Origin of the sequence: Geobacillus sp. FSL K6-3411 (assembly GCF_037965715.1) — a bacterium.
GTDB lineage: Bacteria > Bacillota > Bacilli > Bacillales > Anoxybacillaceae > Geobacillus > Geobacillus thermodenitrificans.
Genome location: NZ_CP150187.1, coordinates 32,501 through 493,873 on the forward strand (window position 1 = coordinate 32,501; position 461,373 = coordinate 493,873).

Below are 461,373 nucleotides of genomic sequence, written 5' to 3' on the forward strand. Positions count from 1 at the left end.
TTAGAAGCAGCCACCATTTAAAGAGTGCGTAATAGCTCACTGGTCGAGTGACTCTGCGCCGAAAATGTACCGGGGCTAAACGTGCCGCCGAAGCTGCGGGATGACCGTTGGTCATCGGTAGGGGAGCGTTCTAAGGGCATCGAAGCCAGACCGGAAGGACTGGTGGAGCGCTTAGAAGTGAGAATGCCGGTATGAGTAGCGAAAACAGAGGTGAGAATCCTCTGCGCCGAAAGCCTAAGGGTTCCTGAGGAAGGTTCGTCCGCTCAGGGTTAGTCGGGACCTAAGCCGAGGCCGAAAGGCGTAGGTGATGGACAACAGGTTGAGATTCCTGTACCACCTCCTTCCCGTTTGAGCGATGGGGGGACGCAGGAGGATAGGGTGAGCAGGCGGCTGGAAGAGCCTGTCCAAGCAGTAAGGCTGGCCAGTAGGCAAATCCGCTGGCCGTAAAGGCTGAGCTGTGATGGCGACGGATTTGATCCGGAAGTCCCTGATTCCACACTGCCAAGAAAAGCCTCTAGCGAGGGAAGAGGTGCCCGTACCGCAAACCGACACAGGTAGGCGAGGAGAGAATCCTAAGGCGCGCGGGAGAACTCTCGTTAAGGAACTCGGCAAAATGACCCCGTAACTTCGGGAGAAGGGGTGCTCTTTGGGGTGATGAGCCCCGAAGAGCCGCAGTGAAAAGGCCCAAGCGACTGTTTATCAAAAACACAGGTCTCTGCGAAGCCGAAAGGCGAAGTATAGGGGCTGACACCTGCCCGGTGCTGGAAGGTTAAGGGGAGCGCTTAGCGCAAGCGAAGGTGCGAACCGAAGCCCCAGTAAACGGCGGCCGTAACTATAACGGTCCTAAGGTAGCGAAATTCCTTGTCGGGTAAGTTCCGACCCGCACGAAAGGTGTAACGACTTGGGCACTGTCTCAACGAGAGACCCGGTGAAATTATACTACCTGTGAAGATGCAGGTTACCCGCGACAGGACGGAAAGACCCCGTGGAGCTTTACTGCAGCCTGATATGGAATTTTGGTATCGCTTGTACAGGATAGGTGGGAGCCAGGGAAGCCGGAGCGCCAGCTTCGGTGGAGGCGTCGGTGGGATACCACCCTGGCGGTATTGAAATTCTAACCCGCACCCCTTATCGGGGTGGGAGACAGTGTCAGGTGGGCAGTTTGACTGGGGCGGTCGCCTCCCAAAAGGTAACGGAGGCGCCCAAAGGTTCCCTCAGAATGGTTGGAAATCATTCGGAGAGTGCAAAGGCACAAGGGAGCTTGACTGCGAGACGGACAGGTCGAGCAGGGACGAAAGTCGGGCTTAGTGATCCGGTGGTTCCGCATGGAAGGGCCATCGCTCAACGGATAAAAGCTACCCCGGGGATAACAGGCTGATCTCCCCCAAGAGTCCACATCGACGGGGAGGTTTGGCACCTCGATGTCGGCTCATCGCATCCTGGGGCTGTAGTCGGTCCCAAGGGTTGGGCTGTTCGCCCATTAAAGCGGTACGCGAGCTGGGTTCAGAACGTCGTGAGACAGTTCGGTCCCTATCCGTCGTGGGCGTAGGAAATTTGAGAGGAGCTGTCCTTAGTACGAGAGGACCGGGATGGACGCACCGCTGGTGTACCAGTTGTCCCGCCAGGGGCACCGCTGGGTAGCTATGTGCGGAAGGGATAAGCGCTGAAAGCATCTAAGCGTGAAGCCCCCCTCAAGATGAGATTTCCCATCGCGTTAGGCGAGTAAGATCCCTCGAAGATGACGAGGTTGATAGGTCCGAGGTGGAAGCGTGGCGACACGTGGAGCTGACGGATACTAATCGATCGAGGGCTTAACCTAGAAAAGCGGAGGCCGCCCGCCTATCGGCGAGACGCGCTGGAGGGCCTGCGAGGAGGCTGTCGCCGCCACAGCAGGACCGAAGCGTCGCGAGCCGATGGCGGCCGGAGCTAGACAGTACGACAAGCGGAGGCTTCTTCCCCAAAAACGGTTATCTAGTTTTGAGGGAATGATCCCACAACTTCATATTGCCTAGTGGTGATAGCGGAGAGGAAACACCCGTTCCCATCCCGAACACGGAAGTTAAGCTCTCCAGCGCCGATGGTAGTTGGGGCCAGCGCCCCTGCAAGAGTAGGTCGCTGCTAGGCTACGAGAAAGCAGCTAATCATGTTTCATGCACGATTAGCTGCTTTTATTTTTTGCCATTTTTTCAAGTTTCTGCTTGGCAAGTGCCCTGAGACACGTTCAATCTTTCCATCTACTAGTATAGAATGTTATCAATACGGGAAACATAGAGGATGGGAGGTGGAGAACGTGAGGGTATCGGTGATCGACAAAAATAAACGCGAAAAAGTGTGCATTGTTTGTGAACAAGAAAAAGCGGAAGGTATTTTTCTTTTTGGCCATTTTCTTTGCGTAGATTGCCATCAGGCGATCGTACAAACGAATACAGATGATCCGAATTATGCATTTTATGTGCAGCAGTTACGGAAAATGATGACATCCAAAATTTATTCGTAAAGGCCTGGATCAGGCCTGTTTTTATTTGGCCTGCCTTGTGCCGAAACGGTCGTAGGTGCCTTGTACGCGTTTCTTTTCGAGACGGTTCGTGTTAATATTATTTTGTTGTTTCCCGTTACATATCTAATGGTTTCCCGTTTTTATTCAGATATCTGTCGTGTTTCTTATGTATGCAAAAGAGCAACAAGGAAAGAGGATTACAATGAATCAAGCGAAAACCCCGTTATATGACGCGTTAACGCGCCATTGGGCACGCCGTCCAGTTTCGTTCCATGTGCCGGGCCATAAATATGGGGCCATATTTCCGAAACGGGCGGAGGATGTATTTTCGTCATTATTGGCGTTGGATGTGACGGAGATTTCGGGACTTGACGATTTGCACCATCCGGAATCAGTCATTGCTGAGGCACAAGCATTGGCAGCTGAACTTTATGGTGCTGAGGAAACGTTTTTCCTTGTAAACGGATCGACGTCCGGAAATTTGGCAATGATTGCTGCCGTATGTGATGAAAAGAAGCGAAAAGTCATTGTACAGCGAAACTGCCATAAATCTGTGATGCATGCACTGCAGTTAATGGGAGCAACCCCTGTTCTTCTTTCCCCTGAGTTTGACAGTGATATGCGTGTTGCTTCGCACGTTTGCATGGAGACTGTCAAAGAGGCGCTTGCCCTTCATCGAGACGCTGCCGCCCTCGTATTGACGAATCCGAATTATTATGGCATGTCAATTGATTTAACGGAAATCGTCCGTCTAGCTCACGACCATGGGATCCCCGTGTTAGTCGATGAAGCGCATGGTGCCCATTTTGTTGTTGGTCCTCCGTTTCCGAAGTCAGCGCTTGCCTGCGGTGCCGATATGGTCGTGCAGTCGGCTCATAAAACGCTGCCGGCAATGACGATGGGGGCATTTTTACATGTGAACAGTGGGCGTATCGATGTAGAGCGGTTGAAATATTTTTTGCAGCTGTTTCAATCGAGCAGCCCGTCGTACCCGATTATGGCGTCGCTTGATTTAGCTCGCAGCTATGTTGCTAAGCTTATGGAAGATGGTGTGGAGGCGATTGTGGAGAAAATTGAAGAGTTCAAGACGGCGTTGAATGATATTGCTGGGGTGACGGTTGTTTCTTCCCGACATCCTGATGTGCAAATCGATCCGCTAAAAGTGACGGTGCAAACGCGCAGTTCGCTGACAGGGTATGAACTACAGCATCGGCTTGAACGCGAAGGGGTGTTTGCGGAACTGGCCGATCCGTTGAACGTTCTACTCGTTTGTCCACTTGCTGCGAACGGACAGCTTATAGAGACAGTGGACAAAATGAAACGGGCGTGGTGCGGGTTGCCGACTGGTCAGGTACCGCTGTTTGGCTCTTTCCCGTTGTTACGCTCGCCGTTGTCAGTATTAGTTCCGTATGATGAGCTGCGTGATGTACGGAAAAAAGTGGTCGCTTTAGAGGAGGCAGAAGGGTATGTGGCGGCGGAAACGGTTATTCCATATCCACCTGGGGTGCCGCTTATGTGGATTGGGGAACGGATCGACCGCAGCCATATTGAACAAATTCGCCAATTCCTCCACCATCAGGCGCATATCCAAGGCGGAAGCCGGCTCAGGGATGGGTTGCTTGTCGTATACGAACTTTGATGATGGAAAGGATGCTACGGGCAATGAACGGGTATTTTTTTTCGTTTGAAGGGCCGGAAGGGGCCGGAAAAACAACGATGATTGGCAAGCTTGAGTCATTTTTGCGCGAGCGAGGCTTTGACGTAATGGTAACGAGGGAGCCTGGTGGAGTGCGCATCGCCGAGGCGATTCGCGCACTCATTTTAAATCGCGAGTATACGGAAATGGATGGACGAACGGAAGCACTTTTGTATGCAGCGGCGAGGCGACAGCATTTGCTTGAGAAAATTGTTCCGGCGCTTGAGGCTGGTCGCGTTGTGCTGTGTGACCGATTTGTTGACAGCTCACTCGCCTACCAAGGATTTGCTCGCGGGCTTGGTGTTGAAGAGGTATGGAAAATTAACGAGTTTGCCATTGACGGATATATGCCGTCGTTGACGGTTTATTTTGATATTGATCCGCAAATCGGGCTCGAACGGATTCGGCAAAACCGGGAACGGGAAGTGAACCGGCTTGATCTTGAAACATTGTCTTTCCATGATAAGGTAAGGGAAGGATATCGGAAGTTGGCGAAGCGGTTTGCTGAACGGATCGTTGTTATTGATGCAAGCCGACCACTCGATGATGTGTTTTCCGAGACGGTGGCGACGGTGCTCTCCCGCCTTGAAGGATCAAAGCGTCATTTCCATGAATCCAATCGTGATGATTCATGCTGGACATGATAGAATAGAAAATAAGAAATGAGAAAGAGTGATGGCGATGCAATGGGAACAGCTAGCAAAACGCCAGCCAGTAGTGGCGAAAATGCTGCAAAGCGGCCTTGAAAAAGGGCGGATTTCCCATGCGTACTTGTTTGAGGGACAGCGGGGGACGGGAAAAAAGGCAGCCAGTTTGTTGTTGGCAAAAAGCTTATTTTGTCTATCCCCGTCAGGAATTGCCCCGTGCTTGGAATGCCGCAACTGCCGACGCATTGAATCCGGTAACCATCCGGACGTTCGGGTAATCAGCCCGGATGGCGGATCGATTAAGAAAGAACAAATCGAATGGTTGCAACAGGAGTTCACGAAAACGGCAGTGGAGTCCGACAAAAAAATGTATATTGTCGAACACGCCGATCAAATGACGACAAGCGCTGCTAACAGCCTTCTAAAATTTTTAGAGGAACCGCATCCGGGAACGGTGGCGGTGTTGTTGACCGAGCAATACCATCGATTGTTAGAAACGGTCATTTCCCGCTGTCAAGTACTTTCCTTCCGGCCGCTGCCGCCGGCAGAACTCGCCGATCAGCTCGTTAAAGAGCGTGTGCCGCTGACGTTGGCGTTGCTCGCCGCTCACTTAACAAATAGCTACGACGAGGCGTTGGCGCTCAGCCAAGATCGTTGGTTTGCCGAGGCACGAACATTAGTGCTACAATTATATGAGATGCTTGGCAAGCCAGAGTTGCAGCTTCTGTTTTTTATCCACGACCGTTTACTTTCGCATTTTCCGGAAAAGCATCAGCTCAACCTCGGGCTTGATTTGCTTTTATATATATACCGCGATTTGTTGCACATTCAAGCTGGACGGAAGGATAGCGCATTATACCGGGATGAGCTTGACCGCCTGCAGCGTTGGGCGCTTTCTTGCCCACAGCGACGGGTTTTAGATGGCATGGAGGCGATTTTACAGGCAAAAGCACGTTTAAATATGACGAATATGAGCACGGCGCTGCTGATGGAGCAGTTGGCTCTTCAATTAAAGCGGTAAAGGAGGGAGAACCGTTGTATACTGTAGTCGGCGTCCGCTTTAAAAAGGCGGGAAAAATTTATTATTTTGACCCAGGCGATTTTGTCATTCCTGCCGGTGAGTTTGTCATTGTCGAGACGGCGCGTGGCATTGAATACGGAAAAGTAGTCATCGCCAATAAACAAGTTGATGAAAACGATATCGTGCTGCCGCTCAAAAAAGTAATCCGAGTGGCGAACGAAAAAGATAAATGGGTCGTTGAAGAAAATAAAAAAGCGGCGCGCGAGGCGTATGACATTTGCTTGCGTAAGGTGGAAGAGCACGGACTCGAGATGAAGCTCGTTGATGTAGAATATACGTTTGACCGCAATAAAGTGATCTTTTACTTTACCGCCGACGGGCGTGTCGATTTCCGTGAGCTCGTCAAGGACTTGGCATCGATTTTCCGCACACGTATCGAGCTGCGGCAAATCGGGGTGCGCGATGAAGCGAAAATGCTCGGCGGTATCGGCCCGTGCGGTCGGATGCTTTGCTGCTCGACGTTTCTTGGCGATTTTGAACCAGTGTCGATCAAAATGGCGAAAGATCAGAATTTATCGCTGAATCCGACGAAAATTTCCGGGTTGTGTGGACGGTTGATGTGCTGCTTGAAATATGAGAGTGAAGAGTATGAAACGGCGAAAGAGCAGCTCCCCGATTTAGGAGAGTATGTTGAGACACCTTATGGCTTTGGTAAAGTCGTCGGTTTGAACATTTTAGAGCGGGTGTTGCAAATCGAATTGCCAGAGCACGGCCGGGTCGTTGAATATACGCTTGATGAGTTGATGAAGGACGGAACGTTATCGATTCGTGTCGCAGATTAATTTGGGGTGGGGCCATGTGGAAAAGGTAGATAAAAAAGAAGTATTTCAATCAGTGGCAAACATGGAAGAGCATCTGAGCCATTTTTACCGCGAGCTTGTGCAGCTGAAACAGCGTGTATCCGAGCTGCTAGAGGAAAACCACCAGCTGCAAATCGAAAACGCTCATCTGCGCCGGCGGCTTGAGCAGCTGGCGGAAGCGTGGGAAGAAGAAAAACGAAAAGAGACGAAGCATGGCAAAAAGCCGGTCGACATCGGCGAAGGATATGACAATTTAGCTCGCCTTTATCAAGAAGGGTTTCATATTTGCCACGTCCACTACGGAAGTGTACGCACGGAAGGCGATTGTTTGTTTTGCTTATCGTTCTTAAACAAAAAATAAAGATAGTGCAACCCTTTCCGCTTCGGAAAGGTTATTTTTTTCAATGGAGGATCGTGTGTGATGGTGGAATTGTACGGGGATGAACGACTTGATTATTTGTTCAATGAGGAGCTCCGCATCATTCAGAGCCCATCTGTGTTTTCCTTTTCCCTTGATGCGGTGCTGCTCGCCCATTTTGCCTATTTGCCCATTCAAAAAGGGCAAATCGTCGATTTATGCACGGGCAATGGGGTGATCCCATTGTTGCTGAGCCAACGGACAAAAGGAACGATTATCGGTATTGAAATTCAGGAACGACTTTGCGACATGGCGAGGCGAAGCATACAATATAACGGACTAGAAGAACAAATTGAGATTATACACGGCGATATTAAAGAGGCGCCGCAGCAAATCGGTTACAGCCGATACGATGTCGTTACGTGCAATCCTCCGTATTTTCCAACTGCCGGCCAGGATGAGCTGAGCAAAAATGAGCACTTGGCCATCGCCCGCCACGAAATTTATTGTACATTAGAAGATGCTGTTCGCGTCAGCAGCCAATTGTTGAAGCAAGGAGGAAAGGCGGCGTTCGTTCACCGGCCGGGGCGGCTGCTTGATATTGTAATGCTTATGCGCCAATACCGGCTTGAGCCGAAACGGCTCCGTTTTGTCTATCCAAAAGCAGGAAAAGAGGCAAATATGATTTTAATTGAAGGAATGAAAGATGCCAGTCCAGATTTAAAAGTGTTGCCTCCGCTTGTCGTTTATGATGAGAACAACGAATATACAGAAGAAATGAAGCGCATCTTATATGGGATTATTTCACCGTAAAAGGGGCGGAACACGAATGCTTTGGCAACAAAAAAGCTTTGTCGAACAAATGGGGCAAGGAACGCTGTATATCGTGCCAACGCCGATTGGCAACTTGGAAGATATGACGTTCCGTGCGGTACGAACATTGCGGGAAGCAGATGTGATCGCCGCGGAAGACACAAGGCAGACGAAAAAACTGTTGTCTCATTTCGACATTCATACGCCGCTTGTTAGTTATCATGAACATAATAAATATGCCAGCGGTCGGCAGCTTGTCGAATGGCTGAAGGAAGGGAAAAACGTAGCGTTAGTGAGTGACGCGGGTATGCCGGGCATTTCCGACCCCGGATATGAACTTATTGTCGCCGCGTTGGCGGAACGGTGCCGCGTCGTTCCCCTCCCTGGGGCGAACGCAGCGTTAACGGCGCTTGTCGCCTCTGGGCTACCGACCGGCCGCTTTTTGTTCGTCGGTTTTTTGGAACGAGCGAAAAAAGAGAAGCGGGAACAGTTGTTGTCGTTAAAAACAGCAGCAGAGACGTTGGTTTTTTATGAGGCTCCTCACCGCTTAAAAGAAACGTTGGCGGCTATGTACGATGTGTTCGGCGAGCGGCGTGTTGCTCTTTGTCGAGAATTGACCAAACGGTTTGAGGAATTCATCCGCGGCGATTTAAGCGAGGCCATCGCTTGGGCGGAGACAACTGACATTCGCGGTGAGTTTTGTATTGTTGTTGAAGGGGCACAGAACGGAAGTGAACCTGAGCGGGAGGAAGAAACGTGGTGGCAGTCGCTTTCACTGGTTGAACATGTCGATTATTATGTTAGTGAACATGGTCTTTCCGTAAAGGAAGCAGTGAAACAGGCAGCTGGTGATCGAAAAATGTCGAAACGCGACGTCTATCAACAGTACCATCGGCAGAAAGAGAAAAAAGAGTTTCTCTGAGAAACCAGAGAAACTCTTTTTTTATTCGCTGTCCGTTGAGTCTTGTAAGTGCTGACGGATCTCCTGAAGCAAAATTTCTGCTCCTTCGCGGCTTAAAATGATTTTACCGCCGGCTAATTTAAAGTTGTCGTCCGAAACTTCGCCTGTGACAACGCAGGTCATGTTCGGTTTATATTTTTTCAAAATGATGCGGTCGTCGTCGACATAAATCTCTAATGCATCTTTTTCATTAATATCTAACGTACGGCGCAACTCAATCGGGATGACGACGCGGCCCAGCTCATCGACTTTACGTACAATCCCTGTCGATTTCATCGTCTTTTCTCCTCTCCGAAATAATTTTTGCGTTTATTCGTCAATATTCGACAAATTTCCTACACCCTAATCATATCAGTGTTTCCATTAAGCGTCAATCCTTTAATATGTAAAATTTTAAAAAAATGTATGTTGTTATTTCAAAAAAAAACTTGCCAATGGATAAAAGGAAAAATGAATGATTTGGGTCGTTGAAAATCTATCCTTGTATAATAAATTCGCGACTCATTTCAAAAATAAGGTCGTATTTTTGGCCATTTGGGTATATTTTTTCCACTGAGGAGAAATAGATGTTTTTGTGGAATGAAAAAATTATGTAAAATAGAAGTAACACCGCTCCCGTCGCCAGATCGGGGGTTTTTGTGCTTAACAGTACGAGGGAGGGCCTAACTGATGGAGAAAAAGACGTTTTATTTGACGACGCCGATTTATTATCCGAGCGACAAATTGCACATCGGCCATGCTTATACAACAGTGGCGGGGGATACGCTAGCGCGCTATAAACGGATGCGCGGTTACGATGTTATGTATTTGACGGGAACCGATGAGCACGGGCAAAAAATTCAACGCAAGGCGGAGGAAAAAGGAGTAACGCCGCAGCAATATGTCGATGAGATCGTCGCTGGCATTCAGGAGCTATGGAAAAAGCTCGACATTTCTTATGACGATTTCATCCGTACAACGCAGGAGCGGCATAAAAAAGTAGTCGAAAAGATTTTCGCGCGTCTTGTCGAACAAGGGGATATTTATTTAGGTGAATATGAAGGATGGTATTGCACGCCATGCGAATCGTTTTACACTGAGCGGCAGCTTGTCGACGGCAACTGCCCGGACTGTGGTCGTCCGGTTGAAAAAGTGAAAGAGCAGTCGTACTTTTTCCGAATGAGCAAATACGTCGACCGTTTGCTTCAATATTATGAGGAAAATCCAGATTTCATCCAGCCGGAATCGCGGAAAAACGAAATGATTAACAATTTTATTAAGCCGGGGCTTGAAGATTTAGCTGTGTCGCGGACGACGTTTGACTGGGGCATTAAAGTGCCGGGCGATCCGAAACATGTCATTTACGTCTGGATTGACGCGCTTGCCAACTATATTACAGCGCTCGGTTACGGCACGGACAATGATGAAAAGTTCCGCAAATATTGGCCGGCCGATGTCCATTTAGTCGGCAAGGAAATCATCCGCTTTCATACGATTTATTGGCCGATTATGCTCATGGCGCTTGACTTGCCGCTGCCGAAAAAAGTATTCGGTCATGGCTGGCTGCTCATGAAAGACGGGAAAATGTCGAAATCGAAAGGCAATGTCGTTGACCCGGTGACGTTGATCGATCGATACGGACTCGATGCGCTTCGTTATTATTTACTCAGGGAAGTGCCGTTCGGTTCTGACGGCGTATTCACGCCGGAAGGATTTATTGAGCGCATCAACTACGATTTAGCCAATGACCTAGGCAATTTATTGAATCGTACAGTAGCGATGATTAAGAAATATTTTGATGGGGTGATTCCGCCGTACCGCGGTCCGAAAACGCCGTTTGACGAAGAGCTGGTACAAACGGCGCGTGAGGTGGTCCGTCAGTATGAGGAAGCGATGGAACGGATGGAGTTTTCCGTTGCCCTTGCTTCGGTTTGGCAACTGATTGGCCGGACGAACAAATACATTGATGAGACGCAGCCATGGGTATTGGCCAAAGATGAAAGCAAACGGGAAGAGCTTGCTTCTGTCATGACCCACCTAGCCGAGTCGCTCCGCCATACGGCAGTGCTGTTGCAGCCGTTTTTGACACGCACGCCAGAGCGCATTTTTGCCCAGCTCGGCATTGCCGACCGTTCATTAAAAGAGTGGGATAGCTTGTACGAGTTCGGGCTCATTCCGGAAGGAACAAACGTGCAAAAAGGAGAACCACTGTTCCCGCGCCTTGATATTGAAGCGGAAGTCGAGTACATTAAGGCGCATATGCAAGGCGGCAAGCCGGCGGTGGAACCCGTTAAAGAGGAGAAGCAAGCGGCTGAGACGGCCGAAATCTCAATTGATGAGTTTGCCAAAGTTGACTTGCGCGTTGCTGAAGTCGTGCATGCTGAACGGATGAAAAACGCCAATAAGCTGTTGAAGCTCCAACTTGATCTTGGCGGCGAGAAACGGCAAGTCATCTCTGGTATCGCTGAATTTTACAAACCAGAGGAACTCATCGGCAAAAAGGTCATTTGCGTCGCCAATTTAAAACCGGCCAAACTGCGCGGTGAGTGGTCGGAAGGAATGATTTTGGCCGGCGGTAACGGCGGAGAGTTTTCACTGGCGACCGTCGATCAACATGTGCCAAACGGAACAAAAATTAAATAACATAATCGCTTAATCGGCGAGGGGGTGTCGACCTTGACACCTCCTTGTCGTTATTTTGTAATGTAAATGTTAATGAACTGTGATATACGTAATCAATTTCTATGCTACACTTATCAACAAGGTGGAAAAGAGGGTAGTTGTATGCTTTTTGATACGCACGCGCATTTGAATGCGGTCCAATATGAAGAAGATTTAGAACAAGTCATTGAGCGCGCCCGTGCTGAAGGGGTTTCGTATATTGTTGTTGTCGGATTTGACCGCCTGACGATTGACCGGGCGATTGAGCTGGCTGAGCGGTATCCATTTATTTACGCAGCGGTTGGCTGGCATCCGGTCGATGCGATTGACATGACCGATGACGACCTACAGATGATTGAGCAGCTCGCCTCCCATCCGAAAGTGGTGGCACTTGGCGAGATGGGGCTTGATTACCATTGGGATAAATCACCAAAAGATGTCCAACAAGATGTATTTCGCCGGCAAATTGCCCTAGCAAAAAAAGTAAAGCTTCCAATCATCATTCATAATCGTGAGGCAACGGCGGATATTTTAAAAATTTTACAAGAAGAAAACGCCGCCGAAGTAGGCGGCATTATGCATTGTTTTAGTGGTAGTGTCGAAGTAGCGAGACAATGTATCGAAATGAATTTTCTCATTTCCCTTGGTGGTCCGGTCACGTTTAAAAATGCGAAAAAGCCGAAGGAAGTGGCAAAGGAAATTCCGCTCAGCCATTTATTGATTGAGACTGATTGTCCGTATCTAACGCCTCACCCTTTCCGCGGAAAACGAAACGAGCCGAGCTATGTCAAATATGTTGCCGAGGCGATCGCGGAGATTAAAAACGTTTCTTTTGACGAAGTGGCGAAAACAACGATGGAAAATGCCAAAAGATTGTTCGCCATCGACCGCTAAAATTAGGCATCAAATGATGGGGAGGCTTGTCGAAAGAACAGAGGAGACGAAAAAGTTCTACAAATTTAGCCAATATGGGCCAATCAGATATCGACAAGTCTTCCTTCCTTTTTCACTGAATTTTCTGCATAAAAGAGTGTGCTCGTGCGTACACGTTAGAGGGAGAGGGGAATCTCGGAGGAAAAGGAGGCGTTTCATTTCATGGCACCAAACGGTAGGAAATGGTTAGACTTATGGAGGAAAAACGTGACCGCTACGGCGAGTGGATTTCTTGCTATCTCCGCGACAACAGGGGTCGCTGGGTATGAGATGGCGAAAGACGATGTGACGTTAACCGCCAATGGGAAAAAACAAGAAATTCGTACTCATGCGGAGAATGTAAAGGAGTTGCTTGAAGAGCAAGGCATTCGGCCGCGCAAGGAAGATTACGTATATCCGTCTTTAAATACACCGATTACTGATGATCTGCATATCATTTGGGAAGCAAGCAAAGAAGTGACATTGACGGTAAATGGGAAAGCGAAAAAAGTGTGGACGACAGCTGACACAGTTGAGGAACTGCTCCGTTCGCAACACGTGGCGGTCGGGCCGTACGATAAAGTGACGCCAACACTTTCGGCGAAAATCAAAAAAGGCATGGACATTGGTGTTGAAAAAGCATTTCCTGTCCGCGTCAATGTTGGTGGTAAACAGCAACAGGCATGGACAACTTCGACTACGGTCGCTGACTTTTTGAAGCAGCAAGGAATTGAGCTGGGCGAACTCGATCGAATTGAGCCTTCCTTGCAAGAAAAGGTCAAAGAACAAATGACGATTCACATCACTCGGGTAAAAAAAGTCACCGATGTAGTGGAAGAGCCTGTTGACTTTGCTGTGATGACGAAACAGGATAGTTCGCTACCAAAAGGAGAGCGACGCGTGATTGAGCCTGGAGAAAAAGGAAAAATTGAAAAAACGTATGAAGTAACGTTTGAAAACGGCAAAGAAGTGGCGCGGAAATTGATTGCGACAAAAACGGTGAAAGAAAGTAAAGCGCGCATTGTCGCCATCGGCACAAAAACGGTGGAACCACCTAAACCATCCGCCATTGGCACAAAAACTAAGAGATCCGACCAGCCATCTTCGCGCGGATCTAATCAAGCTGCGAAGACATTTTATGTTACTGCCACTGCCTATACGGCCTATTGCAAAGGCTGTTCAGGCGTAACGAGAACAGGCGTTAACTTGCGTCAAAATCCTTCCACTAAAGTCATTGCTGTCGACCCATCCATCATCCCCCTTGGGTCGAAGGTATATGTGGAAGGATACGGATATGCCATTGCCGCTGACACCGGCTCAGGCATTAAAGGATACGAAATTGATGTATTTTTCCCGGAAGAGTCAGATGCGATGCGTTGGGGAAGAAAGCGCGTCAAAATACGGGTATTGCCATAGAAATGCACTCGAAGAACAGAGCGGAGGGTTTTTTCCCTCTGCTTTTTTCGTTATAATGACATTGTGTCGAGACAATGCGCACTTCACCACTTCTGTCTAATTAGACGTTATAATCGGAAAAAAGTTTCAACAGAATTGAAAAAAATAAAAGGGAAATGGAGCAATAGCGGTGAAGGTTCATCGTACTATTTATTTTACCGGAAAGGAGGCATTGCAGAAATAGGAAAAAACTCTTATTCCGCCATATTTCTGCAATGATGTGATGAAAATTAAGGAAGTCATTGTCGTGGAAGGAAAAGATGATACAGCGGCGATCCGACGTGCCGTTGATGCCGATACAATCGAAACCAATGGAGCCGCAGTAGGGATGGATGTCATTGAACGAATTAAGCTGGCAAAAGAACGGCGCGGCGTGATTATTTTTACCGATCCAGATTTCCCTGGTGAAAAGATTCGCAGGACGATTGCCGAGCAGGTGCCGGGATGCAAACATGCATTTTTGTCGCGCGAAGCGGCAAAAGCGAAAAACGGCAAAGGCGTTGGGGTCGAGCATGCCTCTCCCGATGAAATTCGCCAAGCGTTCGCCAACGTATATGAAGAGGTGGCGGATTGGCAAGAAGAAATTACATTTGCCGAGTTGATCGAGGCCGGATTAGTCGGTGGAGAGATGGCGCGTCGTCGACGGTTGCGCCTTGGGGAGGAGCTGAAAATCGGCTATGCCAACGGCCGACAGTTTCATAAGCGGCTAAAAGTGTTCCGTATTTCTCGAGATGCCTTTTATGCGGCGTTGGCACAAGTGATGCAGGAGGAGGCAGGCGATGCATAAAGATATTGCGACACCGGGGCGGACGAAAGAAATTTTGGCACGGTACGGCTTTTCGTTTAAAAAGAGCCTCGGACAAAACTTTTTAATCGATACGAATATTTTACGAAAAATTGTTGACGCTGCTGGCATTTCCGGCGACACCGGAGCGATTGAAATCGGGCCTGGCATTGGGGCGCTGACCGAACAGTTGGCGCGGCGGGCCAAAAAAGTGGTCGCCTTTGAAATCGACAGCCGGTTGCTGCCGATTTTGGCTGATACGTTATCAGCTTATGATAATGTGCGCATTATCCATCAAGATGTGTTAAAAGCCGATTTGCATGCGGTGATTGCCGAAGAGTTTGCTGAGGTGAGTGATCGGATGGTCGTGGCGAATTTGCCGTATTACGTGACGACGCCAATCATCATGAAACTGCTCACCGAGAGGCTGCCGATCCGCGGTATGGTCGTTATGATGCAAAAAGAAGTAGCTGACCGCCTTGCAGCCAAGCCGGGAACGAAAGATTACGGCTCGCTGACGATCGCTGTGCAATATTATACAGAGGCGGAAGTCGTCATGACGGTGCCGCGCACTGTATTTATGCCACAGCCGAACGTCGACTCCGCTGTCATCCGATTGACGAAACGATCCCATCCTCCTGTGGCTGTGGAGGACGAAGAGGTGTTTTTTCAAGTGGTGCGGGCAAGCTTTGCTCAGCGTCGCAAAACGCTGTTGAATAACTTGCTGAACAATTTGCCGGATGGAAAGGAGAAAAAAGAACAAATTGAACGGGCGCTCGATGCTGTAGGCATTGATCCGCGCCGTCGTGGGGAAACGCTCGATATGGCTGAATTCGCTTCGTTAAGCAACGCGCTGATGCCGCTTTTCCGCGTCTATATAAATTGAAATAAAGGTTTTCTCCCGTTCCACGGCGAATAAATACAAAGAGAAAATAGGGGAACGGAGAGAAAATATGATGCCAAATCACAAAGACGAGATCGAAAAGTTGTCCACTGCCATGAAAGAAGCAAAAAGTAAACGAGCATATGAACGCTACCAAGCGATTTATCTTCATTTGCAGGGATATACCAAAGGAGAAATCGCAACGATTATTGGTCGATCCAAGAAAACTATTTATAACTATATTCATGCCTACGCCCAGCGCGGTCTTGATGGACTGGAGATGAAATACTCACCTGGCGCCCCACGTCGATTGACCCCTGAGCAGGAAAAAGAGCTGGCTTTGATCATTGAACATCAGCTCCCCGTAGATGTGGGATTCGAAGCAAAATATAATTGGACGCTTGCGATAATCGCTGAACTCATTCAACAAAAGTGGGGGCCAACATACACGCTTCGCGGAACAAGTGACATTCTGCATCGGTTAGGGCTAAGCTATACGAAACCGACCTATACACTAGCCAATGCCGATGAAGAGAAACAAAAAGAATTCGTCGAAATCACCTTCCCTGAAGTAAAAAAAAACTGGTAGATGGGAACATCGCCCATGTCCTCTTTCAAGATGAGTCGATGATTCGTGATTACCAAGCGATTCAAAAAACATGGTTTGTCAAAGGAAAACAACGAATCATTCCGACGTTTGGAAAACATCAAGGGCTGAAGCTGATTGGCACGTTGAACTACGAAACAGGGGAAGTGTTTTGCATCGAAGAAGAATGCTATGACGCGGAAACATTTCTTCGATTTCTTCAACTTGTGTTAGAACGCTATCCCACAGGCAAAATAGTGATGATTTTAGATAACGCTCGAATTCACCATGCCAAACTCATTCAGCCATTTTTAAAAGAACACGAAGATCGGTTAGAGCTCGTCTTTTTGCCACCATACAGTCCGCAATTGAACTTGATTGAAGGGCTATGGAAATGGCTGAAATCAGACGTGATTTACAACGTGTTCTATTCGAGTGTGCAAGAAATTAGAAAGAATGTCCAAGCCTTTATTCAGCGAATCAACCAGAAACCAGAACAAACGATCGATCGTTTGTGTGTTCAGTTGTAAATCTTTAATTCAACTTATATAGACCGCCGTTAAAGGAAAGTGAGACGTCTATCACCTATTGTCCGCGTATGCATATCGTATGGATGACAACGATTATACAATGGAGTGAGTGGTGATGGACGTCAAAATCGGCGATATTGTCGCCCGCAAGTCTTACCAATGTGACTTATTGTTCCGTGTCATTGACATTAAAGAAAGAGACGGAGAGCGAGAGGCGATTTTACATGGAGAAGATGTGCGGCTTGTCGCAGACGCTCCGTGCAGTGATTTAGTCATCATCGATGAGCAGGAGCGGCAAGAACGGAAAAAGCGGGAAATCGAGCTGATCGAACAGGCATACCGGTTGTTTCGACAGGACTACCAGACGATTAAGCAAAAAGTGGAGTATCGAGCGACCGGCGGATATCGAGTAGAGAAAGATTTTTTTCAAATTCCGGGACGCGTCCTTCATTTGGACGGCGACCCGGTATATTTGCGCAAATGCTTGGATTTATATGAACGGATTGGGGTGCCAGTGCACGGCGTTTACTGTGAGGAAAGTGAGATGCCAGAGAAAGTTGGCTCTTTGATCGAACAGTTTCGACCGGATATTTTAGTCATTACCGGCCACGATTCGTATTCAAAATCGAAAGGAAAAGTACACGATTTAAAAGCATACCGCCACTCGCGCCATTTCGTTCAAACGGTGAAAGAAGCGCGCAAAAAAGTGCCGCATCTAGACCAGCTCATCGTTTTCGCCGGTGCTTGCCAATCACATTTCGAGTCGTTGATCCGTGCTGGAGCCAATTTTGCTAGTTCACCTGCGCGGGTTAACATTCATGCTCTTGATCCGGTCTATATTGTTTCGCGCCTCAGCTTCACTCCATTCACGGAAACGGCCGATGTGTGGGATGTGCTTCGCAACACGTTGACCGGAGAAAAGGGATTGGGTGGGGTGGAAACGAAAGGAGTGCTTCGCACCGGAATGCCGTTTCGCCTTATTGAGGAGGAAAGAGGGGGGAACCGCCGCAATTAATGGGCGGTTTTTTTAATGCCTTTCACCGCATTTTTTTACAAAAAAGTGCCATGAAGTACATAAAAAGAAGGATATTGTAGAAAAATAATTATTGACAGAAACAAAAACACGCTGATATAATCATTATTTTTTGACTTTCAATTCCGTTTTTGTTATAATCGTAAGCAGTGAGGTGGATGACGAATGCCAAAAACTTTATCCGATATTAAAAAGACATTGGACTCTAATATCGGGAGACGTTTAACGTTACGAGCCAACGGCGGACGCAGAAAAATGATTGAGCGTTGCGGCATTTTGGCGGAGACTTACCCATCGGTATTTGTCATTGAGCTGGATCAAAAGGAAAACTCATTTGAACGTGTATCGTTTAGTTATGCTGACGTGTTGACAGAAACCGTAAAGCTGACGTTTTGGGATGATGAGCAAGCAGGGGGGCAGTAGACATCAATTGTTTGCTGCTTTTTGTTTTGTTATTAAAGAAAGACGGGGGTTGCTTGCTTATCAGAAAGGTGCGCTAAAAGGTTTGCGAGGAGACGCAGATTAAGCGGTGCTTAGTTTTGCATGGAGTATAATCCATGGATTGTCATTGTAGCAAGATTGAAGTATTACCTGCTGATAACGGCGAAGCGAAACAATAATAGGCAGACATAAAGCCGCCTTCGTTATTTCATACTAAAACTGCCGCAGCCGCCTTTCATCCTTAGCAAGTGAAGCTGGTCGGTTTCTTGCGCTGGCGGGTTGCAAAACGTTTCGTGCCATGACGCCAATGAACATCGAAAGGGGTTGCTGACATTGGGTCGACGCCGCGGAGTTATGTCGCAGCGTTTGAAAGAAGAGCTAGCAAAAGAGCTAGGCTTTTACGATGTCGTGCAGCGTGAAGGATGGGGAGCTATCCGAGCGAAAGATGCAGGAAACATGGTAAGGTTGGCGATTGAACGGGCAGAACGGCAACTGGCCGGGAAAACGGAATAGCGGAGTTGGCGCGTTGCGGCGAGGGTGTCCCAAGCAGGGGACGCCCTTTTTACATATATCGTTTGGCGACGGCATCGAGACATGGTAATATGGTAAAATGGATTGACAGGAGAAAGCCGGATATGGCACGTGTAAAAATCATCAAAACAGAAAAGCGAATGAATATGTCGAATCATTTGTCCGCCGGCATATCGAGACAGTTTGTTTATGAATGTGCGTGGAAGTGGGTGAAGAATCGTGAGGTTGTCGGTAAAAGCGCCAGCAAAAATTAACTTGTCGCTCGATGTTCTTTATAAGCGTCCCGACGGCTACCATGAAGTGAAAATGGTGATGACAACGATCGATTTGGCTGATCGTATTGAGCTGATTCCTTTGCCCGGGGAGGATGCGATTCGCGTTGTGTCGCAAAATCGTTTCGTGCCGGACGATTCCCGCAATTTGGCGTACCAAGCGGCGCAACTTCTTAAAGAGACGTTTTCGATTCGCGAAGGGGTGGCGATTTCGATTACGAAGCATATTCCGGTGGCTGCTGGCTTAGCAGGAGGAAGCAGCGATGCGGCAGCGACGCTGCGCGGGCTCAATAAGCTTTGGAAACTCGGGTTAAGCGTCCATGAACTCGCTGAGCTTGGCGCGCAAATCGGCTCAGATGTCGCTTTTTGCGTTTATGGCGGAACGGCCGTGGCGACTGGACGCGGAGAGATCATCACCCCGATCTCATCGCCGCCACCGTGTTGGGTCGTGTTGGCCAAGCCCCCGATTGGCGTATCGACGGCAGAAGTGTACCGAAACTTGCAGCTTGAGCATGTTAACCATCCGGATGTCGATGCGATGGTGGGGGCGATCGAGCAGCAAGATTATGCAGCGATTTGTCGGTCAGTTGGCAATGTCCTTGAGGAAGTGACACTAAAAAAATATCCGGAAGTCGCACATATTAAAGAGCAAATGAGGCGGTTTGGCGCCGACGCGGTATTGATGAGTGGCAGCGGACCGACAGTGTTTGGGCTAATTGAGCACGATTCAAGAATGCAGCGCGTATACAACGGACTGCGTGGCTTTTGCGATCAAGTGTTTGCTGTAAGGTTGTTAGGGGAGCGACACTCCCTTGATTAAACACGTACATTTTTGGTAAGATAAATTTAAATATTCGGTTTTAGGAGGTCGGCTATGAAGCTAAGGCGAAGCGGCCGTTTAGTCGATATGACACACTATCTTCTTGAACGGCCACATCATCTCATTCCGCTTACTTTTTTTGCCGAGCGGTATGAATCGGCCAAATCGTCAATCAGCGAAGATTTAACGATTATTAAGCAGACGTTTGAACAGCAAGGGATTGGAACAGTTCGGACGTTGCCCGGCGCAGCCGGCGGCGTGCAATACATTCCGAAAATGACCGCCGAGGAAGCCGAGGAAGTTGTCTCCTATTTGTGTGAACAGTTGTCGCGGCCAGACCGGCTTCTTCCTGGCGGATATTTGTATATGACGGACATTCTTGGCGACCCCCGTATTATGAATAAAATTGGTCGTCTTTATGCGTCCATTTTCGCTGACCGTCCAGTGGATGTCGTGATGACGATCGCTACGAATGGGATTCCACTTGCGTATGCTATCGCCAATTTTTTGCACGTGCCGGTTGTGATCGTCCGTCACGACAATAAAGTGACGGAAGGACCGATGGTAAGCATCAATTATGTATCGGGTTCGTCTAGGCGCATCCAAACGATGGTCCTGTCCAAGCGCAGTTTGGCCGAAGGATCAAACGTGCTGATCGTCGACGATTTCATGAAAGCAGGTGGCACGGTCAACGGAATGGTCAGTTTGCTGCAAGAATTTAACGGCAATGTCTCTGGCATCGGTGTGCTCGTCGAGTCTGAAGAGGCAAAAGAGCGGTTAGTTGACGAATACATTTCACTTGTAAAGCTATCAGCTGTTGACATAAAAGAAAAACGAATCGCGGTCAAGGAAGGAAATTACAAAGCGTTTGTTTAGGTAGCGTGTTGCTTGTTATAATGAGGAAAATTGAGGAAGGAGGATTTTACTAATGAGAAAAGTGGAAACAAAAAATGCGCCACAAGCCATTGGTCCTTATTCACAAGGAATTATTGTCAATAACATGTTTTACAGCTCAGGGCAAATTCCGCTCACTCCGGAAGGGGAATTGGTAAAAGGTGACATTCAAGCGCAGACGCATCAAGTGTTCCAGAATTTAAAAGCGGTATTGGAAGCAGCTGGCGCTTCGCTCGAAACGGTCGTAAAAACAACGGTATTTATAAAAAATATGGATGATTTTGCGGCCATGAATGAAGTATACAGCCAATACTTCCCAAACCATAAACCGGCGCGCTCATGCGTGGAAGTGGCTCGATTGCCGAAAGATGTCCTTGTCGAAATTGAAGTCGTTGCTCTTGTACCGTAACAGTCAATCTCCTCCTTTTCCCTACCTGAAGTTTATAAAAAATTTTTTGAAAAAAGAAGGAAATGACTCGAGGACGTGGAATTAATTACATCGAGTCTCATATAGGGAAAAGGTGGTGAGCATAATGGAAGTGACAGACGTAAGATTACGCCGCGTCAATACCGAAGGACGGATGAAAGCGATCGCCTCCATTACGTTGGACAACGAATTTGTCGTCCATGACATCCGTGTCATTGACGGGAATAACGGACTGTTTGTTGCGATGCCGAGCAAGCGCACACCAGACGGGGAGTTCCGCGATATCGCCCATCCGATCAATTCCGCTACGCGCGGAAAAATCCAAGAGGCGATCTTAGCTGAATACCACCGCCTCGGGAAGTTGGAAGAAGAACTTGAAGAAGCTGGCGCTTCGTAAACATATTGAAGAGAGCTTAGGCAAAATTGGCCAAGCTCTCTATTTTTTTGGCAAATGCATTGTTTCCTTGAAATGAGCAGCCAATTCATATATATTCAATTATGGATAAAAGGGTAATTGGGGGCCTTTCACATGGTAAAGCGATATGCAGTCATTTTGGCGGCCGGACAAGGAACGAGGATGAAATCCAAGTTGTATAAGGTACTTCATCCCGTTTGCGGCAAGCCAATGGTTCAGCACGTAGTGGACCAAGTGTCCAAGCTTGGGGTAGAAAAAACGATTGCAGTAGTGGGATTTGGGGCGGAGCAAGTGAAAGAACAGCTCGGCGCCCAGTGTGAATACGCCTTGCAAGAAAAGCAGCTCGGGACAGCACACGCGGTAATGCAGGCCGCGCCTCATTTGCAAAACCTTGAAGGGATCACCATCGTGGTCTGTGGTGATACACCGCTCATCACCGCTGAGACGATGGAAGCGCTCCTCGAGCACCATATGACCGCTGGGGCGAAGGCGACCGTATTGACGGCCATCGCTGACGATCCGACCGGATATGGCCGCATTGTTCGCAACAGTGATGGCCATGTTGAAAAAATTGTTGAGCATAAAGATGCGAATGAACAAGAGCGGGAAATCCGCGAGATTAACACGGGAACGTATTGCTTCGATAATCGAATGTTGTTTCAAGCGCTTACAAAAGTAACAAACAATAATGCCCAAGGCGAATATTATTTAACCGATGTGATCGAAATTATAAAAGCGGATGGTGGCATTGTCTCCGCTTATCAGGCACCGTCGTTTGACGAAACGATCGGTATCAATGACCGCATCGCCCTTGCTGAGGCGGAACGGATTATGCGCGATCGCATTTGCCGCCAACATATGAAAAACGGGGTGACGATCATCGACCCGGCTTGCACTTATATTTCAGCTGAAGCGACGATCGGGCGCGATACGGTCATTTATCCTGGTACGGTCATCGAGGGAGAGACAGTGATCGGCGAAGATTGTACGATCGGGCCCCATTCAGAAATTAAAAACTGTCACATCGGCCACCGCACATCTATTCGCCACTCGGTCGCCCATGACAGCGAGATCGGCGACGATGTGACGATCGGTCCGTTCGCCCATATTCGTCCGCTGTCGAAAATTGACGATGAGGTACGAATCGGCAACTTTGTCGAGGTGAAAAAATCGACATTCGGTAAAGGAAGCAAAGCTTCGCATTTAAGCTATATTGGGGATGCAGAAGTCGGAGCCGATGTCAACCTTGGCTGTGGATCGATTACGGTCAATTACGATGGTGTGCATAAGTATCGGACGAAAATTGAAGACGGTGCATTTATTGGCTGCAACTCCAACTTGATTGCGCCGGTCACGATCGGCCAAGGCGCTTACGTCGCCGCTGGATCGACGGTCACCGATAATGTTCCCGGCCGTGCGCTCGCTATTGGTCGCGCTCGACAAGTGAACAAAGAAAATTATGTGGATCGCCTGCGAGGCAAGAAAAAATCTTAATGGAGGTTTATCATGTCTGAATGCCAACACCAATTAAAGTTGTTCGCCCTGAACTCGAACATGAAGCTAGCGAAACAAATTGCTGAAACCATGGGGATCGAGCTTGGCAAGTGTTCAGTATCCCGTTTTAGCGATGGAGAAATTCAAATTAACATCGAAGAAAGCATCCGCGGCGACGATGTATTTGTCATCCAATCGACAAGCGTCCCGGTCAATGAGCATTTAATGGAACTGCTCATTATGATCGATGCATTAAAACGTGCTTCAGCGCGCACGATCAATATCGTAATGCCATACTACGGTTATGCGCGACAAGACCGGAAAGCGCGCTCGCGCGAGCCGATTACAGCGAAACTCGTGGCCAACTTGCTGGAAACAGCCGGGGCATCGCGCGTCATTACGCTCGATTTGCATGCCCCGCAAATCCAAGGGTTTTTCGATATCCCGATCGATCATTTAATGGGTGTTCCGATTTTAGCGGATTACTTTAAAAGCAAACAGTTGGATGATGTCGTCATCGTTTCCCCGGACCATGGCGGTGTGACGCGGGCACGCAAGTTGGCTGATCGTCTGAAGGCACCGCTCGCTATTATTGACAAACGCCGGCCGCGGCCAAACGCTGTTGAAGTAATGAACATCATCGGTCAAGTGAAAGGAAAGACGGCCATTTTGATTGATGACATTATCGATACAGCTGGGACGATTACGCTGGGGGCGAACGCCCTTGTCGAAAACGGGGCGAAAGAAGTGTACGCATGCTGTACTCACCCGGTGTTGTCCGGTCCGGCGATTGAGCGTATTCAAAATTCCAAAATTAAGGAGCTTGTCGTCACCAATTCGATTGCCTTGCCAGAAGAGAAGAAAATTGATAAAATTGTAGAGCTGTCGGTGGCGCCGCTCATTGCTGAAGCGATTACGCGCGTGTATGAAATGCAATCCGTCAGCGTCCTGTTCGACTAAACACAAAGCATGTTTAACCCTTCTTGTTTTAGGATAAAGTAGACAATAGATTCTAATTCAGGAAGGTGAAGAAACATGGCGATTGTGTTGGGAGCGAAAGAACGCAAGGACAAAAAACATTCAACATTGCGGCGTATTCGTTCGCAAGGAGGCATTCCGGCGGTATTGTACGGCAAAAAGGTCGATAATAAAATGATTTCCATCAGCGCCGCTGATCTTGAGAAGGCGCTACGCGAGGGTGGACGTCACAGCTTAGTGACGCTGAAAGTCGACGGGGAAGATTACTCGGTTCTATTGCGTGAAGTGCAGCGTGATCCATTGCGTGGCGAGCTTCTTCACGCTGACTTTCAAGCGGTCGATATGTCGACGGAAGTCGATGTTGACGTGGAAGTCCGCTTAGTGGGCGAAGCGCCTGGAGTAAAAGATGGCGGCGTGTTGCAGCAAAACTTGCACGAATTATCGATCCGCGTTTTGCCGGCAAACATTCCGCCTGCGATTGAAGTGGACATCTCCGGTTTGCAAGTCGGCGATGTCATCACAGTCGGCGACGTGCAAACAGGCGGAACATTTGAAATCAATCATGAACCTTCCGAAGTCATCGCGACGATCTTGCCGCCGCAACAGGAAGAAGAAATCCATAGCGGTGAGCAGCAAGAGCCGGGACAGCCTGAGGCTGAAGAAGGAAGAGAAACGACGCCAGAAGGATGATAGACGTAACCGTTTCGGTTACGTCTTTTGTAGTATCATGTACAGAGAGGAGCACGGCCATTGAAGCTGTTTGTCGGGCTCGGAAACCCGGGCAAGGAGTATGAACAAACGCGCCATAACATCGGTTTTTTCGTCATTGATGAGTTGGCTAAACGTTGGAACGTTTCGTTGAAAACCGCTAAATTCCGTGGCTTGTTCGGAACGGCTTCCGTTTTCGGCGAAAAAGTGGCATTATGCAAACCTTTAACATATATGAATTTATCAGGGGAATGTGTTTGCCCGCTCATCGACTTCTACGATATTGCCGTCGACGATGTTATTATTATATACGATGACCTCGATCTCCCGCCGGGGAAAATCCGCCTTCGTCTAAAAGGAGGCTCCGGTGGTCATAATGGTGTCAAGTCGATCATTCACCATCTTGGCACGGAGCAGTTTAAGCGCATTCGCATCGGCATCGGTCGGCCAACAAATGGGCAACCAGTTGCTGATTACGTACTTAGCCGTTTTACGGAAGAAGAAAAGCCAGCGGTAATGGAAGCTGTTTTGCGGGCTGCCGATGCGTGTGAACAGGCAGTGACGACACCGTTTATCCAAGTGATGAATGACTTTAACGAGTGAATATTTTCCTCTGAACTGGTACACAATGTGAGTACGGAAGGCGCGAGGCATTGACTTCGCCTGCCTTGCGGACGGAACAGTCCAGTGAGGAGGTTTGCTCGGATGGCATTGCACTACTATTGCCGTCATTGTGGCGCAAAAGTTGGCACGATTGACCACGTATCCATATATAGTGAAAAACTAGGATTCCATCATTTGACTGAAGAGGAACGACTTGACATGATTTCGTACGAGCCGAACGGTGACATTCATGTAAAAACGATTTGTGAAGATTGCCAAGAGGCGTTGGTGCGAAATCCGGAATGGCATCAATATGAAAAATTTATTCACTAGGCGCAGCTTTGGGCGACCAAAGCGTTTTTGCATTTTCGCCAAATGGCTAAAAGGGGAAGAAACTAATGTTGGAAGGAGGGGGGATAGAGGTGCTTTCTCTGCATCGCTATTTAGCTGAAAATCAGGATGTTCGCACGATCATTGAAGGAATCCATGCCCGCCTGAAAGAACAGCTTGTCGCCGGGCTGTCAGGGTCGGCTCGGTCTGTTTTTATTTCCACCCTTTATAAGGAGACAGGGCGGCCGATGTTAGTGGTGGCCCATAACTTGTTTCAGGCGCAAAAAATATATGACGATCTCGTTTCGTTGTTGGGGTCGGATGATGTGTTTCTTTATTCGGTCAACGAAGTCATCGCCGCTGAAATGGCGGTCGCCAGTCCGGAGTTGAAGGCACAACGTCTCGAAATTATGAATCATTGGGCGCAAGAAGGAAAAGGGGTTGTTGTCTGTCCAGTCGCCGGCTTGCGGCGATTGCTGCCGCCGCTGTCGCTTTGGAAGCATTACTTGTTTACGTTCTCGGTTGGACAAGAGCTCGATTTGGAACGCTATAAGCAGCTGTTTGTCGAAATGGGATACAAGCGGGTCGCCACCGTTTCTGCTCCCGGGGAGTTCAGCATCCGTGGCGGCATCGTTGACATTTATCCGCTAACGGCTGAGCTTCCGTATCGTATTGAGCTGTTTGATACAGAAATTGAATCGATTCGAACGTTCACCCCTGATGACCAGCGTTCACACGAGCAGGTGGACCGCGTCATGATCGGGCCGGCCGACGAAATTATTCTTAATGAGGAGGCACGGCAGCGAGGAATCGAACGAATCGAAGCCGGGCTTGCAGCTAGTTTGGAAAACATCAAAGATGATGCTGCCAAGCAGCGGATGTACGAGCATATCCACGCTGAATTGGAACAGCTGCGCGAGGGACAGGAAATCGAACAACAATATAAATATATGTCTCTTTTTTATGAAAAGGCTGCGAGTTTACTAGATTATTTGCCAGAAGATGGCGTGCTGCTGATGGATGAAATGAGCCGGTTGCAGGAGGCGGCTGAGCGACTTGATCGCGAAGAAGCGGAATGGTATACAAGCTTACTCGACGGCGGAAAAATGATCCATGATGTGCCGATTTCGCACTCATTTTCTGAATTGTTGCAAAAGAGTCGATTCCAACGGGTGTACTTGTCCTTATTTTTACGTCATGCACCTCATACTCATCCGCAAAATGTCGTCAATATTACATGTAAGCAAATGCAAAACTTTCATGGGCAAATGGCTCTTCTTCAGTCTGAGATCGAGCGATGGAAAAAGGCGAACTATGCGGTCGTCTTTTTGGCGCCTGATGCCGAGCGGGTGAAAAAGTTGCAGTCGCTGCTTGAAGATTACGAGATCGATGCGCTGCCGCTGCCGTACGAAGCGGCGCTGTTGCACGGCAAATGTCAGCTCCTTCAAGGCGATTTAAATACAGGGTTTGAGCTGCCACTGCAAAAACTGGCGGTCATCACCGAGGAAGAACTGTTCAAAAAGCGGGCCAAACGCCCAGTGCGCCGACAAAAGTTGTCGAATGCCGAGCGGATCAAAAGCTATGCCGAACTGCAAGTCGGCGACTATGTTGTCCATGTCAACCACGGTATCGGAAAATATTTAGGCATCGAGACGTTAGAAATCAACGGAGTGCATAAAGACTATATTCATATCCAATATCAAGGCGGCGATACGCTTTACGTCCCGGTTGATCAAATGGACCAAGTGCAAAAGTACGTCGGTTCGGAAGGAAAAGAGCCGAAAATTTATAAGCTCGGCGGTACAGAATGGAAAAAAGTCAAAAAGAAAGTGGAGTCTTCTGTCCAAGACATTGCGGAAGATTTAATCAAGTTATATGCCGAGCGCGAGGCAAGCAAAGGATATGCATTTTCCCAGGATACAGAAATGCAACGCGAATTTGAAGCGGCGTTTCCGTACCAAGAGACGGAAGACCAGCTTCGTTCGATCGAGGAAATTAAGCGTGATATGGAAAGCGAAAAGCCGATGGACCGCCTCCTTTGTGGCGACGTCGGTTACGGGAAAACGGAAGTGGCGCTGCGAGCGGCATTTAAAGCGATTATGGACGGCAAACAAGTGGCCTTCCTTGTGCCGACGACGATTTTAGCCCAGCAACATTATGAAACGGTGCGTGAGCGGTTCCAAGGATTTCCGATTAACGTCGGGTTGTTAAACCGGTTTCGGACGAGAAAACAGCAGGCGGAGACGATCAAAGGGTTAAAAGACGGCACAATCGACATGGTGATCGGTACGCACCGGCTGTTGTCGAAGGACGTGAAGTTTAAAGATTTAGGCTTGCTCATTATTGACGAGGAGCAGCGGTTTGGCGTGGCGCATAAAGAAAAAATTAAGCAGCTGAAGGCGAATATCGACGTGCTTACATTAACAGCAACGCCGATCCCGCGCACGCTCCATATGTCGATGATCGGTGTACGCGATTTGTCGATCATCGAGACGCCGCCGGAAAACCGCTTTCCGGTACAGACGTATGTAATGGAATATACACCAGAGCTTGTTAAAGAGGCGATTGAGCGCGAGCTCGCCCGTGATGGGCAAGTATTTTTCCTTTATAACCATATCGAAGATATCGACTTGAGAGCAGAAGAAATCGCCCAGCTTGTCCCGGAAGCGCGCGTGACGTTTGCGCACGGGCGAATGTCGGAAGCTGAGCTCGAATCGACGATTTTAGCCTTTTTGGAAGGGCAATATGACGTGTTGGTGACAACGACGATTATTGAGACAGGCGTCGATATTCCGAACGTCAATACGCTCATCGTGTATGACGCCGACCGGATGGGGCTGTCGCAGCTGTACCAGCTGCGTGGGCGCGTCGGCCGCTCGAACCGCGTCGCTTATGCATATTTCACGTACCGAAAAGACAAGGTGTTGAATGAAACGGCAGAAAAACGGTTGCAAGCTATTAAAGAGTTCACCGAGCTTGGTTCCGGGTTTAAAATCGCCATGCGCGATTTGTCAATCCGCGGTGCCGGCAACATTCTCGGCGCGGAACAGCACGGCTTTATCGATTCTGTCGGATTTGATTTATACTCACAAATGCTGAAAGAGGCAATTGAAAAACGGCGTGGCCTTAAACAGGAAGAGGAGCGCCCGGACGTTGTGATCGACGTAGAAGTCGATGCCTATATTCCGGATACGTACATTTCCGATGGATTACAAAAAATTGAAATGTACAAGCGGTTTAAAGCTGTCGAGACACTCGAGGACGTTGAGATGCTACGTGAGGAGATGGCGGATCGTTTTGGCGATTATCCGGACGAGGTGGCTTATTTGTTTCAAATTGCGGAAATTAAAGCGTTGGCGAAGCAGCTCGGCGTTGAATCAATTAAGCAGCATAAGCAACAAATCGATCTTTTATTTACCGAGCAGGCGTCGAAAACAGTGGAAATCCAGCGCTTATCTGGCATTGGCCGCCAGTATGGCCGCCTGTTTGGATTCGGCATGGATGGGGCGAAGCTGAAAATCGTTCTTTATATTAAACAAATGAAGCCACACGAATGGCTGATGATTTTGTATGAGACGTTAAAGCAGCTGTTCGGGGTGGAAAACGAAAAATCAGTGATCGCATGACCAGGACAAAAAAGTCGAGTTTTGTTTTGCATGTTTATGTTTCTGCTGATGTGGCGATAATGAATGATGGACAATTTTATCTAAAATGGGCAAAATCACTTTCATCGCGTATAGAAAGTGGATTGTGAAGGATACTAATGACAACAATGGTGAATTCCCCATCACAAAAGGGTTCATCGGAGTATCCTTCAAATCCTAGATGAAAGTGAGGGTATACAAAGCATGAAAGCAACCGGTATTGTTCGTCGAATTGATGACTTGGGAAGGGTTGTCATTCCGAAGGAAATTCGGAGAACGTTACGCATCCGCGAAGGAGATCCGCTCGAAATATTTGTTGATCGCGATGGAGAGGTCATTTTGAAAAAATATTCGCCGATCAGTGAGTTGGGTGACTTTGCTAAAGAGTATGCTGAGGCACTGTTTGACAGCCTCGGGCAGCCCGTGCTCATTTGTGACCGCGACGTATTTATCGCTGTCGCCGGTGTTTCGAAAAAAGAGTATATGAACAAAAGCGTCAGCCCGCTAGTGGAAAAAGCGATGGAAGAGCGCACTTCTGTCCTCCATACGGAAGAAGGAGAGGTAGAGCTAGTAGACGGGATGACGGAGACGTTGAAGTCGTATACGATCGGTCCGATTGTCGCCAACGGCGATCCGATCGGGGCGGTCATCATTTTATCACGCGAGAAGACGCTTGGTGAAGTGGAGCATAAAGCGGTTGAAACTGCGGCCAGCTTTTTAGCCCGACAAATGGAACAATAAGCGAAACAAGAAGGCAGCTTACGAAGCTGCCTTTTTTCCGTCTGCTAGCCGTTTGAGGAAGTCGTGGCTTCAGGTAAGCCATCGTCTTTGTCTAGCAGCCCCATGTTGCGCTATAATATCGAGCGTAGCCATGGCAATGGAACCATTGGCGGCTTTCTCGGTCGCTGGCGAATGTCCCCAGCCTGGCTATCCGTCGGCAAACGCCATGAAGGCGGGAGGAAAAGCGATATGGGGAACGTATGGAAAGGCGCAGCTGTATTGACGGTTGCTGCTTTGCTGACGAAGCTGTTAAGCGCGTTGTACCGTATCCCGTATCAAAATATGGTCGGGGATGTCGGTTTTTATATTTACCAACAAGTGTATCCGATTTACGGCATTGTTGTAGCGATGTCACTAGCGGGCTACCCGGTCGCTATCTCGAAGCTCATCGCTAAGAGGTTCGTGGAAGGAGATGCGGCGGGAGCAGCCGCCGTTAGGCGCATCGCGCTGCTGTTGTTAAGCGCGCTCGGTGTTATGCTGTTTGCTGGTTTGTATGCAGGGGCCGAAACGGTGGCGTCATGGATGGGGGACGGTCGGCTTGAACCGCTGTTGCGGTTGCTTTCATTTTCATTTTTGTTTTTTCCGTTGATCGCTGTGCTGCGTGGTTATTTCCAAGGCCAGCATGACATGATGCCGACTGCGGTGTCTCAAGTTGGTGAACAGTTCGTGCGGGTGACAGCGATTTTAGGGCTGTCATATTGGGCGATGCGGCGTGGTGCAGATGTTTATTCCTGCGGCATGGCAGCGATTGCAGGGACACTCGGCGGTATGGCGGCGGCGCTTCTTATTTTGCTCTTTTATTCCGCTAAGCGCAGACGAAAAAAAACGGCCGGCCGCACGCCCACGGCTTCGTTCTTACATGTAGGCCGACATTTATTGACAGTTGGAACGATCGTTTGTTTGACAAATATGGCATTGACGCTTATTCCACTCGTGGATTCGTTTTTGTTTGTCCCACTTCTTCATGAAACAGGAGCAAGCCTAGATGAGGTGAAATGGTTAAAAGGGGTGTATGATCGCGGGCAACCGCTCATCCAGCTTGGCACAGTTGTCGGCACATCGCTTTCATTGGCGCTTGTCCCATTTATCTCTAGCGCCCAACGCAGCCAAGGAGCCATTTTCACGCAAGGTCTGTTGCCATTTCGATTTGCTGCCGTCATCGGTGTTGGCGCTTCTTTAGGGCTCATTTGCCTGATTCGGCCGATCAATACGATGTTGTTTGAAAATGATCGTGGCTCACTCGTTCTCGCTGTCTTGTCCGCTTCTGTCTTTTTTACAACGATGGCACTGACTTCGTCCGCCATGTTGCAAGGAATGGGAAAAGAGTGGGCGGCCGCTGCCGGTGTAGCGGTGGCCGTAGCGGGAAAAATGGCGCTCATGCATTGGCTTGTGCCGCCGTTTGGCGTCCTTGGCGCGGCCTTAGCGACGACGGGGGCTTATGCGCTCATGGCTTGCTTTTTATATGTATGCTTGCGGCGTGAATGCCAACTGACCAACATCCAAAAGTATGCCTATCCAATCGTGAAGGCTGGCGTCGCGATGGTTGTCGTGCTGCAGTTGTATATGTGGCTTATGGATGCTGCCGCCGGCGGACGCTTATGGGCAACCGCTGAGGCGCTTGGAGGCGTCGCCGTCGGTGCGATCGTCTATATCGTATGCATTGTCAAAGGGAACGTTTTCTCCGAGGAGGAATTGTCCGCTCTCCCGTTGGCTAATAAATTTCGTCTACTATCAGGAAGCAGGTGATCGGCGATGAATACGATTTATATTTTCGGACTTGGCGCTGGGGATTTCGAACAGCTGCCGGTCGGTGTATACCGAAAGCTCAAGCGGGCGCATCCGCTCTTTTTGCGGACGAAAGAACATCCGGCCGTGAAGGGGCTTGAGGAAGAAGGAATCACGTTTACGTCATTTGACGATGTTTATGAAAAGCACGAGCAGTTTGCCGATGTGTATGCGGAAATTGTTTCTATTCTTGTCGAACAAGTAAAGCACGGCGACGTGTTTTATGCCGTTCCTGGTCATCCGCTTGTTGCTGAACAAACGGTGCAGCTTCTTTTAGAGGAGGAGCGACGCGGCGTTTGCCGGGTGATGATTGAAGGCGGCCAAAGCTTTTTCGATGCACTGTTTGCTGCGCTGCGCATCGACCCGATCGAAGGGTTTCAGCTGTTGGATGCGACTTCCTTTCAAGGAGACGAGTGGTCGCCTTCGCTGCATACGGTTTTTTGTCAAGTGTATGATTCGTTTGTCGCCTCGAACGTGAAGCTTTCCCTTATGGAACAGCTTCCTGACGACTACCTGGTCTATATTGTTACCGCGGCAGGAACGAAGGCCGAACAAGTAAAGCAAGTGCCGCTCTATGAACTTGATCGTCAGACTGTGCTCGACAACTTGACGAGTGTCTATGTGCCACCGGTCAAGGATGAGCCGCTGCTTTACCATCGGTTTGAGACGTTGCGCCGCGTCATTGCGACGCTGAGGGGGCCGAATGGCTGTCCGTGGGACCGGAAGCAGACACATGCATCGCTGAAGCGGTATTTGCTTGAAGAGGCGTATGAATTGCTTGAAGCGATCGATGAGAACGACGATGACCATATGGTTGAAGAATTGGGCGATGTGTTGTTGCAAGTGATGCTGCACGCCCAAATCGGCGCTGACGACGGCCTATTTTCGATCGACGATGTCATCCGCACGTTGACAGCGAAAATGATTCGTCGCCATCCGCACGTGTTTGGGAATGTAACGGCCGATACAGCCGAACAAGTGGTCGTGAACTGGGAAAAAATTAAGAAAGAGGAAAAAGGCGATGAACAGCCGGAATCGCTCCTCGCTGACATTCCGAAGAGCTTGCCAGGGACGATGCGGGCGTACGAACTGCAAAAAAAGGCAGCTAAAGTTGGGTTTGATTGGAATGATGTGGAACCCATATGGCAAAAAGTTGAGGAAGAAATGGCCGAGTTTCGAGCGGAAACGTCTAGCGGCCGTCGCGCGGAGCTTGTCAGTGAATTTGGCGATGTAATGTTTGCGCTCATCAACCTTGCCCGGTATTATGGCATTCAGCCAGAAGAAGCGCTGCAAAGGGCGAACGACAAATTCACCCGCCGCTTCGCCTACATTGAGGAACAAGTACGAAAAAGCGGTCGGCCGATCACCTCGTTTTCACTCGCCGAGCTCGATCGATTTTGGGAAGAAGCAAAAGAAAACGGACGGTAAGGGGGATCATCATGCGTCTTGACAAATTTTTAAAAGTATCCCGGCTCATTAAACGCCGCACATTGGCGAAAGAAGTTGCTGATCAAGGCCGAGTGTGGATCAACGGCCATGTTGCCAAAGCAAGTTCAAACGTGAAAATTGGTGATGAACTGACGATTCAGTTTGGGCAAAAACGGGTAACAGTAAAAGTAGCTGATTTAAAAGAAACGACAAAAAAAGAAGAAGCGACGGGGTTGTATGAGCTGATTCGTGAAGAACGGATCGCATCTGCGTCCGAACAAGACGGCGTCTAATTTGTCCCGCGGGCTTGTTCTAAACCATCCCCCGCTGACATACATATGGTACAAACAGCGGATACGAAAAAAGCGGTGGGCTCTGCCGCCTTTCATTCTAAATCGAAATGCGGGGGATGAACATGAATCGGCACGATGAATTTAGCGGGAATATGAACAAAGGACCGGTTCAAGAACACGACGTGATCATGCGCGGCCGACGTCTTCTTGACATTACTGGGGTAAAACAAGTCGAGAGCTTTGACAATGAGGAGTTTTTGCTTGAGACGGTCATGGGTTTTTTAGCGATTCGAGGGCAAAACTTGCAAATGAAAAACTTAGATGTCGATAAAGGTGTCGTCTCGATTAAAGGGCGCATTTTTGATCTCGTTTATTTAGACGACCATCAGGAGAAGGCTAAAGGATTCTTTAGCAAGTTGTTCAAATGAGCATCACAACACAGCTTCTCACCATGCTGACGATGATCGGCATGGGAGGCTGGCTTGGCATGGCGCTTGATACGTACAACCGATTTTTAAAACGGGACGAACGGGCGCACTGGCTCGTCTTTGTGAATGATGTGTTATTTTGGGCAGTGCAGGCGCTTCTTGTTTTTTATGTATTGTTGCTCGTCAATGATGGCGAGCTTCGCTTTTATCTTTTTTTGGCGCTTTTATGCGGCTATGCCGCTTATCAAAGTTTGCTCCGTTCGTTGTACGTTCGGGTGCTCGAGTGGATCATTTGGTTGGCGGTGCGGATCGGACAGGCGTTCGCCCAGCTGTTCCGCCATATGGTGATCCGTCCCCTCGTCCTCCTTGGACAAATGACGTTAGCGTTGCTTTTGTTTGCTTGCCGGCTTGTTATGTGGACGGTCCAGTTTCTATTGCTTGTCGTTTGGAAAACTGTTCTTTTCTTGCTTGCTCCGCTGCGCTGGATAGGTATAGCCGTTTGGCGACGAGTGCCGCCGCATCGTCGAGCTTGGGTGGAAAATTTTTTTCATCGTTTAAAAGGATTTGCTGGACAAATCAAGAATACAAAAGACAAAATAGGCATATGGTTTGCGAAATGGCGGAAATAAAAGAGGTGCAAATACATGAACGTGCCCCGGAAACCGAATGTGACGAAACTGCAGTCTAGTTACGTATCAGAACAAGAAGAAAAAAAGCGGAAGGCGTCAAGAAGGCGGCGGGTTGTGGCTGTTCGTTTGGCCTTTTGGGCTTCACTGTTTATGGTGCTCGCCTCTGTTCTCATTTACACGTTGCATCTGCAGGTGAAGGCGATCGATGCAAAAACAGCGGAAAAACAAGAGCTAAAAGACCAGCTTGCGGAGCTCGAACAGCAGGAAAAGCAACTGAAAGAGGAAATGAAAAAGCTGCATGACGATGATTACATTGCTGAACTGGCACGAAAAAAATATTATTTATCGAAAGATGGGGAAATTATTTTTGTCTTGCCAGAAGAGTGATATTTTAACTGCGGATGCCCGTACAATACGGGCATCCGTCATATTGACACGTATTTTTTTCATTCGCTATAATGAAAGCAATACCATCTTTAAAGCGTTTTAAGGAGGAGCACTTTTTTTATGTCGATTGAAGTAGGCAGCAAGTTACAAGGCAAAGTCACAGGCATTACGAAATTCGGGGCGTTTGTAGAGCTGCCGGAAGGTGTGACAGGACTGGTTCATATTAGCGAAGTAGCCGATAACTATGTCAAGGACATCAACGATCATTTGAAAGTTGGCGACATGGTGTATGTGAAGGTGATCAACGTCGGCCAAGATGGAAAAATCGGTCTATCCATTCGCAAGGCAAAAGATACGCCTTCTTCGCAGCGGCCTCGCCACCGAGCACACGACCGCTCTGCAGCTGACAGTTTAGAGCAAAAAATTAGTCGTTTCCTCAAAGAGAGTGAAGATCGACTGGCGTCGTTGCGCCGTCATACGGAATCGAAGCGGGGAGGGCGTGGAGCGAGACGCGGGTAACTTGCTGCTGAATACATGTAGGAAAGATGATGAATAGGGAGACAACAAGCATCCATGATCATGGATGCTTCTTTGTTTCTAAGGTAAAAAATGAAGGGGATATTTTCCTTATATATTTTTTCGTTTTATATGTTGACAATATCCAATTCCTCTATTATGATATTAAATGTTGTCACACGGCGGTGTAGCTCAGCTGGCTAGAGCGTACGGTTCATACCCGTGAGGTCGGGGGTTCGATCCCCTCCACCGCCACTAAAACAGAATATGGCCCGTTGGTCAAGTGGTTAAGACACCGCCCTTTCACGGCGGTAACACGGGTTCGAATCCCGTACGGGTCATCGCAAACGAGCATGCGTCATCAAGCGACATGCTCGTTTTTTCTTTTTGTCTGCTTCTGTCGGAACGGGTATACTGTCGGCGCATCATCGAAGAAAACGTCGAACGATTTTTTATTTTGCTCCGTTGTTTTGACAAATTTCAGATAATTTTAACTATATAATAGGGGGTAATAGAAAGCAAAGGAGAGGATCGGGAATGGAAAGAGTAGAAAGAGGAACGGTGCGTCGCATTTCAGAAGTACGGATTAATGAAACGCAAGCAACCTTGTCGCGCTGGATGCGCCATGTGAAGTTGCGACTTGGCCATCTGTTCGTTCATCAAGGCTTTTTGCTTCTCCTTGTCGGCTTTTTGTTGGGACGGGCGTTAATTTTGGCGAAATTGACCCCGTTTGCGCTGCCGTTTTTTGTCTCTGTCTACATGTTGCGTCGTGACAAGGCAGCTTTCGCTTTAGTTTCACTGCTGGCCGGCGCTGTGACGCTGTCGTTTGATACGGTGTTGTTTGTCGGTGCTTCCATTTTTGGTTTCCTCTTTATTTATAGCTGGGTGCGGAAAGTGATTAGTGAATCATTAAAACTTGTGCCGTTCGTCGTTTTCGCTGTATCGTTGGCGACAAAATGGCTCATTTCTTATTACTGGCTTGGGGAACGGACGGCATACGGAGTGGCTATGGCGGTTGTAGAAGCCGGGTTGTCACTCGTGCTGACATTGATTTTTATGCAAAGCATTCCGCTGTTGACGGTACAGAAACATAAACATGCGCTGCGGGCGGAAGAAATGATTTCATTGATTATTTTGCTGGCGTCGATGCTGACTGGGATGATCGGCTGGTCGGCGTACGGCTTATCGCTTGAACATGTCATGTCGCGCTATCTCGTTTTATTATTTGCATTTGTAGCTGGGGCAGCGACTGGTTCGACCGTCGGGGTCGTCACTGGGCTCGTTCTGAGCTTAGCGAACGTCGGTAACTTGTCTGAAATGAGCTTGCTTGCTTTTGCCGGCCTGCTTGGCGGCCTGCTGAAAGAAGGAAAAAAGATTGGGGTCGCGTTCGGACTCATTGTCGCAACGCTGTTGATGGGCTTATACGGGGAAGGGAAAGCCGAACTCATGCCGACGCTGCTTGAATCAAGCATCGCTATCATGCTGTTTTTATGTACAGCCCATTCGCTGACAGAGAAGATTGCCAAACATATTCCTGGCACGGCTGAATATATCAACGAACAACAGCAATACGTTCGCAAAATCCGTGATGTAACGGCACAGCGCGTTTCGCAGTTTTCGAACGTCTTTCAAGCGCTGGCGGAAAGCTTTTCGCCTGGACCGCTGTCGGATTCTGATGAATACCATGAACGGGAGGTTGATTATTTTCTTGGTGATATTACAGAAAAGACGTGCCAAACGTGCTTTAAGAAAGCGCAATGCTGGGTAGCCAACTTTAGTACAACATATGCGTATATGAAACAAATGATGCATGAGGCGGACGAAAAAACGTTGGCACAAAACCATCAGTTGTTACGCGAATGGGAGCGGTATTGCGTCAAAGCAGGCAAAGTGGTTGACACGATTGAAAAAGAGATGGTGATTTATCAGGCGAACCGTAAGCTCAAACGGCAAGTTTACGAAAGCCGGAAGCTTGTTGCCGAGCAATTGTTGGGTGTTTCGCAAGTCATGGACGATTTTGCGAAGGAGATTCAAAAAGAGCGAGAAAACCATTATTTGCAAGAGGAACAAATCTACCATGCCCTGCAAGAGTTTGGCATCGAAATCGGGCATGTCGATATTTACAGTTTAGAAAAAGGAAATATCGATATTGAAATGAGCATTCCTTACTGCGAGGGGCGTGGTGAGTGCGAAAAACTGATCGCGCCGATGCTGTCGGACATTTTAGGGGAGACGATTGTCGTCAAGCGCGAGGAATGTGCTGCCTATCCAAATGGCTATTGCCGGGTTGCCTTCGGTTCGACAAAAGCGTTTGTCGTCGAGACAGGCGTGGCGTTTGCTGCTAAAGGAGGCGGGCTCATTTCTGGTGACAGCTATGCAACGATTGAACTTGGCACCGGTAAATACGCTGTCGCCATTAGCGACGGCATGGGCAACGGGGAACGAGCGCATTACGAGAGCCACGAGACGTTACATTTGCTGCAAAAAATCTTGCAGACAGGAATGGATGAATCGATCGCCATTAAATCGATCAATTCCATTTTGGCGCTGCGGACGACAGAAGATATGTACGCGACGCTTGATTTGGCGATCATTGATTTGCAAAACGCGGCGACGAAGTTTTTAAAAATCGGGTCGATGCCAAGCTTTATTAAACGCGGCGATAAAGTGATGAAAGTAGAGGCGAGCAATTTGCCAATGGGGATTATTAAAGAAGTCGAATTCGATGTGGTCAGTGAACAGCTGAAATCCGGCGACTTGCTCATTATGATGAGCGACGGTGTGTTTGAAGGGCCAATGAATGTGGAGAACCATGATTTGTGGATGAAACGGAAAATCCAAGAACTGAAAACGACCGATCCACAAGAAGTCGCCGATGTGATCATGGAGGAAGTGATCCGGCAGTGCGGTGGAGAGATTGAAGATGATATGACCGTTGTTGTCGCCAAAGTGCGGCACAACACGCCAAAATGGGCGACGATTCCGGCATATATGTATATGAAAAAGGCGCAGTAGTACGCGTATAAAAACGTTCTCCCGCGGCGATGATGGTAATACATTCCGCTGAGGAGGGGAACGAAGATGCGAAAGGGAACGTTGCGGCAGATTTTGCTCATTACCGACGGCTGCTCCAACCATGGCGAGGATCCAGCCGCCATGGCGGCATTGGCGAGGGAACAGGGCATTACAGTGAACGTGATTGGTGTATTGGACCAAGACACGATCGATGAAAATGGGCAGCGAGAAATTGAAGCGATTGCGGCCGCTGGCGGCGGGATGAGCCAGGTCGTATATGCGAGGCAGCTGTCGCAAACGGTGCAGATGGTGACGCGCCAAGCGATGACCCAGACGTTGCAAGGGCTGGTCAACCGGGAATTGAAACAAATATTTGGTTCGGACGTTTCGCTCGAAGACTTGCCTCCGGACAAGCGCGGTCAAGTGATGGAAGTCGTCGATGAACTTGGAGAAACGGCTGCGCTCGACGTGCTTATTTTAATCGATACGAGCGGGAGCATGAAGACGAAATTGCCGACGGTCAAAGAGGCGCTCGTCGATTTATCGCTTAGTTTAAATGCACGCATGGGTGAGAACCGTTTTTCCGTCTTCATCTTTCCAGGAAAGCGGCAACATGCCGAGAAAATGATTGACTGGACGCCGAGGATTGAGGAGCTGTCCACCATCTTTCCGAAATTGGCGTCAGGCGGGCTGACACCAACAGGACCGGCGCTGCGCGAAGCGATCGCCCATTTCGACCGCAAACGGTCACTAAGGAGCTGGATTGGTAATGGCGATGAGCCATACATTGAAGAATCGTCTTTGTAATCTTCCGCCTGGCACGGTTGTTACCGGCAAATGGCACGGCCGTTCATACCGGCTTTTGCGGCGGCTCGGCAGTGGGGCAAACGGCGTCGTCTACTTGGCAGAAAGCGGCTGCAACCGCGTCGCTGTCAAACTGAGCGATGATTATGCGTCGTTGGCCTCGGAAATGAATATATTACGTCGTTTTTCTAAGGTCCAGGGGGGCGCCCTCGGACCTTCTTTGCTGGAGGCCGACGACTGGCGGAGCCCGCTTGTGCAGGAGACGATCCCTTTTTATGTGATGGAGTATATTGAGGGGGAAAACTTCACTACCTTTGTCCGCCGCCGCGGGAAAGAGTGGGCGCCGGTGTTGCTTGTGCAGTTGTTGTCGGTGCTCGAGCGGCTGCATGAGGAGGGGTGGGTATTTGGCGACTTAAAACCGGATAATTTAATCGTCACCGGGCCGCCGCCATCTGTCCGGTTGTTGGATGTTGGGGGAACGACGCTGCAAGGAAGGGCGGTCAAAGAGTTTACAGAGCTGTACGACCGCGGCTATTGGGGGCTTGGGTCGCGCAAAGCTGAGCCGTCGTATGACTTGTTTTCAGCAGCGATGGTGATGATTGCATCCTGTTATTCGGGACATCTCGAGAAAAAGGGCGACGGGCGATCACAACTTTTCAGGATCATCGAAGCCGACCGCTTTTTAGCCCAATATAAGCACGTTTTGCAAAAAGCGCTCGACGGCCGGTATGCAAAGGCCGCCGACATGCGTCGTGACTTATTAGCGGCTTCTTCCCGCCGGTTAGCGGTGAAAGATGAAACAAAGATAGTGTCGTCGAACCGCCGGTCGGGGCGGCGGGCGAAAAAGCGCCGCAAAGTGGGGGCTATTGCTGAGACAGTGTTGATTGCTGTCCTGTTGCTTGGTGCATACGGTTTTTATATATACTGGCAACTAACGATGTAATTTATGGTACAATAGCTATCGATGAGGCTAAAAGAGAGCAAAGAGGTTTTTTCGAATGGTTGATAAAGTGCGCGCCTTTATTGACAGGCATAGGTTGCTTACGGAAGGAGCGACGGTCATTGTCGGCGTTTCCGGAGGCCCGGATTCACTTGCTCTTTTGCATCTTTTATCTTCGCTTCGGGATGAGTGGAAGCTTCAGCTCGTGGCGGCTCATGTCGACCATATGTTTCGCGGGCGGGAATCAGAAGAAGAGATGGAATTTGTGAAACATTTTTGTGCCGAGCACCGTATTTTATGTGAAGCGGTGCAAATCGATGTTCCAGCTTTTCAGCGGCGCACAGGTCTCGGCGCTCAGGAGGCGGCTCGAAATTGCCGGTATCACTTTTTTGCCGAGCTGGTGAAAAAGTATCAAGCGCAATATGTCGCTTTAGGCCATCATGGTGATGACCAGGTCGAGACGATTTTAATGCGACTTGTGCGCGGTAGCACAAGCAAAGGGTATGCTGGCATTCCTGTCAAGCGTCCGTTTCATGGCAGTTATCTCATTCGCCCGTTTTTGGCTGTCAGCCGGGCGGAAATCGAGGACTACTGCAAAAAAGAGGAGCTAACTCCGCGCCGAGATCCAAGCAATGAGAAAGACGATTATACACGCAATCGATTTCGCCATCATATTGTCCCGCTATTAAAACAGGAAAATCCGCGCTTGCATGAACGATTTCAACAATATAGTGAAATGATGGCAGAAGATGAGCAATTTTTAGAGGAATTAGCCACGGACGCGCTGAATAAAGTAATGGAAAAACAAAATAGCGATGTTGTATTGCGCATTGCCCCGTTTTTGGCGTTGCCGAGACCGCTGCAGCGTCGGGTGTTGCAGCTGTTGCTTCTCCGCCTTTACGGAGGCATTCCGCCGGTGTTGACTTCTGTGCATATCGGCCATATACTGATGCTTTGTGAGCGCGCCCATCCTTCTGGAATGCTCGATTTGCCAAAAGGGTTGAAAGTGATTCGTTCGTATGACCGCTGTTTGTTTACGTTTGGCTTGCAACATTGCGCTCAAAGCTATTGGCTAGAGCTGCCGGTTCCGGCGCTATTGCCTCTCCCAAACGGTTACGTAATCATAAGTGAATTTGGGGAACACTATCCAAGAAAGCAGTTAGGAAATGACTCGTTCGTGGTTGACCCCGCTACGGTTTCTCTTCCGCTTCATGTACGGACGCGCCGCACTGGTGACCGGATGGTGCTGAAGGGGACGGGAGGAACGAAAAAAATTAAGGAGATTTTTATTGAGGCGAAAATTCCACGGATGGAAAGGGACTGTTGGCCGATTGTAGAAGATGCCGACGGCCGCATCCTTTGGGTGCCTGGACTGAAAAAATCGGCTTTTGAAGCCGGAGAGCATGGGCAAACTCGCTATATTTTACTGCACTATCAGGCGATGAACAGCTAGGAGGAAAAAAGATGGGGATGAAAGACGATATCCAAAAAGTGCTAATCACCGAGGAAGAAATTCAGGCAAAAGTAAAAGAGCTAGGTGCTATATTGACGAAGGAGTATGACGGCCGTTTTCCGCTCGCCGTCGGCGTTCTCAAAGGCGCGATGCCGTTTATGGCCGATTTGTTGAAACATATTGATACATATTTGGAAATGGATTTTATGGATGTTTCGAGTTATGGGAATGCGACGATTTCATCTGGGGAAGTAAAAATTATCAAAGATTTAAATACATCCGTTGAAGGTCGCGACATTTTGATCATTGAAGATATTATTGACAGCGGGCTGACGCTCAGCTATCTGGTCGATTTATTCCGTTACCGGAAGGCGAATTCAATTAAAATCGTCACCCTCCTTGACAAGCCGTCTGGACGTAAAGCCGATATTCAAGCGGACTACGCCGGATTTACCGTCCCGGATGAGTTCGTCGTTGGTTATGGTCTCGATTATGCGGAAAAATATCGCAACCTCCCGTTTATCGGTGTCTTAAAGCCAGAAGTGTACCAAAAATAAGACCGTTGCTGTGCGGCGGCCGAATTGTTTGTATTTAGGCAAATTTCTATGCTAGTATTGAGTATAGTGTGTTTCATATGGGAGGAGGCAAGAAATGAACCGGATTTTCCGTAACACCATCTTTTATTTGCTGATTTTTCTCGTCGTGATCGGCGTCGTCAGCTTTTTTAACGGTACGAATCAGCGGACCGAGCCGATGACGTACGATGCGTTTATCACTCATTTGGAAAACGGGGAAGTCAAGTCGTTTTCCATTAAGCCGGAGCGCGGCGTATATGAAATTCGAGGCCAACTGAAAACATATAATGAAGGGCAATATTTTTCCACCTATGTGATAAACAGCGACAAAGTGCTTGATCGCATCGATGCGGCGGCGGCACGGGCGCGGGTGGAAGTGATGCCAGCGGATGAAACGAGCGGATGGGTTACGTTTTTCACATCCATTATTCCGTTTGTCATTATTTTTATTTTGTTTTTCTTCTTGTTGAACCAAGCGCAAGGCGGCGGCAGCCGAGTAATGAATTTCGGCAAAAGCCGGGCGCGGCTGTATACGGATGACAAGCGGAAAGTCCGTTTCCGTGATGTGGCTGGGGCGGACGAGGAAAAAGAAGAGCTCGTGGAAATTGTTGAATTTTTAAAAGACCCGCGCAAATTCGCTGAACTTGGTGCCCGCATTCCAAAAGGGGTGCTGCTTGTCGGACCGCCAGGTACAGGGAAAACACTGTTGGCGCGCGCGGTCGCAGGGGAAGCAGGCGTGCCGTTTTTCTCGATCAGCGGGTCGGATTTTGTGGAAATGTTCGTCGGGGTCGGTGCATCGCGCGTGCGCGACTTGTTTGAAACAGCGAAAAAAAATGCACCGTGCATCATTTTTATCGATGAAATTGACGCTGTCGGACGCCAGCGCGGAGCCGGTCTTGGCGGCGGCCACGATGAGCGTGAGCAGACGCTCAACCAGCTGCTTGTCGAAATGGACGGTTTTAACGGGAATGAAGGGATCATTATTATTGCAGCGACGAACCGTCCGGACATTTTAGACCCAGCGCTCTTGCGCCCGGGTCGCTTCGACCGGCAAATCACTGTCGATCGCCCAGATGTCAAAGGACGCGAAGCAGTATTACGCGTGCATGCCCGCAATAAGCCGCTCGATGAATCGGTTGACTTGAAGACGATCGCCATGCGGACACCGGGATTCTCCGGTGCTGATTTGGAAAACTTGTTGAACGAAGCGGCGCTTGTGGCAGCGCGTCGGAACAAAAAGAAAATCGATATGGACGATATCGACGAAGCAACCGATCGCGTCATTGCCGGACCGGCGAAAAAAAGCCGTGTTATTTCGGAAAAAGAGCGGCGCATTGTTGCATTCCATGAGGCCGGACATACGGTCATCGGCATGGTGCTTGCCGACGCGGAAATGGTGCATAAAGTAACAATCGTCCCGCGTGGCCAAGCTGGTGGTTATGCGGTGATGCTGCCGAAAGAAGACCGTTACTTTATGACAAAAGAGGAACTGATGGATAAAATTACAGGGTTGCTCGGCGGGCGCGTCGCTGAGGAAATTGTGTTCAATGAAGTAAGCACAGGGGCTCATAACGATTTTCAACGGGCGACAAACATTGCACGCCGGATGGTGACGGAATTCGGGATGAGCGAAAAACTTGGTCCGCTTCAATTTGGCCAACCGAGCGGGCAAGTGTTTTTAGGTCGCGACTTGCATAACGAACAAAACTATAGCGATAAAATCGCTTATGAAATTGACTTAGAGATTCAACGCATCATTAAAGAGTGCTATGACAAGGCGAAACAGCTTTTAACGCAGCATCGGGACAAATTGGATTTAATTGCTACGACACTTTTGGAAGTTGAGACACTCGATGCTGAACAAATTAAGCATTTGTTCGAGCACGGTACGCTGCCGCCGGACCGCAATGGACGCAATGACACCGGTAAAGGCGACGACGATGTGAAAGTGAACATTCAGAAGAAAGAGTAACAGTTGGGGCTGAACGAAAAGGACATCTTTCTTCAAGGGAGATACAACCTATTGCTTGTGAAAGTGCTCGATGTGTATATATGGTGATCACAAAGGATGTCTTACAATTTTGGGGACATCCTCTTTTTTTGCTATTGACCGGAGTGAGGCCGCCGTTTTTTCCCCCGCAAGAAAACAAGGTATGATATGATAAAGAAAGGAATTTATTGAGGAAAAGTGGGGAATGAGGCCATGATTTTTGTGTTGGACGTTGGCAATACAAATACCGTGCTAGGGGTTTATGACGGTGATGAATTAAAATACCATTGGCGCATTGAGACAAGCCGGGCGAAAACGGAAGACGAGTACGGCATGACAATTAAAGCGCTTTTGAATCATGTCGGCTTACAGTTTTCCGATATTCGTGGCATGATTATTTCTTCTGTGGTGCCGCCGATTATGTTTGCCCTTGAACGCATGTGTTTAAAATATTTCCATATTAAGCCGCTCATTGTCGGGCCGGGCATTAAAACGGGGCTTGACATTAAATATGAAAATCCGCGTGAAGTCGGCGCTGACCGGATTGTCAATGCGGTTGCCGGCATTCACTTATACGGCAGCCCACTGATCATTGTCGATTTCGGGACAGCGACGACGTATTGTTATATTAATGAACATAAACAATATATGGGGGGAGCTATCGCCCCAGGCATCATGATTTCGACAGAGGCGTTGTTCGCAAGGGCGGCGAAATTGCCTCGCATTGAAATTGCCCGCCCAGACGATATCGTTGGTAAAAATACGGTCAGCGCCATGCAAGCTGGCATTTTATACGGTTATGTTGGACAAGTGGAAGGCATCGTTTCGCGAATGAAGGCGAAAAGCAAAGTTCCACCGAAAGTGATCGCGACTGGTGGCCTTGCACCGCTCATTGCCAGTGAGTCGAGTGTCATCGATGTCGTCGATCCGTTTTTAACGTTGACTGGGCTGAAACTGTTGTATGAGAAAAATACGGAGAAAAAAGGATGAAAGGCTTGATGAACATGGGAGATTACTTAGTGAAAGCGCTCGCTTATGATGGACAAGTGAGAGCGTATGCCACAAGAACGACAGAAACAGTTGCAGAAGCACAGCGACGCCACCAAACGTGGCCGACCGCGTCCGCAGCGCTTGGCCGGGCGCTGACGGCGGGTGTCATGATGGGGGCGATGCTCAAAGGTGAAGAAACGTTGACGATTAAAATTGATGGCGGTGGGCCGATCGGCGTTATTTTAGTCGATAGCAACGCTAAAGGGGAAGTACGTGGGTATGTGACAAACCCCCATGTCCATTTTGAGTTGAACGAGCATGGGAAGCTTGATGTTGCTCGGGCTGTCGGCAAAAACGGGATGCTCACCGTAGTGAAAGACCTCGGGTTGCGCGACTTTTTCACCGGACAAGTGCCGCTCATCTCTGGAGAGCTTGGCGATGACTTTACGTATTATTTTGCCTCATCCGAGCAAATTCCATCGTCCGTCGGTGTCGGTGTGCTCGTCAACCCCGACTATACGATTCGGGCAGCTGGAGGGTTTATCATTCAGATCATGCCCGGAACGAAAGAAGCAACGATTGCGCGCATTGAAGAACGGCTGAAACAAATTCCTCCCGTTTCGCGCATGATTGAAAACGGGCTCAGTCCAGAACAAATGTTAGAACAAATTTTAGGGGATGGAGATGTCCGCGTGCTTGAGACAATGCCGGTTACATTCGTTTGCCGCTGTTCGCGCGAGCGGATCGCCGATGCCCTCGTCAGTCTAGGGCCGGAGGAAATTCAGGATATTATCGATAATGAAGGACAGGCGGAAGCTTCGTGCCACTTCTGCAACGAAACATACCATTTCGCGAAAGAAGAGTTGGAGCAGCTCAAGCAACTCGCCGAAAAAAGATGAAAACATTAAAATGATTGACAATTACGTCAATAACTGATACATTGGAAACAAATTCGATAAAAATAATCGGGATTAGGGGTGGAACCATGGCACGCACAGTCAACTCTGTAACGGAACTGATCGGCGATACACCGGCAGTGAAGTTGAACCGCATCGTCGACGAAGACAGCGCTGATGTTTACGTGAAGCTCGAGTTTATGAACCCAGGCAGCAGCGTCAAAGACCGGATTGCATTAGCAATGATTGAGGCAGCGGAAAAGGCCGGAAGACTGAAACCGGGCGATACAATCGTTGAGCCGACGAGCGGTAACACGGGAATCGGATTAGCGATGGTCGCAGCAGCGAAAGGATATAAAGCAGTATTGGTTATGCCGGATACGATGAGTTTAGAGCGCCGCAACTTGTTGCGGGCGTACGGTGCAGAGTTAGTACTCACGCCAGGTGCTCAAGGGATGCGTGGGGCAATCCAAAAAGCTGAAGAACTCGCTCGCGAGCACGGCTACTTTATGCCGCAGCAGTTCAAAAATGAAGCAAACCCAGAAATCCACCGTTTGACGACCGGGAAAGAAATTGTTGAGCAAATGGGCGACCAGCTCGATGCGTTTGTTGCTGGAATCGGTACGGGCGGAACGATTACGGGCGCTGGTAAAGTATTGCGTGAAGCATATCCGAACATTAAAATTTACGCCGTTGAGCCGGCTGATTCACCGGTCTTGTCCGGCGGTAAACCAGGTCCGCATAAAATCCAAGGAATCGGCGCTGGGTTTGTTCCAGATATTTTGGATACAAGCATTTATGACGGCGTCATTACGGTAACAACGGAAGAAGCGTTTGCGGCTGCCCGCCGCGCGGCTCGCGAGGAAGGCATTCTTGGCGGCATTTCGTCTGGTGCTGCTATTCATGCGGCGTTGAAAGTAGCAAAAGAACTCGGTAAAGGAAAAAAAGTGCTGGCTGTGATCCCGAGCAATGGGGAACGTTATTTGAGCACGCCGCTTTACCAATTCGAAAACTAAGCAACATTTTTCGACAGGGGCAACCCTGTCGAATTTTTTATGGTAGTGGGTGATATGAATGACTAATCATTGTACAATAAGAATAACTATGAACATCATGAGGAGTTGACCGAGATGGAACAACGGCGCAGGCGGCTGAAACGGACAATCGATTATAGCGGCCGGGATTGGTTCCGCCAGTACGAACAGCTGGCATACGGTCGACCGCACCACGTGCTGCTTGAGAGCGGTCAAGGGGGAAGATATAGCATCATCGGCCTCAACCCAAGCGGGATCATCCGGGCGACTGAGCAGCGGTTATCTATCATCTATCGTGGGAAAGAAACGACGCTGGACGGGCCACCGCTCGAGTTGCTGCAACAATGGTTTTCGCACTTTTTAATGCCGGATGAGGACGAGCCACTGCCGTGTCAAGGTGGACTGATCGGCTACATCAGCTATGACAGCGTCCGTTACATCGAACGGCTTCCGGAGCTTGCTCATGACGATTTGCAGCTGCCGTTTATGTATTTTTGGCTGTTTGATGATGTGGCGATTTACGACCATCAAGAACAGCAGCTCCACTTGATCGTCCATGCCAGCGATGGGGAGGAACAGGCTGCTTTTCGAAGATTGGATATGTATGAGCAAATGTGGCTTGAGGAGCAGAGTGAATCACCCCGATGGTCAACTGCTGGCTCGGCCGCCGCTCCGTCTGTGTCCATGACGAAACAGCAGTTTATCGAGGCGGTTCAGCGCGTGAAGCAGTACATTGCCCAAGGTGACGTGTTCCAAGTCAACTTGTCGGTGCGCCAATCACAGCCGCTCTTAGCTCATCCATTTGCCGTCTACAAGCAGTTGCGTACCATTAATCCGTCGCCGTATATGGGGTATTTGCATACCCCACAATTTCAAGTTGTGAGCGGTTCGCCAGAGTTGCTTGTCCGTAAACGTGGACAGCGTCTCGAAACACGGCCGATTGCCGGTACCCGGTCACGTGGCCGGACGAAAACGGAAGATGAACAAATTGCACAAAAATTGCTCGCGAGCGAAAAGGAGCGAGCCGAGCATGCCATGCTCGTCGATCTTGAACGAAACGATCTCGGCCGCGTCTGTGCATATGGGACGGTTCATGTCGACGAATGGATGACAGTCGAACGATATTCGCACGTCATGCATATTGTGTCGCATGTTTCCGGAACAATCGCGCCAGAATACGATGCGTTTGCCGTCATTCGCGCCATGTTTCCAGGAGGGACGATTACGGGGGCCCCGAAAGTGCGGACGATGGAAATTATCGAAGAACTCGAACCGGTCCGCCGCGGCTTGTATACCGGGTCGATCGGCTGGATCGATTTTCAAGGCAACATGGAGCTGAACATCGCCATTCGGACGATGGTTGTCAAAGATGGAATAGCGCATGTACAAGCAGGGGCAGGTATTGTCATTGATTCCAACCCGGAGCATGAATACAAAGAATGTTTGAAAAAAGCGGCGGCCCTTTGGAGAGCAAAAGAGCTGAGTGAAGCAGAGACATTATTTTCGAGCATGAGGTGAGAATGATGATCGTCATGATTGATAATTATGATTCCTTTACGTACAATTTAGTGCAATATTTAGGTGTTCTAGGTGAGGAGCTGCTTGTCAAGCGCAATGATGAAATTACCGTTTCCGAGATTGAACGGCTCGCTCCGGATTTTATTATGATTTCCCCAGGTCCATGCACGCCGAATGAAGCGGGTGTCAGCTTGGAAGCCATCACTTACTTTGCTGGCAAAATCCCGATTTTTGGCGTCTGCCTCGGCCATCAGTCGATCGCCCAAGCGTTTGGCGGCCGTGTCATCCGTGCTTCAAGGCTGATGCACGGGAAAACATCGTCCGTTTACCATGACGGAGAAACGATTTTCCAAGGGGTGCCGAGCCCGTTTACGGCGACTCGTTACCACTCTCTCATTGTTGACAAAGAAACACTTCCCGATTGTTTTACTGTTTCCGCTTGGACGGACGAAGACGAAGTGATGGCCATCCGCCATAAGACATTGCCAATCGAAGGGGTGCAGTTCCACCCCGAGTCGATTATGACAAGTCACGGAATGCAACTGCTGAAAAACTTTATTGACACATACAAAAAGGCGTGATGGACCATATGTACGTATATGTCAACGGCAAAATCGTTCCGCGTGAAGAAGCGCAACTTTCGGCATTTGATCACGGTTTTTTGTATGGGCTTGGATTGTTTGAAACGTTTCGTACGTATGATGGCCATCCGTTTTTGCTTGATGACCATTTAGCACGGCTGAACTGCGGGCTGTCCGAACTCCACATCGCTAGGCAGTTCGGCCGCGCTGAGGCGGTCGACATCATCGAGCGGTTGCTCAGGGCAAATGAACTGCGAGACGCTTATGTGCGTTTCAATGTGTCCGCCGGTGTTGGTGATCTCGGCTTGTCGACGGAACAGTACTTACGTCCCACCATCATCGTCTACATGAAGCCGCTGCCGCCAGCGGCTCCTCAAGAGGGGAAAGAAGGGGTCATTTTAACAACAACGCGGAACAGCCCAGAGGGCGACCAACGATTAAAATCGCACCATTATTTAAACAATATGATTGGGAAATGGGAGCTTGGCAACCGTCCCCATGCAGAAGGAATCTTTCTCAATCGTGAAGGTGCGGTGGCGGAAGGCATTGTCTCCAATATTTTTTGGATAAAAGGCGGTGTCGTCTATACTCCAGCGCCGTCTGTCGGCATATTAAACGGCATCACGAGGCAATTCGTGATCGCGTTGCTTAATGAGTTGCATATCCCGATTGAAGAAGGAGTTTATCCGCTTTCTGATTTGTACGAAGCCGACGAAGTGTTTATCACCAATTCACTGCAGGAAATTGTGCCGCTTCACCGCATCGGCCATCGCGTTTATCTTGGACAAAACGGCCCGGTGACCTGTGCGCTGCAACGCCATTACCGCCGCTTTACGGACACGTTATGGACGAGGAATGAATTGTCAGAAAGGATGAATCGATGATGATAACAATGACGCGTTCGCGTGTGCTTCAATGCCGCGGGCATGAGTTGGATTTAGGCAAAAAAACATTGATCATGGGTATTGTCAACGTCACACCGGATTCATTTTCTGACGGCGGACGATTTTACGATGTAGAAAAAGCCGTTGAGCATGCGAAGCGGCTTGTGGCCGAGGGAGCGGACATCATTGACATCGGCGGCGAGTCGACACGTCCGGGAGCGGAACAGGTTCTGCTCGATGAAGAATTACGGCGCGTCATTCCAGCGGTAAGAGCGATTGCCAGTGAGGTGAATGTGCCGATTTCCATTGATACATATAAAGCGGAGGTGGCACGCCAAGCCATCGAAGCCGGGGCACATATCATTAACGATGTTTGGGGAGCCAAAGCTGATCCGGATATGGCACATGTTGCTGCTTCGTACGGAGTGCCAATTATTTTAATGCACAATCGACACGATATGGCATACCGCGACCTTATTTCCGATATGATCGTCGACCTAGAGGAGAGCATCTGCATTGTCAAACAAGCCGGAGTGAAAGATGAAAATATTATTTTAGATCCAGGTATCGGGTTTGCCAAAACGTTCGAGCATAATTTGGAGGTGATGCGGCGTCTTGATGAGTTTGCTGCCCTTGGCTATCCGCTGTTGCTTGGAACGTCGCGCAAACGGTTTATCGGCCATGTGCTTGACGTGCCAGTTGAAGAGCGTGTCGAAGGAACGGGAGCTACTGTTTGTCTTGGTATCGTGAAAGGGGCGAATATCGTCCGCGTTCACGATGTATTGCCGATCGCCCGCATGGCGAAAATGATGGATGCGATGCTTGGGAAAGGGGAGAGCGGCCATCGATAAAATCTATGTGCGAGAGATGGAGTTTTATGGCTATCATGGAGTGCTTCCCGAAGAAAATGTCCTCGGTCAGAAGTTCGTGATTGATGTGACGATGGAGCTTGATTTGCGGCCAGCTGGGCGGAGTGATTGTCTTGAGCATACGATCAACTATGCGGATGTGTACGAGCGTTGTCGGGCGATTGTTGAGGAGCGGACATTTGCTTTGATCGAGGCAGTGGCTGAGGCGATCGCCGATGATCTGCTTGCCGCTTTTCCTGCCATTCAGCGTTGTACCGTGAGGGTGACGAAGCCAAATCCACCAATCCGCGGACATTATAAGCATGTCGCCGTTGAAATTGTTAGGGGGCGTTAAATGGAAAACATTGTATATATTTCCTTAGGTTCTAACTTAGGGGATCGTGTCTATTATTTACGTTCGGCCATTGAAGCACTTGATCGCTACGAGGGAATTTCTGTAAAGTCGAGTTCGTCCATCTATGAAACGGATCCGGTTGGTTACGTCCATCAAGACAAGTTTTTAAACATGGTAGTCGAGGTGGCGACGACGTTGTCACCATTTTCCTTGTTGAACGTGACGCAACAAATTGAACAAGAATTTGGGAGAAAAAGGGAAATTCGCTGGGGGCCGCGTACGTTAGACCTTGACATTTTGCTGTATAATCATGAAAATATTGAAACAGAGCAACTAGTCATTCCGCATCCGCGTATGGCGGAGCGGGCGTTTGTTCTTATCCCGTTGCTCGAAATCAATTCCCATTTAACAATACCGAACATTTTCGAGCCGTTAACAGACATCGTTGATCGACTACCTGACAAAGAAGGAGTTCGCGTATGGAAGCAGAAAGATGGGGAAGACGTATTCGCGCTTTTCGAAAGCTAAAAGGATATACACAAGAAAGGCTGGCTAAGGAGCTCGGCGTTTCCGTCTCAATCCTTGGTGAAATCGAACGGGGGAATCGGATGCCGTCCGATTCGCTCGTCGAGCAAATCGCCGAGCTGTTAAATATATCGGTCGAAGAACTGACGCCGCCGAAAATCGAATCAAACCAGTAGAAAGGAGGCGTTTTTATGTTTCGCATTGGCGATGTTGAGATTAAAAATCGTGTCGTGCTTGCCCCCATGGCAGGCGTGTGCAACTCGGCGTTCCGCTTGACTGTCAAAGAATTCGGCGCCGGGCTTGTGTGCGCAGAGATGGTGAGCGATAAAGGAATCGTATACAACAATGAAAAGACGTTAAATATGTTATATATCGATGAGCGGGAAAAGCCGCTCAGCCTGCAAATTTTCGGGGGCGAAAAGGAAACGCTTGTCAAAGCAGCAAAATTTGTCGATAAAAATACGAATGCGGATATTATCGACATTAACATGGGCTGTCCGGTTCCAAAAGTTACGAATTGCGACGCGGGAGCGAAATGGCTTCTTGATCCGAATAAAATTTATGACGTGGTTGCCTCCATTGTCGACGCCGTTGAAAAACCGGTTACGGTCAAAATGCGAATCGGCTGGGACGAACATCATATTTACGCTGTTGAAAACGCGCAAGCAGTTGAGCGCGCTGGTGGCAAAGCCGTCGCCGTCCATGGGCGGACAAGAGTACAAATGTACGAAGGAAAAGCGGATTGGAACATTATTAAACAAGTGAAAGAAGCGGTCAACATCCCAGTCATCGGCAACGGCGATGTCAAAACACCACAAGACGCCAAGCGGATGCTTGAAGAAACCGGGGTGGACGGTGTCATGATCGGACGGGCGGCGCTCGGTAACCCGTGGATGATTTATCGCACCGTGCACTATTTAGAAACAGGGGAGCTTATCCCTGAACCAACGCCGACAGAGAAAATCGATGTGTGCCTGTTGCATTTAGACCGTTTAATTGCGCTTAAAGGTGAGTATATTGCTGTCAAAGAAATGCGCAAACACGCCGCTTGGTATTTAAAAGGCATTCGCGGTGCAGCGAAAATCCGCAACGCCATCAACGAGTGTGAGACACGGGACGAACTAGCCGCATTGCTGCTGAAAGTCGCACAGGATGCAGAGAATCAGGCGGCAGCGAACGCCCGGGCCGTATAGGAGCGGAATTTGATGAAGCGGATGACTGCCAGCACGCGCTGGCAGTATTTTTCGTAAAAAATCATTAAATGGAGTGAATGAAGGATGAGCCATGAAGAATTGAACGACCAATTGCGTGTCCGCCGGGAAAAGTTAAAAAAAATCGAAGAGCTAGGTGTCGACCCGTTTGGCAAACGGTTCGAGCGCACGCATAAAGCAGAAGAGCTGTTTAAACTGTACGGCGATTTGTCCAAAGAAGAACTTGAAGATCAGCAAATTGAAGTCGCTGTCGCCGGCCGCATTATGACGAAACGCGGTAAAGGAAAAGCAGGATTTGCTCACATTCAAGACGTCACAGGGCAAATTCAAATTTATGTCCGCCAAGACGATGTCGGTGAACAGCAATATGAGCTGTTTAAAATCTCTGACCTTGGTGATATCGTCGGTGTGCGCGGCACTATGTTCAAAACAAAAGTCGGCGAGCTTTCCATCAAAGTGTCATCATATGAATTTTTAACAAAAGCATTGCGTCCATTGCCGGAAAAATACCATGGTTTAAAGGACGTCGAACAACGTTACCGCCAACGTTATCTCGACTTAACTATGAATCCGCAAAGTAAGCAGACGTTTATCACCCGTAGTCTCATTATTCAATCGATGCGGCGTTATCTCGACAGCCAAGGTTATTTGGAAGTCGAAACACCGATGATGCACGCCATAGCAGGTGGTGCGGCTGCACGTCCGTTTATTACGCACCATAATGCCCTTGATATGACACTTTATATGCGAATCGCCATCGAACTCCATTTAAAACGGCTCATCGTCGGCGGTTTGGAAAAAGTGTATGAAATCGGACGCGTCTTCCGGAATGAGGGGATTTCCACCCGTCACAATCCGGAGTTTACGATGCTTGAACTGTACGAGGCATATGCCGACTTCCGTGACATCATGAAATTGACAGAAAACTTAATTGCTCACATTGCCACGGAAGTGCTTGGCACGACGAAAATTCAATACGGCGAACATACCGTCGATTTAACGCCTGAATGGCGGCGACTTCATATGGTCGATGCGATTAAAGAATACGTCGGCGTTGATTTCTGGCGACACATGGACGACGAGGAAGCGCGGGCGTTGGCGAAAGAACATGGGGTCGAAATCGCCCCGCACATGACGTTTGGTCATATCGTCAATGAATTTTTTGAACAAAAAGTCGAGTCGCAACTCATCCAACCGACGTTCATTTATGGCCACCCTGTCGAAATTTCGCCGTTAGCTAAGAAAAACCCGGACGATCCACGCTTTACCGATCGATTTGAGCTATTTATCGTTGGACGTGAACATGCGAACGCGTTTACGGAACTAAACGATCCGATCGACCAGCGCCAACGTTTCGAAGCACAGTTGAAAGAACGTGAACAAGGGAACGATGAAGCGCACGAAATGGACGAAGATTTCCTCGAAGCGCTCGAGTACGGTATGCCTCCAACAGGCGGACTCGGCATCGGCGTTGACCGTCTAGTCATGCTCTTGACTAACTCTCCGTCCATTCGGGATGTGTTACTCTTCCCGCAAATGCGTCATAAATAAAAAATATTGTCCCCTGTGTGAAAATGCACAGGGGACGATTTGTTTTTTAAAAAACTATTGACTTTTAACATATAAACAATATAAAATGAAAATCGTCGCTTTGATAAAACAAAAACAGTAAAGCGAGTTGACAAATATTATTCAACGTGCTATATTAAGATGGTACGTCGGAACGATGACGAAAGTTGTCGAAGATAAAGAGTTATTGACAAACGAAGAAATTTGATTATAATATAACTTGTCTATTGGATAATTGCCTAGTGATGATAGCGGAGAGGAAACACCCGTTCCCATCCCGAACACGGAAGTTAAGCTCTCCAGCGCCGATGGTAGTTGGGGCCAGCGCCCCTGCAAGAGTAGGTCGTTGCTAGGCAATACCGTGGAGGATTAGCTCAGCTGGGAGAGCACTTGCCTTACAAGCAAGGGGTCGGCGGTTCGATCCCGTCATCCTCCACCATTTAATCTATTATGAACTATTAGCTCAGTAACAAGGGTTGTATCTTTGAATTCATTCCGAATTGTCTCAATGCTCTAGACACCTTTGAACGTGCTAGTAGAGGAAGAGACATCATCTAATATGAGTGTATGACAAACTCATGAGCCATTAGCTCAGTAGGTAGAGCATCTGACTTTTAATCAGAGGGTCGGAGGTTCGAGTCCTCCATGGCTCACCATAATTGATTTGCGGGTGTGGCGGAATTGGCAGACGCGCTAGATTCAGGGTCTAGTGCCCTTTATGGGCGTGGGGGTTCAAGTCCCTTCACCCGCATTGTTACCCGAGCGGAAGTAGTTCAGTGGTAGAACACCACCTTGCCAAGGTGGGGGTCGCGGGTTCGAGTCCCGTCTTCCGCTCCATTTATTTGCCTATTAGCCGGGGTGGCGGAATTGGCAGACGCACAGGACTTAAAATCCTGGGGTAGGTAACTACCGTGCCGGTTCGAGTCCGGCCCTCGGCACTTGCGCTCGTAGCTCAATTGGATAGAGCATCTGACTACGGATCAGAAGGTTAGGGGTTCGAATCCTCTCGAGCGCGTTGACGGGAAGTAGCTCAGCTTGGTAGAGCACATGGTTTGGGACCATGGGGTCGCAGGTTCAAATCCTGTCTTCCCGATTGTGGACATATGGGGCCTTAGCTCAGCTGGGAGAGCGCCTGCTTTGCACGCAGGAGGTCATCGGTTCGATCCCGATAGGCTCCATCCTCGTTCCTTGAAAACTGAACGAAACGAAGCGCAAGCCAATCAACTTTCTTTTGGAGAGTTTGATCCTGGCTCAGGACGAACGCTGGCGGCGTGCCTAATACATGCAAGTCGAGCGGACCGAACGAGAGCTTGCTCTTGTTTGGTCAGCGGCGGACGGGTGAGTAACACGTGGGCAACCTGCCCGCAAGACCGGGATAACTCCGGGAAACCGGAGCTAATACCGGATAACACCAAAGACCGCATGGTCTTTGGTTGAAAGGCGGCTTCGGCTGCCACTTGCGGATGGGCCCGCGGCGCATTAGCTAGTTGGTGAGGTAACGGCTCACCAAGGCGACGATGCGTAGCCGGCCTGAGAGGGTGACCGGCCACACTGGGACTGAGACACGGCCCAGACTCCTACGGGAGGCAGCAGTAGGGAATCTTCCGCAATGGACGAAAGTCTGACGGAGCGACGCCGCGTGAGCGAAGAAGGCCTTCGGGTCGTAAAGCTCTGTTGTGAGGGACGAAGGAGCGCCGTTTGAATAAGGCGGCGCGGTGACGGTACCTCACGAGAAAGCCCCGGCTAACTACGTGCCAGCAGCCGCGGTAATACGTAGGGGGCGAGCGTTGTCCGGAATTATTGGGCGTAAAGCGCGCGCAGGCGGTCCTTTAAGTCTGATGTGAAAGCCCACGGCTCAACCGTGGAGGGTCATTGGAAACTGGGGGACTTGAGTGCAGGAGAGGAGAGCGGAATTCCACGTGTAGCGGTGAAATGCGTAGAGATGTGGAGGAACACCAGTGGCGAAGGCGGCTCTCTGGCCTGTAACTGACGCTGAGGCGCGAAAGCGTGGGGAGCAAACAGGATTAGATACCCTGGTAGTCCACGCCGTAAACGATGAGTGCTAAGTGTTAGAGGGGTCACACCCTTTAGTGCTGTAGCTAACGCGATAAGCACTCCGCCTGGGGAGTACGGCCGCAAGGCTGAAACTCAAAGGAATTGACGGGGGCCCGCACAAGCGGTGGAGCATGTGGTTTAATTCGAAGCAACGCGAAGAACCTTACCAGGTCTTGACATCCCCTGACAACCCAAGAGATTGGGCGTTCCCCCTTCGGGGGGACAGGGTGACAGGTGGTGCATGGTTGTCGTCAGCTCGTGTCGTGAGATGTTGGGTTAAGTCCCGCAACGAGCGCAACCCTTGCCTCTAGTTGCCAGCATTCAGTTGGGCACTCTAGAGGGACTGCCGGCTAAAAGTCGGAGGAAGGTGGGGATGACGTCAAATCATCATGCCCCTTATGACCTGGGCTACACACGTGCTACAATGGGCGGTACAAAGGGCTGCGAACCCGCGAGGGGGAGCGAATCCCAAAAAGCCGCTCTCAGTTCGGATTGCAGGCTGCAACTCGCCTGCATGAAGCCGGAATCGCTAGTAATCGCGGATCAGCATGCCGCGGTGAATACGTTCCCGGGCCTTGTACACACCGCCCGTCACACCACGAGAGCTTGCAACACCCGAAGTCGGTGAGGTAACCCTTACGGGAGCCAGCCGCCGAAGGTGGGGCAAGTGATTGGGGTGAAGTCGTAACAAGGTAGCCGTACCGGAAGGTGCGGCTGGATCACCTCCTTTCTAAGGACGAAAAGCGGAAGCGCCGCGGTCGGCTCTCGAAGCCAAATGTTCTTCACCCGTAGGGGTGCTTGCACCCCCGAGGGGGAAGGTTATTTGGCAGAAGAGAGCCAGGCGCTGGAGCTAGACATCACGAAAAGCGGAGGCCGTTAATGGCCAATCATTAACAAATCGCGCTTTTGTTTCGTTCAGTTTTGAAGGAATGAGAATTCCTTCAAATCGTTCCTTGAAAACTAGATAACCGGAAAAGCTGAGGTGCCGCGGTCAGTTCTCGAAGCCAAATGTTCTTCACCCGCAGGGGTGCTTGCACCCCAAGGGGGAAGGTTATTTGGCGGAAGAGAGCTAGGCGCCGAAGCTAGACAATAAGGAAGAAGCCGAAACGCGCTGTAGGTTAAGCTAGAAAGGGCGCACGGTGGATGCCTTGGCACTAGGAGCCGATGAAGGACGGGGCAAACGCCGAAACGCTTCGGGGAGCTGTAAGCAAGCGTTGATCCGGAGATGTCCGAATGGGGAAACCCCCTGCCCGTAATGGGGCAGGATCCATGCCTGAATCCATAGGGCATGGAGGGCACACCCGGGGAACTGAAACATCTTAGTACCCGGAGGAGAAGAAAGCAAATGCGATTCCCTGAGTAGCGGCGAGCGAAACGGGAACAGCCCAAACCAAGAGGCGTGCCTCTTGGGGTTGTAGGACCGCTCAGATGGGAGTGAGAAAGGAACGGGGTAGACGAACCGGTCTGGAACGGCCGGCCAGAGAAGGTGACAGCCCTGTAGTCGAAACTTCGTTCCCTCCCGAGCGGCTCCTGAGTACGGCGGGACACGGGAAATCCCGTCGGAAGCAGGGAGGACCATCTCCCAAGGCTAAATACTCCCTAGTGACCGATAGTGAACCAGTACCGTGAGGGAAAGGTGAAAAGCACCCCGGAAGGGGAGTGAAAGAGAACCTGAAACCGTGTGCCTACAAGTAGTCAGAGCCCGTTCATGGGTGATGGCGTGCCTTTTGTAGAATGAACCGGCGAGTGACGATGGCGTGCGAGGTTAAGCCGAAGAGGCGGAGCCGCAGCGAAAGCGAGTCTGAATAGGGCGTTTGAGTACGTCGTCGTCGACCCGAAACCAGGTGATCTACCCATGTCCAGGGTGAAGGCCGGGTAACACCGGCTGGAGGCCCGAACCCACGTACGTTGAAAAGTGCGGGGATGAGGTGTGGGTAGGGGTGAAATGCCAATCGAACTTGGAGATAGCTGGTTCTCCCCGAAATAGCTTTAGGGCTAGCCTCAAGGTGAGAGTCTTGGAGGTAGAGCACTGATTGGGCTAGGGGCCCTCATCGGGTTACCGAACCCAGTCAAACTCCGAATGCCAATGACTTATCCTTGGGAGTCAGACTACGAGTGATAAGATCCGTGGTCAAGAGGGAAACAGCCCAGATCGCCAGCTAAGGCCCCCAAGTGCACGTTCAGTGGAAAAGGATGTGGAGTTGCGAAGACAACCAGGATGTTGGCTTAGAAGCAGCCACCATTTAAAGAGTGCGTAATAGCTCACTGGTCGAGTGACTCTGCGCCGAAAATGTACCGGGGCTAAACGTGCCGCCGAAGCTGCGGGATGACCGTTGGTCATCGGTAGGGGAGCGTTCTAAGGGCATCGAAGCCAGACCGGAAGGACTGGTGGAGCGCTTAGAAGTGAGAATGCCGGTATGAGTAGCGAAAACAGAGGTGAGAATCCTCTGCGCCGAAAGCCTAAGGGTTCCTGAGGAAGGTTCGTCCGCTCAGGGTTAGTCGGGACCTAAGCCGAGGCCGAAAGGCGTAGGTGATGGACAACAGGTTGAGATTCCTGTACCACCTCCTTCCCGTTTGAGCGATGGGGGGACGCAGGAGGATAGGGTGAGCAGGCGGCTGGAAGAGCCTGTCCAAGCAGTAAGGCTGGCCAGTAGGCAAATCCGCTGGCCGTAAAGGCTGAGCTGTGATGGCGACGGATTTGATCCGGAAGTCCCTGATTCCACACTGCCAAGAAAAGCCTCTAGCGAGGGAAGAGGTGCCCGTACCGCAAACCGACACAGGTAGGCGAGGAGAGAATCCTAAGGCGCGCGGGAGAACTCTCGTTAAGGAACTCGGCAAAATGACCCCGTAACTTCGGGAGAAGGGGTGCTCTTTGGGGTGATGAGCCCCGAAGAGCCGCAGTGAAAAGGCCCAAGCGACTGTTTATCAAAAACACAGGTCTCTGCGAAGCCGAAAGGCGAAGTATAGGGGCTGACACCTGCCCGGTGCTGGAAGGTTAAGGGGAGCGCTTAGCGCAAGCGAAGGTGCGAACCGAAGCCCCAGTAAACGGCGGCCGTAACTATAACGGTCCTAAGGTAGCGAAATTCCTTGTCGGGTAAGTTCCGACCCGCACGAAAGGTGTAACGACTTGGGCACTGTCTCAACGAGAGACCCGGTGAAATTATACTACCTGTGAAGATGCAGGTTACCCGCGACAGGACGGAAAGACCCCGTGGAGCTTTACTGCAGCCTGATATGGAATTTTGGTATCGCTTGTACAGGATAGGTGGGAGCCAGGGAAGCCGGAGCGCCAGCTTCGGTGGAGGCGTCGGTGGGATACCACCCTGGCGGTATTGAAATTCTAACCCGCACCCCTTATCGGGGTGGGAGACAGTGTCAGGTGGGCAGTTTGACTGGGGCGGTCGCCTCCCAAAAGGTAACGGAGGCGCCCAAAGGTTCCCTCAGAATGGTTGGAAATCATTCGGAGAGTGCAAAGGCACAAGGGAGCTTGACTGCGAGACGGACAGGTCGAGCAGGGACGAAAGTCGGGCTTAGTGATCCGGTGGTTCCGCATGGAAGGGCCATCGCTCAACGGATAAAAGCTACCCCGGGGATAACAGGCTGATCTCCCCCAAGAGTCCACATCGACGGGGAGGTTTGGCACCTCGATGTCGGCTCATCGCATCCTGGGGCTGTAGTCGGTCCCAAGGGTTGGGCTGTTCGCCCATTAAAGCGGTACGCGAGCTGGGTTCAGAACGTCGTGAGACAGTTCGGTCCCTATCCGTCGTGGGCGTAGGAAATTTGAGAGGAGCTGTCCTTAGTACGAGAGGACCGGGATGGACGCACCGCTGGTGTACCAGTTGTCCCGCCAGGGGCACCGCTGGGTAGCTATGTGCGGAAGGGATAAGCGCTGAAAGCATCTAAGCGTGAAGCCCCCCTCAAGATGAGATTTCCCATCGCGTTAGGCGAGTAAGATCCCTCGAAGATGACGAGGTCGATAGGTCCGAGGTGGAAGCGTGGCGACACGTGGAGCTGACGGATACTAATCGATCGAGGGCTTAACCTAGAAAAGTGGCGGCCGGAGCTAGACAGTACGAAAAGCGGAGGCTTCTTCCCACTAAACGGTTATCTAGTTTTGAGGGAATGATCCCACAACTTCATATTGCCTAGTGGTGATAGCGGAGAGGAAACACCCGTTCCCATCCCGAACACGGAAGTTAAGCTCTCCAGCGCCGATGGTAGTTGGGGCCAGCGCCCCTGCAAGAGTAGGTCGCTGCTAGGCCAAACAAAAAGCACGTCTTTTTCATTAGGAAAAAAGGCGTGCTTTTTCGTTTATCAGCTGCCTGATGTTTCGTCAGCCAAAAAAACGGATATTCTATAGTTAGTTTGACTTCTCCGGTAACTCTTGCAATTTTTCGTAATACATTATATAGTAAAAACAAGGTCAAATATAGTCAAAGTCAACAAGAAGGCGATGATGCCGGTTTCTCCCTATAGGTCTTCTAGTACAAGATGGCAGCTGGTTTCATCGCTAAGCAGGTTGATTGTGAGGAAGGTGGGAGGTAGAGTGCCAAACATTTCCGACATTATTGAGCAATATTTAAAGCAAGTACTCAATATGAGCGACCAAGATATCGTTGAAATTAAACGGAGCGAGATTGCGAATAAATTTCAATGTGTCCCATCGCAAATTAACTATGTCATTAATACGAGGTTTACTCTTGAGAGAGGGTATATCGTCGAGAGTAAGCGCGGTGGCGGCGGGTATATCCGCATTATGAAAGTGAAGACGAAAAGTGAGGCTCATCTTATTGACCAACTGCTTGAGCTCGTTGGCCATCGCATTAGCCAATCGAATGCTGAAGATGTAGTAAAACGTCTTGTTGAAGAAAAGGTAATTTCGGAGCGGGAAGCGAAAATAATGTTAAGCGTGATGGATCGCTCTGTCTTATACATTGGCTTGCCTGAGCGTGATGAATTGCGGGCGCGCATGTTAAAGGCGATGTTGACGTCGCTGAAGTATAAGTAGGGGAGGGGGAAGCGTTGATTTGCCAAGAATGCAAGCAGCGACCAGCAACGATGCACTTTACGAAAATTGTCAACGGTGAAAAAACGGAATTCCATCTTTGTGAACAATGCTCCAAAGAGCATGGCCACATGTTTATGCTCTACGGTAATGATGACTTTTCGCTCAATAACTTGTTAGCAGGACTGCTCAATTTTCAAGCTCCAATGAAAGAGATGACGGCCAATGCGTTTCCAAATCCCGATTTGCTTCAATGTGAGACATGCAAAATGACGTATCATCAGTTCACGCAAATCGGACGATTCGGCTGCGCTGACTGTTACCGGACGTTTGCCCGCTACTTGCCGCCGATTTTGAAACGGCTTCATAGCGGAAATAACGCCCATTCAGGGAAAATTCCGAAGCGGAAAGGCGGCGTTCTCCATTTACGCAAGCAACTTGCTGTGCTGAAGCAAAAGCTCCAAGAGCTAGTCGCCCGTGAGGAATTTGAACGGGCAGCCGAAGTGCGCGACCAAATCCGCTCTTTAGAGGATGAACTTCGCCAACGCGGAGAGGGGGATATGTAGCGGTATGTCGTTTGAGAAGTTTTTCAATACGGCGGTCAGCGCTTGGATGAGCCAAGAAGGACCCGATTCGGACATTGTTTTGAGCAGTCGCATCCGGTTAGCTCGCAATATTGTTGATTTCCGCTTTCCAACGCTGTTTAGCAGCGAGGAGGCAATGCAAATCGTTGCTCTGTTTGAGCGGACGTTTGCCTACCGTTCATACGGGGGGGCAGGCCGTTTTGAGCTGTTGAAAATGTCGGAGCTTCAACCGATTGAAAAACGGGTATTAGTAGAAAAGCACTTAATTAGCCCACATTTGGCGGAAGACTCTCCATTTGGTGCCTGTCTGCTCTCAGAAAATGAGGAAATTAGCATTATGATCAATGAAGAGGATCATATCCGCATCCAATGCTTATTTCCAGGGCTGCAGCTTGCTGAGGCGCTTGAGGCGGCGAGCGAATTGGACGACTGGATTGAAGGACATGTCAACTATGCTTTCGATGAGCGGCTTGGTTACTTAACAAGTTGCCCTACAAATGTTGGGACAGGACTTCGGGCGTCTGTGATGATGCATCTTCCGGCGCTCGTATTGACTCAACAGATCAACCGCATTATCCCTGCCATCAATCAGCTCGGGCTTGTCGTCCGTGGGACATACGGGGAAGGAAGCGAGGCGTTGGGTAATATTTTCCAGATTTCTAACCAGCTCACGCTTGGAAAGTCGGAGGAGGACATTATCGCTGATTTGCATACGATCGTCCAACAGCTGATTGCCCAAGAAAGAGCGGCCCGTCAGGCATTAGTGAAAACTTTGGGCATACAATTAGAAGACAAGGTGTTCCGCTCATACGGCATATTGGCTAACTGCCGCGTCATCGAGTCGAAAGAAGCGGCGCAATGTTTGTCAGATGTGCGTTTAGGGATCGATTTAGGATATATCAAAAACGTCTCGCGCAACATCTTAAATGAGCTAATGATTTTGACGCAGCCAGGTTTTTTACAGCAATATGCTGGTGGGGCACTCCGCCCCGAGGAACGGGATGTCCGCCGGGCGGCATTAATTCGGGAACGCTTAAAGATGGAAGAACGAAGAAAGATGGAGGGTGATGAACGATGATGTTCGGCAGATTTACGGAACGGGCGCAAAAGGTATTGGCGTTGGCACAGGAAGAAGCCATTCGCCTTGGCCATAACAATATTGGCACAGAGCACATTTTGCTCGGGTTGATCCGCGAAGGAGAAGGAATCGCCGCTAAAGCGCTTATGGCGCTTGGCCTTGGTCCAGATAAAATTCAGAAAGAAGTGGAATCGCTCATTGGCCGCGGGAACGAGGTATCACATACGATTCACTACACACCGCGGGCGAAGAAAGTGATCGAGCTGTCAATGGATGAAGCGCGGAAGCTCGGTCATTCGTACGTCGGCACGGAACATATTTTGCTTGGATTGATCCGCGAGGGCGAAGGAGTGGCCGCCCGCGTGTTAAACAACTTAGGGGTGAGCTTGAACAAGGCGCGCCAACAAGTATTGCAGCTGCTCGGCAGCAATGAATCAGTATCGGGCCATGGTGGTGGAGGTGCCTCGCATGTAAACACGCCGACGCTTGACAGCCTCGCCCGTGATTTAACGGCGATCGCCCGTGAAGGGCGGCTTGATCCGGTCATTGGCCGGAGCAAAGAAATCCAGCGCGTTATTGAAGTGTTGAGCCGACGGACGAAAAACAACCCGGTGCTGATCGGTGAACCGGGTGTCGGGAAAACAGCGATCGCCGAAGGATTGGCTCAACAAATTGTCAATAACGAGGTGCCGGAAACGTTGCGCGACAAGCGGGTCATGACGCTCGATATGGGTACAGTTGTGGCCGGGACGAAATACCGTGGCGAGTTTGAGGATCGGTTGAAAAAAGTGATGGATGAGATTCGCCAAGCAGGCAACATCATTTTGTTCATCGATGAGCTCCATACGCTAATCGGCGCTGGCGGAGCCGAAGGAGCGATCGATGCATCGAACATTTTAAAACCAGCGTTGGCACGTGGCGAACTGCAATGCATTGGAGCGACGACGCTTGATGAGTATCGGAAATATATCGAGAAAGATGCCGCGCTTGAGCGCCGTTTCCAGCCGATTCATGTCGATGAGCCAACTGTGGAAGAATCGATCCAAATTTTAAAAGGGCTGCGCGACCGTTATGAAGCGCACCATCGCGTCTCGATTTCCGATGAGGCGATCGTGCAGGCGGTCAAACTGTCGGACCGTTACATTACCGACCGTTTTCTGCCGGATAAAGCGATCGACTTAATTGATGAAGCTTGCTCAAAAGTGCGCCTCCGCTCGTTCACGGCGCCGCCGAAACTGAAAGAGCTGGAGCAAAAGCTCGAGGAAGTGCGGAAAGAAAAAGACGCGGCCGTACAAAGCCAAGAGTTTGAAAAAGCAGCCTCGTTGCGTGATATGGAACAACGGTTGCGCGAAGAGCTCGAGGAAACAAAACGGGCATGGAAAGAAAAGCAAGGTCAAGAAAATTCTGAGGTGACAGTTGAAGATATTGCTGCAGTTGTCTCAAGTTGGACCGGCATTCCGGTATCGAAACTCGCTGAGACGGAAACGGAGCGGTTGCTCAAGCTTGAAGAAATTTTGCATGCGCGCGTTGTCGGCCAAGACGAGGCGGTCAAAGCGGTTGCAAAAGCCGTGCGCCGTGCCCGGGCCGGTTTGAAAGACCCGAAACGCCCGATCGGTTCGTTTATTTTCCTCGGTCCGACAGGTGTCGGGAAAACAGAATTGGCCCGTGCATTGGCAGAAGCCATGTTTGGCGATGAAGACGCCCTGATCCGCATCGATATGTCCGAGTATATGGAAAAACACTCGACATCGCGGCTCATCGGTTCGCCGCCAGGGTATGTCGGCTACGAAGAAGGCGGCCAGCTGACAGAAAAAGTGCGTCGCAAGCCGTACTCGGTCGTTCTGTTGGATGAAATGGAAAAAGCGCACCCAGACGTATTTAACATTTTGCTGCAAGTATTAGAAGACGGGCGGTTGACTGACTCGAAAGGGCGGACAGTCGACTTCCGCAATACGATTATCATTATGACGTCCAATGTTGGTGCTGATGCGCTGAAACGGAACAAGTACGTCGGCTTTAATATTCAAGATGGGAACCAACAATATAAGGACATGAAAAGCAAAGTGATGGATGAACTGAAAAAAGCGTTCCGTCCGGAGTTTTTGAACCGGATCGACGAAATCATCGTCTTCCATTCACTTGAAAAAGACCATCTGAAACAAATTGTCCGCTTGATGGCTGATACGCTTGTGAAGCGGCTGAAGGAACAAGATATCGATCTTGAACTGACTGAAGCAGCGATTGAGAAAATTGCTGCCGAAGGGTTTGATCTGGAATACGGTGCCCGTCCGCTGCGCCGCGCCTTGCAAAAACATATTGAAGACCGTTTGTCCGAAGAATTATTAAAAGGCACGATCGCCAAAGGTCAAAAAGTTGCTGTCGATGTGAAAGATGGAGAATTTGTCGTGTTGTCGAAACAGGCGGTCGTGTAAAGGAAAAAGGTATGCGGCAGCTTGCTGCCCATACCTTATTTTATATGGAACATGTTGCAGAAAGGGTTAGACGGATGGCGAAAAAGAAAACAAAATTTGTTTGCCAAGAATGCGGGTATGAATCAGCGAAATGGCTCGGTCGTTGCCCGGGCTGCCAAACGTGGAACTCGTTCGTTGAAGAAATCGAGCGGACAAAACCGGCTGTGCGCGGGGCGTTTCTTCATTCGGAACCATCGGGGCCAGCCAAACCAATTCCGATTACGGCTGTTACGGCAGCACAAGAGCCACGCATTGAAACGAAAAGTGTGGAGCTCAATCGGGTGCTTGGCGGAGGAATCGTCAAAGGATCGCTCGTCTTAATCGGCGGTGATCCGGGTATTGGCAAATCGACGTTATTGCTGCAGACATCGGCACAGCTCGCTGCGGCCGGACATACGGTATTGTATATATCCGGTGAAGAGTCGGTGAAGCAAGTGAAGCTGCGCGCTGGGCGTCTTCACGCTGAGTCTCATCAACTGTATGTGTTAGCAGAGGCGGATTTGGAATACATTGTAACAGCAATTGAAACGATTCAGCCTGCTTGTGTGATTGTCGATTCCATTCAGACGATGTACCGAACGGATATTACATCGGCGCCGGGCAGTGTTGCCCAAGTGCGCGAGTGCACCGCTGAGCTAATGAAAATCGCCAAGACGAAAGGCATTGCCATTTTCATTGTTGGCCATGTGACCAAAGAAGGGGCGATCGCCGGGCCGCGCCTGCTTGAGCATATGGTTGATACCGTTCTTTATTTTGAAGGGGAGCGGCATCATACGTACCGCATTTTGCGGGCGGTGAAAAACCGCTTCGGTTCAACGAATGAAATCGGTATTTTTGAAATGCGTGACATCGGGCTGCGCGAAGTAGAAAATCCGTCGGAAGTGTTTTTGGAAGAACGGTCGCGCGGGGCGGCCGGCTCGACAGTTGTCGCGGCAATGGAGGGGACGCGTCCGGTGCTTGTTGAAATTCAGGCGCTCGTTTCGCCAACGAGTTTCGGCAACCCGCGACGGATGGCGACCGGCCTTGATCATAATCGCGTATCGCTGTTAATGGCTGTGCTCGAAAAGCGGGTCGGGCTCCTGTTGCAAAACCAGGATGCTTACTTGAAAGTGGCAGGTGGAGTAAAGCTTGATGAACCGGCAATCGATTTGGCGGTCGCCGTCAGCATTGCCTCGAGCTTCCGCGACCGGCCGACAAATCCAGCCGATGTCATTATCGGCGAAGTCGGCTTGACCGGGGAAGTGCGCCGCGTTTCCCGCATTGAACAGCGCGTGCAAGAAGCCGTCAAATTAGGCTTTTCACGGGTCATTGTACCAAAAAACAATTTGACTGGTTGGCAGCCGCCTGCAGGCGTCAATGTGATCGGTGTTTCGCATGTGGCCGAGGCGCTTGAGCATACGATGTTATAAACGATGTGAAAGGATCGAACCTTTTTGTCTTGCAGACGTAAAACATATAGTGAGAACCGAAGTGAATCGGGCGCTATACCGACACCCACCGCTTATGATTACAAGTAGATGTCAAATGTTCAAAAATGGTTAAAAATTGCTTTCCAATTGGTTTCAAACATTGGAAATTGTTTATAATGTTAGATAGGGAGGTGAAGATGAGCCGATGGTCAAACGTATTGTACAACTATTTTTTCTTGCGGTGGGCGGAACGTTGGGAGCCATGTTTTTGCCCGATTTGCTTGAGCTGTTGAATGTAAGCGGCGTGTCGCTTGTCAATAATTCATACACGCTGGCGGTGTTAGGCGCAGTGGTTTTCTTTTTGCTGACGTTTTGGCTTGTCGATTATGTCGTCGATATGATCCGTTGGGCTGAGGAAACGTTGGTCAAGGCGCCGGTCGCTGATGTGTTATTTGGCAGCCTTGGGCTGATTTTTGGTCTTATTATCGCATTTTTAGTCGTTATGCCGTTGCAGTCGTTTCACATTCAAGTGTTGAATACAGTGTTACCGATTTTTTTAACTGTGCTGCTTGGCTATTTAGGATTTCGCGTTGGTTTAAAGAAACGGAATGAGCTGATGAACTTATTTTCTCTTTCCAATCGAATGACGAAGAAAAAAGGTGGAGAAGTCGAAAACGAAGCGTCTAAAGGCGGAGCAGTGAAAATTTTAGACACAAGCGTCATCATTGATGGGCGGATTGCGGACATCTGCCAAACCGGATTTCTTGAAGGACCGCTTGTCATTCCCCGCTTTGTGCTAGAGGAGCTCCAGCATATCGCTGATTCTTCCGACGTACTGAAGCGAAACCGCGGTCGCCGTGGCTTAGATATTTTAAACCGCATCCAAAAAGAGATGGCGATGAAGGTGGAAATTCACGAAGCGGATTTCAGTGATGTGCAGGAAGTCGATAGCAAGCTCGTTAAACTGGCGAAACAGCTTCAAGGAGTTGTCGTTACGAACGATTTTAATTTAAACAAAGTGTGTGAACTGCAAAATGTGCGCGTCCTCAATATTAACGACTTAGCAAACGCTGTTAAACCGGTCGTGCTGCCGGGTGAAGAGCTGAATGTGCACGTCATCAAAGACGGGAAAGAGCATAACCAGGGTGTCGCCTATTTGGACGATGGGACGATGATCGTCGTCGAAGATGGCAAAGAATATATCGGCAAACGGGTTGACGTCTTGGTCACGAGCGTGTTACAAACATCTGCGGGGAGAATGATTTTTGCCAAACTAAAACTGCTGCAAAAGGCGCTGTAAAAAGAACAGGGGAAACGTCTAATGAATTACGAAGCGATCGTATTAGCGGCCGGACAAGGAAAACGGATGAACGCCGGCATGAACAAGCAATTTATTGAACTTGGCGGCGAGCCGCTCATTGTCCGAACGCTGAAAGTGTTCGATGGTGATGAGCGATGCAACGGCATTGTGCTTGTCGTCAATCCAACTGAGCGAGGCCAGTTCGAACAACTTTTCGAGCGCTACCGCATTCGAAAAGTAGTGGCATTCGCCGATGGTGGACAGGAGCGGCAGCATAGTGTTTATAACGGGCTGCAGGCGCTGAGGAGTGGGGAGATTGTCCTCATTCACGACGGTGCCCGCCCGTTTGTGCGTATCGGGCATTTGCATGAGCTGGCGGATGCCGCTGTTCAATATGGGGCGGCTATTCCAGCAGTGAGGGTAAAAGACACGATCAAAAAAGTGGACGGTTTGTTTGTCGAACAGACGATTGATCGTTCCAGCTTGTGGGCGGTGCAAACGCCACAAGCTTTTCGTCTGTCTTTGATCATGGAAGCGCATGAAGAGGCGAAAAAAGCCGGTTACCTCGGCACAGATGATGCCAGCCTTGTTGAGCGGCTCGGCAGGCCGGTGAAAATCTTAGAAGGGGACTACCGCAATATTAAGCTGACAACTCCGGAGGACCTTTTATTTGCTGAGGCGATTTTAGCAAGCCGCATCGCAGAGTAGATGGGGGTGAAGAGATGTTTCGCATTGGACAAGGGTTTGACGTCCATCAATTCGTTGAAGGGCGTCCGCTCATCATTGGGGGCGTACATATTCCGTATGAGAAAGGGCTGCTTGGCCATTCCGATGCCGATGTGCTGCTTCACGCGGTAGCGGATGCATGCCTTGGAGCGATTGGCGCTGGCGATATTGGCCGGCATTTTCCGGATACGGATCCGCGCTATAAAGACGCTGATTCAGCCGAGTTGCTTGCTCACGTATGGTCGCTCGTCCGGCAAGAAGGGTATGTGTTAGTGAACGCAGACTGCACCATTATCGCACAAAAGCCGAAGATGGCGCCGTACATTGAGGAGATGAAGACGGTGATCGCCCGGTTGCTCGAAGTCGAACGTTCGCAAGTCAATGTGAAGGCGACAACGACAGAAAAGCTTGGGTTCACTGGGCGCGAAGAAGGCATTGCTGCTCAAGTGGTTGTGTTGCTGCAAAAGAGCGAGGCATAATGTTTGGCTTTGTTATGATCGCTTGAGAAGCAGCGGTACAACGGGAAGCATTTCGTTCTCCGTTTTTTTGCTGGGGGACGTTTACGTGTTGTGCGGAAGAGTCCGGTGTCAGCGGCATGGTGCCGTTAAGGTGAGCCTTCCGTTTTGAACTTTGCCACGATAAACGGTACAATAATAGCACAAGCTTTGATGGAATTGGAGGTTTGGACGATGGCAAAAAACGTGCGCGTGCGCTATGCGCCGAGCCCGACTGGCCATTTGCATATCGGTGGGGCACGGACAGCGCTGTTTAACTATTTGTTTGCCCGCCATTACGGCGGAAAAATGATCGTCCGCATCGAAGATACGGATATTGAACGGAACGTTGAAGGCGGCGAAGAGTCGCAGCTTGAAAACTTAAAATGGCTTGGCATCGATTATGACGAATCGATTGATAAGGACGGCGGATATGGGCCGTATCGTCAGACGGAACGGCTCGATATCTATCGGAAGTATGTGAACGAGCTGCTTGAACAAGGGCATGCGTATAAATGTTTTTGTACACCGGAAGAGCTCGAGCGGGAACGTGAGGAGCAACGGGCGGCAGGTATTGCTGCTCCGCAATACAGCGGCAAATGCCGCCATTTAACGCCGGAGCAAGTTGCCGAGCTTGAAGCACAAGGAAAACCGTATACGATCCGCTTGAAAGTGCCGGAAGGGAAAACGTATGAAGTAGATGATTTAGTGCGCGGTAAAGTGACGTTTGAATCGAAAGACATCGGCGATTGGGTCATTGTGAAGGCGAACGGTATTCCGACGTACAACTTTGCCGTTGTCATTGATGACCATTTGATGGAAATCAGCCATGTGTTCCGCGGTGAGGAGCATTTATCCAACACGCCGAAACAGCTAATGGTGTACGAATATTTCGGTTGGGAGCCACCGCAATTCGCCCATATGACATTGATTGTCAACGAGCAGCGGAAAAAGCTATCCAAGCGCGATGAATCGATTATCCAGTTCGTGTCGCAATATAAAGAGCTCGGCTATTTGCCGGAGGCGATGTTCAACTTTTTCGCCCTTCTTGGCTGGTCGCCGGAAGGAGAAGAAGAAATTTTTACGAAGGACGAGCTCATCCGCATTTTTGATGTCGCCCGGCTGTCGAAATCGCCGTCGATGTTTGATACGAAAAAGCTGACATGGATGAACAACCAATATATCAAAAAGCTGGATCTCGACAGGCTTGTCGAGCTGGCGTTGCCGCATTTAGTGAAAGCCGGACGCCTGCCGGCAGATATGAGTGATGAGCAGCGGCAATGGGCACGCGATTTGATTGCCTTGTACCAAGAGCAAATGAGCTACGGTGCGGAGATCGTTTCGCTGTCCGAGCTGTTCTTTAAAGAAGAAGTCGAATACGAAGACGAAGCCCGCCAAGTGCTCGCCGAAGAACAAGTACCGGATGTGCTCTCCGCCTTTTTGGCGAATGTGCGTGAGCTTGAGCCGTTTACGGCGGATGAGATTAAAGCAGCGATCAAAGCAGTGCAAAAATCGACAGGGCAAAAAGGCAAGAAGCTGTTTATGCCGATTCGCGCCGCAGTGACTGGGCAAACACACGGACCGGAACTGCCGTTTGCCATCCAACTGCTTGGCAAACAAAAGGTGATTGAACGGCTCGAACGGGCACTGCATGAAAAATTTTAATCAGTCTTTTATGCACGTTTGTTTTGTAGCTGTGGTATAATAATAAAAAGTTTTTGGCTGAACAAGTACACATCATGACAAAGCGTTGACGAGGAGAAGTAGGAGACATCGGCATTCCAGAGAGAACCGCCTTGGCTGGGAGCGGTTTATGCCCGGTGTTGTCTGAAATGCGCCTCGGAGTCTCCTTTCGAACCGGAACAGAGACGTTCTGCAGTAGAGGGGAGCGGAGTATCTCCGTTATCAGACTCAAAGTGAGCGAAACAGCGCATCCGTTTCGCTAAACAGAGTGGAACCGCGCCAAAAGCGTCTCTGTGTCTTCGGCACAGAGACGCTTTTTATTCATCTATATTGACAATAGAATGGAGGGAGGATGCTATGTTTAAAACATTAAAAGAAGACATCGAAGTGATTTTCGATCAAGATCCGGCAGCAAGAAGCTATTTGGAAGTCATTTTAACGTATTCCGGCTTGCATGCCATCTGGGCACACCGGATCGCCCATGCGCTTTACAAACGGAAATTTTTCTTTCTTGCCCGTTTGATTTCGCAAATTAGCCGCTTTTTCACTGGCATTGAAATACATCCAGGCGCAAAAATCGGCCGCCGCTTTTTCATCGATCATGGCATGGGAGTGGTGATTGGTGAGACGTGCGAAATTGGCGACAACGTCACCGTCTATCAAGGGGTTACATTAGGCGGGACGGGGAAAGAAAAAGGGAAACGCCATCCGACGATTAAAGACAACTGTTTGATCGCTGCCGGGGCGAAAGTGCTCGGTTCGATTACAATTGGGGAAAATTCCAAAATTGGCGCTGGGTCGGTTGTGTTAAAAGATGTGCCGCCCAACTCAACGGTTGTCGGCATCCCTGGCCGTGTTGTGGTGCGCGACGGGGTAAAAGTGAAAAAAGATTTAAATCATACCGATTTGCCGGACCCGATCGCGGACCGATTCCGGGAGCTTGAGGCTGAAATCGCCCGGCTGCAAAGCGAGCTTGAGGCATTGAAACAACATGAAAGGAAGAGCGAATATGAGCAGTATCCGACTTTATAATACGTTGACGCGAAAAAAGGAAACGTTTGAGCCGCTCGAACCGAACAAAGTGAAAATGTATGTATGTGGCCCGACGGTCTATAATTATATTCATATCGGCAATGCTCGCGCCGCTATCGTCTTTGATACGATCCGCCGTTATTTAGAGTTCCGCGGTTATGATGTGACGTATGTATCCAACTTTACTGATGTCGACGACAAGCTAATCAGGGCGGCCCGCGAGCTTGGTGAGAGCGTGCCGGCGATCGCCGAGCGGTTTATTGAGGCGTATTTTGAGGACATTGAGGCGCTCGGCTGCAAAAAAGCAGATATCCATCCGCGCGTGACGGAAAATATCGAAACGATTATCGAATTCATTCAAGCGCTCATTGACAAAGGCTATGCGTACGAAGTCGATGGTGACGTATACTATCGGACGCGCAAGTTTGATGGCTACGGCAAATTGTCGCATCAGTCGATCGATGAGCTACAAGCGGGGGCGCGCATCGAAGTTGGGGAAAAGAAAGATGATCCACTCGATTTTGCTCTTTGGAAAGCAGCGAAAGAAGGAGAGATTTCTTGGGACAGCCCATGGGGGAAAGGGCGGCCCGGTTGGCATATCGAATGTTCAGCGATGGCGCGCAAATATTTAGGAGATACGATCGACATTCATGCTGGCGGCCAAGACTTAACGTTTCCACACCATGAAAACGAAATTGCCCAATCGGAAGCACTGACCGGCAAACCGTTTGCGAAATATTGGCTGCACAATGGGTATTTAAATATTAACAATGAAAAAATGTCCAAGTCGCTTGGCAACTTTGTACTTGTTCACGATATCATCCGGCAGATTGACCCACAAGTGTTGCGTTTCTTTATGCTGTCGGTGCACTATCGCCACCCGATCAACTATAGCGAGGAGCTGCTTGAGAGCGCTCGGCGTGGTCTCGAACGCTTGAGGACAGCATACGGTAATTTGCAGCACCGGCTTGGGGCGAGCACGAACTTAACCGATAACGACGGCGAGTGGCTTTCGCGCCTCGCGGATATCCGCGCCTCGTTCATTCGTGAAATGGACGATGATTTCAACACAGCAAACGGCATTGCGGTCTTGTTCGAGCTCGCCAAACAAGCGAACTTGTATTTGCAGGAGAAAACGACATCCGAGAATGTCATTCACGCGTTTTTGCGCGAATTTGAGCAGCTGATGGATGTACTCGGCCTTACTTTGAAACAAGAGGAGTTGCTTGACGAAGAAATTGAGGCGCTGATCCGCCAGCGCAATGAAGCGCGGAAAAATCGTGACTTTGCCTTAGCCGACCGCATCCGCGACGAGTTGAAAGCAAAAAATATCATTTTGGAAGATACGCCGCAAGGGACGAGATGGAAACGGGGATCGTAAACGATGGCACAGTTTGAAATCATCCATGATGTGAAACAATTAAATGGCTTGGCGCTCGCCTATATTGGCGACGCCGTTTACGAGGTGTATGTGCGCCGCCATTTGCTTGCGACTGGTAACGTTCGGCCGCATGAGCTGCATCGGCGGGCGATCCGCTATGTGTCGGCGCGGGCGCAGGCGAAAGTCATTTTAGCTTTGCTTGATGAAGACGCGCTGACCGATGAGGAGAAAGCCATCGTCCGCCGCGGCCGCAATGCCAAATCTGGCACGACTCCGAAAAACACGGATGTTCAGACGTATCGGCATAGTACAGCGTTTGAAGCGTTAATCGGGTACCATTTTTTAAGGAATGATGAGAAGCGAGTCGATGAGCTGATCGGCCGTTCATTTGCCATTATTGAAAGGGAAGAAAGGGCGTTGGAATGATGGAGTACATTATCGGCAGAAATCCGGTTATTGAAGCGCTCAAATCCGGGCGCGACATCAATAAAATTTGGATCGCCGAAGGGGCACATCGTCACGCCGTCGAGCCCGTCCTCGACTGGGCGAAGCGGCGGGGGGTGATCGTCCAATATGTCCCGAAGCGCAAGCTCGACCAAATGGCTGAAGGGGCGCACCAAGGAGTTATCGCCCAAGTGGCGGCGTACCGCTACTATGAGGTGGATGACTTATTCGCCCGCGCCGCTGAACGCGGCGAGGCGCCGTTTTTCCTCGTGTTGGACGAGCTTGAGGATCCACATAATTTAGGGGCCATCATGCGTACAGCCGATGCGGTCGGGGCTCATGGTGTCATCATCCCGAAGCGGCGTTCAGTCGGGCTGACGCCAACGGTCGCAAAGGCGTCAACTGGAGCGATTGAGCACATTCCGGTTGCGCGTGTGACGAACTTGGCACGGACGATCGACGAGTTGAAGGAGCGGGGAGTTTGGGTGGCCGGAACCGACGCAGCTGCCAAAGATGATTACCGTTCACTTGACGGTACGATGCCGTTGGCGCTTGTGATTGGCAGTGAGGGCAAAGGCATTAGCCGTTTAGTGCTCGAAAAGTGTGATTTTTTATTCCGGCTGCCGATGCGCGGTCATGTCACCTCGCTCAACGCTTCCGTTGCCGCCAGCCTACTTATGTATGAGGTGTACCGGAAGCGGTATCCATTAGGGGAATAGCTGATGAACATTTTGATTGTTGACGGCTATAACATCATTGGGGCATGGCCGGTGCTGCGCCAGTTAAAAGAAGAGGGCGATCTAGCTGCAGCAAGGGATTTGCTGATTGATAAAATGGCTGATTACAAAGGGTTTACTGGGGATCATGTCATGATCGTGTTTGACGCCCATCTCGTGCCAGGGAATGAGAAAAAATATAAAAATTACGATGTTGACGTTATTTTTACAAAGGAAAATGAGACGGCCGATGAACGGATTGAACGGTTGGCAAAAACGTTAATGAACGCGCGCACAAAGGTATATGTAGCGACATCTGATTATACTGAGCAATGGACAGTGTTTAGCCAAGGTGCCCTGCGCAAATCGGCACGCGAACTGCTGTACGAAATCGAGGCGGTTGAGCGGGATATTTCCAAAAAACTGAAGGAGATCAAGCAGCACACCCCCATCTCGAAAATGCCGCTCAATGATCGAGTTGCCGAAATTTTTGAAAAATGGAGAAGAGGGCAAAAATGAGCGGTTGACGCTGTAAAAATTTGTACTGTATAATAAATATTAGCGATTGATGCGGTCGGGGGGATCAGCGTGGGGGAATGCTTCAGAGTAGACAATGTCAGAGACTACCAAAAGTTGGATGATGAACAACTTGTCGCACTCGTTCATCAAGGGGATGGGGAAGCGCTTGATTTTTTAATTCACAAATACCAAAACTTTGTGCGCGCCAAAGCCCGCTCGTATTTTTTAGTCGGAGCCGATCGGGAAGATATTGTGCAGGAAGGGATGATCGGGCTGTATAAGGCAGTCCGCGATTTTAAAGGGGACAAGCTCTCCTCATTTAAAGCGTTTGCAGAGCTTTGTATCACAAGGCAAATGATCACCGCTATTAAAACAGCGACCCGCCAAAAACATATCCCGCTCAACTCTTACGTTTCTTTAGACAAGCCCATTTACGATGACGAATCAGACCGGACGCTCATGGATGTGTTGTCCGGTACACAAGCGACGGATCCGGAAGAATTGATTGTCAACCGCGAGGAAGTCGACGATATTGAGCTGAAGATGGCGGAGCTGCTAAGCGATCTAGAGCGGAAAGTGCTTGCCTTATATTTAGATGGGCGCTCGTACCAAGAAATTTCGGAAGAGTTGAACCGCCATGTCAAATCGATCGACAACGCTTTGCAACGTGTGAAGCGGAAGCTCGAGAAATATTTGGAATATCGGGAGATTAGCTTATAAGCAGCGTACCATCCTGAGGCAAAGGAAGACCAAAAGATAGCATTGACAGCAGAAACATGGGTATGATAAATTTTTATGGACATCCTGCGGAAACGGTGAAATGTTTATGCGCCAAAAAGTAACCCTGGCTTGCGAGCAGTGCGGAAGCCGAAATTATACAACGACAAAACAGATGGGCCGCCTCGGTGAGCGCCTGACGGCCAACAAATTTTGCTCAGTATGCAACAAACATACCGTCCATCGCGAAACGAAATGAGCGGTGGCGACAGTTTTGAGCAATCGTGGAGGTACGAGTGATGCAGCGAGTAACCAACTTTTTTAAAGAGGTCGTACGCGAACTGAAAAAGGTAAGTTGGCCAAACCGGAAGGAGTTAGTCAACTATACGGCGGTTGTGTTGGCCACGGTGGCGTTTTTCACCGTCTTTTTTGCCGTTATCGATCTCGGAATTTCACAGTTAATTCGCCTTGTGTTTGAATAAGAGGGCGAATGATATGCTATAATGAAAGATAATCGTAAGAGTATGGAACCCGGCAACGGGTTTTTGTTTTGCATAAAAAATGAAAACCGCCCTAGGGAGGCTCGCTGATGGAGAAAAACTGGTATGTCGTCCATACATATTCAGGATACGAAAATAAAGTGAAAGCGAACTTGGAAAAACGTGTTGAATCAATGGGGATGCAAGATAAAATTTTCCGTGTTGTCGTCCCCGAGGAGACGGAGACGGACATTAAGAATGGAAAGCGGAAAACGACGAAAAAGAAAGTGTTCCCTGGTTATGTGCTTGTTGAAATGGTCATGACCGACGATTCATGGTACGTTGTGCGCAACACACCGGGCGTTACCGGGTTTGTCGGTTCAAGTGGAGCAGGTTCGAAACCGACACCGCTCATGGAAGAAGAAGTAAAACTGATTTTAAAACGGATGGGCATGCCGCTCGCTGAGGTGGATGTCGACTACGAGGTGAACGAGACCGTCCGGATTAAAGAAGGGCCATTTGCGAATTTCACTGGAAAAGTTGAAGCGATTGACCCTGATAAACAGAAAGTAAAACTGCTTGTCGACATGTTCGGACGCGAAACGCGGGTGGAGCTGGAGTTTTCACAAATAGAAAAAATCTAATGGCAAAGAACTTGCAATCACTATTGAAAAGTGATAATATTTTAAAGTCAGTATGTCTTGGGTCTTAGACAAGGCATACAGCGATGAACTTATACCCGCTGTATAAGGGAGCAAACGTGCTTTATGCGCTGATCCTCTCGATGGAAACGGGAGATATGGAGACGGCTCGTTAGACTGGAGCCGAATGAGTGGGAGGGGCAATCCCTATTACCACATCACGGACTTAAGGAGGTGTGTCTCGTGGCGAAAAAAGTAATCAAGATCGTCAAACTGCAAATTCCTGCAGGAAAAGCGAATCCGGCGCCGCCAGTAGGTCCTGCGCTAGGTCAAGCCGGTGTTAATATTATGGCGTTTTGTAAAGAGTTTAATGCCCGTACCGCTGACCAAGCAGGGTTGATCATTCCGGTTGAAATTACGGTTTTTGAAGACCGTTCATTTACATTCATCACCAAAACGCCGCCAGCCGCTGTATTGCTGAAAAAAGCGGCCGGCATTGAATCGGGCTCCGGCGAACCGAACCGCAATAAAGTGGCGACGATCAAACGCGACAAAGTGCGTGAGATCGCTGAGCTGAAAATGCCGGATTTGAATGCAGCGAGCATTGAAGCAGCCATGCGCATGGTTGAAGGTACGGCTCGCAGCATGGGCATCGTGATTGAAGACTAAGGCCAGCGTGTTGTCCGGGGAGGTTGCGTATTCCGCAACCTCTCTCTCCATGGGCAAAAAAAGCGTTTGCTATTTGTTGGGTTAAGGATAGACCGCCTCAGCAGGCGGCTTTTCGCTGAATGGTGTACCTTCGAAAGAGACGAAGGTTGTTTCGTCGTGGGAGGTTTTTTCCGTTAAAACCACAATCAAGGAGGATTTTGACATGCCGAAAAGAGGGAAAAAGTACTTAGAAGCGTTGAAGCTCGTTGACCGCTTCAAAGCATACCCGGTTGCCGAAGCGATCGAGCTTGTGAAAAAAACGAACGTCGCTAAATTTGACGCGACGGTTGAAGTTGCGTTTCGTTTAGGTGTTGACCCGAAAAAAGCGGATCAACAAATTCGCGGTGCTGTCGTTCTGCCGCACGGTACAGGGAAAGTGGCACGCGTGTTAGTGTTCGCGAAAGGGGAAAAAGCGAAAGAAGCAGAAGCAGCTGGCGCTGACTATGTCGGCGATACGGAATATATCAACAAAATCCAACAAGGTTGGTTTGACTTCGATGTTGTTGTGGCCACGCCGGACATGATGGGTGAAGTCGGTAAACTTGGCCGCATTTTAGGACCGAAAGGGTTAATGCCAAACCCGAAAACTGGTACGGTTACATTTGATGTGACGAAAGCCGTGCAAGAAATCAAAGCCGGTAAAGTAGAATACCGCGTTGATAAAGCTGGTAACATTCATGTGCCGATCGGCAAAGTCTCGTTTGACAACGAAAAACTAGCTGAAAACTTCGCAACGATTTACGAAGCGATTTTGAAAGCAAAACCGGCAGCAGCTAAAGGGACGTATGTCAAAAACGTAACGATTACGTCGACAATGGGTCCTGGCATTAAAGTTGACCCGACGACCGTAGCGGTTGCACAATAAACGGTTGACTTTTGTCGCTTAGTCTGATAGAATGCCATTTGGTTGAACAAACGAATATCATTTGTACCGTAGACAGTAGGTGCCTTTTCGGGCTTAATTTCCTACCGAGGTATGTGGACGATAGACAGCGCGCCATCGATCGCGGCGCGTTGAACGATACCTCCATGTCTACGTGGCATGGGGGTTTTTCATTGAACTACCGAACGGTATAAGTGGTATTCCGCTATTTTCTTTGCAGGAGGTGCAGGACGTGTCGAGCGCGATTGAACTGAAAAAACAAGTGGTCGCTGAGATCGCGGATAAATTCCGTGCCAGCAAGGCGACTGTCATCGTCGATTACCGCGGCTTGAACGTGGCGGAAATGACCGAGCTGCGCAAACAGTTGCGCGAAGCAGGTATTGAGTTCAAAGTGTACAAAAACACGATGACCCGCCGGGCGCTCGCGGAAATCGGCCTGGAAGGATTGGATGAGGTGTTTACCGGCCCGAACGCCATTGCGTTCAGCAATGAAGATGTTGTAGCGCCGGCGAAAATTTTAAGCGAATTTGCGAAAACGCATGAGGCGTTGGAAATCAAAGGTGGCGTTATTGAAGGAAGCGTCGCTAGCAAAGAAGAAATCGACGCCTTGGCGAAACTTCCATCCCGCGAAGGGTTGCTCTCGATGTTGCTTAGCGTTCTTCAAGCCCCGATCCGCAACTTTGCGCTTGCGGTTAAAGCGGTGGCCGACAAACAAGAGGAACAAGGCGCGTAATGGCGCATATCGATGTGCATAACGAATATTAACACAAGGAGGAAACGATGATGACGAAAGAACAAATCATTGAAGCAGTGAAAAATATGACGGTATTGGAATTAAATGAATTAGTAAAAGCTATTGAAGAAGAATTCGGCGTAACGGCTGCAGCTCCGGTTGTTGTTGCTGGCGGTGCGGCAGCTGGCGGTGAAGCAGCAGCTGAGAAAACAGAATTCGATGTTATCCTTGCTGATGCTGGTGCGCAAAAAATTAAAGTTATCAAAGTTGTTCGTGAAATCACTGGCCTCGGCTTGAAAGAAGCAAAAGACTTAGTTGACAACACGCCGAAACCGCTCAAAGAAGCTGTTTCGAAAGAAGAAGCTGAAGAAATTAAAGCAAAACTTGAAGAAGTTGGCGCGAAAGTTGAAGTGAAGTAATCGTGTCGCTATAAAAAAGGGGCTGACCCAGGCAAGGGGCGGCCTCTTTTTTGTTACACTATATATCGGGGGCTAATGCAGCTTATCAACAGAGGAGGGATGATTGTGAGCGAACATTATTACTCAGCTAACCCGACGTCTGAGCGAAATCCCCAAACGTGGACGTTTACTTTGCGCGGACATGAATTCCGCTTTACGACCGACAGTGGGGTCTTTTCAAAGCGCGAGGTTGATTTCGGTACGCGTTTACTGATTGAAACGTTTCAAGAACCGGACGTTGCCGGTGATTTGTTAGATGTCGGTTGCGGGTACGGCCCGATCGGCCTCGCTTTAGCCAAATCGTTTCCCGATCGGCGCGTCCAGATGATCGATGTCAATGAACGGGCGTTAGAGCTAGCGGAAGAAAACAAGCAAGCAAACGGTATCCATAATGCCATCATTTATAAAAGCGACTTGTTTTCAGAAGTTGGGGAACAGCGATTTGCGGCAGTGATCACCAATCCGCCGATTCGGGCTGGCAAGCGGGTCGTCCATGCGATCTTTGAGCAAAGCCGAGCGCACCTAGTTGATAATGGAGAGCTGTGGGTTGTCATTCGAAAGAAGCAAGGTGCCCCATCCGCACTGCAAAAGCTGAAAGAATGGTTTGTGGCTGTTGAGGTTGTTGCGAAGAAAAAAGGATATTATATCATAAAGACGAAAAAATGTTGACACCGTTTTTTTATTGTGGTAACATTATAGAATGCTAAATATGCACATTTCCTGTGTAAAGGGGATGACGTATAATTTTGGACGCAATGGAAAAAATGATAAAATCAATAAATAGCTAAACATATGGTTTTCTACTGGATAGAAACCATTTTCTTTTTTTCGCCATCTAACATCTGGTTTCCTCGCGCCGGGAGCATGTTGAATCCCCTTAACGAAACGGTGGTGCCACAGCCAAGCCGTTTCCATCCGGACGGCGGGGGGCCGGCCGCATGCATGCCTAGCGCTGTGCCTCGGAAGACGGAGCGGCCATAATGCCTTGGCGGCATATCTCGCCAAGCGAGATGGATGGGCACGATGTTCCGCTTCCGGTTTTCACTAATGTCTACATTTGAGGGGTGAATCACTCTTGACAGGCCGACTAGTTCAATATGGGCGACACCGCCAAAGAAGAAGTTATGCACGCATTAGCGAAGTGCTGGAATTGCCGAACTTAATTGAAATTCAAACGTCCTCCTATCAATGGTTTCTCGATGAAGGGCTGCGGGAAATGTTCAAAGAAATTTCCCCGATCGAAGATTTTTCTGGCAATCTTTCTCTTGAATTTATCGACTATAGCTTAGGGGAGCCGAAATACTCGGTTGAAGAGGCAAAAGAACGCGATGTTACATATGCAGCACCGCTTCGCGTGAAAGTCCGCCTCATCAATAAAGAGACGGGCGAAGTGAAAGAACAAGACGTGTTTATGGGCGATTTCCCACTGATGACGGAAACCGGCACGTTTATCATCAACGGAGCGGAACGCGTCATCGTCTCTCAGCTCGTTCGCTCGCCAAGCGTCTATTATAGTGATAAAGTCGATAAAAATGGGAAACGCGGCTATTCGGCAACAGTGATTCCGAACCGCGGCGCATGGCTTGAATATGAAACCGATGCGAAAGACGTCGTTTACGTTCGTATCGACCGCACCCGTAAACTTCCTGTTACGGTGCTTCTTCGTGCGCTCGGGTTCAGCTCCGATCAAGAAATCATCGACTTGCTTGGTGATAACGAATATTTGCGCAATACGCTCGAAAAAGATAATACCGACAGCACGGAAAAAGCGTTGATCGAAATTTATGAGCGTCTCCGCCCGGGTGAACCACCGACGCTAGAGAATGCGAAAAGCTTGCTCGCGTCACGCTTTTTTGACCCGAAACGCTACGATCTAGCTAGCGTAGGACGCTATAAAATCAACAAAAAACTTCATATTAAAAACCGTTTGTTTAACCAGCGGTTGGCGGAAACGATTGCTGATCCGGAAACAGGAGAAATCATCGCCGAAGCTGGAACGATGATCGACCGCCGGACGCTGAACCGTCTGTTGCCTTATTTAGAAAAAGGTGCCGGGTTGCAGACGTACCGGCCGACTGAAGGGGTAGCCGACGGACAAATTTCAGTGCAAACGGTAAAAATCTATGCGCCAAATGACCCAGACAATGAAAAAGTCATCAACATTATCGGCAATGGTTTTATTGCTGAGGATGTGAAACATATTACACCGGCGGATATTATTGCGTCGATCAGCTATTTCTTTAACTTGCTTCACGGTGTTGGCGATACGGATGATATCGACCATTTGGGTAATCGTCGCCTTCGTTCGGTCGGCGAACTGTTGCAAAACCAATTCCGTATCGGTTTGTCGCGCATGGAACGCGTCGTGCGCGAGCGCATGTCAATCCAAGATGCGAACACGATTACACCGCAGCAACTGATCAACATTCGCCCGGTGATTGCGGCGGTTAAAGAGTTTTTCGGCAGCTCACAGCTGTCACAGTTTATGGATCAAACGAACCCATTGGCTGAGTTGACGCATAAACGCCGTCTTTCTGCGCTTGGTCCTGGCGGATTGACGCGGGAGCGCGCCGGATTTGAAGTGCGTGACGTTCACTATTCTCACTATGGACGGATGTGTCCGATCGAGACGCCAGAAGGTCCGAACATCGGGTTGATTAACTCACTGTCTACCTACGCGAAAGTAAACAAATTCGGCTTTATTGAAACACCATACCGACGCGTCGATCCGGAGACAGGGAAAGTTACGGATCAAATTGATTATTTAACGGCCGACGAGGAAGACAACTATGTCGTGGCGCAAGCGAACGTGCCGCTTGCGGAAGATGGAACGTTCCTTGAGGAAAACGTCATCGCTCGTTTCCGCGGTGAAAACATTGTCGTCAAACGCGAGCGCGTCGACTATATGGACGTTTCGCCAAAGCAAGTTGTTTCTGCAGCAACGGCATGTATTCCGTTTTTGGAAAACGACGACTCGAACCGCGCCTTGATGGGGGCGAACATGCAGCGTCAAGCGGTACCGCTGTTGCAGCCAGAGGCGCCGATCGTCGGTACTGGAATGGAGTACGTCTCAGCGAAAGATTCGGGAGCAGCGATCATCTGCAAGCATCGCGGCATCGTTGAGCGCGTTGAGGCAAAAGAAATTTGGGTGCGTCGGCTCATTGAAGTAGACGGCAAAGAAGTCAAGGGAGATTTAGATAAATACCGCTTGCTCAAATTCGTTCGTTCGAACCAAGGTACATGCTACAATCAGCGTCCGATTGTGAAAAAAGGCGACATCGTCGAAAAAGGGGAAATTTTAGCTGACGGTCCATCCATGGACAAAGGCGAGCTGGCACTCGGCCGCAACGTGCTTGTCGCCTTTATGACATGGGATGGCTACAACTACGAAGACGCGATCATTATGAGCGAACGGCTCGTCAAAGAAGACGTATATACGTCGATCCATATTGAGGAATATGAGGCGGAATCGCGCGACACGAAGCTTGGTCCGGAAGAAATTACGCGCGACATCCCGAACGTGGGCGAGGACGCGTTGAAAAACTTGGATGAGCGCGGCATTGTCCGCATTGGGGCGGAAGTAAAAGACGGCGACTTGCTCGTTGGTAAAGTGACGCCAAAAGGAATGACTGAGTTGACGGCCGAGGAGCGGCTGTTGCACGCGATTTTCGGTGAAAAAGCGCGCGAGGTGCGCGACACATCGCTGCGTGTCCCGCACGGTGGCGGCGGCATTGTCCTCGATGTGAAAGTATTCAATCGCGAAGATGGTGACGAGCTCCCGCCAGGTGTCAACCAGCTTGTCCGTGTCTACATTGTGCAAAAACGGAAAATTTCCGAAGGTGACAAAATGGCGGGTCGTCACGGGAACAAAGGGGTTATTTCCCGTATTCTTCCGGAAGAAGATATGCCGTTCCTGCCAGACGGCACGCCGATCGATATCATGTTAAACCCGCTCGGCGTTCCGTCGCGGATGAACATCGGGCAAGTGTTTGAGCTGCATCTTGGTATGGCAGCCAAAAAGCTCGGTTTGCATATTGCTTCCCCGGTCTTTGACGGAGCCACGGAGGAAGATGTGTGGAACATTCTCGAAGAGGCTGGCATGGCTCGCGATGCAAAAACCGTGCTCTATGACGGTCGGACAGGGGAACCGTTTGACAACCGCGTGTCGGTCGGAATCATGTATATGATTAAGCTTGCCCACATGGTTGATGACAAGCTTCACGCCCGTTCAACTGGCCCGTATTCGCTCGTCACCCAGCAGCCGCTTGGCGGTAAGGCGCAATTTGGCGGTCAGCGCTTTGGTGAGATGGAAGTATGGGCGCTTGAGGCATATGGGGCGGCATATACGCTGCAAGAAATTTTGACCGTCAAGTCCGACGATGTCGTTGGCCGTGTCAAAACGTACGAGGCGATCGTCAAAGGGGAAAACATTCCAGAACCGGGTGTACCGGAGTCGTTTAAAGTATTGATTAAAGAACTCCAAAGCTTGGGTATGGACGTTACGATTTTGACGAGCGATGAACAAGAAATCAACATGGAAAACTTTGATGATGACGACGACCATGCGCCGGATGCCATCATGGTAGACGTTAAGCCGGTCGAATCGGAAGAAGCTGACGAAGAAAAAAATGCGGTAACGAAAGAGTAACCGACAATGACGGCTAGGCGGGGAGCGTTCCCCGCCATAGGCCGTTAAAGCGAACGGATGACGAACAAGCCACGGAGTAAAACCGACGGATCAAAGAGGGAGGTATACCCCTTGCTAGATGTCAATAAGTTTGAGTACATGAAAATCGGGCTCGCTTCCCCGGAGAAAATTCGTTCCTGGTCGTACGGTGAGGTTAAAAAACCAGAAACGATCAACTATCGGACGTTAAAGCCGGAAAAAGACGGACTATTTTGCGAGCGCATTTTCGGCCCGACGAAAGACTGGGAGTGCCATTGCGGCAAATATAAGCGCGTCCGCTACAAAGGGGTTGTTTGTGACCGTTGCGGCGTCGAAGTGACGCGTTCCAAAGTCCGCCGTGAACGGATGGGCCATATCGAGCTCGCCGCTCCGGTTTCGCACATTTGGTATTTTAAAGGCATCCCGAGCCGGATGGGTCTTGTGCTTGATATGTCGCCGCGGGCGCTTGAGGAAGTTATTTACTTTGCTTCTTACGTCGTCACCGACCCAGGTGATACGCCGCTGGAGAAAAAACAGCTGTTGTCGGAAAAAGAATACCGCGCCTATCGCGAGAAATATGGTCAATCGTTCCAAGCATCAATGGGGGCTGAGGCGATTAAAAAGCTGCTCCAAGACATTGACTTGGATAAAGAAGTGGCCACACTGAAAGAAGAGCTGAAAACAGCGCAAGGGCAACGGCGCGCCCGCATTATTAAACGACTTGAGGTGCTTGAGTCATTCCGCAGCTCCGGGAATGATCCAGCTTGGATGGTGCTTGATGTGCTGCCGGTCATTCCGCCGGAACTCCGCCCGATGGTTCAGCTCGATGGCGGACGGTTTGCGACATCGGACTTAAACGATTTATACCGCCGTGTCATCAACCGCAACAACCGGTTGAAACGGTTGCTTGACCTTGGCGCACCGAACATCATCGTGCAAAACGAGAAGCGGATGTTGCAAGAGGCAGTCGATGCTTTGATCGACAACGGCCGCCGCGGCCGCCCAGTAACTGGGCCGGGGAACCGCCCGTTAAAGTCGCTTTCCCATATGCTGAAAGGAAAGCAAGGGCGCTTCCGGCAAAACTTGCTCGGTAAACGGGTCGACTACTCTGGTCGTTCGGTTATTGTAGTCGGTCCAAACTTAAAAATGTATCAATGCGGACTGCCGAAAGAAATGGCGCTCGAGCTGTTTAAGCCGTTCGTCATGAAAGAACTCGTTGAGCGGGGCTTGGCGCACAACATTAAAAGCGCGAAGCGGAAAATTGAGCGCGTGCATCCGGAAGTATGGGATGTGCTTGAAGATGTCATTAAAGAACATCCGGTGCTGTTAAACCGTGCTCCGACGCTTCACCGCCTCGGTATTCAGGCGTTTGAGCCGACGCTTGTCGAGGGGCGTGCGATCCGTCTTCATCCGCTCGTTTGTACGGCGTACAACGCGGACTTTGACGGCGACCAAATGGCGGTGCACGTGCCGCTGTCCGCTGAAGCACAAGCTGAAGCGCGTTTGTTGATGCTGGCGGCGCAAAACATTTTGAACCCGAAAGATGGAAAACCGGTCGTTACGCCTTCGCAGGACATGGTTTTAGGAAACTATTACTTGACGATGGAACGCGAAGGGGCAATCGGCGAGGGCATGGTATTCAAGGATACGGACGAAGCGCTGCTTGCTTATCATAACGGCTATGTCCATCTCCATTCACGCATCGCTATCCATGCCGGCTCGCTGAAAAACGAAACGTTTACTCCGGAACAAAACAACAAGCTGTTGCTGACGACGGTTGGAAAACTCATTTTCAATGAAATTTTGCCGAAGTCGTTCCCGTACATTAACGAGCCGACGACGGAAAATATCGAAGGGCGGACGCCGGATAAGTACTTCTTGGATAAAGGGGTCGACGTGCGCGAAGAGATCCGCAAGCGCGAACTCGTGCCGCCGTTTAAGAAAAAAGTGCTTGGGCAAATTATCGCCGAAGTATTTAAGCGGTTCAAAATTACCGAAACATCAAAGATGCTCGACCGCATGAAAGATCTCGGTTTCCAATACTCAACGAAAGCCGGTATTACGATTGGTGTTTCCGATATCGTCGTTCTGCCGGAAAAACAAGAAATTTTGGATGAAGCTCAAGCGAAAGTCGACACCGTGTTGAAACAGTTCCGCCGCGGATTGATTACCGACGAAGAACGGTATGAGCGCGTCATCTCTGTTTGGAGTGCGGCGAAAGATAAAATTCAAGATCGGTTGATGAAATCGCTCGATAAGCGCAACCCGATCTTTATGATGAGCGATTCCGGGGCGCGCGGTAACGCCTCGAACTTTACGCAGCTCGCAGGGATGCGCGGTTTAATGGCTAACCCGGCCGGCCGGATTATCGAGCTGCCGATCAAATCGTCGTTCCGTGAAGGCTTAACGGTATTGGAGTACTTTATCTCGACGCACGGCGCGCGCAAAGGGTTGGCGGATACGGCGTTGAAAACGGCCGACTCAGGTTATCTCACGAGACGTCTTGTTGACGTGGCGCAAGATGTCATCGTCCGTGAAGAAGATTGCGGCACGGATCGCGGCATTTTGGCGCGGGCGTTAACGGACGGCACGGAAGTTGTCGTCAAGCTTGAAGAGCGTCTTGTCGGCCGCTATGCGCACAAGACGGTGCACCATCCGGAAACGGGTGAAGTGATCGTCCGCAAAGATGAGATGATCACAGAAGATATCGCCAATGAGATCATCAAGGCTGGCATTACCGAAGTATGGATTCGTTCTGTCTTTGCTTGCAACACGCGCCATGGTGTGTGCAAAAAATGTTACGGCCGCAACATGGCGACAGGTATGGATGTTGAAGTTGGCGAGGCGGTCGGCATCATCGCTGCCCAATCAATCGGTGAGCCGGGTACGCAGTTGACGATGCGGACGTTCCATACGGGCGGTGTTGCTGGGGACGATATCACTCAAGGTTTGCCTCGGGTACAAGAGCTGTTTGAAGCGCGCAACCCGAAAGGGCAAGCCGTCATCTCGGAAATTGACGGCACGGTCGTTGCGATTAATGAAACGCGCGACAATCAATATGAAATCGTCGTGCAAAGCGAAGTGGAGACACGCTCTTATGTGGCTCCGTACAATGCACGCCTGAAAGTCGAAGAAGGGCAACACGTTGAACGCGGCCAAGAGCTGACGGAAGGTTCGGTCGACCCGAAACAGTTGTTGCGCGTGCGTGATATTACGTCTGTCCAAGAATACTTGCTCCGTGAAGTGCAAAAAGTGTACCGGATGCAAGGGGTTGAAATTAGCGATAAGCACATTGAAGTCATGGTGCGACAAATGCTGCGCAAAGTGCGCGTTATCGATGCCGGCGATACAGATGTGTTGCCAGGCACGCTTTTGGACGTTCATCAGTTCACGGATGTCAACGCTCAAGCTATTCGGGAAGGAAAGCGGCCAGCAACAGCCCGCCCGGTGCTGCTCGGTATTACGAAAGCGTCGCTTGAAACGGATTCGTTCTTGTCGGCCGCTTCGTTCCAAGAAACGACGCGCGTCTTGACCGATGCAGCGATCAAAGGAAAACGGGATGAGCTGCTCGGCTTGAAAGAAAACGTCATTATCGGCAAACTTGTCCCGGCGGGAACAGGCATGGCCCGCTACCGCAACGTAAAACCTGCCGTCAAGAAGGAAACGGCTAGTGATACCGTTCCATCTAATTAAAAAGTAACGGGGATGGCCGGCTAAGGTGCCCTTGGCCGGCTCTTCCTTGATGAAAAAATTCAGTTGACAACGAACAGAGAAAGTGGTAGTCTAATAAAGGTGTTCCAACAACCTGGTACTTTGGAGGATATGTTACATGTCTTATGAAAAAGTATTACAGGCTGGGAAAATCGTCATTGGAACCAAACAAACGATAAGGGCTTTAAAGGAAGGAAAGGCAGCGGAAGTGATCGTGGCAGAAGATGCCGATTTGCCGATTATCGAAAAAGTGATGGCAGCAGCCAATGAGGCGAACGTGCCGATCACGAAAGTCGATTCGATGAAAAAACTCGGCAAGGCATGTAAAATCCAAGTCGGTGCAGCTGCGGTAGCGATCCTCCGTTGATTGCTTTACCTTTAAAACCTTTGTTTGCATAAACGATGAACCACCTGGATATGTGGGCTTAAACGATATGTGTGAAAGGAGGATTTTTTCATGCCTACAATTAACCAACTGGTCCGTAAAGGGCGCCAGAAAAAAGTATTTAAGTCAAAATCCCCTGCATTGAACAAAGGGTACAACAGCTTCAAAAAAGAACAAACGAACGTGTCGTCTCCACAAAAACGCGGCGTATGTACGCGTGTCGGCACGATGACGCCGAAAAAACCGAACTCGGCGCTTCGGAAATATGCCCGTGTCCGCCTGACGAACGGGATTGAAGTGACGGCTTACATCCCGGGAATCGGCCATAACTTGCAAGAACACAGCGTCGTGCTCATCCGTGGCGGACGTGTTAAAGACTTGCCAGGGGTACGCTACCATATCGTTCGTGGTGCATTGGATACAGCGGGCGTAGCAAACCGGATGCAAGGTCGTTCGAAATACGGCGCGAAAAAGCCAAAAGCAGCGAAAAAATAATGAAGTGAAGAGAATTTTTTCCTGAAAGGAGGAAAAACTATGCCACGTAGAGGCCCAGTTGCTAAACGTGACGTATTGCCAGATCCGATTTACAACTCGAAACTTGTCACCCGTTTGATCAATAAAATCATGATCGACGGAAAAAAATCGAAAGCACAAAAAATTCTTTACACTGCGTTTGATATTATCCGTGAACGCACGGGTAAAGATCCAATGGAAGTGTTCGAACAAGCGTTGAAAAACGTTATGCCAGTGTTGGAAGTACGCGCTCGCCGCGTTGGTGGGGCGAACTACCAAGTTCCGGTCGAAGTTCGTCCGGATCGTCGCGTTTCCCTCGGATTGCGCTGGCTCGTGCAATATTCCCGTCTCCGCGGTGAAAAAACGATGGAAGAACGCTTGGCGAACGAGATTATGGATGCAGCCAACAACACGGGTGCAGCAGTGAAAAAACGCGAAGATACGCATAAAATGGCTGAAGCGAACAAAGCGTTTGCTCATTACCGCTGGTAAGGAGCGCTGCTCAAAGGAAATAGGTGAGAAGGCACGCGTGATGTTGCCTGTTCACCTATCTTCCTGTATATTGTGGCCCTTTCAGCTGCATGCATCTAGCTTCTCTTAATCAATTCAAAGAGAGTTGCGCCATAGATGGCGTCGCCATCTACTTATATTTTATATTGTAAGGAAGGAGAAAATAACCACTATGGCAAGAGAGTTCTCCTTAGAAAACACTCGTAACATAGGGATCATGGCGCACATTGACGCCGGAAAAACGACGACGACGGAACGAATCCTGTTCTACACAGGCCGCGTTCATAAAATCGGGGAAACGCATGAAGGCTCAGCTACGATGGACTGGATGGAACAAGAGCAAGAGCGCGGGATTACGATTACGTCGGCGGCGACAACGGCGCAATGGAAAGGCCATCGCATCAACATCATCGACACGCCAGGGCACGTCGACTTCACGGTTGAGGTTGAACGTTCGTTGCGCGTGTTGGACGGAGCCATTACGGTTCTTGACGCCCAATCTGGTGTAGAACCGCAAACGGAAACAGTTTGGCGTCAAGCGACTACATATGGTGTTCCGCGGATTGTATTCGTCAACAAAATGGACAAAATCGGTGCGGACTTCTTGTATGCGGTAAAAACGCTCCATGACCGCTTACAAGCGAATGCCTACCCGGTGCAGTTGCCGATCGGCGCTGAAGACCAATTCACCGGCATTATTGACCTCGTGGAAATGTGTGCATACCATTACCACGACGACCTTGGCAAAAACATCGAACGCATCGAAATTCCGGAAGACTACCGCGATTTAGCGGAAGAATATCATGGCAAGCTCATTGAGGCCGTTGCGGAACTCGATGAAGAGCTGATGATGAAATATTTAGAAGGAGAAGAAATTACGAAAGAAGAGCTGAAAGCCGCAATCCGTAAGGCGACGATCAACGTTGAATTCTATCCAGTCTTCTGCGGTTCAGCTTTTAAAAACAAAGGTGTTCAGCTGCTTCTTGACGGGGTTGTCGACTACTTGCCGTCTCCGTTAGATATCCCGGCGATTCGCGGTATCATTCCGGATACGGAAGAAGAAGTGGCTCGCGAAGCACGCGATGACGCTCCGTTCTCCGCGTTGGCATTCAAAATTATGACTGACCCGTACGTTGGGAAGTTGACGTTCTTCCGCGTCTACTCCGGAACGCTTGATTCCGGTTCTTACGTCATGAACTCAACGAAACGGAAACGTGAACGGATCGGTCGCTTGCTGCAAATGCATGCGAACCACCGTCAAGAAATTTCGACAGTCTATGCCGGTGATATTGCGGCAGCAGTAGGTTTAAAAGAAACAACGACCGGCGATACTCTATGTGATGAGAAAAATCTTGTCATCTTAGAGTCGATGCAATTCCCAGAGCCGGTTATCTCGGTGGCGATCGAACCGAAATCGAAAGCCGACCAAGATAAGATGGGTCAAGCATTGCAAAAACTGCAAGAGGAAGACCCGACATTCCGTGCGCATACCGATCCGGAAACAGGACAAACGATCATTTCCGGGATGGGCGAGCTGCACTTGGACATTATCGTCGACCGGATGCGTCGCGAATTCAAAGTCGAGGCGAACGTTGGTGCACCGCAAGTTGCTTACCGTGAAACGTTCCGTCAATCGGCTCAAGTCGAAGGAAAATTTATTCGCCAGTCCGGTGGTCGTGGTCAGTACGGTCACGTTTGGATCGAATTCACACCGAACGAACGCGGTAAAGGCTTTGAATTTGAAAATGCGATCGTCGGTGGGGTTGTTCCGAAAGAGTACGTGCCGGCTGTTCAAGCTGGATTGGAAGAAGCGATGCAAAACGGTGTCTTAGCTGGCTACCCGGTTGTTGACATCAAAGCGAAACTGTTTGATGGATCGTACCATGATGTCGACTCGAGTGAGATGGCGTTCAAAATTGCTGCTTCGATGGCGTTGAAAAACGCGGCAGCGAAGTGTGAACCGGTTCTGCTTGAACCGATCATGAAAGTAGAAGTCGTCATCCCTGAAGAATACCTCGGCGACATTATGGGTGACATCACATCCCGCCGCGGTCGCGTCGAAGGGATGGAAGCGCGCGGAAACGCCCAAGTTGTTCGTGCAATGGTGCCGCTGGCCGAAATGTTCGGTTATGCAACATCGCTCCGTTCGAACACGCAAGGGCGTGGAACGTTCTCGATGGTATTTGACCATTACGAAGAAGTTCCGAAAAACATCGCCGATGAAATTATCAAAAAAAATAAAGGCGAATAATTGATTTCTCTTGCTAGTTTCGCTATAAATACTTATGTAAGACTTGGGAACATCTTGTTCCCAAGCATCCTATAATTACTTAACTATATCAATCCATATTTTATTTAAGGAGGATCTTTCTCATGGCTAAAGCGAAATTTGAGCGTACGAAACCGCACGTCAACATTGGCACGATCGGCCACGTTGACCATGGGAAAACGACGTTGACAGCTGCGATCACGACAGTTCTTGCGAAACAAGGTAAAGCAGAAGCGAGAGCGTACGACCAAATCGACGCTGCTCCGGAAGAGCGTGAACGCGGAATCACGATTTCGACGGCTCACGTTGAGTATGAAACAGAAAACCGTCACTATGCGCACGTTGACTGCCCGGGCCACGCTGACTACGTGAAAAACATGATCACGGGCGCGGCGCAAATGGACGGCGCGATCCTTGTTGTATCGGCTGCTGACGGTCCGATGCCGCAAACTCGCGAACACATTCTTCTTTCCCGCCAAGTCGGTGTTCCGTACATCGTTGTTTTCTTGAACAAATGCGACATGGTGGACGACGAAGAATTGCTTGAACTCGTTGAAATGGAAGTTCGCGATCTTCTTTCTGAATATGACTTCCCGGGCGACGAAGTGCCGGTTATCAAAGGTTCGGCATTAAAAGCGCTCGAAGGCGATGCACAATGGGAAGAAAAAATCGTTGAACTGATGAACGCGGTTGACGAGTACATCCCAACTCCGCAACGTGAAGTAGACAAACCGTTCATGATGCCGGTTGAGGACGTCTTCTCGATCACGGGTCGTGGTACGGTTGCAACGGGCCGTGTTGAGCGCGGTACGTTAAAAGTTGGTGACCCGGTTGAAATCATCGGTCTTTCGGACGAGCCGAAATCGACGACTGTTACGGGTGTAGAAATGTTCCGTAAGCTTCTCGACCAAGCAGAAGCTGGTGACAACATCGGTGCGCTTCTCCGCGGTGTATCGCGTGACGAAGTTGAGCGCGGTCAAGTATTGGCGAAACCGGGCTCGATCACGCCACACACGAAATTTAAAGCACAAGTTTACGTTCTGACGAAAGAAGAAGGCGGACGCCATACTCCGTTCTTCTCGAACTACCGTCCGCAATTCTACTTCCGTACAACGGACGTAACGGGCATCATCACGCTTCCAGAAGGCGTTGAAATGGTTATGCCTGGCGACAACGTTGAAATGACGGTTGAACTGATCGCTCCGATCGCGATCGAAGAAGGTACGAAATTCTCGATCCGTGAAGGCGGCCGCACGGTTGGTGCTGGTTCCGTATCGGAAATCATTGAGTAATCAATGAAAAAAGGATGTCCAGTTGATGGACATCCTTTTTCTTTTAGCTAGACATTTCGTTTTATTAGAAGTCTAAGAAATTCTTAATCCGTGAAGGTGCTGGTGAGCGTTCCGGATCGGAAGTGGTACCGAACAGCAACGGCTTCATCATGCCGTTGCTATTCTTTTGGCGGTGGGCTTTCCCAACTTCATCGTCTAGGCATTGTGTTGAAAACGAGGCAGTGGCTATGTATAATGAAGAAGTGTGGGAAAAGCGAAGAAATGACTTGCAATCTCGCTTACATACAGGTATAATATCAAATGTTGGTCTTTGACTGCGATGAAGCGGAAGGTTGCTGACACACCCGGCTGCTTTGCCACAGCCCTGTGCAGGAAATTTCCGTGGAGAAGTCTATTTTCAAAATAGGCGAAGAAGGAGGGAAACCAAATGGCAAAAGAAAAAATTCGCATTCGTTTAAAAGCTTATGATCATCGAATTTTAGACCAATCGGCGGAGAAAATCGTCGAAACCGCAAAACGTTCTGGGGCAAAGGTATCGGGTCCGATCCCGCTGCCGACGGAAAGAACGGTTTATACGATTTTGCGTGCCGTTCACAAGTACAAAGACTCCCGTGAACAATTTGAAATGCGGACACATAAACGTTTGATCGACATCATTAATCCGACTCCGCAAACAGTTGATTCGTTGATGCGGTTAGATTTGCCGTCGGGCGTTGATATTGAAATTAAACTTTAATCTAGTCGATTAGGAGGTGTGACAAATGACGAAAGGAATCTTAGGAAGAAAAATCGGTATGACGCAAGTATTTGCGGAAAACGGCGATTTGATTCCGGTAACCGTCATCGAAGCGACGCCAAACGTCGTGCTGCAAAAGAAAACGATCGAAAACGACGGTTACGAAGCGATTCAATTAGGATTTGAAGACTTGAGCACAAAGCGAGCCAACAAACCGCAAATCGGCCATGCTGCCAAAGCAAACACGGCACCTAAGCGCTTCATTCGTGAAATCCGCGGTGCTAACGTGAATGAGTATGAAGTTGGCCAAGAAGTAAAAGTTGACATTTTCAGCGAAGGCGACATTGTTGATGTTACAGGCATTTCCAAAGGGAAAGGCTTCCAAGGGGTCATTAAACGTCACGGCCAATCGCGCGGACCAATGGCTCACGGTTCCCGTTACCATCGTCGTCCAGGTTCGATGGGGGCGATCGCACCGAACCGCGTATTTAAAACGAAAAACTTGCCAGGCCGCATGGGCGGTGAACGCGTTACGATCCAAAACTTGAAGATTGTGAAAGTCGACCCAGAACGCAACTTGCTGCTCATTAAAGGCAACGTACCGGGTCCGAGAAAAGGATTAGTTATCGTGAAAAGCGCCGTTAAAGCGAAGGCGAAGTAACATCTGGCCAAGAAAGGAGGAACTACGTAATGCCAAAAGTAGCATTATATAACCAAAACGGACAGACGATCGGAGAAATCGAATTAAACGATGCCGTTTTTGGTATTGAACCGAATAAACACGTATTGTTCGAAGCAGTTATTATGCAACGCGCCTCGATGCGCCAAGGAACGCATAAAACGAAAAATCGTGCTGAAGTGAGCGGCGGCGGCCGCAAACCATGGCGTCAAAAAGGGACTGGACGTGCTCGCCAAGGTTCGATTCGTTCTCCACAATGGCGGGGCGGTGGTACGGTCTTTGGTCCGGTTCCGCGTAGTTACAGCTACAAATTGCCGAAAAAAGTCCGCCGTTTAGCGATCAAATCTGCATTGTCGTCGAAAGTGCTCGAAAACGACATCGTTGTATTAGATCAACTGTCGCTTGAGGCACCGAAAACGAAAGAAATGGTGAAAATTTTAAATAACCTCGCGGTTGACCGGAAGGCACTCATTGTAACCGACGAGTTGAACGAAAACGTCTATTTGTCGGCGCGCAACATCCCGGGCGTCAAAGTTGTTGCTGCCAACGGCATCAATGTGCTTGACGTGTTAAACCATGACAAGCTCGTCATTACGAAGGCGGCCGTGGAGAAAGTAGAGGAGGTGCTTGCATAATGAAAGACCCTCGCGACATTATTAAGCGCCCCATCATCACGGAAAACACGATGAACTTGGTCGGGCAACGGAAATATACGTTTGAAGTTGACGTCAAAGCGAACAAAACGGAAGTGAAAGACGCCGTTGAGAAAATCTTTGGTGTCAAAGTCGAAAAAGTCAACATTATGAACTATAAAGGGAAATTCAAACGCGTTGGCCGTTACAGCGGCTACACGAATCGTCGCCGCAAAGCGATCGTAACGCTGACGCCGGACAGCAAAGAAATCGAACTGTTTGAAGTGTAATATTAACGAAGAAGGAGGGACATTCCGATGGCGATTAAAAAGTATAAACCGACATCGAACGGCCGTCGCGGTATGACGGTGCTTGATTTCTCGGAAATTACGACAGATCAGCCGGAAAAATCGCTGCTTGCCCCGTTAAAGAAAAAAGCGGGCCGCAACAACCAAGGGAAAATTACGGTTCGCCATCAAGGCGGTGGCCATAAGCGCCAATACCGGATTATCGATTTTAAACGTGACAAAGACGGAATTCCAGGACGCGTTGCTACGATCGAATACGATCCGAACCGCTCTGCCAACATCGCGCTCATTAACTATGCAGACGGTGAGAAACGTTATATTCTCGCGCCGAAAAACTTAAAAGTTGGCATGGAAATCATGTCAGGTCCGAACGCGGACATTAAAGTCGGTAACGCACTTCCGCTTGAAAACATCCCGGTCGGTACACTCGTTCACAACATTGAGCTGAAACCAGGCCGTGGCGGTCAATTAGTGCGTGCAGCTGGTACATCGGCGCAAGTGCTCGGGAAAGAAGGCAAATATGTCATCATCCGCTTAGCTTCCGGTGAAGTGCGTATGATTTTGGGTAAATGCCGTGCCACAGTCGGTGAAGTTGGCAACGAGCAACATGAACTTGTCAACATCGGGAAAGCAGGACGCGCTCGCTGGTTAGGCATCCGTCCGACAGTTCGCGGTTCGGTTATGAACCCGGTTGATCACCCGCACGGTGGTGGTGAAGGTAAAGCACCAATCGGACGTAAGTCGCCGATGACGCCATGGGGCAAACCGACGCTCGGATACAAAACGCGCAAAAAGAAAAACAAATCGGATAAATTCATCATCCGTCGCCGCAAGAAGTAATGAACGAGCGCAATTAAGAAGGGAGGTTCACTTATGGGTCGCAGCTTGAAAAAAGGTCCATTTTGCGATGAACATTTGATGAAAAAAATCGAGAAGCTCAATGAAACTGGGCAAAAACAAGTGATCAAAACATGGTCTCGTCGTTCGACGATCTTCCCGCAATTTATCGGCCATACGATCGCCGTATATGACGGTCGTAAACATGTGCCAGTATACATTACAGAGGACATGGTCGGGCATAAACTTGGTGAATTTGCGCCGACGCGCACGTTCCGCGGCCATGCCGGTGACGACAAGAAAACAAAACGGTAATGAGAGGAGGTTCTGAATATGCAAGCTAAAGCTGTTGCGAGAACTGTTCGCATCGCTCCTCGTAAAGCACGCTTAGTCATTGATTTGATCCGCGGGAAAAAAGTCGGCGAAGCGTTCGCTATTTTGCGTCACACGCCAAAAGCCGCTTCCCCGATCATTGAGAAAGTATTGAAATCGGCTGTTGCCAACGCTGAACATAACTATGACATGGATATCAACAACTTGGTTGTTTCTCAAGCGTACGTAAACGAAGGCCCGACGTTGAAACGTTTCCGTCCGCGCGCGAGAGGACAGGCAAGCGCCATTAATAAGCGCACAAGCCATATTACAATCGTCGTTTCAGAAAAGAAGGAGGGATAATCCGTGGGTCAAAAGGTCAACCCGATCGGTCTGCGCATCGGCATCATTCGTGACTGGGAATCGAGATGGTATGCGGAAAAAGACTATGCAGATCTGTTGCACGAGGACTTAAAAGTCCGCGAATACATTAACAAACGCCTGCAAGACGCGGCCGTCTCCCGTGTGGAGATTGAACGTGCAGCCAACCGCGTCAATGTAACGATCCATACGGCCAAACCAGGTATGGTCATCGGGAAAGGCGGCTCGGAAGTTGAAGCGCTCCGCAAAGCGCTCGCGCAATTGACCGGCAAACGTGTCCACATTAATATCGTTGAAATTAAAAAGCCGGATTTGGATGCAAAACTTGTTGCCGAAAATATCGCTCGCCAATTGGAAAACCGCGTTTCGTTCCGCCGGGCGCAAAAACAAGCCATTCAACGGGCAATGCGCGCTGGTGCGAAAGGGATTAAAACGATGGTTTCCGGTCGTTTAGGCGGTGCCGATATCGCTCGTTCGGAACATTACAGCGAGGGGACGGTTCCACTCCATACGTTGCGCGCTGACATCGACTATGCAACGGCAGAAGCGGATACAACGTACGGAAAAATCGGCGTAAAAGTATGGATTTATCGTGGGGAAGTCCTTCCGACAAAGAAAAAAGCTGAGGAAGGAGGAAAATAATCATGTTAATGCCAAAACGCGTCAAATATCGCCGTGAACATCGCGGACGGATGAAAGGTCGCGCAAAAGGCGGTACGGAAGTTCATTTCGGTGAATTCGGTTTGCAAGCCTTAGAATCGGCTTGGATCACAAACCGACAAATCGAGGCAGCCCGCCGTGCGATGACTCGTTACATGAAACGTGGCGGGAAAGTATGGATTCGCATTTTCCCATCCAAACCGTATACAGCTAAGCCGCTTGAAGTGCGGATGGGTTCCGGTAAAGGGGCGCCGGAAGGATGGGTTGCTGTTGTTAAACCGGGCAAAGTAATGTTTGAAGTGGCGGGTGTTTCCGAGGAAGTAGCACGTGAAGCATTGCGTTTGGCTTCTCACAAACTTCCGATCAAATGCAAATTCGTAAAACGTGAAGAAACTGGTGGTGAAGCGTAATGAAAGCGAAAGAAATCCGTGATTTGACCACTGCCGAAATCGAGCAAAAAATTAAATCGTTGAAGGAAGAATTATTCAACCTTCGCTTCCAGCTGGCAACTGGCCAACTGGAAAACACAGCGCGCATCCGCCAAGTGCGCAAAGACATTGCCCGTATGAAAACGATCATTCGCGAACGCGAGCTCGCTGCCAATAAATAATGTTTGAGAGGAGGTTTGCGGAATGAGCGAACGCAATCAACGCAAAGTGTACGTTGGACGGGTTGTATCTGACAAAATGGACAAAACGATTACCGTTTTAGTTGAAACGTACAAAAAACACCCGTTATACGGCAAACGCGTGAAGTACTCGAAAAAATATAAAGCACACGATGAACATAACATTGCTAAAGTCGGCGACATCGTAAAAATTATGGAAACTCGCCCGCTGTCGGCAACGAAACGCTTCCGTTTAGTAGAAGTCGTCGAAAAGGCTGTTATTCTGTAATCGTTCTTCACTTAGTTCGGGGAGATAATTCCGAAAGGAGGTTTCGTCGATGATTCAACAAGAATCTCGCTTAAAAGTAGCTGATAACTCTGGCGCACGCGAAGTGCTTGTCATTAAAGTGCTCGGAGGTTCGGGCCGCCGCTACGCGAACATCGGCGATGTCGTTGTAGCTACGGTTAAAGATGCGACGCCAGGTGGCGTTGTTAAAAAAGGTCAAGTCGTTAAAGCGGTTGTCGTTCGCACGAAACGCGGGGTACGCCGTTCGGATGGTTCGTACATCCGTTTTGACGAAAACGCCTGCGTCATCATTCGTGATGACAAAAGCCCGCGCGGTACGCGTATTTTTGGACCGGTTGCCCGCGAATTGCGCGATAAAGACTTCATGAAAATCATTTCTTTAGCTCCGGAAGTTATTTAATGGAACGGAATAGCGTTTCAAGGAGGTGCGAATCCGATGCATGTAAAAAAAGGTGACAAAGTGCAAGTAATCTCCGGCAAAGACAAAGGCAAACAAGGCGTCATCCTGGCGGCATTTCCAAAGAAAAACCGCGTCATTGTGGAAGGCGTCAATATCGTGAAAAAGCATGCGAAACCGTCGCAAGCGAACCCGCAAGGCGGCATTATTGAAAAAGAAGCGCCAATCCACGTTTCCAAAGTGATGCCGTTGGATCCGAAAACAGGTACGCCGACGCGCGTTGGCTACAAAGTTGTCGACGGCAAAAAAGTGCGCTATGCGAAAAAATCCGGAGAGATTTTGGATAAATAACCGTGACGCAGGAAGGGAGGTACTTTTATGAACCGCCTAAAAGAGAAATATACCAAAGAAGTCGTGCCTGCTCTCATGAGCAAGTTCAACTATAAATCGATCATGCAAGTTCCGAAAATCGAAAAGATCGTCATTAATATGGGTGTCGGCGATGCGGTGCAAAACCCGAAAGCATTAGACAGCGCTGTAGAAGAGCTGACATTGATCGCTGGCCAACGCCCGGTTGTGACACGCGCGAAAAAATCGATCGCTGGTTTCCGCCTTCGTCAAGGAATGCCGATCGGTGCGAAAGTCACGTTGCGTGGTGAACGGATGTATGAATTCCTTGATAAATTGATTTCGGTCTCGCTTCCGCGCGTACGCGACTTCCGCGGCGTATCGAAAAAAGCGTTCGACGGACGCGGTAACTATACGCTCGGTATTAAAGAACAACTCATTTTCCCAGAGATCGACTACGATAAAGTCAATAAAGTGCGCGGCATGGATATCGTGATCGTCACGACGGCCAACACGGATGAAGAAGCGCGTGAATTGTTAACGTTGCTCGGCATGCCATTCCAAAAATAATGATCCCATAACGCAAGGGAGGCGAAATCGTGGCTAAAAAATCGATGATCGCGAAACAAAAACGGACGCCGAAGTTTAAAGTGAGAGCGTACACCCGCTGCGAGCGCTGCGGCCGCCCGCATTCGGTTTACCGCAAATTTAAACTTTGCCGTATTTGTTTCCGTGAACTCGCATATAAAGGTCAACTTCCAGGCATTAAAAAAGCCAGCTGGTAATAAACCCATTGATTGGGAAGGAGGTAAAACAAAATGGTGATGACAGATCCAATTGCTGATATGCTAACTCGCATCCGCAATGCGAACATGGTACGTCACGAAAAACTCGAAGTCCCGGCTTCGAAAATCAAGCGGGAAATCGCCGAGATTTTGAAGCGTGAAGGGTTTATTCGTGATGTGGAATATATCGAAGACAACAAACAAGGTATTCTCCGCATTTTCTTGAAATACGGTCCGAACAACGAACGCGTCATTACCGGGCTGAAACGCATCAGCAAACCAGGGTTGCGCGTATATGTTAAGGCTCATGAAGTGCCGCGCGTCTTAAACGGCTTAGGGATCGCCATTCTCTCGACGTCGCAAGGCATCTTAACAGACAAAGAAGCACGGCAAAAAGGTACGGGCGGCGAAGTAATCGCCTACGTTTGGTAATTTATTTGTTCAAGAATGGAGGTGTTTTTGACATGTCACGTGTCGGCAAAAAACCAATTGAAATTCCTGCCGGTGTCACTGTCACGGTGAACGGCAATACGGTTACGGTCAAAGGCCCGAAAGGGGAATTAACCCGCACGTTCCACCCGGATATTACGATCAACGTTGAAGACAATGTGATCACCGTTACACGCCCAAGCGATGAGAAGCAACATCGCGCGCTTCACGGTACGACGCGCAGCTTGCTTGCTAACATGGTCGAAGGCGTTTCGAAAGGCTATGAAAAAGCCCTTGAGCTGGTCGGTGTCGGATACCGTGCATCGAAACAAGGGAAAAAGCTCGTATTGAGCGTCGGCTACTCTCATCCGGTAGAAATTGAGCCGGAAGAAGGGCTTGAAATTGAAGTGCCAGCTCAAACGAAAGTCATCGTCAAAGGGGCAGACAAACAGCGCGTGGGCGAACTGGCAGCCAACATTCGCGCCGTACGTCCGCCGGAGCCGTATAAAGGTAAAGGTATTCGCTACGAAGGCGAAGTTGTGCGCTTAAAAGAAGGTAAAACTGGTAAATAACGCGGCATAGCGAAGCGAAAGGAGTGACATTCGATGATCACGAAAGTTGACCGAAACGCGGTCCGTAAAAAAAGACACGCGCGCATCCGTAAAAAAATCTTCGGCACAGCTGAACGTCCGCGGTTGAGCGTGTTCCGTTCGAACAAACATATTTACGCGCAAATTATCGACGATGTGAAATCGGCAACGATTGTCAGCGCCTCAACATTGGATAAAGAGTTCAGCTTAGATTCGACAAACAACATTGATGCGGCGAAAAAAGTCGGCGAACTTGTTGCCAAACGGGCGTTAGAGAAAGGCATTAAACAAGTTGTGTTCGACCGCGGTGGCTATTTATATCATGGACGGGTTAAAGCATTAGCGGATGCCGCCCGCGAAGCCGGCTTGGAATTCTAATTAAAGGAGGGACACCGATGCGTCGTATTGATCCAAACAAACTTGAATTGGAAGAGCGTGTAGTCGCGATAAACCGTGTGGCAAAAGTTGTAAAAGGCGGACGTCGCCTGCGCTTTTCAGCTTTAGTCGTTGTCGGCGATAAAAACGGCCATGTTGGATTTGGTACAGGGAAAGCGCAAGAAGTTCCGGAAGCAATCCGCAAAGCCATTGAAGATGCGAAGAAAAATTTAATGGAAGTACCGATTGTTGGTACGACGATTCCGCATGAAGTGATCGGTCATTTTGGTGCCGGAGAAATTATTTTAAAACCGGCTTCCGAAGGTACTGGAGTTATCGCCGGTGGTCCAGCTCGTGCTGTATTAGAGTTGGCAGGCATCAGCGACATTTTGTCGAAATCGATCGGCTCGAACACGCCAATCAACATGGTGCGTGCAACGTTCGACGGATTAAAACAATTAAAACGCGCCGAAGACGTAGCAAAATTGCGCGGCAAAACAGTCGAGGAACTGTTAGGATAAGGAGGGAACGATCATGGCAAAGAAATTGGCGATTACCCTCACGCGCAGCGTGATTGGTCGTCCGGAAGACCAACGCATTACCGTGAAAACACTCGGCTTGCGGAAAATGCACCAAACGGTCGTTCATAATGATAATCCCGCCATCCGTGGGATGATTAACAAAGTCGCTCACCTTGTGACAGTAAAAGAAATTGAAGAATAATGAGATCATAAGGAGGTGCTTCGCCATGAAACTTCATGAATTGCAACCAGCGCCGGGTTCCCGGAAAAAAGCTGTTCGTGTCGGCCGCGGAATCGGTTCGGGCAACGGCAAAACGGCTGGCCGTGGTCACAAAGGTCAAAAAGCTCGCTCCGGCGGAGGGGTTCGCCTTGGATTTGAAGGAGGCCAAACGCCTTTGTTCCGCCGCTTGCCGAAACGCGGGTTCACGAACATCAACCGCAAAGAATATGCGGTAGTCAACTTAGATAGACTGAACATTTTCGAAGATGGCACGGAAGTTACACCGGAATTGTTGCTTGAAAAAGGTGTAATCAGCAAGCTGAAGTCGGGCGTGAAAATTTTAGGCAAAGGTCAAATCGAGAAAAAGTTAACGGTCAAAGCGCATAAGTTCTCGGCATCGGCAAAAGAGGCTATCGAGGCGGCTGGCGGTAAAACTGAGGTGATTTAATGTTTCGGACAATCTCCAACTTTATGCGCGTCAGTGATATTCGAAACAAAATCATTTTCACTCTCCTTATGCTAATCGTGTTCCGCATCGGAACATTCATCCCTGTTCCGAGCGTGAACACCGATGTATTAAAACTGCAAGACCAATTAAATGCATTCGGCGTCCTGAACATTTTTGGCGGCGGGGCGCTGCAAAACTTTTCGATTTTTGCCATGGGGGTTATGCCCTACATTACGGCATCAATTATCGTCCAGCTGTTGCAAATGGACGTCGTTCCAAAATTCGCGGAATGGTCGAAGCAAGGCGAGATGGGCCGACGTAAATTAGCTCAGTTTACCCGCTATTTTACGATCGTGCTTGGATTTATCCAAGCGCTCGGCATGTCGTACGGCTTCAACAATTTGGCCGGCGGGATGCTTATTCAAAATCCGGGCATTGGCACATATTTGCTGATCGCGGTTGTTTTGACCGCTGGCACAGCTTTTTTAATGTGGCTCGGCGAACAGATCACTGCCAAAGGAGTCGGGAACGGAATTTCGATCATTATTTTTGCTGGGATCGTCTCCGGCATTCCGACGATTTTGAACCAAATTTACGCCCAACAATTTGAAAATGTCGGGGAAGACTTGTTTTTACGTATTGTCCGGTTGCTGCTTGTAGCGTTGGCAGTTGTTGCTGTTATTGTTGGCGTTATTTACATTCAGCAGGCGTTCCGGAAAATTCCGATTCAATATGCGAAGCGGCTTGAAGGCCGAAACCCGGTCGGCGGCCATTCGACTCATTTGCCGCTCAAAGTGAATCCAGCCGGGGTCATTCCGGTCATTTTTGCCGTATCCTTTTTGATTGCACCACCGACGATTGCATCGTTTTTTGGCACGAATGATGTAACATTGTGGATTCGCCGAACGTTTGACTATACTCATCCGGTTGGCATGACGATCTATGTCGTGCTTATTATCGCGTTTACGTACTTTTACGCGTTTGTTCAAGTCAACCCGGAACAGATGGCTGATAACTTGAAAAAGCAAGGCGGTTACATCCCAGGTATTCGCCCTGGAAAAAATACACAAGAGTACGTAACGAGAATTTTATACCGATTGACGCTCGTCGGCTCGCTCTTTTTAGCGTTCATTGCCGTGCTGCCGGTGTTCTTTGTAAACTTTGCGAACTTGCCGCCTTCCGCACAGATCGGTGGTACGAGCTTGCTCATCGTTGTCGGCGTGGCCCTTGAGACGATGAAACAGCTTGAGAGCCAGCTGGTAAAACGCCATTACCGAGGATTCATCAAGTAAAGAAGGCAAGAGTCGACATCTCTTGTGCGTGGGGGGAGTTAGGATGAATTTAGTGCTGATGGGGCTGCCAGGTGCCGGCAAAGGCACGCAAGCCGAGAAAATCGTAGAAACGTATGGAATCCCACATATTTCAACCGGGGATATGTTTCGGGCGGCGATGAAAGAAGGCACACCGTTAGGATTGCAGGCAAAAGAATATATCGACCGTGGTGATCTTGTTCCGGATGAGGTGACGATCGGTATCGTCCGTGAACGGTTAAGCAAAGACGACTGCCAAAACGGCTTTTTGCTTGACGGATTCCCACGCACGGTTGCCCAAGCGGAGGCGCTGGAAGCGATGCTGGCTGAAATCGGCCGCAAGCTTGACTATGTCATCCATATCGATGTTCGCCAAGATGTGTTAATGGAGCGCCTCACAGGCAGACGAATTTGTCGCAACTGCGGAGCGACATACCATCTTGTTTTTCACCCACCGGCTCAGCCAGGCGTATGTGATAAATGCGGTGGCGAGCTTTATCAGCGCCCTGACGATAATGAAGCAACAGTGGCGAATCGGCTTGAGGTGAATACGAAACAAATGAAGCCATTGCTCGATTTCTATGAGCAAAAAGGCTATTTGCGCCACATTAACGGCGAACAAGAAATGGAAAAAGTGTTTAGCGACATTCGCGAATTGCTCGGGGGACTTACTCGATGATTATTTATAAAACCGAGCATGAAATTGCCCTTATGCGTGAGGCGGGAAAAATTGTTTCCCTTACCTTAGAAGAGCTGAAAAAGCATATTCGTCCCGGGATAACGACAAAGGAACTGGACGCCATTGCGGAGGAAGTAATTCGTTCCCATGGCGCCATTCCGTCGTTTAAAGGGTATCAAGGGTTTCCAGGAAGCATTTGCGCCTCAGTAAATGAGGAACTCGTGCACGGAATTCCCGGCAATCGCATGCTACGCGAGGGCGACATTATTACGGTCGATGTGGGAGCACAGTATGAAGGCTACCATGCTGACTCAGCTTGGACATATCCAGTTGGGGAGATCGACGCTGAGACGAAGCGGTTGCTTGACGTGACGGAACAATCGTTGTATGTTGGACTCGCAGAGGCGAAGCCAGGTGCCCGCTTGACAAACATTTCTCATGCGATTCAAACATACGTCGAAGCGCACCATTTTTCCGTCGTCCGCGAGTATGTCGGGCACGGAATTGGTCAACACTTACATGAAGACCCACAAGTCCCTCATTATGGTCCACCGAATAGAGGACCAATTTTGCGGCCAGGCATGACGCTGTGCATTGAGCCGATGGTCAATGCTGGAAGTCGTCATGTGAAAACATTGGCTGACGATTGGACTGTTGTCACGGTGGACGGAAAACGGTGTGCTCATTTCGAACATACGATTGTTATTACAGAGCAAGGCTATGAAATCTTAACATGAACGGATGCAGGCAGCGCAGTCTCTAAGCGTCGGGGCAGGTCAGCAAGCTTTTCTTCAGAGTTTGCGGTGGCCTTAGACCACTCAACTGATTCAGCGATCAAGGCGGCCGTTTATCGACCTTCTCGATCATCGTGGACATCGCCCGCCTTATGTCCGTTCGGTTTTGCGTAACACAATGTTACTCATTCGAAGGAGGGAGAGCCGCTCGATGGCAAAAGACGATGTAATTGAAGTGGAAGGCACCGTCATTGAAACATTGCCAAATGCGATGTTTCGTGTAGAATTAGAAAATGGGCACACAGTATTGGCCCATGTGTCCGGCAAAATCCGTATGCACTTCATCCGCATTTTGCCTGGCGATAAAGTGACGGTGGAGTTGTCGCCGTATGATTTAACGCGTGGACGGATTACGTATCGATATAAATAAAGAATGCACTCCGTTTAATAGGGAGGTAAACAACATGAAAGTGAGACCATCTGTCAAACCAATTTGCGAAAAATGCAAAGTCATTCGCAGACATGGCAAAGTAATGGTCATTTGTGAAAATCCGAAGCATAAACAACGTCAAGGGTAATTTCCAAGGAGGTGTACAATATGGCACGTATTGCAGGTGTTGACATTCCGCGCGATAAACGAGTAGTTATTTCGTTAACATACATTTATGGGATCGGCAAACCGACTGCGCAAAAAATCTTAAAAGAAGCAGGCGTATCGGAAGACACACGCGTTCGCGATTTAACGGAAGAGGAGCTTGGCCGCATTCGTGAAATCGTTGGCCGCTTAAAAGTGGAAGGCGACTTGCGCCGTGAAGTATCGTTAAACATTAAACGGTTAATGGAAATCGGCTGCTATCGTGGTCTTCGTCATCGCCGTGGGTTGCCGGTTCGTGGTCAAAACACGAAAAACAATGCTCGCACGCGTAAAGGCCCGCGCCGTACGGTAGCGAACAAGAAGAAATAATCATGCAAAGGAGGTCATTTGACGAATGGCACGTAGAACAAATACTCGTAAACGCCGCGTAAGAAAAAATATTGATACGGGCATCGCTCATATTCGTTCGACTTTCAACAACACGATCGTAACGATTACGGACGTTCATGGCAACGCCATTGCTTGGTCAAGCGCTGGCGCATTAGGGTTCAAAGGTTCGCGCAAATCGACGCCGTTTGCAGCACAAATGGCTGCAGAGGCAGCAGCAAAAGCATCGATGGAACATGGCATGAAAACGGTCGAAGTGAACGTGAAAGGTCCTGGGGCTGGCCGTGAAGCAGCGATCCGTGCGTTGCAAGCAGCCGGATTAGAAATTACGGCGATCAAAGACGTCACTCCGATCCCGCACAATGGATGCCGTCCGCCAAAACGTCGCCGCGTGTAACGCCCCTGTATAGAATTTGAACCATTGTCAATAATGGGATATGATAAAGACCATGACAGGGGAGCCGGCTTCGTCCGCTGGCAAGCGTAGATATAGATTTATGGGGGAATGTTATTAGGCGTGTACCGTTTGGTCGGGGTCTCGACGTTTTGAAGGAGGGTATAATAATCGATGATTGAAATTGAAAAGCCGAAAATTGAAACGGTCGAACTGAGCGAAGATGCCAAATACGGCAAATTCGTGGTCGAACCGCTCGAGCGCGGATATGGAACAACCTTAGGGAACTCCTTGCGTCGTATCCTATTGTCTTCACTCCCTGGTGCGGCTGTGACATCGGTGCAAATCGACGGTGTACTGCACGAGTTTTCAACGATTGAAGGCGTCGTCGAGGATGTAACAGCCATCATTCTGAATGTCAAAAAGTTAGCGTTGAAAATTTACTCGGACGAAGAGAAAACGTTGGAAATCGATGTGCAGGGTGAAGGAGTTGTCACGGCTGCCGATATTACTCACGACAGCGATGTAGAAATTTTAAACCCGGACCTTCATATTGCTACGCTGGCGGAAGGTGGTCGCTTGCGCATGCGCATGACCGCCAGACGGGGGCGTGGGTATGTACCGGCTGAGGCGAACAAGCGTGAAGATCAGCCAATCGGCGTGATTCCGATCGACTCCATTTATACGCCTGTCTCCCGAGTTTCCTATCAAGTTGAGAACACGCGGGTCGGTCAGGTGACAGACTATGACAAATTGACGATTGACGTGTGGACCGATGGAAGCATCGGGCCGAAAGAGGCCATTTCCCTTGGGGCGAAAATTTTAACTGAGCACTTGAACATTTTTGTCGGCCTGACGGATGAAGCACAAAATGCTGAGATCATGGTAGAAAAAGAGGACGACCAAAAAGAAAAAGTGCTCGAAATGACGATCGAGGAACTCGATCTTTCTGTCCGTTCCTACAACTGCTTAAAACGTGCCGGCATCAACACCGTTCAAGAGCTGACGCAAAAAACGGAAGAAGATATGATGAAAGTGCGCAACCTCGGCCGCAAATCGCTTGAAGAAGTGAAGGCGAAGCTGGCCGAGCTGGGGCTTAGCCTGCGTAAAGACGATTAAGCGCCAGTCTCCGCCGACAAGGCGGAAGCGCGCTTTAGCCATAGATTTCGCGTTCGGCGTCAACCGATCATGACGGCAATGAGGAACACATTATTTTAAGAGGGAGGGACATTCGATGTCGTACAGAAAATTAGGACGCACTACTTCTCAACGAAAAGCATTGCTTCGCGATTTAGCGACGGACTTAATCATCAACGAACGCATCGAAACGACTGAGGCACGGGCAAAAGAATTGCGCTCGGTTATTGAAAAAATGATCACGCTCGGCAAACGCGGCGATTTGCATGCTCGCCGTCAAGCAGCGGCATTTATTCGCAATGAAGTCGCCAACAGCGAAACTGGCCAAGATGCACTGCAAAAGCTGTTCAGTGACATTGCGCCGCGCTACCAAGATCGCCAAGGCGGCTATACGCGCATTATGAAACTTGGTCCTCGCCGCGGTGACGGGGCGCCGATGGTCATTATCGAACTCGTGTAACGGTTGTTTTATTTCAACAAGGGCGAGACAGTTTCTTTTGAACTGGATCTATGCCCTTTTTTTGTTTACCATCATTTAGCAAGGTATGGTTGAGAATGTGACGAGGCAAGGAGAAACCATTATGGCCGAACCGATCCTTTCGATCGAAGGAGTGTATTTCCGTTATCCGAACCAATCGGAGTATGCGGTACAAAACGTTAGCTTCCAAGCCGAGCGCGGAGAGTGGCTGGCGATTGTCGGTCATAACGGATCCGGTAAGTCGACCATTGCCCGGCTGCTCATCGGCCTGCTTCGGCCGGAGCGGGGCGTCATTCGCCTATTCGGACGCCCGCTCGATGAAACAACCGTTTGGGATGTACGCCGCCGTGTCGGCATGGTGTTCCAAAATCCAGATAACCAGTTTGTCGGGACGACCGTTGAAGACGATATCGCCTTTGCTCTTGAAAACAACGGCATTCCGCGTGATGAAATGGTCGAGCGTATCCATGAAGCTGTCCGCCAAGTGCATATGGAATCGTTTCTCGAACACGAGCCACACCGGCTTTCCGGTGGGCAGAAGCAACGTGTTGCCATCGCTGGCATTTTAGCGCTTCGTCCCGACATGATCATTTTGGACGAAGCAACATCGATGCTCGATCCGCGTGGGAGGGAAGAAGTGCTCGACACGGTGCGCCGCCTGAATCGCCAGCGACGCATCACAGTCGTATCGATCACGCATGATCTGGAAGAAGCGGCGAGAGCAGATCGCATTGTCGTCATGAACAAAGGAGAAGTCATGGCAGAAGGAACGCCGGAACATGTTTTCCGGCTAGGAGGCAAGCTTGAGCGCATCGGGCTTGATCTGCCGTTTGCCGTGAAAATGGGCAGTCGCTTGCGGGAGAAAGGCATTCCGCTTCGGGTGGGATACTTCACGACGGAGGAGTTGGTCGAGGAGCTATGGACATTGTATTCGAAAAAGTAGAGCATGTGTACAATGCCCGTTCGCCGTTCGCCCGCCGGGCGCTATATGATGTGAACGTGACCATTGCGGACGGAACGTATGTCGCCATTGTTGGCCATACGGGTTCGGGCAAATCGACGCTCCTTCAGCATTTAAACGGCTTATTGCAACCGACAAGCGGCACGGTGAAAATCGGCGAAGAGACGATTACCGGCAGCAAGCGACCAAAGCAGCTCAAACCGTTGCGCAAAAAAGTCGGGATTGTGTTTCAGTTTCCAGAACATCAATTGTTCGAAGAAACGGTTGAGAAAGATATTTGTTTTGGCCCACTCAATTTCGGTGTACCCGAGGAAGAAGCGAAACGAAAGGCAAAAGAGCTCGTCAAGCTTGTCGGGCTCAACGAAGACGTGCTGGCCAAATCGCCGTTCGACTTAAGCGGCGGGCAAATGCGGCGCGTCGCCATTGCCGGCGTACTCGCGCTTGAGCCGGAAATGATCGTGCTTGATGAACCGACTGCTGGACTTGATCCCCGTGGGCGTAAGGAAATTATGGAGATGTTTTATCGTCTTCATCACGAAAAACAGCTAACGACGGTCCTTGTCACCCACAGTATGGAAGATGCCGCCCAATACGCCGACGAAATCATTGTGATGCACGAAGGAACAGTATGGGGCCAAGGGACGCCAGAGGAGATTTTTCGTGATCCCGAGCGGCTTGCCGCCATTGGCTTAAGCGTGCCGGAAACGGTCAAGTTGAAGCAGGAGCTAGAAAGACGGTTTGGCGTCACCATTCCGTCGCCATGCTTAACGATTGAACAGACGGCTGACGCCATCAAGCAATTGTTTTCTAAGGTGAGCGTCCATGACCAATAATTTGATTATCGGGCAATATGTGCCCGGCCATTCACTGATCCACCGTTTAGACCCACGCGCGAAGCTGTTGATCGTGTTTGCCTATGTCCTTATCGTCTTTTTGGCGAACAATGTGGTGACCTATACGGTGTTGTCGTTATTTACGTTCGTTTTTGCGGCCCTGTCGCGCATCCCGCTTTCGTTCATTATGCGCGGCTTAAAGCCGATTTTATGGGTTGTTTTGTTTACGATGTTATTGCATTTATTCATGACGAAAGAAGGGGACGTTGTCTATCAGCTTGGCACCTTTTCGATTTATGAAGGCGGCATTCGACAAGGAATCTTTATTTCGTTGCGGTTTTTGCTGCTTGTGCTCATGACGACGATGCTGACGCTGACGACAACGCCCATTGAAGTGACCGATGGCGTGGAAAGTTTACTCGGGCCGCTCAAAAAAATGCGCGTGCCCGTCCATGAGCTCGCCTTAATGATGGCGATTTCATTGCGATTTATTCCGACACTAATGGAAGAGACAGAAAAAATTATGAAGGCGCAAGCAGCACGTGGTGTCGATTTTTCCGGCGGTCGTTTTTCTGAGCGGGTGAAAGCGATCGTCTCGCTGCTCGTCCCATTGTTTATCAGTTCGTTTAAGCGGGCTGATGAGCTGGCAACAGCGATGGAAGCGCGCGGCTACCGGGGCGGGGAAGGACGGACGAAATTTCGTCAACTCGTCTGGAAGCCGTTGGACACGTCTTTTTTAGTCGCCACCGCGCTGCTGGCTGCATTGCTTTTTCTATTACGTTCATAGCGGAGGACTGCCATGACACGACGAATCAAATGCGTGGTAGCGTATGATGGCACGTATTTTTCCGGCTATCAAGTTCAGCCGGGAAAACGTACGGTGCAAGGCGAGTTCGAGGGAGTGCTCAAGCGGATGCATAAAGGGGATGACGTGCGAATCACGGCTTCCGGGAGGACGGACGCCGGCGTTCACGCCTACGGGCAAGTCATTCACTTTGATACGCCGCTTGCTCTTTCCCCTGAGCAGTGGAAAAAGGCGTTAAACGCCCAGCTTCCAGACGATATCGCTGTCCGCTCGGTAGACGAGGCAGACAGCACGTTTCACGCCCGTTTTTCCGCCAAAGCGAAAGAGTACCGCTATAACGTATGGACGGCGGCCGAGCGCGACGTGTTCCGTCGCCATTATTGCGCATGGCATCCGTACCCGCTCCGTGTAGACGCCATGAGCGAGGCACTCGGCTTGCTTAAGGGGACACACGATTTTACGAGCTTTTGTTCGGCCAAAACGGTGATTGAAGACCGTGTGCGCACCATTTATCAGGCCGAAATGGAAGTGGATGGCCCAATGCTTCAGTTTCGGTTTGTTGGAAGCGGCTTTTTATACAACATGGTGCGCATCATCGTTGGTACAGTGCTTGAGGTCGGCCAAGGGAAACGGCCTCCTGACGATATTGAGGCGCTGCTTGCGGCGAAAGACCGTCGGCTTGCCGGTCCCACCGCGCCGGCTGAAGGGCTGTATTTATGGCGCGTGTATTATGATGGTGAAAGTTTCGGTCATTAGCTGAGGGCTGCTCTTCTCTTCATATAAACTGGCCAAAAGCCCTTTAAGCATCGCAATACGAGTGTTACCTGTCGTTTCCAATTAGGAAGGAAGACAAACGTCTGTTTGAGACGGCCGGGAAAGTTGTATGGTGCGCAAGGCTCCCAAAGGAGAAACGGAAGGTTCATGACAACGAATCCTCGTGTAACATTTTCTTGACATTGGCGCACCGGCAAGCTATCATATCATATGGCATGTATTTTCCACGATTAGCCCCGGACAGCAATCGTGTTGAAATAAACCATCAACTTACTTGTTCATTTTTCTTTTAGGAGGGAACTATATTGCGTACGACTTACATGGCGAAACCGAATGAAGTAGAGCGTAAATGGTACGTTGTCGACGCAGCTGGCAAAACGTTAGGTCGTTTAGCTAGCGAAGTAGCAGCGCTGTTGCGCGGCAAACATAAACCGACGTTCACTCCGCACGTCGACTGCGGGGATCATGTGATCGTCATCAATGCAGACAAAGTCGAACTGACAGGGAAAAAGTTAACGAAAAAACTGTATTATCGCCACAGCTTACACCCGGGCGGTTTGAAAGTAAGAACAGCGCTTGAAATGCGCACAAACTATCCGGAACAAATGATTGAACGGGCAGTACGCGGCATGCTTCCAAAAGGCAGCCTCGGCCGTCAAATGTTCAAAAAGCTGCACGTTTACCGTGGAAGCGAGCATCCGCATCAAGCGCAAAAACCGGAAGTATACGAACTTCGCGGATAATTGACAAGGGAGGGTATTTATTTTGGCACAAGTACAATATTACGGTACAGGTCGTCGCAAAAGCTCAGTTGCCCGCGTCCGCCTCGTCCCGGGCGATGGACGCATCATCGTCAATAAACATGACATTCGTGAATACATTCCGTCGGAAGCGCTCATCGAAATGGTAAAACAACCGCTCGTCCTGACGGAAACGCTCGGCAGCTATGACGTTTTAGTGAACGTCCATGGTGGCGGATTTGCTGGCCAAGCTGGCGCTATTCGTCACGGCATTGCTCGTGCGTTGCTTGAAGTAGATCCGGAATTCCGCGCGGTATTGAAGCGCGCTGGCTTGCTGACACGCGATGCCCGCGTGAAAGAACGGAAAAAATATGGGCTCAAAGGCGCCCGCCGCGCTCCGCAGTTCTCGAAACGTTAATCATATCCGTCTATTCCAACCCAGCCAATTTGGCTGGGTTTTTTGCTTATTTCTGCCTTTGGTCCGCACGTATGTTTACGTCCGATCGTTAAACACTACATCGTAAAGGAGCGTGAACAACGATGGCAGTCATCACTTCATTGACGGAAAAAAGGCAGGAAAAGCAGCTTCGCTATGAGCGAAAAATGTTGCGGGAATTGTCGCTCGAGAAACTGCGGGCCAAAGTGCTTGAACATTTTGTCCCTTTCTACCAAACGTATCGGATTTTCCCATCCGTTGTCGAGGAAGGCTGCATTGACTTGGCCATTGAAGCATATTTGCTTGGCGCTCATTACAGCCGGTTTGGCTATTATGGGGAACCAACCGACAGTGTGCGCCAGCGCTGTGTCCGAGAGGAGAAATATTTGGTTGACACGCTGTTTGATTTTCTTTGCTTTTGGGGCAATGTTGAGGATGATATCCGAGGTGAGTCACTTTACTATGCATGCGAGCAATATATCAGTAACTGGTGGACAGAAGGATTTGAACGGGGGAAAAAGCGGTACCGGCTAAAACTTCACTAAATGAGTTCTATTCCCGCGCCTTGTCCCATATAAGATAGAGAAGGGAAATGCGCGGGAGGAGAAACGATGAAAAAAAAGTGGAAGTGGCTGGTCGCTGTTGCTGCGATCACCATCCTCGGTGTTTTGTTATTTCCATCCTTATTTTCTGATCTTACATCGACCAAGCCTTGGAATCTTCCGTTATCAGGGAGAATTATCGTATTAGACCCCGGCCACGGTGGACCAGACGGCGGTGCTGTTGGCGGCGAGGTGGTAGAAAAGGAAATCGCGCTGAACGTGGCGAAAAAACTGCGCGATTACTTGCAGCAGCAAGGCGCGCTCGTGCTTATGACACGAGAGACGGATCGCGACTTGGCCAGCCCGTCAACGCGCGGCTACAGCCGGCGGAAAACGGAAGACTTGCGTGAACGAACGACATTCATTAACAAGTCCGATGCGGATCTATTCATCAGCATTCATTTAAACGCCATTCCATCGCCGCGATGGCGGGGGGCACAGACGTTTTACTACGGTTCGCTCATCGAAAACGAGCGGCTGGCGAAATTTATCCAGGCTGAGCTACGGCGCAACTTGGAAAACACTCATCGGGTGGCGAAAATGATTGACACGGTTTATTTGTTGAAACACGCGAAAAAGCCAGGTGCGCTTGTTGAGATCGGGTTTTTATCGAATCCGGACGAGCGGGAATTGCTCGCCTCTGATCATTACCAGACGCAACTCGCCGCTTCCATTTACAAAGGGGTATTGCGCTACTTTTCCAATGAACCCACGCTTCGTGAATAGCGAGGGTTTTTTTTGAGTAGAACAGCGGCAGCGAAACATGATCTTTACCAAAGGGAAATGGAAATCCTCATTCCCACTATAAGTAAATGGGAAAGAAGGCTGAACATGGCGGTTTCCTAGCAACTTATGGTATAGTAGATAATAGAAACAGTCATTGATTGAAAAAGGGTTGGTGAATACGATGCTGACGGAAAACGACGTGCGAGCCATTCTTGAAAACATGAAAGACCCATTTTTAAACAAAACGTTTAAGGAAACGAACGCCATTCAAGAAATTAAAATTAAAGAAGAGAAGAACCATGTCAGCGTAAAAATCGCGCTCGCTAAAATCGGTACTCCTGACCAACTCCGCGTACAAACGGCGATCGTCCAACAGTTGAAAGACGCAGGTGCTGCTTCTGTCGGACTGCGGTTTGCCGAACTGCCGCGAGAAGTCGTTGAGGAATATAGCGAGAATAAGCAAAGAACGACATATATCGCTATCGCCAGTGGCAAAGGTGGGGTTGGGAAATCAACCGTTTCTGTCAATTTGGCCGTCGCGCTTGCTCGGCTTGGCAAAAAAGTCGGGTTGATCGACGCTGATATTTACGGGTTTAGTGTACCCGACATGATGGGGATCACCGAGCGCCCAACAGTAAGAGGCGATAAGATTATCCCGGTTGAACGGTTTGGGGTAAAAGTCATTTCGATGGCCTTTTTCGTTGAGGACAACGCTCCGGTTATTTGGCGCGGTCCGATGCTTGGAAAAATGCTCAACAACTTTTTTAAAGAAGTCGAATGGGGCGATTTAGACTACCTGCTGCTTGACCTGCCGCCAGGTACAGGTGACGTCGCTTTAGATGTGCATACGCTTCTGCCGTCATGCAAAGAAATTATCGTTACAACCCCGCATCCAACCGCCGCGTTTGTCGCTGCCCGTGCCGGGGCCATGGCCTTACGCACTGAACACGAGATTATCGGTGTCATCGAAAATATGTCGTATTACGAAAGCCGGAAAACAGGTGAACGGGAATACGTGTTTGGCAAAGGTGGCGGAGCGAAGCTGGCAAAAGAGCTACAAACAGAACTGTTAGGGCAGTTGCCGCTTCAGCAACCAGATTGGAATGACGACGATTTTGCTCCGTCCGTTTATGCGGAAGATCATCCGATTGGGAAAATTTATATGGATATCGCCCGAAAAATTGCCGCGAAGTATTGAACAGCTTAAACATAAAGCGTCCGATGCCTTGAGTCGCTCGCGCTCGTTCCTTTGAGCGTTGGCGAATTTTGGCACACGGACGCTTTTTATTCGATTAACCGCCTTCCCCTTGTTGGCTGCCGCCTCCACCTTCTTCGCCTTCTCCTCCTTCCGCATCTTCCTCTCCTTGTTTTCCGCCGCTTTGTTGGAGTGTTTCTGCTGCTTTTGTTAGCATATCTTGAATTTTGGCTTGATATATCGGACTATTTAACGTTTCCATAATCACTGTTTGCAAATGTTGGCGGAATTCTTTACTTTTTAATACATCGATCATCGCCTTTTCCATTTCAGGATTTTTTAGGATGTCGATCATCATTGCTTGATATTCAGGATCTTTCATGAGCGCCTTCATCATTTTTTCGTGTTCTTTTTGCAATCCTTTAGCAAAGCTTTCCGCGAACTTTGTGTCTTTTAGTGCATTTTCCCAAAATTTCTTTCCTTGATCAGACGTTAACACTTGCTGCAGTATCTCTTTTACAGCCGTTTGATCCATGACGAGCTGTTGCTTCATTTGGTCTTCTGACATAATATCTTGAATCGCCTTTTTCCCCTCGTCCGTTTTTAAAATGTCAACAACCATTCGTTTCGTCTGCTCATAATCCGGGGGAGCAGGGCTGGTTTCTTGAGGAGCACAAGAGCTAAGAACGAGAAAACTGAGCAAGAGGAGCGGTATGCACTTGTTCATAAAAATGAGCTCCTTTCTGCAAAAATCCCTCACCCTTAATATGAATGTTGACGAAAAAAATATGCATTTGGACAAATGGAAGCTGGCTTTTTTAGAAGGGCACTGGTAAAATGTTAAGCGGATTATGCTGAAATGATGGAGGATGAAGCAAACTGTGAACAGCCGTAAATGGGTGCGCTTATTTTTTACTACGCTGCTTGTCGGAGGAATTACTACAGCAGCTGTCGGTATGGTTTTAAACTGGAAAGAGTTTGGGCAGCTTCTTCTGAGTGTGGAGATTGTTGAGTTTATGGCTGTGTTATTATGGCATATTGGCGTTGGTTTTATTTTTAGCGTCATTAGCCAAGCAGGTTTTTTTGCGTATTTGACCGTTCACCGCTTCGGGCTTGGTATGTTCCGCTCGCTATGGAATGCGGTGCAACTTGTCTTGATCATGTTTGTGCTGTTCGATTTAGTGTACTTTCGTTACACGGCGTTTGCAGCAAACGGAGAATCGATAATTCCGTATATACTGATCGCTTTGTTCGTTTTGGTGGTCGGACTGGCTGTTGCCTATGCCAAAAGTGCACAAACGAATAAAGGAGCTTTCGTCCCGGCTTTATTCTTTATGGTCGTTGTGACAATTGTTGAATGGTTCCCGGTTTTGCGTATTAATGATCAAGATTGGCTATATTTGATGTTGATTCCGCTATTAGTATGCAATGCATATCAGCTTCTTATACTGCATAAGTTAACAGGCGGCGCGAAACAATAAAAAGTAACATGCCGCCTGTTTTTTATGATCCCGAACCGAGAAAATCTTCACTTCTCCGTGGGAGCATAGGTGGGGGAGCGTTTGGGAAGTTTCCATTCCAAGTTGAGTAAGAAGCAGGGAGAAGATCCAACGTAGAGAAACATTATCGTGCGGTCCCTGGCAGTGTAGGACCGCACGATAGCCAAGAAGCGGACTTTTTGATACGACACACCCCCGCTGTCTTGACGTTAATCAATTCCCTTGCTTTCAGCTTTACCGTTCGCCAATAGTTCAGAGAGACTAGCGTTTTTATAACCGTTTTCTTTCATCACTTCAATAATTTTTGGCAACGCTTTTGCCGTTTGTTTTGCGGAATCGGAGGCATGAAGGAGCACAATATCCCCCGGATCTAAATCGTTCGTGACGTTTGCTACAATTTGCTCTGTCCCGGGATTCAGCCAGTCTTTCGAGTTGATGCTCCAATGCACAACAGTATAGCCAAGAGACTGCGCAATTTTTAGTACGTTTTTGTTAAAGTTCCCCCCTGGAGGGCGCAACAGTTCAACATTTTTAACCCCCAACGTGTCAAAAACTTTTTTCGCCATCATTAAATCCTGACGGATTTTCGCATTCTCAAGTTCTGTGTAGTTGACAAAATTATACCCCATGCTGCCGATTTCATGTCCTTCTTCTTTGATCCGTTTCACAACAGTCGGATGGCGCTCGGCCCAAGAAGCTGATAAAAAAAAGGTAGCGTTTTTAATCCCTTGCTGTTTCAAAACATCTAAAATTTTGTCTGCATTCTCGTCCCCCCAGCTAATGTTAAACGTCAATGCCACCTCATCGCGGTTATTGTCCACTTTGTATACCGCTTTTGGCCCGGAAGGAAGTGAAAAAACCGGACGGTTCATTTCATAAGCGTACAAAATGACAGCGGTAAAAAAGGCGGAACAAATAACAATAAGTGCCTTTTTCAGCGTCCGCCCATTCAGCGCATAAAACATGGCGTCGATCCCCCTTTAAACAGTTGTCCTATGTACATCTTATGCAGACAGCCATTATCGTTATGAAACATATTTGCCGTGCCCATTGCAGCGGTGGAAACAACGAAGAAGGCGGAGGATGGAAATGGAATATGGCCCTATAATTTATTTGTAATTCCAAGTGAAAAATGTATTGCATTTTTTGTTGTTTGGTGTTATATTAATAAACGTCGCTAATCGAACGGGTTGTTCGAAAGCGATAACCAGTCAAAAGATGTTTAAATAAAAAACAGTTGACAAAGGAAATGCTTTGTGTTAGTATAAAGAAGCTGCTTGCAGGAAGTGAGTTCGCTGAACTGGTTCTTGCAAGAGGAAGTAACTTGCGTGTGAGTGATTGGATAAAATGAAATTCCTCAACGCAAGATGATGTTGATTAATCTCGTTCCTTGAAAACTGAACGAAACGAAGCGCAAGCCAATCAACTTTCTTTTGGAGAGTTTGATCCTGGCTCAGGACGAACGCTGGCGGCGTGCCTAATACATGCAAGTCGAGCGGACCGAACGAGAGCTTGCTCTTGTTCGGTCAGCGGCGGACGGGTGAGTAACACGTGGGCAACCTGCCCGCAAGACCGGGATAACTCCGGGAAACCGGAGCTAATACCGGATAACACCAAAGACCGCATGGTCTTTGGTTGAAAGGCGGCTTCGGCTGTCACTTGCGGATGGGCCCGCGGCGCATTAGCTAGTTGGTGAGGTAACGGCTCACCAAGGCGACGATGCGTAGCCGGCCTGAGAGGGTGACCGGCCACACTGGGACTGAGACACGGCCCAGACTCCTACGGGAGGCAGCAGTAGGGAATCTTCCGCAATGGACGAAAGTCTGACGGAGCGACGCCGCGTGAGCGAAGAAGGCCTTCGGGTCGTAAAGCTCTGTTGTGAGGGACGAAGGAGCGCCGTTTGAATAAGGCGGCGCGGTGACGGTACCTCACGAGAAAGCCCCGGCTAACTACGTGCCAGCAGCCGCGGTAATACGTAGGGGGCGAGCGTTGTCCGGAATTATTGGGCGTAAAGCGCGCGCAGGCGGTCCTTTAAGTCTGATGTGAAAGCCCACGGCTCAACCGTGGAGGGTCATTGGAAACTGGGGGACTTGAGTGCAGGAGAGGAGAGCGGAATTCCACGTGTAGCGGTGAAATGCGTAGAGATGTGGAGGAACACCAGTGGCGAAGGCGGCTCTCTGGCCTGTAACTGACGCTGAGGCGCGAAAGCGTGGGGAGCAAACAGGATTAGATACCCTGGTAGTCCACGCCGTAAACGATGAGTGCTAAGTGTTAGAGGGGTCACACCCTTTAGTGCTGCAGCTAACGCGATAAGCACTCCGCCTGGGGAGTACGGCCGCAAGGCTGAAACTCAAAGGAATTGACGGGGGCCCGCACAAGCGGTGGAGCATGTGGTTTAATTCGAAGCAACGCGAAGAACCTTACCAGGTCTTGACATCCCCTGACAACCCAAGAGATTGGGCGTTCCCCCTTCGGGGGGACAGGGTGACAGGTGGTGCATGGTTGTCGTCAGCTCGTGTCGTGAGATGTTGGGTTAAGTCCCGCAACGAGCGCAACCCTTGCCTCTAGTTGCCAGCATTCAGTTGGGCACTCTAGAGGGACTGCCGGCTAAAAGTCGGAGGAAGGTGGGGATGACGTCAAATCATCATGCCCCTTATGACCTGGGCTACACACGTGCTACAATGGGCGGTACAAAGGGCTGCGAACCCGCGAGGGGGAGCGAATCCCAAAAAGCCGCTCTCAGTTCGGATTGCAGGCTGCAACTCGCCTGCATGAAGCCGGAATCGCTAGTAATCGCGGATCAGCATGCCGCGGTGAATACGTTCCCGGGCCTTGTACACACCGCCCGTCACACCACGAGAGCTTGCAACACCCGAAGTCGGTGAGGTAACCCTTACGGGAGCCAGCCGCCGAAGGTGGGGCAAGTGATTGGGGTGAAGTCGTAACAAGGTAGCCGTACCGGAAGGTGCGGCTGGATCACCTCCTTTCTAAGGACGAAAAGCGGAAGCGCCGCGGTCGGCTCTCGAAGCCAAATGTTCTTCACCCGTAGGGGTGCTTGCACCCCGAGGGGGAAGGTTATTTGGCAGAAGAGAGCCAGGCGCTGGAGCTAGACATCATGAAAAGCGGAGGCCGTTAACGGCCAACCATTAACAAATCGCGCTTTCGTTTCGTTCAGTTTTGAAGGAATGAGAATTCCTTCAAATCGTTCCTTGAAAACTAGATAACCGGAAAAGCTGAGGTGCCGCGGTCAGTTCTCGAAGCCAAATGTTCTTCACCCGCAGGGGTGCTTGCACCCCAAGGGGGGAAGGTTATTTGGCGGAAGAGAGCTAGGCGCCGAAGCTAGACAATAAGGAAGAAGCCGAAACGCGCTGTAGGTTAAGCTAGAAAGGGCGCACGGTGGATGCCTTGGCACTAGGAGCCGATGAAGGACGGGGCAAACGCCGAAACGCTTCGGGGAGCTGTAAGCAAGCGTTGATCCGGAGATGTCCGAATGGGGAAACCCCCTGCCCGTAATGGGGCAGGATCCATGCCTGAATCCATAGGGCATGGAGGGCACACCCGGGGAACTGAAACATCTTAGTACCCGGAGGAGAAGAAAGCAAATGCGATTCCCTGAGTAGCGGCGAGCGAAACGGGAACAGCCCAAACCAAGAGGCGTGCCTCTTGGGGTTGTAGGACCGCTCAGATGGGAGTGAGAAAGGAACGGGGTAGACGAACCGGTCTGGAACGGCCGGCCAGAGAAGGTGACAGCCCTGTAGTCGAAACTTCGTTCCCTCCCGAGCGGCTCCTGAGTACGGCGGGACACGGGAAATCCCGTCGGAAGCAGGGAGGACCATCTCCCAAGGCTAAATACTCCCTAGTGACCGATAGTGAACCAGTACCGTGAGGGAAAGGTGAAAAGCACCCCGGAAGGGGAGTGAAAGAGAACCTGAAACCGTGTGCCTACAAGTAGTCAGAGCCCGTTCATGGGTGATGGCGTGCCTTTTGTAGAATGAACCGGCGAGTGACGATGGCGTGCGAGGTTAAGCCGAAGAGGCGGAGCCGCAGCGAAAGCGAGTCTGAATAGGGCGTTTGAGTACGTCGTCGTCGACCCGAAACCAGGTGATCTACCCATGTCCAGGGTGAAGGCCGGGTAACACCGGCTGGAGGCCCGAACCCACGTACGTTGAAAAGTGCGGGGATGAGGTGTGGGTAGGGGTGAAATGCCAATCGAACTTGGAGATAGCTGGTTCTCCCCGAAATAGCTTTAGGGCTAGCCTCAAGGTGAGAGTCTTGGAGGTAGAGCACTGATTGGGCTAGGGGCCCTCATCGGGTTACCGAACCCAGTCAAACTCCGAATGCCAATGACTTATCCTTGGGAGTCAGACTACGAGTGATAAGATCCGTGGTCAAGAGGGAAACAGCCCAGATCGCCAGCTAAGGCCCCCAAGTGCACGTTCAGTGGAAAAGGATGTGGAGTTGCGAAGACAACCAGGATGTTGGCTTAGAAGCAGCCACCATTTAAAGAGTGCGTAATAGCTCACTGGTCGAGTGACTCTGCGCCGAAAATGTACCGGGGCTAAACGTGCCGCCGAAGCTGCGGGATGACCGTTGGTCATCGGTAGGGGAGCGTTCTAAGGGCATCGAAGCCAGACCGGAAGGACTGGTGGAGCGCTTAGAAGTGAGAATGCCGGTATGAGTAGCGAAAACAGAGGTGAGAATCCTCTGCGCCGAAAGCCTAAGGGTTCCTGAGGAAGGTTCGTCCGCTCAGGGTTAGTCGGGACCTAAGCCGAGGCCGAAAGGCGTAGGTGATGGACAACAGGTTGAGATTCCTGTACCACCTCCTTCCCGTTTGAGCGATGGGGGGACGCAGGAGGATAGGGTGAGCAGGCGGCTGGAAGAGCCTGTCCAAGCAGTAAGGCTGGCCAGTAGGCAAATCCGCTGGCCGTAAAGGCTGAGCTGTGATGGCGACGGATTTGATCCGGAAGTCCCTGATTCCACACTGCCAAGAAAAGCCTCTAGCGAGGGAAGAGGTGCCCGTACCGCAAACCGACACAGGTAGGCGAGGAGAGAATCCTAAGGCGCGCGGGAGAACTCTCGTTAAGGAACTCGGCAAAATGACCCCGTAACTTCGGGAGAAGGGGTGCTCTTTGGGGTGATGAGCCCCGAAGAGCCGCAGTGAAAAGGCCCAAGCGACTGTTTATCAAAAACACAGGTCTCTGCGAAGCCGAAAGGCGAAGTATAGGGGCTGACACCTGCCCGGTGCTGGAAGGTTAAGGGGAGCGCTTAGCGCAAGCGAAGGTGCGAACCGAAGCCCCAGTAAACGGCGGCCGTAACTATAACGGTCCTAAGGTAGCGAAATTCCTTGTCGGGTAAGTTCCGACCCGCACGAAAGGTGTAACGACTTGGGCACTGTCTCAACGAGAGACCCGGTGAAATTATACTACCTGTGAAGATGCAGGTTACCCGCGACAGGACGGAAAGACCCCGTGGAGCTTTACTGCAGCCTGATATGGAATTTTGGTATCGCTTGTACAGGATAGGTGGGAGCCAGGGAAGCCGGAGCGCCAGCTTCGGTGGAGGCGTCGGTGGGATACCACCCTGGCGGTATTGAAATTCTAACCCGCACCCCTTATCGGGGTGGGAGACAGTGTCAGGTGGGCAGTTTGACTGGGGCGGTCGCCTCCCAAAAGGTAACGGAGGCGCCCAAAGGTTCCCTCAGAATGGTTGGAAATCATTCGGAGAGTGCAAAGGCACAAGGGAGCTTGACTGCGAGACGGACAGGTCGAGCAGGGACGAAAGTCGGGCTTAGTGATCCGGTGGTTCCGCATGGAAGGGCCATCGCTCAACGGATAAAAGCTACCCCGGGGATAACAGGCTGATCTCCCCCAAGAGTCCACATCGACGGGGAGGTTTGGCACCTCGATGTCGGCTCATCGCATCCTGGGGCTGTAGTCGGTCCCAAGGGTTGGGCTGTTCGCCCATTAAAGCGGTACGCGAGCTGGGTTCAGAACGTCGTGAGACAGTTCGGTCCCTATCCGTCGTGGGCGTAGGAAATTTGAGAGGAGCTGTCCTTAGTACGAGAGGACCGGGATGGACGCACCGCTGGTGTACCAGTTGTCCCGCCAGGGGCACCGCTGGGTAGCTATGTGCGGAAGGGATAAGCGCTGAAAGCATCTAAGCGTGAAGCCCCCCTCAAGATGAGATTTCCCATCGCGTTAGGCGAGTAAGATCCCTCGAAGATGACGAGGTCGATAGGTCCGAGGTGGAAGCGTGGCGACACGTGGAGCTGACGGATACTAATCGATCGAGGGCTTAACCTAGAAAAGTGGCGGCCGGAGCTAGACAGTACGAAAAGCGGAGGCTTCTTCCCACCAAACGGTTATCTAGTTTTGAAGGAATGAATTTCCTGTTGACAAAACCAATGACATGAATATAATAATTAGTGTCTAAGTAAATAAATCATTGCCTAGTGATGATAGCGGAGAGGAAACACCCGTTCCCATCCCGAACACGGAAGTTAAGCTCTCCAGCGCCGATGGTAGTTGGGGCCAGCGCCCCTGCAAGAGTAGGTCGTCGCTAGGCAATGTTGTATCGTTCCGCAATAGCTCAGCGGTAGAGCAACCGGCTGTTAACCGGTAGGTCGTAGGTTCGAATCCTACTTGCGGAGCCATTTTTACGCTTCCATAGCTCAGTAGGTAGAGCACTTCCATGGTAAGGAAGAGGTCACCGGTTCGAGCCCGGTTGGAAGCTCCATCGTTTTTTTGGCCCGTTGGTCAAGTGGTTAAGACACCGCCCTTTCACGGCGGTAACACGGGTTCGAATCCCGTACGGGTCACTCTTTGAAATCAACCGTCCTTTTAAGGACGGTTGATTTAAAAACGTATAATTGCTCTCAAAATTGGCATACTGATTATCGAATACAATATCCCTTATGACGTTGGGCTATAGCCAAGCGGTAAGGCAACGGACTTTGACTCCGTGATGCGCTGGTTCGAATCCAGCTAGCCCAGCCATTATTTTTTTGTGCATAAAATGGTACAAGACGTAGATCAGCATTGTCCCGACGCATCTAACATCCTTGAATTAGCTAGTAGAGGAAGGGGCGGGTAGAGCTAATCGGTACTTTAGAGTGTTATCTTAACCGTGAGCCATTAGCTCAGTAGGTAGAGCATCTGACTTTTAATCAGAGGGTCGGAGGTTCGAGTCCTCCATGGCTCATCATGATGCGGAAGTAGTTCAGTGGTAGAACACCACCTTGCCAAGGTGGGGGTCGCGGGTTCGAGTCCCGTCTTCCGCTTTGAACGGGGCCTTAGCTCAGCTGGGAGAGCGCCTGCTTTGCACGCAGGAGGTCATCGGTTCGATCCCGATAGGCTCCATCAAGAGCAGTCTACTTCGCATTCCGAAGTAGACTGCTCTTTTTTTTTGCCTCTAGTCTCAGCTAAATGAAAGTAGACTAGGAAGTCCCAAAGGTATAAATATTCGAAAAAGTGTCGAGTTGAGTCATCGCCCCCGTTTCCCCTACAATAAGGGCATAAGGGGAAACGGGAAAGGAGAGAAGACAACATGAAACCAATCTCTATTATCGGTGTACCAATGGATTTAGGACAAACGCGACGCGGCGTCGATATGGGGCCGAGCGCAATCCGCTATGCAGGGGTGATTGAACGGCTGGAACGTCTGCATTACGATATTGAAGATTTGGGCGATATTCCGATTGGAAAGGTGGAGCGATTGCACGAACAGGGTGCTTCACAATTGCGTAATTTGAAAGCGGTTGCGGAAGCGAATGAAAAGCTGGCGACGGCTGTTGATGAAGTGGTCAAACGAGGTCGCTTTCCGCTGGTGTTAGGTGGTGACCATAGCATTGCGATCGGCACGCTCGCTGGAGTGGCTAAACACTATGAACGGTTGGGCGTCATTTGGTATGATGCGCACGGCGATGTTAATACTGAGGAGACTTCGCCATCTGGAAACATTCATGGTATGCCGCTGGCGGCAAGCCTTGGATTCGGTCATCCAGCGCTGACGGGGATCGGCGGATACAGTCCGAAAGTTAAGCCGGAACATGTCGTATTGATCGGGGTTCGGTCACTTGATGACGGGGAGAAGAAATTTATCCGGGAAAAAGGGATCAAAATTTATACGATGCATGAGGTTGACCGGCTTGGGATGACGAAGGTGATGGAAGAAACAATTGCCTATTTAAAAGAGCGGACGGATGGTGTCCACTTGTCGCTTGATTTGGATGGGCTTGACCCGAGCGATGCGCCAGGAGTTGGTACGCCGGTTATTGGCGGGTTGACGTATCGGGAGAGCCACTTGGCCATGGAGATGCTGGCTGAAGCGCAAATCATCACCTCCGCTGAATTTGTTGAGGTGAACCCGATTTTAGATGAACGCAATAAAACTGCCTCTGTCGCCGTAGCATTGATGGGATCACTATTTGGAGAGAAACTCGTTTGACGGGCTGCTCGGAGAGCAATGTAAAATCGCTTTTTCCTCGCTGTGATCGAGGGGAGGTCATTCTTTTGACCTCCCCTCTTTTTTCAGTTCTATGATACAATAAACATGTTGCATGAAACTTTTCTTCATCAAGCGCCGTAATATAAGATGAGCCGTAAGGGCGGGGGTATTGTATTTTATGGATCTATTTATTAAAAAAAGAATTAGGGCGATCCGAAAAGGCGACCAAAACGCATATGCCGATCTTGTCGATTTGTATAAAGATAAGATTTACCGCCTTTGTTACCGAATGCTCGGAAATCGCCATGAGGCGGAAGATGCGGCACAGGAAGCGTTCATCCGTGCTTACGTCCATATTGACACATACAATCCAAATATGAAGTTTTCGACGTGGCTATACCGCATTGCCACGAACTTAACGATCGATAAGTTGAGAAAACGAAAACCAGATGTGTATTTGGATGAGGAATTAAACGGCACGGATGGATTGACGATGCAGGCTCAGCTTCCTTCTCGCGAGGCGTCGCCTGAAGAGGCAGTGGAAAGCTTGGAACTACAGGAGACAGTCCAGCGTGCAATTGAGCAGCTGCCGGAGAAATACCGAAGCGTGATCGTACTAAAATACATCGAAGATTTGTCATTGCAGGAGATTAGTGAGATTTTAGGCTTGCCGGTTGGTACAGTGAAAACGAGGCTGCATCGCGGCCGTGAAGCGTTGCGCAGGCAACTGGGCCATTTATAAAAGGGTGGGAGACTATGGAATGTCCGAAAGAAATAGTATCACTTATGCACAGCTATCTTGACGGCGATCTTCAGCCGGATGAGGAGCTACGGCTAAAAGAGCATTTACGTTCGTGCGCCGCTTGTGCTGCCCATTTTCATGAATTAAAAAAGACGGTCGCCTTTCTACAATATGCCTCCCACGTGACCGCACCGTCATCATTTACAGCAACGGTGATGGGGGCCATGCCGAAAGAGAGAAAGACAGTGCGGCTGCGTCGTTGGTTGCACGGGCATCCACTGTTGACTGCCGCTTCTCTGTTTCTTCTTCTCACTGTAGGAAGCGTTGCTTCCTCATGGGGGGGAAAAGGCTCATTTTCCGTTTCGGCTGATGAACCTGTCATCATCCGTGACCATACGGTCATCGTGCCAAAAGGTGAAACTGTCAAAGGGGATATTGTCGTTCGCAATGGATCGATCCGGATTGAAGGAACGGTGGATGGGAATGTGACGGTGATCCGTGGGGAGAAATATATGGCATCGGCCGGGCAGGTGACAGGCGAAGTAGAGGAAATTAATCAAGTGTTTGAATGGATTTGGTATAATATTAAAGAGAAGGCCAGCCGTGCGCTCCAATCACTTGAATGATGGCAGCCATCGTCCGATGGCTTTTTCCATGACCATCAGAAGGTTGGAATTAGAGATAAAGGAAGTGTGAAGATGTCCTTCGAAGAGCTCCCCATCGTGTCGTATTTATTGAAAGTCGTCGACATCCTTGTTGTTTGGTATGTCATTTATAAATTGATTATGATGATTCGCGGGACGAAGGCCATTCAGCTATTGAAAGGTATTTTTTTAATTATTTTAGTTCGTTTTGTGAGTAATTATCTCGGACTTACTACGCTGCAATGGCTGATGGATCAGGCGATCATTTGGGGGTTTCTCGCGATCATTATCATTTTTCAACCGGAACTGCGCCGTGCCCTCGAGCAGCTTGGCCGTGGGCGACTGTTTACCCGCAGTACCGTCAATGAAGATGAAGAGAGGCTGCGGATGGTCGATGCAATTGTGAAAGCGACCGAGTATATGGCAAAACGGCGCATCGGGGCGCTCATTTCCATCGAGCGGGAGACCGGGATGGGCGATTATGTTGAAACCGGAATTATGCTAAATGCACACGTATCGTCCGAGCTGCTTATTAATATTTTCATTCCGAACACACCGCTTCATGACGGGGCGGTGATCATTCAAAAGAATCAAATCGCTGCCGCCGCTTGTTATTTGCCGTTGTCGGAGAGTCCGTTCATTTCAAAGGAGCTCGGGACGCGCCATCGCGCGGCTCTTGGTATTAGCGAAGTGACCGACAGCGTCACCGTCATTGTGTCCGAGGAGACGGGGGCGGTGTCAGTGGCGAAAAACGGCGAGCTGTACCGCGATTTAACGATCGATGAATTCCGGGAACTGTTAACAGGCGAGCTGGCTCCAGCTGCGAAGACCGCCACTTCTTCCCGTTGGCAATGGAGGGGGAAGAAACATGGATAAATTAATGGACCACCCTTGGTTTATTCGCGTTGTTTCTTTATTATTGGCCATCATGCTGTATATGTCGGCCAATGTCGGGGCGAAAACCGGGGAGCAGACGCGCAATACATTTGGCCAGGAAGATACGGAAACATTGATCGATGTCCCGGTTGTTGCTTATTATGATGAGGAGAACTTGATCGTATCTGGCGTGCCGCAATATGTAAATGTCACGCTTCAAGGTCCGGCAAGCATTGTCAAACCAACGGCGCTGCAACGGAATTTCGAAGTGTACGTCGATTTAACGGATTTGCCGTTAGGTACGTATACGGTACCGATCAAATACAAGGACGTTTCCGAGAAATTGAAAGTGAACATTCAGCCCGCTTCGGTGAAAGTGACGATCCGCGAAAAAGTATCGAAACGCTTCCCTGTCAGCGTCGAGTTTTTTAACCGAAACAAAATGCCTGATGGCTATTCTGTCGGCGAACCGACCGTTGAGCCGGGCACTGTGACGATTACTGGATCGAAAGAGCTGATCGATGATATTTCGTTTGTAAAAGCGATCGTCGACCTGGAAGGGGCGACGGAAACGTTGGCGAAAAAAGTGCGAGTTCGGGTATACGATCGCCAAGGCAATGAAATCGATGTTGAGCCGCAGCCATCAGTTGTAGAAGTGACTGTGCCGGTCAAAAGTGCTAGCAAGACTGTGCCACTTCAAGTACAAACAACTGGGGAGCTGCCGGATGGGGTGCGTCTTGTTAGCATCCATCCAGAACCGGAGCAGGTGACGATTTACGGATCAAAAGGCGCATTGGACCGGATTAAACAACTCGATGGGCTGACGGTTGACTTAGATAATGTGAAGGATGATACGACAGTAGAGCTTGATGTTCCACTTCCTGACGGGGTGAAAAGAATTGACCCGTCCAAAATCAAGGTCCACATCGATGTTGAAAAGGTGGAGAAGGCTGAGAACGAAGAGAATAAGGTTGAGAAAGATGAGGTACGAACATGGGAAAACATTCCAATTAATGTTGTCGGCCTATCGGATTCGTACCAGGCCGACTTTTTGGAGCCTGTAGGCGGAAAGATTAACGTCCGTCTCATCGGCCCGCCTGATATCGTCCGTGGTCTGACGAAAGACGACGTTCGTCTCTATGTCGATGTCAGCGGGCTTGATGCGGGTGAGCACCGAGTCACCATTCGATGGGACAAACCGGAACAAGTCCGATGGGAGCCATCGGCAGAAACAGCGATGGTCAATATTAGTGAAAAAGCAGCTGCACAATAAATTGTACAGTAAGGAGAGATTGACCGAATGGGTAAATATTTTGGCACTGACGGTGTACGTGGAGTAGCGAATCGTGAGCTGACGCCGGAATTGGCGTTTAAAATCGGCCGCTGCGGCGGATACGTGCTGACGAAAAGTGCTGAACGTCCGAAAGTGTTGATCGGACGCGATACGCGCATTTCCGGCCATATGTTGGAAGGTGCTCTTGTTGCCGGACTGCTCTCGATCGGAGCGGAAGTGATGCGTCTTGGCGTCATCTCCACGCCAGGCGTTGCCTATTTGACGAAAGCGCTCGGGGCACAGGCTGGTATTATGATTTCTGCCTCCCACAATCCTGTGCAAGATAATGGCATTAAATTTTTCGGTCCGGACGGGTTTAAACTGTCAGATGAGCAGGAGCAAGAAATTGAAACGCTGATCGACAGCCCGGAAGATATGTTGCCGCGGCCGATTGGCTCATCGCTTGGTCAAGTCAACGATTACTTTGAAGGTGGACAAAAGTACTTGCAATATTTAAAACAGACGATTGATGAGGATTTTTCTGGAATGAAAATTGCCCTCGATTGCGCGCACGGGGCGACCTCATCGCTTGCCACCTATTTGTTTGCTGATTTGGAAGCTGATGTCATCACAATGGGCGCTTCACCAAACGGCCTCAACATCAACGAAGGAGTTGGCTCGACCCATCCAGAGGCGCTGGCGGCGTTTGTCAAAGAAAAAGGAGCCGATGTGGGGCTTGCGTTTGACGGAGATGGCGACCGTCTGATTGCCGTCGACGAGCGTGGCAACATCGTGGACGGTGACCAAATTATGTACATTTGCGCTAAATATTTAAAAGAAACAGGCCGCCTCAAGCAACAAACTGTCGTCTCGACCGTCATGAGCAATCTTGGTTTTTACAAGGCGCTTGAGGCGCAAGGAATCAGCAGTGTGCAAACGGCAGTCGGTGACCGATACGTCGTCGAGGAAATGAAGAAGAACGGCTATAATCTCGGCGGTGAGCAGTCTGGACACATTATTTTCCTTGACTATAATACGACAGGGGACGGGATGCTGACGGCGCTCCAACTCGTGAATATTATGAAAATCAAAGGCAAACCGCTCTCCGAGCTGGCAGGGGAAATGAAAAAATATCCGCAGCTGCTTGTGAACGTTCGGGTGACGGATAAAGAAAAAGCGATGGAACATGAACAAGTCAAAAAGGTCATCGCAGAAGTGGAAGCGGAAATGAACGGCAACGGACGCGTCCTTGTCCGTCCATCAGGAACTGAGCCGCTTGTGCGCGTTATGGCCGAGGCCCCGACCGAGGAAGCTTGCCGTACCTACGTCGAGCGGATTGCTGATGTTATTCGTCGCGAGATGGGTGTGGAATAACCGCATGTACTGATGATTAGCCTATGCATAACCGGAACATTATGTTCTGTTTATGCATAGGTTGTTTTATATAAAAAGAAAATGAGAGTTGACGACGATGGGAATGTGCTGTAACATTAACGTTGTTGCCTTTTACTTGAAAGGAGGCGATGGCGGGGCGAAGAGCGGAAATGGATGAACAAATGGCGTGCCGCAACCGTTGGCATGCTCGACAAAGTGGAATGGTTGCACTGGTTTTGACGACAAAAAAGCGCCTGGACTAAGCGCGGGAACGGACGCGCGCTTAGTTGACGAGGAGGAGGTTTATCGAGGTTTTCGGCGGATGCCTCCCGGCTGGAGCGATGACAGCCGCAAGTCCTCTCTTAAAACAAAGGGGTGACCCTTTGGACAAAGGGGAGGATGTCATCGCACAAAACGAAAGGGGAGTCTGCCGCATTGACGGCGAGGCCCCGTTGTTCTTTGACAACTGAACATGGAAGGATCTCGTTAGCGGCAGCCTCCGACGTTAAAGGAGGAAATATTACCATGTGCGGTATTGTTGGTTATATCGGTTACCAAGATGTGAAAGAGATTTTGTTGCGCGGATTGGAAAAACTCGAGTACCGCGGCTACGATTCGGCGGGGATTGCCGTATTAAATGAGAACGGCGTTCATGTGTTTAAAGAAAAAGGACGGATTGCCGATTTGCGCCGCATCGTCGACTCGGACGTCAAAGCGACGATCGGTATCGGTCATACACGCTGGGCGACGCACGGGGCCCCAAGCCGGGTGAATGCCCACCCGCACCAAAGCGCCTCCGGCCGCTTTACGCTCGTGCATAACGGTGTCATCGAAAACTACGAAATGCTGAAACGCGACTACTTGGCTGGTGTCACGTTCCAGAGCGATACGGATACGGAAGTGATCGTCCAGCTCATCGAAAAGTTTGTGCAAGAAGGGCTGACGACGGAGGAAGCGTTCCGCAAAGCGCTCTCGCTGTTAAAAGGCTCGTATGCGATCGCGATGATTGATGCAGAAAACGAGGAAACGTTGTATGCGGCGAAAAACAAAAGCCCGCTCCTCGCCGGTCTCGGTGATGGGTTCAACGTCGTGGCCAGCGATGCGATGGCGATGCTTCAAGTGACGAACCAGTTTGTCGAACTCATGGACGGCGAAATGTTGATCGTCACAAGCGAGAACGTATCAATTCAAACGTTAAATGGTGAGAAAGTCGAACGGAAGCCATATACGGCAGAGCTCGATGCCAGCGACATTGAAAAAGGGACGTACCCGCATTACATGTTGAAAGAAATTGACGAGCAGCCGTTTGTCATCCGCCGCATCATTCAAAAATACCAAGATGACAACGAAGAATTGGCCATTGATCAAGCAATCGTCAATGAGGTGTTGAATGCGGACCGCTTATACATTGTCGCGTGTGGAACGAGCTATCATGCAGGCCTTGTCGGCAAACAATTGATTGAATCGTGGGCGAAAATTCCAGTCGAAGTGCACATTGCCAGCGAATTTTCGTACAATATGCCGCTCCTGTCGGAAAAGCCGCTCTTCATCTTTATTTCGCAAAGCGGTGAAACGGCCGACAGCCGTGCTGTGCTTGTGCAAACGAGAAAACTCGGCCATAAAGCCATTACGATTACCAACGTCCCAGGCTCGACGCTGTCGCGTGAAGCGGACTATACGCTGTTGTTGCACGCTGGTCCAGAAATCGCCGTTGCCTCGACAAAAGCATACACGGCACAAATCGCAGTATTGGCGATTTTAGCGGCGAGTGCAGCGAAAGCGAAAGGTCTCGAATTGGACTTTAACTTGATGAAAGAGCTCGCTATCGTCGCCAATGTGATGGAAATGTTGTGCGATGCGAAAGAGGAAATGGAGAAAATCGCGAGCGACTACTTAACGCTGACGCGCAACTGCTTCTTTATTGGCCGTGCGGTTGACTACTATGTCTGCTTAGAAGGCGCGCTCAAGCTGAAAGAAATCTCCTATATCCAAGCGGAAGGGTTTGCTGGTGGTGAGTTGAAACACGGTACGATCGCCCTCATCGAAGATGGCACGCCGGTCATCGCTCTCGCTACCCAAGAGCACGTCAACTTAAGCATTCGCGGCAATGTAAAAGAAGTCGTTGCCCGTGGCGCGAATCCATGCGTTATCTCGATGCGCGGCTTAGAAGGAGAAGGAGATCGCTTCATCATCCCAGCCGTCCATCCGGCTCTCACGTCGCTTGTTTCCGTCGTACCGCTGCAGCTGATCGCGTACTATGCCGCCCTGCATCGCGGCTGCGACGTCGACAAACCACGCAACTTGGCGAAAAGCGTGACGGTAGAGTGAGCGGTTCGTTGGTCGGAAAAGCTGTTGTTGAATGACAAAAAAGTCGGGTACTTGACAAAAAAGTCGGGAACCGGACAAAAAAGTTAGGTACCGAACAAAAAAGTCGGGAACTGAAAGCCTGTTGGTGAATCCAGCAGGCTTTTGTTTTTTCTATTATCTGCGGAAGATAAAGTCGCATACTGAAAAATAAAGTTATATATTCAATAAAAGTGTTGGCGAATTTTTATGCCAACAATTTTTTCTTTATTTCCGATCAAACAAATATTTGAATAATAAAAGGCATTTTGAAAGTGTTTGTAATATTGTGGTAAATTGATTAAAATCGGTCTTATTTGATTTCTATGGAAGAATAAAATTTCTTTCATCATCTGTGATGCCGCGAAGCGATGCATGGGCATCTAACGGGCAGTATAATTAAAGAAGGAATCAAATGCTAAATATCTAATATATAAAATCAATATGGATTTATATTCTAAAAATATATTTTAGGGGAGTTGTTATTCAATGTGTGGGATTTGTAACTAGACACAAAGAAAGAGATTTAGAAATTCCAAAGCATCGTCAAGATTTAATGACTGCAATTGAAAAAGATTTATTTAATGACGATGATGTATTAGCGGTTTTTTATGGTGGTTCAATCGGGAGTGAAAACATGGATTTATATTCCGACATTGACCTCCGCATCGTTGTATTACCTGAAAAATTCCAAGCATTTATCTCGAACAAAAAAAATCGCCCTAAAAAGTGGGGAAATGTTCTTTATTTTGAGGATTTAGGTCCGTTTGTAACTTATTCAATCGCTCACTATGATTGTTTCGTTAAAGTGGATACATTTTATTATAAACCTGAAGATATTCAGCCTTCCGTATGGTTGAAAAATATAAAAATTGTAAAAGATACAAACGGAATGTTGGCAGATATTTTAGATCAATCAATGGCTTTATCCTATGAACCAACAATTGAAGAATTGGAACTTTGGCGAACAAAGTTTTTTGCGTATTTTCATGAAGCTTATCGCAGAGTAATGAGAAAAGAGTATTATTATGCTTTGAAATGTATTGACAACTTACGTTTATCAATGGCAACAGCTTGGTATATGGAAGTAGGAATCCAACCAAATACGTTTGGTGATTGGGCAAAATACGAAGGGGAAAGAAGCAAGCTAGAAGCTTGGCAACTTTCCCTCCTTGAAAGTTGGGAATGTGGTAGAAATCCCCTTGAAATTATGAATGTGATGAAAAGTATAGTTCCAGAATTTAAAAGAGTTCATAAAAATCTTTGTAATAAGCTCGGAATCGAAGAAAATTCTGAATGGATTAATGGAATTATTGATATGGTGTAACCGTCAAGTAAAATTGAACACTTTTTGCTCATTAATTTTGAACAGTTTCATCGCTGAAAATGGAAATTCTATGCTTCATGCGATAGCTGTCTCCGTTTAAATGAATCACCTCTGCCCGATGAATAATTCTATCTAATACGGCTGTAGTGATCGCTGGATCCCCCAGTAGTTCTCCCCATTCACTTGGTCCCTTGTTGGACGTTAAAATAATGGATGATTGATTGTACAAGTCATTGATCAAATGGAAAAACAAATTGGCTTCTCGTTGATCCATCGCCATAAACATGAGATCATCGATAATCACGAGGTTGGATTCTCTTAGACGCTGAAGACGAATTCGAGATTTGCGAGTGATTTCTTCTGTTTTTAACGCTTGAATCAACTCTCCCATGGTAATAAACGTCACTTTATACCCTTGATCAATCGCCTCCATCCCAAGTCCAATCGCTAAATGGGTTTTCCCTACACCTGGCGGTCCTAATAAAATTAAGTTAAAAAGTTGGTCTAACCATGCGAGTTCCCGCAATTGATGAAATTGCCGTTTTGTCAGTGATGGCTGTTCATCCAGCTGAAACTCGTCCAATGTCTTGTAATACGGGAAAGCTGCCCATTTTAGACGCCTTTCCCGTGCTTTTTTCTCCCGACAATCTTGTTCATACTGTAATACTATGGACAAAAAACGAAGATAGGTCATCTCGTTTGTTTCTGCTTGTTTCACTAGTACAGGCAGGTGAAAAGCCGTTTCTGTCAAACGCAACGTTCGCAATAACTCTTGTACTTTCGCCAGCTGGCTCATTTCGTTCTTCCCTCCAAAATCTCAATATATTCTTCGATGCTTCTGACAGCTGGTTGAGCTTCCAAAACCGAAAGGTTCCCCTCACGTAATGGTTGAATTCGGTTCACTGAAACGACTTTGTCGGAAGTGTTCCATCTATGTTGTCGTTGTAAGTAACCGACCATATCTGTAAATGCAGAGGCGCTATACAACTGTAATTCCATACATTTTTGCAGCGCTTGGCTGCACAGAGAGAGTGGAGATTGAGCCAGCTGCTTTTGAATGAGCTGTAATTGATCCCGTATATATCGTGGATAGTTTTTTCGTATACGTTCGAGATACTCCTTGGCCGCATCCGGATTTTCAAATTCATGGGCAATCCTCTCGAGATACACATCGATCCCTTTCGCTCGATCACGCAGATGATTCCGGTTTTGAATGAGTTTCCCTTTGCCGTGAGTGATCGGGTGTTTCCCTAAGTATTCCCCGGTTTCCAAATCATAGATCAGGAGTTCTTGTTCTGCCTCTTGAATGACGATTTGCACCGTTTTCCCAAACGATGTATAGGTTCCGCACGGAACCGTGTATCGATTGGATTTGTACAGAATGGTATTGTCCTTTCTCACCGTCCTTGTTATACTGTTGGTAAGGTTTGTTTTGGGGACACCAGTCACGTCCAATGATGGAGAGATCGGTCGTAAGTGTGCTTTTTCGAGTTCGAACACATCGGCCGGTCTCTTTTTTGTCGTATTATGAACTCTGCCGTTTCCTGTTCGGCGCAGCCAATTCCATCCTTGTTCATTCCATGCATCGATAGTAGTAAAGATCCGATGTTTGGCAAAGTTATGTTTGATAAATCCTACGACGTTTTCGATTTTCCCCTTACTTTCCGGATCTGCCTTTCGACATACATGAAGAGTCAAGTTTCGTTGTCTCCGATAGGCTTCAAATTCGGCCGTGAGAATGAGATCCCCGGCATTTTCGCTGACCACAATCAGGTTGTCCTGATCGTAAACCAGTTCGTTTGGGATTCCCCCAAACCATTGGAACGCATTCTCGTGCGCTTGGATGACATCTCTCGTCGTAAAAGGACGATTCAGCCACTCCATGTATTTATAACGGGAGTGCGAAAGAACAAAGGCGATAAAATATAACACGATATCCTTTCCTTGTTGATTTTTTACTTTGACTTTTCCAAAATCGACTTGCGCTTGGTGACCCATTGGTGGATCTGGCACTGCTTGATATTGGCGGACAGAAGTTTCTTTTGGGATGTTCCACTCCTCTCGTAAATTCCTCACATAGCTGCGGACCGTACTTTCTCCCACACGGAGATCGGGATATTGTTCCTCCAGCCAATCTTGTACTTGAGACGCTGATAGATCTGGATGCTTCTGAATCCAATGTAAAATAATCTCTCGGTAAGGGTCTAACTTTTTTCTTCGCTGCTTCGTAGAAGCCAGCCATATCGTCATTTCCTCTGGTGAACGTTTTAAATAGTTATATAATGTCGTTCTGGATATGTTTAATTTTTTAGCGATAGTGGCTTTACTAAATCCTTGCTTTAAGAGCTGATAAATTTCCATGTACACTTCCCACTTATCCACCTTTCCATCCCTCCAACAGCTAGATAGCATTCAACATCTATCATAGCTGTTCGGAGTAAAATTGGTAAATGAGTGTTCAATTTTATTTGTCGGATTCTGTCCATTTTAGTTTAGCAGTTACATATGGTTATTTAAGCAGAAACACCCGCACATTTTGCGGGTGTTTTGCTTACACCCATTTCTTTTTTAACTATCCCGAAAATTAGTATTTTCATCATTTGCTAGTGCCGTAAGCACGACATGGAGGTCTATCCTGAAAATGAATATTTTCATTATTCTGATGATGCCGCATAGATGCGGCATGGTTGTCTCCCAGGGAAGAACGAATGAACTTCCATCATCTGTGGTGAAGTTCGTTTCATGGTTGGCTAACGAAGCAGTTAGTCATAATAAACCGTTAATAAATTGATGAAGAAAAAGGTGTATCACTATTCGATACACCTTATTAAATCACTTAAAACATCCTTAATCCAATTGCCTTTCTAACTTCACTGATAACTTTTTGTGATGACTCTTTAGCTTTCATTCGTCCGTGTGCTAAAACATCATATACATAACTGTCTGACAATTTTTCTCTTCTTTCCCTAAACGGTTCAACGATTGAATTGATTGAATCGGATAGAATGGATTTACATTGTACACACCCTATAGTCGCATTACTGCATTGGAGCTGAATCTTTTCTAACATTTCCTTTTCAGTAAAATAAGTGTGTAAATGATAAACGTTGCACCCCTCTTTTGAAGGGTTACCTGCTTGATGTTTATAGATACGAGTGGGATCAGAATATGCCTTCTTTACTTTTCGTTGAATGGTTTCATTGTCATCTTTCATACTAATATAACTGTCGGCGTTATCTGATTTACTCATTTTCCCTTTCCCTGAAAGAGAAGGAATACGAACAGCATTTTCCATAATAGGTCTTGGTTCAGGAAAAATATCTCCATAGAGTTGGTTAAATCTACGTACAATTGTCCTTGCTATTTCCAAATGAACAAGTTGATCTTCGCCGACGGGCACAAATTTTCCTTTGTGTATAAGAATGTCTGCTGCCATCAAAACCGGATAACCTACTAATCCATAATTAACATTATCAGGGTGTTTTTTTGCTTTTTCTTTAAATGTTGGGCAACGTAATAAATCCCCTAATGGCATTACCATGCTTAAATAAGTATGCAATTCACATATTTCCTCTGCAATCGAGGATTGGACATAAAATGTAGATTTATTTGGATCGAGCCCTGCTGTCAAATAATCTTTAGCAATTTCCAAAACATTTCTCGTTAAATCATCTGGTTTAGGGTGAGTAGTTAGTGAATGAATATCACTGATAAAAAAGTATGAATTGTACTTTTCCTGTAATTCAAGGATATTCTTCATTGCACCATAGTAGTTACCCAAATGTAATTCTCCTGTAGGTCTTATTCCTGATATTAATATTTCCCTATTCATCAAAATCCCTCCATTTTGTTGTAGTTTTAATGTTTTGAATTGAAAAAGACGTCCACCAGCCGTCTTCCATGACTAATCACTCCTTTTAGACAACTAAATAAAAAGGCTTTCCATCCACTTGCCAAAGGACGGAAAGCCGCGGTGCCACCTTTGTTCGTTTGTAAAACAACAAACGCACTTTTAGGGTACGGAAACGTAAATTACGTTTCGATACCTTGTCTCTTTTAACGGTGAGACTCTCCGCCAAAACCTACTCTAAATTTCGGTCTGGTTGCTCCGAAGCCCATTCAACATGGTTTCCACACTGATTTGCACCAACCATCAGCTCTCTGAAGTGTCCGCCATGCCTACTATTCTTCATCATCACAAAGATATATGGAATTTTTTTATTTATTATAATCACACGGTAGAATGATTGCAATGTTTTTTTACTAAATTATACAAAAAATCAGTATTTTCATCATTGCTGGTGCCACATAGATGCGGCATGGTTGACTCCCATGGAAGAAAGAATTAACTTCCATCATCTGTGATGAAGCTCGCTTCATGGTTGGCTAACGGGTGCTTTGTTGAATAACCTACATTAAATATAAAAGAGATTGGAACGTTTTCTTGTAACGTTTTTCAAGCTCTTTTATTGATTTGAATTATACTGTGAATTCATTGTGAAAATTGTGCGATTTTACCTGTGACTCAACCTGCGTTTTACTGTTTTGCACCTGACAAGTGAGGTCAAGTCCAAATTATTGTGTAAATTCCCCTTTGATAGACAACATGGACCTGATGACTTGACGTATGGTAGGTAAGACCGGAAAGTCTCCCTGCCGGTCGCCTTCCCGGACAAATGATCATGTTGTCAAGGAACAGGCGTGTCAAGGAGCTTTCGCGGCATATCCTCGCTTCGCTCCGGTATTCCACGTTCTCCTTGACACGGCGTAGAGGTTATCCCACTCTCTTGATCGCCGGAGCCTCCTGATTCACCGATCGGACTCCTTGCTCTTTCGTTTTCCGCCACTGCCAATATTCAGCCATATCCAAGTATTTGCGCCCTGACATCCATTTTTCATCGATTTCGATCAACACGGCACCAACGAGGCGATACACCGATTCCCGGTTCGGAAAGATGCGGATGACCCGTTCTCTGCGGCGAATTTCTTCGTTCAGCCGTTCCACTCCGTTGGTCGTGCGCAGGCGCCGCCGGTAACGGTCCGGATAGTCCAATACGGCGGTGGCGTCTTCGAATCCCTCTTCGAGGATTTGCATGGCTTTTGGGGCTTTTTCTTCCCATTTGGCCAGCACTTGTTCCAATAACAGCCGGGCCGTTTGCTTATTTGGAGCATGAAGAATCCCACGAATCTCCTCGAGCAAGGCATCCTGCATATACTTTGGTGCGGCATCGAGGATATTGCGAATAAAATGTGTCTGGCATCGTTGCCATGTAGCGCCTTGGAAATGCTTTTCAATGGCTTGCACCAGCCCACCGTGCTGATCCGAGATGATCAAGTCCACTCCCCGGAGTCCCCGGTCTTTCAGCCATCCGAAGAACTCGCTCCAGCTGGACTCCGATTCACTGTTTCCGATTTGCAGGCCAAGAATTTCTCGATATCCTTCCTCATTCACTCCTGTAGCGATCAACACGGCTCTGGAGCGTACTCGTCCATCCTCCCGGACTTTCGTATAAATAGCATCTACTAGCACAAACGGATACACGTGTTCATGAAGGGAACGATAATTCCAGTCTTGGATAATCGGATCCAGTCCCTTGCACAGTGAGGAGACCGTGGACTTGGAAAACGAAGTGCCGCATAATTCCTCCGTGATTTGAGTGATTTTTCGGGTAGACACCCCGTTTACCACCATTTCCATTAGTGCCAGTACCAGTGCTTGTTCGCTCCGTTGATACCGTTGGAACAGTTCCGTAGAGAACTCCCCATCTCTTGTCCGTGGAACGCGCAAGGTCAACCGTCCCACCCGGGTCGTCAGCTGGCGTGGATACGAACCGTTTCGATAGCCTTTTCGTTCTTCCGTTCGTTCATAACGGCGAGCTCCCAGCTGTTCTTCTACTTGTGCCTCGAGGATTTGATTGAGGACTTGTTCCAATAGCTTAGCTAATCCCTCATCTCTGGTGAATAACCCGTGCAAAAGTTCATCATTTAGGGTAATATGATATTGAGCCATGGTTGCATTCCTCCTTATGTTTGGTGTTTTTGGTCCACTGTTTATTCTACCAAAGGGGAAGCAACATGGCTCTTTTTCTATTTCCCTTTTTACACAATTATATGGACTTAACTATTATCAGCAGAACGGAAAAGTCGAGAAGAAAACAGTAGGTGGGGGACGTCCAACACCCGGCTACTCTCTAACGGCAACTGGCGAAAAAGTGTCAGACGAACAAATCCAAGAATGGCTCTCTGAGCTTGTGATGGGAGAAGGATTTGCCTACGGATATCGAAAGCTGACCATTCAGTTAAGAAGAGACCATCAGCTTGTGATCAGTAAGAAAAAAGTATATCGATTGTGTAAAGCGATGGACTTACTACGTCCGCAGCGAGAGAAACGGATTCCATATCCGAAGAAACTCGCTCGAAATCGCATTATTACAGGCTCGAATCAGTTATGGGAAATGGACGTGAAATACGGATATATCGAAGGAGAAGAACGCTTTTTCTTTGTTTTGTCGCTCATCGATGTGTATGACCGTTCGGTAATTGATTACCATATTGGGTTGAGTTGTTCAGGAAGCGATGCCGTAAAGACGCTTCAAAGAGCGTTATTCAAGCGTCAGCAATTTGAACAGGCAAATAAACCTGTGATTCGGACAGACAACGGCCCGCAATTTATTTCTCATGCCTTTGAAGCTGCCTGTGAGCGATTTGGAATCGAACATGAACGGATTCCACCACGGACGCCGAATATGAATGCGCATATGGAAGCGTTTCATCGTTTACTGGAGGAGGAATGTCTAGGAAGAATGGCGTTTGACAGCTATGAAGAAGCTTATCAAGCCGTGATGGAGTACATGAAATTTTATAACGAGCGAAGGATTCATTCGAGTATTCTCGATCTTCCACCGCGTGAATTTTACAAAAAAGCGCAAACGGAATCGTTAATCATCAAAGAAGTTCGCGTATAAGGCAAGAGGATTTTGTCTTCTTGCCAAGAAAAAACGAGAAATTTTGAGAATAACCTAAAATTAAGATAGGATGTGTCCAAATTTAGGGGGTCAATCCGGTTAAGTGACAAAAAAGTTGTATACTGGACTCTTTAAAATGAGGGTGTCCCATTTTCTACTTTTGGGACACCCACTTTTTTTAAGGGGGATTCTTCCATCCACTTTTCCAATAAAGGATTATGCCATCTTTCGTTTTCTTGAAAACTTGTGTTCGTCCGCTGTATTGTAAGTTGTGAAATCTCCCTATGTTTCTTAAAAATGAAAAGCTAGACAGATATAATTAGCTTGGATAAAATGGAAAATAAGAACATCTACACAACTGAAAAACACGATTTTTATGGAAGGAGGAGTTCCATACATGGATGCCAAGGCGAAAAAAACGGCTTTACGTGGAATTACATACGGTTTATACATTGTCGGCACAAAAGATGAAAACGGTACTGCCAATGCTTTTGCGGGAAACTGGCTGACACAAACGTCTTTTAATCCTCCATTGGTAGCGGTTGCAGTGAAAGTAGGCACCCGTTCCCAAGAGCAAATTGCCAAAAGTGGCGTATTTAGCGTCAATATTTTGGAAACAGGCCAGAAGGATATGGTCACCGCTTTCTTTAAATCTTTAGAACCGGAAGGAAATAAGCTGGCAGGGTACGAATTCTATACCGAAGAAACAGGATGTCCGATTTTTAAAGATGCGCTCAGCTTCTTTGAGTGCAAAGTTGTCGAAAAAGTAGAAAAAGGCGATCACTATATTTATGTAGGCGAAGTCATTAATGCCGGTGTGCATCGGGAAGGAGATCCGCTGACACTGAAGGAAACCGGATTTTATTACGGAGGGTGATTGGGGTACTCCTAACGTACAAGACTGTTATAAGCGGTTGCGAAAGGAACGGATATAGAAACCACTGTATGGATGAGATGAAGCAGGCGGAAAAAGCCTGCTTCATCTTTAGCAATCGAACTAACGTTTAAAATTATGTTAATAAACAACGATAAAAGGAATAATGATCAGCTTGTTTTAGAAAACATCAATGAATCAATAATATATATCAAAGTTGCATACCTCTTTCATACATCTAAAGTTCATAGTACACCTTATTTATATGTGATAAATCAGTCAGAAGAAATCGAGATTAGTACAGGGATGAAAAATCCTAAAGAACTAAGTCTTATGTTAATTGATGGAAGATTTCAGAGCAACCACCTAAAAATACACGAAGGTAACCAATTAGTGATGCAGATCCCCCATTGTCTCCAAGAGTGAATGGAAAAATTAGTTTTTCAACAACAATCCTTTGACATCATACTTCTAAAAGAGAGGCCATTTCGCCAGACACTGTACATTTCATCACAAAACCGAGAATCATAATGATTTACCATTGTTAGAAATATACCAAAGCTGGTCATATCATGGTTGAACTTAAGAAACAACAAAAAAGCAATAGTGATGGTTGGGCGTAAATATTAAAGAATTTTCCGAATCATTTTTGGAAGCCTTGTTTATCGTCGGATAAAGATTATCAGATTCATTTGAACGAAATGGTTAACCTAATATTTCACATCGTATACTATTTTTCTTTTTAAAAGATGCTTATACATACATATAAGGAGCATTCCTGTTAGAAGTTTTTTCGGGGACTTGAATAAAAAAAGCCCTCTTGGTATGATTCGGGGGTGTCAATCGCACGAATTGACCCCTAATTTGGATACCAAGGAGGACTATACATGAATTCTATCTCAAACAAGAAGATTAATCAAGTCACCGATCAAACGCTGGTTGTTGGGATGGATATCGCAAAGAAAAAACATTATGCCTGCTTTGTGGATGAGCGAGGGAGGGTGTTAAAAAAGCCGTTTCCCGTTCTGCAATCGAGAGAAGGATTGGAATGGTTGTACCAGTGTATCGTAGAAGCCATGAAGGAATTTGGAAAAACCGAGGTGATCGTTGGCATCGAGCCAACGGGACATTATTGGCTGAATCTCGCCTATTTTCTTGATGAGAAAGGCATCCCTCTCGTCATGACAAACCCGATGCACGTGAAGCGATCGAAAGAGCTGGACGATAACCTTCCAACCAAGCATGATGCGAAAGATGCGCTCGTCATTGCCCGGTTAGTGAAAGACGGCCGATTCAGCTATCCGCGTATTCTGAAAGGGATGGAGGCGGAGCTGCGCGTTGGAGCGACATTTCGCTCCAAATTGGTGGAAGAACAGGGAGCAGTTCGAAATCAAATGATTCGCTGGCTTGATCGATATTTTCCGGAGTTTTCCCAAGTCTTCCCGTCATTTGGGAAAATGGCGCTCGCGGTGCTGGAATATACGCCATTTCCGAGTGATCTGGCAGGAAAAGAACTGGAAGAGGTGCTGGCCCTTTACCGGCAAAGTGAGGGATTACAATCGCCACAAAAACCGAAAGCGAAGAAGTTGATGGAATTGGCCCAACACTCCATTGGCGTAACGGAAGGACAACAGATGGCCCGTATCGAAATTGCCACGCTTGTCCGCCGGTACCGCCAACTGGAAGAAGAAATCGAGGCACTGACAGAGCAGCTGATCGAACTCGTACAGACATCGGTCGAGTACGAATGGTTGAAGACCGTTCCGGGCTTAGGCGATGCGACCATCGTAGAATTGTTATCAGAGATCGGGAGTTTCTCCCATTATCAGGATCCGCGGCAGCTTATCAAATTAGCGGGCCTGACGCTGCGGGAACATTCCTCCGGCCAACACAAAGGGCAAAAACGGATCTCGAAGCGTGGAAGAAGGCGGTTGCGCGCCCTCCTCTTCCGCGTGATGATGCCGATGATCCGCCACAACGAAGCGTTTCGGCAGCTGCACGACTATTACACGACACGTCCTGATAATCCGTTGCGGAAGAAGCAATCGATTGTGGTGTTATGCGGAAAATTATTGAAGGTATTGCACGCTGTATGTACGAAGCACCAAGCGTTCGATGCGAAGCGAATGATGCAGGACATCTTTGGCCTCGAAACGGCTGCTTGATGCCTATAGTCTCGATTCTCTAGACAACAAGGATGACACGGAGAAGCTGGCGCGATATCATCCATTCGACCTTGAGTCCCTAAAGGAGCTTAGCCGGCCTCTGCCTGATGACTAGACCGAACGAAGGAATGTAGGCACAAGGATGCCAAGAGACATGGGAGGGTTCGTCATCATCAGCGATGCAGAGATCCACGGTGCATCCCATACGCTTCCTCCACTACAACCAAATTTAACCAGTAGTGGCCGCGAAGCGTACCCAGTCAATGTAAGATATACACATATTTAAGAAATAATGTTAGAATCTTTGTCGAAAAATATTTTTTTGACACCCCTGAGACGGCTACAACCGTTGATATATCAACATTTATAGAGGGAGGGTTTTTATGAAGGATATCCGAATGACGGTGGTCCTTACGTTGTTGTTGCTATTGGTGCTAGTTGGCTGTGCCAAACCGAAAGTGGAGCAAACGGTAAAATTAGGTGGTGCGGTCAAAACAATCGGTGACCTAGTGGTGCTAAGCGGAAACAGCAATCTGCCAAAAGGCGCCGTCGTGCAAATTGTGATGAAAGAAATCGAGGGGGGCAAACAGGTACTCGAGGAAAAAGTAAACGTTGGGGAAGACGGAAGTTATTCATGGAGCGCGAAAAGACCGGAGCGAGCTAAGGAATATGAGCTGGATGTGATGTTTTTGCCAGAACTGCAGCCGAAGCACGTAAAAGAGAAGTATGGTGAAAAGGGAGAGCTTATCAAAAAAGACTCGTCGGGCAGAGTAGAATATCAAACAGACGGACAAACCTATGTAGGAATTAAAATGTATGACCGCATCTTGAAAATAGGCGATGGAATGGGAGGACAGCAATCCATGTTAGCAGAAACATTGCCTCCCCCGGCACCATCTTATTAAAATGCAAGCACTGGCAGCTTACAGCCGAAAGGAACATCAAGCAATCGGTTGCCCATGCTCCGAAGGAGGGGGATCAGCCTTATGAAGAAATGGAAACTCGCCTTGACGGTGCTGGCGGATTTGTTGCTTACCATTTTCACGATTATGGCGATTATCGCGTTTGCGCAAAGCTATTCCTTGTTTCCGAGCCCGCAAATGGTCACGGTATTTTGGCAGCAATTTCAGCAGCTGTTTTGGAGCTTTTTTTCTATTCGTGATATAACGGTTTCGCTCTCGCAATGGCACAATGCTCCCCTGCTCTCAACGATGATGGAGCCGTATGCCTATTCCCTTATTATTTTATGGGGGGCGCTGGCTGTTTCCTTCCTTATAGCCGTTACGGGAGCCTACATCTGCTTTTTGCTTCCGCGTCCGCTGCAAAAAATGGTGAAAGGAATCGCGTTTTTTCTTGAGTCGATCCCCGATGTTATTTTTATTTTTTCTACGCAACTGTTTGTCATCTGGGTGTTTAAAAAGACAGATTTGCTTATTGTCAATCCTGTTGCCGGTTTTGACAATGTATACGTGCTGCCGATTGTCATGATTTCCATTTTGCCTTCCATTCTGCTGTTCCAAATGACATTTCTTGCGTTTACGGAGGAAAAAGACAAGCCATACGTCGAATATGCGCTAGCGAAAGGATTGTCAAAAACGGCAGTGCTATGGCGCCATATGTTCCGCAACGCGCTGATCACCGTGTTTTCTAACGTCCAATATTTGTTTTGGTTTATGCTGTCGAACTTGTTAGTGGCGGAATATTTGTTTAATATGCATGGATTTTTCCGGTTTTTGTATGAGCAGCGCCATACGCCGGAAGTAGTGGCTATCGGTCTTGCCATGCTGTTTTTGCCGTTTTACATCATTGATGTGGCCGGGAAACGAGTGATTGCTTATTTGACGGGAATCGAGAGGGGGGTAGCGTGATGCGCGCATTCCGCAACGTTTATTTTACGACAGGGTTTATCATCGCGGCCGGTCTATTGCTGGCCAGTTTTTTATATTCTTATTGGCTGAAAGACATCATTCCACAGCCGCCGGAGCGGATCTACAATGAGGCTGGGCGGCTCGTTGACGTTCCTCCGTACCCGCCGAGCTGGGTCCATCCATTTGGCGTCGATCGCCAAGGCGAAGATGTGTTTTGGAAGGTCATCGATGGGGCGAAATATACGATTTTCACCGCATTGGCGGTCAGTTTGCTGCGGCTGGCGTTCGGGACGGTCGGCGGAATCATGTATGCTTTTTATTTACAGAAATTTCGTTTTATTGCCGAGTCCATCGTCCGCGCCTTTCGGTTTGTGCCGGCGATATTTTTAACGATGCTCTTTTTTGCTTTCATTCCATTGGAGGAGCAAGGAGCTGGAATGGGAGTGTTGATAAAACAACTATTGGTGCTTGCGGCTGTTGCGCTTCCGCCGTTAATGCTGGTCATCGGCAATGATATCGCTGTCTTTTTGCAAAATGAATTTGTCGTTTCTTCCCGGCTGATGGGAGCTGATAACGTTTGGCTCATCCGCAAGCACGTTCTCCCGTATATGCGGCCGCGGCTGTTTTTGCTGTTTACCCAGCAGACTGTGCAGTCGCTCTTGCTGCTTGTGCATCTCGGGGCGTTTCAAATATTGCTAGGAGGCGTAAAAGTTATATACGATTCCGATGGGTTGGGCCCTCCCGAGAAGGTGGCGTTCTCCCTTTCGAATGAATGGTCCGGCTTGATCGGTCTTTCCTATCGGGAAATGATGCTTGACCAATGGATTGTTGTCGGGCCGTGTGTGGCCTTTATCGTTGCGATTTTTGCCTTCAAATTAATGGGGAAAGGGTTAGAGCAAGTAATTGCTGGAAAAGGAAAACGGAAGCAGCGGAAAAAGCAATGGAGTTCATCGGGAAAACCTGCTTCTTTTCCGCCGCAGCAGAGCGACTTTGAATTTGTACTTTATAAATAAGCTATCCTGAAAATAAGTGATATGCAAAGGATATAAACTTGATAGTATGGGCAATACAGTTGATTTTAACAGAATATCCGAAAGAAGCCTTCCACCTCAAGGAATGTGAAGGGCGACAGCCCAGTAAGTAGTGGGAGATGAATTTCGGTTGGCGATAGCCAACGAATATGATAGTCTGGTTCGAACGGATACCTTCGAAGCGAAGGAAGCATAAAGGGTTCTTGTGTGTGGCTTACTGTTCAGCGAGCACGCATAAGTCGCTTGAAGCCTCCACCTCTAAACGAAGCGTAGGAGGTGGGTAGTTTACTACCATTCGGTATATTTTTAGACATAGGTAGGGATATTCCTTTCTCTGGAATGTGTTTTGGTATAAATGCTAGTTTAAGAATGTACAAAAGTGATTGGATAAGAATGTACAATTTTGATTTTAACATGCATACTGATTTCGAGGTGAAATGGTGTGCATGTAAATTTGAAAATCACAACAGAGATTGAAATTCATAGTTTATCAGATTTGCCAAAATTTAAAACCCTTATGGAGAGTTTGGGAATGAAAATTAATAAGAGTCAATTAGCACGAGATCTCAATGTAGATAGGAGGACGATTGATAAATATTTGAATGGTCTTATCCCAAAAAAGACACGAAAAAGAGGGTCTAAGATTGATAAATACTACGATGTGATTTCTCAATTGCTTTCAAAAGAATCGAAACAAATTTTTTATTATAAACGGGTTCTTTGGCAGTACTTGAAAGACAATCACGGCTTAGAATGTTCCCAATCAGCCTTTCGGGCCTATATTTCTCGGAAACCAGAGTTTCAAGCATATTTTTCTGAGGGTAAACGGACAAAACCGGTTGGTCAGGTCGTTCGTTATGAAACGGAACCTGGAGAACAAGCGCAATTTGATTGGAAAGAAAATATTCGATACGTAACGAAAGAAGGGGAAATATTAAACGTTAATATAGGGGTATTTCTTCTGTCTCATTCACGATTTCGAACTTTTTTATTAACACTTTCAAAATCGCAGAGTGTGTTGATGTCCTTTTTGATGGAGACGTTTGAAAAGATTGGAGGCGTGCCGAAAACCATTGTCTTTGACAATATGAAGACCGTCATGGATGAAGCGAGAACGGAGTATTCGAAAGGGGTGGTCAATGAACGGTTTGATCAATTTGCCAAAGATTGCGGATTTGACATTCATCCGTGTAAAGCCGGTAGGCCTTATACCAAAGGGAAAGTGGAAGCCACGATGAAGCTAATCGATGAAATTCATGCCTATCAAGGTCAATTTTCATATGAGGAACTTCAGAATTTTGTTCAATCCCTTTGTGAACGGATCAATCATAGCTATCATCAAGGAACGGGAAAAATCCCTATCTTAGCCTTTGAACAAGAAAAGAATCTCTTACAACCCCTGCCAAGGAATGAAATAAGAGATTCTTACAAAATCAAACATACACTTGTAAAAGTCAATTCAGCGGGAATGGTTACCTATAAAGGGAATCAATATTCCGTCCCTGCTGAATACAAAGGAAAAACAGTTGGATTACAAGTGTATGATGACCATATTTACGTTTATTATAACATGCATTTGATTACTCAACATAGGATTAGTTCAATAAAACTGAATTATAAACAAGAACATTACATCGAAATCTTGTCGAGGGGATTACCTCATCACCCGGATATTGATGAGCTAGCCAAGAAGAATTTACTTGCGATTCATGAGGTGTATAAAAATGAATAGTAGTTATCAACAATTAATTCAAAACTTAGAGTATCTCAAGTTAAAACAAATGATTTGTCACCTGAATGAAACCATTGATTTTAGTACGAAAAATCAGCTGTCGTTCGTTGATACACTAGTAAAATTAACGAATTATGAAATTGATATGCGTGAAAGAAATATGATTAACTCGATGGTTAAGGTGGGGGCTTTCCCTCACCTAAAGGAATTAAAAGATTTCGATTTTGACTTTCAGCCTTCAATCAATAAACAACAGATTCTAGATTTTACGACATTACGGTTTATTGAAGAGAATGAAAATATTGTTTTTTTAGGTCCAAGTGGCGTTGGAAAAACCCACTTGGCGACTGCGATTGGAATCGCAGCTGCCAAAAAGCGGACAAGTACGTATTTCATTAAATGTCACGAACTGATTTTACAATTGAAGAAAGCGAAAATGGAAAATCGTTTAGACAATCGTTTAAAACATTATGGAAAATACAAGCTATTAATCATTGATGAGATTGGCTATTTGCCGATTGACAGAGAAGATGCAAAATTGTTTTTCCAGTTGATTGATTTACGGTATGAAAAGAAAAGCACGATATTTACTACCAATGCCAATTTTAAGGATTGGGGGGAGGTATTTCAAGATTCAAAGCTAGCCAATGCCATCCTAGATCGTATTTTACATCACGCGACCGTGATTAATATTGTAGGGGATTCATATCGAATAAAAAATCACTTAGAAAGAGAAAAAGAAAACGAGTAAAAATGTACATTCTTAAACAGTCAAAAGTGTACATGTTTATCTTGACATTTACAGTTTTGGTCCAAATCAGAGAATGCCCTGCCTTTTTTCTTTTGTTCTAGCATATTCTTTATCCATCATCTTTCTTGTATTGGGGAAATTGTCTATTTATAAATCTGGAATGTATCCATGTGCAGCAAACAGAAAATCACATATAATTCAATTGATAATAATTATCATTTTTATTAATTTTGTTTTATAAGGGTATTAGATGAATAAAAGGTAATATAATCCTATTAGGCTGATTGACATAATGAAATTACCGATTCATGCTAACACCATTATCTATAGAATAGGGCCAATGTAGCGTTTGTTTGAAATGTATTGACAGGAAGATTCTGTCTATGTAGCATAGTTAGTGAATTGTTTTTTGATAATGATAATCATTATCGGAAATGATGGTGGCCACTCCTATTTGTTTGGTTTCAAGTAACAATGTTCAATGCGGTTAGCTGAAATCAGCAAAGATAATCGGAAGGCTTGCTTCGTTGGTTGTCATCCATTGACCCATGAGTAAGAAAGGAGTGAAAAGAATGGATCAATGGGGAATAGCGGGAAAAGTGGCTCTTGTTACCGGCGCTGCCCAAGGAATTGGGGAGGCGGTAGTAAGGGCTTTTGTTAAGCATGGAGCACTAGTTGCGGCTGTTGACCGAAACGGTGGGCGGTTAGATGCTCTTGTTTCTGAATTACAAGGACAAGGGTATCGGGTGCAATCGTTTTTAGCTGATGTAGCGAATCGCACGCAAGTGGATGAAGTAGTGGAGAAAGTGGAGCATAGTTTAGGTCCAATCGAGATTTTAGTTAATGTTGCCGGCATTTTGCGGACAGGGCCTGTCAGCAGCTTGGCGGATCAAGATTGGGAAGAGGTATTCAAGGTTAATGCGACCGGTGTTTTTTATGTGTCTCGTGCAGTGAGCCAGCGTATGATTCCTCGGCGCTCAGGCGCGATTGTCACAGTAAGCTCAAACGCAGCGACGACACCACGGATGTCAATGGCTGCTTATGCAGCATCAAAAGCGGCCGCAACGATGTTTACGAAATGTCTTGGTTTAGAGTTAGCTCCTTATCACATTCGCTGCAACGTCGTTTCTCCTGGTTCGACTGAAACGGATATGCAGCGAGCGATGTGGACAGATGACAATGGGGCCAATAAAGTGATCGCTGGCTCATTAGAGGAATACCGCCTTGGCATTCCTTTGAAAAAGCTGGCACAGCCTTCAGATATTGCTGATGCGGTTCTATTCCTTGCTTCTGAGCAATCACGCCATATTACACTGCATGATCTCAGAGTAGATGGAGGCGCTACGTTGGATTCATAACATTCCATGGAGGGAACGACGGATGCAAACCAAAACAATGAATCGTGCTACCGCTGAACAGCTGCTCGCTGAATATAAAGCGGGGACATCGTTTTTTCTAGCTTCGCCGCGTCACACTCTGTTAGCCCAAGGAATGGCTGCGGTGGTGCCAACGACTGGCTATGAGAATGAAAAAGCACAAATAATTGATCATATCAAACAAGTGTTAAAAAGGGTAAAACAGCAGGGAATTAGCAATCATCCTATAGCTGTGGGCGCCATTCCTTTTGACCATTTGTATCCCGCTCAATTGGTGGTTCCTTCAGAAGTGGAATGGGCCGGTCCTCTGTCCTTTGGTCAATGGAAGGTGCCGATTGAACAACAGGTAGATCAAGAATATGAGGTAACCCCCATTCCGTCACCAGAGGGTTATAAGGATGCGGTGGAACAAGGATTGCAGCGCATCAAAGCAGGGGATCTTCGCAAAATTGTTTTATCAAGATCCCTTCAGCTGACTTCAGCCCAAAAGGTTGATATTCCGCGGCTTTTGCGGCAGCTGGCTGTACATAATCCAACAGGCTATACATTTGCCATGGCCTTGCCAGATCGAGTTGGACGTACTGATGAAGTAACCCACGAAATCACAGGGAATCGCACGCTTGTTGGAGCAAGCCCGGAGCTGCTTGTTGCCAAATCTGGTATGCAGGTGATCGCGAATCCATTAGCAGGTTCAGCGCCTCGCAGCAACGATCCAGAGGAAGATCGGCGACGCGCTCAGGAGCTTCTGTCTTCAGAGAAAAATCGCCATGAGCACGCAGTTGTCATCGAAGCAGTAGCAAATGCGCTCAGACCGTTTTGCAAGACATTGGATGTGCCGGAAGAGCCTTCGCTCATTCATACAGAAACGATGTGGCATTTATCCACGGTTATTCGTGGCGAACTGTCTTCATCGTCGATTACTTCGCTTGATTTGGCGTTTGCGCTTCATCCGACCCCAGCGGTTTGCGGGACACCGACACCCGTAGCGAAGCAGGCCATTCAAGAGATTGAACCGTTTGAACGCGGCTTTTTTACCGGAATGGTAGGATGGTGCAACGAAGAGGGAGATGGAGAATGGATCGTGACAATTCGTTGTGCCGAAATTGAAGATCGTACCCTTCGTTTGTTTGCCGGTGCTGGTGTTGTAGAAGGATCGAAGCCGGAGGAAGAATTGGCGGAAACATCGGCTAAGTTTCGCACCATGTTGTTAGCGATGGGATTACATGACGACATTCTGAAGTAAAGTATGGAGGAGAAAGCCATGTTAAGCGGATGCGTTGCGTGGCCAAAAGAATTGGCAGATTTTTATCGTAAGGAAGGATGCTGGGCTGGTGAAACGTTCGGCGGTATGTTGCGGCAACGAGCCATGAAACATGGTGAACGGATTGCCGCCACCTCTCGAAAAAGAAAGCTTACATATCAAGAGCTTGATCAGCGAGCCGATCAGCTTGCGGCGGGATTTTATCAGATGGGGATTCGCCCGAAGGATCGCGTGGTTCTTCAATTGCCTAATCAAGTAGAATTTTTTGAAGTATGTTTTGCCTTATTCCGATTGGGTGCACTCCCTGTCTTTGCCTTGCCTTCCCATCGATTCAGTGAAATTCGCTATTTTTGTGAGTTTAGTGAAGCGGTTGCCTATATTATTGCTGATCAGCATGCGGGATTTGATTTTCGAGCACTTGCCCGGCAGGTAAAGAAAGCTGTTCCAACGTTGAAGCATGTCATTGTCGCAGGAGAAGCAGAAGAGTTTCGATCATTAGAAGACTTGTTTATCGAGCCAATGGAGCTCCCTATTGTCCGTTCTAGCGATGTTGCGTTCTTTCAATTGTCGGGCGGCAGTACAGGGTTATCAAAAATGATTCCGCGCACTCATGATGATTATATTTACAGTTTGCGCATGAGTGCGGAAATTTGCCGGTTAAATCAAGACAGCATCTACCTTGCTGTTCTGCCAATGGCTCATAACTTCCCGCTTAGCTCACCAGGAGTGCTAGGAACGTTGTATGCTGGCGGAAAAGTGGTGTTATCGGAAAGCCCTAGCCCAGATGAAGCGTTTCCTCTGATTCAACAGGAGGAGGTCACCATTACGGCGCTTGTGCCGCCACTCGTTTGGATTTGGCTTGATGCCGCGTCTTCGCGGCAATATGATTTATCAAGCTTACAAGTATTGCAGGTCGGCGGCGCTAAATTTAGTGCAGAGGTGGCCAAAAGAGTCCAGCCTGTGTTGGGTTGCAAACTGCAGCAAGTATACGGCATGGCTGAAGGGCTCGTGAATTATACGAGATTAGACGATCCAGAGGAAATTGTGATTCATACGCAAGGAAAGCCGATGTCACCATACGATGAAATCCGAATTGTTGATGAGGAAGACCGCGAAGTGGAGCCGGGAGAGGTGGGGGAACTGCTAACAAGGGGACCTTATACGATCCGCGGCTATTACAAAGCGGAGGAGTATAATGCAAAAGCGTTTACTTCTGATGGATTTTACCGAACAGGTGATTTAGTGCGAATGACTCCGTCCGGTTACTTGGTGGTAGAAGGACGCGTAAAAGATCAGATTAACCGGGGCGGTGAAAAAATCGCTGCTGAGGAAATGGAACATCACCTTCTTGCTCATCCTGCGGTGCGTGATGCGGCGATTGTCTCTATGCCTGATGAATTTCTTGGTGAACGGTCATGCGCGTTTATTATTCCGCGTGATGCGTCCTTGAAAGCGACCGAATTGAGAGCATTTTTGCGCGAACGTGGGGTAGCTGCCTTTAAAATACCGGATCGAATTGAGTTTGTTGATTCATTTCCAAAGACACCTGTTGGAAAAATTAACAAAAGAGAATTGCGCAAAATGATTGCCGAAAAGCTGCAAGCATCTCAAAACACAACGGTATAACGCTGAGAAAGGAAGTGGTCATATGGGCATTCCAGCTATTCCAGCTTATCCAATGCCTTCGTTGTCAGAATTACCAAAAAATAAAGTGTTATGGAAACTTGACCCTAAGCGGGCTGTTTTATTGATCCATGATATGCAAAATTATTTTCTTGACGCTTTTACTCCCAATGCGTCTCCTTTAGTAGAGCTTGTAAGCCATATTCAACAGATTAAACGGGAATGCAAAAAGTTAGGAATACCTGTCGTTTACTCGGCACAGCCAGGAGGGCAAACTCCGGAAGAGCGCGGATTGCTTCAAGATTTTTGGGGAAAGGGCATTGCCGACGATTCTTATCAAAAAGGCATTATTGATGATCTAGCGCCAGATGACGACGATATCGTTCTGACCAAATGGCGGTATAGCGCATTCAAAAAGACGCCCCTTTCTGAAATCTTAAAAGAACAAGGGAGAGATCAGTTAATTATTTGCGGAGTTTACGCTCATATTGGCTGCTTATTAACAGCTAGTGATGCTTTTATGCAAGATATCCAAGTCTTTTTTATCGCCGATGCAGTGGCTGATTTTTCGCGTGAACATCACCAAATGGCGATCCAGTATGCGGCCAGTCGTTGCGCATTTACCATGTCTACGCAGCAGCTTCTTGATGTGTTAAAAAGAACGCAAAATCCGTTGCCACTCAGCTTAGAAGATGTACGGCGCCAAGTAGCCGAGCTTCTGCAAGCAGAAGCAGCTGATCTTTCCGATCAAGAGAATTTAATCGACAGAGGATTGGACTCCATTCGCATAATGAGTTTGGTAGAAAAATGGAGAAGAGCAGGAGCAAAAGTGACCTTTGCGGATCTTGCTGCGCGGCCAACTCTTTCCGATTGGTGGAATTTATTATATTTTCCACGAGAAAAGGTGCTATCGAATCAAGATGCGTAGTATAAGGAGGCCGAATCCATGAATCAGCGTCTGCGTTTGCCTCTATCTGGGGCGCAAGCGGGTATTTGGTTTGCTCAACAGCTGGATCCAACCAATCCCATCTATAATACAGGAGAATACATCGAAATTCACGGGCCGGTTGATCCGGCTCGCTTTGAACAAGCATTGCGTCACGTGTTGGTTAAAGCAGAATCATTGCACGCTCAATTTGGTGAAGATGAAAATGGGCCATGGCAGATCATCGATCCTTCGTCGGATTTCCCATTTTATTTCATTGATATGAGTACAGCCACAAATCCGGAGTCTGAAGCGTTGCTTTGGATGAAAAAAGATCTATTGAAACCGGTCGATTTAACATGCGATCCGCTTTTTACGGAAGCGTTATTTAAGATTTCTGATCAGCGCTTTTTCTGGTATCAGCGCATTCATCATATTGCCATCGATGGCTTTGGCTTTTCGCTGATTGCCCAAAAAGTAGCGGAGACTTATACGGCGCTCATGAATGAGCGCGTGATAGATGATGACGTCTTTGCTTCATTTCGCGAAGTGATTGAAGAAGAGGAGGTTTATCATGCTTCTGAGCAATATGGACGTGACCGTCAATTTTGGCTAGAGCGTTTTCGAGATCAGCCTGAAGCCGTAAGCCTTTCTGATCGAGCGGCGCGCGCTTCGCATACGTTTATTCGAAAAACCGTTCATTTATCTGTTGCTCAAACGGAACGGTTGAAACAGTCGGCTCAATATTGGAAAGCAGGATGGCATGAGCTTTTCCTTGCAGCAACTGCTCTTTATCTTCATCGGTTGACAGGCGCTACAGATGTGATTCTTGGCTTGCCGATGATGAATCGCTTAGGCTCCGTGGCATTGTATGTACCGGCTATGGTGATGAATCTTGTGCCGCTTCGTCTGCATCTGCATGCAGATATGAAAATGTCACAGCTATTAACCGTTGTTCGTCAAGAAATCAAAGAAATCAAGAAACATCATAAATATCGCCATGAGCAGCTGCGCCGCGATCTGAAACTATTAGGAGAAAATCAACGACTCTTTGGTGTGCAAGTCAATATTATGCCGTTTGACTATGGATTGCGATTTGACGGATATCAAGGGACTACACATAACCTTGCAGCCGGGCCTGTGGATGATTTGGCGATTAATGTCTACGATCGAACAGATGGAAATGGCCTAAGAATTGATTTTGATGCGAATCCGGAAATGTATCAAACTGATGACCTTGCCATTCATCAATCTAGGTTTTTACAGCTTTTGGAGACGCTCACATCGCTGCAAGAGGACGTGACCATTGGAAGTGTAGATGTGCTGCTTGAGCAAGAACGCCGCCAAGTAATTGAAATATGGAACGAGACGGCACAGCGTCATTCAGAAGAAAGCTTTTTACAGCTGTTTGAAAAACAAGCACAGCAGTATCCGGAAGCGATTGCGATCATTTGCGAAAGTCAGATGCTTTGTTATAAAGAGCTGAATGAACAAGCCAATCGTTTGGCCCGTTTACTTGTAGAAAAGGGAGCAGGCCCCGAACAGTATATAGCATTGGCTTTGCCACGTTCCATTGATATGGTGATCGCGATGCTAGCGGTGCTAAAAGCGGGTGCAGCTTATCTGCCGATTGATCCTGAATATCCAAAAGAGCGTTTAGCTTTTATGCTTGATGATGCTGAACCGCTTTGCATCATTACAAATTCAGCGACAAACCAGAAGTTATCGGCGATTTCTTCGTTGTCCATGATTGTGCTTGATCATCCAGAAACCGAAGAGGCAATCAAACGCTATCCTAGCACGAATGTTGGAAGTGAGCGCTCTGCTCTTCATCCGGCTTATGTGATTTATACGTCAGGCTCAACAGGAAAGCCAAAAGGAGTGGTTGTGCCATTCCAAAATCTAAATAACTTTTTATTTGCCATGCAAGACAAATTTAGGCTCAATGAGCGTGACCGCTGGCTGGCAGTGACAACGATTGCCTTTGATATTGCTGCTTTGGAAATCTTTCTCCCATTAATGAGCGGAGCAAGATTAATTGTAGCGAAAAAAGAAGCCGTTCAAGATCCGCAAACACTCGCTGCGCTGCTTTCTAAGGAAGAGATTACAATCATGCAGGCGACACCGACACTTTGGCATATGCTTGTGACGTATCATCCTGACAGCATCGCCAGGTTGAGGGTGCTTGTTGGGGGAGAGGCATTGCTAAGCAGCCTTGCATCAGCTTTGGATCAGCTCGGATGCGAGATCACGAATTTATACGGACCAACAGAGACAACGATATGGTCCACGATGGCGACTTTGCAGCAGGATGACATTCATGCTCCTGTGATCGGTAAACCTATTTGGAATACACAAGTGTATGTTTTGGATCGCCATCTGCAGCCTGTTCCTCCTGGAGTAGTTGGTGAATTATATATTGCTGGTGAGGGGGTAGCGAGAGGATATTTGAAACGGCCGGATTTGACTGCCGAACGTTTTGTCGCTAATCCATACGGTCCACCAGGCAGTCGAATGTACCGGACAGGGGATCTTGTGCGCTGGCGCAAGGATGGCTCTTTAGATTATATCGGGCGTGTTGATTATCAAGTGAAGCTGCGTGGCTTCCGCATTGAGATCGGTGAAATTGAAGCCGTATTAACCAAATACGATGAGGTAGAACGGGCGATAGTCGTGGCTCGTGAAGATCATCCAGGCGATCCAAGATTGGTGGCTTATCTCATTCCTTGCGACCCAAAAGGATCGCTTGATCTGGCTGAACTGCGGCATTATGTCAGTGAAAAGCTGCCAGACTATATGGTCCCATCGTCCTTTATGATTTTAGAAGAATTTCCACTTACTCCAAACGGAAAAATTGATCGCAAGGCGCTGCCGGTTCCCGATTGGACGATGACAATGAAGGGACGCAAGCCTCGAACACCGCAAGAAGAAATTTTATGTGAGCTTTTTGCTGAAGTGCTTGATTTGTCAGCAGTGGGTATTGACGATAACTTCTTTGAACTGGGAGGCCATTCGTTGCTCGCTGCGCGTTTAATCAGCCGCATCCGCGATGTGTTGGGCGTGGAGTTGGCCATCGGCAAGCTGTTTGAATCACCGACAGTGGCGAGCCTTGTTCATCATCTAAAAGAAGCAGCATACGGGAAACCACCAGTGAAAGCATATGCTCATAAAGACAAAATTCCTCTATCATTTGCTCAGCGACGTTTATGGTTTTTACATCATTTAGAAGGTCCAAGCCCTACGTATAATATACCGGTCGTTGTGCATTTAACAGGTGAGCTTCAGATTGCTGCTTTGCAACAAGCTTTATATGATGTGGTGGAACGGCATGAAACGTTACGTACGATTTTTCCAGATCGTTCGGGTACTTCAAGGCAAATCGTTTTGGAACCGCATCATGCACGTCCAGAGCTGATCGTTCAAGAAGTTAGCGAAAATGAGTTATCTCGTGTGCTAGATGAAGCAGTGCGTTATAGCTTTGATTTAGCAAAAGAACCACCAATTCGAGCACAGCTATTTGTAATTGGAGAGTATCGATATGTGCTGTTGCTTTTAATGCACCATATTGCAGCAGACGGATGGTCGTTAACTCCTCTGACTCGTGACTTAGCTAGTGCTTATCACGCACATTGCCAGCAGCAAAAAGTAGATTGGCCACCTTTGCCGGTCACGTATGCTGACTATGCTCTTTGGCAGCAAGAATTTTTAGGAAACGAAAACCGTCCGGATCATCTCGTTGCGAAACAGTTGGATTACTGGAAGCAGACGCTTGCCGATTTACCTGAAGAACTGGAGTGGTCGACTGACTATCCGCGTCCTGCGGAGTCCAGTTATGAAGGCGGCGTTGTCGAATTCGAGCTCGATGCGGAGCTCCATCAACGGCTATTAGCTTTGGCACGTGAGAATAAAACAAGCTTATTTATGGTGCTTCAAGCGGGATTTGCTACTCTTCTCACCCGGTTGGGAGCGGGAACAGATATTCCAATTGGCAGTCCAATTGCAGGAAGAAATGACGATGCCTTGGAAGACCTTGTGGGAATGTTTGTTAATACGCTTGTGCTGCGTATGGATACATCGGGAAATCCGAGTTTTCGAGAACTGCTTGCTAGAGTGAAGCAAGTGAATCTATCCGCTTATGAAAATCAAGACGTGCCGTTTGAACGATTAGTAGAGATTTTAAATCCAGTTCGTTCTCGGGCCAAGCACCCACTATTTCAAGTCATGTTTGTATTTCACAATACACCGGAGCCAAAGCTGGAGTTGCAAGGGGTGGAAAGTCGATTAGAAGTTCGCAGTGTCGGCTCTGCCAAATTTGATTTGACGCTCGAGCTTCGCGAAAACCGGATGGAAGATGGCTCGCCGGCTGGATTAATAGGTTTATTTGAGTATAGCCGAGATTTATTCCAGCAGGAGACCGTTGAACGATTTGCCAAGCGGTTACGTCAGCTCCTTAAAGAAGTAGTGGAGAATCCTGAATTGCCGATTGGGCAAATTCATATGCTGCTGCCAGAAGAACATCAACTCCTTCTGAATCAATCAGAGCATCGTCAACCGCATATGTCTATGGAAACACTGCCAGCTTTATTTGAAAAACAAGTCGAACGAGTTCCAGATGCGACGGCTGTTGTTTTTGAAGATCAAAAACTTAGCTATACTGAGCTAAATAAAAAAGCAAATCGGTTGGCTCATTTTCTCATCAGTAAAGGAGTAGGTCCAGAAAGAGTAGTTGCTCTTGCGTTGCCGCGTTCATTGGAAATGGTGGTCAGCATTTTATCGGTATTGAAGGCAGGAGGCACTTACTTGCCTTTAGATCCGAATTATCCTGAAGAGCGCATTGCCTATATGATGGAAGATGCACAGCCGATGTATGTGATTACCAATCAGCAAATGGCAGTGAAGCTTCCGCATACGCCGAATGTGGAGCATATCGTAGTCGATGCGGAGCCTGTTATGAGACAAATTAGCCACTATCCAGAAACGAATCCGAATGATACGGATCGAATCGAAGCTTTGTCGCCATATCATATGGCTTATATCATCTATACCTCTGGTTCAACAGGAAAACCAAAAGGCGTAATGATTCCACATCAAAATGTAGTCCGGCTGTTCCATTCGACCGAGCATTGGTTCCAATTTTCGGAAAAGGATGTTTGGACATTATTCCATTCTTATGCGTTTGACTTCTCTGTTTGGGAGATTTGGGGACCGTTCTTATATGGCGGACGTCTTGTAGTTGTTCCACACCATGTAAGCCGTTCACCGAAGGAGTTTCTTCAATTGTTGGTCGAGCAAAACGTCACAGTTCTTAATCAAACGCCATCCGCTTTTTATCAGCTGATGCAGGCTGATCGGGAAAACAGCGAATTATCGAAGCAGCTTTCCTTGCGCTTTGTGATTTTTGGTGGAGAAGCATTGGAGTTGAGCCGTTTAGAAGATTGGTATGAGCGGCATCCTGAGGATCAGCCGAAACTGATTAATATGTACGGGATTACGGAGACGACGGTGCATGTCAGCTATATTGAATTGGATCGCACGGTTCTTTCTCTGAAAGGGAATAGCTTAATCGGTGGCAATATTCCTGATTTAGAGGTGTATTTATTAGATGATCATCTGCAGCCGGTTCCGCCTGGAGTGATTGGCGAGATGTATGTGGCTGGAGCTGGACTAGCAAGAGGATACTTAGGACGTCCTGATTTAACCGCTGAACGCTTTATTGCTAATCCATTTGGACCGCCGGGTTCAAGAATGTATCGGACGGGCGATTTAGCAAAATGGCGCATAGATGGGACGTTGGATTATATTGGCCGAATCGATCATCAAGTCAAAATTAGAGGCTATCGAATTGAGTTGGGAGAGATTGAGGCCGTTTTAGCAAAACATCCTCAAATTGCCCAAGTCGCCGTCATTGTTCGGGAAGATCAGTCGGGGGATAAACGGCTTGTGGCCTACATTGTGCCGGCAAAGGATGCCGAGTTTAAATCGTCCGAGTTGCGGAAATATGTTGCGGCTAGCCTGCCTGATTATATGATTCCATCCGCTTTTGTCATGATCGAAGCTTTGCCGTTAACTCCAAATGGTAAATTGGATCGCAAAGCGTTACCAATGCCTGATTTATCGATCGAAGTAAGTGGGCGCGGGCCACGAACACCTCAAGAGGAGATGTTATGTGATCTCTTTACGGAGATACTCCGCTTACCGCGTGTCGGCATTGACGATGGATTCTTTGAACTTGGGGGCCATTCACTTTTGGCCGTTCAGTTAATGAGTCGTATTCGTGAGACGTTTGGAGTTGAGTTGAGCATTGGTGATTTATTTGAAGCTCCTACCGTTGCGGGCCTTGCTGAGAAGTTAGAAATGGGAAGCAGTCATCATGCTTTAGATATATTGTTGCCATTGCGAGCTTCCGGTACAAAGCCTCCACTATTTTGCGTACACCCAGCGGGAGGTCTTAGCTGGTGCTATGCAGGATTGATGACATCGATCGGAACGGAATATCCAATATACGGATTACAGGCTCGAGGGATTGCGAAAGCTGAGCGATTGCCAGAGACATTAGATGAGATGGCTGCGGATTATATTGAGCAAATAAAGACAGTCCAGCCGAAAGGACCATATTACTTATTAGGATGGTCGCTAGGTGGAAATGTCGTACATGCAATGGCGACACAGCTGCAGCAGCAAGGAGACGAGATTGCCCTTCTAGTGATGTTAGACGCATACCCTAGCCACTTTTTACCGATTGCTAAGGCCCCGGATGAGCAAGAGGCTTTGATTGCATTGCTCGCTTTAGGGGGATATGATCCGGATAACATGGATGGGAAGCCGTTGAATTTGGAAAATACGATTGAGATGCTTCGGAGTGACGGTAGTGCGCTAGCTAGCTTAGAAGAGTCAACCATCTTCAATCTTAAAAATACGTATGTCAATTCTGTCCGGATTTTAAGTGAATATATGCCGCGGCGCTATAAGGGAGATCTCCTATTCTTTCGTTCAACCGTTATTCCAGAATGGTTTGACCCAATTGAGCCGGAGGCATGGCTGCCATATATCGATGGTCGAATCATTCAATATGATATCGAATGCCGTCATAAGGATATGTGCCAGCCTGGTCCATTGGCTGAAATTGGCCGCATTCTTGCTGATCAATTAAGAAAGAAAGTGATTTCAGTCCGATGAATGAAGGGAGAGGTAGAACATGACCAACCCTTTTGAAAATCAAGATGGGACCTATGTTGTCTTAATCAATGAGGAAGGCCAGTACTCGCTCTGGCCGTCCTCCATTGCAGTTCCGTCCGGTTGGAAAGTTGTGTTTTCCGAAAATACACGTTCTGCTTGCCAAGATTATATTCGCACACACTGGACGGATATGAGGCCTAACAGCTTGCGAGAAATCAAAAAATAGAGCGTAGAACGTGGATCAAGTGAAGTATAGAAGAGAGACTTCTTTGGACCCTTTCACTATATGCTTAATAAAAATTGAACAATTTTCACTTCGCAATGAGCTGTACCAAATCGGAGTTGAGCAGGAAATGATCCAACCGTTAGAACACCTGCTTAACTCTTCTTTTATTTGCTTTACGATCAAGCAAAACGGAAATGAGAGAGGGGAATGCTTGCTGTGATGGAATGGGAAATGGCGGATTCTGTTCCTCATTTGACGAAGCATGCATGCCAGGTTTGGCTCGCTGACATCCGTGATCTACAACCGTGGCATATTCAATTGCTGAACCCGGAGGAAAAGGAAAGAGTACAATCATTTCGGAAAGAACAAGATCGAGCTCATTTTATCATCGGGTGTGTATTAAGTCGCTTTGTATTAGCAGCACAGCTCAATATGGCTCCACATGAAGTGCCGATTGATCGCACTTGCCCGGCTTGTCGCAAGGCTCATGGCCGTCCGCAGTTGCCTGACCGTTCATTCCAATGGTCGATTTCTCATTCCGGCGAGAGAGTTCTTGTGGCTTTTACAGCCGGCACCCCCGTTGGTGTCGACGTTGAGTGGCTCGATGACTCTTACGCTTTAGATATCAGGCAAATGGCGAATGAAGTACTGGCAGAGGAAGAAAAATATCATTTGTTTCAAGCATCACCTCAGGAGCAAAGGAGAGTTTTTTATACATATTGGACAAGGAAAGAAGCGATATTGAAAGCAACGGGTAAAGGGTTGCAAATTTCCCCATTGCATGTGATCGTATCTGCGCCTCATCAAACTCCACGGTTACTTTATTTGAAAGGCGATCCTGGTTGTCTCAACCGTGCAGCGATGTATCCATTAGAGATGGATAATGGTTATGTGGCCTCATTAGCTTTGTTGGGTGAAGCAGGAAAACAAATAGAGCGATATGATGCTCGAATGTTGCTGAGGAAAGGATTTGGCTGGAAAGATGATTATAGAAAGATGGAACAATGAATGATTGGGCAGGGATGGATATGGTTGTTCTCAACCGGAGACCAGCCTTGTTTTTTGGCTGTGTGCCTGCGGACGCCTGTGCTTCGGTTGTTATCGATAATCAACGAATGGAACTTGAATGGGAGGATATTGTGAAACAAGGAATGGTTTGATATACTGTTATAATAATGATAATCATTATCAAAAAACAAAATAACAATGAATAGTCAAAGATCGAATTAACTCGTTCTTTTCATGTATAGATAAAGAAGCAAGAAGGAGGGAGAGCATGGCTCAATCTGAAATGATCAGGCAAGAGACCACGGAGTTTGCTTGGGATCGGTCGTTTTTTAGAATGCGGGAGATGCAGTTCATCAAAGAAGAAAACGGCTGGCAGATCGAACCGCAGCTTACAACTTCTCATGTACTGATGATCGTTAAAGATGGACAAGGACATTTTATGTTAAATAGTCACAGGTATCGGCTGCGGCCGAATACCGCTTATATATGCTCGCCTGATGATACATATGGAATTGAAATAGAAGCAAGAAGTAAAATGTTCTTGTTTAAGTTTGACGTGTTTCAAAGGAAAGGTTCAAGATATGAATGCCTCTCTCATCACGGGGAATGTCTTTTCCCGTTACAGGGGGAAATCCCTGTGTTTCCTGCGGATCGGCTGATCTTATTATGTGACGAAATTTATGATCATTGGCGAAGCGAGGACGAGCTCGAACGGTTTCGCTGTCAGCTTGCTTTCCAACAGTTGCTTTATTATATCATGAAGCATCGTTCCCCTTTGCCTAAAGAATCGCGAACATCGCTAGAGGCTGCTAAGAACTATATGGAACGCTATTTTTATGAGAATTTGACGATTGAGCAATTAGCAAGGATATCCAATGTTAGTCCTAAATATTTTGTTGATTTGTTCAAAAAAACGTATGGAATGAGCGCAATGGATTATTTAACAGAGCTTCGACTGAATAAGGCGAAGCGTCTGATGGCTCAATCCGACGCGAAACTGCGTGATATCGCCCATCAGGTTGGCTATCATGATGAATTTTACTTTAGCCGTAAATTTAAAAAGAAGGTAGGAGTTACACCGACCGCTTATATGAAAAGCCGCCGGAGGAAAATTGCTGCCTATACCTCTCCGATTACTGGCCAATTGCTTGCCTTAAAGATTATTCCTTATGCGGCGCCGCTTCATCCGAAATGGACCGCTTATTACTATAAAATGTATCGTGACGATATTTCTGTCCCTCTTAGTGCTTATCGCAAAAATCAGCATTGGGAATCAAAAATCGAGACACTGTCTCATGAGCAGCTGGATGTGATTATTAGCACAGACGATCTCAAAACGATGGAGAAGGAGAGACTTGAACAGATTGCTCCTATGTTTTATGTTCCATGGATTGAGAAAAATTGGCGGGAACAGCTGATGCTGACGGCTGAATTTTTGGGGGAAGAGAAGGAAGCAGAAAGTTGGCTTCAAATGTATGAACGAAAAGTGAAGTTTGCTAGACAACAGCTAAAGCAGGAAGTCGGAGAGGACACATTTTTAGTCGTGCGCATCTCGAATCAGCATTTATATGCTCATTGCAATCGTAGCATATCAGAGGTGTTTTATCAGGATTTGCAAATGAATGCTGCGTATCCTAAGCGCGGTACTTACAATGAACCGATTACGCTTGATCAGCTTGCTCAAATCGATATGGATCGTTTGTTGCTATTAATTAGGCAGGAAGAAGAAACGTTAGCTTTTTGGAATCAATTGCAATACTCCCTTCCATGGCAAGAGCTGAAAGCGGTTCGCCATCAGCAAGTCTATGTGCTTTCTTCCGATCCGTGGATGGAGTACTCGGCATATGCCCATGATCGAATGATTGATGAATCGTTAAAGCTTTTTTCTGGAATTTGTCCAAAATGAATTTCGGATACTGTCCATGTTCAGAGTGGGAGATCCAAATTATAATCATAAATGATAATCATTATCAAAAGGAGGATAAGGGGAGGACTTAAGAGAGACATGAAGAGAAACTATCTTTATCTAGGCCTCATCGCTCTACTGATTTTTGTATTAAGCGCTTGTAGTGCGAAAGAATCATCAGCTCCTGAAAAATCAGGAGGGGGCTCGAATACAAAACAAGAAACACAAGCGAATTCGAATGAAAAACATACGATTCAGTATCTTGGAAAGGATTATACAGTTCCGGTCAAAACGGATAAAATCGTTATCACGGGAAGCATGGAAACGATGGAAGATGCGCTTGTGTTAGGAGTAAAGCCGCTTGGAGGCATTACGGTTGGTGGCAAATTCCCAGAAATGTTTAAGGACATTACAGGCTCTACTGTCTCTATCGGTGAAAAAGCGCAGCCTAATATTGAGGAAATTTTAAAATTAAAACCAGACGTTATTTTCTCAACGACAAAATTCCCGCCAGATGTTGCGCAAAAACTGGAGAAAATAGCAACGACGATTCCGATTTCTCACATCTCAACAGATTGGGAAGCCAATTTGCGTGTGTTGGCAGAAGTGACTGGAACACAAGATAAAGCTGAAGAAGTATTAAACCAATATAAAAAAGACTTAGAAGAAGCGAACGCGAAGCTGGGAGACAAGCTAAAAGATAAGAAAGTCGTGGCTGTTCGCATTCGAAGCGGTAATATTATGATCTATCCGCCAAATGTATTTTTCAACCCTTCGCTATATACGGATTTAGGATTCACAGTACCTCAAGAAATTCAAAATGCGAAAGCTCAGGAAGTCATTTCTTTAGAAAAATTTAGCGAAATGAATCCGGACTATATCTTTGTGCAATTCTCAGAAGATGAAAATAAAAACAATCCTAAAGCACTTGAAGAGCTACAAAACAATCCAATTTGGAAAAGCATCAATGCTGTAAAAAATGATAAAGTGTTCGTCAACGTTGTCGACCCGCTTGCACAAGGCGGCACAGCGTGGAGCAAAATCAATTTCTTAAAAGCAGTTGTGGAGAAACTCGGCAACGAATAATACAAGGCAGGGTAGCGTCAATATGCAATTAAGGATTTCTCCGTCAGCCCTGATTTTATGGCTTTCACCGGTTGCGATGGTGTTGATCATCATCGCATCTATTTTATATGGGGTCAAAAATATAGATGAGGTGACAGTTTGGAAAGCGATATTTGATTTTGACCCGAATGATGTGAATCATCAAATTGTCAGGCATTCGAGACTGCCAAGAGTGATCGGTGCTCTTTTGATTGGTGCATTCCTTGCGATTTCAGGAGCGATTATGCAAGGGATGACAAGGAACTATTTAGCGTCTCCCTCCATTATGGGGGTTTCAGATGGTTCGGTTTTTACGATTACACTTTGTATGATTATTCAGCCGGGCGCCTCTTCGCTTGAGATGATCATGTACTCATTGGTTGGTTCAGCGGTTGCGGTAGGCTTTGTGTTCTGGATGGCCTCCATCCTGCCCAATGGAATGTCGCCTGTTCGAATGGCGATTATTGGAATGATTATTGGAACATTTTTGAGCAGCATATCAGCCGCTCTCTCTTCTTATTTTCAAGTTTCGCAGAATGTAAGTTTTTGGTACAATGCTCGGTTGCATCAAATGGACCCTAATTTCATTAAATTGGCAGTGCCTTTTGCCATTGTTGGTCTTACTATTGCCCTTATGGTTTCTAAATCGATTACGATTTTGTCGTTAGGAGAGGAAATATCGGTCAGCTTAGGTCAGAAAACGATGGTGATCAAGGCCTTGGCGATCGCCAGCGTGGTTATCTTAACAGGCATTTCTGTTGCCTTGGCTGGAAATATCGGCTTCGTTGGTTTAATTATTCCTCATATGACGAGGTTTTTAGTAGGGGTTGATTATCGCCGAATCATTCCTTGTGCCGGTGTTCTTGGAGCGATCTTTTTGGCGCTTTCCGATATTTTAAGCCGATTTTTGAATTATCCGTTTGAAACACCGATCGGGGTCGTTACAGCTTTGATTGGTGTGCCTTTCTTCCTCTATTTAATTTATACGAGAGGGGGAGGAAAGGGTGCTTAGTCATCCAGCTAAGCGCTATTGGTTAGTACTATTTAGCAATATTGTCATGATATTAGTGGCGATTTATATTAGTCTAACAAATGGAGTATTTGATCTAAGTGTTCAAGATGTCTTAAAAACGCTGCTGCGAATGGATCCGGTTCCGGAACATGATTTGGTGATTTTGGATTTCCGACTGCCGCGTATTGTCATTGCCGCGTTGGTTGGTTTTGGATTAGGAGTAGCTGGGGCGACTATCCAAGGAATTAGCCGAAACGGTTTGGCTGATCCAGGAATTTTGGGCATTAATGCTGGGGCTGGAGCCATGATCGTCATTTTTATGCTTTTCTTTGGAGGTCGCAGGACAGCGGAAAGTGATTGGCTATCGATTTTAGCGATGCCACTGTTTGGATGGGCTGGTGGATTGGGTGCTGCTTTGCTGATTTATCTGTTTGCGCGACAAAACGGTCGTTTGGATACGCAGCGGCTCATTCTTGTAGGAATTGCCGCGGGGGCTGGTTTTGGGGCGGTATCTTTATATTTATCGTTAAAGATGAATCCACAGGATTTTGAAATGGCGACAGTATGGCTTGCGGGAAGCATTTGGAACGCCAATTGGCAATATGTTGTTGCCATGTTGCCATGGATGATTTTGCTTGTTCCCATTATTATCAGCAAAGCTTATATTCTCGATTTGTTCCAATTAGGGGAAGAGCGTGCAAAAGGGTTAGGGGTTTCTACTGAAAAGGAAAAAAATCTATTGCTATTGGCGAGTATTGGGATTGTCAGTGCGTGTGTGTCTGTGTCTGGAAACATCGGTTTTGTTGGTTTGATTGCTCCCCATATTGCCAAGCGTCTCGTCGGGGTTCATCATCAGCGTGTCATTCCCATTAGCGGAACGATTGGCATGTTGTTGGTAGTGGTTTCAGACTTTATTGCTAAAACAGTTTTTGCGCCTGTCGAACTGTCTGTTGGAATTGTCATTGCCATCATTGGTATTCCTTACTTCGTGTACTTGCTATTTAAAACAAAAGTGTAAGAGACAAGAGACATCTCGAAAACTGAAAAATGGAGGGTGACTTATGGAGCTGAGCCAATTATTGCGGGAGCGTCGTTCTGTTCATCTATTTGAAGATCGTCCTGTATCACCTGAGCTTGTCATGGAGATGCTTGATACAGCTGTTTGGGTTCCTAATCACCGTCTGACTCAGCCCTGGCGGTTCATTTTAACATATGGAGAAGGCCTTAAAAAAATTGCTGATGCCGTGCGGAAAATCAAAGAAAACAAAGAAGAGGATCCATTAAAAAAGCAGGAAATCGGTCAAAAATTTTACGATAAAATCATGTCTGTTCCGATGATTTTAACGGTAGTGATGAGAGAGAACCCTAATGAGGTAGTTAGAGAAGAAGATTATGCATCAACAAGTTGTGTGATCCATAATTTTGGTCTGCTTGCATGGGAAAAAGGGATCGGCATGGTGTGGAAGACACCTGGATGGTTGCATGATCCTATTTTTCGAGAAGCGATGGAGATTCAGCCCAAAGAGAAAGTGGTTGGCAATCTCCATATCGGCTATCCTGCCCAAATTCCACCTGCTCGGTCGCGTATTCCAGCTTCGCAATTAACGATGATTTTTGACCAAGCATGAGGCCGAGGTTTGTCATATGTTAAAGGAAGGCCATATTCGGGGAACATTGGCGACGGAGAGTTGGAGGGGGAGAAAGCTGTTGATTTATCTTCCTCCCTCTTATGTCAAAGGCGCTAGTCGATATCCAGTTGTCTATGTTCAGGATGGAGGATATTTGTTTGATCCCTCTCAAAGCGATGCTCTAGTTCAGATTGAGCTTATGTTTGCTCGCGGGGAGCTTCCCGAGCTTTTATTTGTGGGGATTGAGACAAAGAACCGATTGGATGAATATACACCGTGGCATGCGAAGGCGCTATCTGAACGGTTTGCCGATTTTGGCGGAAAGGGCTCACATTATCTTGCCTTTCTCGTCGAAGAACTGAAACCATATATCGATGCTTCCTACCAACCAGATGGACATCAGCAGCAAACGGGATTGATAGGGGCTTCGCTTGGAGGCCTTATCTCAATGTATGCGGCTTATTTATATCCGCATGTATTTGGCAAAATTGGCTGTCTTTCAGGTTCATTTTGGTATGAAGGGTTTCTTCATTTCATGGAGTCGCATATCGTTGCCCCTGAGGTAAAGATTTATATGGATGTAGGAAGCATAGAGGGCATTGAAAAGCAAAATGTGCAACGAGAAATGGTTTCGAGAACAAAAGCAGCCTATGCGATATTAATGAATCAACAGCGAAACAATAAAAGACTCAAATTGGTTATAGAGGAGGGGACTCCTCATGCTCGCCCTTTTTTTATTAGACGATTTCCGAACGCAGTGAAGTGGTTATATTCAGACACATCAAGGAAGTCGTAGAAGGTGACTGATGATTTGATGAGAAAGGAAGGAGGGAGTCGGGGTGGGTTCTAAAAAAGAGGAGTTATGTTCTTCAGCTGTTCATACAGCAGGCGTTAGTGAATTCACGATTCCGCGAACGAAGCAGCGAGTGATGTATTCTAGCTATCGGAATCGTGAATATCGGATTTTTGTCGCACAACCTGATGCGGATCCACCTCCTTTGGGATTTCCAGTGATTTATGTACTTGATGCCAATTCGGTATTTGGGACGATGGTGGAAGCGATGCGTGTGCAGGCAGGACGTCCTGATCGCACAGGAGTTGTTCCTGCGGTGATTGTTGGTATTGGTTATCCAACTGAAAAGCCATTTTCTCCTGCTCGTTTTTACGATTTTACTATGTCTGTTCCGGAAAGCGGATTACTTGTTCGTCCAGATGGAACCGCATGGCCGGAAATGGGAGGAGCAGAGGCTTTTTTGGAGTTTATTGAAACAGAACTGAAGCCTGAAATAGAGCGAGAATTGCCAATCGATCGGACGAAGCAGGCCATTTTTGGCCATTCCCTCGGTGGCCTCTTTGTTTTGCAGGTGCTTTTTACGAAGCCGACGGCTTTCAGAACGTATATTGCCGGAAGTCCTTCGATTCACTGGAGTAAACAGCTGTTGCTTGAAGCAGAACAACGTTTTGTTGCTCGTATCAAACAAGAAACGCTCAACGTTGACGTACTTTTGGCGGCTGGAGAGTTGGAAAGAAGCCACAAAAGCCGAATTAACGCTCATGCTGAAGAACTGGCAGAACGCCTTTCCGCCTTCGCTGATTTTGGGGTATATGTGGAGTTTCAGGAATTTGCCGGGGAAGGGCATGTCACGGTATTGCCAGCCCTCATCAGCCGAGCTCTACGATTTGTATCGAGAAACAGCGTATAACGAATTGTTTCGTCCTTAGGTTGCATCAAATGTTTATCTCAATTTCACACATTAGACAGTAAAAAGATTCATGTCATTCGAGGTGGCAAACAAAAAGGGCTCGGATAGGAAGGGCTGAGCCCTTATTATTATTTTTTCAATCGGATATCAGTTGCTTCTCCATGAGATCCATTCTCTTTCTGTGCAAGCCCCATTGCAATTCACATAACGTTGTACCCAAACCACAAACGCCCAGTCAATGCTTTTGTCATCTTTTTTGGTTAAGCGCCCGAAACCTTTTTGATATAGAAAGCGACCATAAGAAGCAATTCCTCGACCGTTAAGCCCCCGTACTTGATGGAAGAAGGGCTGTTTTTTTGCGAGAATCATCAACGTTTGTAACGGAGCGTTCTTCTGCAAGGGGAATGCTCTTTGTTTTTATCATGTTTCACAGCAAAAATATAATTAAATTCGATAATTATTTATTGAAAAACGATAAATGAATGATTAAAATAAAATCAAAAACAAATCAGTGAGGTGCTCGTGGTGAAACGAGAAACAATTTTTTTGAAAGTGGCTGTTGTGTTGATTGGTCTTCCCGTTCTTGCGTTGTGCATATTTTTGGTGCCTGTGCTTGGGGATGTGGCGGTCAAGTTGTTGCCGAAGTTTCCTTGGATCAAGTATTTCGTTTATCTTGTGTTTGATACGTCCGCGTTGCCGTTTTATTTTGCGCTCTATCAGGCGTTTCAGCTATTAACGTATATTGATCAAAATAGCGCGTTCTCTGAACGGTCGGTGAAGGCGTTGAAGGCAATCAAATATTGCGCTGTTGTCATCTGTGGGCTGCACATGCTTGCCTTGCCGCTGTTTTATCTTTTTGCCGAAAAGGATGACGCCCCGGGTGTCATTTTCGTTGGGTTGTTGGTGCCGTTTGCTTCGCTGGTGATCGCCGTCTTTGCCGCGGTGTTACAAAAGCTGCTTCAACAAGCGATTGAAATCAAACAGGAAAATGAGTTGACCATTTGAGGTGGATGACATGCCGATTATTGTGAATCTTGATGTCATGTTGGCCAAGCGGAAGATGAGCGTCACGGAGTTGTCAGAGAAAGTAGGGATCACGATGGCAAATCTGTCGATCTTGAAAAACGGAAAAGCGAAGGCCATCCGCTTTTCGACGTTAGAAGCCATTTGCAAGGCGCTTGACTGTCAGCCCGGGGACATTTTGGAGTATCGAAGCGAGGAAGGGGAGTCAAATCCGTGAGTAGGGAGGAGACGGCTTGAAAGGGGAGAAACACGAGGTAGCGGTGAACGAATGCCCACCGTTTTGCCTGATGATAGTCCGGGTGCGCCAGTTTTGCAGAAAATCGTGGCTGATCAAAGCGTTTGTGCAGCTCATTCGCTTCGGTTGGGCGCAGGCGTTGTCTTGCGTGTTTCCGGTTGTTATTTTTGCCTCATTGGCGCTGACGAAACTCGCGCCGCTCCCTTTGTTGCCGAGGTATGACTGGCTGCTCATCATTTGCCTGCTCATGCAATGGTGGATGGTGCGATCAGGGCTGGAAACGCGGGATGAGCTCAAAGTCATTACTGTCTTTCACTTGATTGGGCTTGCATTAGAGCTGTTTAAGGTGCGTATGGGTTCATGGGCATATCCGGAAGAAGGGTATACGAAACTGTTTGGCGTGCCGTTGTACAGCGGATTCATGTATGCAAGTGTGGCGAGCTATCTTTGCCAGGCGTGGAGAAGAATGAAAGTGGAGCTTGTGCGATGGCCGCCGTTTTGGTTGGTCGTTCCGCTGGCTGCGGCGATCTACTTGAACTTTTTTACCCATCATTATTGGGTGGACGTTCGATGGTGGTTAGCAGGCCTTGTGATCCTCGTTTTTTGGCGGTCATGGGTCGTGTATGAAGTGGGGGGAATTTGCTATCGGATGCCGATCGTCCTTTCGTTTTTACTGATCGGATTTTTCATCTGGATCGCTGAAAACATTGCCACCTTTTTTGGTGCTTGGCAATATCCAAACCAAGCAAAGGCGTGGAGTCTCGTTCATATAGGGAAAGTAAGCTCGTGGGTGTTGTTGGTCATTGTCAGTTTTCTTATTGTGGCAACGTTAAAGCAAGTGAAAGGAAGAGCTTCTGCCGGCACCGTCGTCAATGATGAACAAAAGGCGCTGCAGACGGGACAATGAAAATGCGTTTCTCAACATATAAAGCCGAGTGGGGCTAAAGGTTGCGCCCTCGGCTTTTTGGTTCGATATAGATTTCGCTGGATCATCCAATAGCCTGTTAGGTGTATCGGGTGTACGGTAAAATCGTTTTGTGTTCGCAGTGACGGCTGTTTTGACTTGTTCAATCTCTTGCTCGTAGTGCGCCGCAACAGTGCGACGGAGTCAAACAGCAATAACGGCGTCATCGGTTTTTTTTAGAACGAACCGGCAAACGGCCATGGGCCGTCCATTTCGAGAAGTAGTTGTTCCTTTTTGTCACGCTCGCGGTAGCACACGTTTTCTCCAATCACTCTTTCTGTTCTTTGTTTGGATACAAACGAAATTTGAATGCTTTGTTTTGCTTGGTCAGATCCAATCCCCTCACTTCTGACCTTGATTTTCAATGTATTTTCTTATGACCTCGATTGGAGCGCCGTCTGTTGTAAGCAGACAAAAACTTCTTGACCAAAAAACATCTCTTTCCATAGTTTTTTCGGATATGAGGAAGATGTTTCTTTATTAGTCGAGAACTTGCACTCTTATAAGCATTGATGAACGTTGATCATTCAGAATTAGGATGTGCTTTGAATAAGATGTGAACATGATTTTTATCGTGATTCCATTCTGTCAAAGTAATGTGATATTGGCTTCCAATCTCAATAAACATATTTTGGAAAATCGAGTGTTTCATCGGTGAATACTTCTCTGCGATCCTTCACGACGAATACAAGATAGTAATGTAAAGAGAACATTGAATGGTTATTACTATCCAATTTCATTGATATATCAGTCCTTTTTTATACCTAAGACTGATTACATCAAAACCTTTGGCTAAAGCCAACCGACATTCATCTCCCGTCTACTCATTGGGCTATCGCCCTTCCCATTCCTTGAGGTGGGAGACTTCTGTCGGAAATTACGTTAAAAATGCGCTTGATTGGGCTCGTGAAGCTTGGAACAACAAGGCAGCAGGAATTGTCAGTGACGGTTCGACTGGCGTAGCCCACGCTGCTGAGCATTTGCGTGGAATTTGCGGTGAGCTAAAAATCGTTGATGTCCGTACACATCCAACATTGTCGTTGTTTACCGATTTCAAGAATGGAACCGTGTTTAAGCCACAGGCGTTCCAAGTGGAACAAGTCAACGTGATGCTTGATGAGCTTTTATTATGGAGCGTTAAAAACTGTACGATAAAATGAAGGCGAACGAATAATGGCGCAAAAATACAAATGGGCGTTATTGATTTTGCGGGTCACTTTAGGGTTGATGTTCTTTATTCACGGCGTTGCCAAATTCCAAATGGGTCTTGGCAATGTAGCCGGTTGGTTTGAAAGCATCGGTGTTGCCGGATTCCTCGGTTACGTTGTCGCCTTCATTGAATTGACCGGGGAAGTGGCCTTAATCGTAGGATTAGGAACAAGAGTTATTTCGGCGCTGCTTGCATTCGTGATGTCTGGCGCGACCTTCACTGTCAAGCTGCCGGCCGGTTTCATGGGCAATAGCCAAACCGCAGGGTATGAATTGGATGTTGTCTTATTGTCTGTAGCTATTGCCCTTTGCCTCAGCGGCAGCCAGCTATTCGCCTTGGATAATAAATGGTTTGGATCGTCAAAGAACTAATAAGACAAGATTTCCCTGTTTCTTCACTAGAAATTTACTTTGGAGCACACGTTACGGAAAAGATGGGAATCACTCCGAACGTGTGCTTTTTGTTGGACGTCCGTTTCTTTTTCCGTTGTCCTACTGTTCATCCCCATTCCTTATCAATCCGATACTTGCGAATGCGGTATTGCAAGTTTTGCCGGCTTAAGCCAAGCGCTTTAGCGGTTTTCGTGATGTTGAAGCCGTGGTGTTGCAGCGCTTTGCGGATGTAGTAAATTTCGACTTCCTCCATATATTTTTCGAGTGGCAGAATGTCTTCTGTATTAAACAAAAAGTCTGTTTTCGGTGCATCGGGTGCAAGTTTCATGCGGAACGAAGCTGGAAGATGATCGAATGTGATCGTTTCTCCCTCGTCCATCATCTCCAACGTTTCATCGATCACCGTTTCTAGCTCGCGCACGTTGCCAGGCCAGTCGTAAGCGAGAAACGCCTCTTGCACGTCATCCGCAAGTCCTTCCACGTTTAAGCCATAGCGTTCATTGCCTTGGCGGATGAAATGGTCGGCCAATGGCAAAATGTCCTCTCTTCTCTCGCGCAATGGAGGCAAAACGATACAGTGCACCGCGAGCTGGTAGTAAAGCGATTTTAGCAACTCTCCTGTCTGGACGGCGTCAATCGGGTCACCGCTTGTCGAGGTGATAAGGCGGACGTCTGCACGAACGGGCTTATGGCCATGGACGCGGGTAAACTGTTTTTCCTGAAGGAAATGCACGAGCTTTTGTTGGAGCGGCAGGCTTAACGAATCGACATCATCGAGTAGCACAGTGCCCCCATCCGCTTGTTCGAACAAACCAGGCTGGATCTCGCCGTTTTCTTCGCTGCCAAACAGCATCGTTTCCATCCAATCGTCCGGGAGCGACAAACACGTTTGCGCCAAAAATGGTTTCAAGCGCCGTTCACTTTCGTAATGAATGCAAGAAGCAAGCAAATCTTTTCCTGTCCCTTTTTCACCCATAAGCAGTACCGGGGCTTCCGAGCGGGCGGCATGGCGGGCTAGGCGAATCGCAGCTTGCATCGCTTCGCTTTGGACGATGATGCCTGCCAGTGAGCGGCTTAGTTCTCCGCGTTGGTGCTGCTCGGCAATCAGCTTGCGGAATTTCGTGACGTCTTTGGCGATTTCCACCGCTCCGATGATGCATCCGTCTTTCCATAATGGATGTGTTTGATTGATCGTTGTCACTGCTTGCCCTTTGTTGTTGAAGTATGTTTGTTGCTTGTTCAATATGCTTTCACCGGTGCGCAGCGCTTCAAGCAATGTGCTCGGCTGTTCCGGATGGAAGCGGAAGACGTCTAAAATGTTCTTATCAAGTACATCCTCGACGTCCATTCCCTCAATGTCCCGCATTTTTCGGTTGTAAATGACTGTTTTTCCTTGTTGGTCGACCGCATGAACACCAAGGTCGATCATTTCGAGAATTTGCTCATACATGGATAAAAGCGTTTCCATCTCCCGGTTCACGATCAGCACCTCTCCTTTCCTTGTATTATAACACAAGTAGCTAGCGAAGAGAGGAATGACAAGGGAGGGGAAGAAGGAGATCGAAAAAATTTTTTGCCAAATATATTGAAAATAGAAAAAATAAGCACCATAATAGAGATGCGGCTGTGAAATATGCGAAAAAAAATTTTGCCGGAGAAAAAACGCCGTTTACTTGATAGAAATGTAAGCGGTTGCGAAATCTATAAGTAGTGGAAGGGAGAGATTTGGATGCCACCAGCGCAGGAATTGAAACGAGAGCTAAAAAGTAGACATTTGTTTATGATTGCGCTTGGCGGGGTGATTGGAACCGGTTTGTTTTTAGGATCCGGATACACCATTCATGAAGCGGGACCTGGAGGAGCGATTGCCGCCTACTTATTCGGCGGATTCGTCATGTATTTGACGATGCTTTCGTTAGGGGAATTGGCTGTGAGGATCCCTGACGCTGGGTCATATCAAACGTATGCGACGAAATTCATCTCGCCGGCCGCAGGGTTTTGCATCGGCTGGCTGTCATGGCTCAACTGGTCAGTGACGGTCGGCATTGAGCTGCTTACAGTCAGCATCCTCATGAAACGCTGGTTCCCTGATGTGCCAACATGGGTGTTTTGCGCTGTCTTCGCCTTGTTGTTGTTTTTGGTGAACGCCTTGTCTGTCAAAGGTTTCGCTGAGGTGGAGTTTTGGTTTTCGAGCGTGAAGGTGTTGACGGTCATCGCCTTTATTGTTCTTGGTTTGGCGGCGATGTTCGGCATCGTCCATATGAAAAGCGGACAACCCGCCCCGTTTTTCTCGAACTTTACAGACCATGGCGGCTTGTTTCCTAATGGGTTTTGGGCGATCTTTACAACGATGATTCTTGTGAATTTTTCCTTTCAAGGAACGGAATTGGTGGGGGTCGCAGCCGGAGAAAGCCGTGAGCCGGAGAAAACAGTACCGATTGCGTTGCGCAACACGGTGTGGCGGATTTTGATTTTCTTCGTTTTGGCCATTTTTGTACTTGCTGGTTTGTTTCCATGGGAGAAAGCTGGTGTTGTGGAAAGCCCGTTTGTCGTGGTATTTGACAATATCGGCATTCCGTATGCGGCCGATATCATGAACTTTGTCATTATTACCGCGGTGCTGTCGGTAGCTAACTCAGGATTGTATGCGACGTCACGCGTGCTATGGTCGATGTCGCGCCAAGGCATGGTTACGCCGTTTTTCAGCAAACTCTCGAAGCGGGGCGTGCCGATCAATGCGCTAATCGCCAGCATTGCCATCGGATGCTTGTCGTTGCTGTGCAGCGTGTACGCAGAAGATACCGTGTATGTTTGGTTGACGGCGATCGCTGGGTTTGGCGCGGTGACTGTTTGGGCCTCCATCGCGCTGTCGAGCTATTTGGGACGGAAAGCGTTTTTGCGTGAAGGCGGCGATGTGCGCGATTTGAAATACCGGACGCCGCTCTATCCGTTCGTACCGCTGGCCGCGTTCATACTGAATATGGCGATAATTGTCGGATTGGCTTTTATCCCTGATCAACGGATCGCGCTTTACTGCGGCATTCCATTCTTGCTCGTGTGCTATGCGTATTATCACCTCGTGGCGAAAAAGCGAATCCATCTTCAACGCACAGAAGAAGAGGTAGAGCTGAAAGCCGCCAAGTAAGTAAAAATCATTGAAAAAAGCCATAATAATTTGCATAATATAACTATGAAACCGTTTTATTGCGAAAAATTTTTTTGCTCGTGAAAAGGAGGACGACGAAATGGTGCAGCCGTATAAACATGAACCGTTTACTGATTTTACCGTGGATGCGAACCGACAAGCATTTTTGGCAGCGCTCGAAAAAGTCGAAGCAGAGCTTGGCCGTGAATATCCGCTTATCATCGGCGGCGAGCGGGTGATGACTGAAGATAAGATCACCTCGGTCAACCCGGCGAACAAAGCGGAAGTAATCGGCCGGGTGGCAAAAGCGAACAAAGAGCTCGCCGAACGGGCGATGAAAACCGCTGATGAAGCGTTCCGCACATGGAGTCGGACGAGTCCGGAAGCGCGGGCGGATATTTTGTTCCGCGCAGCGGCCATCGTACGTCGACGCAAGCATGAATTTTCCGCTTGGTTGGTGAAAGAAGCTGGGAAGCCGTGGCGCGAGGCGGATGCTGATACGGCCGAAGCGATCGATTTTATGGAATATTACGGACGGCAAATGTTGAAGTTGAAAGACGGCATTCCGGTTGAAAGCCGTCCAGGGGAAACGAACCGGTTTTTCTACATTCCACTTGGGGTCGGAGTCGTCATTTCGCCGTGGAACTTCCCGTTCGCCATTATGGCGGGGACGACAGTCGCTGCGCTGGTTACGGGCAATACGGTACTCCTGAAACCGGCAAGTGCAACACCGGTCGTGGCGTATAAGTTCGCGGAAGTGCTCGAGGAAGCTGGTCTTCCGGCTGGTGTGCTGAATTACATCCCGGGCAGCGGTGCGGAGGTTGGCGACTATTTGGTTGAGCATCCGCGCACACGATTTATCAGTTTCACCGGATCGCGGGATGTCGGCATCCGCATTTACGAGCGCGCAGCGAAAGTACAGCCAGGACAAATTTGGCTGAAACGCGTCATCGCAGAAATGGGCGGCAAAGACGCCATCGTCGTTGATAAAGAAGCTGATCTGGAATTGGCAGCGCAATCGATCGTCGCATCGGCGTTTGGCTTCTCGGGTCAAAAATGTTCGGCATGCTCGCGTGCGATCATCGTCGAGGACGTCTACGACCAAGTGCTCAATCGCGTCGTCGAGCTGACAAAACAACTCAATGTCGGCGATCCAGCAGAGCAAGCAACGTTTATGGGACCGGTTATCGACCAAGGAGCATACAACAAAATTATGGAATATATTGAAATCGGCAAACAAGAAGGCCGTCTCATGACCGGTGGGGAAGGAGACGACTCGAAAGGATTCTTCATCCAACCAACGGTATTTGCGGATGTCGATCCAAATGCGCGCATTATGCAGGAGGAAATTTTCGGGCCAGTCGTGGCGTTTGCGAAAGCGCGCGACTTTGACCATGCGCTTGAGATCGCGAACAACACGCAATATGGCCTGACGGGCGCTGTTATTTCGCGCAACCGTGCGAATCTTGAAAAAGCACGTCATGAGTTCCATGTCGGCAACTTGTACTTCAACCGCGGCTGCACAGGGGCGATTGTCGGTTATCAGCCGTTTGGCGGTTTCAACATGTCGGGGACGGACTCCAAAGCCGGCGGCCCGGACTATTTAATTCTCCACATGCAAGCGAAAACCGTATCGGAAATGTTTTAATGCCGGGGTGGCCACGGCCACCCTTTTTCGATGAGGGAGAAATAAAAAGGGGGATTGTGATGGCGACGAAATCTGAACAGCTTATTGAACAGACGGAGCGGTATGGGGCGCACAACTATCATCCGCTACCGATCGTCGTTTCCGAAGCAGAAGGGGTATGGGTCAAAGATCCGGAAGGCAATCGTTATATGGATATGTTAAGCGCGTATTCAGCAGTGAACCAAGGTCATCGTCATCCGAAGATCATTGAGGCATTGAAAAAGCAAGCTGATCGGGTGACCTTGACGTCGCGCGCTTTTCATAACGACCAGCTCGGCCCGTGGTACGAAAAAGTGTGCCGTCTGACGGGTAAAGAGATGGTGTTGCCGATGAACACTGGTGCAGAAGCGGTGGAAACGGCACTGAAGGCAGCGCGCCGATGGGCATACGATGTGAAAGGTGTTGCAGACAATCAGGCGGAAATCATCGTTTGCGAAGGCAACTTCCACGGACGGACGCTCGCTGCGGTATCGTTGTCGTCCGAAGCGGCTTACAAACGCGGGTTTGGCCCGTTACTGCCAGGGATTAAAATCATTCCTTACGGCGATATCGAAGCACTAAAGGCAGCGATTACACCAAATACAGCGGCATTTCTCGTCGAGCCGATCCAAGGTGAAGCGGGCATCCGCATCCCGCCGCAAGGGTTTTTAAAGGCCGCATATGACGTGTGCAAGGCGAACAATGTCTTATTCATCGCTGATGAAATTCAAACCGGGCTCGGCCGAACTGGGAAGCTGTTTGCCTGCGATTGGGAAGCGGTTGTGCCTGATATGTATATTTTAGGAAAAGCATTAGGTGGCGGTGTGTTCCCGATTTCATGCGTTGTTGCCAATCGCGATATTTTGTCGGTGTTTGAACCGGGCTCGCACGGCTCGACGTTTGGCGGTAATCCACTCGCTTGTGCGGTATCGATCGCAGCGCTTGACGTCATTGAAGAAGAAAACTTACCGGCTCGTTCGCTTGAGTTGGGCGAGTATTTCTTAGCGAAATTGCAACAAATCCAAAATAAAGACATTAAGGAAATTCGAGGTCGCGGCTTGTTTATCGGCGTCGAACTGCACGGCCCGGCGCGTCCGTATTGCGAAATGTTGAAAGAACAAGGGCTGCTTTGCAAGGAGACGCATGAAACAGTCATTCGTTTCGCGCCGCCGCTTATCATTACAAAAGAAGAGCTTGATTGGGCGCTTGAGCGAATCGAGAAGGTATTGTCTCAACCGGCCGCCAGCCAGAAGCAATGAGGATCAGAAAATAGAGTAACGGTTGATACGTATATACTGTGAATTCAAAAAGGTGTCCTATTTTTCGATGGGACACCTTTTCTTGTTGCAAACATCCCGTTGCTCCGGCTGTGTAGATGGTTAGACAAGGGACAGTTGCCTTCATTTCCTGTTCGGAAAGAAATCGGTATTAGCCGTGTTTTTTGCTTTGCGGTAATTGCCCATTTTCTGTTAAGATAAGGAAAGGACTGTGCTCATGAGGCATACAAATCATACAGAAACGAAGGACGAGTGACTGGAGGAAGGAAACGTGCAGGCGTGGATTACTGAGTTTATGGAACAGTTCGGCTATATCGGCATCTTTTTCATGATCGCACTTGAAAATATATTTCCGCCCATTCCATCGGAAGTCATTTTGCCGTTTGGCGGATTTATGACGACATACACAACATTGACCATCCCTGGCGTCATCGCAGCAGCCACTGCCGGGTCGGTCGTCGGGGCGATCGTGCTGTATGGTATCGGTCGGTTGTTGTCGGTCGAGCGGCTCGAGCGGATCGTCGACCGCTGGGGCGGATGGCTGAGAGTGAAGCCAGAAGATATCGCCAAGGCGAACCGGACATTTCAGCGCTACGGAGTGTGGGCGGTATTCCTTGGTCGTATGATTCCATTGGTGCGCAGTTTGATTTCGATTCCCGCTGGCATGTCGAAAATGAATATATGGCTGTTTGTCTGGCTGTCGGTGTTGGGAACACTCATTTGGAATACGCTTTTAATCTCGATCGGGGCGGCGCTCGGCCAATCGTGGGAAAAAGTATCTGAAGTGATTGGGATGTACGCCGAAGTGGTGTATGTCATTATTGCTATAATTATTTTGGTTGCAGCTGTCCGCTTTTGGAAACGGCGTCGGGCTTCTTAGTTCCGATATCTTAAGGGGTTTCTTTCCAGAAAGGGCTACCCTCAAGGTTGCTTTTTTAGCCTTGGAGGTAGCCTTTTTGTTCTTCCAGTTTCGTTTGCTTTGTTCATGAGCGGTCTGAGCAGTAGAACACACGAGGGTGGTTTAGTTGGTATCCTGGATCTCTAAGCGTGAGCGTTCAACAATATAGAAAAGGAAGCTCCTGCTTCAAAGGAAACAGGAGTCGAGACAAAGATGAAGGCAATTAAACGAGCTTCGCCGCAATCTTTGGTTCACCATGTCCGTCAAAAGGATTAACGTTTCAATAATAAATAAATGAAGTACGGTGCACCGATTAATGACACAACGACTCCTGCTGGGAGCGGTTCGGCAAGGGCATTGCGCCCAATCGTGTCAGCCGTGAGCAACAGCCAGCCACCGATGAGCATCGAGGTCGGAATGGATCGCTCATGACGAGGCCCGACGATCATTTTGGCGATATGCGGCGCCATCAATCCGATAAAGGAGATGCCTCCAGTTACAGCGACGGCAGCTGCGGCGACAGCGACTGCTGTTGCCATCAGTACGAGCCGCTCGCGGCGAACATGGACGCCGACACCAATGGCCACCGGATCACCTAAATGCAAAAGGTTTAACCGTTTCGACCGGTAAAGGCCGATGAATGCACCGATGACAAGCCACGGCAGCATGGCGAAAATGAACGGCCAATCATCGCCCCAAATGTTTCCGGAAAGCCATCTAGCAATAAAATCAACTTTTGTCCGATCAGCGGCGGAAATGAGAACGATCATGAGCCCGGAGAGCGCCATGGAAAACCCGACCCCAGTGAGCACGAACGATACCGGTTGCAGCCCGGTTGTTTTATTGTAGGAAACGGCGTAAATGGCCGCTGCCGTCAACAGCGCTCCGACTAAGGCGACGAGCGGCAAGGCGTAAAGAAATGTTCCTGCTTCAATCGGGAAAAATAAAAAGAATAAAGCGACGCCGGCGCCAGCTCCGGCGTTGATGCCTAATATACCTGGATCGGCCAGCTCATTTCGTGTGATGCCTTGCAACATCGCTCCTGATAAGGCGAGCGCCATCCCGGCGAGCAACGTAATCACGATGCGCGGCAGACGGAGAGAAAATAAAATAAACTCTTCTTGCATCGAACCGTAGCCAAATAACGTTGGAATAATGCGGCCATATGAGAGTGGCGCTTCTCCAGTACCTAACGCGATGGCAACTGTTGCAGTAATGAGCAGGAAAAGCAGCACCAATACGATCGTGATGCGCATTCTCATTCAAAGCCCCTCCCTTTTTTCCGCACGACAAACAGGAAAAACGGCAAACCGATCACAGCAACGATGGCTGCCACAGGTGTTTCAAACGGGGCGTGAATCGTGCGGGCCGCCGTATCGGCGAGCACCATGGCTATCGCGCCGACTGTGGCCGACAACGGGATGACAAACCGATAATCTGCGCCGGCGATCCTCCGTACGAGATGAGGAATCATCAAACCGATAAAGGTGATGTTGCCGGCAATGGCAACGGACGCTCCTGTTAAGAAAAATACGGCCACAAACAGCCACACTTTGACGGCGGTTGTTTTTTGTCCGACGCCAACGGCGACGTCTTCACTTAAACTAAGGATCGTCAGTTGCCGCGAATACAACACGGCAATGGTGAGCCCGATCACAATGAGCGGAATGATGATCGACAATTGTTTCCATGAAGTTCCGGCCACCCCGCCTGACGTCCACATGGAGACATCTTTCGAGATATGAAAATAAAGGCTGATTCCTTCAGCTGCCGCGAATAAAAGTGCTGAGACAGCTGAGCCAGCTAAGACGATGCGCAACGGTGAGAAACCGCCTTTGCGGGCAGCGCCGATGCCAAAGACCATCCCCGCTCCGGCGGCCGCCCCAAGCAAACAGGCGACCGTGATGATGAGATAATGAGCAGAAGGAAAAAAGGCCATCGTCATCGCCAATGCCGTGTTCGCTCCAGCAGTGAGACCAAGCAGCCCTGGATCGGCAAGCGGATTGCGCGTCATTCCTTGCATGATCGCTCCGGCCACCGCGAGTCCCGCACCAACGATCGCAGCCGCCGTTTCACGCGGCAGACGGAGCTCGCGAATCAAGTCAAGTTGTTTGCCTTGTTCATCGGAAAAGAGTGCGCGCCATACGTCACTCCATGTTGTATCAGCGACGCCGATGGCCATGGATCCGAACCAGATGGCCATCAGCAGGACAAGAGAGAAGAGAAACGTATAACGAAACGGCCATAGCCGGCGGTTTGCTTCCATCGGCGGTTTCCCCCTTTTTCACAAGAAAGGACGGGACATTCACTATTTGTGAACGCCCCGTCTCATCATTATTATTGGCCTAAAAAATGCTTTTTAAAGAAATCGAGCTGGTAGTCTAACGTAATTGGGTCGTTGAAATAAAACGCTTTAGCATCAGCGACAAACATATGACCGTTTTTCACAGCAGGGATGTTTTTAAACGTATTCGTTTCCATAAACGATGTGTCGTTGTCGCCGTTTTTACTTAAGATGAGATAATCGCCGACAAACTGCGGCAATGCTTCAAGGGAAACAGCGTAATAGCCCGGTTTGAGCGCTTGTTCTTCCACGGCTTTTGGCATTTTCAGCTTCATTTCTTGATACAAAATTTCCGTGCCGCGCGCCCAGTTATTGCCGAACACATACAGCTGCTTATCAAAGTTTTCGGCTACGGTGACGGTTGCGTTTTCACCAATTTTTGCCCGGATTTCTTCCCCAGCTTGTTGTGCCCGTTGTTTGAAGTCGTCAATCCACGCTTTCGCTTCTTTTTCTTTATTTAACAGTTTACCAATTTCTAAAAACTGTGTTAAATAATCGACCTTTCCGTATGTAAAGGTGACGGTCGGAGCGATTTTGCTTAATTTGTCGACGTTTTTCGTATTGGATAATCCGATAATTAAGTCCGGTTTTAACGCCATAATTTTTTCAATGTCTTCGTCTGTCACGACTTCCGCGTCTTTCAGTTTTTCTTCAAAGAGCGGATTCATTTTCGACCATGAATCGACACCGACGATCGGAACGTCTAAGGCAAGTACATGCCCGGCAAACGTTGATAAGACGACGACCCGTTTCGGATCAGCCGGTACTTCTACTTCCCCGTTTTCCGACTGATACGTAATCGTTTCTGGCTTTTTCTCCTCCGGTGAAGCGTTATTTTTCTTGTTGTCGTCCGCCGCATTGCCGCAGGCGCTTAACAGGAGCGTAAAAAGAAGCAACAATGACAGCCATGCTTTCCTCATGATGAATAAACTCCTTTCAGCAAATGATACGTAAAACAAACCGGCTTGTTCGTCCGAGGGTCGAGGCCGATGTCAGCATCAATGCCAAACACATCGCGAAGCACATCACGGCAAATGACGTCTTCGCTCGGACCGGCTTTGACGATCGTGCCCGACTTCATGGCGATCACATAATCAGCAAACCGCGCCGCTTGGTTAATGTCATGGAGCACCATGACGATCGTCCGCCCTTCTTCTTTGTTCAGTCGTTCAAGCAACTCGAGCACTTCGAGCTGATGGGCAATATCCAAATACGTCGTCGGTTCATCCAAAAAGATAATGTCCGTCTCTTGAGCGAGCGCCATAGCGATCCAGACGCGCTGCCGCTGTCCGCCGGAGAGAGCGTCAACCGGCCGATGTCTCAAATCGGCTGTTTTCGTCACATGAAGCGCCCAATCGATCGCTTCATAATCTTTTTTTGTTAGGCGGCCAAATCCTCTTTGATAAGGAAAGCGGCCGTACGATACGAGCTCAGCGACCGTTAACCCGCTTATCGCTTCCGGTGTCTGTGGCAAAATGGCCATTTTTTTCGCCAGTTCTTTCGTATGTTGTTGTGAAATATGTTTGCCATCCAAAATGATTGTGCCAGACTGCGGAGAAATGATACGCGTTAGCGTCTTGAGCAGTGTCGATTTGCCACATCCGTTCGGTCCGATAATGGCGGTGATTTGCCGGTCGGGAATGCGAACAGATAAGTGTTCAAAAATTGTCCGGTCATCGTAGCGGACGGTCAACTCCTCGGCGTACAGGCGAACCATACGGACACCTCCTTTTGGACTAGGAAAATGAGAATCAATATCAATATTATTCCCAAACTTCATTATAACGGATTCCTTAAAAAAGACAATAGATTTTTGTGAATAAACCGTGAATTTTCATAAAAACAGTGGCTTACGTCGTTTGAAGAAGGGGGAATTTACATAGGTATAGAGCGAAATAGACGGAGAAAGCAGGGAACCATTGGAGGAAGAGCATATTTTACCATCTTTTCCGATGCTGTACGAAGTACAAAAGGCTTTTTGGCTTCCCCTCGAGCAGCGATCGGACGGAACGGCACTTATACATGGTAAACCGTCTACTTATACGCTCTGTTGCGAAAATGCAACAGATGAACGAAGGGGGATGGAGGAATCGCAACACGCTTTGCCTGTTTGTTGTATTTTTGCAACGAGTTGTTGTTGTTTTGCAACAAAACAGCGAGTAAGATGAATGGTAGAGGTTTGTCTTTTTTGAATATTCATAACAAATTGTTTTGGCATAGAAATTGCTTAAATAGAAAATAAGAAGGGCGGGGATGGCGATGAGAGTGAAAGACATAATGACGAGAACGACAACGGTTATTTTTGAAAACGATTTCCTTGAACAAACAGCTCGCATGTTGGCTGAGCGTAGGATTGAGGGAACGGTCGTATTTCGCCGCGAAGGGGAAATCTCCGGAGTGTTGACGGCCAACGACGTGTTGTTTGGCCTCATGCAAGGGAAAACGACCGTACGTGAAGTGATGCATCCGTCGTTGCCGCCTCTTTCCATCCATGACTGTATCGAAAACATCAAGTTTGGCGATGGTTCGCTCCGTCCGGTTGTTGATGAAAACGGCCGCCTTGTTGGCGTGTTGACGAAAGGACAATATTTGGAGGCGTATGCAAAAGCGGTGCAGCTCCGCTTAAAACATATGGATGCTATTTTCAACGCTGCCCATAACGGTATTATATCGATCGATGCCGAAGGGCGGATTACATCGATCAACCCGCCAGCCGAAAAAATGGCACGAACGACGAAGGAAGAGGCCATTGGCCGGTTTTTAACCGATGTCGTCATCCCGTCCGGCTTACTTGACGTCGTGCGCACGGGGGAGGGACATACGGAAAAATATCGCGTCGGCAAGCGCATCTATATTACGAACCGTTCCCCTATTATTGATGAAGGTCAGGTGGTTGGAGCGGTCGGCGTGTTCCAAGATATTTCCGAGATCGAGTTTATCTCCCATGAACTTGAGACGGTTAAACAAATCGTCAATGAGTTGCAAACGGTGATGGATGCAGCTAGCGATGGCATCGCCATTATCGATCGCCACGGGGGGATCGTCCGGCAAAACGAAAAATGGGCTGCTTTATTCCCGAGTATGGAACATCAACGTGTTCCTGCCCCACTTGAGCGGGTCGTGCGCCAGGCGTTTGACAGCTGCCAATCGTGTTCGATGCTTCATCAAGGGGCGGAAACCGGTAACACGTTGATCGTTTCCGCGGTGCCGATCATCGAGAAGGAAGGCCAGGCGGAGCGGCTCGTCCTCTATGTTAAAGATATGACTGAAATGGAACAGCTGCGTGTTGAACTTGAGGAGACGAAGCGGTTGCTCCATACGCTAAGCCAGAAGGAGGATGGCCTCATTTACCGCGCCCCAGCGATGGCGCATATGGTCAACATTGCCAAGCAGGCAGCAGCGGTCGATGTAACGGTGCTTCTGACCGGGGAGTCGGGTACCGGAAAGGAAGAGCTGGCGAACTTCATCTGGAGGCAAAGTGCTCGCAGCAACCGTCCGTTTGTGAAAGTGAACTGCGGGGCGATCCCAGAAACGTTGATGGAGTCCGAACTGTTCGGCTATGAAGCGGGGGCGTTTACCGGTGCAGCGAAAAAAGGGAAAAAGGGCTACTTTGAACAGGCGGACGGCGGGACAATCTTTCTTGATGAAATTAGCGAAATCCCGCTTCACTTACAAGTAAAGCTCCTTCGTGTGTTGCAGTCGATGGAAATCGTTCGTCTCGGGGCAGAGGCGCCGAAACAAATTGATGTGCGCGTCATCGCTGCCACGAACAAGCCGCTTGAGGAACTTGTCACCGCTGGGCGGTTTCGCGCCGACTTGTTTTACCGGTTGAACGTCATGCCGATTGTCATTCCACCGTTGCGCGACCGGAAGGAAGACATCCCGCTCTTGGTCGACCATTATCGAAAACGGTTTGCTGAAAAATATCAGAAACCACTTGTATTCACAGACGGTGCGCTCGAGGCGATGATGGATTACCACTGGCCCGGCAACGTCCGCGAACTTGTCAATGCTGTGGAGCGCATGTTTGTGACTGCCACCTCATCTATCGTTGATGAGGATCAAGTAGCGAAATGGCTCCACCTTGAGCCGTCGCCGACCATAAGCCCGGTGGCGATAGGGGAAATCATCCCGCTCAAACAGGCGGTGGCCGAAGTCGAGCGACAGCTCATGATCAAGGCGCTCAACAAAGCAAGAACGTATCGACAAGCAGCAAAGCTTTTAGGTGTTGATGCGTCCACGCTCGTGCGCAAGGCACAAAAGTACAAAATCAAATCATTGGGAGGAGAAGACGATGGAGTTTACGTTACCAGCCGAGATTGAATTTTTGAAAGAAAACGTGCGCAAGTTTGTCAGAGAAGTTGTTGAACCGGTGGCGATGGATATTGAGGAAAACGACCACATTCCAGAAGATATTATCGAAAAATCGAAAGAAATGGGCTTGTTCGGTTTAAGTATTCCGGAAGAGTACGGCGGCCTCGGCTTGTCGATGGTCGGCAAATGCGCCATTTACGAAGAGCTCGGCAAAACGCATAATGGCTATACGACGTTAATTGGCGCCCATACTGGCATCGGCACCGTCGGTATCGTCGAGCTTGGCACGGAGGAACAAAAGCAGCGCTACTTGCCGAAAATGGCGACAGGGGAATGGATTGGTGCTTTTGCTCTCACTGAACCGAGCGCCGGCTCAAACGCTGCTGCCTTGAAAACGACCGCCGTCCGCAAAGGCGACCGCTACATTATTAATGGCTCGAAACATTATATTACAAACGCCGTTGACGCCCACGTGTTCACGGTGATGGCCGTCACTGATCCGTCGAAAGGTCCGAAAGGCATCACTTCGTTTATCGTGGAAAAGGATTTTCCAGGGTTTACGATCGGCAATGTTGAACGCAAAATGGGGCTGCGTGGGTCACATTCGGCTGAGTTGTTTTTTGACAACTTGGAAGTGCCGGTCGAAAACGTGCTTGGAAAAGAAGGAGAGGGCTATATCAACGCTTTGAAAATTTTAGCGAACGGTCGCGCCGGTCTTGCCGCCCGCAACCTCGGTTCATGCATCCGCCTGCTCGAATATTGCATGGAATACGCCGAGCAGCGTGAACAGTTCGGCAAGCCGATCATCGAGCAACAGGCGATTCAACATATGCTGGCGGAAATGAGCATGTTAATTGAAGTGCTGCGCTCGACGGTCTATCGCGTTGCCTGGATGGTTGACCAAAAGATGCGTGTCGTCAAAGAAGCAGCCATCGCAAAACTATTCGGTTCAGAAGTGTACAACAAAATCGCCGATATGGCCGTGCAAATTCACGGTGGCCTCGGCTATATGAAAGACTATCCAATCGAACGCTACTTCCGTGATGCCCGCATTACAAAAATTTATGAAGGCACCTCGGAAATTCAACGCAACATTATTGCGAACGAACTGCGGAAAGAATACGGAAAAGTGCGGGTGTAAATGAAAACACTGTGTGCATTTGTATTTGCCAAAGGTGAAGGTATTGGATGAAATCGTTGCATTCGTGATTACGGTCCAGGTATAAATGTGTTGCTTGTCAAAGCCATCAATCGCATTCACCGATTGTCCAATGACATCGGGCGGCCGGCTGATTTTGCCGACTACCCGATCACGGAAGAACAGGTTGCGGGAACTGTTCCGGTGGTTGCTTCCGCCCTGGTTAGCTCCTCATGCCAACTGAAGGGATTCGGGTGAGCGGATGAGGTGTTGTCCGCCATGTAAAGAAAGGGATGTTGCCGAAAATCGTTTTTGTTGCCCTTGGGATGGAGAGAAGTCGTGACAGAACAATAGTTCTAGAGGAGACATACATGGTGCCTGAACCTTCCTTTGCAACGGGCACACGGGCTGTTGCTACATAGCCTGCTAGGGGCCGGTGATCATTCGCGCAAACGGCGCACGAGTGAATCGAGTGACCAAAGCCGGCTGCCGCTTAGCCATAAATGGATAGACATGGCGAGCAAGGCGAGATTGAATTCATAGCCCGTCTCCTGTCCGTTGCCAAGCAAGCCGGCGTCTGCTTTGACGGTGATGATCGCCCCGATCATGATGACGGCAAACGCTGCTGCCATCAGGCGCGTACCAAGTCCAAGCATCATCGCCCAGCCGCCGGCGAGCTCCACAATGGTCACGATGTAGGCAAGGGCGGCGGGAAGGCCCATCGCGAGAAATGATGCTGCTGTTTCCTCAAGCCCTTGATGCCATTTCATCCACCCGTGAACGAAAAAAATAAAGCCGGTGACAATCCGCAATAGGAAAACCCCCAGTTCGTGAAGGCGAGACATTGCCGAGCCCTCCTCGTCCAATTGTCATGGTAGTACATGATATGTCTTGTTTCTTATACGAATTCCTCTCATTCGCGATTTGGAAGCCAATCGGCTACAATGGAATGGAACACGGCTCCTTGTGTGAACATAGGCCGGAACGAGGAGGATGGATATGAACATCGAAATTTGGTCTGACTTTGTCTGTCCGTTTTGCTATATCGGCAAGCGCCGTTTAGAACAGGCGCTTGAACAGTTTCCGCATCGAAAAGACGTTACGGTCGTATTCCGCAGCTTTGAGCTTGACCCGAATGCGCCAAAAGAGACGCCGTTAACCATCCATGAAATCATTGCGCAAAAATACGGGATTACGGTGGAGGAAGCGAAGCGGGCGAACGCCGATATTGGCAGACAAGCGGAAGCAGTTGGTTTGACGTTTCGCTTCGAGACGATGAAGCCGACGAATACGTTTGACGCCCACCGTCTGGCGCAATACGCCAAGGAAAAAGGGAAGCTCCAGGACGTTGTCGAACGGCTGTTTTTTGCGTATTTCACCGAATCGAAGCACATTAGCGACCGAGATGTGCTCCTTGATATCGCCGAAGCGGCTGGGCTTGATCGAAGCGAGACGGAAGCGGTGCTTGATGGCGACCGCTACACGGAGCAAGTGCGGGAAGACGAGGCAGAAGCGGCCCAGCTCGGTGTCCGCGGTGTGCCGTTTTTCGTCCTTAACCGTAAATATGCGATTTCCGGCGCTCAACCGATCGAAGTGTTTCGTCAAGCGCTAGAGAAAGTATGGGAAGAGGAACAAAAAGCTTCATCTTTGCAGCCGCTCGCTGACGAAGGCGGGGCATGCACGGACGGAAACTGCTCGCTCGACTAACCCGTTTGTCAAGCAAACGAAAAACCGGCTAGACTCTGCTAGCCGGTTTTTTTCGTAAGAGGAGGTGAAGAAGGTTAGCCGCGCTTTACAAACAGCGGCAAGTCTGTATGTCCCATCTCGCGCACGTAGACGAACAGCTGCCCTTTATGATGGATTTCATGGTCCATCGCCATCTGCAAAAGCTGCTTTGCTGACATTTGAACTCCGAAGATGGCAGTTAAATCGATTGTGCGATTGAATTCCTCATCACTCATTGATTCTAGCAACTGTTTCGTTTTTTCTGTATACGTTTCCGCCAGCTTGGCCAAATCCGTCTCTGGATCCTCCATTTTTGGCTGGAACAGCGCTGGATCCCCGTGTTTGGCGACGTTGGCAAAGTTGTAAAAGCTGAACACCATATGAGTCGCTAGCTGCTTCGCTGTCATCGACGTCGGCGTCGGTTTGAAGTCGTAATGTGCCTCATCGATTTTGTTGATCAGCTCCATCGTGACATGACGGTGGGAAAGGAAATATTGCACCCATTGTTGTGCGCGGGGCATAGCGATTCCTCCTTTTGGTTATGGATTCCTGTTTTCCATTCTACCATAAACGTCCTCTTTATCGTCAGCGAGGAAGCTTGACTAGAAAGGTAGTCCCTTGGCCAGGAGTGCTATGGACGTCGATGGTTCCGCCATGAGCTGATACGAATTCGTTAGCGATAGCCAGCCCCAGTCCCGTTCCTCCGCGGTTCCGTGTTCTGGCTTCATCCGTGCGATAAAATCGATGGAACAGAAAAGGCAAATGCTCCGGTGCAATGCCGATGCCCGTATCTGTAACGGCAATTTGCAGCATGGAAGGTTCTTCGTCAATCACCACGTTCACCGTGCCGCCTTCAGGAGTATAGCGGATCGCATTGACCAACAAGTTCAGGAATACTTGGGTAATGCGATGCGGATCGACGGAGATCGTTGTGTAGTTTGTCGAACAAGCTAGATGGATGCGGATGTTTTTTTCTTCCGCGCTGGGAGCTACCCGCTCGATGAGTTGTTGCAAAAGACTTTCCATATCTGTTGGTTTCCGTTCAAGCGGCAATTTGCCAGCTTCGGCGAGTGACAGTTGATGCAAATCTTCTACGAGACGAGTCAACCGAATGAGCTCATCTTGTAGCGGCAGCAATTTCTCCGGCTCGATGGGGCGGCGTTGTTGCTGAAACCAATCAAGCTTTCCGCGCAAGATCGTTAGGGGGGTTCGCAGTTCATGGGCGACATCGGCCATCAAGCGTCGGCGAACTTCCTCCGCTTGCTGCAACTGTTTGGACATCTCGTTGAACGTTTGGGCGACTTTGCCGTATTCATCTTTCGTGATCACCGGTGCCTGAATGCCGAATTCCCCTTTTCCGAGACGGTCAATCGCAGGCAGGAGAAGCTCGAGCGGTGCTGTGAACCGTTTCGACAGCCAATGGGCGACGAAGAGGGAAATAAGCACTAACGCGGCAGCGCTGAGCAAGGATAAAGTGGCGACTGAACTTGTGATTCCCTTCCGCACTTTGGCCATATTGCCGACTTCATGGTCGTAGTAGTGCAAAAACGCTACAGTTTTTCCATCTGCTTGCACCTTGGTAGAGATACCTAGACCAATCATCCATGACACTGGAACTTCCCCCGTTGTATATAGCTGCTTGCCCTCGGGAGATAGAAGAACCACCCCAGCTTGTTCATGTTTTTTCATGATATCCGTGTTGAGGCGGATGTGTTGGATGCCGTTCCAAGAGCGATGGTGCGTTTCGTAATAATGAGCAAAAGCAGTTGCCAGTTCGTTCGTTTCGTGACTTCGATCAACCTTTAGCATCACGTCCAGTATATTGATGACGACCACCTTGGTGATGAGGGAAAACATGATTCCCATGCCGATAATAAAGACGGCCATTGTAAAAAACAGCTTACGCCTGATGCTCATATCTGCTCACCGAACCGATAGCCGAATCCATAGACAGTTTGGATATAGACTGGACGGGACGGATCATCTTCAATCTTTTTACGAAGCCGGCTGATATGAGCATCGACAGTTCGTTCATCGTTGAAAAGGTCATCTTCAAAAATGCTTTGCAACAGCTGCAGCCGGCTATATACGACACCTGGCTTTGCCGCTAGAGTGAGCAGCAGCTTAAATTCGGTCGGCGTTAAGGAGATTTCGCTTCCTCGTTTCCATACGCGGCATTGCGCTTCAGAAATGGTCAAGTCGCCGCGTTTCATCAGTTCCTCCTGATTGTCTTGCCCTTCGATTCGCCGCAATACGGAGCGAATGCGGGCTGCCAGTTCCCTCAGGGAAAAAGGTTTGGTGATGTAATCATCAGCTCCCACCTCTAGGCCAATGATTTTGTCAGTTTCCTCTGTCTTTGCTGTGACCATGATGATTCCAACATGGCTCGTCTTACGAAGTTCGCGGCACACATCAACCCCGCTCATTTCAGGAAGCATCCAATCAAGCACCACAAGGGATGGATTGGTTTCTTTTGCTTTTTGCAGCGCTTCCTTTCCCGTTTTGGCTGTGACAATTTCAAATCCTTCCTGTCGCAAAAAGGGCTCCATAAATTCAAGGACTCTTTCTTCATCATCCACTAATAATAACGTGTGAGGCATATCTTGTTCCCCCTTGTTTGTTCTGTTCTCTTTTCATTATAGCCCCATATGGACAGATTTAGGAAAATGTCACTAAACCTGCAAAAGTTCGTCATTAGTTTGCAACATTGTCTAGGTAAAATGTGACCGTAGCATGAAGATGTAACGACAGGGACCAAATTAGGTCATTGGACAGACCAATGTTTCGGGCTGCTTAGGACGATGAACATGAAAAATCCTTTTGATGAAGAAAGGAGGATGAACATGAAACAAATCCTTTTGAACCTGTTGGTTTTGCTTGGGGGATTGGTTGGGGGATTGATCGTATCGATTGTGGTCATCGATGTTAGCTACCAATGGTTTGGTGTATCATTCGGCTCTCTCATTCTCTTGTTGCCGGTAGTTTGTGCAGTCATCGCGCTTACGATGTTTCGACGTAAATGGAAAGAATAGCGAAGCGGGAGGAAGACCATGAGCAAGGAAAGACATCGCAATAAAATGATGTACCTTTCACGATGGATGTTTGCCATCCTTGCGTGGGGGTTGGTTGTCAGTGTGGTGGTTCAGACGTTTTGGGCGGGGATGGCCATCTTCAACAATCCTATATATTGGAAGAATCATATTGTTTTTGTGCATTTCTTTGAAATGGTGCCCATTCTGATGCTGATCGTTGCGTTTGCGGGGCGGCTTCCAAAGAAGTTGTGCTGGCAGAGCGCAGGATTAATAGGACTAATTTTTATCCAATATTTCACCGCTAATTTGAAAATCGTCGGTATGCTTCATCCTGTGATTGCCTTGGGGCTGTTTTTCATGTCTTGGAATGTGGCCCGACAGTCAGGAACATGGCATTTGTCTACGGAACAAGGAGGAAAAGAGAAATGAAGAAGCTGCTTTTGGCTCTCTTCACTGCTTTGTTTGCTGGGTTGCTTGGCGGAATCGTTCTATCGGAAATGATCGCCGTAGCAACGTGGTTCTTCCTTGGTCCGTCCCCTTGGCTGAAATGGCTGAAATATATGCCGATTTATCTGGCTGTTTTTGTAGCGGTTACTACATGGATCGTGTTACACTACAAATCAAACAGAAGGAGCGATAACATTTAGCTGAAAAATGTGGTAGCTGTATTTGTGGAGTCTTTTCTTTCTTATTTTCCTCTTTACAAATGGATTTGCAACCAAATATGAAGTTTTCAGGGGGATTGATTGAAAGCTTTACCTGGGAGCATCTCCTGAAGATATAAATCAACAGGTCGCTTGGAAGTAGGATAGGAGAAAATAGTTAAGTCGCTTGAAGGAATGAAATCAAACTTTCTGAGTCACCAGTTCGGTACGGAGCATAAGGCGCAACCGCAGAAAACGGTTGCGCCTTATTTTGTTGCCCTGGGGAAGTATCTATGGCATTTTGGAATGACATGCTTATTCTAATAGTAACAAATTCTAATAGTAACAAACTCCCAAATGACGGAAAGGGGAAGGGAGATGCCGAAGATTTTTCTTGATCCAGGGCATGGGGGCAATGATACGGGCGCGGTCGGCAACGGATTGCGTGAGAAGGATATCACGCTGTCCATCGCCTTGGAGATAAGCCGCATTTTGCAAAACGAGTACGAAGGAGTCTCGGTGCAGCTGAGCCGAACGAAAGATGAAACGGTATCGCTTGCTGAACGGACGAGGCGGGCCAATAGTTGGGGAGCCGATCTATATGTGTCAATTCACGTGAATGCGGGCGGTGGCACAGGATTTGAAGACTACATTTACCATGGGCTGTCGGAAAGTTCCCAAACGGCCCGCATTCGCGATGTGCTGCATGAAGAAATTGTCCGAGCGACTCAATTCCGCGACCGCGGCAAAAAGAAAGCAAATTTTCATGTGCTAAGGGAAACGAAAATGTCGGCGGTGTTGACGGAAAACGGGTTTATCGATCATAAGGAAGACGCAAAACAATTGACCGACCCTAATTTTTTGCGGATGATTGCCCGCGGTCATGTCAACGGGTTGGAACGGGCACTTGGATTGAAGAAGAAAGCAAGCACTCCGAACAATCCTCCTAGAGATCCAGACAAAGGCACGCCGAGCACCGGCCGTTTGACGCGTGTCATCGTGGATGGGAAGCAAGTCGGTGCTTTTGTTGAACCAGACAACGTGTTGCGCCAAGTGGAGCATTATTTAGGAAGAGCGAAACGGATTGTGCTTGAGCAAGTAGAGGAATGATGGGAACGCTTGCCTAGTTTTAATGAGGCAAGCGTTTTTTCGTCGGTTCTAGTGGAAATGCCGCTTCCTTCTTTGTCCATTCATCATATGAGTATAGCAATCAACGAAGGAAGGGGGAAGGGCAGTGTTTGGCTATTCGATTGTGCAGTTAGCCCGCCGTCATGCGGGGCGGCTTGATCACCCTCTCCGCCATACGCTTGTCAACATGTACAAACCGATGACACGCATGCCATGCATTTTCCACCGTTGGATCGAGCGCTGGCTGCGGAAGTGGCGGACTGTTTCTGTTCTGATCGAGGTTGATGACGATGAAGGGATTGAAGCGCTCACCGAGGCGGAACGGAATCATTTTCGCATGAAAACGCATCACCATTTCCGTCATGTCCCGATATGGAGCGCGACAGTGACACCGGCAGCACTTGAGCAGTTGCTGGAGAATCCAAAAGTGAAAAAAGTGTATCTCAACCGCACGATCAAGGCGGTATTAAACAACGCGGTGCCATCGGCCAATGCGAAACACGTCACTGTCAATGAAACAGAGCTGAGCGGCAAAGGAGTGACGATTGCGATTGTCGACACAGGCATTGACCCTCATCCGGATTTAGAGGGGCGGATTACGGCGTTTGTCGACTTGGTGAATGGAAAAACGGCACCGTATGATGATAACGGACATGGAACTCACTGCGCTGGCGATGCGGCCGGAAACGGACGCATGTCGGACGGGCTATACGCCGGGCCAGCGTATGAGGCGAACCTCGTTGGCGTCAAAGTGCTCAATCGCTCAGGGATGGGTACGCTAGAAACCATTATGCGCGGTATTGAATGGTGCATCGACTACAACAAGAAAAACCCGGCCAATCCAATTCATATTATTTCTTTATCGCTTGGTGGGGAACCACAGCCGTTCCCGGCTGAAAATGACGATCCACTTGTACAAGTCGCTGAGCGGGCATGGGAAAATGGCATTGTTGTCTGTGCGGCAGCGGGAAATGAGGGGCCGAATTATGGGACGATTGCCAGCCCAGGCATTAGCGACCGCATCATTACTGTCGGTGCCCTTGATGACCGTGATACAGCGTCAACACGCACCGATGATGCTGTAGCGCCTTTTTCGAGCCGGGGGCCGACAAGATATGGTGTGACAAAACCGGATCTGGTCGTTCCCGGGGTCAACATTATATCGCTTCGTGCCCCACGTTCGTTTCTTGACAAGATGAATAAGCAAAGCCGGGTTGGTGACTATTATATGTCGATGTCCGGCACATCGATGGCGACGCCGATTTGTGCTGGCATTGTTGCTTTAATGCTTCAGGCCAAACCAGATGCAACGCCGGACGAGATCAAGCAGGCGTTAAGGGACAGTGCCGATTTATGGAAAGAACGCGACCCGAACGTATATGGGGCGGGTTACGTGAATGCGAAGCGGGCCATCGAACAGTTACTGAAGCGTTAGAAAAAAGAGGGAGGCGCTTATTGAGCGCTTCCCTCTTTGCTTTCGCGGTTGTTGTAGCCTCCGCGGTTGTTATAGTCGTATTTCGACGGGTCGATCGGCTCGAAGCCTTTCGGGGTATAGAACCGGAGTAAATCGCCGTAAACGACTTTATCCGATAAATCGAGCTTCGTACGGGCGATTTGTTCGAGACGTTGAATTTCTGGCGTCTCTTCAAGCGGTTCACCCGTTTTTGTATCATAGTATTTACCGTTGACTGATGTGACTGTCGGCGTGACAAAGTCGCCGTTGCGGAACGGAACCATTTCTTGATGGTCTGGCGACAACAAATCCGTTCCGAAGTGGACATAGTTTTTCGTATCGATGCCGAGCAAGTGCAACAGCGTCGGCAACAAGTCGATTTGCCCACCGAACTCGTGAATCGTGCCACCTTTGACGCCTGGCACATGAATGAACAGTGGGACTCGTTGTAACTGAGCGTGCTCATACGGCGTAATTTCCTTGCCTAGAATTTGCGACATCGCTTTGTTATGGTTTTCCGAAATGCCGTAATGGTCGCCGTATAAAATGATGACCGAACGGTCGTACAGACCGGATTCTTTCAAGTAATCAAAGAACTCTTTGAGAGACTCATCCAAGTAACGAGCCGTTTGGAAATAACGGTCGACCGAGCCATCTCCCGTCGTCGCTGGCGCAATCGTTGCTTCTTCCTCGCCAATCGGATATGGGAAGTGGTTCGACAGTGTAATAAATTTCGCGTAGAACGGCTCTTTCAACGTTTCTAACAGCGGAATCGACTCCCGGAAGAATGGTTTGTCTTTCAATCCATAGTTCAAGACGTCTTCGTCTTTCATGCTGTAGTAGCTGGCGTCAAAGAAATGATCAAACCCGAACGATTTGTAAATTTCATCACGGTTCCAGAATGATTTGTAGTTGCCGTGAAAGACAGCGCTTGTATAGCCGTATTGGCGCAAAATGGCCGGAGCCGCATGATACGTATTTTGTCCTTTTGTCGTAAAGACAGCGCCCTGCGGCAGGCCGTACAGCGAGTTTTCTAACATAAACTCCGCGTCCGATGTTTTCCCTTGTCCTGTTTGGTGGAAAAAGTTATCAAAATAGAACGTATTCGGATCGCGGGTGAGCGAGTTTAGGAACGGGGTGACCTCTTCCCCGTGCAGTTTGTAGTTAATGACAAAGTTTTGCAGTGATTCCAGATGGATGTAAATGACGTTTTTCCCTTTTGCCACACCGAAATATTTCGGATTCGGCTCAGCGTACGTCGCTTGCACATGGTTCAGCACCGTCGTAATGTCACTTTTGTTCGCAAACGCCCGCTGTGTCGATGATTTCATGCTTTGGATCGCATCGTAAATCAAGTAGTTGTATACACCTAAATATTTGACGATATAATTGCGGTCAAACGTTCTTGTCAGCAGTTGCGGACGATCGGCCTCAGCAAGCGCCAAGTTGACGCTGAACATTAAAATGGCTGAGGAAAAAATGACACCTTTTTTGAGACGACCGGCCCGCACTTGCGGGAGCGAGAACCGTTTCGAAAAAATGATGACCGCTAAAATGGCCGTGTCCAAGAAATAAAACACATCATACCATCTGAGCAACTCCAAAATACTTCCGCCCAGATCACCGAAGTTTTTCGTTTGTGTCAACGTCGGTAATGTAATAAAATCGCTGAAAAAGCGATAATAGACGATATTGGCGTATAAGATGAACGATAGAATGAAATTAATAATAATAAGCCATCGATAAAAGCGTGTTTCTTTGGCTAAGAATGCTAAACCAAGGAAAAACACCGCTGAGCTGAGCGGATTGATAAATAGCAAAAACTCCTGCATGGAGTTACTAATGCCAAGGTTAAACTCCGCTAAATAAGTGACATACGTCTTCAGCCAAAATAAGAGCACCGCAAAAATAAAAAAACCTATACCTTGGTTAGGGAGAGAACGGTACTTATTTAGCAACTTTTCCCCAATCGTTTTCACGTTCTCTTCTCCTCCTTTGTCTCATATCCATTGTCTCATATTCTTAAACAATTTATTTCTACAATTTTATATAAACAGCTACTGCACCGTGCAACGCAATTTGCGCTATTACATCATTTTACATCGGAACGTCTCCATGTCAAGTAGCATAATACTTCCATTGCCAAAAGTCAATGGAATGTTTTTTTAGGACTGCCGTATGCCTCCTTTCCTGTTGTCTGCTCCCCGTATAGTGTTGGACTTCCATTTATATACCATACATATAGACGAATGGAAGACGAAAAGGTTTCAATGTTTGTTCAAAAATATTCCGATGTCAGTGTCCATGCCCTTTACCCATTTTATTAGACAAAGAGGATGTTATGATAAAAATTGTTGTGGTTTTAATCAGTTTAAGCGGGATCAGATTGATCATCCTGAACCGATACCCCCACCCATTGTCATAGGTAAGTAGGGGGATCAATCGGTGTTTTTCCACATCGACTGTAGATGGGGGAGTGTTCAACAGCTAGCGGAAGGAAGTCGCAGGTGACACAATGCGCGGCGCTTATTACAAAAATGTGTCGAGAAGACAAGAAATATTTCCCCGGAAATCGATGTATGTCGAATGGTGAAAAAGTACCCTTTCTGTCCGGGAAAGCATATAGTGCGGCAGGGGGGATAAAAATGTGGTTATGGATATCGATGATTTTATTGGCTTTTAGTGTAAGCATAGACAGTTTGAGCGTAGGAATGTCCTACGGAATGAGAAAAGTACGTTTCCCTCTGCCTTCGTTGACACTCATTGCGTGTATGTCGGTAGTTATGATATTGATATCGATGAATATCGGTCGGCTGCTGGCGATCTTTTTGCCATGGGGAGTAGAACGGGGGCTTGCATCCTTTATTCTCATCATCCTCGGGGGATGGGCCATCTACAATGTATATAAAACAAGACAGAAGGAGGCGGTGGCGACAGAATGGGAAGATATGGGGCAAGGAAACGCGGCCCATAGCGCCCTCCAAGTATTAACAAAACCTGAATTTGGCGATCTTGACCGTTCCGGTTCAATTAGTCGAAAAGAGGCTGTATGGCTTGGTCTTGCGTTGTCAATGGATGCTCTTGGTGCTGGGATTAGCGCGTCTCTCTTGAATTTTCCATCTTTACCATTTGCTTTGTTAGTCGGATTGTTTAATCCATTGTTCATTCGGCTTGGGCTTATGTTAGGTTGCATGATGGCGGAAACGAAAATGATGAAAAAAGCGACGATATTACCCGGCATCATGCTGATTGTACTTGGATTAATCAAATTGTTTCGTTGACACCTTTGGTGCGGCTCATTCGTAATGGTGAATGAAGCATACATCATCAAAAAGGAGAGAGGTCCGTTGTGGAAAAAATTATTATCTAAATTCGGCATTGGTGCTGCAAAAGTCGATCTCGTCCTGCACCATTCCCATGTTCGGCTTGGGAAGATATTGGAAGGAGAATTTTGGTTAGAAGGGGGAACAGTGGCACAGCAAATCCGCAAACTAGAAGTGGCGCTTGAATTGGAAGTACATGTCCAAGGCAAGTCATACCGCCGCACGGTAGCGATTATTCCGGTCGCTTCTTCGTTCACGATTCAGCCTGGGGAACGGAAGACGCTGCCATTTTCGTATCAATTGCCGCTGCACTTACCGATCAGTCGCTCGATGGTTCGTTATACGTTCGTCACCCGGCTCGATATTGCAGGTGGCGCGGATGCGTATGACCGGGATACTATCGAGATCTTGCCTCCTACAGTGCTCGAACAAATCTTTGCCGCTTTTGCAGAGCTTGGTTTCCGGGAAAAGCCGACGTCTGGGCGCATTACACCGTATGGGCAAGAATTTTCGTTCTTCCCGACAGGTGAATTTCATGGGCTCGTCCAAGAAGTCGAATTTTTTGCCCTTGTCGAGGAAGAAGGCGTGCGTTTACATATGGAAGTGGATGTCCGTCACGGCTTTGGTAAGGAGCGCGAAATGAAGCGAGAACTGTTCATCCCGATCGAACAGCTCCGCGATTCTAGTGCGGCAGCGCGTCTGATTCGAGAGACCGTGGAGGAAACGGTACAGGCAGCTGGAGCGTTCAGTACGTTTGGTGGACAACCGTTGGCCACACCGTCTTCACCGATGTATCGTCATTCCGCTAGTCATTATCCATCTGCTCATCATTCGCACCATGGTCGACACGGATGGACGGGAGCCGTTGGCGGGTTTGCGGCTGGAATGTTGGCGGGAATGATCGCGGAAGAGTTGCTTGATGATGTGGTGGAGGATGTGATGGATGATGTCGCTGACGGATTAGACGTGGGTGACTGGTTTGATGGCGGCGACGGATTTGACGGTGGGGATTGGTTGTAACATTATCCCAAAAGGTAGAAATTATACGGTCTATCAGTGATGTGAAAGATCGGATTTGTTGTAGCCTTATCGCCAAAAGGTGTCTCGCTTTGAAGTGGCCCCCTTGTAAACAGGAATAAAAACATATTTAAACAGCCTGAGTTCTGTATTCATAAGGACTCAGGCTGTTTCATTTTTGGAAAACGTTGGTGGTTATAAAAATAAATATTGTTGTGCGTGGTATTCTTCATCTCTCGCCTGGTTAAAAGCTGTTGACACACATGAAAAAGTGTTCCACTACAATGAGGAAAGCAGTTGCCTCTGGCGTGTGATCTCGTTCAGCTTTTTCATAAAGAATGTCTGCAACGAGCAAACAGTGCTGTCAATGTAACGGAAGGGAGATGTTCTCTCCAAACGAGGTAGCTTCTTCCTTGCGGCAGAGAGGAGCAGATGACTCGACGGCGAATACATAGAATACATAAAAGAAGGAAAACAGTTAAGCCGCATGGCGCTCGAGAAGAGGAAAGGTAAAAATGAAGGAGGCGTCATCGATGCGTTACTATATCGTTTTTGATATCGGTGGTACGTATGTGAAGCATGCTGTCATGAACGAGCATGGCGATTTTTTACAGAAAGGGCGTTATCGGTCGGAGCGTCATGACTTTCATCAATTTCGAGATGACTTACTTCATATCGTTCGTCAAGCTCAAGCGAATTATGAGCTTTCCGGCATCGCGATCAGTTCCGCGGGCAGCGTTGATAGCGACAGCGGCATCATCGGCGGAAGCAGCGCCTTACCGTGCATTCACGGCCCAAACTTTAAAGAAGTATTTGGCGGGGCGACGGGCCTGCCGGTAGAACTGGAAAACGACGCAAACTGCGCAGCGCTCGGTGAGTTATGGAAAGGAGCGGGTCGGGGCTGCCGTGATATTGCGTTTGTCATTGTCGGCACCGGTATCGGCGGGGCGATTGTGAAAGACGGACACATTCATAAAGGAGTGCACCTGCACGGTGGGGAATTTGGCTATATGTTGATGGATGTTCGCTATAAAAACGGAACGGTTGAATGCAAAACATGGAGTGAACTGGCGGCGACAAGTGCGCTGATCCGGATGACTGCTGAGGAAAAGGGAATACCGCAGAGTGAACTGGACGGAGAAAAAGTATTTGCGTTGGCCGAGAGCGGTGATGAAGCCGCGCAAAGTGCGATCGACCGGTTTTACTTCTCGCTAGCCCACGGCATTTTTAACTTGCAGTATGCATACGACCCGGAAAAAATCATTTTAGGCGGAGCCATTAGCAACCGTCCGGATTTTGTTGACGAAATTAACAAGCGGCTTTCGGTGCTGTTGTCGCTCGTGCCGATCGCGAAAGTTCAACCGGTTGTGGCGACGTGCCAGTTTAAAAACGATGCAAACTTGCTCGGTGCCTTGTATCATTACTTAGAGCGTCGCGGAGAGTTAGGGGAAGCATCCGGCTGATCGGCATCCCACTGATGGGGCAGCCCCATTGGATTCATCCGATCCGCGCCGTTATTTGTACAAGCAAAGCGTCCATCCGAACAACGCGTGGGTAGTAGAAATGAATGATTTATAGTACAATAGAGCAGGCGCGGCCGAAAGCGGGGTGCTATTTTGCCGCTTGGCCCATATGTATAGAAAAGGACGATCCCGCGCAGAAAGGATGGACACGGATGGATTGGATGGAGTTATTGAAGGCCGTCATTTTAGGAATGGTGGAGGGATTAACGGAATTTGCTCCTGTTTCCTCGACCGGCCATATGATTATTGTCGATGATCTTTGGCTGAAATCAACCGAGTTTTTAGGCAAATACGCTGCCAATACGTTTAAAGTCGTTATCCAGCTCGGCTCGATTTTAGCTGCTGTGGTTGTGTTCAAAGATCGATTTTTAGACTTGCTTGGTATTCGCGGCCGCCATCCGGGCGGGAAGCCGCGGCTGACGCTTCTTCATGTTATCATCGGCCTTCTCCCAGCTGGGGTGCTTGGCGTGTTGTTTGAAGACTATATTGATGAACATTTATTTTCAACGAAGACGGTGCTCATCGGCCTTGTGCTTGGTGCGCTATTGATGATCGTTGCCGACCGATTCGCGAAAAAAGCAGCACGGGCGCAGACGGTCGACCAAATTACATATAAGCAGGCGTTTCTTGTCGGCTTAGTGCAATGTTTATCGTTATGGCCGGGATTTTCCCGCTCCGGATCGACAATCGCTGGTGGTGTGCTTGTCGGCATGAGCCATCGCGCTGCGGCTGATTTCACGTTCATTATGGCTGTTCCGATTATGGCTGGAGCGAGCGGACTGTCGCTCTTGAAAAACTGGCAATACGTCACCGTGGCCGATATCCCGTTTTTTATCGCTGGTTTTTTGAGCGCCTTTGTCTTTGCTTTGCTCGCGATCCGCTTTTTCCTGCATCTGATTAACCGCATCCGCCTCGTGCCGTTTGCGGTGTATCGGATCGCGCTTGCTTTTATCATCTACTTCTTATACTTTTAAGTCATGCCGCCCGGTGGAATGGTTCCACCCGGCGGTTTTGATTTGTGGGAAAATGCGTTGTACATGGGGAAAAGGAACGAAGAGAAGAAAGGAGAGTTTTCTTCTTAGTTGAAAAACGAGTAAACAACGAGGCGATGCCCTAAACGTGTGCTGGGCATCGCCTCTTTTAGCTAGCGGGCGGTATTTTGAATGAGAGCAAGAAGCGTTTGCAGCGGATCACTGCTGCCGGACTTCTCCATGTTTTTCTTATAGCGGTCTTTGTTTTCATACAGGCGGTGGATAGCGGCCGGCAGTGATTCGTTTGTCACTTCTTCTTCCATCAGCACCTCGGCGTAGCCTGCTTTTTCAAATGAACGTGCGTTTAGGATTTGGTCGCCGCGGCTCGCTGCTTTCGAGAGCGGAATGAGCAGCATCGGCTTACGCAAGGCGAGTAGTTCGAAAATGGCGTTCGCACCAGCGCGGGAGACGACGATATCGGACAACGCCAATAGGTCTGGCAGCTCTTCGTTGACATATTCGAACTGTTTGTATCCTTTTTGGCCTACAAGGCTTGTATCGACGTTGCCTTTGCCGCAAATGTGAACGATATCAAACTCGGAAAGAAGCACCGGCAAGCTGGCACGCAAGGCGTCGTTAATTTTTTTCGAGCCTAAGCTGCCGCCCATGGCGAGCAAGACCGGTTTTTGGCCGTCGAACTGGCACAACTTCCGTCCTTGTTCTGCGCTTCCGTGCTTCAGCTCCTCGCGGACGACGGCGCCAACGTAAACGGCTTTATCGGTGTTGACGTGCTGTTTTGTTTCCGGAAAGGTGAGGCAAATTTTTGTCGCAAATGGCATGGCAATTTTATTGGCCAGCCCGGGCGTCAAGTCCGATTCGTGGATGACCGATGGCACACCGTTCAACCAGGCACCGAGAATGACGGGAACGGAGACGAACCCGCCTTTTGAAAACACGATATCCGGTTTTTCTTTTTGGATGAGGCGGTAAGCTTGCCAAACACCTTTTAGCACATTAAACGGATCTTTGAAGTTTTTCCAGTCGAAATAGCGGCGCAGTTTTCCGGTCGAAACCGAATAGTACGGCACACCGTCGATGCGCCCGATAATCTCCCGTTCAATTCCTTCATGGGAGCCGATATAGACGATGTCCCATCCTTGCTCTTTCAGTTTCGGGATGAGAGCGACGTTAACCATCACATGTCCGGCCGTACCGCCGCCGGTTAAGACGATTTTTTTTCGCAACGTAGATCACCTGTCTTCTTTACAATATGAGAACGTTCAATGACCATCTTTTCTGGCTAAGCCGCCTTTCACGATGCGGTCAATGCGGTGTTTGCCAATAGGGGTGAACCCATTGGCAAGCCGCTTTTTTACGGTCTAGAGGCCATATATCGATATGTATTATAGCAAATTCAAGATCATTTATGGAGGAAACTGAACGACTGTAATTTTCGTATAAACCAAGGAAGCGAAAAAGGTCGCGAGTCGCATGAAATTACCATAATTTTAATTTTGATTTTTCATCGAATTTATATATCATCATCATTAATCTAGCAATTTGTTTAAAAAGAAGATATCCAGTTTCTTAGGTTTTAAAGGAAGGAAATATTGATAAAGTGCTGTTGAGAGGTGAAGGCGATGTTGGCATGGCTTGTTGGAGGTTTGATGGTTGGAATCATTGGTTATGGGGTTGTGCCGACAATCGTCATTCGCAAAAAAAGGTTGCGTCTGTTTTGTGAAGGAACAGCGCCTGACTGCCTTGCTTTGACGTTTGATGACGGTCCCGACCCGTATTATACGCCAAAACTGCTCGATTTATTAAAGAAATATGGAGTGAAAGCGACCTTTTTTGTGGTCGGTCGAAAAGTGGAACGCCATCCGGAGATCGTGCGGCGGATGGTGGAAGAAGGGCATGAAGTCGGTATTCATAATTACCGTCATATCAGCAACTGGCTGCTTCCGCCGCTGTGGCTCGATTGGGGAGTGCGTCGGGCGGCTGCGGCGATTGAGCAGGCGACGGGTCAACGTCCGATGTATTACCGGCCACCATGGGGCCATTTTAATGCTTGGACGCCGGTCGTGCAAAAACGGTATACAACAGTGTTATGGTCGCATATTCTTGGTGATTGGAATGAAAAAATCGGTGCGATGGAGCTGTTCCGTCGCTTGCGCGCTGCCGTGCGCGGCGGGGCGGTCATCGTGCTTCATGATAACGGGGATGCGCTAGGCGCTAGCAAACGTGCGCCGGAACAAATGTTGTCTGCTCTTGAGCTGCTGCTCAAAGACGAAGTAGCGAAAAAGATGCGTTGGGTGACGATTACGGAACTGAGAAACGCGCAAACTAACAAACAAATCTCGTCGATGTGATGGGGGAGCTATGGATACGGGCGCATGGTTGCCTTATGTTCAGTCATATGGATATGTAATGCTGTTTTTGTTTTTATTTTGCGGCATCGTCGGCATCCCGGCACCGGAGGAAAGTTTGCTTTTCTTCGTCGGTGTGGTGATTGCGAAAAATCAATTGCTGCTTTGGCCGACGCTTGTCTCGTGCTGGGGTGGAACGATGGCCGGCATGGTGGCGGCGTATGGCGCCGGCAGACGGTGGGGATCGCCGCTTGTGCAAAAGTATGGCAAGTATGTCGGAATTACAAACGAACGGTGGGAGCGATCCCGCGATTGGTTTTGCCGCTACGGGAAATGGGGCATTTTGTTTGGTTGCTATGTCCCGGGGGTGCGGCAAATATGTCCATATATGGCGGGGGTGAGCCGGTTCCCGTTTCGGACGTTTCTTTTGTTGGCTATGCTGGGGACAGCTGGCTGGGTCGTTCCGCTGACATTGGCTGGTCTATTGCTTGGCCAACATATCCATATCCCCCTGATTTCTTTTCCGCTTGCCGGTTTGGGATTGTTTTTGCTCTTTTTGTTGGCGACATGGATTGGACAGCGGAGACGCAAAAAATCTGTTGAAAGCTAAAGGTGCGATCGATGATGAAAGTGTTGTTTTTGCCGCTGTTTCAAATGAATACGGGACACCATAAAGTGGCCGATACGTTGATCGATTTTTTGCATCGCCAGTTTCCATGGGTCGAAAGCAAAAAAATCGATTTTTTAAGTTATTGCAATGAGCTGATGGAAAAAATGGTGTCGGGAGCTTATTTGCGTTGGATTCGTTCGCATCCTGCTTCATACCATCGCGTGTACAAGACGTTTATGTATGAGGAGTCTCTGCGGCTCGAGTTTATTTCATTTGAGCCATGGCTGCCGTATTTCGAAGGCAAAATGAAAAAGATGCTCGAGCAGGAACGTCCGGATTTAATCGTTTGCACCCATTCGTTCCCGTCGCGCATTTTGCAGCAACTGAAGCGAAAAAAAGTGCTTGCCATCCCAGTAGTCAATGTCTATACAGATTTTTTTATGAACAGCATTTGGGGCAAGCGGTTTATTGATTACCATTTCGTCCCCCATCAGGAAGCAAAGCGGGAGTTGATAGTAAAACACGGGATTGACGAAAGGCGGATCGTTGTGACTGGCATCCCAGTCCATGATACATTTATGAAAATGCCAGAAGTGAGACGGAGAAGGCAGCCGACCCATGTGCTCGTTGCTGGCGGAAACCAAGGGCTTGGCAATATGACGGCGTTTTTGCGGGCGGCTCGAACGTCGACATTGTTTCGTTATTCAGTGTTATGCGGCGCTAATAAGCAGCTGTATCATGAAATTGCTAGCTGGCAGCTTCCTCACATCCGCCCGCTTCCGTACATCAACAGTCCGGAGGAGATGAATCAGCTGTACGATGAGGCGGACGCTGTCATTACAAAACCGGGTGGAGTGACCATAAGCGAGCTGCTTCATAAGCGCATCCCAATTTTCACCATTGACTGCTTGCCCGGACAGGAGCGGATCAATTGGCAATATTTGCGGCGCAACGGTCTTATTTATCACTTGGCTGAGCCGGGCAACGGCGAACGGAAAATGATCCGCCTGTTGACCGATGATGTAGAAAAAAATCGGTTTTTTCGCCGCGTGTCTGACTATTTTGCCGGGGTGGAAAAAACGGGGCAAGAAGCGCTCGCGGAAGTGGTAACAGCAATGCCGCAGCAGCGCATGGCTTGGCGCGCTTTTCGCCCATAGACGAGAGGCTGTCTCAAAAGGTCGTCTAAACCGACCTTTTGAGAGTAGCCTCTGTTTCTTTTTCTTACCATTTGGTTATTTATTCCTTTTTTGAGGCAGGAATTTCTCCTTATTTCCGAATTTTATCCTATTTTTTCCTTGTTGGGTCGGTCGTTGTGGCCCACTTTCTCAAATTGTGGGCAGCACAAACTAGACCCCACTCCAAGGTAATTTTTGGGAGGCCTCTCAATGAAAACCGATGAAATTGCTGATTATGCTTGATTTGCCCAAACACCGGCTCGTTTTCGATTTGCCGTCTTCGATATGTCGTCGCCCCTTCTTCCGTGGACAGCCGTTTCCGGATTTCTTGCCGTTGTTGTTGATTTTTCAAGGAAACGCGGATGGTTTTCGTGTCTTTGCCTTTGGCACATGCTGCTTGAAACGGGCATCCGGCACATGCTGTACAACGATACGTCCGTTTGACGATGACGTACCCGTTGTCGGTCGTTTCCTTCCGTTTATACACAAACACCAGCCGTTCCCCTTTCGCGCAAATCCACTCATCCAATTCCTCATCGTACGTCATGTTCTCGATTCGGCCGATCTCTTTCGCCCACGCTTTCGTTTGTTCCCGGTCCAATGTGTTGTACTTGATCAGCGCGACGATCTGCTTTTTCTCGCAGTACGTGTAGTTCTCCTCACTCCCATAGGCGGAATCCGCAATCGCTCGTTTAGGCATGGGACGCCCATAGGCGGCCAATTGCTCCAAATGTGGAATGAAGCATCCGGCATCCCCCGCCCGTTGATGCACGCTAAATCCAGTGATGAATTGGTTCTCTGTCCCTATCTGCACATTATATCCCGGTTTGAGCTGGCCGTTTTTCATATGGTCGTCTTTCATCCGCATAAACGTCGCATCGGGGTCCGTTTTCGAAAAACTGTTTCGTTCGCCTAACACTTTTTTGTATTCTTCATATTTTTTCTTACGGGGGAGAATGTCTTGTTCCAATTGCTGTTTTGCTTTCTTTAACGTGCGATTCTTCGGCTCTTTCTTTAGATGTTCTTCCACTTGTTCGATCACGGCTTCGATCTTTTCAGACGTGATCGGTGAAGCTTCCAGCTTTTCTTGAAAATCTCCTTCTTGTTCCGACTCTTCATCCTCTTTTACCACCTGTTCGATCGAGGCTACGATTTTCCGGAATTTCTCCTCCAACTTCTGATCGTACTTTTCCGTTGATTTGCGCCAAACGAACGTGTACTTGTTGGCGCTGGCCTCGATTTTCGTTCCATCCAGAAAGTAATCCTCTAGTTTGACCAACCCTTCTTGACGCAGAAGATCGACAATGGAGAAAAACGTTTCGTAAATGATGTCCTTCATCCGTTCCGACCGAAATCGGTTGATGGTGCGGAAATCCGGTGTTTGATGGCCGGATAGCCACATAAAATAAATGTTTTCTTTCAATTGCTTGGCGATTTGGCGAGAGGAATAGATCCGATTGGCGTAGGCATACAGGATGACTTTCAACATCATTTTCGGATGATAGGCTGGGCGGCCTCCGCCGGGATAGAGGGAAACGAGCAGAGCTGGATCCATTTTTTCCACGGCTAGATCCACGATCCGGCAAAGATGATGTTTGGGAATGAGAATTTCAAGATCCATTGGCAAAATGAGTTGATCTCGGTTATAATAAATGTACATAAGAAAACCGTCCTTTCTTGGTAGGGTTGTGGTGACTCTATTATACCAAAAAAGGAACGGTTTTCTTCTTTTTTTGCCCAAAAAAGTGCCCCAAAAGCGAACGCTATGCGAACACTTTTGGGACATCCTCATTTTTTATACTGGATTGCTCCGTCACGGGTGGCGAAACAACCTGCATCGTACATATAAAATATCAGACCGTTGGGCGTGAAACGTGTTACAATAGGAACGATGGCCAAGGAAAGAGGAGGAACGATAATGAAAACGAGAGTTGGAGTGTTATACGGCGGTAAATCGCCGGAACACCAAGTGTCTTTGTCGACAGCGAGGGCGGTCATGAACGCCATTGATCCTCATAAATTTGACGTTATTCCGATTTATATTACACCAGAAGGACAATGGATTAAAGGAAAACGATTGACTGGAACGGTTGAAGAAGTGAAGCAGCTGCAGTTCACTTCGACAGCGACCGCGATGATCCCTGTGTCTTTAAACCAAGTTCCTGCATCGGGTTCTGCAACTGAGAGCGACGAGGAAACCATTGATGTGATTTTCCCGCTTTTGCATGGACCAAACGGCGAAGATGGAACGGTACAAGGGCTGCTTGAAATGCTCAACCTCCCATATGTTGGCAATGGGGTGCTCGCTTCTGCTGTTGGCATGGATAAAGTGGTGATGAAAAACTTGTTTGCCCAAGCTGGGCTGCGCCAAGCGAAGTATGTGTCAGTGACGAAATATGAATGGAAAAAAGGTGGAGAAGCAGTGTATGACCGAATCGAACAAGAGCTTGGCTACCCGTGCTTCGTCAAACCGGCCAACGCTGGATCGAGCGTCGGTATTTCCAAATGCAAACAGCGTGACGATTTAAAAACAGCGTTTGCTGAGGCATTTAAATACGATCGGAAAATTATTATTGAGGAATCTATTGTCGGTCGGGAAATTGAGATTGGTGTTATCGGCAATGACGAGCCGATTTGTTCGGTTGCTGGAGAAATTGTACCGAAAAAAGAATTTTACGACTATGAGGCGAAATATGAAGACGGGCAAACGGAATTAATTATTCCTGCCAATGTGACAGAAGAGCAGTATGAGACGATCAAATCGATGGCCATTGCTGCGTTTAAAGCGCTCAACTTGTCTGGACTGGCACGCGTCGACTTTTTCCTTGCCGAAGACGGTACTGTTTATATTAACGAAGTCAATACGATGCCGGGGTTTACGCCGTACAGCATGTTTCCGCTCCTTTGGCAACATAGCGGCGTGCCGTACTCGGAATTGATCGAACGCCTTATTGCATTGGCATTGGAACGACATCAAGAAAAGCAGATGATTACGTACACATTTGAAAAGTAAAAGAGGGTGAGAGCGGATGATGAAACGGACGGTGCAGCAAATTGCTGAGATGACCGGCGGCCGGTACGCGAATCCGGAGTGGGGGAATATTGCTGTCAGCGGCGTATCAACTGACACGAGGACGATCCAAGCTGGCAACTTGTACGTTCCGCTGCTTGGCGAGACGTTTAACGGTCACGCTTTCGTGGAGGAAGCGGCGCAAAAAGGAGCAGCAGCTGTGCTGTGGGCCGAAGCGGAAGGGACACCGCCAGAAAGTGTTCCGGCGATTGTCGTCGATGATACGCTTTCGGCACTGCAGCGTCTCGCCGCCCGCTACCGTGAACAGCTCGGGCTGAAGGTTGTTGGTGTGACTGGCAGCAATGGCAAAACGACGACGAAAGATATGATCGCTGCGCTTCTTTCATCCCAATATCGCGTGCAAAAAACAGAAGGAAACTTAAACAACCATATCGGCGTTCCGCTCACGCTCCTTGCGCTCGAGGAGGGGACAGACATCGCCGTTGTGGAAATGGGGATGAGTGGGTTTGGTGAAATTGAGCAGCTCACGACGATCGCACGGCCGAATGCTGCCGTCATCACCAACATCGGTGAAGCACATTTGCAAGAGCTCGGGTCACGGGAAGGCATCGCCAAGGCAAAGCTAGAAATTTTATCTGGATTGCAAGGCGACGGTTTGTTCGTCTATCACGGCGATGAGCCGCTTTTGGCTGAGCTCGTGCCAAGCTTGCCGCTTCCTCAGCACGTTGTGACGTTTGGGGAAGGTGAGGACAACGATTATTATCCGACAACTGTGCGCATTGAAGCAGCGGGCACGTCGTTTGTCATCAACGAGCTCCCTCGCCAGACGCTATTTATTCCAGTTTTAGGGAAACACCATGTATACAACGCGCTGGCCGCCATCGCTGTCGCCCGCTTTTTCGGCGTCAGCTGGGAGAACATTGCTGCCGCTCTCTCCCGCTTGCAAGTGACGCGCATGCGTACGGAAGTCGTTAAAACGAAGCGCGGCTTTACAGTGATTAATGATGCCTACAACGCCAGCCCGACATCGATGCGCGCTGCTTTAATGCTGCTCACGGAATTGGACGGCTATCGGAAGAAAATCGCTGTATTGGGCGATATGTTGGAGCTTGGTGACAAAGAGGTCGAGTTCCACCAAGCGATTGGGGAGATGCTGCGGCCAGAGATGGTAGATTACGTGTTTACTTACGGACCACTGGCGCGTCATATCGCTACGGCCGCCACGCCGTTTTTTGATCAAGGCCAAGTGAAGGCGTTTGACGATAAAGCGGCATTGGCCGAGGCGGTGCTTTCCGTCGCAACCCCAGACGATATCGTTTTATTGAAGGCCTCGCGTGGTATGAGGTTGGAAGAGTTACTCGGTTATTGGGGGGAAAATTAGCAAAAGCGAGAAAAACGAAAAGCGGCGCTATGGGCGCCGCTTTTCGATCAGGCCGGGGGGTGGGATCATGATCGGCTGTTTATGCATTCACGGATTTACCGGGAGTCCGGAAGAGGTGGCACCGCTAGCTAATTATTTGCGCGAGCGGACCAGTTGGATCGTAGAAACGCCGACATTGCCGGGACACGGGGACAAGTTGCAGCTCAAAGGGGTTACATATAACCAATGGATTACAGCGTCTGAGCAAGCGTTTCAGGCACTGGCTCAGCGTTGCAATACGGTGTATGTTATCGGTTTTTCAATGGGTGGGGTGATCGCCGTCTATTTAGCGGAAAAATATCCGGTCGCTAGGCTCGTGCTGTTAAGCGCAGCGTTTTATTACGTCAACCCGCGTCAGTTGTGGCGTGACATCCGTGAGATGTTTGCCAACGGTTGGCGCGGAGCGCAGGAGCATCCGCTGTTTCTCCGCTATCGAAACAAAATGATGGCGACCCCATTTTCGGCTGTTAGGGAATTTCGCAAGCTTGTTCGTCATGTGCGCCCTCTCCTTCCTTGCGTTCAAGCTCCCGTACTGATCGTACAAGGGGAGAAAGATGGGATCGTGCCGCTCAAAAGTGCTTATTATTTATATGAAAAAATCGGTTCCGCAGAAAAAACGCTGCTCCTTTTGCCGGATTCGTATCACCATGTTTGTCATAGCGCTAACCGGCATGTGTTGTTTGCTGAGACGGAGAAATTTTTGTGCGCCTCCTATCATTGCAAATGACGGTATAACATGGTATGATAACTGTCAAACCTTTCTCACGAATAAAGGGACGATTTTTTATAAGGAGTTTGGATAACATTGACGACATTTCAAGAATTAGGATTAAGTAAAGAGGTAATGAAAGCTATCGAGCGGATGGGGTTTGAAGAAACGACCCCAATTCAAGCAAAAACGATCCCGCTCAGCCTACAAAATAAAGATGTGATCGGCCAAGCGCAGACCGGAACGGGGAAAACCGCTGCATTTGGCATCCCGATCGTAGAAAAAGTGGATGTGAAAAACGGTGCCATTCAGGCGCTCGTCGTCGCACCGACACGTGAGCTCGCCATTCAAGTGTCGGAAGAACTGTATAAAATCGGTGCGGTCAAGCGGGTGCGTGTTTTACCGATTTACGGCGGTCAAGATATTGAGCGGCAAATTCGCGCCTTGAAAAAACATCCGCACGTCATCGTCGGCACACCAGGCCGCATCATCGACCATATTAACCGCGGGACACTCCGCCTCGAACATGTGCGTACGGTCGTTCTCGATGAGGCCGATGAAATGTTGAATATGGGCTTTATTGAAGATATTGAGGCGATTTTACGTCATGTGCCGACTGAGCGGCAGACGCTGTTGTTCTCTGCGACGATGCCGGATCCGATCCGCCGCATTGCCGAGCGGTTTATGAATGATCCGGAACTCGTCAAAGTGAAGGCGAAGGAAATGACCGTGCCGAATATTCAGCAATATTATTTGGAAGTGCACGAGAAAAAGAAATTTGACATTTTGACACGGCTTCTTGATATCCAGGCGCCGGAGCTGGCGATTGTGTTTGGCCGCACGAAGCGGCGTGTCGACGAGCTCGCTGAAGCGCTCAACTTGCGTGGCTATGCAGCGGAAGGCATCCATGGCGATTTGAGCCAGGCGAAGCGGCTGTCGGTGTTGCGCAAGTTTAAAGAAGGATCGATCGAAATTTTAGTTGCCACCGACGTCGCAGCGCGCGGATTAGATATTTCCGGTGTGACGCACGTATATAATTTTGACATTCCGCAAGACCCAGAAAGCTACGTCCATCGAATCGGCCGCACGGGGCGCGCCGGTAAGACAGGGGTGGCGATGACGTTTGTGACACCGCGGGAAATTGGCCAGCTTCATCATATTGAGCGGACGACGAAGCGGAAGATGGAGCGGATGAAGCCGCCGACACTCAATGAGGCGCTTGAAGGCCAGCAGCGCATCGCCATTGAAAAGCTCCTCAATGTCGCGGAAGCGGAAAACTTATCATTTTACAAGCGGGCGGCCGAGGAGTTGCTTGAAGAGCATGACTCAGTGACGATCGTCGCCGCCTGCCTGAAAATGTTGACGCGCGAGCCAGACACGACACCGGTGAAGTTGACGGAAGAACCGCCTCTAGCAGTCAAACGGGAGAAAAAGCGGGGCAGCCGCCCGGACAGTTCGGCGCGTGGTCGGACGAAAAAACGGCGGATTACGGCGCATTAAGCGCCGTTTTTTCATGACCGGATCACATGAAACATCGGTAACTGGGGACGGATGGCTAAAAAAGGAGCCAACAAGCCGCCGGTGGCGAAGCCAAATAGATGAGCCATGAGATTTCCATCTGGTTCCATCAAACTAAGCAACAAATGAATCACGACAATGACTAATAACAGTTGGGTGTGCTTTGGGGCGATTAAATCGCGGCGAAACAAGGCGAGATAGCTGTACATGCCAAACAAAGCGAAAATGGCGCCTGACGCCCCGACATGGCTGTACATCGGCGGAAGAAGCAATACGGTGGCGATATTGGCGCCGACGCCGCCCCCGATATAAAGAAGTAAAAACTTCCCTTTTCCAAGCGCACGTTCCAGCCACGGGCCGAACAGCCATAGAGAAAGGCTGTTGGCCGCCATATGGTTGAAATCGTAGTGCAGAACGAGCGGGCTAATCAGCCGCCAATATTCCCCATTCCGAATGGCGCCATTCGTCCCGATGATGTATTGCCAAACAGGTTCTAGCGCTGTAAGGGGAAGAACGAACAAAATCCATAAAACGATATGGGCGGACAACACGATCGATACAACCGGATAGAGACGGACGAGTGAGCGGACATTCCCGGCATCGTGAAACATAGCTTTGTCTCCCTTCTTTATCAAAAATCGTATATCCCCCGCGAGTGGGGAAGGTCATGTCCGTTTTTTATAAGCCATCTTATGCACAAAGAGTGTAAAAAATTTGTCGGATCACATAGCACGGATAGGTGGAGAAAGTGATGATCGTTGGTATCGGCATTGATATTGTAGAGCTGGAGCGGATTCAATCACTCCTTGAGCGCAACCGCAAATTCCTTGACCGGATTTTAACGCCGCGAGAGAGGGAGCAGTTTGATCAGCTAGCGCCTGCTAGACAAGTGGAATTTCTCGCTGGACGGTTTGCGGCGAAGGAAGCGTACGCCAAAGCGCTTGGGACGGGGATCGGGCGACACGTATCGTTTCAGGACATTGAGATTGTTTCCGATGAGTATGGAAAACCGAGCATTGCTGCCCGTCGCGACGGAGAAGTTATTCATCTATCCATTTCCCATAGCCGTGACTATGCGATCGCCCAAGTCATCATTGAGCGCTTCGGGCCGGCCAAGCCATCAGATGCTTGCCACGGCTAGTCTGCATATTCTAGACAGTTGTCTCATATATTGTAGTGCATAGACAGAAATCGATATATGAGGCAAAGGGGTTGAAGCGATGGGTAGAAAGGTGCTTTGGGCATTGGTCGGCATCATCTTTTTGTTTGCTTTAGCTGGGTGCGGGTCGAAATCGCAGGAGGAAGTGCTTCGAGCGCTCAATGAAAAGATGGACGAGATGACAGGCTACCAAGCCGAGGCAAAAATGACGTTCCGCACCGGGGAGAAGCCACAAGTATATCATGTCGAAGTGTGGCATAAGCAGCCGTCGTACTACCGCGTCAGCTTGAAAAACGCCGACAAAGGGCAAAGCCAAATGATTTTGCGTAACGATGAGGGAGTATTCGTCTTTACGCCTGCCCTCAACAAAAGCTTCAAGTTTGTCAGCGACTGGCCGAAAAACAGCAGCCAAGCGTATTTGTATGAATCGCTCGTCAAAGATATTTCGAGTGACTCCAAGGCGAAGTTTAAGGCGACGAAAAAGCACTATGTATTTGAGACAAAAACGAACTATCCAAATAGCGAAATTGTTCCGATCCAAGAAATTACGCTGCGCAAAAAAGATTTAGCCCCCGTATCGGTCAAAGTGATGGATACAGACCGCAAAGCACTGTTGACAGTGGAATTTTCCAACGTTGAATTTAACAAAAAATTCGATGATGATGCATTCGATACGTCGAAAAACATGACCGGAGCGCGCCTCGAGGTACCAGCGATGGCGGAAGGGAAAGAACAAGTGATGGAAGTCATGTATCCGAGCCAGCTCCCAGAAGGCGTTCAAGCGCTTGAGGAAAAAGAAGTAAAAAGCGCAGACGGCACACGGGTCATTATGACATTTGGCGGCAAAAAATCGTTTACGCTCGTTCAAGAAAAAGCGGAAGTGCTCCCGGCAACGAGCATGCCAGTGCCTGTCAACGGGGATCCGGTCGATTTAGGATTTACGGTCGGTGCCCTCACTGGTCAAACGTTAACATGGTCGTACAACGGAGTGGAGTTTACGCTTGCCTCCGATGATCTAACGCCAGAAGAAATGGTGATGGTCGCCAGCTCGGTTCAAGAAAAAGCTGCGAAATAACCATGAAATGTGTGAACAAGGCGTGCCTTTCCGCTTTGAAAGCGGAGAGCCGCCTTGTTTTTTGTTGTGGGGAATGGAAATCAGAGCTGTCATCTGCCAATAAGGGTTAACAGCAAGCATAGGCTGCCTCATGCAGAGAGAACAAAGCCGCATGCCCACTTTTCCACTGCGTTCAGTCACTTTTCTGATGTCTAACCTATTCCGTCTTCACTACAGACGTGGTAAACTAAGAAAGAATGAAAACAAATTTAAACGCTTTCAAAACTTACGTGATTAGAAAGGCAGCGAGAGAGGATGGACAACTTTCACCGCGATACGTGGGCAGAAATCGACTTGGATGCTATTTACGACAACGTCGCGAATTTGCGACGCTTTTTACCGGATGGAACACAGGTTATGGCCGTTGTAAAAGCGAATGCCTACGGGCATGGTGACGCCCAAGTGGCGACAACGGCGCTAGAAGCCGGTGCTTCCTACTTAGCCGTCGCCATTTTGGACGAGGCGCTCGCTTTAAGACAAAAAGGCATCAATGCGCCCATTTTAGTGCTTGGGGCGTCCCGCCCGGCCGATGTGGAGCTAGCCGCTCGACATCGCATTACTTTAACCGTGTTTCGCGCCGATTGGTTAGAGGAGGCGGCATCGATTTATAACGGCTCGACTCCCGTTCATCTGCATTTAAAAATGGATACTGGAATGGGACGGCTCGGGGTAAAAGACGAGGAGGAGACGAAGCGTATTACGACGCTGATTGACCGCCACCCATCCTTTATCCTTGAAGGGGTATATACGCATTTTGCGACGGCTGATGAAGTGAATACAGACTATCTTTCTTATCAATATCGCCGCTTTTTGCATATGCTCGAATGGCTGCCATCACGGCCGCCGATCGTTCATTGTGCCAACAGTGCGACGGTACTCCGCTTTCCCGAGCGAGCGTTCAATATGGCCCGCTTCGGCATTTCCATGTACGGACTCGCTCCATCGCCAAGCATCAAGCCGTTGCTTCCATACGAACTAAAGGAGGCGTTTTCGCTTCATAGCCGCCTCGTGCATGTGAAAAGATTGCAACCGGGTGAAAAGGTGAGTTACGGAGCGACGTATACCGCACAAGAGGAAGAGTGGATCGGTACGCTCCCGATCGGCTATGCGGACGGATGGCTCCGTCGCCTGCAACATTTTCATGTGCTCGTGAACGGGCAAAAGGCGCCAATTGTCGGCCGGATTTGCATGGATCAATGCATGATTCGCCTGCCTGAACCGTTGCCAGTCGGTACGAAGGTAACATTGATCGGTCGCCAAGGAGATGAGTTCATTTCTGTTGATGATGTCGCCCGCTATTTGGAAACGATTAATTACGAAGTGCCTTGTACAATCAGTTATCGGGTGCCCCGTATTTTTTTCCGAAATAAGCGTATAATGGAAGTGAGAAATGCTGTTTGCCACGGGTGAAGCGATGCATACTTTGCTTCAGAAGGCAAAGGATAGAAAAGGGAGAAATGACTTTGCAGCGCCGTTGTTTAATGGTATCATGAAATGGAAGCAATGAATGGTTGCAGTTCGTGGAGGTGTATGATTCGTGTCGGAATCTGGCGCAACAACGGAAATCGTCGTTCGTTTGCCGCAGTCGCTGCTGACGGAACTGGACGGGCTTGTCAAACAGGAGAACGGCAATCGAAATGAACTCATTTATCAAGCGACGAAAATGTATATTCGTGAACGGAAAAAACGGCAAATTCGCGAGGCGATGAGACGAGGCTACATGGAAATGGCCAAAATCAATTTATCTATTGCTTCTGAAGCGTTTCATGCCGAATATGAGGCCGACCACACCGTTGAACGCTTAGTTAGCGGGGGGTAATGCTTTGATTGTTAAACGTGGCGACGTTTATTTTGCGGACCTTTCCCCGGTCGTTGGCTCAGAGCAGGGCGGCGTACGCCCCGTGTTGGTGATCCAAAACGATATCGGTAATCGCTTTAGTCCGACGGTGATTGTGGCGGCGATTACGGCGCAAATCCAGAAGGCGAAACTGCCGACGCATGTTGAAATCGATGCAAAACGCTACGGGTTTGAGCGCGATTCCGTCATTTTGCTTGAGCAAATTCGTACGATTGATAAGCAACGGTTGACCGATAAAATTACCCACTTGGACGATGAAATGATGGATAAAGTTGATGAGGCGCTGCAAATCAGCTTAGGATTGATCGACTTTTGATGCGGTGCGAAGAAAGCCCCCTGCCTTAGCGAGTCAAAAAGCGGGAGAGAGCGATGTTTTGTTTGCCAAGAGCGAACGGGCGGATAGGCGAAGCGGTGTTGAACGTGCGACGCTGGACTTTATTATGGCATTTTTGCATCAATGGCAAAGACGGGCAGATCGGCTCTCACAACGGTCTGTCCTTTCATTTTTATTTCGTTCCGTAAAGGAGACTCCTAGCTTCAAGCGCACAAAAGGTGGAGCCCAGCGATTAGCGGGAGAGGAATGTCGGTTGATGTTAGGCCAAACGCATAGTAGTAGAGATGTGTGTGCTGTTCTTTGCGGACGGGATATATAGGATTGTCTGGAGAACATCCAATGCGAAACGAAGCCAAACATTTTATGCGTAAAATATTCAAGGTGCGAAAGAGCTCTCCATCGTCGGATGCCGAGGGTTGGGACGATTCGAAGTGATGCTCAGAGAGACGAAGCGTTGCTTTCGTCGTGGAACTGAGGAGCTCACTTTAAGCAAAGCGAAGTCGAAGTAGTTCACGTATATGGATCACAAAGCAGCTGCGGACAAGTAGCTCTTTTTTTTGTCATCTCGAACCGAAAAGCGCCCATTCTCAGTATGACCGTAGGTAGGAGAGCGTTCAAGCATATATTAAGGGAGGGAAACGATTGACGAACGAACAGCGGCTCATTTCAATCATTGCCACCGAGCAACAGTTGACAGTGAAACAAGTTGAAAACGTCATCTCGCTTCATCAAGAAGGCAACACGATCCCGTTTATTGCTCGCTACCGGAAAGAAATGACGGGGGCGCTCGATGAAGTGCAAATCCGTGATGTGCTCGAACGATGGGAATATTTGCAACATTTAGAGCGACGGAAAGAAGAAGTTATTCGGCTGGTTGAGGAACAAGGAAAATTGACCGAAGAATTGAAAAACGCGATTATAAGCGCTACGAAACTGCAGCAAGTCGAAGATCTCTACCGCCCATATCGGCAAAAACGGCGTACAAAAGCGACGATCGCGAAAGAAAAAGGGCTTGAGCCGCTTGCGGATTGGCTCCTTTCTTGTCCCACCGCCCCATCCCCTAATGAACAGGCTAAGGCATTCATCGATGACGAAAAAGGAGTGGCCACTGTTGACGAGGCGTTGCAAGGGGCGAAAGACATCATCGCCGAACGAGTGGCCGACGATGCCACCCTTCGCCAATGGGTGCGCGAACAAACGTGGCGAAAAGGAACGATCGCTTCGACCGCCAAAGCACCAGAAAAAGACGAAAAGAATGTGTACGAAATGTATTATGACTATGAAGAACCGATCGCCAAAATCGTTCCTCATCGCGTCTTGGCCTTAAACCGCGGTGAAAAGGAAGAGGTGCTACGTGTTTCCGTCAAGGCGCCAGTGGAAGACATCGTTCGCTATTTGCAGCGAAAAACAGTCACGAATGAATTATCCCCTGCCGCCACGCTTGTGGCCGAAGCGGTTGAAGACGGGTACAAGCGGTTGATGGAGCCTGCCATTGAACGCGAGATTCGCAACGAGTTGACGGAAAAAGCAGAAGAACGAGCGATTCATATTTTTGCTGAAAACTTGCGCAAACTGCTTCTTCAGCCACCGCTAAAAGGAAAAACGGTACTCGGCATCGACCCAGCTTATCGAACCGGATGCAAACTCGCTGTTGTGGATGAAACGGGGAAGCTGCTCCGCATTGACGTCATTTACCCGCACCCGCCCCAAGAACGGAAAGAAGAAGCACGAGCAAAGCTTCTACGCTTGCTCGATGACTATCACGTCGACATGATCGCCATCGGCAACGGAACGGCATCAAGGGAAACGGAGCAGTTTGTCGCCGATACGTTAAAGCAAGTGGAACGCGACATTTTTTATGTCATTGTTAATGAAGCTGGAGCGAGTGTCTACTCAGCATCCGACCTGGCGCGCGCCGAGTTTCCGGATTTGCAAGTCGAAGAGCGGAGCGCTGTTTCCATCGCCCGTCGTGTTCAAGACCCGCTCGCTGAGCTCGTCAAAATCGATCCGAAATCGGTGGGTGTCGGTCAGTACCAACACGATGTATCGCAAAAGAAACTGGCTGAATCGCTCCGTTTTGTCGTCGAGACGGTCGTTAACCAAGTTGGTGTCAACGTGAACACTGCCTCTGTCTCTTTATTGCAGTACGTGTCAGGGTTGACGAAAACGGTATCGGAAAACATCGTCAAGCGCCGTGAAGAGCAAGGAAAATTCCGCAGCCGCGACGAGCTGAAAACGATCCCGCGCCTTGGGGCAAAAACGTACGAGCAATGTATCGGATTTTTGCGCATTCTTGACGGGGAAGAGCCGCTTGACCGAACGCCGATTCACCCTGAGCGATACGCGGAAGTGAAGCGTCTATTGCAGACATTAGGATTTACAACCGACGCCATTGGCAGCGATGAACTGCGCCAAGCGCTGCAAGCCCTCGATATCGAAGCAACGGCAGCTGAGCTCGGCATTGGTGAGCTCACATTGCGCGACATCATCGATGCTTTATGCCGTCCGGAGCGCGATCCGCGCGACGAGCTGCCCAAACCTTTGCTTCGTAAAGATGTCTTGAAAATGGAAGACTTAAAACCAGGCATGGAGCTTGAAGGCACGGTACGCAATGTCGTCGATTTCGGCGCTTTTGTTGACATCGGTGTCAAACAGGATGGGCTTGTGCACATTTCGAAACTAAGCAAACAATACGTGCGTCATCCGCTCGATATTGTTTCCGTCGGTGATGTCGTCAAAGTATGGGTCGAGCACGTCGACGTGGCGAAAGGAAGAATTTCGTTATCAATGGTTTCCCCCGAAGAGTGAAGGAAAAAGCACTGCCTTACGAGCAGTGCTTTTTTCGATAAAAAAACCAACATTGGTTTAACAGCTTGATTTGATCGCGGTTTTTCTCATAATAGGCTCGTCTCATTTGATTTTTCAGCCACGTAGGCAAGGCAGTCACCTCCCTGACAACGGAAAGGTAGTATATAATGTATGTAGTTGCACATTGTCCTGTGCCAAAAACATAAGGGGGACGCCCGCTATGGATCAAAAACGGTTGCAAGCACTCGTTGAACAAATTTCCATAAGCATATTTGGCAAACCGTTTCGCCACACTGCCTCTTTCAACCCAAGACTTCGCACTGTCGGTGGGCGCTACGTGCTGCAAACCCACAACATTGAACTGAACAAAAAATATTACGACATGTTCGGTGAAGAAGAACTCATCGCCATTATCAAACATGAACTATGCCATTACCATTTGCATCTTGAAGGGAAAGGCTACCGTCATCGCGACCGTGACTTTCGTGAGCTGTTGAAAAAAGTAGGGGCGCCTCGCTATTGCCGCCCGCTCAAACAAGAAACAAAAGCAACTAAAGCGATCCATACATACATCTGCACATCGTGCGGATTAGTATATAACCGTAAAAGACGAATCAACACCGACCGTTACGTCTGCGGCCGTTGCCACGGTCGGCTCAAGTTGGCTGAAGATGAAACAAAGCAAAACATTTTACAAAAAAGAGGTTGACAATCAAGATTATCATATGCTAAATTATAAAAGCCGTCGCCAAACGGCGAAACAAATAACAACAAACAAAAAAACATATTGACAAACAACAAGTTGCTCAATATAATAAACAATGTCAGTTGTGACAAACGTCAGTATCGACGGAGTTGTCACGAGCAGTCCTGATGTGTTAGATTTCCTTGGGTTAAAGGGTAAATGAAGGTACAGGAGATTATTTGAAGGATGCTTCTTGATTGTTCCGCAATAGCTCAGCGGTAGAGCAACCGGCTGTTAACCGGTAGGTCGTAGGTTCGAATCCTACTTGCGGAGCCACTTTATGGAGAAGTACCCAAGTGGCTGAAGGGGACGGTTTGCTAAACCGTTAGGTCGTGTCTTTACGGCGCGCGGGTTCAAATCCCGCCTTCTCCGCCACTTTTAATATACACGTGGCCCGTTGGTCAAGTGGTTAAGACACCGCCCTTTCACGGCGGTAACACGGGTTCGAATCCCGTACGGGTCACTTATAACGCGGGGGTCCCCCGCGAATTCACGGTCCCGTAGTGTAGTGGTTAACATGCCTGCCTGTCACGCAGGAGATCGCGGGTTCGAGTCCCGTCGGGACCGCCATTACACCAATCGCTGGGCCATAGCCAAGCGGTAAGGCAACGGACTTTGACTCCGTGATGCGCTGGTTCGAATCCAGCTGGCCCAGCCATTCTTATTTCATAAAAAAGTGTTATGAGCCATTAGCTCAGTAACGAAGATTGCATCCTCGAATTTGCTTCGAGTTGTCTCGACGCATATAGCTTCCTTGAATATGCTTGTAGAGGAAGAGACAGGTAGAGCGAATTGATACTTAGCGTGTTACCTCAGTTATGAGCCATTAGCTCAGTAGGTAGAGCATCTGACTTTTAATCAGAGGGTCGGAGGTTCGAGTCCTCCATGGCTCACCATATTTGCGGGTGTGGCGGAATTGGCAGACGCACCAGACTTAGGATCTGGCGCCTCACGGCGTGGGGGTTCAAGTCCCTCCACCCGCACTGATAAACACGCGGTCGTGGCGGAATGGCAGACGCGCTAGGTTGAGGGCCTAGTGGGGGCAACCCCGTGGAGGTTCAAGTCCTCTCGACCGCATTTTATTAAAATAAAAAACTGTTGACAACGATGAACTGAGTTGTTAAAATAAAGTTTGTCGCTCTCAAAAGATGCGCTCGTAGCTCAATTGGATAGAGCATCTGACTACGGATCAGAAGGTTAGGGGTTCGAATCCTCTCGAGCGCGCCATGATCGGGAAGTAGCTCAGCTTGGTAGAGCACATGGTTTGGGACCATGGGGTCGCAGGTTCAAATCCTGTCTTCCCGATTCGAAAAATCATATGCGGGTGTAGTTTAGTGGTAAAACCTCAGCCTTCCAAGCTGATGTCGTGGGTTCGATTCCCATCACCCGCTCCATGAAAAAGTTGAAATGAGAAACGGTATAATCTCGTTCCTTGAAAACTGAACGAAACGAAGCGCAAGCCAATCAACTTTCTTTTGGAGAGTTTGATCCTGGCTCAGGACGAACGCTGGCGGCGTGCCTAATACATGCAAGTCGAGCGGACCGAACGAGAGCTTGCTCTTGTTCGGTCAGCGGCGGACGGGTGAGTAACACGTGGGCAACCTGCCCGCAAGACCGGGATAACTCCGGGAAACCGGAGCTAATACCGGATAACACCAAAGACCGCATGGTCTTTGGTTGAAAGGCGGCTTCGGCTGCCACTTGCGGATGGGCCCGCGGCGCATTAGCTAGTTGGTGAGGTAACGGCTCACCAAGGCGACGATGCGTAGCCGGCCTGAGAGGGTGACCGGCCACACTGGGACTGAGACACGGCCCAGACTCCTACGGGAGGCAGCAGTAGGGAATCTTCCGCAATGGACGAAAGTCTGACGGAGCGACGCCGCGTGAGCGAAGAAGGCCTTCGGGTCGTAAAGCTCTGTTGTGAGGGACGAAGGAGCGCCGTTTGAATAAGGCGGCGCGGTGACGGTACCTCACGAGAAAGCCCCGGCTAACTACGTGCCAGCAGCCGCGGTAATACGTAGGGGGCGAGCGTTGTCCGGAATTATTGGGCGTAAAGCGCGCGCAGGCGGTCCTTTAAGTCTGATGTGAAAGCCCACGGCTCAACCGTGGAGGGTCATTGGAAACTGGGGGACTTGAGTGCAGGAGAGGAGAGCGGAATTCCACGTGTAGCGGTGAAATGCGTAGAGATGTGGAGGAACACCAGTGGCGAAGGCGGCTCTCTGGCCTGTAACTGACGCTGAGGCGCGAAAGCGTGGGGAGCAAACAGGATTAGATACCCTGGTAGTCCACGCCGTAAACGATGAGTGCTAAGTGTTAGAGGGGTCACACCCTTTAGTGCTGTAGCTAACGCGATAAGCACTCCGCCTGGGGAGTACGGCCGCAAGGCTGAAACTCAAAGGAATTGACGGGGGCCCGCACAAGCGGTGGAGCATGTGGTTTAATTCGAAGCAACGCGAAGAACCTTACCAGGTCTTGACATCCCCTGACAACCCAAGAGATTGGGCGTTCCCCCTTCGGGGGGACAGGGTGACAGGTGGTGCATGGTTGTCGTCAGCTCGTGTCGTGAGATGTTGGGTTAAGTCCCGCAACGAGCGCAACCCTTGCCTCTAGTTGCCAGCATTCAGTTGGGCACTCTAGAGGGACTGCCGGCTAAAAGTCGGAGGAAGGTGGGGATGACGTCAAATCATCATGCCCCTTATGACCTGGGCTACACACGTGCTACAATGGGCGGTACAAAGGGCTGCGAACCCGCGAGGGGGAGCGAATCCCAAAAAGCCGCTCTCAGTTCGGATTGCAGGCTGCAACTCGCCTGCATGAAGCCGGAATCGCTAGTAATCGCGGATCAGCATGCCGCGGTGAATACGTTCCCGGGCCTTGTACACACCGCCCGTCACACCACGAGAGCTTGCAACACCCGAAGTCGGTGAGGTAACCCTTACGGGAGCCAGCCGCCGAAGGTGGGGCAAGTGATTGGGGTGAAGTCGTAACAAGGTAGCCGTACCGGAAGGTGCGGCTGGATCACCTCCTTTCTAAGGACGAAAAGCGGAAGCGCCGCGGTCGGCTCTCGAAGCCAAATGTTCTTCACCCGTAGGGGTGCTTGCACCCCGAGGGGGAAGGTTATTTGGCAGAAGAGAGCCAGGCGCTGGAGCTAGACATCACGAAAAGCGGAGGCCGTTAATGGCCAATCATTAACAAATTGCGCTTTCGTTTCGTTCAGTTTTGAAGGAATGAGAATTCCTTCAAATCGTTCCTTGAAAACTAGATAACCGGAAAAGCTGAGGTGCCGCGGTCAGTTCTCGAAGCCAAATGTTCTTCACCCGCAGGGGTGCTTGCACCCCAAGGGGGAAGGTTATTTGGCGGAAGAGAGCTAGGCGCCGAAGCTAGACAATAAGGAAGAAGCCGAAACGCGCTGTAGGTTAAGCTAGAAAGGGCGCACGGTGGATGCCTTGGCACTAGGAGCCGATGAAGGACGGGGCAAACGCCGAAACGCTTCGGGGAGCTGTAAGCAAGCGTTGATCCGGAGATGTCCGAATGGGGAAACCCCCTGCCCGTAATGGGGCAGGATCCATGCCTGAATCCATAGGGCATGGAGGGCACACCCGGGGAACTGAAACATCTTAGTACCCGGAGGAGAAGAAAGCAAATGCGATTCCCTGAGTAGCGGCGAGCGAAACGGGAACAGCCCAAACCAAGAGGCGTGCCTCTTGGGGTTGTAGGACCGCTCAGATGGGAGTGAGAAAGGAACGGGGTAGACGAACCGGTCTGGAACGGCCGGCCAGAGAAGGTGACAGCCCTGTAGTCGAAACTTCGTTCCCTCCCGAGCGGCTCCTGAGTACGGCGGGACACGGGAAATCCCGTCGGAAGCAGGGAGGACCATCTCCCAAGGCTAAATACTCCCTAGTGACCGATAGTGAACCAGTACCGTGAGGGAAAGGTGAAAAGCACCCCGGAAGGGGAGTGAAAGAGAACCTGAAACCGTGTGCCTACAAGTAGTCAGAGCCCGTTCATGGGTGATGGCGTGCCTTTTGTAGAATGAACCGGCGAGTGACGATGGCGTGCGAGGTTAAGCCGAAGAGGCGGAGCCGCAGCGAAAGCGAGTCTGAATAGGGCGTTTGAGTACGTCGTCGTCGACCCGAAACCAGGTGATCTACCCATGTCCAGGGTGAAGGCCGGGTAACACCGGCTGGAGGCCCGAACCCACGTACGTTGAAAAGTGCGGGGATGAGGTGTGGGTAGGGGTGAAATGCCAATCGAACTTGGAGATAGCTGGTTCTCCCCGAAATAGCTTTAGGGCTAGCCTCAAGGTGAGAGTCTTGGAGGTAGAGCACTGATTGGGCTAGGGGCCCTCATCGGGTTACCGAACCCAGTCAAACTCCGAATGCCAATGACTTATCCTTGGGAGTCAGACTACGAGTGATAAGATCCGTGGTCAAGAGGGAAACAGCCCAGATCGCCAGCTAAGGCCCCCAAGTGCACGTTCAGTGGAAAAGGATGTGGAGTTGCGAAGACAACCAGGATGTTGGCTTAGAAGCAGCCACCATTTAAAGAGTGCGTAATAGCTCACTGGTCGAGTGACTCTGCGCCGAAAATGTACCGGGGCTAAACGTGCCGCCGAAGCTGCGGGATGACCGTTGGTCATCGGTAGGGGAGCGTTCTAAGGGCATCGAAGCCAGACCGGAAGGACTGGTGGAGCGCTTAGAAGTGAGAATGCCGGTATGAGTAGCGAAAACAGAGGTGAGAATCCTCTGCGCCGAAAGCCTAAGGGTTCCTGAGGAAGGTTCGTCCGCTCAGGGTTAGTCGGGACCTAAGCCGAGGCCGAAAGGCGTAGGTGATGGACAACAGGTTGAGATTCCTGTACCACCTCCTTCCCGTTTGAGCGATGGGGGGACGCAGGAGGATAGGGTGAGCAGGCGGCTGGAAGAGCCTGTCCAAGCAGTAAGGCTGGCCAGTAGGCAAATCCGCTGGCCGTAAAGGCTGAGCTGTGATGGCGACGGATTTGATCCGGAAGTCCCTGATTCCACACTGCCAAGAAAAGCCTCTAGCGAGGGAAGAGGTGCCCGTACCGCAAACCGACACAGGTAGGCGAGGAGAGAATCCTAAGGCGCGCGGGAGAACTCTCGTTAAGGAACTCGGCAAAATGACCCCGTAACTTCGGGAGAAGGGGTGCTCTTTGGGGTGATGAGCCCCGAAGAGCCGCAGTGAAAAGGCCCAAGCGACTGTTTATCAAAAACACAGGTCTCTGCGAAGCCGAAAGGCGAAGTATAGGGGCTGACACCTGCCCGGTGCTGGAAGGTTAAGGGGAGCGCTTAGCGCAAGCGAAGGTGCGAACCGAAGCCCCAGTAAACGGCGGCCGTAACTATAACGGTCCTAAGGTAGCGAAATTCCTTGTCGGGTAAGTTCCGACCCGCACGAAAGGTGTAACGACTTGGGCACTGTCTCAACGAGAGACCCGGTGAAATTATACTACCTGTGAAGATGCAGGTTACCCGCGACAGGACGGAAAGACCCCGTGGAGCTTTACTGCAGCCTGATATGGAATTTTGGTATCGCTTGTACAGGATAGGTGGGAGCCAGGGAAGCCGGAGCGCCAGCTTCGGTGGAGGCGTCGGTGGGATACCACCCTGGCGGTATTGAAATTCTAACCCGCACCCCTTATCGGGGTGGGAGACAGTGTCAGGTGGGCAGTTTGACTGGGGCGGTCGCCTCCCAAAAGGTAACGGAGGCGCCCAAAGGTTCCCTCAGAATGGTTGGAAATCATTCGGAGAGTGCAAAGGCACAAGGGAGCTTGACTGCGAGACGGACAGGTCGAGCAGGGACGAAAGTCGGGCTTAGTGATCCGGTGGTTCCGCATGGAAGGGCCATCGCTCAACGGATAAAAGCTACCCCGGGGATAACAGGCTGATCTCCCCCAAGAGTCCACATCGACGGGGAGGTTTGGCACCTCGATGTCGGCTCATCGCATCCTGGGGCTGTAGTCGGTCCCAAGGGTTGGGCTGTTCGCCCATTAAAGCGGTACGCGAGCTGGGTTCAGAACGTCGTGAGACAGTTCGGTCCCTATCCGTCGTGGGCGTAGGAAATTTGAGAGGAGCTGTCCTTAGTACGAGAGGACCGGGATGGACGCACCGCTGGTGTACCAGTTGTCCCGCCAGGGGCACCGCTGGGTAGCTATGTGCGGAAGGGATAAGCGCTGAAAGCATCTAAGCGTGAAGCCCCCCTCAAGATGAGATTTCCCATCGCGTTAAGCGAGTAAGATCCCTCGAAGATGACGAGGTTGATAGGTCCGAGGTGGAAGCGTGGCGACACGTGGAGCTGACGGATACTAATCGATCGAGGGCTTAACCTAGAAAAGCGGAGGCCGCCCGCCTATCGGCGAGACGCGCTGGAGGGCCTGCGAGGAGGCTCGAACCAAGCAAAGCTTGGTTCTGCGTGGGTGGTGCCACAGGAGCGTATGCAATGTGTCGCCGCCACAGCAGGACCGAAGCGTCGCGAGCCGATGGCGGCCGGAGCTAGACAGTACGAAAAGCGGAGGCTTCTTCCCACCAAACGGTTATCTAGTTTTGAGGGAATGATCCCACAACTTCATATTGCCTAGTGGTGATAGCGGAGAGGAAACACCCGTTCCCATCCCGAACACGGAAGTTAAGCTCTCCAGCGCCGATGGTAGTTGGGGCCAGCGCCCCTGCAAGAGTAGGTCGCTGCTAGGCAATTCCATTCACCAGGGAGTAGCAACACGCCTAATTCCCTTTTTTCTTTTTTATGAGCCTAATTATACTAGGACTGTCCTTCAGGCTAAGCAAACGGTCTGATCAGGACAGTCCTTTTTGTCATCTCGACCCCGGAAGTGGAAATGGGAGAGCGCTCAATAGGTTCTTTTCGTGTCAATCTCGTTTTTGACGTTGAAAGTGGCAACATGATGTTTTGTTATGGTACAATTTCAAAAGCGAGAGTGAAGATGATAAAATGGAATAAGGTGGAACGTGATGGAGCAGTTGGAACTTATAGTGCATTCCCCTAAAGAGACAAAGGAGATCGCCCGACGACTAGCGGAACAGCTTGAGCCAGGAATGGTCATCGCCTTGGAAGGCGATTTAGGTGCAGGAAAGACGACATTTACGAAAGGGATTGCTGAAGGGCTAGGTATTACACAAAATGTCAACAGTCCGACGTTTACGATTATTAAGCAATACGAGGGGAGACTCCCGCTTTACCATATGGATGTGTACCGTCTTGAGGACGAGTGGGAAGACCTTGGGTTTGATGAATATTTTGCCGGCGATGGCGTTACAGTCGTTGAATGGGCGCATTTGATTGCAGGTCAGCTGCCGAACGAGCGGTTGACGGTTCATTTGTATCACCATGGCGATAGTGAACGAAAATTAGTGTTTGAACCGTTAGGGCAGCGTTACGAACAGTTATGTAAGGAGATTTTTGCGTCATGAAGATATTAGGAATTGATACTTCAAATATGCCATTGGGTATTGCCTTGATGGATGGGAATGTCATTAAAGGGGAAATCATCACGAATGTGAAAAAAGATCACTCAGCCCGGGCGATGCCGGCCATTGAATCGTTGCTTCGGCAGTGTGGGATTACCCCAGACGAGCTTGATTTGATCGTTGTTGCTAAAGGACCGGGATCATATACAGGGGTGCGGATCGGTGTAACGATTGCGAAAACGCTTGCTTGGTCGCTAGGCATCCCGATTGCCGGCGTTTCGAGCCTCGAAGTGCTCGCCGCTAATGGCCGTTATTTTCCCGGAGTGATCGTTCCGCTATTTGATGCGCGGCGCGGACAAATTTATACTGGTCTTTATCGTTATGAAGGCGGTGTGCTCCGCTGCCTTGAGGAGGACCGGATTGTCGCTGCTGATGAGTGGGCTCATCAGTTAAGTCAGCAGGGAGAGGATGTATTGTTAGTTGGTGTGGATGCGCCGTTATATAGTGAACTGTTTCGAAATCATTTAGGCGAGCGCGTTCATGTTGCCCCACCATCGTTGGCGTTGCCGCGCCCGAGTGAGTTAGTTATGCTTGGAAAAGAAAAAGAACGCGAGAACGCCCATGCGTTTGTGCCGAATTATATCCGTCTTGCCGAAGCGGAGGCGAAATGGCTCGCGAAACAAAAAGGGGAAGGAACCGATGGGGATCGATGTACAATTTCGTCCAATGACCATCCATGACATTGACGAGGTCGTACAAGTAGAACGGGCGTCGTTCACCGCACCGTGGAGCCGCGAGTCGTTTTATAATGAGCTGATGTACAATCGTTATGCCAAATATATCGTTATGGTGCACCGCGGACGGATCATCGGATATGGCGGAATGTGGCTTGTCATCGATGAAGCGCATGTGACAAACGTAGCCGTATTGCCACAATTTCGAGGGCAAAAACTTGGTGAAGCGCTGATGCGCCGCCTCATGGATCTCGCAAAACAGCATGGCGCGGTGACAATGACGCTCGAGGTACGTGTGTCCAACCATGTTGCCCAATCGTTGTACCGTAAGCTCGGGTTCCGCAATGGCGGCATTCGCAAACGGTATTATCCTGATAATTTTGAAGACGCACTAGTAATGTGGGTGAAATTGATATGAACGAAGACGTATACGTATTAGGCATTGAAACAAGTTGCGACGAAACGGCGGCAGCCGTTGTGAAAAATGGAAAAGAAATTGTATCGAATGTCGTCGCCTCACAAATGGAAAGCCATCGTCGATTTGGTGGTGTCGTGCCGGAGATCGCTTCGCGCCATCATGTCGAGCAAATTACGCTTGTGATTGAGGAAGCAATGCAACGAGCCGGGGTATCGTTTTCCAACCTTGATGCCGTGGCCGTGACAGCGGGGCCGGGCCTTGTTGGGGCGCTCCTTGTCGGAGTGAATGCGGCGAAAGCGCTGGCGTTTGCCCATGGGTTGCCGCTTGTCGGGGTGCATCATATTGCTGGCCATATTTACGCCAATCAGCTAGTGGCTGAGATGAAGTTTCCGTTATTAGCGCTTGTCGTTTCGGGCGGGCATACGGAGCTTATCTACATGGAAGAACACGGGAAGTTTACAGTGATTGGCGAAACGCGCGATGATGCCGCCGGTGAGGCGTATGATAAGGTGGCGCGGGCTTTGGGTCTTCCGTATCCAGGGGGACCGCATATCGACCGATTAGCTCATGAGGGCGAACCAGTCATTGATTTGCCGCGGGCGTGGCTTGAGGAAGGATCATATGATTTTAGTTTCAGCGGCTTAAAATCGGCGGTGCTCAATACGCTTCATAACGCAAAACAGCGCGGTGAGGAGATTGACCCGAAACACATGGCTGCGAGTTTTCAAGAGAGTGTTGTCGATGTGCTGGTGACCAAAACGGTGCAGGCGGCGAAACAGTACCGCGTTCGGCAAGTGCTGCTGGCCGGTGGGGTGGCGGCCAACCGCGGGCTGCGGTCCGCGCTACAAGACAAAATGAAGGAGCTTCCGGGCGTTGAGCTCGTTATTCCACCGTTGTCGTTATGCACCGATAATGCGGCGATGATCGCTGCAGCAGGAACAGTGCTGTATTGGCAAGGCAAGCGGTCTGATTTGGCTCTCAACGCCAATCCGGGCTTGCCGCTTGTTTAGTGTAAGAAGGGAAATAAAGAGGGGAAGACAGGGCGGTTGCTTGCAGCAGGCGAGCAAACCGCCTTTTTTGTTTGTGGGAACAAGCTTCGGCTGCTTGCGGCGAAAAGGGACTGTGTATATTTTTATCCACAGGTTGTGGACAATGTGGAAAAGATGAGAAAACACCATAAATATAAGGAGAATAAATACACAACGGTTTTTGCACAAAAAAAGAATTTTTTTGTGGATAATGTGGAAAAGTTGGTGAATAACTTATATTTCATAGGTGTGATTGTGAATTGTTTTGTGGATAATGTGACTAACTTAAAAACAGCCCGCCAAAATAACGGGCGGGCTATCGGTTAGAGTGAAGAGTAAAGCTGTTCCCATTCAGCCAATAACTTTTCGACTTGCCGTTTTCGTTCCTCGTTTTCTTGCGATAACCGTTGTACTGTTTCATAATCGCCATAAATGGACGGATCACATAGCTGTTGTTCCACTTCAGCGATTTGCGCCTCAAGTGTTTCGATCTCGGCCTCGATTTCATCTAGACGGCGCTGGCGCTGGCGCTGCCGTTTTTTCTCTTCCTTTTCTTGCTTATAAGCGGATTTGCTCGATTCGTTGCTATCCTGCGTTTTGTCAGGACGGGCGTCAAGGCGCTCCAATTCGCACATCTCCGCTTTTTTGGCGATGTAGTAATCGTAGTCACCTAAATATTCGGTGAGGCCATCGCTCGATAGCTCAAACAGCTTTGTCGCAATCCGGTTAATGAAGTAGCGGTCGTGGGAGACGAACAAAATGGTGCCTGGATAGTCGATGAGCGCTTGCTCGAGCACCTGTTTGCTATCGAGATCCAAATGGTTGGTTGGCTCGTCCAAAATAAGAACGTTCGCTTTTTGGAGCATCAGTTTGGCGAGCGCTAGACGCGCTTTTTCCCCACCGCTTAACGCCGAGACTGGTTTTAAAACGTCATCTCCGGAAAACAAAAAGTTACCGAGCACGGTACGGATTTCCTTCTCGGTTTTATCTGGGTAGTCGTCCCATAGCTCATCCAGCACTCGTTTATTCGATGACAATTCGGCCTGATTTTGATCATAATAGCCGATTTGGACGTTTGAGCCGTAGCGAAGCTTTCCCGCTTGGACAGGAAGCCGCTGCGCGACCGCCTTTAGCAATGTTGATTTACCGATGCCGTTCGGTCCGACTAAGGCGACGCTTTCTCCTCGCGTGATGCGAAAGCTGATTTGGCGGATGACAGGTGTTCCTTCGCCGTAACCAACGGCTAGTTCCTCAGCGGTGAGTACTTCATGGCCGCTCGGCCGTTCAATTGTAAAGGAAAAGGATGCCGATTTTCCATCGCCAGTGGGGCGTTCAAGCCGTTCCATTTTTTCTAGTTGTTTTCGACGGCTTTGCGCGCGTTTGGTCGTCGAGGCACGGGCGATGTTGCGCTGGATAAAGTCTTGCAGCCGGGCGATTTCTTCTTGCTGTTTCTCATATCGTTTTAATTCTTGTTCATACTGTTCGGCCCGCTGCTCCAAATAGCGGCTGTAGTTGCCTGTATACCGCTTGAGCTTCGTGTTGGATAGCTCGTATACTTCCGTGACGACTTTATCCAAAAAATAGCGATCATGGGAAACGAGCAGGACGGCACCGGGGTACGCCTGCAAGTATTGTTCCAACCAGGAGAGTGTTTCAAGATCCAAATGGTTGGTCGGCTCGTCCAAAATCAACAAATCTGGCTTAGACAATAGAAGCTTCCCGAGAGCGAGACGTGTCCGCTGCCCACCGCTTAATGAGGAGATAAGCGTTGTTTTATAATCATAGGAAGAAAACTGCAGACCGTGTAAGACCGAACGGATGTCGGCTTCATATTGATAGCCGCCCTGTTCTTTATATTGTTCTTGTAGTTCGTCATACGCTTTGAGTATTTTTTCATAGCGGGCAGGGTCAGCGAGTACATCCGGGTCACCAAGTTGGGAGCCGAGTGCTGCTAGCTGCTTTTCGATGGCTAGAAGTGGCGCGAACACTTCGAGCATCTCGTCCCAAATAGAGCGCGACGAGTCAAGCCCGCTATTTTGTGCCAAATAGCCAATCTTAATATGACTAGGCTTGATGATTTCGCCGCTGTCATAAGAAAGTTCTCCGGCGATGATTTTTAACAATGTCGATTTTCCTGCGCCGTTGCGGCCGACGAGGGCGATTCGGTCACGGGATTGTACTTCTAGTTTTATATTCGATAAAATAAGGTCAGCGCCAAAATATTTCGTGAGCTGGTGCACTTGCAAAATGATCATGTCGTTTCACCTCTCGGAATAGTTTAACGTATGTCGCCAAAACGGTCAAAGACAGATAAACAAAAATCGTGTATAGTGTATAATTGGAGGAGATTGTTTTGTCGTCGTTTACTCATTTCAATGAGCAAGGCCGCGCGAAAATGGTCGATATTACGAACAAGGAAGATACGGTGCGGGTCGCAGTGGCAAAAACGAGCGTCACCGTCAGCGAAGAGATTTATGAAAAAATGACAAACAACGCCATCGAGAAAGGTGACGTGTTGGCAGTGGCCCAAGTGGCCGGGGTGATGGCAGCGAAAAAAACAGCCGATCTCATTCCGATGTGCCATCCGCTCATGTTAAAAGGTGTCGATATCGCATTTTCATGGGAAAACGAAGCGGATGCATATAAACTCGTCATCACCGCAACAGTGAAAACGAAAGGGAGCACAGGGGTGGAAATGGAAGCGCTGACGGCCGCCTCGGTATGTGCGTTGACGGTGTATGATATGTGTAAAGCACTTGATAAAGGGATGATCATCGGTCCGACGTATTTGGTCGAGAAAACGGGCGGAAAGTCCGGCCATTATCGACGGAAAACCGATTAGCTGGGGGATGAAATGATGAGTAACGAACAACCGAAAATTCCGCAAGCAACCGCGAAGCGGCTGCCGCTGTACTACCGGTTTTTGAAGAATTTGCATGCGTCAGGAAAACAGCGTGTGTCCTCCGCCGAATTAAGCGAGGCGGTCAAAGTCGATCCGGCGACCATCCGCCGCGATTTCTCGTATTTTGGCGCGCTCGGCAAAAAAGGGTATGGGTATAATGTCAATTATTTGTTGTCATTTTTCCGTCGGACGCTTGAAGAGGATGAAGTGACGGAAGTCGCCTTGTTCGGTGTCGGAAATTTAGGTACGGCCTTTTTAAACTACAATTTTTCCAAAAACAACAATACAAAAATCGTGATGGCGTTTGATGTTGATGAACAGAAAGTGGGGACGACCGTCGGCGGCGTGCCGGTTTACCATCTCGATGAACTTGAGGAGCGGCTTTGCGGAAACATTCCGGTCGCCATTTTAACTGTGCCAGCCGTCGCGGCTCAAGCGCTGACTGACCGCCTTGTCACCCAAGGGATTAAAGGCATTTTAAACTTCACTCCGGCACGGCTGAATGTGCCGAAACATATTCGCGTTCATCATATCGATTTAGCCATTGAATTGCAGTCGCTCGTCTACTTTCTGAGAAACTATCCATTGCCATCATAAAGGAGAGAATAAAGCGTGAAATACATTTTGATTGTCCTTGTGATTTTGTTGCTGTTTGGCACGAAAAAATTGCCGGAGCTAGGACGGTCGGTCGGCCAGTCGTTGCGCGAGTTTAAAGACGCGACGAAAGGGCTGACTGATGACGAGGAAAACAAAACTGACCGATGACAAGGCAGGATGGGGAAACGATGAACAACAAAGAAATGTCGGTGTATGAACATCTTGGTGAACTGCGGAAGCGGCTGATCATTGTACTCCTCTTTTTTGTCACGGCGCTCGTTGCCAGTTTCTTTTTTGCTGATGATGTCATTGTCTATTTGCAGCAAACGGCTGAGGCGAAGCAGTTGACGATGAACGCCTTCCGTCTCACTGATCCGATTAAGGTATATTTTCAGTTTGCCTTCGTGATCGCTGCTGTGCTGTCCGCCCCGGTGTTGCTGTACCAAATTTGGGCGTTTGTCAGCCCAGGATTGTATGAAAAAGAGCGGAAGGTGACACTCAGCTATATTCCGGCATCGATTTTTCTTTTTTTAGTTGGCGTCGGTTTTGCTTATTTTGTCTTGTTTCCGTTTGTCGTCCGGTTTATGAATGAGCTTGCTGATCGACTGGACATCCAACAAATGATTGGCATTAACGAATATTTTCAGTTTTTGCTCCATCTCGTGCTGCCGTTTGGTATCGTGTTTCAGCTGCCGATCGTCGTCCTGTTTTTCACCCGCTTAGGGCTCATTACGCCGCAGTTGCTTGTACGCATCCGCAAATACGCGTATTTGGCATTGCTGATTTTGGCGGCAGCCATTACACCGCCTGATGTGTTGTCGCAGGTAATCGTCATGATTCCGCTCACGCTTTTATACGAAGGAAGCATCTGGATCGCCAAAATTGGCTACCGAAAGGCGCAGTTGGCGGCGGAACAAGAAAGCAGTGAGTAAGATCGTGCACAGCAAAAAGAGAGTGGTTATACAGAAAAAACCCTCCCCCAATGGGAGGGTTTCAACGTTTTGGGGCGAAAAACAGGCGGAAGGCGGTGCCAAAATCAAAGGCGGCAAACGCCGCCAAGGCGATAGTCGAAACGTTCCAAACCGTTTCATGAGCGCTTTTGATCGCCAAATACGTAAACAATACACCTAGGATGAAATACGGCAGTGAAAACAGCCGCGGCCGGCTCGTCATAGCCACAACCTCCAAAGCGCTAGCGGCAGTCCAGCTTGGCGCATCATTTTTTCTAACTCATCAGCCAACAAGATTTGAACTACGATCACAAACGTATTCATCGTCACATGGGCGAAAATCGGCACTAAAATGCGGCCGGTTTTCGCATATAAAAAGGCGAACGTCAGTCCCATTGCCGTATACAACAGCAAATGTTCCGGTTCCATATGGGCAATGGCAAAAAGAAGCGAGCTCACGAGCGCGGCCGGCCAAAAGTGATATTTTTCATAAAGAGAGCCAAAAATGATTTTGCGAAAAACAATCTCTTCCAAAATCGGGCCGATAATAGAAGCAACGATGACTAATAGCGGCGTCAAGCGGATGATATCAATGATTTGCCTTGTGTTTTCCGAACCCGGTTCAATGCCGAGCAACCGCCATTCAATATTGGCGGCGATGCTTTGGGCGATAAGTGCCAAAAAGACGCCAGAGATTGCCCACATCGATGACGAAGCGAGGGGAAGCTGTCGCATCCCTCGTTCATCGCGGACGCCGCGAAGCAGCCATAAAATGATGATTAAAGCCGCTAGAAAGCTGATGACCGCCCAATACCCGGAAGCAATCTTGGCGGCTTCGATAGGGCTTTTTGCGCTTTGGCCGATGCCGAGAGCATGCAGAAGCGGCACACCGATAAAGGAGGATAGCTGCATGGCGATGTATGTGATGATGACATACCAGTAATGGCGTTTCAAATCCTCTTACCCCTTTATTCAAATATATCCGTATTGTAACACATGTTTGGTGAAATGATAAGAAAAGCGCGTCAATGGAAGTTGATGCAGTCAACATAAAAAATGTCGAGTGCTGTTTATCGGTTTTGGAAATGTGCAATAATGAAAACGGGTTTCATGCCGGCGGATCCTAGGGTTAACAGCTGTTCAACTCATGTATTCTTTTTTCTCGGAAAAACAGTTATTTTTTTGTATTTCCTACTTGCAAAACTGAGAGAAGTTCATTAATATTATAAGTGTGTTAGCACTCGATAGTAACGAGTGCTAATAAGAACGGCGAAAACTATCGTTAAGGAGGTCGTTTCCCGTGTTGAAGCCATTAGGCGATCGCATTGTCATTGAAGTCGTGGAAACAGAAGAAAAAACGGCTAGCGGTATCGTGTTGCCGGATACGGCCAAAGAAAAACCGCAAGAAGGCCGCGTTGTAGCTGTTGGCACAGGCCGTGTGCTTGATAACGGTCAACGCGTTGCGCCGGAAGTTGAAGTCGGCGACCGTATCATTTTCTCGAAATACGCCGGCACGGAAGTTAAATACGACGGCAAAGAATACTTAATTTTGCGTGAAAGCGACATTTTAGCTGTCATCGGCTAATATATGCGTTTATGACATAGATATTCCAAAAACATACTTACTATTTCATACTTAATCTTTCTAGTATGCGGTTTCACTAATTTATAAGGAGGTAACGGGGTAATGGCAAAAGAAATTAAGTTCAGCGAAGAAGCGCGCCGTGCGATGTTGCGCGGGGTGGACAAACTCGCAGACGCAGTAAAAGTCACATTAGGTCCGAAAGGCCGCAACGTCGTATTGGAGAAAAAATTCGGTTCTCCGCTCATCACGAACGACGGGGTAACGATTGCGAAAGAAATCGAGCTTGAAGACCCGTTTGAAAACATGGGTGCGAAATTGGTCGCTGAAGTCGCTAGCAAAACAAACGACATCGCTGGGGACGGAACGACAACGGCTACTGTATTAGCGCAAGCAATGATCCGTGAAGGGTTGAAAAACGTTGCTGCTGGCGCCAATCCGATGGGCATCCGTCGCGGGATTGAAAAAGCAGTGGCTGTTGCTGTAGAAGAATTAAAAGCTATCTCGAAACCGATCAAAGGAAAAGAGTCGATCGCCCAAGTTGCTGCGATCTCGGCTGCTGACGAAGAAGTCGGTCAATTGATCGCTGAAGCGATGGAGCGCGTCGGCAACGACGGCGTCATCACCCTCGAAGAGTCGAAAGGTTTCACGACAGAACTCGACGTTGTCGAAGGAATGCAATTCGACCGCGGTTACGTTTCGCCGTACATGATTACGGATACGGAAAAAATGGAAGCTGTTCTTGAAAATCCGTACATCTTAATTACGGATAAAAAAGTATCGAACATTCAAGAGCTGTTGCCGGTTCTTGAACAAGTCGTTCAACAAGGCCGTCCGCTCTTGATCATTGCTGAGGACGTCGAAGGTGAAGCGCTCGCGACCCTCGTTGTTAACAAACTGCGCGGTACGTTCAACGCTGTTGCTGTAAAAGCACCTGGCTTCGGTGACCGTCGCAAAGCGATGCTCGAAGATATCGCGATTTTAACTGGCGGCGAAGTCATCTCTGAAGAGCTTGGTCGTGAACTGAAATCGACAACGGTTGCATCGCTTGGCCGTGCGTCGAAAGTTGTTGTCACGAAAGAAACGACGACAATCGTCGAAGGTGCTGGCGATTCTGAGCGCATTAAAGCACGCATTAACCAAATTCGTGCGCAACTTGAAGAAACTACTTCGGAATTCGACCGCGAAAAACTGCAAGAACGCTTGGCAAAATTGGCTGGCGGCGTAGCAGTGATCAAAGTTGGTGCGGCGACAGAAACTGAGTTGAAAGAACGCAAACTGCGCATCGAAGACGCGCTTAACTCGACTCGTGCTGCTGTAGAAGAAGGTATCGTTGCTGGTGGCGGTACGGCATTGATGAACGTCTACAGCAAAGTGGCTGCGATTGAAGCTGAAGGCGATGAAGCAACGGGTGTGAAAATCGTTCTGCGCGCCATCGAAGAGCCGGTTCGTCAAATCGCGCAAAATGCTGGTTTGGAAGGCTCGATCATCGTTGAGCGCCTGAAAAACGAAAAAGCAGGCATCGGCTTCAATGCTGCAACAGGTGAATGGGTAGACATGATCGAAGAGGGTATCGTTGACCCAACGAAAGTAACTCGTTCGGCATTGCAAAACGCTGCGTCTGTCGCTGCTATGGTCTTGACGACAGAAGCGGTCGTTGCCGACAAGCCAGAAGAAAACAAAGGTGGCGCCAACCCGGGTATGCCGGACATGGGCGGCATGATGTAATCCACCTAGTCAAAAAAGGAACACTGGGAATATTCCCAGTGTTCCTTTTCTTTTTGGAGAGGGGAAAAGTTATTCTCTCTTTCTATTGAATGGTGATAGGGAACGCGTAAATAGCGTCCCCCTCTTTCCAAGTGGCATGAATGACATAGATGTACGAGCCTTGCTGTTCAGGCAGCTCAATCGTTCCATTGGGAACTAACTGCCAGTCGACATCGTCGCCGTTCCATACGCCAGCTTCGAGTGTTGATGGGCGATAGTCAAATTGAACGCGAAGTTTTGCCCCCGGAGCAGCGGTATAGGGAGAGAGTTCTTTGACGAGCTGCGGTGGGGCGGCGTCAGCAGTAACTGCTCGTCGGCCTGTTGACCACGTATAAGTTCCAAGTCGGTGATCGACCGTTTCGCCGTTGATGGTTAACCTTCATTTTGGTGGTTCGATATTGCCGAACGAACAGCTGGCAGGCCATAGAAGCAAAATCAGACCCGGGGCCCATCGTATTCGCATAGAGAATTCCCCTTTTTAACCGATAGGTTGCATGAATTGAATACGTTCCCGAATGGCCTTTGATCCGGTGACTGAGCGTCCACTCGGAAGAAGGAGATAAGAGATGGATTGGAGTAAACGAGCGATAAAGAAGGATGTTGCAGCCGTTACTTATTTTTCCGCAACTTCGACTCTTTCCTTTTGCTTCTCCTTCTCCTTAGCTAGCTTCTTATCCCATTTAAATACTTTGTTGAGTAGTTTATAGATCGTTTTGCTTTCTTTGGCAAAGAGCGGTCCCAATATCGCGAGCATGAGAACGTAAAGAGCGGTAAAAGGAGTTAAGATAGGGTTTAACCCCGCTGTAATCCCTAGATTCGCAACGACAATAGAAAATTCCCCACGCGCCGTGATCGTTAAACCAATGTTTGTAGAGGCTTTGTAGGACAATCCAGCCTTTCTTCCGGCGATCATTCCCGCCACCATATTGGCTAGTAGAGTGACGATAACGGCTCCTAATGATAACCAAAACGCATGAATTAAGGTGGATGGTTCAATAGTCAAACCGAAACTAAAGAAAAAGATAGCTCCAAAGAAGTCGCGGAATGGAACAACTAAATGTTCGATTCGATCGCGGTGTTCGGTTTCCGAAAAGACAAGCCCCAGTAGTAAGGCCCCGATAGCTTCAGCGACATGAAGCGTTTCGGAAAAGCCGGCAACGAAAAAGAGAATAGCAAAGATAACGATGATGAATATTTCATCGGATTTGATATTTAACCATTTGTTCAGTAGAGGGGCACCTTTACGAGCGATGACAAAAAATAGCAGCATATAAGCAACAGATGTTAAAACCGATAGGCTGATTCCGAAAAAGGAGGTGGATCCAGCTAGCAAAACCCCTGACATCGTCGTCAAAAATAGGGCAAGGAAGATGTCATCAAAAAGGATCATCCCTAAAATGAGCTCTGTTTCAGGATTGGCCGTTCTCCTTAAATCGACGAGAACTTTGGCCACGATGGCACTTGATGATACACTGAGGAGCCCGGCAATCAGAAGGGTTTCCATCCATGGCATTCCTACGGTTTTGCCATAAACCAATCCTAAAACAAAGTTCATTATGACATAGATGCTGCCACCAACCACAATGTTTTTTCCGGACTTAATCAGCTTGCCGACAGAAAATTCAAGACCTAAATAAAACAGCAAAAAAAGTACCCCGATCCTCCCTAGAAACTGGATAATTTCATTACTTTCAATAAAAGTGAGGTCAATAATCCCAATTGTAGGGGCATGGGGCCCAACCAGCATGCCGATGATGATCAAAAACGGGATAATGGAGAAGTTTAATCTATTGGCAATGATGGATCCAATAGCGACTAAAACGAGTGCCGTTCCCACTTCCAGTACTAAGTGGTTCATTTATTCCCATCACTCCTTATTTGATAGTAGATGATTCATGATCTCCTTTATTTGTTGTCTTTCTCCAGACATGATTAATGTATCCCCAGCTTCAATCAACGTATTTGGACCAGGGTTATAAGATTTTTGAGAATGTTTCTTTTTGATAGCAATAACATTGACGCCGAAACGGTTTCTAATATCAAGCTCTCCAATTTTTTTATTTGCAGCAGGGGCGTTCGGCTCCACTTGAAACCACTCGATAATGAGATCGTCAAAGGCAAATTCCACTGTTTCGAGCGCTTTTGGTTTGTATGCCATTCCTCCAATGATCCCGGCAATTTGCCTTGCTTCTTGGTCGCTTAATGTCACACTGCTAACGACTTCATCATAATCATCTGCGTCAAAGTGATAAATTTCTCTTCGTCCATCGTCATGAATCACAATGACAAGTTTATCTTTGTTTCGAGTAATAATTTCAAATTTGTACCCAATTCCTGGAAGTTCACTTTCTCGAATATTCATCGCAAAATGTTCCTCCTTATTGATGGTTTATTTGTTTTTAAAGCGCCGTATGGATTATGGCGTCTAATATTAACAAATGTGCTAAGGATATGTTTTAGATTCAATCGTCAAATGAATATCCGCGTTGACGATGAGTAGTTTACCTATATGGGGTTCTTATTTTTGGGGTTTTGTGTAAATATAAACCATTTTCGGTTTATATTTAATAAAGATAACAAATGAACCCTTTCCTGTTATCTATTTTAGCTATAGTTATTATAACAGTAAAAAAGGTTCTTTTCACTGTTTTTGACTGAATTGTCTGCTTGAAGGGGGGGAGGGGGTAAAATATACTTGTTGGCTGCTCCGTCTGCTCATGTTCTCTTGTCATGTGATATATGAATATGTTTCGTTTTTCAAATTAGCATACATGCCGTTTGGCTTAGGAATTATCGCTGTCTTTTTTTGTCGTCTTTTCAGTGAACCGTCTCATCAACAAAGAAAGCGATGATGGAATGAGGATTTCCGAAAAGGACTTTAGTTGAGAGAATCCTCTCTCTTTCACGCATTCATGAATCCATCATTGTAGAGGCAGGTTTTTTCCGTAATCGTCTAGCGGACTAATGATTCAACCATACATGTGGCGTAAAAAAGCGCTGCTCTTTTTAGAGGTTGTAGAAGAAAATGAAGTTTTTCGCCGGCCTTCTGTGCCAAAATGGGAATACACATGTAATGCAGGAATACCTAAACAAAGGAGGACGACGTGATGAACGAACGAATAGAGCGCGACTCGCTTGGGGAGGTGCGGGTGCCGGCCGATAAATACTGGGGAGCGCAAACGGAGCGAAGCCGGCAAAACTTCCGCATCGGCAAAGAAACGATGCCGCTTGAACTCATTTATGCTTATGCCGAGCTGAAAAAAGCGGCGGCCATCGTCAACGAGCAAGCTGGAAAGTTGAGTGAAGCAAAGAGGCAGGCGATTGTGACGGCTTGCGACGAGATTTTGGCTGGCCAATGGGATGCACATTTCCCTCTTGTTGTTTGGCAGACGGGAAGCGGGACGCAGACGAATATGAACGTCAATGAAGTGGTGGCTAGACGGGCGAACGAGCTACTCCCTGACGGGGAGGAACGCATTCATCCGAACGACGATGTCAATATGTCGCAAAGCTCAAATGACACGTTCCCAACGGTGATGCATATCGCTATTTATACGAAAATTCAAACGCATCTTCTGCCGGCAATTGATCGTTTGATTGGCACGTTTGCGGCCAAAGAACGTCGCTATGAGAAGACGATCAAAGTTGGGCGCACTCACTTGCAAGATGCGACACCGCTCACATTTGGACAAGAGATTTCTGGGTGGCGGACGATGCTTGAGAAAAGCAAAACGATGATCGTGGAAGCGACCGACAAGCTGCTCGATTTGGCGATTGGAGGTACGGCGGTCGGCACAGGGCTTAATGCGCCGCCATCATTTGGCGAACAAGTGGCCAAACAGTTGCACGCCCAAACCGGCTATCCATTCCGCTCAGCAACAAATAAATTTCACGCGTTAACAAGCCATGATGAGATCGTTTACGTTCATGGGGCGTTGAAGGCGCTTGCGGCTGATTTGATGAAAATCGCTAACGATATCCGTTGGCTAGCGAGCGGGCCGCGTTCCGGGTTTGGGGAAATCGTGATTCCGTCGAATGAACCGGGCAGCTCAATCATGCCGGGTAAAGTGAATCCGACGCAAAGCGAGGCGATGACGATGGTTGCCGTGCAAGTGTTCGGCAATGATGCTGCGATCGGTTTTGCGGCAAGTCAAGGTAATTTTCAATTAAACGTGTTCAAACCGGTCATCGCTTATAACGCCATTCAGTCGGTGCAGTTGCTTGGCGATGCCATCCGCTCGTTTGATGAGCGATGTGCTCAAGGGTTAGAGGCAAATGAAACGAAAATGAAAGAGTACGTGGAGCGCTCGCTGATGCTGGTGACGGCATTAAGCCCGCATATCGGCTATGACAAAGCCGCGGAAATCGCTAAGCTTGCGCATCGCGAAGGATTGACGCTGAAAGAAGCGGCGTTGCAGACTGGGTATGTGACGGCCAAACAGTACGAGGAATGGGTAAGACCGGAGAAGATGATTTAACGGAACAAGACGATGAGTAGATAAGACTGGAGAGAATGGGTTAGCCAAAAACGCTCATCCCCTTTAAGCGGGATGAGCGTTTTTTAGTTGGAGCAGCCTTTCACTACTAGTTGGTTGCTTTGCAGCAGGCAAATGTTAAGTAAACAAACCAATGAGTTCATTAATCGACAAGACGGCAAACAGTGCTAAACACAGGGCGAGTAGCGCATTTGACAGCCAATGGTTCCTTCCTTCATCTGGAAGCGCTTTTTTCGAGTTGAGCAAGTAAAGCAGTGTGACGGCCAAAAACGGCATAAACAGCGCTCCAAGCGCCCCGTAGGCGATAATAAGACCGACCGGCTTGCCGATAAAATGTAAGAGCATCGGCGGAAAAGTGAGCCAAAAGACGTAGAAGCGAAACGCTTTCGACTGGTTGAGCGACTCGGTGCCAATCGGCGTTTTTCGCATGTTGCGAACAAAATCGGCGAACAAATAGGAAACGCCGTTCCAAACGCCGATGACGGATGTAAACGATGCCGACCAAAAACCAAGCAAAAAGAGCCACCGGGCGGCTGGATGCAGCTCATTGCCCATGATCGAGGCAAACGAGACAAGCCCTTGTTCGCCGTTGATCGAGGTATTCGTTCCGTAGAGAAGAGCGGCGCCTAAAATCAGGAGCGACAACGTAAAAATTGCTGTCACAATGTAGGCAACAGCGGAATCGTAACGCATTGGCGATACGTAGGACCGGCCTTTCCAGCCATTTTCCTGAAGCCAATATCCGTAAGACGCCATGGTAATCGAGCCGCCGACGCCTCCGATCAGCCCGAGAGCATACAAAAGCGACCCTTTTGGCAAATCAGGAACGGCGGTTTTCCAAAGATCGTTCAGCTGTGGCAACACAAGCAGTGCCGAACCAACAACCGTCACAAACATCAGTCCGACGAGCACGTTCATCACCCGTTCAAACAGTTGGAACCGCCCCGACCAAGTGATGGCAAAACCAGCGAGGCCATGGATGATTGCCCACGCCCAAAGCGGAATCGATGGGATCATCGCCGACATCGCAAGCGCGCACGATGATGTGCCCGCCGCTCCGTAAACAAATCCCCAAATGATCGCATACACCCCAAAGTAGATGGACGCCCATTTCCCCATCGATTGCCAGCCTTCGAAAATCGTTTTTCCGCTTAATAAATGCCAACGTCCAACTCCTTCGTTCAGCACGAATTTGAACACAGCCCCGACGATAATCGCCCACATGAAAACAAGGCCATAGTTCGTTCCTGCGACAAGAGCAGCGACTAAGTCGCCGGCTCCGACTCCGGTGGCGGCGACGATCAACCCAGGGCCGATCATCTTCCACTTCGATTTCCCCATTTTTTCTCCTCCCCTTTGTTGCAAATCGATTCCAAAAGTTGTGTATATTCGATATCATATTAATAGTATAAACTATATATTGTCTACCTCTAAAAGTCCCATGGATCTCCATAAAAGGAGTTTGATGTAATGAACGAACCGTTGCTTTCTTCAATTGAACAAGTCGTTCGCAATGTAGAACGAGTCATTGTCGGGAAACGCCAAGTCATTGTACTCAGCTTAACAGCACTGTTGGCCAAGGGGCACGTATTGCTTGAAGATGTGCCGGGTGTCGGCAAGACGATGCTCGTGCGTGCGTTGGCAAAATCGTTCAGTACCGAGTTGAAAAGAATTCAATTTACGCCGGATTTATTACCGAGCGATGTGATCGGCATTTCTGTTTATAACCCGAAAGAGCAGCAATTTGAGTATAAACCTGGACCGATTGTCGGCCATATTGTGCTTGCTGACGAGATCAACCGGACGTCGCCGAAAACACAGTCGGCGCTTCTTGAAGCGATGGAAGAAGGGAGCGTGACGGTAGATGGGGTTACCCGCCAACTACCGCAACCGTTTTTTGTCATGGCGACGCAAAACCCGATTGAATATGAAGGAACATATCCACTTCCGGAAGCACAGTTGGATCGGTTTTTGCTGAAATTGCAGATGGGCTATCCGTCACATGATGAGGAAATCGAAATGTTAAACCGGCTTGAAAAAACAGCGCCGCTCTCGGAGATCGGTCCAGTCATGTCGCTTGAGGAATTGCTTGCCTTGCAACGGAAGGTGACGGATGTGCATGTGAGTGATACGGTGAAAGGATACATCGTTGAACTTGTCCAACAAAGCCGTACGCATGAAGCGGTCTATTTGGGCGTCAGCCCGCGCGGGTCGGTCGCCTTGATGAAAGCGGCGCAGGCGTATGCACTCATCCACGGCCGTGATTTTGTCATCCCCGATGATGTCCAGCAACTCGCTCCCTATGTGCTCGCCCACCGTCTGCTTGTCCGTCCGGAAGCAAAATGGGACAAGCTTGATGGGGAAACTATCGTTGCGCAACTGATTGCCCGTACACCGGTGCCGGTGCGAGGGCGGCGATAAAGATGAAACGGAATTGGCGCCGTTGGTTTGCTTTCACCGGTTTGTTACTTTTGGCGGCTGTCTTGTTTTCATACGCCATGTTTCAAGGCGGGTTTGTCAGTTGGTTTTTGTTTTACAGTTTTTTGCCGTTCGGTTTATATGCGCTCTTGATCATGATCTACCCGCTTCGGCGCGCCACAGTGAGCCGAACGGTGCCAGTTGGACACTATCATGTGGGCGAATCTATCCCCGTCACCGTTCGAATTGATTTGCCGTGGCCGATTCCGCTAGCAGTACTCTCCGTTGTTGAGGAAGAGCAGAAGTGCGGAAGAGCAATGTTCGCTTTGTCGTTTCGTCGTCGCCTGTCATTTACCTGGTCGTTACGGTTGCCACGTGGCCGTCATCAATTGGAAACCGTCTGTCTTGAGGTGGGCGATCCATTCGGATGGGTAAGCAAAACAGCCTCATTCCACGTCCCGTGCACGGTAATCGTCTATCCGCGCTATATCGAATGGCCGTTTGAATCGATGCGTGAGTGGTTTGCGCACGGAAAAGCAGCGCGCCCGATTCCGCTTCACCGCGACATGGCGGTGGCGGCCGGTGTCCGTGAGTATGTGCCCGGCGATAAAATGTCGTGGGTGCATTGGAAAGCGTCGGCGCGCAGGCAGGAGCTAATGACAAAAGAATTTGATGAACAGCGCAATAACGATTGGATCGTGGTGCTTGACGGCGCCCCGTCCCCAGTGTTTGAGGAACTTGTCACATTGGCCGCTTCTGTATCGAAGGGGTTACTTGATGATGGAGTGCCGGTAGGGCTGCTCTTTGCTGGAAAAAAGCGCTCGTTCTTAGCGCCGCGATCCCATGACAAACAGTGGCCGTCCATTCTTCTCCAGTTGGCGGAAGTGAACGGCGAGGGCAAAGAGCCGCTCTCGCGCACGTTAGCAGAAGAAACGAACTGGCGTGCAGCTGCCGGGTGTATCATTTTAACCTCCGCGTTATCGATTCCACTTTTGCAGCAATTGCGCACAATAGCATCCAAACGACAGGTCGTACTATATGTCGTCAGCCGGGAGTGGAGTCATAAGCAACAGAGCTGGGCGGACGGGCTCCGCCGCAGCGGGGGGGATGTATTGCACATTGACCCGCAGATGTTGCAAACCATCCGGCAAGGAGGGGAAAACGGATGAAACAAAGGGCGGAGACTATGTTATCCGCCGTGTTACCGAATGGGTTGGCTGCTTGGTTGCTCACGGAATGGCTTTGGCCGCTTGACACAGTTGCGGACACAGCGCATATCGGGACATTCGCGATGTTTGTCGTCATTTGTTTTCTATTTTATACGTTGCGTGTTCCCACCTGGCTTTCTGCCCTCGGTAAAATCGGTTATATATGGTGGGCGCTTGATGAATGGTTTTATGATGAGGCGATATGGGATGTCCCACGCGCATTATGGTGGGACGGCGTTGCTTGGCTTGTCGGGGGAGGAGCATCGATGCCGGACGATGCGCTGCGCACCCTTGCCTTTTTTGTGTCTTTATGGGCGGCTTCGTTTGTTTGGCACTGGCTGGTTGTGCGGCGAAACCGGTGGTTTGTCCCTTATGCGCTCACGGTTAGCTATATTGCTGTGTTGGATACGTTTTTCCCTTACAGTGGAAACGGAGCGATTGTTCGCCTTGTGGCGCTCGGTTTTTTCGCATTCGTTTGGCTGCATGGGGAGCGGATGCGGGCAAAAGGAGGGGCTGCTTATATCCGGAAGTGGCGGGCGGCAGCTCTATCTATTCCTGCTATTGCCGTTACGGCCGGATATGTTGGGCCGAAACTGCCGCCGCAATGGCCGGACCCGGTTGCGTTTATTCGTAGCTATGCCGCTGACTCTGGGGAGGAGTTTGACACGACGACAGCAGCTGTTGTCAAGAAAATCGGCTATGGGCAAAATGATTCTCGCCTCGGCGGACCGTTTATCGCTGATGATACGGTTGTGTTCATTGCTAAAGATGAAGGTCGTCATTATTGGCGTGTAGAAACGAAAGATGTTTACACTGGAAAGGGATGGGAATCATTCCAGAGTGAACAAGTGAAATCATTCAGAAACGGAAGACTGATGGAGCATGAATGGTGGAGCGACAAAGTAAAAACGGCGGAACAGACAGCGGAAATCACCCGCCAAGATCAAGCGTTCCATCTCGTTTATCCGATTGGTTTACAACAAGTGCAAACGTCTGACAACATTGTCTACCGCATGCATATGGCGACAGAAAAAATTTATACGACCGATATAAATGCCAATGCACTTCCCATTCAGCGGTATACGATCACGTATATGGAGCCGGATTTCCCCATCGAGGCATTGCGTTCCGCGGCTCCAGTCCAAGACGCCATTTTTCTGAAGCGCTATACGCAACTGCCGGATACGCTTCCGAAGCGGGTGCGTGATTTGGCAAAGCAAATTACCGAAGGAAAAGAGACGGTATACGATAAAGTGAAAGCCATTGAACAATATTTCCATATGAACGGGTATGCGTACGAAACGACGAATGTTGCCGTCCCAAGAGCCAATCAAGATTATGTCGATCAATTTTTGTTTGAAACGAAACAAGGGTATTGTGATAATTTTTCCACCTCAATGGCTGTGCTTGTTCGCAGCCTAGGTATTCCCGCGCGCTGGGTGAAAGGCTATACATCCGGACAGCTTGCCGAGGAGCAAAATGGGGCTGAGTTTTATAAAGTGCGAAACAACGACGCACATTCGTGGGTCGAGGTTTACTTTGAGGGCGTCGGTTGGGTGCCGTTTGAGCCGACACAAGGGTTTGTCAATCCGTATGCCTTTTCGCTTTCCACTTCCAATGAAGAGCAACAAGCGCCGTCATTTCAACCGGAAGAACAAGAGACACCGCTTGTGCCGCTCGAACAATTGATCGAACCATCTTCGCAGAAACAAGATCGTCATTGGTGGGAGCAGTTAGCCAGCGTCTGGTCATGGAAAACGGCGCTGACCGTGTTCGTTGCGTTGGCTGCGTTGGGTGGCACGCTCTACGTGACAAGACGGAAATGGTGGCCGCGCTGGACGCTTTTTTGTTTTCGCTGCCGTCGAGTTGACGGGCCAGAATGGCTTGTTCCTGCTTACTTGGCATTGTTGCGTCAATTACATGACTACGGGTTGAGACGAAAAGAGGATGAAACGCTGCGCCAGTACGCCATTGAAGTGGATCGTTTATTGGAAACCAATGAAATGGCACGGCTGACAAAATGGTATGAGCAAGTGATCTACGGCGCAAATAGCGACCGTATCGACATCCGTGAGGCGCGTCAATTGTGGGAAAATTTAATAAAAAGGACGATCACTTGACCGACTGCTGTCAAGTTGATAGAATGGATTCAAATTTGCATACGAACAGAACGAAAGCCTTTCATATATGCGTGGGAATATGGCTCACGTGTCTCTACCGGGCCGCCGTAAACGGCCTGACTATGAAGGCAGAAGACGCTGCTATTCTGCCTTCATCATGTTATTTGGGCGATGGCAGCGCTTATTTTTTCGACGGGGTGGATAAGATGAACCAAGAAATGATCGTCGTATTGGACTTCGGAAGCCAATATAACCAACTGATTACTCGCCGCATCCGTGAATTTGGCGTCTACAGCGAACTGCATCCGCACACGATCAGTGCGGAAGAAATTCGCGCGTTAAATGCTAAAGGAATCATTTTTTCCGGTGGTCCGAACAGCGTATATGATGAACAAGCGTTTACGTGCGATCCAGCGATTTTTGAACTCGGGCTGCCAATCTTGGGGATTTGTTACGGGATGCAGCTTATGGCGCACCACTTGGGCGGCAAAGTGGAAAAAGCCACACACCGTGAATACGGCAAAGCGCTTATCCAAGTGAAAAATGATTCTTTGCTATTCCGCGGGTTGCCGGATGAACAAGTCGTCTGGATGAGCCACGGCGATTTAGTGACTGCCCCGCCGTCCGGTTTTATCGTCGATGCGACAAGTTCTTCCTGCCCGATCGCCGCGATGAGCGATGAACGTCGGAAATGGTACGGGGTGCAATTCCATCCGGAAGTGCGTCATTCCATTTATGGAAATGATGTACTGAAGCGGTTTGTTTTCGACGTATGCGGCTGTCACGGCGACTGGACGATGGAAAACTTCATCGATGAGCAAGTGCGTCGCATTCGTGAACAAGTTGGCGGGAAAAAAGTGCTTTGTGCATTAAGCGGTGGAGTTGATTCATCGGTTGCCGCTGTATTGGTGCATCGTGCCATCGGTGATCAGCTCACATGCATTTTTGTTGATCACGGCCTTCTTCGCAAAGGCGAAGCGGAAAGCGTCATGAAAACGTTCCGCGAACAGTTCCAGATGAACGTCATTAAAGTGGATGCGAAAGAACGCTTTTTGGCGAAATTAAAAGGGGTCTCCGACCCGGAACAAAAGCGGAAAATCATCGGCAACGAATTTATTTATGTGTTTGACGATGAGGCGGCCAAGCTCGAAGGCATTGAATTTTTAGTGCAAGGCACGCTTTATACTGACATTATTGAAAGTGGCACAGCAACGGCACAAACGATTAAATCGCATCATAACGTCGGCGGCTTGCCGGAAGATATGAAATTTGAATTGATCGAGCCACTCAATACGCTGTTTAAAGATGAGGTACGCGCACTTGGCACACAATTGGGCATTCCGGACGAAATCGTCTGGCGTCAGCCGTTCCCGGGACCTGGTCTTGGGATTCGCGTTCTTGGTGAAGTGACGGAAGAAAAGTTGGAAATCGTCCGTGAATCGGATGCGATTTTGCGGGAAGAAGTGAAAAAAGCTGGACTCGACCGCGAAATTTGGCAATATTTCACCGTTCTCCCTGATATCCGCAGCGTCGGAGTGATGGGGGATGCCCGCACGTACGATTATACGGTCGCCATTCGCGCGGTGACATCGATCGATGGGATGACCGCCGACTGGGCTCGCATTCCTTGGGATGTGCTCGAACGCATTTCAACACGTATCGTGAACGAAGTGCCGCACGTCAATCGCGTCGTCTACGATATTACAAGTAAACCGCCCGCGACGATCGAGTGGGAATAATATAAAATTGATGGTTAAGTCGTCTATTCCATAAATGGAGTAGGCGACTTTTTTGTGTCCAGAAAAATAGTATATGGTAAAGAAACAATAAAATATTTTAAGATCAAGAAAAATATTTCTTGAAGTAAATAGCCAATAAACCGCGATAAATAAGCGTTTTTATCCTTTGTTACGCAAAGTGACAGCGATGTTATAGATAGTGAATGTTCTTTGAAAGGGTTTTGATTTACAATGAGTGCAACAAATTTAAGCAAGGGGGTCATCAAACAAAAATGACACTAGGAGAAAAAATTAAGAAGGCAAGAATAGAGGCAGGACTTTCTCAAGAACAGCTATCTGAAAAATTAGGGGTTTCTCGTTCTGCAGTTGCGAAATGGGAATCGGGCAAAGGTTTACCGGATATAGATAATTTAAAAAATTTATCCAAATTATTGAATGCGAGCATTGATTATCTGCTTGATGATGGAGAGACTTTGGACGAAATGGTTATGCGTGAGCCGTACAACTTATCAGAGTATGGCAAGGGTCTTAAATCTTCAAAGAAAAATCGTGTTATTCGTGATAAATTCCCAAATGCAGAAATCTACTCGCTTCTTGCTTACCAGAAACTCACAAAAGGAGAAAAGATCGTTGACAATGCACTTGGGTTCTTCACAGACGCACCATTTGGAACACCTGAGTTTCTCAATTATTTGAAAAATAATGATAAACGATTCTATTTGGTCGAAAAGGATGGAAAACAGTTTTTTGTGACGGTGACGGACGAATTTATAGAAACTCGTCAGCTTGCGAATCGAATAGACAGCAAAAAATTTGAAATCGGAAATTGGAAATTTAAAAAGACCGGCAAAATTTAAATCGCTACATGACTTCTGACTGTCCGTATCCAATAGGACATGTTAGTAAAAGTATCTGATCATATAGTTAACGAAGTTAAAGGTATTAAGTACGTTCTATACGACATTACATCTAATCCGCCAGCTCCGATTCAGTGGGAGTAATTCTTGGGATAAAAAACGAATGAAAGGTGAACATTTCCTTTGGAATGTTCGCTTGTTTTCTTGACAGCGGTTGTCCATATTGATACAATGGTCATGGATTGTGAATATTGTCGAATTCCGTCGTATAATCTCGGGAATATGGCTCGGGAGTTTCTACCAAGCTACCGTAAATAGCTTGACTACGAGGGATGTGAAGTAGAGGGTCAATGTCCTCTCTATATTCGTCATTCCTCCTTGGTCAACGCTTCTGGTAGCTGCAGAGGCGTTTTTATTTTTTATAGGGGGGACAAACGTGAGAAAATATTTTCAGTTTGATGAGCTCGGTACAAACTATCGGACAGAGATCATTGCCGGGCTGACTACATTTTTGTCGATGGCGTATATTTTGTTCGTCAACCCGTTTACGTTGTCATTAGGGGCAGTGGGAGATTTCCCGGACGAACTGCGCATTGACCAAGGAGCGGTATTTGTCGCCACCGCTTTGGCAGCGGCGTACGGGTCAATTTTGATGGGGGTGCTCGCCCGCTATCCGATCGCCTTGGCACCAGGAATGGGGCTAAACGCCTTTTTCGCTTTCACTGTCGTATTGCATATGGGGGTTCCGTGGCAAACGGCGCTTGCGGGAGTTTTTGTCTCTGGGGTCATTTTTACGATTTTAACGCTGACGGGTATTCGGGAAAAAATTATTGATGCCATTCCTGTTGAGTTGAAATATGCTGTTGGTGCCGGAATCGGTCTGTTTATTACGTTCATCGGCCTGCAAAATGCCGGCATCATTGTGAATAACGATGCGACGCTAGTCGGGTTGAGTAATTTAAGAGATGGTAATACGCTGCTTGCTATTTTCGGGTTGTTTATCACTGTCATTTTGATGGTGAAAAAAGTGAATGGCGGCGTTTTTTACGGCATGGTCATTACGGCTGTCGTCGGCATGATTTTCGGTTTAATTGAAGTGCCAAAGCAAATTGTTGGTGCTATTCCAGACATTTCGCCGACGTTCGGCGTTGCGATTGAACACTTGCCAGACATTTTCTCTCTCAAAATGCTCGGTGTTGTTTTGACGTTCTTTATCGTTGACTTTTTCGATGCGACCGGCACGCTTTTGGCGGTTGCCAACCAAGCGGGATTGTTGAAAAACAATAAACTGCCGCGCGCCGGCAAAGCGTTGCTTGTTGACGCAACGGCAGTAATGGTCGGGGCGGTATTCGGCACATCGACGACGACATCTTACATTGAATCATCCGCCGGTGTCGCTGCTGGGGGACGCTCTGGATTTTCAGCGGTTGTCACAGGAATTTTGTTCTTGCTCGCCTTGTTTTTCTCACCGCTGTTAAGCGTCATTACCGCACCGGTTACCGCGCCTGCTTTGATCATCGTCGGGGTATTGATGGCCTCGTCGATTGGCGAGATTGATTGGAAGAAGTTCGAAATCGCTGTGCCAGCGTTCTTTACACTCATCACAATGCCGCTTTCCTATAGTATTGCGACCGGCATCGCCGTTGGCTTCATCTTTTACCCGATCACAATGATTTTAAGAGGCCGCGGCAAAGAAGTGCATCCATTATTGTATGTGCTGTTTGTTATCTTTATCTGTTATTTCATCTTCTTGCGAGAATAGAAAAAGAGAAAAGGACTGTTCCTAGGATAAGTTTGACCATCTTGGGAACAGTCTTTTTTTGTATCTATGGATAAATTTTTTCGCATGAGGAGTCGGATGATCTGAATATGGTATAATGGTAAAAAGTTGGAGGGGGAGTTATTGGTGTTTATCCGTTACGTGGAGAAAGATGTGTGGTTAAAGTTGCTGACGCAGGAAGATGCGGAGCCGCTTTTTGCGTTGGTTGATTCGTGCCGTGCGCACCTGCGTCAATGGCTTCCATGGGTCGATTCCACAAAGACGGTGGAGGATTCGAAGGCGTTCATTTCTCAAGGACTGCAAAAGTTTGCGACTGGCAATGGATTTGAGGCGGGGATTTTTTATCAAGGACAATTAGCCGGGGTGATTGGCGTCCATTACATCGACTGGGCCAACAGAAAGGCGAGTATCGGCTATTGGCTTGGTGAATCGTTTCAAGGAAAAGGATTGATGACGAAAGCATGCAAAGCTTGCATTGACGATTTGTTCGTTGAGCAGGGAGTGAATCGAGTTGAAATTCGCTGTGCGGTGGGAAACCAGCGGAGCAGGGCAATCCCGGAACGGCTAGGTTTTGTCATGGAAGGAACGATTCGTGATGCGGAGTGGCTTTACGACCACTTTGTTGATCATGTGGTGTACGGAATGTTGGCCAGAGAGTGGAAGAGATAAAAACAAAAAAACTTTGAATGGACAGTTGACACATTAAAATAGAGGTGCTATATTAATAAAGTCGCTTCGATGCGACGAAAAAAAGATAAAAAATGTATTGACAAGAACAAAAAGAAATTATAAAATATAAGAGTCGCTTTTGATGAGAGTGAATTCATCGAGCGAAAGAATAAAATTTGTTCCTTGAAAACTGAACGAAACGAAGCGCAAGCCAATCAACTTTCTTTTGGAGAGTTTGATCCTGGCTCAGGACGAACGCTGGCGGCGTGCCTAATACATGCAAGTCGAGCGGACCGAACGAGAGCTTGCTCTTGTTTGGTCAGCGGCGGACGGGTGAGTAACACGTGGGCAACCTGCCCGCAAGACCGGGATAACTCCGGGAAACCGGAGCTAATACCGGATAACACCAAAGACCGCATGGTCTTTGGTTGAAAGGCGGCTTCGGCTGCCACTTGCGGATGGGCCCGCGGCGCATTAGCTAGTTGGTGAGGTAACGGCTCACCAAGGCGACGATGCGTAGCCGGCCTGAGAGGGTGACCGGCCACACTGGGACTGAGACACGGCCCAGACTCCTACGGGAGGCAGCAGTAGGGAATCTTCCGCAATGGACGAAAGTCTGACGGAGCGACGCCGCGTGAGCGAAGAAGGCCTTCGGGTCGTAAAGCTCTGTTGTGAGGGACGAAGGAGCGCCGTTTGAATAAGGCGGCGCGGTGACGGTACCTCACGAGAAAGCCCCGGCTAACTACGTGCCAGCAGCCGCGGTAATACGTAGGGGGCGAGCGTTGTCCGGAATTATTGGGCGTAAAGCGCGCGCAGGCGGTCCTTTAAGTCTGATGTGAAAGCCCACGGCTCAACCGTGGAGGGTCATTGGAAACTGGGGGACTTGAGTGCAGGAGAGGAGAGCGGAATTCCACGTGTAGCGGTGAAATGCGTAGAGATGTGGAGGAACACCAGTGGCGAAGGCGGCTCTCTGGCCTGTAACTGACGCTGAGGCGCGAAAGCGTGGGGAGCAAACAGGATTAGATACCCTGGTAGTCCACGCCGTAAACGATGAGTGCTAAGTGTTAGAGGGGTCACACCCTTTAGTGCTGTAGCTAACGCGATAAGCACTCCGCCTGGGGAGTACGGCCGCAAGGCTGAAACTCAAAGGAATTGACGGGGGCCCGCACAAGCGGTGGAGCATGTGGTTTAATTCGAAGCAACGCGAAGAACCTTACCAGGTCTTGACATCCCCTGACAACCCAAGAGATTGGGCGTTCCCCCTTCGGGGGGACAGGGTGACAGGTGGTGCATGGTTGTCGTCAGCTCGTGTCGTGAGATGTTGGGTTAAGTCCCGCAACGAGCGCAACCCTTGCCTCTAGTTGCCAGCATTCAGTTGGGCACTCTAGAGGGACTGCCGGCTAAAAGTCGGAGGAAGGTGGGGATGACGTCAAATCATCATGCCCCTTATGACCTGGGCTACACACGTGCTACAATGGGCGGTACAAAGGGCTGCGAACCCGCGAGGGGGAGCGAATCCCAAAAAGCCGCTCTCAGTTCGGATTGCAGGCTGCAACTCGCCTGCATGAAGCCGGAATCGCTAGTAATCGCGGATCAGCATGCCGCGGTGAATACGTTCCCGGGCCTTGTACACACCGCCCGTCACACCACGAGAGCTTGCAACACCCGAAGTCGGTGAGGTAACCCTTACGGGAGCCAGCCGCCGAAGGTGGGGCAAGTGATTGGGGTGAAGTCGTAACAAGGTAGCCGTACCGGAAGGTGCGGCTGGATCACCTCCTTTCTAAGGACGAAAAGCGGAAGCGCCGCGGTCGGCTCTCGAAGCCAAATGTTCTTCACCCGTAGGGGTGCTTGCACCCCGAGGGGGAAGGTTATTTGGCAGAAGAGAGCCAGGCGCTGGAGCTAGACATCACGAAAAGCGGAGGCCGTTAATGGCCAATCATTAACAAATTGCGCTTTCGTTTCGTTCAGTTTTGAAGGAATGAGAATTCCTTCAAATCGTTCCTTGAAAACTAGATAACCGGAAAAGCTGAGGTGCCGCGGTCAGTTCTCGAAGCCAAATGTTCTTCACCCGCAGGGGTGCTTGCACCCCAAGGGGGAAGGTTATTTGGCGGAAGAGAGCTAGGCGCCGAAGCTAGACAATAAGGAAGAAGCCGAAACGCGCTGTAGGTTAAGCTAGAAAGGGCGCACGGTGGATGCCTTGGCACTAGGAGCCGATGAAGGACGGGGCAAACGCCGAAACGCTTCGGGGAGCTGTAAGCAAGCGTTGATCCGGAGATGTCCGAATGGGGAAACCCCCTGCCCGTAATGGGGCAGGATCCATGCCTGAATCCATAGGGCATGGAGGGCACACCCGGGGAACTGAAACATCTTAGTACCCGGAGGAGAAGAAAGCAAATGCGATTCCCTGAGTAGCGGCGAGCGAAACGGGAACAGCCCAAACCAAGAGGCGTGCCTCTTGGGGTTGTAGGACCGCTCAGATGGGAGTGAGAAAGGAACGGGGTAGACGAACCGGTCTGGAACGGCCGGCCAGAGAAGGTGACAGCCCTGTAGTCGAAACTTCGTTCCCTCCCGAGCGGCTCCTGAGTACGGCGGGACACGGGAAATCCCGTCGGAAGCAGGGAGGACCATCTCCCAAGGCTAAATACTCCCTAGTGACCGATAGTGAACCAGTACCGTGAGGGAAAGGTGAAAAGCACCCCGGAAGGGGAGTGAAAGAGAACCTGAAACCGTGTGCCTACAAGTAGTCAGAGCCCGTTCATGGGTGATGGCGTGCCTTTTGTAGAATGAACCGGCGAGTGACGATGGCGTGCGAGGTTAAGCCGAAGAGGCGGAGCCGCAGCGAAAGCGAGTCTGAATAGGGCGTTTGAGTACGTCGTCGTCGACCCGAAACCAGGTGATCTACCCATGTCCAGGGTGAAGGCCGGGTAACACCGGCTGGAGGCCCGAACCCACGTACGTTGAAAAGTGCGGGGATGAGGTGTGGGTAGGGGTGAAATGCCAATCGAACTTGGAGATAGCTGGTTCTCCCCGAAATAGCTTTAGGGCTAGCCTCAAGGTGAGAGTCTTGGAGGTAGAGCACTGATTGGGCTAGGGGCCCTCATCGGGTTACCGAACCCAGTCAAACTCCGAATGCCAATGACTTATCCTTGGGAGTCAGACTACGAGTGATAAGATCCGTGGTCAAGAGGGAAACAGCCCAGATCGCCAGCTAAGGCCCCCAAGTGCACGTTCAGTGGAAAAGGATGTGGAGTTGCGAAGACAACCAGGATGTTGGCTTAGAAGCAGCCACCATTTAAAGAGTGCGTAATAGCTCACTGGTCGAGTGACTCTGCGCCGAAAATGTACCGGGGCTAAACGTGCCGCCGAAGCTGCGGGATGACCGTTGGTCATCGGTAGGGGAGCGTTCTAAGGGCATCGAAGCCAGACCGGAAGGACTGGTGGAGCGCTTAGAAGTGAGAATGCCGGTATGAGTAGCGAAAACAGAGGTGAGAATCCTCTGCGCCGAAAGCCTAAGGGTTCCTGAGGAAGGTTCGTCCGCTCAGGGTTAGTCGGGACCTAAGCCGAGGCCGAAAGGCGTAGGTGATGGACAACAGGTTGAGATTCCTGTACCACCTCCTTCCCGTTTGAGCGATGGGGGGACGCAGGAGGATAGGGTGAGCAGGCGGCTGGAAGAGCCTGTCCAAGCAGTAAGGCTGGCCAGTAGGCAAATCCGCTGGCCGTAAAGGCTGAGCTGTGATGGCGACGGATTTGATCCGGAAGTCCCTGATTCCACACTGCCAAGAAAAGCCTCTAGCGAGGGAAGAGGTGCCCGTACCGCAAACCGACACAGGTAGGCGAGGAGAGAATCCTAAGGCGCGCGGGAGAACTCTCGTTAAGGAACTCGGCAAAATGACCCCGTAACTTCGGGAGAAGGGGTGCTCTTTGGGGTGATGAGCCCCGAAGAGCCGCAGTGAAAAGGCCCAAGCGACTGTTTATCAAAAACACAGGTCTCTGCGAAGCCGAAAGGCGAAGTATAGGGGCTGACACCTGCCCGGTGCTGGAAGGTTAAGGGGAGCGCTTAGCGCAAGCGAAGGTGCGAACCGAAGCCCCAGTAAACGGCGGCCGTAACTATAACGGTCCTAAGGTAGCGAAATTCCTTGTCGGGTAAGTTCCGACCCGCACGAAAGGTGTAACGACTTGGGCACTGTCTCAACGAGAGACCCGGTGAAATTATACTACCTGTGAAGATGCAGGTTACCCGCGACAGGACGGAAAGACCCCGTGGAGCTTTACTGCAGCCTGATATGGAATTTTGGTATCGCTTGTACAGGATAGGTGGGAGCCAGGGAAGCCGGAGCGCCAGCTTCGGTGGAGGCGTCGGTGGGATACCACCCTGGCGGTATTGAAATTCTAACCCGCACCCCTTATCGGGGTGGGAGACAGTGTCAGGTGGGCAGTTTGACTGGGGCGGTCGCCTCCCAAAAGGTAACGGAGGCGCCCAAAGGTTCCCTCAGAATGGTTGGAAATCATTCGGAGAGTGCAAAGGCACAAGGGAGCTTGACTGCGAGACGGACAGGTCGAGCAGGGACGAAAGTCGGGCTTAGTGATCCGGTGGTTCCGCATGGAAGGGCCATCGCTCAACGGATAAAAGCTACCCCGGGGATAACAGGCTGATCTCCCCCAAGAGTCCACATCGACGGGGAGGTTTGGCACCTCGATGTCGGCTCATCGCATCCTGGGGCTGTAGTCGGTCCCAAGGGTTGGGCTGTTCGCCCATTAAAGCGGTACGCGAGCTGGGTTCAGAACGTCGTGAGACAGTTCGGTCCCTATCCGTCGTGGGCGTAGGAAATTTGAGAGGAGCTGTCCTTAGTACGAGAGGACCGGGATGGACGCACCGCTGGTGTACCAGTTGTCCCGCCAGGGGCACCGCTGGGTAGCTATGTGCGGAAGGGATAAGCGCTGAAAGCATCTAAGCGTGAAGCCCCCCTCAAGATGAGATTTCCCATCGCGTTAAGCGAGTAAGATCCCTCGAAGATGACGAGGTCGATAGGTCCGAGGTGGAAGCGTGGCGACACGTGGAGCTGACGGATACTAATCGATCGAGGGCTTAACCTAGAAAAGCGGAGGCCGCCCACCTATCGGCGAGACGCGCTGGAGGGCCTGCGAGGAGGCTCGAACCAAGCAAAGCTTGGTTCTGCGTGGGTGGTGCCACAGGAGCGTATGCAATGTGTTGCCGCCACAGCAGGACCGAAGCGTCGCGAGCCGATGGCGGCCGGAGCTAGACAGTACGAAAAGCGGAGGCTTCTTCCCACCAAACGGTTATCTAGTTTTGAGGGAATGAATTTCCTGTTGACATTATTTATTTTTTCAGTATAATAAATGGTGTCAAAACTAAATCGCTTGCCTAGTGGTGATAGCGGAGAGGAAACACCCGTTCCCATCCCGAACACGGAAGTTAAGCTCTCCAGCGCCGATGGTAGTTGGGGCCAGCGCCCCTGCAAGAGTAGGTCGCTGCTAGGCAGGCAAAAATGAGGGAGCTATATAGTTCTCTCATTTTTTTGCCTATTTCTAAATGAGTCATTTCTAATGACGCCATTTTAAATCCTCTCCCCCAAAATGTAAAGCGTGATCATCGTTTCCTAGACCCCCTTTTTCATAAAACGATAGGAAACGGAAACTCGCTAAAGGGTGTCCTGCACGGCATGGGACACCCTCTTTTTTTATCTCACGGTAATAGGAACAAAGCGACGACTGCTCTATTTTGATTGGGAGGGGCGTTACTTGCTTTTTTTAATGATAATTTTCTTTTTCTGCTCTTCTGGGATGAGCCGATGCAGGTGGATGAACAAGAGGCCGTTATGGTATGTTGCTTCAATGCGGTCTGCCTTGACAGGAAATGGCAAGGGGATCATTTTTTCGAATTGACCTTGAAAAATGCCTTCTTCCACTAAATCAAATCCTTGAAAATTCAAGTTGATCATCGCTTTTACTTCCAGCGTTTTGTACGATACATACACTTCGGCATCTTCGATTTTTTCTAGCCCCGGGAGGCTGATGACAATGAGCAGTTCGTTGTCTTTTTTGTAAATGTTCATACCCGAAGATGATTTATTGGATGATGGCAAAAACGGTTGGATGTTTCCCCAAAAGTCGTTTTGGAAAAATTGCTGCCAATGTTTTGTCCAATCGGAAAACGGTGTGAACGGGTTTTCATTGGCCATAGCGTCTCCCTCCTCCGCTCATTCATCATATGCCTTCCCATTCGTTTGGTGATTCGGAAAACACGAACATTCATGTTTTTATAATATAGAATGTTCGATTTTACCTTGACATTTTGTCAAAAATCCTGCTAATATAAAATTAACTTTATAGCGTACAAAAAAATCCCTCATATAATTTTGGGAATATGGCCCAAAAGTCTCTACCCAATAACCGTAAATTATTGGACTATGAGGGAAAGGATCTGTTTTGGCTTTTTTCTCATCGACAAATTGTGAAAGCCCAGAACGATGCTTTCCCTCGCTTAAGATTGGGAATGTATGTTCTGGGTTTTATTGTGTTTATTAAAGTTAAGGAGTGGAACGTAATGAACCCACTAGTTGGGGTGGTCATGGGAAGCCGTTCAGATTGGGAGACGATGAAGCACGCTTGTGACATTCTTGAAGAATTGGGCGTTCCGTTTGAAAAAAAAGTTGTGTCGGCGCATCGGACACCGGATGAGATGTTTCGTTATGCGGAAACGGCAGAGGAGCGGGGCATAAAAGTGATTATTGCCGGAGCCGGTGGAGCGGCTCATTTGCCGGGGATGATTGCAGCGAAAACGACACTGCCGGTAATCGGAGTGCCGGTGCAGTCAAAAGCATTGAACGGGTTGGATTCGTTACTGTCGATCGTGCAAATGCCTGGCGGGGTGCCGGTGGCAACAGTGGCGATTGGCAAAGCAGGAGCGACCAACGCAGGGTTGCTCGCGGTATCGATCGTTGGGCTGTTTGAGCCGCGCTATATGGAAGCGCTCAAGGCGCGGAGAGAAGCGATTCGAAAACAAGTAGTGGAAAGCAGTGATCAACTTGACTAAGCGACGGATTGTTCCGGGGCAGATGATCGGCATTATTGGCGGTGGACAACTGGGACGGATGATGGCTCTCGCGGCGCGCGAGATGGGGTTTCGCATTGCGGTTCTCGATCCAACGCCCGGCTCCCCGTGCGGACAGGTGGCTGATGTGGAAATCACCGCACCGTACCACGATTTGAATGCTATTGCCGAACTGGCACGCGTTAGCCATATCATTACGTACGAGTTTGAAAACATCGATGCACGGGCGCTTGAGTGGCTTGAGGAAAACGCCTATGTCCCGCAAGGAAGCCGATTGCTTGCAGTGACGCAAGATCGGGCGCTCGAGAAGGCGGCGATTGTGGAAGCTGGCTTGCCGGTGGCACCGTATGCCGAAGTGAATGGATGGGATGAGTTGGAACAGGCCGTTACGACGATCGGTTTTCCGTGCGTGTTAAAAACGCGACGCGGTGGTTATGACGGCAAAGGGCAATATGTGCTGCGGGGAGAAAGGGATTTAGCCAAAGCAGCAGAGCTATTTGACTTTGGTCCGTGTATTTTAGAAGGTTGGGTGCCGTTTGTGAAGGAAATGTCAGTCATTGTCGCCCGCAATGGCGATGGGGAGACGGCCGTTTTTCCGGTGGCAGAAAACATTCATGTCGAGAACATTTTGCATCAAACGATCGTTCCAGCTCGCATCCCGGAACATGTCGAGGAACGGGCGATCCGTTACGCAAAGACATTGGCAACATCGTTTTCACTCGTCGGGACGTTGGCGGTGGAAATGTTTTTGACAGAAGATGGGGAAATTTATATTAATGAGCTAGCCCCTAGACCGCACAACTCGGGTCATTATACAATCAATGCATGTGCCACGTCTCAATTCGCTCAGCACATCCGTGCTGTCTGCAACTGGCCGCTTGGGTCGACCGAATTGTTGAAGCCGGCCGTAATGGTCAATATTTTAGGCGAGCACGTCGAGTCGATTATTCGACAAATTGATGCGTTTGCTGGCGCGACCTATGTCCATCTTTACGGCAAACACGAAGCGAAGCCGAAGCGAAAGATGGGCCATGTGACCGTGTTGGCGGACAATGTGGATGAGGCGCTGGCGAGATTGGAGTCGTGGCAAATTTGGCATGATCGGAGGCTAGAACGAGTATGATTGAACGCTACACAAGACCCGAAATGGGAGCCATTTGGACAGAGGAAAACCGCTTTAAGGCGTGGCTTGAGGTGGAATTGCTTGCGTGCGAGGCGTGGGCCGAGCTTGGTGTCATTCCGAAAGAAGATGTCCGCCGCCTACGGGAAAACGCGTCATTTGACATTCATCGCATTAAAGAAATCGAGGAAGAAACGCGCCATGATGTTGTCGCGTTCACCCGCGCTGTTTCTGAGACGCTTGGCGAAGAGCGCAAGTGGGTACACTACGGGCTTACATCGACAGACGTCGTCGACACGGCGCTCGGCTATTTATTAAAGCAGGCGAACACGATTTTGAGGCGCGATTTAGAAAACTTTATCCAAGTGCTGAAAGAAAAAGCGCTTGAACATAAATATACGGTCATGATGGGGCGCACGCATGGCGTTCATGCGGAACCGACGACGTTCGGATTAAAACTGGCGCTCTGGTATGCGGAAATGAAACGGAATTTGGAGCGGTTCGAGCAAGCAGCGAAGATGGTCGAAGTCGGGAAAATTTCCGGCGCTGTTGGAACGTATGCCAACATTGATCCATTTGTCGAACAATATGTGTGCGAGAAGCTCGGGTTAACGCCAGCGCCAATTTCGACGCAAACGCTCCAGCGCGACCGCCACGCTTACTACATGGCTACGCTCGCACTCATTGCGACATCGATTGAAAAATTCGCCGTTGAGATTCGCGGTTTGCAAAAAAGCGAAGTGCGCGAAGTCGAGGAGTTTTTCGCCAAGGGGCAAAAAGGCTCATCAGCGATGCCGCATAAGCGCAACCCGATCGGCTCGGAAAACATGACCGGCATGGCACGCGTCATTCGTGGGTATATGGTGACGGCTTATGAAAATGTGCCGCTTTGGCATGAACGTGACATTTCCCACTCGTCAGCTGAGCGCATCATTTTACCGGATGCGACGATCGCACTGAACTATATGTTGAACCGATTCGCTAACATTGTGAAAAACTTGCTTGTGTATCCGGAAAATATGAAGAAAAATATGGAGCGCACATTCGGCCTCATTTACTCACAACGCGTCTTGCTCGCTTTGATCGACAAAGGGATGACGCGTGAAGCAGCGTACGATTTAGTGCAGCCGAAGGCGATGGAAGCGTGGGAAAAGCAAGTTCCGTTCCGCTCTCTTCTCGAAGCGGATGAGCGGATTACAAGCCAGTTGACGAAAGAAGAACTCGACGATTGCTTTGATTACCGCCACCATTTGAAACATGTTGATACGATTTTTGCCCGCTTAGGATTAGAGTAAGTGACAACCGGCTGGTTCTAATGCCGGCCGGTTACACAAAAAATTTTCAATATTCTGTACCACGGAGGCTTGGATGATGCCGACAAAACAACAGCTGCTGTATGAAGGGAAAGCGAAAAAAATTTACGCGACTGACGAGGCAGATGTACTTTGGGTTGAGTACAAAGACAGCGCCACCGCATTTAACGGAGAGAAAAAGGCGACGATCACCGGCAAAGGGCGGCTCAATAACGAGATTTCTAGTTTATTGTTTATGAAATTGCAAGAAGCAGGCGTTGCCAACCATTTTATTCAAAAGCTGTCGCCCACCGAGCAGCTTGTCAAAAGCGTGACGATTATTCCTCTTGAAGTCGTCGTCCGTAACGTCGTGGCCGGGAGTTTGGCGAAGCGGATTGGCTTGGCGGAAGGGACGCCTCTCGAAGTGCCGCTTGTCGAGTTTTACTACAAAAACGATGACCTTGGCGACCCATTACTGTTAGAAGACCATATCACGATTTTGAAGCTTGCCAGCCGCGAGGAGATCGCCCAACTGAAAAGTGAAGCGCTGAAAGTGAACGACGTATTGCGCGCCCATTTTGCCGAGCGAAAAGTGAGATTAATTGATTTTAAGCTTGAGTTCGGCCGCACGACGGACGGTGCCATCCTCTTAGCGGATGAGGTTTCGCCGGATACGTGCCGGCTTTGGGACGCCGAGACGAATGAGAAACTGGATAAAGACGTGTTCCGTCGCGATCTTGGTAGTTTAACAGAGGCGTACGAAGTCATTTTACAACGGTTAGGGGGAGAATCGGCATGTATAAAGTAAAAGTGTATGTGACGTTGCGTGAGAGTGTGTTAGATCCGCAAGGGACAGCGGTGAAAGGGGCGCTGCACAGCTTGTCGTATACGGAGGTGAAAGACGTAAGGATCGGCAAGTTTATGGAGCTTGTCATTGAAGATACCAGTCGCGATATCGATAAGCTTGTTCGTGAGATGTGTGAAAAATTGTTGTCTAACCCGGTCATTGAAGACTATCGCTATGAAATTGAGGAGGCCGTCGCCCGATGAAGTTTGCCGTCATTGTGTTTCCTGGATCGAATTGTGATGTCGATATGTACCATGCGATCGCCGATGAACTCGGTGAAGAAGTGGAATACGTTTGGCATGATGAAGAGAATCTCGAGCGTTTTGACGCCATTTTGCTTCCAGGCGGTTTTTCGTACGGAGATTACTTGCGTTCGGGGGCGATCGCCCGTTTTTCCAAGGTGATGGCCGCCGTGAAACAAGCCGCGGAAGCCGGGAAACCCGTGCTTGGGGTGTGCAACGGATTTCAAATTTTGCTTGAAGCCGGCTTGCTTCCTGGGGCGATGCGCCGCAACCAAGGACTGAAATTCATTTGCCGGCCGGTGCAGCTTGTGGTGGAAAACAATGAAACGATGTTTACCTCTGCCTACGGAAAAGACGAAGTGATCACCATTCCGATCGCCCATGGCGAAGGGAACTATTATTGCGACGAGCAAACGCTCAATCGCCTCGTCGAAAACCGGCAAATCGTCTTCCGCTATCATGGGGAAAACCCGAACGGTAGCTTGGCGGATATTGCTGGCATCGTCAATGAGCGCGGTAATGTACTTGGTATGATGCCGCATCCGGAGCGGGCCGTCGACGCCTTGCTCGGCAGCGCGGACGGACTGAAACTATTCCGATCGATCGTCAACTATTGGAGGGAGACGCATGTCGTTACTGCTTGAGCCGAATGCGGCAATGATTAAAGAACAAAAATTGTATCGTGAAATGGGATTAACGGATGAGGAGTTTGCGCGCATTGAAGCGATTTTGGGAAGACTGCCGAACTATACGGAAACGGGTATTTTTTCCGTTATGTGGTCAGAGCATTGCAGCTATAAAAACTCCAAACCAGTGTTAAAAAAATTCCCGACCGATGGTCCGCATGTGCTGCAAGGACCAGGTGAAGGTGCGGGGATTGTAGATATCGGCGATGGGTTGGCGGTGGCGTTTAAAATCGAAAGCCACAACCATCCGTCAGCGATCGAGCCGTATCAGGGGGCGGCGACTGGGGTCGGTGGCATCATCCGCGACGTCTTTTCGATGGGGGCTCGGCCGATTGCGCTCCTTAACTCGCTTCGATTTGGCGAGTTGACGTCGCCGCGCGTCAAATATTTGTTTGAGCATGTCGTTGCTGGTATTGCCGGATACGGCAACTGCATCGGTATTCCGACCGTCGGCGGTGAAGTGCAGTTTGATCCGGCGTATGAAGGCAACCCGTTGGTTAACGCCATGTGTGTCGGCATCATCCGCCATGAAGACATTCAACGTGGTGTCGCGACAGGTATTGGCAATACAGTTATGTACGTCGGGGCGAAAACGGGTCGCGATGGCATCCACGGGGCGACGTTTGCATCCGAAGAATTAAGTGAGCAATCGGAAGCAAAACGCCCGGCCGTGCAAGTTGGCGATCCGTTTATGGAGAAACTGCTGCTTGAAGCGTGTCTAGAAGCGGTTAAGTCCGACGCGCTAGTCGGCATTCAAGATATGGGCGCCGCTGGATTGACGAGCTCGTCCGCTGAGATGGCAAGCAAAGGCGGCTTCGGCATTGAAATGAATTTAGATCTCGTTCCGCAGCGCGAGACGGGCATGACGCCATACGAAATGATGTTGTCCGAATCACAGGAACGGATGCTGCTTGTTGTCGAGCAAGGACGGGAAGAGGAGATCGCAGCGATTTTTGCGAAATACGGTTTGGAAGCAAAAGCGATCGGTAAAGTGACTGATGATAAAATGCTCCGCCTGTTTTTCCACGGTGAAGTGGTGGCAGAAATTCCGGTTGATGCGTTGGCAAAAGACGCACCGGTATATCATAAGCCGTCGGCAGAGCCGGATTATTATCGCGAATTTCAAGCGATGCCGACATATATTCCGCAAATTGAGGATTACAACCGGACGTTGCTTGGGCTGTTGGCGCAACCGACCATCGCTAGCAAGGAATGGGTGTATGACCAGTATGACTACATGGTGCGGACGAACACAGTCGTTGCACCAGGGTCGGACGCGGCAGTCGTGCGCATTCGCGGCACGAACAAGGCGCTTGCGCTCACCACGGACTGCAACTCGCGCTATTTGTACTTGGATCCGGAAATGGGCGGGAAAATTGCCGTCGCCGAGGCGGCGCGCAACGTCGTTTGCTCCGGGGCGAAACCGCTCGCCATTACAGATTGCCTCAACTTCGGCAATCCGGAAAAGCTGGACATCTTTTGGCAGCTCGAAAAGGCGGTTGACGGAATGAGCGAAGCGTGCCGAACGCTCGGAACACCGGTTGTGAGCGGCAACGTCTCGCTTTACAACGAAACGAACGGCGAAGCCGTATATCCGACACCGGTCGTCGGTATGGTTGGGCTCGTTGATGACCTTTCTCATGTAACGACCCAGCCGTTTAAGCAAGCGGGCGATTTGATTTATGTGATCGGTGAGGCGAAGCCGGAGTTTGGCGGCAGTGAGTTGCAAAAATGGCTGGAAGGTCGCATTTTTGGAAAAGCGCCAGAACTCGATTTGGCGGTCGAAGCAAGCCGCCAGCGTCAGTTGCTAACCGCGATTCGCGCTGGGGTCGTGGCGTCAGCACATGATGTCGCTGAAGGCGGATTGGCGGTTGCGCTCGCTGAATGTGTCATCGGCGCTTCTGGGTTAGGTGCGAACGTGACGGTCAGCGGCGATCTTGTGAGTGAACTATTCAGCGAAACGCAGTCTCGCTTTGTGGTTTCGGTGAAAAAAGAACATCAGGAAGCATTTGAGCAGCTCGTAGAAGCGAAATTAATCGGTGAAGTGACCAATGACAGCATACTGACAGTAAACGGGGAACATGGGGGAACGGTTATTCGCCTTTCGGTCGACGAAATGCGAAACGTCTGGAAAGGGGCTATTCCATGCTTGCTGAAATCAAAGGATTGAACGAGGAGTGCGGCATTTTCGGCATTTGGGGGCATGAGGACGCCGCTAGGCTTACCTATTACGGGCTCCACAGCTTGCAGCACCGCGGCCAAGAAGGAGCGGGCATCGTGGTGGCGAGCGGCGGAAACTTATTCGGTCATAAAGGACTCGGTTTGGTGACAGAGGTGTTTCAAAGCGACACGTTTGATGCGCTTCACGGGTCGGCGGCGATCGGCCATGTCCGCTATTCGACGGCAGGCGGGGGCGGCTATGAGAACGTCCAGCCGCTCCTGTTCCGCTCACAGACTGGCTCGATGGCGCTCGCCCATAACGGCAACTTGACGAACGCTATCGATCTGAAGCTCTCGCTCGAAGCGCAAGGAAGCATTTTTCAGACGACATCGGATACGGAAGTGTTCGCCCATCTTATCCGTCGCAGCCAAGCGCCAACGTTTGTCGGACAAATGAAAGAGGCGCTCAGCCAGATTGAAGGAGCGTTTGCGTTTTTATTGCTGACGGAAACGGCGCTTTATGTGGCGCTCGACCCGCACGGATTCCGGCCATTGTCACTCGGCCGGCTCGGATCAGCGTATGTCGTCGCCTCGGAAACGTGCGCGTTTGATGTCATCGGGGCGACGTACGAGCGCGAAGTGGCTCCGGGGGAACTGCTTATCATCAGCGGCGAAGGGGTGCGTTCGGAACGATTTGCCCCGGAGCAGCCGCGATCCATTTGCAGCATGGAATACATTTATTTTGCTCGTCCGGACAGCCATGTTGATGGCATCAACATCCATACAGCCCGGAAAAATTTAGGGAAACAGTTGGCACTTGAGGCGCCAGCTGAAGCCGATATTGTCACTGGGGTGCCGGACTCAAGCATTTCCGTCGCTATCGGTTATGCCGAAGCGAGTGGCATTCCGTACGAATTGGGGCTCATTAAAAACCGTTATGTAGGTCGGACGTTTATTCAGCCGTCACAAGCGTTGCGTGAACAAGGGGTAAAAATGAAGCTGTCGCCGGTGCGCGGTGTTGTCGCTGGCAAGCGGGTTGTCATGGTCGACGATTCGATCGTGCGCGGGACGACGAGCCGCCGCATTGTCACAATGCTTCGCGAAGCGGGAGCTTTGGAAGTGCATGTGCGTATCAGTGCGCCGCCGATCACCCATCCTTGCTTTTACGGCATTGATACGTCGTCAAAGGAAGAACTGATTGCGGCGAAACATACGGTTGAAGACATCTGCCGCTTAATCGGCGCCGATTCGTTGGCGTTTATTAGCCAGGAAGGGCTGCTGTCAGCGATCGGTCGTCCTGAAGGCATTCCACATCGCGGACAATGTTTGGCTTGCTTTACCGGCCAATACCCAACCCGGGTCAACCAAACTACTCGGCCTTGCATGACAGTCAAATGATCAATGATCAGCGTGCTTCAAGTTGGAAGGGGACAACGGACAGCAAGGTGCTTGTCGCATGCTTGGGTGCAGCGGGCGAAGAAAAGGGGGATTTAGCGTGGTAAAAGCATACAAACAAGCAGGGGTTGACATTGAGGCCGGCTATCAGGCGGTCGCCCTGATGAAACAGCATGTGCAGAAGACGATGCGTCCGGAAGTGTTAGGCGGGATCGGTGGGTTTGGCGGCTTGTTTGATTTATCGTCGCTTGACTACCGCCAGCCGGTGCTTGTTTCCGGTACGGATGGCGTCGGGACGAAGCTGAAATTGGCATTTTTGCTTGACCGACACAATACGATCGGCATTGACTGTGTGGCGATGTGCGTGAATGACATCGTTGTACAAGGGGCGGAACCGCTCTTTTTCCTTGATTATATCGCTTGCGGCAAGGCGGTGCCGGAAAAAATCGCTGCTATCGTCAAAGGGGTGGCTGACGGCTGCGTCGAAGCTGGCTGTGCCTTGATTGGCGGAGAAACGGCGGAAATGCCGGGAATGTATGCGGAAGACGAGTACGATTTAGCCGGGTTTGTTGTCGGCATTGCTGAAAAAGAACGGTTGGTGACGGGACAAACGATCCAAGCGGGGGATGTGTTGATTGGACTTCCGTCAAGCGGTCTGCATAGCAACGGCTACTCGCTGGTACGCCGTATCATTTTCGAACAAGCAAAGCTGTCGCTTGATGAGATTTATGAGCCGCTTGATGTTCCGCTTGGCGAGGAGCTACTAAAGCCGACACGCATTTATGCGAAACTGTTGCGTTCGGTGCTTGGACGATTTACGATCAAAGGGATGGCGCATATTACCGGTGGCGGGTTTATCGAAAACATTCCACGCATGTTGCCACAAGGGCTTGGCGTCCGCATTCAGCGCGGTTCGTGGCCGGTGCTGCCGATTTTTGACTTCCTGCGCGCCAAAGGCAACCTTGAGGAAGAAGAGATGTTTTCGGTATTTAATATGGGCATTGGCCTCGTGCTCGCTGTCAGCCCAGAAACAGCGGCGCCGCTTGTGCAATGGTTGGACGAACAAAACGAGCCGGCCTACATCATTGGAGAAGTGGTGGAAGGAGCAGGCGTGTCGTTTACCGGAGGGAACGAAGCATGAAGCGGTTGGCCGTGTTTGCTTCTGGAAGCGGAACGAATTTTCAGGCGATCGTCGATGCGGTGAAGCGCGGTGAGTTGCCGGCCGATCTTGCCCTTCTTGTGTGCGACCGTCCAGGTGCGAAGGTGATCGAACGAGCAGCACGCGAAAATGTGCCGACGTTCGTGTTTTCTCCAAAAGACTATCCGTCCAAAGCGGCGTTTGAGAGCGAGATTTTGCGTGAATTAAGCGAACGTCAAATTGAGTGGATCGCGTTAGCTGGCTATATGCGCTTAATTGGACCGACATTGCTTTCCGCTTATGAAGGGAAAATCGTCAACATTCATCCGTCGCTATTGCCGGCGTTTCCGGGTAAAGACGCCATTGGCCAAGCGTATCGGGCTGGCGTTTTGGAAACAGGCGTCACCATCCATTATGTTGATGAAGGGATGGACACCGGGCCGGTCATCGCCCAGCGCGCTGTCCCGATTGTACCCGGCGAACCGATCGAAGCGCTTGAGGCACGCATCCATGCGGTTGAACATGAGTTATACCCGGCGGTGTTGCGCATGCTGTTAGGGGAAACGGAACAACAAGAAGAAAGGATCGAGAAGAATGGCAGTCAAACGAGCATTAATCAGCGTGTCTAATAAAGAAGGGATCATTCCGTTTGCAAAACAACTAACCGAACTCGGCATCGAAATCATTTCGACTGGCGGGACGAAACGGGCACTCGAGGACGCTGGGATTTCGGTGATCTCGATTTCCAATGTCACCGGGTTTCCGGAAATTTTAGACGGGCGTGTGAAAACGTTGCATCCGGCCATTCATGGCGGTATTTTGGCGATTCGTAGCGATGAGCGCCATCAAGCAGCGCTAGCGGAGCATGGCATCCGCCCGATCGATTTGGTCGTCGTCAACTTGTACCCGTTCCAGCAAACGATCGCGAAACCGGACGTAACGCTTGCTGAGGCGATTGAGAATATCGATATTGGCGGTCCGACTATGGTGCGCGCGGCAGCGAAAAACTATGCCGATGTCGCCATCGTTGTCGATCCGGCTGATTACCCGACGATAATTGAGGAGCTGAAAACAAACGGATCGATCCAAGCGGAAACGCGGCAAAAATTGGCGGCGAAAGCGTTCCGCCATACGGCAGCGTATGATGCGATGATTGCCGAGTATTTGACCAATCTCACCGGAGAGGAGTACCCGGAAACGTTCACCGTCACCTACACGAAAAAGCAATCGTTGCGCTATGGCGAAAATCCGCATCAATCAGCGTCGTTTTATGCCAAACCGCTCGGTGCGGCTTTCTCGATTGCGCAAGCGAAACAGTTGCACGGAAAAGAGCTATCGTATAACAACATTAACGATGCCAATGCGGCCATCAACCTTGTTCGTGAGTTTCAGGAGCCAGCCGTAGCGGCGATCAAACATATGAATCCGTGCGGCGTTGGTGTCGGTGCGACGCTTCTTGAGGCGTTTACAAAAGCGTACGAGGCCGATCCGGTGTCCATTTTCGGTGGAATTATTGCGGTGAACCGTGAAGTGGACAAAGAAACGGCCGAGCGAATGCATGACATCTTTTTGGAAATCGTCATCGCTCCATCATTTAGTGACGAGGCGCTCGCCATTTTGACGAAAAAGAAAAATATCCGTCTGTTGACACTTGATTTTGCGGCGGCAGACGTCAAGGAAAAAACGCTTGTTTCGGTAAGCGGTGGCTTGCTCGTTCAAGATGCGGATACGTACACGCTTGAGGACGCTGAGTGGAATGTTGTCACGAAGCGCCAACCGACCGAAGCGGAATGCGAACAGCTTCGCTTTGCTTGGAACGTTGTGAAACATGTGAAATCCAACGCCATCGTGCTGGCGAAAAACGGCATGACCGTTGGCGTTGGCGCCGGGCAAATGAACCGGGTTGGCGCAGCGAAGATTGCGATTGAACAAGCGGGAGAGCAGGCGGCAGGCGCGGTGCTTGCATCAGACGCCTTTTTCCCGATGGACGACACTGTTGAAGCGGCAGCGAAAGCCGGCATTACGGCCATCATCCAGCCGGGCGGCTCGATTCGTGACGCTGATTCGATCCGCAAAGCAGATGAGTACGGCATTGCCATGGTGTTTACTGGTGTTCGCCATTTCAAACATTAAACGGCGGCAAAAAGGGGAGGAAGATGATGAACATTCTCGTAGTCGGACGCGGCGGGCGTGAGCATGCGATCGCCTGGAAGGTGGCGCAAAGCCCGCTTGCTGGCAAGCTGTATGCGGCGCCAGGCAACCCGGGCATCGGGGAAGTGGCGGAGTTGGTAAACATCGATGAACTCGATATTGATGCGCTCGTGCAGTTTGCGAAACAAAACGCGATTGATTTGACGATTGTCGGGCCGGAGGCGCCGCTTGCCGCCGGCATTGCCGACCGTTTTATGGCTGAGGGGCTGCGCATTTTTGGACCGAACCAAGCAGCGGCACTCATTGAAGGGAGCAAAGCGTTCGCGAAAGAGCTCATGAAAACATACGGCATTCCGACGGCGGAACATGCTACCTTTTCTTCGTACGAAGAAGCCAAAGCGTATATTGAGGAAAAAGGAGCGCCGATCGTCATTAAAGCGGACGGGTTGGCCGCTGGAAAAGGAGTCACTGTCGCCCAAACGGTGGAAGAGGCGCTTGCCGCAGCAAAAGCAGCACTGGTGGACGGGCAATTCGGCACAGCCGGCAGCCAAGTCGTGATCGAGGAGTATTTGGAAGGCGAAGAATTTTCATTTATGGCGTTCGTGAACGGTGAGAAGGTGTATCCTCTTGCTATTGCCCAAGACCATAAACGAGCCTATGACGGGGACGAAGGGCCAAACACTGGTGGAATGGGAGCCTATTCGCCAGTGCCGCAAATTTCCGCTGATATGGTTCAACGGGCGTTGGAGACGATTTTGCGTCCGACCGCCAAAGCGTTAGCTTCCGAAGGCCGGCCGTTTACCGGTGTGCTGTATGCCGGGTTGATTGCCACTGCGGAAGGACCGAAAGTGATCGAATTTAACGCCCGATTCGGTGACCCAGAGGCGCAAGTCGTGTTGCCGCGCCTAAAAACCGATTTGCTTGAAGCGATATTGGCGGTGATGGAAGGAAAAGAGCTGGAGTTGGAGTGGACGAATGAAGCAGTGCTTGGCGTCGTGCTGGCAGCTAAAGGTTATCCGGGTGCTTACGAGCGCGGAGTGGCCATCCGCGGACTTGACCGGCTCGCTCCGGATGCGTTGTTGTTCCATGCTGGTACGAAGCGGGAAGGCGGAACGCTCTATACAAACGGCGGCCGTGTCCTTTTGTTAGCAGCCAAAGGAGGAACGCTTGCTGAAGCAAAGGAAAAAGCGTACCAGCAGCTCGCGGCGATCGAATGTGATGGCCTGTTTTACCGCCGTGACATTGGCCGGCGCGCTATCGAACGCGCCTCCGCCGTAGATACACGTATGAAAGGGCGATAATACCGCCGATCAATGTTGCTAATACAAACGACATATCGGTCATATATTCAAGCAACATCATCATTCACTCCTTTGTATCGAAGGTGTCCCAACCAAACGTGGGACACCTTTTTTGATGAAACGAAGCGACTCAGCCGAGCGGGAACATAACGATTCGTTCAGCGTTGTTCGAACGGAGTTCTTTATGTCCCGACAGAGCTGGACGCCGATTTATGGTTATGTCGGATTGACGACGGTTTCTTTTTGTTCATTAAGCAGCCGCTCGCGCTGCATATTCTCGAACAAGGCTGTTACCGGACAAAACCGGGTAATCCCTTCGCCGACTTTCATGGCTCCAAGCAAGATGGCAAGCAAATACGATGTGCACCACGGCCGCCGGGCGAACCGAGCTGTCGCCCATGCGACGACAGTTAAGCCAAACGTAATGCGGATCAGCGCGTTCACAATGCCGATATTCGCCATTGGCATGTCCCTCCTCATATTTTTATTGTGAAAATCGCTTTCGTGCGTTAAAATGATTATATGGAACGATTAGGAAACAAGGGACGGGGTGTCAATGGGCGAACAACGCTACCGATGGAAGAGCAGTGAATTGCGCGAACAAGCAGCGGTGATTGATGGCAAACGATCGCCGACAAAAGTATTGGTGAACGCAACGTATTTGCATTCTTATTTCCGTGAATGGGTAAAAGGGAATATATGGATACATGGCGACCGTATTGTGTACGCCGGAGAGCGGCTTCCTGATCGCATCGATGAGTCATGCGAAATCATCGACTGCCGTGGGTATGTGCTCGTCCCCGGCTACATTGAGCCGCATGTTCATCCATTTCAATTATATAATCCCCATTCATTTGCACGTTATGCAGCAATGTACGGGACGACGACGCTGCTCAACGATAATTTATTTTTCCTTTTGCAGCTTGACGATGAAGAGGCGCTTTTATTTTTGCAAGAAATGAATGCGCTTCCAACATCCATGTATTGGTGGTGCCGATTTGACGGGCAAACGGAGCTAGAGCGCGAAGATGAGCAGATATCGAACGCCCGGATCAAACGGTGGTTGGATCAAGAAACGGTCCTTCAAGGCGGTGAGCTGACGTCATGGCCTAAGCTCGCAAGTGGCGACGATATCGTCCTTTACTGGATGCAAGAGGCGAAACGGCGGCGCCGTAAAATCGAGGGGCACTTTCCCGGTGCTTCAGAGAAAACGCTGGTGAAAATGGCGCTGTTTGGTGTAGACGGAGATCATGAGGCGATGACAGGAAAAGAAGTGCGTCTTCGCCTTTGGCACGGCTATACAGTCACGCTTCGCCATTCATCGATCCGTCCGGATTTGCCGGTGCTGCTTGAGGAAATGAAAGTGCTTGGCATTCGGTATTATGACAAGTGCTTATTGACGACCGACGGCTCGCCACCGGCCTTTTATGAAAACGGGGTAATGGATCAGCTGCTTCGCATCGTCATCGAGCATGGTGTGCCAGTTATCGATGCATACGCCATGGCGACGATTAATGCCGCCCGTCATTACGGCATTGAGCATCTTCACGGCAGCATCGCTACCGGCCGGATCGCGCACATCAACTTCTTGCGTTCGGCCCATGATCCAACGCCAGTACAGGTGCTCGCCAAGGGCGAATGGGTGAAGCGTGAAGGGGATTCGTCAGGCTCATGGCCGGCGCTGAAGTGGGAACAGTTTGGTATTCGTCCGCTTTCAGTGTCATGGGAGCTTGAATGGGACGATTTGCAATTTTCGATGCCGATGGGGTTGCGACTGGAAAATGCGGTGATTGTAAAGCCGTACTCCGTGTCGATTGATACGTCGCGCGACCGTTTAGGGCATGATCATGACGAATGCTTTTTAATGCTGCTTGACAGAAACGGCTGCTGGCGCGTCAACACAATGCTCAAAGGATTTTCATCAGCGCTCGGCGGGCTGGCGAGTTCGTATTCGAACACTGGCGATTTCATCTTAATTGGCAAACATAAAGAAGATATGATGCTTGCCTTCCGACGGATGAAGGATATCGGCGGCGGCATCGTACTCGTGGAGGACGGAAACGTTTTATTTGAGCTTCCGCTTCCGCTTAGCGGCATGACGTCTACCTTGGAGATGGAAACATTAATCAATGAGGAAAAGACATTTGTCCGCCTTTTGCGGGAGCGCGGGTATCATTTTGAGGATCCGGTATACTCGTTGTTCTTTTTACAGTCGACCCATTTGCCATACGTGCGCATCACCCAGCGCGGCATTTATGATGTCATGCACAAAACGGTACTCTTTCCTTCGATAATGCGGTAAAATAAAAAAGGAAAAGGTTGTGTGTCCATTGAAACATTGGCTGTTTGTCATCAGTTGCGCAGTGCTGTTACTAGGCGGCTGCACCGCCAAAAGCGAGCCGAAACCAACTGAACCGGCCAAGCCGAGTCCGGAGCAGCCATCCGAGTCTCCGGCAGAGGAGAAACAAATGTTTCCGCTGACCGGATTGCCAACGGAAGGAGATATCGATCAGCGGGTCGTCAGCGTGATGATCAACAACCATCCGAAGGCGCGTCCGCAGTCAGGCCTCCATCAGGCCGATATCGTATATGAGGTACTTGCCGAGGGGGACATCACCCGCTTTTTAGCGCTGTATCAAAGCGAGTTGCCTGAACGGGTTGGGCCGGTGCGGAGTGCACGTGAGTATTATATTGACTTGAGCGACGGCTACCATGCGCTTTACGTCTGCCACGGCTGGAGCCCGGAGGCAAAAGCGCGGCTCGAGCAGGGGAACACCGATTATTTGAACGGGCTGTTTTACGACGGAACACTGTTTCAGCGCGTCTCATTCCGCAAGGCGCCGCACAACTCATACATTACATTTGCCAACATTGAAAAAGGGGCCGAACAAAACGGATACGTATGGACAGATGATATTGACCCGTTGCTGTTTCGCGACGATGAGCCGAGCGGAGAGCAGGTCGAGACGGTTCGTATTACCTATTCACACCGTGCGTATGCCCAAGTGGAATACCGATATGCACCGGAACAAAAAGGGTATTACCGATACAGCGGTGGTGAGCAAACGGTGGATTACGATACACATGAACCCGTCGTGGTGCAAAACGTTATGATCATCGCCGCTCGCCATCAAGTGATCGACAGCTACGGACGACGTGACATTGATTTCACTTCCGGTGGTCAGGGCTACTTGTTACAAAACGGCGTTATGCAGCCGATCGAATGGAAAAACGTCGATGGTCGGCTGTTGCCGTACCGCGACGGGGTTCCGGTCGGATTCGTGCCAGGAAAGACATGGATTAACATCGTTCCCGAACTGACGATTGTGGAATCAAAATAACAAAAAGTTGGATCAGACTGAAAACAATGGGCGAGGAACACGTCCTGAGTCGGCTTTCGGTGAAAGAGACACGGCCGCCCGACGGAGGGGACGTCCTCGTCCCAATGCAAGGGAAATGTAATAATATCTCCTGTATGTTTATCATTTTCTGTCAATAAGAAGATGATTCGAACGTATAAAGTCATGTTTCTGCTAAACAAAACAATTGGAATGCGCAGATGTCGCCAGATGGGCATACAACTTTTGCTTTATCGGAGGAACAAAAACATTACCAACAAGGTAGAACGTTTCTTGGTGATGAGGACATTTGAAAACGAATGACCCGACTCAAACAAGCGAAGGAATGTGCATGGCTCCGTCAATATTCAAGCAACATGAGGAAGCAGGGCAGCAAAGATGCGGCGGCCGCCTACAAACACTTCTTTGGTAGGGGAGCGAAACATCCCAAATTCAAGAAGAAAAACAAACAAAGCAGCGGCTGATCAAGACACAGACATGATCACAAACAACCACGTCAAATGAGAGGAACAAATGTCTCCGAAGAAGTGAACGAACAAAAGTTCGCTTAGATTCGGTTGGCGAAACGAGAAAGAATTTCGCAATACGAATCCGCGAACAGTGTTTGATAGATTGAAGAGATTTTTACGATTAGCGTGGAAGAAACCTAATAAAACACACCAACCATGTAGCGATGGAATCAAAATGGATTTCACTGCAGGTAGCAATGGGAGGGTGTTTCCAAAGATCCATCAATCCACAAAGGCCAAAAAGAGTGAAAAACGAATGAAGCGATAGCAAAGGAAGCTGTCGCGGAAATATGAAAGATAAAATTCAACAAGAAGGAGGTGCAATCCGTTACAGAAAACCGAAACACATAAAAACCTGACTTCCTTGTTCAGAAAGAGCGAAGAAGGCGGAAACAGATCCGACACAATGCCATCCATGTTAGCGAAAGCTAAGCTAGCGTATGTGGTCATGGAAGAATGGAACATAAGCGGATGCTGGAAAACAAGAAGTTGTCGGTATCCATTTGGACAGGCATTCCATTAGTTCAAACGACCAAATGGATACAAGTGCGAATGGAACAGTATCCCTTTTCTGCTTGTCGGCTGCTTTGATCCGTCATCGAGAACATGCAGTCACTGCAGGGGTGTCAAAGTGAAGTAGTTTCTGTCTGAAAGAGTCTTTCGGTGCCATGATTGCGGATACGAAATCGACAAGGATTCAACGCAAATAGAAGCTGAAAAAATGAGTGGAATCGATCACTGAGCACCGAACGTGGGTTGATTCATGAGTGAGGAGTTGAAGCCTTCGGAGCGTCGCACCCACGAGAGTCGTTTCGGCAACATCGGGGTCATGAACAAGGAAGGAATAGAAGGGTTATACGTTTTCTGTAACGGAAACAAGCATGCAAATCGATAAACTGCGCGGCAAAGAGCTCGATCAACTGTTTAAAGCCATTTTGTCGCTGCGCGATATAGAGGAGTGCTACCGATTTTTCGATGATTTATGCACGGTGAATGAAATCCAAGCACTCGCTCAGCGCCTTGAGGTGGCGCGCATGTTGCGCGAAGGGTATACGTACCATAAAATCGAAACGGAAACCGGGGCGAGCACAGCGACGATTTCGCGCGTTAAGCGATGCCTCAATTACGGCAATGACGCGTACGCGATGGCACTTGACCGCATTAAAGAAGAAGAACGCCAGGCGGCTAACGAAGCATAACGCCTGGTGCTGCAAGGAGATTCCTTCCATCGGAAAAGGAACTCCTTTTCTTTTTGCGGATTTGTTATAATGGAACAATGGAGTAATGAGTGGAGGGATATTGTCATGGAAGAGATTCGCGCTTGGCGCCATGTGTTTAAACTAGACCCGAACAAGCCGATCGATGATGAGCGCCTTGAGCGCCTTTGTGAGTCTGGAACGGATGCTGTCATCGTTGGTGGAACGGATGGGGTGACGCTCGATGGTGTGCTCGATTTATTGGCTCGCATCCGTCGCTTCTCGGTGCCATGCGCGCTCGAAGTGACCGATATAGAAGCGTTGACGCCGGGATTTGATGCGTATCTCATCCCGATGGTGTTAAACAGTTGCCGTGTCGATTGGGTGATCAGCCGTCATCATGAGGCGGTGAAACAGTATGGCGATGTCATGAACTGGGATGAGATTTTCGCTGAGGGCTATTGCATTTTAAATGGAGAATGCAAAGCGGCAAAGCTGACAGAGGCTAATACAGCGCTCGATGACGATGATGTCGTGGCGTATGCTCGCCTCGCTGAGCATCTGTATAAGCTGCCGATCTTTTATCTTGAATATAGCGGTACGTACGGCAATCCGTCGTTAGTGGAAAAAGTGAAACGGGCGCTCAGCCGAACACAGCTCGTGTACGGCGGCGGCATCATGACGCCAGAACAAGCGGCCGAAATGGCTCGCTATGCCGATACGGTCGTCGTCGGCAACGCCGTTTACGATTCGTTTGAAAGCGCGTTGGCAACGGTGGAGGCGGTTAAGCGGATCGATGGCGAAAATGAGATCAGTGGTGTAAAATAGAACATATGTTTTATTGGTGGTGGAAACGATGAATTTTTTATCTGAAAAGTTGCTCGCTCATTTAAACAAGGAGCAGCAGGAGGCGGTCAAAACGACGGAAGGTCCGCTGCTCATTATGGCCGGGGCCGGGAGCGGGAAAACGCGTGTGTTGACACACCGAATCGCCTATTTAATGGCGGAAAAGCATGTTGCGCCGTGGAACATTTTGGCCATTACGTTTACGAACAAGGCGGCGCGCGAAATGCGAGAGCGTGTGCAGGCGCTCTTAGGTGGAGCGGCGGAAGACGTTTGGATTTCAACATTCCATTCGATGTGTGTCCGCATTTTACGCCGCGACATTGATCGCATCGGCATTAACCGCAATTTTTCGATCCTCGATCCAACCGACCAGCTTTCGGTGATCAAAGCAATTTTAAAAGAAAAGAACATCGATCCGAAAAAATTTGAGCCGCGGACGATTTTGGGCACGATTAGCGGGGCAAAAAACGATTTGCTCACGCCGGAGCAATTTGCGAAACGGGCGTCGACGTATTACGAAAAAATCGTCAGCGATGTGTATCAAGAATACCAGCAACGTCTTCTCCGCAATCATTCGCTTGACTTTGATGATTTGATCATGACGACGCTTCAGCTGTTTGACCGCGTGCCGGATGTGCTTCAATATTACCAATATAAATTCCAGTACATTCACATTGATGAGTATCAAGATACGAACCGTGCTCAATACACACTCGTGAAAAAACTTGCCGAACGGTTCCAAAACATTTGTGCCGTCGGAGACGCTGACCAGTCGATTTATCGGTGGCGCGGGGCAGATATCCAAAACATTTTATCGTTTGAGCGCGATTACCCGAACGCGAAAGTGATTTTACTCGAACAAAACTACCGTTCGACAAAGCGGATTTTACAAGCGGCGAACGAAGTGATCGAGCATAACGTCAACCGGAAGCCGAAACGGCTTTGGACAGAAAATCCGGAAGGGAAGCCAATCACCTATTACGAAGCGATGAACGAAGCAGATGAAGCGCAGTTTGTCGCTGGTCGCATTCAAGAGGCGATTGAGAGCGGGGCTCGCCGCTACAGTGATTTTGCGGTGTTATACCGCACGAACGCCCAGTCGCGTGTCATTGAGGAAATGTTGTTAAAAGCGAACATTCCGTACCAAATCGTCGGTGGCTTAAAGTTCTATGACCGGAAAGAAATTAAAGATATCCTTGCGTATTTGCGTGTCATTGCCAATCCGGATGACGATTTAAGTTTGCTTCGTATCATTAACGTGCCGAAGCGCGGCATTGGGGCCTCGACGATCGACAAACTCGTCCGCTATGCGGCTGAGCATGAGCTGTCGCTGTTTGAAGCGCTTGGGGAGCTCGAGATGATCGGCCTGAGCGCTAAGGCGACCGGGGCGCTCGCGGCGTTCCGCGGCCAGCTCGAGCAATGGACACAGCTGCAAGAATACGTCTCCGTTACCGAACTTGTTGAAGAAGTGCTCGACAAATCCGGCTATCGCGACATGCTGAAGGCGGAGCGGACGATTGAGGCACAAAGCCGCCTCGAGAACCTTGATGAGTTTCTATCGGTGACAAAGCATTTTGAAAACGCAAGTGATGATAAATCGCTCATCGCCTTTTTAACTGACTTGGCGCTTATCTCTGATTTGGACGAGCTAAACGGCAACGACCAAACGGAAGAGGGGGATGCGGTCGTTTTAATGACGCTTCACGCCGCCAAAGGGCTCGAGTTTCCGGTCGTCTTTTTGATTGGTATGGAGGAAGGCATCTTTCCACACAACCGTTCGCTCGATGACGAAGACGAGATGGAAGAAGAGCGACGGCTGGCGTACGTCGGCATCACCCGCGCGGAAGAAGAACTTGTGTTAACAAGCGCACAAATGCGGACGTTGTTTGGCAACATTCAAATGAACCCGCCGTCGCGCTTTTTAAATGAAATTCCGGCGCATTTGCTCGAGACGGTTTCACGCCGTCAAATGACCGCTTCACGTCCGGTCGTTTCACGCCCACAGGTAAACGGTGCTGTTGGGGTGTGGAAAGTTGGTGACCGGGCGAATCACCGGAAATGGGGAATCGGCACGGTCGTCAGTGTCCGTGGTGAAGGCGACGACCAAGAACTCGATATCGCTTTTCCGAGTCCGATCGGAATTAAGCGGCTGCTCGCTAAATTTGCGCCGATTGAGAAAGTGTAAGAAAGGAGAACGAGTGAACGTATGGACCGCCAACAAGCCAAACGGCGCGCGACCGAGCTGCGCGAGCTGTTAAACCGCTACGGGTATGAATATTATGTGCTCGACCGGCCGTCCGTCCCGGATGCGGAGTATGACCGGCTTATGCAAGAGCTCATCGCTATTGAAAAACAGTATCCGGAGCTCAAAACGAGCGATTCGCCGACTCAGCGAATCGGCGGCCCGCCGCTTGAGGCGTTTCGCAAGGTGACGCATCGCGTCCCGATGATGAGCTTAGCAAACGCGTTTAACGAAGGCGATTTGCGTGATTTTGACCGCCGCGTTCGTCAAGAAGTGGGAGAGGCGGCGTATGTGTGTGAATTGAAAATCGACGGTCTTGCCGTCTCAGTTCGTTATGAAGACGGCTATTTCGTCCAAGGAGCGACGCGTGGCGACGGAACGACAGGGGAGGACATTACAGAAAATTTGAAGACGATCCGCTCGCTGCCGCTGCGCCTCAACGAGCCGGTGTCGCTGGAGGCGCGCGGCGAGGCGTTCATGCCGAAAGCGTCATTTTTACGCTTGAATGAAGAGCGCCAAGCGCGTGGTGAAGAACTGTTTGCCAATCCGCGCAACGCCGCGGCCGGTTCGCTCCGCCAGCTCGATCCGAAAGTGGCAGCTTCGCGCCAGCTCGATCTGTTTGTCTACGGCTTAGCCAATGCTGAGGAGCTGGGCATTGAGTCACATAGCGCGGCGCTCAGCTATTTGCAGTCGCTCGGGTTCAAAGTGAACCCGGAGCGACGGCGCTGTGCCACGATTGATGAAGTGATCGCATTTGTCAACGAGTGGAAAGAGAAGCGGCCGCAACTGCCGTATGAGATCGACGGCATCGTCATTAAAGTCGATTCGTTTGCCCAACAGCGGCAGCTCGGGGCGACAGCGAAAAGCCCACGTTGGGCGATCGCCTACAAATTCCCAGCCGAAGAAGTGGTCACCACGCTCATCGGCATCGAGGTGAATGTGGGTCGCACCGGCGCTGTCACTCCGACGGCAATCTTAGAGCCGGTTCGTGTCGCCGGCACGACCGTGCAGCGCGCCACTCTTCATAACGAAGATTTTATTCGTGAGAAAGATATTCGCATCGGCGATGCCGTCATTATTAAAAAGGCGGGCGATATCATCCCGGAAGTCGTCGGTGTCGTCGTCGATCGGCGCGACGGGGACGAAGTGCCGTTTACAATGCCGACGCATTGTCCGGAATGTGAAAGCGAACTCGTTCGTCTTGACGGGGAAGTGGCGCTCCGTTGCTTAAACCCGAAATGCCCGGCTCAGCTGCGTGAACGGCTCATTCACTTTGCGTCAAGGTCGGCAATGAACATAGAAGGGTTAGGAGAAAAAGTTGTTACCCAACTGTTTAACGCTGGCCTTGTCCATGATGTCGCCGATTTGTACCAGTTGACGAAAGAACAGCTTGTCGGGCTAGAACGGATGGGTGAAAAGTCGGCAGCGAATTTGCTTGCAGCGATTGAAGCGTCAAAGCAAAACTCGCTTGAGCGGCTGTTATTCGGCCTTGGTATCCGTTATGTCGGGGCGAAGGCGGCCCAGCTGTTGGCCGAACATTTCGAAACGATGGAGCGTCTCGAGGCAGCGACAAAAGACGAATTGATGGCCGTGCCGGAGATCGGGGAAAAAATGGCCGACTCGATTACCACTTATTTTTCTCAACCGGAAGCGGTTGAGTTGTTGAATGAGCTGCGCACCTATGGTGTCAATATGGCATACAAAGGACGGAAACGGACGGCTGAAACGCCAGCCTCATCGGTGCTGGCCGGCAAAACGGTCGTCCTGACCGGCAAACTTGCGTCGATGTCACGAAATGAAGCGAAAGAACAAATCGAGCGGCTCGGCGGTCGTGTCACCGGCAGCGTCAGCCGCAGCACCGACATCGTCATCGCCGGTGAAGATGCCGGTTCAAAGCTCGATAAAGCTCAGCAGCTTGGCATTGAGATTTGGGATGAAACACGATTTTTGCAAGAGATAAGCAGGGAGGAACAATGAAACGAATCTCGATCATTAGCAGCTTGGTTGCCTGCCGTTGGATAAAGCGGGCCCGAAAGCGGCTCGCCGTCCTCGGGCTCGCCTCCTTCTGTTTGTTGTCTGCGTGTGCGCCAAAATTTGACCAAGGCGAAGAAGTTGTGCAAAACAAAGGAAGCAAAGAGCAAGAAGCCGTCATTCCGAAATACAACATTTCTGACTCGTATTACCGTGTTGTCTTGCCGTTTAAACCGTCTGGGGCGCGTGGACAGGTTGTCGGCGATTTAAATACGCGACTGGATGTCGATGAATTTGAAACGGGACTCATGCGCTTGGCCTCTGAACAATTCCCCACGGACGATTACTTGTTCCAAGAGGGGCAATATTTGGACGGTAAAACGGTGAACAAGTGGCTCGAACGTAAGCGGACGAGCAACCAGCTAAAAGAAGAAAAAATGAAACCGGAAGACAACATCGGCTTAAACCCGCCGATTAGCGATACCGGAACGAACGAGCAAAAAAATAAACAAAGTCCGATTTATTTGGCGAGCATTTTGGAGCACGACTATTTGGTAAAAGTGGACAACGATAAGGTGAAACTCGGCGGTGTTGCCATTGGATTGGCGCTCAACTCCGTTCACTATTACTCGACCGAGCAAGGCTACCCACGCGAGGTGAAAATCAAAGATGATGTCATTGAACGGGAAGGAAAACAGATTGCCGCCGAGGTGCTAAAACGGCTGCGAAATATAAAAGGACTCGGCAGTGTACCGATCACGATTGCTTTATACAAGCAAGCACCGCGCTCGTCCGTTACTCCAGGACATTTTTTCGCTGTCACTCATGTGGATGAAGGGAGCAACACGATTGACAAGTGGGAAGCGGTGAACGAGGAATATTACTTATTCCCGTCCGATGAAGCGGAAAAAAATCACCGCGACGACTGGCTGAAATTCAATAATTTTAAATCAGACGTTGAGGACTTTTTCCCGAATTACACCGGCATCGTCGGCAAAGGGCTGTATGTCAACGATCAGCTCCAGAAGCTGACGATCAACATAACGATTCCGTTTTATGGTAAAATGGAAGTGATCGGTTTTACGCAATATGTCACCGGCTTAGTAATGGAGAAGTTCCCGGATTACATCACTGTCAACGTTTACATCTCTTCAACCGGCCAGCCAGAAAGTCTTATTGTACGTCAAGCGAAAGTAAACGAGCCGTTTGTGCATATTTATCGATGACGAACCAACCAGGGCACGACATCCTCTCCAGATCAGCTGGGGAGGATGTTTTGTTCATGTGAAGTTTTCGGATGATTGCTCAGGAACAGGGTGTGGCTTATTTAGCCGATAAACGATTCGAAACGGCTAAGGGGCTTTAGGTATGTGGGAATGGCTGAGCGGTATCATGCAACGGTTCTGTTCCATCACGGTGTGATCCAATCCCGTCGCTTACCGATTGCGACGAATATGGGAGAAATTAGTGGGATTGGCACTTGGTTGGATGGATGACCAATTGGTAAAATGATGGTTAGAAGACGGTTTTTGGCATTGGAAGGCAACAGCTGCCTTTGTCATGCTTGTGTCAAAAAGGGGCGATCGCTTGTCCCGAAAATACGCGGGTAAAGGTGTGGATATAAAATGAAAGCAATTTGTGTATTTTGTGGATCAAGCTATGGACAGAACAGCAAATATAAAGAAGCAGCGCAGGAGCTTGGGATGTTTTTAGCTCGCCGCGGCATTACGCTGATTTACGGCGGAGGAAAGGCTGGGCTGATGGGAGAGGTGGCCGAGGCAGTGCTAGGCCATCAAGGGCATGTCGTCGGGATCATTCCACAGTTTTTGAAAGATCGAGAAGTAGCTCATGATCGGTTGAGCGAGTTGGTCGTCGTCGATACAATGCATACGCGCAAGGCGAAAATGAACGAAGCAGCCGACGGGTTTATCGCCCTGCCTGGAGGATATGGAACGTACGAAGAGCTGTTTGAAGTACTGTCGTGGTCTCGCGTCGGCCTTCACCAAAAACCGATCGGCCTGCTCAATGTGGACGGCTTTTTTGACCCGCTCCTCGACTTGCTTCGGCACACGGTTCAACAAGGATTTGCCGCCCCACAAGATCTCGAGCTGATCGTGAGTGCCGGGGATGTTCCGACGCTATATGAGCGGATGAGCATGTTCCGCCATCGTCGTGGGCAGCGATGATGGCGGGGTGGTTTGCCGCTAAGTCTTTAAGCCGGCGAATTGTTTACTTCATATGCGGCGCAGATGCCGGATTCAATGGCTCCTTGAATCCAGCCATGGTGCGTGGAAGTATGTTCCCCAGCAAAATGAACCCTTCCTTCGGGGGTAGCAATATAGGGGGAAATCTCTGTTATTTGATTCGGCTTCATCAGTGTAAAGGCGCCGCCCGAGTATGGATAGCGTACCCAGCTATGACTTGTTCCGGTTTCAAATTCGCGGTACACTTGTTCACCATAGAGGACGGCTAAGTTTTTTAACGTGTATTCGAGCCGCTCTTCAGCGCTTAAGCTGTCCCACGGGATCGTGTCGTCTTCCCACGTATAGCTGGCCAATACGACGCCTGGTCCAGTCGTGCCGATGCCTTGGCTTGGATATTGGGTGTAGCGAATTGGCAAATCGGACACTGTTCGTCCCCCGAACAAGCCTTCTTTTTCCCAAAAACGTGTTTTAAACTGGATGCCGGTTTTCGTTGAACCGACATAATGAAGTTCGCGAATGGCTTTTCGTTTATTCTCGGAAAACGAATGGCGTGGTTCAATGTCGACAAATTGCAAAATCGAAAACGGGATGGTGACGATCACTCGATCGGCTGTGATTTGAAATGGCTGAAGAATTTTTGTATGGATCGCATGAATGGTGACACTGTTTTTGTTTTGGACAATTTTTTGCACTTTATGGCTAAAGAGCAGCTCATCCTTCAGTTGCGGCAAAAAGGCCTTTGGAAGCCGATCGTTGCCGCCAACAATTTTATAAAAGCGCATGTTCGGTGTAAACAATGTCATCAGTTCGCGCAACAGCCCAAGAAACGACAATTCCGGGAATCCTTCGAGCGAGAGGACCGCTTTGATCATATCGATAGCACCTACCGATAGCCTTAGGCCGAACGGGTTGTAACGCAAATAGGTGTCAAACGAGTAGCGGTCGAGCTGTTCGATGACAATCGGCCAATGTTTCTCTGGGTTTTGTTCAATGAATTGAATGACTGGGCGAACCGCCATTTGCAATAGTTCGGAAGCCGTTTTGCCTCGTTCATAGGAAGCGATGGGAAAGCCAAAGAGGTCGGGATGTCGTTCGTATTCGCTAAGGCGCGCTTTGATACCGCGAAAATACAAAATGTCGCGCGGAGTGCTGTTGACAAAAGGGTGGATCGGCAAGTTGAACTTTTGGATGTATTCCAACGTCAAGCGGTGGGTGTGTGGAATGCGCATCGCGCCCGCTTCGAAATACTGGTCATCGCGAAAGTCGGATCGGATCGTGTAGATTCGGCCGCCGACCCGCTCAGATGCCTCAAGAATGGTGACGCGATGGCCCGCCTGTTTCAGCAGTGATGCCGCCACAAGCCCGGCCATGCCAGCACCGATAACGACGATCTTTTTCGGTATGGATGTTTTCTTTAACCCGTTTCGAATAATCGAGATCATCGTCTCCATGGGCAGTCTCGGAGAAATATAGGGATGCGCCACGTGTCAATCCCCCTTTGCCATTTTCACTACATTTGGATGAAACTACGGTTATTCCATCCTATTCAGCAGCAAAGGGGGATATGTGAAAAGCATCTGTCACGATTCAGAAACGATATACGTCCCTCCAGCTAGCTCGAAGCGGCGCCTTGGCTGAATGCCGGCGATCCGACATAAAAATGGCCTTGTTGACGGGCGATCGTCGGCTTTGTAAAAGCGGAGAGCGATGCCGCCAACGGTTAGCTCCGCATATGTTCCCTCTTCATCGTGCCTAACCTCGGGTACCGGCAAGCCAAACAGCCGGCGGTAGCCGTCGATGGCGCGATCGAGATCGAGCGTATAGAGGCTAATCGACGACAAAGAAGGGGAACCGATCGGGTGGCGCATCAGCGGCGCCAATTCATTCATCCGCATGTCGTCGCTGTCGCCCCATTCGATGAAAAACGGGTAACGGAACGCGCCGCCTGTGTCGTCTTCAAGAAACAGCATTGACCACGTGAGCAACTTGCCGTCATCGCGCTGGCGACTGCCAGGGAACGGCCCGATTGGGGTGAATCCTTTGTTCCGTAGCTGCTTTGCCAATGATTCGATATCGTTCGTCCGGAACGCTAATTGAGAAAAGCCACTTCCCTCTTGGCTGTCGGCGACAAGCTGGGTGATGAGCGGATTTCCGCATGTGTTCGCCGTCTGCATGTCAGCGATGCCGATCCATTCAATGTAGCAGAGCGGCTTGAAATAGCACAATGCGTTATACGTTCCCCATGACAAATGGCGGCCGCCATGGGAGGCCGTAAACCCTAATTGCTCAAACGCTGCTTTCGCTTGTTCGGGGCGCTCGGTTAAATGAACGAGATGGTCAAACGCGATATTCATGGCATTGGGCTCCTTTCCTATATGAAAATGGATCAGTAGGACAGCACTTCTTTTCGTTTGACAGATGATGCATTCGTTATCGACCGTACGGTGGGCGATGAAATCTAAGTCCAACTGGATGTCTTCGATTTGAGGCCAATGATTCGGCACGGGAATCTATGTTTTGTTCGAGGTGGTTTCTAAACCGAGAAGGTTCCCACCTTCACGCATGAGCACAAGTGGAAGATGAATCGGAGCCTTTCACCAAGCGTGGAACGTATAAGGATGTCTTGGTTGACAGCCTGCTGTGGCGAGCATTCTCAAGCATCTCCCATCTTTAAGTGTAAACGTAGGTGGGAGAGTGTTCAATTCTAATGAAGCGCTTTCTCGTAAGGCGATGTGCATCAGCTGCAAGAGCATCGGTTCCCTCTTGGCGATGAAGAAAGGGCGGAAACGATGCTGTGCCATTCTTTTCCCCAGCGTGAAGCAAACCTTGGTGTTGACGCCGTTATTATTCCAAGCGGATCTCTTGTTGTTTCTCACGCATTTCTGACTGTTCCGGCTGAATGGCGATTTATTGCCGCTCGAGTTGTTTTTGTTGATAAACTGACGCAATGGGACGTCCATCGTGTTCAGGCTGTCGAGCGCTTAGGCAAAAGCGATGTTTCGTTCATCGTTACAAGTTCCTTTTTATCAGTTATGGCGTATATGTTCGTGTATGTCCCATTGACAACCACTCAAATTGGTCCGGAATGTTGCTTTATTTCCTTAAATTTTGGTATCATCATAGTATTGTGGAAGGTCGACCATGTCGGAGGTGAATACGATGTCGCGAATTTCGATTGAACAAGTAAAACATGTCGCGGATTTAGCGCGGTTAGCGATGACGGATGAGGAGGCAGAACTGTTTACGAAACAGCTTGACGCCATCATTACATTTGCCGAGCAGTTGAATGAGCTGGATACGGAAAATGTACCGCCGACATCGCACGTGCTCGATATGAGAAACGTGATGCGCGAAGATGAGCCGGAGCCTGGACTGCCGCGCGAAGAAGTGTTGAAAAACGCGCCGGATCAGCAAGACGGCCAATTCCGTGTACCAGCCATTTTAGAGTAAGGAGGGGGATTTATGTCGCTCTTTGACCATACGGTGTCCGAATTACATACGTTATTGCAGAAAAAAGAAGTGTCCATTTCGGATTTAGTTGATGAATCATACCGCCGCATCGGCGAAGTGGAAGAAAAAGTACAAGCGTTTTTAACGTTAAACGAAGAACAAGCGCGGGCGAAAGCGAAAGAGCTTGACGACAAGCTGGCGAAAGGCGAGGAAACAAACCCGCTGTTTGGCTTGCCGATCGGCATTAAAGACAACATTGTCACCAAAGGACTGCGCACGACATGTGCCAGCAAAATTTTATATAACTTTGATCCGATTTATGATGCGACCGTTATGGAACGGCTGAATGCTGCGGGCGCGATTACGATCGGGAAGCTGAACATGGACGAGTTTGCCATGGGTTCGTCGACGGAAAACTCCGGGTTCCAGCTGACGCGCAACCCATGGGATTTGGAGCGCGTTCCAGGCGGTTCAAGCGGCGGTTCGGCCGCGGCAGTGGCGGCAGGCGAAGTGCCGTTTTCGCTAGGATCAGATACGGGTGGTTCGATCCGCCAGCCAGCAGCGTTTTGCGGAGTTGTCGGATTGAAGCCGACGTACGGTCGCGTGTCGCGTTTCGGGCTCGTCGCGTTTGCGTCGTCGCTTGACCAAATTGGTCCGATTACGCGCACGGTAGAAGATAATGCATATTTGTTGCAAGTGATCGCTGGCGTTGACCCGATGGATTCGACGTCGGCGAATATTGACGTGCCAAACTACGTTGAGGCGTTAACAGGCGATATCAAAGGGCTGAAAATCGCTGTGCCAAAAGAATATTTAGGCGAAGGCGTCGCCGAAGAAGTACGCCAGTCGGTGCTTGCGGCACTCAGTGTGCTGGAGAAGCTTGGAGCGACATGGGAAGAAGTGTCGCTGCCACATTCGAAATATGCCTTGGCGACGTACTATTTGCTTGCTTCGTCGGAAGCATCTGCCAACCTTGCCCGCTTTGACGGTGTCCGCTACGGCTACCGGACGGACAATGCGAAAAACTTGATCGATATGTACAAACAAACGCGGAGCGAAGGGTTCGGCAGCGAAGTCAAACGCCGTATTATGCTTGGGACGTTTGCCTTAAGCTCGGGCTATTACGATGCGTATTACAAAAAGGCACAAAAAGTGCGGACGTTAATTAAACGCGACTTTGAAAATGTCTTTGAACAATACGATGTCATCATCGGTCCGACGACGCCGACGCCAGCGTTTAAAATCGGCGAGAAAACGAGCGATCCGCTGACCATGTATATGAACGATATTTTAACGATTCCGGTCAACCTTGCGGGTGTACCGGCGATTTCTGTGCCGTGCGGCTTTGTTGATGGCTTGCCGGTCGGCTTGCAAATTATCGGCAAGCATTTTGATGAAAGCACGGTCTACCGTGTCGCTCACGCCTTTGAACAAGCGACCGATTACCATAAGCAAAAACCGGTGTTATAAGGGGGGATAGACGATGAATTTTGAAACGGTCATCGGACTTGAGGTGCACGTCGAGCTGAAAACAAAATCGAAAATTTTCTCAAGCAGCCCGAACGCATTCGGTGCGCCCCCGAATACGCAAACGAACGTCATCGATTTAGGGTATCCGGGTGTGCTGCCGGTCTTGAACCGGCAAGCGGTCGAGTTTGCGATGAAGGCGGCGATGGCGTTAAACTGCGAAATCGCGACCGAGACAAAATTTGACCGCAAAAACTATTTTTATCCGGACAACCCGAAGGCGTACCAAATTTCGCAATACGACCAACCGCTTGGCAAAAACGGTTGGATTGAAATTGAAGTGAACGGGAAAAAGAAAAAAATCGGCATCACCCGCATCCATCTCGAGGAAGATGCCGGTAAATTGATGCATACAGGCGACGGCTATTCGCTTGTTGACTTTAACCGTCAAGGGACGCCACTTATTGAGATCGTCTCCGAGCCGGACATCCGCTCGCCGGAAGAAGCGTACGCCTACTTGGAAAAATTAAAAGCGATCATCCAATATACCGGCGTTTCCGACTGCAAAATGGAAGAAGGGTCGCTTCGCTGCGACGCCAATATTTCGCTTCGCCCGCTCGGTTCGGACAAGTTCGGTACAAAAACGGAATTGAAAAACCTCAACTCATTCAACTTCGTCCGCATGGGGCTCGAGTACGAGGCGAAACGGCAAGAGAAAATTTTGCTCTCCGGTGGCGTCATCCGTCAAGAAACGCGGCGGTTTGACGAAGCGACGAAAACGACCGTTTTGATGCGCGTCAAAGAAGGTTCGGAAGACTACCGTTACTTCCCAGAGCCGGATTTGGTCATGCTTTACATTGACGACGAATGGAAAGAGCGCGTCCGCGCCTCGATTCCGGAGCTGCCGGACGCCCGCCGGAAGCGGTATGTCGAAGAGTGGGGCTTGCCAGAATATGACGCCAAAGTGCTCACACTGACAAAAGAAATGGCCGACTTCTTTGAAGCGACCGTTGCGAACGGCGCTGATCCGAAACTGGCGTCGAACTGGCTCATGGTAGAAGTATCCGGTTACTTAAACTCCGAACAAAAAGAGCTTCATGACATCGCCTTGACGCCGGAAAGTCTAGCTGGGATGATCAAGCTCATCCAAAACGGCACGATTTCGTCGAAAATCGCGAAAAAAGTGTTTAAAGAGCTCGTTGAACACGGCGGCGATCCAGAGAAAATCGTCAAAGAAAAAGGGCTTGTGCAAATTTCCGACGAAGGAGCGCTGCGCAAAATCGTGCTAGAAGTGCTAGATGCCAACCCGCAGTCGGTGGAAGACTATAAAAACGGTAAAGACCGTGCGCTCGGCTTCCTCGTTGGCCAAGTGATGAAAGCAACGAAAGGGCAAGCGAACCCGCCGCTTGTCAACAAGCTGCTTGTTGAAGAAATCAATAAGCGATAAATCAAAAGACAAGGCTGCTGACCGGCAGCCTTGTCTTTTCATTTTATTTTTTAGACTTTTAAAAAAATACAATTGACATCCCTCAATGGAAATGATAGATTTTTAGACAAAACCAACTGAATTAGTTGGATATAGACATCAAGAGGAGCGAGAGAGGAAGAATCAAAACAGAGAGGGATGAGAACGATGAGTGAAGAACGTGCATTCCGCCCAGAGACGCTCGCCATTCATGCGGGGCAACAACCGGATGCAGAAACAGGTTCGCGAGCGGTACCGATTTATCAAACGAGTTCGTATGTATTCCGTGACAGTGAGCACGCGGCCAATTTGTTTGGATTGAAAGAGGAAGGATACATTTATACGCGTATTATGAACCCGACGAACGATGTGCTTGAAAAGCGAATCGCGGCGTTAGAAGGCGGCGTTGGAGCGCTGGCGCTGTCATCGGGGCAGGCGGCAGTGTTTTATTCGCTCATCAACATCGCCTCGGCGGGTGATGAAATTGTATCGTCTTCGTCCATTTACGGCGGCACATACAACTTGTTCGCCCATACGCTGCGCAAATTTGGCATTACGGTGAAGTTTGTTGACTCGTCTGATCCGGAAAACTTTGAGAAGGCCATTACTGGCAAAACGAAAGCAGTGTTTGCTGAAACGATCGGCAACCCGAAAAACGATGTGCTCGACATTGAAGCGGTAGCTGATATCGCTCATCGCCACGGTATTCCGCTCATCGTTGATAACACGGTTGCCAGCCCGTACCTGCTGCGGCCGATTGAGTTTGGCGCTGATATCGTTGTCCATTCGGCGACAAAGTTTATCGGCGGGCACGGCAATTCGATCGGCGGTGTCATTGTCGACAGCGGCAAGTTTGACTGGAAAGGAAGCGGCAAGTTTCCGGAGTTCACCGAACCTGATCCGAGTTATCATGGTTTGGTGTATGTCGATGCTGTTGGGGAAGCAGCGTATATCACGAAAGCGCGTATTCAGCTGTTGCGCGACTTAGGGGCAGCGCTGTCGCCGTTTAATGCGTTTTTGCTTTTGCAAGGATTAGAGACGCTTCATTTACGGATGCAGCGTCATAGCGAAAATGCGCTCGCTGTTGCTAAGTTTTTGGAAGAGGAAGAAGCCGTCGAATCCGTCAGCTATCCAGGGCTTCCAAGCCATCCGTCACATGAACTCGCGAAAAAGTATTTGCCAAACGGGCAAGGTGCGATCGTTACGTTTGAAATCAAAGGTGGCGTCGAAGCCGGGAAAAAATTGATCGACTCGGTGAAGCTGTTCTCGCATTTGGCCAACATCGGTGATTCGAAATCGCTCATCATCCACCCAGCCAGCACGACGCACGAGCAGCTGACCCCGGAAGAACAGCTGTCCGCCGGTGTCACCCCAGGTCTTGTTCGCCTGTCTGTCGGCACGGAGTCGATCGACGACATTTTAGAAGACTTACGCCAAGCCATTCGCCAAAGCCAAACCGTGGCGGTGAAGTAGTGGGCATCAACAGATGCGTATACAACACTACCATGAAATTTAGGGATTGAGAAGTGAGGGCTGAACTAAAACGCACGCGCGTTTTGGATCAGCCCTGCTTTTTTACTCCCAAAGAAGAATTGAGCTCATTCTAGTCGGATAGCGACTGCCATCAAAAGAAAGATGCCTTTTTTATATGGAAAGAGGATAGATCATTGACACACTTGTGGTGTAGAAATTCGTGAGGGGTGTGCTCATTTTAAACGTGCAACTGTACGAAGTGCAGATCTAATGTTCATTGAATAATCAAATGGAAGTGATTGAGCGAACCGAATAGTGCCCTGTATTTGAAAAGAATGAGGAGCGCTTTCGTGTAGCGGTCTTCCTCGTTACGTCAACTGCACCATCCTGATCTTGAACAAGCAAGTCGTCATGTAGAAGATGTTGTGTATTTTGCCAATAACCTTTTGAGATAGTCTCGTATACACAATAAATTTAAGAACATTATAAAAAATATACCCGTGGTGCTAGATAAAATGAGATAAGTATAAAAATAGCCCTTGCATGAAGGATCTCCTTTAAAATGAAAGTGCTACCAAACATTCAAAAGGAGAGTTCACATGCAAGAGCACTTTCATTTTACAACAGACGAAGCGAAAATTCAAAAACAATATGCAGCGATTTTATTCTTTGTATCTGGACAATTGTCTTTAATTCAGATGTATTTACAACGTCGAAATCGCCATTTGTTGAAGCAAGAAGATGAGGTCATCATCGCCGTCCATGTTCTTGGAAAGTTGTTAGGTTTTACATCCGAACGAGCTTGGCACCGATTTGTGATCGGAAACTTATTTTCGAAAGATTTATTTCCTGAACGCTCTCGATATAACCGTCGTTGTCGAAATCTTGGCTTTGCCGTCAAATGGATCCGATATCAACTAGCCAAACGTGGGCAACATCATGCTTATGCGGTAGTGGATAGCTTACCCATTGAACTCTGCCACCACGCACGAATATATCGCGTCAAACGGTTTCAAGGAATCGCAGATATTGGGTATTGTGCATCCAAAAAGATGGCTTACTATGGATTGAAGCTTCATCTCCAGATCACTGACCAAGCGCTTCCGATGGGATATGTCCTGACCGAAGCATCCTGCCACGACCGGACAGCTGCGGAAACCGTGATGGCCCAACTTCCTCATCCGTATACACTTGGCGACAAAGGATATGTGAGCCAAGCCTTGCAAAAGAAACTATACGATGAATACAAAATCGCTTTTTGGACGCCTGCTCGGAAAAATCAACGAGTTGCGCAATCAAAAAAATGGAAACAATGGATGAAGCAAAAACGCAAAATCGTCGAAACTGCGTTCTCGGTTTTAGTGGATTCATTTCGGATTACGGAAATTCGTGCCAATTCGGTTTCTGGATTTGAAACAGCGCTTGATGGCATTTTATTGGCCCATTCTCTCGTTGTTCTTGGGCTAGTGGAGCGTTGACGCTCAACTAGCACCACGGGTATTATAGATTTATCTCAAGATAAACAAATGGAGGATATCAACGTTCCTGGCTGGTATATTCCTCCAATGAATGCTTTTTCAGACACCGAAAGGAGAAAATGGCCATCGGGTTTCTTTAACATTGGGTTGTCTCACGGTATACCTGCTTTACTCATTGTCTTGTGCAATGCCAAAAAACTGAATATTTACGTAGATGGGCAAGATGAATGCATTCAAAGAATAGCTGATTTTCTTATGAAGTTTCAAATTAAAGATGAAAATGGCTCTTATTGGGGGACTCATGTTTCTCTAGAGGAATACAAAAATGGCTCTGTCCTAAACAAAGATACAAGGGATGCCTGGTGTTATGGCACGCCTGGTGTTGCTTATTCGTTACTTATAGCAGGTAAAACTCTAAATAATCAATCATACATTGATTGTGCTGTCAGCGGAATGAAACTGGCAAGCAAACGGCTTTACAACATTTTTTCTCCTTCCTTCTGTCATGGTTTATCGGGAGTTGCGTATATATGCAACAGATTTTATGAAGAAACGAATATCAGCGATTTTAAGGAAGCCGCCTGCAAATTAGTCGATGATATAATAAAATTTTATAATGAGGAATTCCCTTTTGGCTTTAAAAATATTGAGGAGAGCGAAGGAAGCACGAAATATTATGATTATGTGGGACTAATCGATGGAACAGCGGGAATTTTATTGACGATATTAGCTATACAAAACTCGAAAAAAACGCCTTGGGATTGTGCATTTTTATTATCTGAAGTTTAAATGTTGTTTATATACAATGGAAAAGCCGACTGATCGATGGTTGGAGGCAAGCCGCAGAGGGGGTTCCATCATACCTTGGCGTACCGATCGGTCGAACAACTCCCTAAAAAGGGTGTTGTTCGATCGACCAGTCATCGATCAAATATGTTGGAAAAGGTTCATAGACAAGAGGCGTCTTTCACCCGGGCGTCACTCAAGACGTGCGCATTTTTTAGTAAAAAGCAACAAAGAGTAAAGCTTCACATTGCACCTATGAACAAACGCAACGGTGTTATGAGATTACCCCATGATATGGGGATGGAATAGGTTAAAATGCGATTCAACTGTATGGGGGATCAAAAGATGAATAACAAGAAAATTTTGGTCGTTGATGATGATGAAGATATTTGCTGCACCATTAAACAATATTTGGAGCTTCATCATTATCAGGTAGAAACGGTCCACAGCGGCGTAGAAGCGTTGAAGATGATAAACGACGATTTTGATTTGATTGTGTTGGATATCATGATGGAAGGAATTGACGGAATGGAGCTGTGTACAATCATTCGTGATCGGGTTGATTACCCTATTGTATTTGTTAGTGCTAAAACGCTGGAGGAAGATAAGGTTCAAGCTCTGGCGATCGGTGGGGATGATTACATCACCAAACCGTTCAGCTTAAAGGAGTTAAAGGCGAGAATTGATTCTCATTTAAGAAGGGAAGAACGGATTCGTTCAAACGAGAGATATCTTTTGAGTTCTAAAAATATTACGATTGATCTTTTGGCTAACGAAGTCTTTTGTAAAGGAAAGAAATTACCGTTAACAAAAAAAGAATATGAGATTGTTAAGTTGTTGATGCTCAATAAAAAGGTCGTTTTCTCCAAAGAAAGAATCTTTGAACGAGTATGGGGGATTGACTCCGACAGCCAGTTAGACACTGTTACAGAAAGCATTAAAAATATTCGAAAGAAAATCAAGGCCGTCGATCCAGAAACCTCTTATATTCAAACATTATATGGGCTCGGTTATAAATGGGATGTGACCGATGAAAAAGAATAAAACGATTAAACGAGATTTTTATTTGTTAGTTGTGAAAGTCGTGTTGGCAACGGCAATCTCTTCGGCCGTTACTTATTTATGCTTAATCTATTTGATTATTACATTAGCCACGAACGATGTGGTGAAACCGACAAATTATTTCGTGAAGGATTTGGATTTGATTGAAAAAAAGGTGAAAGAAAACGAAGAGGCGATTTTCAAGGGGAGATTAATTCCCATCCATCGTTACAGTGAAAAGATACAGGGAGAAGTTGTAGACATCAGCGGTAAGCATCTGTATGGTGATCGAGAAATTATAGACGATCAAGTGGATATTAGTCAATCGATCAACCGTGAGATTGTAAAAGGAAGCTATGTGTATCGGTTCATTCCCTTGAAGCATGATAACGCCATTCAGGCGGTATATGTGTTGAAAGCGCCTTTTGGGTTCATCATTAACAATCAAAATCGCTTCGAAGCCGTGTTGATTTATGCTGTGATGTTTATTTCTCCGTTGATCTTTTTTATTGTCTATTTGATTTTCTTTACATCTAGGCTGTACAAATCATTGTTTCATAATGTCAAACTGTTGCTCCAGGCTTCGGATCACATTGCAAGCGGGAATTTTGATTTTCAAGTCTCGGGGTTGAAAAGAAAAGAGTTTATCAAGATCCAGGATTCCTTTAATACCATGATCAGTGCACTGAAAGAAATGGTGGAACGTTTAGCAAAGACCGATGACGAACGAAAAATGATGGTATCATCGATCGCACATGATATCAGAACCCCGTTAACGGTCATCCAAGGACAAATTGATTTGATTCAAGATTTGAGAAAGTTGGACCACTTTGATGTCACTCCCCATTTAGAGATTATTCGCAAAAACTGTGGGAAGATGACCATGTTGACAGATAATTTGTCGTTGCTCTATAAAGTAGAGAATGACCACTTCTCATTGAATGGAAAAGAAGTGGATGTAAGGCAAATCCTTGAGGAGAAAAAACTAGAGATCTCAACAATGGTTTACCATCAAAAATCGATAAACATTTGCTTTGATGTGAATTTGCAAAAATCATCTTACATACTTGATGAAGCGATGTTAATGAGAGTGTTGGACAATATTTTATACAACAGCCTGAGGTTTACAAAAAGCGGAGAAATTAAGTTGGAAGTCTATGATGAAAAAGAGGGGAATGAGTGGAAAATCTATTTTCGCTGTTCAGATACAGGAACGGGGTTTAAAGAAAACGATACGTCTTTGTTGTTCCAGCCTTTTTACCAGGATAAGCAGTATAAAAATCATGTTGGATTAGGACTGTATATTGCCAAACGAATTGTGAATCATCATGGCGGTGAAATTTGGGCCTACAACAATGAAAAAGGCGGAGCGACGGTTGAATTTTATATTAAGGAGCTATCTGATTAATCATCCAATCTTATGGGCTTTCCGCCGTTATAGAGAGTGGAGAATGCAGCTAGGGAGGAATTTCTCTTTCCCTAGCTGACAGTCTCTAAGCCTTTATTTTCTTTTAGCAATCAAAAATTGGTGGTTCACCGTAACAGCCACTTCTTCATCTGGGTTTACGCCTTTGATGCTGTATACCCAACCAAAGTTCAAGTGAGTTCGTTTTTCATCCGTTTGATCGGGAATGACTTCGATCTTTCGCAGCTCTTTTTTACTCAAGATTTGATGATGCTCATTGATGGTAATCGTCTCCGCTACTTTCCCGATCGGTTTGTTCAATTGATTCCGATCGACTTTTGCTGCTTGAATCATGTACGTTCGGCCTTGATAGTGAATTTCTTGCAAATTTTCTTTGTTCAACTCGTATTTTGGTAATTTCCGATCGATCTCCATATTTTGTGTGGCTGTCTTTTTTAAGTCACTGACAAGTGAACAACCTCCTATAAAGAGGATTCCAATCAACATGAGGAGTAAGATGGAGTTTTTCATCGTTACTCTGAAACCTCCTTTTTTACCATCCCATTGAGAGGGAGCAGTGAACTTTCATTCATGTGGTTGATTTCCTTCCCAACGATGAAACCAGATCGAACCGATGATGGTGACGATGATGAAGCTTAGAAGGGCGTAGGCTATTCCTTCCCATAATGATAGCGAAAAGGAATTTAACAACTGCGCCCCCAAGGCTTGCTTTACTTCGGGCATCATAAGAATCGGAAATTGTGAGAGACGAACAGCCCAAGCCCAAGGAATATAGCTCCATACGTGATCGCCTAAGGAAGTTGCGCCAATCAGGGCGGAAATGAGAAATCCGCCGCTTCCTACTGCGATCGAGGCTCCCATTCCAAAGGCAAAGCTGATGAACAGATGCAAGGAAAAAAGGATGAGTGAGCCCACGATGGAGAGCATGGCTCCTTGCAAAAATAACTGATAATGAATGTGCGCCACTTTGAGTACGTATTTCATTCCAAAGAGCATGAGAATCGTCGCTAGCAAGATGTCCGCGCATGCAATAAAGATGAGCAGCGTGAGTTTGCCAACATACCATTGAACTTTGGATACAGGACCGGTCAAGATGTTCATGAAACTTCCTGCTTTTTCTTCTTGATAGGACATCAGCCCAGTCAGTAGGGAGATAATGATCGGTAAGGAAACGGCCATTACTTCAAAAAATCCTTGATAGATTTTCATCTGCCAAAACGTAGAGGTACGGTAGTGCGAAAAATACCATACCATAAAGAGAGAATAAATGATTGGCGTGATGATGACCATCATCCGAATCGCTGTGCGTTTTGTTTTTATCCATTCGGATGACAGAAGGCGAAGAAACCACATGTTAATACACTTCCTTTCGCGCAAACCAAACGGCGGTTAAAAAAGATAACAATAGAAACATGACAAGGGCAATCGCCAGGCCTATTGGAATGACAGAAGGATCCAATAGCGGACTCCCTTTTTCCAAAGGAACACCGTTCGGATGAACCCCGACGATCGGGCACATCATCCTCATTCCCCAGCTCCATGGGATGAACAGCCAATACGGTTGTGCGGCCATGACTACCCCTAAGGCGAGGCCGATGACACTGACAATGATCGAGACTACCATCCCGAACCGCTCGGCCACAAATAATCCGATCGGGATATAGGCTAAAGAGGTCAACCAAATGACCAAGCTGGCGAATACGGCGACCGTAGCTGATGAGAGGCTGTTGGGAAAAAGCCATTTCAATAAAACAAGCAAGATGATCAGCTCTATTGTTGAGAGCAACATGTAATAGGCGATGACGGTGATTTTGCTCCACCATAGACGCACGATGCTAATGTCGTGACAACGCAATACTTTATCGTTTCCTGACTTTTTCTCCCTTACCGTTGACAAGGAAGCGATCAAGGCTGTTCCAATCGGAACAAAAATCAATGGCCACCAATTAAATACGGCATATTCGAAATAATTGTGTGTGGAATTTACAGTTGGCATGGTGATGATGGCGTACAGGACAAAGAAAAGCGGAGCGATGAATACAAGTTTTTTCGCAAACGTCCGCTTATATTTTAAACGTTCTGACTCGAACATATTGAGCATGATTTCCATCCTCCTTCATTACTCGTTCACTACATCGACAAAGAGTTTTTCGAGATCTTGACTTTCGTCTATTTTCCCTTCGTACCTGAGTTTTCCGTTTTGGATAATGCCAATATAATCGGCTAATTGCTTAACTTCGGACAAAATATGGCTCGATAGAATGACGGTGATCCCGTTTTTGGTAAACGATTGAATGAGTTTTCGCAAGTCCTGTATGCCTAATGGGTCCAAGCCGTTTGTTGGTTCGTCGAGAATGAGCAGCTTTGGATGGTTTAAAAGCGCTTTGGCAATTCCTAATCGCTGTTTCATTCCGAGGGAAAATTGAGATGCTTTCTTTTTCCCTGTATTTTCTAAGCCGACGATGTTCAAAACTTCTTGGATCCGCGACTCAGGCAAATGAAGCAATTTAGCGTGAACAAGCAAGTTTTCATGAGCCGTTAGATTGCCGTAAAGAGCAGGGGATTCGATCAGCACACCGATATCTTTTAAGTCTTTTCTGCTCCAAGGATGGCCGTTGATCATGATTTCCCCTTTCGTAGGACGCAAAAGCCCTGTCAGCATTTTTAAAAGGGTTGACTTTCCGGCTCCATTTGGTCCGAGCAATCCATAAACCGTCTGTTTCTTGACTTTAATGGATACATCATCTACGACGAGTTGTTTCCCAAACGCTTTGCTTACATGATGGGTCTCTAACATATACTCTCCCATGTTCATTCTCCTCCTATATATAGAAAATTGGGTGGTGATGTTGTTTTTAGCTGGCATTAGCGAAAGGAGCGATGGCGATATCCGTGCTGTGTTTCATATTAATGGCTCAATGTAATGTTTTTATAAGAAAATGAGCACATGGATGATGTTTTTTACAGATTGGGCTTCGTACCTTGGTTTATCGTTTGCTGTTGCCGTGATCAGCGCTCTTCATTGACCAGTGGATGAAAATGATTGGAAATATCGATGGATTTGAGCGGTTAAGTTGATGTCACATGTGGTGAGGAAACAGAATGGTCAAGGGGGCTGTTGTAGTTCGTACATAGGGAGTGGGAGGCGGATGAATCATCATAAGGGGTAGTGTCCATTTTCATGGTGAGGCGGTTGACTAATGAACAAAACATATCATTTGTAGGGTGGGAATCACCCAACCCACAATGATTTTCAAATCTTATTTATGGCAGCAAAAACTGGACTGAACTTCCTCCGTTTTGTATCCTTACTCAAATAATCATTGACAAGCATTCATTTTGATTAATACGAACGTCAGGGGTTATATCTATATAAATATTCTCGCCCGCTCCGGGGCGAGTAAGCAGGGGAGAGTGGTGTTCGAATTCTTGTTGGGGTGGCGCCAAAGGGCTGATTACAGCTACAGCCCTTTTGGCGTCACTTTCTTTTCCACTTTGCGCAGCAACCAGTCAAACACAATCGCCAAAATGGCAGCTGGGATGGCGCCGGCTAAAATCAAGTTTTTATCGGCGATACGCAAACCGCGGTCGATCAAGTCACCAAGCCCGCCAGCGCCGATAAACGTCGCTAAGGCGGCGACACCGATCGTCAACACCGTTGCTGTGCGCACGCCGGCCATAATGACCGGAAGAGAGAGAGGAAGCTCGACCATCCATAAAATTTGTCGCGATGTCATCCCCATCCCTCGTCCGGCATCAACGAGCGCCGGGTCAACGCCGAGAATGCCCGTGTACGTGTTACGCAAAATCGGCAATAGGGCATAAAGCGTCAAGGCGATGATCGCCGGCAGTTTGCCAATGCCGAAAATCGGCAACATAAACCCAAGCAATGCTAAGCTTGGAATCGTTTGGATGATGGCGGCAATGCCGATAATCGGCTCAGCGAGTTTGCGATACCGCGTCAACACCACACCGAGCGGCACAGCAACCGCAATGGCGATGCCCATGGCAATAGCAGATAACAGTACGTGCTCTTGAAAAGCGATCCAAATCTCTTCTTGTCGTTCGATAAACGTTTGCAATAATTCCATTGTACCCCTCCTTGGTGGAAAAACAGCGGCAGATGGATAGCCGCTTGGTCATCGTGTTATTCCTTCCTTGGTGAAACAATCGTTGGCAGATGGACTAGTTTTCCCCCTTTGGGGAAAAGCGACGGGAAATGAGCCGCGACTTCATCATAGTATGCCATTCGGCAGAAAGGCGGCGGGTCAGCCGCCACTTCGTCCTCGGCTGAAACCGGCCGCCAACCGGATGAGTGATTTCAGCGGCTACTTTTCAAACAAGCAGTCGCATCCCCTTGTCCATAAACCACTTATCAGCAGTTCAACCCTTATTTTAATCGAGCCATCGTTTCAAGCGGTTTGCCAACAAGATGGACAGAAACGGGACATTCCTCTCCACCTATATCTCATTCATTTTTTTATGCATGTTGTTGAAATGTCCACTCAGCAAGCGCACGCATCATGCTCGAGCGCGTAATACCGCCAACAAGGCGATCGCCGTCGAGCACTGGAATGATGCGTACATCCGAGTCTTGGAACAAAGCAGCGACGTCGGTGACACCCGCTTCTTTTTGTAATGTCGTCACATCGTAATCAGCGATGTCCGCAACAAGCAAATGTTCCTCATTGTATCGTTGTTCGATTTGTTTGAGTGTCACGATGCCGAGAAACGAGTGCTTTTTATCGACGACAACCAAACTGTCTACTTTTCTCGCTTTCATTAGCCGGAACGCTTCGGCTAAGCCACGCCGTGGCGAAATCGTTGCGACGTCATCGGACATTAAATCTTCCGCTGTTGGCACGGCTGTTTGGCGAGTTCGCATTTGCAGCCGATCTTCACCAATAAATTCGCGGACAAACGAGTTCGCTGGTCGCCGAAGCATTTGGTCTGGCGTCGCAAACTGGACGATTTCACCGTCTTTCATCAGCGCAATCCGATCGGCAATTTTAATCGCTTCGTCCATATCATGGGTGACAAAGACAATGGTTTTGTGAATCTCCTCTTGCAGACGGATGATGTCATCTTGCAGCTGTTCACGGCTGATCGGGTCGAGAGCGCTAAATGGCTCGTCCATCAAAATGATGTCCGGTTCAGCAGCCAAGGCGCGGACGACACCGACACGTTGCTGTTGGCCGCCGCTGAGCTCCGACGGATAGCGATGCTTGAATGTCGCTGGATCTAAGCCGACGAGCTCAAGCAACTCATCGACCCGCTTTTCATAGGCGTGTTTTTCCCATTTTTTCAGCTTCGGCACGAGCGCAATGTTTTCCGCGATCGTCATATGTGGAAACAAGCCGATTTGCTGGATGACATAGCCGATGTTACGCCGCAGTTCGACCGGATCAAGCTCAGAAATGTCTTGTCCATCGATATACACTTTTCCCGATGTCGGCTCGATTAAGCGGTTGATCATCCGCATCGTTGTCGTTTTCCCGCAACCGCTCGGCCCGATGAGGGCAACCAGCTCTCCTTTACGGATTTCAAGATTGATATTTTTTAAGGCAACGAACCCATCTTCATACTGTTTTGTTACGTTTTCAAACCGAATCATCCACATTCCTCACTTTCTAGTCGATCAGTCCTTCCGATTTCAAGAAGTCAATCGCCACCTTGCGCGGCTGTTTCCCTTCCAAGTTCACTTCGCCGTTGAGTTCCATCATTTTTTCGTCAGTTAAAATATTCGCTAGTTGATTGAGTTTTTCTTCCAATCCCGGGTTGGCATCCAACACTTCTTGGCGGATGATCGGTACGGCGTAGTATGGTGGGAAGTACTGTTTATCGTCTTTGAGCACAACGAGGTCATATTTCTTAATACGGGCATCCGTCGTGTAGGCCGTGATGACATCAATCTTTCCATTTTTCGCTGCTTCGTATTGCAAGTCTGGATCGATGTTGACCGTTTTCTTGAAGTGGAATCCGTACGTATCGACAAGCCCATCATAGCCGTCGCTTCGCTCAAAAAACTCGGCGTCTGACCCAAATGTGAGGGAAGATGAATGGTTCACTAAATCGGAGTACGTTTTAACTCCGAGCTTTTCAGCAAGGTCTCTCCGCATCGCTAATGCATACGTATTGTTAAATCCGAGTGATTTGAGCCAAGCGATGTTGTATTTTTCCTTATATAATTTCTTCGTTTCATTGTAGATTTGTTCGGGCGTTTTCGTTGGATCGTACGGCTGTTTTAAAATGTTTAAATACCCTGTCCCTGTATATTCGACATACATATCGATGTCCCCGTTTTCAATGGCTTGCTGCAACATAAAGGCACCGCCTAAACTTTCCTTCACCTCGACATCCAAATCGGTGTTGGCTTTCACATATTCAGCTAGTACATGCGTCAAAATCATCTGTTCGGTAAACTTCTTTCCGGTAATTACGATTTTCCCTTTCGCATCACTTTTTCCGCTGCAGGCGGCCAATCCTAAAACAAGCCCGACAGCGAGCAAAGACATGAACCATTTTCGCAACATAATTCCTCCTTTTTCTGCTAGTATCATAGGGGAGAAGAGAATAAAAAAAGCGGCAAAATGACGCGGAGGGGTGAAAAGCGTCATAATAAAAGGGTAACGTAATATGGGGGTAGCTGGCAAATTTGGTATCGGCCGATCTGTCCGTCTGTCGCTTGCTCTTGTAGTGATCAGTGTTCTCTCCTCCTTGATGCTTATAAATGCTCGGGAATGCTCTCAGATCCTCCCGAATACTCCGAACTCAAGATATTCTGGTTGACCCCAATGTTACCGCCGCCCCGTCAGTTTACCGGTCTCCCGAGCGGGCTCGCCAAGCTCGCCTTCGTCATCGCCGAAAGCTTGCAGCCCATGGCCAAGAAGATGAAGCAGCGCCAAACAGCAGGCGGCCAAGAGGTGGCCCTCGGGCGGCTGTTGTTCGGATGTTTCGAGACATAGTTTGCGATTGTGTGAAGAAGAGGAGCTCCAATTGCGAAATGAGGTGAGCGAAATAATGAATAGAATGGATGGCCTCGTACGAACAGTGGGGAATGGTGAAAGAAAAGATACATATTGCGAAGCGAATGCTGACGCAAGAGATATAACGTGAAGGCGATTAGTGAACTGACCTGATTGTCGGTGGCAGTGGTGGGCAAACTAAAAAAGTAGAAGATCCATGTGGGGACACTAAGAAGCAAGATTCGTTTGTCGTCGACCTCCAATCGTGCAAAAACCCCAGGGGGTCGACGACATTTGTGTTTGTCACTGGGTTCCTACAGCTATCACGAGCGAGCATGATTGACAGAATTTTTCGACCGTGTTATTCTGAAGGCAACAAGGGATGAAAAAGCTTGATATAACAGCACTTTTTGGGGTTTGTATCGTACCTATGAGGGATTGAAACTCTGTCGATGAACTGAATTTTTATTTCGCCTGCGGTTTTTATCGTACCTATGAGGGATCGAAACGCCTCTGCTTATAAATAAAGAAAGAAGGAATTATAGAAAGCAGGGTATTCTCATGAGACTGACCATTACCATGAATGGGCGGCAGGGTCCTGTGTCGCTGCCGCTTCATTATCAGCATTTGTTGCAAGGGCTATTGTATCGATCACTAGAAAGTAAACAACTCGCGACGTTTTTACATGAGATTGGATTCCGCCATGAGAAGCGGTCTTTCAAACTGTTTACGTTTAGCCGCCTTTTTGGACGACATGAAGTGGACCGGGTGAAGAAAACGATACGGTTTTTGGACGAATTCCAATGGCATATCGATACGATCCTTCCAGAGTTGACCGAGCAACTCGGGCAGCAGTTGTTGCTGCGGCGGGAGATTTGGCTTTACGATCAGCCGGTTGAAGTCAAAAGTGTGAAAATGGACAAGGTTGAGATCCGTCAAAGCACAATCGAGGTGGCTATGCTTTCTCCGCTAACTGTATACAGCACATATGAGACGATCGATAGAAGAAAGAAAACTCATTTTTTCGGGCCGGATGATGAGGTATTTCCCCATCTCATTGAGCTGAATTTTCGCCATAAATATCAAGCGTACTATGGTGTCCCGCCGGTGGAGAGATTGTCAATTCAACCCGTTCATGTCCACCAACGCCATCGCGTTGTGACACTATTCAAAGATATGTATATTACAGGGTGGTTGGGGCATTACCGTCTCTCCTCTTCTCCCGAGCAGTTGACGTTTTTATACCACGTTGGCCTGGGCAGCCGAAATTCCCAAGGGTTCGGCATGTTCTGCCTAACGGGTAAATAATTCGATTCCTCTATTGTCGTCGACCTCCAATCGTGCAAAAACCCCAGGGGGTCGACGACATTTGTTTTTGTCACTTGGCTCCTACAGCTATCACGGGTGAGTGTGATTGACAGAATTTTTTGACCGTGTTATTCTGAAGGTAACATGGGATGAAAAAGCTTGATATAACAGCACTTTTTGGGGTTTGTATCGTACCTATGAGGGATTGAAACGAAGCAAGATTAGAAGAAATCGAAAAAGAACTAGATCGTTTGTATCGTACCTATGAGGGATTGAAACATTTAAGGAGAATAAATAATGTCAAAAGAAAAGGCGTTTGTATCGTACCTATGAGGGATTGAAACTTTTTTAGTTCGTTTCTCATTTCTTCGCTTGGTACACCGTTTGTATCGTACCTATGAGGGATTGAAACTCAGATGTCATCAACGGGGCGCCTAACGTTCCGCACGTTTGTATCGTACCTATGAGGGATTGAAACTACGTACGTAACTACGGTGAGCGTGTTGCGATTCGCGGTTTGTATCGTACCTATGAGGGATTGAAACCAAGGACAGACCGAACCACTACCCGACGTTAGTGGCGTGTTTGTATCGTACCTATGAGGGATTGAAACTACGTACGTAACTACGGTGAGCGTGTTGCGATTCGCGGTTTGTATCGTACCTATGAGGGATTGAAACATGACAAACGCGGAATGGGCAGCTATTGCCCTCTGGTGGTTTGTATCGTACCTATGAGGGATTGAAACCGTTAGGGGTGTTGGACGATGAGGCTTAGCGAGCGGTTTGTATCGTACCTATGAGGGATTGAAACTCTCCCTCGTACGCCGCCGTTTTATGTATGTCGGTAGTTTGTATCGTACCTATGAGGGATTGAAACTAAAGGTACTCGCTTCATTTTGCAAGTACCTAAATGGTTTGTATCGTACCTATGAGGGATTGAAACCTCGCTCAAACCGGCTTGCATCGACTTCAAAATACGTTTGTATCGTACCTATGAGGGATTGAAACCTCTTCTCATCACCTCACGCGGTTGTTGCGTTCTCTGTTTGTATCGTACCTATGAGGGATTGAAACTATGACCGATGCGCCGGTCATCGTACAAACGCCATTCGTTTGTATCGTACCTATGAGGGATTGAAACTTACGACGAGTACACATATGACCCGAACGCCGGGGGTTTGTATCGTACCTATGAGGAATGGAAACTTTATCGATTTTGGAGATGGAGCATATCATGTCATCATCAATTTATAAAACACTCTTGCTGTGGTTTTTTATTTTGCGAAAACATCAAATGAAACTTTCGTGGAGAGTGGAATGAAAGAAAGAATTTTATGTTAAAGGATGATGATGTATGAATAATAGAATACAACAATTCTGGAATGATTTTTGTAAGGCAACTGGTCAGGAGGGGATTGAATATAAAGATGCCTTTCAGTTTGGAGCTTTTCCTGATCGGTTGGCTGATTTAGTTGTTAAAGGAAAGAAAACAGCGACAACTTCAGGCTACGTGTTTTATGAGTTAGAAAAAGAACCTATCCCTAAAGCTGGTGAATATTATATTGTTTTGGATGGTCAGGGAGAGCCAGTCGCAGTCATTCAAATTCAATCCGTTGAAATTGTTCCGATGAATGAGGTGACAGAGGAATTTGCTTTAGCGGAAGGCGAAGGAGATTATCGTTCTTGGTGGGATGCACACGAAAAATTTTTTACCGAATCATTAAAAGAATACGACATGGAATTTTCACCAGATATGTTAGTTGTATGTGAACGATTTAAAAAAGTATATCCGAAATAAGGCGGTTAATTTAAAGAAATGATTTAGAGCATCTGAATAATGAGGTGACCCCTGTCAAGGAGTCAGGAATAAAAAAGCGGATGTAAACAGCCTGGGTTCTGTATTCATAAGGACTCAGGTTGTTTCGCTTTTTGCAAACTTTTTAAACTCTGCACCATGTGTTTTCTGTGAAAGTGTGTGCCCCTTAGTTCCTCATTTCCATGCCTAGGTAAGGAGCAAACCTTGCTCATGGGTTTTTTTATTTTTTCATAGAAAAATCCCCTCCATAGTAAACAGATCCGCGGGCTTTCTTTTTCTGTCTACTATAAGGGGATCATCTCATTTCTTTACGGACACCTTCTTTGCGTTCGATTCCGACAAGACGCTTAGTGCCGACTATGAAGGCGATGTGTCCAAGTGGTGAGTTTTTCTTTCATCTCTTTGCGCCACACGCTTGATGAACGACGATGGGCATAGCCGACTAAGGCGCCGGTGACAATGAGCAAGAGGCTGGAGAAGGCAAAAATGTAGGCGATGGAAAATAGACTGGCGATGGAACCTGCAGCGGTAGGACCGGTCAAGTTGCCAAGAAAGCGGCTGCTGGCGGTGACGCCGAACACCCGCCCTTGAATGCGGCGTGGGCTTTGCACATTGATGAGTGCCTGAATGGCTGGCCATACGCCGCCGACTACCAGCCCTTGCAAGAAGCGCCACACGTACAGGGCGTAAATATTGTCTGTCCATACTTGCGGCAAGGCGAACAAACCGGACAGCACAAGCAGTATCGGTAATGTTTTCTCCTGCCCGATCCGGTCGCCGAGTTTTCCTAAGTACGGCGCGCCGATGATCGTCGCAATGCCGGTGATGGATGAGGCGAGGCCGGACAGAAATGCAAGATTGCTTGTGTTGCCGACTAACGATTGGACAAAAATGGTCATCATCGAATTGACGCCAAGAACGGCGATTTGTACAAGAAACGTAGCGATAAACAAGATGATGAGCGGCCGATGTTCGAACACTTCCTTGAAGCTCGCTTTGTTCTTTTTCGTCTGCGGCACGACCGGATCTTTTTCGAGCCAAAACATTACAGGCAAGAGCGTAAGCAAGATGCAAAGCCCGGTCACCAAAAACACCGGACGGAAGCCAAATAGGTCGGATAAAGCGCCGCCGATGAGCGGTCCGATAATGTTGCCGGCGATACTTCCGGTTTGCAGTGTTCCGAGTGCCTCGCCGCTATGGTCTTTTGGAACGATGCGGGCCAAATAGGAAAACGAGACGGTGATGAATCCCGAGAAAAAGCCAACAAGAAATCGGAGCACAAGCAGTGCCATCGGCGATGCGGCAAACGCCATGCAGGCGGTGAGGAGGCCCATGCCGATTCCAGCGCGAATCAAATTGGCGCGCTGGCCGTATTTATCGGCAAACATGCCCCAAATCGGTGCCATAATCGCAGCCGATAAAAAGGTGGCGGAAAAGACGAGCCCTGTCCACATGCTTAAGGCATGATGTTCAGTGACACCCATTTGCCATAGGAAGAGCGATAAAAAGGGAATGACCATGGTCATTCCAGCCGAAACCATAAAATTGCACAGCCATAAAATGCGGACGCTTCGCTTCCAGTCCATGGGAGGTCATCTCCTGAATTATTTCGTTTCTCTAATCATTCTACTACAATGGAAAAATAGAGGAAATGATTTTGCTCATCCATGGCGGGAAATCAACTAGAGCGGAACAAACCAATCCCCCTTGCCAGGTGGGGCAAGGGGGTCATCTATGTGAAAAGGGGGGGAGGGGGAGATTAGGCGTTCGTCGATTGGGCTTCCTTCCATTTCGCTAATTCACGTTCCACTTCTTCCTCAAACGGCACAGGGGACAACACAGCGTTCGTTCCGAATCGAGCAGCGGACGCTTCGGCTTCTAACGCGATGACGCGTTCTTCCATGCGGGCGAAGCCGCGCAGCGCCTCATCGGCAGAAAACGAAGCGAGTGTCGTGTCGATTTGTTTTAACGCTTTGGCAGCATTGACGCGTGCGGTGAGCTCGAGCTGTTTGGCGGCAAGCTCGTCATATCGTTCGCGCAGCTGATTGAGGCGGCGGACGATTTCGGCTGTTTTTGCTTTGATCGTTTCATATTGTTGCTTGTAGGTTTCTAGTTTCTTCTCATACAGCAGTTTGTCGCCCAATGCCAACTTGGCGACGGCTTCTTCGTTGCGTTCGAGCGCCAACTTGGCTTGACGATTCCGCTTTTCCACCGTTTCTTCCGCTTGCGCGATGAGCGTTGCATAACGCTGTTCGGTGACCCATTGTTGGGCGAGCGCTTGGCGCCCTTGTTCGAGTTGTTGTTCGAGTTCGCGTAAATATTGTTTCGTCATGGCAATCGGATCTTCCCATTGATCGATTTGTTCGTTCACTTCAGCGAGAACGATTGTTTTGATCCGGCGGAACACACCCATTTGTTTTGCCCTCCTTTTGTACAATTTTTTCCCATTCATCGAGCCAGTCGGTGGAAATGGGTGCGGTTGTTGGTTTCCATGTTTCCGCGGCTACTGATTTTCGCGTTTGATGGCGTCCGAAGGCATATACGGCGGCCAGCGCCAATCCGAGTAACACCCATTTCGGCAACAGGGCGGCGATCCCTAAGGTGATAAGCGCCCAGCCAATCCAGCGCTTCGATCGCTTCGCCACAAGCCATATCGCGCCAACGCCGACAAGCAGCAGTGGGATGAACCACATGAGCAAGCCGGGAATCAACCAGCCTGCGCGCGGCTCTACACGAAAGATCAGGTGGTGATGCCCAAAGCCGCCGTGCATGCCGTCAAACAGAACACTTAGGCGCCTGTACACGATCACTTCATGTGGCGTGAGCACATGAAATAGGCTGACCCCGGCGAGCACAATAAGGGCGAGCAGAGCGAGCGCTCGAAGTTTCTTCAATATCGACACCTCCTTTTTCGGTGGTGGACTAGCTTACAGTTTGCATTGTAGTAGGCGAAGGAGAAAATTAGGTGAAAAGCGAAATCTTTTTAAACTGATTGTGAATAGAGAATGAAAGGTGTCCCGTTCTATAGGGGACACCTTTCGTTGTGATAAGAAAAGCTGTGGGTTAAGCGGGCAGGAGGACAAGAAATTCTGTCCCTTGGCCGAGTTGGCTTTGAACGTGGATCGTACCACCATGGGCGTCGACGATCCATTTGGCGATCGATAGTCCCAGACCGTGGCCACCTTGTTGGCGGGAGCGCGCTTTGTCGACACGGTAGAAGCGGTCGAAAATCCGGCCCATATCTTCCGGCGGAATGCCGATGCCGGTGTCTTTGACAGAAAGGACGAATTGTTTCGGTTCGGTGCGGATCGACAGCGTCACATTCCCGCCTTCTGGGGTGTATTTGATGGCGTTATCAAGCAAAATGTATAGCAGTTGCGTCAACTTGTCCGGATCGGCTGTCACCATCGCCTGCTCCGGGGCGTGAAAATTCATTGTGATCTGTTTTTTCGCTGCCAGCTCCGAGATGAGCTGGAATGTTCGCTCAGCGTGCGGGCGGAAGTCAAACGTTTGTTTCGCCAGCTCCAACGCGGCATGTTTTGCATCCGCGCGGGCGAGCGTCAAGAGGTCGTTCATCAACTTCGTGATCCGCTTCAACTCTTCACGAAGGCGATCGAGCAGACGGTGGGCCAATTCGTTTTTCATCACATCTTCTTCCAGTGTGAGCGCCTCAACGGATGAAAAGACGACACTAAGCGGCGTGCGCAACTCATGCGAGGCGTCGGCGACAAACTGGCGCTGCCGCTCGTACGCTTCTTCAATCGGCACGAGAGCTCGCTTGGACATAAAGAAACTAAGCGCCACCCCGACGGCGAGAAACAGAATGGCAAGACCGATGAGCACGATCAGCAGCCAATGAAACACTCCAAAAAACGATGTCACGTCCATCCCGATATAAAGCATGCCGACGACATCTCCCCGAATGACGAGCGGGTGGGCGGCGGTGAGCACTCGCCAATCACGCGCAGCGTCGCGGGCTAGGCCTGGCATATGTTTAGGCAATGATACGGTCAGATAGACTGGGGTCTGTTCGTTCGTGTCCAGATGAGACAAGGCGCTTAAAAAATACGGGCGCAGGCGCCGGTGGACTTCATCCCCGGCGAGCAGACGGCCGGTTGGGCTGATGACGTAAAAAAAGAGTTGATCTTCGCTGAACAGCACGAGACTTTGGTCATCGAACAAGTCAAAATTGCTTTGTTTTAACAAAAACTGTTCAATGGTATTGGCCTCCTGTTCGGCGAGGCGAGTGATGCGCTGCTCTTGCTCGGATGTCGTGATCCAATAAAACAAGGCGGCGGCAATAACGACAAACAAAGCGAGAAATAAGGTGAAAATGCCGCTATAAAGCGCGGTCAGCCGCCAATGAGTGCGGCGGAACAAGTCCGCGTTACCTAAACGGCGCAGCCATTGGCGCCACTCGTTCCAGTTATTTATCAATTTTATATCCCACTCCCCGCACCGTTTGGATGACATCGTCTTTCAACTTTTTACGAAGCAATTTAATCGTCGCGTCAATCGTTTTCATGGATACATCAGCGTCCCATCCCCAGACGCGGTCTAGGATCGTCTCGCGCGGCACAACTTGGCCTTGGTTTTGGACGAGAAGATCGAGAAGCTGAAACTCGCGCGGGGTAAGGGAAATTTCCTCATTATTGCGATGCAGCGTATGGCTTGTTCGATTCAAGGTGAAGCCGTGAAAAGTTACTGTTTCCTCTTGAAGCGGGACGAACGTGCGCCGAGCGAGCGCTTTTAAGCGGGCAACAAGTTCATCAATTTCAAACGGCTTAACCAAATAATCATCCGCCCCAGCTTCAAGCCCGGTGACGCGGTCTTGCACTGCGTCTTTTGCCGTCAGTATCAAAATGGCGCCCGTATAACCATTTTGCCTCAATCGTCGGCAAATATCGACTCCATCGCCGTTTGGGAGCATCCAATCGAGCACGACGACATCGTAAAACTCCGCCATCGCGTAGTCGTACGCGTCTTCTCCTTCTTGTACCCAGTCGATATGGTCAATCCCTTTTTTCTTTAACAAATGGACGATTAGTTCCCCTAAGTGGAGATCATCTTCGGCGAGCAATACTTTCATGGCCGTTCCTCCCGTTTCCCATCATTTCTTTTATCATAACAAAGATGCGTGAAAAAAAGGTGAAAATCAGAAGGGAAGGGAGGAGTCACTCCGAAGAGATGGTTTCTTTCACTATTTTTTCACTTTTCTTGACTATGATGATGGGGGAAGAGGAAATGGGAGGAACAGAAGATGCGATTGAGCTCTAGTATGACGCCGACAGCTAAGTGTCGGACTGGGTGGTCTTCGCTATGCGTGCGACCGATAGATGTCGGCGATAGGATGGTGTTTCATCCGCCTTTTCGCTGTTTCGCCAGAATGCGAGCCAATCTGTCTAATGCTTGGTTATCGATGACGATTCATCATCAAGGAGGAGAAGAGCTATGGACATGATGACATTCGAACCAACACCACCCCCACAACCGAAACGACGCGGTCGTTTCGTGTCATGGCTGGCGGCTTCTGTCGCGGGAGCGGTGATCGGCAGCGTGGCGACATGGTATGTGGCGCCCAAATGGCTGAATCAAGGAAACGTCGCCCAAACCCAATTGACCCAAACGAATGGGAAAAAAAGTGAAACATTGCCGTTGCAGCCGACTGCGAGCACAAACACGAATATGATCGCGGCGATCAACGAAGTGGCTGATGCTGTCGTTGGGGTCATCAACATCCAGAAGCAAGCGGATTTTTTCTCTAACCAAGTGCAAAATACAGAAGCGGGAACAGGTTCGGGCGTGATTTTCAAAAAAGATGGCAATACGGCATACATTGTGACGAACAACCATGTCATTGAAGGAGCGAACGAAGTCGAAGTGGCACTTGCGAACGGAAAAAAAGTGAAAGCGGACATCGTTGGCGCCGATGCGTTAACCGATTTGGCCGTCTTGAAAATTCCGGCCAATGGCGTAACGAAAGTAGCGAGTTTCGGCGACTCGTCAAATGTACCAATCGGCGAACCAGTCGCGGCAATCGGCAATCCGCTTGGCCTTGACTTGTCGCGGACGGTGACGGAAGGGATCGTCAGCGGCAAACGGACGATGCCCGTATCCACCTCAGTGGGTAATTGGGAAATCGATGTCATCCAAACCGACGCGGCGATCAATCCGGGCAACAGCGGCGGTGCGCTCATTAACAGCGCCGGGCAAGTCATTGGCATCAACAGCATGAAAATTGCCCAAACGGGTGTTGAAGGACTCGGCTTTGCCATCCCGAGCGAAAACGCCCAACCGATCGTCGAGCAGCTCATGAAAGATGGAACAGTCAAGCGCCCGTACCTTGGTGTCCAACTCGTCGATGTCGCTGATTTGTCTGCCGACGTACGCAACGACGAACTGAAACTTCCATCAAGCGTGACACAAGGCGCTGCTGTCACCGCAGTCGAACCGTTCTCGCCTGCGGCCGAGGCCGGGTTGAAGTCGAAAGATGTCATCGTGGCAATCAATGGGGATAAAATCGACAGCGTCAGCGCCTTGCGCAAATATTTGTATACAAAAACATCGGTAGATGAACGCATCAAACTGACCATTTATCGCGATGGATTCGAGACAACCGTTTCGGTGACGCTCAAAACCAAACAAAACAATCAATCATAAGAAAATAACGCCTCTTTTCGGCTGTATCAGCTGGGAAGGGGCGGTTTTTTATTTGAAAAGCCCCCCTGCGAATACAATCGACTTGACGGTGGTGATCACGCATCTTTACTGCAGGATCGACGAAAAGACTCTGAATAGCGCGGAGGAACCACTACAGCACTTAGGATGTGTAGGATGACGGCTTCGATTCCCTTCTGGTACATACAGCAACGAGGTGAGAAGGAGAATGGGAAGCAGATGAAGGCAGCTGAGATTCCATCCAATGTGGTGAGATGCTCAAATCCTCGGTCGGCGTCCGGTTATATTGCTGATCTGAAAAGGAGTGTGTGGTAGACTTGGTAGGTAGTTTGACGTTGTTTCAAAGAGTTTCTCTTTGAAGCGAAGACAAGGGGAGATGAATCAGGAGGTGTCTTATTCACTGTAAATGTCAAGATAAACATGTACACTTTTGACTGTTTAAGAATGTACATTTTTACTCGTTTTCTTTTTCTCTTTCTAAGTGATTTTTTATTCGATATGAATCCCCTACAATATTAATCACGGTCGCGTGATGTAAAATACGATCTAGGATGGCATTGGCTAGCTTTGAATCTTGAAATACCTCCCCCCAATCCTTAAAATTGGCATTGGTAGTAAATATCGTGCTTTTCTTTTCATACCGTAAATCAATCAACTGGAAAAACAATTTTGCATCTTCTCTGTCAATCGGCAAATAGCCAATCTCATCAATGATTAATAGCTTGTATTTTCCATAATGTTTTAAACGATTGTCTAAACGATTTTCCATTTTCGCTTTCTTCAATTGTAAAATCAGTTCGTGACATTTAATGAAATACGTACTTGTCCGCTTTTTGGCAGCTGCGATTCCAATCGCAGTCGCCAAGTGGGTTTTTCCAACGCCACTTGGACCTAAAAAAACAATATTTTCATTCTCTTCAATAAACCGTAATGTCGTAAAATCTAGAATCTGTTGTTTATTGATTGAAGGCTGAAAGTCAAAATCGAAATCTTTTAATTCCTTTAGGTGAGGGAAAGCCCCCACCTTAACCATCGAGTTAATCATATTTCTTTCACGCATATCAATTTCATAATTCGTTAATTTTACTAGTGTATCAACGAACGACAGCTGATTTTTCGTACTAAAATCAATGGTTTCATTCAGGTGACAAATCATTTGTTTTAACTTGAGATACTCTAAGTTTTGAATTAATTGTTGATAACTACTATTCATTTTTATACACCTCATGAATCGCAAGTAAATTCTTCTTGGCTAGCTCATCAATATCCGGGTGATGAGGTAATCCCCTCGACAAGATTTCGATGTAATGTTCTTGTTTATAATTCAGTTTTATTGAACTAATCCTATGTTGAGTAATCAAATGCATGTTATAATAAACGTAAATATGGTCATCATACACTTGTAATCCAACTGTTTTTCCTTTGTATTCAGCAGGGACGGAATATTGATTCCCTTTATAGGTAACCATTCCCGCTGAATTGACTTTTACAAGTGTATGTTTGATTTTGTAAGAATCTCTTATTTCATTCCTTGGCAGGGGTTGTAAGAGATTCTTTTCTTGTTCAAAGGCTAAGATAGGGATTTTTCCCGTTCCTTGATGATAGCTATGATTGATCCGTTCACAAAGGGATTGAACAAAATTCTGAAGTTCCTCATATGAAAATTGACCTTGATAGGCATGAATTTCATCGATTAGCTTCATCGTGGCTTCCACTTTCCCTTTGGTATAAGGCCTACCGGCTTTACACGGATGAATGTCAAATCCGCAATCTTTGGCAAATTGATCAAACCGTTCATTGACCACCCCTTTCGAATACTCCGTTCTCGCTTCATCCATGACGGTCTTCATATTGTCAAAGACAATGGTTTTCGGCACGCCTCCAATCTTTTCAAACGTCTCCATCAAAAAGGACATCAACACACTCTGCGATTTTGAAAGTGTTAATAAAAAAGTTCGAAATCGTGAATGAGACAGAAGAAATACCCCTATATTAACGTTTAATATTTCCCCTTCTTTCGTTACGTATCGAATATTTTCTTTCCAATCAAATTGCGCTTGTTCTCCAGGTTCCGTTTCATAACGAACGACCTGACCAACCGGTTTTGTCCGTTTACCCTCAGAAAAATATGCTTGAAACTCTGGTTTCCGAGAAATATAGGCCCGAAAGGCTGATTGGGAACATTCTAAGCCGTGATTGTCTTTCAAGTACTGCCAAAGAACCCGTTTATAATAAAAAATTTGTTTCGATTCTTTTGAAAGCAATTGAGAAATCACATCGTAGTATTTATCAATCTTAGACCCTCTTTTTCGTGTCTTTTTTGGGATAAGACCATTCAAATATTTATCAATCGTCCTCCTATCTACATTGAGATCTCGTGCTAATTGACTCTTATTAATTTTCATTCCCAAACTCTCCATAAGGGTTTTAAATTTTGGCAAATCTGATAAACTATGAATTTCAATCTCTGTTGTGATTTTCAAATTTACATGCACACCATTTCACCTCGAAATCAGTATGCATGTTAAAATCAAAATTGTACATTCTTATCCAATCACTTTTGTACATTCTTAAACTAGCATTTATATATTCACAAAAACGAGCTTACATTCTATAACAAGATTATCCTATCAAGTAGAGAAGGAGGGAATATCATACCCTTATAGCCAAAAAATATTTCTCTGAGTATCAAAGGAGAATTGGGGACGTTTGATGTCTGTGACTAGGAAGCTATCCGTGTAAGGTTTTCATGAGTTTCAACATAACAACAGTGTTCGAACAGCATATTTTTACATAATGAAAAACAAATCTGTCTGTTTATTTAACAGAATGTATAATGAAATTAACGATCTGATAATATAGAATATTTTTTGGATTTTGTCTTTATTAAATATTCTATAAATGGATGGGGGTTCTATGAGTGAAACATGACATTTTTTCAAAAGACCCACGCTATAAAATAGCTCGCAAGGAAGTTTGGATTGGGATAGGTTTGGTGATTTTCAATTTTATTTGGTGGTATGGTTTTGCTTATGGATTAGGATCTGTACCGGCTAACCAATACAGCTATATCTTTGGATTTCCTGCTTGGTTTTTTTACAGCTGTATCCTTGGTTTAATTGTTATGTCCTTGCTTGTTTTCACTGTTGTTAAATTCTTTTTTAAAGAAGTTCCGTTTGACGAGGACGAAATCGATGGAGAAGGGAGGGGGGTAAAATGAATTGGGAAGTAATTATACCATTAATCATATTCCTTTTGATCACTTTTAGCGTTGGGGTCTGGGCGAATAAATATGTCAGTAAAACTAATTCCTTCCTTCAGGAATATTTTTTAGGGAGCAGGGAATTAGGTGGGTTTATTTTAGCCATGACTATGATGGCTACATATGGTAGTGCCAGTAGTTTTATTGGAGGACCGGGTGTTGCTTATACGACGGGATTAGGTTGGGTTTTGTTGTCAATGGCACAACTACCAGCAGGATACTTTGTGTTAATGATTCTTGGAAAGAAGTTTGCTATTGCAGCAAGAAAGTATCAAGCAATTACCTTAATCGATTTTTTGAAATCAAGATATGAAAGTAAATGGGTTGTGCTACTCTCCGCTTTAAGCATCATTATCTTCTTATTTTCAGCAATGGCTGCTCAATGGGTAGGGGGAGCTAGATTAATTGAATCGTTAACAGGTTTGTCCTATACAACAGCACTATTTATTTTTGCTGTTTCTGTGTTGGTCTATGTTATAATTGGTGGTTTTCGGGCTGTGGCTATGACGGATGCTATTCAGGGAACCGTTATGTTTATTGGTACTTTCATTCTACTCATTGCCACCATCGTTGCCGGTGGAGGAGTATCAAACATTATCTCAGAGCTAGCGACAGAAAATCCAAATTTAATAACGCCATTTGGTGCGGAAGGAGAACTTACTCCATTATATGTATCTTCATTTTGGATTTTAGTAGGTGTTGGAGTTGTCGGATTGCCACAGATCACAGTTCGAGCCATGTCTTATAAAAACGCTAAGGCGATGCATCGAGCAATTATTATTAGTACCGTATTTGTTGGTTTTATTATGCTTGCTATGCATCTAATTGGAGTTTTTGCACGAGTAATTATACCAGGTGTAGAGATAGGCGATAAGGTAATGCCATTGCTTACCCTTCATGTTCTGCCTGCTTGGTTAGCAGGGATTGTATTGACTGCTCCATTGGCTGCTATTATGTCTACAGTAGACTCTTTGTTAATATTGGTTAGTTCTTCTATAGTGAAGGATGTTTATCTAAACTACATCAAACCGGAAGCAACGGAGAAACAAATTAAAACAGCAAGTTTTGGAGTAACAACGATTATTGGAATACTAGTTTTTCTGATGGCATTAAGTCCTCCAGATTTGTTGATTTGGCTAAATCTTTTCTCTTTTGGCGGTTTAGAGGCTGCGTTTATTTGGCCAGTTATTCTAGGACTGTATTGGAAAAAGGGGAATAAATACGGAGCCATTGCTTCCATGATTGTTGGTGTTGGCTCGTATATTGTCATTCACACATACTTTGGTAATTTATTCGGTTTACACACCGTAGTAGTGCCTGTTCTTTTATCATGCATTGTTTATGTGCTTACTAGTCTAATTACAAATAAAACGATGGGAATGAAAGTAGACTATGGGTTAAGTCATCAAACAAAGGAGGTTTAATTCATGAATAATTATGTTACGGATTCTACCCTTCGCCTTCTTCGAGATAGGGAGGAAGTAGTTAAGCTTACACAGGCACTTGTGCGAATTCCAAGTGTGTATCGGCCAGGAGATCCTGAGGGGAATGAACAAAAAGTGGCTCAATATGTAGCGAATTATTTAAAACAGATGGGAGTTGAGGTGCATATAGAAGAAGTAGAACCGGGACGCCCTAATGTTATCGGTATTATCGACTCTGGAAAGCCGGGGAAAACCATTCTTTTTGAGGGACATACGGATGTAGTAACAGAAGGGGATAGAAGTGCATGGACTTATGACCCTTTCGGAGCGGAAATTGTTAATGGGAGAATTTATGGAAGGGGCACAAATGACACAAAAGGAAATTTAGCTTGTATGATCACCGCTGTTCATTCTTTATTGAGGGAGAAAGAACAATGGAAAGGAAAAATTATACTTTGTATTCCTTGTGATGAAGAAGGAATGATGATCGGGATTAAGCACTTTATCCAAAGAGGTTGGGCGAAGGGGGTTGATGGTGCGATTATTTGTGAGCCGGAAGAAAATCAAGTATGTATTGCGCAAAAAGGAGCGATGAGGATTGTTATTCGTGTATATGGAAAGATGGCACATGGGGCGATTCCTTTAAGTGGTATAAATCCAAACACAAGAATGGCGAAATTAATATGTGAGTTAGAACAACTAGAGAAACGAGAAAAAGAAAGATTAGGGAAACATCCGTTGCTTGGCTGGCCAAGTATTACTCCAACCATTTTGAAAGCACCTGTGCATGGGGATGCCCAAATAAATGTAATTCCTGATCAATGTATGACGACGCTGGATATACGAACGATTCCGGGACAGGATCACGAAGAGCTCTGTGAAGAAATTCAGCGTATCTTTGAACGGTTAGCCAAGGAAGATCCAGATTTTAAAGGGGAATTTGAAGTCATTGAAAACAGACCATGGACGAAAACGAGTAAAGATGAGCCAATTGTAAAGGCAGTGGCAGAAGCAGTGAGGAGAGTAACGAAAAAAGAACCTTATTACAATGGTGTACCCGGAGCGACGGATGGTACCTTTTTACACCTGGAAGGCATACCTATTGTAACTATTGGAGCAGGAGATCGTGAAATTCCTCATCAAGTTGATGAGTACGTAGAGATTGATGAACTCGCTGAAACGACTGAAATCTATAGAACAGCAGCTTTGCTGTTCTTAAATGAAGAGGTTTAGAGAATGAGGGAGTTTCGGATAGCAGTTCTTCCAGGTGATGGAATAGGTCCTGAAGTAATGAATGAGGCGTTAAAAGTTTTACGGATACTCAAAGATAAAGATTACACATTTCAATTTCATGCAGATATGTTTTTGTGGAATTCAGAGTATTACTTGCAGCATGGGAGAATGATGCCAGAAAACGGTCTAGATATATTAAAGAATTACGATGCCATCTTGTTCGGTGCTATCGGAGACCCACGTGTGCCTGATGATATATCTGTGTGGGAATTGATTATGCCAATACGGAAAAGGTTTTGTCAATATGTGAATCTTCGACCTGTGAAAAAACTGAAGGGAATTCCTGAACAATTTATCCATCAAGAACGCCCTATCAATTTTGTAATAGTAAGAGAAAATGCAGAGGGTGAATATTCTAATAGTGGAGGAAGAATATATCAGGGAACTGATCAAGAAATAGCTGTTCAAAATACAATCATCACAAGGAAGGGAACAGAGAGAATAGCAAGATATGCATTTCAATATGCTAAAAAACATGGTTATCAAAAAGTTATAAATGCAACAAAGTCAAATGCGGTAGTCCACTCGATGAAATTGTGGGACGAGGTGATTGAGCATGTTGCCAGCGAATATCCAGATATTCAATTAGAAAAGTACTATATTGATGCTTTAGCTGCATACTTTGTTCAAAGACCTGATACACTTCAAGTTATTGTCGCCTCTAATTTATTCGGTGATATCCTTTCAGATTTAGGCTCTGCTTTAGTAGGGGGACTAGGTATATCGCCTTCCGCTAACATCAACCCGGAAGGGGTATTTCCATCGATGTTTGAGCCGGTACATGGGTCAGCCCCAGACATTGCGGGAAAGGGAAAAGCGAATCCGATTGCCCAAATTTGGTCAGCAGCGCTAATGCTTCAATCTTTAGGTAGAGAGGATTTAGCTAGTATTATCTTAAAAGCAATTGAAAAGGTAACCGAGCACGGAGAAAAATTGACAGAGGATCTTGGTGGCAATTCAACAACCGCTGAAATGGGAGAAGAAATCGTTCGACAAATAGTCAAAATAATGGGCTAAAGGTAGAGAGGTGAGATCAATTGTGTATGCGCTTTCTAGACAAAGTCGTTATCGTAACAGGAGCAGCAGGAGGTATGGGGAAAGCAGCCGTAAAGCGTTTTTTAGATGAGGGGGCACATGTTGTGGCCCTCGACCTTTATCCTAAAGGGATACCGGAGACAGCCGATCACTTTTATCCATTGGCTGTAGACGTAACAAATGAAGAAAAAGTAAAGCAAGTATTTCAGGAGATTCGAAATCAGTTTGGCAAAATAGATGCACTTGTCAACTTTGTAGGGATAGCACAACAAGCTGAACCGATTGAACAAGTGTCTTTAAATAAATGGATGAAGATTTTAAATACAAATGTTACTTCTTTATTTTTGCTTTGTAAAGAAGCGGTTCAGATTATGAAAGATACACGAAACAAAGGGGCAATTGTTAATGTTGCTTCCATTTCTGTCGTCCGACCAAGACCGGGATTGCAATCCTATATCGCTTCTAAAGGTGCAGTTGTGTCCTTTTCTCAAGCTCTAGCTCTTGAACTGGCCCCTTACCAAATTAGAGTCAATGTGATTCATCCAGGACCGTGTGATACTGATATGTTAGGAGAATTTGCAGCTCTCGGATCTGATGTGAATGTGGTGAAGGAGGAAATATTCAAAAAAAGCATTCCGTTAGGGGAATTAATCCAACCAGAGGATGTAGCGAGTACCGCTTTATATCTTTGCTCAGACGAGGCACATATGATTACAGGGAGTGTTATTCATGTCGACGGTGGACGCGGTATATGAGGAATCCATGTTTTGTTGATTTATATCCAGCAGGGTCATAACAAGATATAAAACTGTTGCAGATAGGGAGTAGATACTCCAAGAAAAAATTTTAATAGGGGCGAAAGTATCATCATCGCCCTTTCTTATGATGGGTTGAGATAATCACTCATTATATACAGGCGCATTGAAAAATCAACATTTGTCCTCGCCTGCACAGAACTTCTTGCCCTGCAACCTAGTTTGCAGATGGCATCTACGGGATCTTTGGAGCAATTGCTATTTGGATTGCAGGATGATGCGGGAGGTTAACTCTTCATCTTGCATATGTATATAGCAGTGAGATGCATATAAGGGGTTTTGCGATGATCATTATTTAAAGTAAGGGGATGGGCATGAAAAAACGAAAAATGTATGTAGATGGAAAATGGATCGATAGTAAATCAGGAGAGGCAATCACCGTTTTCAACCCTGCAAACTATGAGCCGATTGCTCAAGTTCCTCGTGGTAATAGCGAAGATGTAAATGATGCAGTTGAAGCTGCACGAAGAACATTTGAGTCACAGCAATGGAGGAACGTGAAACCGCATGAACGAGGTTATATTTTGCTTGAGATGGCTAAAAGAATACGAGAGTGTAAAGATGAGTTGGCACGATTAGAAACATTAGATGTCGGAAAGCCTTTGTCTCAGTCATATGCAGATGTGGAGGCAGCGGCACGATATTTTGAGTTTTACGGAGGGGTTGCCGATAAAATAATGGGGGAAACCATTCCAGTTGAGCCGGGAATATTAGATTATACTATTCGTGAACCGCTCGGTGTCACAGCACATATTATTCCATGGAATTATCCTATTCAAATTTCTTCAAGAAGTGCCGCAGCAGCAATCGCGGCAGGAAATGCTGTTGTCATGAAACCAGCTGAAGATGCTCCTTTAACTACGTTAAAGTTGGCAGAGTTTTTCGACGAACTAAACCTTCCAAACGGAATATTCAACGTAGTGACAGGATTTGGACATGAAGCAGGAGCAGCTTTGGCATTGCATCCAGATATTGACCATGTGACATTTACTGGATCGGTAGAAACAGGAATATCTGTTATGCAGGCTGCAGCTAAGAACGTCGTTCCTGTTACGTTAGAACTAGGAGGGAAATCTCCAAATATTGTATTTTCAGATTGTGATAAAGAGAAAGCTTTACATTGGATAGTAAAGTCAATTATACAAAACGCTGGTCAAACCTGTTCGGCTGGTTCTAGGCTCATTATTGAAAAATCGATCAAAGATTCGTTTGTAGAAGCTTTAGTAGAAAGATTTAAAAACATGACAATTGGTCCGGGTATAGAGGATGTTGATATTGGACCTATTATTTCAAAAAAGCAGTTTGACATCATACAGAATTTCCTTTCGATTGCAGAGAGAGAAGGGAAGATACTTGTAGGTGGACGGCGAGTAATGATTCCAGGAAATGAGAAAGGATATTATGTACAGCCCACTATTGTTGATGAAGTGGATGCAAATAGTCCATTAGCTCAGGAAGAAATTTTTGGACCTGTGTTAACGGTACTTACGTTTGAATCGGAAGAGGAAGCCATTCAAATGGCTAACGGGACTAAATTTGGGCTTGTGACAGGCATTTGGACATCAGATGTAAAGAGAGCTCATCGTGTTGCAGAAAGGGTTCAATCTGGACAGGTCTTTATCAATAATTATGGGGCAGGCGGAGGTATTCAAATGCCTTTCGGCGGATATAAACGAAGTGGGTTCGGGAGAGAAAAAGGACTAGAAGCATTGAGAAATTACACACAATTAAAAAATATAGCTTTGAAATACTCTGACTAGGCTTAATCGTTACTAGTTTTGTATTTGTGGCGATGATAAAGTCTTCATTATTTAACGTGGCGTTTGAATGGATTGAAATGTCAAGGCCGATTATTTTTTCCCCAAAATCGCCGGTTTAAAATTCCCCAGAAGGACCTCATTGATCCTTCTGTTTTTCTTGTTGGAGCCTTTTTTCCCGCAATCGATAGCTTTCCCCCTTTAGGTTGAAAATAATAGAATGATGCAGTAATCGATCTAACATCGCTGTCGCAAGAACCGAATCTCCCACGATTTCTCCCCATTCCCCAAAGCTTTTGTTGGAAGTGAGGATAATCGGGGCATGTTCATACCGACGGGCGATGACCTGAAATAAGTAATGAGCGCTGTTCGGGTCCAATTTTAAGTACCCCATTTCATCAATAATGAGAATGGTTGGCTTCACAAACATGCGAAGCTTTTTTTCCAGCTTTCCTTCCTGGTCGGCTTTTCTTAACTGAGTGACCAAATCATGGGCGGTAATAAAATACGTTTTATACCCTCTTGCGATCGCCTCCATTCCAATCGAAATAGCCAGATGCGTCTTTCCAATCCCCGGCGGACCGAGAAAAAGAATATTCTCCTTTCGATCAATAAACGATAAGGTAAGCAGCTCTCGAATCCGACGCTCATCCACGGAAGGAAGTGCGTTAAAATCAAACGTATCGATCGTCTTGCGATATGGCAGTTTGGACAGCTTGATGAGCGTTTGGATCGATCGTTCCTGTTTTTCGACGATTTCTGCCTCTAATAAGCGGAATAAAAACTCCGAATATGGTATATTATGAGTAGCTGCGTATTCTGCCATGGCGGACCATCGTTCCGCCATGACAGGCAAATGGAGTCGGTGGCAATACTCGTGTATTCGTTCTTTCATGAGCTTTCCCCTCGCAGGAATGCGTCATAAACGGACAATGGACGAGTATCCACTTCCACCGAAACAGGCGAAATGGTGGCGGCCATTTCCGTCTGTTTCTTTTTTATTTTTTCGGCGAATGAAATCACTTTTTTCTGTTGGTCCACGTGAGAAATCTCCTCCCCTCGAAAGTACAATCGAATATCTCCATTTAATCGCTCCTTCACCAGAATTTCTTTGCCCGCATACTCCGACGATAAGAGCCATTGTTCCCCTTTGTAAGAGAAACTGCCATCCCAATGCACCTTCCGATAGGAAAGATAGCTCGTATCGTAATCTTTCAACGGAAGAGGCTTGAGTGACTCCTCGGCCCAACGCTCTTGCGGAGAAATACCGGTAGTGGCGTTTGGCTTCCGATTCGCCACTTGATCGAGCCAACGATGGAGAAGGAAATTTAATTCCTCGATGCTTTCAAACGCTGTCCCCACATAGAAGTGATCCATGATATACTGAATGGCTCGTTCGACTTTTCCCTTTGTCTGGGCCCGGTAAGGCCGGCATACTTTTGGAATAAATCCATAGTAACTCGCAAATTCGGAAAATCGTTGATTCCATTTCACCACTCCTTGTTCTCGCCCGTCTGTAACGGTCTTCATATTGTCAAATAACACCTTCTTCGGAACCCCGCCAAAGTACTTGAAGCTCTGAATCAGGCATTCCATTAAGTGTTCCTGATCCTGGCTGGTCGTAAATACCGCGTATTTCATCCGCGAATAGCCTAACGTGGCCACAAATAGCGATAACTTGACTTTTTTCCCTTCGATCACGACCTCCCCAACTTCTTTCCAATCGACTTGCATTTGTTCGCCAGGAAGCGTTTCATAACGAACGGTGTATTTCTTTTTCGCCGTCTCTCGGAAAGGTTTCATATAGTCTTTTAAAATCGTCTTTCCTCCCGTATAGCCCTGTTGTCGAATTTCAAAAAACAACTTTTCGCTATTAAACACCCCATCTTCTAACATTCGTTTTTGAAGATACGGCTTAAATGGATCTAACTTGCTTTTTCTTTGTTTTCGCTTGGATTTGGAAGGAGGATTGGGGGAGTGAATATATTTTCGGACGGTTTTCCGATCGATCCCCAATTCCCTCGCAATATCGGAAATACTCATTCCCCTTTCATACATCTCTTTGATCATAAAAAATTCCCCTCTCGTAATCATGAACCATAGCTCCTCTCGTTGACACTATGGTTCTATTGTAAGTGGGGAATTTTATTCCGGCTATATTGGGGATTTTATCATCGGCTTTAACATGAAAAGAGGGTGTCCTCAAATTCGTGCAATTTAGGAAAGTTTCTATAACAATAAATAAGCCAATTATCTAATTGATTGACGACCAAAAAAGAGACACGAACCGAACTCCTTGATTACAATAGGCGTATGCCCATCACGAGTCACAAGGAGGTTCGTGTCTCATGTGTATAACGACGAGATCTCACGAGGAGAGCTCAGTTGACCATTGAGATGAGTAAGTCTGCTCACCTACAGTTTCAATTGGGCAACGACTCCCGGAAGCGGCTGCACCACCATAATTTGATTTTTCCGATGCTCCATCCGGTTTCTGTTGTTTGAAGTGAATGAACACGCCAATACATGGGTGGATGGGACATAAACTGGAATTCCAAAAATCTGAAAAACCAAGAATCTCTTTCTAAGGAAGAGATTTTTTTGTCCTTTTTATTCGCTTCTTGCTCTTTTTCAAAAGTAACGTAGTATCCTGCAGACTTTTCCAATGCTCGATCTTGATATTCACACAGGATCGTCAAGCTGTTAGCCATTTGAGCATTTCCACCGTCCAACAGCGTTGCTCCTAAATGATCTGCCCGTACTTCCATCCACTGTGTGAATAGAGATTGGAAAGCAGGAAGCAGAAAAATCAAGAGCCAAAGGCTGAGAAAAACAAAGATTTGAGCATGTTCCAGCCAATTTTGGAAATCTTTATAGAAAAGGAAAACACCAGCTAAAACCAACCCAATCAACAAAAATCGCAATAACTGTCCCATCAAGACATCTCGCTTTTTCACATGAATCGCCTCATGAGCCAAAATGCCTTCAATGGCTTCATGGGGAAGTTTCAGCGTTTCTGAAGTCAACGCTACCAATGATCGACCAATATTCGCGCCTATCGCAAAACCGTTATATTCGGCCGATTCCGTGACATAAATATCGACATGGGAAAGGCCGGCACGTGAAAAGACTTTCTCGATGATTGGCAGCAAATCGGGATCGTCTATTTTCTTCATATCTAAAGCGATTTTTAATACGCGATCAGAAATCCATAGATTGAATATCCAAAATAGTACCATAACAATGGTTGTTACGATCGGTCCGATCCCCATCAAAGTAAACAGTGTGATGAGAGCTGCATAAGCTCCCACCCCTTTCACCGTGGCTGCAAAATACCATTTTCCTAAAAGACGTTTCCAATTGTTTTGATGATAGAAAGGCTTTACTTCGACCTCTTCCATTTTATGTATTTCTTCTTTGAGGAGAAATGTCATTGATTCCGATGGATCCGGAGTGAAATAGACTTTTTCACCGGAAAAAGATAGCTTCCACGTTTTCCCCATGCTGGTCGTATAGTCCATGTTAGGAGAGAATAAAGAAAAAAGCTGGAATAGTTGCAACACATCCGGCCGGGTTTGAACGCTGACTTCTGAAAGTTCCTCCAATGGATACTTTTTTGTTTCAAACAAAGATACAGCATATAGTACTTCTTCGTGTTCTGCGTAAAAAAGGCGGAGAGAGCGAAACAACTCCACTCTTTTTGTCAGTCCAACGACAAGAGAGACGAAGCTATATAAAAGTATGAGCGTGATCGGGGAATCCGGTCCGAAAAGGAAGTAAAGAACAGCGATGACTATAAACAATCCGGAAAATAAGAAATCCACTAAAAGGCGCTCTTTATTTTTAGACAAGACAATTTCTCTCGCGCCTTGTTCTTTTAGTTGATCGATGATCTCTTGCAATTGGACCTTGCTTCTTTCTGGTACCGGAGAGCTAAAAAAGCTAAATACAAATATAAAAAAAATAGACACCGTTTTTATAAACCCTTGATCTAAGAACACATAGACGATCCATCCGATTCCGAGTATAGCAGTGAGGATATATACATATAAAGAAGGACACCATTTTTTAAAAAAGTATGCCAAGAAACTGAGAAAAAAGCCGACCACAGCAGTCCAAATCGATATAGTCACATCTGGCATCAGTTGCTCCCCCTGTCTAGTTGAAAAAAGTGCAAGAAAACCCCCAGTCATTATTTATCACTTAAGTAAATCCACTAACACCCATTGGTAACGAAACTCCTCCTTTCTACATGTAGGTAGGTTGACAATGACATATTGTTGAACGTTCATGAACGTTTTCTTCTAATCTTGGTTTTTTTTTCTAATTATCATTATAGCAGGAATAGGTCCTTTTTGTATATCTTTTTCTTTTTTCACTCCACTGCGCTTGTTGGGGAACCTGAATGTGACCTACAATATTTTCATCACATGTAACGGATAACGATCATTCATGTAGGAGAGGAACCGTATGATTAAGAGAACCGTTTTTGTATGACTCATGTTGTTGCCTTCCTCATGATTCGGGATTCACGCTTACGAAAGCGAGCGGTCAGTGCCCTGATATGTTCTTTGCATGGGTGGATCAGCAGATTGTTGCTGATGTTTTGGCCATTCATTGTAGTAAAGGTGGGGCGAGCATGTCATGACGGAAGGGCATCGGCATCGCCACGCTCATTGCTGGCATCATTACAAACACATTCTGTCGTTCGTATTTGTTTGTTGTTGTACTCTTGGTTCCAGTATTTGTTCTGAACAACTCAATGGATGGGTCAGCCAATTTTTTTGGACTTGATTTTCTGAACCTAGGAACAATCGTTTGTGAACAGAATGTATGTTTTTTCTCTGGAGACAGGAAACATGAGGAATGTTGTCGAATATTGATGGAGGTGGAAAAATCATGAAACCTCTAACGGCTTCGGTCGTATGAATAGGTGAGGGGAAAGGAGGGAGGGAGAAGTTGTTTGGCTATCCGCCTGAAGTCGTATACGGAGCGGTGCTGGTGGTCAGCGCACTATTGACGGTTTTGTATTTTTTCTTCAGCGATGTGCTTGACGGTTTGTTCGATGTGGCCGCTCATCCGCTGTTTAGCCCGCAGCTGGTTTTATCGTTTTTCATCGTCGCAAGTGCGGTTGGACTGTTGGCGGAATGGTATACGGATTGGGCGTCTCATTGGATCATTTGGCTGAGCGTTGGAGTGGCACTTATTGTTGTACTGCTTTTGCACTTTTTCGTCTTTTTGCCGCTTCGGTCGGCTGAGGCTTCGCTTGTGTATACGGACGCCGAATTGGAAGGGTCGCTAGCGAAGGTGATCGTGTCCGTGCCGCCGGATGGGTTTGGTGAAATTCTCATCTCCCGTAAAAGCGGTGCAGTGGCCAAAGCGGCGAAGAGCATGAACAATGAAGCCATTCCGTCAGGGGAAGAGGTCATCATCGTGCGAATGGAAAACGGCATCGCTGTGGTGGCGAGGCACGATCCGTATCAGCTTTCCATCTAACATAACGAAAGGGGAAATGTCATGACTGTTGAACCATGGTTGATTGTAGTTGGTGTCGTTGTCTTGCTTCTCATCGGACTCATTGCTATTTTTATTGCTCGTTACCGTACAGTCGGTCCGGATGAGGCGCTTATTGTCACAGGCAGCTACTTAGGAAACAAAAACGTCCATGTTGATGAGTCAGGAAACAAAATTAAAATCGTCCGCGGCGGCGGTACGTTTGTTGTGCCGATTTTCCAACAGGCTGAGCCGCTCAGTTTATTGTCGATTAAGCTGGACGTGCAAACGCCGGAAGTGTATACGGAGCAAGGGGTGCCCGTGATGGCGGACGGGGTGGCGCTCATTAAAGTCGGCAGTTCGATCGGCGAAATTGCGACCGCAGCCGAGCAGTTTTTAGGCAAAACGCGCCAAGACATGGAAAACGAAGCGCGTGAAGTGCTTGAAGGCCATCTTCGCTCCATCCTCGGGTCGATGACGGTTGAAGAAATTTATAAAAACCGCGACAAATTTTCTCAAGAAGTACAGCGTGTCGCCTCACAAGATCTCGCAAAAATGGGGCTTGTCATCGTCTCGTTCACGATCAAAGATGTGCGCGACAAAAACGGCTACCTTGACGCGCTCGGGAAGCCGCGCATCGCTCAGGTGAAACGTGACGCCGATATCGCGACAGCAGAGGCAGAAAAAGAGACGCGCATCAAGCGGGCTGAAGCTGACAAGGAAGCGCGCAAAGCAGAGTTAGAGCGGATGACGGAAATCGCCGAGGCGGAAAAAATCAATCAGCTCAAACTCGCCGAATTCCGCCAAGAGCAAGATATCGCCAAAGCGCGTGCCGACCAAGCGTACCATCTCGAAGAAGCGAAAGCAAAACAAGAAGTTATGGCTCAACAAATGCAAATTAAAATCATCGAGCGGCAAAAACAAATCGAGCTCGAAGAAAAAGAAATTTTACGCCGCGAACGGCAATACGATTCAGAAGTGAAGAAAAAAGCCGATGCCGAGCGCTATGCGATCGAGCAAAAAGCGGCAGCGGAAAAAGCGAAACAAATCGCCGAAGCCGATGCGCAAAAATACCGCGTCGAAACGCTCGCCAAAGCGGAAGCCGAGCGCATCCGCCTCGACGGGTTGGCGAAAGCTGAGGCTGAGAAAGCAAAAGGGGAAGCAGAAGCGGAAATTATCCGCCTGAAAGGTCTCGCCGAAGCGGAAGCGAAACAAAAAATCGCCGAAGCGTTCGAACGCTATGGCCAAGCAGCCGTGCTCGACATGATCATCAAGATGCTTCCGGAATATGCGAAACAAGTGGCGAGCCCGCTGTCCAATATCGAGAAGTTGACGATTGTCGACACTGGCTCAGGAGCGGGAGGCGGTGCCAACCGCGTCACCGGTTATGCGACGAACTTAATGGCGAGCTTGCAGGAGACGTTAAAAGCGTCAACTGGCATCGATGTCAAGCAGCTGCTTGAAAATATCGCCCAAGGCGGGACACCAGCCTCACCCGTGAACCCACCTACTGCTTCGGGGCAACAAACGAACACGAACGAATAATTCAGCTGTCTCTAGCGCCTTTGGTCGATCCAAGGGCGCTTTTTCTGCTTCATAGTTGCGCAGGGAGCGCCGTTTCGCTATGATGTGGAATAGTGGAAGGTTCCTTTTCAAGGATGGAAAAAGAGGAAGTAGGTTGATGATGAATGAAACGAGCTCGAGTGATTTATAATCCGACATCGGGACGGGAGCTGTTTAAGCGCCATTTGCCCGATGTGCTCGTCCGATTAGAAAAGGCTGGATATGAAACGTCGTGCCACGCCACTGAAGGGCCGGGGGATGCGACGAAAGCAGCGAGACAAGCAGCCGAGAGGGAATTTGACCTCGTTGTGGCGGCAGGCGGCGATGGAACGATTAACGAGGTGGTCAATGGCATTGCGAATCAGCCATACCGCCCGAAGCTCGGCGTGATCCCTGTTGGGACGACGAACGATTTCGCCCGTGCTATCGGTGTGCCGCGTTCGATCGAAGGGGCGTGCGAGGTGATCGCCACGGGTGAACCTGTCGCGATTGACATCGGCTCTGTCACCAATGAAGACCAGACACGTTATTTCATCAATATCGCGGGCGGCGGGCGCCTGACCGAGCTCACCTATGAAGTGCCAAGTAAGTTGAAAACGATGCTCGGCCAGCTGGCCTATTACTTAAAAGGGATTGAAATGCTTCCGTCGATTAAGGCAACGGAGGCGCAAATTGAGTATGACGGCAAACTATTTGAAGGCGAAATCATGATGTTTTTAGTCTCGCTGACCAACTCGGTCGGCGGCTTTGAAAAATTAGCGCCTGATTCGTCACTCAATGACGGCCTGTTTGACTTCATCATTGTCAAGAAAACGAATTTGGCTGAGTTTATCCGTCTCGTCACGCTAGCGGCGCGCGGGGAGCACATTAACGACCCGCATGTCATTTACACGAAAGCCAATCGGGTGAAAGTACGCTCTTCGATGCAGCTGAACTTAGACGGCGAATTCGGCGGCATGCTTCCGGGCGAGTTTGTCAACTTATACCGCCATCTCGAAGTATTCATGCCAAAAGAAAAAGCAGCACAAGTGAGAACAGGGCCATAAGCCTGTTCTTTTCTTATGTCCTCACGCTAGAAGGGGCACGCTAAACATACACGATGGTCAGAAAGGGGAACGACATGGCGAAACAACAAGCACCGGTCGCCAAAAACGACTACTATGACGTGACATTCACAGATTTGACTCACGACGGTCTTGGCGTCGCGAAAGTGGATGGCTTTCCGTTGTTTGTGAAAAACGCGCTTCCAGGCGAGCGGGCGAAAGTGAAAGTGATCAAGGTGAAAAAAGGGTACGGGTACGGCCGCCTCATCGAGCTGTACGAACCGAGCCCGGACCGCGTCGAGCCGCCCTGTCCCGTTTATCGCCAATGCGGTGGCTGTCAGCTGCAACATCTAAGCTACGAAGGACAGCTGAAGGCGAAAGAAAAACAAGTGAAAGAAGTGCTCGCCCGCATCGGCAAGCTAGAACACGTCACCGTCCATCCGGTCATCGGGATGAAGAACCCATGGCGCTACCGAAATAAGGCACAAGTGCCAGTCGGTGAGCGCGAAGGGGGACTGATCGCCGGATTTTACAAAGAGCGAAGTCACGAGATCATCGACATGGACGCTTGTTTCATCCAACAGGAGAAAAATGATGTCGTCGTCCAAGCAGTGAAACGGATCGCCGAGCGCTATGGTGTCCGACCGTACGATGAACTCACCCACCGCGGCGTGCTCCGTCATATTGTCGCCCGCTACGGAGCGGCAACAGGTGAGGTGATGGTCGTGCTCGTCACCCGCACCGAACGTTTGCCGCACGAACAAGAGATTGTCCGCGACATCATCCGCGACATCCCTGACGTCAAATCGATCGTGCAAAATATCAACCCTGAGCGGACGAACGTCATTTTCGGAGCGAAAACGCGGGTATTATGGGGAAGTGAGTTCATCACCGACCGAATTGGCGACATCCAATTCGCCATCTCGGCTCGTTCATTTTACCAGGTCAACCCGGAACAGACGAAAGTGCTGTACGACAAAGCGCTTGAATACGCTGAGCTAACCGGAACGGAGACAGTCATTGACGCCTACTGCGGCATCGGCACGATCTCGCTCTTTTTAGCCAAAAAGGCTAAACATGTCTACGGCGTTGAAATCGTCCCCGAAGCGATCGAAGACGCCAAACGCAACGCGGCGCTCAACGGCATCACAAACGTCACGTTCGCTGTCGGCGCTGCTGAAGACGTCATCCCGCGTTGGTACGAAGAAGGCATTCGTGCCGACTGTCTCGTCGTTGACCCTCCGCGTAAAGGCTGTGACGCGGCGCTGCTCGAGACGATCATGGCCATGAAACCGCCGCGCGTCGTCTATGTCTCGTGCAACCCAGCCACCTTGGCCCGCGACTTGCGCATCTTAGAGGATGGGGGTTACGAAACGATCGAAGTCCAGCCTGTTGATATGTTTCCTCATACGGCTCATGTAGAAAGTGTAGCTCGATTAGCGTTAAAGATAAGAGCGTAAATAAACTCTTGTTAAAAACTCTTCTTGCCAAAAACCGAAGGAAAGTTTTGCTCATATAACAAGAACATCCTTCTCTATCCAGTTGACTGAACGGGTTAGGATGAAAAAGCAACCATTTTTCCAGAGAAACGGGACAGGTTCCTGTTTCTCTTTTTTGTTAGGGAGTAAAGGCGCAGGGGAAGAAGCATTCACTCGAATAAGGTAGACTGGTTCACGTTGAATGTTCAACGCTGAGCAGTTTCATCGTTTTAGCACAGGATCCCCCTACTTCCACGAATGAGAAAGGCGGAGCCCGATGAGTAAGTGGGGGAGGAAGGCGTCTTCCTCCTCTCTCTTCTAGTATGCTATTCACTAAATAATTGCTCATTTTTAGCGGGTGTTTATACAGGATGGAATTGAAAAATGGGAGCGATTGCTTACTCCCGTCGAAGAACAGAATTTTTTTCTATAATCTGTGGTGCCAGGACATGTTTCCGTTTCGCTGCAAATGGTTGAAGAAGCACAAACGAATACGGCATGGGTTCTCGTGAATACTGAACCCATGCCGTATTTCATTTACACGTATCTATTTAGCCGATACCTGTTTGCCATATTTATTTTTTCTTTCATTTACCGCGTGCAAGTGCAACTAGGTGTTTTGGCGTGCGTGAAAGTGAGAAACCTAAACCTTATGCTTCTAGTTTTTGCGTTTCTTCGTTATAGACATTTACATCCAATTCTTTAGTGATGCGGCTGGTGACTACACCAGCGGTCATGCTTCCGCTGACGTTCAAGGCAGTTCTTCCCATGTCAATCAGCGGCTCTATGGAAATGAGCAATCCTGCTAATGCTACTGGCAGATTCATCGTTGATAGCACTAAAATCGCCGCAAACGTAGCCCCACCGCCAACGCCTGCAACCCCAAATGAACTGATGGTGACGACTAGAATCAGCGTCAAAATAAAGGAAGGGGAAGTTGGATCGATGTTGACGGTTGGCGCGATCATCACGGCAAGCATGGCAGGATAAATGCCAGCACAGCCATTTTGCCCAATTGACAGCCCAAATGAGCCGGCAAAGTTGGCAATGCCTTCCGGAACGCCAAGCGCGGTTGTTTGTGCTTTCACATTCAATGGAAGAGTGGCTGCGCTTGAACGGGAAGTGAATGCAAACGACAGTACCGGAAGCACTTTTTTCACGTAAGTAATAGGGTTGAGTCCGGCCAACGCTAAAATGATCAAATGAATGGCAAACATAACGAAAAGTGCAATATAAGAAGCGACAACAAATTTTCCTAGTTTTGCGATTGTGTTTATATCGCTTGTCGCAGTGACCCGGGACATAATGGCTAAAATTCCATAAGGCGTTAAGCGGAGCACCAACGTGACGATACGCATGACAATAGCGTATAAGGCATCCACTATTTTTTTGAACATTTCCGCTTGTTCAGGCTGTTTTCTGGCAACCCCTAAATAAGCAATGCCGACAAAGGCCGCAAAAATAACAACCGCTATAGTGGATGTGCTGCGTTGTCCCGTGAAATCTAAAAATGGATTGGCCGGAAGCAGTTCGATAATTTTTTGCGGGAAAGACAGGTTTTGAATTTGTTCATATTTTTGTTCTAACTCCTGTCCGCGCGTTTGTTCCGCTTCTCCTGAAGGAATTTCCATCGCCTCTAATTGAAATCCTAATGAGGACATGATGCCGATCGAAGCGGCGATCGCCGTAGTACCCAATAATAGACCAATAATGAGCGTGGCAATTTTCCCTAAATGATTAGAGACAGAAAGTTTAGTAAACGCCATAACGATAGAAATGAAAACTAATGGCATAACAATCATTTGCAATAGCTTGACATATCCTGTGCCGACAATGTCAAACCATTGGGTGGACTGCTGGACGATAGCGGAACCAGCCCCATACACTCCCTGCAATGCAAACCCAAAGACGATTCCTAGTCCAAGAGCAGTAAACACCCGTTTGGAGAAGGAAACATGTTTCTTTTGCATGTAGACCAAAACACCAATCAATAACAGCAATATAGCAATGTTAAAAATAATTAGGTAAATATTCATCGTCAATCCCTCCTGACACGTAAAATTACTATAATGATTAAAAACCGATATGTCAAGTAAGCTTTATTTATTGTATGAAAGAGTTTATTAAGATAATCTTGGAAAATAAACCACTGTTTATTGAGGGGAAAGTTTTTTCGAAAACAACTTTTCCAGAAAATGAGTTCTTCGAACAGACCGTAATGAGAATCAAAATCTTACCTCACCCATTTTGAGGTGAGGTTTTTAATATGTTTTCTTACAAAAGTGTAAGACAGGTGTAAGGAAAGATCTATGTTTCTCAGTTTATATCCCTTGTACAATGAACATGCAAAGTCAGTTGCTGGAGGGAATTCAAATGGAAGAAGTGTTACAAGTAAAAGAAATAAACAAAATTTATCAAGGAAAGGTAGCATTCCAAGCTTTAACCAATGTATCGTTCAGTGTAGAAAAAGGAGAATTTATTGGAATTATGGGGCCGTCGGGGTCAGGAAAAACAACATTATTAAATCTCATTTCTACAATTGATAAACCCACATCAGGAAAAGTCCTGATTAACGGGCAGGATCCGCATCAGTTAAAAAAAGAAAGGTTAGCCGAATTCAGGCGGAAAGAATTAGGATTTGTATTTCAAGACTTTAATTTGTTAGACACATTAACATTAGAGGAAAATATTATGCTGCCTCTAACATTGGAAAATGTTGACCCGGAGTTGATTGAGGAGAAAGTAAAAACCATATCAAAAAAATTAGGGATTGATGCCATCTTAACGAAACGGACATATGAGGTATCTGGCGGACAGAAACAACGTACGGCGATTGCCAGAGCAATCATTCATCAACCTAAGTTACTATTAGCGGATGAGCCGACTGGAAATTTAGACTCGAAAGCATCAAAAGACGTGATGCAGACCTTGCAAATGATTAACGAAAACGATCAAACAACGATGTTGATGGTCACTCACGACCCATATGCTGCAAGTTATTGTCATCGAGTCATTTTTATTAAAGATGGTAAATTGTACAACGAAATTTATAGAGGAACGGATCAAAAGGCATTTTTCCAACAGATTATGGATGTTTTATCAATGTTAGGTGGGGATAGAGATGACTTTTCCACAGTTCGCTTATAAAAATATTACACGTAATTTAAGGGCGTACATGGCTTTTTATTTAAGCAGCTCGTTTGCAGTAATGATTTTCTTTATGTTTGCCATGTTTATCTTCCACCCTGCGCTCGAAACAGGTTATATGAACAACATTGCCAAAAAAGGCATGAAATTTGCGGAGTGGATTATTTTTGGCTTTTCCATTTTCTTTATTCTTTATTCTTTAAGTACTTTTTTAAAGACACGGAAAAAGGAATTTGGAATTCTCACCATTCATGGAGCATCTCCTAAACAACTTCGATGGCTCATTACATTGGAGAATGTATTCATTGGTCTTGCTTCCATCATCACAGGTATATTAGGTGGAACGGTGCTTGCTAAATTCTTTTTTATCGCAGGAGCATATATGGTCAAAATGGAGCCGCTGCAACTCTATTTTCCTTTAGAAGCACTGGGGATAACAGTCGGCGTATTTCTTCTTCTGTTTATCCTTATTTCACAATTTATGTTATTTACTATTCACTCTGAGGAGGTCATTTCTTTACTAAAGGGGTCAGAAAAGCCTAAAAAAGAACCGAAGCCATCTATCCTTTTCTCTGTTCTCGGCATCTTATTTTTAGGAACAGGATTTGGCATGTCTTTATTTGCGGGCATCGATATGGGAAGTGCCGTGGTTATTACTTTGTGTACGGTGATCGGAACGTACTTGTTTTATAGTCAGTTAAGCGTCTGGATGATACAACTATTGAAAAGAAATAAGAAAATGTATAGAAAAGGGATCAATCTGCTATGGATTTCAGATTTAACGTACCGCATCAAAGATAACGCTCGTCTATTTTTTATCGTAAGTATTGTTTCGGCTGTAGCTTTTACCGCAACCGGTACATTAGCAACATACAAATTGATGTTTTCCACAGCAGAAACATCATATGCAATGGAATTTCTGTCTTATGCAACGAATCAGGATGAAAAGAAGCAGTTGGAATTTATTAAGGAAAAACTAGAACAAGAAAATATTGATTACCAACAAACCATATTCAAAGCGATTGAAGCCCGGCAAGGACCAATGAGCTATCCGGTTTTAGTCGTTTCACATCAAGATTGGGTAAAACAATTCCCTGAGTTACAAGCTCCGAATATTCATGATGGAGAAGGGATATATTATGGGGAGGCAAAACGGGGAGGTTATACCATTGTAAATGGTAATAAGACGAAATTGCTAACAGACGACCAGCAAATGTCGATTACGTTACAGTCCATTGAAGAGCCGGTATTTTACCTTAGCGATATATTGGTTGTAGATCATAACACGTTTAGACAGCTGGAACAGAATCATGAGTTAAGTACGATGTACGGTTTTCAATTCGAAAATTGGAAAGAAAGTTTGGAAATCAGTCAAGAGATTCAAAGCCAAATCGTAGGTGAAACATTCAATCCTAATGCCCAGTACTTTTCAAAAGCTGTTCGATATTTTGAGACGGTCCAATTGCCAAGTTTAAGCTTATTTATCGGCTTGTTTATCGCTATCATTTTCTTCTTGGCGGCTGGGAGCTTCTTGTATTTTAGATTATTTGCTGATCTATACGAGGAAAGAAAAAAATACAAATCACTTGCAAAGATTGGGTTAAGCGAAAAAGAAATGGTGAAAATCTCGACGATTCAGATGGCCATTCTTTTCTTCCTTCCCTTCTTGTTAGCGATTATTGAAACAGGTTTCGCTCTACATGTGTTACAGAGGGAAGGTGGATATTTTCATGTATTCCAATCAGGCGTTATCACCATTTTAGGGTTTTTGGGCTTGCAAATCATATATTTTATCATTATGAGTCATAGTTACAATAAACATTTAAAAGAATACGTATTTCGATAATGGACAAATAAGGAGAGGTAGAACATGAAAAAAATCATAGGGATGATCATTGCTCTTGTTGTCGTATTCGTTGGATTTTTTACGATTGTTCCGGAAGAAGATAGAGATCACATCAATCCTTTTATTCCGAAAGAAGTCATTTATGTCCAAATTTATGAAGACCCTGCCCCGCATGGTCAAAGATATAAATACACTCTTACTGGCTATACAGAAGATGGGGAAGAAAAGGAAATTACATTTACTGCAGGAAAAGTGTTAAAAGAAAAGGCCATTTTAAAAGTGAATGCCAAAGGATCTTTTGTAGAAAAGTGGGAAGAAATTCAGCCTGAAGAATTGCCTGAAAAAGTAAGAGGAAAAATGGATTCTGTACCATCCAATTGAGTACAAAAAGACAAACACTGCTCCATCAAATATGTCCGCGATGACCATTTAAGCCACGGAGAATGTGTGGCCAAGCGAAAATTACGGATGTGATTCCGCCTCAATCAAAAATAAATGTCCGATTCAGGTCCGGAGCTCGGGAAAACATCATTTTCCGATTTCCGGGCCTGTTTCATTTCACCCCCCTTGATGATCAGCGCACTTGCTTTATCCCCTACCAACGCTCGCAATATGTAACGAAGAAATGACCATCCCCTTTCAGCAAAAGAAAAGGCAGATTATCATTTTCAAGCATAGAGCACAAGAAAACCTCATTCTGTAAAATCAAGCGATTACATGACAAGCAATGGTATAATTAAATGATAAGTTATTGCGAATATTAAAATGATGGGGGATGTATGATGACCACACATAAAATTTATAAAATGAGTTTTTCAAAAGTTTATCCAAACTATATAGCGAAAGCAGAGAAAAAAGGGCGTACGAAATCAGAAGTGGATGAAATTATCCGTTGGTTGACAGGATATACCCAGGATGAGTTGGAAGCTCAGTTGGAAAAACAGGTAGACTTTGAGACATTTTTTGCTGAAGCTCCGCAATTAAATCCGAACCGGGTTTTGATTAAAGGAGTAATATGTGGTGTTCGAGTAGAGGAGATTGAAGATCCGTTGATGCAGAACATTCGTTATCTGGATAAGTTAATAGATGAGCTAGCAAAGGGAAAGTCCATGGAGAAAATCTTGAGAAAATAATCATGAAAAAAGAGGAAAACACGAGCAATATTCTGGATATCCAATCAAATAAAAGGGGAAAAATTTATTATTTATGTGTAGGATGAACCAACAACGGGGCTTGACGAGGCGAGGCAGCGGCGGTCGTTCGGGCTGTTCGAGACGTATTTGTGATTATTTGAGGAAGAGGAACGCCAATTACGAAACGAGGTGAACCAATGGAGACAAAGGAAGCGAAACAAGGAATGGAGTGAATCACCTCGTACGAGCAGCAAGGAATCGAGAAAGGAAAGGTGGACACCGCGAAACGGATGGTGGCGAAATGATGCGACGTGACGGCGATGGGTGAGCTGCTCGGATTGCTGATGGAAGTAGTGGACAAACAGCAAAAGGAAAAGGCTCATGTGAGGGCTCGAGGAAGCAAGAAGCGAACTTCGTTTGTCGTCGACCTCCAATCGTGCAAAAATCCCAGGGGGTCGACGACACTTATTTTTGTTGCTGATTCCCTACAGCCATCATGGACGAACATGATTGACGGAATTTTTCGACCGTGTTATTCTGAAGGTAACATGGGATGAAAAAGCTTGATATAACAGCACTTTTTGGGGGTTTGTATCGTACCTATGAGGGATTGAAACCCCGAAAAAATGGGGAGTGGAGGAAGCAATCAAAGTTTGTATCGTACCTATGAGGGATTGAAACAATGTGGAATATTTAGAAAAGGCATAGTGTGAGCATGTTTGTATCGTACCTATGAGGGATTGAAACTCAACAATGTTTTCGCTATATTATGGTCGACGAGTATGTTTGTATCGTACCTATGAGGGATTGAAACGCGCGGGAGCGCTCGCAGGATTTCTCGGAATTGCGGTTTGTATCGTACCTATGAGGGATTGAAACATAGCGGACGCCGGTACAATAATCCGCTTGCGTCCGTTTGTATCGTACCTATGAGGGATTGAAACGGTATTCTAGGCGTAATCGTCGCTGATGGTAAGGCAGTTTGTATCGTACCTATGAGGGATTGAAACTTTATCCGTCGTTCCGGGTAGTTCGTTGTGAAAGGTGTTTGTATCGTACCTATGAGGGATTGAAACCGAATCAGACAACAGGAGATGTGTGGCAATACGACGTTTGTATCGTACCTATGAGGAATTGAAACTAATGATGAATCTTTCCATGTCCTCCGTAACGTGTAGTTTGTATCGTACCTATGAGGGATTGAAACAAGTGATTGAAGAAGGCGAATTTCTCGCAAAACTTGGTTTGTATCGTACCTATGAGGGATTGAAACATACTGGTACTCCTCCATTGTCAGCAATGTTGGTATGTTTTTATCGTACCTATAAGGGATTGAAACTTCCAAACGTACTGAAAAGATACGATTCCGCAACGTCCGTTTGTATCGTACCTATGAGGGATTGAAACCACAAAATGCAAGCCAAATCGCGATAAAGGCAAATGTTTGTATCGTACCTATGAGGGATTGAAACTGTAAGTGGGCAAAGAACCGCCGAATGGATCCGAACGTTTGTATCGTACCTATGAGGAATTGAAACATCCGAGCCACACGAATTTCGATGTTATGGCCGGCTTGTTTTTATCGTACCTATAAGGGATTGAAACGATACTGTAAGAGTATACAGTTTATCGCCATGCATTGATTGACGAAGTGGTGGCGGAAATCCATCGGTTAAACGAAGAAAACTTCCGCGTACGCCAACATATCCAATATGTACACAAGTTCCAAAACCGGAAAGCATGGAGCTGTTTAACGGCGATGGATGTCAATGAAATCAAAGAACATCTTGCACCGCTCATTGTTCCGCTCAACGATGATGAACTGGCCAAGCGCTTTGATTTGCTGATGTATACAGTTGAGTTGGCGAAGTTGCAAACAAAAAATGCGACGAAGCCAATTCGGAGCATGATTCGCACCACAGAAGCGTTATCTAAGCTCGGATCGATTCCGCAAGTGCAGGAACAAAAATGCATCATCGAAAAGGTGTAGACGGAAGAGTTTTGGAGCGAAGCCGATAGTTTTGAATTGGAAGCTGTTCGCGAAGCGTTGCGCGATTTAGTGAAATTCCTTGAAAAAGAAACACAAAAATTTTACTATACGAACTTTAAAGACCAAGTGCTAGAAGTCAAAGAAAACGGTCCAATGTTTACTGTCAATGATCTGAAAAGTTATCGGAAAAAGGTAGAGCATTATCTGCACGAACATCGCGACCAGATGGCCATTTACAAGCTACGAAACAACAAAAAGTTAACGGTGCAAGATTTGAAAACGCTTGAGCATATCCTTTGGAACGAGCTTGGCACAAAAGACGATTATCAAAGAGAATTCGGCGATACACCGATTACAAAGTTCGTCCGCCAAATCGTCGGCCTTGACCCGCAGGCTGCCAATGAAGTGTTTTCCGAATTTTTGTCAAGCGAGCGATTGAACATCCAGCAAAGCCGTTTTGTCAAACTGATTGTCGATTATTTTGTGAAAAACGGAGTCATGGACAAGCGGGTGCTGCAGGAGAAACCGTTTAAAACCGTCAGCAGCATTGTCGAGCTCTTTAAAGATAACATGGACGACGCGCGGAAGATTATTAGTATTATCGATGAGATGAATAAGAATTCTGAAGATATTGTTGGGGCGTAACTATATCATAAAATCTTTCCACTTTAATGGTAAAAGAACAGGCATCTTAGGGCGCTCATTTATTGCTCCTGAGATGCCTGTTTCAGTTAGATATGTTGAGTAAAAATATTTAAATAAAAAACAGTACCTTGTAATAAACAATACTGTATGGTATATTGTTTGTTGAAAGGGATTTGTTTATCACAGTACTGTGCAATAAATAGTAGTGAGAGTGAGGTAACACCCCAATGAACACGCAGTTTAAAAAAGGAGTATTAGAGCTATGTGTACTTGCACTATTGAATAAGCAGGATCGTTACGGTTATGAGATCGTTCAAAAAATTTCGGAGCAAATGGTTATTTCAGAAGGATCGGTATATCCCTTATTAAGGAGACTGAAAAAAGAGGATTATTTGACAACGTATTTGCAGGAGTCGAATGAAGGTCCTCCTCGAAAATATTACAAGCTCACGGAAAAAGGGAGAAACCATCTTCGGAATCTTCATGAAGAGTGGATGCAATTTTCTGAAGGGGTCAATCAAATCATAAAGGACGGTGGATTACATGAATAAACAACAATTTCTAACGGCTCTTGAAACGGAGTTGAAAAAGCTTCCTCACGAAGAACGTGAAGAAATTATACAAGATTTTGAAGAGCATTTTTACATTGGAATGGCTAATGGAAAATCTGAAGAGGAAATTTCTCAATCACTTGGTTCCCCGAAACAGATCGCCAAAGAGATCGCTGCTGTTTCCCGTATCGAAAAGATCGAGACAAGCGCCACGGCCGGAAATGTTTTACGTGCAGTATGGGCTGTGATCGGATTGGGGTTTTTTAACTTTGTAACTGTGTTTGGACCATTTTTGGCATTGCTGGCAGTGGTATTTGTCGGGTGGTTTATAGGGGTGGCTTTTATTGCCTCTCCATTAATACTGCTGGATTCTGCAATCAACCATCCTGGAATGTTCGATCTGTTCAGTCTTTTCTTTTCGATAATGCTTTGTGGAAGCGGTTGGTTCATTGTTAGGGGCATGTTGTACGTCACAAAGGTATTGACTGATCTGTTGGTGCGTTATTTAAGATATAATGTTTCACTGGTCAAGGGAGGCTTAAAGCATGATTAACACTAGACATATATCTTTTCTCGCGCTCATTCTATTGGTAGTTGGAGCAATCGGGAGTTTCATCACATTTAAGCCTGCAAGTAAGCCATTTTCCGTATCGGAAGAGAGAATATTGACTGATAAAACCATCACAGACATTGAAATCAGAGCGAATGATGAAAATGTGAACATCTTTTCTACCAAGGATTCAAAGACAAAAGTACAATTGACTGGGACCAGCGTAGAAAAAATGGATCACTATTTTTCAGTTGAAGTGGAAGATGGCACCTTATTGATCAAATTAAAGGATGATAAACCATTTTTTGATTTCTTTCATTTTAGGGGAACATCCCTAACTTTGGATGTATACTTACCTGAAAAGGTATACGAGTCATTACACGTAGACATGAACAATGGAGAGATTCAGGCTGAGAAGTTACGTATAAACAATATTGAAGCGAAATTGGCAAATGGTTACTTAGAAATGAAAGATATCGTTGCAACGATGTTAAAGGCTGATTCAGATAATGGGGAAATTCATCTTGAGAATATTGAAGGCGAAATTTACGGTAACGTCAATAACGGACAAATTTATCTGAAAACCAATCACTTGGATCGTTCATTAACACTTGAATCCGACAATGGTGATATTGAAATTAAAACAGATCAAAAGCCAACAAATGCAGTCCTAGATATCAAAACAAAAAATGGTGAAGTGACTGTTTTCGGGAATTCTAACTGGGACACTGTGATTGGTAACGGAGAAAACCAAATCAAATTAACAACTAATAATGGAGATATAAGAATTGTGAAATAAAGAAAAACAGATAAAAAAACAAACAGTCCATCTCCCGCTCCTTATTGGATGAAGCGGAGAGAGGGATAGAGAAAAAACATTAATCGTTCAAAGAAAGTTGAATACACATATGGCGAAACCAAGAGGGAAGAAACATCCACGTTCTTCCCTTTTTCTTCTTCTAAAAACCGAAAAAATTACGGGACGAAAAACAAGTTTATTTCAAATAGGGACGTGAGAAGAGGAACGAGGTTATTGAAAATGGACAGCAGGCGTGATCCCAAAAATAAATTTCCGATTTCCAGATTTGAAGAAATCTAGACTTTTATGAGGTATAATGGAAAAAGATTTGATGGGAATTTTATGGAAGGTCATTGACGAAAGGTGCGGGCTTGGATGGTCAATCATATGATTCAATCAGTAGCAGAAAAGTTATCCTGTCTTCCTTTTATTGAAGGCGTTGTGTTGGGGGGCTCTCGTGCAAGGGGGACTCATGAAGAGGATTCGGATATTGATATCGGTATCTACTACAACGCAGAATTATTTGATCTCAATGCGATGAACCAGGTTGCTGCAGAATTGGACGACGAGCGTAGAAGCAACCTTGTTTTCCCTCCTGGAGCATGGGGGAAGTGGGTGAATGGAGGCGGGTGGCTGGTCATCAACGGGTATCATGTCGATTTCATTTTACGTGATATCAAACGTGTGGAACAAATCATCAAAGAAACCGAGCAAGGAATGGTCACTGCCGATTATCAGACCGGGCATCCCCATGGTTATATCAGTGCCATGTATCGGGGGGAATTGGCGATCAGCAAAATACTATATGCGAAAGATGAAACCTTCTGCCAATTAAAAAAACGGGCGGAAACTTATCCCGCTGCCTTGCGGAAAAGTTTAATTGACTTTTTTATGTTTGAAGCAGAATTTTCTTTATTGTTTGTAAAGAAAAATGTAAAAGCAAATGATAAATATTATATTGTAGGCCATGTTTTTCGTATGATTTCATGTTTAAATCAAGTAATATTTGCATGCAATCATGCTTATTGCATTAACGAAAAGAAGGCAATCAAGCTGATTGAAACATTTGAGCATAAACCTGAGAACTATGCGCAAAAGGTGAATCGCATTTTTGAACTACTTGGTTCTTCGCTTATGGAATGCTGCGACATGACGGAGAAGCTTTACAATGAAGTGAAACAACTTGTATCGGAGATAAATCACTGTTGAGATGAGGGGAAGAATGCTGAAGTCCGATGGTAATTTGATGTTTACGGTTGAACATCTTGTTTTTACTGCTGATGGAACATAAGACTGGATCATCATGAGTGATCGCTTCAGTCTGTCCCCTGAACAATAAACAGCAAAGGAGTGTGGCATGATGCGATTGGAAAATCGCTTTACACCTAGGAGTGATGAGGAACTCCAGAAGCTTACGGTGGGTGAACTGAAACCGCACAATGCACCGATTACTCTTGTCGAATACGATCCGCGTTGGCCTGAATTGTTTGAACGGGAAGCAAAACGGATTCGTTCCGTACTCGGCAGCAAAGCATTGCAAATCGAACATGTTGGCTCAACTTCGGTGCCAGGACTTTGTGCCAAGCCAATCATTGATATGCTGCTGGTTGTGGAGGATTCTGCAGACGAGCCATCATATGTTCCGGCATTGGAAGCAGCTGGCTATCGACTGCGAATTCGAGAACCTGAATGGTTCGAGCATCGTTTATTTAAAGGACCGGATACTGACATTAACTTACATGTGTTCAGCAAGGGAACGTCTGAAATCGATAAAATGTTACGCTTTCGAGATTGGTTGCGCTCGAACGAGAGCGACCGTGACAAATATGCGCAAGTGAAGCGAAGTTTGGCAAAGAATAAATGGCGGCACGTTCAGCACTATGCAGATGCGAAAACATCAATCGTGCAGGAAATCTTAGCACGGACGAACGATTCAAATGCTAAATAAGAAGAAAAGGTGATCTTCTAAAATTTGAGTTGTTTCTATGAACAGACAAGTTCTCGAAAATGAGAAAAAACCATTGCTATGTTCCCGCAAACGCAATGTTTAAGAGATAATCCATTAGCTCGTGCCACGTTGAGTTTGTGGCGAAGATCCGTGAGGTAAGGAACGTGGGGCGGCTTGTCCGGCCCTGTTATTCATTTATTTCAATCCATTGCTAACGATCCTTAATTGTACCAACTGCCGTGGCGCTAGTATATTTATTAAAATCATCGGTGGCTGCTGCTTTGTTAAGTGAAATGGATTATAATGGAAAAGGGTTTTGCGCATGCTCATGCGCCTTGAGCTTAATGAGAGAAGACAGCGGCTAAAGAAGCCTAGCACAAAAAGGGCGTTTCTAGACGGAAAGAATATGCTCTATTGTTTCGTCCATCAACAGTAGACACCAAACGTTTTGTTCGTGTTTCATGAGTGTGGGTACGATGTTTCGCTAGATTGTGCCCGAACTATTTTCTTCGCCTTTCATCATATGAAGATCTCGTTCCTCTTATGAGGCTGAATAGTTGCAACATCTATTTATCCAAGTATATATAAACTTACAAAAAAAAAGGGTTGTATATGATAAAGAAAGGAAAAAGAGGAAAGAACTATTCTGTTTCCGATCACATCTTTGCAATAACTGTTGTATCTTTCATGTGCTTAGCTATTATTTCATTTCCTTTTCTGCTTTTTTATGCAGTCATGCATCTTATTTCGTTGACAACTGATGTGCGTATTCATTCGCTTGGAACCTTCTCTTCGCTCAAAATTATCCTGACATTTTTTATAACGACTGTAGTCACCACAGGGATGGTAGATACGATTTTTTCGATTATCTTGAAGCGTTCGAAAGGAATGTTTGGTTTTCTTTCCGAAGCGCTTTTGATGCTTGCTTTCTTCTATCTTTATGTTTTGGTTTATTCTCTTGTGTCTGATGACATTGTAATGACCGATAAAGGTCGTCTTTATGTTTCTTTCTTTTTGTTTCTTATGTATGTATCGATTCATCTAGTATATATTGGTGCAAAACGGCTTTATGAATTAATCACCCGTCATGCTAGTTGAGCGTTAGTGCTCAACTAGCTCAAGTGTCACTAATGAACATACGTAATCAGGCGCCAACTAACGCTACTTCAAATTCAGTCATCGAATGAACGCACATCTCCGTGATCCGATCGAATGTTAGGTCACACTTTCATTTTATAGCACATCCACCAGCAAGGACTGTTTGTATGTTTTCCGATTTTATCTAGCATTACGGGGGATAAGGATAATTGAAAGCCTAGAAGTAGAATGTTACGGGAGAACCATTGAATGATATTGAGCTGCACAATATCGCTAAATCATTTGATGATAAACATTACATACTAAAAGATATCAACTTGTCGTTACACGAAGGGGACCGTGTAGGCATTATTGGGGCAATTGGTTCGAGGAAAACCAATTTGTTAAGAATAATCTTGGGATTGTATACTCCAACATCTAGGAAACATATCCAATCATGACATTGGGTATTTACCTTCTACTAAAGGGATTATAGAAGAGTTTACCGTGAGAGAAAACCTCATATTTTGGGTTCAAACTTATCAATCTCCTCTCTATGTGGTTTATTTTTCTAAATCAAAAATAGACATAAAGGGGCTTTTCATTAAAATCATCACTGCTATTCTTATATTATCGGCATTAGCATGGATAAGCAGGTGATGCCTAAAATTTCGTATAATGCAAGATCGTATCTCTGATTCAAAATTCCTTCTCTCTCAATGAAAAGAAGGAAGATTTTTCTGTTGTGATGTTAAATAGGTCCTTGGTACGTAAGGGAACCAAAGGAGTTTTCATCCCACGAATGTTCGAATTCGTTTGATTTGTGGAAATCATTATTTAAATATAATAAATATCATCTGTAAATGTCTTGGTCCCTAGCTGATGGATCGACTGGGTTCCGGCCGATCTTTAAGACCACTCCGAGTCAGTGATGTTGTCTAGCTGCTCCTTCTCAATATCTTAAGCAGCTGTCAAGCATTTGTTCACTTGGAATAATGAGAGCATAACATAGAGCCGTCCAAGCTCAATCGGCCGACTAGGGTCGATTTTTTCATTGTTCTAACATGTGAAAGTTGTTCTATTGGAGTCGCGAGATAGGGCAATCCACTGCTCGCTGGGGCAATCGTTCGTCCCAGCAGAGAAGGATTTGGAAAGGTTTGGGCCTGAATGAAAGTATTTACGTTGAACCAAATAAAAAACGACCGGCGACGATAAAAAAGCTTGACGTCGCTAGTGGTGTTGGCTCAAAATTTATTCTAAAAAAACAAATAAAAATGTCTTGCTTCTGCGCTCATAAAACAAGAGATGTAAAGTTTATTCCGAAAATACCAAAAAAAACTATTATAAAAAATTATTGAAACATTAGTGTGTGATATTTATAATAAACTTAGCTGCGTGTTATACAACAAAAGTAACTGATTAGCCGAGGAGGGATTTATTTGATTGAAAAATTTGTCGAAACAGTCAACGGATTATTATGGAGCCCTCTATTAATCGTTTTTATTGTTTTTTGTGGTTTGTATTTTAGTATTAGGACTAGATTCCTGCAGATTCGTCACTTTAAAGAAATGGTTAAGCTTGTGACGACCGGGAAGGGCTCTGATGCGGGAGTATCTTCATTCCAAGCGTTGACAATGTCGTTATCAGGCCGCATTGGTGTAGGGAATGTGGCTGGAACGGCAACGGGGATTGCGTATGGGGGACCCGGGGCCGTATTTTGGATGTGGGTGATTACCTTTATCGGCGCAGCGACGGCTTATGTTGAGTCCACGCTGGCACAAATTTATAAAGAAGAACAGGATGGACAGTATCGAGGTGGCCCAGCTTTCTATATTGAAAAAGGGCTTGGTTGGAAATGGTTTGCGATCGTTATTGCCGTAGCTATCCTTCTTGCGATGGCGGTGTTAATGCCGGGAATTCAGGCGAACTCTATTGCAGATAGCGTTTATAACGCGTTTGGCATTAATAAACTGGTTACGGGAATGATTGTTATTTCTATTCTTGGTTTTACCATTTTCGGAGGAGTTAAGCGGATCGCCAGAACGGCTGAAATTGTTGTTCCTTTTATGGCTGCTGGATATTTGTTAATCGCCATTGCGATCATTGGTGTGAACTTTGACAAAATCCCAGAAGTATTTGCTCTTATTTTTAAAAGTGCGTTTGGTGCTGAACAAGTGTTTGGTGGCATTATCGGATCGGCTGTTATGTGGGGCGTAAAACGTGGTCTTTATGCTAATGAAGCTGGTCAAGGTACAGGTGCTCACCCGGCAGCGGCTGCTGAAGTATCTCACCCGGCGAAGCAGGGGTTAGTGCAAGCGTTTTCAATTTATTTGGATGTATTCTTAGTCGTAACGGCGACTGCACTGATGATTTTATTTACAAATCAATACAATGTCATTAATGAAAAAACAGGAGAACCGATCGTTGTCAACCTTGAAGGTGTAGAACCGGGTGCTGGTTATACGCAAGCGGCTGTTGATACGCTCCTACCAGGATTTGGTTCAGCATTTATCGCGATTGCGCTATTCTTCTTCGCTTTTACAACGATGTACGCCTATTACTATATTTCTGAGACAAACCTCGCCTATCTCGTACGTGGTAAAAATAAGGGAATTGCTTTTTTGGGACTAAAAATCATCTTTTTGGCTGCCACGTTCTATGGAACGGTAAAAACAGCAACAACGGCGTGGGCAATGGGCGATATCGGGCTTGGCATTATGGTTTGGTTAAACTTGATCGCAATCTTATTACTATTTAAACCAGCCTATATTGCTTTAAAAGATTACGAAGAACAGTTGAAACAAGGCAAAGACCCAGAGTTCAATTCATCGAAATATGAAATCAAAAACGCGACATTCTGGGAAAACGGATATAAGAAATCTGAAGAGAATCAAAAGAAAGCCTTATAAGAGACGGTTGCTTTGTCGCAACAATCCGTGTCTAGGTTGCCCAGTACATGAATAGCAATGATCTAAGGAATATGTGACGTTTCCTGAACAAGGTGAGGAGTGATGAATGTGACGAACGTGAGTATTTCTTCTGTTATTCTATTTTTGTTTGTTGTCTCAGTCATTTTGTTTGTGTATGGCTTTGTGCGAAAGAGAAAAGCTGTGAAATGGATGGCGCTCTGTTTTTTTAGCGCGTCTATCGGATTAGCTGTCTTTGTCATTTTGTTAATGCGTTATATGTAAATGAACATCAAGTCCACATTTTGAGGATGATGGGCATTATTTACTTTTATTAGCATTTGTTGAGTGGAATGTAGAGAAGGGAAAACCGGCCGTACAAAATAAGCAAACGGCCGGTTTTCTATGAATATTAGTGGTTGATTCCACCGATTTCGAAAACGATTTGCGTCAGCGCTCCGTTGATCAGCGCCAAGGTCTGTCGAGCAGTTTTTCAACATCGTTGTTTTCGGACTTTTAAGGAGCCTTCGCGGATGCCGTGTTGGACGTTAACGAGAAACGAACGAACCCCAGCCGGACAGCGTTTTTCATGATGCCGGCATGGGTGTCATCGGCGGCTTGTTGCGCTGATGCGTCTTTGCCCAAGACAGTGCCGAGAGCGGCTGCGAGTTCATGGGTAGGCCGAAACGTTCGTAAATCGCGTTTTCATGGCTGGCCCCGGTCGGGACAGTTTGAATGGCCCTGCTTTCGCTTTTCAGACACCATGCAAAGGGGGATGCCGTTATGCTTTGATGGCCACTTGTTTTCCTTCTTTGCGTCTTTTCGCATATTCTGCTGTGGCGGTAAAAAGGACATCCGAGGATGAGTTTAGGGCAGTTTCGCATGAATCTTGCAAAACGCCAATGATGAAACCGACCCCTACGACTTGCATGGCGATATCATTCGGGATACCAAACAAACTGCATGCTAATGGGATAAGGAGGAGCGACCCCCCAGCGACACCGGATGCCCCCGCGGCGGCGATGGCGGAAAGAACGCTAAGAATGAGTGCAGTGCCTAGGTCAACTTCAATTTCCAACGTATGAACCGCAGCGAGCGTTAAGACAGAAATCGTCACAGCGGCGCCAGCCATATTAATCGTTGCGCCGAGCGGGATCGAAATAGAATACGTATTTTTATTGAGCCCAAGCATTTCGGATAACCGCAAGTTTACAGGAATGTTTGCGGCCGAGCTGCGTGTAAAGAACGCTGTAACCCCGCTTTCCCGAATGCATCTCCAAACGAGCGGATACGGATTTTGCCGAATGTTAAGAAAGACAATGAGTGGATTCATAACGAATGCCACAAAACACATCGTCCCAAGAAGAACTGCTAATAATTTTCCATAATCAATCAAAGCGGAAAGCCCGTTAGTGACAATGGCATCGAAAACAAGCCCCATGATGCCGATGGGCGCGAAATTGATAACCCATGTAACAATTTGCGAGATGGCGTCAGAGAAATGAGCGATGACATTTTTGGTTGTCTCCGGCGCCGTCCTTAATGCGATGCCAAGCAATACAGCCCATGCCAAAATGCCGATATAGTTCGCATTCAATAAGGCGTGAACAGGGTTATCGACAATATTAAACAGCAATGATTGAATCACTTCCGTTATGTTGCTAGGAGGAGAAACCTCTTTTGCGCTTTCAGTTAACGATAAATGAACCGGAAAGAGAAAGCTGGCTACGACGGCAGTGAGACTGGCTAGGAACGTGCTAAACCCGTATAGAATCAGAATATGTTGAATATTTGTTTTTTGTCCGCTTTGATGCCGAGAAATGGCTGAGATCACGAGAAAGAACACTAATACAGGCGCGACCGCCTTTAGAGCGCCAACAAATAACGAACCGAAAATGGAAGTCCATTTTGTCGATTCCGGAACGGTAACTGCAAGTGTAATCCCGATGATGATGCCGATAATGATACGTTTGACGAGGCTGACTCGATTCCATTTGGCAATGAGTTGCTTCATAACACGTTCCTCCTGATCATTCATGATGAGCGTATGAGAATAAATTCCACTGTACGTATACAAATGTTTTCTGTAGGTGAACACTCATTAGTTTAACATGAATATTAGTAATTGATAAATAGATTGTTATATCTGAATTATTTTAACTATAGAAAAATAAGGTGAATATTTAATGAGGTGGTCATGGCAGGCTGTTGCTTTGTATTCGCCCGCCCATCGTGTACAATACATAAAGAGTGACAACACACCGCTCATCTTGGAAGGAGGAAAGCCATTGATAGACGGCGCAAAACAATCGTTCATTACGGACATTGAGCAGTTAGATAAAAAAGGGGCCGGACAAGCGGTCGTTTGGCAGGAAGAGGAGGGGAAGAGAAAAAAGCTCAAACTCACCATTCCATCCACGCTTCCTGGTGAAAAGGTGCGGGTTTTGATTGATCGTCCGAAACGACGGAAGGCCAATGCTCGATTGGAAGAAGTGATCGAGGCACATCCAGAGCGGCTCGAGCCGCCGTGTCCGCACTTTGACCGCTGTGGCGGCTGTGTCTGGCAGCACTGGCAATATGAAGGGCAATTGCGGCATAAAACAGAGCACGTGAAGGCGCTCTTGGAGCAACATGGATTTGATCCGAACGTTGTGCGCGAGACGATCGGAATGGAACATCCGTGGCATTACCGCAATAAAATGGAGTTTACGTTCTCTCCTGAGGGACTGCTTGGACTGCATGAGCAAGGGAATTTTCGGCAAATCATCTCATTGGAGACATGTCTCATTGCGGGTGAACGGATCGTTAAAGCTGCCATGGAGGTGGCGCGTTGGGCTCGCGATCACCAGCTGCCTGGATATCACAAAGATACCCATGAAGGGTTGCTTCGCCACGTCATGGTGCGTGAATCGTTTGCGACCGGGGAAGTCATGGTGGCGCTTTTCGCGACTGAGGCACCAGAAGGGGAGTTAAAGCAGGCCGCCGATGATTTGACGGAACGGATCACAAAGGCGCTTCCGGAAGTGAAGAGCTTGCTTTGGCTCGAGAATCGGGCGTGGGCGGATCGCGTCCAGGCGGAACAAACGCACGTGTTGGCCGGTCGTGATTTCATTTATGACGAATTGTGCGGGTTCCGTTATCGCCTCTGGTTCGATACGTTTTTCCAAACGAACCCCGTGCAGGCAGCCAAACTAGTCGAACTGGCGTTGGAAATGGGGAAACCGCAGCCTCACGAAAAAATGATTGACCTCTTCTGCGGAGTAGGCACGTTTTCCTTGCCATTCGCCAAACGAGTAAAGGCGTTAGCTGGCATTGAAATTGTGGAAACATCAATCGAATCAGCCAAACGCAACGCGAAAGACAACGGCATTGACAATACGTACTTTTTGGCGCGAGACGCCCGGCGTGGCATCGATGAGGTGCTCGAACAATTCGGAAGACCGGAGCTGTTGCTTTTGGATCCTCCGCGTTCGGGTGCGGGCGGAAAAGTGATGCGAAAAATCGGCCGGTCCCAGCCGGAGCGGATCGTTTACGTCTCGTGCAACCCAGAAACGTTTGCCGCAGATATTGCAGAATTAGTTCCATTTGGATATACATTAAAAACCGTCCAACCGGTTGACATGTTCCCGCATACAGCACACGTTGAGTGTGTCTCGCAGATCGTTTTGAGAGAAAATTAAGCAGGAAACGCTTTTGTTTCCTGCTTTATTCAATTTTTGGAGCGGAGAATCGATAAAAAATTTTTGGAGTTCCATCCGCTTTAATTTCAATACGATCAATGAGACGATGCAGAATTTCCGGTGTTAATTCATCAAAGTTTAAAAATTGGGCCAATTCCTGTTTCAACTTTTGGATGTTCTCGACAACTTTATGGCTTGATAACAAAGATTCAAGTTCTTTTTTTGAAACGACAAGCTCATTGATTTCTTTGCTATTTGCCTCAATCATATCTTGATAATCCTCTTGGGTGATTTTTTCATCGGCGAGCAGCTCGATATATTTGCGTTTTCGTGCTTTTAAGGCGTCAATTTTCTTGTTTATTTTATCCAGTTTCTTTTGGACGGAAAGTTGAGATTGTTTTGCTTTTTCTTCGAGTTGTTTTAAATAATATTCCTTATCAATTTGCTGCATGAGAGACTGGATGTCATGAATGATGGTTTGTTTAAGCACTTCCTCTTTGATGACATGGCTGCTGCAAGCTTTTTTGCCGAATCTGGCATATCCACCGCACACATAACCTTTACGATTTGAGCGATACCACATGCCTTTGCCGCAATCAGCGCAATAGGCAATATTCGTAAATAGGTGCCGTTTTGGAGCAGGGATTGTTTTTGAACGTAATTTCATCTGATGTTGTACAGCTTCAAATACGTCTCTTGGAATAATCGGCTCATGAGCGTTTGGAATAATAATTAGCTCCTCATCAGACGCCTTTTTTCGTTTGGTGCTTGTAACACTCACAGTCGTTGTACGCCCTTGAACCAAATCGCCTGTATAGTGCGGGTTGGTTAAAATGAGTTTGATGGTGGAATCGTTCCATTTGTCGCCCGCATTCTTTTTTCCAGCCACTTCAGCTGGTGTTGGTATCCCTTCGTTATAGAGCCTTCTTGCTATTGAATCGCGTCCATAGCCTGCCAGATATTCATTAAAAATTCTGCGAACAATGTTTGGGGTTTCATCATCTCGAATGTGCAATTTTCCATCTTTGATTGTATATCCGTAAGGGGGCGTACTTCCTTTAAAAAGCCCTTTTTTAGCACGGGTCTTGAGAGTTTCTTTTACTCGTTCACTGGTGCGTTGAGCTTCTTGTTCATACATCCAAGCATAAAGACCGAACATGTGTGTATTTCCTTGTAAGGTGTTAATAGCTCCATCTAGCGTAATGATGTGAACCCCATGATTTTCACAAAGATTTTTGATTTGATAAGATAGTTCTCCGTTTCTCGCTAAACGCGAAAGCTCTTTGGCTAGAATAACATCGATTTTTTTGTTCATTGCATCGTCAATTAATCGCTGCAGATTTTTGCGCTTTGCTGTAGTTCCTGATTCAACATCGATGTAAACTTCATACAAATCCCAGCCCTTATCTGCGATGTAGTTGTAGAACAATTCTTTTTGATACTGTAGAGAAGCTTGTTGTTCTAACTTATCAGAAGAAACTCGTACATAAACGCCACATCTCATTTCGCATTCAATCCTTCCTTGCTAAATTGAGATGTAGCAGTGTTCACCTTTTTAGCATTATTGACAATTTCGTCAATTTTATTATTAATAATGGATTTAATAAGTTCAGAAAAGGTTACTTTAGGGTCACTATAAATGCGTTCTATAGAATTTAATGGTTTCTTCATGATAGTTGGCTCCTTTCATTTAAAGGTAAGTCTAAAAATAAAAACCGCAGAGTACCCAGCCACATCCACATACATTAAGTGGCTTAGTAACCTCTGCGGTTTTCGCTTTTTGTCGGGTTACGGAGTCAGTATTTAATTTTTTGTTTGGAGATCTTTTTAAGGATTAATTTTGAATACATTATATCTTTGTTTTTTTATATTTTAAGGGCTTTTCTAAAAAAATTGGTGGTTTCATTTTTCGGTTTTTTACCCATCGAGCAAATTCATTACTCGGTTAATTGCCTGTCTAGGTAACCTAGACGGGCAATTAACCGAACTCCCCATATCAAAAAGCCTTGTGTATCAAGGCTTTTTGACGTAGTGCCATGGAATGAGAATCAGAAGATAAAATTATTTTTCGGTTAGTCATTTAATTTAAACGTGTGATTTTTCGGTAAGTTGTTTAATTTCTTTTTCTAGCTCTACAAAGGGAGATAAACGGAAATCGATATCTACTCGTTTGCTTGCAAAATGTATGTCGACACGGTTAATAAACATTAGTGATAGTGTCCGTTTCTCAATATCACTGAACTGGTCGAAAGAGGTTAAATATTCAAAGCGTTGAAATACCTTGTCAATCTCATCGTTATTCAACAGTAAATCAATTTGTTCCATAGCGGAATGTAGTTGTGCAAGTTTTTTCTGCATTGTTTCTTTTGCAGAAGAAATATGTTTTAAAAACGCGCGTTTCTCATTGTTCCCCTCAATCATTCGCTCGTTGTATAATAGCAGCTCATTCTGTTTTTTTGACGACTCTTCTTCTCTGCGCAAGGCTTTTTTCCAGCGAAGAAGCAGTTGTTGAGCATGGCTTCTCATCTTGTATAACTGTTGGGTCCATTGAGTAGAGAAACGTGTAAATACAATTTCGTGAACAGCGTTCATATCGATTTTTTGTCTACAGTTCGGACAGACATATTTCATATATTTTTTAGTTGATTGGCTAGGTGTATCAACCTTAGTTTTTAAGGAAACCTTGCAATTTTTACAATAAGCAATCCCCCGTAAATAAAATGGCGTATCAAATTGTTTCGTTTGTTTTTTGAGTTCCCTCATTTCATTGACGAGATGCCAAAGATGGGGCGGCACAATAGGTTCATATACATTTTCAATGAAAGTGATTTCTTCTTTTGGTTTACGGGAACTAGAATGAGCGCTTTTTCGGACGTTCCAAGTTAAATGGCCAGCATAGATATAACGATGTAAGATTGCATCGATTGTATTTTCATGCCATCCATTTCCGGTTGGCGAAGGAACATTGCATTCGTTTAGAAGGTTTGCGATTTTTTCATTGCTATACCCCCAAGAAGATAGATAAAAAATGAGCAAAACAATAGGGGCATTTTCGTCAGGAATCAATGTTTTGTAACCGGTTTGTTCGTCAACAGTGACTTTTTTATAACCAAACGGTGTTCGGCTGCCCGGACGGATTTTTTTAGCTAGCAAACCATCTTGGGTATCTTTAGTCCGTTTGGATTTAATGATAGATTCCTGTCCGGCAAATAACAATTTCATTTCCGTAATCGTATTATGTGCGTCCCATTCGCCAGAAACTGTGGTGCAAAAGAACTTACAATTTGGTTTGAGAGACTTAATGGGGTTGTAAATTTGTGTTACAAAACTGTTGAATGTACGATCTATTCGGCTTTCTTCATAGAAGAACACAGCATCAGCTTCGTTATTGATAATGTACATAAAAAGCTCCCGCATGCCCGGTCGATCCGTAGCGGTTTTTCGATAGGCGCTGACTGCGTCATCAATACACCAGTGAATAATTTCGTAACCTTCCGCTTTTGCCTTTATTTCAATCTCGCGCTTTTGAATCTCAATTGAATGGTTATCCAGTTGCTTATGACTGGAGCGGCGAATATAACCGACCCCTTTATTTAATTTGGGTATTGTCATGTTAAAACCTCCGATTTGAAAAATTCGTGGAAAAATAACTCACAAATTACATAATCATGGTGGACAATTAAGTTTTTAATCATCATTTTTGCTAGTAAGCGGCGCTCATGATCTTCTAGATTTTCCCGCAGCATTACTTGAATGAGCCGCACCAATTCGTTAATCTCCCGTAAGCATTCATTTATTTTTTGTTCTTTTTGCACAATATTGTTCAACTTCGACTCTAATGCACGTATTTCTTCTAAAAGTTTTTTGGCTTCATTGCAAGGTTTGGATAGGTTGTATGTGGTGCATAGTTTGTATTCAATATGTCGAATGGCTTGCAAACAAGCTGTTTTATCCTGATCATTGGCTTTTTTTAATGAAGTGAGAAACGAAATGCATTTCTTTTCCAATTCGTTTGTATTCAGGTTGTTTAATGCTTCTGTTACAATTTCATCAATCATCCTGTTAAGTTGTTGAATTGAAATATCGACTAATTCATGGTTTCTGTTGCATAAAAAGTATCCTTCAGTTCCCACTGTGTTCATTTTCAATGACATTTCGCTGTTACAGATGAAGCATATAGGTCGAATGAATACATTGTCTTGCGTTTTCGCTTTAAGTTCATAATATTGCTTTTCTAATTGTTCCAATTTTTTATTTGCACTCTTGTATTCATCGAGTGTGATAATTGCAGGAACATGCGGCAAACGATGATATTCGTTCTGAGTCATATAGTAACCGGCGTAGAATGGTTGTTTTAATATCTTTAGCACATCTTCCACTTTTCGCTTCATTAATTTTTTATATTTGGTCAATAAGGACAGAAATTCTTCAAGGGTTTCAACATTTGCAGCTTCAGAAAATAGCTGTTTAACCAGTTCGCCGCGCTGTTCGTTGATTGAATAAGAACGACCATTCTCTGTTTTGGTAACATCGTATCCGAATATGCGATGGGGAGCTTGTTTTCTTGCGTCAGATGTGCGTTTATTAATCAGATGGCCCTCATGTTGGGCAAAAATAGCATATGCTCCTTCTAAAACAATATCTTTATTAAATTGTGGTGAATTAGAAGCTGTAAAAATCACATTTACGTCATGTTTGATTAGTTCTGAGATAATCGTTAAATACTCGTAGAAATCACGAGCTAAGCGATCACGTTGGTAAACAAGCAGTGTGTCTACTTTGTCCTCTCGTACTAAATCAAGCAATTTGACCAGTTGTGGACGTTTGTGGAGAGGAAGCTTGGTTGCTGATATACCGTGATCGCAAAGGATTAGCACCTCATCGGGATTATATTGCTCTAAATAACGTTTTGCGGCATTGAGCTGCATTTCTTCACTCTGGTTCTCTGAACTAACACGCATATATAACACTTTTAATTGTGCTGGTGAATCCGGCATGAATTAACTGTCCTCCTTCTCCAAAATTTTTTTGTTTTCCATGCTTCTTGACAACAAGGAAGCCTGTAATAGAACATCTGTACTTATTTCATTTAAAAGAATCTTTTCGATTAAGCGTTCTAACCATAATCTCGACTCTTTCGGCAATTCCTCGCTAAACGTTACTTTCCCGATTTTTAAATCCGTTTTCATCAGAGATCCTCCCGTCAATTTTTGTTAACAATCATTGACGGGAGCATTCGGTTTTATACACTATTTCATATTTTTTGAGGCGTTATTTTCTTTTAAATGGAATTGCAGTTGTACACTGAGAGTTTTTTCTTTTGCATGTGGACGTTTCTTAATCATAATCCTCGTCTTATGCCCCGGAACTTTCAATTCAGTAAAAGATGGCTTCATTTGTCCTCCACCTCCAGATATAAAACTTTAAAAAGTTCTATGATCCTCTGGGAAAATCCATATTTTGTACAATTTTTCAGGCATTCTTCAAGCCAACTGTAACATTGATTTTCCTCATTCATTGATGCTTTTCACTCCTTCTGCCAATGTAAAGCATTAAAAATAAGAAATCCGCAGAACATGTGCATCAATAAATTGACAGCAACATGCAACCTGCGGATCTCGCTTGTTAGTGGTTAACATGTTATTTAGTTGCTAGGTTCTTTAACGATGTGAAAACCATTTTGTTTTATAATTAAGTTGTCTTCATAGAAAATCATCCTTTCTAAGTGAGTGAAATGCTCAGGGTTTTAATCATTAATCATCCTACTTTTAAGAAATTAATATTCTTATAGGTAAAAAGAACTATTTCTGAATGCGAAAAAAAAGCGCTCTATTTATAGCGATCTTATTGTTGTGTTATTTGTATTTTGCAGACGTTCTCTTCTTCTTTGGCGTTTTAATCGCTGGTTATAGGTGTTTTCACAGGTACTGCGTTTTCTATTAGGAAGAAATGCCACTTCAAGAGACAAACCGAACCAAATCCAATAAGCGAAGGACGTGAACTAACATGGATGATCATAAAGAATACTGCCCATATTGTGGCACAGATTTGCAGGGAGATCCGATTCCAAAAGAATTGCAGCAGCATTACGGAAATGCCACACATTTCAGCAGAAAAATCGGCATATCCAGTTTGGAAGCAGACCGGGTGATTCGGTGGCAATGTCCTGATTGTAAGGGAGAATGGGAGCGGGAGTAATAGAGAATAAATCTAAATCATATATAAGGCGTATTCGCTAGTCTGACATATGGAAGTAGTGATGGGACGAAAACGGAAAGTAGCTGCCCGATTGCGGAGCTGGCTAACCATTTACCTTAATAACTTTTATTTTTTATACAACCCCTGTATTGAGTCTGAATTTGAATACAAGATGATGCATTAGCGTTATCATAATATCTTTGCAGTCATTATTTTTCCTTTTTTGACAGTTGATTGAATCCAGCGAAATCAAAGTTTCTAACGCCGATAAAACTATGTATAATTAAGTTTGGAAATAATAAGGAGGCAGCTATATGATTACAGGAGAACTAAAGAACAAAGTCGATAAAATATGGGAAACGTTTTGGACAGGCGGAATTACGAACCCGCTGACGGTCATTGAACAATTTACATACCTCTTATTTATTAAAGGCCTCGATGAAGCTGAAACCCAAAGAGAACAAGAGGCTGCTTTATTAGGAATTGAGTTTGAACGCATCTTTCCTGAAGATAAACAACACTTGCGTTGGAGTAAGTTTAAAAATCTAGAAGCTTCGCAAATGTATGAAATAGTATCGAAAGAAGTATTTCCGTTCATTAAAAGCTTGCATGGCAATAAAAATTCTGCATATGCCAAGTATATGAGCGATGCGATTTTTATGATTCCTACGCCGCAAGTGCTTTCCAAAATTGTGGACGGCATTGATAAGCTCCCGATGAAAGACCGTGATTTACAAGGGGATTTATATGAATATTTGCTGTCAAAAATCGCGACAGCAGGTACGAACGGCCAATTCCGTACGCCGCGTCATATTATCAAGATGATGGTAGAGTTAATGAAACCGACTCCAGAAGATATTATTGTCGACCCGGCCGCCGGTTCCGCAGGTTTCTTGGTAGCGGCAGGAGAATATTTGCGTAAACATCGCAGTGACTTATTTTTAGTGCAAAGTTTAAAAGAACATTTTAATAATCATATGTTCTACGGTTTTGATATGGACCGCACGATGTTGCGGATTGGCGCGATGAACATGATGCTTCATGGCATTGAAAATCCGAATATCGAATATCGCGACTCCTTGTCGGAACAAAACAAAGATAAGGACAAATACACCCTTGTCCTTGCCAATCCGCCGTTTAAAGGCTCATTGGATTATGAAGCTGTTTCTAGTGACCTATTAAAAATTACAAAAACAAAGAAAACCGAGCTTTTATTCTTGGCGTTATTCTTGCGGATTTTAAAAACGGGCGGGCGCTGCGCGTGCATCGTGCCAGACGGAGTGTTATTCGGAAGTTCGAAAGCACATAAAGAAATTCGCAAAGAAATCGTGGAAAATCATAAATTGGAAGCAATTATTTCCATGCCAAGCGGCGTGTTTAAACCATACGCCGGCGTTTCTACGGCGATTATGATTTTCACGAAAACAGGCGTCGGCGGTACGGATCAAGTATGGTTCTATGATATGAAAGCCGATGGCTATTCGTTAGACGACAAGCGAACCCCAATTGAAGAAAATGATATTCCGGACATCATTGCGCGATTCCATAACCGTGAAGCAGAAAAAGATCGGAAACGGACAGAGCAATCGTTCTTTGTGCCGGTGGAAGAAATTCGTGAAAACGAGTATGACCTTTCGATTAACAAGTATAAAGAGATTGAGTATGAAGAAGTGGAGTATGAAGCTCCGAGTGTGATACTAGATAAGATTCAACAATTAGAAGAAGAAATTACTCAGGGCATATTGGAACTAAAAGATTTATTAAAATGATTGTATAAGATGGGACCGGTGATATTATGAATCTAGCACAGATCGTAAAAAAACGCGATTGGTTACTTGTAGATTTACCGGATGTTGTTTTTTTTCAAGAAGGACCGGGCGTAAGAAATAATCAATATACAACAAGCGGGGTTAAATTATTAAATGTAGCTAATTTACAGGACGGAAGAATAGTACTAGATAATACAGATAGATATATTTCTGAAGATGAAGCATATGGTAGATATCAACACTTTTTAGTTGATGAAGGTGATTTAATAATCGCAAGTTCTGGTATTAAAGTCGAGTATTTTGATAAAAAAATGGGGTTTGTAGAAAAACACCATCTTCCGCTTTGTCTTAATACCAGTACTATAAGATTTAAGAGTTTAGATAATTCAGTTCTTGATATCAGATACTTTATGTATTTTTTAAAATCTAACTATTTTAAAAAGCAACTATCGCGACTAATTACTGGTTCAGCACAGCTCAATTTTGGGCCTAGCCATTTAAAAAAAATTAAAGTAATTTTGCCTGATATATATACTCAGAAAAGAATTGTATCTATATTAGACAAGGCCCAAGAACTCATTGACAAACGAAAAGCCCAAATTGAAGCGTTAGACCAGTTAACGCAAAGTGTGTTTTTGGAGATGTTTGGGGATCCTGTTGCCAATAAAACATGGGAAAGACGACCACTTAAAGACATTACAGATGTAAGGGATGGAACACACGATTCGCCTAAGTATGTTCCAAGCGGTTATCCTTTAGTAACTTCTAAAAATATTAAAAATGGGAAAATAGATTTAAGGAACGTAAACTACATCTCGGAAGAAGACTTTATAAATATTAATAAGAGGTCTAAAGTTGATATAGGAGATATTATTATGCCGATGATTGGCACAATCGGAAATCCAATTATCGTCGACGAACAGCCAAATTTTGCGATAAAGAATGTAGCATTAATAAAATTTAACAATCCTTGTGTAATCAATATATATATAAAATATTTATTGAATTCACATTATCTTGATTATATTCTCAATAAAAATAAACGCGGAGGAACACAAAAGTTCTTGTCTTTAACGGACATAAGAAACATGGAAATTCCGTTGCCGCCAAGAGATTTGCAAGCCAAATTTTCTGAAATAGTAAAAAAAGTTGATTCCCAGAAAGCAATTCTTCACAAAAGCTTGACAGAGCTTGAAAACAACTTTAACTCTCTCATGCAACGCGCATTTAAAGGAGAGTTATTCAACGACTAGCGAGCGATAAGAAGTTAGTTTCGGTTAAGGGAGGGGTATTTGTTGTTATCCAACTTTCATTTTTTAATAGGAAAACCTCATTATGAGAGTTTTACGAATGCGTGTTTAGAAGCGGAGAAAAGTTTAGTTGTGAGTCCGGCGACGTGCGCGATTTTAACGCGCCGTGCGCTGGAGCTTGCCGTTAAGTGGGTGTACAGCTTTGACAGCGCTTTGAAAGTTCCGTATCAAGATAATCTTTCCAGTTTGATTCATGACAACGTCTTTTTGTCCATTATTGATGAAGACTTGTTGCCGTTGTTGCGTTACATTGTCAAACTGGGAAATGTCGCGGTTCATACGAACTCGATGATTACGAGGGAAGAAGCGATTCTTTCCCTGCATAATCTTCATCAGTTTGTGTCTTGGATTGATTATTGTTATTCCGATGAATATACGGCTACGGATTTTGATGAATCGTTGCTGCCAATCGGAGAGGAAAAGCGCGAGCGTCCGGAAGAATTAAAAGATTTATACGAACGGTTAAGCTCCAAAGATAAACGTCTCGAAGAAATGATGAAAGAAAACGAACAGCTCCGCGCCCTTCTCACCGCCAAACGGGAAGCGAATACAAAAGAGTACCACTTCCAAGTCGATGAACTGAGCGAATGGGAAACAAGAAAGAAATATATTGATTTAGATTTGAAGCTTGCTGGTTGGGAATTTAAAAAGGACGTTATTGTGGAATACCCTGTCGTTGGCATGCCAAATCAAGAAGGAGTCGGCTATGTCGATTACGTCCTTTTTGGCGACAACGGGAAGCCGCTTGCGGTTATCGAAGCGAAACGGACAACCGCTGACCCGAACAAAGGAAAGCAACAGGCGAAATTGTACGCCGACTGCATTGAGAAAATGCACGGCCAACGTCCGATTATTTTTTACACAAACGGTTTTGAAACGTATATTTGGGACGACCTTAACTATCCGGCGCGGAAGGTTTCCGGCTTTTACAATAAGGAAGAATTAAGCTTGCTTATTGATCGTCGGACGATGAAGAAGCCGCTAAAAAATGTGCAAATCAATGACAACATAACGAATCGCTATTACCAAAAAGAAGCGGTTTTAGCCGTATGCGACGCGCTCGAGAATAAACGGCGCAAAGCGTTGCTTGTCATGGCGACGGGGAGCGGCAAAACCCGGACGGCGATTTCGATTGTCGATGTTCTTACCCGTCATAATTGGGTAAAAAATATTTTGTTTTTAGCGGATCGCAAAACGCTTGTAACGCAAGCGAAAAATAGTTTTAGCCATTTGTTGCCGAACTTGACGCTTTGCAATTTGCTCGATAACAAAGACAATCCAGAGGAAAGCCGCATGGTGTTTTCGACGTACCCGACGATGATGAACGCGATTGACGAAGCGAAACGAAAAGACGGCAAACGTCTCTTTACCGTCGGGCATTTTGATTTAATTATCGTCGATGAATCCCATCGCAGTATTTACAAGAAGTACCGAGCAATTTTTGACTATTTTGACGCGATATTGCTTGGGCTTACCGCCACACCAAAAGATGAAATTGACCGCAATACGTATGAAGTGTTTGATCTGGAAAACGGCGTGCCGACCTATGCCTATGAGTTAGATCAAGCGGTTCAAGATGGCTATTTAGTGGATTATCGTACCATTGAAACAAAGCTTAAATTTCTTGAAGAGGGCATTCATTACGATGAGTTATCTGATGAAGAAAAAGAACGATATGAAGAAACATTTGATGATGAAGTAGGCGAGGATATTGACAGTGCCGCGTTAAATGAATGGCTGTTTAATGACGATACGATTGATACGGTACTCAGAGATTTAATGGAAAAAGGAATTCGCGTAGAAGGCGGGGACAAACTCGGCAAAACGATTATTTTTGCGAAAAACCATCGCCATGCGGAACGGATTGTGGAGCGCTTTGATCAATTGTTCCCTGAATACAAGGGAGGCTTTGCACGGGTCATTGATTACAGCGTGAACTACTACCAAACATTAATCGATGATTTTTCCGACCGCAACAAATTGCCGCAAATTGCGGTATCGGTCGATATGCTCGATACTGGAGTGGATATTCCGGAAGTCGTCAACCTTGTGTTCTTTAAAAAGGTACGCTCCAAATCAAAGTTTTGGCAAATGATTGGACGCGGAACCCGTTTATGCAAAGACTTATTCGGAGCCGGGAAAGATAAAACGCATTTCCTTATTTTTGACTATTGCGGCAACTTCGAGTTTTTCCGCGAAAATCCAAAGGGAATCGAAGGAAAAGCGGTGGAGAGCTTAACGGAGCGTCTATTTAATGCCAAAATCGAAATCATTAAAGAACTGCAGCATTTACAGTACCAAGAAGAAGAGTATATTGCCTATCGCAATGAATTGATTGACGAGGTGCTAGCGGAAATCAATAAGTTAAACGAAGAAAACTTCCGCGTACGCCAACATATTCAATACGTACACAAGTTTAAAAACCGGACTAAATGGGACTCCTTAACAGCGATAGATGTTAATGAAATCAAAGAACATATTTCGCCGCTGATTGTTCCGCTAAACGATGATGAATTGGCGAAACGTTTTGATTTACTCATGTACACGATCGAATTGGCGAAGCTGCAAACGAAAAATGCCACAAAGCCGATTCGGAGTGTGATTCGCACCGCAGAGGCGTTATCTAAGCTCGGTTCCATTCCTCAAGTGATGGAACAAAAATACATTATTGAAAAAGTACAGACGGAAGAATTTTGGAGCGAAGCCGATATTTTCGAATTGGAAGCCGTTCGCGAAGCGTTGCGTGATTTAGTGAAATTCCTTGAAAAAGAAACGCAAAAAATTTACTATACGAACTTTAAAGACCAAGTTTTAGAGGTCAAAGAAAACGGTCCGATGTTTAATGTCAATGATCTGAAAAATTATCGAAAAAAGGTGGAACATTATCTGCATGAACACCGCGACCAGATGGCCATTTACAAGTTGCGAAATAATAAAAAGCTAACCGTCCAAGACTTAAAAACGTTGGAGCATATTCTTTGGAATGAGCTTGGCACACAGGAAGATTATAAAAGAGAATTCGGAGACACACCGATTACAAAACTCGTCCGCCAAATCGTCGGCCTTGACCCGCAGGCCGCCAACGAAGCGTTTTCCGAATTTTTATCAAGTGAACGGTTGAACATCCAACAAAGCCGTTTTGTCAAATTGATTGTCGATTACTTTGTGAAAAATGGAGTCATGGACAAGCGGGTGCTGCAGGAAGAACCGTTTAAAACCGTCGGAAGCATTGTTGAACTCTTTAAAGACAACATGGACGACGCGCGGAGGATCATTAGCATTATCGATGAGATTAACAGAAATTCAGAAGATATTGTGGGGGCGTAACTATATAATAAAATCTTTCCACTTTAATTATAAAAGAAAAGGCATCTTAGAGGGTTCATATATTGCCCCTAAGATGCCTGTTTAATCAACTGTGTAATTAATGAAATGGAAAGATGTTTAATAATTTAATTCATTAATGTAAAGAAAGATAGAGAGACAAAATAAAAGGATTTTGAAGAATTAGGGTGAAGATGGTGTCAAAAACAGTTTCTCAATTAACTTCTTCCTATCACCAAGATTGCGTAAGAGTAACTTTTATTTTGCACTAAACAGCCCGAATGGCCACGATTTGGCCCTTATAGCCCGTCGAGGGAAAGGAATATGTCCCATTAAATCACCAGACTTTTAGATATTAGCAAAATGAATCTGGTGTAAGAATATGAACTTCGAACAGCTAAAGAATTTTTTGATAAAATATTATTATTTGAATACAAGAAAAACGGTATATATTATGAGTAGTTCTATAAGGTGGGAGGGATAAGATGAAAACAAAACAAATTAAAAAAGGAAATAATATTCTTTTCTGTAATATTAATAATGAAAATAAAGTTCTTAAACCCCAAGATGTGGTCACTACTTGGAATAATAGTTTTAAAGAAGTTCTTGCTGACGGTAATAATCAAATAGGACTGAGACCACCTCAATTTGGAGCAATTTGTGCAATTCGCTCATTTTGGACAGTTAGTAGAGAAGCAGCTACTATTGTTATGCCTACTGGAACTGGAAAAACAGAAACAATGTTAGCTACAATTGTTGCCGAAAAGTGTTTAAAGACTTTAATTGTGGTTCCTTCTAATCTACTTAGGCAACAAATTTTTGATAAAGCAAAAACATTTGGGGTTCTTTACCAAATTGGTATTCTTGATGACAAATATGTTCTGCCGCCCAATGTTGCGCTGTTAGCAAGTCAATTTGATAATTTTGAGGAATTTAGGGAATTTGTTGATCCAGCTAATATTATTGTTACAACTATGCAATTAGCGAATTTATTCCCAGATGAATATAAGAAATACCTTGCACAAGAATTTGATACTTTAATAGTTGATGAAGCACATCATATTAGTGCAAAAACATGGAGTAAATTCAAAAGTTTTTTTGTTAATAATAGAATTCTTCAATTTACGGCAACTCCTTTCAGAAATGACGAAAAAAAGATGGATGGAAAAATTATATATAATTTTCCTCTATCAAAGGCTCAAGAACAAGGATATTTTCAACCAATAATGTTTTATCCATTAGAAGAATTTAATGATAAGAAAAGTGATGAAATGATAGCGAGGGAAGCAGTTAAGCTATTGGAAGAGGACATTGATGCTGGATACGATCATATATTATTGGTTAGGGCTAGTACAAAAAATCGTGCAAAGGAATTATACGATTCTATATATAATAAGAAATATAAAAAGTTTAAACCAGTTTTGTTAATTAGTGGTCTTAGTGATAGTGAAAAGAGAAAAGGGATTCAAGCTTTGAAAAACTTAGAATCTAGAATTGTAGTTTGTGTAAATATGTTTGGAGAAGGCATTGATATACCAAACTTAAAAATAGCGGCAATCCATGATAAATACAAATCCCTTCCTATAACTCTTCAATTTATTGGGAGATTTGCCAGAACAAAAAAAGGTTTAGGAGATGCAAAAATTGTAGCAAATATTGCAAATGAAGAAGTGCAAGAAGCTATAAGAGATTTATATAATAGAGATTCAGATTGGAATCAATTACTATCAATCAAATCAGAAGGGCTTATCAATCGTGAAATAGCTTTACAAGATTTAGAGGAAAGGTTTAAAGGGAACGGTATCGATAAAATTGGTATAAAACAAATTATTCCAAAAGTTAGTATGTATGCATATATAGTAAAAACAAAATCATGGGCATGGGAAAAGTGGACTACAGTTCTCGATGAAAATATATGCAAGTACTATATTAACGATGAAGAGAAAGTTTTAGTCATTATTGAACCGAAAGAAAGTAATGTTGGATGGACTACTCAACATAATATTTCAAACCTTAGTTGGGAATTATATGTAATTTACTGGAATCAAGACAAAAATGTTGCTTTTGTTAATGCCACAGATAAATCTTTAGCGAATAAGCTTGTTGAAGCTATTTTCGGGGAGAGTAACAGAATAACTGGAGAAAATATATTTAGATGTCTATATGGTATTAATCGTCTTATGCTTGCGACGGTTGGTTTAAACTCTGCCATTAATGGCCCAATAAGATACAAAATGTTTGCTGGCGTAGATATAGCACAAGGTTTATCTGAGGCCTCAAAAAGTAATAGTTATAAGTCTAATCTTTTTGGAGTCGGATACAATGGCAAAGGAAAGGTTAGCATTGGTTGTTCCCATAAAGGGACTATTTGGGCGAAATGGGTTGAAAGTATAGATTATTGGATGAATTGGTGCAATGAGATAATAGACAAAGTTTTAGATCCTACTATTGATCCTCAAAAAATACTAGAGGGAGTATTAGTTCCTAAAGTCATCAAGGAACTTCCAAATGAAATTCCCTATAGAATTGATTGGCCATTGGAGTTAGATTTTTTTACTGATGATAATTTATTTTTAGAACGAGATGGAATTAAAATACCTATATACGAAGTTGATATTAAATTGCCAGAAATACAATCAAAAAAGGATGTATTACAATTCTATGTTGGAAATGAAGGTTTTAAAGAGAACTTTGAATTATCAATATCGGATAATTCTTTCCGAATTAAATCAGTTTCCAAAAATAAGACAAGAATTGTTAAGAGCAAGAAAAAAACTCTTCTTGCTGATTTCTTTCAAGAATATCCGCCAATAATTAAATTTGTAGACCAGTCAACTCTTGAAGGAAATTTATATGTAACATTAAAAGATAGCCATGAGGACAAGAGTTTTCCGTCAAATCAAGTTTTTTCTTGGGATTGGAAATCAATGGGGGTAAACATTAAAAAAGAATCACAGACAATCGAAAAATTTTCTGATTCCATACAATATAATGTCATAAAAAAATTACTAGATACTGGTGACTACTGTATTGTTTTTGATGATGATGATGCGGGGGAGATTGCCGATATAATTGCTATAAAGGAAAGTGAAAACGATATTATTTTTGAATTTTATCATTGCAAGTATTCTCACGGAGATTCACCCGGTTCGAGAGTTAGTGATTTATATGAAGTCTGTGGTCAAGCAGAAAAGTCAGTTATTTGGAAACAAAATACTAAAGAAATTGTGAAAAGAATGCGTAAAAGAGAAATTCAAAGGATGGAAAAAAGTACTGTATCACGATTTGAATTAGGGGATCTTGATAAACTAAAAGAAATAGAGAACAAACTAAGAGTGTATGGTTCTAAATTAGAAATAAATATTGTTCAACCGGGAGTGGATAGTAAAAAGATAACTGGGGATATGGATAGAATTTTAGTTTCTACTCAATCTTATTTGCTTGATACATATGGAATTCGGATGAATTTGATATGCAGTTAGTTTAAAAACCAATTACAGGTATTATTCTTTAACTTTTAAATCGAATGCTTACCATTAAACAGGATCTATCAGGAAACTGTGGCTCAATCATTAAAGTGTTATTATTGAAATCCACATTGAAAGAATAAGGAGGAGACGGATTGAAACTATACATATGTGAAAACGATTTCGATTTACACCACGGTTACAAGACTGGATTCTTTGAAGGATTTTTGCTTAATAGAATGGTAAGAAATTTGGAGATTTGCTCTTTCTTTAACTGTTTTTTAAACAAGAATACACAACATTCGTGTTTTATAAACTTATTAACCTATTAACCACATAGAATGTTACTAATAGGATTTGGTACCGTCAAGAATTTTGTGTAATGTAAGATAGATAGGGTATCTCTGAAATAGATTTAGAATAGAGGGGAAGACTGGTTTCCTCCACACAGGAGACTGAATATTCAGTCTCCTGTGTGGAAAGAGAGAATCCCCCTTATCTCATTGATTTACATTATTTGGTTAATTATAACGTTCTTCAAACATTCGTTGAAGGGCTTCATGTGCTTCGGCAAATCCTCGCAACTTTCGCCCTGCCCATTTCTCATTAAAATCTTGGATGGTCAAATACACGACTTTTTCAGCGGCTTCTAAACTACTCAAACTGTTCATCGGCTTTAGACGTTTCCGAATCTCTTTGATCGTTCGTTCAATGGCATTGGTCGTGTAAATCAAACTTCGAATACTGCTTGCCCGAGTTCGACAGTTTTGAGGCCATTTTAGGCAAATGAAAATGGCCAAAATGCTGTTATATCAAAGATTTCGCGATGCGGATCCTAGAAAAAAACACTGAATTTCATAGGCACACGACTTGTTTATTTTAACTTTTAAAACAGCTGAATATCGGTTATAATATAGGCATGTACATACGGCGAGTAACACGCAAAAACAAAGATGGAACGACCGTGGCGTATCTCCAGCTTGCTCACAACGAATGGGATCCGAAGGCCAAATATGCGAAAGCGAAGGTGATTTATTCGTTTGGGCGCGAAGACGAGGTGGATCGCGCTGTCTTGGAGCGTCTGGCCAAAAGCATTTCGCGATTCCTTTCTCCTGAGCAGGCTTGGGAAATCGAGACGTTGACAGGAGAAGTGTCGGATGACTTTCAGTTTCAATCAAGCAAACGCCTTGGTGGCGCTTGGCTTTTGGATCAGCTCTGGAGACAACTGGGATTGGGAGAGATTCTCCACTCCTTGTTTGCCTCCCGACATCATCAGATTCCGTTGGAACGGCTGATTTTTGCCATGGTGGCGAATCGTGCCCTTCATCCGTCAAGCAAGTTGGCGATGGAGGAGTGGGTGGAGAAAGACGTGCATATCCCTCATCTTCCCCAAGTCGCCAGCCACCAGTTGTACCGGGCGATGGATGAGCTGCTGGCTGTGCAGCCGGAATTGGAACGCCAAGTGTTCCATGCCGTGGCCGATTTATTGAACCTGGAAGTCGATTTGATTTACTTTGATACGACTTCGTCGTACTTCGAAGTGGATCCATCCGAAACACCAGAAGGAGAATCGCTTCGAAAGCAGGGGTTTTCCAAAGATAAGCGTCCCGATTTGGTCCAAATCGTCATTGGACTGGCCGTTACCCGGGAAGGAGTCCCCATTCGCGCTTGGGTATGGCCTGGCAATACGATGGATATGACGGTCATCAAACAGGTGAAACAAGACTTGATTGGCTGGAAGCTTGGGCGTGTGATCAGCGTGATGGACCGCGGATTTTCGTCTGAAGAGAATTTGCGAATCTTGCAACAGGCCGGGGGACACTACATTGTCGGCGAAAAAATGCGGTCCGGCAAAGCCGCCGTCGAAGAGGCCCTAAACCGTCGCGGGCGCTACCAACAAGTTCGCGAGAACTTGCATATCAAAGAAATCATCGTGGGCGACGGAGAAGCGCGTCAGCGCTATGTTCTCGTGTACAATCCCAGCGAAGCCGAACGCCAACGCAAGGAACGGGAAAAGCTGCTCGAATCGCTGAAAGAGGAGTTGGAGGGGCTTCGCCAACTCCCCAATGAAGCTCATCATAAGGCCACCTGCCGGCTGCGTTCCCATCCGTCCTACGGAAAATACTTGCGTCAATTGAAGGATGGAACGCTTCGCATCGACAAGCAAGCGGTTCGTGAAGCGGAAACGTACGATGGCAAATATCTCATCCGAACCTCCGATGACACCTTGTCTGCCGAGGATGTCGCGCTCGGGTATAAGCAACTGGTGGATATCGAGCAGGCCTTTCGGACGTTGAAATCAACACTCGAGCTGCGCCCCATGTATCATCGCTTGGAAGACCGTATCCGGGCGCATGTGCTGCTCAGTTGGCTGGCTCTCTTGCTGGTTCGGATCGTGGAGATCCGAACTCATGAATCGTGGCCGAAAGTAAGAGACGAATGCGAGCGTCTCATGCTTGGACATTTTTCTTCAAAAAACGGCGACCTTTATCAACGAACCGAACTGACGGCCAAACAAGCGCTATTCCTTGCGGCTCTAGGGCTGGAACCTCCTCCAAAGATTCTAGGCATCCACCCTCGCACCTAGATACACGCCCGAAGTGTGCCCAAATGCCTCCGATCCCTTTTGTATCAAGGGGCGAGAGGCATTTTGTTTGCCTAGTGACTGTCGAACTCGGGGCTTGGATAATCCATAAATGTAAGGAGGACATCCAACTCATTGGCCCAAGATTGAACTTCTCTCGGATACTTGCTGGACCATTTCGACTCAAACTGTTGAAACATCTGTAACGCCATCTCCTTATTCGGTGCGCGATAAATCAGTTTGAGATCCTCTGCCACTTCAAATTGATCTTTTTTCCGAACACGATTTAAGGTATTACGTACTTTGTGAACGACACAGCGCTGCACATCGGCTTTCGGATAAACGGCTTTAAAGGCTTCCTCCAGTCCCGGAAGGCCATCGAATACACCAAGAAGTACTTCCTGTAATCCTCTCTTGTAGAGATTGTGGAGAATCTCTTGCCACCCATAGGCACTTTCTTGTCCTCCTACGAAGAAGTCGAGAATTTCACGATACCCTTCTTCGTTTACACCTAACACGACATAAATGACCTCTTTTTCTACCGTATCTCGACGAAGTTTCACGTACAACCCATCCAAATATAAGACCGAATAACGCTTGGGTAGGGGGCGATTATGCCATTTCTCGATGTCTTCCCTTACCACATCCGTGATATGGCTAATCGTTGTTGGTGAGTAGGCATTTCCTAAAATTCGTTCGATAAACTTGCCAATTTCACGCGTACTCATGCCACTTTGATACATCTTGATGACGGCTTCCTCGAGCCAGCCGGTATGGCGTTGGTAAGGGGTGAACAACTGCGTTTGAAATTCCCCGTTTCGGTCTCTTGGAACAGAAAGGCCTTCGATACGACCATACTGCGTATCTAGGTTTCGATGGTAATAGCCGTTTCTTCTATTCGACGTTCCCTTCTGTTCAATTTCGAGGAAACTCTGAATTTCTTCCTTCATGATCAACTCTAATTTTTCCTTTACAAACTGACGAATGGCGTTTTCCAGTTGATTGAGCCAGTCTAAATTCGGTATACTTTTAGACATAGGTAGGGTTCTCCTTTCTCTAAGATTTTTGGCCAAATCAGAGAATACCCTACCTTTTTCTTTTGGTCTAGCCAAATGCTTGACACAAAATTTTATACATCATCTAGGATTTGAAATTGTGATCTGTAAATTTTAATTAGGTTAACACACCACTAAATCAATATGTTTTATATTCTTGTTAGATAACCTTGATGAAGGAAGGATTAATAGTTAACAAGATACATTACAGATATATTCTACATAAAAGGGAGTAATAGTTTGTGTCAAGAATTAATAGAAATGATTTATGCCCATGTGGGAGTGGAAAAAAGTATAAAAAGTGTCATGGAAGTATAAAGCCGATAAGTGAACTATTTAAAGATCCACATGTCGAATGTATATGTGGAAGTGGCTTACATCCTTATGATTGTTGTGGGGCATACCTTGCTTCTATTCAAAGAATTAAACCTTCTATAAACGAAAGCCAGTATACCATAAAGAATAATAGTTATAGTGAAAAATACGCAGGAAAAGTTTATTTTGCTATTTTGTCAACTTTAAAACCAGAATGGAATATTTTTAGAAATTTTTATCTCTATGGTTTGGAAATAAATGGTCGTTTTTTTAGACCTAAAACTCTGGATAATGTCGTTGAAATAAAATCGGATACTTATACCTTTTGGAATATTAAGTGTAATCTAGATTATTCTACGGGAGCATTTTTAAGTTTTAAAAGTTCTTCTAATTTGACAAAGGATGAATTACAAATAGCTGAATGCAATATTTCAATTTCTGAACCAATTTATAAAATAGAGGTTCCAAACATTAGAATTACAAAAGATCACTATTTAAGGTTATTTCATCATACCTCTAAAGATGGGGAGCGAGGGATTACTAGTAGTAAAGAAATATGGCCTTCGCCATATAACCTTCAAGGGAGTACAAGAAAATTAAAGAACATTCATTTCGCATATTTTACTGATCTCCCTGAGTTGAAATATGAAAGTGACTTATTTAATGTTGCAATGCGTGAAAAAGGTCGAGCAGTTTTTCGAACAGATGATGAATCTCAATATGAATATGTAGAAATTTATGAACAGCCATCTTATAAACGAGAAAGGCGTTTAACCTGTTATATTAATATTAAGATGTTAGTTCCAGTCTCTGCTATATACCATCAACAGGGTGGAAGTCAATATATTGAGTTTTTTCACCCTCATATTTTTAGAATTGGAGTAAAACCAGATAAAAGAATACCAATTGAACCTTATGAGGACGGATGGAGAATACGTTCCAATGCAATTACACCACAAAAGGTTAATGTATTTCCTATTGCTAATGGGAACCGATTATTAGAACTGAGTAATATTTACCAAGATAAATATATAGAAAAATAAAAAGGCAGTTTTTCAAGTTAGGCAAACACTGCTACATCTATATGTTGTCTGCGATCACTACTCAAGTCACGTTGAGTTGGTAGCATTGATGTCTAGGGTGGATAAATAAGAAGGGTTGAAGTATTGATAACTTTATTATCAAGATGTCGATAGTCTGGTTTATTGGGCAAATGAAGCTGCTTACCGATGGAAATTACGAGGCATTGCCATTTGGTCATTAGGGCAGGAAGATATGCGGGTGTGGGAAGCATTGCCTAAACAAATATAAATAATTCAAGGGTGTCTACAAAATGTAGGCACTCTTTTTATATAGATTATTTTAAAAACTAAAGAAGGAAACTTACTGTGAAGGATATATGGAATTGGATACAAATTATTGTTACAGCACTAGGTGGTTTCATGGGTTGGTTTTTAGGAGGGTTAGATGGCTTTTTGTATGCATTGATTATATTAGTTGTTGCTGATTATATCACAGGAATTATGTGTGCAATTGTCGATAAAGAACTATCTAGTGAAATTGGTTACCGAGGGATATTTAAAAAAGTGTTAATTTTTATATTGGTTGGTGTCGGGCATATGATTGACACTCATTTGATAGGAGATGGCAGCGTTCTTAGAACAGCGGTCATCTTTTTTTATTGTTCAAATAAAGGTATTTCTATGCTAGAAAACGCTTCACGATTAGGTTTACCAATACCAGAGAAGTTAAAAAATGTACTTGCTCAGTTACACAATAAAGGGGGAAATGAATCATGAATTTAAAAAAGTTATATTTAACAAAGAATGAGTGCTATAAAGCGGGAAGAAAGATTACACCAAAAGGAATTATGGTTCACAGCACAGGAGCAAACAATTCAAATTGAAAGCGCTATGTTGGTTCGGATGATGGTTTACTAGGGAAAAATCAATACAACAATCACTGGAATCAGCCAAGACCAGATGGTAGGCAGGTGTGTGTTCATGCATTTATCGGAAAGTTAAAAGATGGATCAATTGCGACATATCAAACGTTACCTTGGAATCATCGTGGTTGGCATGCGGGTGGAGATGCGAATAATACACATATTGGCTTTGAAATTTGTGAAGATAATTTAACGGATAAAACTTACTTTAATAAAGTTTATAAAGAAGCGGTTGAATTGTGTGCGTATCTTTGTAAACAATACAAATTAACTGAGAAAAATATTATCGGTCATTATGAAGGGTATCATAAAGAAGATTGCTAGTAATCATGGTGACCCGCGTCATTGGTTTTCTAAATTTGGCAAATCAATGGCTACGTTCCGAGCAGATGTGAAGAAAGAATGAGCGGAAGGAACAACAACTTCTAAACCATCAACTGGCGCTAAAAAACTGTATCATGTGCAGATTGGTGCTTATAGTGTTAAAAAGAATGCAGACAAGCAGTTAGCAAAAGCGAAGAAAGCTGGATTTAAGGATGCGTTTGTGAAGTATGAGTAAATGGAAGTAACCGAGGAGTATATTATTCCTCGGTTGTATTCATTGCTTAGAATTGGTATTACTTTTGAAATCGATTTTGTATGTTCCTAATACTCATCAAACTTCTTCTTTATTTTTTGTTTTAATTTAAAACTAAGGCGATTTGTATGCTCATTATTTTTTACTAATAATTGATATGCTGAAATAATAGTGATAGTACGAACAGATAAAGCAAGGCCAACAGCTATCAAAAAAACAAAAATCGGATAATAAGGAACTAAGATACCCATTTCTAACTTTTTCTCCAAAGCAAAAGCTAGAAAACCTACTGCTAATAAAGAACCTCCAACTATTGTTGTTCCTAAATGTTTTCTTTTAAATCCTTCATATCTTGTTCTTAATTCTTTAATATAATTTGAATCAAACAATAACACTTCTTTTTTTAGAACTGTATATTGTCCTTGATCAAAGCCTAACGTAGCAAAAGAAATAATACCTAATGTTGCGATGATAATAATTAATAGAACACCTAGAAGTGAGGTGGTTCCTAAAATAAAATATGGTTCAAACGCTAGTGCAAACAGTCCGAAGCCTATACCAACATGGTTAGCAATTTTTTTTGAACTTAATAAAAAACCTTCTGCCATTTCTCTACTAACATAATAACCATCTTCTTTATCATCATTATTTTCGGCAGACTCTTTCAATAAGTAATCAATAGATACCTCAAAGATATTCGCAATCATCAATAGTTTTTCAGTTTCGGGGAATCCTTGACCATTTTCCCATTTACTTATTGCTTGTCGAGTGGTGTTTAATTTTTCCGCTAGAGCCTCTTGAGACAGTCCTTTCTCTTTTCGTAACTTAACAAGTTTTTCTCCAAAATTCATTTGTTGTAACTCCTTTCATGTTATTAACTATATTGTATAAAACATCGATATTTTTTCTATCCTATTCTAGTTGCACTTTGTCAACTTCTAGTTGCACTTTGTCAACTTGTGGTTGCATTGTTGTTATTCCGCACTTTAAAGCTTATTTTATTAAGTCTATACAAATTATATTTATTATATTTAATAAATAAAACTAAAGTTTTTTTAGAAATTTCGGTACCGTCAAGAATTTTGTGTAATGTAATGGGGTAGGGTTTCTCTGAAATGGATTTGAATTGATAGGGGACTGATTTTCTCCACACAGGAGACTGAATATTCAGTCTCCTGTGTGGAAAGGGAGAATCCCCCTATTTTGTTTATTTACAGTATTTGGTTAATGATAACGTTCTTCAAACATTCGTTGAAGGGCTTCATGCGCTTCGGCAAATCCTCGCAACTTTCGCCCTGCCCATTTCTCATTAAAATCTTGAATGGTCAAATACACGATTTTTTCAGCGGCTTCTAAACTATTCAAACTGTTCATCGGTTTTAGGCGTTTCCGAATCTCCTTGATCGTTCGTTCGATGGCATTGGTCGTGTAAATCACACTTCGAATACTGCTTGGATCATCCATAAATGTAAGGAGGACATCCAACTCATTGGCCCAAGATTGAACTTCTCTTGGATATTTGCTGGACCATTTCGACTCAAACTGTTGAAACATTTGTAACGCCATCTCCTTATTCGGCGCGCGATAAATCAGCTTGAGATCCTCGGCCACTTCGAATTGGTCTTTTTTCCGAACACGATGGAGCGTGTTGCGGACTTTGTGAACGACACAACGCTGCACATCGGCTTTCGGATAAACCGCCTTAAAGGCTTCCTCCAACCCCGGTAGTCCATCGAATACGCCCAGAAGCACTTCCTTTACGCCCCTGTTGTATAGTTGTTGAAGAATCTCCTGCCATACATAGGCGCTTTCCTGTCCTCCCACAAAGAAATCAAGAATTTCGCGATATCCTTCTTCATTCACCCCTAACACCACATAAATGGCTTCTTTCTCCACGGTTTCGCGACGAAGTTTTACGTATAAACCATCCAAATATAAGACAGAATAACGCTTGTGCAGTGGACGAGTGTGCCATTTCTCGATGTCTTCCTTCACTACATCGGTAATACGGCTGATCGTTGCAGGAGAATAGGCATTGCCTAAAATTCGTTCAATAAACGTGCCAATTTCACGTGTGCTCATGCCACTTTGATACATCCTGATGATGGCTTCCTCAAGCCAGCCCGTGTGGCGTTGGTAAGGGGCAAACAGCTGCGTTTGAAATTCTCCGTTTCGGTCTCTAGGGACCAAAAGACCTTCAATCCGGCCATATTGCGTATCTAGATTTCGTTGATAGTAGCCGTTTCTCATATTCGATGTTCCGGCTTGTTCTATGTCGAGGAAATTCTTGATTTCTTCCCGCATGATCAGTTCTAATTTTTCCTTTACAAACTGACGAATGACGCTTTCCAGTTGATTTGTCCAGTCGACATTCGGTATACTTTTAGACATAGGTAGGGTTCTCCTTTCTCTGGAATGTGTTGGTCCAAATCAGAGAACACCCTACCTTTTTTCTTTTGTTCTAGCAAAATGCTTTACACAAAATTTTATACATCATCCATTAGGGCGTCTTAAAAAAGGAGGAAAATTTATCTTTATAGATTTGTTTCAAGATCCTAAATATTATCCAGATCCTAGCAAGATAGATATAGCTATCGAATCCCGAAATGGTATGATTACTGAGCGAGTTCGCTTAGATAAAATCATTGAGTTACCATTTCCACTGAAGCATAAAAAGGTTCTGGGTTATGCGGAAATCATTACTGGACGAATCGTTGACAAAGATTCGCGTTAAAGAAAGGGGTTCCTGACCTTGAGCTTTTCCTTCAGGTGACTTTGCCGGAGGCCGCAAACTTAAACAACCCATCCCCATGAACGCAAGATTCAATTGGCTCATTCCATGACGATTGTTTTGTATTGCTTGTGAAATTGTCATCGTAAGGAAAAGCCCGTTCCCTAGATGAGAAGGGAACGGGCTTTATTATCTTGAATCAAGAAGTTGGTGTAGGGCGTTCAATGGTGAAAAGACGGCCCGTGTTCAAGGTTGCTTAGGAGGCCGATGAAAATCACTGGCTTTGGGGGAACTCTAAACAGCAAGTCTTATGTATGAAAAAACCATCTTTTTGCGGTATGATTTTGGCTCAATCCCCCCACTTTTCGATGAGGAGGGTGTAAGAAAAGGGTGCATTTTTAAATCAAACTAATGTATAATATACTATACAGAATATACAGAAAAATAGTAAATTATTAATGGGCGGGATGAACGATGGATTATTCCATTTCCATTGACGACAACGCTAGGAAGTGGTTAAGGGAGAAGGGGAGTGTATTGACCATTTCGAAGTTCCAAGCGACCCATTGTTGTGTCCCGGCATCAGAAGTGTGGGTTGAATTTCAGAGGCCTGAAAATGAAAGCCTTTACAAAAAGATTGTTCAACACGGGATTACGTGTTTTATAGAAAAAGGTCTGGAGTTTAAACAAAACCATCTGAAGGTGAAACTGACTGGTCCACCCTTTTTTAAAACGATTCGGGTGGAAGGGCTCAAATATTTTTAAAGGGGGGAGAACGAATGGTGGGAGATCGGTTGACCCGCTTTGCCCATGAGTTAGCTAACAAATTCACTTTATATTTTGATGTATACCGCGATGAACAAATCAGCGATTTCCCCCTCGCGTTTATTGCCCACTACAAGCGGAGAGACGAACGGTATATGGTAACAAAAAAGATTAAAGTATACGGTGTGGAAAACCAACAACTTGTTTTTGCTACTGTCGCAAATGAACCCGTCTCGTTACCATTTGTCAGGCGATTTCGGGATGTCATCGATCAACATAAACATCAATTTATTCAAGAACATACAGAACATATGTCTACGATTGTACTCGGCCTTATCATTGCGGATGGCAAACTCGATGAAGTGGTTTTGAAGGAGGTGAGGAAGTATCGAAAAGTAAAGTTTTTAAAATTCGGCTGGCACGGGTGGGTTGAGATGTATATGGCCGTCCTCCATCCTACTCAAAAAACCGTTCATATCCACCCGAAGGGAAGGTCGTTCGTCAAGTCGATCGAAACTCTAATGAGGGAGGATAAAATTAGCCTATGAGCGCGGTGACCTTATTGCTGATTTCGGCTATTGCCTTTATTGTTGCTTATTTTACGTATGGCAAGTATCTTGACCGCAAGCTCGGCGTGGACCCAAACCGGCCGACGCCGGCGGTGGAGATGGCGGACGGGAAGGACTATGTTTCCACCAATCGACCCGTTTTGCTTGGTCACCATTTCGCTACGATTGCGGGCGGCGGTCCGATTGTTGGTCCGATTTCTGCGGCGGTATTCGGTTGGATTCCGGCTGTGTTGTGGATTGTGTTAGGAAGCATTTTCTTTGGCGGGGTGCATGACTATGCCTCGCTGCAAGCATCGATCCGCCATAAAGCCCAGTCGATTGGCACGGTCATTAAAGAGTATATCGGCAAGCGCGGCCAAACATTGTTTTTATCGTTCTCTATCGCGACCATTATTCTTATTGTTGGCGTGTTTATCGTGTTGGTTGCCGATACGTTTGCTAACGTTCCGGCGGCAGCGACTGCTTCCATATTGTTTATTTTCGTGGCGATGTTGTTCGGCTTTTTCGTCAACCAAATGCGCGTCAATTTTGTGTTGGCGAGCATCATCGGCGTCATTGTCATGTTTGCTTGCGTTTGGATCGGCATCGTGTTCCCGATTAAAATGAGCGCGACGTTTTGGGTGTTTTTCTTGATCATTTATTCTTATGTAGCCTCCGTGTTGCCGGTTTGGTTGCTTTTGCAGCCGCGCGATTATTTGAACTCGTATTTGTTGTACGGTATGATGCTCGGTGGGTTTATCGGCATTCTTTTTGCGAATCCGACGCTTCAACTCGCCGGCTTCACCGGCTTTTACAATGAAAATTTAGGTCCGTTGTTCCCGATTCTCTTTATTACGATTGCCTGTGGCGCGATTTCTGGTTTCCATTCCTTGGTGGCGAGCGGCACGACAGCCAAACAGTTGGACAACGAACGAAGCGGCCGTTTCATCGCCTACGGTGGGATGCTGATTGAAGGGTTTTTGGCGGTGATTGTTGTCTGCTCGGTAGCGTATTTGACGACGGAGCAGTTCACGCAGCGACTCGCTGAGTTAGGCGGGCCGATCCCCGCTTTCTCTGCTGGTCTCGGGTATTTTATGAGCCATTTTGGCATTCCGGAAACGGTAGGCACAACCTTTGTTGCTCTGGCTGCCTCGGCTTTTCTCATGACAACGTTAGATTCAGCGACACGGCTCGGGAGATACGGTGTGCAAGAGTTTGCGGAAGGAAGATCCAAGACGTTTGCCAATCCTCATGTAGCAACAGGAGTGATCGTCGTCGGTGCGGCGGCGCTGGCGCTCTCGGGAACGTGGAGCGATTTATGGCCGCTATTCGGTTCTGCCAACCAAATGCTTGGCGCGTTGGCGTTGTTGGCCGTCAGCGTCTGGCTTGTTAAAAGAGGGACGAAGTCGTGGTTTGCGATCATCCCGATGATATTTATGTTTATTGTGACGCTTTCCGCGTTGCTTGTCTTCATGAGAACGAATTTCTTGAGCGGCAATATCTTCCTTGTGGTTTGTGGGTTTATCTTGTTTGTCTTGTGTATCTTCCTCGTCCTTGAAGCGTATCGTTCCTTTACAAAACCGAAAGATAAAGATACGACGGTCAAAGCGTAATAGGTTAAGGCGATACTAGAGTTGCTGAACATCCCCTTTTGGTAGACTTCTGTCTATTGAAAGGGGATTTTGTTATGCATGACAGTATTTTTTACATTCTAGAAAGTTGGTGAAACACGAGCGTTTTCCATTGTGCAGCGGTCTTCTAGGTGGAGTAAGGTTTGTAAAGCTTTTCTATTTTGATAAGTTTCGTCGTTGCACCGTGTTCCTCAATAAATCCTCCTTTCTAAGGCTCTGCTTCATAATGGAATTGGCCTAAAAGGTCGATGATTGCGTCGTAAACACGGCGCCAGAGAGGGCTTTTTTACATAGAGAAACTTTGTGACTCTGCTCTTACATGCATTTGAGAATTGTGAAGTAACGGAAACGCTTGCGGTTCACTAGCTTCCTAGGTAATACGTATATTTTCTTTCTCATAAGTATATATGGACTACGTTTTATCATCTCCAATGAAGGGAGGAAGTCTCCCTATGCTCCCCGCTCATGATACATGTACGGTTTATCATGGAACGAATCTGTTCGCCGCAAGGATCATTAGAAAGATCGGGATACGGCTTGATGTGCAGAGAGAGCTTACTGATTTCGGAAAAGGCTTTTATGTTACGTTAAACCCTCAACAAGCAAAAAACTGGGCGCAGATTAGGGCCATGCATCCGCAAATTTCTCCCGACTTACTGGCCCAACTTAATATGAGCCAGTCTCAGTATTTCAATCACCCGGAGATTAAAATTCCAGCTTGTTTAGTGTACGAGCTGAATGTAAGCCAGCTGCGGCAATTAAACGGAAAAGAGTTTTCCTTGCCTCATGAGCCGGGATGGGAGCGCCATCAGCGGTCATGGGAACGGTTTGTGTTAGATTGTCGTACGGGGAAGAGACATCATTACGACTATGTGTATGGACCGGTAGCTAAGGGGCATTTGACTAATATTGAGAAAATCAAAGTTTCCCGTACAAAAGATCAGCTTTCTCTAAATAGCATGCGGGCCGTAAAATGTTTATCCACATTAGATATTGTGGCTTTCAAACCGGAAGACATATATATGAAAACGTTCTTGTTAAAGCAGCTGTGGAATCATATACAGAACTCGGAAAATGCTAGAAACTATAGATTTTTACACGAAATCCGCAATGAGTTGATGATGATTGGCAACCTGACTAGCCGTCAGGCCGATAAGATGTTGCGCCAGTCTTTAACGTCTCTTCCATTCAGTTCAATTATCATGCACGAACCGGCTGCTTATTGGGCTTTTTCCGTTTTGTACGGGATGCGGAAGCTTTGGTATAAAGAGTATGAAGTGTACATGAAAAAGAAACATGGAGCACGTAAGTAAGAAAAGCGGCTGCAGCGTGGTCGCCCGACGCGGTTTGCCGCCATTTTTATTATGTTTTTCCTTTTTTTAAAAAATTGTTGTATAAGACAGGCTCTATGTAATCGTTAGAGGCAATAAGTACGAGTTTGTCTTGATTGTCGTATACATAGTAACGATCAGCGAAGTCTTTAATGGCTTGAAACGTTCGTGGGACTAGCTTGTGTGTATTTTCGATTACTTGATAAGGAATTTTTCTTCCGGTCATCTTTGCTCTTTCCTTGGCTCGTTGTTTCGCTAATTCGAGAGGAATGTCAACGATATAAATATGCACTTTATAACCGGCTTTTTTTAGCTTCTTCATCAACTGTTTGTATGCCCTCGTTCTAGCCATGGTTCCTTCGTAAATGAAATGTTTGCGATGGCGAATCAGCTGTTTCAATAATAAATTGCTAATGTCGCGGGATTCTTGATGAACGAGACGGGCGGCGTCATTTGGATGAGTTTTTTGCAGCGAGTGATATTCGGGAATGTAGGTTTTTATGTCATCAGGATCTACGATGATTGCCTGTACACCTTCTTCAGCTAATTGTTTTTCAATCACCGTTTTTCGCATCATCGTCTTTCCAGAGGCTGTTCCGCCGCCAATAAGAATGGCTATGGGCCTTTCCGTTTTTGGGGGAGAAGGGGCTTGTTTCATGATCGCATGAACGATCCTCATATGCATGGCGTGACGTTTCGGACTGTATTTATAGCCTTTCACCGAATACATTTCTTTTGTGCTCTTTATTTTTGCGTGATTCCGGTTGAATTTTTTTGTGAATATCCATTTTAAGCGTTCTAGTGGCCTTATGAATTTCATGGGGGTCACCTTCCTTTTGCAGAAAGCTCTTGCCTTTGAACAGTGAAGAAGATGGCTTAGCCCCCTTTAGAGGAGCGGTATTTCTTCATGCCAGTGGTTTTGGAAAGTTTCAAATATCAAGGTTTATGTAGTAGAGAAACGTCTTTTGGCATCGTATAATTCATTAAAATAAACACTCTTTTCAGCGCCCGCGCAGGAGATAGGAATATGTCATCTATTCATATCCAATGTATGCACCAAAAAGCGAAGGTAACATAAAATGAATGGAAACTTTTGCTTTAGTTTCAGCATTCGGAAATGGAAGGTGGAGCAAGGGGGACAGTATTTCCTGCTGTTGTCATCGTATAACATTGTCTTCAACGAAAGAGGGGGCTGGGTGATGAAGAAGACGTCGGTATTCGGGTTGCTTTTTTTATTGCTGATTTCTGGTTGCGTGAACGAGTCGGGCGACAAAGTCAAACTAAACCAGCAAATACAAGAACAGGCGCAGCTCATTGATCAGCTGAAACAGCAGAACAAAGAATTGGCCAAAAAAGCGGCAGAGTGGCAAACAATGAACGAGAAAAAGGTATTGTCCGCTGCATTGGCGATTGTCGAGGCGCTGAAGGCGAAGGATATGGATCGGCTTGCGATGTACGTCCATCCAGACAAAGGGGTGCGTTTCAGTCCGTATGGCCATGTCGATATCGCCAACGATGTCGTGTTTGCGAAAGACGAGCTCCCTTCACTTATGAAAAGCAACCGTATTTATCGATTTGGTACGTTTGACGGGTCTGGGGAGCCCATCATGATGACGTTTAGCGATTATTTTCAGAAGTTTGTTTATGATGTGGATTTTGCTAATCCACATATGATTGGAAACAACATCGTGATCGGGAAAGGCAATACACTAGAAAACATTCATGAAGTATATCCTGATGGAGTATTTGTGGAGTTTCATTTTACCGGGTTTGACGAGCAATATGACGGTATGGATTGGAAGAGCTTGCGCCTTGTCTTTGAACAAGATGGCGGCTCATGGAGATTGGTTGGGATTGTTCATGATCAATGGACGACCTAAGTACTGCTGGCATTTTCGCTGAAAGAAACCATGCTGTTTCGTCTGTAGAGCAGCGATAGGGGGACATAGGGGTAAGATGTCGATGTGCTTCATTATGGGACAAAAGAGGCCGATGGCCCCTTTTGTTTTTTAGCTTTAGCTATGGCGTTGAATCACATTGGCCAACAGTTGCGGCAATGATGCGATATCGTTCGGTCCATAGGTAAACCGGACGAGCGTTTCGTCCATATCAAGCGCTTCGGCGAGCAATCCAGCGAATCCGCGCGCTTTGCGGTCAATTTCTAAAATGGTTTCCACTCCATGTTCAGAAACAAAAAAGACAGCTTCCAATTCGTCAAGGCGCCCTCTAAATGCTCCCCTTGTCGGTCGAAATTCAAACTCTTGGACAAACGGCAGCCGCCGTTGCCAATAGCGCGGCGCTTGTTCGCATTGCACATGGCGGAGACGGAATCCTAGCTGGTGGGCGGCCTCGAGAAATGCTGCGACGAGCGGGTGCGGTTCGATTGTGAGGTAGTCTCGGTCTTGTGGATCAAGCGCCATTTTAATGTCAAGGCCGGTTTGCAGCCATACTTTTGAAGAGCCGAGCGTAATTGGCACGTCATATGGCAAGGCGAATTGAAACGGAATCGTTTTGGTTTCATTCGGCTGGATCGTCATGGAGTCGGACACCCGGTACCGGGCGAGTACGGCTTTTTCTTCGACTTTCTTATCATCGATCTCGCGAATATACGTTGTCACTAAAGCGAGATAAATTTCATCAATGCGCTGTTCAACACTGCCGCCGCGAACCTCGACGACTCCTTCGACCGTTTCCCCTTGGGCGTATTGCGCTTTGGCAAGTTTCGTATCGACGGTGGCCGCCCCAATGCCGATGGAGCTTAACAGTTTTTTGAACAATCGACTCTCCCCCTTGTCGGTGATGGTTCTTATTCGGGAATACGCAATTCCTAGTAAAAAGGTTCCACATTTGTTATAGCACAATGTTTGAATAAATTCCACTATTTTGGAAAACGAAACGTTTTTTGCTAAAATGGCGTATATCGATGAGAGAGGTAGGTCAGCAATGAAACGGGTTATCCACGTGGTCGGGGCAGCCATCTGCAATGAACAGGGGGACGTCTTATGCGCGTTGCGTGGGCCGCAGATGTCGTTGCCGAACGTTTGGGAGTTTCCAGGCGGCAAAGTGGAAGAAGGAGAGAGTTCGGAAGCGGCCTTAGTTCGAGAAATTCGTGAGGAACTTGGCTGTACCATTTCGGTCGGCAAGCTGTTAGCTGATGTGTTCCATAAGTATGAACACGCCATCGTTCATTTGCAGACATATGAAGCTCGCCTCATCGATGGGGAGCCGCGGGCACGGGAGCATGCCGAGCTCCGGTGGGTGCCGTTCTCTCAGCTTCGTACCCTGGCATGGGCGCCCGCTGATCTCCCTACCGTTGAGGCACTGTTGGCAAAGAGCTGTTCATAGGCAAACGAGGCATTGATTCCGATGAAGGAAAACGGAATTGGCCCACAGTCATTCAATGAAGCCTTGGAGCCAACTGCTCCAAGGCTTCACTCTTCACCGTTGCAAGAGGTGACCGCGGGAAGTACAATTCCGCATGAGAAGATTTGTTTATGGTATGAGTTGGTGATGTTTTGCGCTACTTTAAGGTCAGCCTTTTTCCGTCAATAGTTAAGAAAAGTAATGGAAAACGTCGTACCTTTTCCGAGTTCGCTCTTCGCTTCAATCATGCCGCCATGCGCTTCGATGATCGATTTCGCTAAAGCCAATCCGATGCCGATCGAGTCAGGTTTTTTCGACGTTTTGGCCTTGTAAAAGCGTTTGAAAATGTGAGGGAGATCATCTTGGCTGATGCCTTCTCCCGTGTCGGCGATCACCACCCTTGTATAAAGCGGATGGGAGACGATGGTGATATCGATGTTCCCTCCCGGTGGGGTGTGTTCGATGCTGTTTTTTATGATATTGATGAACGCTTCTTTCAACCAAAGACGGTCATGGTTGAATTCAACTTCTTCACTGTTTTCAAAGCGAATATGAACATTTGCTTCGACCGCTTGCTCACGCAAATCGTCGATCGATTGCCAAACGGTTTCGTTTAAGCTTTGCTGTTGGCGATCCATTTGCAATGCTTTTGCGTCGAGTTTTGCGAGTTTGAGGAGGCTTTGAATGAGCCATTTCATTCGCTCGAGTTGTTTTTCGTTTTGCAATAAAAACATGCGTTGCTGTTCTTCCGACAGCTGTTTCCCTAACATAATTTCATTGTAGATGATCATGGAAGAGAGTGGTGTTTTGAGCTGATGGGAAATGTCGGACAATAAATCGGCTAAAAACCGTTTTTCCTTTTTCAGTTCATCTAATTGATTCCGGATCGTATTCCGCATGCCGTTAAAGGCGACCGCTAGTTTTGAAAAGTCACCTTCCCTTGTTTCGCTCATAATGATATTGAAGTCGCCTTCCACCACCTTTTCTGCGGCGAGCGCAAGTTGCCTAATGCGACTGTAAAGCGTTCGATATTGTGAGTAATTAAGGAGAAAAAGCGACAATGCCATCAATAGAAACAACAACACGACTGCACGCTCGTTTTTTTGAATCGCCGTGTGGACATAAGGAAATAATTCGTCGTTCAATTGCTCCGTTAATCCGTATTGCGCTAGGATCTCCTTCCCTTTTTCCTCTTCTTCACGCGAGATTTCTGTTGTCATGAACGGGACGATATCTTGCTCGAGTTCGGGGTGTTCCTCGACAATTCGTGAAGCAATGGAACCGAAGACGGCTATATAGTCACTTTTTAATTGCTCATGGTGAAGCTTTAACATGATGAAAGCAACGAGGAAAAAGAAAGCCATTAATGACAATAACACACCAGAGCTAAGACGCAGTTCAGGGTTCATAAAGTCGCGGCTCATCACAGTATCTTCTCCCTCGTCACTTCTTTATTCCATTTGTACCCGAGGCCTCTTTGCGTTACGATATATTGAGGCTCTTTAGGGTCATCTTCGATTTTTTCCCTTAGCCGTCGAATATAGACGGCTAACGTGTTTTCATCGAAAAATGCTTCCGTTCCTTCGGCAAGTTCGCGTAAGATTTCGTCGCGGCTCATGACGGTGCAAGGGCGATCCATCAATGTGAGCAGCAGCTTATATTCTTGAGCAGAAAGAGAGATTTTTTGTCCGTTTTTCTCGACGGTGGCCGCGAGCGGGTCGACGGTGATGGTGCCGCTTTTTAATATCATTCCCGTGGCTCGATGTCCTGCGCTTCTTCGGAGCAGCGCTTTAATTCTTGATAAAAACACGCCGACGCCAAACGGCTTCGTGATGTAATCGTCCCCGCCGAGCTCCAAGCCGAGAATGATGTTCACTTCTTCATCAAGCGCGGTCAAGAACAAGATCGGCACGTCGCTTGTGGCGCGAATATGTTTGCATAAATCATAGCCGCTTCCATCGGGCAAATTGATGTCTAAAATGATTAAATCAAACGATTGCGAGGCAAATAGCGCTTTTCCTTCTTCGAGAGTGGAAGCGCGACACACTTCATAGCCCTCGTCTTGCAAGGCGAATTCAATACCGAGTGCGAGCGATTCATCATCCTCGACTAGCAGTAGTTTGCTCATTCGTGTTCCTCCTTTGTGTACTCTAGCCGTTCGTTTCCTCCCTTTTATGATAGCTTGCCGAATTAGAAAAATAAAGGATGCGGATTATGGCGATCCGCATCCTTACCGTGTTCGTTTAATACTCTTCCCGAATCGCTTCAATAAGATGTTCTTTCTTCATTCTTGCCAAAGGTGGCAATATGGATAAATAAGCGATCACAACAGCGGCCGCTCCAGCGATGAGCATCGCTGTCCACGGAGGTTGCCATGAAAATTGTTTCACGTCAATGAAAAACATGTACATGAGATAGGACAGGCCGCATCCAATGATCGAACCGTACAGTGTCCCCATCGTTCCGTACATCACGCCTTCAAGCACAATCATTTTCTTTAATCCTTTGTTCGTTAAGCCGATCGCTTGCAAGGAAGCGAGCTCTCTTTTTCGTAAAAGGATATTGGTCGTTAAGGTGTTGATAATGTTGACGCTGCCAATGAAAGAGACGACGATGATAAAACCGTACACTAATATTTGCAGCATAAGAATGCTTGACTTCGCTTTTCGGTTTGTATCGATATGGTTGATGAGCATGACAGAAGGGTAGGGACGAATCACCGCTTCGATTTGTTTTTCTGCCTCCTTTTCACTCTCTGCCGTTTTCAGTTTAATATTCCATTGCACCGGTTGCAGTTTTTGTTGCGACAGCAAACGCTCCGCGACTGTCTTTGTTGTGATTAGTTTTAATCTGCTTGGATTGCTGCTGCGAAAGTGAAACGGATCGTCCTCGACAACGGCGGCCACTTTCACTTTTTGCATCGCATCTTTATAGGAAACGGGCGCGCGTTGGCCAACATCTTTTTCTAGATAGATTTCATCCCCCGGTTGCAGATGGGCGATTGGGCCGTTGTAAAATTTTTTTGTTTTGTCATTATAAAATTCGTTGTTCTTAATGACAATGACCACGTTTTCTTTTGTCAGCTGTTGTTCATCAATATTTCCTGCTTCCAAATAGCGACGGGCTGCCTTGAGTGATTCGCTGTCATAAATGTTGATCGTGGCTTCTACCATTATTTTTTCGCCGTCAGGCCAATCGATCGGTTGGTAAATGCCTTCGAACGGTTGCACTGCCTTCAGCTCGCTCTCTTTGTCGATAATGGCATAAAAATCATGTGATTCGTAAGCTTCGTATACTTTATCAACTGTCGGCAATGCTCTAAGGGCAGCAGAGATGGATGCGGCCGTCCCTTTCGCCTCTGGCGTGTCTTTTACGATGGAGAAATGAATGTTTCTCGACTCGTTGGGATGTTCGCTGATCATAAAAGCCATGTCCATGAATGATTTAAACACAATAAAGAGCATGACGCTAATGGTAATTGAAAAGACGGTAATGCGGTATCGTTTGCGATCTCGCTTCATATTTTTCGCTGCCAACATACCTTCAAAGCCGAGCCACTTGCTGATCCACCTGTTTTTGCGCTTTTTTATTCGTTCTTTTACGATCAGCGCGCGACTGCTGATCGCTGCTAACGGCGAGATGCTGCCAGCGAAACGAGCTGGAAGCCAAGCGGAGACATAAATGGATGTGAGCCCGATGGCTGCGCTCAAGAGCAAGATGTTGCGAGAGATGATCGGCGGTGTGGCGAACAGCGCTTCGTTCGCAATCAGCTTAGATGCGAAAAAGATGCCGTAAATGGCGACAAGGCCGCACAGGAGGCCGAGAGGGATCCCGATCAATGATAAAAAGGTCGCTTCTCTTATCACAACAGCTCGGATTTGTTTTGGTGTCGCCCCGATCGCTCGTAATAAGCCGAATTGTTTGATCCGTTCAACAATACCAATTTGGAACGAGTTATAAATGATGGCGATCGTAGAGATCACAACGATTCCGATGATAATGGCGACCGCTGCATACAGTCCGATGGCCTGTTCATTGTCACCGCCGGCTCCTTGCAAAATAAGCAACTTCGTGTTTAGTTGAACATATCGGTCGTCGGACAACTTCTTCAGCTCGTTAACGGTTTTCTCCAAGTCCGCCTTTTCACTAATTTCAACAAGAAGAGAGGCTTTCGTTTCATCGATTTTGTTCGTTTTTGACAATAAGATGCCTTTGTTGCTTATTTGATTTTCCACATCGTTTCCTAATATGCCGGAAACGGTGTATTGTTTATGTTGCAGTGTGATGCGGCTTCCAACCGTTGCCTGAGGATCGATTTGTTTTAGCAACCATTCCTCTAAAGCCGCTTCTGTTTCATTCTTGGGAAGCCGGCCTTTTTTCACATGCGTCGGAAGCAGCTCTAATGCACGGTTTGTGGCGATATATTCCGTCACCATCACCTTTTCGTTAATGCTCATTGTTTCGCCGATGGTGAAAAATCCGTATCTTGAAACGTTTGGATTATGAATGACTTTGTTGACCGTATCGCTGTCCAATTTTGTGAACATGACATGGTATGCGCCTTTGGTTTGTTTTGTTTCTTCAATTTCTGCCTGCTGTATCCAAAAGAGGAACAGACCGATCGCTGAGATTAAGGAAATAGATAACGTAATTCCTAATATGGTGAGTGCTGTTCTTTTTTTGCTTGCTTTTAAGTACTTCCATGTAAGTTGCTTATAGCTCCTCATCCTCTTGTTCTCTCCTTTGTCGGCCAGAGTGTTAGCTTCGCTGTAAATATTGGTCGGAAATGATTTCGCCGTCTTGGATGGTCACAATGCGATCGGCCATCTCGGCGATTTGAATGTCGTGCGTAATTAAGAGGATCGTTTGGTTATACTTTTTCGCTGTAAACTTTAACAACTCTATGATGTCTTTTGAATGTTTACTGTCGAGATTACCGGTTGGTTCATCCGCGAGTATAATGGATGGTTTGTTTAACAGCGCTCGACCGATGGCGACGCGTTGTTGCTGTCCGCCTGATAATTCAGAAGGGAGATGGTTGCGTCGATTCGAAAGTCCTAATATGTCAATCAGCTCATTTAAATACGCTTTATCGACTTTGTCGTGATCGATCAATGCCGGCAGCGAAATATTTTCTTCAACCGTTAATACGGGGATAAGGTTGAAGAATTGGAAAATAAATCCGATTTTCCGTCTGCGAAAAATCGCCAGCTTTTCTTCGTTGTAATCGTAAATATTTTCACCGTCGATGAAGACATTGCCGCTTGTTGGTCGATCTAGTCCGCCGATCAAATGCAATAACGTACTTTTCCCGGAACCAGATGCACCGACAATCGCTACAAATTCCCCTTTTTCTACGGACAAATTAACATATTTCAATGCTTCCACTTTGTTTTCTCCTGTTCCGTAAGCTTTATATAAGCGTTCCACTCGCAAAAGTTCCATTTTTGTGACCCCCAATCATTTGTTCACTGTGCCTTCATTGTAGAAAATGGAATAGGGCTTTTCCGTGCATGGAAGCTTACGGTCATCTTACAATTTTGTAAGGGAACGAGAACGGATGAGTAGTTGTGCGTATACGGTTTCATATAAAGCAAGGAGAGTGTGCTGACGATTTTAGGGAATAACGGCTAGGGAACGATGTCTTTTTTAGTATGTCCGGTTCTGTTGATGGTTCAGGGGTTTTGGTGAAAATATATATTTTTGCATGATTGATATCCTATTTATTATCGTTGCGAAAGAAGGCTCCTGTTTCCAATGCGTGAAGAGTACTGTTCGGTGAGTAGAGGAAGGCAAATGTCGGGTAGCTTAATGGGGAAATGAAAACGAACAAGCCTGTTGACAGCTGCCTTCACGGCAGCCCAACAGGCTTGTTTTGTTGCCCGTGCTTAGCGGGCAGGAGATAGTTTTTCTGCGACGGTGCATGATTCAGCTAAAGCGATGTCGGCGATGGCGTCTTTCATGGTGACAAGGCCGCGCTCATTTGGATTTTCGATCAAGCGGCAAAAGTCAAGAAAGCGCGCTTGAGCGCTCGCCTCGTACCAGCCGTGGCGGTCTGAGAGGGCAACCGTGCGTTCGTACAGGATACGCGGGGCGTCTGATGGTGCAGTTGATGACAACAGCCGGTTGGCTGCTTGCCCAATTTGTTCGATGGCGCTAGCGGACGGTTGTTTTGGAATGGCATCGAGCAGATTGTCAATGCAGGCCGCTTCATCGGCCGAGACGAGACCGGAGACGGACAGCTGCATCGGAATCCAGCCGTCAAGCGTAATGCGCCCTCGTGTTGTATGAATGTCCCAATGCGTTGATTCTGGGGCGGCTGGGTCCATTGTAAAGCCGTGGTAATAGTGAACCGGAATGTGGCGACCGCCCTGCTCGTGGATGACAGTGGCTCCGACGCGCGGTCGTGTGCCGTCCGTATTCGTTAAGGCGAATCCCCGTGCTTCAGCCGCCTCACCGAACCAGTGGCGTCCGACTTCGAAAAAGTGGACACCGTGCTCGATGAAAATACCGCCGCTTTGCCGTTCATCCCAAAACCAATGGCCTTGAGCGACGCGGTGGGCCGCATTGTGTAGGCTCGCATAATCTACAGTCCCAAGCAGGGCATGGTGGATGAGTTGTTTGACGGCCTCCACAAGCGGGTGATAGCGCAAGACGAGATTGACGGCCAGCGCCCGTTGTCGGCGATTGGCAAGTTCCATGTTGGCGTGGAGCTTCTCGGCAGCAAGGGCGCCAGGCTTTTCGAGCAGCACATGTTTTCCTTTCTCAAGCGCTTGTTTGGCGAGCGGAGCGTGCAAGTGCGGTGGAGTGGTAAGAATAACAATATCGACATGCGGGTCAGCGATCAGTTCTTCTGCTTCACGATATTCGCGCACATCATCTGACTTTGGCTTTCGGCGAAGATAAGCGTCGAGGACACGTCGGCGTTTGGCATCCGTCCGCCCAGCGACAGCGGCAAGATGAAAGGAAGGAAGCGGGGCGAGCGCACCGGCGAGAAATTCTGCGAACGCACCGGCGCCGGCGATACCGACGCGGTAATAGAAAGATGAAGAAATCATGGCGTATTCTCCTCCTTCCCCACATATATATATATCATTACTAATCTTCATTATACCGCAAAGAAAGAGGGGGGATTTCAAGTTTTTAAACTTGTAAACAATGAATAATTATTCATCGACAGTATCTGACAATCATTTTGCTTGCGTAACAGAAGGAATATTATGTATATTATTACTAGCAACCGTTGCAGCTGAGTGCTAGCAATCTATGAATCACTTTCATTTTCTCGTTCATCCGTCAAGATGATTGTCTGTTTTTTGCGAAAAAATCATATGGAGGGATGACGAAATGAAAGCATTGTTGCTGGCTGGAGGATTAGGTACACGTCTTCGTCCATTGACCGAAAACATCCCCAAACCGATGGCCCCAATTGCAAATCGGCCGTGGCTTGAGCACCTCATTATTCATCTTCGCGATCAAGGAGTCAATGAATTTGTCATCGCTGCTCACCATTGTTCAGAAGTGATCCGCCGTTATTTCGGCGACGGGAAGAGTTGGAACGTCAACATTACATACGCGCTTGAACCATTCCCGCTTGGAACGGCCGGGGCAATTAAAAATGCCGAACGTTGGCTTGATGAGCGATTCCTCGTGTTTAACGCCGATATTGTACATTTGCCGCAATTGATTCCTCTGCTTGATTTTCACCGACAGCACGGCGGCATCGCGACGATTGTTTTAACGGAAGTCGACGATCCGTCCTCCTATGGAGTAGTTGAACAAGATGACCAAGGACAAATTTTGCGCTTTATCGAGAAGCCGCGCCGTGAGGAAGCGCCGTCCAACCGGATCAATGCCGGTATGTATATTTTGGAACCGGACGTAATGCGCTACATTCCGGCTGAGCAGGAAGTGTCGATCGAACGTGAAACATTCCCGCGCTTAATCGAAGAAAACACTGGCGTTTATGGTATTGTCAGCAGCGGATATTGGCGCGATATGGGAACGCCGGCCCGTTATCGCCAAGTGCATTGGGATGCCTTGAACCGAGAGTTTCCGCTCCCGATCAAAGGGCGTGAGATTCAGCCGGGCGTGTTTGTCGGTGAAAATGTCAAAATTAGTTCGGGTGTGCTGTTTGTACCCCCTGTACTAATTGGTCATAATGTGAAAATCGGGCATCAAGCAGTCATCGGCCCGTATGCCGTCATCGGTGACGATTGTCAAATCGGCTCCCGCGTCCATTGCGCGCATACGATTGTCTGGGATCGTTCCCTCATTCGTGATCGCAGCCGTTTGCAAAACAGCATTTTTGGCTACCGGACGGTGACACCGGCTGGAGAAGTATTCGAAGATTCGATTATTAATCAGTTTAAGGAGGCGGTGCAAGCATGACCCGAATTGCGTACGTCAGTACATATCCGCCGCGCAGGTGCGGATTGGCTACGTTTACGGAACATCTTCGTCAAAGCATTGATAGCGTCCGCGGAAAGGTAGAGGGGGATCGGGTGATTGTCCTCTATAACGAAATTGATGGTGATGACGCCTATCGCGGCAATCCTGCGTATTGGCCGCTTCCAGCGCAAAATCGTGCCGCTTATGAGAAGATGGCCAGACGGGTGAATGAAAGTGATATTGATGTGGTCGTCCTGCAGCACGAATTTGGGATTTTTGGCGGCGAGGCCGGTGAATACATTCTCGATTTCATCGCGGCGCTCCAAAAACCGCTCATAACGACATTCCATACGGTGTTTGCTGCTCCTGAGCCGCCGTATCGCCCGATTCAGGAGAAGATCGCAGCGGCAAGCGATGCAATTATCGTCATGAACCGGCAGGCTATCGGGTATTTAGTAAAGGCGTTCGGTCTCCCAGAGGAAAAAATCGTCTACATTCCGCACGGCGCTCCGGGGCCAAGCAGCGAGGAACGCCAATCTCTACGCTCCCGCCTCGGATTTCACGGCCGTAAAGTGATGTTTACGTTCGGTCTGCTCAGCCGCGGCAAAGGCATTGAATCAGTGCTCACCGCGCTGCCGGGCGTCGTCCGCAAGGTGCCGGAAACGTTGTATGTCATCGCTGGCCAAACGCATCCGGAAGTGAAGAAACGGGAAGGTGAAGCGTACCGTGAGGAGCTGAAAGCATTGATTCATCGGCTCGGACTCGACGATCATGTTCGCATGGAAGATCGGTATTTCAGTGAGGAAGAGTTGATTGATTACTTGACGGCGTGCGATTTGTATGTCACTCCATACCCTGGTATGCAACAAATCACAAGCGGTACACTCGCTTATGCGGTCGGCGTCGGACGTCCGGTTGTTTCAACACCGTATGAGCATGCACGTGACTTGTTGCAAGGTTGTGAAGAACTGTTGTTGCCATATGGGAATACGTCTGTCTGGGAAGAGCGGCTCGTGCAGCTGTTGGCCGATGAGGCGGCGTTGGAGCGATGGGAGAGAATTGTGCGCCAAATTGGGGCAAACACGCATTGGCCGCGTGTCGGCGAACAGCATATCGCCTTATTTGAACGTGTATGCACCGCCGCCAACAGCGGGGAGGTGAAGGCGGTTGACTTCGTCAGTCATTAAGTTCGACCATCTAGAGCGCATGACTGACGACACCGGGCTGCTCGAACATAGCCTCGGCCGCATTCCGCGTCGGCGCGAGGGCTATTCGACTGACGATAACGCCCGTGCGATATGGGCATGTTTAGAGTGGCTTGCCCTGCTTAAAAATCGAGAGATGGAGAAACGTCTGTATCGCTTGCTTGATCGATATTTGGCATTTCTGCTTTGGGCGCAAAACGACGATGGAACATTTCATAATAATTTTTTCTTCGATCGGACGAAAGAAGAAGAGACGCCGTCAGACGACTGCCTCGGGCGGTCGTTTTGGGCGGTGGCGTCGGCGTATATTCAGTTGAATGATCCAGCTCGGTGCGAGGCAGCTGCAGATATGTTGCGGCGGGGGATGCCGGCGGCGTGGAAGCTTCACTCGCTGCGCGGCATCGCCTGGGGGTTGGCAGCTTGCGGCCTCTTGCTTGAGAAAGCAAGCCCACCCGGTGTCGACAAGGAAGAATTAGCGACGCTGGCCGGACGATTTGAGCGGCGGTTGCTTGAGGCGTATTGGACGCACACAGACGATGGTTGGCGTTGGTATGAGCCGGAGCTGACCTATGGGAATGGCGTGCTGCCGTGGGCACTTTGGACGGCGTATCGGCGCGCACCGAGGCAAGAGGTGAGGGAGGTAGCGGAAGAAAGCCTTGCCTTTTTAATAGAAATGATGAGCGGACCGGAGGGAACGATCCGTCCGGTCGGCAACCGCGGCTGGTGCAGCCGCCGCTACCGCGCTGACTGGGATCAGCAGCCGATTGATGTGATGAAGCTTGCTTTAGCGGCGCGCGAAGCATATTGGGCAACGGAGGACGAGCGGTATCGCGACGTTGTCCGCCGCTGTCTCGCTTGGTTTTACGGGAAAAATGATGGCAACGTTCCGTTAGCCGATCGAAGCGACGGTAGTTGTTGCGACGGGCTTGGTCCGAACGGTCCGAACCCAAATCGAGGGGCGGAGTCAACACTATCATACTTATTAACAGCAGCAATCGCTCAATCGATTTCGGTGGAGGTGGTTTTCGATGAATACGTCGATAACGAAACCGTTCGCATGGCCAACACACGTATTTAAAGAGTATGACATTCGCGGGCGTGCCGGCGAGGAACTTGATGAGTCGTTTGCTTATTGGCTTGGACGGGCCTTTGCTGAAATGATGCAAAATGAGGGCGAACGGAAGGCGGTTGTTGCCCATGACAACCGCCTGTCGTCGCCGGCGCTGCATCGATCGTTGAAAAACGGGTTGCTTGATGGCGGCTGTGATGTCATCGATATTGGGCTTTCGACGACACCGATGTTTTACTACAGCTTATACAACACGGACATTTCATGTGGCATGATCGTTACCGCAAGCCACAACCCAGGCGATGAGAACGGATTTAAAATCGCCATGGGAAAAACAACGATTTATGGCGAACGCATTCAAGCGCTGCGAAAGGCGATGGAGCGGCTAAGCCAACAACAGGCACAACCCGAAGTGACGCGGGGGCGTGAGGAAACGCTTGACCTGGTCCCGGCATATATCAAGATGTTGAAGGAGAAAATTCAGCTCGGTCCACGTCAGCTGAAAGTCGTTGTCGACTGCGGCAACGGCACCCCGTCGATCATTGCGCCAAAAGTGCTCAAAGAATGGGGCTGTGATGTCATCCCGCTCTATTGTGAATCCGATCCGACGTTCCCGAATCACCATCCTGACCCGGTTGTGCCGGAAAACTTAGCTGATTTGATCAAAACGGTGCGCAAGGAGCAGGCGGATCTAGGCATCGCATTTGACGGTGACGGCGACCGGATCGGTATCGTGGATGAAACGGGCACGATCCGCTGGGGCGACCAACTGATGGTATTGTTCTGGCGTGATATTCTCAAGCGCCATCCGGGAGCTGAGGCGCCGGTTGAGGTAAAATGTTCGCAAGCGCTCGTAGAAGAAATTGAGCGGCTCGGCGGCCGGCCGTTTTTCCACCGTACCGGTCATTCACACGTAAAAGCGACGTTGCGCCGCCGACCGGCCATTCCGTTTGCCGGCGAGATGTCCGGGCACTTATTCTTCAATGATGAATTTTATGGTTACGATGACGCCTTGTACGCTGCGGGACGGCTGCTTCGCCTCTTGTCGCATGACAAGCGCCCACTCTCTGAGTGGTTTGCTGACGTGCCGTATTATGTGGCGACGCCGGAAACGCGTGTCACCTGCCCAGAGGAGAAAAAACCGGTGGCCATCGACGCTGTGAAAAAACGGTTTGCCAGCCGTTATCCGGTCGTCGATGTCGACGGTGCTCGTATTCAATTCCGTGAAGGCTGGGGATTGGTGCGTCCTTCGAACACGCAACCGATTCTTGTCTTGCGCGCTGAAGCGAAGACGGAAGAAGCGTTGGCGGAGATTAAACGGCAGTTGGCTGATTGTTTGCATACGCTCGAGCTTCACGTCAATTGGTAACTTTGCTTTTGTCCAGATCGATGTGCCTACTTGTTCGTTATCTTAGATAGCAGCTATTTTTCCGGCGTCGGCCGCCCGTTCCATAGGGCGCCGCGCCGGATTGTTTTGCTTTCGGTTAAAGCAGAAACTTGATATCTTGCAGTTCATTTGTTCATAATAGATAAGGAAAAAACATAGTTTGGGAGAGTTGAGGGTGAATTGACGATTAATGATTTGTTGCAATATGTCCAAGATGCGTATGCGGCATTAACGGGGTTAAGCATGATTATTGTGGATTATGACGGCAATCCGGTAACGAAAGTATCGAATATGACCGAGCTGGCAGAGCTCGTTTTATTTGTCGAGAAAAAGGGAGTCGCCTCGTTTTTTTGCCCTCGGGAGTTAGCGATTGATGGGCGACAACGGCCGACTGTTGTACCAGCTGGGCATTTCGGATTGAAAAGCATCATTGCTCCCGTGCTTGTCGACGGGAGGGCAGAATATTGGGTTTGGGCTGGTGTGTTTGTTGAGGAAGAAACGAAAGAGTTGATTGGCGATAATGCCCAGAAGTGGACGGCGGCCATCAAACAGGCAGATGCACTGCCCGTTGGCGCGGTCGAAGCAAAGTTGAACGAAATTGAAAAGATGGCAGCCATATGTGGAGAATTAATCAGCAGCGAGCGCCGCAAACAAAAATACCATGAGTACGGACAGCTACTTAAAACAGCGGTAACCGATCATTCGGCTGTAAATCGTATGGACAAGCTGCTTCACGAGCTGCGCAAGATGGATGAGTGCCTTGATATGGCGTTGTATATCGAAAAGCGCCAGCAAGGATGGGTGGTGGCGGCAACGAACGGCGAAAAAGCCGCGCGCCTATATGGCAAAATGATCGATGAGCTGTTTCCACCGCTCTCCTTCCCTGAAATGTCGCTCTGTCCTTCTTATTTTCAAAATGTTGCGTTAGATCCACGCTTTTCGTTTTTTGTCCGTCATGGCATCCGCCCGAAAGCGATGATCATATATCCGGCGATATATGAGCAAAAAGTGGAAGGATGGGTCATTGTTGGCAGTGAGACAGCATCCTCATTGCCAGCAGCGATGAAGCCGCTTGGCGCTGCGCTCGTTCAATATGAGCATTTGCTTGTGAAATGCGCGGCCGCTGATATGAAAATGAACCGTCATTTCATGCGGTTGACAATGTTAATGGAAATTGGTCGGGCGATGCACGTCGTGCAAAATGACGAAGAAATCGTTCGCATGATGACCCAGTTTGCGCTCGAGCTTGCCTACGGCGATTTCGTTTGTACCATATTGTATGTTAATGGCAAGGCAGTCACCGTTCATGAAGGAGCGATTTCCGCTGAAATGGCGTCTTGTTACCAAGAGGATGTGCTTCGCCACTATGGACGTAGTATTAAACAGGTGGCGAAAAGTCAAGTCCCGTCTTTGCGCCAAGTAGGAGACAAAACCGTGATGGAAGTGCCGTTTTTTGTCCGTGATGGCTATTATGGCGTTCTTGCGGTTCATTTAAAAGAAACGGACGAGGCGAAAGAAGCCGAAGTGTACGTGACAGCGTTAGTGGCTGTTGGAGTGATGATGATGAATAGCGCAGCTCAAGATGGGAGCGGGCAGACAGTTAATGTTCAGATGTTGTCCGAACAGCTGACATCTCGAGAGATGGATGTGCTTGAACTGCTCGTCCAAGGTTGTAGCAACCGCGAAATTTCAGAGCGTTTGTTCATTAGTGTACATACAGTAAAAAATCACATCACGAATATTTTTCAAAAGATAGGTGTCAACGACCGGTCACAGCTGATTGCCCTTGTGTATCAGTTAAGTCATCGTCGTCATGAAGGGAGCATCATCGGACGATAAGATCCATGATGTTCCTTTTTTATCATCCTAGCCGAGGAGATTTTGTACTCAAAAGTGAAATTAAGGACTAAAAGCATAGGAAATTGGAATGTGATATGTTTTTTATTATAATGTTATTGTGGTAAATAAGAACTATTTTTGTGTAGATGGAATAATTAAGAAAGAAGAAAGCATAGCATTCCAACCTGTTTTTCCCGGCGCTAGAGTGTGCAATAGTGAAAAAGATGATATACTGCGTTTGACTGCGCGTGCAAGCACAGAAAGATAGGGGAATGCCGATGAAGCATATGATCATGATTCGAACGATGACGATCATGAAAACGGTGGACATTTTAAAAGCGATGGACATTACTGAGCAGTTGGCAAACGAGATAGGCTTTTTGCCACGCGACTGTCTCTTTCTTCGCTTGGCGACGGAGGAAGCGTGTACGAACGCATATGAATATTGTCAAAAAACAGGGAGACTACCATTTAGAATATTTTGGAAAATTGATACAAGCCAGTTTACGATTATTGTTAAGCAGCGAGGGGGATGCTTTTCTGTCGCCAAAACCGACAACGTGAACACTGGGGCGCGCGGCAGAGGGCTGCAGCTGATCGCCCATATTGTCGACGAGGTATTCGTGAAGCGAACGGGAAATAACGTCTTGCTTTGCATGTGCAAATGCAAAAAAAAAATGAGTGACCATTGGAGGAAGCTAGGATGGAGACGAGACAAGGGGCAATTCGCACACTGACATGGACGGAAGATATTACATTAAATAATGTTGAATCGTTTCGTCAAGCGCTTGAACAGTTGCTGGCCGAACGGGCTGACCAGTTGATTGTTAACATGGAAGCGGTCAACTACATCAACAGCGCCGGGCTCGGCATGATTGCCGACAGCGTGATGGCGGCCAGAGCCCAGCAAAAAGAACTGGTCGTTGCCGGAGTGAAAGGGTCGCTCGCAGAAATTTTCCGTATTGTAAAATTTTATTCGTTTATGAAATTATTCGCCACGGAGAAAGAAGCAATTGATTATTTAAGCGGAGAATGACGTTTTATGATTGATGAGTTTTTGGAATATCTGCGACATCACAAAAACTTTACATGGCGGGAGTTGTTCGACAGACTTGAAAAAATGAACATGCTGTTCGGGTCGAATGATTATGTATACTGGTTGGCAGCACCGGATAAAAGAAAAATATTGTTCATTTCTTCGTCGTGTGAGCAGCTATACGGCCTGCCTCCGGCTGCCTTTTATCATGATGAGGATATATGGATGAAAATATCCTACCCCGACGACCATGCCAAAGCGGAGGCAAAATGGGCACTCCCTTGGGAATCTAAGGTGAGTACACAAACATACCGCATCGTTAATCAGCGGGACGGGTCTGTGCGTTGGGTGCTTGAGCGGATAGTTCCTGTGCTTAGTGAGGCAGAGGAAGGAAACCTGATCAGCGGCTTTGTCATGGACATCACGGAGACGAAAAGAAACAGGGACGAGATTCGGCTCGCTGAGCAAGTGTATGCGTCCATCGAACAGGCGATGCTTGTGACTGACGATGAGTTTGCCGTTCGGTTCGTCAACTCGGCGTTTACGAAAATCACCGGCCATAGTACGGAAGTCGTCGGCCAGCCGCTGCATACGCTCTATGCTGGTTATTACGCTGCCTGGTTTTACGAAGTGATCAAAAACGGAATTGTGGAAAGCGGGCAATGGCAGGGACGGGTGCGCTGGCGGCGGAAAAACGGATCGGTGTCTGTTAGGCGAACAACGGTGCGGGCTGTTCACAATCAAGAAGGGAACATTTCCTTTTACTTATTTTTGTTTTCCGGCCTGCATGAGACGCCTTATGCGGAGGCAATGAAGGATGATTTAAAGCTGGCCCGCGAAGTGCAGAAGCGTGTATTAAGCAAACCGTTGTCAGCCAATGGAATCGACATCGCTGGCACATACATTCCGTCGCAGGAGTTGGGCGGCGACATGTATGCATGGTATCAGATCGACAACCAGCGGTACGGCATTTTTTTAATGGACGTGATGGGGCATGGAGCGGCGGCTTCACTCATTTGCATGTCAGTTCGCTCGCTCCTTAACGGCATCATCCGCAAAGCGATCGTCCCACAAGCCGTGTTCTACGAGTTGAACCGTCATATGCGCCAGCTGTATCATGAAAACGGGCAGATGACGTATTATTTTACTGCTGTGTATGTCCTTGTTGATGTGAAGAAACGGATGATCGAGTATGCATCGGCCGGCCATCCGCCCGGATTTTTATTCCAACCGGACGGCACGGTATTCGAATTGGATCGCGGGTGTGCGCCGATCGGGTTGCTCCCTGGGCTTTTCGTTGATAGCGGCCAGTTGCGCTATGAGTCTGGGGCGACGCTTGTCCTGTATTCCGATGGGGCTATTGAAGGGGAGGCGGGTTCTGTCCGCCAAAATATTGAGACGTTCCGTGATACGCTAGCGCCGTATGTTTCTCTCGATGAGCGTGCGCTGTTAGCCTGCTTACGCCGTCATTTTATCCAAAAAGGATCGCTTCGGGACGATTTCTCAGCGGTGGTTGCTAAGCTTAGATAGGGGGAAAGTCGCCAATGTCAGCCGACTTGGCAGGGCTGTCATGTTGGGACTCTCCATTTGTGAGTAAAAGGATGCCCATTTTTTCGGGCATCCTTTTACATGCTATGAAAAGGCCAACAAGTTTACTCCCGCCGCAAACACAATGAAAGAAGCCAATGTTTTAATCCGTGTATGCGGCAGGCGTTCAAACCATTTCAGCCCTATGTGTACACCAGCCAATACAGCGACGGCCCCAAGCAAAAAGTACAGAACGAATGAATCGGTAAAGTCTCCATGAATCCCGTGCAAAACGATCGTAAAACTATTCATGATGACAAAGGACGCTTGAAGATTGGCATTATAGCTTTCTTTTTCTTTATAACGCATCAGAAAGTAAAAGACGAAAAAGGGGCCGCCTACGGCAAAGATCCCTCCGATTATTCCGCCGATCAAACCGATCAACATAGGAAAGATCGGCTTTTTAAACGATGGGGCATAGGCGTTTTTTTCACTCATATAAAGATAAATAACCATCCCAATGAGTACAAGGCCCAACAGTTTTCTCATGATCTCCGTCTCGCCATAGAAGGTTAGGATAAAGAATGACAATATGCGGCCTGCTAAGGCGAAACTTAAAATAGAAAGAAGGTCTTTGCCTCGAATGTGTTTTCTGAACTTGACCGCCACGTGGAACGATATGATGAGCGTCAAAGCCAACACTAATAGTGTGCTATTCTTAAAGGTTAATACCATCGGCAAAAGCCCCATAGAAAACAACCCGAAGCCAAATCCGCTTGCTCCTTGAATCAAACTGCCGACAAAAAGAATGGCAAATACGAAAATAAGTTCCCACATATGTTGTCAAGCCTTTCATAAAAAATGGCGTTGTCTACCCATGACCTCTTGCTGCTGGCCATTACGCAAAGGGAATCTTTCTAAGTTTACTATATACGAATTTTTCACCAATACTACTTTTATGAGAAACTTTTCGCCGTAGTTGGTCCGAAGCGGGCTGGGAGCTCCTGGCTCTTGGCCGGCCTTGATCGTATGGACGTCTCCCTGAGATTTAGGCTAAAATAAAGACAATTGTACTGTAGGTGATGAATACAATATAGAAAAGGTAGAAGGGGGAAAGATACATGGCAGTGACAAACCCGGCTGGATTTTGGAGGCGGCTGTTGGCAAACTTGTTAGACGCTATTGTCATCGGCATTCCGATTTCAATCATCGGCTATTTGATTACAGGTAGTGCGGAAGAGAACTGGTTTACGAATTTGGTAGAGTTGTTGTACGCCCTAATTGTTCCTGCTGTCTGGTATGGGTATACGGTCGGTAAGCGGATGATTGGCATCCGGATTGCGAAAGTGAATGGCGGCAAGGTTGGCATCGGCACGATGTTTTTGCGCTTGTTCGTTGGCGGACTTGTTTATGTTATCACGTTAGGCATCGGTCTGATCGTTAGCGCCATTATGGTGGCTGCAAGGGAAGACAAACGGTCGATTCACGATTTTATCGCCGGAACGTATGTCACAACCGAAAAGCCGACGGTGTAAATAAGGAAAAAGCGGTCTTCCAACTGGAAGCCCGCTTCAGCTTGTCGACAAAGTCGACAAGCTGTTTTATTATGAAGGTAAGACGAGGGAGAAATGGAGGAAAGGAACGATGCTTCGGCCACACCAAGAAGATGGGCGCTATACCGAAACCACGGTGAAACTGGATGATCTGGTTCCAGAGGATCACTTGGTAAGAAAGCTGGATGCGGCCATTGATTTTTCTTTTATCTATGATGTGGTGAAAGATCTCTACTCTCCTGATCATGGACGTCCGAGCATTGATCCAGTGATGTTGTTTAAAATGTATTTGATTCAGTATGTATTTGGGATTCGCTCCATGCGTGAAACCGTCGAACAAATCCGAACCAACGTCGCCTACCGTTGGTTTTTAGGACTTAGTCTTCATGATCCCGTTCCTCATCACTCGACGCCAAGTAAAAACTATGCGCGTCGTTTCGCTGGAACGGATGTATTCCATCAAATTTTTTCACGGATTTTAAAAGAAGCCTTTGAACACGGATTGGTAGATTCGAGTGTCTTGTACGTAGACTCCACTCATGTCAAAGCAAGCGCCAATAAAAAGAAGTTTACAACGGAAATGGCAGAAGTCGAAGCCAAAGCCTACCAACAGGAACTCGAAAAAGAAATCGAACGGGATCGGATCGCTCATGGAAAATCGCCGTTGCCATCTGAGAAAAAAAAAAACGGGAAGTAAAAGTAAGCAAAACGGATCCGGAGAGCGGACTGTTGGTGAAAAATGAACGGGAGCGAGTGTTTGCCTATTCGTATCATACAGCTTGTGATCGCAACGGATGGATTCTACAGACCTACGTGACGGCAGCCAACGTCCATGACAGTCAAGCGTTTTTTGTGCTGTTCGAACGAGTGAAACGGGAAATCCAATCATGTCCGGAAGCCGTGTGTGTAGACGCAGGATATAAAACTCCTGCCATTGCCAAGTATTTACTCGAACAAGGGGTAAAGCCGATTTGGCCGTACACTCGCCCGAAAACAAAAGATGGATTCTTTCGGAAATCAGATTTTGTGTATGACGAATATTTTGATTGTTATCTATGCCCCAATGATCAAGTTCTATCTTACTCTACTACGAATCGGGAAGGGTACCGGGAATACAAATCGGACCCGGCGGTGTGCCGAAGCTGTCCGTATCTTCATCAGTGCACGCAAAGCAAGAGCTACACCAAAGTAGTCACTCGCCACGTATGGCAGGACTACTATGAAGAAGCAGAGCATTTGCGGTATGTTCCGGAATACCGGGAACTCTATGCCCTCCGAAAAGAGACGATTGAACGGGATTTCGCCGATATGAAAGAGAAGCATGGTCTGCGCTGGACGCATTACCGGGGATTGGAAAAAAATGAGGCGCAGGCGATGCTTGTTTGTGCTGCCATGAATTTAAAAAAACTGGCGAATTACCTATGGAAGGCGAAGCACCGCCCTTTCTTTTCCTTTGCATGGCTTCCCATCCTACCCACTTTTTTTGAAAACATAGTCTATTTATGGAACAAAATGGGTTTCAGACATTCGTCTGAAACCCATTTTGTCAACAGTCTGAAGCGGTCTTCCAACTGGAAGCCCGCTTTTTATGTTGATGTTCAAGATAGATAAACTTCGGGGGGCAGGCGGCTTAGAAGGTCATGTGGGGAAATATCCCAGTTCTATGCCACCGGTAGCCAGAGATGGTGGGTGTCGTCGTGGAGAATCGCAAAATACGTTTCATTATAATTTTTTGGGCTAAGCATCTCCGCAATGTAATATCGGCAAAATGTTTGGATGTTCGATTAGGCACAAAGAAGGAAAACCTATGCACATTGCCGAATATGTCAATGCTGTATAAAACATTTTTAGGCGATAGAAAAAGGGGGAGAAAGGTTTGTCGTTAATGAGCTATATCATCCGCACGATGTTCGTCGTGATTCCGAGCACGGCGGTAATCGGCCTTGCGATATGTCTAGCTAACAGCATTCGCGGGGCGGCGTTTTGGTGGACGTTAGCCGCTACGTTGCTGCTTGGTGCGATTGTTGGCTTCATTTCGGCAACGCTGAATTATCGGCGGTTTGTTGCTCCAATTGCCGTCATTAACAAATACTTAAGCAAGATGACAAGTGGGGACTTAACAGTGCGCGTACCGCTCAACAGCGTGCGGCAGTTGCGGCCGATTGCCACATCGTTAAACAATATGGCGGATGCTTGGCAAGAGGTGATAGGCCGCATTCAACACCATGCGGACGAAGTGTCGCAGTTTTCCAACCAGTTAGCTACTGTTGCCGAACAGACGACGAGGGCGACAGAACAAATTGCGGCAACGATGGACGGACTTGCTTCCCATGCGGAAGAGCAGGCGAGTGCAGCCCGCGGCACAGCGGAATCCGTCAATGATATTTCCCGAACGCTCAGTGATGTTGCCCGTCAAACAAAAGAAGTGGCACACAGCGCCCAAGAAACGGCAACAAAAGCAGGGGATGGCAAGCAATCTGTGATGCAAATGTCTGAGCAAATGCAATTTATTTATGACCACGTTCAATCGCTCGGCCAAGTCGTTAAAGGGCTCGGGGAGCGATCGAACGAGATTGGACAAATTACTGAAGCGATTACGAGCATCGCGTCACAGACGAATTTACTGGCGCTCAATGCGGCGATCGAAGCGGCGCGTGCCGGTGAGCAAGGGAAAGGATTTGCCGTTGTCGCGGACGAGGTGCGGAAGTTGGCGGAGCAGTCAGCGCACTCAGCGCAGCAAATTTCCGATCTGATTAGCTACATCCAGGAAGAGACGAAGCAGGCAATCGCCTCCACGGAACGGGTCGTCGCTGAAGTGGCGCAAGGGTTGGACGTCGTCGCTGTTGCCGGTCAGTCGTTTGCCGATATTCGTGAGGCGGTCGGTCAAGTAAGCGAACAAATTGGACAAGTATCGTCTGCGATTGAACAAATGACGGGCCATGCCCGCCAGGTGGATGAGGCGTTCCAACAGATGACCAAAATTGTCGAACAGTCAGCAGCTAGTGCTGCCAATGTATCGGCAGCGACTCAAGAACAAATGGCTTCTGTTGAAGAAATTGCTTCTTCGTCGGCATCGCTCGGTCAGATGGCGGACGAGATGCGGACGATGTTAAAGCAATTTTCGGTGTGAAGCGGAAAAAAAGCGCGTTTACTGAGGAAAGAAACACGGTACATCAGTTGTGATATGGAATAAAATGGTTTGTTTATTTTCTCATTATGTAGTAAAATAAAAAAAAGTCAGTCATCATTGTTATACGCTTATCTGCTAGGGGAGTCCGAGAGCCGGGCTGAGAAAAGAACGCGATGAAGTTCTTTGACCCTTTGAACCTGATCTGGGTCATGCCAGCGTAGGGAAGCAGGCAGCGGGAACAGATGGACGCTTAGACTGTTCATTTGGCCTTTTTGCCTTGATCGGGTTCCGTGTTGCGGGACCCGTTTTTATTTTTCACGGCAAAGAGCGGCTCGTTTTTGCCTTTGCTTCGGCTGGCTTGGCCTCGGATCCTAAACCATCGTTGATTTAGAGGGGGAATCCGTATGGAAAACATTCGCTCGTTTATGTCATTTCCAGCCAGCCGGAAAGTGTACGTCGAAGGATCACGGCCGGACGTGCGCGTGCCGATGAGAGAAATCGCGTTATCACCGACGAAGACACCGCAAGGAGAGGTGGAAAACAAACCGGTGCGCGTCTATGACACAACCGGTCCATACACAGATCCTGATTTTGAGCCGAATGTAGAAAAAGGATTGCCGCTTCTTCGCCGCAACTGGATTGTTGAGCGAGGAGATGTCGAAGAAACGGAGCCACAGTCCACCGCCGGCCGTGCGGCGTCGCTTCCGTTTGCACGACGTCCGCTGCGGGCGAAGCCGGGGAAAGTGGTCACGCAAATGCATTACGCCAAAAAAGGAATCATTACACCGGAAATGGAATTTGTCGCGATTCGCGAACAAATCGACCCGGAAATCGTCCGCCAGGAGGTTGCCGCTGGCCGAGCGATCATCCCTTCGAATATTAATCATCCAGAAAGCGAACCGATGATCATCGGCCGCCGTTTTCATGTAAAAATTAACGCCAACATCGGCAACTCGGCTGTTTCTTCCTCGATTGAGAATGAAGTGGAAAAACTGCTGTGGGCGGTACGCTGGGGTGCTGATACGGTGATGGATTTGTCGACCGGCAAACAAATTCACGAAACGCGTGAATACATTATCCGCAATTCGCCAGTTCCAATCGGAACAGTGCCGATTTATCAGGCGCTTGAGAAAGTAGGCGGCGTACCAGAGAAGTTGACATGGGACGTGTACCGCGAGACATTGATTGAGCAGGCTGAACAAGGGGTTGACTACATGACGATCCACGCTGGTGTGCGGCTTCATTACATTCCGCTCACCGTCAATCGGACGACCGGCATCGTCTCACGTGGCGGCTCAATCATCGCGCAATGGTGTTTGGCCCACCATGAAGAAAACTTCTTATATACGCATTTTGAAGAAATATGCGAGATTTTAAAACAATACGATGTTGCCATTTCGCTTGGTGACGGCTTGCGCCCGGGGTCCATTGCTGATGCAAACGACGAGGCACAGTTTGCTGAACTTGAGACGCTCGGTGAGCTGACGAAAATCGCTTGGGAGCATGACGTGCAAGTCATGATTGAAGGACCGGGGCATATTCCGATGCAGAAAATCCGCGAAAACGTCGAGCGAGAACAAGAGCTTTGTCATGGTGCACCGTTTTATACGTTAGGGCCGCTTGTCACCGACATTGCGCCGGGATACGACCACATCACGTCGGCGATTGGCGCCGCGATCATCGGTGCCTACGGGACGTCCATGCTTTGCTATGTGACGCCGAAAGAACATTTAGGGTTACCAAATAAAGAGGATGTGCGCGTCGGGGTCGTTACATATAAAATCGCCGCCCACGCCGCCGATTTGGCGAAAGGTCACCCAGCCGCCCAGCAGCGCGACGATGCGCTCTCGAAAGCGCGCTTTGAGTTTCGCTGGAATGACCAGTTCAACTTATCGCTCGATCCGGAGCGGGCTTGCGAGTATCATGATGAAACATTGCCGGCTGAGGCGGCGAAAACCGCTCATTTTTGCTCGATGTGCGGGCCGAAATTTTGCTCGATGAACATCTCACACGAGCTGCAACGGAAAATCAAAGAAGAAGGAATGAAAGAAAAGGCGAACGAATTTGTGCGCGGCGGTTCATCGCTGTATCGGTAAGGAGAGGATACGTTTTGTATACCGGACGTTAACTAGGCGTCCGGTTTTTCTTTTATGCTTATAAAGCGGTAGTGTAGATGGGGGTGAGAAAAGCAACGAAAGGGAGCTCCTTCCATTCGATCGATATTCTAATTATTTGAAATGAATAATAAAATGATTTACGAGAGGAGATGAGCTAGACGAGACAAATGATACATGTTCACCAAAGCAACAGTTCCATCGTTCAGAGAGGGCAGTTGCCAAACAACGGTGAGTGATGATCCGGCTCCAGCCAGCATCGAACACCCTGTCGTTTGCTTGTTCCGCGCCTCAAACAATCGAATCGAAGGGGGAGAGGCCGCGATGAAGATGGCTTCCGACCTTGTGAGAAGAATGCCGCCGTATTTATTTTCGGACTTTGAGCGAAAAAAGGTCGAGCTTGCGAAAAAAGGGGTTGATGTCATCGATTTAGGCATCGGGGCGCCAGATTTGCCGCCGCCGTCGTTTCTTATTGAGACGCTGAAACGCGAGCTGGATGACCCACGCAATTATACGTATTCTCCGTACGCCGGCTGCCGCGAATATCGCGAAGCCGTTGCTGACTTTTATGAGCGGCAGTATGGTGTCAAGCTTGACCCAGACACTGAAGTGCTCGCTTTGATTGGCTCAAAAGAAGGCATTGTCCATCTATTGCAGGCGCTGATTGATCCGGGGGATGCAGTGCTTGTTCCGAACCCGGGCTATCCGGTGTATCGAACTGCTATTCACCTTGCCCGAGGCACGCCGATCGACTTGCCGCTGGATGCAGCCCGTGACTACGCACCACAATTTTCCGCTATTACTCCATCCACTTATGATCGAGTCAATATCATGCTATTAAACTATCCAAGCAATCCAACAGCATCATTAGCCACCATCGATGTTTTCATAGAAGCAGTCATGCTTGCAAAAAAACATCGTTTTCTTATCGCCCATGATTCAGCCTATTCATTATTGACATTCGGTGATGCCTTTGCTCCGAGCGTGCTGCAAGTTGACGGTGCCAAAGAAGTAGCCATCGAATTTGGATCTTTATCGAAAAGCTATAACATGGCTGGTTGCCGCATCGGTTATATCGTCGGCAATAAGGAGGTCATTCGGGCGCTCTCCATCTTGAAAAGCAATATTGATACGTGTCAATTTTTGGCGGTGCAAAAAGCAGCGGCCGTTGCATTGCGGAGCGGAGATGAAGCCGCAAAGGAGAACAACCGCATTTATGAAGAGCGGATGAAGGCAATGACGGTTGCACTTTGGCAAATAGGCGTGCCCGTTCAGCCGCCTCGAGCGACGTTTTTTCTTTGGGTGCCAACGGCGGTCGGTTACTCTTCCGCTCAGTTCGCCGCTCGGTTGCTTGATGAGGCCGGGGTGATCGTTACACCAGGGACGGCGTTTGGTTCAGCAGGGGAAGGGTATGTGCGCATATCACTCGCCGCTCCGAAGGAACGGCTGCTCGAAGCCGTTCGGCGCTGGAAAGCGATTGAATGGGAGGGACGGCCATGAAAAAGCGGGTGATGCGTGGCCTTTCTGTCCCGCAAGCGATTGTCGAATGCTTAAAACAAGAGCGTATTTCTCATTTGTTTGGCGTGCCGGGAGAAAGTTATTTGCCGCTGTTGGATGCGTTGTACGATGAACCAACCCTTCAGTTCATTTCTGCCCGCCATGAAGGAGGGGCGGCGTTTATGGCTGAAGCGTATGCGAAAGCGTCCGGCAAACCAGGTGTCGTCTTAGCGACGCGCGGAGTCGGAGCGTCTAATTTGGCCATCGGGGTTCATACAGCACGTCAAGATTCGACCCCGCTTGTCGTCCTGTTAGGACAAGTGCATCGCCGATTCCGTGGTCGTGAGGGATTTCAAGAAGTAGAACTAGACGAATGGTTTCGGCCGCTTGCGAAATGGGCAGTCGAAATCACCGACCCCGAGCGCGTTCCAGAACTCGTGCAACGGGCATTTCGGGTGGCGAAAACGGGACGACCTGGTCCGGTTGTCGTCTCTATTCCTGAGGATGTGTTTGCGTCAACGGTTGCTGAGGCGGTGTTGATGACGATGGATGTGCCGCGCCCAGCCCCAGCGGATGATGAGGTGAAGCGGATTGAAGCGGCACTCGCTGCTGCCCGTCGGCCGCTCATTGTCGCCGGTGGCGGGGTGAAGCGGGGGCGCGCTGAGCAGGCGCTGCGTCGCGTCGCTGAACAATATTCCCTTCCGGTTGTTGCCGCATTCCGCCGCCATGACGTGTTTCCGCATGACCATCCGCTTTATGTCGGCCATCTCGGTCTTGGCGCACCGGCAGCTGTCGTTGAGACGGCCAAGCAGGCGGATGTTATTTTGGCGGTTGGAACGCGGTTGGCGGAAGTAACAACGCAAGATTATACATGGCCGCTGCCGCATCAGATGCTCATCCATATCGATATCGACGAGGAGGCGCTTGGCAAAGTGTTTTCAGCGGACATCGCCGTTGCGGCCGATGCCCACGAGGCGTTGTGTGCACTGTTAGGGCGGCATATCGTCCCGACGTGGAATGAATGGGTCTTGGAGCGCCGACAAGCTTATGAAGAAACAGCGAGGCTGCCGCAGCCGCCAAGAAACGTGCAAGAAGCCATCATCGCTCAGCTACAAGCGCAGTTGCCGGACGATGGAATGATTACGAACGATGCCGGCAATTTTGCCGGCTGGCTGCACACCTTTTTCTCCTTCAAGGAACAGCATATGTATATTGGCCCAACATCAGGAGCGATGGGATACGGGCTGCCGGCGGCCATCGGCGCGAAGCTCGCCCATCCGGAACGGCCGGCCGTTTCGTTGTCAGGAGATGGTGGGTTTCTCATGACGGCGGCCGAACTCGAGACGGCGTCCCGTTATGGCGTCCCGGTCATCAGTCTCGTGTTTAACAACCGGATGTATGGGACTATTCGTATGTATCAAGAGCTTCAGTTCCCAGGACGAGTGGTCGGCAGCGGACTAGGTGAAGTGTCGTTTGCCAGATTGGCTAGGGCATTAGGTGCCAACGGTGTTACGGTGGAGACAGCCGATGAGTTTGCCGCTGCCTTTAAGCAGGCGCTCACTGCGACGAAACCAACCGTGATTGAGGTGATGACGGAGCCGGAACAACTGTCTGTGACGATGAGACTGTCAGACAGATGAAAACATTGGAGAAGAGTTTCCGCATTGAGACCGAGATAGCCCATGAATCATGCAATGAAAAGGACAGCTGTAGCAAAGTAACAGCGAAACGACATCTACTCGTACAGCGAATCAATAGACAAAGGAGGATGACGATGAAGGCGTTGAACTTTATTAATGGAAAATGGCAACCGGCTTTGAGCGGCCAATGGGCGCCGGTGATCAATCCGGCAAATGGGGAAACGATCGGTGAAGTAGCATTATCTGCAGCGGCTGATGTCGATGCTGCTGTCAAAGCGGCAAAAGCGGCGCAAAAAAAATGGGCGCTCGTGCCGGCTCCGAAACGAGCGGACGTATTATATAAAGTCGGTTTGTTGCTGAAGGAGCGGAAAGAACAGCTTGCTCGGCTGCTGACAATGGAAATGGGGAAAGTGATCGAAGAGGCGCGCGGCGAAGTGCAAGAAGGCATCGATATGGCGTTTTACATGGCGGGGGAGGGACGACGGTTATTCGGCGATACGACCCCGTCTGAGCTAAAAGACAAGTTTGCCATGAGCGTTCGGGTGCCGGTCGGGGTTGTCGGCATCATCACCCCATGGAATTTTCCGATTGCTATCGCGACATGGAAATCGTTCCCGGCCATTGTCGCCGGCAACGCTGTCGTCTGGAAACCGGCACTTGAAACACCGTTTATGGCGCGCGAGCTGGCAGCGATTTTCACCGAAGCCGGTCTGCCGGATGGGGTGTTTAACGTTGTTCACGGCGACGGCCCGACGGCAGGGAACGCGCTTGTTGAGCATCCGGACGTTCCGGTCATTTCATTTACGGGCTCGAATGAAGTCGGCCGTCAGATTGCCGAGAAGTGCGGGCGCCTGTTGAAAAAAGTGTCGCTCGAAATGGGTGGGAAAAACGCTGTGATCGTCATGGATGACGCAGATTTGACGTTGGCGGTTGACGGTATTGTTTGGAGTGCGTTCGGCACATCGGGGCAGCGGTGCACGGCGTGCAGCCGAGTTATTGTCCATGAGCGGGTGAAACAAGAGCTCGAGTGGCGTCTGCTTGAAGCGGTGAAGACGTTGAAAATCGGTGACGGGCTGGATGAAACGGTCAAAGTTGGTCCGGTTATCCATGAAGAAGCGCTGCAAAAAATCGAACGCTATGTGCACATCGGCCGAGAAGAAGGAGCGAAACTGCTTGTTGGCGGCCATATATTGAGCGATGGAGACTATGCACGCGGCTTTTATTACGCACCGACGATTTTCACTGACGTCACGCCCGACATGCGTATCGCCCGCGAAGAAATTTTCGGCCCGGTTGTGTCGATCATTTCCGTCCGCAGTTTGGATGAAGCGATCGCTGTTAACAATTGTGTCGACTACGGATTGTCCAGCGCTATTTTCACTCGTGATGTCAACAATGTGTTCCGGGCGATGCGCGATTTGGATACCGGCATTGTGTATGTCAATGCAGGGACAACGGGTGCAGAAATTCATTTGCCGTTTGGCGGCACAAAGGGGACAGGAAACGGTCACCGTGATTCCGGCGTCGCTGCGCTTGATGTATTCACTGAATGGAGAAGCATTTATGTCGATTTCAGTGGCAAGCTGCAACGGGCACAAATCGATACGGATGATTGAACTGTTCAGTCGTCTTTATAGTTAGTGAAAGAGAAGTGAGCATCAACGCCAAACATTGATGGTGAATGAAAGCAGTAGCTGCGATAAAGACGAACAAAAGCAGCAGTCATGTAAGCAGATGGAAAAGAATCCGTGATAGAGGAGGGAATGAATGGTGAAGGTGCTCGTGCTTGGTGCGGGGCTGATGGGGAAAGAAGCTGCACGCGATTTAGTGCAAAGTGAAGACGTTGAGGCAGTGACGCTGGCTGATGTCGATTTGGCCAAGGCAGAGCAGACGGTACGCCACCTTCAGTCTGAGAAACTTGTTGCCTTGCGGGTGGATGCTGGGGATCAACAGCAGCTGTCCACCTTAATGAAAGGACATGATGTGGTCGTCAACGCCTTGTTTTACCGGTTTAACGAAACAGTGGCGAAAACGGCGATTGCCACAGGCGTCCATTCTGTCGATTTAGGGGGGCATATCGGCCATATTACCGACCGGGTGCTTGAACTCCATGACCAAGCCCAGAAAGCTGGGGTGACGATCATCCCCGATCTGGGCGTCGCCCCAGGAATGATCAACATTTTATCCGGTTACGGGGCAAATCAGCTCGATGAGGTTGAATCCATCCAACTGTACGTCGGCGGCATTCCCGTTCAGCCCGAACCGCCGCTTGAGTATAACCATGTGTTTTCGTTAGAAGGGCTTCTCGACCATTACACCGATCCGTCTTTAATTATTCGCGATGGTAAAAAGCAAGAAGTGCCATCTCTGTCTGAGGTTGAACCGATTTATTTCGAACGGTTCGGCCCGCTTGAAGCGTTTCATACATCAGGAGGGACGTCGACGCTGTCACGCTCGTTTCCGAATTTGAAACGGCTTGAATATAAAACGATCCGCTATCGTGGCCATGCGGAAAAATTCAAGCTCCTCGTTGACTTGAATTTGACGCGCAACGATGTCGAGGTGGAAGTAGGCGGCCACAAAGTTAAACCGCGTGACGTGCTGCTTGCGGTATTGACTCCGATGCTTGATTTAAGAGGTAAAGATGATGTCGTCTTGCTTCGGGTGATTGTCGGTGGACGGAAAGACGGAAAAGAAACGGTGTTTGAATATGAAACGATCACGTTCAACGATAGCGAACGTAAGGTGACGGCGATGGCGCGCACGACCGCTTATACGATTTCCGTCGTCGCCCAGCTTATCGGCCGAGGGCTGATTACGAAACGCGGCGTCTATCCGCCTGAGCAAATCGTTCCCGGGAATGTGTACATCGACGAAATGAAAAAACGAGGAGTGGTGATTAACGAGAAGAAAACGGTTCGCTTATGAAAAAAGCATCATAGAGTGATGATAAGAGATGATGACAATGATCCGAATAAAAACACGCCTGTTTCTCACCGAGAAACGGGCGTGTTTTCGTTTTGTCCGCAACGGTTGCTTTTATACAGTTTTCGTTGCCGATGGCTCCCGTTTGCGCCAGGCAAGGAAAAGGAATGCAACAAGCGACAGCGCCATGGCGATCATAAACGGCGCCTTTGCGGAAACGGCGTGACCGATGACGCCAGATAGCACCGGAGCGATGGCCGCCCCCATCCAGCGAACGAAGTTGTACATGCCGGAAGTGACGCCGCGTTCATACGGCGATGTTTCCATCACATAGCCTGTAAACAAGGCGTTGTTTAAGCCGGATACAAGGCCCGACAAAATGATAAGGACGATCATGAACCATGTTTGTTCAGCGACCGCTAAAAGCAGCAATAAAACGGCAAACAGCAATAAGCTGTAAGGCAATATTTGTTTCGGTTCGTATTTTGTTTCAAGTCGGTGGGCCAACGCTGCCGATCCGTAGGCGAGGCAAAGCCCCCAGCCGAAAAAGACAAGACCGATTTGAATCGCCGATAACTTAATGACCAGAGGCGAATAGGCCAAAACAACGAAAAAGCCGTAATAATAAAGCATCCCGCCGATCGCCCCTTTTAAAAACGGCGGAAAGGCGAGCAGATGCCGCATTTCCTGCCATCCGACTGCTTTTTTCGGTTTTCCTTTGTTTGGATCATACACAAAAAATGCGACAAGCAAAAAGGCGATAAAAATGAGCACGCTTGTGCCGATAAACGGGTAGCGCCATGAATGTTGGCCCAGCAGTCCACCGATGAGCGGACCACCGGCCATGCCGAGGCCGATCGCCGCCTCATACAAGCCGACAGCGGTGCTTGCCTGCGGCGTCAAAGCGATTAACAGTGTCATAGCCGTTGCAAAAAAGGTGGCATTGCCAAGCCCCCAACCGGCGCGGAAGATCGACAGTTGTGGGATGTCGGCGGCAAAACCGCACAATAATGAGAAAATCGTGACAAGGCCAAGTCCGATCACCATCATTTGTTTATCACCAACGCGGCTGACGACAAGTCCAACGGGAATCATCATGACCGCCATCGTAAAAATATAGGCGGTAAACAACATTTCCACTTGCCAGTGGGTCGCGCCGATGCTTTCGGCGATGACCGGCAAAATCGGATCGACGACCCCGATACCCATAAACGCCAAAAAGGCGGCGGCAACGGTAATCCAGCGCGCCCGTGTTTGTTTTCTTTCCTCCACTATTCTTCTCTCCTCTCTTCTAGAATGGCGTCTATTTGCTCTGCCATTTGTTTCAGTTCTTGTTTCAGTGTCGCCATTTTCTTCATTTTGTCATCAAGCATGGCAATTTGTTGGTGCAACCCGGCGGCCATTTGTTCGAGTTCACGCTGCTGTTCGCTGCTAACGATGGCTTGGCGGTATTCTGCTCGATGCGTCTCAATTTTTTCTTTCAATGTTAAAAAGTGCTGTAACTCCTGCAGCGAAAAACCGAGCACTTCGCGGGCGGCGACGATGTTTTTCAGCTGCTCGATATCTTCCTGCGTATAAAGGCGTGTGCCGCCCTCACTCCGTGCCGGCGGCTTGATCAAGCCGATTTCTTCATAATAGCGGATCGCCCGCTTTGTTAAGCCGGTCGCTTTGGCGACGTCATCAATTTTCAATCGTTCCATCCTGGGCCCTCACTTTCGCGTGATCGCGATACACGGTGTTTTCTACAGATATAACGTTAACGTGAACGTTATATTTTTGTCAATAGGTATTTGGAATGGGATGGAAAAATCATCGCACAAAAAAGGATATCCCTGCTAGACTCGGGATATCCGGTTATGTGAGGGCTGTATGTCCGTTTTTTTGGCTTGAAGCGCTTCTTTCACCGCCGCCTCGATTTCTTGATAGCTCGTGCAGCGACAAATATTTGACTGCAGCCATTCTTGAATCGTTGACTGATCAGCGTTTGGATGCTGCTCGATGAGCGCATGGATGTTCATAATAAAGCCAGGCGTGCAATAGCCGCATTGAAAGGCGAAGTGACGGACAAAGGCGTGCTGAATAGGAGTATCGCGGAGCCCCTCGATTGTGGTAATTTCTTTACCAACAGTCTCAATAGCAAGCATCATGCACGATTTGATTGGTGTGCCGTTGACTAAGACAGTACAGGCACCGCAGTCGCCATTTAAACAGCCGGGTTTGGTCCCGGTCAGTCCGAGCTCGTCCCGCAAGACGAATAGTAGTGTTTCGGCTTGACGGGTGATGACCGTTCGTTGTTCTCCGTTAATGTGCAACACGAGCTCACATTTGGTCGTTTCTTCCATGTCCGTATGTTGACCTCCCGTCTAGATGGTTTCCCCTAACTCGCGAAGTGCGTCTTCAAGTAGCTGAGCGGCAACAAACAGTCGATAGTCTGCTGAGCCTTCAATATCATGCAAAATCGGGCGTGGGAAGGCGTTGACTGCCGCCTGAATCCGTTCTGTCGCGGGGCGTCTTCGGTCATTTAGATGAGCCTCAACTTTAGCCGAACGGAACGGGAACGGACAGACGCCGCTAAAGGCAGCGTGAATGGTTTCGTCTTTTTTTAGCGCCGCAATGGTGACAAGCGGATAGCCGATTTCACCTTGCTTGCGGCGCTTGTGGTGAAAGTGAGGAAGTTCCACAGCGAAGCGGCGCACTTTTATTTGAACGACAAATTCGCCGCGACTTAGCTGCAGATGTTGATGAAACAAGTCATTGATACGGGACTGACGGACGCCGTTTGGGCCAGCGATGACGATGTCTGCCTCAGCGACGAGCAGCGCGAGCGCTGTTTCGCGGTAAAAAATTTGCCCGCATAGGTTGCCGCCGAGCGTAATTTGGTTGCGCGCCGTCCGGTCAGCGACTTCTTTCGCTGCTTTGGTCAACAAAGGAAACGGGTTCGCTTCCACGAGTTCGGTGAGCGACAGCGCCGCCCCGAGCACGAGAGGATCGCTGTCGGCGTCAAGCACACGGCATTCAGGAATGGCTTTCATGTCAATGACGGCGGCGGTAGAAACGAGACCGAGGCGGGATAGGGTGATGATTTCCGTGCCCCCGCCATAATATAGTGGTCGTTTCCCTTTTTGTTCCAGTTCTATAAACATCGCCACCGCTTCAGCGATCGACTGTGGACGATAGTAGGCAAATTCAAAGGGAACCATAGCTGTCTCCTTTCTGTTTCCGCCAAATGAGTTCGGGAACAAGCGGCAGTTCGTTTAGCGGCACACCAGCAGCAAGCGATAAGGCGTTTGCCAAAGCAGCGGGCATGCCGAGCAAGCCATGTTCACCGATGCCGCGCGCACCGTACGGAGCGTCGATTTGTGGGGTCTCGATAAACTCCACGATGTATGTGGGATGTTCTCCGAAGTGGATCGGCCGGTACGTGCGCAGCTGCGGATTTAAGACACGCTGCGCTTCATCAAAAAGAAATCCTTCTCGGCTGGCAAAGCTCAGACCCATGCTCATCGCTCCCATCGCTTGACCGAGTGCCGCTTTCGGGTTGAGCACTTTGCCGGCATCGATGACCGCGTACGCTTTCACAATGCGGTACGTGTAGTCGCGACGGTTGAACTCCACTTCGACCCCTTCAGCGCATACGCCCCACTCCGGTCCCGGTTTTCCGGCGCCGGTTTCCGGGTCAAGCGGAGTCAAGCGGCGTAAAATATAATGGCCGCGCCCGATCACTTGTCCGCCGATGGCGTTGCCGTTCGGAAACTTGTAGCCGTAGGCAATGTCTTTCACTGGAATGAAAATGGCCGGATCATCGCGTAAAAAGACACGTCCGAAGCCAACTTCTAAATCGTCAGGAGTAACCCGCAGTACGCAGGCGGCGATCTCTTTCAGCTGGCGAATGGCATCATCGGCGGCGGCTAAGGCTGCACGCCCGGCCATAAATGTCCCACGGCTAGCGACCGTTTTCCAATGTTCTGGTGTCGTTTGTGTATCGATGTCCATTTTGACATGAACGTCGTCCACATTCATTTTTAGCCGCTCGGCCACGATTTGCGCGAGCACTGTTTTCGTGCCTGTGCCGATTTCGACGACGCCGGAGATGACGTTGACGCTGCCGTCGGAATTGAATGTTAAAATGACGCCGGAGCTTGAGTCCGTGTCGATCGTTGACGTTTTCCAACCACCGCTGATGCCTTTTGCTCGTACGGTATAGGCGTCAAGCTCGATGCGCTGCCATTCATCCCAGCGCATCAACTCCCGTAGTCGATCGAGGCAAGCGGGCATATCCCCTACATTGCTTTTTGTGAGCCGTACTTGTGTCGGGGTCGTATGCCCCGGGCGGATGGCGTTTTTGCGTCGCACGTCCCATGGGTCAAGCTGAAGAACTTTTGCCAATTCGTCGATGGCTCGTTCAACGGCAAACGACTGCTCACAATGGCCGAAACTGCGGAACGGTGTTGCATACGGCCGGTTCGTATAGACACAAAGTGAGTCGCACCAGACATGTTCGACGTGGTATGGGCCAGTACAATCGACAGCTGCGGCACGGCTGACGTCGATCGCTTTGTCGGAGTAAGCACCTCCGTCAAACAAAAAGACAATTTCCATCGCTTTGAAAACACCGTCTTTTGTCGCGCCGATTTTGACCGTTGCTTCTAAGCCGATATGGACAGGCGAGGTGACCATGTCACATTCGCGGTTGTTCCAGACGCTCACTTTCCGGCCGCCGACCGCTTTTGTGGCGAGGTAGGCGAGCAGTTCAAGCTGCACGGGCGCCTTGCCGCCGTAGGCACCGCCGACAAGCGGCGTATGAACGACGATTTTGCCGGCTTCTTCGCCAAAATACGTATGAATGAGCCTCTTGATCATAAATGGTGACTGCGAGGAGGCAGAGATATGGATCGAGCCGTCCGGCCAAATTTCTGCTGTGGCGCAACGCGTTTCCATTGCCACGTGGTCGGACGGGGCGAATGATACACTCGTTTCGATGATGACGTCGCTTTCGGCAAACCCTTGTTTAATGTCGCCTTTGCGGATTTTGGTCCGATGGGCGATGTTTGTCCCTGGCTCAGGGTAGGTCGTCTTATTTCTTTCATAACGGTCGAGCTCTTCGTGAAGCAAGGGAGCGCCTTCTTTCAGTGCTTCGCGCGGCGAGCCGACTGCTGGCAACGGCTCATAAACGACGCGGATGAGGCGGGCCGCCTGTTCGGCCTGCACGAGTGTATCGGCGACCACAACGGCGACAACTTCTCCGTAGTATCGCACTTTATCGGCAGCGATCGGCGGGCGGTCGCGCATGTCTTCGCCTGTGAGCGGCAATCCTTTGCCGGTCAGGACGGCGCGAACGCCGGGAGCGGCAAGCGCTTCGTGCGTTTCGATGGAGATGATGCGCGCATGAGCGTACGGACTGGTGACGAGCTTGGCATGAAGCATTCCTTGTTCTTTGAAATCGTTCGTATATTTCGCTCGGCCGGTCACCTTATCCCATGCTTCTTTGCGGATGATGCTTTTACCGACGGCCACGAGAATGTCCCTCCTTTACTTCTCGATAGATGACAGCACGCTCATAGTCCTCTTTTGTGTCGATGTCCATGCCGATTGACTCGTCGCCTTCGTATAAGAGACCGCGCCAATGGGGCTCACAAAACAGCCTGCGCCCGCCAGCATCTCCCCTAAGTGCCAATAAGGCAGGAAACATCTGTTTTCCCCAGATGACTGGAGGCATGGGGGTGCCGAAGCGGGAAAAGGCGGCGTAATCAGGATGGTGCTGGCGATAAAAACGGGCAAGAGCATCGATCGTTTCTGTCGTGACAAACGGCTGATCCGCCAATAATACTGCGGCAGCGTCCGCCCCTACAACAATCGTCTCTTGTAAGCCGCAGGCAAGCGAGTGTGCCTGCCCCCGGTGGCAGGCGGCGCAACGGACAAGACGGCATTTGTCGTGGTTTAGCAGCGCGTCAGGAAGCCAAACGAGCGCATCGGTTGGTGGAACGACAACGATGATAGGTGAGAGGCAGGAATGAAGCGCTGCCTTGAGACCGGCCGTCCCAAGCGTCCCATCCCCCCAAGGCAAGGCGCGTTTATCCGTTCCCATCCGCCGACTCTGCCCAGCGGCCAAGTAAATGCCTGCAATCGTGAGTTCACTCATCGTGCAGTCTCCATCGGCCCTCCGCGCAGCACGTTAATTAGTTCGGCGGTGATGCTTATAGCAATTTCATGCGGGCTGCGCGCTCCAATTGGCAGTCCAATTGGTGAACGGACAAACGGCGGGGCCGTTCCAGAAGGAAAGAGTCGGTCTGTGCGCCGCCGCGGTCCAAGCACGCCGAGGTAGGCGAGCGGTATGTCGGCTAACCATCTCATAAGTTCCCGGTCGCGCTCAAACTGGTGAGTCATAATAACGACAAAGTCGCGCTCGGTAAGGTGAAGTTTCGGAATGGTTTCATGCGGAAAGCCGACGACCCAAGCGTCCGCGTCCGGCACGTGCGACGGTTGACAAAACGCCGGGCGCCAGTCGCTGACCGTGACGGAAAACCCAGCGGCTTTAGCTGCCGAGACGAGTGGCGGAGCGTCGGGACCGGCGCCGAAAATCGTAAGACGCGGTTTTGGCCAAAAATGCTGAATGAAAAACGTGTCCTCTTCCGTTTCATACACACCGTTCCGGCCACGGAAAAACGGTGTGCCATGCAACTCTTTCAGCCATTCCGGCCTCGGCGGCGAAGAATAGCCGCCGAAGCGCTCCCCCGTTTCGCTTTGGAAAAACGGCTGCTCCCTCGGATCGGTAATGCTTCGAGCCATAAACACATGTTCACCGCGGTCAAGGCAGCGTTTCAATGCCAGCCAATCAGGTTTGGTGTTGCTTGTCACCGGTTCAAGCCAAATGCGGACAAGGCCGTTGCAACCAGCCCCTTGTCCCCAAGACCAATCATCTTCGGCGCGCAAGTCAAACGATATGGACGTCGCCTGACGGTTTGACAGCACGTCGAGGGCGTGCGCGGCCACCGCTTCCTCAAAGCAGCCTCCGCTTAATAAGCCAGTTGTCTTTCCATCCGCTTCGATCCACATCCATGTGCCTTCCTTTTGATAGGCTGAACCTTCGACGTCAATAATGATGGCGAATACACCATCGCCCGGCGCAGCGGCCATGGCATCGAGCACGGCATAGTAGCTTTCCATGCTTATCCTCCTTCCGCGTTGCACCAAAGGCGGCTAAGCTGATGAAAGTAAAGCGTGACGATCAATAAACGTTCGTAATGGTAGCTGTCTTTGGCACAAGCGTTTCACTCCGAGTGCGGATGAGCAGGCGCGTTAACTGTTCAAGGTTGTTGTTTGCCCACCATTGGTTTTCTCCTTTCGAGATGAGCCGGACTGCAGTTGGCGAGATTGGGGCCATTGCCCTTAATGACAACGATGTGATTGCTTTTTGCCGTGATGAAGCCGCAGCCGTTCGAGCAAATGTCGCAAAGTGGAATCCACCTATTTGTTGCTCTCGTCTTGCACATATCTGTTTATGTCTTTGTGTGGTATCTCCATATGAAGGAGAAATGATCGGCGGTGATGATCGTTTGTAACGGCTAGTGCGATGGATAGCTGGCGGAACAGTACGGCAAAAATGGGGAGGTGCGGCCGTAGTTGCGGCGTAGACGGGAAGATGTGACAGCAATACGTTTGTTTCAGCGCGAAATGGCGGCATCGGTTCGTCCCTCCCTTTCAAAAAAGGCTCTGCTATCATTATATTTATGTAAAAAATGACCATGACTGAAAAACAAAAGAAGCCAGCCGGCGTTGGCTAGCTTCTTTGTTGATCCGTTTTCTTTTTCCCGAGCCGTCCTGCTCGCTTTGCTGCTTCCCGCAGCAAAAACTCGATATGACTGTTGACACTACGAAACTCGTCTTGCGCCCATTGCTCCAACACAGCATATAAATCATGGTCAATGCGTAAAGGAAATTGTTTTTTCTTTGTCATCGCACTCCACAACCGTTAATATAGGCTGCCCGTGTTGATCACCGGCTGGGTGGCGCGTTCGGAGACGATCGCCACCATTAAGTTATTCACCATCGCTGCCTTTCGTTCATCATCTAACTCTAAAATGTTTTCTTTGTCAAGCTGTTCAATCGCCATTTGCGCCATGGAGACGGCTCCCTGGACGATTTTTTTCCTCGCTGCCAAAATGGCAGCTGCTTGCTGGCGTTGGAGCATAGCGCCCGCAATTTCTGGGGAGTAGGCTAAGTGGGTGAGGCGTGCTTCAACCACTTCGACCCCAGCAACGCGCAGACGTTCTTGCAGTTCCGCAGCAAGCACATCAGAAATGACATCCGCGTTGCCGCGCAACGTGACTTCGTTATCGTCCTCAAACGTATCGTACGGATATTTCGTGGCGACATGGCGGATGGCCGCTTCGCTTTGAATTTCGACGAACTGTTCATAATCGTCCACATCAAACACTGCTTTGGCTGAGTCAATGACGCGGAAGACAACGACGGCGGCGATTTCGATCGGATTGCCTTGGATGTCGTTGACTTTCAGTTTGCTGCTGGTGAAGTTGCGCACGCGCAGCGACACGTTTTTCCGGACTGTGAGCGGTACGGTGAGAAACAACCCGCTGTCGCGAATTGTGCCAAAATAGCGGCCGAAAAAGGTGAGCACTTTCGCTTGATTGGGATGGACGATTGTGATGCCGGTGGCGAGCAAAACAGCAATGATGAAAAACAAAATGGCGGGCAAAAACAGCTCTTGAACGAGGAAGAAAAACCCGACAATGAGAAGCAAAACGATGCCACCGATGCCGATAAAACCATTGATATACCATGATTTCTGTTCCCTCATGATTGTCCCCCTCAACTCATATTAATTTGATATTTTAATGATATCACATATTCAATAAAATGTAAATTATGTGTTGTTGTGGATTTTTACCAAAACGATGTTTGACTGTTTCAATTAAACGTTCTTCTTCATCTGTAAGGAAAAATCAATCGAGCGTTGGCATACTCCTAATCTCTAGAAAATAGTCTCACTTGTGACGCACATGTTATGTTGATGGACCTTTATTATGATAATAAGTTAATGTGTTAAAATTTGGAAAAAGCGTTGACTCGGTTTTCCTTGCCGTCATACAATAGAAAAAAAGAGGAAATTAGGGGCAGCAACCAAATGGGGAAAGAAAAATCGGTGCGCATTGGTCGTCAGGCGCTTTTGCTGGCGATGCTTGACGAAGGAGAGGAAGGAGCAATTCTCGACGAGCTTCGGGCGAGCAACTGGCGCTATTGCCAAGGACGCGTTGGGGCGATGGAGCCGCAAAAAATCGTCGCAGCGATCGAAACGGCGGCGAAACGTCATGAAGTGGTTGACGGCAGTTTATACCGCGACATGCATGCTTTGTATCATGCCATTTTAGAGGCGGTGCACGGCGTGACGAGGGGGCAGGTTGAGTTAGGAGATTTGTTGAGAACGGCTGGCCTTCGTTTCGCTGTTGTGCGAGGAACACCGTATGAACAGCCAAAAGAAGGGGAATGGATCGCCGTCGCATTGTACGGGACGATCGGCGCTCCGGTGCGCGGGCTTGAGCACGAAGCGGTCGGGCTCGGAATCAATCATATATAGGATTGCAGGAAAGGGAGACGTGCGGCGGCTCGGACAATGAGATAGAGTAGGATCAGCCTAGAGCGATGAGTCATGAGGAGGCGAATACTGCCTGAAACGGCGGGGCGCCTCCTTTTTGTTTTTTGATATGAACGAAGGGAGATGGGTTCATGATTGTGTTGACTGGGCATTCATTAACGATTGCCGAGGCAAGACGCGTCATTTATGATAGAGAACCGGTGGCAGCTGCTTTGGAGAGCATGGAAGCGGTTCGGAAAAGTCGAGCAGCTGTGGAACAGGCGATTGCGAGCGGCAGGACGATTTATGGCGTGAATACCGGCTTTGGCAAACTTGCCGATGTGCGCATTGATGGAAGTGATCTTGAGCAGTTGCAAATCAATCTTCTCCGATCGCACGCTTGCGCAGTTGGTGAGCCGTTTGCCGAGGAAGTGGTGCGGGCGATGCTTCTTTTACGGGCGAATGCTTTATTAAAGGGATATTCCGGCATAAGGCCGGTGGTGATTGAGCGGCTGCTCGCGTTTCTTAATTCCGGTATCCATCCGATTGTTCCGCAGCAAGGTTCCCTCGGCGCCAGCGGCGATTTAGCGCCGCTTGCCCATTTGGCGTTGGCGCTTGTCGGTGAAGGGGAGGTGATGTACCAAGGGCAGCGGATGCCTGCCATCCAAGCGCTTTCGCAAGCGGGAATTCCTCCGCTCTCTCTGAAAGAGAAGGAGGGGTTGGCGCTTATTAACGGTACGCAGGCGATGACAGCTATGGGGGTGATCGCTTATCTTGAGGCGGAACAGCTTGCTTACGACAGCGAGTGGATCGCCGCGTTAACAATCGAGGCGCTTTATGGCGTGATCGATGCGTTTGATGCCCGCATCCACGAAGCCCGTGGATTTTTAGAGCAGGCGGAGGTGGCCGAGCGGCTGCGTCGCTATCTAGATGGCAGTCAGCTTATCACAAGGCAAGGAGAGCGGCGCGTGCAAGATGCGTACTCGATCCGTTGCATTCCGCAAGTGCATGGAGCATCGCTCAGAGCGCTTCGCTATGTAAAGGAAACACTTGAAATCGAAATGAACGCTGCTACGGACAATCCGCTTATTTTTGCGGACGGAGCCGTGCTCTCGGGCGGCAATTTTCACGGCCAACCTGTTGCGATCGCCATGGATTTGTTAAAAATCGCGGTGGCGGAACTGGCCAATATGAGCGAGCGGCGTATTGAGCGGCTTGTCAATCCGCAGCTTAGCGAAGGCTTGCCGCCGTTTTTAAGCCCAGAGCCAGGCCTACAGTCGGGGGCGATGATCATGCAGTACGTTGCCGCTTCGCTCGTATCAGAAAACAAGACGCTGGCCCATCCAGCAAGCGTTGATTCCATCCCGTCATCGGCCAACCAAGAAGACCATGTCAGCATGGGAACGACTGCTGCCCGTCATGCGTATCTGATCGTGCAGAATGTGAGAAAAGTATTGGCCATCGAGCTCATTTGCGCTTTACAGGCGGTAGAGGAGCGCGGCATTGATCAGCTGGCACCGTCAACAAGTCAGCTTTACCATCAGGCGCGCCGCATTGTTCCTTCCATTGTGGCGGATCGCGTGTTTTCCCGTGATATTGAAGCGGTGGATGCTTGGTTGAAGCAGCAGGCGATAAGAGACCGTTTGGCCGGCGGAGCGAGCGTGTAAAACAAGTCATAGGACAACATACGTCCTCCGGTTTGGAGCATATAGTAATATCGTCAGCCATTTTTCGCATCTAGTCATAATGGAGGCGATACAAAATGTTTACTCATACAGTCCAGCCGGGGGATACGCTGTTTTCCATCGGCCGCCGGTACGGTTATTCATTGGAAGATCTTCGTCTTGTCAACGGGATGGTGGAACCGAACATCGTCCCTGGCCAGGCGTTGCTCATCCCACTTTACACCTATACGGTGCAACCAGGGGACACGCTGACAGCCATTGCCCGGCGGTCGTTTGTCACGCTTGAACAATTGCGTGCGGCCAATCCTAATGTCAATCCAAATGCCCTGCGCCCAGGAATGAAAATCGTCATTCCCGATATCTCATGGTATCAGGCGACGACGTTCGGCTACTACGTCGTTCGCGAACCGAGTGCCGACAGGGCGATTATTCGTGATTTTGCTCCGTATTCATCGTATATCACCCTTTTTGAATATCACTTTGCCCCAAGCGGCGATATAGTGAATGAATTGAATGATGCGGCTGCTGTTGAGGAAGCATGGCGAAACCGGGTGACGCCGCTTGTTGCCATCACGAATTTAACGCCGGAGGGGTTCAGCCCAACGCTTGTCAGCCAAGTGTTGAACAATCGAGAGGCTAGGGCGAACCTCGTTGAAAACATTTTTTATTTAGTGTCGCGAAAAGGATATGGTGGGGTCAATATTGATTTTGAGCAAATTCGTGGCGAAGACCGCGATTTGTTCACTGGTTTTCTGCGCCAGCTGCGCGATCGGCTCAAGCCGGCTGGATACGTCGTAACGATCGCTGTTCCAGCGAAAACAAGCGAAGACATTCCATGGCTAAAGGGGTACGATTATGGCGGCATTGGCACGGTTGTTGATTATATGTTTATTATGGCATACGATTGGCACCATTCGGCAAGCGAGCCTGGCCCGGTGGCACCGATTGGTGGGGTGAGGGCGACGTTGCAGTTTGCTGTTGAGCGTGTCCCCCGCCAAAAAATTTTGCTAGGGCTCCCGCTGTACGGATATGACTGGATCATCCCGTATCAGCCTGGAATGCTCGCTACAGCGCGTTCCAACCAGGAAGCACTGCTTACGGCCATGCGCTATCAATCCCCTATTCAGTATTCATTGGCGGATGAATCCCCATTTTTCCGGTATACCGATGCACTCGGAAACGTTCACGAAGTATGGTTTGAAGATGTTCGAAGCATGGGACAGAAAATGAAGTTGGCTCGGCAATTTCAACTTGCCGGCGTTGGAGCATGGCAGCTCACACTTGGATTTGCCCCAGGGCCGTGGCTGCTGCGTAAGTTTTTTACGGTTCGAAAAGTTTGATTTGATGGTCTAGCACCGCCAAGCCAGTGAAAATGATAGAAGGCTGGCAGTGCATATATCTTTGTCACTTTGAATCAACTTTTCTCGCTTTCTTGGCAAACAGCTACCCCTGGAGCTGTTGCCATTTTTTTGAGGATGTATCGGCCAAGCCATCCTATTCCTCGAAGTTGGTGAACCGAAAAAAGCTGCAATGTCTTGCCCCCGCTCGTAGCATGGCATATTGTACGGTTGTCCCTTTCACCGATTTGCGGTAAGATGAAAAAGAAAGAAAGGGGAAAGGGTGGACAGACCATTGACAATTTCTGCCGCGGCATTATTGGCGTTATGGAAGATTATTGCGATTGATATTATTTTGTCGGGGGATAATGCGGTCGTCATTGCAATGGCGACGCGCCGGCTGCCGAAAGACCAACGGAACAAGGCGATCATTTGGGGAACGGCAGGGGCGGTGTTGCTGCGCATTTTGTTTGCGGCCATCATTGTCTTTTTGCTCAACATCCCATTCGTTCACTTCATTGGCGGGGTGCTGCTCGTATGGATTGCCTATAAAGTGCTCGTGGAGCGGGAAGAGGAGGCGAATGTCCAAGCGTCAGATCGATTGTTGAAAGCAATCATGACCATTATTATCGCCGATGCGGTGATGAGCCTAGACAATGTTGTCGCTGTCGCTGGGGCGGCTGAAGGGCACATTGGCATGCTCGCGCTCGGGGTAGCTATCAGCATCCCCATTATGATTTTTGGTTCTAAAGCGATCGTCCGGGTGATGGAAAAACACCGGTGGATTGCTTACGTTGGGTCAGGCATTTTGGCATGGACGGCCGGAAAGATGATGGTGGAGGATGAAGGAGTGCTTCACCTTCTCCATCTTTCGCACGGTCCGTTCGTTTATGCTGTTGCGGCCGGCGTGACGATTTTTGTTTTGGCTGCCGGTTACATTGCGAATAAAAAGGCAGAGCGTGAAGAGGGGACGCTCATTTAAGCAAACATGTTTTCTTCGTAGCGCAAGAGGTGGTGGGAAGCGATGGACATCCGACGCATTCTCGTGACAGGACGGCTTTATGATGAACTCGCTGCCCTTCTTCCGGACAAGCGGCCGGATAAGGAGTATCGTTTTGTGGCCGAGGAGGAGCTGAAAGCAGATGATTTTGTCTGGGCGGATGCGTACATTGGCTTTCAGCCGGCCGGGCCGTTTTCGCTGGCCAATTTACGTTGGGTGCATTCACTCGGCGCCGGGGTCGATGCGTTTTTATGGGGGCGCGAGTGGAATCGAAACGTCCTGTTGACAAGGACAATCGGCACGTTTGGGGAGCAGATCGCGGAATATTGCCTCAGCTACTTGCTGCGTGATGCTCAATGCCATGACGTTTATGCGTGGTATCAAGAGCAGCGGCAATGGAAGCCGATCGCACCGAAGCGGCTCGGTGAACAGCGGATCGTCATTTACGGGACGGGAGAAATCGGCCGGCGCATTGCCGAAACGCTGCGGCTGTTTGGCGTTTCTCCCATTGGTATCTCGCAAAGCGGGAAAGCGTCAGCGCCGTTCTCTGCCGTTTATCGTCCTGAGGAGGCCGAGGAAGCGCTGGCGGTGGCGGATTGGGTGATCGCCGCGCTTCCGCTAACAGCGGAAACACATCACCTCTTTGACGAAACGTTTTTTTCCCGTCTCCACAATGCGGGCTTTATCAATGTCGGGCGTGGGGCGACGGTCGATGAAACGGCGCTTGTCGGCGCGTTGGAGAACCGAAATATCCGTCTCGCTGTGCTCGATGTGTTCGAAGAAGAGCCGCTGCCACCGCATTCGCCGCTATGGGAGCATCCGAACGTCCTCATCACGCCTCATATCGCGGCGCTTACATCGACCGAAGATGCTGTCCGCAGCATTTTAGACACGCTTCGTTGCATCGAAGCGGGTACACCGCTTAACAATGTGGTCGATGTCAGCCGACAATATTGAAGGAAAGAACGGTGCCCGATTCAAAAGGGGCACCGTTTCGTTTTGGTCAACGGTCGGTGACGACGATATACGCCGCTTTCATTGGCCCGTGGACGCCAACGACCAAGTTCATTTCAATGTCGGCTGAATTGCTCGGGCCGGTGATGAAGTTGATGCATGATGGAACGACGGCGCCTTTTTCGATTTGCTCGTGAATGTAGGCTGCAGCTTGCGTCATGCGCGGCACGACAGAGCTTTTTGGAACGATGGCGATATACGTCTTTGGCAAAAAGTGAATGGTCCGTCCTTGCTCATTACGGGAAAACAACACGACCGTCCCCGATTCGGCGAGGGTGATTTCGCTAAAAGCGATGCCGACGTTTGCCTGTTCAGCCGCATCAATATTTTGGCGCCCAAGCGACGAATTCCAAACGTGAACGGCGGTTTGTTCGGCTGGCCATTCGTCGTGAAGCAAGGCGGATAGCCCGTACTCGGCAAAGCGCGGGTCATCGGGAACGATGACTGGACCGCCACCATAGGCCGCCACTTGTTGTTTGAGTGCACCGGCCAGTTCGCTGCTTGTCGTCTCGATATAATCCGTATGAATCAGTTTGCACTGTTCACGGAGTGCTGACAATAAGTCGTCCTGGCTATAGCCGGCGAACACTGTCCATTGCGGCGCATAATCCCATTGTGGTTGGGAGACGCCGGACAGGCGCGGGCTTCTCCCAAGGCGTTTGGCGATATTTTGTAAAAACGCGTCACGGTTTTGAATCGTACCACGCGTCATGATGGATTTCCTCCTTTTTGACGATTGCGGAACCAGTCACGGAATCGTTCGTTGTTCGGTGCGGGAAACACGCGGCTTTCCGTCCATGCTTTCAGCGGGCCGGGGCCTTTCGTGATACGCCCGTCTTCAGCAAACGGGGCGAAGGCGCTTGGCGCCAATTTCGTGCCGAAACGGTACAATGACGGTGAAGCGGTTCCGAGGCGAAACGCCTTCATTGCCAATTTTTCTGCGACCGGCGCTTTTCCTTCCCTCTCGACGATGATTTGGCGATGTTTGATCAACAGTTCATGAAGTGGAATTTTCACCGGGCACACTTCCGTACAGGCGGCGCAAAGGGAGGACGCGTATGGAAGCTCTTTGTAGTCGTCATACCCCCCTAAAAGTGGTGACAAGACCGCGCCGATCGGGCCGGAGTAAATCGAGCCGTATGAATGGCCACCAATATGGCGGTATACTGGACAGACGTTGACACAGGCGGCGCAACGGATGCATTGCAGCACCGGCTGAAACTCCGTACCTAAGATCGATGAGCGTCCGTTGTCAACGATGACAAGATGGAACTCTTCAGGTCCGTCGGCGTCGCCTTGCTCGCGTGGACCGGTGAGGACAGTGATGTAGCTTGTCAATTTTTGCCCGACGGCGCTGCGCGTCAACATGCTGACGAGTACTTCCATTTCCTTGAATGTCGGAACGATCCGCTCCATTCCCATCACTGTGATTTGTGTTTTGGGCAAAGACGTCACCAAATCAGCGTTGCCTTCGTTTGTGACGAGCGTGATCGAGCCCGATTCGGCGATGGCGAAGTTGCAGCCGGTGATGCCGATGTCAGCGGTTAAATAGTCGCGCCGCAGCGTTTCACGAGCATGACGCGCAAGTTCAACTGGATCGGACGACTTATTGTAGCCGAGCTTGCGGTGGAAGACGTCACGAATTTGCTCTTTGTTTTTATGAAGCGCCGGGCCGACGATATGTGACGGTGGGTCATGGTCGTCAATTTGTAAAATGTACTCACCGAGATCTGTTTCGACGACGTCACAGCCGATGGCTTCAAGCACCGGGTTTAAGTTGATTTCTTCGGTCACCATCGATTTTGATTTGACAATTTTTTTCGCTTGTTTTTCCAAAGCGATGCGTCGGATGTAATCGTTCGCCTCTTCGGCTGTCTGGGCGAAAAAGACATGCCCGCCCCGTTTGGCAACGTTTTCACTGAGCTGCATTAAATAATAGTCCAAGTTTTCGAGAGTATGCTTTCGAATTTGTTCAGCGAGCGAGCGCCACTCCTCCCAATGGCCGAGTTCTTCGATGACGCCAAGCCGCCGCACATAGCCGCGGTCTTGCATGCCAGCGACTGCCCCGCGCATAAAGTCATTTTGTAAATTTTCTTCGACCCGTTTCCAAAACGGCCCGTTTTCGATTTTCATTGGCATCTTCGTTCCCCCCCTTTTTTAGTTGCGATGATTTAATACTTCGGCGATATGCATGACGCGAATCGGTTTGCCGACCCGTCCGATGCGTCCCCCGATGTTCATTAAACAGCCGCAGTCGGCGCCGATTAAGTAGTCGGCCTTCACTTCTTCGATATGCTCGATTTTTTCATCAACCATTTGTTCAGAAATCGGACCCATTTTAACGGAAAAGGTGCCGCCGAATCCACAGCATTGATGAGCGTTAGGCAGCGGAACAAGTTCAAGTCCTTTGACATGTTCTAACAGGCGGAGTGGGGCTTCTTTTTCGCCAAGGAGCCGCGTCATATGACAAGACGTATGGTATGTCGCCCGCCCAGGAAGTGAGGCACCGACATCTTCAACTCTCAACACGTTGACGAGAAATTGCGTCAGCTCGTATGTTTTCGCCGCTAGGCGCTTTGCTTCCTCTTCCCATTCCGGATCACCACGGAAGATGTGTGGATATTCTTTTAACATTGCTGCACACGAACCGGACGGGGTGACGACGTAGTCCGCATCGGCGAACGCACGCATCATTTGTTTCATCGCTTCTTTTGCATCTTTGATATAGCCGCTGTTATACGCCGGCTGCCCACAGCACGTTTGCGCCTCCGGAAAGTCAATCTCACAACCGAGCCGTTCAAGCAGTTCGACGGTCGCCTTGCCGACATTCGTATAAAAAAGATCAATGAGGCATGTGACGAATAACGATACTTTCACTTACTCTCCCTCCTATTTTATCTAGCAGAGTGAACAGGTCATCTGATGACTATATGTCTATTATAAATGATTTTTTCAGATTTGTAGTTCTTTTTTGTAAAAAATGCACTCAGTTTGACTGCTGAGTGCGAATGTAGCGATACAACACGTTTTCGACATTAGTCAAATGCTCAAGCATGCGCGTCCGAGCTTCGTCTGGATTTTGTTCGCGAATGGCTTCGAAAATGGCTTGGTGTTCAGCAAGTAGCTTTTCGGTCGTCGTTTGTTTCGAAAACAGCCAAATGCGGCGCGTTTCTCGCATCGTTTCGACGATCATGCCCGATACGCTGTTCATGATGCTTGTGAGCATCGGATTTTGTGACGCGGCCGCAATGGCCATATGGAATGCGAAATCTGCTTTCTCGCCAAGCTCATCGCTGCCAATCCCTTCTTTCATTTGCCGAAGGGCTTCCATCATCGCTTTAAGATCACGGTCTGTCCGCTTCGTAGCAGCGAGCGAGGCGGCGCCTGCCTCAAGAAGCTTGCGTACTTCAAGCAAATGCCAAATATCTTCCTTGTTCATTAAGACGGCAATCGATAACGGAAACGTCATCATTGTCGGATCGAACTCACGTACGTACGTTCCTTCTCCTTGTTTGAGTTCGATTAGCCCCATCGCTTTCAAAGCAGTGAGTGCCTCGCGAATGGCGGCCCGTCCGACTTGAAACTGTTCGGCCAGCTGTTGGACGGAATCGAGTTTATCGCCAGGCTTTAGCACGCCGTTTTTAATCATGTCGAAAATAGCTTCGGCCACTTCTTCATAAATTTTTTTTGTTTTAATCTGCTTAAACATCAATGGATCCACCTCAATACGATAAAGTAGATTCCCGATTGTAGGGAAGACATATTCTGCACTGTCTATTATGATATAGCATCATGGTAAGAGACAAGCGCTATTTGTTGCTAGCAGAAGAGCACAACGAATAGAAAGTTCAAAAAATTTAAAAACAACTATTGTCTTTTAAAGAAAACGCTTTTATAATTTGAGACAGACGACGTTTCTTATCTGGTCATCTGATGACTGGAAGAGTGAAATAAAAAGATGAGAGGCCGATCATTGATAAACGTCGTTAAGCCAGTCGCAAAGGGGAGGGGAAAACCGCATGCAGTGGAAGCAAGATTTTACACCGATTGCTGACCAGTTATGGTTGTCGGCCATTGTCGCACTCATTCCGATTTTGTATTTCTTTTGGGCGTTGGCTGTCAAACGGATGAAAGGGCATGTTGCAGGGCTGACGACGTTGCTGCTTGCAGTTGTTCTGGCTGTAATCGCTTACAGAATGCCGGCTGGAAAGGCAGTCATGTCGGTGACGCAAGGCGCGGTGTACGGATTGTTGCCGATCGGTTGGATCATCATTACGTCTGTCTTTTTATATAAGCTGACAGTGAAAACCGGCCATTTTGACATTATTCGTAACTCCGTCGTTTCGCTTACCGAAGACCGACGACTGCAGGCGTTGCTCATCGCTTTTTCGTTTGGAGCATTTTTGGAAGGGGCAGCCGGGTTTGGTGCACCGGTAGCGATTTCGGCAGCACTTCTTGCCGGGTTAGGGTTTAATCCGCTTTACGCTGCGGGCATCTGTTTGATTGCCAATACGGCACCGGTCGCGTTCGGGGCGGTCGGGATTCCGATCATCTCGATGGAAGGGCCGACCGGCGTGCCGGCGATGGAAATTTCGAAAATGGTTGGGCGACAGCTCCCGTTTTTATCGGTGTTCATTCCGTTCTACCTTGTACTGATTATGGCGGGATGGAAAAGAACCATTGAGGTGTTGCCAGCGATTATCGTTTCTGGTGTTTCGTTTGCGTTGACGCAATACTTATCGTCAAACTTTTTAGGGCCGGAGCTGCCGGACATTTTGTCTTCGCTCGTTTCGATCGTCGCGTTGGCTGTTTTTTTGAAATATTGGAAGCCGCGAAGCACATTCCGCTTTGCGACGGAATCGGAGGTAGCGGTCGCCGGCCAAGTGGCTCGTGCGACGCACAGCAGCGGAGAGGTGTTCCGGGCGTGGTCGCCGTTTCTCGTGCTGACGGCGTTGATCTCGCTTTGGGGCATTCCGCAAGTGAAGGCGGCTCTTACCGGTCATTATGAAGGGACAAACAGCTTGCTGAAGTTTGTCAACATCATCGGCTCGCATTTGACATTTGCGCCGCCGGTACCGGGCTTGAACAACCAAATTTTAGATGCGAATGGCCAACCAATTGCCGCTGTGTATAAGCTGGAGTTGCTCGGTGCAGCGGGAACGGCTATTTTGCTGGCGGCGGTTGTGACGAAGTTTATTGTTAACATTTCGTGGAAAGACTGGGCGCAAACGTTTGTGGAAACGCTGAGTGAGCTGAAATATCCGATTGTCACCATCGCTTCGGTCGTTGGCTTTGCCTATATTGCCAACTCATCGGGCATGAGTACGACACTTGGGATGGCGCTGGCGAAAACAGGTCCGCTCTTTCCTTTCTTCTCACCATTTTTAGGTTGGCTAGGCGTGTTTATTACCGGTTCCGATACGTCGTCGAACTTATTGTTCGGCAACTTGCAAAAAGTGACGGCGACATCGATTGGCATGGAACCCGTACTGGCGTTGGCAGCCAACTCGTCCGGCGGGGTCGTCGGGAAAATGATTTCGCCGCAGTCGATCGCTGTTGCCTGTGCAGCCGTTGGCTTGACTGGCAAAGAATCCGACTTATTCCGCTTCACAGTCAAACATAGCTTATTCTTAATCATCTTGATTGGCATTATTGTTTACTTGCAATCGACGGTATTGTCATGGATGATTCCATAACGGTAACGGAGGGGGACGAGGCTTGGCGAAGGTGGGCAAGAGGCGCCAAGCCCGGCCCCTTTTCCGCTGTCCATGAGCATCAACCACTTTGGAAGAGGTGAGACAGTTGATTCCAAACGAAGCGAAAAAACGGTTGATTCAAATTGTCGGAGCGGAAAATTACGATGATACGAAGGCTGGGCGGCTCGTTTATTCCTACGATGCGACGCCACAGTTCCAATCGCTTCCCGATGCAGTTGTTGCACCCCGAAATACACAAGAGGTGGCGGAAATTGCGAAAATTTGCAATGAATATCGAATTCCGATCGTACCGCGTGGATCGGGAACGAACCTTTGTGCGGGTACATGTCCAGTTGAAGGCGGTATCGTCCTGCTGTTTAAACATATGAACCGCATTTTAGAAATTGATGAAGAAAACTTGACGGCGACTGTTCAACCAGGGGTGATCACGCTCGACCTCATGAGAGCCGTTGAGGAAAAAGGGTTGTTTTATCCACCAGATCCCGGGTCGATGAAAATCTCGACGATCGGCGGCAACATTAGTGAAAATTCCGGCGGCTTGCGAGGTCTCAAATATGGAGTGACACGCGATTATGTACTCGGATTAGAAGTCGTCTTGGCAAATGGCGATGTCATCCGCACGGGCGGCAAGCTGGCAAAAGATGTGGCTGGCTATGACTTAACTCGTCTGCTTGTCGGAGCGGAAGGGACGCTTGGCATTGTTACCGAAGCAACGTTGAAACTGATCCCCATGCCAGAGACGAAACAGACGATGCTTGCTCTTTACCAAGATTTAGAGGCAGCTGCCCGTTCTGTATCGAAAATCATTGCCAATCAAATCATCCCCGCAACGCTTGAGTTTTTAGACCAACCGACGTTGGAAGTTGTTGAGGACTACGCTCGCATCGGTTTGCCGACCGATGTGAAAGCCGTTTTGCTCATTGAACAGGATGGGCCAAAAGAAGTCGTGGAACGCGATATGAAAAAGATGGCTGATATTTGCCGCTCAGAGCAAGCTGTGTCTGTTGAACTTGCCCGCTCAGAGGAAGAGGCTGAGGCGCTGCGGACAGCGAGACGAGCGGCGTTATCGGCACTGGCTCGCTTGAAACCGACGACGATTTTAGAAGATGCGACCGTGCCACGTTCGGAAATTGCAAAAATGGTGAAAGCCATCAATGAGATCGCAGCGAAATATCAACTCAAAATTTGTACGTTCGGACATGCTGGCGATGGCAACTTGCATCCAACCTGTCCGACCGATGCCCGCAACCGCGAGGAAATGGAGCGGGTAGAAAAAGCGTTTGAAGAAATTTTCGCCAAAGCGATTGAATTAGGAGGAACGATCACTGGTGAACACGGTGTCGGAGCGATGAAAGCACCGTATCTGGAATGGAAGCTTGGACCGGCTGGCATTGCTGCCATGAAAGCGATCAAACAGGCGCTCGACCCGAACAACATTATGAATCCAGGCAAAGTGTTCGCTAAAAGCACGAGAAAACGGGTGGTGGTGACACGATGACAACGAAGACAGAACAAGCGCACATTCAAAAAGCGTTTCAAGAACGGATGGATGAGGATGAATTAATGAACTGCATGCGCTGTGGTTTTTGTTTGCCGTCGTGTCCAACATACATTGAATCCGGACAGCAAGAAACCCAGTCGCCGCGCGGCCGGATCGCCTTAATGAAAGCAGTTGTGGATGGGCTGATCGAGCCGGATGAGGAAGTCGAGCGGTCGCTTAGCTTATGTTTAGGCTGCCGGGCATGTGAACAAGTTTGTCCGTCTGGCGTCCGCTATGGCCATTTGCTTGAAGAGGCGCGCAATATTATCGCGCAGCACAAGCGAATGCCGCTTCACGTCCGTCTTGTGCGCAAGCTTGTATTTGCCGGGCTGTTTCCATATCAAGAGCGAATGCGAAAGGCGACCGCATTTCTCGGTTGGTATCAGCGTTCCGGCTTGCGGGCAATTGTCCGCAAAACTGGTCTGCTTCGCCTGTTGCCGGCATCGTTCCGGCAAATGGAGCGCGTGCTGCCGGACGTGCCGACGGCAAAAGAGATGAAAAATCGGCCACATCGCCTGAATCCGGATGAGCCAGCAAAAAAACGAGTCGCTTTTTTCACCGGCTGTTTGATGGATACGATGTTTATGACAACAAACGATGCGACGATGCGTCTATTGCAGCTCGCCGGCTGTGAAGTCATCATTCCGCCATCTCAAGGTTGCTGTGGAGCGTTGCACGGTCATGGGGGGGAAAAAGAGATGGCGAAAGAGTTAGCGAAACGAAATATTGCTGCTTTTGAACAGTTGGACGTCGACTATATTGTGACGAACGCAGGCGGTTGTGGTGCGTTTTTGCTTGAATACGATCACTTGCTGAAGGACGATCCAGAATGGTGCGATCGGGCGGCGGCGTTTGCCGCGAAGATCAAAGATGTCTCTGAAGTGCTTGTCGAACTCGAGTTTCATCAACTGCCGCTTCGCGTTGCGCCGCAAACGATCACCTACCAAGATTCGTGCCATTTGCGAAACGTGATGAAAACAGCATCAGCTCCGCGCCGCCTGCTGCGAGCGATTGAAGGGGCTGAGTTTCGTGAAATGAAAGATGCCGATCGCTGCTGTGGTTCGGCCGGCATTTACAATCTCGTTGAGCCAGAAATGTCGATGCAAATTTTAGATTATAAAATGGAAATGGCGAAACAAACGAAAGCCACGACGATCGTCACCGCGAATCCAGGGTGTTTGCTGCAAATGAAGCTTGGCATCGAGCGAGCCGGGTTGACAGAAAGCGTCCGTGCGGTCCATATTGTGGATTTGTTGCTTGAGGCGGCTGAAGGAGCACAAGCAGTAAGAGAGGAAGAACGCATCCGGCAAACGTCGTAATGCGAGGTCGGTGTAAACCTTTCCGTGTGGATCGGCGGCTCCAACGCGACGAAAGCACGAAGGCAACTGTTCATTCATATGAAAATGAAAACCCCCGCGTCCATGGCGGGGGTTTTCATGATGAATGGTAAAGTATCCATCCGTACAAGTGGTCGACCATTTGTTTTTTGTCGATGGCTAGAGGGAGCCTAGCTCGTTACAGCGCTGTGCTGAGCCGTTTCGGTATCGCCTGCAACGCTTTTCCGGTGCCGATGGCGACCGCCTCAGCTGGGTTTGGCGCCACATGCACCGGCACGTGCAGTGTAGCACTTAGCCATTGCTCAATGCCGTGAAGCAAGGCTCCTCCTCCAGTGAGAACAATGCCGCGGTCGATAATATCGCCGCTTAGTTCGGCCGGGCACTCTTCAAGGACAGAACGAATGGCTTCGGCAATTTGCAGAAGCGATTCTTTGATGGCCTGTTGTACTTCAGCCGGATCAAGGGAAACGGCTTTAAGAAATCCAGTAACAAAATCACGGCCGTGAATGGTCATCGGTTGCGTCAAGCTAGTTCCCGGAGCACTGCCAATTTCGATTTTCACTTGTTCAGCTGTTTGTTCGCCAATTAACAAATTGTAGCGTTGGCGAACATATTGCATAATGTCTTCGTCAAGCTGGTTGCCGCCGATACGAAGCGACTGACAAGCAACAACGCCGCCAAACGAGATAATCGCAGCTTCCGTTTTGCCGGCTCCTAAATGTACGATGACGTTGGCGACAGGTTCGCCCACCGGCAAATCAGCTCCAATAGCCGCTGCGACTGGCTCTTCGATGAAATGAATATGCTTCGCTCCACAATGTTTGGCGATTTCATAAAAAGAGCGGCGTTCGACGGAGGTGGCGTGAAACGGAACGCTCATAACGATGCTCGGTTTTTTGAAGGAGAGGCCGAGCTGTCTGCTGGATTGTTTGAAGACTTGTTGCAACAACGCTTTTGCTTGGTCAAAATCAGCGATAACGCCATTTCGCAGTGGATAGGTGACCTCGACATGAGCCGGAGCTTTGCCGATCATTTGCTTTGCTTTTTGGCCGATCGCCATCAGCTTGTCCGCTTGACGGTTATAGGCGATCGCTGCCGGTTCGTCAAAAAGAAGCCCCTTCGTTTGACTAAACAGCCGGACATTCATTGTCCCTAAATCGATGCCCAGCTCTGAGGAAGCGAACAATGAAAACACCTGCCTTTATCAAAAATCGATGAACGGACAACAAATCATCATCTATAAACATTCGACATATGTCGTTGATTTATGACGGTTATGTTAGATGCATACAAGAGAATTGCTTATGTGGCATATTTATGATTCTTCGAAAAGCATCGTTGCGGGCACATGCAAGGTTCGTGAATTAGCCGGTCTCTGTTTTTGGATGAATTCACTTCACTTATCAGACGATAGGGAAAGGAATGCAAAAAAATTTTTATTTTCATGTATAAAAAACGAAAAGGGAGGAAATGAATAATAGCGTAACGTTTTCCAAGTATTCCCCCGATCCCCTATGAATATATATTGGGCTCTCCGATTGTGGAGAGCCGCTTTTTTTGGCCATAATAAAACTCCCTGCCTATTAGGCGAGCCTAATAGGACAGAGAGCTCTTCGTTCACTGAAACCATTACAACCGTTTAGCTCCGACATATTTCGTTTTCCAGTAGGAGCTGTTTAAATTATCAATTTTAACACCGCGCGAAACGGCATGGATGACTCGGTTGTTTCCAATGTAAATCGCAACATGGGAAACGCCTTTTGTTCGTTTCGAAGTGTTAAAGAACACTAAATCTCCCGGTTTTAAATTCGACTTATGTACATACTTACCTTTTTTATACATTTCTTTGGAAGAACGGGGCAAAGTAACGCCCACTTTTTTATGTGTGTAATAAACAAACCCGGAGCAATCGAATCCTTTTGGTGTTGTGCCGCCATACCGATAAGGAGTGCCGATGAGCTTTTTGGCTTCAGCGATCAGGCGTGTTTTATTAGCTGCTGCACTGGTGTCAGAAACGTTTACAAACAAGGAGGAAAATAGGACAATCATAGACAGAGACAAAAGAGTAAGCCATTTTTTCATTTTCCCTAAACCCCCGACAAGATCTCTTTCGATTCGACATCATTTGACTATAGTATAACAGAGGAAAACAGTCTTGTTTTTTACAGTTGAATTAAATAATGTTACAATGAGATTACAAACATAAGACCTAGTAATAATGGTTTATGTTAATCTTTTTTCTGTGTTCTTTTCGAGATATGGTGCTTATATATCCATATTTTTTTGGTTCTATAGTCCTATGGTAAGCTTGAGTGTATGTCGGAAGTTGTCGAACGAATAGGAACGGCGGAGGGAAGCGAGTTGGGAGAACTAACTTTATAATGAAAGAAGCGCGTCGAAAAATCTATGACGGTGATGATTGATGTCGAATAAATTCGAATATCTTGTATACATATTAGGAGTTCTCTTGACAGCTAGTGCTGTTTATATGTATGCCCATCGGATGGCAAAGCAGCACGGGGCATTGTCACCATGGAGCGCAGCACCGAAGCTGACTGCCGCCTTCTTTATATGTTCACTCTTTCTTTTAGGCGGCGGAATAGCCTGGATTGATGAAGCGGAGAACCGCGAATATGGTGAATACAAGGAAAGCGCGAAGCAAATCGCCGGCATGATTGCCAGTGATTTGGCCGCCAGGGGACATGAGCAGCTTGATGAAAACGCGGATCGTCTGCCTGTGTATCATTCGATCCTAGCTGCACTTGGACGATGGCAGCAACACGGCCTCGTGCGTAGTGTATATACGTTAAAAAAGAACGAGCACGGCGAGTTGTATGTTGTTGTGGCTCCAGCGGTCGATGGCAGCCGGAGCGGCCGCATCGACGGAAAACATGAGCAGGCTGTTCCGCCCGGGACGATTTACCGTCATGCTTTTGCAGAAATAGAGGAAGCGTTTCGCGGCCGATTTGCAATGGAAAAGCATCCGAGGGCGGACGGATCCGGGAAAAGCATCAGCACATTTATGCCGATTCATGGGCTTGACGGGACAGTAAACGCAGTCGTCGGCATCGATTATGATGCGAAGGTATATGAGCGGCGCTTGAAAAAAGAGCGGCAAAAGGCAGCAGCAATCATGATGATGATTTATTTCATTGCCGTCTCCATTTATTTGTTGGTGCTGCATCGACAAATAGGACGGAAGGTGTTGGCCGCCCATAAAAAAACGCTAGCGGCGAACGAGCAGCGATTGCGGCAGTTGGCAGAAATGACGATGGAAGGAGTCATCGTGTGTGCCTCCGGGAAAATTGTCGAGGTCAACGAAGCGGCATGCCGTCTGCTTGGTTATAGGGAAAGCGAACTCGTTCACTTGCCAATCAATGATGTAGTTGTCGACGGATCAATGAGGCCGAGTTGTTCGAACAACGGGGTGGAGCGATTTGAAATCGAGCTGCGCCGAAAAGATGGAGCGGTGTTTCCGGCGGAAATCGTTCAGCATTGCTACGATGATGAAGGGCAAAAAGTAACGGTCGTCGCCGTCCGCGATTTAACGGCGCAAAAACAAAACGAAGAGCCTATGCACGATATCGTCAGCCATGACGAATTGACCGGGCTGGCGAACAAAGAGGCGATGTATAAGGTAGTGGAGCGCCGTCTTGCTGATGCAAAAAGATTTCATCGAGAAGCAGCAGTTATGCTTTTAGAGGTGACTAGCATTAAGACGATTAACGATTTTTACGGCTATGCCGTTGGAGATGAAGTGTTGCTCCATTTGGCACGTCGTTGGAGTGAGCAAGAAGGAATAACGGTCGGACGTTGGAGCGGGAATGAATTTATCGCTGTGCTGCCAGATAGCTCAAATGAAAAAGCAGAGGAAGCTGCAAAACGGTTGATTGAAGTTGCAGACGAACCGATTGCTGTTAACGGCCTTGAATTATATGTGACTGTAAACGTTGGCATCAGCGTCTATCCAAAGGATGGAGAGGAGACAAAAACGTTAATCCGCAAGGCAGATATTGCTCGCTATGAGGCGAGGGAAAAAGTGGTGAGTGATTTTCTCTTTTTCAACGAACCGATGGCTGACCGGCTGCATGAAAAGATGGCCATGGAACGTGATTTACGGCGTGCGCTTGAAAGGGAAGAGTTCGAGCTGTACTACCAGCCGCAGATTCGGCTTTATGATCGACAAGTCATTGGTATGGAAGCGCTTATTCGTTGGCGCCACCCGGAAAAAGGATTCATTCCGCCATCCCTATTTATTCCAATCGCTGAACAAACAGGAATGATTATTCGAATCAACGAATGGGTGATTCGCACCGCCTGCCAGCAAACGAAACAGCTGATCGATCAGTTTCCCCATTTGTCTGTCTCTGTCAATTTGTCGCCGTACGAATTTGAAAGCCGACGGTTTGTCGATAAGCTCGCCCGCCTGCTCGCTGACACCGGGCTGCCGCCGCACCATTTAGATCTTGAAATTACAGAGCGAATGACGATGGATACAGAGCATGCATTCGATATTTTGTCGAAACTGAAGTCGCTCGGCGTGACGATCAGCATGGACGATTTCGGCACCGGTTACAGCTCGCTCAGCTACTTGACTGATTTGCCGATCGATCGGCTGAAAATTGACCGTTCATTTGTCCAGCATATTCAAGGAAAAAAAGATGTCATCTTGCCGTCCATTATCCGCCTCGGGCATAATATAGGTGTAAAAGTATTAGCCGAAGGAGTAGAAACAGAGACCGAAGCGGCCTATTTACAAGGAAAACGGTGTGATGAAGCGCAAGGATATTACTTTTCCCCGCCGCTTCCGTATGGCGAATTTGTTCGTTTTTTAACTGAACAGCATGCGAGGCGGCAGGCACAGGAGCTGACGTAAAATGGATGGGTTTTGGCGCATTGCCGAAGAGAAAATTCGTGAAGCGATGAAAAACGGAGAGTTTGACGAGTTGCCTGGTTTTGGGAAGCCGCTTGAGCTCGAGGATGTTTCCCACATTCCGGAAGAGTTACGGATCGGGTATTTATTGCTGAAAAACGCTGGGTATGTGACGGAAGAGACGGAATTGCGAAAAGAACTGATGACGCTTGAAGATTTGCTTCGCTGTTGCGAGGATGACGAGAAAAAGAAAGAACTGATGAAAAAATGGACAGAAAAACAGCTCCGCTTTGCTGAATTAATGAAAAAACGGCAACAAACAAACTCAAAGGCACTGCGCGATTACGGGCGGCGCATTGAGGAAAAATTTCGCTAAACGTTTTCGCTCAATAAACATAGGGAGGTTCGATTTTTTGCGAGCCTCCTTATTTTTTATGCAATGATGACCAAAAAACGGGGAAAAATAGGAAGGAACGATCGTGGGAAAGGAGAGGTAGCAGCATACGCGAGGAAACTGTTAACTAAGCGAGTCTAAGTTGCCGTGAAGAAAAAACGAAAAAGAAAAGGAGTGAAAAAACGTGAAAAGCGTATGGATGGCATTTTTTGCTTCTCTTGTGCTGGCGATGCCGTCATGGGTAACTGCCGGTCATCATGAAGCCGTCAACGTTCATTTGCCGGTCGGGCATATGTGGAAGCACGGAGCGCTTGATGAACAAAAGTGGATGGAAATGGTTCAAACATATACGCCGGAGCAAGCTGGCGAGTGGAAAAAAGTACTCGACGAACGGAAAGCGCTGCGCCAACAGTTCGAGGATGAAAAAGTAAAGAAGGCAATGAAAGAAAAGTACAAGCAAATGAAAAAAGAGCGTGAAGCGGCGCTTGATCGGCTCATCGATCAGCTCGCGAACAAAAAAATAACGAAAGAACAGTTTAAGCAAGAACTGAAACAGTTACATAAAAAGAAACATTGGATGACAAAAGAAGAGAAACAGCGACTCCATATGCTTCACGAGCAAACAAGACAGGCCATGGAGAACAATGACCAAGAGGCAATGAAAAAACTGCTTCCACAATGGCTCGAGCATATGAAAAAGGAAAACGAGCGGTTGGCGAAATGTCTTCAAGAAGTCAAAGAAGGGTGATATAATGAAAGAAAAGCCGTGTTCCATGCACGGCTTCTTTTTTTATCATTGAATTGGCTGATGGAAGGGAACGAGGCTCATCGCGAGGGGAGGGGTATGTCATGGGATACCCGGTCATTCTCCATTTACGCGGCCGACGGGCGGTCGTTGTCGGCGGGGGGAAGGTGGCGGCGCGGAAAATCCGAGGACTGCTAGAGGCAGGAGCAGATGTTGTGATGGTCGCCCCTGAAGCGGAACCGGAGCTTCAAGCGTTAGCAGCAGCGGGAACGATTGTCTGGCGTATCAAGACATTTGCCCCTAGTGATTTGGAAGGGGCGTTTCTCGTCATCGCTGCGACGAACGATGACAAGGTGAACGAGGCAGTGGCACAGGCGGCAGCGCCGGGGCAACTGCTCAATGTCGTTGATGCCCCACAACGGTGTGATTTTCATGTTCCGGCGGTCATCCGCCGCGGCCCATTAACGATCGCGGTTTCGACCGAAGGAGCAAGCCCAGCGGTCGCCCGCCGCATCCGCCGCGAACTTGAAGATCAATACGGAGAAGAGTACGGGCCGTATCTCGAGTTTTTGCAGCAAGCCCGCGATATCGTGTTGCGCGAAGTCGCGGACCCCGAGGGACGAAAGCGGCTGTTTCAGGCGCTCGCTGCTGATTCGTTCCGGCAAAGCGGTCGTTGGGGCGAGGAATTTTCTCACTTATTGGCAAAGGAAAAAGAACGAAGCAGCAAGAAGGGGAGAGAACGCTGAACCTCTCGATATACACATTGTGGATGGCTTCGGTTTGCTTGCTTCCTAGCAGTCGTGAAACAAACGAGAAGAGGGTGTCCTAAAAGCAGCGGAGCACCCTTTTCAGCACTGTATAAAGCGTTGAACATCTCCGTAAGAGAATGTCTATCTCTCTTGAAAAAAGGCGACCTTTTCAACGGCTCCTTTCTGTTAATCGTCCCACCGGTACGTCCAAAACCGCTCTGTTTTCAGCCAGGCGAGCGCGTCGCCGCGCTTAGAGGCTGCCTGCATCAGCCCTTCCGTTTGGGAGCGGTGAGCGCGAATGGCGGCGAGTTTCGTATCAATCACTGAGCTAACATCGCGGACAATATCCGGCTGACCGAGGTCTTGTTCGCAGTTTTTGGAAAAGGCGACACAATAAACGGTCGGCCGTTGCTCTTTTGGCCACCGCTTCAAAGCGCGGATGACAGCAGCCCCGCATGCATCATGATCGGGGTGGACACTGTAGCCAGGATAAAATGTAATGACAAGCGACGGGTTTGTTTCTGCGACGATGGCTGCAATCCGGTCGGCAAGTTCTTCTTCATCTTCGAATTCGACGGTTTTGTCGCGATAGCCGAGCAAGCGCAAATCGTGAATACCGAGAACGCGGCATGCTTCCTCTAATTCTTGTCTGCGAATCAATGGCAATGTTTCACGATTGGCGAACGGGGGCACGCCCATATTTCTTCCCATTTCGCCAAGCGTCAAGCAAGCGTATGTCACCGGTGTGCCGCTTTGCACATACTGGGCGATTGTTCCCGAGACGCCGAACGCTTCATCGTCCGGGTGGGGAAAGACAACGAGTACATGTTGTTCGTTCATCGGACTCCCCTCCTTAGGCAAATGGCTTGTCACTCAGCTCAAGAGCGACCGCCAGTTTCCCTTCATAATCATGTCCTGCTAACAGCAATTGTCCTTCTTTCGTCCATTCCCAATGGGTTAACCCTTCAGCATACACCCAGCCGATGTCCAGCTTCAGCCCGACGCGATATGGACCTGGACCGGTGATTTTGCCGCGGGTGAAGCGGATGAGGGCGTTGCGGATGTAAGCGCCAGCGGAAAAAAAACCTTCGTTATGATGAGAAGCGTATGCTCCGTTCGTTGTTTCTAAATGAATATATATGTCGCGGTTAGCCAAGCGGTTCAGTGCCTCTTGTACAGCGGTGGTGTCGATCGGCTGCATGCAGGTCCCTCCTTTAGTTGCTTTCTATATATTGTACATGACGAGAGCATAAGAACGGAAATATTTCGTCTCTCATTGTATAATAGAAAAGGCTACATCTTGGACTCATCCACACCTTAGAGGCGTTGAATAATGATTCAGCGGAAGGAAAGGGTGAGGAGAAATGGGGTTTCAAGGTAACGGTGTCACTGTGCTCAATTTTGACGGTACGTACCGGCCACAAAAGCGGCTGTTTTGTTTTCCACACGAGTGGATTGATCTCGCTGACGTACCGGAGACAAATTTGTATTGCAGCGAAGCGGCGCTTGCCGAGATTGAAAGACGGTTACGCCGGCGGCGAACCCGTGGGGCGGTGCTGATCGGGAGCGGCAACTACCATTATGTCACGTATTTGTTGTTAAGGGAAATAAGCGAACCGTTTACGCTTGTGCTGTTTGACCACCATACGGACGCTGAACAGGACGAAAGCAGCCTCATTTCATGCGGATCGTGGGTGGCTCATGCGCTTCAGTACGCGCAGCTGCGAAAAGTTGTGATTGTTGGCCCATCATTTTCTCCGCGTAATCTCCGTTTATCTCCAAACATCACTGTTTTTCCATTTGCTGATCATGATGAATGGCCGAATGAGCTTCTGAAGGCCATCCCGACCGGAAGCGTGTATATAAGCATCGATAAAGACGTGCTTCGTCGCGAAGACGCAGTTACGAACTGGGATCAAGGAATGATGACGCTTTCTCGATTGCTCGCTTGCTTGCGTCTGCTACTATTCTATAAAAAAGTGTTGGGTGTAGACATATGCGGTGAATACCCGAAAGCCGTCATCGATGTGTTTCATCCGCTTTGCCTTGAGGCACAGTGGAAAAATGAACAGGCGAATAGTGCCATTTTAGAGACGTGTTTTCGTTACGCTACTTCCCATTTGCGTCCGGCTTAACAGGGGAATGCCTAAAAGGCCGATGAAAATCGCGGGTTCCAATCATCGATGATGGTTAAGTGTTCCAAAAATCAAAACCGCTATAGTAAGCTTTTGATAACATCATCCATCTTCTAAAGTTGCTTTCATCTTAAGTTAAAGGGAGCAAGTGGACATGCAGCCATCAGGGCTGCCTTTTGTCTGCAGGGAAAGGTGGCTTCTTTGGGCGGTCAGTGACCAATCGTACAAACTGTACTGAACATGGCGCTGGTGTTAAAGCCCGCCGCCGTACATAATGCGAAATTGTTTTTCATCCGGTCGGACGTCGCGCTGCTCAATGTGCATACGAGAGACTTTAGCAAACATCGTTCCGGCTTCAATCGTATCCAAAAAGAGCTGGACGGCACTTTCATGGCCTTGGGCTTCCATTTCCACCGTCCCATCGTCATTGTTTTTTACCCAGCCGGTCAGCTGTCGCTTCAGTGCCTCGTGCTGGACGAAATAGCGAAAGCCAACACCTTGTACACGTCCTTCGACAATGACATGAACCCGTTTCATATGGTAAAGCCTCCTTCATTGGGACCGTTCTGCTTCCATCATATAATAGATACGGCCTAATGTACATGAAAAAAGGAGCTTGTCTTTTCAAGCTCCTTTTTTCGCCAACGATAGCGACAATACTTGCTCTTGAATAAGTGTTACGAGACGCGGATGATAGCCTAAGTAAGAGCATAAATGCCACTGTTGGTGTGAAACAGGCAGCGCCTCTAGTTTCCGTTCGATCGTTTTCATTAAGACGCCGGTAAATAATAAATACGGAACGACAAACACATGCCGATATATGGATGCGTTCGCCTGCTCAAGCCCTTCGTCAAGCGTCGGATGGATAGCAGCGAGAAAGCAAATGTCAACGTGCGGCACGTTCGTTTTTTCTTTCAGGAGCCGAGCGATAGCGGTGATGTCGCGCTTTGTATCCGGGTCGCTGCTGCCGCGGCCGATGAGAAGAATCATCGATTCGTTATCAAGTGGCGTCGGATGTTCACCGATGCGGTCGATGATGATATCGATCATCGATTCATGGACGCCAAACGGGGTGCCGCAGACGATTTCAAGAGATGGATGACGCTGTTTCGCGAGCTCGAGCGCCGCTGGAATGTCGTGCTTCGCGTGTCCCGCGGATAGAAGCAGCAGTGGAACGACGATGATGCGCGTTGCTCCTTGGGCGACGCAACGGTCAACGCCAGTCACAATGTCCGGTTCTGCCAGTTCAACGAAGCAAAGTTCCTGAATCGGGATGTCGATGGCTGCTTTGCATTGTTCGACGAAACGAGCCGCCTCATAGCAGGCTGCAGCGAAGCGGCTGCCGTGACTGACATATAGAATGGCTTCCATCACGACCGCCTCACGATGTTGCACCAGCAGCTGCAGATGACGCCAACAGCCGTTCGAACCATTGAATGTTGGCGCGTAGCCGGACGACATCCCCGATGATGATCATGCTTGGATTTTCAATGTTTTCTTTAGCAACGATCCCGGCGATCGTCGTCAGCGTGCCGGTGACTGTTCGTTGAGCCGCTGTTGTTCCCCATTGGATAACCGCTACCGGCGTCTCTGGCATTTTGCCATATTTGATTAGCTGTTCGCAAATATATGGCAAATTGTGGACACCCATGTAAATGGCGATCGTATCAATGCCCTTGGCAAGGCTCTCCCATTTGATATCTTCACGGATTCCGTCGCGCCGATGTCCGGTGACAAAGGCAACGCTTGAGCTGAACTCGCGATGGGTGACGGGGATGCCGGCATAAGCCGTCGCAGCGATAGCAGCGGTGACACCAGGAACGATCTCAAACTCAATCCCATGTTTGACGAGCGCCTCAGCCTCTTCGCCGCCGCGCCCGAATACGAACGGGTCGCCGCCTTTTAGACGGACGACGTTTTTTCCTTTTTTGGCGTGCAGGACGAGCGAATGGTTGATCGTTTCTTGTTGCATGACGTGGTAGCCGGGCAGCTTGCCGCAAAAGATGAGCTCAGCGCCCGGTTTGGCATACGACAACAGCTCTTCGTTAATGAGGCGGTCATATAAAATGACATCCGCCTGCTGAATGCATTTTAATCCTTTGACAGTGATGAGTTCCGGATCGCCGGGACCGGCGCCGACAAGATACACTTTGCCCATCGTTGTTTCAGCCCTTTCTTGTATGATCCCAGCTGGCCATCTAAAGGCGGTGCTTTTATTGTGAACGGCTTAATTTGGCATGAAAACGACTTTGTTCAATGGTCTCCCACTCTTTTTTAGTGGGAGACAAGAAATGGCGGTCAGTTTGTTTCGGCGGCCGGAATGAACCCGCGCTCGCGCAGATAGGCGAGCACTTGCTCGACGCACTCGTCGACAGAGTAGCGGTGTGTTTCAACCGTCAACTCAGGCGCTTCCGGCGCTTCATACGGTGAATCAATGCCAGTAAATTCGCGGATTTCGCCGCGGCGCGCTTTTTTGTACAGTCCTTTTGGATCGCGTTTTTCACATTCTTCAAGCGGGCAATTAACATAAATTTCGATAAACTCGTCTTCTTCGACGAGACGGCGGACAAGTGCCCGGTCTTCGGCAAACGGAGAGATAAATGCGGTGAGAACAAACTGTCCGCTGTCGACAAACAGCTTTGCCACTTCGCCAATGCGGCGAATGTTTTCCGTCCGGTCGGCCGCAGAGAAGCCGAGGTCTTTATTGAGCCCATGGCGGATGTTGTCCCCGTCTAATACGTAGTTTTGAATGCCGAGCTCAAACAGCCGTCTTGAGACGGCATTTGCTACGGTTGATTTGCCGGAGCCGGACAACCCGGTGAACCAAAGGATGGCGCTATGATGACCGTTACGCTCGCGCCGATCTGTTTTTGTGACCGATGTATGATGCCAAACAATGTTCGTGCTCATGATGCTCCCCCTTTAGCGAGCTGATGGAGTGACCGCTTCACGTTTTTGTAGTCCTTTGATCAAGACGGCAGCCACTTCCGGACGGCTGAACGTGCTTGGCGGTACTTGCCCGTTGCGCAGCATTTCACGGACTTTCGTGCCAGAAAGGACGACGTGATGTTCAGCGTCATGCGGGCACGTTTTCGTCGACGCCATGCCTTCGCATTTGGTGCAATAAAAGCTATGTTCGAAAAAGAGCGGCGTAATCCCGAGTTCTTCAGCCGTAAAGTTCGAGAAGATTTTTTGTGCGTCATAGGTGCCATAATAATTGCCGACACCGGCATGGTCACGGCCGACAATGAAGTGTGTACAGCCGAAGTTTTTGCGCACCATGGCATGGAAAATGGCCTCACGCGGTCCGGCATAGCGCATAGCCGCTTGGAAGACACCCAAGAAGACACGATCTTTCGGGTAATAGTTTTCAAGCAGTACTTGGTAGCTTTCCATCCGGATGTCAGCCGGAATGTCATCTGCTTTCGTTTCGCCAACGAGCGGATTTAAAAACAAACCATCGACAATCTCAAGCGCACATTTTTGAATGTATTCATGGGCGCGATGAACCGGATTACGTGTTTGGAAGCCGACAACGGTGTTCCATCCAAGTTCGGCAAACCGTTTCCGCGTTTCTGTCGGATCGAAATAAAACGCGGCGAACTGTCCTTTATCAGTTCGTTTGACAAGCGTGATCTCTCCACCGACGTACACATCCGGTTTTTCAAACAGTTTGCGCACGCCAGGGTGGGCGAGTTCGTCTGTTTTGTAAACGAGCGTTGCTTCCTTCGTTTTGTCCGGACGGTAAATATCGGCAATTTCGATGACACCGTAGACGTCGCCGCCATAAACGAGTTTGGCTTTATCGCCGATGGCGAGCTCTTTTGCCTTTTCTTCCGTCACTGCGAGTGTGATCGGAATGCTCCAGACGGTGCCGTCAGCGAGGCGCATCGTTTCCACGACCGCATCGTAGTCTGCTTTCGTTAAAAAGCCAGTAAGAGGGCTGTACGCTCCCGTGCCGATCAACTCCAAATCGCTTAATTCTGCATTCGACAGTTCGATCGTTTTAGTTACTTCATTGAGCGGATAGTCCGGATTCCAACGGTTAATTAATGTACCGCCATGCGGGATGCTTAAACTCATGTTTGTAACCTCCTAGGATGATAGATTTTAAGATTTAATATTTAAGATTAAATGCCACCGCCATGTTCATGAAGCGAGCGTTCTTCTTCGACAGCCGTTTTTTTCAAGCTGATAACGCCGAGCGTCGCTAAACAAACGCTGAAAATGGCGATGACAGTATAAACATCGCTGTCGAGCAATAGTTTAATAAGGCTGTATGAAATGACAAGAGAAAAAATCGGCGAAACAAGCCATACTTTTAAGAGCTGCACAACAATTCGCTTCTGCCAGATGGATAAACCGCTCTTTGCCGTGCCAATGCCGATAATGGCCGATGTCGTAATTTGGGTGAGCGGTACGGGCAAGCCAAACAGTGATGAGATGATGACAAGCAACGCCCCAGTACCCGATATGGCGCTCCCTTCAAATGGAGAAAAATTTGTAATTTTCTTTCCGTTCGTTTCCAACACACGGCGTCCAAGCAGGAGCGCTCCAGCAGCGACGGACAAACCGCCGAGAATCGTTGCTGGCCCAACCGAGATCAATCCGGCACCGACAAGCGGCCCGACGGCATTGGCGACATTGTTCATGCCGGCGGAGAACGCCTCGAAGCAGCCAGTGACAATCAGCAAGGTCATAAACGTTTTTTGCCAACGGCCTTGCTCAAGCTGTGGATATTTCCGCTTGAGCGCTAAAAACCACTTGCCGACGGCGAGTGTAAACGCAAAGGCAATGATCGGAATGACGATCCACACCGAGACAATGAATAGCAATTTATTGAAGTATACCGCTTGGTAGGCAATACCGACACCGACGACCGCTCCCACGGTGATCTCGCTCGTCGATAACGGGATGCCCATGATGTTGGCAGCAAACAGCGAAATGGTTGCCGCTGTTAAAATAATGACAACGATTTTGACGGTAAGGATCGAAGAAGGAATAATTCCCGAGCCGATCGTTTTCACCACTTCTCCGCCACCAAGGCTGCCAAGAAAAACGCTGATGCCACAAAGAAGGAGGGCGACCGATTTTCGGGGAATGGCACCCGATCCGTAAGCGACGCCCATCGAGGCGGCCGCACCGCTCGCCCCAATGTTCATGGCGAAGAAAAAGGAGACAATAAAGGCAATCGCAAGGAGCATATGTGTTCCCCCTATGTGAGATGGAGCCCGCACTCTGTCTTCCCTTGGCCGGCCCAGCGTCCGGAACGCAAATCGTTCGGATCTAATGCCGGCGCTGTACACGGGGCACAGCCAATGCTCGGGTAGCCGCGGTCATGGAGTACATTGTACGGAAGACTATGTTTATACACATAGTTCCATACGTCTTTCCATGTCCAATGGATGAGCGGACAGACTTTAATGGAGCGGAACTTATCATCTTTATTGACATATTCGACATGGCGCCGTGTCGGCGATTGTTCGCGGCGCAAGCCGGAAATCCAAGCGGTTACTCCAGTCAACACTTCGCGCAGTGGAATGACTTTGCGCAGCTCGCAACATTTGTTTGGATCACGTTTCCATAACTCGTCGCCAAACTGCGCGGCTTGTTCTTCCAGCGTCAGGTGCGGCTGTTTCATGATGATGCGGAGGGAAGGATATGTTTCTTTCACCTTCGCGATTGTATCGTACGTCTCTTGAAAGTGCAGCCCGGTATCTAAAAAGACGATTTCCGCATCCGGCTTTACTTGGGAGATCAAATCGATCAGCACAATCCCTTCGATGCCAAAGCTGCATGCGTACACGATTTCGTCACCATATTCGCGGTACGCCCAAGCGAGGACGTCAAGCGCCCCTTTTGTTTCATTGTCAGACGGAAAAGACGGTTTTTCTACCGTTTCCCACCGATCATACGTGAGCATCGTTTCCCCTCCTTATAAATCAAAGAAAATCCACGCAATTAGTCGGATATTTACTTAGTAAACGGCAGCCCGGTGACAAAAATGCCCTTTCCATTTTGGAAAGGGCAAGAAGAACGAGTGACGTCTTATCTTCCAAAATGGAATCCATTTTGCTGGAATTGGCACCTTGCTAAATGAAGCAGGTTGCCGGAGTTCATCGGGCCAGTCCCTCCCTCGCTCTTGATAAGCGTTTGTAATGGATGTAATTGATTAAAATTTTAGCACAATTCTCGCTGGTGTCAATCTCAGTTTTTCGATGGGAATTATTTTTTTATCATTCTAAAGCGAGAAACCCCAGTTGAATGTAGGTGGGAGAACGTTCAAATATGGATGGTGGTCTAAGCATATCATTTTAGAGAAAGGCGCGAAACTATTTTTTACGTAAGTTCCCAAGCTCTTCAACAATCGCCTGCATTTCGCTTGGACTAAACGTCTCGCGCTTCATGACCATCTCATAAATGTCTTTCAATTCATCATACCATTCTTCGGAAAAATGGGACGGTTTAAGGGCGTCAAAGTTCATCACTTTCAATTTTTGCTTCAGCTGCTCGATCATATATTCGACGTTTTCCGCCGACCGTTTCGATAAATCCATTGTTTGGCCCCTTTCATGGCAAGATATCATGTATTGTACCATACAGGCGGGGGAAATAGGGAGGGGTTATATGGCTGGTTTACCTGCTGAAAAACGGACAATGTAGTAAAATATAGATGAATGTGCACCATATGCCGGAAAGCAGCATAAAAAGTCTAGACGAAAGGAAAAGAAGAAAAACTAATGATCGGAGACGTGCCGTAGAAATAGCGAAAGGGGTTGTTGTTCGGATGGTCAAAGTGTTGTTTGTTTGCCTTGGAAACATTTGCCGTTCACCGATGGCCGAAGCGATATTCCGCCATTTAGTGAAAGAGCGGGGGCTCGATAGGGTTATTGCCGTTGATTCGGCGGGGACGGGCAGTTGGCATGTCGGCGAACCGCCACATGAAGGGACAAGACGCATCTTAAACGAAAACGACATTGATTATTCCGGCATCCGTGCCCGGCAAGTCGAACGCCGCGATTTGGAGGAATTTGATTATATTATCGCCATGGATGCCGCCAACTTGAACGATTTACGCCGACTAGCTGGATCCAATTCATCGGCCGTAATCGCCCGCTTGCTCGATTTTGTGCCGGATCGGGAAAAAGACGATGTGCCGGATCCATATTATACTGGGAATTTCGTGGAAGTATATCACCTTGTCCGTTCTGGATGCGAGCATTTGCTTGAGGCGATTATCCGTGATCATCGGCTTGTTGCGGGCGAATAAAGAGGAGCAAAAAGGGATGCACTCGCTTTGAAAAAACGGGAAAGGAGGGCAGCCCGTGTTAGTGAATATGATGTTCGTCCGCGAGTTGGCGCGGCGCTTTACAGAGGACGAAATTCCACGGTTGTCAGCGGAACTGGCTTATTACTTTCTTCTATCGCTGTTTCCGTTTTTGCTGTTTTTAATGACCCTGTTGGCGTATTTGCCTATTCCGCATGAAGATGTGCTCGCTCTTGTGCGGCAATACGCGCCAAAAGAGGCACTTCATCTCATCGAAACAAATGTGCATCACTTGATGGACGTGCAAAATGGGAAACTATTGTCATTAAGCATCATTGGTGCTGTTTGGTCCGCCTCAAACGGGATGCGCGCTATCATGCGGGCGTTCAACCGCGCTTATGATGTGGAGGAAAATCGTCCATTTTGGGTGGCGCGCGGATTGTCGGTCGCGCTGACGCTCGGGATGATCGCCGTGATTATCGTCGCGCTCGTGCTGCCGGTATTCGGACGAACGATCGGGCTGTTTTTGTTTTCTGCTTTAGGGTTATCGGAACAGTTTTTAACCGTATGGAATGCATTCCGCTGGACGACAAGCTCGCTGTTATTGTTTGCTGTCTTCACCGCCCTTTATTATTTCGCCCCGAACAAACAGTTGCGCTGCGTCAATGTCGTGCGCGGCGCCTTATTCGCCACCGCCGGCTGGATTGCGACGTCGCTGGCGTTTGCCTATTATGTCAACCATTTTGCCAACTACACAGCCATGTACGGAAGTCTCGGCGGGTTGATCGTCTTGATGATTTGGCTTTATTTATCCGGCATGATCCTCGTTTTAGGTGGAGAAATGAACGCAATTTTCGATTGTGAACGTGAAGGGAGAAAGCGGATGCGTTAACGTGTATAAATGGCTCGAAAACCGGATAACGTAACGGTGTGGGGGATTTTCATACAGGGGGGATAACGATGGCTAAGCATACGAAAAAAGACGGGGGAACGAAACAAAAAGGAAAAAACAGGCCAAAACATAAAACGAGCAGCAGTGCCAACGGTCAAAACGGTTATCATTGAAAAAGGGTGATCTCTTGAGATCACCCTTTTTCACGCGGGTACAGGCGATTCAGCAACAATCTCTTTACTCGACACTTTCTTCGTGATAGTGGTAGTAACGCTCGTAAATATACTCGATTTCTGCATCCGTCATATAGGCAAGTTGTTCTCGCGATAACCCCCGTACTTTTTCGATAAACTCGATCATATTTTTCCGTTCCGCTCTGCTCATTATCGCCACTCCTTTACTCTGTTTTAAAACAGAAACTAAATATCTTGGTTTTATTATATAACAGAGGAAACAGAGTGGTCAATGAATTTTTTAAAAAAATAGAAAAATAAAAAATGCGGTCAAGCCGCTTTTTCTCGTTCCCGTCGTCTGGCAAGGCAAACGGCTGGAATGAGGAGAACAGCGCTGACCGCAAGGAAAAAAGCGTCCGCTGTCACATCAACAGCGCTGCCGGCAAGTGGCGGACCGATGATGCTGCCGAGGCTGTATAGCATGCCGGACAACAAATTGCCGGCTGGAAGGAGCGTTTTCGGCAACAGGTCGGTCATATAGGCAATGCCAAGCGAGAAGAGTGACCCCGTAAACATTCCCGCCGCAAACAAGCAGGTAGCAAGCCCAACTGTCGATGTGTCAACAACGAGCGCGGTCAAAAAACAGCTGATGCCGGCCAGCAGCGCGCCCGTGATGGCAACACGACGCCCGAACCGGTCGCTAAGAGCTCCGAGCGGAAGCTGAAAGATGATGCCACCGAATGAGAAAAACGGCAAAATCAACGTAATCTGTTCGGCGCTCATCCGTTTATGCAAGGCGTACAGTGGGAAAACGGAATGAATGGCCGCTTCCAAAAAGCCATAAGCAAGCGGCAGCAAGAGCGCCGGCCACGCATATTTCCATGCACCGATCCATCGCCCGGCAGCGGAGGAAGAGCGTTCAAATGCTTTTGGTTTTTCATTTGGCAGACAAAAGACGGCAATCCACCCGATGAAGCTGAGGAGAGCGGCCAAATAAAACGGCAGCGCCTCGTTAATCGAGGCGAGTGAAGCGAGAAGCGGGCCAGCCGTAAAACCAAGGCCAAACGCTAGGCCGTACAGCGACAGCCGCCGCCCGCGCTCAGCCGGCGGTGAAAAGTCGGTAATCCATGTTTGGGTCGCAAAATGAAGCATATGATCGCCCATTCCGATGAAAAAACGAATAACCAACCAAAGGAAAAATGAAGAAAAAAGTGGAAAAAGGATGAGCGAACATATTACAATAAAACCACCCATGATAATCATGGGCTTGTATCCATATTTGCCTAGTGGATGCTCCAAAAACGGTGAAATGGCAAGCACTCCTATATAAAGTGCGGCAGCGTGCGCTCCGTTAACGGTTGAAGAGACACCGCTTTCGTCAAGCAACATGGCTAACAACGGAAGCAGCATCCCCTGAGATAAGCCGGAGATGGCGACAATTCCGGTTAAAATGGCAAAACGCATCGTTGCACCCTCATTTCTGTAAAATGGCGGACAATGAAACGAACAGGGCCGCGCTTTTTTACGGACCAATGTATCGTTCGTATTCATCGTACATATGAATGATGGCCAATGCAACGAAAAACGTTTCGAAGAAAGGTGGAATGAAAACGAATGAACAAGTTGTTTGCGTGGATGACATGGATCGGCGTGCCAGTATCCGTCATCGGTGGCTTTCTCCACTGGCCGACCGTTTTGATGTTTGTGTTGTACTGTTTAACGATTGTCGCTCTGGCCAGCTATATGGGGAGAGCGACAGAGAGTTTAGCGATCGTCTCTGGACCGCGCATCGGCGGACTTTTGAACGCTACGTTTGGCAACGCAGTGGAGCTTATTATCTCCATTTTTGCCTTGCGGGCCGGGCTCGTTGATGTGGTGCTTGCTTCCTTGACTGGTTCAGTGCTCGGGAACTTGCTTTTAGTGGCGGGGTTATCGTTTTTTGTCGGCGGCCTGAAATACAAACGGCAAGAGTTCAATATCTATGATGCTCGTCATAACGCGGGCCTGCTCACCTTTGCCATTTTTGTTGCGTTCGTTATCCCCGAAGTGTTCACGGCGGAGATGGCACCTGACGAACGGCTTGTATTAAGCGTCGGCATTTCAATCATTATGATTTTGCTTTATCTAGCCGCCCTTTACTTCCGGCTCGTCACTCACCGCGGTGTTTATCAGCATAAATCGGATGAAGTGGAAGAACATGAGGAACCGGAATGGGGAAGAGGAAAAGCGACTATTATTTTAGCGCTGGCGACGGCGGCAGTTGCTTACTTATCGGAGCGGCTTGTCCATACATTTGAAACAGTTGCTGAATCGTTCGGCTGGAGCGAGTTGTTTATTGGGGTGATTATCGTCGCGATCGTCGGTAATGCGGCTGAGCACGCTTCCGCCATTATTATGGCGTATAAAAACAAAATGAATGTCGCTGTGGAAATCGCGGTCGGATCGACATTGCAAATCGCCATGTT

407 protein-coding genes, 28 tRNA genes, 15 rRNA genes, 10 pseudogenes, 2 CRISPR repeat arrays, 5 riboswitches and 3 other annotated features (2 of these 470 only partly in view) are annotated in these 461,373 nt (G+C 47.9%); of the genes and pseudogenes, 361 read left to right on the plus strand and 99 right to left on the minus strand.

All coding sequences use genetic code 11. From position 1 onward, the window contains the following. The 10 genes from NSQ22_RS00150 to rsmI form a co-directional block, all read left to right on the plus strand. Positions 1 to 1,819 (plus strand): 23S ribosomal RNA (locus NSQ22_RS00150) (it extends 1,110 nt beyond the left edge of the window). A 188-nt stretch (positions 1,820 to 2,007) separates the two neighbouring features. Next, positions 2,008 to 2,124, plus strand: a 5S ribosomal RNA gene (gene rrf, locus NSQ22_RS00155). A gap of 166 nt (positions 2,125 to 2,290) precedes the next feature. After that, entirely contained in the window at positions 2,291 to 2,497 is a 207-nt protein-coding gene (locus NSQ22_RS00160; protein WP_008881670.1) for a sigma factor G inhibitor Gin, read from the plus strand. A gap of 202 nt (positions 2,498 to 2,699) precedes the next feature. Further along, positions 2,700 to 4,136 (plus strand): aminotransferase class I/II-fold pyridoxal phosphate-dependent enzyme, encoded by a 1,437-nt coding sequence (locus NSQ22_RS00165; RefSeq protein ID WP_029761809.1) that lies wholly within the window; start codon positions 2,700 to 2,702, stop codon positions 4,134 to 4,136. A 23-nt stretch (positions 4,137 to 4,159) separates the two neighbouring features. Beyond that, positions 4,160 to 4,837: a dTMP kinase gene (gene tmk / locus NSQ22_RS00170; RefSeq protein ID WP_008881672.1), complete on the plus strand. Its 678-nt coding sequence runs from the start codon at positions 4,160 to 4,162 to the stop codon at positions 4,835 to 4,837. 31 nt (positions 4,838 to 4,868) lie between these two features. Beyond that, entirely contained in the window at positions 4,869 to 5,861 is a 993-nt protein-coding gene (gene holB / locus NSQ22_RS00175) for a DNA polymerase III subunit delta' (protein WP_008881673.1), read from the plus strand. A 14-nt stretch (positions 5,862 to 5,875) separates the two neighbouring features. After that, positions 5,876 to 6,703, plus strand: coding sequence for a stage 0 sporulation family protein (locus NSQ22_RS00180; RefSeq protein WP_008881674.1), 828 nt, complete (start codon positions 5,876 to 5,878; stop codon positions 6,701 to 6,703). 16 nt (positions 6,704 to 6,719) lie between these two features. Beyond that, positions 6,720 to 7,082, plus strand: a complete 363-nt coding sequence (gene yabA / locus NSQ22_RS00185; protein ID WP_008881675.1) for a DNA replication initiation control protein YabA — start codon at positions 6,720 to 6,722, stop codon at positions 7,080 to 7,082. A 60-nt stretch (positions 7,083 to 7,142) separates the two neighbouring features. Beyond that, entirely contained in the window at positions 7,143 to 7,892 is a 750-nt protein-coding gene (locus NSQ22_RS00190; protein ID WP_008881676.1) for a tRNA1(Val) (adenine(37)-N6)-methyltransferase, read from the plus strand. 16 nt (positions 7,893 to 7,908) lie between these two features. After that, a complete protein-coding gene (gene rsmI, locus NSQ22_RS00195; protein WP_011886600.1) occupies positions 7,909 to 8,814 on the plus strand; it encodes a 16S rRNA (cytidine(1402)-2'-O)-methyltransferase in 906 nt (301 codons plus the stop codon). Positions 8,815 to 8,835: 21 nt separating this feature from the next. Here rsmI and NSQ22_RS00200 read toward each other — a convergent pair whose 3' ends face one another. Further along, a complete protein-coding gene (locus tag NSQ22_RS00200; RefSeq protein WP_008881678.1) occupies positions 8,836 to 9,129 on the minus strand; it encodes an AbrB/MazE/SpoVT family DNA-binding domain-containing protein in 294 nt (97 codons plus the stop codon). A gap of 393 nt (positions 9,130 to 9,522) precedes the next feature. Here NSQ22_RS00200 and metG point away from each other — a divergent pair, with 393 nt between their 5' ends. The 130 genes from metG to NSQ22_RS00850 all read left to right on the plus strand — a co-directional run bounded on the left by metG (position 9,523) and on the right by NSQ22_RS00850 (position 115,890). Then, positions 9,523 to 11,475: a methionine--tRNA ligase gene (gene metG / locus NSQ22_RS00205; protein WP_008881679.1), complete on the plus strand. Its 1,953-nt coding sequence runs from the start codon at positions 9,523 to 9,525 to the stop codon at positions 11,473 to 11,475. Positions 11,476 to 11,616: 141 nt separating this feature from the next. Further along, a complete protein-coding gene (locus NSQ22_RS00210; protein WP_008881680.1) occupies positions 11,617 to 12,387 on the plus strand; it encodes a TatD family hydrolase in 771 nt (256 codons plus the stop codon). Between the two features lie 201 nt (positions 12,388 to 12,588). Continuing rightward, positions 12,589 to 13,821, plus strand: coding sequence for a G5 and 3D domain-containing protein (locus NSQ22_RS00215; RefSeq protein WP_008881681.1), 1,233 nt, complete (start codon positions 12,589 to 12,591; stop codon positions 13,819 to 13,821). Positions 13,822 to 14,083: 262 nt separating this feature from the next. Then, positions 14,084 to 14,647 carry a ribonuclease M5 gene (gene rnmV / locus NSQ22_RS00220; protein ID WP_339264010.1) on the plus strand — a complete coding sequence of 188 codons (564 nt, stop codon included), beginning with the start codon at positions 14,084 to 14,086 and terminating at the stop codon, positions 14,645 to 14,647. Next, entirely contained in the window at positions 14,640 to 15,530 is an 891-nt protein-coding gene (gene rsmA, locus NSQ22_RS00225) for a 16S rRNA (adenine(1518)-N(6)/adenine(1519)-N(6))-dimethyltransferase RsmA (RefSeq protein WP_339264012.1), read from the plus strand. The genes rnmV and rsmA overlap by 8 nt, the downstream gene beginning before the upstream one ends. Before the next feature lie 67 nt (positions 15,531 to 15,597). Then, positions 15,598 to 16,643 (plus strand): IS630-like element ISBs2 family transposase gene (locus NSQ22_RS00230; RefSeq protein WP_076611651.1). Its coding sequence is split into 2 segments (ribosomal slippage): positions 15,598 to 16,101 and positions 16,104 to 16,643, totalling 1,044 coding nucleotides; the frame shifts between segments, so codons are not numbered across the junction. 115 nt (positions 16,644 to 16,758) lie between these two features. Further along, positions 16,759 to 17,658 (plus strand): sporulation peptidase YabG, encoded by a 900-nt coding sequence (yabG, locus tag NSQ22_RS00235; RefSeq protein ID WP_339264014.1) that lies wholly within the window; start codon positions 16,759 to 16,761, stop codon positions 17,656 to 17,658. 183 nt (positions 17,659 to 17,841) lie between these two features. Beyond that, the gene (locus tag NSQ22_RS00240) at positions 17,842 to 18,099 is read left to right on the plus strand and encodes a Veg family protein (protein WP_008881684.1); all 258 of its coding nucleotides are present in this window, start codon (positions 17,842 to 17,844) and stop codon (positions 18,097 to 18,099) included. Positions 18,100 to 18,450: 351 nt separating this feature from the next. Next, positions 18,451 to 18,630: a small, acid-soluble spore protein, alpha/beta type gene (locus tag NSQ22_RS00245; protein ID WP_011886605.1), complete on the plus strand. Its 180-nt coding sequence runs from the start codon at positions 18,451 to 18,453 to the stop codon at positions 18,628 to 18,630. A 122-nt stretch (positions 18,631 to 18,752) separates the two neighbouring features. Then, positions 18,753 to 18,902, plus strand: a complete 150-nt coding sequence (locus tag NSQ22_RS00250; protein WP_008881685.1) for a hypothetical protein — start codon at positions 18,753 to 18,755, stop codon at positions 18,900 to 18,902. After that, positions 18,868 to 19,740, plus strand: coding sequence for a 4-(cytidine 5'-diphospho)-2-C-methyl-D-erythritol kinase (ispE, locus tag NSQ22_RS00255; protein ID WP_008881686.1), 873 nt, complete (start codon positions 18,868 to 18,870; stop codon positions 19,738 to 19,740). The genes NSQ22_RS00250 and ispE overlap by 35 nt, the downstream gene beginning before the upstream one ends. Positions 19,741 to 19,794: 54 nt before the next feature. After that, the gene (purR, locus tag NSQ22_RS00260) at positions 19,795 to 20,616 is read left to right on the plus strand and encodes a pur operon repressor (protein WP_029761812.1); all 822 of its coding nucleotides are present in this window, start codon (positions 19,795 to 19,797) and stop codon (positions 20,614 to 20,616) included. Between the two features lie 52 nt (positions 20,617 to 20,668). Beyond that, positions 20,669 to 21,043 (plus strand): RidA family protein, encoded by a 375-nt coding sequence (locus NSQ22_RS00265; RefSeq protein ID WP_008881688.1) that lies wholly within the window; start codon positions 20,669 to 20,671, stop codon positions 21,041 to 21,043. Between the two features lie 124 nt (positions 21,044 to 21,167). Further along, entirely contained in the window at positions 21,168 to 21,458 is a 291-nt protein-coding gene (gene spoVG, locus NSQ22_RS00270) for a septation regulator SpoVG (protein WP_003247437.1), read from the plus strand. Positions 21,459 to 21,590: 132 nt separating this feature from the next. Continuing rightward, entirely contained in the window at positions 21,591 to 22,970 is a 1,380-nt protein-coding gene (gene glmU, locus NSQ22_RS00275) for a bifunctional UDP-N-acetylglucosamine diphosphorylase/glucosamine-1-phosphate N-acetyltransferase GlmU (RefSeq protein ID WP_008881689.1), read from the plus strand. Positions 22,971 to 22,982: 12 nt separating this feature from the next. Beyond that, a complete protein-coding gene (locus tag NSQ22_RS00280; RefSeq protein ID WP_008881690.1) occupies positions 22,983 to 23,930 on the plus strand; it encodes a ribose-phosphate diphosphokinase in 948 nt (315 codons plus the stop codon). A gap of 75 nt (positions 23,931 to 24,005) precedes the next feature. Beyond that, entirely contained in the window at positions 24,006 to 24,638 is a 633-nt protein-coding gene (locus NSQ22_RS00285) for a 50S ribosomal protein L25/general stress protein Ctc (protein ID WP_008881691.1), read from the plus strand. A gap of 60 nt (positions 24,639 to 24,698) precedes the next feature. Beyond that, the gene (gene pth, locus NSQ22_RS00290) at positions 24,699 to 25,259 is read left to right on the plus strand and encodes an aminoacyl-tRNA hydrolase (protein ID WP_011886609.1); all 561 of its coding nucleotides are present in this window, start codon (positions 24,699 to 24,701) and stop codon (positions 25,257 to 25,259) included. 102 nt (positions 25,260 to 25,361) lie between these two features. Beyond that, a complete protein-coding gene (locus tag NSQ22_RS00295; RefSeq protein WP_008881693.1) occupies positions 25,362 to 25,592 on the plus strand; it encodes an anti-sigma-F factor Fin family protein in 231 nt (76 codons plus the stop codon). Positions 25,593 to 25,681: 89 nt separating this feature from the next. Beyond that, positions 25,682 to 29,215, plus strand: coding sequence for a transcription-repair coupling factor (gene mfd / locus NSQ22_RS00300; protein WP_060475493.1), 3,534 nt, complete (start codon positions 25,682 to 25,684; stop codon positions 29,213 to 29,215). 222 nt (positions 29,216 to 29,437) lie between these two features. After that, positions 29,438 to 29,974, plus strand: coding sequence for a stage V sporulation protein T (gene spoVT, locus NSQ22_RS00305; RefSeq protein WP_008881695.1), 537 nt, complete (start codon positions 29,438 to 29,440; stop codon positions 29,972 to 29,974). 130 nt (positions 29,975 to 30,104) lie between these two features. Then, positions 30,105 to 30,236, plus strand: a complete 132-nt coding sequence (locus tag NSQ22_RS00310; protein ID WP_255396528.1) for a hypothetical protein — start codon at positions 30,105 to 30,107, stop codon at positions 30,234 to 30,236. Then, positions 30,203 to 31,759 (plus strand): polysaccharide biosynthesis protein, encoded by a 1,557-nt coding sequence (locus NSQ22_RS00315; RefSeq protein WP_011886611.1) that lies wholly within the window; start codon positions 30,203 to 30,205, stop codon positions 31,757 to 31,759. Before NSQ22_RS00310 ends, NSQ22_RS00315 begins: the two co-directional genes overlap by 34 nt. Positions 31,760 to 31,765: 6 nt before the next feature. Then, entirely contained in the window at positions 31,766 to 33,226 is a 1,461-nt protein-coding gene (gene mazG, locus NSQ22_RS00320) for a nucleoside triphosphate pyrophosphohydrolase (RefSeq protein ID WP_008881698.1), read from the plus strand. Between the two features lie 11 nt (positions 33,227 to 33,237). Beyond that, positions 33,238 to 33,519 (plus strand): RNA-binding S4 domain-containing protein, encoded by a 282-nt coding sequence (locus tag NSQ22_RS00325; protein WP_008881699.1) that lies wholly within the window; start codon positions 33,238 to 33,240, stop codon positions 33,517 to 33,519. Positions 33,520 to 33,641: 122 nt separating this feature from the next. Next, entirely contained in the window at positions 33,642 to 33,947 is a 306-nt protein-coding gene (gene yabP / locus NSQ22_RS00330; RefSeq protein ID WP_008881700.1) for a sporulation protein YabP, read from the plus strand. Beyond that, positions 33,944 to 34,576 carry a spore cortex biosynthesis protein YabQ gene (gene yabQ / locus NSQ22_RS00335; protein WP_008881701.1) on the plus strand — a complete coding sequence of 211 codons (633 nt, stop codon included), beginning with the start codon at positions 33,944 to 33,946 and terminating at the stop codon, positions 34,574 to 34,576. Before yabP ends, yabQ begins: the two co-directional genes overlap by 4 nt. A 15-nt stretch (positions 34,577 to 34,591) precedes the next feature. Further along, positions 34,592 to 34,963, plus strand: coding sequence for a septum formation initiator family protein (locus tag NSQ22_RS00340; RefSeq protein ID WP_008881702.1), 372 nt, complete (start codon positions 34,592 to 34,594; stop codon positions 34,961 to 34,963). 120 nt (positions 34,964 to 35,083) lie between these two features. Then, entirely contained in the window at positions 35,084 to 35,482 is a 399-nt protein-coding gene (locus NSQ22_RS00345) for a S1 domain-containing RNA-binding protein (protein WP_008881703.1), read from the plus strand. 178 nt (positions 35,483 to 35,660) lie between these two features. After that, positions 35,661 to 35,734: transfer RNA gene (locus NSQ22_RS00350), tRNA-Met, on the plus strand. A gap of 14 nt (positions 35,735 to 35,748) precedes the next feature. Beyond that, positions 35,749 to 35,820, plus strand: a tRNA-Glu gene (locus NSQ22_RS00355). A 196-nt stretch (positions 35,821 to 36,016) separates the two neighbouring features. Continuing rightward, complete coding sequence (gene spoIIE, locus NSQ22_RS00360; RefSeq protein WP_008881704.1) at positions 36,017 to 38,494, plus strand: stage II sporulation protein E; 2,478 nt, start codon at positions 36,017 to 36,019, stop codon at positions 38,492 to 38,494. 66 nt (positions 38,495 to 38,560) lie between these two features. Then, positions 38,561 to 39,301, plus strand: coding sequence for a VWA domain-containing protein (locus NSQ22_RS00365; protein ID WP_008881705.1), 741 nt, complete (start codon positions 38,561 to 38,563; stop codon positions 39,299 to 39,301). Continuing rightward, the gene (locus NSQ22_RS00370) at positions 39,264 to 40,241 is read left to right on the plus strand and encodes a serine/threonine protein kinase (RefSeq protein WP_008881706.1); all 978 of its coding nucleotides are present in this window, start codon (positions 39,264 to 39,266) and stop codon (positions 40,239 to 40,241) included. The genes NSQ22_RS00365 and NSQ22_RS00370 overlap by 38 nt, the downstream gene beginning before the upstream one ends. A gap of 55 nt (positions 40,242 to 40,296) precedes the next feature. Beyond that, entirely contained in the window at positions 40,297 to 41,691 is a 1,395-nt protein-coding gene (tilS, locus tag NSQ22_RS00375) for a tRNA lysidine(34) synthetase TilS (protein WP_081157339.1), read from the plus strand. Between the two features lie 11 nt (positions 41,692 to 41,702). After that, positions 41,703 to 42,248, plus strand: coding sequence for a hypoxanthine phosphoribosyltransferase (hpt, locus tag NSQ22_RS00380; protein ID WP_008881708.1), 546 nt, complete (start codon positions 41,703 to 41,705; stop codon positions 42,246 to 42,248). 94 nt (positions 42,249 to 42,342) lie between these two features. Then, on the plus strand, positions 42,343 to 44,238 hold the full coding sequence (gene ftsH, locus NSQ22_RS00385; protein ID WP_008881709.1) for an ATP-dependent zinc metalloprotease FtsH: 1,896 nt from the start codon (positions 42,343 to 42,345) through the stop codon (positions 44,236 to 44,238). A gap of 231 nt (positions 44,239 to 44,469) precedes the next feature. Beyond that, positions 44,470 to 45,246 (plus strand): type III pantothenate kinase, encoded by a 777-nt coding sequence (locus NSQ22_RS00390; RefSeq protein ID WP_008881710.1) that lies wholly within the window; start codon positions 44,470 to 44,472, stop codon positions 45,244 to 45,246. Between the two features lie 14 nt (positions 45,247 to 45,260). Further along, positions 45,261 to 46,145 (plus strand): Hsp33 family molecular chaperone HslO, encoded by an 885-nt coding sequence (gene hslO, locus NSQ22_RS00395; protein ID WP_041264787.1) that lies wholly within the window; start codon positions 45,261 to 45,263, stop codon positions 46,143 to 46,145. 86 nt (positions 46,146 to 46,231) lie between these two features. Continuing rightward, positions 46,232 to 47,158: a cysteine synthase A gene (gene cysK / locus NSQ22_RS00400; protein WP_008881713.1), complete on the plus strand. Its 927-nt coding sequence runs from the start codon at positions 46,232 to 46,234 to the stop codon at positions 47,156 to 47,158. 114 nt (positions 47,159 to 47,272) lie between these two features. Beyond that, positions 47,273 to 48,694, plus strand: a complete 1,422-nt coding sequence (gene pabB / locus NSQ22_RS00405; protein ID WP_011886615.1) for an aminodeoxychorismate synthase component I — start codon at positions 47,273 to 47,275, stop codon at positions 48,692 to 48,694. Between the two features lie 5 nt (positions 48,695 to 48,699). Next, positions 48,700 to 49,275 carry an aminodeoxychorismate/anthranilate synthase component II gene (pabA, locus tag NSQ22_RS00410; RefSeq protein ID WP_029761883.1) on the plus strand — a complete coding sequence of 192 codons (576 nt, stop codon included), beginning with the start codon at positions 48,700 to 48,702 and terminating at the stop codon, positions 49,273 to 49,275. A gap of 8 nt (positions 49,276 to 49,283) precedes the next feature. Beyond that, positions 49,284 to 50,159 (plus strand): aminodeoxychorismate lyase, encoded by an 876-nt coding sequence (pabC, locus tag NSQ22_RS00415; protein WP_029761882.1) that lies wholly within the window; start codon positions 49,284 to 49,286, stop codon positions 50,157 to 50,159. Beyond that, positions 50,156 to 51,010 carry a dihydropteroate synthase gene (gene folP, locus NSQ22_RS00420; protein WP_029761881.1) on the plus strand — a complete coding sequence of 285 codons (855 nt, stop codon included), beginning with the start codon at positions 50,156 to 50,158 and terminating at the stop codon, positions 51,008 to 51,010. Before pabC ends, folP begins: the two co-directional genes overlap by 4 nt. Next, on the plus strand, positions 50,973 to 51,362 hold the full coding sequence (gene folB / locus NSQ22_RS00425) for a dihydroneopterin aldolase (RefSeq protein ID WP_029761880.1): 390 nt from the start codon (positions 50,973 to 50,975) through the stop codon (positions 51,360 to 51,362). Before folP ends, folB begins: the two co-directional genes overlap by 38 nt. Further along, positions 51,363 to 51,890, plus strand: coding sequence for a 2-amino-4-hydroxy-6-hydroxymethyldihydropteridine diphosphokinase (gene folK, locus NSQ22_RS00430; RefSeq protein ID WP_029761879.1), 528 nt, complete (start codon positions 51,363 to 51,365; stop codon positions 51,888 to 51,890). It begins immediately after the preceding gene. After that, entirely contained in the window at positions 51,842 to 52,063 is a 222-nt protein-coding gene (locus NSQ22_RS00435) for a helix-turn-helix transcriptional regulator (protein WP_008881720.1), read from the plus strand. The genes folK and NSQ22_RS00435 overlap by 49 nt, the downstream gene beginning before the upstream one ends. Positions 52,064 to 52,078: 15 nt before the next feature. Then, complete coding sequence (gene dusB / locus NSQ22_RS00440; RefSeq protein ID WP_011886617.1) at positions 52,079 to 53,080, plus strand: tRNA dihydrouridine synthase DusB; 1,002 nt, start codon at positions 52,079 to 52,081, stop codon at positions 53,078 to 53,080. Between the two features lie 84 nt (positions 53,081 to 53,164). Continuing rightward, a complete protein-coding gene (lysS, locus tag NSQ22_RS00445; protein WP_029761878.1) occupies positions 53,165 to 54,649 on the plus strand; it encodes a lysine--tRNA ligase in 1,485 nt (494 codons plus the stop codon). A 256-nt stretch (positions 54,650 to 54,905) separates the two neighbouring features. Then, positions 54,906 to 55,022: ribosomal RNA gene (rrf, locus tag NSQ22_RS00450) — 5S ribosomal RNA — on the plus strand. Between the two features lie 8 nt (positions 55,023 to 55,030). Then, positions 55,031 to 55,106: transfer RNA gene (locus NSQ22_RS00455), tRNA-Val, on the plus strand. A 141-nt stretch (positions 55,107 to 55,247) separates the two neighbouring features. After that, positions 55,248 to 55,323: transfer RNA gene (locus NSQ22_RS00460), tRNA-Lys, on the plus strand. A gap of 10 nt (positions 55,324 to 55,333) precedes the next feature. Beyond that, positions 55,334 to 55,418 (plus strand) — tRNA-Leu (locus NSQ22_RS00465). Between the two features lie 11 nt (positions 55,419 to 55,429). Continuing rightward, positions 55,430 to 55,504 (plus strand) — tRNA-Gly (locus tag NSQ22_RS00470). Between the two features lie 15 nt (positions 55,505 to 55,519). Continuing rightward, positions 55,520 to 55,605: transfer RNA gene (locus NSQ22_RS00475), tRNA-Leu, on the plus strand. A gap of 3 nt (positions 55,606 to 55,608) precedes the next feature. Continuing rightward, positions 55,609 to 55,682: transfer RNA gene (locus NSQ22_RS00480), tRNA-Arg, on the plus strand. 4 nt (positions 55,683 to 55,686) lie between these two features. Further along, positions 55,687 to 55,760, plus strand: a tRNA-Pro gene (locus NSQ22_RS00485). A 12-nt stretch (positions 55,761 to 55,772) separates the two neighbouring features. Next, a tRNA-Ala gene (locus NSQ22_RS00490) sits at positions 55,773 to 55,845 on the plus strand. 50 nt (positions 55,846 to 55,895) lie between these two features. After that, positions 55,896 to 57,452: ribosomal RNA gene (locus NSQ22_RS00495) — 16S ribosomal RNA — on the plus strand. 386 nt (positions 57,453 to 57,838) lie between these two features. Further along, positions 57,839 to 60,767 (plus strand): 23S ribosomal RNA (locus NSQ22_RS00500). A 99-nt stretch (positions 60,768 to 60,866) separates the two neighbouring features. Further along, positions 60,867 to 60,983 (plus strand): 5S ribosomal RNA (gene rrf, locus NSQ22_RS00505). The 16S, 23S and 5S rRNA genes sit together here with 8 tRNA genes alongside, the layout of an rRNA operon. Before the next feature lie 285 nt (positions 60,984 to 61,268). Continuing rightward, a complete protein-coding gene (gene ctsR, locus NSQ22_RS00510) occupies positions 61,269 to 61,730 on the plus strand; it encodes a transcriptional regulator CtsR (protein ID WP_029761781.1) in 462 nt (153 codons plus the stop codon). A gap of 14 nt (positions 61,731 to 61,744) precedes the next feature. Next, positions 61,745 to 62,293 carry a UvrB/UvrC motif-containing protein gene (locus NSQ22_RS00515; RefSeq protein WP_008882051.1) on the plus strand — a complete coding sequence of 183 codons (549 nt, stop codon included), beginning with the start codon at positions 61,745 to 61,747 and terminating at the stop codon, positions 62,291 to 62,293. Between the two features lie 4 nt (positions 62,294 to 62,297). Continuing rightward, the gene (locus NSQ22_RS00520; protein WP_011886620.1) at positions 62,298 to 63,389 is read left to right on the plus strand and encodes a protein arginine kinase; all 1,092 of its coding nucleotides are present in this window, start codon (positions 62,298 to 62,300) and stop codon (positions 63,387 to 63,389) included. After that, the gene (gene clpC, locus NSQ22_RS00525) at positions 63,386 to 65,821 is read left to right on the plus strand and encodes an ATP-dependent protease ATP-binding subunit ClpC (RefSeq protein WP_029761780.1); all 2,436 of its coding nucleotides are present in this window, start codon (positions 63,386 to 63,388) and stop codon (positions 65,819 to 65,821) included. Before NSQ22_RS00520 ends, clpC begins: the two co-directional genes overlap by 4 nt. A 74-nt stretch (positions 65,822 to 65,895) precedes the next feature. Then, complete coding sequence (gene radA, locus NSQ22_RS00530) at positions 65,896 to 67,269, plus strand: DNA repair protein RadA (protein WP_029761778.1); 1,374 nt, start codon at positions 65,896 to 65,898, stop codon at positions 67,267 to 67,269. A 205-nt stretch (positions 67,270 to 67,474) separates the two neighbouring features. After that, entirely contained in the window at positions 67,475 to 68,569 is a 1,095-nt protein-coding gene (locus NSQ22_RS00535; RefSeq protein WP_008882047.1) for a PIN/TRAM domain-containing protein, read from the plus strand. Positions 68,570 to 68,590: 21 nt separating this feature from the next. After that, the gene (ispD, locus tag NSQ22_RS00540; protein WP_029761777.1) at positions 68,591 to 69,277 is read left to right on the plus strand and encodes a 2-C-methyl-D-erythritol 4-phosphate cytidylyltransferase; all 687 of its coding nucleotides are present in this window, start codon (positions 68,591 to 68,593) and stop codon (positions 69,275 to 69,277) included. Positions 69,278 to 69,291: 14 nt separating this feature from the next. Then, positions 69,292 to 69,774 (plus strand): 2-C-methyl-D-erythritol 2,4-cyclodiphosphate synthase, encoded by a 483-nt coding sequence (gene ispF, locus NSQ22_RS00545; protein ID WP_029761776.1) that lies wholly within the window; start codon positions 69,292 to 69,294, stop codon positions 69,772 to 69,774. A 210-nt stretch (positions 69,775 to 69,984) separates the two neighbouring features. Then, positions 69,985 to 71,454, plus strand: coding sequence for a glutamate--tRNA ligase (gltX, locus tag NSQ22_RS00550; protein ID WP_029761775.1), 1,470 nt, complete (start codon positions 69,985 to 69,987; stop codon positions 71,452 to 71,454). A gap of 76 nt (positions 71,455 to 71,530) precedes the next feature. Further along, positions 71,531 to 71,768: a binding site (T-box leader), on the plus strand. Positions 71,769 to 71,829: 61 nt separating this feature from the next. After that, positions 71,830 to 72,504: a serine O-acetyltransferase gene (gene cysE / locus NSQ22_RS00555; RefSeq protein ID WP_008882042.1), complete on the plus strand. Its 675-nt coding sequence runs from the start codon at positions 71,830 to 71,832 to the stop codon at positions 72,502 to 72,504. Further along, positions 72,482 to 73,885 carry a cysteine--tRNA ligase gene (gene cysS, locus NSQ22_RS00560; protein ID WP_008882041.1) on the plus strand — a complete coding sequence of 468 codons (1,404 nt, stop codon included), beginning with the start codon at positions 72,482 to 72,484 and terminating at the stop codon, positions 73,883 to 73,885. The genes cysE and cysS overlap by 23 nt, the downstream gene beginning before the upstream one ends. Positions 73,886 to 73,888: 3 nt before the next feature. Beyond that, positions 73,889 to 74,311, plus strand: coding sequence for a Mini-ribonuclease 3 (locus NSQ22_RS00565; protein WP_008882040.1), 423 nt, complete (start codon positions 73,889 to 73,891; stop codon positions 74,309 to 74,311). Further along, the gene (rlmB, locus tag NSQ22_RS00570) at positions 74,311 to 75,048 is read left to right on the plus strand and encodes a 23S rRNA (guanosine(2251)-2'-O)-methyltransferase RlmB (protein WP_035499806.1); all 738 of its coding nucleotides are present in this window, start codon (positions 74,311 to 74,313) and stop codon (positions 75,046 to 75,048) included. The genes NSQ22_RS00565 and rlmB overlap by 1 nt, the downstream gene beginning before the upstream one ends. Before the next feature lie 3 nt (positions 75,049 to 75,051). Beyond that, the gene (locus tag NSQ22_RS00575; protein ID WP_008882038.1) at positions 75,052 to 75,564 is read left to right on the plus strand and encodes an NYN domain-containing protein; all 513 of its coding nucleotides are present in this window, start codon (positions 75,052 to 75,054) and stop codon (positions 75,562 to 75,564) included. Between the two features lie 69 nt (positions 75,565 to 75,633). Beyond that, complete coding sequence (gene sigH / locus NSQ22_RS00580) at positions 75,634 to 76,284, plus strand: RNA polymerase sporulation sigma factor SigH (RefSeq protein WP_008882037.1); 651 nt, start codon at positions 75,634 to 75,636, stop codon at positions 76,282 to 76,284. Between the two features lie 106 nt (positions 76,285 to 76,390). After that, positions 76,391 to 76,540, plus strand: coding sequence for a 50S ribosomal protein L33 (rpmG, locus tag NSQ22_RS00585; protein WP_011886625.1), 150 nt, complete (start codon positions 76,391 to 76,393; stop codon positions 76,538 to 76,540). Between the two features lie 40 nt (positions 76,541 to 76,580). After that, positions 76,581 to 76,763: a preprotein translocase subunit SecE gene (gene secE / locus NSQ22_RS00590; RefSeq protein ID WP_008882036.1), complete on the plus strand. Its 183-nt coding sequence runs from the start codon at positions 76,581 to 76,583 to the stop codon at positions 76,761 to 76,763. A gap of 107 nt (positions 76,764 to 76,870) precedes the next feature. Then, positions 76,871 to 77,404, plus strand: a complete 534-nt coding sequence (nusG, locus tag NSQ22_RS00595; protein WP_008882035.1) for a transcription termination/antitermination protein NusG — start codon at positions 76,871 to 76,873, stop codon at positions 77,402 to 77,404. Positions 77,405 to 77,644: 240 nt separating this feature from the next. Further along, on the plus strand, positions 77,645 to 78,070 hold the full coding sequence (gene rplK, locus NSQ22_RS00600; protein ID WP_008882034.1) for a 50S ribosomal protein L11: 426 nt from the start codon (positions 77,645 to 77,647) through the stop codon (positions 78,068 to 78,070). A 202-nt stretch (positions 78,071 to 78,272) separates the two neighbouring features. After that, a complete protein-coding gene (gene rplA / locus NSQ22_RS00605; RefSeq protein WP_011886627.1) occupies positions 78,273 to 78,974 on the plus strand; it encodes a 50S ribosomal protein L1 in 702 nt (233 codons plus the stop codon). Positions 78,975 to 79,022: 48 nt separating this feature from the next. Continuing rightward, positions 79,023 to 79,173 (plus strand) — a sequence feature (ribosomal protein L10 leader region). 51 nt (positions 79,174 to 79,224) lie between these two features. Beyond that, the gene (rplJ, locus tag NSQ22_RS00610) at positions 79,225 to 79,725 is read left to right on the plus strand and encodes a 50S ribosomal protein L10 (protein WP_008882031.1); all 501 of its coding nucleotides are present in this window, start codon (positions 79,225 to 79,227) and stop codon (positions 79,723 to 79,725) included. A gap of 50 nt (positions 79,726 to 79,775) precedes the next feature. Then, positions 79,776 to 80,144, plus strand: a complete 369-nt coding sequence (gene rplL, locus NSQ22_RS00615) for a 50S ribosomal protein L7/L12 (RefSeq protein ID WP_029761771.1) — start codon at positions 79,776 to 79,778, stop codon at positions 80,142 to 80,144. 105 nt (positions 80,145 to 80,249) lie between these two features. Next, the gene (locus tag NSQ22_RS00620) at positions 80,250 to 80,852 is read left to right on the plus strand and encodes a class I SAM-dependent methyltransferase (protein WP_081157332.1); all 603 of its coding nucleotides are present in this window, start codon (positions 80,250 to 80,252) and stop codon (positions 80,850 to 80,852) included. A gap of 406 nt (positions 80,853 to 81,258) precedes the next feature. Continuing rightward, positions 81,259 to 84,831, plus strand: a complete 3,573-nt coding sequence (rpoB, locus tag NSQ22_RS00625) for a DNA-directed RNA polymerase subunit beta (protein ID WP_081157331.1) — start codon at positions 81,259 to 81,261, stop codon at positions 84,829 to 84,831. A 111-nt stretch (positions 84,832 to 84,942) separates the two neighbouring features. Then, complete coding sequence (gene rpoC, locus NSQ22_RS00630; RefSeq protein WP_029761768.1) at positions 84,943 to 88,542, plus strand: DNA-directed RNA polymerase subunit beta'; 3,600 nt, start codon at positions 84,943 to 84,945, stop codon at positions 88,540 to 88,542. A 136-nt stretch (positions 88,543 to 88,678) separates the two neighbouring features. Beyond that, positions 88,679 to 88,927: a 50S ribosomal protein L7ae-like protein gene (locus NSQ22_RS00635; protein ID WP_008881950.1), complete on the plus strand. Its 249-nt coding sequence runs from the start codon at positions 88,679 to 88,681 to the stop codon at positions 88,925 to 88,927. Between the two features lie 90 nt (positions 88,928 to 89,017). Further along, on the plus strand, positions 89,018 to 89,440 hold the full coding sequence (gene rpsL, locus NSQ22_RS00640) for a 30S ribosomal protein S12 (RefSeq protein WP_008881949.1): 423 nt from the start codon (positions 89,018 to 89,020) through the stop codon (positions 89,438 to 89,440). A 39-nt stretch (positions 89,441 to 89,479) separates the two neighbouring features. Further along, the gene (rpsG, locus tag NSQ22_RS00645) at positions 89,480 to 89,950 is read left to right on the plus strand and encodes a 30S ribosomal protein S7 (RefSeq protein WP_008881948.1); all 471 of its coding nucleotides are present in this window, start codon (positions 89,480 to 89,482) and stop codon (positions 89,948 to 89,950) included. 190 nt (positions 89,951 to 90,140) lie between these two features. Beyond that, a complete protein-coding gene (gene fusA, locus NSQ22_RS00650; protein ID WP_008881947.1) occupies positions 90,141 to 92,219 on the plus strand; it encodes an elongation factor G in 2,079 nt (692 codons plus the stop codon). A 122-nt stretch (positions 92,220 to 92,341) separates the two neighbouring features. Continuing rightward, complete coding sequence (gene tuf / locus NSQ22_RS00655) at positions 92,342 to 93,529, plus strand: elongation factor Tu (RefSeq protein ID WP_008881946.1); 1,188 nt, start codon at positions 92,342 to 92,344, stop codon at positions 93,527 to 93,529. 427 nt (positions 93,530 to 93,956) lie between these two features. Beyond that, positions 93,957 to 94,265, plus strand: a complete 309-nt coding sequence (rpsJ, locus tag NSQ22_RS00660; protein WP_008881945.1) for a 30S ribosomal protein S10 — start codon at positions 93,957 to 93,959, stop codon at positions 94,263 to 94,265. 25 nt (positions 94,266 to 94,290) lie between these two features. Beyond that, positions 94,291 to 94,926, plus strand: a complete 636-nt coding sequence (gene rplC / locus NSQ22_RS00665; RefSeq protein ID WP_008881944.1) for a 50S ribosomal protein L3 — start codon at positions 94,291 to 94,293, stop codon at positions 94,924 to 94,926. Between the two features lie 29 nt (positions 94,927 to 94,955). Next, the gene (gene rplD / locus NSQ22_RS00670; protein WP_008881943.1) at positions 94,956 to 95,579 is read left to right on the plus strand and encodes a 50S ribosomal protein L4; all 624 of its coding nucleotides are present in this window, start codon (positions 94,956 to 94,958) and stop codon (positions 95,577 to 95,579) included. Further along, positions 95,579 to 95,866, plus strand: a complete 288-nt coding sequence (gene rplW, locus NSQ22_RS00675; protein ID WP_008881942.1) for a 50S ribosomal protein L23 — start codon at positions 95,579 to 95,581, stop codon at positions 95,864 to 95,866. The genes rplD and rplW overlap by 1 nt, the downstream gene beginning before the upstream one ends. A gap of 27 nt (positions 95,867 to 95,893) precedes the next feature. Next, positions 95,894 to 96,724 (plus strand): 50S ribosomal protein L2, encoded by an 831-nt coding sequence (rplB, locus tag NSQ22_RS00680; RefSeq protein ID WP_008881941.1) that lies wholly within the window; start codon positions 95,894 to 95,896, stop codon positions 96,722 to 96,724. 33 nt (positions 96,725 to 96,757) lie between these two features. After that, complete coding sequence (rpsS, locus tag NSQ22_RS00685) at positions 96,758 to 97,036, plus strand: 30S ribosomal protein S19 (RefSeq protein WP_008881940.1); 279 nt, start codon at positions 96,758 to 96,760, stop codon at positions 97,034 to 97,036. Between the two features lie 18 nt (positions 97,037 to 97,054). After that, positions 97,055 to 97,396: a 50S ribosomal protein L22 gene (gene rplV / locus NSQ22_RS00690; RefSeq protein ID WP_008881939.1), complete on the plus strand. Its 342-nt coding sequence runs from the start codon at positions 97,055 to 97,057 to the stop codon at positions 97,394 to 97,396. A gap of 3 nt (positions 97,397 to 97,399) precedes the next feature. Next, complete coding sequence (gene rpsC / locus NSQ22_RS00695; RefSeq protein ID WP_008881938.1) at positions 97,400 to 98,056, plus strand: 30S ribosomal protein S3; 657 nt, start codon at positions 97,400 to 97,402, stop codon at positions 98,054 to 98,056. A gap of 2 nt (positions 98,057 to 98,058) precedes the next feature. Then, positions 98,059 to 98,484 (plus strand): 50S ribosomal protein L16, encoded by a 426-nt coding sequence (gene rplP, locus NSQ22_RS00700; RefSeq protein ID WP_008881937.1) that lies wholly within the window; start codon positions 98,059 to 98,061, stop codon positions 98,482 to 98,484. Beyond that, a complete protein-coding gene (gene rpmC / locus NSQ22_RS00705) occupies positions 98,484 to 98,684 on the plus strand; it encodes a 50S ribosomal protein L29 (RefSeq protein ID WP_008881936.1) in 201 nt (66 codons plus the stop codon). The genes rplP and rpmC overlap by 1 nt, the downstream gene beginning before the upstream one ends. Before the next feature lie 22 nt (positions 98,685 to 98,706). Beyond that, positions 98,707 to 98,970 (plus strand): 30S ribosomal protein S17, encoded by a 264-nt coding sequence (rpsQ, locus tag NSQ22_RS00710; protein ID WP_008881935.1) that lies wholly within the window; start codon positions 98,707 to 98,709, stop codon positions 98,968 to 98,970. Between the two features lie 49 nt (positions 98,971 to 99,019). Then, positions 99,020 to 99,388: a 50S ribosomal protein L14 gene (gene rplN / locus NSQ22_RS00715; protein WP_008881934.1), complete on the plus strand. Its 369-nt coding sequence runs from the start codon at positions 99,020 to 99,022 to the stop codon at positions 99,386 to 99,388. Between the two features lie 36 nt (positions 99,389 to 99,424). Then, positions 99,425 to 99,736 carry a 50S ribosomal protein L24 gene (rplX, locus tag NSQ22_RS00720; protein ID WP_029761767.1) on the plus strand — a complete coding sequence of 104 codons (312 nt, stop codon included), beginning with the start codon at positions 99,425 to 99,427 and terminating at the stop codon, positions 99,734 to 99,736. A 27-nt stretch (positions 99,737 to 99,763) separates the two neighbouring features. Next, complete coding sequence (rplE, locus tag NSQ22_RS00725; RefSeq protein ID WP_008881932.1) at positions 99,764 to 100,303, plus strand: 50S ribosomal protein L5; 540 nt, start codon at positions 99,764 to 99,766, stop codon at positions 100,301 to 100,303. 29 nt (positions 100,304 to 100,332) lie between these two features. Then, complete coding sequence (locus NSQ22_RS00730; RefSeq protein ID WP_003247599.1) at positions 100,333 to 100,518, plus strand: type Z 30S ribosomal protein S14; 186 nt, start codon at positions 100,333 to 100,335, stop codon at positions 100,516 to 100,518. A 33-nt stretch (positions 100,519 to 100,551) separates the two neighbouring features. Further along, positions 100,552 to 100,950: a 30S ribosomal protein S8 gene (rpsH, locus tag NSQ22_RS00735; protein WP_008881931.1), complete on the plus strand. Its 399-nt coding sequence runs from the start codon at positions 100,552 to 100,554 to the stop codon at positions 100,948 to 100,950. A 32-nt stretch (positions 100,951 to 100,982) separates the two neighbouring features. Then, the gene (gene rplF / locus NSQ22_RS00740) at positions 100,983 to 101,519 is read left to right on the plus strand and encodes a 50S ribosomal protein L6 (protein WP_008881930.1); all 537 of its coding nucleotides are present in this window, start codon (positions 100,983 to 100,985) and stop codon (positions 101,517 to 101,519) included. Between the two features lie 33 nt (positions 101,520 to 101,552). Further along, a complete protein-coding gene (rplR, locus tag NSQ22_RS00745) occupies positions 101,553 to 101,915 on the plus strand; it encodes a 50S ribosomal protein L18 (RefSeq protein WP_008881929.1) in 363 nt (120 codons plus the stop codon). Positions 101,916 to 101,932: 17 nt separating this feature from the next. Continuing rightward, positions 101,933 to 102,433: a 30S ribosomal protein S5 gene (gene rpsE, locus NSQ22_RS00750; protein WP_008881928.1), complete on the plus strand. Its 501-nt coding sequence runs from the start codon at positions 101,933 to 101,935 to the stop codon at positions 102,431 to 102,433. Between the two features lie 13 nt (positions 102,434 to 102,446). After that, positions 102,447 to 102,635 carry a 50S ribosomal protein L30 gene (gene rpmD, locus NSQ22_RS00755; RefSeq protein WP_008881927.1) on the plus strand — a complete coding sequence of 63 codons (189 nt, stop codon included), beginning with the start codon at positions 102,447 to 102,449 and terminating at the stop codon, positions 102,633 to 102,635. 25 nt (positions 102,636 to 102,660) lie between these two features. After that, positions 102,661 to 103,101: a 50S ribosomal protein L15 gene (gene rplO, locus NSQ22_RS00760; protein WP_008881926.1), complete on the plus strand. Its 441-nt coding sequence runs from the start codon at positions 102,661 to 102,663 to the stop codon at positions 103,099 to 103,101. Further along, a complete protein-coding gene (gene secY / locus NSQ22_RS00765) occupies positions 103,101 to 104,393 on the plus strand; it encodes a preprotein translocase subunit SecY (RefSeq protein WP_008881925.1) in 1,293 nt (430 codons plus the stop codon). Before rplO ends, secY begins: the two co-directional genes overlap by 1 nt. Positions 104,394 to 104,436: 43 nt before the next feature. After that, positions 104,437 to 105,090: an adenylate kinase gene (locus NSQ22_RS00770; protein WP_008881924.1), complete on the plus strand. Its 654-nt coding sequence runs from the start codon at positions 104,437 to 104,439 to the stop codon at positions 105,088 to 105,090. After that, positions 105,087 to 105,827, plus strand: coding sequence for a type I methionyl aminopeptidase (gene map / locus NSQ22_RS00775; RefSeq protein WP_008881923.1), 741 nt, complete (start codon positions 105,087 to 105,089; stop codon positions 105,825 to 105,827). Before NSQ22_RS00770 ends, map begins: the two co-directional genes overlap by 4 nt. 208 nt (positions 105,828 to 106,035) lie before the next feature. After that, on the plus strand, positions 106,036 to 106,254 hold the full coding sequence (gene infA, locus NSQ22_RS00780) for a translation initiation factor IF-1 (protein WP_008881922.1): 219 nt from the start codon (positions 106,036 to 106,038) through the stop codon (positions 106,252 to 106,254). A gap of 34 nt (positions 106,255 to 106,288) precedes the next feature. Then, positions 106,289 to 106,402, plus strand: a complete 114-nt coding sequence (rpmJ, locus tag NSQ22_RS00785; protein WP_008881921.1) for a 50S ribosomal protein L36 — start codon at positions 106,289 to 106,291, stop codon at positions 106,400 to 106,402. A 20-nt stretch (positions 106,403 to 106,422) separates the two neighbouring features. Continuing rightward, positions 106,423 to 106,788 carry a 30S ribosomal protein S13 gene (gene rpsM / locus NSQ22_RS00790; protein ID WP_008881920.1) on the plus strand — a complete coding sequence of 122 codons (366 nt, stop codon included), beginning with the start codon at positions 106,423 to 106,425 and terminating at the stop codon, positions 106,786 to 106,788. A gap of 25 nt (positions 106,789 to 106,813) precedes the next feature. Further along, entirely contained in the window at positions 106,814 to 107,203 is a 390-nt protein-coding gene (gene rpsK / locus NSQ22_RS00795) for a 30S ribosomal protein S11 (protein WP_008881919.1), read from the plus strand. A 171-nt stretch (positions 107,204 to 107,374) separates the two neighbouring features. Next, positions 107,375 to 108,319: a DNA-directed RNA polymerase subunit alpha gene (locus NSQ22_RS00800; protein ID WP_008881918.1), complete on the plus strand. Its 945-nt coding sequence runs from the start codon at positions 107,375 to 107,377 to the stop codon at positions 108,317 to 108,319. Positions 108,320 to 108,434: 115 nt separating this feature from the next. Continuing rightward, entirely contained in the window at positions 108,435 to 108,797 is a 363-nt protein-coding gene (gene rplQ, locus NSQ22_RS00805; protein WP_008881917.1) for a 50S ribosomal protein L17, read from the plus strand. 121 nt (positions 108,798 to 108,918) lie between these two features. Further along, positions 108,919 to 109,758, plus strand: coding sequence for an energy-coupling factor ABC transporter ATP-binding protein (locus NSQ22_RS00810; RefSeq protein ID WP_008881916.1), 840 nt, complete (start codon positions 108,919 to 108,921; stop codon positions 109,756 to 109,758). Then, complete coding sequence (locus tag NSQ22_RS00815) at positions 109,734 to 110,609, plus strand: energy-coupling factor ABC transporter ATP-binding protein (protein WP_008881915.1); 876 nt, start codon at positions 109,734 to 109,736, stop codon at positions 110,607 to 110,609. Before NSQ22_RS00810 ends, NSQ22_RS00815 begins: the two co-directional genes overlap by 25 nt. Further along, a complete protein-coding gene (locus tag NSQ22_RS00820; protein ID WP_081157329.1) occupies positions 110,599 to 111,396 on the plus strand; it encodes an energy-coupling factor transporter transmembrane protein EcfT in 798 nt (265 codons plus the stop codon). Before NSQ22_RS00815 ends, NSQ22_RS00820 begins: the two co-directional genes overlap by 11 nt. Positions 111,397 to 111,408: 12 nt before the next feature. Further along, the gene (truA, locus tag NSQ22_RS00825; RefSeq protein ID WP_008881913.1) at positions 111,409 to 112,170 is read left to right on the plus strand and encodes a tRNA pseudouridine(38-40) synthase TruA; all 762 of its coding nucleotides are present in this window, start codon (positions 111,409 to 111,411) and stop codon (positions 112,168 to 112,170) included. Positions 112,171 to 112,493: 323 nt separating this feature from the next. Further along, entirely contained in the window at positions 112,494 to 112,931 is a 438-nt protein-coding gene (gene rplM / locus NSQ22_RS00830; RefSeq protein ID WP_008881912.1) for a 50S ribosomal protein L13, read from the plus strand. A 22-nt stretch (positions 112,932 to 112,953) separates the two neighbouring features. Then, entirely contained in the window at positions 112,954 to 113,346 is a 393-nt protein-coding gene (gene rpsI / locus NSQ22_RS00835; RefSeq protein ID WP_008881911.1) for a 30S ribosomal protein S9, read from the plus strand. 122 nt (positions 113,347 to 113,468) lie between these two features. Further along, a complete protein-coding gene (locus tag NSQ22_RS00840) occupies positions 113,469 to 113,909 on the plus strand; it encodes a YbaK family protein (RefSeq protein WP_011886633.1) in 441 nt (146 codons plus the stop codon). Between the two features lie 66 nt (positions 113,910 to 113,975). Beyond that, entirely contained in the window at positions 113,976 to 114,692 is a 717-nt protein-coding gene (gene cwlD / locus NSQ22_RS00845; RefSeq protein WP_008881909.1) for an N-acetylmuramoyl-L-alanine amidase CwlD, read from the plus strand. A 181-nt stretch (positions 114,693 to 114,873) separates the two neighbouring features. Further along, positions 114,874 to 115,890: an Mrp/NBP35 family ATP-binding protein gene (locus NSQ22_RS00850; protein ID WP_008881908.1), complete on the plus strand. Its 1,017-nt coding sequence runs from the start codon at positions 114,874 to 114,876 to the stop codon at positions 115,888 to 115,890. 94 nt (positions 115,891 to 115,984) lie between these two features. Here the strand turns inward: NSQ22_RS00850 and gerD are convergent, their stop codons facing one another. Continuing rightward, complete coding sequence (gene gerD, locus NSQ22_RS00855; RefSeq protein WP_081157328.1) at positions 115,985 to 116,614, minus strand: spore germination lipoprotein GerD; 630 nt, start codon at positions 116,612 to 116,614, stop codon at positions 115,985 to 115,987. Positions 116,615 to 116,768: 154 nt separating this feature from the next. Between gerD and NSQ22_RS00860 the strand changes: the two genes are divergently transcribed. Then, positions 116,769 to 117,368, plus strand: coding sequence for a KinB-signaling pathway activation protein (locus tag NSQ22_RS00860; protein ID WP_008881906.1), 600 nt, complete (start codon positions 116,769 to 116,771; stop codon positions 117,366 to 117,368). Positions 117,369 to 117,595: 227 nt separating this feature from the next. Here the strand turns inward: NSQ22_RS00860 and pdaB are convergent, their stop codons facing one another. Next, on the minus strand, positions 117,596 to 118,351 hold the full coding sequence (pdaB, locus tag NSQ22_RS00865; protein ID WP_011886635.1) for a polysaccharide deacetylase family sporulation protein PdaB: 756 nt from the start codon (positions 118,349 to 118,351) through the stop codon (positions 117,596 to 117,598). A gap of 465 nt (positions 118,352 to 118,816) precedes the next feature. Between pdaB and NSQ22_RS00870 the strand changes: the two genes are divergently transcribed. The 18 genes from NSQ22_RS00870 to NSQ22_RS00955 all read left to right on the plus strand — a co-directional run bounded on the left by NSQ22_RS00870 (position 118,817) and on the right by NSQ22_RS00955 (position 134,410). After that, positions 118,817 to 120,373: ribosomal RNA gene (locus NSQ22_RS00870) — 16S ribosomal RNA — on the plus strand. A gap of 386 nt (positions 120,374 to 120,759) precedes the next feature. Then, positions 120,760 to 123,688 (plus strand): 23S ribosomal RNA (locus tag NSQ22_RS00875). 145 nt (positions 123,689 to 123,833) lie between these two features. Beyond that, a 5S ribosomal RNA gene (rrf, locus tag NSQ22_RS00880) occupies positions 123,834 to 123,950 on the plus strand. Between the two features lie 13 nt (positions 123,951 to 123,963). Next, positions 123,964 to 124,038: transfer RNA gene (locus tag NSQ22_RS00885), tRNA-Asn, on the plus strand. A gap of 7 nt (positions 124,039 to 124,045) precedes the next feature. Beyond that, positions 124,046 to 124,121: transfer RNA gene (locus NSQ22_RS00890), tRNA-Thr, on the plus strand. Between the two features lie 10 nt (positions 124,122 to 124,131). Continuing rightward, positions 124,132 to 124,203 (plus strand) — tRNA-Glu (locus tag NSQ22_RS00895). Between the two features lie 103 nt (positions 124,204 to 124,306). Continuing rightward, positions 124,307 to 124,381: transfer RNA gene (locus tag NSQ22_RS00900), tRNA-Gln, on the plus strand. 132 nt (positions 124,382 to 124,513) lie between these two features. Next, positions 124,514 to 124,586: transfer RNA gene (locus NSQ22_RS00905), tRNA-Lys, on the plus strand. A gap of 7 nt (positions 124,587 to 124,593) precedes the next feature. Then, positions 124,594 to 124,665: transfer RNA gene (locus NSQ22_RS00910), tRNA-Gly, on the plus strand. Between the two features lie 6 nt (positions 124,666 to 124,671). Further along, positions 124,672 to 124,744 (plus strand) — tRNA-Ala (locus NSQ22_RS00915). 187 nt (positions 124,745 to 124,931) lie between these two features. After that, the gene (rocF, locus tag NSQ22_RS00920; RefSeq protein WP_008881531.1) at positions 124,932 to 125,831 is read left to right on the plus strand and encodes an arginase; all 900 of its coding nucleotides are present in this window, start codon (positions 124,932 to 124,934) and stop codon (positions 125,829 to 125,831) included. Positions 125,832 to 126,009: 178 nt separating this feature from the next. Beyond that, positions 126,010 to 126,573 (plus strand): RNA polymerase sigma factor SigW, encoded by a 564-nt coding sequence (gene sigW, locus NSQ22_RS00925; protein ID WP_029761591.1) that lies wholly within the window; start codon positions 126,010 to 126,012, stop codon positions 126,571 to 126,573. A 14-nt stretch (positions 126,574 to 126,587) separates the two neighbouring features. Further along, entirely contained in the window at positions 126,588 to 127,199 is a 612-nt protein-coding gene (gene rsiW / locus NSQ22_RS00930; RefSeq protein ID WP_008881529.1) for an anti-sigma-W factor RsiW, read from the plus strand. Positions 127,200 to 127,271: 72 nt separating this feature from the next. Beyond that, positions 127,272 to 128,093 carry a diadenylate cyclase CdaA gene (cdaA, locus tag NSQ22_RS00935; protein WP_008881528.1) on the plus strand — a complete coding sequence of 274 codons (822 nt, stop codon included), beginning with the start codon at positions 127,272 to 127,274 and terminating at the stop codon, positions 128,091 to 128,093. Beyond that, entirely contained in the window at positions 128,086 to 129,366 is a 1,281-nt protein-coding gene (locus NSQ22_RS00940) for a CdaR family protein (RefSeq protein WP_008881527.1), read from the plus strand. Before cdaA ends, NSQ22_RS00940 begins: the two co-directional genes overlap by 8 nt. A 27-nt stretch (positions 129,367 to 129,393) precedes the next feature. Next, positions 129,394 to 130,740, plus strand: a complete 1,347-nt coding sequence (gene glmM, locus NSQ22_RS00945) for a phosphoglucosamine mutase (RefSeq protein WP_008881526.1) — start codon at positions 129,394 to 129,396, stop codon at positions 130,738 to 130,740. A 525-nt stretch (positions 130,741 to 131,265) separates the two neighbouring features. Next, the gene (glmS, locus tag NSQ22_RS00950; protein WP_081157586.1) at positions 131,266 to 133,068 is read left to right on the plus strand and encodes a glutamine--fructose-6-phosphate transaminase (isomerizing); all 1,803 of its coding nucleotides are present in this window, start codon (positions 131,266 to 131,268) and stop codon (positions 133,066 to 133,068) included. Positions 133,069 to 133,576: 508 nt separating this feature from the next. Continuing rightward, complete coding sequence (locus tag NSQ22_RS00955) at positions 133,577 to 134,410, plus strand: hypothetical protein (RefSeq protein ID WP_339264042.1); 834 nt, start codon at positions 133,577 to 133,579, stop codon at positions 134,408 to 134,410. Positions 134,411 to 134,441: 31 nt separating this feature from the next. Here NSQ22_RS00955 and istB (NSQ22_RS00960) read toward each other — a convergent pair whose 3' ends face one another. The 4 genes from istB (NSQ22_RS00960) to NSQ22_RS00975 all read right to left on the minus strand — a co-directional run bounded on the left by istB (NSQ22_RS00960) (position 134,442) and on the right by NSQ22_RS00975 (position 140,420). Further along, on the minus strand, positions 134,442 to 135,206 hold the full coding sequence (gene istB, locus NSQ22_RS00960) for an IS21-like element helper ATPase IstB (RefSeq protein ID WP_081157650.1): 765 nt from the start codon (positions 135,204 to 135,206) through the stop codon (positions 134,442 to 134,444). Continuing rightward, positions 135,203 to 136,792, minus strand: a complete 1,590-nt coding sequence (istA, locus tag NSQ22_RS00965) for an IS21 family transposase (protein ID WP_311088183.1) — start codon at positions 136,790 to 136,792, stop codon at positions 135,203 to 135,205. The genes istB (NSQ22_RS00960) and istA (NSQ22_RS00965) overlap by 4 nt, the downstream gene beginning before the upstream one ends. Before the next feature lie 454 nt (positions 136,793 to 137,246). Continuing rightward, the gene (gene trpS, locus NSQ22_RS00970) at positions 137,247 to 138,242 is read right to left on the minus strand and encodes a tryptophan--tRNA ligase (RefSeq protein WP_339264044.1); all 996 of its coding nucleotides are present in this window, start codon (positions 138,240 to 138,242) and stop codon (positions 137,247 to 137,249) included. A 121-nt stretch (positions 138,243 to 138,363) separates the two neighbouring features. After that, positions 138,364 to 138,615 (minus strand) — a binding site (T-box leader). Between the two features lie 569 nt (positions 138,616 to 139,184). Further along, positions 139,185 to 140,420 (minus strand): IS256 family transposase, encoded by a 1,236-nt coding sequence (locus NSQ22_RS00975; RefSeq protein ID WP_031406929.1) that lies wholly within the window; start codon positions 140,418 to 140,420, stop codon positions 139,185 to 139,187. A gap of 16 nt (positions 140,421 to 140,436) precedes the next feature. Between NSQ22_RS00975 and NSQ22_RS00980 the strand changes: the two genes are divergently transcribed. The 22 genes from NSQ22_RS00980 (at position 140,437) to NSQ22_RS01085 (ending at position 170,744) form a co-directional block, all read left to right on the plus strand. Further along, positions 140,437 to 141,375: an IS3 family transposase gene (locus NSQ22_RS00980; protein ID WP_339264046.1), complete on the plus strand. Its 939-nt coding sequence runs from the start codon at positions 140,437 to 140,439 to the stop codon at positions 141,373 to 141,375. A 397-nt stretch (positions 141,376 to 141,772) separates the two neighbouring features. After that, the gene (locus tag NSQ22_RS00985) at positions 141,773 to 142,252 is read left to right on the plus strand and encodes a flavin reductase family protein (RefSeq protein WP_011886640.1); all 480 of its coding nucleotides are present in this window, start codon (positions 141,773 to 141,775) and stop codon (positions 142,250 to 142,252) included. Between the two features lie 884 nt (positions 142,253 to 143,136). Beyond that, the gene (locus NSQ22_RS00990) at positions 143,137 to 144,414 is read left to right on the plus strand and encodes an IS110 family transposase (protein WP_087959846.1); all 1,278 of its coding nucleotides are present in this window, start codon (positions 143,137 to 143,139) and stop codon (positions 144,412 to 144,414) included. 383 nt (positions 144,415 to 144,797) lie between these two features. Next, entirely contained in the window at positions 144,798 to 145,319 is a 522-nt protein-coding gene (locus NSQ22_RS00995; protein WP_008881522.1) for a hypothetical protein, read from the plus strand. A gap of 81 nt (positions 145,320 to 145,400) precedes the next feature. Next, positions 145,401 to 146,282 carry an ABC transporter permease subunit gene (locus NSQ22_RS01000; protein WP_069303957.1) on the plus strand — a complete coding sequence of 294 codons (882 nt, stop codon included), beginning with the start codon at positions 145,401 to 145,403 and terminating at the stop codon, positions 146,280 to 146,282. Next, positions 146,282 to 147,295, plus strand: coding sequence for an ABC transporter permease subunit (locus NSQ22_RS01005; protein WP_008881520.1), 1,014 nt, complete (start codon positions 146,282 to 146,284; stop codon positions 147,293 to 147,295). The genes NSQ22_RS01000 and NSQ22_RS01005 overlap by 1 nt, the downstream gene beginning before the upstream one ends. Before the next feature lie 460 nt (positions 147,296 to 147,755). Next, a complete protein-coding gene (gene istA, locus NSQ22_RS01010) occupies positions 147,756 to 149,045 on the plus strand; it encodes an IS21 family transposase (protein ID WP_087960193.1) in 1,290 nt (429 codons plus the stop codon). Beyond that, positions 149,038 to 149,796, plus strand: coding sequence for an IS21-like element helper ATPase IstB (gene istB, locus NSQ22_RS01015; RefSeq protein WP_060476369.1), 759 nt, complete (start codon positions 149,038 to 149,040; stop codon positions 149,794 to 149,796). The genes istA (NSQ22_RS01010) and istB (NSQ22_RS01015) overlap by 8 nt, the downstream gene beginning before the upstream one ends. A gap of 572 nt (positions 149,797 to 150,368) precedes the next feature. Beyond that, positions 150,369 to 151,154: a 2,3-dihydro-2,3-dihydroxybenzoate dehydrogenase gene (locus tag NSQ22_RS01020; RefSeq protein ID WP_029761586.1), complete on the plus strand. Its 786-nt coding sequence runs from the start codon at positions 150,369 to 150,371 to the stop codon at positions 151,152 to 151,154. 22 nt (positions 151,155 to 151,176) lie between these two features. Continuing rightward, positions 151,177 to 152,415, plus strand: a complete 1,239-nt coding sequence (gene dhbC, locus NSQ22_RS01025) for an isochorismate synthase DhbC (RefSeq protein WP_029761585.1) — start codon at positions 151,177 to 151,179, stop codon at positions 152,413 to 152,415. Between the two features lie 18 nt (positions 152,416 to 152,433). Beyond that, entirely contained in the window at positions 152,434 to 154,059 is a 1,626-nt protein-coding gene (locus NSQ22_RS01030) for a (2,3-dihydroxybenzoyl)adenylate synthase (RefSeq protein ID WP_081157218.1), read from the plus strand. Positions 154,060 to 154,081: 22 nt separating this feature from the next. After that, positions 154,082 to 154,984 carry an isochorismatase family protein gene (locus NSQ22_RS01035; RefSeq protein WP_029761583.1) on the plus strand — a complete coding sequence of 301 codons (903 nt, stop codon included), beginning with the start codon at positions 154,082 to 154,084 and terminating at the stop codon, positions 154,982 to 154,984. A gap of 18 nt (positions 154,985 to 155,002) precedes the next feature. Further along, a complete protein-coding gene (locus NSQ22_RS01040) occupies positions 155,003 to 162,157 on the plus strand; it encodes a non-ribosomal peptide synthetase (RefSeq protein ID WP_029761582.1) in 7,155 nt (2,384 codons plus the stop codon). Between the two features lie 19 nt (positions 162,158 to 162,176). Next, entirely contained in the window at positions 162,177 to 162,383 is a 207-nt protein-coding gene (locus NSQ22_RS01045; RefSeq protein WP_029761581.1) for an MbtH family protein, read from the plus strand. A gap of 219 nt (positions 162,384 to 162,602) precedes the next feature. Beyond that, entirely contained in the window at positions 162,603 to 163,391 is a 789-nt protein-coding gene (locus tag NSQ22_RS01050) for a 4'-phosphopantetheinyl transferase superfamily protein (protein WP_223812946.1), read from the plus strand. Between the two features lie 268 nt (positions 163,392 to 163,659). After that, entirely contained in the window at positions 163,660 to 165,297 is a 1,638-nt protein-coding gene (locus NSQ22_RS01055; protein ID WP_029761579.1) for an AraC family transcriptional regulator, read from the plus strand. Between the two features lie 99 nt (positions 165,298 to 165,396). Beyond that, the gene (locus tag NSQ22_RS01060) at positions 165,397 to 166,383 is read left to right on the plus strand and encodes an ABC transporter substrate-binding protein (RefSeq protein ID WP_029761578.1); all 987 of its coding nucleotides are present in this window, start codon (positions 165,397 to 165,399) and stop codon (positions 166,381 to 166,383) included. 22 nt (positions 166,384 to 166,405) lie between these two features. After that, positions 166,406 to 167,413, plus strand: a complete 1,008-nt coding sequence (locus tag NSQ22_RS01065) for an iron ABC transporter permease (protein ID WP_029761577.1) — start codon at positions 166,406 to 166,408, stop codon at positions 167,411 to 167,413. Next, complete coding sequence (locus NSQ22_RS01070; protein WP_029761576.1) at positions 167,406 to 168,431, plus strand: iron ABC transporter permease; 1,026 nt, start codon at positions 167,406 to 167,408, stop codon at positions 168,429 to 168,431. Before NSQ22_RS01065 ends, NSQ22_RS01070 begins: the two co-directional genes overlap by 8 nt. Before the next feature lie 43 nt (positions 168,432 to 168,474). After that, positions 168,475 to 169,041 carry a nitroreductase gene (locus NSQ22_RS01075; protein ID WP_029761574.1) on the plus strand — a complete coding sequence of 189 codons (567 nt, stop codon included), beginning with the start codon at positions 168,475 to 168,477 and terminating at the stop codon, positions 169,039 to 169,041. A gap of 79 nt (positions 169,042 to 169,120) precedes the next feature. Then, the gene (locus NSQ22_RS01080; protein WP_230459252.1) at positions 169,121 to 169,837 is read left to right on the plus strand and encodes an alpha/beta hydrolase-fold protein; all 717 of its coding nucleotides are present in this window, start codon (positions 169,121 to 169,123) and stop codon (positions 169,835 to 169,837) included. 43 nt (positions 169,838 to 169,880) lie between these two features. Next, entirely contained in the window at positions 169,881 to 170,744 is an 864-nt protein-coding gene (locus tag NSQ22_RS01085) for an alpha/beta hydrolase (protein ID WP_029761572.1), read from the plus strand. Between the two features lie 228 nt (positions 170,745 to 170,972). Here NSQ22_RS01085 and NSQ22_RS01090 read toward each other — a convergent pair. After that, positions 170,973 to 171,053 (minus strand): annotated as a pseudogene (locus NSQ22_RS01090) (iron-enterobactin transporter ATP-binding protein); the annotation flags it as partial. 216 nt (positions 171,054 to 171,269) lie between these two features. On the opposite strand from NSQ22_RS01090, the gene NSQ22_RS01095 reads away from it, so the two are divergent. The 3 genes from NSQ22_RS01095 to NSQ22_RS01105 are packed head-to-tail and all read left to right on the plus strand — an operon-like array spanning position 171,270 to position 172,909. Next, positions 171,270 to 171,749: a DUF2975 domain-containing protein gene (locus NSQ22_RS01095; RefSeq protein WP_008881516.1), complete on the plus strand. Its 480-nt coding sequence runs from the start codon at positions 171,270 to 171,272 to the stop codon at positions 171,747 to 171,749. Positions 171,750 to 171,759: 10 nt separating this feature from the next. After that, the gene (locus NSQ22_RS01100) at positions 171,760 to 171,984 is read left to right on the plus strand and encodes a helix-turn-helix transcriptional regulator (protein WP_008881515.1); all 225 of its coding nucleotides are present in this window, start codon (positions 171,760 to 171,762) and stop codon (positions 171,982 to 171,984) included. A gap of 16 nt (positions 171,985 to 172,000) precedes the next feature. Continuing rightward, positions 172,001 to 172,909 carry a DUF817 domain-containing protein gene (locus NSQ22_RS01105; RefSeq protein WP_081157216.1) on the plus strand — a complete coding sequence of 303 codons (909 nt, stop codon included), beginning with the start codon at positions 172,001 to 172,003 and terminating at the stop codon, positions 172,907 to 172,909. 325 nt (positions 172,910 to 173,234) lie between these two features. Here NSQ22_RS01105 and NSQ22_RS01110 read toward each other — a convergent pair whose 3' ends face one another. Beyond that, positions 173,235 to 173,312, minus strand: a complete 78-nt coding sequence (locus NSQ22_RS01110) for a helix-turn-helix domain-containing protein (protein ID WP_080320074.1) — start codon at positions 173,310 to 173,312, stop codon at positions 173,235 to 173,237. After that, a pseudogene (gene tnpA / locus NSQ22_RS01115) lies at positions 173,309 to 173,706 on the minus strand (IS200/IS605 family transposase). The gene NSQ22_RS01110 and the pseudogene tnpA overlap by 4 nt, the downstream one beginning before the upstream one ends. 141 nt (positions 173,707 to 173,847) lie before the next feature. Between tnpA and NSQ22_RS01120 the strand changes: the two are divergent. Next, a pseudogene (locus NSQ22_RS01120) lies at positions 173,848 to 174,126 on the plus strand (NAD(P)H-dependent oxidoreductase); the annotation flags it as partial. Positions 174,127 to 174,139: 13 nt separating this feature from the next. Then, on the plus strand, positions 174,140 to 174,547 hold the full coding sequence (locus NSQ22_RS01125) for a DoxX family protein (RefSeq protein ID WP_029761568.1): 408 nt from the start codon (positions 174,140 to 174,142) through the stop codon (positions 174,545 to 174,547). Positions 174,548 to 174,674: 127 nt separating this feature from the next. Here the strand turns inward: NSQ22_RS01125 and NSQ22_RS01130 are convergent, their stop codons facing one another. After that, positions 174,675 to 176,048, minus strand: coding sequence for a sigma-54-dependent Fis family transcriptional regulator (locus NSQ22_RS01130; RefSeq protein ID WP_008881512.1), 1,374 nt, complete (start codon positions 176,046 to 176,048; stop codon positions 174,675 to 174,677). Positions 176,049 to 176,297: 249 nt separating this feature from the next. Here NSQ22_RS01130 and NSQ22_RS01135 point away from each other — a divergent pair, with 249 nt between their 5' ends. The 4 genes from NSQ22_RS01135 (at position 176,298) to NSQ22_RS01150 (ending at position 181,536) form a co-directional block, all read left to right on the plus strand. Beyond that, positions 176,298 to 177,713, plus strand: coding sequence for an amino acid permease (locus NSQ22_RS01135; RefSeq protein ID WP_008881511.1), 1,416 nt, complete (start codon positions 176,298 to 176,300; stop codon positions 177,711 to 177,713). A 100-nt stretch (positions 177,714 to 177,813) separates the two neighbouring features. Continuing rightward, positions 177,814 to 179,361, plus strand: coding sequence for an L-glutamate gamma-semialdehyde dehydrogenase (pruA, locus tag NSQ22_RS01140; RefSeq protein WP_008881510.1), 1,548 nt, complete (start codon positions 177,814 to 177,816; stop codon positions 179,359 to 179,361). Positions 179,362 to 179,420: 59 nt separating this feature from the next. After that, complete coding sequence (locus tag NSQ22_RS01145) at positions 179,421 to 180,638, plus strand: ornithine--oxo-acid transaminase (protein WP_008881509.1); 1,218 nt, start codon at positions 179,421 to 179,423, stop codon at positions 180,636 to 180,638. A 289-nt stretch (positions 180,639 to 180,927) separates the two neighbouring features. Beyond that, positions 180,928 to 181,536 carry a DedA family protein gene (locus NSQ22_RS01150; protein ID WP_008881508.1) on the plus strand — a complete coding sequence of 203 codons (609 nt, stop codon included), beginning with the start codon at positions 180,928 to 180,930 and terminating at the stop codon, positions 181,534 to 181,536. A gap of 290 nt (positions 181,537 to 181,826) precedes the next feature. Here NSQ22_RS01150 and NSQ22_RS01155 read toward each other — a convergent pair whose 3' ends face one another. From NSQ22_RS01155 to NSQ22_RS01170, 4 genes are all read right to left on the minus strand, one after another. Then, positions 181,827 to 182,816 (minus strand): iron ABC transporter permease, encoded by a 990-nt coding sequence (locus NSQ22_RS01155; RefSeq protein ID WP_008881507.1) that lies wholly within the window; start codon positions 182,814 to 182,816, stop codon positions 181,827 to 181,829. Beyond that, a complete protein-coding gene (locus NSQ22_RS01160; protein WP_011886651.1) occupies positions 182,813 to 183,820 on the minus strand; it encodes an iron ABC transporter permease in 1,008 nt (335 codons plus the stop codon). The genes NSQ22_RS01155 and NSQ22_RS01160 overlap by 4 nt, the downstream gene beginning before the upstream one ends. Positions 183,821 to 183,891: 71 nt before the next feature. Further along, positions 183,892 to 184,818: an iron-hydroxamate ABC transporter substrate-binding protein gene (locus NSQ22_RS01165; protein ID WP_008881505.1), complete on the minus strand. Its 927-nt coding sequence runs from the start codon at positions 184,816 to 184,818 to the stop codon at positions 183,892 to 183,894. Continuing rightward, positions 184,815 to 185,615, minus strand: coding sequence for an ABC transporter ATP-binding protein (locus NSQ22_RS01170; RefSeq protein WP_008881504.1), 801 nt, complete (start codon positions 185,613 to 185,615; stop codon positions 184,815 to 184,817). The genes NSQ22_RS01165 and NSQ22_RS01170 overlap by 4 nt, the downstream gene beginning before the upstream one ends. 536 nt (positions 185,616 to 186,151) lie before the next feature. On the opposite strand from NSQ22_RS01170, the gene NSQ22_RS01175 reads away from it, so the two are divergent. Further along, positions 186,152 to 188,221, plus strand: a complete 2,070-nt coding sequence (locus NSQ22_RS01175; RefSeq protein ID WP_029761567.1) for a sigma-54-dependent Fis family transcriptional regulator — start codon at positions 186,152 to 186,154, stop codon at positions 188,219 to 188,221. After that, on the plus strand, positions 188,193 to 189,353 hold the full coding sequence (locus NSQ22_RS01180) for an acyl-CoA dehydrogenase family protein (RefSeq protein WP_011886655.1): 1,161 nt from the start codon (positions 188,193 to 188,195) through the stop codon (positions 189,351 to 189,353). Before NSQ22_RS01175 ends, NSQ22_RS01180 begins: the two co-directional genes overlap by 29 nt. 437 nt (positions 189,354 to 189,790) lie before the next feature. Here NSQ22_RS01180 and NSQ22_RS01185 read toward each other — a convergent pair whose 3' ends face one another. Continuing rightward, complete coding sequence (locus tag NSQ22_RS01185) at positions 189,791 to 190,195, minus strand: DoxX family protein (protein WP_008881501.1); 405 nt, start codon at positions 190,193 to 190,195, stop codon at positions 189,791 to 189,793. A gap of 154 nt (positions 190,196 to 190,349) precedes the next feature. Here NSQ22_RS01185 and NSQ22_RS01190 point away from each other — a divergent pair, with 154 nt between their 5' ends. After that, the gene (locus NSQ22_RS01190) at positions 190,350 to 191,057 is read left to right on the plus strand and encodes a DsbA family oxidoreductase (RefSeq protein WP_081157215.1); all 708 of its coding nucleotides are present in this window, start codon (positions 190,350 to 190,352) and stop codon (positions 191,055 to 191,057) included. 74 nt (positions 191,058 to 191,131) lie between these two features. On the opposite strand, the gene NSQ22_RS01195 is transcribed toward NSQ22_RS01190, so the two are convergent. The 3 genes from NSQ22_RS01195 to NSQ22_RS01205 all read right to left on the minus strand — a co-directional run bounded on the left by NSQ22_RS01195 (position 191,132) and on the right by NSQ22_RS01205 (position 193,675). Then, entirely contained in the window at positions 191,132 to 191,596 is a 465-nt protein-coding gene (locus NSQ22_RS01195) for a DinB family protein (RefSeq protein WP_081157214.1), read from the minus strand. A 64-nt stretch (positions 191,597 to 191,660) separates the two neighbouring features. Then, positions 191,661 to 192,992, minus strand: coding sequence for an ATP-binding protein (locus tag NSQ22_RS01200; protein WP_081157213.1), 1,332 nt, complete (start codon positions 192,990 to 192,992; stop codon positions 191,661 to 191,663). After that, on the minus strand, positions 192,989 to 193,675 hold the full coding sequence (locus NSQ22_RS01205; protein ID WP_081157212.1) for a response regulator transcription factor: 687 nt from the start codon (positions 193,673 to 193,675) through the stop codon (positions 192,989 to 192,991). Before NSQ22_RS01205 ends, NSQ22_RS01200 begins: the two co-directional genes overlap by 4 nt. 243 nt (positions 193,676 to 193,918) lie before the next feature. Between NSQ22_RS01205 and NSQ22_RS01210 the strand changes: the two genes are divergently transcribed. The 5 genes from NSQ22_RS01210 (at position 193,919) to NSQ22_RS01230 (ending at position 197,314) form a co-directional block, all read left to right on the plus strand. Further along, positions 193,919 to 194,107, plus strand: coding sequence for a hypothetical protein (locus NSQ22_RS01210; protein WP_008881496.1), 189 nt, complete (start codon positions 193,919 to 193,921; stop codon positions 194,105 to 194,107). Positions 194,108 to 194,125: 18 nt separating this feature from the next. Next, a complete protein-coding gene (locus tag NSQ22_RS01215) occupies positions 194,126 to 194,536 on the plus strand; it encodes a DUF6220 domain-containing protein (protein WP_008881495.1) in 411 nt (136 codons plus the stop codon). Continuing rightward, complete coding sequence (locus tag NSQ22_RS01220; protein ID WP_011886658.1) at positions 194,533 to 194,754, plus strand: DUF5957 family protein; 222 nt, start codon at positions 194,533 to 194,535, stop codon at positions 194,752 to 194,754. The genes NSQ22_RS01215 and NSQ22_RS01220 overlap by 4 nt, the downstream gene beginning before the upstream one ends. A 375-nt stretch (positions 194,755 to 195,129) precedes the next feature. Beyond that, a complete protein-coding gene (locus NSQ22_RS01225) occupies positions 195,130 to 195,861 on the plus strand; it encodes an N-acetylmuramoyl-L-alanine amidase (protein ID WP_081157211.1) in 732 nt (243 codons plus the stop codon). A 124-nt stretch (positions 195,862 to 195,985) separates the two neighbouring features. Further along, positions 195,986 to 197,314 carry a S8 family peptidase gene (locus NSQ22_RS01230; RefSeq protein WP_008881492.1) on the plus strand — a complete coding sequence of 443 codons (1,329 nt, stop codon included), beginning with the start codon at positions 195,986 to 195,988 and terminating at the stop codon, positions 197,312 to 197,314. Between the two features lie 17 nt (positions 197,315 to 197,331). Here NSQ22_RS01230 and NSQ22_RS01235 read toward each other — a convergent pair whose 3' ends face one another. After that, entirely contained in the window at positions 197,332 to 199,311 is a 1,980-nt protein-coding gene (locus tag NSQ22_RS01235) for an LTA synthase family protein (RefSeq protein ID WP_081157210.1), read from the minus strand. 666 nt (positions 199,312 to 199,977) lie between these two features. On the opposite strand from NSQ22_RS01235, the gene ytaF reads away from it, so the two are divergent. The 4 genes from ytaF (at position 199,978) to NSQ22_RS01255 (ending at position 204,169) form a co-directional block, all read left to right on the plus strand. Beyond that, positions 199,978 to 200,613: a sporulation membrane protein YtaF gene (ytaF, locus tag NSQ22_RS01240; RefSeq protein WP_008881490.1), complete on the plus strand. Its 636-nt coding sequence runs from the start codon at positions 199,978 to 199,980 to the stop codon at positions 200,611 to 200,613. A gap of 66 nt (positions 200,614 to 200,679) precedes the next feature. After that, positions 200,680 to 201,675, plus strand: a complete 996-nt coding sequence (locus NSQ22_RS01245) for a sporulation protein (RefSeq protein ID WP_081157209.1) — start codon at positions 200,680 to 200,682, stop codon at positions 201,673 to 201,675. 530 nt (positions 201,676 to 202,205) lie between these two features. Next, positions 202,206 to 203,135, plus strand: a complete 930-nt coding sequence (locus NSQ22_RS01250; protein WP_060475529.1) for an ROK family protein — start codon at positions 202,206 to 202,208, stop codon at positions 203,133 to 203,135. Between the two features lie 212 nt (positions 203,136 to 203,347). Beyond that, on the plus strand, positions 203,348 to 204,169 hold the full coding sequence (locus tag NSQ22_RS01255; protein WP_008881487.1) for an undecaprenyl-diphosphate phosphatase: 822 nt from the start codon (positions 203,348 to 203,350) through the stop codon (positions 204,167 to 204,169). Between the two features lie 170 nt (positions 204,170 to 204,339). On the opposite strand, the gene NSQ22_RS01260 is transcribed toward NSQ22_RS01255, so the two are convergent. Further along, positions 204,340 to 205,410 (minus strand): undecaprenyldiphospho-muramoylpentapeptide beta-N-acetylglucosaminyltransferase, encoded by a 1,071-nt coding sequence (locus NSQ22_RS01260; protein ID WP_008881486.1) that lies wholly within the window; start codon positions 205,408 to 205,410, stop codon positions 204,340 to 204,342. Positions 205,411 to 205,806: 396 nt separating this feature from the next. Between NSQ22_RS01260 and NSQ22_RS01265 the strand changes: the two genes are divergently transcribed. From NSQ22_RS01265 to NSQ22_RS01275, 3 genes are read left to right on the plus strand one after another with little or no spacing between them, the layout of a single operon-like run. Next, positions 205,807 to 206,535 carry a polysaccharide deacetylase family protein gene (locus NSQ22_RS01265; protein ID WP_008881485.1) on the plus strand — a complete coding sequence of 243 codons (729 nt, stop codon included), beginning with the start codon at positions 205,807 to 205,809 and terminating at the stop codon, positions 206,533 to 206,535. 10 nt (positions 206,536 to 206,545) lie between these two features. After that, a complete protein-coding gene (locus NSQ22_RS01270; RefSeq protein ID WP_060475530.1) occupies positions 206,546 to 207,142 on the plus strand; it encodes a DedA family protein in 597 nt (198 codons plus the stop codon). 11 nt (positions 207,143 to 207,153) lie between these two features. Beyond that, the gene (locus NSQ22_RS01275; RefSeq protein ID WP_327054905.1) at positions 207,154 to 208,299 is read left to right on the plus strand and encodes a UDP-N-acetylglucosamine--LPS N-acetylglucosamine transferase; all 1,146 of its coding nucleotides are present in this window, start codon (positions 207,154 to 207,156) and stop codon (positions 208,297 to 208,299) included. 127 nt (positions 208,300 to 208,426) lie between these two features. Here the strand turns inward: NSQ22_RS01275 and NSQ22_RS01280 are convergent, their stop codons facing one another. After that, a complete protein-coding gene (locus NSQ22_RS01280; RefSeq protein ID WP_013399800.1) occupies positions 208,427 to 209,977 on the minus strand; it encodes an IS1182 family transposase in 1,551 nt (516 codons plus the stop codon). 258 nt (positions 209,978 to 210,235) lie between these two features. On the opposite strand from NSQ22_RS01280, the gene NSQ22_RS01285 reads away from it, so the two are divergent. The 4 genes from NSQ22_RS01285 (at position 210,236) to NSQ22_RS01300 (ending at position 214,977) form a co-directional block, all read left to right on the plus strand. Next, on the plus strand, positions 210,236 to 211,330 hold the full coding sequence (locus tag NSQ22_RS01285) for a D-alanine--D-alanine ligase (RefSeq protein ID WP_060475532.1): 1,095 nt from the start codon (positions 210,236 to 210,238) through the stop codon (positions 211,328 to 211,330). Between the two features lie 16 nt (positions 211,331 to 211,346). Beyond that, positions 211,347 to 212,729 carry a UDP-N-acetylmuramoyl-tripeptide--D-alanyl-D-alanine ligase gene (gene murF, locus NSQ22_RS01290; protein ID WP_029761553.1) on the plus strand — a complete coding sequence of 461 codons (1,383 nt, stop codon included), beginning with the start codon at positions 211,347 to 211,349 and terminating at the stop codon, positions 212,727 to 212,729. A gap of 67 nt (positions 212,730 to 212,796) precedes the next feature. Further along, positions 212,797 to 213,495 (plus strand): alpha/beta fold hydrolase, encoded by a 699-nt coding sequence (locus NSQ22_RS01295; protein ID WP_008881480.1) that lies wholly within the window; start codon positions 212,797 to 212,799, stop codon positions 213,493 to 213,495. A 78-nt stretch (positions 213,496 to 213,573) separates the two neighbouring features. Further along, positions 213,574 to 214,977: a DEAD/DEAH box helicase gene (locus NSQ22_RS01300; protein WP_008881479.1), complete on the plus strand. Its 1,404-nt coding sequence runs from the start codon at positions 213,574 to 213,576 to the stop codon at positions 214,975 to 214,977. Positions 214,978 to 214,988: 11 nt separating this feature from the next. On the opposite strand, the gene NSQ22_RS01305 is transcribed toward NSQ22_RS01300, so the two are convergent. Then, on the minus strand, positions 214,989 to 215,606 hold the full coding sequence (locus NSQ22_RS01305; RefSeq protein WP_008881478.1) for a rhomboid family intramembrane serine protease: 618 nt from the start codon (positions 215,604 to 215,606) through the stop codon (positions 214,989 to 214,991). Between the two features lie 140 nt (positions 215,607 to 215,746). Between NSQ22_RS01305 and acpS the strand changes: the two genes are divergently transcribed. The 6 genes from acpS to NSQ22_RS01335 all read left to right on the plus strand — a co-directional run bounded on the left by acpS (position 215,747) and on the right by NSQ22_RS01335 (position 222,268). Further along, complete coding sequence (acpS, locus tag NSQ22_RS01310; RefSeq protein ID WP_008881477.1) at positions 215,747 to 216,136, plus strand: holo-ACP synthase; 390 nt, start codon at positions 215,747 to 215,749, stop codon at positions 216,134 to 216,136. A gap of 79 nt (positions 216,137 to 216,215) precedes the next feature. Next, positions 216,216 to 217,229: an outer membrane lipoprotein carrier protein LolA gene (locus NSQ22_RS01315; RefSeq protein ID WP_008881476.1), complete on the plus strand. Its 1,014-nt coding sequence runs from the start codon at positions 216,216 to 216,218 to the stop codon at positions 217,227 to 217,229. 294 nt (positions 217,230 to 217,523) lie between these two features. Then, positions 217,524 to 218,678 (plus strand): alanine racemase, encoded by a 1,155-nt coding sequence (gene alr, locus NSQ22_RS01320; protein WP_008881475.1) that lies wholly within the window; start codon positions 217,524 to 217,526, stop codon positions 218,676 to 218,678. 127 nt (positions 218,679 to 218,805) lie between these two features. Continuing rightward, the gene (locus NSQ22_RS01325; RefSeq protein WP_008881474.1) at positions 218,806 to 219,087 is read left to right on the plus strand and encodes a YlcI/YnfO family protein; all 282 of its coding nucleotides are present in this window, start codon (positions 218,806 to 218,808) and stop codon (positions 219,085 to 219,087) included. Positions 219,088 to 219,091: 4 nt separating this feature from the next. Further along, positions 219,092 to 219,442: a type II toxin-antitoxin system endoribonuclease NdoA gene (ndoA, locus tag NSQ22_RS01330; protein WP_003253417.1), complete on the plus strand. Its 351-nt coding sequence runs from the start codon at positions 219,092 to 219,094 to the stop codon at positions 219,440 to 219,442. Between the two features lie 660 nt (positions 219,443 to 220,102). Continuing rightward, positions 220,103 to 222,268, plus strand: coding sequence for a Tex family protein (locus NSQ22_RS01335; RefSeq protein ID WP_029761551.1), 2,166 nt, complete (start codon positions 220,103 to 220,105; stop codon positions 222,266 to 222,268). Positions 222,269 to 222,284: 16 nt separating this feature from the next. On the opposite strand, the gene cmpA is transcribed toward NSQ22_RS01335, so the two are convergent. Next, entirely contained in the window at positions 222,285 to 222,398 is a 114-nt protein-coding gene (gene cmpA / locus NSQ22_RS01340) for a cortex morphogenetic protein CmpA (protein WP_087959817.1), read from the minus strand. Positions 222,399 to 222,488: 90 nt separating this feature from the next. On the opposite strand from cmpA, the gene NSQ22_RS01345 reads away from it, so the two are divergent. The 20 genes from NSQ22_RS01345 (at position 222,489) to NSQ22_RS01440 (ending at position 232,956) form a co-directional block, all read left to right on the plus strand. Further along, a complete protein-coding gene (locus NSQ22_RS01345) occupies positions 222,489 to 222,977 on the plus strand; it encodes a SprT family protein (RefSeq protein WP_008881471.1) in 489 nt (162 codons plus the stop codon). A 237-nt stretch (positions 222,978 to 223,214) separates the two neighbouring features. Continuing rightward, positions 223,215 to 223,289 (plus strand) — tRNA-Asn (locus NSQ22_RS01350). Between the two features lie 6 nt (positions 223,290 to 223,295). Further along, positions 223,296 to 223,388, plus strand: a tRNA-Ser gene (locus NSQ22_RS01355). Positions 223,389 to 223,404: 16 nt separating this feature from the next. After that, positions 223,405 to 223,476, plus strand: a tRNA-Glu gene (locus tag NSQ22_RS01360). 31 nt (positions 223,477 to 223,507) lie between these two features. Further along, positions 223,508 to 223,583: transfer RNA gene (locus tag NSQ22_RS01365), tRNA-Asp, on the plus strand. A 13-nt stretch (positions 223,584 to 223,596) separates the two neighbouring features. Further along, positions 223,597 to 223,671: transfer RNA gene (locus tag NSQ22_RS01370), tRNA-Gln, on the plus strand. Positions 223,672 to 223,833: 162 nt separating this feature from the next. Then, positions 223,834 to 223,909 (plus strand) — tRNA-Lys (locus tag NSQ22_RS01375). A 5-nt stretch (positions 223,910 to 223,914) separates the two neighbouring features. Next, positions 223,915 to 223,996: transfer RNA gene (locus NSQ22_RS01380), tRNA-Leu, on the plus strand. 11 nt (positions 223,997 to 224,007) lie between these two features. Continuing rightward, positions 224,008 to 224,090 (plus strand) — tRNA-Leu (locus NSQ22_RS01385). A gap of 73 nt (positions 224,091 to 224,163) precedes the next feature. Next, positions 224,164 to 224,240, plus strand: a tRNA-Arg gene (locus NSQ22_RS01390). A gap of 4 nt (positions 224,241 to 224,244) precedes the next feature. Then, a tRNA-Pro gene (locus NSQ22_RS01395) sits at positions 224,245 to 224,318 on the plus strand. A gap of 15 nt (positions 224,319 to 224,333) precedes the next feature. Continuing rightward, a tRNA-Gly gene (locus NSQ22_RS01400) sits at positions 224,334 to 224,407 on the plus strand. Positions 224,408 to 224,485: 78 nt separating this feature from the next. Continuing rightward, positions 224,486 to 226,042 (plus strand): 16S ribosomal RNA (locus NSQ22_RS01405). A 385-nt stretch (positions 226,043 to 226,427) separates the two neighbouring features. Next, positions 226,428 to 229,356, plus strand: a 23S ribosomal RNA gene (locus NSQ22_RS01410). A gap of 244 nt (positions 229,357 to 229,600) precedes the next feature. Beyond that, positions 229,601 to 229,717 (plus strand): 5S ribosomal RNA (gene rrf / locus NSQ22_RS01415). Positions 229,718 to 229,993: 276 nt separating this feature from the next. After that, positions 229,994 to 230,452, plus strand: coding sequence for a tRNA (adenosine(37)-N6)-threonylcarbamoyltransferase complex ATPase subunit type 1 TsaE (gene tsaE / locus NSQ22_RS01420; protein WP_008882028.1), 459 nt, complete (start codon positions 229,994 to 229,996; stop codon positions 230,450 to 230,452). Next, a complete protein-coding gene (gene tsaB / locus NSQ22_RS01425; RefSeq protein WP_011886671.1) occupies positions 230,449 to 231,189 on the plus strand; it encodes a tRNA (adenosine(37)-N6)-threonylcarbamoyltransferase complex dimerization subunit type 1 TsaB in 741 nt (246 codons plus the stop codon). The genes tsaE and tsaB overlap by 4 nt, the downstream gene beginning before the upstream one ends. Further along, positions 231,149 to 231,601 carry a ribosomal protein S18-alanine N-acetyltransferase gene (gene rimI / locus NSQ22_RS01430; RefSeq protein WP_008882026.1) on the plus strand — a complete coding sequence of 151 codons (453 nt, stop codon included), beginning with the start codon at positions 231,149 to 231,151 and terminating at the stop codon, positions 231,599 to 231,601. Before tsaB ends, rimI begins: the two co-directional genes overlap by 41 nt. Further along, complete coding sequence (gene tsaD, locus NSQ22_RS01435) at positions 231,598 to 232,611, plus strand: tRNA (adenosine(37)-N6)-threonylcarbamoyltransferase complex transferase subunit TsaD (RefSeq protein WP_008882025.1); 1,014 nt, start codon at positions 231,598 to 231,600, stop codon at positions 232,609 to 232,611. The genes rimI and tsaD overlap by 4 nt, the downstream gene beginning before the upstream one ends. A gap of 36 nt (positions 232,612 to 232,647) precedes the next feature. After that, complete coding sequence (locus NSQ22_RS01440; protein WP_008882024.1) at positions 232,648 to 232,956, plus strand: hypothetical protein; 309 nt, start codon at positions 232,648 to 232,650, stop codon at positions 232,954 to 232,956. Here NSQ22_RS01440 and NSQ22_RS01445 read toward each other — a convergent pair. After that, a complete protein-coding gene (locus NSQ22_RS01445) occupies positions 232,953 to 234,884 on the minus strand; it encodes an ABC-F family ATP-binding cassette domain-containing protein (RefSeq protein WP_011886672.1) in 1,932 nt (643 codons plus the stop codon). The genes NSQ22_RS01440 and NSQ22_RS01445 overlap by 4 nt on opposite strands. Before the next feature lie 98 nt (positions 234,885 to 234,982). Here NSQ22_RS01445 and moaC point away from each other — a divergent pair, with 98 nt between their 5' ends. The 4 genes from moaC to tatC are packed head-to-tail and all read left to right on the plus strand — an operon-like array spanning position 234,983 to position 237,060. Continuing rightward, the gene (gene moaC / locus NSQ22_RS01450) at positions 234,983 to 235,471 is read left to right on the plus strand and encodes a cyclic pyranopterin monophosphate synthase MoaC (RefSeq protein ID WP_008882022.1); all 489 of its coding nucleotides are present in this window, start codon (positions 234,983 to 234,985) and stop codon (positions 235,469 to 235,471) included. A 15-nt stretch (positions 235,472 to 235,486) separates the two neighbouring features. Then, complete coding sequence (locus NSQ22_RS01455) at positions 235,487 to 236,128, plus strand: redox-sensing transcriptional repressor Rex (RefSeq protein ID WP_011886673.1); 642 nt, start codon at positions 235,487 to 235,489, stop codon at positions 236,126 to 236,128. Between the two features lie 15 nt (positions 236,129 to 236,143). Next, positions 236,144 to 236,296 (plus strand): twin-arginine translocase TatA/TatE family subunit, encoded by a 153-nt coding sequence (gene tatA / locus NSQ22_RS01460; protein WP_008882020.1) that lies wholly within the window; start codon positions 236,144 to 236,146, stop codon positions 236,294 to 236,296. Between the two features lie 20 nt (positions 236,297 to 236,316). After that, on the plus strand, positions 236,317 to 237,060 hold the full coding sequence (tatC, locus tag NSQ22_RS01465; protein WP_008882019.1) for a twin-arginine translocase subunit TatC: 744 nt from the start codon (positions 236,317 to 236,319) through the stop codon (positions 237,058 to 237,060). Positions 237,061 to 237,121: 61 nt separating this feature from the next. Here tatC and NSQ22_RS01470 read toward each other — a convergent pair whose 3' ends face one another. Continuing rightward, on the minus strand, positions 237,122 to 237,301 hold the full coding sequence (locus NSQ22_RS01470) for a DUF4305 domain-containing protein (protein WP_008882018.1): 180 nt from the start codon (positions 237,299 to 237,301) through the stop codon (positions 237,122 to 237,124). Continuing rightward, complete coding sequence (locus NSQ22_RS01475; RefSeq protein ID WP_008882017.1) at positions 237,298 to 238,032, minus strand: type II CAAX endopeptidase family protein; 735 nt, start codon at positions 238,030 to 238,032, stop codon at positions 237,298 to 237,300. The genes NSQ22_RS01470 and NSQ22_RS01475 overlap by 4 nt, the downstream gene beginning before the upstream one ends. Before the next feature lie 346 nt (positions 238,033 to 238,378). On the opposite strand from NSQ22_RS01475, the gene groES reads away from it, so the two are divergent. Both groES and groL read left to right on the plus strand, forming a co-directional pair. After that, complete coding sequence (gene groES, locus NSQ22_RS01480) at positions 238,379 to 238,663, plus strand: co-chaperone GroES (protein WP_008882016.1); 285 nt, start codon at positions 238,379 to 238,381, stop codon at positions 238,661 to 238,663. 102 nt (positions 238,664 to 238,765) lie between these two features. Beyond that, entirely contained in the window at positions 238,766 to 240,388 is a 1,623-nt protein-coding gene (gene groL, locus NSQ22_RS01485) for a chaperonin GroEL (RefSeq protein WP_008882015.1), read from the plus strand. 652 nt (positions 240,389 to 241,040) lie between these two features. Here groL and NSQ22_RS01490 read toward each other — a convergent pair. Continuing rightward, positions 241,041 to 242,285 carry a cation:proton antiporter gene (locus NSQ22_RS01490; RefSeq protein WP_008882014.1) on the minus strand — a complete coding sequence of 415 codons (1,245 nt, stop codon included), beginning with the start codon at positions 242,283 to 242,285 and terminating at the stop codon, positions 241,041 to 241,043. Between the two features lie 9 nt (positions 242,286 to 242,294). After that, positions 242,295 to 242,789, minus strand: coding sequence for a cation:proton antiporter regulatory subunit (locus NSQ22_RS01495; RefSeq protein WP_008882013.1), 495 nt, complete (start codon positions 242,787 to 242,789; stop codon positions 242,295 to 242,297). A gap of 745 nt (positions 242,790 to 243,534) precedes the next feature. On the opposite strand from NSQ22_RS01495, the gene fumC reads away from it, so the two are divergent. After that, the gene (gene fumC / locus NSQ22_RS01500) at positions 243,535 to 244,905 is read left to right on the plus strand and encodes a class II fumarate hydratase (RefSeq protein ID WP_008882012.1); all 1,371 of its coding nucleotides are present in this window, start codon (positions 243,535 to 243,537) and stop codon (positions 244,903 to 244,905) included. A gap of 135 nt (positions 244,906 to 245,040) precedes the next feature. Here the strand turns inward: fumC and NSQ22_RS01505 are convergent, their stop codons facing one another. Next, positions 245,041 to 246,264 carry an Nramp family divalent metal transporter gene (locus NSQ22_RS01505; protein WP_008882011.1) on the minus strand — a complete coding sequence of 408 codons (1,224 nt, stop codon included), beginning with the start codon at positions 246,262 to 246,264 and terminating at the stop codon, positions 245,041 to 245,043. 129 nt (positions 246,265 to 246,393) lie between these two features. On the opposite strand from NSQ22_RS01505, the gene NSQ22_RS01510 reads away from it, so the two are divergent. From NSQ22_RS01510 to rrf (NSQ22_RS01560), 11 genes and pseudogenes are all read left to right on the plus strand, one after another. After that, the gene (locus tag NSQ22_RS01510; RefSeq protein WP_008882010.1) at positions 246,394 to 247,344 is read left to right on the plus strand and encodes a MoxR family ATPase; all 951 of its coding nucleotides are present in this window, start codon (positions 246,394 to 246,396) and stop codon (positions 247,342 to 247,344) included. 2 nt (positions 247,345 to 247,346) lie between these two features. After that, on the plus strand, positions 247,347 to 248,510 hold the full coding sequence (locus NSQ22_RS01515; protein ID WP_029761825.1) for a DUF58 domain-containing protein: 1,164 nt from the start codon (positions 247,347 to 247,349) through the stop codon (positions 248,508 to 248,510). Continuing rightward, complete coding sequence (locus tag NSQ22_RS01520) at positions 248,507 to 250,669, plus strand: transglutaminaseTgpA domain-containing protein (protein ID WP_081157456.1); 2,163 nt, start codon at positions 248,507 to 248,509, stop codon at positions 250,667 to 250,669. Before NSQ22_RS01515 ends, NSQ22_RS01520 begins: the two co-directional genes overlap by 4 nt. Before the next feature lie 41 nt (positions 250,670 to 250,710). Beyond that, positions 250,711 to 250,812: riboswitch (purine riboswitch) on the plus strand. Between the two features lie 63 nt (positions 250,813 to 250,875). Beyond that, positions 250,876 to 252,408: a glutamine-hydrolyzing GMP synthase gene (gene guaA, locus NSQ22_RS01525; RefSeq protein WP_029761827.1), complete on the plus strand. Its 1,533-nt coding sequence runs from the start codon at positions 250,876 to 250,878 to the stop codon at positions 252,406 to 252,408. Between the two features lie 272 nt (positions 252,409 to 252,680). Further along, a complete protein-coding gene (locus NSQ22_RS01530) occupies positions 252,681 to 253,265 on the plus strand; it encodes a helix-turn-helix transcriptional regulator (RefSeq protein ID WP_081157457.1) in 585 nt (194 codons plus the stop codon). 24 nt (positions 253,266 to 253,289) lie between these two features. Continuing rightward, positions 253,290 to 253,409, plus strand: a pseudogene (locus NSQ22_RS01535) (hypothetical protein); the annotation flags it as partial. 100 nt (positions 253,410 to 253,509) lie between these two features. Then, positions 253,510 to 253,611, plus strand: a riboswitch (purine riboswitch). Positions 253,612 to 253,701: 90 nt separating this feature from the next. After that, positions 253,702 to 255,027 carry an NCS2 family permease gene (locus NSQ22_RS01540; protein WP_008882003.1) on the plus strand — a complete coding sequence of 442 codons (1,326 nt, stop codon included), beginning with the start codon at positions 253,702 to 253,704 and terminating at the stop codon, positions 255,025 to 255,027. Positions 255,028 to 255,171: 144 nt separating this feature from the next. After that, positions 255,172 to 255,714, plus strand: coding sequence for a GNAT family protein (locus NSQ22_RS01545; protein ID WP_029761829.1), 543 nt, complete (start codon positions 255,172 to 255,174; stop codon positions 255,712 to 255,714). Positions 255,715 to 255,937: 223 nt separating this feature from the next. After that, positions 255,938 to 257,494: ribosomal RNA gene (locus NSQ22_RS01550) — 16S ribosomal RNA — on the plus strand. Between the two features lie 385 nt (positions 257,495 to 257,879). After that, positions 257,880 to 260,808, plus strand: a 23S ribosomal RNA gene (locus tag NSQ22_RS01555). A 288-nt stretch (positions 260,809 to 261,096) separates the two neighbouring features. Then, a 5S ribosomal RNA gene (rrf, locus tag NSQ22_RS01560) occupies positions 261,097 to 261,213 on the plus strand. 257 nt (positions 261,214 to 261,470) lie between these two features. On the opposite strand, the gene NSQ22_RS01565 is transcribed toward rrf (NSQ22_RS01560), so the two are convergent. Further along, positions 261,471 to 261,914: an Hsp20/alpha crystallin family protein gene (locus tag NSQ22_RS01565; RefSeq protein WP_081157370.1), complete on the minus strand. Its 444-nt coding sequence runs from the start codon at positions 261,912 to 261,914 to the stop codon at positions 261,471 to 261,473. A gap of 147 nt (positions 261,915 to 262,061) precedes the next feature. Next, positions 262,062 to 262,163, plus strand: a riboswitch (purine riboswitch). Positions 262,164 to 262,279: 116 nt separating this feature from the next. Here NSQ22_RS01565 and purE point away from each other — a divergent pair. The 12 genes from purE to purD all read left to right on the plus strand — a co-directional run bounded on the left by purE (position 262,280) and on the right by purD (position 275,118). Next, positions 262,280 to 262,768, plus strand: a complete 489-nt coding sequence (purE, locus tag NSQ22_RS01570) for a 5-(carboxyamino)imidazole ribonucleotide mutase (protein ID WP_008881469.1) — start codon at positions 262,280 to 262,282, stop codon at positions 262,766 to 262,768. Further along, positions 262,761 to 263,909: a 5-(carboxyamino)imidazole ribonucleotide synthase gene (gene purK / locus NSQ22_RS01575; RefSeq protein ID WP_081157371.1), complete on the plus strand. Its 1,149-nt coding sequence runs from the start codon at positions 262,761 to 262,763 to the stop codon at positions 263,907 to 263,909. Before purE ends, purK begins: the two co-directional genes overlap by 8 nt. Next, on the plus strand, positions 263,906 to 265,201 hold the full coding sequence (gene purB, locus NSQ22_RS01580) for an adenylosuccinate lyase (protein WP_008881467.1): 1,296 nt from the start codon (positions 263,906 to 263,908) through the stop codon (positions 265,199 to 265,201). The genes purK and purB overlap by 4 nt, the downstream gene beginning before the upstream one ends. 76 nt (positions 265,202 to 265,277) lie before the next feature. After that, positions 265,278 to 266,006 (plus strand): phosphoribosylaminoimidazolesuccinocarboxamide synthase, encoded by a 729-nt coding sequence (purC, locus tag NSQ22_RS01585; protein WP_029761594.1) that lies wholly within the window; start codon positions 265,278 to 265,280, stop codon positions 266,004 to 266,006. After that, positions 265,994 to 266,248: a phosphoribosylformylglycinamidine synthase subunit PurS gene (purS, locus tag NSQ22_RS01590; protein ID WP_008881465.1), complete on the plus strand. Its 255-nt coding sequence runs from the start codon at positions 265,994 to 265,996 to the stop codon at positions 266,246 to 266,248. The genes purC and purS overlap by 13 nt, the downstream gene beginning before the upstream one ends. Beyond that, a complete protein-coding gene (gene purQ / locus NSQ22_RS01595) occupies positions 266,245 to 266,931 on the plus strand; it encodes a phosphoribosylformylglycinamidine synthase subunit PurQ (RefSeq protein ID WP_081157372.1) in 687 nt (228 codons plus the stop codon). Before purS ends, purQ begins: the two co-directional genes overlap by 4 nt. After that, on the plus strand, positions 266,915 to 269,143 hold the full coding sequence (gene purL, locus NSQ22_RS01600) for a phosphoribosylformylglycinamidine synthase subunit PurL (RefSeq protein ID WP_339264072.1): 2,229 nt from the start codon (positions 266,915 to 266,917) through the stop codon (positions 269,141 to 269,143). Before purQ ends, purL begins: the two co-directional genes overlap by 17 nt. Next, positions 269,119 to 270,531, plus strand: coding sequence for an amidophosphoribosyltransferase (gene purF, locus NSQ22_RS01605; protein ID WP_008881462.1), 1,413 nt, complete (start codon positions 269,119 to 269,121; stop codon positions 270,529 to 270,531). Before purL ends, purF begins: the two co-directional genes overlap by 25 nt. A 97-nt stretch (positions 270,532 to 270,628) precedes the next feature. After that, positions 270,629 to 271,669, plus strand: a complete 1,041-nt coding sequence (gene purM / locus NSQ22_RS01610; protein WP_011886685.1) for a phosphoribosylformylglycinamidine cyclo-ligase — start codon at positions 270,629 to 270,631, stop codon at positions 271,667 to 271,669. Beyond that, positions 271,666 to 272,295: a phosphoribosylglycinamide formyltransferase gene (gene purN / locus NSQ22_RS01615; RefSeq protein ID WP_008881460.1), complete on the plus strand. Its 630-nt coding sequence runs from the start codon at positions 271,666 to 271,668 to the stop codon at positions 272,293 to 272,295. The genes purM and purN overlap by 4 nt, the downstream gene beginning before the upstream one ends. Beyond that, a complete protein-coding gene (gene purH / locus NSQ22_RS01620; RefSeq protein ID WP_029761597.1) occupies positions 272,261 to 273,799 on the plus strand; it encodes a bifunctional phosphoribosylaminoimidazolecarboxamide formyltransferase/IMP cyclohydrolase in 1,539 nt (512 codons plus the stop codon). Before purN ends, purH begins: the two co-directional genes overlap by 35 nt. A gap of 26 nt (positions 273,800 to 273,825) precedes the next feature. Then, positions 273,826 to 275,118, plus strand: coding sequence for a phosphoribosylamine--glycine ligase (purD, locus tag NSQ22_RS01625; RefSeq protein ID WP_008881458.1), 1,293 nt, complete (start codon positions 273,826 to 273,828; stop codon positions 275,116 to 275,118). Here purD and NSQ22_RS01630 read toward each other — a convergent pair. Both NSQ22_RS01630 and NSQ22_RS01635 read right to left on the minus strand, forming a co-directional pair. Next, the gene (locus tag NSQ22_RS01630) at positions 275,072 to 275,182 is read right to left on the minus strand and encodes an EYxxD motif small membrane protein (RefSeq protein ID WP_327997266.1); all 111 of its coding nucleotides are present in this window, start codon (positions 275,180 to 275,182) and stop codon (positions 275,072 to 275,074) included. The genes purD and NSQ22_RS01630 overlap by 47 nt on opposite strands. 152 nt (positions 275,183 to 275,334) lie before the next feature. After that, positions 275,335 to 275,580 (minus strand): DUF2892 domain-containing protein, encoded by a 246-nt coding sequence (locus NSQ22_RS01635; protein ID WP_008881456.1) that lies wholly within the window; start codon positions 275,578 to 275,580, stop codon positions 275,335 to 275,337. Between the two features lie 94 nt (positions 275,581 to 275,674). On the opposite strand from NSQ22_RS01635, the gene NSQ22_RS01640 reads away from it, so the two are divergent. The 8 genes from NSQ22_RS01640 (at position 275,675) to NSQ22_RS01675 (ending at position 287,427) form a co-directional block, all read left to right on the plus strand. Then, a complete protein-coding gene (locus NSQ22_RS01640) occupies positions 275,675 to 277,420 on the plus strand; it encodes an adenine deaminase C-terminal domain-containing protein (RefSeq protein WP_339264073.1) in 1,746 nt (581 codons plus the stop codon). A 28-nt stretch (positions 277,421 to 277,448) separates the two neighbouring features. Continuing rightward, entirely contained in the window at positions 277,449 to 278,459 is a 1,011-nt protein-coding gene (locus tag NSQ22_RS01645) for a DUF3048 domain-containing protein (protein WP_232724452.1), read from the plus strand. A 1,408-nt stretch (positions 278,460 to 279,867) separates the two neighbouring features. Beyond that, the gene (locus NSQ22_RS01650; protein ID WP_008881453.1) at positions 279,868 to 280,185 is read left to right on the plus strand and encodes a YerC/YecD family TrpR-related protein; all 318 of its coding nucleotides are present in this window, start codon (positions 279,868 to 279,870) and stop codon (positions 280,183 to 280,185) included. Positions 280,186 to 280,290: 105 nt separating this feature from the next. Continuing rightward, positions 280,291 to 281,010: a heptaprenylglyceryl phosphate synthase gene (locus NSQ22_RS01655; protein ID WP_327992780.1), complete on the plus strand. Its 720-nt coding sequence runs from the start codon at positions 280,291 to 280,293 to the stop codon at positions 281,008 to 281,010. A gap of 28 nt (positions 281,011 to 281,038) precedes the next feature. Further along, on the plus strand, positions 281,039 to 283,213 hold the full coding sequence (gene pcrA, locus NSQ22_RS01660; RefSeq protein ID WP_008881451.1) for a DNA helicase PcrA: 2,175 nt from the start codon (positions 281,039 to 281,041) through the stop codon (positions 283,211 to 283,213). A 21-nt stretch (positions 283,214 to 283,234) separates the two neighbouring features. Continuing rightward, on the plus strand, positions 283,235 to 285,247 hold the full coding sequence (ligA, locus tag NSQ22_RS01665) for an NAD-dependent DNA ligase LigA (RefSeq protein ID WP_008881450.1): 2,013 nt from the start codon (positions 283,235 to 283,237) through the stop codon (positions 285,245 to 285,247). Continuing rightward, on the plus strand, positions 285,244 to 286,467 hold the full coding sequence (locus NSQ22_RS01670; protein WP_011886692.1) for a CamS family sex pheromone protein: 1,224 nt from the start codon (positions 285,244 to 285,246) through the stop codon (positions 286,465 to 286,467). The genes ligA and NSQ22_RS01670 overlap by 4 nt, the downstream gene beginning before the upstream one ends. Before the next feature lie 399 nt (positions 286,468 to 286,866). Then, positions 286,867 to 287,427, plus strand: coding sequence for a TIGR00730 family Rossman fold protein (locus NSQ22_RS01675; protein WP_011886693.1), 561 nt, complete (start codon positions 286,867 to 286,869; stop codon positions 287,425 to 287,427). A 26-nt stretch (positions 287,428 to 287,453) separates the two neighbouring features. Here the strand turns inward: NSQ22_RS01675 and NSQ22_RS01680 are convergent, their stop codons facing one another. Together NSQ22_RS01680 and NSQ22_RS01685 are read right to left on the minus strand one after the other, a co-directional pair. Beyond that, positions 287,454 to 288,896: a flavin monoamine oxidase family protein gene (locus tag NSQ22_RS01680; RefSeq protein ID WP_011886694.1), complete on the minus strand. Its 1,443-nt coding sequence runs from the start codon at positions 288,894 to 288,896 to the stop codon at positions 287,454 to 287,456. Between the two features lie 129 nt (positions 288,897 to 289,025). Continuing rightward, positions 289,026 to 289,799 (minus strand): VOC family protein, encoded by a 774-nt coding sequence (locus NSQ22_RS01685; RefSeq protein ID WP_327987893.1) that lies wholly within the window; start codon positions 289,797 to 289,799, stop codon positions 289,026 to 289,028. A gap of 435 nt (positions 289,800 to 290,234) precedes the next feature. Between NSQ22_RS01685 and NSQ22_RS01690 the strand changes: the two genes are divergently transcribed. From NSQ22_RS01690 to NSQ22_RS01730, 9 genes are all read left to right on the plus strand, one after another. Continuing rightward, entirely contained in the window at positions 290,235 to 290,624 is a 390-nt protein-coding gene (locus NSQ22_RS01690; protein ID WP_081157377.1) for a hypothetical protein, read from the plus strand. Next, positions 290,605 to 290,895 carry an Asp-tRNA(Asn)/Glu-tRNA(Gln) amidotransferase subunit GatC gene (gatC, locus tag NSQ22_RS01695; RefSeq protein ID WP_008881445.1) on the plus strand — a complete coding sequence of 97 codons (291 nt, stop codon included), beginning with the start codon at positions 290,605 to 290,607 and terminating at the stop codon, positions 290,893 to 290,895. The genes NSQ22_RS01690 and gatC overlap by 20 nt, the downstream gene beginning before the upstream one ends. A 12-nt stretch (positions 290,896 to 290,907) precedes the next feature. Continuing rightward, positions 290,908 to 292,365, plus strand: coding sequence for an Asp-tRNA(Asn)/Glu-tRNA(Gln) amidotransferase subunit GatA (gatA, locus tag NSQ22_RS01700; RefSeq protein WP_008881444.1), 1,458 nt, complete (start codon positions 290,908 to 290,910; stop codon positions 292,363 to 292,365). A 13-nt stretch (positions 292,366 to 292,378) separates the two neighbouring features. After that, positions 292,379 to 293,809 (plus strand): Asp-tRNA(Asn)/Glu-tRNA(Gln) amidotransferase subunit GatB, encoded by a 1,431-nt coding sequence (gatB, locus tag NSQ22_RS01705; protein ID WP_008881443.1) that lies wholly within the window; start codon positions 292,379 to 292,381, stop codon positions 293,807 to 293,809. Positions 293,810 to 293,995: 186 nt separating this feature from the next. Next, positions 293,996 to 295,300: a homocysteine synthase gene (locus NSQ22_RS01710; protein ID WP_008881442.1), complete on the plus strand. Its 1,305-nt coding sequence runs from the start codon at positions 293,996 to 293,998 to the stop codon at positions 295,298 to 295,300. Positions 295,301 to 295,899: 599 nt separating this feature from the next. Further along, complete coding sequence (locus NSQ22_RS01715) at positions 295,900 to 296,778, plus strand: IS982 family transposase (RefSeq protein ID WP_087959823.1); 879 nt, start codon at positions 295,900 to 295,902, stop codon at positions 296,776 to 296,778. A 48-nt stretch (positions 296,779 to 296,826) separates the two neighbouring features. Next, on the plus strand, positions 296,827 to 297,567 hold the full coding sequence (locus NSQ22_RS01720) for a lanthionine synthetase C family protein (RefSeq protein ID WP_223812798.1): 741 nt from the start codon (positions 296,827 to 296,829) through the stop codon (positions 297,565 to 297,567). A gap of 342 nt (positions 297,568 to 297,909) precedes the next feature. Continuing rightward, complete coding sequence (locus NSQ22_RS01725) at positions 297,910 to 298,608, plus strand: response regulator transcription factor (protein ID WP_008881436.1); 699 nt, start codon at positions 297,910 to 297,912, stop codon at positions 298,606 to 298,608. After that, positions 298,595 to 300,013 carry a HAMP domain-containing sensor histidine kinase gene (locus NSQ22_RS01730; protein ID WP_339264074.1) on the plus strand — a complete coding sequence of 473 codons (1,419 nt, stop codon included), beginning with the start codon at positions 298,595 to 298,597 and terminating at the stop codon, positions 300,011 to 300,013. Before NSQ22_RS01725 ends, NSQ22_RS01730 begins: the two co-directional genes overlap by 14 nt. 93 nt (positions 300,014 to 300,106) lie before the next feature. On the opposite strand, the gene NSQ22_RS01735 is transcribed toward NSQ22_RS01730, so the two are convergent. The 7 genes from NSQ22_RS01735 to NSQ22_RS01765 form a co-directional block, all read right to left on the minus strand. Further along, positions 300,107 to 300,541 (minus strand): NisI/SpaI family lantibiotic immunity lipoprotein, encoded by a 435-nt coding sequence (locus NSQ22_RS01735; protein WP_011886699.1) that lies wholly within the window; start codon positions 300,539 to 300,541, stop codon positions 300,107 to 300,109. 54 nt (positions 300,542 to 300,595) lie between these two features. Beyond that, a complete protein-coding gene (locus NSQ22_RS01740; RefSeq protein ID WP_041264183.1) occupies positions 300,596 to 301,384 on the minus strand; it encodes a lantibiotic immunity ABC transporter MutG family permease subunit in 789 nt (262 codons plus the stop codon). Between the two features lies 1 nt (position 301,385). After that, positions 301,386 to 302,132 (minus strand): lantibiotic immunity ABC transporter MutE/EpiE family permease subunit, encoded by a 747-nt coding sequence (locus NSQ22_RS01745; protein WP_011886701.1) that lies wholly within the window; start codon positions 302,130 to 302,132, stop codon positions 301,386 to 301,388. 18 nt (positions 302,133 to 302,150) lie between these two features. Next, positions 302,151 to 302,840: a lantibiotic protection ABC transporter ATP-binding protein gene (locus NSQ22_RS01750; protein ID WP_339264076.1), complete on the minus strand. Its 690-nt coding sequence runs from the start codon at positions 302,838 to 302,840 to the stop codon at positions 302,151 to 302,153. A 652-nt stretch (positions 302,841 to 303,492) separates the two neighbouring features. Further along, positions 303,493 to 304,122, minus strand: a complete 630-nt coding sequence (locus NSQ22_RS01755) for an ABC transporter permease (RefSeq protein ID WP_011886703.1) — start codon at positions 304,120 to 304,122, stop codon at positions 303,493 to 303,495. A gap of 389 nt (positions 304,123 to 304,511) precedes the next feature. Further along, positions 304,512 to 305,645: a betaine/proline/choline family ABC transporter ATP-binding protein gene (locus NSQ22_RS01760; protein WP_008881428.1), complete on the minus strand. Its 1,134-nt coding sequence runs from the start codon at positions 305,643 to 305,645 to the stop codon at positions 304,512 to 304,514. A 16-nt stretch (positions 305,646 to 305,661) separates the two neighbouring features. Continuing rightward, positions 305,662 to 306,564: a glycine betaine ABC transporter substrate-binding protein gene (locus NSQ22_RS01765; RefSeq protein ID WP_008881427.1), complete on the minus strand. Its 903-nt coding sequence runs from the start codon at positions 306,562 to 306,564 to the stop codon at positions 305,662 to 305,664. Between the two features lie 252 nt (positions 306,565 to 306,816). Between NSQ22_RS01765 and NSQ22_RS01770 the strand changes: the two genes are divergently transcribed. From NSQ22_RS01770 to NSQ22_RS01780, 3 genes are all read left to right on the plus strand, one after another. After that, on the plus strand, positions 306,817 to 306,996 hold the full coding sequence (locus NSQ22_RS01770) for a hypothetical protein (protein ID WP_148206523.1): 180 nt from the start codon (positions 306,817 to 306,819) through the stop codon (positions 306,994 to 306,996). A 561-nt stretch (positions 306,997 to 307,557) separates the two neighbouring features. Further along, positions 307,558 to 308,304, plus strand: coding sequence for a CRISPR-associated endoribonuclease Cas6 (cas6, locus tag NSQ22_RS01775; RefSeq protein ID WP_011886706.1), 747 nt, complete (start codon positions 307,558 to 307,560; stop codon positions 308,302 to 308,304). Positions 308,305 to 308,486: 182 nt separating this feature from the next. Then, positions 308,487 to 309,512: a CRISPR direct-repeat array (repeat unit 30 nt; unit sequence GTTTGTATCGTACCTATGAGGGATTGAAAC). A gap of 148 nt (positions 309,513 to 309,660) precedes the next feature. Next, positions 309,661 to 310,104 (plus strand): ASCH domain-containing protein, encoded by a 444-nt coding sequence (locus NSQ22_RS01780; protein ID WP_011886707.1) that lies wholly within the window; start codon positions 309,661 to 309,663, stop codon positions 310,102 to 310,104. Positions 310,105 to 310,469: 365 nt separating this feature from the next. Here the strand turns inward: NSQ22_RS01780 and NSQ22_RS01785 are convergent, their stop codons facing one another. The 5 genes from NSQ22_RS01785 to NSQ22_RS01805 all read right to left on the minus strand — a co-directional run bounded on the left by NSQ22_RS01785 (position 310,470) and on the right by NSQ22_RS01805 (position 315,211). Continuing rightward, on the minus strand, positions 310,470 to 311,708 hold the full coding sequence (locus tag NSQ22_RS01785) for an MFS transporter (RefSeq protein WP_081157432.1): 1,239 nt from the start codon (positions 311,706 to 311,708) through the stop codon (positions 310,470 to 310,472). A gap of 173 nt (positions 311,709 to 311,881) precedes the next feature. Next, positions 311,882 to 312,535: a PspA/IM30 family protein gene (locus NSQ22_RS01790; protein WP_029761612.1), complete on the minus strand. Its 654-nt coding sequence runs from the start codon at positions 312,533 to 312,535 to the stop codon at positions 311,882 to 311,884. Continuing rightward, positions 312,495 to 313,016, minus strand: coding sequence for a hypothetical protein (locus tag NSQ22_RS01795; protein WP_029761613.1), 522 nt, complete (start codon positions 313,014 to 313,016; stop codon positions 312,495 to 312,497). The genes NSQ22_RS01790 and NSQ22_RS01795 overlap by 41 nt, the downstream gene beginning before the upstream one ends. Before the next feature lie 169 nt (positions 313,017 to 313,185). Further along, positions 313,186 to 314,559, minus strand: a complete 1,374-nt coding sequence (locus tag NSQ22_RS01800) for an ATP-binding protein (protein ID WP_029761614.1) — start codon at positions 314,557 to 314,559, stop codon at positions 313,186 to 313,188. Further along, complete coding sequence (locus tag NSQ22_RS01805) at positions 314,549 to 315,211, minus strand: response regulator transcription factor (protein ID WP_008881421.1); 663 nt, start codon at positions 315,209 to 315,211, stop codon at positions 314,549 to 314,551. The genes NSQ22_RS01800 and NSQ22_RS01805 overlap by 11 nt, the downstream gene beginning before the upstream one ends. A gap of 44 nt (positions 315,212 to 315,255) precedes the next feature. Here NSQ22_RS01805 and NSQ22_RS01810 point away from each other — a divergent pair, with 44 nt between their 5' ends. Together NSQ22_RS01810 and NSQ22_RS01815 are read left to right on the plus strand one after the other, a co-directional pair. Continuing rightward, complete coding sequence (locus NSQ22_RS01810) at positions 315,256 to 315,399, plus strand: hypothetical protein (protein ID WP_190300600.1); 144 nt, start codon at positions 315,256 to 315,258, stop codon at positions 315,397 to 315,399. A 174-nt stretch (positions 315,400 to 315,573) separates the two neighbouring features. Next, positions 315,574 to 316,782 carry a trypsin-like peptidase domain-containing protein gene (locus tag NSQ22_RS01815; RefSeq protein ID WP_060475547.1) on the plus strand — a complete coding sequence of 403 codons (1,209 nt, stop codon included), beginning with the start codon at positions 315,574 to 315,576 and terminating at the stop codon, positions 316,780 to 316,782. A gap of 472 nt (positions 316,783 to 317,254) precedes the next feature. Here NSQ22_RS01815 and istB (NSQ22_RS01820) read toward each other — a convergent pair whose 3' ends face one another. Continuing rightward, entirely contained in the window at positions 317,255 to 318,013 is a 759-nt protein-coding gene (istB, locus tag NSQ22_RS01820) for an IS21-like element helper ATPase IstB (protein ID WP_060476369.1), read from the minus strand. Beyond that, complete coding sequence (gene istA, locus NSQ22_RS01825; protein ID WP_087960193.1) at positions 318,006 to 319,295, minus strand: IS21 family transposase; 1,290 nt, start codon at positions 319,293 to 319,295, stop codon at positions 318,006 to 318,008. The genes istB (NSQ22_RS01820) and istA (NSQ22_RS01825) overlap by 8 nt, the downstream gene beginning before the upstream one ends. Before the next feature lie 425 nt (positions 319,296 to 319,720). Here istA (NSQ22_RS01825) and NSQ22_RS01830 point away from each other — a divergent pair, with 425 nt between their 5' ends. The 6 genes from NSQ22_RS01830 to NSQ22_RS01855 all read left to right on the plus strand — a co-directional run bounded on the left by NSQ22_RS01830 (position 319,721) and on the right by NSQ22_RS01855 (position 326,389). Beyond that, positions 319,721 to 320,020: a YhdT family protein gene (locus NSQ22_RS01830; protein WP_008881419.1), complete on the plus strand. Its 300-nt coding sequence runs from the start codon at positions 319,721 to 319,723 to the stop codon at positions 320,018 to 320,020. Next, positions 320,017 to 321,486, plus strand: a complete 1,470-nt coding sequence (panF, locus tag NSQ22_RS01835; RefSeq protein WP_060475548.1) for a sodium/pantothenate symporter — start codon at positions 320,017 to 320,019, stop codon at positions 321,484 to 321,486. The genes NSQ22_RS01830 and panF overlap by 4 nt, the downstream gene beginning before the upstream one ends. A gap of 3 nt (positions 321,487 to 321,489) precedes the next feature. Further along, a complete protein-coding gene (locus NSQ22_RS01840) occupies positions 321,490 to 322,719 on the plus strand; it encodes a M20 family metallopeptidase (protein ID WP_029761618.1) in 1,230 nt (409 codons plus the stop codon). Between the two features lie 3 nt (positions 322,720 to 322,722). Then, a complete protein-coding gene (locus NSQ22_RS01845) occupies positions 322,723 to 323,796 on the plus strand; it encodes a tartrate dehydrogenase (protein ID WP_008881416.1) in 1,074 nt (357 codons plus the stop codon). Positions 323,797 to 323,822: 26 nt separating this feature from the next. After that, the gene (locus tag NSQ22_RS01850) at positions 323,823 to 324,569 is read left to right on the plus strand and encodes an SDR family oxidoreductase (RefSeq protein ID WP_011886714.1); all 747 of its coding nucleotides are present in this window, start codon (positions 323,823 to 323,825) and stop codon (positions 324,567 to 324,569) included. 374 nt (positions 324,570 to 324,943) lie between these two features. After that, a complete protein-coding gene (locus NSQ22_RS01855) occupies positions 324,944 to 326,389 on the plus strand; it encodes an aldehyde dehydrogenase family protein (protein ID WP_087959834.1) in 1,446 nt (481 codons plus the stop codon). 136 nt (positions 326,390 to 326,525) lie between these two features. Here NSQ22_RS01855 and istB (NSQ22_RS01860) read toward each other — a convergent pair whose 3' ends face one another. From istB (NSQ22_RS01860) to NSQ22_RS01870, 3 genes are all read right to left on the minus strand, one after another. Further along, positions 326,526 to 327,281, minus strand: a complete 756-nt coding sequence (istB, locus tag NSQ22_RS01860; RefSeq protein WP_014195837.1) for an IS21-like element IS5376 family helper ATPase IstB — start codon at positions 327,279 to 327,281, stop codon at positions 326,526 to 326,528. Continuing rightward, a complete protein-coding gene (istA, locus tag NSQ22_RS01865; RefSeq protein ID WP_014195836.1) occupies positions 327,278 to 328,480 on the minus strand; it encodes an IS21-like element IS5376 family transposase in 1,203 nt (400 codons plus the stop codon). The genes istB (NSQ22_RS01860) and istA (NSQ22_RS01865) overlap by 4 nt, the downstream gene beginning before the upstream one ends. A gap of 329 nt (positions 328,481 to 328,809) precedes the next feature. Continuing rightward, on the minus strand, positions 328,810 to 330,528 hold the full coding sequence (locus NSQ22_RS01870) for a M56 family metallopeptidase (protein WP_236934215.1): 1,719 nt from the start codon (positions 330,526 to 330,528) through the stop codon (positions 328,810 to 328,812). Between the two features lie 817 nt (positions 330,529 to 331,345). On the opposite strand from NSQ22_RS01870, the gene NSQ22_RS01875 reads away from it, so the two are divergent. From NSQ22_RS01875 to rlmD (NSQ22_RS01890), 4 genes are all read left to right on the plus strand, one after another. Then, positions 331,346 to 331,882, plus strand: coding sequence for a hypothetical protein (locus NSQ22_RS01875; protein ID WP_236934213.1), 537 nt, complete (start codon positions 331,346 to 331,348; stop codon positions 331,880 to 331,882). Positions 331,883 to 331,903: 21 nt separating this feature from the next. Then, positions 331,904 to 333,424 carry a flotillin family protein gene (locus tag NSQ22_RS01880; RefSeq protein WP_081157607.1) on the plus strand — a complete coding sequence of 507 codons (1,521 nt, stop codon included), beginning with the start codon at positions 331,904 to 331,906 and terminating at the stop codon, positions 333,422 to 333,424. 143 nt (positions 333,425 to 333,567) lie between these two features. Next, a complete protein-coding gene (locus NSQ22_RS01885; RefSeq protein ID WP_008881410.1) occupies positions 333,568 to 334,488 on the plus strand; it encodes a diacylglycerol kinase in 921 nt (306 codons plus the stop codon). Positions 334,489 to 334,562: 74 nt separating this feature from the next. Beyond that, positions 334,563 to 335,945: a 23S rRNA (uracil(1939)-C(5))-methyltransferase RlmD gene (gene rlmD / locus NSQ22_RS01890; protein ID WP_008881409.1), complete on the plus strand. Its 1,383-nt coding sequence runs from the start codon at positions 334,563 to 334,565 to the stop codon at positions 335,943 to 335,945. Positions 335,946 to 336,613: 668 nt separating this feature from the next. Here the strand turns inward: rlmD (NSQ22_RS01890) and NSQ22_RS01895 are convergent. Further along, on the minus strand, positions 336,614 to 337,999 hold the full coding sequence (locus tag NSQ22_RS01895; protein ID WP_011886717.1) for an L-cystine transporter: 1,386 nt from the start codon (positions 337,997 to 337,999) through the stop codon (positions 336,614 to 336,616). Between the two features lie 337 nt (positions 338,000 to 338,336). Between NSQ22_RS01895 and NSQ22_RS01900 the strand changes: the two genes are divergently transcribed. The 15 genes and pseudogenes from NSQ22_RS01900 to NSQ22_RS01970 all read left to right on the plus strand — a co-directional run bounded on the left by NSQ22_RS01900 (position 338,337) and on the right by NSQ22_RS01970 (position 352,840). Beyond that, positions 338,337 to 339,110: an ATP-binding cassette domain-containing protein gene (locus NSQ22_RS01900; protein WP_011886718.1), complete on the plus strand. Its 774-nt coding sequence runs from the start codon at positions 338,337 to 338,339 to the stop codon at positions 339,108 to 339,110. Continuing rightward, positions 339,085 to 340,956 carry an ABC transporter permease gene (locus NSQ22_RS01905; RefSeq protein ID WP_011886719.1) on the plus strand — a complete coding sequence of 624 codons (1,872 nt, stop codon included), beginning with the start codon at positions 339,085 to 339,087 and terminating at the stop codon, positions 340,954 to 340,956. The genes NSQ22_RS01900 and NSQ22_RS01905 overlap by 26 nt, the downstream gene beginning before the upstream one ends. A gap of 24 nt (positions 340,957 to 340,980) precedes the next feature. Next, entirely contained in the window at positions 340,981 to 341,337 is a 357-nt protein-coding gene (locus NSQ22_RS01910; protein WP_099233042.1) for a YxeA family protein, read from the plus strand. 401 nt (positions 341,338 to 341,738) lie between these two features. After that, entirely contained in the window at positions 341,739 to 342,089 is a 351-nt protein-coding gene (locus tag NSQ22_RS01915) for a DUF2200 domain-containing protein (RefSeq protein ID WP_008881404.1), read from the plus strand. 587 nt (positions 342,090 to 342,676) lie between these two features. After that, positions 342,677 to 343,694: direct repeats of the CRISPR family, unit length 30 nt; unit sequence GTTTGTATCGTACCTATGAGGGATTGAAAC. A gap of 22 nt (positions 343,695 to 343,716) precedes the next feature. Further along, positions 343,717 to 344,724, plus strand: a pseudogene (locus NSQ22_RS01920) (type I restriction-modification enzyme R subunit C-terminal domain-containing protein); the annotation flags it as partial. A gap of 227 nt (positions 344,725 to 344,951) precedes the next feature. After that, the gene (locus NSQ22_RS01925) at positions 344,952 to 345,275 is read left to right on the plus strand and encodes a PadR family transcriptional regulator (protein WP_008881400.1); all 324 of its coding nucleotides are present in this window, start codon (positions 344,952 to 344,954) and stop codon (positions 345,273 to 345,275) included. Continuing rightward, the gene (locus NSQ22_RS01930) at positions 345,268 to 345,828 is read left to right on the plus strand and encodes a DUF1700 domain-containing protein (RefSeq protein ID WP_339264081.1); all 561 of its coding nucleotides are present in this window, start codon (positions 345,268 to 345,270) and stop codon (positions 345,826 to 345,828) included. The genes NSQ22_RS01925 and NSQ22_RS01930 overlap by 8 nt, the downstream gene beginning before the upstream one ends. Then, the gene (locus tag NSQ22_RS01935) at positions 345,821 to 346,624 is read left to right on the plus strand and encodes a DUF4097 family beta strand repeat-containing protein (protein WP_008881398.1); all 804 of its coding nucleotides are present in this window, start codon (positions 345,821 to 345,823) and stop codon (positions 346,622 to 346,624) included. The genes NSQ22_RS01930 and NSQ22_RS01935 overlap by 8 nt, the downstream gene beginning before the upstream one ends. Positions 346,625 to 346,999: 375 nt before the next feature. Further along, a complete protein-coding gene (locus NSQ22_RS01940; RefSeq protein ID WP_100660515.1) occupies positions 347,000 to 347,833 on the plus strand; it encodes a nucleotidyltransferase domain-containing protein in 834 nt (277 codons plus the stop codon). A gap of 10 nt (positions 347,834 to 347,843) precedes the next feature. Continuing rightward, positions 347,844 to 347,912: pseudogene (locus tag NSQ22_RS01945) on the plus strand (class I SAM-dependent methyltransferase); the annotation flags it as partial. Positions 347,913 to 347,981: 69 nt separating this feature from the next. After that, a complete protein-coding gene (locus NSQ22_RS01950; protein WP_339264083.1) occupies positions 347,982 to 348,572 on the plus strand; it encodes a GrpB family protein in 591 nt (196 codons plus the stop codon). A gap of 612 nt (positions 348,573 to 349,184) precedes the next feature. Further along, positions 349,185 to 349,670 (plus strand): hypothetical protein, encoded by a 486-nt coding sequence (locus NSQ22_RS01955; RefSeq protein ID WP_087959841.1) that lies wholly within the window; start codon positions 349,185 to 349,187, stop codon positions 349,668 to 349,670. Positions 349,671 to 349,987: 317 nt separating this feature from the next. After that, a complete protein-coding gene (locus NSQ22_RS01960) occupies positions 349,988 to 350,110 on the plus strand; it encodes an ATP-binding cassette domain-containing protein (RefSeq protein ID WP_223812948.1) in 123 nt (40 codons plus the stop codon). Between the two features lie 978 nt (positions 350,111 to 351,088). Continuing rightward, the gene (locus NSQ22_RS01965; RefSeq protein WP_339264086.1) at positions 351,089 to 352,558 is read left to right on the plus strand and encodes an alanine/glycine:cation symporter family protein; all 1,470 of its coding nucleotides are present in this window, start codon (positions 351,089 to 351,091) and stop codon (positions 352,556 to 352,558) included. A gap of 102 nt (positions 352,559 to 352,660) precedes the next feature. Continuing rightward, entirely contained in the window at positions 352,661 to 352,840 is a 180-nt protein-coding gene (locus tag NSQ22_RS01970; RefSeq protein ID WP_011886726.1) for a hypothetical protein, read from the plus strand. Positions 352,841 to 353,336: 496 nt separating this feature from the next. Here the strand turns inward: NSQ22_RS01970 and sstT are convergent, their stop codons facing one another. Next, positions 353,337 to 354,569 (minus strand): serine/threonine transporter SstT, encoded by a 1,233-nt coding sequence (sstT, locus tag NSQ22_RS01975; protein ID WP_339264088.1) that lies wholly within the window; start codon positions 354,567 to 354,569, stop codon positions 353,337 to 353,339. Between the two features lie 274 nt (positions 354,570 to 354,843). On the opposite strand from sstT, the gene rlmD (NSQ22_RS01980) reads away from it, so the two are divergent. After that, positions 354,844 to 356,235, plus strand: coding sequence for a 23S rRNA (uracil(1939)-C(5))-methyltransferase RlmD (rlmD, locus tag NSQ22_RS01980; protein WP_339264593.1), 1,392 nt, complete (start codon positions 354,844 to 354,846; stop codon positions 356,233 to 356,235). A 25-nt stretch (positions 356,236 to 356,260) separates the two neighbouring features. On the opposite strand, the gene NSQ22_RS01985 is transcribed toward rlmD (NSQ22_RS01980), so the two are convergent. The 5 genes from NSQ22_RS01985 to NSQ22_RS02005 form a co-directional block, all read right to left on the minus strand. Next, the gene (locus tag NSQ22_RS01985; protein WP_339264090.1) at positions 356,261 to 357,739 is read right to left on the minus strand and encodes a recombinase family protein; all 1,479 of its coding nucleotides are present in this window, start codon (positions 357,737 to 357,739) and stop codon (positions 356,261 to 356,263) included. Further along, entirely contained in the window at positions 357,736 to 357,906 is a 171-nt protein-coding gene (locus NSQ22_RS01990; RefSeq protein WP_169712512.1) for a hypothetical protein, read from the minus strand. Before NSQ22_RS01990 ends, NSQ22_RS01985 begins: the two co-directional genes overlap by 4 nt. 414 nt (positions 357,907 to 358,320) lie before the next feature. Further along, the gene (locus NSQ22_RS01995) at positions 358,321 to 359,847 is read right to left on the minus strand and encodes a recombinase family protein (protein WP_339264094.1); all 1,527 of its coding nucleotides are present in this window, start codon (positions 359,845 to 359,847) and stop codon (positions 358,321 to 358,323) included. After that, positions 359,844 to 361,232: a recombinase family protein gene (locus tag NSQ22_RS02000; protein WP_339264096.1), complete on the minus strand. Its 1,389-nt coding sequence runs from the start codon at positions 361,230 to 361,232 to the stop codon at positions 359,844 to 359,846. Before NSQ22_RS02000 ends, NSQ22_RS01995 begins: the two co-directional genes overlap by 4 nt. Before the next feature lie 3 nt (positions 361,233 to 361,235). Further along, positions 361,236 to 361,424, minus strand: coding sequence for a hypothetical protein (locus NSQ22_RS02005; RefSeq protein WP_033008593.1), 189 nt, complete (start codon positions 361,422 to 361,424; stop codon positions 361,236 to 361,238). Between the two features lie 817 nt (positions 361,425 to 362,241). Here NSQ22_RS02005 and NSQ22_RS02010 point away from each other — a divergent pair. The 5 genes from NSQ22_RS02010 to NSQ22_RS02030 all read left to right on the plus strand — a co-directional run bounded on the left by NSQ22_RS02010 (position 362,242) and on the right by NSQ22_RS02030 (position 372,318). Next, complete coding sequence (locus NSQ22_RS02010) at positions 362,242 to 362,433, plus strand: hypothetical protein (RefSeq protein ID WP_339264098.1); 192 nt, start codon at positions 362,242 to 362,244, stop codon at positions 362,431 to 362,433. A 314-nt stretch (positions 362,434 to 362,747) separates the two neighbouring features. Then, positions 362,748 to 364,202, plus strand: a complete 1,455-nt coding sequence (locus NSQ22_RS02015; RefSeq protein ID WP_339264100.1) for a class I SAM-dependent DNA methyltransferase — start codon at positions 362,748 to 362,750, stop codon at positions 364,200 to 364,202. A gap of 26 nt (positions 364,203 to 364,228) precedes the next feature. Then, positions 364,229 to 365,455 (plus strand): restriction endonuclease subunit S, encoded by a 1,227-nt coding sequence (locus tag NSQ22_RS02020; protein ID WP_339264102.1) that lies wholly within the window; start codon positions 364,229 to 364,231, stop codon positions 365,453 to 365,455. A 42-nt stretch (positions 365,456 to 365,497) separates the two neighbouring features. Continuing rightward, positions 365,498 to 368,839 (plus strand): DEAD/DEAH box helicase family protein, encoded by a 3,342-nt coding sequence (locus NSQ22_RS02025; RefSeq protein WP_339264104.1) that lies wholly within the window; start codon positions 365,498 to 365,500, stop codon positions 368,837 to 368,839. A 482-nt stretch (positions 368,840 to 369,321) separates the two neighbouring features. Next, positions 369,322 to 372,318, plus strand: a complete 2,997-nt coding sequence (locus NSQ22_RS02030; RefSeq protein ID WP_339264106.1) for a DEAD/DEAH box helicase family protein — start codon at positions 369,322 to 369,324, stop codon at positions 372,316 to 372,318. A gap of 506 nt (positions 372,319 to 372,824) precedes the next feature. Here the strand turns inward: NSQ22_RS02030 and NSQ22_RS02035 are convergent. Then, positions 372,825 to 373,052, minus strand: a pseudogene (locus NSQ22_RS02035) (transposase); the annotation flags it as partial. A gap of 170 nt (positions 373,053 to 373,222) precedes the next feature. Here NSQ22_RS02035 and NSQ22_RS02040 point away from each other — a divergent pair. Then, positions 373,223 to 374,890 (plus strand): IS1634 family transposase, encoded by a 1,668-nt coding sequence (locus NSQ22_RS02040; RefSeq protein ID WP_172437884.1) that lies wholly within the window; start codon positions 373,223 to 373,225, stop codon positions 374,888 to 374,890. A gap of 92 nt (positions 374,891 to 374,982) precedes the next feature. On the opposite strand, the pseudogene NSQ22_RS02045 reads toward NSQ22_RS02040, so the two are convergent. Continuing rightward, positions 374,983 to 375,924, minus strand: a pseudogene (locus NSQ22_RS02045) (IS256 family transposase); the annotation flags it as partial. A gap of 260 nt (positions 375,925 to 376,184) precedes the next feature. Here NSQ22_RS02045 and NSQ22_RS02050 point away from each other — a divergent pair. The 3 genes and pseudogenes from NSQ22_RS02050 to NSQ22_RS02060 all read left to right on the plus strand — a co-directional run bounded on the left by NSQ22_RS02050 (position 376,185) and on the right by NSQ22_RS02060 (position 378,761). Beyond that, positions 376,185 to 377,300 carry an SEC-C domain-containing protein gene (locus NSQ22_RS02050; protein ID WP_339264108.1) on the plus strand — a complete coding sequence of 372 codons (1,116 nt, stop codon included), beginning with the start codon at positions 376,185 to 376,187 and terminating at the stop codon, positions 377,298 to 377,300. 345 nt (positions 377,301 to 377,645) lie between these two features. Continuing rightward, positions 377,646 to 378,056: a phage holin family protein gene (locus NSQ22_RS02055; protein WP_060475568.1), complete on the plus strand. Its 411-nt coding sequence runs from the start codon at positions 377,646 to 377,648 to the stop codon at positions 378,054 to 378,056. Then, positions 378,053 to 378,761: pseudogene (locus NSQ22_RS02060) on the plus strand (N-acetylmuramoyl-L-alanine amidase). The gene NSQ22_RS02055 and the pseudogene NSQ22_RS02060 overlap by 4 nt, the downstream one beginning before the upstream one ends. A gap of 86 nt (positions 378,762 to 378,847) precedes the next feature. Here NSQ22_RS02060 and NSQ22_RS02065 read toward each other — a convergent pair. The 3 genes from NSQ22_RS02065 to NSQ22_RS02075 form a co-directional block, all read right to left on the minus strand. Next, positions 378,848 to 379,630 (minus strand): helix-turn-helix transcriptional regulator, encoded by a 783-nt coding sequence (locus tag NSQ22_RS02065; protein ID WP_008881273.1) that lies wholly within the window; start codon positions 379,628 to 379,630, stop codon positions 378,848 to 378,850. Positions 379,631 to 380,003: 373 nt separating this feature from the next. Further along, entirely contained in the window at positions 380,004 to 381,170 is a 1,167-nt protein-coding gene (locus NSQ22_RS02070; protein WP_339264111.1) for an IS256 family transposase, read from the minus strand. A gap of 259 nt (positions 381,171 to 381,429) precedes the next feature. Next, positions 381,430 to 381,654, minus strand: coding sequence for a hypothetical protein (locus tag NSQ22_RS02075; protein ID WP_339264113.1), 225 nt, complete (start codon positions 381,652 to 381,654; stop codon positions 381,430 to 381,432). A gap of 330 nt (positions 381,655 to 381,984) precedes the next feature. Between NSQ22_RS02075 and NSQ22_RS02080 the strand changes: the two genes are divergently transcribed. From NSQ22_RS02080 to NSQ22_RS02095, 4 genes are all read left to right on the plus strand, one after another. Continuing rightward, on the plus strand, positions 381,985 to 382,275 hold the full coding sequence (locus tag NSQ22_RS02080; RefSeq protein WP_151506739.1) for a CC/Se motif family (seleno)protein: 291 nt from the start codon (positions 381,985 to 381,987) through the stop codon (positions 382,273 to 382,275). 14 nt (positions 382,276 to 382,289) lie between these two features. Beyond that, positions 382,290 to 382,823: a hypothetical protein gene (locus NSQ22_RS02085; protein WP_008881270.1), complete on the plus strand. Its 534-nt coding sequence runs from the start codon at positions 382,290 to 382,292 to the stop codon at positions 382,821 to 382,823. Next, entirely contained in the window at positions 382,820 to 384,436 is a 1,617-nt protein-coding gene (locus NSQ22_RS02090; RefSeq protein ID WP_011886730.1) for a carbon starvation protein A, read from the plus strand. Before NSQ22_RS02085 ends, NSQ22_RS02090 begins: the two co-directional genes overlap by 4 nt. 449 nt (positions 384,437 to 384,885) lie before the next feature. Next, positions 384,886 to 385,767 carry a DUF3990 domain-containing protein gene (locus NSQ22_RS02095; protein ID WP_339264115.1) on the plus strand — a complete coding sequence of 294 codons (882 nt, stop codon included), beginning with the start codon at positions 384,886 to 384,888 and terminating at the stop codon, positions 385,765 to 385,767. 49 nt (positions 385,768 to 385,816) lie between these two features. On the opposite strand, the gene NSQ22_RS02100 is transcribed toward NSQ22_RS02095, so the two are convergent. Continuing rightward, positions 385,817 to 386,605, minus strand: coding sequence for a zeta toxin family protein (locus NSQ22_RS02100; RefSeq protein ID WP_078172601.1), 789 nt, complete (start codon positions 386,603 to 386,605; stop codon positions 385,817 to 385,819). 379 nt (positions 386,606 to 386,984) lie between these two features. Between NSQ22_RS02100 and NSQ22_RS02105 the strand changes: the two genes are divergently transcribed. Then, the gene (locus tag NSQ22_RS02105) at positions 386,985 to 387,665 is read left to right on the plus strand and encodes a YebO family protein (RefSeq protein WP_223812807.1); all 681 of its coding nucleotides are present in this window, start codon (positions 386,985 to 386,987) and stop codon (positions 387,663 to 387,665) included. A 135-nt stretch (positions 387,666 to 387,800) separates the two neighbouring features. Here the strand turns inward: NSQ22_RS02105 and NSQ22_RS02110 are convergent, their stop codons facing one another. After that, the gene (locus NSQ22_RS02110; RefSeq protein ID WP_008881263.1) at positions 387,801 to 388,562 is read right to left on the minus strand and encodes a sporulation protein; all 762 of its coding nucleotides are present in this window, start codon (positions 388,560 to 388,562) and stop codon (positions 387,801 to 387,803) included. A 166-nt stretch (positions 388,563 to 388,728) separates the two neighbouring features. On the opposite strand from NSQ22_RS02110, the gene NSQ22_RS02115 reads away from it, so the two are divergent. Continuing rightward, positions 388,729 to 389,130 carry a (deoxy)nucleoside triphosphate pyrophosphohydrolase gene (locus tag NSQ22_RS02115; RefSeq protein WP_029761499.1) on the plus strand — a complete coding sequence of 134 codons (402 nt, stop codon included), beginning with the start codon at positions 388,729 to 388,731 and terminating at the stop codon, positions 389,128 to 389,130. Positions 389,131 to 389,330: 200 nt separating this feature from the next. On the opposite strand, the gene NSQ22_RS02120 is transcribed toward NSQ22_RS02115, so the two are convergent. The 5 genes from NSQ22_RS02120 to NSQ22_RS02140 form a co-directional block, all read right to left on the minus strand. Next, positions 389,331 to 390,482, minus strand: coding sequence for a HAMP domain-containing sensor histidine kinase (locus NSQ22_RS02120; protein ID WP_339264118.1), 1,152 nt, complete (start codon positions 390,480 to 390,482; stop codon positions 389,331 to 389,333). Between the two features lie 89 nt (positions 390,483 to 390,571). Further along, the gene (locus NSQ22_RS02125) at positions 390,572 to 391,276 is read right to left on the minus strand and encodes a response regulator transcription factor (RefSeq protein ID WP_008881260.1); all 705 of its coding nucleotides are present in this window, start codon (positions 391,274 to 391,276) and stop codon (positions 390,572 to 390,574) included. 115 nt (positions 391,277 to 391,391) lie between these two features. Further along, the gene (locus NSQ22_RS02130; RefSeq protein WP_171355693.1) at positions 391,392 to 393,875 is read right to left on the minus strand and encodes an ABC transporter permease; all 2,484 of its coding nucleotides are present in this window, start codon (positions 393,873 to 393,875) and stop codon (positions 391,392 to 391,394) included. 31 nt (positions 393,876 to 393,906) lie between these two features. Further along, entirely contained in the window at positions 393,907 to 394,593 is a 687-nt protein-coding gene (locus tag NSQ22_RS02135; protein ID WP_008881258.1) for an ABC transporter ATP-binding protein, read from the minus strand. A gap of 443 nt (positions 394,594 to 395,036) precedes the next feature. Continuing rightward, on the minus strand, positions 395,037 to 396,206 hold the full coding sequence (locus NSQ22_RS02140) for a Gfo/Idh/MocA family oxidoreductase (protein WP_171355692.1): 1,170 nt from the start codon (positions 396,204 to 396,206) through the stop codon (positions 395,037 to 395,039). Positions 396,207 to 396,495: 289 nt separating this feature from the next. Here NSQ22_RS02140 and NSQ22_RS02145 point away from each other — a divergent pair, with 289 nt between their 5' ends. The 8 genes from NSQ22_RS02145 (at position 396,496) to NSQ22_RS02180 (ending at position 405,605) form a co-directional block, all read left to right on the plus strand. Next, positions 396,496 to 397,539, plus strand: a complete 1,044-nt coding sequence (locus NSQ22_RS02145; protein WP_008881256.1) for an NDP-sugar synthase — start codon at positions 396,496 to 396,498, stop codon at positions 397,537 to 397,539. After that, positions 397,536 to 398,726, plus strand: a complete 1,191-nt coding sequence (locus NSQ22_RS02150; protein ID WP_011886733.1) for a glycosyltransferase family 4 protein — start codon at positions 397,536 to 397,538, stop codon at positions 398,724 to 398,726. Before NSQ22_RS02145 ends, NSQ22_RS02150 begins: the two co-directional genes overlap by 4 nt. Further along, on the plus strand, positions 398,707 to 399,822 hold the full coding sequence (locus NSQ22_RS02155; protein WP_029761496.1) for a hypothetical protein: 1,116 nt from the start codon (positions 398,707 to 398,709) through the stop codon (positions 399,820 to 399,822). The genes NSQ22_RS02150 and NSQ22_RS02155 overlap by 20 nt, the downstream gene beginning before the upstream one ends. After that, on the plus strand, positions 399,773 to 401,182 hold the full coding sequence (locus tag NSQ22_RS02160) for a phosphomannomutase/phosphoglucomutase (protein WP_011886735.1): 1,410 nt from the start codon (positions 399,773 to 399,775) through the stop codon (positions 401,180 to 401,182). Before NSQ22_RS02155 ends, NSQ22_RS02160 begins: the two co-directional genes overlap by 50 nt. A 198-nt stretch (positions 401,183 to 401,380) precedes the next feature. After that, entirely contained in the window at positions 401,381 to 403,039 is a 1,659-nt protein-coding gene (locus tag NSQ22_RS02165) for a helix-turn-helix transcriptional regulator (RefSeq protein ID WP_008881252.1), read from the plus strand. 278 nt (positions 403,040 to 403,317) lie between these two features. Continuing rightward, positions 403,318 to 403,776: an ATP-binding protein gene (locus tag NSQ22_RS02170; protein WP_087959851.1), complete on the plus strand. Its 459-nt coding sequence runs from the start codon at positions 403,318 to 403,320 to the stop codon at positions 403,774 to 403,776. Next, positions 403,743 to 404,075 carry an STAS domain-containing protein gene (locus NSQ22_RS02175; protein WP_008881250.1) on the plus strand — a complete coding sequence of 111 codons (333 nt, stop codon included), beginning with the start codon at positions 403,743 to 403,745 and terminating at the stop codon, positions 404,073 to 404,075. Before NSQ22_RS02170 ends, NSQ22_RS02175 begins: the two co-directional genes overlap by 34 nt. 6 nt (positions 404,076 to 404,081) lie before the next feature. Beyond that, positions 404,082 to 405,605: a SpoIIE family protein phosphatase gene (locus tag NSQ22_RS02180; RefSeq protein ID WP_087959852.1), complete on the plus strand. Its 1,524-nt coding sequence runs from the start codon at positions 404,082 to 404,084 to the stop codon at positions 405,603 to 405,605. 102 nt (positions 405,606 to 405,707) lie between these two features. Here NSQ22_RS02180 and NSQ22_RS02185 read toward each other — a convergent pair whose 3' ends face one another. Further along, positions 405,708 to 406,439: a sulfite exporter TauE/SafE family protein gene (locus tag NSQ22_RS02185; RefSeq protein WP_008881248.1), complete on the minus strand. Its 732-nt coding sequence runs from the start codon at positions 406,437 to 406,439 to the stop codon at positions 405,708 to 405,710. A 284-nt stretch (positions 406,440 to 406,723) separates the two neighbouring features. Here NSQ22_RS02185 and NSQ22_RS02190 point away from each other — a divergent pair, with 284 nt between their 5' ends. The 8 genes and pseudogenes from NSQ22_RS02190 (at position 406,724) to NSQ22_RS02225 (ending at position 418,464) form a co-directional block, all read left to right on the plus strand. Continuing rightward, positions 406,724 to 407,137: an RDD family protein gene (locus NSQ22_RS02190; protein WP_008881247.1), complete on the plus strand. Its 414-nt coding sequence runs from the start codon at positions 406,724 to 406,726 to the stop codon at positions 407,135 to 407,137. Between the two features lie 109 nt (positions 407,138 to 407,246). Continuing rightward, positions 407,247 to 408,766 (plus strand): annotated as a pseudogene (locus NSQ22_RS02195) (IS1182 family transposase). Between the two features lie 265 nt (positions 408,767 to 409,031). Beyond that, positions 409,032 to 410,285 carry a HAMP domain-containing methyl-accepting chemotaxis protein gene (locus NSQ22_RS02200; RefSeq protein ID WP_008881246.1) on the plus strand — a complete coding sequence of 418 codons (1,254 nt, stop codon included), beginning with the start codon at positions 409,032 to 409,034 and terminating at the stop codon, positions 410,283 to 410,285. Positions 410,286 to 410,412: 127 nt separating this feature from the next. Continuing rightward, positions 410,413 to 410,526: riboswitch (TPP riboswitch) on the plus strand. A gap of 163 nt (positions 410,527 to 410,689) precedes the next feature. Then, entirely contained in the window at positions 410,690 to 412,381 is a 1,692-nt protein-coding gene (gene thiC / locus NSQ22_RS02205) for a phosphomethylpyrimidine synthase ThiC (protein ID WP_087959853.1), read from the plus strand. Between the two features lie 342 nt (positions 412,382 to 412,723). Next, positions 412,724 to 413,899: an aminotransferase class I/II-fold pyridoxal phosphate-dependent enzyme gene (locus NSQ22_RS02210; protein ID WP_081157240.1), complete on the plus strand. Its 1,176-nt coding sequence runs from the start codon at positions 412,724 to 412,726 to the stop codon at positions 413,897 to 413,899. After that, positions 413,896 to 415,536, plus strand: a complete 1,641-nt coding sequence (locus tag NSQ22_RS02215; protein WP_008881243.1) for a thiamine pyrophosphate-binding protein — start codon at positions 413,896 to 413,898, stop codon at positions 415,534 to 415,536. Before NSQ22_RS02210 ends, NSQ22_RS02215 begins: the two co-directional genes overlap by 4 nt. 134 nt (positions 415,537 to 415,670) lie before the next feature. Further along, positions 415,671 to 417,152, plus strand: a complete 1,482-nt coding sequence (locus NSQ22_RS02220) for an aldehyde dehydrogenase family protein (protein ID WP_008881242.1) — start codon at positions 415,671 to 415,673, stop codon at positions 417,150 to 417,152. A 154-nt stretch (positions 417,153 to 417,306) separates the two neighbouring features. Then, positions 417,307 to 418,464 (plus strand): saccharopine dehydrogenase C-terminal domain-containing protein, encoded by a 1,158-nt coding sequence (locus NSQ22_RS02225; protein ID WP_029761490.1) that lies wholly within the window; start codon positions 417,307 to 417,309, stop codon positions 418,462 to 418,464. A gap of 111 nt (positions 418,465 to 418,575) precedes the next feature. Here NSQ22_RS02225 and NSQ22_RS02230 read toward each other — a convergent pair whose 3' ends face one another. The 7 genes from NSQ22_RS02230 to NSQ22_RS02260 form a co-directional block, all read right to left on the minus strand. Next, on the minus strand, positions 418,576 to 419,733 hold the full coding sequence (locus NSQ22_RS02230) for an MFS transporter (protein WP_008881240.1): 1,158 nt from the start codon (positions 419,731 to 419,733) through the stop codon (positions 418,576 to 418,578). After that, a complete protein-coding gene (locus tag NSQ22_RS02235) occupies positions 419,733 to 420,161 on the minus strand; it encodes a MerR family transcriptional regulator (protein ID WP_008881239.1) in 429 nt (142 codons plus the stop codon). Before NSQ22_RS02235 ends, NSQ22_RS02230 begins: the two co-directional genes overlap by 1 nt. Positions 420,162 to 420,296: 135 nt before the next feature. Then, a complete protein-coding gene (locus NSQ22_RS02240) occupies positions 420,297 to 420,803 on the minus strand; it encodes a (2Fe-2S)-binding protein (protein WP_008881238.1) in 507 nt (168 codons plus the stop codon). A 21-nt stretch (positions 420,804 to 420,824) separates the two neighbouring features. Continuing rightward, on the minus strand, positions 420,825 to 421,661 hold the full coding sequence (locus NSQ22_RS02245) for an FAD binding domain-containing protein (protein WP_008881237.1): 837 nt from the start codon (positions 421,659 to 421,661) through the stop codon (positions 420,825 to 420,827). Continuing rightward, entirely contained in the window at positions 421,648 to 423,975 is a 2,328-nt protein-coding gene (locus NSQ22_RS02250) for a xanthine dehydrogenase family protein molybdopterin-binding subunit (protein ID WP_008881236.1), read from the minus strand. Before NSQ22_RS02250 ends, NSQ22_RS02245 begins: the two co-directional genes overlap by 14 nt. Next, on the minus strand, positions 423,962 to 424,600 hold the full coding sequence (gene pucB / locus NSQ22_RS02255) for a xanthine dehydrogenase accessory protein PucB (protein ID WP_011886741.1): 639 nt from the start codon (positions 424,598 to 424,600) through the stop codon (positions 423,962 to 423,964). Before pucB ends, NSQ22_RS02250 begins: the two co-directional genes overlap by 14 nt. Then, positions 424,597 to 425,625 (minus strand): XdhC/CoxI family protein, encoded by a 1,029-nt coding sequence (locus NSQ22_RS02260; protein WP_008881234.1) that lies wholly within the window; start codon positions 425,623 to 425,625, stop codon positions 424,597 to 424,599. Before NSQ22_RS02260 ends, pucB begins: the two co-directional genes overlap by 4 nt. A gap of 182 nt (positions 425,626 to 425,807) precedes the next feature. Between NSQ22_RS02260 and NSQ22_RS02265 the strand changes: the two genes are divergently transcribed. Beyond that, the gene (locus NSQ22_RS02265) at positions 425,808 to 426,020 is read left to right on the plus strand and encodes a hypothetical protein (RefSeq protein WP_190300606.1); all 213 of its coding nucleotides are present in this window, start codon (positions 425,808 to 425,810) and stop codon (positions 426,018 to 426,020) included. A 218-nt stretch (positions 426,021 to 426,238) separates the two neighbouring features. Here NSQ22_RS02265 and NSQ22_RS02270 read toward each other — a convergent pair whose 3' ends face one another. After that, positions 426,239 to 426,415: a hypothetical protein gene (locus tag NSQ22_RS02270; protein WP_008881233.1), complete on the minus strand. Its 177-nt coding sequence runs from the start codon at positions 426,413 to 426,415 to the stop codon at positions 426,239 to 426,241. 15 nt (positions 426,416 to 426,430) lie between these two features. Beyond that, positions 426,431 to 427,276, minus strand: coding sequence for an SPFH domain-containing protein (locus NSQ22_RS02275; RefSeq protein ID WP_081157241.1), 846 nt, complete (start codon positions 427,274 to 427,276; stop codon positions 426,431 to 426,433). A 327-nt stretch (positions 427,277 to 427,603) separates the two neighbouring features. Here NSQ22_RS02275 and hutP point away from each other — a divergent pair, with 327 nt between their 5' ends. From hutP to NSQ22_RS02300, 5 genes are all read left to right on the plus strand, one after another. Next, a complete protein-coding gene (gene hutP, locus NSQ22_RS02280) occupies positions 427,604 to 428,053 on the plus strand; it encodes a hut operon transcriptional regulator HutP (protein WP_008881231.1) in 450 nt (149 codons plus the stop codon). A 149-nt stretch (positions 428,054 to 428,202) separates the two neighbouring features. Then, a complete protein-coding gene (gene hutH, locus NSQ22_RS02285) occupies positions 428,203 to 429,717 on the plus strand; it encodes a histidine ammonia-lyase (protein WP_008881230.1) in 1,515 nt (504 codons plus the stop codon). A gap of 95 nt (positions 429,718 to 429,812) precedes the next feature. Further along, positions 429,813 to 431,075 (plus strand): glycoside hydrolase family 18 protein, encoded by a 1,263-nt coding sequence (locus NSQ22_RS02290; protein ID WP_008881229.1) that lies wholly within the window; start codon positions 429,813 to 429,815, stop codon positions 431,073 to 431,075. A gap of 292 nt (positions 431,076 to 431,367) precedes the next feature. After that, positions 431,368 to 432,054: a TerC family protein gene (locus NSQ22_RS02295; RefSeq protein ID WP_008881228.1), complete on the plus strand. Its 687-nt coding sequence runs from the start codon at positions 431,368 to 431,370 to the stop codon at positions 432,052 to 432,054. 42 nt (positions 432,055 to 432,096) lie between these two features. Continuing rightward, positions 432,097 to 433,029, plus strand: a complete 933-nt coding sequence (locus NSQ22_RS02300; RefSeq protein WP_008881227.1) for a D-2-hydroxyacid dehydrogenase — start codon at positions 432,097 to 432,099, stop codon at positions 433,027 to 433,029. 46 nt (positions 433,030 to 433,075) lie between these two features. On the opposite strand, the gene NSQ22_RS02305 is transcribed toward NSQ22_RS02300, so the two are convergent. The 4 genes from NSQ22_RS02305 to NSQ22_RS02320 form a co-directional block, all read right to left on the minus strand. Continuing rightward, positions 433,076 to 433,798 carry a lactate utilization protein C gene (locus NSQ22_RS02305; RefSeq protein ID WP_008881226.1) on the minus strand — a complete coding sequence of 241 codons (723 nt, stop codon included), beginning with the start codon at positions 433,796 to 433,798 and terminating at the stop codon, positions 433,076 to 433,078. Next, complete coding sequence (locus tag NSQ22_RS02310; RefSeq protein WP_008881225.1) at positions 433,795 to 435,225, minus strand: LutB/LldF family L-lactate oxidation iron-sulfur protein; 1,431 nt, start codon at positions 435,223 to 435,225, stop codon at positions 433,795 to 433,797. The genes NSQ22_RS02305 and NSQ22_RS02310 overlap by 4 nt, the downstream gene beginning before the upstream one ends. An 18-nt stretch (positions 435,226 to 435,243) precedes the next feature. Beyond that, on the minus strand, positions 435,244 to 435,963 hold the full coding sequence (locus NSQ22_RS02315) for a (Fe-S)-binding protein (protein ID WP_008881224.1): 720 nt from the start codon (positions 435,961 to 435,963) through the stop codon (positions 435,244 to 435,246). A gap of 109 nt (positions 435,964 to 436,072) precedes the next feature. Further along, the gene (locus NSQ22_RS02320) at positions 436,073 to 436,798 is read right to left on the minus strand and encodes a FadR/GntR family transcriptional regulator (RefSeq protein WP_029761484.1); all 726 of its coding nucleotides are present in this window, start codon (positions 436,796 to 436,798) and stop codon (positions 436,073 to 436,075) included. A gap of 307 nt (positions 436,799 to 437,105) precedes the next feature. On the opposite strand from NSQ22_RS02320, the gene NSQ22_RS02325 reads away from it, so the two are divergent. The 3 genes from NSQ22_RS02325 to NSQ22_RS02335 all read left to right on the plus strand — a co-directional run bounded on the left by NSQ22_RS02325 (position 437,106) and on the right by NSQ22_RS02335 (position 441,662). Next, a complete protein-coding gene (locus NSQ22_RS02325; protein WP_008881222.1) occupies positions 437,106 to 438,782 on the plus strand; it encodes a lactate permease LctP family transporter in 1,677 nt (558 codons plus the stop codon). A gap of 106 nt (positions 438,783 to 438,888) precedes the next feature. After that, positions 438,889 to 440,301: a glycolate oxidase subunit GlcD gene (gene glcD / locus NSQ22_RS02330; RefSeq protein ID WP_008881221.1), complete on the plus strand. Its 1,413-nt coding sequence runs from the start codon at positions 438,889 to 438,891 to the stop codon at positions 440,299 to 440,301. Beyond that, positions 440,298 to 441,662: a (Fe-S)-binding protein gene (locus tag NSQ22_RS02335; protein WP_008881220.1), complete on the plus strand. Its 1,365-nt coding sequence runs from the start codon at positions 440,298 to 440,300 to the stop codon at positions 441,660 to 441,662. The genes glcD and NSQ22_RS02335 overlap by 4 nt, the downstream gene beginning before the upstream one ends. 196 nt (positions 441,663 to 441,858) lie before the next feature. On the opposite strand, the gene mreBH is transcribed toward NSQ22_RS02335, so the two are convergent. Then, the gene (gene mreBH, locus NSQ22_RS02340) at positions 441,859 to 442,866 is read right to left on the minus strand and encodes a rod-share determining protein MreBH (protein WP_008881219.1); all 1,008 of its coding nucleotides are present in this window, start codon (positions 442,864 to 442,866) and stop codon (positions 441,859 to 441,861) included. 443 nt (positions 442,867 to 443,309) lie between these two features. Further along, on the minus strand, positions 443,310 to 443,762 hold the full coding sequence (locus NSQ22_RS02345; RefSeq protein WP_008881218.1) for a C40 family peptidase: 453 nt from the start codon (positions 443,760 to 443,762) through the stop codon (positions 443,310 to 443,312). A gap of 340 nt (positions 443,763 to 444,102) precedes the next feature. On the opposite strand from NSQ22_RS02345, the gene NSQ22_RS02350 reads away from it, so the two are divergent. The 4 genes from NSQ22_RS02350 (at position 444,103) to NSQ22_RS02365 (ending at position 448,438) form a co-directional block, all read left to right on the plus strand. Beyond that, positions 444,103 to 446,556 carry an EAL domain-containing protein gene (locus tag NSQ22_RS02350; RefSeq protein WP_029761483.1) on the plus strand — a complete coding sequence of 818 codons (2,454 nt, stop codon included), beginning with the start codon at positions 444,103 to 444,105 and terminating at the stop codon, positions 446,554 to 446,556. A gap of 1 nt (position 446,557) precedes the next feature. Beyond that, complete coding sequence (locus NSQ22_RS02355) at positions 446,558 to 446,929, plus strand: DnaJ family domain-containing protein (RefSeq protein WP_008881216.1); 372 nt, start codon at positions 446,558 to 446,560, stop codon at positions 446,927 to 446,929. A gap of 202 nt (positions 446,930 to 447,131) precedes the next feature. Next, on the plus strand, positions 447,132 to 447,695 hold the full coding sequence (locus NSQ22_RS02360; protein ID WP_008881215.1) for a hypothetical protein: 564 nt from the start codon (positions 447,132 to 447,134) through the stop codon (positions 447,693 to 447,695). 101 nt (positions 447,696 to 447,796) lie between these two features. Continuing rightward, entirely contained in the window at positions 447,797 to 448,438 is a 642-nt protein-coding gene (locus tag NSQ22_RS02365) for an NAD(P)-dependent oxidoreductase (RefSeq protein ID WP_008881214.1), read from the plus strand. 189 nt (positions 448,439 to 448,627) lie between these two features. Here the strand turns inward: NSQ22_RS02365 and bshB2 are convergent, their stop codons facing one another. Both bshB2 and NSQ22_RS02375 read right to left on the minus strand, forming a co-directional pair. Beyond that, the gene (bshB2, locus tag NSQ22_RS02370) at positions 448,628 to 449,281 is read right to left on the minus strand and encodes a bacillithiol biosynthesis deacetylase BshB2 (RefSeq protein ID WP_029761481.1); all 654 of its coding nucleotides are present in this window, start codon (positions 449,279 to 449,281) and stop codon (positions 448,628 to 448,630) included. Between the two features lie 13 nt (positions 449,282 to 449,294). Then, positions 449,295 to 449,642 carry a YojF family protein gene (locus NSQ22_RS02375; RefSeq protein ID WP_008881212.1) on the minus strand — a complete coding sequence of 116 codons (348 nt, stop codon included), beginning with the start codon at positions 449,640 to 449,642 and terminating at the stop codon, positions 449,295 to 449,297. Positions 449,643 to 449,805: 163 nt separating this feature from the next. Here NSQ22_RS02375 and NSQ22_RS02380 point away from each other — a divergent pair, with 163 nt between their 5' ends. Then, positions 449,806 to 450,576 carry an arginase family protein gene (locus tag NSQ22_RS02380; protein ID WP_008881211.1) on the plus strand — a complete coding sequence of 257 codons (771 nt, stop codon included), beginning with the start codon at positions 449,806 to 449,808 and terminating at the stop codon, positions 450,574 to 450,576. A gap of 252 nt (positions 450,577 to 450,828) precedes the next feature. On the opposite strand, the gene NSQ22_RS02385 is transcribed toward NSQ22_RS02380, so the two are convergent. The 8 genes from NSQ22_RS02385 to NSQ22_RS02420 all read right to left on the minus strand — a co-directional run bounded on the left by NSQ22_RS02385 (position 450,829) and on the right by NSQ22_RS02420 (position 457,133). Next, positions 450,829 to 451,113, minus strand: a complete 285-nt coding sequence (locus NSQ22_RS02385) for an acylphosphatase (RefSeq protein WP_008881210.1) — start codon at positions 451,111 to 451,113, stop codon at positions 450,829 to 450,831. 87 nt (positions 451,114 to 451,200) lie between these two features. Further along, positions 451,201 to 451,947 carry a sirohydrochlorin chelatase gene (locus tag NSQ22_RS02390; protein WP_008881209.1) on the minus strand — a complete coding sequence of 249 codons (747 nt, stop codon included), beginning with the start codon at positions 451,945 to 451,947 and terminating at the stop codon, positions 451,201 to 451,203. Between the two features lie 10 nt (positions 451,948 to 451,957). After that, a complete protein-coding gene (gene cobA / locus NSQ22_RS02395; RefSeq protein ID WP_008881208.1) occupies positions 451,958 to 452,734 on the minus strand; it encodes a uroporphyrinogen-III C-methyltransferase in 777 nt (258 codons plus the stop codon). A gap of 140 nt (positions 452,735 to 452,874) precedes the next feature. Next, the gene (gene cysC / locus NSQ22_RS02400) at positions 452,875 to 453,486 is read right to left on the minus strand and encodes an adenylyl-sulfate kinase (RefSeq protein WP_008881207.1); all 612 of its coding nucleotides are present in this window, start codon (positions 453,484 to 453,486) and stop codon (positions 452,875 to 452,877) included. Between the two features lie 12 nt (positions 453,487 to 453,498). Next, positions 453,499 to 454,659, minus strand: coding sequence for a sulfate adenylyltransferase (gene sat / locus NSQ22_RS02405; protein ID WP_008881206.1), 1,161 nt, complete (start codon positions 454,657 to 454,659; stop codon positions 453,499 to 453,501). Positions 454,660 to 454,706: 47 nt separating this feature from the next. Then, positions 454,707 to 455,780 (minus strand): inorganic phosphate transporter, encoded by a 1,074-nt coding sequence (locus NSQ22_RS02410; protein ID WP_008881205.1) that lies wholly within the window; start codon positions 455,778 to 455,780, stop codon positions 454,707 to 454,709. Between the two features lie 11 nt (positions 455,781 to 455,791). After that, positions 455,792 to 456,499 (minus strand): phosphoadenylyl-sulfate reductase, encoded by a 708-nt coding sequence (locus NSQ22_RS02415; protein WP_008881204.1) that lies wholly within the window; start codon positions 456,497 to 456,499, stop codon positions 455,792 to 455,794. Positions 456,500 to 456,621: 122 nt separating this feature from the next. Beyond that, a riboswitch (SAM riboswitch) is annotated at positions 456,622 to 456,728 on the minus strand. Positions 456,729 to 456,908: 180 nt separating this feature from the next. Further along, positions 456,909 to 457,133: a DUF1128 domain-containing protein gene (locus NSQ22_RS02420; RefSeq protein ID WP_008881203.1), complete on the minus strand. Its 225-nt coding sequence runs from the start codon at positions 457,131 to 457,133 to the stop codon at positions 456,909 to 456,911. A 230-nt stretch (positions 457,134 to 457,363) separates the two neighbouring features. Between NSQ22_RS02420 and NSQ22_RS02425 the strand changes: the two genes are divergently transcribed. Both NSQ22_RS02425 and NSQ22_RS02430 read left to right on the plus strand, forming a co-directional pair. Beyond that, positions 457,364 to 457,846, plus strand: a complete 483-nt coding sequence (locus tag NSQ22_RS02425; RefSeq protein WP_011886755.1) for a low molecular weight protein-tyrosine-phosphatase — start codon at positions 457,364 to 457,366, stop codon at positions 457,844 to 457,846. 55 nt (positions 457,847 to 457,901) lie between these two features. Next, positions 457,902 to 458,735: a YihY/virulence factor BrkB family protein gene (locus NSQ22_RS02430; protein WP_008881201.1), complete on the plus strand. Its 834-nt coding sequence runs from the start codon at positions 457,902 to 457,904 to the stop codon at positions 458,733 to 458,735. 237 nt (positions 458,736 to 458,972) lie between these two features. On the opposite strand, the gene NSQ22_RS02435 is transcribed toward NSQ22_RS02430, so the two are convergent. Both NSQ22_RS02435 and NSQ22_RS02440 read right to left on the minus strand, forming a co-directional pair. Next, positions 458,973 to 459,119: a BH0509 family protein gene (locus NSQ22_RS02435; RefSeq protein ID WP_008881199.1), complete on the minus strand. Its 147-nt coding sequence runs from the start codon at positions 459,117 to 459,119 to the stop codon at positions 458,973 to 458,975. Positions 459,120 to 459,238: 119 nt separating this feature from the next. After that, the gene (locus NSQ22_RS02440; protein ID WP_008881198.1) at positions 459,239 to 460,372 is read right to left on the minus strand and encodes an MFS transporter; all 1,134 of its coding nucleotides are present in this window, start codon (positions 460,370 to 460,372) and stop codon (positions 459,239 to 459,241) included. Positions 460,373 to 460,522: 150 nt separating this feature from the next. Between NSQ22_RS02440 and cax the strand changes: the two genes are divergently transcribed. Beyond that, positions 460,523 to 461,373 carry the 5' portion of a calcium/proton exchanger gene (cax, locus tag NSQ22_RS02445; protein WP_008881197.1) on the plus strand. It continues 202 nt past the right edge of the window, so only the first 851 of its 1,053 coding nucleotides appear in the window; it begins with the start codon at positions 460,523 to 460,525; the stop codon falls past the right edge of the window.

What these genes read in the sequence shown, in the direction of transcription:
- NSQ22_RS01995 (WP_339264094.1), bottom strand. Translation starts at nt 359,847, where the DNA reads ATGACAATACCCAAATTAAATAAAGGGGTCGGTTATATTCGCCGCTCC.
- NSQ22_RS01040 (WP_029761582.1), top strand. Translation starts at nt 155,003, where the DNA reads ATGAATCAGCGTCTGCGTTTGCCTCTATCTGGGGCGCAAGCGGGTATT.
- NSQ22_RS01170 (WP_008881504.1), bottom strand. Translation starts at nt 185,615, where the DNA reads ATGGTTCGCCTGTACGCCGAGGAGTTGACCGTCCGCTACGATGACCGG.
- NSQ22_RS02310 (WP_008881225.1), bottom strand. Translation starts at nt 435,225, where the DNA reads ATGCCAATGAAAATCGAAAACGGGCCGTTTTGGAAACGGGTCGAAGAA.
- NSQ22_RS02135 (WP_008881258.1), bottom strand. Translation starts at nt 394,593, where the DNA reads ATGGAACTTTTGCGAGTGGAACGCTTATATAAAGCTTACGGAACAGGA.
- purL (WP_339264072.1), top strand. Translation starts at nt 266,915, where the DNA reads ATGTCGTTACTGCTTGAGCCGAATGCGGCAATGATTAAAGAACAAAAA.
- NSQ22_RS02435 (WP_008881199.1), bottom strand. Translation starts at nt 459,119, where the DNA reads ATGAGCAGAGCGGAACGGAAAAATATGATCGAGTTTATCGAAAAAGTA.
- NSQ22_RS00265 (WP_008881688.1), top strand. Translation starts at nt 20,669, where the DNA reads ATGAGAAAAGTGGAAACAAAAAATGCGCCACAAGCCATTGGTCCTTAT.
- NSQ22_RS02365 (WP_008881214.1), top strand. Translation starts at nt 447,797, where the DNA reads ATGGGATACCCGGTCATTCTCCATTTACGCGGCCGACGGGCGGTCGTT.
- spoIIE (WP_008881704.1), top strand. Translation starts at nt 36,017, where the DNA reads ATGGAAAGAGTAGAAAGAGGAACGGTGCGTCGCATTTCAGAAGTACGG.
- NSQ22_RS01165 (WP_008881505.1), bottom strand. Translation starts at nt 184,818, where the DNA reads ATGAGGAAAGCATGGCTGTCATTGTTGCTTCTTTTTACGCTCCTGTTA.
- NSQ22_RS01280 (WP_013399800.1), bottom strand. Translation starts at nt 209,977, where the DNA reads ATGTACATTTATTATAACCGAGATCAACTCATTTTGCCAATGGATCTT.
- NSQ22_RS01515 (WP_029761825.1), top strand. Translation starts at nt 247,347, where the DNA reads ATGAAACGGAATTGGCGCCGTTGGTTTGCTTTCACCGGTTTGTTACTT.
- NSQ22_RS01755 (WP_011886703.1), bottom strand. Translation starts at nt 304,122, where the DNA reads ATGGAATTATTGCAAACGTTTATCGAACGACAAGAAGAGATTTGGATC.
- NSQ22_RS01490 (WP_008882014.1), bottom strand. Translation starts at nt 242,285, where the DNA reads ATGAACCACTTAGTACTGGAAGTGGGAACGGCACTCGTTTTAGTCGCT.
- NSQ22_RS01050 (WP_223812946.1), top strand. Translation starts at nt 162,603, where the DNA reads ATGGAATGGGAAATGGCGGATTCTGTTCCTCATTTGACGAAGCATGCA.
- NSQ22_RS01275 (WP_327054905.1), top strand. Translation starts at nt 207,154, where the DNA reads ATGATGAAAGTGTTGTTTTTGCCGCTGTTTCAAATGAATACGGGACAC.
- purN (WP_008881460.1), top strand. Translation starts at nt 271,666, where the DNA reads ATGAAGCGGTTGGCCGTGTTTGCTTCTGGAAGCGGAACGAATTTTCAG.
- NSQ22_RS01765 (WP_008881427.1), bottom strand. Translation starts at nt 306,564, where the DNA reads ATGTTGCGAAAATGGTTCATGTCTTTGCTCGCTGTCGGGCTTGTTTTA.
- pcrA (WP_008881451.1), top strand. Translation starts at nt 281,039, where the DNA reads ATGAATTTTTTATCTGAAAAGTTGCTCGCTCATTTAAACAAGGAGCAG.
- NSQ22_RS01785 (WP_081157432.1), bottom strand. Translation starts at nt 311,708, where the DNA reads ATGGACTGGAAGCGAAGCGTCCGCATTTTATGGCTGTGCAATTTTATG.
- rpsE (WP_008881928.1), top strand. Translation starts at nt 101,933, where the DNA reads ATGCGTCGTATTGATCCAAACAAACTTGAATTGGAAGAGCGTGTAGTC.
- rplP (WP_008881937.1), top strand. Translation starts at nt 98,059, where the DNA reads ATGTTAATGCCAAAACGCGTCAAATATCGCCGTGAACATCGCGGACGG.
- NSQ22_RS01225 (WP_081157211.1), top strand. Translation starts at nt 195,130, where the DNA reads ATGCCGAAGATTTTTCTTGATCCAGGGCATGGGGGCAATGATACGGGC.
- rplR (WP_008881929.1), top strand. Translation starts at nt 101,553, where the DNA reads ATGATCACGAAAGTTGACCGAAACGCGGTCCGTAAAAAAAGACACGCG.
- rplQ (WP_008881917.1), top strand. Translation starts at nt 108,435, where the DNA reads ATGTCGTACAGAAAATTAGGACGCACTACTTCTCAACGAAAAGCATTG.
- hutP (WP_008881231.1), top strand. Translation starts at nt 427,604, where the DNA reads ATGGGGAAAGAAAAATCGGTGCGCATTGGTCGTCAGGCGCTTTTGCTG.
- NSQ22_RS00840 (WP_011886633.1), top strand. Translation starts at nt 113,469, where the DNA reads ATGGCAGTCATCACTTCATTGACGGAAAAAAGGCAGGAAAAGCAGCTT.
- NSQ22_RS01035 (WP_029761583.1), top strand. Translation starts at nt 154,082, where the DNA reads ATGGGCATTCCAGCTATTCCAGCTTATCCAATGCCTTCGTTGTCAGAA.
- NSQ22_RS02160 (WP_011886735.1), top strand. Translation starts at nt 399,773, where the DNA reads ATGAATACGTCGATAACGAAACCGTTCGCATGGCCAACACACGTATTT.
- rimI (WP_008882026.1), top strand. Translation starts at nt 231,149, where the DNA reads ATGGGGATCGATGTACAATTTCGTCCAATGACCATCCATGACATTGAC.
- NSQ22_RS02350 (WP_029761483.1), top strand. Translation starts at nt 444,103, where the DNA reads ATGTCGAATAAATTCGAATATCTTGTATACATATTAGGAGTTCTCTTG.
- NSQ22_RS00820 (WP_081157329.1), top strand. Translation starts at nt 110,599, where the DNA reads ATGACCAATAATTTGATTATCGGGCAATATGTGCCCGGCCATTCACTG.
- NSQ22_RS02390 (WP_008881209.1), bottom strand. Translation starts at nt 451,947, where the DNA reads ATGGAAGCCATTCTATATGTCAGTCACGGCAGCCGCTTCGCTGCAGCC.
- NSQ22_RS02105 (WP_223812807.1), top strand. Translation starts at nt 386,985, where the DNA reads ATGAAGAAGACGTCGGTATTCGGGTTGCTTTTTTTATTGCTGATTTCT.
- murF (WP_029761553.1), top strand. Translation starts at nt 211,347, where the DNA reads ATGATGAAACGGACGGTGCAGCAAATTGCTGAGATGACCGGCGGCCGG.
- NSQ22_RS02345 (WP_008881218.1), bottom strand. Translation starts at nt 443,762, where the DNA reads ATGAAAAAATGGCTTACTCTTTTGTCTCTGTCTATGATTGTCCTATTT.
- NSQ22_RS02425 (WP_011886755.1), top strand. Translation starts at nt 457,364, where the DNA reads ATGGTCAAAGTGTTGTTTGTTTGCCTTGGAAACATTTGCCGTTCACCG.
- pabA (WP_029761883.1), top strand. Translation starts at nt 48,700, where the DNA reads ATGATCGTCATGATTGATAATTATGATTCCTTTACGTACAATTTAGTG.
- NSQ22_RS01840 (WP_029761618.1), top strand. Translation starts at nt 321,490, where the DNA reads ATGAATAATTATGTTACGGATTCTACCCTTCGCCTTCTTCGAGATAGG.
- NSQ22_RS02080 (WP_151506739.1), top strand. Translation starts at nt 381,985, where the DNA reads ATGGATTATTCCATTTCCATTGACGACAACGCTAGGAAGTGGTTAAGG.
- NSQ22_RS01630 (WP_327997266.1), bottom strand. Translation starts at nt 275,182, where the DNA reads ATGATGATGTTGCTTGAATATATGACCGATATGTCGTTTGTATTAGCA.
- rplA (WP_011886627.1), top strand. Translation starts at nt 78,273, where the DNA reads ATGCCGAAAAGAGGGAAAAAGTACTTAGAAGCGTTGAAGCTCGTTGAC.
- NSQ22_RS02145 (WP_008881256.1), top strand. Translation starts at nt 396,496, where the DNA reads ATGAAAGCATTGTTGCTGGCTGGAGGATTAGGTACACGTCTTCGTCCA.
- rpmC (WP_008881936.1), top strand. Translation starts at nt 98,484, where the DNA reads ATGAAAGCGAAAGAAATCCGTGATTTGACCACTGCCGAAATCGAGCAA.
- NSQ22_RS02240 (WP_008881238.1), bottom strand. Translation starts at nt 420,803, where the DNA reads ATGGAAGAAACGACCAAATGTGAGCTCGTGTTGCACATTAACGGAGAA.
- rsmA (WP_339264012.1), top strand. Translation starts at nt 14,640, where the DNA reads ATGCATAAAGATATTGCGACACCGGGGCGGACGAAAGAAATTTTGGCA.
- NSQ22_RS01715 (WP_087959823.1), top strand. Translation starts at nt 295,900, where the DNA reads ATGCAAGAGCACTTTCATTTTACAACAGACGAAGCGAAAATTCAAAAA.
- NSQ22_RS01055 (WP_029761579.1), top strand. Translation starts at nt 163,660, where the DNA reads ATGGCTCAATCTGAAATGATCAGGCAAGAGACCACGGAGTTTGCTTGG.
- fusA (WP_008881947.1), top strand. Translation starts at nt 90,141, where the DNA reads ATGGCAAGAGAGTTCTCCTTAGAAAACACTCGTAACATAGGGATCATG.
- NSQ22_RS01250 (WP_060475529.1), top strand. Translation starts at nt 202,206, where the DNA reads ATGCGTTACTATATCGTTTTTGATATCGGTGGTACGTATGTGAAGCAT.
- NSQ22_RS01075 (WP_029761574.1), top strand. Translation starts at nt 168,475, where the DNA reads ATGGAGCTGAGCCAATTATTGCGGGAGCGTCGTTCTGTTCATCTATTT.
- NSQ22_RS02090 (WP_011886730.1), top strand. Translation starts at nt 382,820, where the DNA reads ATGAGCGCGGTGACCTTATTGCTGATTTCGGCTATTGCCTTTATTGTT.
- NSQ22_RS02415 (WP_008881204.1), bottom strand. Translation starts at nt 456,499, where the DNA reads ATGCTCACGTATGATCGGTGGGAAACGGTAGAAAAACCGTCTTTTCCG.
- ispD (WP_029761777.1), top strand. Translation starts at nt 68,591, where the DNA reads ATGAATTACGAAGCGATCGTATTAGCGGCCGGACAAGGAAAACGGATG.
- NSQ22_RS00370 (WP_008881706.1), top strand. Translation starts at nt 39,264, where the DNA reads ATGGCGATGAGCCATACATTGAAGAATCGTCTTTGTAATCTTCCGCCT.
- NSQ22_RS02095 (WP_339264115.1), top strand. Translation starts at nt 384,886, where the DNA reads ATGAAGGGAGGAAGTCTCCCTATGCTCCCCGCTCATGATACATGTACG.
- guaA (WP_029761827.1), top strand. Translation starts at nt 250,876, where the DNA reads ATGAACCAAGAAATGATCGTCGTATTGGACTTCGGAAGCCAATATAAC.
- istB (WP_060476369.1), bottom strand. Translation starts at nt 318,013, where the DNA reads ATGAATAGTAGTTATCAACAATTAATTCAAAACTTAGAGTATCTCAAG.
- NSQ22_RS01955 (WP_087959841.1), top strand. Translation starts at nt 349,185, where the DNA reads ATGATAAAGAAAGGAAAAAGAGGAAAGAACTATTCTGTTTCCGATCAC.
- rpsL (WP_008881949.1), top strand. Translation starts at nt 89,018, where the DNA reads ATGCCTACAATTAACCAACTGGTCCGTAAAGGGCGCCAGAAAAAAGTA.
- NSQ22_RS01020 (WP_029761586.1), top strand. Translation starts at nt 150,369, where the DNA reads ATGGATCAATGGGGAATAGCGGGAAAAGTGGCTCTTGTTACCGGCGCT.
- NSQ22_RS00240 (WP_008881684.1), top strand. Translation starts at nt 17,842, where the DNA reads ATGCCAAAAACTTTATCCGATATTAAAAAGACATTGGACTCTAATATC.
- NSQ22_RS01125 (WP_029761568.1), top strand. Translation starts at nt 174,140, where the DNA reads ATGGCGCAAAAATACAAATGGGCGTTATTGATTTTGCGGGTCACTTTA.
- acpS (WP_008881477.1), top strand. Translation starts at nt 215,747, where the DNA reads ATGATCGTTGGTATCGGCATTGATATTGTAGAGCTGGAGCGGATTCAA.
- NSQ22_RS01635 (WP_008881456.1), bottom strand. Translation starts at nt 275,580, where the DNA reads ATGGCGAATATCGGCATTGTGAACGCGCTGATCCGCATTACGTTTGGC.
- tsaB (WP_011886671.1), top strand. Translation starts at nt 230,449, where the DNA reads ATGAAGATATTAGGAATTGATACTTCAAATATGCCATTGGGTATTGCC.
- NSQ22_RS02040 (WP_172437884.1), top strand. Translation starts at nt 373,223, where the DNA reads ATGTACATACGGCGAGTAACACGCAAAAACAAAGATGGAACGACCGTG.
- NSQ22_RS01845 (WP_008881416.1), top strand. Translation starts at nt 322,723, where the DNA reads ATGAGGGAGTTTCGGATAGCAGTTCTTCCAGGTGATGGAATAGGTCCT.
- fumC (WP_008882012.1), top strand. Translation starts at nt 243,535, where the DNA reads ATGAACGAACGAATAGAGCGCGACTCGCTTGGGGAGGTGCGGGTGCCG.
- NSQ22_RS00520 (WP_011886620.1), top strand. Translation starts at nt 62,298, where the DNA reads ATGTCGTTTGAGAAGTTTTTCAATACGGCGGTCAGCGCTTGGATGAGC.
- NSQ22_RS01910 (WP_099233042.1), top strand. Translation starts at nt 340,981, where the DNA reads ATGAAAAAAATCATAGGGATGATCATTGCTCTTGTTGTCGTATTCGTT.
- NSQ22_RS00815 (WP_008881915.1), top strand. Translation starts at nt 109,734, where the DNA reads ATGGACATTGTATTCGAAAAAGTAGAGCATGTGTACAATGCCCGTTCG.
- gltX (WP_029761775.1), top strand. Translation starts at nt 69,985, where the DNA reads ATGGCAAAAAACGTGCGCGTGCGCTATGCGCCGAGCCCGACTGGCCAT.
- NSQ22_RS00345 (WP_008881703.1), top strand. Translation starts at nt 35,084, where the DNA reads ATGTCGATTGAAGTAGGCAGCAAGTTACAAGGCAAAGTCACAGGCATT.
- NSQ22_RS00535 (WP_008882047.1), top strand. Translation starts at nt 67,475, where the DNA reads ATGGTCAAACGTATTGTACAACTATTTTTTCTTGCGGTGGGCGGAACG.
- cysK (WP_008881713.1), top strand. Translation starts at nt 46,232, where the DNA reads ATGGCACGCACAGTCAACTCTGTAACGGAACTGATCGGCGATACACCG.
- pucB (WP_011886741.1), bottom strand. Translation starts at nt 424,600, where the DNA reads ATGAGTGAACTCACGATTGCAGGCATTTACTTGGCCGCTGGGCAGAGT.
- NSQ22_RS02300 (WP_008881227.1), top strand. Translation starts at nt 432,097, where the DNA reads ATGGACATCCGACGCATTCTCGTGACAGGACGGCTTTATGATGAACTC.
- NSQ22_RS02005 (WP_033008593.1), bottom strand. Translation starts at nt 361,424, where the DNA reads ATGAAAACGGATTTAAAAATCGGGAAAGTAACGTTTAGCGAGGAATTG.
- alr (WP_008881475.1), top strand. Translation starts at nt 217,524, where the DNA reads ATGGACAACTTTCACCGCGATACGTGGGCAGAAATCGACTTGGATGCT.
- NSQ22_RS01675 (WP_011886693.1), top strand. Translation starts at nt 286,867, where the DNA reads ATGAAAGCAATTTGTGTATTTTGTGGATCAAGCTATGGACAGAACAGC.
- NSQ22_RS01135 (WP_008881511.1), top strand. Translation starts at nt 176,298, where the DNA reads ATGCCACCAGCGCAGGAATTGAAACGAGAGCTAAAAAGTAGACATTTG.
- sstT (WP_339264088.1), bottom strand. Translation starts at nt 354,569, where the DNA reads ATGAAGCAACTCATTGCCAAATGGAATCGAGTCAGCCTCGTCAAACGT.
- purC (WP_029761594.1), top strand. Translation starts at nt 265,278, where the DNA reads ATGCCGACAAAACAACAGCTGCTGTATGAAGGGAAAGCGAAAAAAATT.
- tilS (WP_081157339.1), top strand. Translation starts at nt 40,297, where the DNA reads ATGGTTGATAAAGTGCGCGCCTTTATTGACAGGCATAGGTTGCTTACG.
- rsiW (WP_008881529.1), top strand. Translation starts at nt 126,588, where the DNA reads ATGGAATGTCCGAAAGAAATAGTATCACTTATGCACAGCTATCTTGAC.
- tsaD (WP_008882025.1), top strand. Translation starts at nt 231,598, where the DNA reads ATGAACGAAGACGTATACGTATTAGGCATTGAAACAAGTTGCGACGAA.
- tmk (WP_008881672.1), top strand. Translation starts at nt 4,160, where the DNA reads ATGAACGGGTATTTTTTTTCGTTTGAAGGGCCGGAAGGGGCCGGAAAA.
- NSQ22_RS00250 (WP_008881685.1), top strand. Translation starts at nt 18,753, where the DNA reads ATGGCACGTGTAAAAATCATCAAAACAGAAAAGCGAATGAATATGTCG.
- rlmB (WP_035499806.1), top strand. Translation starts at nt 74,311, where the DNA reads ATGGAGTACATTATCGGCAGAAATCCGGTTATTGAAGCGCTCAAATCC.
- dusB (WP_011886617.1), top strand. Translation starts at nt 52,079, where the DNA reads ATGTTTCGCATTGGCGATGTTGAGATTAAAAATCGTGTCGTGCTTGCC.
- NSQ22_RS01885 (WP_008881410.1), top strand. Translation starts at nt 333,568, where the DNA reads ATGAAACGAGCTCGAGTGATTTATAATCCGACATCGGGACGGGAGCTG.
- rpmG (WP_011886625.1), top strand. Translation starts at nt 76,391, where the DNA reads ATGCGCCAAAAAGTAACCCTGGCTTGCGAGCAGTGCGGAAGCCGAAAT.
- purS (WP_008881465.1), top strand. Translation starts at nt 265,994, where the DNA reads ATGTATAAAGTAAAAGTGTATGTGACGTTGCGTGAGAGTGTGTTAGAT.
- NSQ22_RS00435 (WP_008881720.1), top strand. Translation starts at nt 51,842, where the DNA reads ATGGAAGCAGAAAGATGGGGAAGACGTATTCGCGCTTTTCGAAAGCTA.
- NSQ22_RS00565 (WP_008882040.1), top strand. Translation starts at nt 73,889, where the DNA reads ATGGCACAGTTTGAAATCATCCATGATGTGAAACAATTAAATGGCTTG.
- NSQ22_RS01640 (WP_339264073.1), top strand. Translation starts at nt 275,675, where the DNA reads ATGGGCGAACAACGCTACCGATGGAAGAGCAGTGAATTGCGCGAACAA.
- NSQ22_RS02380 (WP_008881211.1), top strand. Translation starts at nt 449,806, where the DNA reads ATGGGGTTTCAAGGTAACGGTGTCACTGTGCTCAATTTTGACGGTACG.
- yabQ (WP_008881701.1), top strand. Translation starts at nt 33,944, where the DNA reads ATGAGCATCACAACACAGCTTCTCACCATGCTGACGATGATCGGCATG.
- cwlD (WP_008881909.1), top strand. Translation starts at nt 113,976, where the DNA reads ATGAAAAAAAAGTGGAAGTGGCTGGTCGCTGTTGCTGCGATCACCATC.
- NSQ22_RS00990 (WP_087959846.1), top strand. Translation starts at nt 143,137, where the DNA reads ATGAATTCTATCTCAAACAAGAAGATTAATCAAGTCACCGATCAAACG.
- NSQ22_RS01750 (WP_339264076.1), bottom strand. Translation starts at nt 302,840, where the DNA reads ATGGGAGAGTATATGTTAGAGACCCATCATGTAAGCAAAGCGTTTGGG.
- NSQ22_RS01455 (WP_011886673.1), top strand. Translation starts at nt 235,487, where the DNA reads ATGAGTAACGAACAACCGAAAATTCCGCAAGCAACCGCGAAGCGGCTG.
- NSQ22_RS01205 (WP_081157212.1), bottom strand. Translation starts at nt 193,675, where the DNA reads ATGCCTCACACGTTATTATTAGTGGATGATGAAGAAAGAGTCCTTGAA.
- NSQ22_RS02175 (WP_008881250.1), top strand. Translation starts at nt 403,743, where the DNA reads ATGGAGACGAGACAAGGGGCAATTCGCACACTGACATGGACGGAAGAT.
- rplE (WP_008881932.1), top strand. Translation starts at nt 99,764, where the DNA reads ATGAACCGCCTAAAAGAGAAATATACCAAAGAAGTCGTGCCTGCTCTC.
- NSQ22_RS00215 (WP_008881681.1), top strand. Translation starts at nt 12,589, where the DNA reads ATGGCACCAAACGGTAGGAAATGGTTAGACTTATGGAGGAAAAACGTG.
- NSQ22_RS02420 (WP_008881203.1), bottom strand. Translation starts at nt 457,133, where the DNA reads ATGGATTTATCGAAACGGTCGGCGGAAAACGTCGAATATATGATCGAG.
- NSQ22_RS01345 (WP_008881471.1), top strand. Translation starts at nt 222,489, where the DNA reads ATGGATCAAAAACGGTTGCAAGCACTCGTTGAACAAATTTCCATAAGC.
- metG (WP_008881679.1), top strand. Translation starts at nt 9,523, where the DNA reads ATGGAGAAAAAGACGTTTTATTTGACGACGCCGATTTATTATCCGAGC.
- NSQ22_RS01870 (WP_236934215.1), bottom strand. Translation starts at nt 330,528, where the DNA reads ATGCCAGATGTGACTATATCGATTTGGACTGCTGTGGTCGGCTTTTTT.
- NSQ22_RS00325 (WP_008881699.1), top strand. Translation starts at nt 33,238, where the DNA reads ATGCGTCTTGACAAATTTTTAAAAGTATCCCGGCTCATTAAACGCCGC.
- NSQ22_RS02305 (WP_008881226.1), bottom strand. Translation starts at nt 433,798, where the DNA reads ATGACGCGTGGTACGATTCAAAACCGTGACGCGTTTTTACAAAATATC.
- NSQ22_RS02385 (WP_008881210.1), bottom strand. Translation starts at nt 451,113, where the DNA reads ATGAAACGGGTTCATGTCATTGTCGAAGGACGTGTACAAGGTGTTGGC.
- NSQ22_RS00985 (WP_011886640.1), top strand. Translation starts at nt 141,773, where the DNA reads ATGGATGCCAAGGCGAAAAAAACGGCTTTACGTGGAATTACATACGGT.
- rlmD (WP_008881409.1), top strand. Translation starts at nt 334,563, where the DNA reads ATGGCGAAACAACAAGCACCGGTCGCCAAAAACGACTACTATGACGTG.
- NSQ22_RS01990 (WP_169712512.1), bottom strand. Translation starts at nt 357,906, where the DNA reads ATGAAGAAACCATTAAATTCTATAGAACGCATTTATAGTGACCCTAAA.
- infA (WP_008881922.1), top strand. Translation starts at nt 106,036, where the DNA reads ATGGCAAAAGACGATGTAATTGAAGTGGAAGGCACCGTCATTGAAACA.
- rpmJ (WP_008881921.1), top strand. Translation starts at nt 106,289, where the DNA reads ATGAAAGTGAGACCATCTGTCAAACCAATTTGCGAAAAATGCAAAGTC.
- rpsG (WP_008881948.1), top strand. Translation starts at nt 89,480, where the DNA reads ATGCCACGTAGAGGCCCAGTTGCTAAACGTGACGTATTGCCAGATCCG.
- NSQ22_RS01690 (WP_081157377.1), top strand. Translation starts at nt 290,235, where the DNA reads ATGCTGTGCCATTCTTTTCCCCAGCGTGAAGCAAACCTTGGTGTTGAC.
- NSQ22_RS01805 (WP_008881421.1), bottom strand. Translation starts at nt 315,211, where the DNA reads ATGAAAGTATTGCTCGCCGAAGATGATCTCCACTTAGGGGAACTAATC.
- NSQ22_RS00850 (WP_008881908.1), top strand. Translation starts at nt 114,874, where the DNA reads ATGCTGACGGAAAACGACGTGCGAGCCATTCTTGAAAACATGAAAGAC.
- NSQ22_RS00940 (WP_008881527.1), top strand. Translation starts at nt 128,086, where the DNA reads ATGGATAAATTAATGGACCACCCTTGGTTTATTCGCGTTGTTTCTTTA.
- NSQ22_RS01725 (WP_008881436.1), top strand. Translation starts at nt 297,910, where the DNA reads ATGAATAACAAGAAAATTTTGGTCGTTGATGATGATGAAGATATTTGC.
- NSQ22_RS01940 (WP_100660515.1), top strand. Translation starts at nt 347,000, where the DNA reads ATGGTCAATCATATGATTCAATCAGTAGCAGAAAAGTTATCCTGTCTT.
- istB (WP_060476369.1), top strand. Translation starts at nt 149,038, where the DNA reads ATGAATAGTAGTTATCAACAATTAATTCAAAACTTAGAGTATCTCAAG.
- NSQ22_RS02125 (WP_008881260.1), bottom strand. Translation starts at nt 391,276, where the DNA reads ATGAGCAAACTACTGCTAGTCGAGGATGATGAATCGCTCGCACTCGGT.
- cdaA (WP_008881528.1), top strand. Translation starts at nt 127,272, where the DNA reads ATGTCCTTCGAAGAGCTCCCCATCGTGTCGTATTTATTGAAAGTCGTC.
- NSQ22_RS01255 (WP_008881487.1), top strand. Translation starts at nt 203,348, where the DNA reads ATGGATTGGATGGAGTTATTGAAGGCCGTCATTTTAGGAATGGTGGAG.
- NSQ22_RS02010 (WP_339264098.1), top strand. Translation starts at nt 362,242, where the DNA reads ATGGATGATCATAAAGAATACTGCCCATATTGTGGCACAGATTTGCAG.
- NSQ22_RS01745 (WP_011886701.1), bottom strand. Translation starts at nt 302,132, where the DNA reads ATGCTCAATATGTTCGAGTCAGAACGTTTAAAATATAAGCGGACGTTT.
- NSQ22_RS01190 (WP_081157215.1), top strand. Translation starts at nt 190,350, where the DNA reads ATGAACATCGAAATTTGGTCTGACTTTGTCTGTCCGTTTTGCTATATC.
- istB (WP_014195837.1), bottom strand. Translation starts at nt 327,281, where the DNA reads ATGAAAGAACGAATACACGAGTATTGCCACCGACTCCATTTGCCTGTC.
- rplW (WP_008881942.1), top strand. Translation starts at nt 95,579, where the DNA reads ATGAAAGACCCTCGCGACATTATTAAGCGCCCCATCATCACGGAAAAC.
- tsaE (WP_008882028.1), top strand. Translation starts at nt 229,994, where the DNA reads ATGGAGCAGTTGGAACTTATAGTGCATTCCCCTAAAGAGACAAAGGAG.
- groL (WP_008882015.1), top strand. Translation starts at nt 238,766, where the DNA reads ATGGCAAAAGAAATTAAGTTCAGCGAAGAAGCGCGCCGTGCGATGTTG.
- panF (WP_060475548.1), top strand. Translation starts at nt 320,017, where the DNA reads ATGAATTGGGAAGTAATTATACCATTAATCATATTCCTTTTGATCACT.
- NSQ22_RS02070 (WP_339264111.1), bottom strand. Translation starts at nt 381,170, where the DNA reads ATGTCTAAAAGTATACCGAATGTCGACTGGACAAATCAACTGGAAAGC.
- rpsH (WP_008881931.1), top strand. Translation starts at nt 100,552, where the DNA reads ATGGTGATGACAGATCCAATTGCTGATATGCTAACTCGCATCCGCAAT.
- NSQ22_RS01265 (WP_008881485.1), top strand. Translation starts at nt 205,807, where the DNA reads ATGTTGGCATGGCTTGTTGGAGGTTTGATGGTTGGAATCATTGGTTAT.
- NSQ22_RS02100 (WP_078172601.1), bottom strand. Translation starts at nt 386,605, where the DNA reads ATGAAATTCATAAGGCCACTAGAACGCTTAAAATGGATATTCACAAAA.
- clpC (WP_029761780.1), top strand. Translation starts at nt 63,386, where the DNA reads ATGATGTTCGGCAGATTTACGGAACGGGCGCAAAAGGTATTGGCGTTG.
- NSQ22_RS02440 (WP_008881198.1), bottom strand. Translation starts at nt 460,372, where the DNA reads ATGCGTTTTGCCATTTTAACCGGAATTGTCGCCATCTCCGGCTTATCT.
- NSQ22_RS01100 (WP_008881515.1), top strand. Translation starts at nt 171,760, where the DNA reads ATGCCGATTATTGTGAATCTTGATGTCATGTTGGCCAAGCGGAAGATG.
- NSQ22_RS02150 (WP_011886733.1), top strand. Translation starts at nt 397,536, where the DNA reads ATGACCCGAATTGCGTACGTCAGTACATATCCGCCGCGCAGGTGCGGA.
- NSQ22_RS01000 (WP_069303957.1), top strand. Translation starts at nt 145,401, where the DNA reads ATGAAGAAATGGAAACTCGCCTTGACGGTGCTGGCGGATTTGTTGCTT.
- NSQ22_RS01905 (WP_011886719.1), top strand. Translation starts at nt 339,085, where the DNA reads ATGACTTTTCCACAGTTCGCTTATAAAAATATTACACGTAATTTAAGG.
- NSQ22_RS01720 (WP_223812798.1), top strand. Translation starts at nt 296,827, where the DNA reads ATGGAGGATATCAACGTTCCTGGCTGGTATATTCCTCCAATGAATGCT.
- NSQ22_RS01520 (WP_081157456.1), top strand. Translation starts at nt 248,507, where the DNA reads ATGAAACAAAGGGCGGAGACTATGTTATCCGCCGTGTTACCGAATGGG.
- rplX (WP_029761767.1), top strand. Translation starts at nt 99,425, where the DNA reads ATGCATGTAAAAAAAGGTGACAAAGTGCAAGTAATCTCCGGCAAAGAC.
- NSQ22_RS02140 (WP_171355692.1), bottom strand. Translation starts at nt 396,206, where the DNA reads ATGATTTCTTCATCTTTCTATTACCGCGTCGGTATCGCCGGCGCCGGT.
- NSQ22_RS01315 (WP_008881476.1), top strand. Translation starts at nt 216,216, where the DNA reads ATGGGTAGAAAGGTGCTTTGGGCATTGGTCGGCATCATCTTTTTGTTT.
- ispF (WP_029761776.1), top strand. Translation starts at nt 69,292, where the DNA reads ATGTTTCGCATTGGACAAGGGTTTGACGTCCATCAATTCGTTGAAGGG.
- NSQ22_RS00995 (WP_008881522.1), top strand. Translation starts at nt 144,798, where the DNA reads ATGAAGGATATCCGAATGACGGTGGTCCTTACGTTGTTGTTGCTATTG.
- NSQ22_RS01740 (WP_041264183.1), bottom strand. Translation starts at nt 301,384, where the DNA reads ATGTGGTTTCTTCGCCTTCTGTCATCCGAATGGATAAAAACAAAACGC.
- rplF (WP_008881930.1), top strand. Translation starts at nt 100,983, where the DNA reads ATGTCACGTGTCGGCAAAAAACCAATTGAAATTCCTGCCGGTGTCACT.
- NSQ22_RS02375 (WP_008881212.1), bottom strand. Translation starts at nt 449,642, where the DNA reads ATGCAGCCGATCGACACCACCGCTGTACAAGAGGCACTGAACCGCTTG.
- NSQ22_RS01710 (WP_008881442.1), top strand. Translation starts at nt 293,996, where the DNA reads ATGAGTGAAGAACGTGCATTCCGCCCAGAGACGCTCGCCATTCATGCG.
- NSQ22_RS01160 (WP_011886651.1), bottom strand. Translation starts at nt 183,820, where the DNA reads ATGGAAGCAAACCGCCGGCTATGGCCGTTTCGTTATACGTTTCTCTTC.
- ytaF (WP_008881490.1), top strand. Translation starts at nt 199,978, where the DNA reads ATGTGGTTATGGATATCGATGATTTTATTGGCTTTTAGTGTAAGCATA.
- radA (WP_029761778.1), top strand. Translation starts at nt 65,896, where the DNA reads ATGGCGAAAAAGAAAACAAAATTTGTTTGCCAAGAATGCGGGTATGAA.
- spoVT (WP_008881695.1), top strand. Translation starts at nt 29,438, where the DNA reads ATGAAAGCAACCGGTATTGTTCGTCGAATTGATGACTTGGGAAGGGTT.
- NSQ22_RS02115 (WP_029761499.1), top strand. Translation starts at nt 388,729, where the DNA reads ATGAAACGGGTTATCCACGTGGTCGGGGCAGCCATCTGCAATGAACAG.
- purH (WP_029761597.1), top strand. Translation starts at nt 272,261, where the DNA reads ATGGCAGTCAAACGAGCATTAATCAGCGTGTCTAATAAAGAAGGGATC.
- NSQ22_RS01880 (WP_081157607.1), top strand. Translation starts at nt 331,904, where the DNA reads ATGACTGTTGAACCATGGTTGATTGTAGTTGGTGTCGTTGTCTTGCTT.
- cysC (WP_008881207.1), bottom strand. Translation starts at nt 453,486, where the DNA reads ATGAGCACGAACATTGTTTGGCATCATACATCGGTCACAAAAACAGAT.
- NSQ22_RS01180 (WP_011886655.1), top strand. Translation starts at nt 188,193, where the DNA reads ATGGAGTTTACGTTACCAGCCGAGATTGAATTTTTGAAAGAAAACGTG.
- NSQ22_RS02235 (WP_008881239.1), bottom strand. Translation starts at nt 420,161, where the DNA reads ATGGAACGATTGAAAATTGATGACGTCGCCAAAGCGACCGGCTTAACA.
- NSQ22_RS00210 (WP_008881680.1), top strand. Translation starts at nt 11,617, where the DNA reads ATGCTTTTTGATACGCACGCGCATTTGAATGCGGTCCAATATGAAGAA.
- folB (WP_029761880.1), top strand. Translation starts at nt 50,973, where the DNA reads ATGCGATGCTTGGGAAAGGGGAGAGCGGCCATCGATAAAATCTATGTG.
- holB (WP_008881673.1), top strand. Translation starts at nt 4,869, where the DNA reads ATGGCGATGCAATGGGAACAGCTAGCAAAACGCCAGCCAGTAGTGGCG.
- cysS (WP_008882041.1), top strand. Translation starts at nt 72,482, where the DNA reads ATGAGCAGTATCCGACTTTATAATACGTTGACGCGAAAAAAGGAAACG.
- NSQ22_RS01930 (WP_339264081.1), top strand. Translation starts at nt 345,268, where the DNA reads ATGAATAAACAACAATTTCTAACGGCTCTTGAAACGGAGTTGAAAAAG.
- NSQ22_RS01735 (WP_011886699.1), bottom strand. Translation starts at nt 300,541, where the DNA reads ATGAAAAACTCCATCTTACTCCTCATGTTGATTGGAATCCTCTTTATA.
- cobA (WP_008881208.1), bottom strand. Translation starts at nt 452,734, where the DNA reads ATGGGCAAAGTGTATCTTGTCGGCGCCGGTCCCGGCGATCCGGAACTC.
- pruA (WP_008881510.1), top strand. Translation starts at nt 177,814, where the DNA reads ATGGTGCAGCCGTATAAACATGAACCGTTTACTGATTTTACCGTGGAT.
- thiC (WP_087959853.1), top strand. Translation starts at nt 410,690, where the DNA reads ATGGAAAACATTCGCTCGTTTATGTCATTTCCAGCCAGCCGGAAAGTG.
- cysE (WP_008882042.1), top strand. Translation starts at nt 71,830, where the DNA reads ATGTTTAAAACATTAAAAGAAGACATCGAAGTGATTTTCGATCAAGAT.
- NSQ22_RS01210 (WP_008881496.1), top strand. Translation starts at nt 193,919, where the DNA reads ATGAAACAAATCCTTTTGAACCTGTTGGTTTTGCTTGGGGGATTGGTT.
- gatB (WP_008881443.1), top strand. Translation starts at nt 292,379, where the DNA reads ATGAATTTTGAAACGGTCATCGGACTTGAGGTGCACGTCGAGCTGAAA.
- rpsQ (WP_008881935.1), top strand. Translation starts at nt 98,707, where the DNA reads ATGAGCGAACGCAATCAACGCAAAGTGTACGTTGGACGGGTTGTATCT.
- NSQ22_RS01445 (WP_011886672.1), bottom strand. Translation starts at nt 234,884, where the DNA reads ATGATCATTTTGCAAGTGCACCAGCTCACGAAATATTTTGGCGCTGAC.
- NSQ22_RS01780 (WP_011886707.1), top strand. Translation starts at nt 309,661, where the DNA reads ATGAATAATAGAATACAACAATTCTGGAATGATTTTTGTAAGGCAACT.
- rnmV (WP_339264010.1), top strand. Translation starts at nt 14,084, where the DNA reads ATGAAAATTAAGGAAGTCATTGTCGTGGAAGGAAAAGATGATACAGCG.
- NSQ22_RS01220 (WP_011886658.1), top strand. Translation starts at nt 194,533, where the DNA reads ATGAAGAAGCTGCTTTTGGCTCTCTTCACTGCTTTGTTTGCTGGGTTG.
- NSQ22_RS01565 (WP_081157370.1), bottom strand. Translation starts at nt 261,914, where the DNA reads ATGGCCAATGAAAACCCGTTCACACCGTTTTCCGATTGGACAAAACAT.
- NSQ22_RS01005 (WP_008881520.1), top strand. Translation starts at nt 146,282, where the DNA reads ATGCGCGCATTCCGCAACGTTTATTTTACGACAGGGTTTATCATCGCG.
- NSQ22_RS01270 (WP_060475530.1), top strand. Translation starts at nt 206,546, where the DNA reads ATGGATACGGGCGCATGGTTGCCTTATGTTCAGTCATATGGATATGTA.
- NSQ22_RS02290 (WP_008881229.1), top strand. Translation starts at nt 429,813, where the DNA reads ATGTTTACTCATACAGTCCAGCCGGGGGATACGCTGTTTTCCATCGGC.
- NSQ22_RS01185 (WP_008881501.1), bottom strand. Translation starts at nt 190,195, where the DNA reads ATGTCTCGCCTTCACGAACTGGGGGTTTTCCTATTGCGGATTGTCACC.
- NSQ22_RS01195 (WP_081157214.1), bottom strand. Translation starts at nt 191,596, where the DNA reads ATGCCCCGCGCACAACAATGGGTGCAATATTTCCTTTCCCACCGTCAT.
- rplV (WP_008881939.1), top strand. Translation starts at nt 97,055, where the DNA reads ATGCAAGCTAAAGCTGTTGCGAGAACTGTTCGCATCGCTCCTCGTAAA.
- NSQ22_RS01985 (WP_339264090.1), bottom strand. Translation starts at nt 357,739, where the DNA reads ATGAGATGTGGCGTTTATGTACGAGTTTCTTCTGATAAGTTAGAACAA.
- NSQ22_RS02180 (WP_087959852.1), top strand. Translation starts at nt 404,082, where the DNA reads ATGATTGATGAGTTTTTGGAATATCTGCGACATCACAAAAACTTTACA.
- NSQ22_RS02245 (WP_008881237.1), bottom strand. Translation starts at nt 421,661, where the DNA reads ATGGTTCCCTTTGAATTTGCCTACTATCGTCCACAGTCGATCGCTGAA.
- NSQ22_RS01530 (WP_081157457.1), top strand. Translation starts at nt 252,681, where the DNA reads ATGACACTAGGAGAAAAAATTAAGAAGGCAAGAATAGAGGCAGGACTT.
- NSQ22_RS01470 (WP_008882018.1), bottom strand. Translation starts at nt 237,301, where the DNA reads ATGACGAGCCGGCCGCGGCTGTTTTCACTGCCGTATTTCATCCTAGGT.
- yabP (WP_008881700.1), top strand. Translation starts at nt 33,642, where the DNA reads ATGAATCGGCACGATGAATTTAGCGGGAATATGAACAAAGGACCGGTT.
- purQ (WP_081157372.1), top strand. Translation starts at nt 266,245, where the DNA reads ATGAAGTTTGCCGTCATTGTGTTTCCTGGATCGAATTGTGATGTCGAT.
- purD (WP_008881458.1), top strand. Translation starts at nt 273,826, where the DNA reads ATGAACATTCTCGTAGTCGGACGCGGCGGGCGTGAGCATGCGATCGCC.
- hutH (WP_008881230.1), top strand. Translation starts at nt 428,203, where the DNA reads ATGATTGTGTTGACTGGGCATTCATTAACGATTGCCGAGGCAAGACGC.
- NSQ22_RS01815 (WP_060475547.1), top strand. Translation starts at nt 315,574, where the DNA reads ATGGACATGATGACATTCGAACCAACACCACCCCCACAACCGAAACGA.
- NSQ22_RS02020 (WP_339264102.1), top strand. Translation starts at nt 364,229, where the DNA reads ATGAATCTAGCACAGATCGTAAAAAAACGCGATTGGTTACTTGTAGAT.
- gatC (WP_008881445.1), top strand. Translation starts at nt 290,605, where the DNA reads ATGTCGCGAATTTCGATTGAACAAGTAAAACATGTCGCGGATTTAGCG.
- NSQ22_RS01760 (WP_008881428.1), bottom strand. Translation starts at nt 305,645, where the DNA reads ATGATTCGGTTTGAAAACGTAACAAAACAGTATGAAGATGGGTTCGTT.
- NSQ22_RS01510 (WP_008882010.1), top strand. Translation starts at nt 246,394, where the DNA reads ATGAACGAACCGTTGCTTTCTTCAATTGAACAAGTCGTTCGCAATGTA.
- NSQ22_RS01295 (WP_008881480.1), top strand. Translation starts at nt 212,797, where the DNA reads ATGATCGGCTGTTTATGCATTCACGGATTTACCGGGAGTCCGGAAGAG.
- spoVG (WP_003247437.1), top strand. Translation starts at nt 21,168, where the DNA reads ATGGAAGTGACAGACGTAAGATTACGCCGCGTCAATACCGAAGGACGG.
- NSQ22_RS01935 (WP_008881398.1), top strand. Translation starts at nt 345,821, where the DNA reads ATGATTAACACTAGACATATATCTTTTCTCGCGCTCATTCTATTGGTA.
- NSQ22_RS01730 (WP_339264074.1), top strand. Translation starts at nt 298,595, where the DNA reads ATGAAAAAGAATAAAACGATTAAACGAGATTTTTATTTGTTAGTTGTG.
- NSQ22_RS02185 (WP_008881248.1), bottom strand. Translation starts at nt 406,439, where the DNA reads ATGTGGGAACTTATTTTCGTATTTGCCATTCTTTTTGTCGGCAGTTTG.
- NSQ22_RS01850 (WP_011886714.1), top strand. Translation starts at nt 323,823, where the DNA reads ATGCGCTTTCTAGACAAAGTCGTTATCGTAACAGGAGCAGCAGGAGGT.
- rpsJ (WP_008881945.1), top strand. Translation starts at nt 93,957, where the DNA reads ATGGCAAAAGAAAAAATTCGCATTCGTTTAAAAGCTTATGATCATCGA.
- NSQ22_RS02220 (WP_008881242.1), top strand. Translation starts at nt 415,671, where the DNA reads ATGAAGGCGTTGAACTTTATTAATGGAAAATGGCAACCGGCTTTGAGC.
- NSQ22_RS02260 (WP_008881234.1), bottom strand. Translation starts at nt 425,625, where the DNA reads ATGGAAAGCTACTATGCCGTGCTCGATGCCATGGCCGCTGCGCCGGGC.
- NSQ22_RS01685 (WP_327987893.1), bottom strand. Translation starts at nt 289,799, where the DNA reads ATGAATATCGCGTTTGACCATCTCGTTCATTTAACCGAGCGCCCCGAA.
- NSQ22_RS01155 (WP_008881507.1), bottom strand. Translation starts at nt 182,816, where the DNA reads ATGAGAATGCGCATCACGATCGTATTGGTGCTGCTTTTCCTGCTCATT.
- istA (WP_014195836.1), bottom strand. Translation starts at nt 328,480, where the DNA reads ATGATTACGAGAGGGGAATTTTTTATGATCAAAGAGATGTATGAAAGG.
- NSQ22_RS02190 (WP_008881247.1), top strand. Translation starts at nt 406,724, where the DNA reads ATGGCAGTGACAAACCCGGCTGGATTTTGGAGGCGGCTGTTGGCAAAC.
- rpsS (WP_008881940.1), top strand. Translation starts at nt 96,758, where the DNA reads ATGGGTCGCAGCTTGAAAAAAGGTCCATTTTGCGATGAACATTTGATG.
- NSQ22_RS01305 (WP_008881478.1), bottom strand. Translation starts at nt 215,606, where the DNA reads ATGTTTCACGATGCCGGGAATGTCCGCTCACTCGTCCGTCTCTATCCG.
- NSQ22_RS00800 (WP_008881918.1), top strand. Translation starts at nt 107,375, where the DNA reads ATGATTGAAATTGAAAAGCCGAAAATTGAAACGGTCGAACTGAGCGAA.
- NSQ22_RS01505 (WP_008882011.1), bottom strand. Translation starts at nt 246,264, where the DNA reads ATGGGGAAATCGAAGTGGAAGATGATCGGCCCTGGGTTGATCGTCGCC.
- NSQ22_RS01970 (WP_011886726.1), top strand. Translation starts at nt 352,661, where the DNA reads ATGAATGTGACGAACGTGAGTATTTCTTCTGTTATTCTATTTTTGTTT.
- istB (WP_081157650.1), bottom strand. Translation starts at nt 135,206, where the DNA reads ATGAGCCAGCTGGCGAAAGTACAAGAGTTATTGCGAACGTTGCGTTTG.
- map (WP_008881923.1), top strand. Translation starts at nt 105,087, where the DNA reads ATGATTATTTATAAAACCGAGCATGAAATTGCCCTTATGCGTGAGGCG.
- pabB (WP_011886615.1), top strand. Translation starts at nt 47,273, where the DNA reads ATGGAACAACGGCGCAGGCGGCTGAAACGGACAATCGATTATAGCGGC.
- rplD (WP_008881943.1), top strand. Translation starts at nt 94,956, where the DNA reads ATGCCAAAAGTAGCATTATATAACCAAAACGGACAGACGATCGGAGAA.
- NSQ22_RS00635 (WP_008881950.1), top strand. Translation starts at nt 88,679, where the DNA reads ATGTCTTATGAAAAAGTATTACAGGCTGGGAAAATCGTCATTGGAACC.
- NSQ22_RS00975 (WP_031406929.1), bottom strand. Translation starts at nt 140,420, where the DNA reads ATGGCTCAATATCATATTACCCTAAATGATGAACTTTTGCACGGGTTA.
- rpsM (WP_008881920.1), top strand. Translation starts at nt 106,423, where the DNA reads ATGGCACGTATTGCAGGTGTTGACATTCCGCGCGATAAACGAGTAGTT.
- folP (WP_029761881.1), top strand. Translation starts at nt 50,156, where the DNA reads ATGATGATAACAATGACGCGTTCGCGTGTGCTTCAATGCCGCGGGCAT.
- NSQ22_RS01855 (WP_087959834.1), top strand. Translation starts at nt 324,944, where the DNA reads ATGAAAAAACGAAAAATGTATGTAGATGGAAAATGGATCGATAGTAAA.
- sat (WP_008881206.1), bottom strand. Translation starts at nt 454,659, where the DNA reads ATGAGTTTAAGCATCCCGCATGGCGGTACATTAATTAACCGTTGGAAT.
- pdaB (WP_011886635.1), bottom strand. Translation starts at nt 118,351, where the DNA reads ATGTTTTATGCGCTGAATGGGCGGACGCTGAAAAAGGCACTTATTGTT.
- NSQ22_RS02075 (WP_339264113.1), bottom strand. Translation starts at nt 381,654, where the DNA reads ATGACAATTTCACAAGCAATACAAAACAATCGTCATGGAATGAGCCAA.
- sigW (WP_029761591.1), top strand. Translation starts at nt 126,010, where the DNA reads ATGGATCTATTTATTAAAAAAAGAATTAGGGCGATCCGAAAAGGCGAC.
- glmU (WP_008881689.1), top strand. Translation starts at nt 21,591, where the DNA reads ATGGTAAAGCGATATGCAGTCATTTTGGCGGCCGGACAAGGAACGAGG.
- NSQ22_RS01925 (WP_008881400.1), top strand. Translation starts at nt 344,952, where the DNA reads ATGAACACGCAGTTTAAAAAAGGAGTATTAGAGCTATGTGTACTTGCA.
- rplC (WP_008881944.1), top strand. Translation starts at nt 94,291, where the DNA reads ATGACGAAAGGAATCTTAGGAAGAAAAATCGGTATGACGCAAGTATTT.
- NSQ22_RS00980 (WP_339264046.1), top strand. Translation starts at nt 140,437, where the DNA reads ATGTTTGGTGTTTTTGGTCCACTGTTTATTCTACCAAAGGGGAAGCAA.
- NSQ22_RS02065 (WP_008881273.1), bottom strand. Translation starts at nt 379,630, where the DNA reads ATGAATTTTGGAGAAAAACTTGTTAAGTTACGAAAAGAGAAAGGACTG.
- NSQ22_RS01810 (WP_190300600.1), top strand. Translation starts at nt 315,256, where the DNA reads ATGCGTGAAAAAAAGGTGAAAATCAGAAGGGAAGGGAGGAGTCACTCC.
- secE (WP_008882036.1), top strand. Translation starts at nt 76,581, where the DNA reads ATGCAGCGAGTAACCAACTTTTTTAAAGAGGTCGTACGCGAACTGAAA.
- folK (WP_029761879.1), top strand. Translation starts at nt 51,363, where the DNA reads ATGGAAAACATTGTATATATTTCCTTAGGTTCTAACTTAGGGGATCGT.
- NSQ22_RS01655 (WP_327992780.1), top strand. Translation starts at nt 280,291, where the DNA reads ATGGAAGAGATTCGCGCTTGGCGCCATGTGTTTAAACTAGACCCGAAC.
- mazG (WP_008881698.1), top strand. Translation starts at nt 31,766, where the DNA reads ATGAATACGATTTATATTTTCGGACTTGGCGCTGGGGATTTCGAACAG.
- NSQ22_RS00200 (WP_008881678.1), bottom strand. Translation starts at nt 9,129, where the DNA reads ATGAAATCGACAGGGATTGTACGTAAAGTCGATGAGCTGGGCCGCGTC.
- gatA (WP_008881444.1), top strand. Translation starts at nt 290,908, where the DNA reads ATGTCGCTCTTTGACCATACGGTGTCCGAATTACATACGTTATTGCAG.
- NSQ22_RS02325 (WP_008881222.1), top strand. Translation starts at nt 437,106, where the DNA reads ATGCAGTGGAAGCAAGATTTTACACCGATTGCTGACCAGTTATGGTTG.
- rplO (WP_008881926.1), top strand. Translation starts at nt 102,661, where the DNA reads ATGAAACTTCATGAATTGCAACCAGCGCCGGGTTCCCGGAAAAAAGCT.
- NSQ22_RS01065 (WP_029761577.1), top strand. Translation starts at nt 166,406, where the DNA reads ATGCAATTAAGGATTTCTCCGTCAGCCCTGATTTTATGGCTTTCACCG.
- purE (WP_008881469.1), top strand. Translation starts at nt 262,280, where the DNA reads ATGAACCCACTAGTTGGGGTGGTCATGGGAAGCCGTTCAGATTGGGAG.
- NSQ22_RS02265 (WP_190300606.1), top strand. Translation starts at nt 425,808, where the DNA reads ATGAGCCGGACTGCAGTTGGCGAGATTGGGGCCATTGCCCTTAATGAC.
- truA (WP_008881913.1), top strand. Translation starts at nt 111,409, where the DNA reads ATGACACGACGAATCAAATGCGTGGTAGCGTATGATGGCACGTATTTT.
- dhbC (WP_029761585.1), top strand. Translation starts at nt 151,177, where the DNA reads ATGCAAACCAAAACAATGAATCGTGCTACCGCTGAACAGCTGCTCGCT.
- yabG (WP_339264014.1), top strand. Translation starts at nt 16,759, where the DNA reads ATGGACGTCAAAATCGGCGATATTGTCGCCCGCAAGTCTTACCAATGT.
- NSQ22_RS01790 (WP_029761612.1), bottom strand. Translation starts at nt 312,535, where the DNA reads ATGGGTGTGTTCCGCCGGATCAAAACAATCGTTCTCGCTGAAGTGAAC.
- hpt (WP_008881708.1), top strand. Translation starts at nt 41,703, where the DNA reads ATGGGGATGAAAGACGATATCCAAAAAGTGCTAATCACCGAGGAAGAA.
- secY (WP_008881925.1), top strand. Translation starts at nt 103,101, where the DNA reads ATGTTTCGGACAATCTCCAACTTTATGCGCGTCAGTGATATTCGAAAC.
- NSQ22_RS01060 (WP_029761578.1), top strand. Translation starts at nt 165,397, where the DNA reads ATGAAGAGAAACTATCTTTATCTAGGCCTCATCGCTCTACTGATTTTT.
- NSQ22_RS01950 (WP_339264083.1), top strand. Translation starts at nt 347,982, where the DNA reads ATGATGCGATTGGAAAATCGCTTTACACCTAGGAGTGATGAGGAACTC.
- NSQ22_RS00365 (WP_008881705.1), top strand. Translation starts at nt 38,561, where the DNA reads ATGCGAAAGGGAACGTTGCGGCAGATTTTGCTCATTACCGACGGCTGC.
- cas6 (WP_011886706.1), top strand. Translation starts at nt 307,558, where the DNA reads ATGAGACTGACCATTACCATGAATGGGCGGCAGGGTCCTGTGTCGCTG.
- NSQ22_RS01200 (WP_081157213.1), bottom strand. Translation starts at nt 192,992, where the DNA reads ATGAGCATCAGGCGTAAGCTGTTTTTTACAATGGCCGTCTTTATTATC.
- NSQ22_RS00285 (WP_008881691.1), top strand. Translation starts at nt 24,006, where the DNA reads ATGGCGATTGTGTTGGGAGCGAAAGAACGCAAGGACAAAAAACATTCA.
- rpsK (WP_008881919.1), top strand. Translation starts at nt 106,814, where the DNA reads ATGGCACGTAGAACAAATACTCGTAAACGCCGCGTAAGAAAAAATATT.
- NSQ22_RS01045 (WP_029761581.1), top strand. Translation starts at nt 162,177, where the DNA reads ATGACCAACCCTTTTGAAAATCAAGATGGGACCTATGTTGTCTTAATC.
- NSQ22_RS01215 (WP_008881495.1), top strand. Translation starts at nt 194,126, where the DNA reads ATGAGCAAGGAAAGACATCGCAATAAAATGATGTACCTTTCACGATGG.
- tuf (WP_008881946.1), top strand. Translation starts at nt 92,342, where the DNA reads ATGGCTAAAGCGAAATTTGAGCGTACGAAACCGCACGTCAACATTGGC.
- glmM (WP_008881526.1), top strand. Translation starts at nt 129,394, where the DNA reads ATGGGTAAATATTTTGGCACTGACGGTGTACGTGGAGTAGCGAATCGT.
- rplB (WP_008881941.1), top strand. Translation starts at nt 95,894, where the DNA reads ATGGCGATTAAAAAGTATAAACCGACATCGAACGGCCGTCGCGGTATG.
- NSQ22_RS01650 (WP_008881453.1), top strand. Translation starts at nt 279,868, where the DNA reads ATGCAAATCGATAAACTGCGCGGCAAAGAGCTCGATCAACTGTTTAAA.
- NSQ22_RS02270 (WP_008881233.1), bottom strand. Translation starts at nt 426,415, where the DNA reads ATGACAAAGAAAAAACAATTTCCTTTACGCATTGACCATGATTTATAT.
- NSQ22_RS00315 (WP_011886611.1), top strand. Translation starts at nt 30,203, where the DNA reads ATGGGGAACGTATGGAAAGGCGCAGCTGTATTGACGGTTGCTGCTTTG.
- NSQ22_RS00165 (WP_029761809.1), top strand. Translation starts at nt 2,700, where the DNA reads ATGAATCAAGCGAAAACCCCGTTATATGACGCGTTAACGCGCCATTGG.
- ftsH (WP_008881709.1), top strand. Translation starts at nt 42,343, where the DNA reads ATGAACCGGATTTTCCGTAACACCATCTTTTATTTGCTGATTTTTCTC.
- NSQ22_RS02275 (WP_081157241.1), bottom strand. Translation starts at nt 427,276, where the DNA reads ATGAGGGAACAGAAATCATGGTATATCAATGGTTTTATCGGCATCGGT.
- rsmI (WP_011886600.1), top strand. Translation starts at nt 7,909, where the DNA reads ATGCTTTGGCAACAAAAAAGCTTTGTCGAACAAATGGGGCAAGGAACG.
- purB (WP_008881467.1), top strand. Translation starts at nt 263,906, where the DNA reads ATGATTGAACGCTACACAAGACCCGAAATGGGAGCCATTTGGACAGAG.
- NSQ22_RS02170 (WP_087959851.1), top strand. Translation starts at nt 403,318, where the DNA reads ATGAAGCATATGATCATGATTCGAACGATGACGATCATGAAAACGGTG.
- nusG (WP_008882035.1), top strand. Translation starts at nt 76,871, where the DNA reads ATGGAGAAAAACTGGTATGTCGTCCATACATATTCAGGATACGAAAAT.
- trpS (WP_339264044.1), bottom strand. Translation starts at nt 138,242, where the DNA reads ATGAATAGGGAAATATTAATATCAGGAATAAGACCTACAGGAGAATTA.
- glmS (WP_081157586.1), top strand. Translation starts at nt 131,266, where the DNA reads ATGTGCGGTATTGTTGGTTATATCGGTTACCAAGATGTGAAAGAGATT.
- lysS (WP_029761878.1), top strand. Translation starts at nt 53,165, where the DNA reads ATGAGCCATGAAGAATTGAACGACCAATTGCGTGTCCGCCGGGAAAAG.
- NSQ22_RS00310 (WP_255396528.1), top strand. Translation starts at nt 30,105, where the DNA reads ATGGCAATGGAACCATTGGCGGCTTTCTCGGTCGCTGGCGAATGTCCC.
- NSQ22_RS02210 (WP_081157240.1), top strand. Translation starts at nt 412,724, where the DNA reads ATGAAGATGGCTTCCGACCTTGTGAGAAGAATGCCGCCGTATTTATTT.
- NSQ22_RS02335 (WP_008881220.1), top strand. Translation starts at nt 440,298, where the DNA reads ATGACAACGAAGACAGAACAAGCGCACATTCAAAAAGCGTTTCAAGAA.
- NSQ22_RS00575 (WP_008882038.1), top strand. Translation starts at nt 75,052, where the DNA reads ATGAACATTTTGATTGTTGACGGCTATAACATCATTGGGGCATGGCCG.
- rplN (WP_008881934.1), top strand. Translation starts at nt 99,020, where the DNA reads ATGATTCAACAAGAATCTCGCTTAAAAGTAGCTGATAACTCTGGCGCA.
- NSQ22_RS01915 (WP_008881404.1), top strand. Translation starts at nt 341,739, where the DNA reads ATGACCACACATAAAATTTATAAAATGAGTTTTTCAAAAGTTTATCCA.
- NSQ22_RS00190 (WP_008881676.1), top strand. Translation starts at nt 7,143, where the DNA reads ATGGTGGAATTGTACGGGGATGAACGACTTGATTATTTGTTCAATGAG.
- gerD (WP_081157328.1), bottom strand. Translation starts at nt 116,614, where the DNA reads ATGAACAAGTGCATACCGCTCCTCTTGCTCAGTTTTCTCGTTCTTAGC.
- tatC (WP_008882019.1), top strand. Translation starts at nt 236,317, where the DNA reads ATGAACAACAAAGAAATGTCGGTGTATGAACATCTTGGTGAACTGCGG.
- NSQ22_RS02355 (WP_008881216.1), top strand. Translation starts at nt 446,558, where the DNA reads ATGGATGGGTTTTGGCGCATTGCCGAAGAGAAAATTCGTGAAGCGATG.
- hslO (WP_041264787.1), top strand. Translation starts at nt 45,261, where the DNA reads ATGGGAGATTACTTAGTGAAAGCGCTCGCTTATGATGGACAAGTGAGA.
- NSQ22_RS01900 (WP_011886718.1), top strand. Translation starts at nt 338,337, where the DNA reads ATGGAAGAAGTGTTACAAGTAAAAGAAATAAACAAAATTTATCAAGGA.
- rplL (WP_029761771.1), top strand. Translation starts at nt 79,776, where the DNA reads ATGACGAAAGAACAAATCATTGAAGCAGTGAAAAATATGACGGTATTG.
- NSQ22_RS00810 (WP_008881916.1), top strand. Translation starts at nt 108,919, where the DNA reads ATGGCCGAACCGATCCTTTCGATCGAAGGAGTGTATTTCCGTTATCCG.
- NSQ22_RS02015 (WP_339264100.1), top strand. Translation starts at nt 362,748, where the DNA reads ATGATTACAGGAGAACTAAAGAACAAAGTCGATAAAATATGGGAAACG.
- purR (WP_029761812.1), top strand. Translation starts at nt 19,795, where the DNA reads ATGAAGCTAAGGCGAAGCGGCCGTTTAGTCGATATGACACACTATCTT.
- NSQ22_RS00295 (WP_008881693.1), top strand. Translation starts at nt 25,362, where the DNA reads ATGGCATTGCACTACTATTGCCGTCATTGTGGCGCAAAAGTTGGCACG.
- NSQ22_RS02085 (WP_008881270.1), top strand. Translation starts at nt 382,290, where the DNA reads ATGGTGGGAGATCGGTTGACCCGCTTTGCCCATGAGTTAGCTAACAAA.
- NSQ22_RS01895 (WP_011886717.1), bottom strand. Translation starts at nt 337,999, where the DNA reads ATGAATATTTACCTAATTATTTTTAACATTGCTATATTGCTGTTATTG.
- NSQ22_RS01030 (WP_081157218.1), top strand. Translation starts at nt 152,434, where the DNA reads ATGTTAAGCGGATGCGTTGCGTGGCCAAAAGAATTGGCAGATTTTTAT.
- ligA (WP_008881450.1), top strand. Translation starts at nt 283,235, where the DNA reads ATGGACCGCCAACAAGCCAAACGGCGCGCGACCGAGCTGCGCGAGCTG.
- bshB2 (WP_029761481.1), bottom strand. Translation starts at nt 449,281, where the DNA reads ATGAACGAACAACATGTACTCGTTGTCTTTCCCCACCCGGACGATGAA.
- NSQ22_RS00390 (WP_008881710.1), top strand. Translation starts at nt 44,470, where the DNA reads ATGATTTTTGTGTTGGACGTTGGCAATACAAATACCGTGCTAGGGGTT.
- NSQ22_RS02410 (WP_008881205.1), bottom strand. Translation starts at nt 455,780, where the DNA reads ATGCTCCTTGCGATTGCCTTTATTGTCTCCTTTTTCTTCGCCATGAAC.
- NSQ22_RS02215 (WP_008881243.1), top strand. Translation starts at nt 413,896, where the DNA reads ATGAAAAAGCGGGTGATGCGTGGCCTTTCTGTCCCGCAAGCGATTGTC.
- NSQ22_RS01670 (WP_011886692.1), top strand. Translation starts at nt 285,244, where the DNA reads ATGAAACGAATCTCGATCATTAGCAGCTTGGTTGCCTGCCGTTGGATA.
- NSQ22_RS02030 (WP_339264106.1), top strand. Translation starts at nt 369,322, where the DNA reads ATGAAAACAAAACAAATTAAAAAAGGAAATAATATTCTTTTCTGTAAT.
- NSQ22_RS02130 (WP_171355693.1), bottom strand. Translation starts at nt 393,875, where the DNA reads ATGAGGAGCTATAAGCAACTTACATGGAAGTACTTAAAAGCAAGCAAA.
- NSQ22_RS02000 (WP_339264096.1), bottom strand. Translation starts at nt 361,232, where the DNA reads ATGCCGGATTCACCAGCACAATTAAAAGTGTTATATATGCGTGTTAGT.
- purF (WP_008881462.1), top strand. Translation starts at nt 269,119, where the DNA reads ATGCTTGCTGAAATCAAAGGATTGAACGAGGAGTGCGGCATTTTCGGC.
- NSQ22_RS02120 (WP_339264118.1), bottom strand. Translation starts at nt 390,482, where the DNA reads ATGTTAAAGCTTCACCATGAGCAATTAAAAAGTGACTATATAGCCGTC.
- NSQ22_RS01285 (WP_060475532.1), top strand. Translation starts at nt 210,236, where the DNA reads ATGAAAACGAGAGTTGGAGTGTTATACGGCGGTAAATCGCCGGAACAC.
- rpmD (WP_008881927.1), top strand. Translation starts at nt 102,447, where the DNA reads ATGGCAAAGAAATTGGCGATTACCCTCACGCGCAGCGTGATTGGTCGT.
- NSQ22_RS01680 (WP_011886694.1), bottom strand. Translation starts at nt 288,896, where the DNA reads ATGGAGACGATGATCTCGATTATTCGAAACGGGTTAAAGAAAACATCC.
- rocF (WP_008881531.1), top strand. Translation starts at nt 124,932, where the DNA reads ATGAAACCAATCTCTATTATCGGTGTACCAATGGATTTAGGACAAACG.
- NSQ22_RS01145 (WP_008881509.1), top strand. Translation starts at nt 179,421, where the DNA reads ATGGCGACGAAATCTGAACAGCTTATTGAACAGACGGAGCGGTATGGG.
- NSQ22_RS01495 (WP_008882013.1), bottom strand. Translation starts at nt 242,789, where the DNA reads ATGAATATTCGAGAAAGTGAACTTCCAGGAATTGGGTACAAATTTGAA.
- pabC (WP_029761882.1), top strand. Translation starts at nt 49,284, where the DNA reads ATGTACGTATATGTCAACGGCAAAATCGTTCCGCGTGAAGAAGCGCAA.
- NSQ22_RS00280 (WP_008881690.1), top strand. Translation starts at nt 22,983, where the DNA reads ATGTCTGAATGCCAACACCAATTAAAGTTGTTCGCCCTGAACTCGAAC.
- NSQ22_RS00340 (WP_008881702.1), top strand. Translation starts at nt 34,592, where the DNA reads ATGAACGTGCCCCGGAAACCGAATGTGACGAAACTGCAGTCTAGTTAC.
- NSQ22_RS00770 (WP_008881924.1), top strand. Translation starts at nt 104,437, where the DNA reads ATGAATTTAGTGCTGATGGGGCTGCCAGGTGCCGGCAAAGGCACGCAA.
- NSQ22_RS01175 (WP_029761567.1), top strand. Translation starts at nt 186,152, where the DNA reads ATGGCGATGAGAGTGAAAGACATAATGACGAGAACGACAACGGTTATT.